The organism is Porticoccus hydrocarbonoclasticus MCTG13d (assembly GCF_000744735.1).
Classification (GTDB): domain Bacteria; phylum Pseudomonadota; class Gammaproteobacteria; order Pseudomonadales; family Porticoccaceae; genus Porticoccus; species Porticoccus hydrocarbonoclasticus.
On record NZ_JQMM01000001.1, the window covers coordinates 2017606 to 2474654 of the forward strand.

Here is a 457049-nt window from a genome sequence, read left to right on the forward strand (position 1 = left end):
GCATGACCACACAACTCGACTTCAGCCAGCGGAGTAAACCAGCGCAGCGAAAAGCCATTGTGGGAAGGGACAAAAAAAGCCGTTTCGGAGAGGTTGTTCTCCTCTGCAATGGCCTGCAGCAGGCTGTCGTCCAGCCATGAAGCCAGTGGCACCACCGCAGCGGGGTTGCCGCCAAAAATTCGGTCGGTAAACGCATCGACCTGATATTGCTTAAGTTTCACGTCATAACACCAAAAGATCGCAGGTGCTCAGCCGCTAGTCCTCACAGACTGCCGGGCAGTGCTCGCCACCCTTGTTCGCAGGATTACACGGACCGCCCTTGCCCGCATAGCAGGCACCACCCACACCTTTATAGGCCGGTCCACCGAGACCATCATACCTGGCGCCACCGTAACCTTTGTAAGCTGGACCGCCCAGTCCCTCATAGCGAGCACCGCCTTTGCCGGTGTAACAGGGCCCACCGATGCCCGCATTGGCAGGCCCGCCGGGACCGGCATAAGCGGGGCCACCTTTTCCCGCATAGCAGGGTCCGCCCGGTTTTTTGGATCCTTCGCAATCGCAAATATCGTTGGCCAGCGCACTGTAAGGTGTAAATACTACAACGAGGAACAGAATGGCCCATTTCATCATGATGCTTCCCTGGTAGGTCATTGGCGATGTTGTCTTCGGCTGAACCAGAGCTTATCACTAAAGCCGCTGGCCGTTTACTCCCAACCGTTTAATCAGGCGGCTGAAATTACCACGATCCAGCCCCAACTCCCGCGCAGCCCGGGACTGGTTACCATCACAGCGGTGCAATGTATCACTGACCAGGCGCCGCTGGAAATTCGCAGTGGCATCCCGCAAGCTCGGCGGGCTGACGGCATCAGAGGGTGTCAGTGCGAGATCGTCAGCAGGACTTGAGCAGGTTTCGGGTGCCGACAGATCCAGCACCTGCAGGCCGATACTGAGCAATTTACGCGAGCCTACCTCCTGTGGAAAACGCGCCCGCGCCCGCAGCACAGCCCGGCTGATCAGATGCTCCAGCTCCCGGACATTTCCCGGCCAGTCATAATGCAGCAGGGCTTCCCGCGCGCTGCTGTCCAGCCTTATACCCCGCAGGCCAAGACGACGCCGGTTCAGTTCGAGAAAGTGCCCGGCCAGCACCAGCACATCGCGATGACGTTCACGCAATGCGGGGACCTGGATGGGGTACACACCCAAACGGTGATACAGATCCGCGCGAAAATGACCGGTCGCCACCTCACGACTCAGATCGCGATTGGTGGCAGCAATAATTCTTACATCCACCCGGTGCACGGCATCGCTACCCGGACGCTGTATTTCGCCACTTTGCAGAGCGCGCAAAAGCTTTGGCTGAACAGCCAGTGGCAACTCACCCACCTCATCAAGAAACAATGTACCGCCATGGGCCAACTCAAACTTACCGGCACGGGCCTGCGACGCACCGGAAAAAGCTCCCTGAGTGTGGCCAAACAGCTCACTCTCCACCAGGTTTTCCGGGAGTGCAGCACAATTCACATATACCAGCGGGAAATCAGCACGCGCCGAACTGAGGTGAAGATGACGGGCCACCAACTCTTTGCCCACACCGGTTTCTCCGGTGATCAGCACCGCCAGATCAGATCGCGCGACCACATCAATATCCTGGTAAAGCAGTTTCATTGCTTTGCTGTCACCAATCAGCTGTGATTGGCCCTGATCGGCTACCACAGCCTGCGCCACAAGATGCTCCCGCTCGGCGCGAGCCTGTAGGCCACCAATCAGATTAATAATCCTGATGGTTGCCTCAGTGAGACGAATGAACGTGCGCAATGCCAGCGTATCAATATCGTCGAATACGCCGGGCTGCAAAGCATCCAGGGTCAAAACCCCCCAGGGAATGTCATCGATGTAGAGAGACACACCGAGACAATCATGCACATGCAGACTGTCACTGGTGCCATCAATAAGCCCATCATAGGGATCGGACAACTCCGAATCCGCCAGAAACCGCACCGGCTCACGACTCAATAAAATTTTCGCCAGCCTGGGCTGCTCATCCACCACGAAGATACGCCCCAGGGCATCGTCGCTGAGCCCCTTCACTGCCATGGGTTGCAGGCTGGAGCCCTGCAGTTTCAACAGAGCGGCAGCATCGCAGGGAAAAACCTGTTTCAGCGCCGTCAGCAAGCGGGCATAGCGCTGTTCCGGTGACATTTCCCGGCATAGATCCGCAAGGATCTCAAGCATGACCTCAGGCACATCATGTGCTGTCATAAATACACCAATATTGTCTTTTTGACATCTTTATAAGTGATGTCACTTTAACATCATAAAAATTATTTTCATAATATTCATCGAGTTACATATTGGCATAATAAATGCGTTACCTCTTGTACCTGAGCAGTTTTCTATATTTGAACAGCGCTCATACCAGAGAACGGAGTACGCTATGCTTTCACAAAAATCCAGAGACATTATTGATACCACCCTGCCCACCGTGGGCGCGCACGTTAATCAGATCACCGAGGTTTTTTACCCGTTGATGTTCGAGCGCTACCCGGCGGTCAAGGACTATTTCAACCGGGCACACCAGGCAACGGGCACACAGCCACGGGCACTGGCCAACGCCGTGGTTGCCTATGCCAGTAATCTGGATCGCCTGGAAGTTCTCGGCGATGCCGTCGGACTCATAGTGCAAAAACACGTCTCGCTGAATATTCTGCCGGAACATTACCCCATTGTCGGCGAATGCCTACTGGCCGCCATCAAGGAGACACTGGGCGATGCGGCCACCGAAGAGGTGCTCTCAGCCTGGGGTGAAGCCTATGGCCAATTGGCAGAAATTCTGATTAACGCCGAAGAGCAGGTTTATCGGGCCAACCAGGAGAAACCCGGTGGCTGGCGTGGTGAACGCGGTTTCGTGCTAACGAAGAAAATTCGTGAAAGCGACGTGATCACATCATTTTACTTTACCCCGGTCGACGGCAAGCCCATTGCCGACTTCCAGCCCGGCCAGTACATCACGCTGATACTCGACATTGACGGACAGACTGTCCGTCGCAACTACTCGCTATCGAACAGCCCCGGCAAGCCGTATTACCGGATCAGTGTAAAGCGCGAACCGGGCGGGCTGGTCTCCAACTACCTGCACGATCAGCTCAGCGTCAACGATCAGATTAAACTGACCGCGCCCTGTGGCGACTTCGTCCTCAACGATGCCCAGCGTCCACTGGTATTACTGAGTGGCGGCGTCGGTATAACACCCACCGTCAGCATGCTGCAACCTGCACTGGACAGTGGTCGCCAGGTGCATTTTCTGCATGGCGCCCTGAATAGCGAATGCCACGCGTTTCGGGATCTTATCGAGGAGATGGGCCAAACCTACGAAAACCTCCACAGCTACTACTGTTACAGCGACCCCCTGCCCCAGGACAAAGACCAGCACAGCGGATTTTTTGATCGCGCGCGTCTGGCGGAACTGATACCCGCTGATCGTGAAATCGACGTGTACTTCCTCGGACCAAAACCGTTTATGCAGGCCTGTTATCGTGCGCTCAATGAACTGAAAATTCCTCTCGACCGAATTCGTTATGAATTTTTTGGGCCACTGGAAGAATTATAGATAACGCAACTCAGGGGACTTCAAGAAGCGGTCTCTGCCACGGATCACAGCTGACCGCTCTCTTTAACTGCCCCTAATAACCTGAATGAACTGGGGTCAGACACAACTTTCTTCAAAGTGCTACAAATTGAAGAAGCAGAAAATCTTGAAAAATTTAAACCTGAAAGGCTGTCCCTATACTCGCTTATTCAAGCGCGGCTTTTAATCATCATCAATAAACGCCGTGCGATGGAATTCCGCCGCGTCCATCACTTCCTTCACACCACACTCCAGAATTTCTGGTGCATCACCTCCCGCCAGCACCTCCAGCACTGCGTGAACGCCGTGTGAAAGCGATGTCAGGTTGTAGCCGCCTTCCAGCACAAACACGAGCCTGCCATCACAGTGCCGGTCAGCAATATCCTGAACGATACGCGTGAGGACCTTGAAACCGTTATAGGTCAGGTTCATGGCCATATCGTTATGGTGCGGATCAAAGCCGGCGGAGACCAGCACCAGATCGGGTTTAAACCGCTCGGCGGCCGGACACAGGATTTCACGAAAGGCTTTCTCGACAGCAATATCGCCGGTGGTTTCCGGAAGCGGCACATTGATCGTATAGCCTTCACCGAGCCCGGCACCCACTTCATCGAGATGACCGGAACCCGGATAAAATGGCGCAGCACAATGGGTATCGAAGAACAGCACATCGGGATCCGCCCAGAATATATCCTGGGTGCCATTGCCGTGGTGTGCATCCCAGTCAATGATCAGAATGCGCTCGCAACCGAGCTTGGCCTGGGCATGGGCCGCCGCCACCGCAACATTATTCAACAGACAGAAACCCCTGGCTCGTACTGGCTCGGCGTGGTGGCCCGGAGGTCGCACCAGAGCGAAGGCACTTTGTGATTCCTTGTTGATCACGCTTTCCACTGCGGCGATGGCATTGCCGGCCGCCGCAGTGGCGGCTTCGATGCTGCCGGGTGAAACGGCGGTGGTGTCTCTGTCCAGCCAGGCGCTTTCCCCTGCCAGTGAGAATATATGATCAAGGTAGGAGGTCGTGTGCACACGGCTTAACTGTTCGTAGGTGGCAGTGGGACCTGACGTGAAGTGGATGCCCGGAATAGGGTTTTCATCAAGGTATCTCCTGATGGCAGTCAGCCGTCCGGGGTGTTCGGGATAGCTCCACTTGAAATCTAGCCCCTGCAAGATAGTCCTGACATGTTTCTCTACTCGACTGGGAACAAAAGGAAGATCGACTTGTGGGTCGTGACCCAACATTACCTCGTCAAAAAAAACATTTACCTTGCGATCACCTATCACTCAACTCCCCTCTGACTGTTCGAAACCGCCTGTTTACCAGTGGCGAAGTCATCGTCGTTTTGCCAGGGCTTCATGCACATCTTTTGTGAAGGCTGCAGCACGGATTCCCGTGGGTTTAAACCCAAGCTTGCTCCAAGTCACTGCCGCCTCTTTATTGGAAGCGGCGTATTCGAGAATCAGCTCATTAATGGCATGACTTTCCGCGAATGCCAGCAACTCTTTCAGTATGGCACTAAAAATACCAAGCTTGCGAAAATCTGGCTCTACCCAAACATCATCAATAATCCCGGACTTGAATTCAATGTCTCCGGACTGCTCCCAAATACCCTGATTGCGCCACACATATAAATAACCCATCCCCACCAATCTGCCATCGTCCGTTTCTGCCACAACGAGCCGCTTATTCGGATCCGAGAGGGATGAGCGCAGCGTCGCCATAAGTCGACTTCGCTCCGCTTTCTTAAGCGTATGAGGCGGCTCCCCCGCAACATGCAGTGCCAGTTTCGCAAGGAAGTCGACAAGTACAGGCACGTCGGCCTGCATCGCCTTGCGAATCGTGAAGTTATCGGAATTGTTCATGGTTACCATCATGTCCTCATGCTTCTCATACAAGTATAGAAACCCCCATCTAAGCTCAGCCACTCACCACAACGATGCCCATCGCAATAGCGTAGACAACCAGGATCAGCGTACTTTCAAAACCGATATGACCAATGCCATAGATCTATCGTAATGCCATCCCCAGCAGCGAGGCCAAAACCGATATTACTGGACGATAACATTCGCGGCCTCTAACGGCTGTGGCCATCTAACACACCCTCAACCCGGGAATACCGAGGACATTCCACACGACATTACTCACGGGCCCTGGCACTACAATAATGAACGATTCCGTTTATTGCTCCCTGTGTTCGCTTGTCATCCTGCCTGCCCGAGGTAACATGCATTCATTCGACGAAAAAGGACTCGCCCATGAAACCCGAAACCATTGCCCTGCACCACGGCTACGAGGCCGACAACCAACACGCGGTTGCTGTACCCATTCATCAAACAACTTCTTTCTCCTTCGACAATGCGCAACACGGTGCAGATTTATTTGACCTTAAAGTCGCCGGCAACATCTACTCACGCATGATGAACCCGACCTGTGCCGTCCTCGAACAGAGAGTCGCAGCGCTCGAGGGTGGCATCGGAGCTCTGGCAGTCGCCTCTGGCATGGCGGCTATCACCTACGCCATTCAGACAATCGCCGAAGCGGGTGACAACCTTGTCTCGATCAGCGAACTATACGGTGGCACTTACAACCTGCTCGCCCATACCCTGCCCCGCCAGGGCATTGAAACCCGTTTTGCCGATAAAGACGATTTTGCGGGTATCGAAGCCCTGATCGATGGGCGAACCAAGGCGCTTTTCTGCGAATCAATCGGCAACCCTTCGGGCAGTGTTGTGAATATAAGACGACTGGCTGACATCGCTCACGCTGCAGGTATTCCACTGGTCGTCGATAACACTGTAGCCACCCCCTTCCTGTGGCGACCGATTGAACAGGGTGCCGATATTGTCGTGCACTCAGCCACCAAATACATGGGTGGGCACGGCACCACGATGGGTGGTGTAATCGTTGATTCTGGCACTTTCCCCTGGGCTGACCAGCCTAAGCGCTTTGCACTGCTGAATGAGCCGGATGTGTCTTACCACGGTGTCAGCTACACCCGCGATGTAGGGGAAGCCGCCTTCATTACCCGGGCCCGGGTTGTACCCCTTCGGAATATGGGTGCGGTTCTGTCGGCTCAGGCCGCCTGGAACCTGCTACAGGGGCTTGAAACTCTGGCACTACGGATCGAGCGCGTGTGCGAAAACACCCAGAAAATAGCCGAATACCTGCAGAAGCACCCTCGAGTCAGTTGGGTCAACTATGCGGGTTTGCCTAACCATAAAGACCATGCACTGGCACAAAAGTACATGCATGGTAAAGCTTCGGGGATTCTCAGCTTTGGCATCGAGGGTGGCCGCGAAGCCGGGGCCCGCTTCTACGATGCCCTGTCGCTGATACTGCGGTTGGTGAACATCGGCGATGCAAAAAGCTGCGCCGCCATCCCGGCATCAACCACCCACCGTCAGTTGAATGACGACGAGCTGAAAGCGGCCGGTGTCAGCGCCGACATGGTTCGTCTGTCAATTGGTATCGAACACGTTGACGACCTGATGACAGACATCGACCAGGCACTCGGAAAGTCCGCAGGTTAGGTTAATACTGGCAACCTTTGAACAAACACACGCCGAGCAGGTTGGTGAAACCGGATGTCGCTACAACCTTCCCTCGCGATCGTTGCGATCAAAGGCCCTGGGCACCCCGTCGCAACCAGTTATGAACAAATGCCAGCTTGTAACGGGCATGATCCGACAACACAAACGGATAAATATCCGATAGGCCCATGGAACGATTAACGTGGTTGATGCCCACAGTAAGCGCTGCCGCGATCTGGATCAGCCGCTCGGCATCGGGCTCCGAATACGGGTCCCAGCCAGCGTGAGGTATCTGCGGCGATGACAGACTGGTGGCCACAAAGCTGTCGGCAATATCCGTCAGATGTAGCAGGTGTGCCACCGTTTCTGCCCAGTCTTCATGGGGGTGTGTGGAGGCGTAACTGGTCAGGTAGTGTTGCCTCCAGTTCGGTGGCGGGCCATTCTCGTAGTGGTATTGAAGCGCCCCGACATAGTCCACCCGCTCATCGCCAAACATGTTCCGGAATGCATCGAGAAAATCCTCGCGAAGACTCAGCCGCCACCAGAGCATGTGGGCAATCTCGTGACGCATGTGGCCGATCATGGTCCGATAAGGCTCTTCCAGCGCTTCACGACGGGTGGTAAGTAGTACGGGGTCCACCTCTGCCACACTGATGGTCACCACACCTTCAACGTGCCCCATCGCAACAGGGGTGGGGCCCTCAGCGAGCAAATGAAATACGGGCCGCGCCCCCGGATCTTCGGGACGAAACCAATGCCAGCGCCCCAGATTATCCAGCACCCACCGCTTGGCCGCCTCGGTTTGCGCCCAGTTGGGGACGGCATTGGCGATCGAAGGATCAGGTGCCAGCGCCGTCATGCTACAGGACCGGCAGAATGCCCCCTCGTTCGGCGCTATCCAGTTACAGCCTATTTTGTCCCGATTGGCACAGAAAGGTGGCATCGGCAGAAAGGCACGCGCCTGGGGATCATAGGCAACGGGGGTTCCATCAGCCGTGGCAAGGTTGTCGAACCAGAGAGAGCCGGCACCAACTGGATTGGCAAAAACACGCATTAGCAAGCTCCAGGGGAGATGTAAGTGACCGATGTAAGTCAACATCTTGAGCCATGGACCCGCTTGGCCACAAGCATAAGCCGAAAACCGGGATCATCACATCTTTCCTCTAAAAAAACGCCAGGGATCAACTTGAAGCAGTTTAAGGAAGTTGTACCTGCGATGTAATATCATTTCAACGTTCAGGATTTGAGTGAATTACACAGAGAGTAATGGCAGTTACTAGGTACGCCGTCCATTGCACCTTACTGAGACCGTATCTGGCCGCCTGGAAAGTTCATCACCACATTTTTTCTTTTTGCCACAATAAGATCATCATTTCTATCGGCAAAAATTGTGCGCGACAAGTACAGTTTCAATTCGCCACGATCCAGCAATCGCTGAAGGATCAAGTGTCCAATTTTATCATCGGCAAATTCGACTGCCACGCTGTTGATTCCCGAGACTGCGGCAATGATTCGCGCGTATTTACGGTCACGGGAGTTATCTGCAGCATAGCTTATTAGCACGCGTGTACCGGGGCTCCTGCGCCCTGCTCTCCAGATTGCAATTAACTTAACCAGATTTCTGAGCAGGTATCGTTTTTTTTGGAATCGGCCACTCACGCTAACAGCTATTTCGGCTTTTAAAGTAGATGCCGCCAGTAGAGCCGGGTAGCTCCCCGCACTGAAACCCAAAGTGCGAATATAGCCGTACTTACCGATCAAGTCCTGTGCGGTCAACCATTCGATAATTCCAGTGAGGCTATCCCTATTGTGGGGAATACCATACCGGTAACTTTCATTAAACGTTCCAGAGATAACCAACAGGTCATAATAAGCCGAGTTTGTATGCTGCATAAATACGGCGTTGGGCATCATCATATTGCGAACGCCACTGGGTGGGAAACAGATCAACAGGGTTTTTTCAGCCGGCGATCCCGGCCCCGAAAAATGGGCCACACTAGGCGCGACCCGGCGCCAAACAAAAGGTTCTGGCTGCTCTTTTCCGCTTCTCAGCATCAGGTTTTTTATTTCCTCCAGCCAATAAAAAGCAGTTATTTTGAGCTTTTTAGCTACCCCTGTCGGCACAAGTTGGCCGCTAGTGTGCCATTCATACAAGTGTTCCACTTCTGTCGGCGTCAATCGGTTTTCCAACGTGTTGAGCGCCTTGTTCAATTGCACAGATGTGTGGCAGAAACTGATAATACGTTGGAAAAAACGTACTACGTAGGGAGGAATGTTCGATGAAGTTTCAGTATCACCTGATCCGTTTGACGAATAAACAATAGCGTCTTCCAGTTCGTGTTGTCGTTGCGATAAAACATGAGAGACTATGTTTCCGAGATAGCGATATGTAGCATACTCTCGCGGTGTAATGATCGTATCGTACTCAGTTTCCAGTGCGATCAAGAATTCCATGCGCGACAGTGAATCCATTCCGATGTCTTGAAAAGCGATATCCGTGTCACCATTTTTAAACGCTGTGATCAATGAGTCCTTTAAGCGGCTTTTAATACGTGGACCCAATAGATCAAAAATATCACCTCGTATTTGATCGCTCCTTATTTGCAGATCCATCGCTTCCCGACGAGATATTTTTCCAGAGGCGTTGGTCGGAATCTTGTCGACGATGATGTACTGTCTTGGGCTACGAACACCGACCTGCCTCTTTACAAACTTTTTTAACGTGGGCAGTTTTTGTTTTACGTTCTTGGTAAAAACAACCAATGCCACTGGAATATTACCGTGCACAGGGGATTTTTTTGGTAGTACGGCAGTATCAGCAACCCCCGGGAAGCTTCGAATGACCGATTCGATATCCTGGGGATAGATATTCATGCTGTTAAACACAAACATATCGTCAATGCGGCCACGCAGATGAATACGCTGTTGGCTGTCCAGATAACCGATATCGCCCGTAAAAAACCAGCCATCCGCTAACCGGGCCACTGTCAGGTCGGGGTTGCCCAGATACCCGCGAAACATACCTTCACAGCGAATAGCCAGTTCTCCATGTTCGCCTGTTTTGAGGGGTTTTCTCTCTGGTGAAACCACGCATATTTCAATTCCGGGCAATGGTTTGCCGACACTTTCGCCAGCGTTGAAATCGTTTGGATCAGTAAACGCAATGGCGCCTGTTTCGGTGGTACCGTAGCCAGCTTGTAGATTCCCAGTGATGTGGTCACGCAGTTGCTGCCTGAGTGCCAGGGGAACATGTGAGCCGCCGAGCTTCAAGCGAATGCTCGCTAGCTTGTTGGTGTCAGGCACGCCCAATAACTCCTGTGCCTGAAAAGCTGATATGTGCACAACGTTAACGTTCAGCCGTTCACATTGGGTAACCAGCGATTCGCGCTCAGTACCCAAAAATACATTAGTTGCGCCTGCTGCTACGCAATACAGGCGGTGACGCTTGGCAAAATTGTGATCCATGGAGGCCAGACAGACGAAGCGTTCCTGTTTGGAGTCGACGTGGCGGTGAGCTTGCGCTACGAGATCGCTGTCACGATGAATCACCAACTTGGGCTCACCCGTTGTACCCGAGGTGGAAAACAAAAGGAGTGCTTCAGGAACAGGAACATGCGCTTCGATTGCCCCGGCGTATCTATCCGGTGCCATTGGATCTACCGCCATACTCTCATCAACTACATGAGTAGCGCCGCATCGACTGATGATGGTCTTTTGCGTCTCACCTGATTCGTGCGAGGGAATTGTGAAAGATGTCGCGCCGATATGAGTAGCGGCAAGACATAGAAGTAAATGTCTTATGTCTTCGGCGCACTGGATCCCGATAGTAGAATTGCCCGAAATGCCCGCATTGTTAAATTCGGTTATCTGTGCACATACAAGTTGGGCGAGCTGGGCATAAGACAGGGTGTATCTCGGAGTTACAACCGCATCATGATCGGGGTGATTGTCCGCGTAATAAAAGAGTCGCCCAATCAATGATGCAGGCATTTGCGTTGCCATTGTATTGAACTGTGGGGCGACAACCATCATTTTGAGATTGTAAACAACAGGTGCAATGGCTCATTCAACAGCGGTGAAAAAAACGCTTTGTCTATTGCTACCAACTCAGGCGTTACGGTTAACTCCTTCACCTCGGGCATGCTGGAAAAACCCGCACGTCGTAAACAATCAAAATAATTTCCAAACGTTTTGTGTACGCACTGCACGGGCAGGGGCTCCCCGCTACGTTTCCAGATTTCCCCCTCAAATTTTTGGTTTACATCTGCAAAGTAGTTCTTCCCCCTGGAGCCAAAGTAAAACGGCGGCGTCTGACTACCATGTATAAAGGGAAAGAACGGATGGGGTACGCTAAATATAAATTGGCCCTGGGGATGCAAGGCATCATAGACCATTGAAAACACGCGCTGCATTTCTTCAACCCGAAGATAGTTAAACAAGAACACGGCTATACAAAGATCGAACTGTCGATCGGGGTTGAACTCAACTACATTGCAGGCCCGGTACTCAATGCCATATTGATCTTTTGCTTCCTGCGCCTGAGCAGCTTTAACCATCTGCTCGGACAGATCCACACCCAGATAGTCACCAGCACCTCGACGTTTCAGCTCCCGCGCGCAATAGCCTTCGCCGCAGCCAATGTCCAGTACAGAACGAGCATTCAACTCACCACAAGCCTCAAAAACCAGAGGGCGTGCGGTAAAATCAGACAGTGAACTTGGTGTTAATCGCAGCCACTTATCGGCATTGTCGTTGTAGATCTCTTCAGTATTCAAAGGCAGATAACTTCTCAATAGATGGCGAGGTTGAGACGGGAAAACCATGGGCACGCTCCAGCATCTTGTCCCAAAAGGCGACCCGCATATCAATGGCTTTTCTGGTGCCATATTCAATTTGTTCACACGCTGTAGGGCTCTGAGCCAACTCTTCAGCAATCAATAACAACTTAGCAGCGTGCTGATCGTCACATTTACTGTGCAAATCAAAGAACACCCGTTGTGTCATTGTCAGGTGGGAATGAGCATCAAGTCCTTCCAGAATCTGGTCGTAAATGCGGGACACGATAAGTTCAGTGCCAATACCAATAGCACCTATGCCAGCACACGCGTTAACTTGACAGATTTGCAAAAACTGTCGACTCCACGACAGGCTTGTTTGGCTCGGCTGCGTAGTTTTAAGGTAATTGGCATCAATTCCCAAAGCCTCCTGGAAACGGCGATACAAGCTGGCATGTGGTTGTCCGATGACACCAGCCAACACATCTGGCGGCAGATCTAAATCGTGATTGTTGCCCTGTTCTTCGGCCAGGTTACACAACAGAATTTGCTTGTGTTCGGCGTTACTGAGGTTTTGAATTACTGCCGATACATAGCGAATAAAAGCAGTGCTATAAAAGCCGTACTGAAAAGCAAAGTCTTTAAACGCCAGATCAACGTTTGGGAGATCCCCCTCACGCAACGCGCACAAATAGGGATGATTTACCGCAGCAGAACCCAATGCTTCAGCACTTATATATTGAATAAAAGCACCCGGAGAATGATATCTATTCATTGATTAACTATATAATTTGAGAACTTGAGCCACCAGTTTTTTCCAAAAAACCTACAGCGGCGTTCCAATTATCATCATTTATCGGCAGCAAGCGCAAGACAATAGGCTTGCAGTGTCGTCCTAACTTACCCCGTTGCAACATGACAACAGAAACATAGTAGACTGAATCTCACCACACTCCTCACCGACCTATGCTTTATTTCAAGCGAAGTAACGCATAGGGGCTGTCGGAGGTTATAGTCCACATACTGTCCCTCCTGACCTGATAAAAACGGGACATTCCAAGGGCGACCCGGCCGCTCATAGGCCATATCCACACAGTATCTTTACAACCCCGGTAGAAAACCGCAGGGTCGGGCCACCAACAGACGAAGCACTTTGTTCCTGTACTTTTGCTCTGTATCCTGATCGAATGACAAAATTCGCCTGGAACCAACCCTACAGAGTTGGATTTTGGACAACCGGGACCGGAACTTGAAACCACTGACAGACGACAAAACGATAGAAACCATACTCTGGACCGCCCTGTTCGAGCAATCCGGAGATGCCATGGTGGTATTCAGGCAAGATGGCAGTGTGTATCGGGCCAACCAGCGTTATGTCGATATGCTTGGCTATTCCCCCGAAGAGTTGAGCCGCCTTCACGTGTGGGACTGGGATATCCATTTCAGCAAACAGAAACTCAAGGAAATGCTGCTGGCCGCTGATAATACCAGTGCGCATTTTGATACCCAGCACCGCCGCAAGGACGGCACTATTACGGATGCAGAGGTCAGTACCAATGGCGCCCTCTATAAGGGCGAAAAGCTGATTTTCTGCATTGTCAGGGACACCACGGAACGCAAATACACCGAGGAGCGGCTTCGACAGAATAAAGAATTGCTTGAGCGGGTCGCCGCCCAGGTACCCGGCGCACTGTACCAATACCGTATGGCCCCGGATGGTACGCGCAGCTTCCCCTATTTCAGTGAGGGGCTCGCCGAACTGGGCGGTCTGAAGCACGAGGAATTGTCCGGTACAGACGAGGACAACATCATGTCCCGCATTCTTCCTGAGGATGCCGCCGATATCGAGAGTAAAGCCCAGGTATCTGCACAAAACCTGTCGCATTACCATGCAGAGTTCCGCATCCGACATAATGATGGCTCTATTCGCTGGATCGAGTGCCGCGCCGCACCGGAGAAGGAAGCGGACGGCTCTATTATCTGGACTGGAATACTTCTGGATATTACTCAACGCATCCAGGCCGAAGAGCAGGTACGAATTATGGCCATTACAGACGGCCTCACCGGCATTAATAACCGGCAGGAGTTCGACCGCCTGCTGGAACACGAAATAGAACGTGCCAACCGCTACCATACCCCGCTTTCACTGCTCATGTATGACCTCGATCACTTCAAGCAGGTCAACGATCGTTTCGGCCACAATACCGGTGACACGGCATTGAAAACAGTTACCAGCCTGGTCAACGACAACATCCGCAACATTGATATCCATGGGCGCTGGGGTGGCGAGGAGTTTATGGTATTGCTGCCGCAAACCGGGTTAAACACGGCGAAAGACGTCGCCGAAAAGTTACGACAAACCATTGCCAGCCATCAATTCAACAAGCTCGGCAGCATCACTGCCAGTTTCGGGGTGGTAGAGTTTGCCCCCCATGAGAAGGCGAAATCCTTAGCCCAACGGGTTGATGAAGCACTCTATCGGGCAAAAGAGCTTGGCAGAAACCGGGTTGAGGTGTAGTGAAAATTGGGGAAAATACAAACGTAGCCCAGAAGAACGACTTCATTCGTGCATTATCCCAACAACTACCTTTGCGGCACATTCTATAAAAGTTGAAAAGTTGTATCTGACCCTACTTATTTCTTTATCACTCTGACCAGACGGCATACTCATTACCACTTGGATCGCTGAAATGAAATCTGCGACCACCGGGGAAGCTAAAAATTGATTTCACGATTTTACCCCCGGCTTGCTCCACTCTATTAAGAGACGCCTCAAGGTCAGAACTGTAAAGAACAACAAGGGCACTACCCTTCCCAACCTCAGCCACTAGAGGTGATCGGTAAAAACCCCCATCAAGACCGGCATTCTGGATCGCAGCATAGTCAGGACCATAATCTACGAATTGCCACCCGAAAGCATCCGAGAAGAACTTCTTTGTGCCTTCGAGGTTACTCGCCGGCAATTCGATATAGTTGATCTTTTCAGATGTCACAGTTCATCTCGTAGTCTTATAACGCTCAGATCAAGTGCGCCAGAGGCGTCACCTGAATAGGTATCGCAAATATCACGATAAAAACCCGACAACAATATAGAAAAGCATATTGCCAACAGCCAGAATTAATATGACGAGAAACAACCGCGCCATAACTTTTACAATAATATGCCTTTGCTTCGCAAGAGTTCCAAATGACTCAGTCAATATAAATAATAGCAATGCAATGTGTGCAGCAACCCCACTTGATAGATACAAGAAATTAATTTCTAAACTAGATCCAATAGCAGTTAGTGCCAATGCACATAAAAATACTGCTAAAAGAATCGGTCGTGCTCGTATCAATGCTTCCATCTAAAATACCTAATGCTCTGATAAACGGCGAGCGTTAGCGAGTCCAGTGCAGGCCGCTTTTGGGCCGAAACGGTGTTTGAGCAGTTTGTTAAATGGAGTCTTGGCACAATACATAGCTATACACCATTTGTTATTTTTTCTAAGTGAAAATCGGTGAAGTCTGATAACCGCCTAAGTTTTATATGTGATATTTCGTATTTTTTATCTGTAAAATCTGACCGTGGTAGAATCGCGACAGTTTTAATATTTGCCTTACTCGCAGAGATAATCCCAGATAGGGAGTCTTCGAATGCAATGCATTTTGACGGATCAACTTTTAATTTTTTTGCAGTGGCCAAATATACTGCTGGATGGGGCTTTCCTTCGATTTCATGCTCCGAAGAGGATATGCTGTGAAAATATTTAGAGATACCTAGCTTGTTTAGAACTACAGGAATCAATCTAGAAGGCGCGTTAGTTGACAGGCCTATTTTAAATTTTTTCTTTTGAAAAAAACTTAAAACCTCTTCCACTCCTTCCATAGGCTGACCCTTTTCAGAAATAAGTGTTGCTACGCGGTTAACCACTTCATTTTCGACTTGCTCTAAACTTTTACCTGACCAAGGAAAATGGCCATACCAAAATTCAGTTACCTCTCGGGTAGTCATGGAAGCGGTATTAGCAGACAGTTCCTCACTTACTTCAACTCCGACAGAGGAGAAAACTTGCTTCTCTGCCTCTTTCCACATGGGTTCTGAATCAATAAGAGTTCCATCCATGTCAAAAATTACTGCTTGCATCATATTGATTCCATTTAACGCCCGCCTTTGGGGCAGGCAAAATTAGCGCAGCGTTTTTGACTGTCCCAGCCCCGCAGGGGTGACAACAGGCCCTTGTTAGCTTTCACACGCCAACTCCCATTGTTTAAATTTATTGCCTATAAATTCTTTTACGCCGCTAGCGACATGAATGTCTTGAGATTTTACTTTGTAGTCGAAATAGAGATCTTTGTAGCGTAGGTCTTGGGTACAATCGTAGTTTTCCGGTTTTTTGCCAGAACAGTAGCCAAAATACCAATCTCTAGGGCGCTCTTTATCTTTGCCTCCCGGCACAGTACGAGCTAGATGCCACCATGTATCAATGAAACGTTTATCCCCCAGTTCATATAAACCTAAAATTGCATTGTAAATATGATGGGGCTGTTTTTCGGTACTAGCAAGATTCCATGCTTTCTCGGCCATACCATCAGGACTTCCTATTTGGCTTTGAGCCCAAATAATACCTGTGATGTCATGTGCAAGATCTACGTTGTATTGGTTTATATGGCTTTTCGTATACCCTTCAACAGACTCCGATATTTCGCCTGCTGAAAGAATGTAAAGGCCTCCAGCAGCATCTTCATCAAGTCCGCTTACGAACCAGAGATACGGTATATTTACACTTAACTCGTATTCTTTAGGAATACATAGCTTTGTGTCACCCACCTCTACAACACTGTGAGTTCGCATGCTCTCCGAAGTGCACTTTACAAGCAGTAGAAGAACAGGGATAGCGATGATGGTTAGTAATATTTTCTTGATCATTCTAAGAAGCTAACGCCCGCAGCAGCGGACATTTTGCAGTGAGTTGGTTTGTGCTAGCGTAGCGTAAAGCACAAACCGGCGAACGGAAAAATGTTCCGACTGACTGCGCTTGTTATAACTTTGGTTGGCCAACGAAAACACGATAGAAAACCCCCGATGCAGCACCCCAAAGCGTGCCAGCTATTAAAAAAATATAAGGTAGCCCAAATATTGCTAAGACAAATAATCCCAGTAAACCACCAATGATACCGACTACAGGCACTGTAAAAATGTTGCGTTTAACTAGCTGTGGCTGAATAAATAGCCCAGATAACAATGACAGCACTAGCGCTACTGGAAACCCTAGCGCAACCACAGCAAATGAGATATCGCTGGTATCTTTTGGATAAAACCCATTATTTAGATACCCAGTTAAAACAGCAAGAATGCCTCCCGCTAATGGTGCCAAAACTATTGCAATTTCTCGATTCATTTTGAGTTATAACATTTGTATATCGCGCACGCGCGCTTTGCCAAAGCTGATATTCGGCACTTTTTGATAACGGATTGATAAAGAATAGAAAATTGAGGCATATCCGATTCCTTTCAGAATAAAGCGAGTTTTTCCTATTATCTAAAATAATAGGACCTCATTATTTTTTCTCGCTAACCTGTAACAACCTGTTTTATTTATATTATTTTTTTCGGTTGGCATGATAACGCGCATCAACTGAGTATAAACCGAGAGTGGAATTTGACAACATCCTGTCACCGGGGTCATTTGCCGCCATCACCTCCACCAAACCGTAATCCGAAAAGCGCTGAAGCAAGCGGTTAACATCGAAGACACCATTAACAAAAAGGTCAATTGCCATACGTTTCGGCACTCTATCGCCACCCACCTTCTTAAATCAGGTACGGATCTTCGAACGATCCAGGAGCTCCTTGGACACAATGACTTAAAAACCACTCAGATATATACACATGTATTGGGCCAACATTACGCTGGAACTTCAAACCCATTGGACCGGCTGTAGCACATCAGCCAATGATGCACGCGCCCGTCTACTATGTGTCTACTTTTGAAAAATAAAGGAGAATCATGAGTCTCTCCAGCACAGAAAAGTTTGGATAACTTATTGATTTTAATGGTGCCCGGAGCCGGGGTCGAACCGGCACGGAGGTTACCCTCCGAGGGATTTTAAGTCCCTTGCGTCTACCAATTTCGCCATCCGGGCATGTTCGGGGATGGGCTTTATTGCTGATGTTGTCTGAAGGTTGCCAGCACGTTGTGCTGGTCCTTGCGGTCGCTCTCGGCTCCTGCCTTTCGCGACACTCGAGCATCCTGCTCATCGTCTACCAATTTCGCCATCCGGGCATGTTCGGGGATGGGCTTGTTCCGGCTGTTACTGCTTTCGGTTACGCAATTGACGATTGATGGTCTGGAGGATTATCGGGCTGGACAATCAAACGGCGGTGTTGCGTTTAACGGTTAAAAATGGAGGCGCGGGTCGGAATCGAACCGGCGTTAACGGAGTTGCAGTCCGCTGCATGACCACTCTGCCACCGCGCCTTTTGGATGCGGGATTGTACCCGACGGGATTTTCAAAGAACAGTAAAGAAGGCGGGTATTCTATGGATTGATCGTCGAGAAGCAACCTCTTTTTCGCTGTGCGGGAAATTACGCCAGTGTTGGATCACCACTCACCCTCAGGAGACTTTCGACAATTCAGGCCAGGCTGCTTTGAGATAGATCAGCATGGACCACAGGGTCAGCAGTGCCGCCACGTACAACAGGGCGATGCCCATCAGATCCAGCTTCGGGTACAGCACCGGATTAATCGCCAGCAATATGGCAATGGCGATCATTTGCAGGGTCGTTTTCACTTTCCCCATGTAGGACACGGCAACGCTGGTGCGGTTACCCAGTTCCGCCATCCACTCACGCAGTGCAGAAATCACGATTTCACGGCCTATTATCACCAGGGTGGGCAGTGCAAATAGCACATTGGCGTGGGATTCCAGCAGCATGATCAGGGCCGAGGCCACAATCAGTTTGTCCGCCACAGGATCGAGAAACGCGCCGAATGGAGTGAATTGATCAAGCTTTCTGGCCAGATAGCCATCGAGCCAGTCGGTACCGGCGGCGATACCAAAAATGGCGGCGCTGGCTAGGTGGCGACCTTCCCAGGGCAGGTAGTACACACCGATAAAAATAGGGATAAGCGCGATACGTAACAGGGTGAGGATATTCGGGAGATTCCACATGATAGGTTTTACTGCAGTCCGGGCGCTGAAGACCCGCCCAAGTTACTCATTGTGGAGGGTGCTGTAAATAGTTTCGGCCACTTTCCTGCTGATACCGGGCACGCGCATCAGTTCGGCGACACTGGCCCGAACAACTTCCTGGGAGCCTCCGAAAAACCGCAGTAATTCCTTGCGCCGTTTTGGGCCAACCCCGTCAATCCCCTCCAGCGTCGAGGTGCGACGCTTGCGATCGCGGCGCTGACGGTGACCGGTAATGGCGAAACGGTGGGCTTCATCGCGAATTTGCTGGATAAGCAGCAGAGCCGAGGACTGTGCTTCCAGTTCCCGTTCGAGGCCATCCTGCGACAGCAACAGGGTTTCAAAACCCGCTTTGCGGGTGGGTCCCTTGGCGACGCCAACTACCTGCACATCAATCACGCCCAGCTCGGCCAGCACGGCAACCGCTCTGCGCATCTGCCCCTTGCCGCCGTCAATCAGCAGAATATCGGGCAGCTTGCCCTCCTCTTTCTGAATGCGGGTATAGCGGCGCACCAACGCCTGCTCCATTGCGGCATAGTCGTCCCCGGCAGCGACATCCTTGATGTTCATTCGCCGATAATCCGATTTCAGCGCCCCGCCACTATCAAATACCACGCAGGAAGCGACCGTATCTTCCCCACTGCTGTGGCTGATATCGAAACATTCGATCCGCTCAGGCGGCGCCGCCAGTTGCAGCAGTTGCTGTAATGCCTCCAGTCGCTGCTGGGTGGTTTTGCGTGAGGCGATGCGACCGTTCAGGTTCTGGCTGGCGGTGCGCTCGGCCAGTTCGACCCATTGGGCCCGGGTGCTGCGACCCCGGTGCTTGAGAAGCACCCGGTGGCCGGCCACCTCGGAAATCGCCGAGGCCAGCAGAGTACTGTCAGGCAGCGCTTGATTGACGACAATCTCGCGCGGGAAATCACCCCGGCCGCTGTCGCGCAGATAGAACTGCGGCAGGAAATCTGTCAACACTTCGGTGGCATCCGCTGCCAGCGGTACCTTTGGGTAATAGCTTCGGCTGCCGAGGATTCGCCCCTGACGGATATAGAGTACGTGCACACAGCACTGGTCTCCCACCAGCATGGCGGCCACCACGTCAATATGGCTGCTGCCGGACTCCACCACCTGTTCGGCCTGAATGGTACGCAGTGCCACCATCTGATCGCGCAGCAATGCGGCCCGCTCAAATGCCAGTGCCTCTGCGGCCACGTCCATGTCGGCCTCCAGCTCACGGATCAGGTTGTCGTTCTTGCCCTCGAGGAACATCTGGGTGTGTCGTACATCGCGCTGATAATCCTCCTCAGAAATCAGCTCCACGCAGGGGGCGGTGCAGCGATTGATCTGGTATTGCAGGCAGGGTCGGGAGCGATTGCGAAAGAAATTATCGTCGCACTGGCGTACTCGAAAGGTTTTCTGCAAAAAATTAAGGCTGTCCCGAACGGCCTGAACACTGGGGAATGGCCCGAAGTACCGGCCAGCCTGTCGCTTGCTGCCCCGGTGAAAGGCCAGCCGGGGGTAGGTATCCCGGTCGGACAAAAACAGGTAGGGGTAGGATTTGTCATCCCGCAGCAGGATATTGAATGGTGGCCGGTTTTGCTTGATCAGATTTTGTTCGAGCAACAACGCCTCTATTTCCGTCTGGGTAATAGTGACATCGATGTTGGCGATACGGCTCACCAGAGCAGCCGTTTTCGGGGTCAGCCCGGTGGTTCTGAAATAGCTCGCAAGCCTTTTGCGGAGGTTTTTTGCCTTGCCGACATAGAGCACAGCCCCGTCCTCACCCATCATCTGATAGATGCCGGGACGCTGGGTCAGTTGCTTGAGAAACGGCTGATGATCAAAAGGCATGGGGCTATTGTACAGCGGATCAGATCAGTTCGGACGGATCTACCAGACCGTATTTTACCGCTGCCAGGGTAAGCTCAACATCGTTGCTGACACCGAGCTTTTCATAAATACGATATTTGTAGGTATTGATGGTCTTGGGGCTGACAAAGAGGGTTTTTGCCACATCCTTGGCGCGGATACCGCTGGTAATCAGCGCGGCGATCTGCAGTTCACGCTGCGAGAGGCGCGACAGCGGTGAGGATTTGCCACCGGATTTCATGCCGTTGGCCACCATTATCTGGGCCAACTCCGGGTTGACATAAATGCCACCGCTCAGGGCGGTTTCCACCGCTGCCTTGATCTGATCACAGTCAGCTTTTTTGGTGATATAACCGCAGGCACCGGCCTTTAAAAGCGAGGCAGGGTAAAAGTCATCATTGAAGGCGCTGACCACGATAACCCGGGTTTTCGGGTAGTGAGACAGAATGCGCTCGGTGGCTTCCAGTCCACCGATACCCGGCATCCGCACGTCCATGAAGACAATATCGGGGGATAACTCTCGAACCCGGGTAATGGCCTCTTCACCGCTGGCGGCCTGACCAATCACGGTGATACCCGGCACTTCTGCCAGCAACTTGCAGATTCCCATGCGAATAAGGTCGTGGTCATCCACAACCAGAACGGTCTTGCATGTCTCGTTAGTGGTCATTGCGGAAGCCCTGAAATTCCATCTAGCCTACCACCGCGCTTTTCGGTTGACTATAAACCACGTTGCGAAAAGTCACGTTCACTCGCGGGCCCACAACTGTGGCGAGTTTCGGCAGTCGGTGCCGCCAGTGGTGTTGTAATGCCCCGCTCATCAACAGCAATGAGCCCTGCTCCAGTTCCAGTGTTCGCATCGACAATTCCTTTCGTGTTTTGTGCCGCAACTGAAAAGGCCGCACTGCGCCCAGACTCAATGAGGCTATCAGCGGGTTTTCTCCCAACTCCGGTTCGTCATCACTGTGCCAATCAACGCTGTCGCGGCCATCCCGATACAAATTGAGCAGAGCACTGTTGAAATTGTGCCCCACCGCCGCCTCAACCACCTTCCTGATTTCAAGCAGTACCGGCAGCCAGGAAATGGCTTTGAACTGGCGCCCGGAATACTGGTAATCGGCACCGGCGTCGCCATACCAGGCATTGAGACGGGGAATTTTCAGCCTGCGACCGGCGATGACAATCTCGCTCTGCTCCCAGGCCACCTGCTCCATCAGTACCGCCAGCCACTGCTCCGCCGACGGCGCAGCTATCAACCGCGGCCAGTAACGCAGGGCGCCACCGGGCAGCTCGATATCGAGCGGATCGGGATTGGCGGCAAACAGGTCGGATTGATTCATGGCTAAACATTCAAAGGGGTTTCTTCACTGGGGCCGGGTATATCGTCGGCTCGATTTCCAGCGCCACGGCAAACTTTTGCTGTACCGAGTCACTGATTTCTTCTGCCAGTGCCAGCAACTCGGCACCGGTGCCACCACCAAAATTGACCAACACCAACGACTGGCGGTCGTGAACGCCCACCCTGCCGCGCATCACACCGCGCCAGCCAGCCTGTTCAACCAGCCAGCCAGCGGCCAGTTTGACGGTACCATCAGTCTGGGGGTAGCACACGATATCGGGAAACTGCTGACGCAGTGCAGCTGCCTGATCCTCCGTCACGACCGGGTTTTTAAAAAAACTTCCGGTATTCGGCAGACTGGCGGGGGCAGGCAGTTTGCTGCGCCGTACCTCACAGACCGCCGCTGAGACCATGGCGGGCGTCAGCGATGCTGCATCGCAGCCTTCCAGGGCCTGTAGCAGGGCTGGATAGCTCAGGCGCAAATGCGGACGGGTAGACAAGGATAGCGTGATGGCAGTAATCACATATTGGTTGCGGCCCGCCTGTTTGAACAGACTGTCCCGATAACCAAAATGGCAGTCATCGGCCTGCATGGTATGCAACTCACCGGTGGGCAGATGGACCGCCTCCAGAGAGTGAAACAGTTCGCTCAATTCAATGCCATAGGCACCGATATTCTGAATCGGTGCCGCACCGGCCAGGCCCGGAATAAGGGACAGGTTCTCCAGGCCGTACCAGCCCTTTTCAAGAGTGTACAACACCAGTTGATGCCAGTTTTCACCAGCACCGATGTGAATATTGCGCTGCTCGCCCAGCTCTGAACCGGGAGCCAGGGCGATGCCCGGAATGGCTATTTGCAGTACCAGACCCGGTAGATCATCGACCAGTACCAGATTGCTGCCACCACCCAATGGCGTTACCGGAATATTTTTCTGGCGAGCCCACTCCAGTGCTTCGAACAGGTCTTCACGGGTGTTTATCCGGCAGAAAAACTCCGCCGTGGCAGGCAGGGACAGCGTGTTGCAGGGTTGCAGGGAAACGGCGGCCTGAATATCGAGCATTAATCCAGTTGCCCGCACAGATGAGCCAGTAAATCACTGGTGGCATCCTCCACCAGATCCAGCACTGCTTCAAATCCCTCTTCGCCACCGGTGTAAGGGTCAGGCACCTCTTTCAGGGGGCTGCTGCCGAAATCGAGAAACAGGCCGAGATGACCGGCAAACTCAGGCAGGGCCAGTGCCTGCAAATCCCAGAGGTTCTGCTGATCCATGGCGAGCAGATAATCGAACTCCAGGAAATCCTCAGGCCGCACCTGACGGGCCCGCAGGTGGCTCAGGTCATAACCGCGCTTCAGTGCAGCCGCACTGGCTCTTGAGTCTGGCGAGCGTCCTACGTGCCAATCACCGGTACCGGCGGAATCAATCAGAATCCGGTCCTGCAAGCCCGCCTCGGCCACCCGTCTCTCAAAAATTCCGTGGGCGGTCGGCGATCGACAGATATTACCCAGACAGACAAATAACACACGCAGCTGTTTCATTCTGACATACCCCTGAATATCGCGACGACCCGCTGCAGGTCCTGCTCGGTATCAACGCCACCGGGCACATCGGCCACGGCTCTGGCCACGTGAATCCGCTCACCATTCCACATGAAGCGCAACTGTTCTAGGCATTCCAGCGCCTCAATGGGTGCCACCGGCCATTGTACAAACCGGTTCAGCAAGCCGACCTGGTAGGCGTAAATACCGATATGTCGCATTGGTTGCAGGACAGCAGACATGGCCGCCACCCGGTCATCAGAAAAATCCCGTGGCCAGGGCACCGGTGCGCGACTGAAATACAGCGACATGCCCTGACGGTCCGTAACAACCTTGACCACATTGGGGTTGGCGAAACTCGCTTCGTCCGCGATCGGTTCGCAAAGCGTTGCGATACCGGCGCCGGGGTTATTGATGAGGTTTCCGGCCACCTGGTCGATGACTGCGGGGGGAATCAACGGTTCATCACCCTGAACGTTGACCAGCACATGATCCTCGGCAAAACCGTGCTGGGCCACCACTTCCTGCAAACGGTCAGTCCCGGACGGATGATCCGGAGATGTCATGCAGACCTCACCGCCAAACCGGATCACCTCATCGGCAATCTGCTGATGATCCGTGGCAACAATCACCCGGTCAGCGCTGCTCTGCCGTGCCTGCTCGTAAACCCGCTGGATCATGGTTTTGCCGGCGATATCCTGCAGCGGTTTGCCCGGCAGGCGAGTGGAAGAAAAACGGGCGGGAATCACAACAGTAAAGGTCATAGCAACTCAATCATTTTCAGAGGGCACTTTTTCGCGAGTACTTTTTCTGTAAGTACGTTCTATGGGGTCGTTATGGGGCGGCACTGGCCGCTACGGCCAGGCAGCCGACATCCCGCATCAATCGCTCGATAAATGGTGGATCGGGCTCAGCCTGAACATCCAGCACCCAGACATTATCACTGCTATCGGCTACGCACTTTACCGCATCTTTTGCTGTGATAATAACCGGCAGTCCATCGTCAAAACACAATTCCTCTCCCGTAAACCGGTGGTGGTCTGGTAGCGGATGGAGAATCGGCTCGAACCCCAGTGATGTCAGGGTATGGGCAAATCTGGCAGGATTTCCAATCCCGGCAACAGCATGTACCCTGCGGCCAAGGGACCAACTGCCGACAGCCACCGATGTGCCAGTGGCCAGTTGCCGGAAATGCACGGGTGACAACTTGAAGGTTCCCTGGTGGGGAATCCCCAGACTGGCTACCGTTTCGTTTACCACCACAAAGTCTGCCGTCTGCAGCCGTGAAAGTGGTTCCCGCAATGGCCCCGCAGGCAGGCAATGGCCATTGCCCGTGCCGCGCTCGCCGTCCATCACCACAATTTCAACATCCCGGGGCAATCGGTAATGCTGCAAGCCGTCGTCGCTGAAAATCAGATTGCAGCCGGTATTTTCCAGCAGGTATCGGGCCGCCCGATAACGGTCCGGGTCCACCACCACCGGACACAGTGATGACAGCAGCAGGGGTTCGTCACCGACGGCCTCCGCTGTAGACGAGTCGGTAACCCGCTGCGGATAATGGGTTGCTGAACCGCCATAACCGCGGCTGATAATACCCGGCCGGTAACCCTGCGCCTGAAAAATAACCACCAGTGCCGCCAGTAGCGGGGTTTTTCCAGTACCGCCAACACTGATATTACCCACCACAATCACGGGGATCGGCAAGGGACAAGGGGGGCTAACCCGCTGGTAATAAAAACGTCGACCACTGCTGACAGCCCGGAATAACCAGGATAAAGGCAACAGAAACAGGGCCCAGCTCATCGGCCTGTACCAGGCCCTTTCCAGTGACAGTCGGATATTCATGGTCGCGGCGCCCAGTCAGATAGCCTGATGGGGTTCGTCATTAAATTGCTTTTTATGCAGCTGTGCATAGCGACCGTTCATGGCCAGTAATTCACTGTGAGTGCCCTGTTCGACGATCCGTCCCTGATCCATCACCATAATACGATCGGCGTTCTCGATGGTACTGAGACGGTGGGCAATGACAAACGTGGTGCGCCCTTTCATCACCTGCTCAAGGGCTTTCTGGATGTGGTGTTCGGATTCAGTGTCGAGAGCCGAGGTCGCCTCATCCAGGATCAGCACCGGGGCATTTTTCAGCAATGCGCGGGCAATCGCCAACCGCTGCCGCTGGCCACCGGACAGCATGATGCCCTCATCACCGATCTGGGTATCAAAACCGTCCGGAAGCCGCTCGATAAATTCCAGTGCGTGTGCGGCACTGGCCGCCTCGCGCACCGACGACGAGGGGTTTTCACCCAGCGCACCGTAGGCAATATTGTTGTAAATCGTGTCATTGAAGAGCGTTACATTCTGGGACACCAGGGCGATATGGCTGCGCAGGTTATCGAGGGTGTAGTCCCGTATATCAATCCCGTCCAACAAAATCGTTCCTTCACGGTGGTTGTAAAAACGGGGAATGAGATTCACCAACGTGGTTTTGCCACTGCCGGACTGTCCTACCAGCGCAATCACCTCGCCCGGCCTGACCTCCAGATCAATTCCGTTCAGCACGTTACCCGCTTGTTCCGAGTAGGCAAAACTGACGTTTTTGAACTGAAAATGCCCATCTACTCGCGCCTTCTCGACCGTGCCGAGATCCGGCTCATCCGGTTCATCAAGAGTCGAAAAAATGGTGCCTGCAGCCGCGATGCCCTTCTGAACGTTGCTGTTTACCTCTGATAACTGGCGGATCGGTTTGGCCAGCAGTGCAGCTGAACCAAGAAACTGGACAAATTCGCCACCGCTCATGTTGGCCAGCACACTGGGATCCAATGCCAGCCACATCAGTAGTGACAACGCCATCGCAACCAACAACTGGATGACTGGCGTGCTAATGCCCTCCGCCACGGCCATTTTCATTTGCTGACGACGGTTGTAGTTACTGGCGTTGTGCATGCGCTCACGTTCGTATTCGACGCCACCAAAAAGGTGCATTTCACGATAGCCACTGACCGCCTCCTGGGTCACATGGGTCACGTTGCCAACCGATGACTGAATGCGGCGACTGAGCAACCTGAACCGATTGCTGATATAACCCACCACCGCACCGATGAGTGGCAGTACGACGACAAAAATGGCCGCCAGTCGCCAGTTAAGATAAAACAGGTATGAAATCAGGCCAATCACCAGTGCACCCTCACGGATGATGACTTTGAGCGAATTGGTAGCAGCGTGAGTCACCTGGGCCACATGGAAGGTAATACGGGAAATCAGGTGGCCTGACATGTTGGTATCAAAGAAACGGCTGGGCAACGTGGTGTATTTGTTGAATAAATGGGTGCGCAGATTGTGAACCAGAATCTGGGTCACATAGGTCATGCAGTAACCGCCCACAAAAAACCCGATGCCGCGGGTCACCGCAATCATGAACATGATCACAGGGATAATCCAGCGGCTCTCGGCGAGAGCGTCATCTCCACCCAGCAAACCGGCCAGCCAGGACGTCGAGCCCTTTCCCATATCGGTCATCTGACCAGGCAGGGCAGCTGATTCGCCGGAAATGGTGTTGATAACATTAACGGTATAACCGAACAGGTCTATAAACGCCACTTCCATGGCAGAGAACAACACCAGCCCTACAATACTAAGCAGGAAAATACCCCAGTAGTTCTTCAGATAGGAAAGTAATCGCAAATAGACCTGGAGACCGGACATCTCAGGGTGTTCGGTATCGGGAATGGTGGTGGCCACTATGACTCCTCAGGATTCGCCGTCGGGCTGTATGGTGGTGATTTTCAGATGAACAAAGCCCATTCTACCTGCAGCATCCATCGCTGTAACCACCGCCTGGTGGGTTGCATTGGCATCAGCGGTAATAATCAGTGGTAAATCGGTATTACCGGCAGAAACATCCTGCAACGCCTTCATCAGAGTATCAGTCTGGCGGTTGATCAATAACTGTCCATTGACGCTATAGGCGCCATTCCGATCGATCAGTACTTCGATCTGGTCGGGCGGCAACTCTGCCAGAGAACCATCCGCCTTCGGCAAGTCAAGCACCAGGTGAGATTCCCGGGTAAACGTCGTGGACACCATAAAAAAAATCAGCAGCAGAAAAACCACATCAATCAAGGGTGTCAGGTTGACGCCATTCTCGAGTTTTCGCTGCCTGCGGAACTTCACCCGGCGCTGGCCTCATCATTGCGCATCACCCGGTCGCCATGAATTGCATCCACCAGTTTAATGGCCTGGTCTTCCATTTCCACAACCAGGCTATCGACCCGCCGCTCAAAGAAACGGTGAAACACCAGGGCCGGAATAGCTACCGTCAAACCAGCTGCCGTGGTAATCAGTGCCTCGGAAATACCACCGGCAAGCACCCCGGCATTGCCGGTACCTTCGATCATGATCGCTGTAAACACCTTGATCATACCGATAACGGTGCCCAGCAGACCGAGCAATGGCGCAATGGCGGCGACGGTTCCCAACGGGGAGAGATTCTTCTCCAGATTGTGAATCACCTGGTTCGCGGCTTCCTCGATACTGTCCTTCATGACCTCACGACCGTGGCCAGAATTGCTGATACCCGCCGCCAGAATGGTGCCGAGTGGTGATGAACTGCGCAACTGGTGAAGGTTCTCCTTGCTCAGTTGGTTCTGTTTCATCCAGTGCCATACCTGGCCAAGCAATGTTGGCGGTACCACCTTGTTGCGGCGCAGGGTCCAGTAGCGTTCAAAGGCAATGGCTATCACTACGATAGAGGAGAGTAGAATTGGCAACATCAACCAGCCGCCAGCAATGATCAGTTCGTACACATTTATCCCCAGACCTTAATGTCGGCCAAAACTTTACCATAATCAGTGAATGGCACAGTAACTGTTAAGCCATGGATACACCCAATCAGGCTGCCATTTTGTTATTTACGGGACTCCGTTCATAAAAACGACGGGATAAGCCAACGTCAAAACCAATAGCGACGCGCCTGCGTGCGCTGAGCCGTCATGGAAAATTGGCCGCTGTCCTGCCAACGAAAGATCAGCGCACCCTGCTCTGCGGTATTCAACACCGTTGAGCCCTGCATCAGATAGCGTTGTACCACCGACTCGGCAGGATGCCCAAAATGGTGTCGATAGGCTGCGGAAAAAACAACCTGCTGTGGTCTGATCACCGCCAGGAACTGTTTCGAAGATGAGGTTTTACTGCCGTGATGAGGTGCTATCAGCAGGGCAAACTGTTTTTTATCGGCCGTCATCTGCTCTAATTGTGGCAGCAATCGATGCTCCACGGATGCATCGATATCGCCGGGCAACAGTATCACCTGATCGAGATAGCTGATCGCCAGTACACAGGAATGATTGTTGTTGTTTTTTTGCCGTGAATCGGCGGGATGGAGGATGCGGAAGTCTACGTCGTCCCACCTCCAGGACTGCCCTGCACGGCACTGCTCAGGTACAGGAGCTGTCTCTTCAACGGCAGGACTGCCAGCCAGCCACACGGTCGGGCTGTAATGGCGCAGCAATCCGGCGACACCACCGGCGTGATCGTTATCACTGTGACTGACTACCAGCGTATCCAGCCCGGTCACTCCCTGCCTCCGCAAAAACGGCGCGACCAAGGCACTGCCTGCATCGTAACCCCCGGCATAACCCGGCCCCGTGTCATAGACCAGTGTGTGCCGCCTGGTCTGAACCACTATCGACAAACCCTGACCCACATCGAGAACAGTGACAGTCAAAGGCACCTGACGACCTGTCGGTAGATAAAACAGTGCAACCGCCAGGGGAATCGCCAGATAGCGACCGGGAATGCCTCTGGGCAACAAAATAAGCCCCGCGATACAGCTCATCAGAAATAATGACAGGCCAGTCAGGGGCCATGGCGAATAAAGCGGCAACCACGCCGGGACTGTGAGCCCGCCTGTCAGAAGGACAAACCATTCCAACTGCTTTCCCGCCAACCACCACAGCCATTCAGCCACAGCCGGGCTGATGGGGATAATCACCACACCCAGCAGGCAGAGCGGCACAACCAGAAAACTGACCCAAGGAATAGCCACGCTGTTGACCAATGGCGAGAACCAGGCCACCGGTAGCTGCCAGAAGGCCAACGGCAAAATCAACAGGAGGAACATCAGCCACTGCACCTGAAAAAACAGCCGCCATTTCGGGAGCTGATTCACAGACGGAACCAACCACAACAACCCCGCCACCGCACCGAAGGATAACCAGAAACCTGCACCCATGATGGCCAGAGGATCGAGCAGCGCGACACCAGCCAGCGCCAGACCAAATATCATGGTCCTGCCAATGTAGCGATTTGCCAAAAGGGCAACCAGTGCGGCCATCACCATAATCAATGCGCGCTGGGTTGGCAGACTGAACCCGGCCAGCGCACTGTAGGAAAGCGCAAAAACGAGGGAAAAGACGGCCCCCGTGTAAGGGGCATTGACCGGTTGACAGATCAGGGTAAAACACCTGGCCAGCAACGAACCGGTGCCGTAGCCCATCGCCGCCACGAAACCGATGTGCAGACCCGAAACCACTAGCAGATGAATTACGCCCAGCAATGAGAGGCGATACCACAAATCCTTTGAGATAAGCGACCGGTCACCAATCGTCAAGGCCGACATCAGTGCCTGTGCGTCGTCGTTGACATGGCTCTCGGCAATCTTTTGTTGCAACTGATAACGCAATCGGTCAAGGGACCACCGCTGCTCAATCAACCGGTTCTGCGGGGATGCCCTGACATACCCCGTGGCTGAAAACCCCTGTTGAATCAACCATGCCTGATAATCAAAACCACCGGGATTGACATAACCCCTGGGACGCCGCAAGCGGACTTGTAGCTGCCAGACTTGCCCGGGTTGTGGAGACACCTGATCGCCATACCAACTGAGCCGGAGTTTCCGTAACTTGAGGTTGGTCGAAGCCTCATCCAGACGCAGATTAAACTGCACCCGACGCCCATCGCGCACCGGGATCCCGTAAACTTCGCCAATCACAGTGAAATCCGTGGCGATGAACTCATCGGGCAGCTGATGCCCCAATGTGTCATAGCCCCAAAGACATCCATACACCATACCCAATAACAGGAAACTGGGCGGCGCCCAGAACCGGCGCAGCAGAAAACCGGCCGGTACAAACAGCAAAATCACCCAAAGGGGCGGCAGCTGAGACCAGAAAGCGACGCTGAAGATACCAGTGGCAAACAGGTAGGGAGATAACATTCGGGACATCCTTGTCGCCAGCCACCTTGCGGGTAGCAGAATATTTGCCCAGTATAGTTACCCGCTGAACCATTGCCAGCATTCCCCTTACCGGTGATCCTTGACAGATTTGGGTTCAGGCTGGTGTTTCGCCAGTCAGTTTGGGATTGATGGGCGGATAACAAAAAAATAGCGGAAACCAATCTACTAACCATTTTTGGCACAAATCATGGGTAAACACGACAAGCCGGTCAAAGTGGGCCTGGTGCTGTCCGGCGGGGGAGCAAGGGCTGCCTATCATGTCGGCGTTCTGAAAGCCGTCGCCGAGACCTTGCCGAAAGACGTCAAAAACCCCTTTCCAATTATCTGTGGCACCTCAGCCGGGGCTATCAATACGCTGGCAATTGCCGGTCGGGCAGGACCGTTCAGCCTCAGAATCAAAAAACTGGAAGCCATCTGGCACCAACTGGATGCGGCCAAGGTTTATCGCACGGACCTTTTTGGTGTGCTCAAAAACAGCTTTCACATGTTGGTGTCTTTTTTTCACAGTGGCTACGCCCTAGGCAAACCAAAAGCACTACTGGACAATACCCCGTTGCGGGAGTTACTGGATAATTATGTCCGGTTTCGCCATATCCGGGAAGCCATTAACAGTGGAGAGCTCGACGCTGTCAGCATTACGGCCATGAGTTACAGCACGGGCAAATCGGTAACCTTTTTTGAAGGTTCCGACATTCACGAACCCTGGTCTGTTTCCCGGCAACTGGGCCTGCGCACAGAGCTGTCCATTGACCACCTCATGGCTTCCTCGGCGATTCCCTTCCTGTTCCCGGCGATTCAAATCAAAGACCAGTTTTTTGGTGATGGTGCTGTCAGACAACTCAAACCGATCAGTCCCGCATTGAACCTCGGCGCAGACAAGGTGTTTGTTATCGGGGTCAGTGATTCACCCAACGGCAAAAATCAACCGCCACCCATTAATCACTCGCCTTCCATCGCCCAGATCGTCGGGCACATGCTCAGCAGCGCCTTTATCGACAGCATAGAAAGCGATCTGGAAACATTGAAAAATATCAATCGTCTCACCGAACACCTATCTGAAAGCGAGCGGGAAAAATATGGCCTGACTGACCTGAAACCCGTAAAATTTCTGGCCATCCTGCCCTCCCAACCCATCGACAAGATTGCCTGCGATTATCTGGATGAATTACCCGGCAGTATTCGCATGTTTCTTCGGCTCACCGGAGCCACGGCACGCGGAGGCGGTGTGAGCACGGCCAGTTACCTGCTCTTTTCAAAAGGCTTCTGCCGCAAGCTTCTGGAGCTGGGCTATCAGGACGGGTTGGCGCAACGACAGGAAATTTTGCGCTTTTTCGAGGAAAAATGACGTCCAGCGAATGATTGTCAATATCACGTACGGTAATCATTGCTTTGAAACTTACAGCTTGTAAGATATGTCCAACATAAGAATTCAGCATCAGGAGGCTCAAAAAGCCATGGCATACGAAAAATCAGTTGCTTCGACAACAACAACGCTAGACCCCTCAGTCATCAAGGTTCTGCGCAATACTTACGCGCTTCTGGCCATGACACTGGCATTTAGCGCCATCATGTGTGGCGTAGCAATGGCGATCAATGCACCTTACATGGGACTGTGGACACTGTTACCGTTCTTTATCTGCCTGTGGATGGTTGAAAAGAACAAAAACAGTTCTGCCGGACTGATCTGGGTTTTTGCCCTGACAGGATGGATGGGTTTTACATTAGGGCCCATTATCAGCTTTTATCTGGCGACCTCCGGTACCGAACCGGTAATAACCGCGCTCGGTGGTACTGCGTTGATCTTCCTTGCCTGCTCCGGTTACGTATTGGTAACCCGTAAGGAACTGTCTTTCATGGGAGGATTCCTCATGGTCGGCATTCTGATGGCGTTCGTTGCCGCCATCGCCAATTTTTTTCTTCAGATTCAAGGGCTGGCCCTGGCCCTGTCGTGTATCTTCCTGCTGATTTCTTCCGGAGTCATCATGTGGCAGACCAGCGCCATTATTCATGGCGGTGAACGAAACTACATCTCAGCCACAGTCACACTGTATGTGATGATTTATAACGTGTTCACCAGCCTTCTGCACCTGCTCGGCATGAGCAACGATTGATCCTTCTCGGGTGACTGAGACCACGACACACAACCATCTGACAAAACTTCCTGCGTGGTCTGAAAACCAGGCCAAGCAGGAAGCTGCCAAAGCTGAAATACAACTGACCGATGCTCACCTTGAAGTGATTCTGCTGGCACGACAATTCTATGCCACATACGGCTTTTCGCCGTCCATGCGACCGCTGATAAAGTTCATGGCCGAGTATCTGGAGATCAGTAAGGCACGAAGTATTTACCTGATGCAGTTATTCCCGCCAAGTCCGGCTAAACAAGTTGCCAGACTGGCTGGCTTGCCACCTCCGAAAAACTGTCTGTAACACCTTACAAGCAACCATGGAGCATTCATCATGACACTAGCCAAAGAGCACTGCGAGGCCTGTAGAGCTGACGCCCCCAAGGTTGACGATGCACAAATAAACTCTCTGATGGAACAGATCCCCGGCTGGGCTGTGCTGGATAGAGATGGTATCAAACAACTTGAAAAGAGCTTCCACTTCAGCAACTTTAGGCAAGCACTCAACTTTGCCAATCACGTTGGTGAGTTGGCCGAAGAAGTTCAGCACCACCCTGCTATCCTGCTCGAGTGGGGCAAGGTAACGGTTACCTGGTGGAGCCACAAAATCCGCGGACTGCACCGCAACGATTTTATCCTTGCAGCCAAAACCAGCGAGTTGGAGACGACTGACTCACCAGATACAGTGTAGTCCCCCGGGCAAAATAAACGGGAGACTACCTGCCCAGATCAATCTGCGATGGATCTCAGCGCCCTGCATGGGTACCGGGTTTCTTCAGATCATCTGACGATTATCCCGGCTCACTGAGTCGCTCATCAGGGTGCCCATTTCGCAAAACGCTGCACGCCGTTTTCAGCGCTGATCAGCAATCCATTGGGCGACTCCTCGCTGCCAGCGTTTTCCAACCCGGGGTGCCGCTCGATAACACCCATCAATATTGAACGCTGCCCAGCCGTTACATCCACATAAAGAATGTGCTTGCCCTCTGCCAAAGCCTTCTGAAAACGCCGGAAGCGGGAATTTGGCTGTTGAATACCCCACATACCACCTTCCCAGGTAATCAGGCCCATAACCACAAATGCCAGCATGACAAATGGGATCCAGCCTATTGACGCAGTGGCGCCAGAAAAAACGGCAAAGGACATCACCAGAACAGCGCTAAGAAAACCGAATATACCAGCAACTGCTGTTGCTCGAATCACATCTTTACGAAATAGCGGAGCAACATCATTCAGGTGATGCTGTGCCAACCCGTCATCATCGAGGCTCAAAACATGGATTTGTGGCCTGGTCATGCCATGGCCTTCCAGCTCACGTTCAATAAGACTCAAATCGTTCAGCTCATCGCTGATAAAGTAATAGCGTCTCATACATTCCCCTCCAGATGAGCAAAAAACCATCCAGTCACCCGGCCTGTTTACCGCAACAGGCTCGTTGGGGTTAACTGCTACTTGAAGTATAGACACGAATCCTTTTTCTATGATCGCAAGAGAAGAATAATTAATATCAAAAGGCTATATCATGCCCATGAATGGGCCACCATTTTCATCTAAAGGACGCTCTATACAGGCCCAGGGATGATTTCCGAAAAATTTATCAACAGTGGTCCAGCCTCACGCTAACAACGTGCCACAGGGCCATGCCGATTTTGAATTGCCCCCCCCTAGACGGATCGGTGTAAGAGGAGGTGAAGAAGCCTTCTCCTCGATTCAGGTCACCACTCACCCCATTCTTATCAAAAATTTTGTACAATACCCCTCGTATTGGGCCACATTCAGCCCAGAGATCTATAACTTCAATCTGTTTTTCCTGCTGAAAAACCGTACCTTTTTTGAGCTGAATGTTTTACATTTAGTTGAAACATTTTGATAAGCCGCAGTAGTCGAGGTAACAATGAACTATCAGGGAGGCCCTATGGCTTTTTCCCAACTTCTCCAGGACTGGGAGAAACGCTCAGCCGAAAATGCTGATTTACTGCCCACGTCAATCAGCGTACACGAATCAGACCAGATCAAACTTCAGGCTCTTTCCGAAATGTACCAGCTGTCCTCCAATGAGATAGCAGCACATCTACTGAGTGTCGCACTGGAAACATTGGAAGCTGAAATGCCCTATATACCTGGCCCCAAGGTCATCCGTGTTGAAGAGGGTAGCGAGGTGTATGAAGATGTCGGCCCAATGCCGCGCTACCTGGAAGCACAGCGCCGATTGAGAGATGCGAGCAAGTAGCAAACAGGCATACCCTCTCTTCCAGAACCAGTGGTATCGCAAGTTTGACTGTACACCTCACCCTTTAATGCATAGGTCTCTTCATTGGGCAGCGTTAGTATCCAGTTGAATCTCCCCCGATGGTGAGGTAATCAGTGCAAACCATTAATCCCGATAATTACCAGCAACAACTTGACGAAAAGCTCACGGAGCTACATGCCACCTTCCGGGATATCCCTCTTCCTGAAAAAATAGAAGTCTATCCATCAGAGCCACTGCACTTTCGGATGCGTGCCGAATTTCGTATCTGGCACGAAAACGGCCGGGCACATTTTGCCATGAATGAGCCGGGTCAGAAAACGCCCTATATCATCACGGAGTTTCCGATTGGTTCTGTGTTGATCAACCGTCTCATGACTTCTCTGACTAAAGAAATCAACGCCTCTTCGATATTGAGCAGGCGTTTGTTTTCGGTGGAATTTTTAACCACGTTAAGTGGCGATGCGCTGATCACGCTGCTCTATCACAGGAAACTGGATGACGAGTGGCAATCGGCCGCTGAGGCACTGCAACAACGTCTCGGCGTAGCTATTATCGGCAGAAGCCGTAAACAGAAAATCACCCTTGGGCGGGACTATGTCCTGGAAAAATTACACGTCGATAACAAATATTATCAATATCAGCAGATTGAAGGCGGCTTTACCCAACCCAATGCCGGCATCAATCAGAACATGCTGGCCTGGTCACTGGACAAGACCAGCGACTGTGGTGGTGATCTCCTGGAACTGTACTGTGGAAACGGTAATTTTACCTGTGTCCTGGCACAAAACTTTAATCGTGTGCTGGCAACAGAGATATCTAAAATCTCAGTACGATCGGCAACGACCAATCTATACAACAACAAAATTGATAATGTCATCATAGTAAGAATGTCCAGCGAGGACTTTTGTCAGGCCCTGGATGGTGTTCGCCCGTTTCGCAGATTGCAGCATATCGACCTGGACAGCTATAGTTTCAGCACCCTCTTTCTGGACCCACCAAGGGCCGGGCTGGATGACCTGACGCTTCAACTGGCCATGAAGTTCGACAATATTCTCTATATCTCCTGCAACCCACTAACTCTGAGAGAAAACCTGAAAGTCATCGGCAACAGCCATCGAATTGAACATTTTGCGGTTTTTGATCAATTTCCCTATACCCATCATCTCGAATGTGGGGTTTTACTAAAGAAGGCCAGTTTGTAAGTGCGCAGAAACCATCAGCGGAAATCAAAAACCCATGTTGGCAAGCCCTGTTGCGCTTAACTGCTAAAGTTGTTTGAATCTCTGGATTCTGCACAAGACATTCGCCAGAGTATAAGCATTACCCGACTCTCTCTACTCTAAGGAACCTATAAATGAAATACTGTCTGCTCGCACTAGGGCTCTTAATCACTCCACTTCTCTATGCCTCACCCGATAAAATCGCTGAAAACTGCTCTGAATGGCTAGACGCCCGCAAGCAGAATAGCCACGGTCCGTCTCTCAACTGGTTACAGGGTTTTGTGGCGGGTTATAACGAATACAAATATGCAGGAAAACACCCTCAGGGGGTATTGGGCACAAAAAAGGGTAGCGAGGTGGCTGAATGGATGGACAGCTACTGCCAGAAAAATATCAACAGCAACCCGAGAGCGGCGATCGAATCAATCATCGAAACGCGTCAACATGTCAAAAAAGGGTGTCCTGTCAGGAAGCAAAGTGGACGACCCTGTATACCCGCCGAGGAAGTAAAACAGCCTGAGCTCAACCAGTAAAACTGGAGCGGCGACGGATGATAACAGCTCAATTGATTGGTAGCGGCTGAGATTATAGACACACTACCGAAAGTAGAGAAAAAGATAAGTAGAGGTATCTGAGAAGAGGTAAAAAAAGCAGGTCTGTTTTGGTACCGGAACTAACCGGCTGTGCGCCAGAACAGACCTGCTATTTTTAATTATTGCTGATTGTTCAACCAGATGGAGTGCTCAACACTGCCTTCCACCATGCCTTCAGGCAGAATCTTTTCCTTGGGAAGCGGAACCGCTTCTTCAGCAGCTTTCTTTCTTGCTTCTTCATTAGCAATTCTTGCTTCTTCAATTGCTTTTAACTCTTCTTCTTTGGCCTTGGCTTCTGCTGCGGCTTTTTCTTCAGGGGACAACGCTGCTTCTGCTTCTGCTGCAGCCTGCTCTTCGCTAGTACCGTTGTCAGAACCGCCACAAGCAGCCAGACCCAAGATTAATACCGAAATACCAAGTAACTTTACAAAATTCATATCGACTCCCTCTGGGTATTGAAAAAAACGGGCAAATCTGCCTGAGGATAGGCAGTCTAATGGGCTGCTCAACAAAAATCTAGGCCTACGGACCCCTCGGGGGCACTGATTGTTGATAATGGTGCCATGCGGACCATTTTCCAGTGGCAAATACTGGTGGATCCAATTAGGGAGTAGGCTTTTTACCGCCACTACCGCTGTTCACGAGATTTGCACTTCTGGCAAATCTCGTGTTTTATTGCGGCTGTTTTACCGGGAAAGCCTATTCAACCCGTTTAGAATCCATTCTATATAACCAATTTTCTGGATAGTTAGTCACGCTTATGCAGCCCATCAAAGCATCTCTCATCGGACTGGCAACCTTCTTTATCTTTTACCTGTCCATGCTTAGCATACAACTGCCATGGATGTTGGCAGCGGGTATTATCGGTTTGTTGACAAATACATTCCTTTCCGGGTTTAGCGCTCTGTATCACCTGCGAGATGGCATGCTGACGGCCCTCGCCTATAGTGCGCCAATGGCCGTTTTTTCAGCTCTGACAGTGGGTGATCTGGTGCTACACGGCAAAAGCGGACCTTTCATTTTCTGGTGTACAGCCGCATTCATTACCCTCTGCGCAGGTTTTTTGGGCGTTGCTGCCATTTATCTGTTTCGTATGGCCCGCTCTGGAAACAAACAATAGTATGGTCGATATTCCTATCCCAGCAATGACGTCAGGACTTCATTTCCATGTCCCACCGGAGAAGATGCGGTGAATGATATCGTGATAAAGAAACCGGCAGTTTACTCCCCTCTGCAGATAGGATTAGGATCATTTTTCGGTGGACCCATCGCCATGACGTATTTTTTGTGGGACAACTTTCGCACCCTGGATAAGATGCCGGCCGCCAGAAATACACTGGCGTTTGGTTTTTTATTTATCGTGGCATTACTGGTTTTCACGCCGATGCTGCCCGGTGAGCTGCCAGCTATCGCAGTCCAGTTCATCTACTCACTGGTGGCATTGCAAATGGCCGTTACCTGGCAACTGCGAAAGGACGCTATAACACACTCCATTCGTTACTGTTTTCATTCAAACTGGCGCGTACTGTTATTCTGTATACCTTTCTATTTCACATGGCTCGGCGTGTGCCTGTTGGCTGCCAAAATAAGCTGAAAAGAACCGTCAAAACACCAGACAATATCGGAGTATGAATTATGGCTGTTTATTTAATCGCTGATGTCACTGTGACCGATGAAGCATGGATAGCGGAATACGCCACCAACGTGCACGACATCGCCCACAAACACGGCGGCAAGTACCTATCCCGTAGTGCCAACATCAGTACCGTTGAGGGAGAACCGTGCAAAGCGGACATGATCGCCCTGGTTGAGTTCCCTGATATGGCTGCTTTACACGCGTTTATCAATGATCCCGAATACAAGGCATTCCGGGAGTCAAGAATAAAAGGCAGTATCAGCAATTTGCATGTGATCGATGACTCTGACGCGGCAAAAACCATTCCCTATTTGCCAAAAGGCTAATCATTCAGCCCACTCGCCCGGAACAGGCTACTCCGTATCTGCCAGCATCCGCAACCTGTCGGGTTTGCAGCGTCTCAGCCAGGCTGCTGGCTTGATACCTGCTTTAGGTCATCATTTTTTGACGGCTTCTGTGATTCGACAGCGTTTGAAACTGTGGCAGGTTGACCATCGGATTGGGGGATAATTCGACACACAGGCCAATTTTGCTGCTTCAGACCCTGCTGGATCGTTCTGTAAGACAACGGACGTTTCTCATAAAATTCACTCATAACCTAAAACTCCTTTTCAAATCTGACCTAGCCGAAGAGGATGGCAAAATAACGAAACTCAATGGTATGAAGAGCTTCGCCACAGTTCTGATAACTGGCGCACAAAATTCTCTTTAAAAAGTATAGGTCTTCCCTTGTTGCAGGCTTATTTCATTTTGATTTTGATTCCAGGCGGGAGCTTATCACCCAAATGACCTCCAAAATCTCAAGCAGAAACTCCTGCTCCTAGCTGATATCACCGACGAGCACAATATGCATTCATTCCCAATGTGGATTGCAACAACGCAGCTCGGGGAATATAAGGGCTTTTTTGCCCCTATACAAATGACATTCATGTAAAAACCAGGAAATGGCGCCCGACGGCTAATGGCGGCCAACCGGATAGAATAACGGTTCTGCACCTTGCTCGGACTGAGGAGGTTTCTGCAACACCCTGCTGGCAGCATTCACCGCGAACTCCCGGTACTTTTTCTCAATGTCTTCCCGTTCGCTGTCATAGCGCAGTTTGTCGCGGGTACTGAGTTTCTGCCATTCATCCAGAATCGGGATGTGGGCTGTAGCCTCCGTCAATTGAAAAAATACCTGATAATGCTCCCGCTCGTGCTCGGGAAGATCCAATTGCGCAGCCATCATACTGATGCGAATGGCCCCTTCTGTGAGCGTGACTTGATCAGCCACAATGGCCGAGGCAATCACATGTATACTCTTGCGGTAGTGGGCTTTACGATCCTCCTGCTCTACTGCCAGCGCCTCTTCCCTGGCGTTCCGTGTATTTTTCAGCTTACGCAGTTGCAGGTAAAGGTATAAGGCATAGCCACTCAAGCCGATTAAAACAACCAGTGCCAGACTCGTGATCAGTGTCATTACATACTCCTCTGAAAGATGTCCGACCAGATACCGGTTCCCGATCGGCCTGTACCGCTAACGGGCAATTATTCCTGCTGATGAAGGCTGGTCCGCAATGAAGCATCATCCTGCTCAGTAGCTTCCTCGACCAGATTATCGGGTAGTGAACGCTTGGTACGGGCACCCAGTTTTTTGATGTCTTCAAATTTTTTGATCAGGTTGCCTCGGCCATCGACGAGGCGTTTACGGGTTTGTTGCCAGGCCTCCTGACTCCTGTCGATGTGCCGACCCAGGTCGTCCAGGGACTCCACAACCAGCACCAATTGGTCATACAGTTTGCCCGCTTCAGCAGCAATCTGCTGGGCGTTGCGGTTCTGGTCTTCATAACGCCAGATATTGTGGATCGTTCGCAAGGTTGCCAGCAGGGTGGAGGGACTCACCAGAATAATGCCCTTGTCATAGGCATCCCGGAAAAGTGTATGGTCATGCTCCAGCGCCAGCATAAAGGCGGCCTCCACAGGCACGAAAATCAGCACAAAGTCCAGACTATTCACACCTTCGAGTTGCTCGTACGCTTTGCGACTCAGTCCATTAATGTGGGCGCGCATGGAAAGAATATGCTGTTTCAGGAAGCGCTGTTTCTCGTCGGGCAATTCTGCGCGGCAATAGCGTTCGTAGTCCGTTAATGACACTTTCGCATCCACCACAATGTCCCGCTGGTCCGGCAGGTGAATAATGACATCAGGGTTTCGACGATCGCCCTCCTCGTTCTTTAGAGCCACCTGGGTTTCATATTCACGCCCCTTGGTCAGCCCGGACTGTTCCAGAATCCGCTCCAGAATAACCTCACCCCAGTTGCCCTGGAACTTGCTCTCACCCTTCAATGCATTGGCCAGCAAAACGGCGTCTTCCCCAACCTTCTGGGCCTGTTTCTGCAGCTCTACGATCTGACCCACCAGTTTGTTGCGCTCGGCGTTTTCCTTGTCATAGGCATCCTCAACTTTCTTTCGGAAATCGTGGATCTCCTTTCTCAGCGGATCAATACTGCTGTTGAGTGTCCGACTGCTCTGCTCTGAAAATTTTTGCTGTTTTGCATCAAAGATGCGATTGGCAAGGTTTTCGAACTCCTGAACTAGGGACTCACGGGCCTGCCTGAGCAACTGCAATTGCTCTTCGTAACGGGTCCGCTCACCTTCGAGACGGGCCTCGAGTGAGGCTTTGTCACGGTTGAGCGCACCAAGCTCTGTCTCGCGCTGATGAAGTCTGTTGCCTTGGTTTTCCAGCTCTTCTGACAAACGGGAAATGGTCACATCGGACACTGCACGCTGTTTTTCAGACAGCTGGCGGGTCAGCAGAGAAGTCAGCAGCACGCCGGCAACAAAGCCAGCTGCGATCAATAAAAACGTATTCAGGGTCAGAAGCATGGTGTTTCCCGGGTACAAAAATTTTAGTGCTGGCAAACAACACCATCACGGTACTGTTTTGGTAAACATTGAGGGTTGTGCGATCATGAAAGATGATTCAAGGATAACAAAGAAACCCACCATGATGCGCCCGCTTTTTGATATTGACCCACTCAGGGAAGAGCTCGGCAAGGGCGCACTGATTCTTACGCCCAACAATCGACTGGCCAGCAAAATCCGTCAGGCCTGGGGCCTTTCGCAACATTCAGGCGCCCTGCACTGGTCGGCACCCGAAGTGTATGCCCTGGAACAATGGATCCATGAACAGTGGCTTTGCTGCTGTGACGCCGGTTTCATCGAGGCAGCGGCGGGTTCCGGACTGGGCACTGCCATGGAGTTGTTCCTCTGGGAGCAGGTCGTGGCTGAAGACCGCGAGCGACCCGCCACAATATTGCCGGCAAACTTTGCCAGATTGGCGAGTAACAGTTATGCCAACATCCAAAACCACCTGGTACCGGATACCCGCCTACAACAGGAAGCACCTCTACTGTGGCGGTGGATCAGTCATTTTCGGGAGAAGCTGAGTCAACATGGTCTCATTACGTCCGCCGACAAGGTAAGCATACTCCAGCGGGCCTATAGCTGCGGGATCCTGCCCGCCATTCCAACCATAACACTCTGCGGGTTTGATACCCTGCCCCCTTTGCACCGTAAACTGCTTGAAGGAATCAGCAATAATCTCGCCTTTGCCGAGCCAAAGCCGATTCTGCCACAGCCGCAACAGGTCGCGTTATACGATCAACAAGCCGAGCTGACTGCCGCTGCCGACTGGGCAGTGGCCCATTATCTGGCCGCACCTGAAGCCCGCATTGGTATCCTTGTTCCGGAGCTGCCAAAACTGCGCAACAAAATTGTGCGGCTTCTGCAAACCCGCCTGCAACCGGATTACAGTGAGCCGGGACAGGTAAGAGCCAGCGCGTCTTTCAACTTGTCGGCGGGCATACCGCTCGCTGAAACACCACTGATCGCTTCAGCCTTGCTACTGTTGACGCTCAATCGGGCCGAATTATCGCTGACGGATTTTTGCCATATGCTCCACACGCCTTTTTGGGGCGACTTGTCTCCCGAACTGAGAGCCAAAGTAGAACTATTGCTGCGCAAACAGGGCAGAGTTTCTCTCCGAAGTAGCGAGTTCCGCCATCTGGTCAATGAGGTGGAGAAAATCACCGACTCCGGCATCAGCCAACGATTGTCAAAAATGGAAGTCCTCCGTCGGTCATTGCCGTCGACTGCCGGGTTTTCTGGATGGCTGGCACTGTTTCAGCAACAGTTGACCACGCTGGGGTGGCCCGGCGAGCGCACACTGGACAGCGAGGAATATCAGCAGCGACAGCATTGGCTGGACATACTGGAACAATACCAATCACTGGATCAGCTGAATTGCAAGGTAAGCCTTAACGAAGCATTACAACAGCTCCAACAACTGGCTTATAGCACTGTTTTTCAGGCAGAAACGCCCGATAGCAGTATTCAGGTTCTGGGGTTTCTCGAAGGTGCGGGGCTGCATTTTGATCATCTCTGGGTCATGGGCCTGGACAACCGCCGCTGGCCACAGCCCACATCACTCAATCCGCTTTTACCGGTTGGTCTGCAGCGAGAATTCGGTATGCCAAGAACAGACCCCGGACGAGAACGCGAATTGGCAGAACGGCAACTGGCCAATCTGATGAAAGCGGCCCCCAAAGTCATCCTGAGCTACAGCCAGTTTGACGGTGACCAACAGCTGCAAGCCACCAACCTGATTGCTGGCGTGGCGAAAATCGAACCGGACAAACTGCCCCGGAAAACCGGTCAGGTTACGGATTTCGTCGCGCTGGAATCAGTTTCCTGTGAGTTTGCTCCACCACTCGATACAGCAAAAGAAGCTGTTAGAGGTGGCACCCGTATCCTGAAAAATCAGGCCAGTTGCCCCTTCAATGCCTTTGCCATTCATCGATTGGGGGCGGAGCAACCCCGGGAACCCTCCATCGGTCTCAATGCAGGGGATCGAGGTTCATTGATTCATGAATGCCTGAGGCAACTATGGCACTACCTGGAAAATCAGCAACAGTTGCTGGCACTGCCCGAACCGGAGCTGACGTCATTGATTGAGTCGACCGTCAATACTGTCCTGAAACCCTGGCAGATGCGACGGGCGGACCTGTTCGGCAAGGCATTTACCCGCATTGAACAACAACGGTTGGGCGGCTTACTGAGACAATGGCTAACTGTTGAGAAACAGCGGCCACCCTTCAGCGTGGCCGCACTCGAAAAGCATGCAAACACGCAGTTTTTTGGCTTACCTTTACATCTAGTCATCGACCGGATTGATCAGTTAGCTGATGGCCAGACGGTCATCATTGATTACAAAACCGGCAAGGCAACGACCAACCAGTGGCTGGGTGATCGCCCGGATGATCTCCAGCTACCGCTTTATTTATTGTGCAGCGAAACACCCGCATCGGCTATTTGCTTTGCCCGTATCAACCCATCGGAACCTCTGTTTACCGGCTATTCCGAAACCGACGGTCTGCTGCCCGGGGTAGCGCCCCCCAGTGGCAAAAAAAACGAGCCGGAAAGCTGGCAGGCCCTGATGGATCATTGGCAACAGACCGCGGCTACCCTAGTGGATGAGTTCAAGTCCGGCTATGCCGCTGTCTCTTTCCATGGCGATTATGCCAAGCGGTATCAGACCGAGCTGGAACCACTGAACCGGGTCGCTGAAAGACGGCAGCTATTTGCAGGCGGGGACGAGACATGACTGTAGCAGATACAGCACAGCGCCAGCGGGCACTGGACCCCAGACGGTCCTTTGCGGTTGCCGCACCGGCTGGTTCCGGCAAGACAGAACTGCTTGCACAGCGGGTATTAGGGTTACTGGCAACGGTGGATGCACCGGAAGAAATCCTCTGTATGACCTTTACCCGGAAAGCGGCAGGTGAAATGCGACACCGCATTATTCAGGCACTAACACTGGCAGATAGTCATTTTCTGCCGGAGAGCGACCACCAGCAGTCCACCCTGGAACTTGCTAGCGCAGCCCTTGCCAGAGACCGGGAAAAAAACTGGCAGCTTCTCCAGTCCCCCAACCGTTTGCGGATCCAGACCATTGATGGCTTTTGCCTCAACCTCGCCCAGCAACTGGGCCTGGAAAGTGGTATCGGCGACTATGCCGAGCCCCTGGAAGATGCGGAACCTCACTTTCGCCGGGTCATTGCCGAATGGTTGCTCCGCGAACTGGAACAGCAAACATCCCTAGGACAGGCAGTGGAAACCCTCCTCCGGCATCTGGATAACGACTTCGACAAGCTGGAGCAGTTGCTGATCGCATTACTAAAAAAGCGCGAGCAGTGGCTGTCTCATATGTTCAGTAGCAGGGATGCCCGGGATTACCTGGAATCATTCCTGAGCAATGTGATTGAAGAAACATTGGCCGCAACAGCCGAGCTCCTGACACCTTTCGCCAGCGAACTGGCCCTACTGGCTGATTTTGCCGGTAGTCAACTGCCGTCGGAGAAAAAAGATCTGCCGCTCAGGCTATGCAAGGGAATGATCGGATTACCCGGTCACTCTGTGGAAGAGCTACCCATATGGCTGGGCATTTGTGAGCTCTTGCTGACCAGGGATCTAAAATGGCGGAGCCGCGTGGACAAAAACACGGGCTTTCCAACCGAGGTCGACGGCGACAAGACCCTGGCCAAACAACGAAAGGCAAGCCATGCCGAGCTGATCGATCAACTGAAGATCATCAGCGGGCTGAAAGACCTGCTTGAAGATATTCGCGCGCTGCCCGCACCCCGCTATGAAGAAAATCAGTGGTTGGCACTCAATGCACTGACCTATTTACTCCCCACCCTGGCGGCGGCGCTGAGCCTGCATTTCCAGCAGCATCGGGTGTGTGATTTTACCGAAATCACCCTGGCCGCCCTCCGCGCATTGGGCCCCGAAGATGAACCAACCGATCTGGCACTACGGCTGGACTATCAGATCAAACATATTCTCACCGATGAATTTCAGGATACCTCATCGGTACAGTTTGATATTTTGCGCCGTCTTGTTGCAGGCTGGGAGCAGAATGATGGCCGCACGCTGTTCATCGTCGGCGATGCCATGCAATCGCTGTACAGTTTCCGCAACGCCAATGTGGGTTTGTTTCTGGAGGCTCGAACACTGCCCATCGGCCAACTGCAACTTGAAGCACTGAATTTACAGGTCAACTTTCGTTCCCAGGAAAACCTCATCCACTGGGTGAACGACGCCTTCCCCCATATTTTTCCGGCACGCGACGAGATCGGTCGTGGCGCCGTCAGTTACAGCCCCGCCACTGCTTTTCATGGCGCTCTACCGGAGCAGTCGGTCACCCTGGATGCCTTCATCGATGCACCTGACAACAGTGCTGAAGCCTCGCGGGTAGTGGCACTGGTCAATGCCGCTAAAAAACGCAATCCTCAGGGTTCGATAGCCATACTGGTTCGCACCCGAACCCAGCTGCCCGACATTCTTGCAGCCCTCCGGGAGGCGGGGCATCACTGGCAGGCAACCGATATTGACCCCCTCGGCAACCGCATGCCCGTGGTCGATCTGATGTCCCTGACTCGCGCACTCCTGTCACCTGCTGACCGGATTGCCTGGCTGGCTGTGCTCAGGGCACCCTGGTGCGGGCTGGACATGGCTGATCTCCTGACGATCAGTACGGCGGAACCCGCTGGAGACGACTGCGAAACAACTCAGGAGCGTTTTCCACTAATGCTGAACCAACTGGCTCGCATAACAGCAATACCAGGTTTATCGCCAGACGGTCGACAAATTCTCCAACGGGTTGGGGAAATACTGATTGAAGCCTGGCAACAACGCCAGCGACTCCCCCTGCGCTGCTGGATTGAGGGGACCTGGCGTGCCCTTGGGGGTACCGTTGCACTGAACTCAATCACGGACCAGCAACACTGTGAGCAGTATTTGGATTTGCTAGAAAAACACGAGTCTGCAGGAACTCTCGAGCATTGGCCCACCTTTGAAAAAGCAGTTAAATCACTCTACGCCAAAGCCGATGTCGGATCGGACAGCACCCTCCATGTGATGACCATTCATAAAGCCAAGGGACTGGAGTTTGATACCGTCATCCTGCCCGGCCTGAACCGTAAACCCCGGGGAGAAGACAAACAATTGCTATTGTGGCAGGAGCGCACCAGTAGCAACGGGGAGAATCAACTGCTTATCAGCCCACTGTTCCGCGCAGACCAACAGAATGATCCGCTTTATCAGTTCCTGAACCGCGAGCGAAAACTGAAAATTAAACTCGAAACCGCACGAATCCTTTATGTTGCGACCACACGCGCCATTGGTCATCTACACCTGCTCTGCACCATGTCTGGTGACAATCCGGCAGCAGGCAGCCTGCTGGATAGCCTTTGGCCAGCGCTGAACGCCGACTTTGAATCCAGAGCCACGTGGATTCAGTGGCATGATTACCCACCCGGAGAAAACACACCTGTGCGTGCCCATGATACGGCGCTCAGTTCTCTGCGCCGTCTACCGGCTGACTGGGGCACACCACCAACAACCGGAGCTATACAGACTCCACCAACTGCAGTAAAGGAGTCCTTGACACAAAATGAGCTGGGCGGTGGCAAGACGGCTCCGGAAGCTCGCCATACCGGTACCGTATTACACCGTATTCTGCAGCAGATAGTTATTGAAGGTATTGATCAATGGTCCGCAGCGACTATTCAGCAACGCATGCCTTTCTGGAAGATTCAGCTACGACAGCTCGGTCTATGCGATACTTCAGCACCCTTGGCAATATTGGCTAAGGCTGTAGAAAACTGCCTTAGTGATCCAACAGCCAGGTGGATTCTGGACAATCGGCATCAAGATAGCGCCACCGAACTAGCTATTGGCTACATTTCACCAAACGGTGAGCCGAAAACCGCTGTCATCGACCGCAGTTTTGTCGACAGGGGTATCCGCTGGATAATCGATTACAAAACTGCCACCCCATCAGTCGGACAATCTGACCAGCAGTTTCTCAAGCAACAAGTAGCACAATATCAGGAGCAACTTCAGCGCTACGCCCGATTGTTCGAGGAACCCGCGACCATACCCATCAAGAAAGCGTTATATTTTCCCTTACTGCAGACAATAGAGACCATTCCCTGAGTATTTTTCAGTGACTTGCCGCTCCCGGAGACACCATCTTCACCTCAACAAGGCCTGCAGAGTGCCAAAGCGCCCGGAGTTTCATGTAGAATAGCCCGCTGACTGAACCCTTATCGATTCGAGAAGCCAATGACCAACGCTGTTGATAACATTAATATTCTCTCTCAGGATGTGCTGGTCACACCAAGAGATTTAAAACAGGAATTGCCCCTGTCCGATGCCGCCCGAAAAACCATTACAGAGGGCCGCCAAGTCATTCAGAATATTCTGAACCACAACGACCACAGAATCCTTGTGGTAGTTGGACCCTGCTCTATTCATGACACCAAAGCTGCGTTGGATTATGCGGCACGACTGAAAAAACTGGCCGATGCGGTCAGTGATTCGCTATTTATTGTCATGCGTGTGTATTTTGAAAAACCCCGAACCACTACTGGCTGGAAGGGACTTATCAACGACCCCTACCTCAATGACTCCTTCAAGATATCCGAGGGGCTACATGTGGGGCGCAAGCTGTTACTGGATATTGCCGAGATGGGTTTGCCTACTGCCACCGAGGCGCTCGACCCTATTTCTCCACAATACATTCAGGATCTGATCTCCTGGTCTGCCATCGGCGCAAGAACAACTGAATCCCAGACCCACCGGGAAATGGCTTCCGGGCTGTCATGCGCCGTTGGTTTCAAAAACGGCACTGACGGTAGCCTGAGTGTCGCCATCAATGCACTAAAATCCGTTGCCAGCCCGCACCGCTTTCTCGGTATCAACGCCGAAGGCAGAGTGGCCATTGTTACCACCGCGGGTAATCCTTACGCTCATGTGGTATTGAGGGGAGGTGACGGGAAGCCCAATTATGATTCCGTCAGCGTCAACCTTGCAGAACAGGAACTCAGGAAATCAGGTATTACCCCGAATATCATGGTAGATTGCAGTCACGCCAACTCGAACAAAAATCATGACCTGCAGACTCTGGTCATAGAAAACGTAACCAATCAGATCCTGGAGGGAAATCAATCGATTATAGGTCTGATGATCGAAAGCAACCTGAAATCAGGCAACCAGAAAATACCTGCCGACCTGAATGATCTCGAATACGGGGTATCAATCACCGATGCCTGTATAGACTGGGACACTACGGAAGAAGCATTGCGCGGTATGCACAACAAGCTCAAAGCGATTTTACCACATCGACAAGCAAAATGATTCCCTATTTAACATTAAAAAACAGGCATAACTGCCTGTTTTTTAATTCTTTTAATTATCTATTCAGTAAAAACCGTACTCAGTCCGGCATCAATGACACGCCTTAATACATCTGTATTGGCACCGGATTTACACAGTGTCCGCAAGCCAGCCACAAGTGCAATCAGGTAATCAGCCAATCCTTCAATATCCTGCCCGGCACCGATCATACCCAACCGCTTCGCTTCCAATAACCGGGTATAGAATAATTGACGAATCCAGTTGATCGATTCCCGGGCTTTCCCGGCCAGCTCAGGCTTATTATTGCTTAGTTCGGAAATCGCGTTGAAAAACAGGCAGCCATTGGCTAACTGGCTCTGTTCGGGTTCAAAAAAAGCCTTGTCAAAAAAAGAGGTGATTGCTTCACATGGATCTTCGATACTTACCAGTGTGCAGCTGAATAAATGGCATTGAAGATAAGCCATATAGTGATCAAGCACTGTACTGAACAATGCGGCCTTACTACCGAAAGAGCTGTAGAGGCTACCTCTATTGAGGTTCATCACGCTAAGAAGTTTACTGATGGAACTGGCCTCATATCCATCAGACCAAAACAGAGACAGGGCATTATCAAGGACCTCTTCCCGATCAAACTCTGGCAGCCTGGGCATCCAATGCTCCTTACCGGCCCACTTACTGAAAGCCAGCTGGATTAGTATTTCAAGTTCACAGTATCAGTATATATAAAAAGCGCTTAAGGTGCGGCTCTAGATATAAGCTTGGCTCCGATCAGAGTGATCCGTGACATCCCTGATGCCCTTTAGCTCAGGAATTTTCTCCAGCATGGTTTTCTCCACACCTTCCTTGAGAGTCACATCGGCCATGCCGCAACCCTGGCATCCGCCACCGAACCGCAGTACAGCAACATTGTCTACAATTTCTTCAAGGCTGATGACCCCGCCGTGGGCTGCCAGTCCAGGATTGATTTCGTTGTAAAGCAGGTAGTTAATTCTGTCTTCAAGCGGGCTGTCGTCACTGACCCTGGGCATGCGTGAATTGGGTGCCCTGATAGTCAATTGCCCTCCAAACTTCTCGTCGGCATAATCCACCTTCGCGTCTTCAAGAAACGGCAGACTGCGGTGGTCAAAATACGCCTTGAAGCTGGCCAGCTCCATCACCTCATCCTTCTCCTGCTCTTCACCTGGACGGCAATAGGCTATACAGGTTTCTGCCTTCGGCGTCCCTGGATCGGTGACAAACATACGAATACCGATGCCTTCGCAATCCTGTTTGGCCAACAGCCCCGCCAGATACTGTTCAGCGGATTCGGTGATAGTAATACTGAGCATAAGAACGACCTGATAGATATACCTGACTAATTTAGTCATGTATTCTAGCAGCCTTGTTTGAACGCGACAATCAAACACCGGATTTTTTACCCAGCTACAGCCCACCGGGGGAACCTGGTGTCGGCAAGCTGAGAACCAATGGATAAATCTGCTAGAATGCAGCCCCTTGTTTACCCCCAGTTACAGAGAAACACACCTTGAATAATCGGCAAACTCGCATCGACGCTCTTCACCGGGCAGCAACACAACGCATTCTGATTCTGGATGGCGGCATGGGCACCATGATCCAGTCTCATCGTTTTACCGAATCCGATTACCGGGGTGAACGTTTTGTCGACTGGTCACAGGATGTAGCTGGCAACAATGACCTGCTCTCACTGACACAACCCGGGGTGATTCGTGCGCTTCACGAGGCCTACCTCGAAGCCGGTGCGGATATTATCGAGACCAACACCTTTAACTCCACCGCCGTATCCATGACGGACTACGGTATGGAGTCTCTGGCCCGGGAGCTGAACGAAGCAGGTGCCAGGATTGCCCGAGAGGCCTGTGATGCCATCGCCACACCGGACAAACCCCGTTGGGTAGCCGGCGTTATCGGCCCCACCAGCCGCACTTGCTCAATATCGCCGGATGTCAACGATCCCGGCGCGAGAAACACCAACTTTGATGAGCTGGTAGCTGCCTATATGGAAGCCACGGAAGGGCTCATTGCCGGTGGTTCTGACATTATCCTGATTGAGACTGTATTCGATACATTGAATGCCAAAGCGGCAGTTTTTGCAGTACAGGCTGTTTTTGAAAAACTCGACACCGAACTGCCCCTGATGATTTCCGGTACGATTACAGATGCCAGTGGCCGCACCCTGTCAGGACAAACTCCCGAAGCCTTCTGGAACTCGCTGGCTCACGCCAGACCATTTTCGATCGGTCTCAACTGTGCTCTGGGCGCCAAGGAACTCCGACCACACATTGAAGAACTATCACGGGTTGCCAACACCCTGGTCAGCGCCCATCCCAATGCGGGACTGCCAAATGAGTTTGGTGAATACGATGAAAGCGCAGCCGAGATGGCCGAAATTGTCGAAGAGTTCGCCCAGAGTGGTCTGATCAATATTCTCGGCGGGTGCTGCGGTACCACACCTGACCATATCCGGGCAATTGCCGAAGCTGTGGCCACCAAGGCCATTCGACAGGTGCCAGAGATTGCCCCCGCCTGTCGGCTTTCCGGTCTCGAAGCATTCAACATTACTGACGAATCGCTGTTCGTTAATGTGGGGGAGCGCTGCAATGTCACCGGCTCTGCCCGTTTCAAATCGCTGGTCATGAACGGCGACTACGACACGGCGCTGCAAGTGGCGCGGCAACAGGTGGAAGATGGCGCACAGATCATCGATGTCAATATGGATGAGGGCATGCTCGATGCCGTGGAAGCCATGACAAAGTTTCTAAAACTGGTGGCATCGGAACCGGATATTTCACGCATACCACTGATGATTGACTCATCGAAATGGCATGTGATCGAAGCCGGTTTAAAGTGGGCCCAAGGCAAATGCGTGGTCAACTCGATCAGCCTCAAGGAAGGTGAAGCGTCTTTTATCGAACAGGCCAAGCTATGCCTGCGCTATGGTGCAGCAGTAGTCGTCATGGCCTTTGACGAAGACGGTCAGGCAGACAACCTGGAAAGACGCAAGAAGATTTGCCAGCGCTGTTATGACATCCTGGTCAATCAGGTAGGGTTCCCGCCCCAGGACATTATCTTTGATCCCAATGTGTTTGCCGTGGCCACCGGGATTGATGAACACAACAACTACGCCATGGACTTCATCGAAGCCTCAAGCTGGATCACCCGGAACCTGCCCCACACACTGATCTCCGGGGGGATCAGCAATGTGTCTTTCTCCTTCCGAGGCAATAATCCTGTGAGGGAGGCAATTCACTCTGTTTTTCTCTACCACGCCATTAAGGCCGGGCTGCGGATGGGCATCGTCAATGCAGGGCAGCTGGCCGTGTACAGCGACTTACCCGATGAGCTGCGAGACCGGGTTGAGGATGTGATCCTCAACCGTCATGCCGAGGCCACGGAAAATCTGCTCAACATCGCCGAAAAATATCGCGGCGATGGCAGTGGCACAGAACGCAAAGAAGATCTGGAATGGCGTTGCTGGCCAGTAAAAAAACGCCTGGAGCATTCACTGGTAAAAGGGATAACCAGCTATATCGAAGAGGATACCGAAGCAGCGAGACAGGAAGCTGAACGCCCTCTGCATGTAATTGAAGGCCCACTGATGGATGGGATGAACGTGGTTGGCGACCTGTTCAGCGAGGGCAAAATGTTCCTCCCACAGGTAGTAAAATCTGCCCGTGTCATGAAGCAGGCAGTCGCCTACCTTCAGCCATTCATAGAGGCTGAGAAAGAGGAAGATGCCCAGGCCAACGGCAAGATTCTGATGGCTACGGTCAAGGGCGATGTCCACGATATCGGTAAGAACATTGTCGGTGTTGTCCTGCGCTGCAATAATTATGAGGTGATTGATCTGGGCGTCATGGTGCCCGCTGACAAAATCATCGATACAGCACTCAGAGAATCTGTAGACATTATTGGTCTCTCAGGGTTGATTACACCCTCACTCGATGAAATGGTCCATATCGCCAGCGAACTCGAGCGACGCCAGCTGAGCTTTCCGCTACTGATAGGCGGTGCCACTACATCCAAGGCCCACACTGCAGTTAAAATTGATCCGAAATATCAACGCAATCAGACGGTTTACGTACCCGATGCATCCCGAGCCGTTGGCGTTGCCAGCAAACTTCTCAGCAAGGATCTCCGCGATGCCTTTGTGGCAGACCTCCAGCTGGAATACGAACAGGTTCGGCACCGTACGGCCAACCGCAAACCCCGCGGAACCATTCTCACCTATAACGAAGCCCGAAAAGCCGGCCTGAAAACCGATTGGAGCAAATATCAACCATCGGTCCCCGCCAAACTGGGGGTACAGGTCATGGAGGACTACCCACTGGAAGAACTGGTGGAAATGATTGACTGGACACCCTTCTTCATTACCTGGGGCCTGTCGGGCAAATACCCGAAGATTCTTGACGACGATAAAGTCGGTGAAGCGGCACGGAATCTGTTTTCTGATGCAAAAGGCATGTTGCGAAAATTGATAGACGGCAAACTGATCAAAGCCAGAGGTGTCTTCGGACTTTGGCCGGCCAATACCGTCAATGCGGACGACATTGAAGTCTATGCCGATGAGTCGCGCAAGGATGTCATCGGCACACTGCACCAGATTCGTCAACAAACCAGAAAGCCGGGCGCCCCGCCACAGATGATGTCACTTGCAGATTATGTGGCGCCAAAGGAAACTGCTATTCAGGATTATATCGGCGCCTTTGCGGTCACTGCTGGCATCGGTGCCGATGAATTGGCCCGGGAATACGAAGCTAACGGCGATGACTACAACAGCATCATGGTAAAAGCACTGGCAGACCGGTTCGCAGAAGCCTTCGCAGAGCGGCTTCACCAGCGCGTCCGAACCGAATTTTGGGGCTATGCCGCTGATGAAACACTGGACACGGAGGCACTGATAAAAGAGGCCTATCGCGGTATCCGGCCCGCGCCGGGTTATCCCGCCTGCCCTGACCACAGTGAAAAAGAGACGCTTTTCAGGTTGCTTGATGCCACCGCCACAACCGGGATTTCACTGACTGAAAGCTTTGCCATGTTGCCCGCGGCCTCAGTGAGTGGCTTTTATTTCTCACACCCGCAGGCGAAATACTTCAATACAGGGAAAATGCAGCGGGACCAACTTGAGAGCCTGGCCGAGAGAAAGGGTGTTCCCATCGCCCAAATGGAGCGCTGGTTGAGTCCGGTGCTGGACGATTGAGCATGAACGATGACAACGACCAAAAACCTGGCTTCTGGCAGATTGTATTCAGCACCCTCGCGGCCTTTTTTGGCGTACAGAGCAACAAAAACCGGGAGCGGGACTTTAAACACGGCAATATTTACGCTTACATCGCTTCGGGTCTGATCTTTACCGCCCTATTTATTTTCTGTGTGGTAGTGGTCGTAAAACTGGTACTCAAAAGTGCTGGCATGTAAGAAAATTCTTTCAGAGCTCACACATGGACAGTGCAAGGATTAAAAAGGCGGCCCATAGGCCGCCTTTTTAATCTTCTTTGTGCTTCGAACCTACAAAGTGGTCAGCCAGAAAACAACGGCCAACACAACAATCGTCACAGCTGCGACGGTGGCAATAGCATCGACGCTACTGTCATCATTCCTGGACTCTTCAGGTTGGGCAACTTCCGCTTGATCAGACATTTTTTAACCCTCTATGGCTTCATAAAAACGGCGCCCGGCATTGTAGCAACATCGATGGCCATTGTCCCAGCCATGACAGTCACCACAGCCCCGTTATTCCCCAACGGCCGGTACTTAGAGAGAAAAAGTTTTTCAAAAATGCTGACGTGGGCGCTATCATCCACATCCCACTGACAGTCCGCGGGAATACCTGTAGAATTCGCGCCTTTCTTTGTCCAGCTGCTGAAAACCTGACAATTTATGTACCAATATACTGAAAACGATCAAAAAATCATTGAAGAGCGAGTCGCCCAGTTTCGCGGTCAGACCAGCCGTTATCTGGCCGGCGAACTGACCGATGAAGAATTTCTGCCCCTACGCCTGCAGAATGGCCTCTACATTCAGCGCCTGGCACCCATGCTTAGAATTGCAGTGCCCTACGGTCTGCTCAATTCAACACGACTGCGCAAGCTCGCAGATATTGTCAGAACCTATGATAAAGGCTATTGCCATATCACTACCCGGCAGAATATCCAGCTGAACTGGCCACAACTGGAAGAAGTGCCGGAAATCCTGGCGCAACTGGCAGAAGTACAGATGCATGCTGTCCAAACCAGCGGTAACTGTATTCGCAATATCACGTCGGACCAGTTTGCAGGTGTTGCTGCTGACGAAATTGAAGACCCACGTCCCTGGTGTGAAATTCTTCGTCAGTGGTCAACCTTCCACCCCGAGTTCGCCTTTCTGCCGCGTAAATTCAAAATTGCCGTCAGCGGCACCGAAGGGGACCGTGCGGCCATTCTGGTTCACGATATCGGCCTGCAGATAGTCAGAAATGATGTCGGGGAGATCGGTTTTCAGGTACTGGTCGGTGGCGGTCTTGGACGCACACCGGTAATAGGCAGTGTTATCCGTGAATTTCTGCCCTGGCAGCATCTGCTGACCTATCTGGAAGCCATTGTGCGTGTCTACAATCGCTACGGTAACCGCGCCAACAAGTACAAAGCCAGAATCAAGATTCTGGTTCGCGCCTGGACGCCCGAAGTCTTTGCTGAAAAAGTCGAGGCGGAGTGGGCCCACATCAAAGACAGCCCAGAAACACTCACCGAGGAAGAAGTAAAACGGGTAAAAGCCTACTTTACCGAACCCGCTTATGAGTCACTGGACGATGCCACTGCAGAAGCCTCACTCAGTAGCCAGGCGCAGGAACACAAAGCCTTCAGTCGCTGGCTGGAGCGCAACACCCACCCTCATCGGATACCGGGTTATCGAATTGTCACCCTGTCACTAAAACCCACTGGTGTTGCCCCCGGCGATGTAACGGACAGTCAGCTGGAAGCAATCGCCGATCTGGCAGATCAGTATTCCTTCAGTGAAATTCGTGCCACCCATAATCAGAACCTTGTCTTGGCAGACGTCAAAAAATCGGATTTGTTTGCCCTCTGGCAAAAAGCCAAAGTGGCCGGTTTTGCCACACCCAATATCGGCACCCTGACCGACCTGATCTGCTGCCCTGGAGGGGATTTTTGCTCACTGGCCAATGCTAAATCCATCCCTGTGGCTGAAGCTATCCAGCGCCGCTTCGATGATCTGGACTACCTCTATGATCTCGGCGACCTGACACTGAACATATCAGGCTGCATGAACGCCTGTGGCCACCACCATGTTGGCAATATCGGGGTACTCGGCGTCGATAAAAAAGGCGAGGAGTTCTACCAGATTCAACTGGGAGGCAGGGCTGGCACAGATGCCGAACTAGCCAACGTGCTGGGGCCTTCTTTCGGCCGTGAAGAAATGCCCGACGTCATTGAGAAAATTCTCAATGTGTATTTACAAAACCGCCGCGGGGATGAACTGTTTATAGACACCTGTCGCCGCATTGGTCTCGATCCCTTCAAGGAGAGCGTCTATGCCAAAAATCATCATTAAGGACAAAATTGTCGATGACAAATGGGAGGTTCTCCCCAAAGTATTTCTGGGCGAACCCCCGGTCAACAAACTCCTTTTACTGCCCATGAAGTACTGGCTGGAACACTCAGAGAATCTCCGTTTACCCGTACTCGGTATCTGGATAGACAGTGATGAAGAAGTGGAAGACATCGGCGAGAAAGCGAATATGTTTCCGGTCATTGCCATTAATTTTCCCTCATTTACTGATGGACGTGGTTTTACTGCCGGCCGGCTGCTACGCGAGCGCTATGGCTACAATGGGCAGCTGCGCGCTATAGGCCATGTCATCCGCGATCAGTTATTCTATCTGAAGCGCTGTGGCTTCGATGCTTTTCAGCTCAGAGAAGGCACTGACCTGGAAGAAGCACTGAAATCCCTGAATGATTTCAGCGTTACCTATCAGGGTGATGCGGACGACCCCAACCCACTATTCCGTCGCAACGAGTAAGCTTTATGTCTGGCCTCAACACGGCAGTAGACATTAATCCTGACGTGTTAAACAGCCTCCCTGACATTACGTAACCGTCAGACAGGCTTGTCGCTCCAGAATCCATCACGCACAATACGGATTCTGGAGTGGTTCTATGTCCGAAACGGTTTTTCAATCGTTCTTTCTGATCTTCACTGGCTCTGCCATTATCGCCTCCATGGCGATCTTTGGCCGGCAGCCACTACTGGTCGCCTATATCACACTGGGGGCATTGATTGGCCCCTACGGTCTTGGCTGGGTACAGGACGTGCATCTGCTGTCCGAGATCTCAGAAATCGGCATTATTTTCCTGCTGTTTCTACTGGGCCTCGACTTGCAACCCAAATCTCTGCTCCGAGCCTTCAGGAAAGTTACAGTGGTAACGCTGATCAGTTCGTTAATCTTCGCCTGTGCCGGCTACCTGATTGCCCGACTGTTTGACTTCACAACGACCGAATCTCTGATCATCGGTGCTGCGATGATGTTTTCCAGTACCATCATTGGTATCAAGTTGTTACCCACGACAATCCTTCATCATCGCCATATCGGCGAGATGATGATCGGTCTGCTTCTAATGCAGGATTTTCTCGCCATTTTTGTATTATTGGTGCTGCTGAGTGGCGATGGCGGGCAGATTAATATCACACAAATCGGTATTACCCTGCTCGCTCTCCCCCTGTTGATACTGCTTGCCTGGGGGTTCGTACGTTGGGTATTGCTCAAGCTAATCGCCAAGTTCGATCAGATGGGTGAGTATATTTTCCTGCTGGCCATCGGCTGGTGCATGGGATTATCTGAACTGGCAGAGGTACTTGGCCTGTCGCGGGAAATCGGTGCCTTTCTGGCAGGTATCACGATCGCTTCAAGCCCAATCTCTCAGCACATTGCGCTAACACTGAAACCTCTGCGGGACTTCTTTCTAATCATGTTTTTCTTTTCCCTGGGTGCCGGCTTTAATCTCGGCTTATTACCGGAAATCGCTCTCGCAGCGGCGACACTTGGGGTAACCATGCTGATTCTAAAACCCTTGATATTCCGAGTCCTACTCGAACGCCAGAGCGAGAAGAAGGTACTGGCCTGGGATCTCGGTTTTCGGCTTGGGCAAATCAGCGAGTTTTCCCTGTTGATCGCCTACGTCGCCTTTAATGCTTCACTGATAGGCGTCATGGCGTCACACCTGATTCAGGCTGCAGCCATATTGACCTTCCTGGTCTCCAGTTACATTGTCACATTCAACTTCCCCAACCCGATCGCGGTGAGCGAAAAACTCCGACGCAATTGACCAGGCTTAAAAGAGTTGCATTGATCAAACGGAGTAACGACTGTTACACAACCGGTTCCACCACCTGAGTAACAGATTGTCCACCCTATTTTCCGCGGCAAGCCCCAATTTTTCAGGCAAAGACTTGTGATGCAGGTAACTGACCTGATAAATATCCGCCTGATTTGAACGATCAACCAGGTACTCATCACTGGTCATGAGCTCGTCCACCAACGATTCCTCAAGCGCTCGGGTGCCCAGCCAGACCTGCCCCGTAGCAATTTTGTCGATATCCAGATCTTTTCTGTGGCTACCAACAAAATTTTTGAACAGATCATGGATTTCCTGAATATCCTCAATAAATTTTTCCCGTCCCTCATCGGTGTTCTCGCCAAACATCGTCAGTGTCCGCTTGAATTCACCGGCGGTGTGTAATTCCACATCGACATCGTGTTTTTTAAGCAATCGGTTAAAGTTGGGTAGCTGGGCAACCACACCGATAGAGCCAATCATGGAAAAAGGAGCCGCGAGAATCTTGTCTGCCACGCAAGCCATCATGTAACCGCCACTGGCAGCTATTTTGTCAACACAAACCGTGAGCGGAATACCCCTTTTCTTGATGCGATCAAGCTGGCTGGCGGCCAGACCATAGCTATGCACCATACCTCCAGCACTTTCCAACAGCACAACCACTTCGTCTTCCGGTTTGGCTTGACTTAAAACGGCGGTGATCTCCTCTCTCAGGCTTGCCACCGCGGAGGCACGAAGATCACCCTTGAAGGCAAGCAGAAACACCCGTGTCTTTTCTGATACCTGCTTGAGCCGATCTTTTGCTTCTTTCTTTTTCTGCTTTGCCAGTTTTTTTCTTTCGGTGCTCCCGAGCATGGCTGTCTGTACAGCATTCCCCAACTGCTCGATGGTATCGTTGATTTTCTCAACTTCCAGAACACCCTCCTGCTTGCGGATGCGGCCACCAAGATTGATGAGCAATCCCAGTACTACCACCAAAGACAAAGCAACCGTAATGACTTTGGCCAGAAAAAGTCCGTATTCCAGTAAAAAATCCAATGTGTGACTCCCTTATCCGTCTACTCTCAAGAAATAACGTGCATTTGTTCGTGAAGGTCACCGCCAACCGGATACAGCTCGCTTGGCTTCGCTATTGATCGGACGGGCAAACAACCCGCCATAGGCCAGCGTCACCTCGTAAACTGCACCATCTGCCATCGGCTGGTAAGTTGCAGTGCCCTGCTTAGCGCTAACCCACTCCTGCAACCAGGGTACCTGTCCGAGTAATTGCCAGGCATCAAAACCATAGGGGCTGACTTGCAGCGGGTGTACCGTCTGCTCGCCATGTTGTTGTTCAATTATATCCTCATAACGGCCACTGATTCTGTCCAACCGGTACTGGGATTTAAAGCCGATACTGGCCAGGGAAGGATGCCAGCGCAAGGTCCGGGCATCCAGTTGCCACTGATCCCCCAGCAATTGCAGGTGGTGTTCTTCTCCATCAACCTGAACAATTAACACACGGTAGCTCTGTGGCGCCAGTTTGACAAACCGCAAGGTGGCCACGGGTTGCTCCGCCAGCAATCGTTTATAGGTCAGCAGATCGTAGCCACCGAGAAAAAACGTGGCGCTGACTGCCAGAAACGATAACCCCAGCAAGGCTCGTACGATTGCCTTGAGCATGCCCCCGCTGAACAGCAACCTGAGTGCCAGCAGCAAAAAAATGATGCCTACAATGATCGGCACTAGCGTGGAAGCAGTCATGGTAGTGGGCCTATGCCCAGACAGCTATCAACAAAATGCTGGATCAGTTGACCCGAGAGGGTTCGCGAGCTCGGACAGGGCGGCAAACGATCAAATCGCCACCAGTCCGCCTGGGTGATTTCGATACCGTCCACCTGGATAACCCCGGAGTGATAATCTGCATGGAAGCCAATCATCAGCTGCCCTGGAAACGGCCAGGGCTGACTTCCGAAATAGCGCAGGTTATCTACCCGAATACCCACTTCCTCCATCACCTCACGGTGGATTGTCTGTTCTGCCGACTCCCCCGGCTCAATGAAACCCGCCAACGCACTGTAAAGCTTTCCCTGGTTACGAGCACTGCTGGCCAGTAAACAATGGTCGCCCCAGGTTATCAGGACAATCACGCAAGGCGATATTTTGGGGTAAAAAAACGCATGGCAATCATTGCAACGCCGCGACCGGTCACCCGCAGAAACCACTGTCTGACTGCCACAGAAACCACAGTAACGATGCTGGAGATCCCATTGAGCAACCTGACAGGCACGACCGGCCAGATTGAAAAGGTCAGCGGAGAGATTCTGTAACAACGCACGGAGATCACGCCATTCAGTTCTCGCCGGCAGTACCTGGGCATGCGTCATATCCACCACATAACAGGGGCAACAGTGAAACAGTCCGAGCAAATGCACCGGGAAACCTGAGGTGTCGACTTCATCGCCATCAAACAGGATGCCGGGATCCGAGTTCGTTCGGCAGAGCAATTGCTGACCACGCACCAGCAGAAATAGCGGTTGACGGCTATTATGCTCGGGAATACGTATACAGGGCTCAAAGTGACAATCGGACATTGGCTGCTGCTTCTCTGGAGGGTATAAAACTAGCTTTCCAGTTTCTCAAGACACTCTTCAGCCACACCGAGAACGGTATCCTCGAAATCGGGATTCCAGCGGCGATTATCCAGGTAGTACTCCAGGCTCACCACGGCATCGGCAAATACCTCGATGATGGATGACAGTGGCAGCTGACTGGCCGGGCCCAAGCTGTGATTGATAATATCGAGACAGCGGACTGTTACGTTCTCAGCACGCGTCAAGCCGAGTATGCCAACCGCACCCAATATCATTTTGAAGTTATCGGCCAGCGGTTTGGCCAGCTCATCGCCGGCAATACCATCACAATAATCCGAGGTCAGTTGCATAATACTGGCCAGATGACTCGACGCTTCCTGCAACACTCGCCGCTGCGCATGACTGATTATATTTTCTTCAACAACTTCTTTAATGCTCAACGCATTAATTTTAATGCGCTCACTTTCAGAGTGCGGCCGCGACTGGAGCTCCAGAATAATTGAGTCCAGATATAGCAGCGTATCTGCCATCTCCTCCATAATCCCAGAGGGCAATGTACTGTCCGTCAGGTTCGCAATGGCAAGAGCATGCTGAGAACAACGCTCTTTAGCCAAACCCAGCCCACAGTTTTTCAACTCTTCAGATAGTGCAGAAAAAAGTACAGCGGCTTCCTTGAGGGGTCCGCTCCCGATACTTTCCTGTTTCACCTGATCATCCAGCAAGCTCCGCAATTGCTCAATCTGGGTAGCGATCACGGCAAGGCGCTCGACAAAAGACTGATTGCCCTCTTCCACAAACATAGCCCGCACATTGCGGATATCGGTAGCGGTAAAATCCAGTGGTGAGATGCCAAGGCGGGCCGCCAGTTTGGCAGCACCCTCGGTATTCATGCCGGACAACAGAAAGTTGGCCAACATATTCTGTTGCAGCGATATGGGGTAACTTTGTTCAGCGGGTGCGTTGTCAGACAGCATGCGCAGCTGCCGCTCAATAGCCATAAGACTTCGCAAACGACTCTGCTCAAAACCAAGCGCACCGCGATAAAGTGCACCTAACACATCGAATACCAATGCCCAGTAGATGGCCTCTTTTTCTTCGCTAAGTGAATTGCGCAAACGCTGTATACCATGGGCCATCACTTTTATCGCGGTGGGACGAGTACTCCCCTTGAGAACATGGGCCAAACCCTGTTGGTAAAGCTGTCGGGCGACCCGGATCGCCTCGATTGAGTGATGATCCTTCTGTGCCACCGAGGAAATCGTTGGTACATCCGGCATTAAACCATTCAGAAGCTGGTATTCATTGAGCTGAGGCTGCTTACGGGCTGCCCGTAACTGATTGATCTCTGGCAACAACAACAGGGGACTGTCCTTACCGTGCATTTGCAGCTGGCAGACATAACCGGGCATCAGTTCCAGTGAGTGTTTGACAGTATTCACCACCGGTGAGCCAGGAGAGCCATCCTCCGCTTTTCTGACGGTCTCCTGCATTTCGTCCAGAAGCATTTTTCCGCCGGCCATTTCCAGTAGCGAAAACACCCCATGAAGCTGAGATAAGCCCCGGCTGCATTCAGACCAGTCAATGGACTCCACCGGCTGCTCAAGTAGATCAACCAGGATACCGACTTCCTTATCGATCTCTTCCCTGACCAGCTTTAATGCCTGTGTATTTATTTGATACATACCATCAAATGCCTATTTCAGATCACCGACCATTACAAAAACAAAAGCCAGCTATACTGTGTAACATACTTAGATATTTTGATAATAACATTATTAGTTACCGTGGTTTGAGGCTGAATCGACAGACCAGCGATTTAATGGCTATCACACATCTCAGCCAATTTATAAGATGTTTATCAACCAGTTCGGGTGACTTTCCTCTCAGGTAAAAGCACACCATTACTGCTTACCCGGTTGTCGATCCTCATCTCGCTATTACATCTCGCGCCTTTACTGCAAGCTTGCTGATCGCAGAGGTTTATCTTTAGCGCTTAGAAACATTTCTGCACACAGTGATACCAATGGCGTGCTTTCAAATTCAGGTGTTTGTAAAGACGATCTATGTCACAGCAAACAGGAGACGTGCTTATCGGGGGATGAGCCATGTCTATTCACTAACAAGAGGTTCATCAACGGCATCAGCCGCGGCAAGCCAGACACACTGGCCACCGCTGATTTGTTGAATACGGGTCAGCTGGCCACAGTGAACGGCGACCTCTTCTGCCGTGGCCTTGATGACAGGCAGTTGCGGCCGGTCAGGTGGCAGACGGCGTATCTCCTGTGTTCCGAGATCACCGGTGGTATGACTCTGCCCGCCCAGAACAAGATCCACCTGGCCACCTGTCATCATCAAGTAAACGTCTGCAAGAATTTCAGCGTCCAGCAATGCGCCGTGTAAATCACGCTGGGCATTATCCACGTCATACCGCTTGCAAAGGGCATCGAGATTATTTTTCTGGCCGGGATGACGCTGCCTGGCCATCACCAGGGTATCGACGATAGTGCAGTAATCCATCACCCGGCCAAAGCCGTCCAGCTTTCTGAACTCATGGTCAATGAATCCCACATCAAAAGGGGCGTTGTGAATCACCAGCTCAGCACCTTCAATAAAGGCCAGGAATTGCTCGGCAACGTTGGCAAATAGTGGTTTATCGGCAAGAAACTCATTACTGATCCCGTGCACCTCCATCGCCCCATCGTCCACCTCCCGCAGAGGGTTAATGTATTGGTGAAAATGTCGACCGGTGAGGCGGCGATTAACGAGCTCAACACAGCCGATTTCTATAATCCGGTGATCCTGGCTCGTTTCCAGTCCCGTGGTTTCTGTATCGAGGACAATCTGTCGCATGGTAATACCTTGTTATGCTGTGTTATTTGTTATCTGTTGTTTGATAAAAGTTCATCAATACCAAGATTTGCCAGCTGATCGGCAATCTCGTTTTCGCGGTGACCACTGTGACCCTTTACCCAGTGCCATTGAACCTCATGTCTGGCCACCTGCTGATCCAGCTGCTGCCAGAGATCAATATTTTTCACAGGTTTTTTTGCCGAAGTCTTCCAGCCTTTCTGTTTCCAGTTGGACAACCAGGTGGTAATCCCCTGCCGCACATATTCGGAGTCAGTGGTCAAAACGACTCGACAGGGTTTCTTTAATGCAGAGAGCGCCTCAATAGCAGCCGTCAGTTCCATACGATTATTGGTTGTATCCAGGGAACCACCGTAAAGTTTTTTTTCAAGATCCCCGTACCGCAGCAGTGCGCCCCAGCCACCTGGGCCGGGATTTCCCCGGCAGGCACCATCAGTAAAAATTTCTACATCCTTCAATTACTACTCTCCATCAAATGGTTTTTTTATAGCACCATTTTTCTTTGTGACCGGCAAAACCGGAAGGCTGATTGAGCGCCACAATCCGGGTTTAACCGGGGTTAGCCGGGCGGTGTATTTTCTGGCCACCACAATATAAAAGGCACCCCAGGGCAACTTACTCTTTTGGCCGATAGATTCCAGGAAGCTTCTTCGGTCCAACCTAGCCGGATGTTGCAATGGCCAGCCAAAGCAACCGGAAACGGCCTGAATGGGTTGCAGATTGAGCAACCGCAACCAATCGAGAAGACGGCTGTAACGGAGACTATGGTATGACCATATCGCACGGGAAGAGAAATATCGTGCGACCCATTTACTTAAACCAAACAGACTGAGTGGATTCACCACTACGATCACCACATGGCCACAGGGAGTCAAAACCCTTGCCACTTCATTGAGCACTTCATGGGGATAAGCAGAAAATTCCAGTGCATGGTGCAGTACCACGGTATCAATGGTTTCCGATGGTAACGGCAGGGCGTCGAAATCCGCAATTGCCGACGCGTAGCCTGGCAACGCCGCAGAGGCACCAATAGAAAAACTCTGCAAATGATTAAAATCACCAACCAACAAGCGGTTTGAACTGGCACCCAGATACATCAGACGGTGGGCACCCGATCCAGGCATCATATGCTCAAGCATGGATCTTTCGCGATGCAACAACACTTGCCCATAGCGGGACTGAAACCAGCTGTCCAGCGAACCCTGCGAGTCGGCCAGGGGACGGACAACATGCCGTTGCTCAAGAAACTCTCTTGCTGCTAGCAACCAGTTATGCCGTTTCATTCTGATTTCCGGTTTTCACCCACAAGACGAAGTTCGTTATTATGGGAAAGATCAATTTTTAAAACCACTGGAACCTATCATGCCTCTTATCGTGCACAGGTTGCCTGCATTTTCAGACAACTACCTATGGCTATTTCACCAACCGGGCAGTCGGTTGGCCTTTGTCGTCGATCCGGGAGCCGCGGAACCCGTTCTGCAGGCACTGGCAAGCCTTGACCTGGATCTTTCGGGTATTCTGATCACGCACCATCATCCCGATCACGTGGGTGGGGTCGACTCACTGCTTCACCATACGGCAGTTCCGGTCTACGGGCCACCGGACATACACCAGACAACGCATAGCCTGGTCGATGGCGACCAGCTGACTCTCGACGGCACCCACTTTAAGATCCTTGGTGTACCTGGTCACACCCTGGATCACATAGCTTTTTTTGAGGCGGAAACTCCCTTGGTATTTTGTGGAGACACACTGTTTGCAGGTGGCTGCGGTCGACTATTTGAAGGCTCTCCCGAACAAATGTGGCGATCACTATCGCGGCTTGCCGCCTTGCCGCCGGCAACGAAAATCTATTGTGCCCATGAATACACCAAGGCCAACCTCCTGTTTGCCCAAGCTGTGGAGCCAGAAAATCATGCAGTGCAGAAACGCTTAAAACAGGTCATTCAACTACGCAATCGGGCACAGGCCACAGTCCCTTCAAGTTTGGCAGAGGAACTGGCAACCAACCCCTTTCTTCGCGTAACTCAGGGTTCCGTGAGGCAAGCGGCCAGTGCCAGGGGGCTTCCTTCCGGAGGAACCGTTGAAGATGTATTCGCTATCATTCGTCACTGGAAGGATCAGTTTTAGTCCGGTCCTTCGCCACAACTCGGCTCAATATCCGATGAGTAGACCAAGCATTCCAAACTGGGCGTTTGTTCACAACACATCCCGAAGTATCAGAGATAAATTGATCTTGATGGCGCAGATAGTTAGAATCCTTAAGCTGATACTGGCAAAAAGAACATAATACCATGCAGATTTTTTTTCGAGCGTATCTTATTGTTTTTATTGCCTTAATATCCGGTTGCGCGCAACAATCAAGTCATAATTACCCACACGGTGCAGCCACCCATCCCAACAAAGCGAAGAAATCCAATACACAGGTTTCCACTGTGCCTCGGGAAAAACGGTGGATCATCTTCTCCGGAAAAAATACTGACAAAACTGAACAGGTCAACTTCACGCCCGACTCTACCGATGACTTGTGGCGGCGAGTGCGCAACGGAATGACCCTGCAAGGACACTACGATGATCCTCGCATAGTTAAACAGGTCGAGTGGTTCAGCAATAACCAGAGTTATATTGACCGCGTCATGAGCCGCGGCGAGCTGTATCTCTACCATATTGTTGAGGAGCTGGAACACAACAATCTGCCTCTGGAGTTGACACTGCTGCCGATCGTTGAAAGCGCCTACGACCCTTTTGCTTACTCTGGCAGCCATGCATCAGGACTCTGGCAGTTCATCCCGATGACTGGCGATCGATTCGGTCTTAAACAGGACTGGTGGTACGACGGCCGCCGTGATCCTCTGGCGGCAACCGAAGCGGCAATCAGTTACCTGACATACCTGAACAACTATTTTGAAGGCGACTGGCTTTTGGCTCTGGCGGCCTATAACAGTGGTGAAGGCACTGTCAGAAGAGCTATTGAACGCAACAAGCGCGACGGCAAACCAACAGACTTCTGGTCATTGAAATTACCCCGTGAAACCAGGGCCTATGTACCGCAATTGCTGGCGATATCCCGGGTAGTTGCAGACCCTGAATCCCATGGCATCGTATTGCCTTCCATTCCGGATTCGCCCTATTTTGATGTCGTCGATTTACCGGAACAACTCGATCTGGTTAAAGCGGCGGAGATGGCCAGTATTGACAGTGACACACTGCATCAGCTCAATGCCGGCTACAGTCGATGGGTCACACATCCCGAAGGTCCCCACCGTATCGTCCTGCCGGTAGAAAGCGTAGAAGGGTTTAAACTGGTGCTTAACAATACACCTGTAGCGCAATGGGCACCGATCAAGGAGTACCAAGTCAGATCAGGGGACACACTGTCAGGCATTGCTGCTGAATATGGAATAAGTGTTCATCAGTTACGCGTTCAGAATGACCTGCGGGGTGATTTACTAAAACTCGGCCAGCGCCTGAAGATTCCCGGTACTGGCCTCGATCACCACCCAAAGACGGTCTCTCTAGCCTCATACCGAGTGCAAACCGGGGATACGCTTTGGCAGATTGCCAGGGAGCATAAGGTCAGCGTTCAAGATATCGCAACATGGAGTCGACTGGACATCAATGCACCCTTAAGGCCGGGACAATTGCTTAATGTGAAAGCAAACTCAGGCTCATCAACATCGGTAAAAGGAGAAAAAAAGGTCAATTACCAGGTTCGCCGGGGCGATTCTCTATACCGCATCGCCAGCAAGTTTGACCTGAAAATCGACGACATTTTGAGCTGGAATAAACTGAACCCTGAGAATTATCTAAAACCGGGACAACAGCTGACTTTATTTATTAATCCGTTGCGTATTTGATCCACTGGACTCAAACCATAATCATAAAGCTATGTTATCGCCTGACAGCATCGTAGGCCAAATCAGTACGTTGAATCTCAGCACCTGAATTGGTCTGATTTACCTCATCGCACTTGTTCGGATCATCCCCACAAATGTCACAGCTGTAGTTTTTTTCACCCAAAGCAGCACCAACACCGCCACAGGATCCTTTTAATGGTTTCCTTCCCATCATCACGCCAACAGCCATGGCTGCAATAATCAACATCAGCACCACAAATACAAGCACGAACAACAACATCATCTAATCTCCTGACAAAAAAGGGGCAAAAGCGGATGAATAGTAGCTTTTAAAAGCTTCCCCTTCTTTGACCAACAAATAAACCGCCAGTTTATTTTCTTCAGCTACCTTAAGACTGGCATCAGTCCCCAGCACCATAAATCCAGTGGCCAATGCATCTGCAAATACAGCTTTTTCAGCAATAATGGTAACAGAAGCCAATTGATGATCGAGTGGATGACCGGTGCGCGGGTCAATGGTATGCGAATAACGCTTACCATCTTTTTCAAAATAATTGCGATAATCTCCAGAAGTTGCCACTGCCGCATCTCCCGGAATCAGGACTTTCTGAACCAAGCCTCTTTCAAGGGAAGGTACTTCAATGGCAATACGCCAGGGATCCTTGTTCGCTTTTACACCTTTCAGACGAAGTTCACCACCCACTTCAACCAGGTAATTGTTGAACCCCTCTTGCTCCAGTAATTCTGCAACAGCATCGACTGCGTAGCCCTTTGCAACCGCAGACATGTCCAGAGCGATATCGCTGGTTCTGATAATACTGGTAGCATCCGGGGTGATCTGCAGCTCATTGAAACCCACCAATCCCAGTTCAGCGGCTATATCTGTCTCCGAAGGAATCCGGTTGCCTGTGTTTTCCGGACCAAATCCCCATAGATTTACCAATGCGCCCACGGTGGGATCAAATGCCCCAGACGTCAGTTGGTGTACTTCCTTGGCAGTGTTCAACACATGCAACATGTCCTGTGAAACCGCATAGATCTGACCCACGGGTGCGCGATTCAGCAACATCAATTCCGAATCCTGCTGGTAAGTCGTGAAGGTATTGTTCAGGCTATCCAATCTGGATTGAATTTTTTGTCCAAGGTCACCACTGACTGATTGCTCACTTGGTACCAACTTGACCTGATAGGTAGTTCCCATCGTCCGACCATCGAAGACCAATTGGGACTGTCGATCGCAGGCAGACAATAGAGAAACCACTACAGCGACAAATAAAAACGAGGCCATAGGCCCCGCTTTTATTTTTAGTCGATTGATCAAATGGTTCATTAACCACCAAAGTCGTCTAGAAGAATGTTTTCTTGCTCTACACCCAAGTCGACCAGCATTTTAATCATTGCGGCATTCATCATGGGCGGACCACACATGTAATACTCACAATCTTCCGGAGCAGGATGATCTTTCAGATAATTTTCATAAAGTACCTGGTGGATAAAACCAGTGAGCCCTTCCCAGTTATCTTCGGGCTGAGGATCCGAAAGAGCGAGGTGCCACTCAAAATTGGGGTTTTGTTCAGCCAGCTCGTCATATTCCTCGCTGTAGAAACACTCCTTGAGGCTGCGAGCGCCATACCAGAAGGTCATTTTGCGATCAGTTTTTATCCGGCGAAGCTGGTCAAAGATATGCGAGCGCATGGGCGCCATACCGGCACCACCACCGACAAACACCATTTCCGCATTGGTGTCCTTGGCAAAGAACTCACCAAATGGGCCATAAACCTTGATTGTATCCCCAGGCTTCAGACTAAAGGTATAAGAGGACATCTGACCCGGAGGAATGCCCTTGGATCCAGGTGGTGGCGTCGCACAACGAATATTAAACTTTACTACACCCTTTTCCTCCGGGTAATTGGCCATTGAGTAGGCGCGGATAACGGTTTCATCGACTTTCGACTCAAGATCCAGAAATCCAAACCGCTCCCAGTCTGCCCGGTATTCTGGTTCAATATCAAAATCTTTGTATTTGACATGATGGGGAGGGCATTCGAGCTGGACATAACCGCCCGCACGGAAGTTGACATTTTCACCCTCAGGTAAACGTAACGTCAGCTCCTTGATAAAAGTCGCCACATTCGGATTGCTCTCAACCGTGCATTCCCACTGCTTTACCCCGAAGACATCCTCTGGCACCTCTACACGCATATCCTGTTTAACGGGTGTTTGACAGGAAAGGCGCCAGCCCTCTTTGGCTTCACGGCGGGTAAAGTGAGACTCCTCGGTTGGCAGCATGGCACCACCACCATCAAGGACAATGCATTTACATTGAGCACATGTGCCACCACCACCGCAGGCAGAGGGCAGGAAAAGTCCAGCGTTGGACAGGGTTTGCAAGAGCTTATTACCAGCAGCTACGGTAATTTTCTTCTCACCATTGATATCAATGGTCACATCGCCGGAACTGACCAGCTGGGACCTCGCTGCCAGAATGAAAGCCACCAATGCCAGTACGACAACGGTAAACATGACGACGCCGAGTATGATTTCCAGATTCATTATCTATCCTCTCTTCGTCGATTACAGGGATATGCCGCCGAAGGACATAAAACCCAACGACATCAGGCCAACCGTGATAAATGTAATACCCAGGCCACGTAGGCCCTCTGGTACATCACTGTATTTGAGCTTTTCCCGAATACCTGCCAGAGCCATGATGGCAAGCGCCCAGCCAGTGCCAGCACCAAACCCGTACACAGTACTTTCGGCCAGATTGTAGTCGCGCTCCACCATGAACAATGCAGCACCGAGAATGGCACAGTTCACGGTAATCAATGGCAGGAAAACGCCCAGCGCGTTGTAGAGGGCTGGAACATACTTGTCCAGAAACATCTCCATAATCTGAACGATGGCAGCAATCACGCCAATATAGCTCAACAAACCCAGGAAGCTCAGGTCAACATTGGCCAAGGCCTCAATACCTGTCCAGGAAAGCGCACCTTCAGCCAGAAGGGCTGTGTAGATGATATTGTTAACCGGTACGGTGATCGTCAACACCACGATAACCGCTATCCCTAGCCCGATAGCGGCTTCGACTTTCTTCGAAATGGCAATAAACGTACACATACCCAGGAAAAAAGCCAGGGCCATATTTTCGATAAATATTGCTCGAATCAGAAGACCAAGATAATGTTCCATTACATCGCCTCCTTGGTGCCGCTATTGGCTGAAATTGTAAAGTCCGCCGGTTCTACCTGATCTTTCTTCCTGGCGCGAATTGCCCAGATAATAAAACCAATGATAAAGAAGGCGCTTGGGGGTAGAAGCATCAGGCCATTCGGCACATACCAGCCCCCGACATTGGTAGCTGCCATGATTTCGACACCCATCAGTTTCCCCGTGCCCAACAATTCACGGAAGAAGGCCACTACAATCAGAATCATGCTGTAACCAAGACCATTGCCAATACCATCCAGAAAGCTGGGGATCGGTGGGTTTTTCATGGCAAAAGCCTCTGCACGACCCATCACGATACAGTTGGTGATAATCAGCCCCACAAAAACTGACAATTGTTTACTGATATCGTAAGCCACTGCCTTGATGATCTGATCAACAACAATCACCAGAGAAGCAATGATCGTCATCTGTACGATAATACGAATGCTACCGGGAATATGATTGCGAAGCATTGAAACAAACAGGTTGGAAAATGCCACCACAACTGTCAATGCAATACACATAACCAGTGATACTTTCATACTGGATGTCACTGCGAGCGCAGAACATATACCCAATATCTGCAAGGCAATCGGATTGTTATCGAAAATAGGTCTGACAATAATGTCTTTGATTTTCATACTGATTACGCCTCCCCGGCTTTCAGGTTGGAGAGAAATTTACCGAAGCCATTTTCACCCATCCAGAATTCAATGAGGTTATCAACGCCACGTGTTGTCAGGGTAGCACCGGACAAACCATCCACCTGATAAATAGCCTCCGGACGGGATTTATCAACAGAACCCTTGATCACTGTCAGCTGAACATCCCCATCATCCCCGTAAATTTTCTTGCCCGGCCAATTACCCTTCCAAAGTGGGTTATCAACTTCGCCACCCAGGCCAGGGGTCTCGCCGTGCTCGTAGAAGCCCAGACCGGCAACTGTATTGAGATCACCCTCAATGGCAATAAAACCATAAAGCGTGGACCAAAGCCCGGGGCCCCTGACCGGCAACACCACCTTTTCAAGGTCATCACCATCGCGCACCAAATATACGACCGCATATTTTGCGCGACGGGATATGCCGGCCACATCTGCCTCTTTCGAAAGATTCACCGAGAGCTCCGGGTTCTTTGCTGCTTTGCGCTGATCGTAAGTGTCTGGAGAAACGTCATCGGTAAACTTACCGGTGTCGATATTCACCATTTTGACCTCGATCTTTTTAAACTGTTCTTCAACACTCATACCGGGTTCAAGCAATCCGGCGGCAGAAAGAATATTGGATTTCTTGTCCAGCGCCTTGTTGGCCTGCTGGGCATCACGCAACAGCACGGCTGCTGACGACACCACCACGGAACAGACCAGACACAACGCGACAGCAACTGTCAGAACTTTACCTATCCCTTCATTACTAGCCACGTGCAAGTCTCCTTTTGATATTGGATTGCACCACGAAGTGGTCGATCAGAGGCGCGAACAGATTGGCAAATAGTATCGCCAACATGATTCCCTCCGGGAAGGCCGGATTTACAACGCGGATCAACACCGCCATAACACCAATCAATAAGCCGTACCACAGTTTGCCCGTATTGGTCATCGAGGCAGAAACAGGCTCAGTGGCCATAAATATCATGCCAAAAGCAAATCCGCCTACCACCATGTGCCAATACCAGGGCATGGCAAACATGGGATTGGTTTCAGAGCCGATAAAATTAAACAGAGTGGACAATGCAATCATACCGATCATTACACCGGCGACAATGCGCCAAGAGGCAATCCTGGTAATCAACAACAGGGCACCGCCGATAAAGATGGCCAGCGTGGAAACCTCACCGACCGATCCATGCAGGTTGCCAAAGAACGCATCCAGCCAGGTCACCTGATTCTGCAGTGCTGCCATTCCCTCACTAGCGGCAACAGACAAGGCTGTCGCGCCAGTATAACCATCGACAGCGGTCCATACCGCATCGCCAGACATTTCGGCAGGATAGGCAAAATACAGGAAGGCTCGACCGGCGAGTGCTGGATTGAGGAAATTTTTGCCGGTACCACCAAAGACTTCCTTGCCAATCACCACACCAAAACTGATACCCAGAGCCACCATCCACAGCGGCATGTCCGGGGGGCAAACAAGGGCGAAAAGGATTGAAGTGACAAAAAAACCTTCATTGATTTCGTGCCCCCGAACGGTGGCAAACATAACCTCCCAGAAGCCACCCACAACAAAGGTCACCACATAGATGGGAATGAAATAAACGGCGCCATACCAAAGGCAATCCCAGATACTATTCGGATCATGTCCGGCGAATAGGGTGATTAAAGGTCCCCTCCAGCCTTCGATGGATGTGGCATCCATACCTGCCAAGATCGTGTTGGCCTGGAAACCGAGGTTGTACATACCATAAAACATAGCCGGAAAGGCTGCCAGCCAGACGGTGATCATGACACGCTTCAGATCAATGCCATCGCGGATGTGTGAACCGTTTTTGGTCACTGTTCCCGGAGAGTAGAAAATCGTATCTACCGCTTCATAGAGGGCATACCACTTGTGCAATTTGCCGCCATGCTCGAAGTGAGGCTCAATTTTATCGAGATAATTACGCAATACTTTCATTATCAGCCCTCCTTCTCAATGCGGGCCAGATTATCCCGAAGAATCGGACCGTATTCATACTTTCCTACGCAGACATAGGTACACAGTGCCAGGTCTTCCTCATCCAACTCCAGGCAGCCCAGTTTCTGAGCTGTCTCTGTATCACCGACAATCAGTGCCCGCAATAACTGGGTGGGCAATATATCCAGTGGCATTACTTTCTCATAGTTACCCAGCGGCACCATTGCCCGCTCACTGCCATTGGTGTTGGTCGTGAAATCAAACTTTTTACTCTTATTCAGCGATGACAGATAAATGGGCATCGCTGAGTGCCGACCACTGCCTGGGGAAAGATAACGGAAAAACTCCCGTTGCCGACCTTCCAGCAAAACAGACACCTGGACATGGTAACGACCCAGGAAATCAAAAGGTCCACTAGCCGCTCTACCGGAGAGCACTGACCCGGACACCAGTCGATTCTGGCCATCCTTTAGTTCACCGGCAGTCAGGTCGGAGAGATTGGCACCCAGTCTTGTGCGAACCAGTCGTGGCTTGACAACCTGGGGGCCCGCCAGCGAAATGACTCTGCGGGTATCGATATGGCCTGTTGTGAACAATGCACCTATCGCCAGCACATCCTGGTAACCCACTGTCCAGACCATTTTGTGATCACTCACCGGATCGATAAAGTGAATATGAGTACCGGCGAGTCCAGCGGGGTGCGGCCCTGAAAAACTGTGAAGCTGAACACTGGCCGCTCCTCCGCTTTTAATAACGGAATCACTGGAAGTGCAAAGATGCACTGCCCCGTCCGTCAGACGGCTTATTACGGTCAACCCGTTCTCAAAGTCAGCTGCTCGCTCGGCAATGACCAGCGCCGGATCCGCTGAGAGCGGGTTGGTATCCATCGCAGTGACAAAAATGGAATTGGGCGACGTCGCAGATGGCGACGGCACTTTTGAATAGGGACGCGTGCGCAGTGAAGTCCACAGGCCTGAATTGACCAGATTCTCTACCACTGCCGCGCGGTCGAGGTGACTCAGCTCATCGTTGCTGTATGCAGCAAAGGTTTCCTCTTCATCACCCTCCACATCGATCACCACTGACTGGAGCACTCTCCGCTCACCGCGGTTGATGGCAGTGACCACCCCGGCAGCCGGGGCGGTATAACGGACGCCCTCGGTTTTTTTGTCAGTAAAAAGTAATTGGCCCAGTTTGACCCTGTCGCCTTCTTTGACTTCCATAGTTGGCTTCATACCAACGTAATCAGGGCCAACAACAGCAACAGATTTCACTGTGGGACCATCGTGAATGACTTGCTCGGGCGAGCCCGAAACAGGTAAGTCCAATCCCCGACGGATCTTAATCATAGGTAATGCCTATTACGAAATGTCATTAATTATTGCTCTTCTCGAGCCCCAAAAATGCAGCCGAAATCATCATGGTCATCCTACGGCAGCACCAGTGCTTTTCGTGCAAGGTGGCTTGCTGGAAGCGCACCGACACCGGCAAATAAATCGGCGCGATTATAAAGGCGGAGGCTTCCCATTACCAGTACAGACATTGTGGTAATTGATTCTCGACAAAGCACCCACCACCAACCACTTTACTCGAATCACAAGTTAACAGTGCGGCGAGACAGGCTACCCATCACGCTGTCGGGTACATCGGCCAGGATACGCCAGCCAGATTTTCCAGACATCGCACCACTTGACAGCTATAGCCAAACTCATTGTCGTACCAACAATACAGCACAACACTGTCGCCACTTACAATCGTCGCCTCTGAATCATAAACACAGGCATGCCGTGAACCGACAAAATCGGTCGAAACCGCCTCGGAAGAAATTGTATAGTCAATCTGTTGCTGCAAAGGCGAATAGAGTGCGGTTTTTCTCATGTATTCATTGAGCTCTTCTCTGGTCGTCTCACGACCCAGCTGCAAATTGAGAATCGCCATGGATACGTTGGGAGTCGGAACCCGTATCGCATTACCAGTCAGTTTGCCAGCCAGCTCCGGCAATGCCTTTGCCACCGCCTTGGCAGCACCTGTCTCGGTAATCACCATATTGAGCGCAGCACTACGACCTCGACGTGACCCTTTGTGATAGTTATCAATCAGGTTCTGATCGTTAGTGTAGGAATGTACGGTTTCCACATGTCCACGGTCTATGCCGAATTCGTCCATCAGGGCTTTCAGCACGGGCACAATGGCATTGGTGGTACAGGACGCGGCAGAAATTATTTTGGTATCTGCAGCAATCTCATTTTGGTTGATACCATAAACAATATTCGGAATATTGCCCTTGCCAGGCGCGGTGAGAATCACCTTGCTGGCACCAGGGCATTGCAGGTGCCTGGATAGACCTTCTTCATCACGCCATACACCGGTATTGTCAATCACAATTGCATTGCTGATACCGTAGCGGGTGTAATCTACCTCCGCAGGAGAGTCGGCGTAGATCACCTGAATCGGGTTGCCGTTACAAACTAGAATATTTTTATCCTCAATGACCCTGATGGTGCCGTCAAACGCACCGTGAACAGAATCACGTCGTAGCAGGCTGGCTCGTTTGGCCAAATCATCCGCACTGCCCCCCTTGCGAACCACAATGGCACGCAATCGCAACAGATCACCGCTACCTGTCTTTTCAATCAACAATCTGGCCAGCAACCGGCCGATACGGCCAAAACCGTAAAGCACCACGTCCTGGGGTTGTGGCAGCGGCTTGCGTACGCGACCGATGTCATCACCCACCTCCCGCTGCAGGAACGCAGTCAGGTTCTCACCATTACCTGAGTCCTGGTATTTTACAGTCAGCTTGCCCACGTCGATATGGGCAGGCCCCAAATCCATTTCCGACAACGCCAGAATCAGAGGGAAGGTTTCAAATTCCGATAACTCATTTTGTTCAATCTGGCGAACAAAACGATGAACCTTCATCAGGTCAATCACTGAACGATTGACCATGTTCTTGCCATACATATAGAGAGAGACGTTATTTTGCCTGTAAAGCTTTCCGATCAGAGGGATCATGGCTTCGGCCAGCGACTCGCGCTCTTTCCAGTCAGCAAAAAAGTCGGCAGGAATGGGGCGATGTTGTTCGGTCACAGGTAAACCTCTCATTTTGTTGGTCTAACACGATGGGCGGCACTCCCATCACGGGTTGGGGCGCTATTATCGGTATTCAGCCTTTTAAGGGCAACAAAGTGCGGTGAATAACCGGTACTGCGGTTCGACGATGGTTGATCTGGATCAGCAAACAGCGATGTGGTCAAAAAACCCGACACCGTAACGATAATCACTGGTCAGGGGAGTTTTTAGAGGGGGATAAATGCCATGCTGGCCACATTCAGGGCAACTGTTTTGATGACTCGCTGGTTTTTTTGGGCAATGATCAAAGCGAGCATATCCTGATGGGCAATCAATTTACCGAATAAGCGCTCGTAACTGAGGTTATAACCCTCCCCCTTGCGACTATTGGTAAGAATCAAGGCATTTCCCTGCTCGTCCAGGTGCGTTCTGATCCGCCACATGGCAATTTCAATATTGCGGGCACTGTGATAAAGCTTCTGGTGATCAAGTTTGCTCAGCATGAAAAACTCGGTTTTCAGGCCGTAGGACTCCCTGATCATCCCCGTCATTCCCACTATCAGTGCAAACACACGGTCGCCCGTAAAAGCCGGGTCTACAGACAGTTCAATGGCATCGATACCGCTGCCTCCCAGCTCAGCAAACAGGGGTTTCCCCGGATGGGTGAAAATTTGTGTAACACGGGAATCTATCGTCTTGCCGGGGACCTTCTGCAACTCTCTCGGGTTTCGCTTATATAGCTTCACCGTCAGCTCTTTGAGCAACAGTTCAACCTGCTGATAGTGCAAGTCCGCCACCATGTCGATATCCGTTTTCGCCAGATCCTGGACCCGAAAGGAGGAGCCACTGCAGCCGGTCATCACCAGCAGACACAGCAAACAAAACCCTATCAGCAATCTGCCTCTGAATGGAAAACACGGGTACAGCATATCAATCTCTCTATTGCCCCGCTAAAATAGCATACCTTCAAGGTTAACCCACAGAAGTGCCATTCCAGTATGTCGATTTTGTCACTACCGCCAGTCAACACAGCTGGCGACAAGCGCGTTTGGCAGGATGTAAACGGCGGCAGCGCCCTGGTCATTGCCGAGGCAAGCCAACAAGCACCCGGGCTGACCGTCGTCATTGCAGACTCGGCAAAAACTGCAGCTGAGCTGGAATCTGAACTGCGATTCTTCCTCGGCGAAGAGGCCGCTGTGCTCCATTTCCCTGACTGGGAAACACTCCCCTACGATATTTTCTCGCCGCATCAGGATATTGTCTCCGAGCGATTGCGAACCCTGTCTCGCTTACCGCAAACCCGCACCGGTGTCGTGATAGTGCCTGTTGGCACCCTGATGCACCGTTTGCCACCAACCGAGTTCGTCAACCAGCGCGCTTTCGATTACCGACGTGGTGACAAACTGAACCTCGATACGCTGCGCACCCAACTGGAATCCGCTGGCTATCGCTGTGTTGATACCGTGGCCGAACACGGTGAGTACGCTGTTCGCGGCGCTCTGATTGATATTTTCCCAATGGGCGCCACGCTACCTTTTCGGATCGATCTGTTCGACGATGAAATTGAAACGCTTCGCACCTTCGACCCGGACACCCAGCGCACGCTGGAACAAACCGATCACATACACCTCCTGCCCGCACGGGAAGTCCCATTGGACAAACCGGCTATCCGGCGCTTTCAGGACAACTGGCTGTCCCGCTTTGATGTCGATGAGCGACGCTGCCCGGTCTTCAGGGATGTCAGTGAGGGTATTCCACCCCAGGGAATCGAGTATTTTCTGCCCCTGTTTTTTGAAGAAACCGCCACCCTGTTTGATTACCTGCCCGATCACAGCCTTATCTTTACCGAAGGAGCTGTGGAGCAGGCCGCCGAAAAATTCTGGCAGGATGCCAGCCAGCGCTACCAGGAATACGGTGTTGATCCAACCAGGCCCCTGCTCCCCCCGGCAGCCTTATTTGTCCCGGTCGAAGAACTGTTCGGCCATCTGAAAAAATACCCCTGCACACGAATCAACAGTGAATCCGATCCGCAGAAAAATCATTTTTCCCTGCACATATCCGCTCCGCCACCGGTGGCGATTGATGCCAAGGCAGACAATCCCCTGAAAAAACTCCAGGGGCATCTGGCCAACGCCAGCCAGCGGGTACTAATCTGCGCGGAATCAGCGGGCCGCAGGGAAACCCTGCTGGAACTACTCGGCCGCCAGTCCATTCGCCCAGAAGATGTAACCAACTGGGAATCTTTTGCCGAAGGAACACAACGCCTCGCCATAATCGCCTACCCGCTGACCCGCGGCTTTGTTGTAACGCCGGCAAATATCAGCTTGATCACCGAGACAGAACTGTTTGGTCAGCAGGTCATGCAACGTCGCCGACGCAACAAAGAACGTACCGATGCCGACCAGGTCATCAAAAACCTGACTGAACTGAGCGTTGGGGCGCCCGTGGTCCATATTGATCACGGTGTCGGTCGTTACCTGGGATTGCAGACCATCAACGCCAGTGGCGAACCGCAGGAATTTCTGACGTTATCCTATGCCGACCAGGCAAAACTCTACGTCCCGGTATCATCGTTGCACTTAATCAGCCGTTACAGTGGTGCAGAAGACAGCCTCGCGCCCTTACACCGACTGGGTACAGATCAGTGGCAAAAGGCCAGAGACAAGGCCCTGCGACAGATCCGCGATACCGCCACCGAGTTGCTGGACATCTATGCCACTCGCGCAGCACGCAAGGGGTTTGCCTGCCGCGACCCGGCAGCGGACTACCGCGCTTTCTGTGCGGACTTCCCCTTCGAGGAAACGCCCGATCAGCTGGACACCATCGAAGCCGTCAGACGCGACATGCTGGCTGAGCAGCCCATGGATCGGCTTGTCTGTGGGGATGTTGGCTTCGGAAAAACGGAAGTCGCCATGCGCGCTGCCTTTATTGCAGTGGCCAGCGGAAAACAGGTGGTGATGCTGGTGCCGACCACCCTTCTGGCCCATCAACATCTGGAAAATTTTCGCGACCGCTTTGCCAACTGGCCAGTCACCATCGAGGAGCTGTCGCGGTTCCGCTCTGACAAAGAACAACAGGAGGTCCTTCACCGTGCCGGTCTGGGAAAAGTCGATATTCTGATTGGCACCCATAAGCTACTTCATGCCAAAGTGAACTATAAAAACCTGGGGCTGCTTATTATTGATGAAGAGCACCGCTTCGGCGTCCGTCAAAAAGAACAGATCAAGGCGCTACGAGCCGAAGTGGACATCCTGACACTGACGGCCACCCCCATTCCACGCACCCTGAACATGTCAATGTCAGGTATTCGGGATCTGTCGATTATCGCTACCCCCCCGGCGAGAAGGCTCTCGGTAAAATCGTTTGTCCGCCAGAACGATCCCCGAGTGACCCGGGAGGCGATACTGCGGGAAATTCTACGTGGCGGGCAGGTCTATTATTTGCACAATGAGGTCAAGAGCATTGGCAAAACGGCGCAGGTGATAGAAGAACTGGTACCGGAGGCACGGGTTAATATCGCACACGGCCAGATGCGCGAACGCGAACTGGAAAAAGTCATGTCCGACTTTTACCACCAGCGTTTCAATGTGCTGGTCTGTTCCACCATTATCGAGACCGGAATCGATATCCCCAGTGCCAACACCATCATCATTGACCGCGCCGACAAACTGGGGCTGGCCCAGTTGCACCAATTGCGGGGCCGAGTGGGACGCTCTCACCACCAGGCCTATGCCTATCTGCTCACTCCCCAGCCAAAAACCATGACGGCTGAGGCCATCAAGCGACTCGAGGCCATCACCCATGCCGATCACCTGGGATCCGGGTTTACACTGGCCACCCATGATCTGGAAATTCGCGGTGCCGGCGAACTACTCGGCGAAAATCAAAGTGGCCAGATTCAATCGATTGGTTTCACGCTTTACATGGAACTGCTGGATCGAGCCGTTGATGCCCTGCGCAAAGGCAAGGCGGTAGAGTTGAATGTGCCTCTGGCCGAAGATATCGAAATCAATCTGAACCTGCCGGCGCTGATACCCGAAGATTATTTACCGGATGTTCACATGCGTCTGATGATGTACAAGCGCATTGCCAACGCCACAACAGAAGTTGATTTATGGGAGCTTCAGGTAGAAATGATCGATCGTTTCGGTTTACTTCCCGATTATCTGAAAAACCTTTTTCAAGTCACGTCACTGAAACTTCAGGCCAGACAACTCGGTATCTGCAAGGTGGAAGCCGGACCAACCGGCGGGCGGATTGAATTTGGCAGTGATACGTTGGTTGAACCCCTGGTCATTGTACAAATGGTCCAAAAAGAGCCCACTGTTTTTCGACTTCAAGGGGCGTCAACCTTGAAATATACTCTACCGATGGAAACGAAAGAACAGCGAATTGAACAGATCCAGGCGTTATTGACTCGGTTAACCCCTGCAAACAATGGACATTAAATGAGACCACTCAGAACCGCTGGCATGCCTTTCAGGTATTTACTGTTTTTGGCAGTCACCTTAAGTACAAGCCTCTCCGAACAGACCCGAGCGGATCAAAACGAAGACTGGTATCAGGTTGAGCTGATCGTATTCAGCCAGCAGGATCTTTATCAGAATGAACGACACCCCACCAACATCACATTGGAATACCCTCAAAACTGGCAACGGCTTGAGAGCGATACCTCCACATCGGCGGACAACCCCCGACCTGCGGAACAATCGTTGATTCCTCTTGAGACAAAAGACTTCAGCCTGGGACCCGATGAATACACATTGAGCCGCGCTGCAGGCTATCGAGTACTCACCCACATAGGATGGCGCCAACCCGGACTGGGGCAGGCACAGAGCCCCTGGATTATTGTTTCGGGAGGCCATCGCCATGGCAACCACCATGAGCTGGAAGGCAGTATTCGGCTGGTAGTGACCCGCTATCTACACATTCAGGCAGATATTTGGAAAACCAGCTTTGCCAGTACACCGGGGACTGGTGGCGCCTTGCCCGGCAATCCTGTCCGACCAGACAACTGGCCACGATTGCCGGTGAAACCCTGGTTATCTGCTCTTCCGGTGTCTGACGACGCCTCACCAGTGACCACCATCGATACAAACAGTCCCGTCGATCAACGCCACCCGCCGATTAAAAAGATAGTTGTTCTCAATCAGTCGGAACAGGTGGACCTGAATAAACCGACCTATCTGGATCACCCTGAAATGGGGGTACTGGTTCTGGTAACACGCCATACTTCGACCGCGGCTGATTGACGTCAACACTCAACAATTCTGACGGTGATAAGGCGTGAGCCGGAAAAATGCCATCAATGCTGTCGACTCGCCACGGCCTGAGTCAAAACTTTGCGTACCAGTGGCATATTGTTCGCCATCACAGTTTCCATCTGCCCAAAAGAGATCCGCTCCTCACTCAAACCAGCTGCCATATTCACCACCAACGCCAGACAGGCATAGGGAATCTGTAACTCCCGAGCCAGTGCCGCCTCCGGCATACCGGTCATACCGACGATGTCACAGCCGTCATTGGCCATTCGCGCAATCTCGGCAGCGGTTTCCAGCCTGGGGCCCTGCGTGGCGCCATAAACAGCCTCTGCATGAATCCTTGTCTCACAGGCAGTTCCACAGGCAATAGCCGCCTGCAACAGTCTGTCCCGCAGGCTGTCGTCATAGGGAAAAGTAAAGTCAATGTGCTGTAATACCTGATCCGGGCTATCCGAGTAGGTGTGGCCCCGTCCAAACGTATAATCAATAATCTGATCGGGAATAACCAGATCCCCCGGGCCCATTTCGCCATTAATACCACCCACCACATTGACGGCATAGATAGCCTTCACGCCCTCCGCACGCAATGCAGCAATATTTGCCCTGTAATTGACCCGGTGAGGCGGCAGCCGATGAGTCACACCGTGTCGCGCCAGGAATACAACCTCCGTATTGCCCAACGTGCCAAAACAGAGGGGAGCAGACGGCTCGCCCCACTCTGTGGTGACCACACGCTGCTCCTGAACGCTCAAATCGGAAAAGCTGTCCAGCCCACTGCCACCGATAATGCCGATACTCATTCGACTTCCGAAGCTTGCAACAATCGCAGCTGGTCGGGAATATGGACAGTGGAGGTTGGGAAAGCAATCTCGGCACCGTGATCGGCTACGATATCGCTTACCTTTAACAGCACATCCTGTTTTACCTCGTGAAAAACCACCCACTTGGTGGTTTTGGTAAAGGTATAAACAAAAAAGTTAACCGATGAGGCACCAAAAGAGACAAAATTGACGATCATGGTCTGATTCTGATCAATTTCCGGATGATCACACAGCATCTGTTTCACATCGGCGACAATTCCCGCCATTTTATCGACATCCTGATAGCGAATACCCACCGTCTCGTAGATCCGCCGGTTAAACATACGCGAGGGGTTTTCCACGGCAATACTGTTAAACACCGAGTTCGGTACATAGAGTGGGCGCTTATCGAAGGTGCGAATACGTGTCAGTCGCCAGCCGATATCTTCGACAGTGCCCTCGATTTCCTTATCAGGGGATCGCACCCAGTCTCCCACCTTGAAGGGCTGGTCCAGATAAATCATCAAACCACCAAAGAAATTTGCCAGCAGGTCCTTGGCTGCAAAACCCACTGCGAGACCACCGATACCGCCAAAAGCGAGCAACCCAGAAATACTGTAGCCAAAAGCCTGCATGGCAATGAGCGTGGCGGTGATGATGACCGAAGCGCGCAGCAGTTTGCCAATGGCCTTGACCGTGGTCTCATCCATGGGATCACTGGTATATTCAGGATGCACCAGATTCAGTTCAGCGCGCTTAATCAGATTGAGTAAAAATAGCGCAGCCAAAAAAATGATGACAACCCGGTTAATGGGTGCCAGCAAATCGTACCATTCGGACCCAGCCTGTCTGGCAGCGACAGCCGCCGCATAGTTAACCCCCAGTATCCATATTGCCCAGACTACAGGGCGGCGGCACGCCTCAATCAAGGCATCGTCCCAGAAATTTGATGTCTTGAGTGCCCGTTTTTGCAGAAAGTTCAGTATCCGCGTCGCCAGAAATCCTGCTGTCATAGCGGCCAGGACAATCAGAAAAATTTCGGCAATCAACAGATAGCTTTCCCCGGTAATATTGACTAACCACGCTTCCAATTGCTGCATACTATGGATTCCTGTTCACTACTTACTTCAGCTGTTTGGCAAGTTTTTGAGAAGTGATCTGCCAGCGCTCAGAGGCTCGCAATGCATCCCACTCCGGATGCTTCCTGGCCGCCATTTTAGCTAATCTTCCTGACGGCTCCACAGGATTTTCAGATAGAAAATCAATCACTTCCAACGCGCCTTTACGATTGTTACAGACCAGCACCATATCACAGCCGGCCTGCAGCGCACGGCTGGCTTTTTCCGGGTAACCACCCACCAGGTCAGCCCCTTTCATGGACAGGTCATCGCTGAAAATGACACCCTGAAACTGTAATTCGTTTCGCAGTATTTTCTGCAACCAGATAGGAGAAAACCCCACCGGTACAGATTCAACACAAGGGTAAACAATATGGGCGGGCATGATCGCATCCAGCTCATCGGCAAGCCGCGCAAACGGTTGCAAGTCCCGATCACGCAATTGCTGAAGAGAGCGGTTGTCATAGGGAGTTTCGTAATGACTGTCGGCGACGACTCCTCCGTGGCCCGGGAAGTGCTTTCCTGTTGCCGCCATGCCGGCCTGATGCATACCGGTAATAAAATGATGGGCGGCCCGGATGGCTTCCTCCGGATTATCAGCAAACGACCTATCGCCAATTACCGCACAACTTTCACGGTCCAAGTCCAGCACCGGGGCAAAGCTGAAGTCCAGCCCACAGGCAAGTAATTCAGAGGCCATCAGCCAACCGGCATCCTGAAGCAGTGACTCACCACCCTCTTCTTTCAACAATAAATCACCCAGCATCTGCATCGGCGGCAAATGGGTAAACCCATCGCGAAAGCGTTGCACTCGCCCACCTTCCTGATCGACGCAGAGCAACAAGTCACCCCTTATTGCACGAATGTCTGCCACCAGCTCAACCAGTTGACTGTAACTCACAAAATTTCGGGAAAAAAAGATAATACCGCCCACTGATGGATTGAGAATCAGAACTCGTTCTTCCGGGGTCAGCACCAGTCCTTCCAGGTCGAGCATCAATGGACCAAGCGTCATGTCTTAAACCTTTGTTAGCAGGGGGCAAAATAAGAAGGCTGCGGAGACTTGTCAACCTTCTGACAAATTAGACGAATTTTTCATTTTAAAAACAACCTGTTATGACATTCAGCACTTAAAGAATCATCACTTCAGATCAATGAGAGAAATTATCTCCTTCTGGGAAAGGCAGTTACATCATTTATTTAAATAAAAGCTCATAAAAAAGTAACTTTCACCCTGTTTACCGGCTATTCCACTCGTCAGAAATACACCCGGTAGCCAGTGCACTTTTTTCCCGTTGGTGATACGTTCAATGAACTAATGAGGAGGATTAAATCATGGCTTCACAAGTTCCAGTCATTGGCGCCTGGTACGAGGACGCCTCCCAGGATGACATTTTCGAAGTTGTTGCTCTGGACGAGCACAGCGGTTCCATAGAAATCCAGCACGTTGGCGGAGAGGTCAGTGAAATTGACTTCGAAACCTGGCAGCAATTGATACTGCTACCGGCTGAGCAACCCGAAGATTGGCGGGCATCATATGAATTGAGCAACGAAGACAGTCACTTTCCAGATGACATCTTTATCCCTGATAACTGGAATGACCCATTGACGGACATTGATGCCGATACTGTTTACGGGCTCGATGATTTTTAGGGTACCAACGGTACTGTTCGATGCCCGGATTATTCGGCGATCTCCTGTGCCTGCAACATGCGAGCATGTTGCAGGATTATCTTTGCCGCACTCTCAGCATCGTCTACCAGACTAAATAAATGTAAGTCTCTTTCCGAGACACAGCCGTTTTCCAACATCGTCTCCCTCAGCCAATCGAGTAGGCCCTGCCAATAACTGGTCCCCAATAGAACGATGGGAAAGGGCCGCACTTTATTAGTCTGTACCAAGGTCAAAGCCTCAAATAATTCATCAAGGGTGCCATAGCCTCCCGGAAATATGACAAACCCGACGGCATGCTTAACAAACATAAATTTGCGCACGAAAAAATAGCGGAAATCCAGCGATACGTCCTGAAAGGTATTGTGATTCTGCTCCAACGGCAGGGAAATATTCAAACCCACGGAAGTCGCACCTGTGCCATAACAACCCTTGTTTGCTGCCTCCATCACCCCGGGTCCACCACCAGTGATGATGGGCACTCCCTCTTTTCCCAGAATCTCACCAAGTACCACGGCTTCCTGATAGTAGCGGGAGTCGGGCTGAAGACGCGCACTACCGAACACAGACACCGCACCGCCCATGCCTGACAGTGACTCGATGCCATCCACCAGTTCAGACTGAATACGCAGAACACGCCAGGCTTCGGGGATTTTGATTTCTTCCATAAGCTACTCCAATGTCCGAGAAAGCGCCGTCATTGTGATTCCATGATTCACTTTGGCAGCAATCATACTGATACCCTGAGAATATACCGTTGAAAAAAGTTTTTCCCACCACCAATTTAACTTTATACTGTAAATAATTACAGGCTATATTTATTTACAGCAATATGGACAACAACGTCGCAATTGCTGCAATTCATCCCGATGAATCCCGAGGTTAGAGAATGGCGAGTACATCACTGACTGCCCGACAACAGCAAATCCTGAACCTGATCAAACAACATATTGATGAAACAGGCTACCCCCCCACCAGGGCGGAGATTGCCACCGAGCTGGGCTTCAGATCACCTAACGCTGCTGAAGAGCATCTCAGGGCACTGGCGCGCAAGGGCATGATCGAGATGATTTCGGGCGCATCCCGCGGTATTCGTCTGCTGGATGAGCAGCCCGCCGGCCTTCCGTTGATTGGCCGTGTCGCCGCCGGGGATCCTGTTCTTGCAGCAGAAAACATTGAGGACTATCTCGACATCGGAGCCAACCTGTTTAACCCTAGAGCGGATTACCTATTGCGTGTTCATGGTATGAGCATGAAAAATGCCGGCATCATGGACGGTGATTTACTGGCTGTTCACAAAACGGGGCATGCGCAGAAAGGTCAGATTGTGGTCGCGCGCATTGAAGATGATGTGACCGTCAAGCGCCTGGGTAAAAGCCTGAAACGCCACGAGGTCCTGCTCGAACCGGAAAACGAAGAGATGCTCCCCATTGTGGTCGACTTGCGGGAAAAAAGTTTTGTTATTGAAGGCTTGGGGGTCGGGGTTATTCGGACGAATCCCCAATAGTATTTGTCCAGCTACAGGCCCTGAGAGTGCCTCGAACCGACTGTACGAGATAAAGAGCCATCATGGGCAGGCTGACCTCAGTGAAGCACCCGGTTTTTGATCATGGTGCCCTCTTCCATCTGAAAATTGTCTGCACCCAACTCTTCAAAGACTTCAATTCCGGCATCGATCATGGCTTTGGCGACATCAACCTTGGCCTCCTGAAGAAACGCCTTGGCCTCTCCCGAAAAACTGATTCTGATCAATGGTGCATCCTCCTCATCAGTACGCTGCAGAGCGACATCTCCATCGGGCAAAATTACGATTTCAAACAGGGAGATAGCCATTGAATATTCCATCGGGTTTTCAAAAACAACATCCCTGCATTGTACCAGAGGGGTACGGCATTAATAACCCGAGAACAAAAATTAGCTCCCAGTCTGGCTCAAGCAATACCAGTCAGCATTCAATCATGTGCTCTCGATGACGCTCAATCAGGCTCCGGAAAGCTTCCAGCCATTCGTTGAGCAAATCAACACTCAACTCATGCCTGTCTTCACCCTGCTCAATTTGCACCACAGCAATGGGTGACGCAGCATTGACCACCTCCTGTGGCTGAACCTCAAGCAGACGATCTCGGGCATTCAGCAAGTTGGCAAGCCAGCTCCCTTTATCCGCCTCCAGGTTAGCCAACTCCTCGGCCTCAGACGGTGATTGACCAATGGACTCCATCGCCGCAATCAGCCCCTCAACAGATGAAATTGACTCGGCAGCTCTATGTCGATAAGTAGTCGCCACCTCCCGCAGATAGAGACGATAGGCGACTTCGAGCTGGAACAGTGCTGACTGGCAGAGCGCCAACTGCAGGTTTGCCGCTGGCCCGACAACACACGTCAGCTCCCGGTCAGTCTGTTGCAATAACAAGCCACAGAAGTAGAGCTTTTGATTGACAGCCGGCAGAAAGGGATTCACTGGCAGTCTCCTTTACTTCTTACCCTTGCGGTCATCCTTTTCCTGCCAGACACCCTGGTCATAAAACGCCTTCCATCCAGTGGGCTTACCCTCTTGCTCAGACTGGACATACTGCTCACCAGTTTTCCGACTGAAGCGAATCACGGTGAGGATACCATCGGGATCGGCGACGGGAGCATCAAAGAGAAACTGATACTTGGGATCAATTTCTTTCACATGGGGCAGCAGTTCAGCAACCAAGGGCGCCCGGGTTTCACGATGCCGGGGAAACTGGCTCGCCGCTAGAAACAGGCCGGATGCGCCGTCCCTGAGGATATAATGATCCGTTACTTTTTCGCAGGTGAGCTCTGGCATGGGGACAGGATCCATCTTGGGGGGAGCGGGCTGACCACTCCGGAGCAACTTGCGGGTGTTTTTACAGGCATCGTTGGTACAACCGAAATATTTGCCAAAACGCCCCGACTTGAGCTGCATGTCACTACCGCATTTATCACACTCAATCAGCGGACCTTCATACCCCTTGAGCTTGAAAACGCCGGTTTCCACTTCAAAGCCATCGCAGTCGGGGTTGTTGCCACAAACATGCAGCTTTCGCCCCTCATCAATCAAATAGGCATCCATTGCCGTATTGCAGAGGGGGCAACGGTGACGATGCATCAACTGCCTCGATTCGGCCTCATCGTCTTCGTCGACATTAACTGCCTCATCTCCGGGGATAAGGTTCAGCGTGCCTTTGCAGCGCTCTTTAGGCGGCAGGTTGTAACCGGAACAGCCGAGGAAAACCCCCGTCGTGCCTGTGCGAATCATCATCGGTCGACCACATTGAGGGCAGGGAATATCCGTGAGCGATGGCTCATTGGGACGCATACCACCGTCAGCTTCAGCCCGGGTCAACTTCGCTGAGAAATCCGAATAGAATTGATCAAGCACCTGCTTCCATTCCAACTTGCCTTGGGCAATTTCATCCAGATAGGCTTCCATTGTGGCCGTAAAACCATAGTCCATCAGGTCGGTAAAATTTTCGTTCAGACGGTCCGTAACAACATCACCAATTTTCTCCGCATAGAAACGGCGATTGTCGACCCGCACATACCCACGATCCTGGATCGTGGAAATGATAGATGCGTAAGTCGATGGGCGACCAATGCCACGCTTTTCCAGCTCTTTGACCAGAGAGGCCTCAGAGTAACGGGCCGGGGGCTTGGTAAAGTGCTGCATCGGGATCAATTTGTTCAGCAGCAGCCGGGCGCCAACGGACATCTCAGGCAACTCAATGTCGTCCCCTTTTTTGGACATCGCAGGCAACACTTTCAGATAGCCGTCAAACAGTGTCACCCGACCTTTTGCTCGAAGTTCGAAGTCCTCTGCCTTCACTGTCACCGTAGTACTGGTAAATCGTGCCGGCACCATCTGGCAAGCGACAAATTGCTGCCAGATCAACCGATACAGTTTTTTGGCGTCCTCTTCCATCGCATCCAGATCACCTGGCTTGATATCAATATTGGAAGGCCTTATCGCTTCATGCGCTTCCTGGGCACCAGCTTTACTACCATAAATAGTGGGCTTTTCAGGCAGGTACTCAGCACCATACCGCGTTTTGATAAAGTCACGACAGACGCTCACCGCATCAGCACTGAGGTTGGTGGAGTCTGTTCGCATGTAGGTGATATAACCACCTTCGTAAAGGCGCTGGGCAAGCATCATGGTTTTTTTCACCCCATAACCAAGCCGCGTGCTGGAGGCCTGTTGCAGGGTTGAGGTGATAAACGGTGGCGACGGTTTACTGGAAGTGGGCTTGTCCTCACGGGCAATCACCTCGTAGGAAGCATTTTTCAACCCGGTCAGCGCGGCATCTGTCTGGTCCTGACTGACAGGCCTGAACTGATCAGAGCCTTGTTTCTTCACCTCAAAGCGGACCAGATCTTCCTCAGAGGTCTCCAGATCGGCGTGCACTGTCCAGTACTCTTCCGGTTCAAAAGCACGAATTTCACGTTCGCGCTCAACGATCAATTTAACGGCTACCGACTGCACACGACCTGCAGAAAGTCCTCTGGCCACCTTACTCCAGAGCAGTGGCGACACCATAAAGCCAACGACCCTGTCGAGAAAACGGCGAGCCTGCTGGGCGCTTACCCGGTTGGTATCAAGCTTGCCCGGTTTTTCAAAAGCCGCTTTGATCGCTTTTTTGGTGATTTCATTAAAGACAACGCGCTGATAAAGATCGGGGTCACCGCCGATGGCTTCCATGAGGTGCCAGGCAATTGCTTCCCCCTCCCGGTCAAGGTCCGTGGCGAGATAGATATGATCCGCATCCTTAGCCAGCTTTTTCAACTCAGCGACAACTTTTTCCTTGCCGGGCAGAATCTCATAGCGCGCTTTCCAGCCATGCTCGGGGTCTATTCCCATGCGATTGACCAGCTGCTCTCTGGCTCTTCTGGAGCGCTGCTTTGCTTTTTCATCGTCCGACAGCTTGCGGGTGGCCGCAGCAGTCCTGGCCCGTTCTTTTGGGTCAACCGTTTTACCACCACCCGTAGGCAGGTCGCGAATATGCCCGATACTCGACTTCACAATGAAATCGTTGCCGAGATACTTGTTGATCGTTTTCGCCTTGGCCGGCGACTCGACGATAACCAGTGATTTACCCATGAAGCAGCCGTTTATCCTGTAGATTGATAGCCCAAAGTGCTACCAGATGGCACCACGAAAGCCTGAAAGGGAGCGAATATACATGTGCCGCCGGTGGTTTGGTCAAGGTAATTTTTCACTCGGCAGCCAATCTATTGAGAGATTCTTCGGGTCGGATCGCACTTCTGAGGTGCTTCAACTGGGTATCGATCCGGTCAATATCCGCCAGTTCACCGCGTTCCTGCCAGACAATGGCCACACCCTCACGGTTGACCTCAACAGCGATCGCGTCAGCTGGCAGGGCCGCCAGCACTGCCCCAATAACGGGTTGCAACCGGTCATTGGCTTCATGGCCCAACCATTGCCAGCCCTCCCAGGGTGAGTGATCGCCACGGCGGGTACCCCGAACCAACAGCCACTTTTCCATCCGGGAAAATGGCGATGGACTGGAGTCTGGCACCCAGAGCAGGGTATAACCTGCGTATTCAAGGCGGCCTTCTCCCTCTCTGGCATCCGGGGCATGCACGAGTCGAACCCGAAGTCCACGGGACGAAGCCAGACGTCGCATCTCCGTGATCATTTTCTGACGAGGGCTCTGGCGAAACCAGAGCAGCGGTGAAATGATAAGCGCCAGTATCAGTAGAATTAACAAATAGGTCATTATCTGCTACAACCTTATATACTTGAGAAAGCGTTGATAAACCAGTTACAGGAGATACTTCATGTCCGCCTATAAACACATTTTGATCGGTCTGGACCTATCTCCAGAATCACAGCAAGTGGTCGAGAGAGTCAAGTCCCTGTTTCACAACAGTGACTGCCAATTGAGCCTTGTTCATGTACAGGAGCCATTGTCGTTTGCCTACGGCGGTGACATCCCGATGGACCTTACCGAGGTCCAATACCAACTGGAGGAGCAGGCGAAGCAGCGTTTGGCCGTCATCGGCAAAGATCTCGGAGTTCCCATTGAGAGCCAACATGTGATCATCGGCCAGCCCGCCCAGGAAATGCACCGGTTTGCCAATGACAACCATGTGGACCTGATTGTAGTCGGCAGCCACGGTCGCCATGGTATCAGTCTGATACTGGGCTCAACGGCGACCGGTGTGCTGCATGGTTCCCAATGCGATGTGCTGGCGGTCCGGGTATAAGCTGTGCATTCAGGCTTTTATTGATCCGGGTATCTAATTTCGCAAGACCTGTCTAACATGTTTGCGGTTCAACCCATTTGCCTTTCAAGGAATACAAACCAAACCTTTATGAAAAAATGTCATGGCAGCGTCGTCGGCACCCTTTTACTGGCAGTATGCGTGCTATTACCGGGTACCTCTTTTGCCAGAAACCCGACCCTGGACGAACAGCGCGCGCTCTACCGCGAAGCCAAAATTGCAGTGGCAAGAGGTAGCGAAGGCAATGTTCACAGACTTGTCAATGCCCTCGGAGACTACCCTCTCAAACCACACATCGAATATTTATGGTTAAGCGATCGATTGAGACACGCGAAAACCATTGAGGTTTCGACCTTTCTCAACAACTACGACGATAGCTCCCTGGCCAACCGACTGCGTTACCGCTGGCTCGACACCTTGCATCATCAGCGGCGTGAGCAGGATTTTCTCGCCTACTACCGACCAGCCAGTGCCAGCACAGAACAGCAGTGTTATTTCCATTTCATACACCTGAGCAAAGGGAAAAAGGAACCTTTTCTGTCAGACGCCATATCACTCTGGAGCGTGGGGAAATCCCAGCCCAATGGCTGTGATGCGCTTTTTGACTATCTCATTGCCAACCAACATATCACTGATGAAATTGCCTGGAATCGTTACTCGGCCGCTGTTCTAAATCACCAGCACCGGCTGGCAAGATATCTCCAGCGTTTTTTCACGACGGATCGCTACCAGCTGTTGGCCAAGAATTTCCTGAAGGTAGATCTTGAGCACGAACTCATAGGCAACTATTCATTGTTCAGTGATTTTAACGACGCACTGAGCGGCGATGAAATACACGCCATCATTGCCCATGGACTGACTCATCTGGCAAGAACTGATGCGACCACTGCTCTCAAACACTGGAGTTATTACCAGCAGATCCACCCCTTTACCAGCGAGCAAAGAAAACAGGTCGTAACCGACCTGATCAAGGGCCTTTATAACCAGGAACACCCTGATATTGCAGACAACTATCTGATTGATTATCTCGACATTGTTGATCCATCCCTACTGGAATGGCGGACCCGGGAATTTATCAGTCAGGCGGACTGGCAAAGTGTTCTCACCTGGATAGAGCGTATGCCGCTCCAGCTCCGTGAGACTGATCGTTGGCTATACTGGCGGGCCCGGGCGGCAGATCTCAACCACACTGCCAAACAACCACCGGAGCAAAACAGCGCCTATCAGGTACTGTCCCGCAGTCGCAGTTTCTACGGTTTTCTTGCCAGTGAATGGGCTGCCAATGGCTATTCAATGGCGTTCAAAAAAGCACGCGTTTCTCCGACAGTCATCGCTGAACTGGAAAAACAACCAGGAATTCTCAGAACACGGGAATTCGTCTTTCACGAAGATTACCTCGCCGCCCGTCGGGAGTGGTATCACACCACACGCAACTTCACTGAACAGCAGTGGATTACCGCAGCCCATATTGCCAGCAGCTGGCAGTGGCACAACGGAGCTATCACCAGCATGATCAGCGCCGGATTCTGGGATGATATCAACCTGAGATTCCCTCTTGCTTTCAAGGACGCGTTCTACAGTCATGCCGACAAGACCGGCGTTCCCGTACATTTGCTGTTTGCCGTAGCACGCCAGGAAAGTGCACTCGCACAGGATGTACAATCCCGTGCGGGGGCAAAGGGGCTAATGCAACTGATGCCGGCAACGGCCAGGGAAACGGCTCGCAAACACGGCATCAGCTACCGTGGCAGCCACCAGCTGTTTGAGCCGGAGATCAATATTACTCTGGGCAGTCGCTATTACCGGGAAATGTTAGAGCGCTTTGAAAACAACCGAATTCTTGCCACAGCCGCCTACAACGCTGGTCCCCATCGGGTCAGCAGCTGGTTGAAAAAAAGCCAGGGGTCACTGCCCTTCGATGCATGGATTGAAACAATTCCCTTTCTGGAAACACGCAACTACGTTCAAAACGTGCTGGCCTTTTCCATGATCTATGCCTATCACCTGGAAAGTGAAGCGCGCATCCTCTCGGAAAAAGAAAAACAACACCGGCTATGAATGACACACCAAACAGCACACCACTGATCGATATCGGGGTAAACCTGAGCAACCCCTGCTTTCAGGATGACTGGCAGAGTGTGCTGCAGCGAGCATTGGATGCCCATGTTACCCAGCTGATTCTGACTGGCACAAATCTGGCTGAGAGTGAGCAAGTGCTCAGCCTTTGCCAACAATCCGGCGACGACTTCCCCGACATGCTCTACAGCACCTGCGGCGTCCACCCCCATGAGGCAAAGCAGTACTCCGCCGAGACAGGCACTCAGCTGCGCTCGCTGGCTGAGGCACCCCAGGTCGTGGCTATTGGGGAAACCGGGCTCGACTTCAATCGCAACTATTCCCCACCCAGCGACCAGGAAAGGGTCTTTGAAGCACAACTGGAACTGGCTATCGAATTACAACTGCCGGTTTTCATGCACGAGCGGGATGCCCACCAGCGACAATTTGAGATCCTCAAGAACTACCGCGATGAGCTGCCGGACGGCGTGATCCACTGCTTTACCGGCGATCGGCAGGCGCTGTTCAACTATCTTGATCTGGACCTGCATATCGGCATCACGGGATGGATCTGTGATGAGCGACGCGGTGAGCAACTTCAGGCACTGGTGAGCAGCATCCCACTCAACCGGCTGATGCTGGAAACTGATGCTCCTTTTCTACTGCCCAGAACCCTGCAACCGCGACCAAAAAAACGTCGCAATGAGCCAGCTTTTCTGCCCTGGGTACTGGAGCAAGTTGCCAGATGCCGACAGCAACCGGCTACCATTATCGCCGAGCAAACCACGGTGACAGCTAAACGTTTTTTCAGATTAAGCTAGAGCCCCTCACCTTTTTTAAATAACGGTCAACACATTTACCCGCGCCTCTGGACGACCAGATCAGTTAAGCTAAACTGGGACGGATAACTGTGTCTTTGAATGGAGCACACCCATGGCTTGCAAGGCAATATACCGGAGTGTATTTTTTTGTGCCCTTATCACGATGCCCGCGCTGATAAATGCGGGCGGAGACTCTGCATCAACACTCGAACAGCAAGCGGAAAACATCGTCAAACAGTTTGCCGGCTCATTGCAGCCACGCCTGCTGGAGGCAATCCAGACCGGTGGCCCGGTGGAGGCCATCAGCGTCTGCGCCACAGCGGCACCGGAAATAGCCAACCGACTGAACCGGGAAACCGGTTGGTCCGTCAAGCGGGTCAGTCTCAAGGCCCGCAACAAATCCGCTGAACCCGACCACTGGGAACGGAATACCCTTTTGCACTTTGAATCTCGCCTCGCCGCAGGAGAGATGCCTGCACAACTGACCCAGGCCGAACAAGTCGATGGGCGATTCCGCTACATGAAGGCTCAGATTGTTCAACCACTCTGCCTCAACTGCCATGGCAGCGCGCTCGATCCAGACGTTGCACAAGCACTGAAAAATCATTACCCGGACGACGCTGCGACAGGCTATCAACTGGGTGAAATCCGAGGGGCATTCAGCCTGTCGGCTCCGCAGTAATCTAGCCAATCTGACGAATTGATTTCTCCTATGCACCAGGAACACTTACATCGCTGGCAACACCAGCACGACTTTTCCACGGCAAACGCCCATGGCGAGCGCCGCACCAAATATGTATTGATACTGACTGCCGTCACGATGGTAGCGGAAATCACTGCCGGTACGGTATTTGGTTCAATGGCCCTGCTTGCAGACGGCTGGCACATGGGCACCCATGTGGCCGCCTTTATGATTACGATTTTTGCCTACCGCTATGCTCGGAAACATGCCGACAATCCGGCCTTCAGTTTCGGTACCGGCAAAGTCGGTGTGCTGGGGGGCTTTGCCAGTGCAGTGGCGCTGGCAGTTGTCGCCCTGATGATGCTGGTCGAGTCGCTACAGCGACTGGCATCTCCACAGCTGATTCAACTCGATGCCGCTATCGCGGTGGCTGTGTTGGGACTGGCGGTCAATATCATCAGCGCCCTGTTGTTAAAAGATCATCATTCACACCAGCACCAGGACGGTGACGATACGCATCAGCAGACTGGCGAAGGTCATCGCGACCAAAACCTTTATGCCGCCTATATGCATGTACTGGCGGATGCTCTCACCTCGTTATTGGCCATTTTCGCGTTATTGTCGGCCAAGTATTTCGGCTGGTATGCATTGGACCCCGTGATGGGAATTGTCGGTGCAGCGATTATCACCTACTGGGCAATCGGCCTGATCCGGCAATCCAGTCCGATTTTACTGGACGGCGGCATGAGCGATTACTATCAGGAAAAAATTACCCGGGCCATTGAAGAGGATGCCGACAATCAAATCACGGATCTGCATATCTGGAAGATCAGTGAGCACGACTACGCGGCGATTATATCCCTTGTCACCCACCACCCCAGACCCACGGATTATTACAGATCACTACTGGCCGACTTTAACTGGCTCTCACATCTGACCATCGAAGTGCACCGCTGTGAGGACAATCGTCTTACCGAGTCCGGCATTAAATGATTGACCAGAACTTCCATCAAGGAAAAATTCATGAGAATCAATAAATTATCAATTATTCTGCTCGGCGGACTGCTGGCAATGCCCCCCGTCAGTTACAGCGACACCCCAGAGTCGGTCGGTCTGGCTACCCGGGTAATGGCCAATGCGCTGTTTAACGACACCGAAAAGCGGGTATTCGGCGAGTACCTGCGCCGCGATTATTCTGGCGACGAGGACAAGGGCGGCGTGAAGAAGAAAAGTCTGCCCCCCGGTTTGCGCAAAAAACTGGAACACGGTGGTGAACTGCCACCGGGTTGGCAGAAGAAGGTTGCACGGGGTGAAGTTCTCGATCGCGAACTTTATTTGATGAGCCGGGACCTGCCAGAGGATCTACTGGGACGGCTACCCAGATCACTGGATGGCACGTCGCTGCGACAAATTGATGATCGTATTTTCAGAGTCATGGATGCAACAAATACCGTTCTCGATGTGTTTTATCTGACCACAGGGCAATAGCCTCCGGTCAATGTAGCCCGTCCCGCTCAATGTAGTCCATTGCATCGCGCAATGAAGCAAATCTGTGCCTATCATCGAGAAACTGCAGCGCACCCAGTCTTTTCAGGTCGGCGCTGGTTTGTTCGGAAATACCTACCAGCAACACATAGCGCTGGTGATGCTGTTCGTTGCGAATCAGCTCATCTAGAATCATTGCGGTCGAAGTACCCACCAGCTGGGCACCAGTCAGATCCACAATAATAATTTCGTGAGAAACATGACCCGCGAGGCGGCGGCGCAGCCCCCGACCCACCCCAAAACTGAGGGGGCCGGCGAGACTCAGCAGAGCAACCCGGCCTTGCTGGGCCGCCAGCCATTCGTCAACAGGGCTCTGATCACTTTCTGTCCCTTGACCGTGTTTAAAATGGACATTATCCAACTGAATGGTCGTCAGACGCTCAACAGTAATCATGTTGGATAAAAACACCCCCACCAGGACAGCAGTAATCAAATCGACAAAAACCGTCAGGAACAGCACCAACACCATCAGCGCTGCAGTATCCACCGGCAGCCTGCCAAGCCGCCGCAGGTAGGGCCAATCGATGATATCGATACCCACCTTGATCAGAATACCCGCCAGCACCGCCAAGGGTATATGTCCCGCGTACTGACCCGCGCCAAGCATCACCGCCAGCAACACCAGCGAGTGAATCATTCCGGAGTAGCCGGTCTTGCCACCTGTGCGTATATTGACCACTGTGCGCATGGTGGCACCGGCACCGGGCAACCCGCCGAAAAAGCCGGCCACCGTATTACCGATACCCTGCCCGATCAATTCACGATCGGAGTCGTGCTGCTGTTTGGTAAGGTTGTCTGCCACTAGTGACGTGAGTAAAGAATCGATGGAACCTAGTACAGCCAGTAATACTGCGGCATACAAAAGATCATCCAACATATCCAATGAGAACATTGGCCATTGCAGCGACGGAAATGCCGAGGGAATTGCACCGATTGTCGCCACGGTCCCCTCGGGGAGCCAAAGCACACAAAACGTTCCGAGCAACAGCACCAACAGAGGCGATGGCAGCCAGACATTCCAGCGATGGGGCCATAAACAGACACCCGCGATCGCCAGCAAACCCAATGTCAGGTCGTTCCAGCTGATCGCTGTTAGCCATTCGGGAAAATAGTCCAGCGTTGCCAGCAGTGAAGGGGTGCCCGTGTGCCCAAGTATGGGACCCAGTTGCAGCACGATGATGATGACGCCTATCCCGGTCATAAAACCTGAAATAACCGAATAGGGAACCAGAATGAAATACTTGCCCAACTTCAGCAACCCAAAGCCGATCTGGAGAATGCCGGCAAGAATCACGGCGCTGAAGCCCATCAACAGGCCCGCTTCCGGGTGTTTCGCCTGAATTGAGGTAAACACACTGGCCATCACCACCGTCATGGGGCCGGTAGGGCCGGATACCTGGGCGGGCGTACCACCAAACAGCGCGGCAAAAAAACCGACAAAAATGGCACCGTAAACACCCGCAGCAGGACCCGCGCCGGATGCCACCCCAAACGCCAACGCAAGCGGCAAGGCAACCACAGCGGTGGTTAGCCCACCGGCAAAATCCCTGGGTAAGTGACGAGTGGAAAGAGAATTGAAAAACGTAATCCCGCGCATGACAGCCTCTAACCGGTGTCTGAAATGACAACATACTCCAGAGATGCCGCCACTGACAGCAGTGGCCAGGATTTGTCGCCCGGTCTAGGGACCTGAAATCAGGCGCCGCACCTGACCGGCAGTAAAGGGCCAGCCTTTCTCACGCCCATCCGGAGTGACAATCACCGGGATGCGAATACCGTATTTCGCCGTCAGCACCTCATCCTCATTGATATTGACCACATGCAGACGCCAACCCTTCTCCTGGAGAACCGGATAGAGCAGCGCCTTGGCCTGATCACAGAGAGGACAGTGGGTACCGCTGTATAGCGTCAGAATGTCACTCATTGTGGATGCCTGATCAACCAACAATTGTGAAGCTTCTGATCGCGCTGAAAATCCGGATCAAAGGTTTGCTCGGTGATCGCCTCCACCTGCCAGTTCTGCAGCACCGCCTCATCCATGGAAAATTTACGGAAGTTATTGGAAAACACCAGGGTACCGCCCGGCGCCAGCACAGCCATGGCATGCCCGATCAATGCCCCATGGTCTCGCTGAATATCCAGTACCTGTTCCATTTTCTTGGAGTTGGAAAAGGTCGGTGGATCGAGAAACACAAGATCAAAGGCACCCTGCTCTCTCTCCAGCCACTCCAGACAATCTGCCCGCAGCAACTGATGTTGCTTCAGGTCCAGTCCGTTCAGGGCAAAATTGCGTCCGGCCCACTCCAGATAGCTGTTTGACATGTCGATGCTGAGGCTGCTTGTCGCCCCGCCAAGCGCCGCATGAACACTGGCGGCTGCGGTGTAGCAAAACAGATTGAGCACCCGTTTGCCCCTGGCCATGGCACCGATCATCCGGCGCACCGGTCGGTGATCGAGAAACAGGCCGGTATCGAGATAATCTGACAGATTCACCTCAAAGCGGGCAGCACCCTCTGTGACTACCTGCAACGCATTATGACTGGAGCCGCTCGGCTGGCGCTGGTACTGGCTATCACCCTTCTGGCGGCGACGCTCTTTAAAAAATAATTTACCGCGGCTTTCCGGATAAAGCGATAGCAGCGCCTGACGGATCTCGGTGAGGTGACGGTTGGCGCTCGCCTCATCGACAGTGATGGGCGGGGCGTACTCCTGCACATGGATGGCGTCCTGATAGACATCGATAGCCACGGCATACTCCGGCATATCCGCATCGTACAGACGGTAACAGCTCACCCCTGAAGCCTTCAGCCAGCCCGCCAGTTTTCGGGCATTTTTTTTCAGCCGATTGGCAAACATCTGCGCGCCTTCACCAAGCGCCGCTGCAGACTCATCGGAGCGCGGCTGCGGGTTCCGGTCATCAGCCTCCCGAAGCTGAAAGAGCAATAGCTGACTGGGAATCGTGCCGTTAAAAAACTGGTACTTCTTGTCGGCTCGCAAACGCAACTCACCGGCCAACTCGGCATTGCCGGTAATCACCGCCATACGCCAGCCGGGGCATTCCCTTTTAGCCACTTCACCCAATGTCTGGTAGAGCGGTTTTAATTCTTCCATCTCGCCCCAGCGTTCACCGTAGGGGGGATTGCAAATAATCAATCCATCCCCCGTTTCACGGTGTGTGGGCTTTTTGAACGCCTCGATGGGTTTCGCCATGACCCGCACCCACTTTTCCAACCCCGCACAGGCAATATTTTCCTGGGCTGCACTTACGGCCCGGGTATCCTTGTCATAGCCACGGATTTCAGGTATCTCGCGGGACAGGCCTGCCTCGCAGCGGGCCAGCGCCTCCTGCCGGATGTCTTGCCACAATGTGTCATCGTGCTTCGCCCAGCCGTGGAAACCAAATCGTTCCCGAATCAGCCCGGGGGCCATATCGGCAACCATCATCGCACCTTCAATCAAAAACGTGCCACTGCCGCACAAGGGATCAATCAAAGCGCCACCCCGTGCTGCAATCTCCGGCCAACCCGCCCGCAACAACAGGGCAGCGGCCAGATTTTCCTTCAGTGGTGCCGGCACCATGGCCACACGGTAGCCCCGCTTGTGCAGACTGCCACCGGACATGTCGAGGCTGACGGTGACAGCATCCTTCGCCAATCGCACATTGATTCGCAAATCCGGGTTTTGCAGATCCACATCCGGCCGTTCACCGAAATAATCCTGAAGCTGGTCGACGATCGCATCCTTGACCTGCTGGGCACCAAATTTGGTGTGCCTGATGGCATCGTTGGTACCAATAAAGTCAACCGCAATGGATTGCCGGGGAGTCAGGTGTGTTTCCCAGGGAATCGATCTGACGCCACGATACAGATCATCGGCACTGCTGACGTCAAACTTCTCCAGGGGCAGGAGCACCCGATTGGCCAGGCGCGACCACAAACAGGCCCGGTAGGCAAAAGCCAGTGTGCCCTCCACATAGACACCCGCCACTGTCTCCCGGGTTTTTCCCGCACCCAGTGAGGTCAGTTCACTGGCCAACAGGGATTCAAGTCCTTTCGGACAACTGGCAAACCACATACTCATAAAAAATGTTCCAACCCACGCATCAAGCCGTCATATCAGGAGAGCAATGGAAACACAAAATCGATTGATTACATAAGGGAATTAAAAACCACTACTTATAGACAAATAAAATCTTCGACAGCGCTGACAACATTTGATGTGATGGAAGGGCTAGACCATAAAAAACCAGCAAACCACTTTAATCACAGAAAGTGGCCCTAGAAATCAGGAGTTCATGTCATATGAAAAGACAAAAACGAGATTCCTCCCACCGCGCTTTCATCAAAGGTTACCAGGCAGGCTACCATGGCCGAAACAAGACACTATGTCCTCATTCAGAAGAAACCACACTTGCTCAGGACTGGTGCAACGGTTGGCGGGAAGGTCGTGAAGATAACTGGAGCGGCTACAAGGAACAGGCCGTTCAGCAGAAAGTCAGCAACCTGTAAATATTTCTATCCATTTTCCCTAACGGGGCACTGTCCCCCTGAAAAGTCCTGACCGGACTCAGGAAGCGGCTTGTGGAGGTGCACAACCTCCCGCCGCTTCCAACCAGACCCGGTGCCTCCATATCCCCAAGCAGCCTTCAAATCGCGCAAAAAGGCACTGTATCACGGTGGTTGATGGTGGCCTGAACAAGATCCAGCAACTCCCGCAGGGCCACTGAGAACATGGCAAAATCCCGACCTGGCGTAGTGTGCAGCTCATTCATCATATCCATCCAGCGGGCAATCAGGTGCGGGTGTGTGGCTTTCCAGGCCTGGATCGCCCCATCGATATCCCTGACACCGTTAACCCCGGCCAGCAAGGCAGCACACAACGCTCGGCGCTGTCCCTCCAGATCATCTACATAAGATTCACGGGCGAAATCCTGCCAGCGATTGTCCGGTTCGAGCTGAATAATCTGTTCGCCAAACCAATCGAGATCCAGTTCCGTACCCAGTTTAAAATAGAGCTCCAATACCAACCCAACAGGTTTCCTATCGGTGGCTGCCAGATCAGCTATACCAAAGCCGAAAAACAGAAAATTGGCACTGGCCACCAGCATCGCCACATCCTCCTGCACCCCAAGTTCAATCAGGCGCTGCACCTCTTCCTGCCAGTCATTGGCTTCTTCCCGATGAAACAGCGTCGGCAACAGGAGTTGCAACTCCACCAGTTTCGGCCTGAGCGTCTGTACCTCCTGTTGTGGATTGAGGCAGGATCGGCGATTTCGCAGTACCCACCGCGAGGCACGCCGTCCCATCCGCATCAGGGCGTGGAACAGTTCGAACTGCACCTCTGCCGGAACCAGGTAATCCAGGGATTCAACCCGCCTCCAGAAATGGTCGATGCGCAACAGGTCCCTGGCGACAGCAAATGCCCGCATCACATCACTGACACTGGCACCGGTGGAGGCAATCTGTCGCTGAAAATAGGGGACCCCCATCAGGTTAACCATCTCATTGACCAGCTGATTGGCAATAATTTCCCGCTTCAAACTGTGCTGTAACAGTCTGTCGGGGTAATTCTGCGAGATGCTCCTGGGGAATGCTCCGGCAATCATTTTGGTCAGATAGGGATCTTCTGGCGCATCGGATTTTAGCACCTGATCCTTGATCAGGATTTTGGCGTAGGACACCAGAATCGCCAACTCGGGATGTGTCAGACCAAGTTGACGTTTCTCGCGGTCCTTGAGCGTCTCGTCATCGGGCAAATATTCCAGTGAACGGTTGATCAGGCCACTGGCTTCCCAATCCACTATCGCCCGCCAATACTCTGAAAAATTGGTTTTACAACGGTAGTGCGCAAGACTGATGGCCAGGGTCTGGCGATAATTATTGGCCAACACCAGCTCGGTCACTTCCTCCGTCATGTCCACCAACACCTGGTTGCGCTGCTTGGTGGTGAGATCCTCGCTTTGCACCAGGCCATTCAGCAGAATTTTGATATTGACCTCATGGTCAGAGCAGTCCACACCTCCCGAGTTATCGATAAAGTCGGTATTGCAGGCACCCCCCTTCAGCGCATATTCAATGCGGCCACGTTGGGTCATACCGAGATTGCCCCCCTCGCCGAATACACGGCAACGCAATTCACGGCCATCGATACGAACACTGTCGTTGGCACGATCGCCAACATCCTGGTGACTCTCCCCCGACGCCTTCACATAGCTGCCTATACCACCGTTCCAGATCAAATCAACCGGTGCTTTCAATAGGGCATTGATCAGCTCGTTGGGTTTCAGTGCAGCCTGGCTGATATCCAGCGATGCTCGAATTTCCGGGGTCAACTTGAGTAACTTTGCGCTGCGGGAAAAAACCCCACCACCGGGTGATATCAACGTCTGGTCATAATCTTCCCAACTTGAACGTGGAAGATGAAACAACCGCTCCCGCTCTGCAAAACTCGCCTCGGGATCGGGGTTTGGATCGATAAAGATATGTTGATGGTTGAACGCTGCCACCAACTTGATATGCCGCGACATCAACAAACCATTGCCAAACACATCTCCCGCCATGTCACCGATACCAATAACAGAGAAATCCTCCGTCTGGGTATTGAGTCCCAATTCACGAAAATGACGCTGTACTGAAACCCAGGCGCCCCTGGCAGTAATACCCATCTTTTTGTGATCGTAGCCGTGGCTGCCACCGGAGGCAAAGGCATCACCCAGCCAGTGACCGTAGGCCAGCGATAGCTCATTGGCATAGTCAGAAAAAGTGGCTGTTCCCTTGTCTGCAGCAACCACCAAATAGGGGTCATCCTCATCGCGTCTGACCACACAGGGCGGCGGAACAATGTCATCGCCAACCACGTTATCGGTAAGATCTAGGAGTCCTGAAACAAACAAGCGGTAACAGGCGATACCCTCCTGCAATAGCGCTTCCCGACCCGGATTGCGCGGCATCTGCTTCGCCACAAAGCCACCTTTGGCACCGGTCGGGACAATCACTGCGTTTTTAACCTGCTGGGCTTTCACCAGACCCAGCACCTCGGTGCGATAATCCTCCAAGCGGTCAGACCAACGCAGCCCACCCCTCGCCACCTTGCCCATTCGCAGGTGAACGCCCTCCATCCGGGGAGAATAGACAAAAATTTCGTAAAGCGGCCGAGGTTCCGGCGCATCGGTGAGTTCCCCGGGGGCCAGTTTCACTGCAATACAGGGCTTTTGTTGATCATCAGTCCCGAGCTGGAAGTAATTGGTACGCTTGGTGGCATTGATCAATTGCTGGTAGCTGCTCAACACCTTGTCCTCGTTGAGGTTGCTCACCTGCTCCAGCGCATCGAGAATTTTTTGATTGAGTCGTTCGGCGCGACCGTATTCATCACTTTGCGGAGTCACCACTTTGGGATCAAACAAGCAGCGAAACAGCGCTACCAGATTTCGGGTAATGTCGAGGTTGGCAGCGAACGTATCTGCAATAAAATCCTGACTGAAGTTACTGCCCAGTTGCTTCATGTAGCGGGCATACAACCGCAACAGGGAAACCATTCGCCAATCCAGCCGGGCACCGACCACAAGATGGTTGAAACGATCATTTTCTGTTTGCTGGGACCAGACGGCTTTGAATGCCTCCTGGAAAGTGTTCCTGACCAGTGATACATCCACATCCACGTCCAACCCGAAGCGCAGCGTGAAATCATGTAGCCAGACCTCGCCGCCCCGCCGAGGCGTAATCTGGTAGGGATGCTCTCCCAACACCCTGAAACCGAGGTTTTCCAGCATCGGCACAAGATTGGAGAGTTCTAGCTGGTGATGGCGATGGAACAGCTTGAAACGCATGACATTCTGATCAGCACCCGCCTGCTGATAGAAACCGGTGGCAATTTCCTCATCGCTGCCAAGATCGTGAAACAACTGAATATCATGAATGGCCGAACGGTGGTCAAAGTGATCCATATAGCTGGCGGAAAAGGCATCCCGGTAAAGGTGGGCCATGTCCCTGCCCAGCGACTCACCCCACTGATCCAGTGCCGCACGCTCGAGCTCATCATTCCAGTCGAGGGTCAACTCAACAATCCGACCGATCAGTTCATCCCGGTCAACTTCCCGATAACGACTGGAATTGAGCCTCAGGACAAACTGGGTACGAGCCAGCAGCGACTCGGAGAAACTGGTATTGAACTCGCACTCGGTGGCATCAAATTCGTTTTTGAGCATGTGCTCAATCGCGGTGCGAATGGAAGTGCGGTAGATATCTCGCGGCATGTACACCAGACAGTTGATGAATTTTTCGAAAGGATCAACCCGAATAAAGAGCCGTACCAGACGCCTTTCACTAATCTGCCAGATACCGACCAACGTCTCGTACAACTCATCGGCGGAGGAATGAAAAAGCTCGTCCCTCGGATGTACTTCAATCAATTGGGAAATCGCTTTGAAGTCGTGGCTGCCCGCACTGAAACCGGTGCGATCCAGCACGTTTTGAACCCGCTGGCGAATCAATGGAATCTTGAACGGGCTGACGTTATAAACTGCTGAGGTATATAGCCCCATAAACAGGTATTCGCCCATGACAACGCCCTTTTTGTCATAGTGCTTCAGTACAATAAAATCCGGGTAAGCTTGGCGATGAACCCTCGAACGCAGAGATGACTTGGTAAAAGCCATCGGGGCATCGCCCTTGTAGAATGCCTGGATACCAGGACTGAGTTCGCTAAGCGCCTGTTTTTCAATATTGATCTGATGACGGCGGAAAATACCTAGCTGCCTTTCCGGAAGATGTTTCAATGCGGGGGAACCACGGTCTTTTAAAAGACGAAACTCGGAGCAACCCTGAAAGATAAAAGCACCGTCACGCAGCCACTCGAGAAAGGCAGCCAGTTCATCCGCCTCACACGCCGGTAGGTTTGCATGGTTTTCCCTGACACCGGCTATTGCGTGATTGAGTCGTTCGGCCATCGGGAGAAAATCGTCGGTTACCGCCTCGACATCGCGCAATACATCCAATATGTCGTGCTCCAGTGACTGATGTTCCTCACTCGACGTGCGCAGATCCACATCGATATAGATCAGCGCTTCAGCACGACTGTCGGGCGTTGACGGGTCGGCAAACAGATCGACCAGAACACCGTTCTGATCGCGAACAACCTGAAAGACCGTACTCTTGATCAGCTGAATATTGAGTCCTGCACGGTTAATCTGGATGCGCACAGAATCCACCAGAAACGGCATATCACGCTGCAATATGAACAGTGCAGTAGCATCACTGACCCAGCCATCCTCCTCCAGGACCGGGTTGAACACACGAACGGCTGGATGATCCGGCGCCACCCTGCGGGTAAAGTTGTACAGACTGAATACAAAGCCCTGGATATCATCCAACTGCTCATGGGCCAGTTCGTGCAAAGGAAACAGTTCGAAGACTTTTCTCGAAAATGGCACTAACTGCTCTGCCAGTTCCGTCGGATATTTTTCGATTATCTGCGCTTCAAGGGAGGCAAAAAAATCACCTTCAAAAACTCGCTGCATGATTACCTCTTTCCCGTATTTTTTTGTGTAAACCCTTACTTGCTGATTCCCTGTGCCCAGTACGGCAGCATACGCCGTAACTGAACTTCATCTGCTACCTACAGTCTAGATTAACCTCATATGATTGCCCTGTTTGGGTTAGCGGCCAGCAGGCATTACAATCTCTGATCTCCGTTATAACAAGAAGTAAGCATCAGCATGACTCATCAGCAAAAAATTTTGCAGCTCCGCGATTATCTCAATACCCAGATTGTCGGCCAGCCCCACCTGATAGACCGGCTGATCATTGCCATTCTGGCCGATGGACACCTGTTGGTGGAAGGCGCCCCCGGGCTGGCGAAAACCAAAGCCATCAAAACCCTGGCGGATGGCATTACTGGTGATTTTCACCGCGTCCAGTTCACGCCCGACCTGTTGCCCTCCGACATCACCGGCAGTGATATCTACCGCCCGGAAGACGGTAGTTTTCAATTCCAGCCAGGCCCGATTTTTCACAACCTGGTACTGGCAGACGAAATAAACCGGGCACCGGCCAAAGTCCAGTCAGCGCTACTGGAAGCCATGGCAGAGCGCCAGATCAGTGTCGGCCGCAGCACCTACCCACTGCCCAAACTTTTCCTGGTCATGGCCACTCAGAACCCTATCGAACAGGAAGGTACATACCCGCTGCCGGAAGCACAAATGGACCGCTTTCTGATGCACGTCAACGTAGACTACCCCGAGGCAGAGGCGGAGCGACAGATTTTGCGCCTGGCTCGCAATGAAGCATTGAACGAACCGATAGCGGCCGTCGACAAAGTCACAGAGGAAACTTTGCTGGAAGCCCGCAAGGAAGTTTTGTCAGTCCACATGGCAGAACCTGTGGAGGAATATATCGTCCAGTTGATCCTCGCTACCCGCAATCCTACCGATTATTGCGAAAAACTGGGTAGCTGGCTTGATTTTGGTGCCAGCCCAAGAGCCACCATATCGCTGGACCGCTGTGCCCGGGCCTGCGCATGGCTCAAGGGTCACGACTACGTTTCACCGGATGATGTGCGCAGCGTGATTCACGATGTATTGCGCCATCGTCTTATTCTGAGTTTTGAGGCAGAGGCCAGCGGCATTACTCCGGACCGGGCAATCGATACCCTGATCAGCAACGTACCCTCTGCCTGATCAATGGACGATCCCGACCTCAACAACCCCGCCATCGCCGATGTCACCACACTGGTAGGCATGCGATTTGGTACGCGCGACCTGAAATTTTTCCCCCGGCGAATGGCGAGAACCTCACTGATGGGAGGACACCACTCGCGGACGCGGGGCCGGGGTATGGATTTTGAAGAAGTCCGGCAATACCAGCCCGGTGACGATATTCGCTCAATCGACTGGCGCGTCACTGCACGAACACTGACCCCCCACACCAAGCTGTTTCGGGAAGAGCGGGAACGGCCCATCCTGGTAATCACCGATTTGCGCCCCAACATGTTCTTTGGCTCAAAAATGCTGAAATCCATCACTGCCTGTCAGCTGGCTGCGGCGCTCGGCTGGGCCGGCCTGAACGCCAATGATCGGGTTGGCGGGCTGATTATAGGCGCAGAGCAGCATCGTGAAATCCGGGCTCGTCGCAGCAGCCATAGCGTCTTGCAGCTAATCCACCAGTTAAGGGACTTCAGTGAACTGCTGACCCGCTCAGTGCCCGGCAAATACAGCATGGTCGACATCATGCGGGACAGTCGGCGGGTAGCACTGCCCGGCTCAACACTTTTTCTGATCAGCGATTTCCATGATCTGAACAAAGACTGCGAACAGCACCTTTTCGAATTGGCCAGACACTGTGACGTCAACCTGTGCCAGATCCATGACCCACTGGAAAAACAGTTGCCACCCCCAGCCCTCTACCAGGTAAATGACGGTAATCAGCAATTTTCACTGAATACACGAAGTCGAGAATTGCGCGAGGAGTTTGAGCAGCACTTTCTGCGTCACCAGGCACGGCTGCGACAACTGTGTACACAATTGCGCATGGGGCTGATGGCTTTTGAAACAGGAACCTCTGTTATACCGATACTGCAACAGACCTATAGCAGAAAAAAAAGCGGCCGACACCCATGAACTCCCAGGATCCACTCTCACAGCTGCGCGACATTCACCTGCCCGACCCTGTCGGCTGGTGGCCCCCTGCCCCGGGCTGGTGGTTGCTGGCACTTCTGCTATTGAGCGCAATGACTTACTGTCTCTGGTGGCTGAAAAAGCGGCACCAGGACAATCGCTATCGACGGGAGGCACTGCATTGCCTGGCCGAGCTGGAGCAATCCCTGGCGGAACAACCGCTCGAATATTGCCATGCCATGCTGGCGCTCCTGCGTCGCACCGCGAAAACAGCCTATCCGGATCAGTCCCTCGAGTCGGAACTGACACCAGCGTTATTGCAGCGGCTTAACCAGCAATGCCGGCGAGCACTGTTTGGCGAAACACTGCAGCAACAGTTGGCAGTCCTGCCCTATCGGGCTGATCCGGAAAATATTGACCATCTGGTTATTTCCCTGCACACCGCCATAAAGCAATGGCTCGAACAGCATCGGCGGAGTTCATCATGCTGACGTTTGAATGGCCCTGGCTGTTTATCCTGTTGCCGGTGCCGATAATTTACAGGATGCTGCGCAGCCGGGCCGAACCGACAACACCGGCCCTGAAGGTGCCTGTCTACTCGGCCCTGTCCAGGAATATACCGGTGCTGAAAAGCGGCGGCGGTTGGCACTGGTTGGCACTGGCACTGCTGACGGTCACATGGATTGCCCTGCTCGCAGCGGCTGCCCGCCCCACCTGGGTTGGCGATCCCATTGCCATACCCAGCACTGGTCGGGATCTGTTGATGGCAGTGGACATCTCCGGCAGCATGCAAGAGACCGATATGCAGATAGGTGGCAATACCGTGGACCGGCTCACTGCCGTCAAACAGGTGATCGGAGAATTTGTCGAACGTCGACAGGGCGACCGCATGGGACTGATTCTGTTCGGTACACGCCCCTACCTGCAGACACCACTGACATTTGATCGAAGGACCCTGAATGTGCTACTCAATGAAGCTCAAATTGGCTTTGCGGGCGACCGCACTGCCATTGGTGATGCCATTGGTCTGGCGGTGAAACGTTTGCAGCCTCGTCCCAAAAATCATCGGGTCCTGATTTTGCTGACGGATGGTGCCAATTCTGCCGGCCGGGTTAAACCGCTGGAAGCGGCCGACATCGCTGCCAGGGAAGGCATTGTGATCCACACCATTGGCATTGGTGCAGAAGTAAAGCTTGAGCGCAGTCTCTTTGGCACGCGACAGATCAATCCCTCCAGTGACCTGGATGAAGGGACCCTGACTGCCATCGCCGGGAAAACCGGTGGCCAATATTTTCGCGCTCGCAACCCGGAGGAGCTTGAAGCGATTTACAGGCGGCTTGATCAGTTGGAACCCGTTGCCCAGGAGGCTGAAACCCTGAGACCGACCAAGGCATTATTTTACTGGCCACTGGGATTTGCACTGTTTTGCAGCTTTGCAATGGCAGCCCTGACAAATCGCGGAGATAACCGCTGATGAGCATGCTGCAGGCCCTGTCTGAATTTCATTTTCTCCGGCCGGCCTGGTTGCTGATCATTCTGCCTGCGCTACTCACCAGCTGGTGGTTACACCGCTCCCAGATCAGGCGGGGCAACTGGCACCGGGTCATTGCACCGGAACTGTTACCGCTGCTACTGGATGAATCCACCCATCAAAAACGGCGTTCACTGGTGGTGGTTTCACTTCTCGGCTGGACCATCGCCACGCTCGCCATAGCAGGCCCCACCTGGGACCGGACACCCCTTCCAATCCACAAGCAGGAAAGTGCGCTGATCATCCTGTTTGATCTCTCACCTTCCATGTTGTCCCAGGATCAGAAACCCAACCGGCTTACCCGTGCACGGCTGAAACTGATCGAGTTGCTGCAGCAACGTAAGGAGGGGACAACCGGGTTGATCGCCTACGCTGACGATGCATTTGTGGTCAGCCCGCTCACCGATGACGCCAACACGCTTGTGGCACTGGTTCCGGCTCTGGACCCCAATATCATGCCCGGCCCCGGCAGCCATGTTGAATCTGCCGTACAAAAAGCCATGGAACTGGCGCTCAATGCCGGGGCCACCCGAGCGGACATATTGTTAATGACCGATGGTGTTGCCGAGCGCGCCCGGGATGAACTGAGTAATATCTTTCGCGGTATGGGCGACTTCCGCCTCTCGGTGTTCGGTATTGGTACAGCAGAGGGGGCACCCATCCCCATTGGCGGCGGCGGATTTGCCAAGGACAGCAGTGGTTCCATCATTGTGCCACGTCTGGATGAACAGAGGCTCACACAGCTGGCAAACCGGCATGGCGGCCGCTACAGCGCCATCACGGCAGACAACACCGATATCAACTATCTGCTGGAGGGCTTCGAAATCGGACCGAACGCTTCCACCCGTCAGCTTGAGCGCAACTTCGATAGCTGGCATGACACGGGCTATTGGCTGGTGCTACTACTATTACCGATACTGGTGCTGGCTTCACGCCGCGGCATAGTCCTTGCCTGTTTGATACTGACACCACTGTTTGGTCTACCCGTACCCGCCCAGGCCCTGAGCTGGGACGACCTCTGGCTGACACCTGACCAGCAGGCATTACGGGCCTTGCAGGAAGGCGATACCGCCACCGCCCAGGAAAAATTCAATCACACGCAATGGAAAGCGGCCGCCGCTTACCGCAATGGCCAATACGACCGCGCGACCGAACTGTATCAGGGTGATTCAGCCATCAATCACTACAATCGCGGCAATGCACTGGCAAAAGACGGCAAGCTTGAAGAAGCCATTGCCAGCTACAACCAGGCCCTGGCGCTTGCACCGGAAATGGAGGACGCCCAGTTTAATCGCGAACTGGTGGAACAACTCAAGCAGCAGCAACAGAATCAGCGGCAGGATCAGCCGAAAGAAGATCCTCCGGAAAAACCTGAAGATCAGCAAAATCAGCAACAGCCCGGCGAACAGGACCCCGAAGATGCCAATGACGGTTCTGACAATCCGTCCGGAAGCAATAACCAGAACAGTGCCGAGCCACCTGACTCTGAAGCAGAAGATGGACAACAGGAAGGCGAACAATCGCAGCCGGAAAACCAGTCAGAACCCTCCGAACAATCGACCGATCCGCAATCCTCTCCCGGTGATGGCAAGCAAAGTGAACAACCATCACAGGGGTCACTACCGGAAATGAGTGAGGAGGAAAAACAGGCCATGGAGCAGTGGCTGAGAAAAATCCCGGATGATCCCGGTGGCTTGCTGAGAGAAAAATTTCGCTATGAATCAAGAAAGCGTGAATTCGAGGAGCGCCGTGGTATTAACCCGCCCGGCGATCAGGAACAGAGGTGGTAAAAGTTGATAAACACTGATTGGGGTAGATCACTGCTATGTTACGTTTTTGTTCCGCTATTTCTGTTGCTGGGCAGCACCGGGGCCACTGCTGACAACTTGTCGGCGACAGTGGACCGCAACCAGCTCAATCGCGGTGAAACTGTCGAGTTGCGGGTTCGATTCGACAGCCAGACATCTGGCGAGCCGGACTTTTCTGTCCTGGAGGAGGACTTTGATATCCTCTCCCGCCGCCAGCAAAACCAGTTTTCACTGATCAATGGCACAGCGGTCTCCTACACTGAATGGTTACTGGAGCTTGTGCCCAGAGAAACGGGGGAAATACTGATCCCGGAGCTTGATTTTAAAGGCGTAAACAGCGAGGCAATCACCCTTCAGGTGGAAGATAGCCGTCCAGCAGCGAAAAACAGGGAACCGATATTTGTTGAAACCGAGCTGGATAAAACCACCAGCTATGTTCAGGAACAGCTGTTACTGACTTTGCGGATTTTCACGTCAGAACCCCTGCTTGGCCTCAGCAGCGACGGTTTATCAATAAACAACACCTCCATACTGCAACTGGCTGAAAACCAGTACCAGACCCGCGAAAATGGTGTGGTTTATCAGGTCAACGAAATCAAATACGTGTTGTTCCCGGAGGCCAGTGGCGAACTGGTCATACCCCAGATTCGTCTGAATACGGCTATTCCAGATCGCCGCGATCCTTTCTCGGGCTCCCTTTTCGGAAACCGGGGCAAGCGTGTCCTACTCTATTCGGACGAGCAAAAAGTGACTGTTCTGCCCCGCCCCGCCAACTCGGGCGATGGTGCCTGGCTTCCCGCCAAGGGTCTCAGTCTCACCGAACGCTGGAGCCGTCCGCCCGATGAACTGGTGGCGGGGGAACCGATCACCCGTACCATCACACTGACCGCCCAGGAGTTGGCGGCGACCCAACTGCCGCCTCTGCACATCCCCGATGGCGATGGTTACAAAACCTACCCCGACCAGCCTCAAATGGATAACAGTGGCGATAGCAGTGGTGTGATCGGTTCACGGGTGGAATCGATGGCCATTGTCCCATCCAGGGCAGGAACTATCACACTGCCCCCGGTAACCGTCCAATGGTGGGACACCGTCAGCCAGCAACCGAGGCAAGCGATCCTTGAACAACGTACACTGACAGTGAAGGCTGCTGCAGGCCAGGTGCCGGATGTGAGTGAAACTGATAAAACTGACAGAACCAATGCAGCCGAGCCGATAGTGACGCCCGTTGTAGCTCAGGAATCCAACCTGCTGATATGGATGTTGGTCAGTGTGAATCTTGTGCTCCTGATCGCCGTCGCAGTATTGTTTCTGCTGTGGCGCAATAGCAGTCGTCAACCGGCATTGAACGTCACCCCGGTAGAAACGGAGGATGAGCCCAAAGAAAGTACATTGTTTGCCGAACTCGAACGACAATCCAAAAGCGATAACCCGCGGGCATTCCGCCATGCTCTGCTGCGCTGGGCAAGGGTATACTGGGACAAGCCCTTATTGTCACTGCAGGATGTGGCCGACACGGCAAATGGTGACGAACTTGCCGAAACACTGGATGCACTGGATCGTTCGCTCTACAGCGGCGCCACCCCGGAGAATGTCAGCCTGCCGACAATCTTTCAGCAGTTGAAACAGCTCAGAAAAAACCGAAAAGGCCTGGGCAAACATCAAAAAGGGACGCCGCTGGCGCCACTGTATGGCAAGTAAACCGGCAGTGGGTTACTGCTGCTGGGGGTCACGCCTGTAAAAAGTGCATTCAAAAGCACAAAATGCTGCTATTTTGTGCACTTTCCCACCCGTTGATTGGCGCTTACCCACGGCTAGGGCTTAGAAGCTTCGCGTCGATCAAGGGATTCCATAAAATGACAATCTGGCATTTTTCATGCAGGATGCTTTACCGAAAAGCCATCCATTTCAACGCCAGGCAAGGATCCAGAGTATGCGTCGAGTTGTTTTCAATCAAAAAGGCGGTGTAGGCAAGTCCAGTATCACCTGCAATCTGGCGGCTATCGCTGCCAACAGTGGGAAACGGACACTGTTACTCGATCTAGATCCACAGGGCAACTCTACCCAGTATCTGCTGGGTGAAAACCCTGATACGACCAACACCATTGCCGATTACTTTTGTCAGACCCTGTCTTTTAACCTCTCGCCGAAGAAACCGGCTGAATTTATCACTGAAACCCCCTTTGCCAATCTGTCTATCATGGCGTCGGCCCCCCAACTGGAAGAGATCGAACAAAAGCTGGAATCACGCCACAAAATCTACAAGTTGCGTGACTTGCTAAACAAGCTGGAACCGCACTTTGATGAGGTGTTTATTGACACAGCACCGGCGATGAACTTCTACACCACCTCAGCACTGGTGAGCGCCGACCGGGTATTGATTCCCTTCGATTGCGACGCATTTTCACGACATGCCCTGTACAACATTCTGCATGTCATTGGCGAAATACGGGATGATCACAATGAAGACCTGCTGATCGAAGGAATTATCGCCAATCAGTTTCAGCCGAGAGCCAATTTGCCGACACAAATCATCAATGAGCTGATTGCAGAGAAGCACCCGGTACTGCCAATTTATCTGAACCAGTCGGTAAAAATGCGCGAATCACATCAGGCGGGGAAACCGCTGATTCACTTTGCGCCCAGTCATCCGCTGACCCTACAATTCCTGGCACTTCATGATCACCTGAACAATAAAAAACGGACAAAAAAAACCACTGCCCGATAATCAACGCAAAGGGGTCGTCCAGAACAGCGGGCAAAAAAAGGAGAGCCAGAGGCTCTCCTAAATATTAACGATGAAAAACCCCTTCAAGAGGGGTTGCTGTCACTTTGGAGATACACCTGTTTGGCACATCTACCTAGACCAGTGTCTGCTTATTCATCACCGTTGTCATTGACACGCATCAAGTCAACAGAGTGCAGCGGTAATCCCTCAAAGACTCTTCGAAGCGATCTCATACGTATCCCGAGACAAACCAGGCGCTGCCAGCACACGTGAAAGTTGCTCCTGCATCAGTGACTGTGCCGACAGGTCATAGCGTCGCCATTTGGTTAGCGGCGTCAGTTGACGGGAGGCAATCTGCGGGTTCAGCTTGTCTAATGCCAGCACATTATCAGCCAGGAACTGGTAGCCAGCGCCATCCTGCCGATGAAAGTTAACCGGATTACTGTTGCAGAATACACCCACCAGCGCACGCACCTTGTTGGGGTTATGGAAGTCAAATGCAGTGTGCTGCATGAGTTTTTTCACCCGCTCCAGGCCACCCGGACGCATACAGGACGCCTGTACCTGAAACCACTGGTTCAGCACCAGCGGCTCCTGTTGCCAATCCTGGTAGAATTTGTCCAGCGCCTTCTCTGCCAGCGTCACCGCCGCGTCCCGCGGGTCATTAACCAACCCGGATAATGCAGCTAACCGATCGGTCATGTTGTCTGCGGTCATAAACTGCTCATGAGCCAGTGACAGGGAATCCTCGACGCCGCTGTTCAACAGATAGCGCAGGGAAAGGTTTTTTAGACTCCGCCGCGCCATGGCAACACCGGAAAGCGCATATTGTGGCTGCACGTTATCCAGATAGGCTTTACGCCAAGCGGTCACCAGGGTTTTTCCCAACTCACCACAGACAAAGCGACGAACCTGATGGATAGCTTCTATATCAATCACGTCGGACAACTCTGCCAGCAGAAACTCGGTAGGCAGGGTCAACACCAGTGCCTGCATGGCCTGGTCGGCCTCGATTTCATCCAGCACCTTGGCAAAAACCTCTGGCAAACGGCTATCCAGTTGCAGTGGTTCACCGGTACGAAAATCTTTAATCAACGACTGCATTAACGCGATGGAGAGCCGCTGACCGGCATCCCAGCGGTTGAAGCCATCGCTATCATGGGCCATTAAAAAACCCAACTCATCAAAACTATAGGGATAATTCAGTTTTACAGGCGCCGAAAAATTGCGCAGCAGAGATGGTACTGGTCGACAATCGATGTGCTCAAAAACTACTGTCTGCTCGGTTTCGGTAATTTCCACAACCCGGCTGGTTTCACCTGCCGGACTCAGTGGCAAATCCCCTGCGTCTGTCACTAACCCCACCGTTACTGGAATATGAAAGGGCTGTTTGTTCTGGCTCTCGGGAGTGGGCGGACAACTCTGCGAAAAGTGTAATTTGAACTGTCGCTGCTGTTCATCGTAACCACTGGTGACAGTCAGGCGAGGTGTGCCGGCCTGGCGGTACCAATTCATGAATTGACTGAAATCCCTACCACTGACCTCGGCCATGGCGGCCACAAAATCTTCGATGGTGACAGCCTGGCCATCGTGGCGCTCAAAGTAGAGATCAGAGCCGCGACGGAACAATTCCGGACCCAGCAGCGTATGAATCATACGCACCACCTCTGCCCCTTTCTCATAAATGGTGGCCGTGTAGAAGTTGGAGATCTCCATATAGGATGCAGGCTGCACCGGGTGGGCCGTCGGGCCGCCATCTTCGGCAAATTGCACCGTGCGCAGCATAGTGACATTTTCGACCCGCTTGACCACCGGGGAACCCATGTCCGCAGAGAACTGTGAATCGCGGAACACGGTAAAGCCCTCTTTCAGGCTCAGCTGAAACCAGTCCCGGCAGGTAACACGGTTACCGGACCAGTTGTGAAAGTACTCGTGGGCCACCACAGCCTCTACCCGATTGAAACCATCGTCGGTGGTGGTGGCCTGATGGGCCAGCACACAGGAAGTATTGAAGATATTGAGGCCCTTGTTTTCCATGGCCCCCATATTGAAGTCGTCCACCGCCACGATCATATAGAGATCGAGATCGTACTCACGACCATAGACCTCTTCATCCCAGCGCATGGCATTTTTCAGGGAGGTCATGGCGTGATCACATTTCTCCAGATCCTTGGATTCCACATAGAGCTGTAGCACCACTTTACGGCCACTGCAGGTGGTGAAATTGTCTTCTACCACAGACAATTCACCGGCCACCAGCGCAAACAGGTAGGCGGGCTTGAGAAAGGGATCGTGCCAGGTTGCCCAGTGGCGGCCATCCGGTAACTCGCCCGTTTCCAACAGGTTGCCATTAGACAACAAGACCGGACACTCAGCCTGGTCGGCCACTACCGTCGTGGTAAATTCCGACATCACATCGGGGCGATCCAGATAGTAAGTGATACCCCGGAAACCTTCGGCTTCACACTGGGTGCAGTAAATGGTGCGGGATTTGAATAATCCTTCCAGGGACGAATTTTCCTTCGGACGAATAATCACTTCCGATGTCAGAGTGAATTGCTCAGGGACGTTGTGGATCAACAGCTCATCTGCCGTCGCGCTGAACTGCTCGGGCGTCAACGGCTTTCCGTCGATACTCAGGGATTGCAGCGACAGCCCCTGACCATCCAGCACTAGGCTGGTTTCCCGGTCATTGGCATCGGGGTTGCGCCTCACGTCCAGGGTGGCCAGAACAACAGTGTCATCCTGACGGATATCCACACGCAATGCCGTTTTATCGATCAGATAGCGTGGGGCAGAGTAGTCTTTCAGGTAAATATTGCCCGGCTGGGCATCTCTCATCATCATAATTAATGGGCCACTTCTACATGGTAGGCTGTGTATTTGCGAATATTGATGACCCCGCTGTCAAAAATCAGATACTGGCCTTTTATACCCAGCAGGGTTCCCTCTAACGAAGGCACCTTATCCAGATTGAAGCTGGTCACCTTTGTTGGGTATTCCAGCACCGGGTAATCAATATTCATGGGGGCTGCATCATCAAGCCGCTGGAGGGCCTGAAGACCGAAACGGTCTTCCAGAGCAGTCAGCTGTGTTTCGGTCCGGTCAAACAGTGCATCCCGAATAGCCGGCAGATCGGCGGGAACAATCTCGCCCTTCAGCATGGTTCGCCAATTCGTCTTGTCTGCCACATACTGGCGTAAAACATCCTCCACCAGGCCGGATTGCTGACGGGTTTTCACTCGCATGATGGGCAGTGCCTGTAAGGCTCCCTGATCAATCCAGCGGGTCGGCAGCTGGCTCTCGCGGGTAATGCCAACTTTCACCCCGGATGAATTGGCCAGGTAGACAATATGATCCACCATACAATGTTGTTCACCCCATTCCGGCTCCCGGCAGGTGCCCTCGAAATAATGGCATTTTTCCGGGCTGACAATGCAGGTGTCACACTGCGCCAGTTTCGTGAAACACGGATAGCAGTAGCCCTGACTGAAACTCTTGTTACTGCGCCGGCCACAATGAATACAGTGAATTTTACCGCTGTACTGAATACGCAGGGTTTTACCAAGCAGATCGTTCAACGGCAGGCACTCGTCGTCCAGCGGCAAACCGTACTGCACCGGGCCGTCCGCCAGAGCTACCCGCATTTTCTTGAGGTGTCCCGAATAATCAGGCATTAATTACGACTGCCATTTGAGGGGCTGCGGGCCATCGCTGTGATCAGACCGCTTATTGGTGTCACAGGGTTCAGTTTTTTTCTTGGGCGGAATATAGCCAACGCGCTGATCTTCAGGTATGTGGCGGAGATCATAGGCAATAATTGCCTGCATACTGTGTTCCCGCTGAGCTGCGGTAAGCTTTTTGCCATCGGGCCATTTGCCCCGTTCCACAGCCAGCTTGAGACTTTCGTAAATATCGGGGGTGATGGAATCGATCAGTTGCTGAAAATCCATGGTTTACCTCAGTGACAACTCGGTAGCAGCTGTCACCCAACCACTACCTTAAGGACTTATGTCTGTGCAAAATTATACCAGCTACTGACGGTGCCCGCCGGTATCGATAGCTCCAGCCCAGCCGCCCAGCACCATGCCGCTAACCAGACCGATCGCATGGGCGGCATTGGCGATATTGACTCCCATCAATAGCTCCATAAAACCGCTCATCCCTGCCAATAGCCAGATCAACATGAAGCCCAGCAACCCCCCGGGAAGAGAGAGTATTGGACTGGGATATACCCGGTTTCTTATCCAGATATAGCCGAGCAGACCATAAACCACACCGGACATACCGCCAAACAGCGCGGGACCGCTCCACAGGTATTGCCCCAGGTTAGAGGCAATCGCCATCAACAAAACAATCATCAACATGTGCAGACTGCCTGCAAGGGTTTCGATTCGCCGCCCCAACTCCCACAGCCAGAGGCCATTAAATGCCAGATGAAAAATACCAAAGTGCAAGAAAACCGGCGTCACCAACCGCCAGTATTCGCCCCGACCCAGAGCGATCTCCGCATACTCGAAGCGGATACTTTCACCGACCAAAAGGTAGTCCTGGAAGGTCAACCAGTGCACCAGTGGAAACGCATGACTGACCAAAGAAGCACCGATGACACTGAGCAACAGCAGGATCAAGACTACCGGGGCTTTTTGTAACTGTTGCTGAAAACTCAAGGCGGGGGGACCCGATATGGCGGGAGAAAATGTTGACCTCGCCTCCTCCAGCAGACTGATAACCTGCGGCAACTGCTCAGGATATTCTATCCACAGTTGAACCCACTCACCATGGAGTTTGAGCTGATGGGATATACCCAAACTGTTTAACCGGGCATAGAGATCGTCCATATCAAGCTGAGCGGGGATGTCTGCCACATGTGTCCAGGTTGAATCCAGTTCACTCATGGCAATTAGTTGACCAGCCTATTGATGCGATCACTGGTGCGTTCATCGATACCCAGTCGGCTGCCCCACCCAAGCTTGGTACGACAGGTCTCATAAAAATTGTGTGCGACCGGATGAATCAACTGCACCTGGCGGGCTTTCTTGTGGATCTGAATGATATCACCGGGCTCGGACTGCAGGTCAGTCTGACCGTCACAGGTGACCAGCGGATGCAGCTCGTTGCGGGACCCCACCCTGATCTCGATATCACTCTTGCCGCCCACGACAATGGGTCGACTGGACAACGTATGGGGATTCATCGGCACCAGAACAATTGCATCCAGATTGGGATGCATGATCGGCCCACCCCCAGAGAGCGCATAGGCTGTAGATCCCGTCGGGGTAGAAACAATCAGACCATCGGAACACTGGCTGTAGACAAATTGCCCATCAATATACAGCTCAAACTCCATCATCCGGACGGATTTCCCTGGGTGAAGCACCACATCATTCAGTGCTGCACCGGTTCCGATCACAGTCCCTTTTCTGCTAATGGAAACATCCAGCAGAAAACGGCTGGAGAGAATAAACTCCCCGGCCAGCACCCGTTTCATCTGTGATTCCATTTCATCCGGCAGGATATCGGTAAGAAAACCCAGTCGACCCCGATTGACACCCAACAAAGGAATATCATATCTCACCAAGCTGCGCACAGCGCTCAGCATACTGCCATCGCCCCCAACTACAATGATAAGATCCACCGACGTCTCTAGACTGTCACTATCAAATACCGGTAATTGGCTGTCGCCGACCAGCTCCGCCGTTTTTTGCTCAAGCAACACCTGATAGCCGGATTCTGTCAGAAAAGTGATCAGTCGCTTCAGCGAGTCTACAATCTCGGGCAACTGGATATTGGCCACAAGCGCGATGTGTTTGAAGTCAGTCATGGAGTAACCGGAAGAGTCCCTTTAGGAATACCGTTGGATTATATACCCAGAATCTTATCGGTTTCGCCCAAAAAGGGTGATAAAGCTCCGTTGTGGAAATAGAGCCCGTTATCGCCAGAAGCCGCTGAAGCGCCAATGCAAACACTCGAGGGAGAAACTTGTTATGAGCAATCCGGCAAGATCCAGTTATACCGAAACCCAGGCCAAACGGATTTAATGAGGGTACATCCATGGCGGGAGACAAGGCCGACACGGGAGTCCATACAGCAACGTATGCTATTGGATATAAGCTGGCGACCGAGAATCATTGGGAACAGGGTCACAATGATTCTCAGCGCCACCAGACCAGTAATATCCTACCAGCTCCTATTAAAGCGGGCCGCTTGAAGTTGAAACATTACTTTTTTTACTGTTGTCTCCCGGCACAAACAGCACGTGCGGCAGATCATCAGCCGTCGCCCAGCAGAATCCCAGCCTGTTCAATTTTGACAGCTTTGCCTGTGTAAGATAATTATGTGCCAAATCTAAACGCTGCTTGGTTACCCACATACTGAGATCAACGCCCCCTTCAACCATATAACCCTCTGGCACAAGGCAATCACCGTACTCTTTCTGATAGGCCTCAAGCGCAGCGTACATACAGTCCCATGCGTATTCACGCAAATCCCAGACATACCCGAGCTCGGCGAGACGATGGTACTTATCTCGGGGATAGTTGCCATCAAAATAACGTTGTTTCCATGCCCACAGGCCAAGGGGATAGTTATCCTTGGTCACGTAACCGTCGGGAACCAGGCAATTGCCGTACTCTGCCTTGTAGGCCTGCAATGCAGCAAACCCTTTTTCCCAAGGCAAGTCGTGCAAGTCCCAGACGAACTCCAGACTGTTCAGTCGTTCAATTTGATCTTCCGAAAGTTCGCCCCTAGCTTTGTCCCGGCACATTTTCTGCACCCAGTACCAAAGAAAGTAACCCTCCGGGGTCTTGTAATTATGAGGTACCAGACAGTGGCCCTTTTCCGCTTTAAAAGCCGTCAGCATTTCAAACCACTGATCCCAAGGGGTCGAAGTGGTCGCTTCCATTTTTGTATCAAGGTCTTTCATGAATATACCTTTCCAGATCAACTGGGTTAAATCAAAGAAACAATTGGCCTCAAGGTAGAGCAAAAGACGCTGAAATGAAAGGGATCATTTACCCACGCCAGTTTAAAAAACGCAGCCGGACTAACCTGATAATTTAGCAGCAACAGGATAAAAACCCGCACAGCTATTGCCGTTACCCTGATTATCATGGCCGAGCCAAGCATGGTAACGGTAACAGTCAACAGGTAAAACACCAGAACCACTGGGAACTGTACTATAGGACAACAAACTGGCACAAAACCCGATAAGTGATGGCGGACCGGATTGACTAGCGCCCAGGGGGCACTAGGGGTAAACCCCGCCGCCACTCCTCTGGCGGCTTGATTGGCTGCGCCAATCGGTCGAACCGCTTCGCGGGTTCTCGTCCCTAAAAGCTCTTCCCATAAAAAAACCACCCGGGTGGGTGGCTTTTTAAAATATGGCGGACCGGACGGGACTCGAACCCGCGACCTCCGGCGTGACAGGCCGGCATTCTAACCAGCTGAACTACCGGTCCGCAAAATGCTACTTTTACACTGGTGGGTGGTACAGGGGTCGAACCTGTGACCTACGGCTTGTAAGGCCGTCGCTCTACCAACTGAGCTAACCACCCTCCTCAGAGAGAGGCGCATTCTACCGAAATATCGGTCGGTGTCAAACATTTCAGTTGCAGGTTTGTGTACAAGGAAAGATCTGCAAATTACCATAGGCCAACTTTTCAAATGACCGGTACACCCATGGAAATTTTCAAGGAATTTACCTTTGAGGCGGCACACCTTCTACCCAATGTGGCAGAGGGACATAAATGTGGTCGGCTGCACGGGCACTCCTACCATATCAGGCTTTACCTAGGCGGCACCGTCGGCGACAAAACCGGTTGGGTGATGGATTTTGGCGACCTGAAAGATTACTTCAAACCGGTCTATGACCAACTCGATCATCATTATCTCAACGAAATCGACGGACTGGAAAACCCTACCAGTGAAAATATAGCCAGGTGGATCTGGGCACGGTTAAAACCGACGCTCCCCCTGCTCAGCAAAATCGAGGTTCGGGAAACATGCACCTCCGGCTGCATATACTGCGGCGACTGAGTTGGTAATCCCGTGCGACTGTTTATTGCCCTGACACTGCCTGAAACAGTAAATCAACTTCTGGATGATATTTGCCGACAACGGTTGAACGATGCCGGCAACCACTGGGTGCCTGCACAGCGCCGCCACCTGACACTGAGGTTTCTCGGGGAACAAACAGGTGAGCAGACCGCCGTTGCCGTTCAGATCATCCAGGACCTCAGCGTTAAAAAATTTGATTTATTGCTGAAGACTGTCGAGCGGTTTCCCGCCACGGGGAACAGGGCTATCGCCGCCATTCCCGAATATTCGACGGCATTGATGGCACTGTACCAGCAGCTTTCTGCGTCCCTTGCTGCCAGTGGCTTTGAACCGCTTCAGCGGGAATTCAGGCCACATATCACGCTGGGAAAAGCCCCCGCAATACCAAGTGCAAAAATCGACCTGGAAATCGACGTCTGTTTATCTGTTAGGCAGATAGTCCTGTTTCAGAGTCAATTGACGGCCAGCGGACCTTTGTACAGCCCCCTGGCAACGACAAATCTGCGCTAGACAATATCCCCAAGCGCTTCATCCAGTTTGGCAAAACGGAATGAATAGCCGGACTCGAGCAGTTTTCGTGGGCACGCCCGCTGGCCCGTCAACAATAATTCCTTGGCCATCTCACCGAACAGCAGTACTGCCACGGGCTCCGGCATGGGGAAGATGGTCGGACGGTGCAGTGCAGAACCGAGCGCCTTGGTAAATTGACGATTCGTCACCGGATTCGGAGCCGTGGCGTTGACCGCCCCCTGCAGCGCAGATTGTTCCAGACAATAAAAAATGATCGCCACTTCATCGGCTATATGAATCCAGGGCATCCACTGCTTGCCAGAACCCAGGCGGCCGCCCAGCCCCATGCGGAAAGGCAACAGCATTCGACTCAGTGCGCCACCACCAGCCCCCAGCACAATACCGGTACGCAGGTAGCATATCCGGGTTCCCAGCGAAGCAAATTGCGAGGCACTTTTTTCCCATTCCAGACAAAGACGGCTGGCAAAACAATCGTGCTGAGCGCCATCCTCCCCCAGCGGCTCGTCCTGGTGAGGGCCGTAATAGCCTACGGCGGAACCACTGACCAATACCGAAGGTGGTGCAGATGCTTTCTGGAAATGCTCAAATAACCGGTTGGTAGTGCCAACCCTGCTGTCCATGAAGGCCTGTTTGCGCCGGTCATTCCAGCGACCGGCAACCAGCGGTTCACCGGCCAGATTGACGATATAGTCAATGGGGCGTTCCGGAGACAGGGCGTCAAGGTTTTCAACAAACTCGACGCCGGGGAGTTTTTTCTGTGCCTGTTGCGCATACCGGCTCAGACCGATTACCCGGGCACCCCTGGAGAGGGCCTCACGGCAGAACCGGCTGCCGATAAATCCGGTGGCACCAGTCACCAATACTGTTTTATCCTGCATGACACGCTCCCGGAAGTGGTTGGTTGATTTACTGATTCCGAACGGGCAACAGCCTCAGTGAGCCATACCGCCTACATCAATCGGCACCCATCAGGCCGAGCAGCTCGAGGGTTTTTTGTTCCATCAAGGTCCGGTCATTGGCTTCCACATTGAGCCTGACAACTGGTTCGGTATTACTGCTGCGCAGATTAAACCGCCAGTCAGTATAGGCCACACTCAATCCGTCCACCCGCTCAATACTCACTGCGCCATTGGCGTAGTGTTCTTCAAGTAGTGTCATCACCCGCTGGGGATCATCAATACGGCGGTTCAGTTCACCGGAACAGGGGTAGTCTTCCACCATCGACTGGATCATGTCTGACAAAGGCTGACCGGTCACACTCAGCAGCTCGGCCACTAAAAGCCAGGGAACCATGCCGCTGTCGCAATAAAAGAAATCCCGGAAATAATGGTGGGCACTCATCTCACCGCCATAGATAGCATCCTGCTCACGCATGACCTGCTTGATAAAGGCGTGACCACATTTACTTTGCACCGCCTCACCACCAAATTCCCGGCAGACCGCCTGGGTGTTCCAGATCAAACGAGGGTCGTGGACAATCTTTTCTCCCGGATGCTTGCGCAGAAATGCTTTTGCCAGCAACCCGACAATATAGTAGCCCTCAATAAATTCGCCCTGCTCATCGAACAGAAAACAACGGTCAAAATCCCCATCCCAGGCTAGGCCAAAATCGGCACCAGAGGACTTCACCAGATCACTGGTGTGATGGCGACTCTCCGGCAACAACGGGTTTGGAATACCGTTGGGAAACTCCCCGTCCGGATCATGATTCACCTTGATCAGCTCAAAGGGCAAAAAGCTTTCCAGCGCATCGAGCACAGGACCGGCAGCACCATTGCCGGCATTGACGACGATTTTCAACGGCCGAAGCTTGCTTCGCTCCACATACGAGAGCACGTGTTCAATATAGGCATCGGAACAACTGATACGGCGATAAGTCCCACGTTGACTGGGCTCTACCGGAGAAAAATCTGTTTCTTCGGCCAATGCCTGGATCACCTTCAGGCCGGTGTCGGCACTGATCGGCCTGGAGCCCTCCCGCACCATTTTCATGCCGTTATAATCAATGGGGTTGTGGCTGGCTGTCACCATGATGCCACCAGACAGATTGAGGTACGCCGTCGCAAAGTAGATTTCCTCAGTGCCGCACAGTCCAATGTCCAGCACATCGACCCCTTCATCGCGCAACCCCGAGGCCAGCGCACTTTTCAACGTCGGGCTGGAGGTACGGATATCGCCGCCAACCACCACGGTTTCAGGTTTCAACCAGCGGGCATAGGCCCGGCCAATACGGTAGGCAATCTCTACGGACAGCTCGGAACCGAGCCTGCCCCGAATGTCATATGCCTTAAAGCAGGTAATTTTCATAGTACTCACATCACAGGGACACCCACCCCAAACCGGTATGGGTCATCACAAAGGGGCAGGCTATCGGCAAGGTTTTTCCAATATGGCTGCAGCGTCAACATGGCGATTGTTTTTGAGATAGTCTTTAATCCCTTCACCAATTTCATCGTGCTGCAGGGCATAGGCAATATTGGCCTGTAGGTAACCAAGTTTACTGCCGCAATCATGACTACAACCTACGATCCGATAGGCCTCGACCACTTCCTGCTTGAGCAGTTCTTCCAGAGCATCCGTTAACTGGACTTCACCACCTACCCCGAGTGGCGTTTTTTCCAGCAGCTCCCAAATAGTTGGTGACACCACGTAACGCCCCACAACAGCCATGTTGGACGGAGCATTCTCCGGTTTCGGTTTTTCGACCATGCTGTGGATTCTCGCCACGCTGCCGGCCATCAACTCAACGCCCTGACAATCGACAACGCCATATTTATTAACGTCTTCCCATGGAACCGCCTCCACCATAATCTGGCTGTGACCTGTGGCAGTAAAGTTTTTCACCATGGACGATAAATTGTCTTTTTTCGAGTCTGCCCGATACTTGTCCACCAAAACATCCGGCAACAGAATGGCAAAAGGCTGATCACCTACCACCGGCCTCGCACAACTGATTGCATGCCCAAGACCCTTTGCATAGGGCTGCCTGACCGAAATGATGGTCACCTCCTGGGGCACGATCGAGCGGACATCATCAAGTAGCTGACGCTTGACCCGCTTTTCCAGCTGCGCCTCCAGCTCAAAACTGGTGTCGAAGTGGTTCTCAATGGAGTTCTTACTGGCATGGGTGACCAGTACGATCTCGGTAATTCCCGCCGCAATAGCCTCATTGACGACGTACTGAATAAGCGGCTTGTCCACCACCGGCAACATTTCTTTTGGAATAGCCTTGGTGGCCGGCAACATACGAGTGCCCAGCCCGGCGACAGGAATAACAGCTTTGCGTACAGTTAGGGTCATATCGGGGGAAATCCATTTTTGGGTAATAAAAAGTGCTGCACCGTTGCATACACCATATTGAGCCAAGTGTCAGTACCTGACAGAAGCAATCGGTGGCTATTATGCCTCACTAGTCCCGCCTTTGCAGGCAACAGGACCGCGAAACCCAACCTGGTTATCAACGACGATCGGCCCCACCAGAAGATTACTATCCTCCCGCTTTACCGGGTAAGTTGCTACAGCAGCCCCGACAGCAGTGCCGCGATTCCCAGAAAGGCAAAAAAGCCGATAATATCAGTGACTGTGGTAAGAATAATGGAAGATGCCTGCGCCGGGTCCTGACCTAGCCGCACCAGTACAATCGGCACCACCGCACCGGCAAAACCCGCCGCGATCATCGCCAGCACCATCGCTGAACAGATCACCAGCACCAGCCCTATTGACTGGCTCCATACAAATACGCCAATACCGCAGGTCACTGCAATACCAATACCATTTATCAGGCCCACCCGTACTTCCTTGAACATCACCCTGAACCAGTGGCGAACCGTGATTTCTCGCAATGCCAGGCCGCGCATAGTAACCGCAAGAGCCTGGGCCCCGGCATTGCCCGATTGACCGGCAACCACCGGCAGCAGCACGGCCAGAGCCGTAAAACTGGCAATCGTGCTTTCGAATATTCCCACTACGGAGGCGGCCAAAAAAGCCGTCAGCAAATTGACCTGTAACCAGGGCATCCGCTTTTTCACGGCAAACAGTGGCTTCGACAGGGCGCGTTCTTCACGGCTGGCACCCACCATGGCCAGCACATCGGATGACATGTCCTCCTGGGAAACCTGAACCAGACTGCTGTGATGGATAATACCCAGCAGACGACGATCAATATCAACCACTGGCAAGTCGAGCAGTTGATGTTTTTCAAACAACTCGGAAATTTCCTCTTTTCCTGCGGTACCGGCAACCACTGCCGTAACCGGTTTGGCTATCGCACCCAGGGATGTGCCGGGATCGGCGATAGCGATGTCCTGCAAGTGAACCTTGGCGCTCAGGCGGCCTTCGGTATCAACCAGAAAGACACTGCGCGCCGTCTTCAGTTGGCGCTTGCGGAGAATTTCCAGCGTCTCTGAGATGGTCATGCTGTCGCGAAATACTAGGGCACGGGTATCCATCAAACGTCCGGCACTGCTTTCCGGGTAGCTCATCAGTTCCGCCAACTCCCTGCGGATTGATTCGTCCAGGGTCTTCAGCAGAGCATCCCGTGATTCGTCATCCAGCTGCCCGATCATCCGCACCGAATCCAGAGGTGGTAATTCGCTAAGCAGTTGACGGCTGTGCCCTTCTGGTAAACAAACCAGAATCTCGGCAGCGACATTGGGCGTCAAATACCGCCATAGGGATAAAAGCACATATACGGGCTGCAGGCTCAGCACTGCGGCCACCTCCCGGGGAGCCAGCGCTTCAATTTTCAGGGCTGCATCTCTGGGATAATCCAGCAGAAATTTGCGGGTCAACGCCATGTCAACCGCGCGGGGATCCGGGGAAGCATTAGTCGTCATGGTATGACCCTCCTTTATCAGCCAACCAGGACGCATGACTGCCCGGAGCCATTTGCACCATACCGGTCGCAGTGACAATCATGGCGCGGGCAAGATGGGACAACAGTGAATCGCCCAGTGAGACATTCGCCGAAGGGGTCTTCTCCAGTGCCGTGCGCAATACTGAACGTGTCACTGTCCCGAGGTAAACACCACTCGAATTGCGGACCGGCAACACAGGGTAACAATGCCAATCAGACAGATTGACAGCCATCTGGATGCTCATCTCTGCAGCCAGCGGTTGCTGAGCCGAATCCACCAATTGACCCAGTATTTGCTCATCGGGGCTGGCCAGCAGCTTATCCAGACCTACCATGCCAATCACTTGGTGGGATTGGTTGATAATCACCAGACTGGTACCAAATGAGTCCGCAGACTTTTTCAGTAATGCCAGACAATCACCGACCGTGAGCTCAGGATAAAAGCCCGGCGTGGACATATCCATCCAGGCACCAACCGTGTTTTCCTGATAAATCAGCGACACACTCAAAGACCGGGAAAGCTTGGCGGGCACTACTGCCAGCAGCTCGGTGCGCCGTGTGCGCTGCTGCAAACGCAACAGCGCAGCGACTGTCTGGTAGGGGAGCCGGGCAACAATAGCCGCGTTCTGTTCCAGCGACAACTGGTCGAGAATACGCGAGGCTGGCCACACCTGCATTTCCTGCAGTACAGGAGCAACAATCCGGACCGGCACCTCCTGCAGGTACAACGCCGCCTCTTGATCCTCCAGCGACTGCAACACCCGGGCTGCGGCCTCGGGCTTATTGATAAGAAAATCCAGACTCAGGGGATTAGAGCTTGTCATCCATCGACTCCCGGGTAATCACACTGAAAGACTGCTGCATACAGAGCCGCGCCGGAATCAGTTTTCGACCTTCAGCCGTTTCCACCACCATTCCAGTAGCAGTGAACTCCAATACCCTGCCCCGCTCATTGCCGGTCTCGACAATCTGTCCGGGCCGGACAAATTCCTTGAGATGACGTGTTGCGATGAGGTTTTCCACCAGCGGTCTGGCTCCGAGGCCAAAGGCCAGAGAAAACCCCGTCAAAACGGCAGCAAAACCAATACCAAACAGAATGACCAGGAAACTGACATCGACGCCCACCTGGCCAAGCCCCATAACCACGCCGACAATAACAAAGGAGATCTGCGCAATTTGACCTAGCAGCGCTGCCTGGGCAATATCGGCTGAGGCCGCCGCATGGGTGATCAGATGGCGTACCACACTGCCGAGAATAAAGCCGCTGATAATAATCAGGCCACCCGCCATCAGAGAGGGCAGATACACCATTAAACGATCGAGCCAGACAGTCGCCCCGGCAACGCCCACCACCCTAATGGCGACAATTGCAAATATCAGAATAGTGGCCCAGAACACCACAAAACCAATCAACCTTTCTGTGGCGGGCGGTATGCGCACAAAGTGAAGATTTAAGTTTTGTAACTGGCGATCCAGCAGATGATTGAGAGTACGGATAAAACGGGTAACCAGCAGATGTAAAAACCGGGCCAGCAGCCAACCGGCCAGCAGTAACAGTAATCCACCCACCAGATTGGGAATATGAACAATCACTGAAGTTAAAACATCCAGAATTTGTTGCTGGATTGATTCGAGCATGGAAAGCCCCTTTGTCAGATTCAATCTGCCTGTTGAAATACAGCCGCCTGTGTCAAAACTGGGCCGACACCAACCAACCCGGAACCACCCTCAACATGCGCCTCAAACCTGATGTCAGACTAGCACTGTTTATATGACCAATGGAAATACCCCGGCCAGTCGTCCAGGCTCTGCTCCCGAACAAGTCGCCATCTACCCCGGCTACTTTGTCCCGCCTGTGATTTTTATCCGCTATTCAGGTGACAAACCAGCATCTGGTTGTCGAAACGGTCCAAAGTCTGAGTTTGGAACATTCTAGTATTCTGCGCGTAGTCGAGCCAATGTAACGGTTGTGGCGACCACGCCACTATCCGAGAATTAGTGAATACTTTTCCGGGGTGGAGATACCGATACTGTGCGGTTAGAACAGGGCTGGTCGTCCTCTGCGTTATCACGCTTGAAGTTTGCAAGGCCCAGTCGCTTGAACTACGTTTGCAAGTATGTCCAGCAGATTAAAAAAAGCTGTCGGGAACAAAATAAATCAGAAAATGTCGAGAGACTTAACCACACTGTTTAATCGACGGAGGAATTTTTAAACGACCTATGCCAAGCAATCGATGCCAATATATAGCAGCACCATTGCTCGAAGCATCTAACCAACTCCTTAACTCCATGGATGCCACCAAATACAGGTGGGCTTCCGAGCACCCTATATCCGATAAGTCCCCTGTAAAACTCTAATCAGATTTTTTTGTGACAGGCTGAAGGTCCCAGCGGCCTGCCCTGTCAACGTCTTTCGTGTAACTTTTAATCACTCAAACGATACGGAGGTATCAATATGATTTGCCGTACTTTTAATACCCTGCTGATGATGTTGGTCATGGCGTTTTCCATCGGTGCTTACGCTGAAAAACCAATGGAAAAACCAACTGAAAAACCAAAGAGCTACCCGGATGGCACATGGCTTAACATTGACGGGACCGTTGATCGTGTCGGTCCGAACATGTTTGTCCTCGACTACGGTGAAGGCAATATCACTGTCGAGATGGACGATGTCGACAGAGATGCTGATGCCTACGCACTGAAAAAAGGTGACAAGGTACGCGTCTCCGGCATGGTGGATGATGACCTGTATGAAAGTGCCACAATTGAGGCCGGCAGTGTCTATGTGGAAAATATTGGTACCACCTTCCACGCTGATGCCATGAAGGAAGAGGATTCGTACCTGGCGGGCAACATGCCCGTGGTCGTTTCCCGCGGTACAGTACAGGGACGCATCACTATCGTAGCTGATGACAGTTTCACCCTGGATACTGACGATAGACAACTCACGGTTAAGGTAAACACCATGCCTTATGATCCGCTTGATAACGTGGGTTACCAGCAACTCAAAGTCGGCGACTACGTATCGGTTACCGGCGCCATTCAGCGTGGCTTTTTTGACCACAAAATCATGAAAGCCACGTCCGTCACTACTTTTTTTGACGGATCAAAGCCTCGTACGACCCCACAATTCTCGACGGATCCCAATCTTTAACGGGTGCTGACCACGGTAACAATGGGCTGCGTAAAGCAGCCCATTTTTTTGTGCAGAAATGAAAAAACAAAACTAAGGTCAGGTACAATTTTCATAAAAAACCACACAGGCAATTTCAACTTAGAACAGTTTATAAAAAAGTTGTACCTGGCCCCATTTATCTACCGCCTCACGGAACTCCTCGGTATAAGCCTGCTTTTTTTATGTGCCATGATAAGCACCTCCATATAGGTCAATCTGACTATACAGAGCGTCTACAAGTCGTGGGGGGCTCGGGCACCTAACGCCAATTTTTAACGGCGCCCATGGAGCGCAGCGCAATGGGCGTCCAGTGGAGGGCCACAGGCCCGAAACGAACTACAATGACTAGTTATGTGTTGCTCATGGAGTCGCCGGAGCACGCTGATTTTGAGCCCCTAATTTCCTGCAATTTTAGTTCGATTAACCACCGAACGTACCGCAAGAACATTCCTAAAGCTAGTGAACCAGATACAAGCACCATTATCAGAACTCCGAAAAAATCCCCTGGAGAACCGGAGTGTTCAGGCTGCGACGTTTGGTAAAAATACACTGCCCAAACTGCTACCATCGGCAGGCCCAATACCAGCGAAAATACCCAAAACCACAAGCAGCGAGTGAGCAACACAGGAATGACTAGGAGGAAAGCTGACACTACCAGAACGATCTCAATGCTCATTCAGTGACCACATAACGCCGCGCTCTGCAACAAATTTGGAGCGTAGCAGAAAATTTGTCCGACAACAGCGCCTTGTTAGCCGTACCTACGCCTTGACAGGGTAACGGCTAGAGATAGCAATACGATTCCATGTATTGATGATAACGGAAAGCCACTCAATGGCCGACACTTCTTCTTTGGAAAGACTGGTTACGGCCTGTTCGTAGATTGCGTCAGGCAGCTGGCTGTCAGAGATCAGTGTAATTGCCTCCACAAGCTCTAACGCGGCACGCTCTTTTGAGCTGAAGTATTCGGTCTCTTTCCATGCAGAAAGGACTGCTACACGATCAGAAGACTCCCCGCTGGCAAGTGCATCCCGCGCATGCAATCTGATGCAGAAAGCACATTGATTTATCTGGGATGCGCGCAAGCGTAAGAGATGCGAAAATCCTACGGCAACCCCCGCCTTGGTTAAAGCATCTGAGGCAAGCCGGTCAAGCTCAATGACTGTCAGATACAGCTCAGGTGCTGACTTACCAAGATTCACTCTTTCTGTCACGTGACCTCCTTATGTTGTACGGCTAACGCCAAGTTAACCGGCGTGCGTTAGCGCGTCCGAGCGAGGAACGAGCGTCGTTGAACTTTTTGTTAAGCGCCTTCTGCATTTTCGACCATTCCCGAAAACATTATGTCTTTCTCTGGCTCAAGGGGAATTTCTTTTCGAATTCTTGTTCTTGCACCTTCTTGCAAGCCAGTTTCATTCCATTCCAAGCTGGGTAAATCTTGAAATATTGCAGGGTAGCGTTCTGGCTGAGAAATTGCTCCAACGACTCTTAGGCTTTTGTTCCACTCTAATGCCCAAAACCATTCGCCAGTTTCACCTTTTTCTCTACGCATTATTGCCTTAAAAAAGCCATTTGCGCTCTCGATATTTGCATAGCAAGGAATTTCACTAGCCCGTTCCATAATATTTAGTAATTGAGGGTTGCCCCAATCTGAATGAACATATGAACCGTGAAGATGGAAATATTTGTGGCTGAGCAAACATGTACCTTCAGCAGTAAGTGGGTCGCGCGAAGTTATCAGTGAAAATATTCCTTGCACGTGCCTATAGGCAAGAAATTCAATACGACGTTCGTCGGCTTGAGGTGGCCCATCTATACTAAAAGATATGCTCGCTGGGCCAAAGTTCGAAGAGACCGTAAAATTGTCACCAGAATCTTTGATTAAGGTTCCCTGTTTATTGGGGTGAAAATCTTTTTCTGCTTTGCGTTGAGCTATCTCGTTATGTGCTTGTGAATCCTTTCTGGCAGGGCTATTAAATAAAGTTATTGATGACAGATGACGTTCTACATCCGACTTCTCATCATTGCATTCTTTACATGCTCTGAAAATAAGATTGAATAGATTTCCATTCCCAAACTCGCCAGTAGGAACAAACTCTCTACCGATAAGATGCTCTTTGTTTGATTCCAGACGAGAATCCGCCCCAACAAGACGGCCGCAGTAAAGGCAGTACTGGTTTGATTTCGATTTCGACTTATGGAACCAATTTACAGGCTGGTTTTTCTTGTAACGATGTATTCCGTTCAATGCCGATACTCTTATTTGCGCTTAACATTTGTATATGGCGCACTCGCGCTTTGCCAAAACTAATATTCGGCCCACTTTGATAACGGATTGATACAGAATAGAAAATTGGAGCATCTCCGATTCCTTTCAGAATAAAGCGAGTTTTTCCTATTATCTAAAATAGTAGGACCTCGTTATCTTTTCCCGCGAACCTGCAACACCCTGTTTTATTGGGATCATTTTTTCCGGTTCGCATGATAACGCGCATTGACTGAGTATAAACCGAGAAAGGGATTTAATAACACCTCGATATCCTGTATAAAAAAACAGCCTATCGAGCGCGCATACCCATTTGATATAGGTGGCGTCCAAAGTCGGGGGCGAACCAGTAAAGAGGTTAGCCTTCTGGGGATTTTCAGTGCAGCTTATCTTTCGACCGCCACCGACCAGAAGTCCGCGATCATCAACAAAAACTGGACTTAATAGGGACTTAAACTGAGAAATGAAAAAGGCCCGCTTTTTGGCGGGCCTTTTAACACGTTGAATTTCAACAATTTTTTGGTCGGGACGACAGGATTTGAACCTGTGACCACTACACCCCCAGTGTAGTGCGCTACCAGACTGCGCTACGCCCCGAATAGGAAGGCGCACATAATACCGGATGCACCCCACAATTCAAGAATAAAATCAGCCCTTCAGTACCTGCAACAGGTCTTCCAGCTCGCCGACTGTCTGGTCGATCAGCTGCCTGACCTGCGTGGCCTCTTCCTTGGCATCCTCACCGGTCATGCGCTGACGGGCACCACCAATGGTAAAACCCTGCTCATAGAGCAATGAACGAATCTGCCGGATCAGGATGACATCCTGGCGCTGATAGTAGCGGCGATTACCACGGCGTTTTACCGGGCTGAGAGTGGGAAACTCCTGTTCCCAGTAGCGAAGCACATGGGGTTTGACATCGCAGAGTTCACTGACTTCACCGATGGTGAAGTAACGCTTGCCGGGAATGGCCGGCAACTGATCGTTATTGCTCGGTTCCAGCATAGCTTTCTACTCTCGCTTTAAGTTTTTGTCCGGGTTTGAACGTCACTACTCGTCTGGCAGAAATGGGGATCTCTTCACCGGTTTTTGGATTGCGACCGGGGCGGGTTTTTTTGTCGCGCAGTTCAAAGTTACCAAAACCTGATAATTTGACCTGTTCGTTTTTCTCAAGGGCGGTGCGGATCTCTTCAAAAAATGATTCGACGATTTCCTTGGCCTCGCGTTTGTTCAAACCCAGGTCTTCGAAAAGCATTTCTGCAAGGTCGGCTTTGGTAAGTGCTGACATAACTCGCTTAACCCCTGAGACTCGCTGAATGTTGTTCTTTTATGGTGCTGACCACCCGGTCGACAGCCGCTGTGATTTCTTCTTCGGTAAGAGTGCGCGAACTCTCTCTAAAGGTCAAGCCAACCGCGATACTTTTTCTATTGATTTCAACACCTTTCCCTTGGTAGACGTCAAATATCTTTAAGTCAACGAGGTAATGACCTGCCGCCTCTCGAATGGTTTCACAGAGCGTACTGGCGGAAAGGTCCCGATCCACAATCACCGCCAGGTCGCGGCGGACTTCCGGGAACCGGCTGACACCCCGAAAAGCGGGCAGCTCACCCTCGACCACAGCACCCAGGGCAAGCTCAAAAACGTACACTGGCTGGGAGATATCCAGCAGCTTCTGAACACGCGGGTGCAGCAGACCAATATAACCCACCGGCTTACCGTTTCGCTCAATGGCGGCACATTGACCGGGGTGCAGCGCGGGATGTGCAGCAGGCACAAAGTGATACTGATCAAACACATGGTTCTGCTTGAGGAGCGCTTCCACATCGGACTTGATATCAAAAAAATCCACCAGATCACGCGGGTTTGACCAGCGTTCCGGCAAACGAGTACCGGTGACGGCACCGGCAATCATGGGCTCCTGCTTCACGCCACCCTCCTCGGGCATGAAGCTCAACCCGGACTCAAAAATCCTGACACGGGATTGCTGGCGATTGAGGTTGCGGCGTATCGCCGGCAGCAGGCCGGACCAGAGCGTGGTTCTCATCACCGACATATCACTGGCGATGGGATTGGCCAGTGCGACACCCTCTATCTCTGGCAGCAGGAGTTTCTGGACATCGGGATCGACAAAACAGTAGGTAATGGCTTCGCGGTAACCCCGGGCAACCAACTGCTGTCGCAACAATGACAGGCCGGTGCGGGTTTCGCGACATACTTCAATCGGCAAACTGGCGCTGATCGTGGCGGTCGGCAAGCGGTTATAGCCGTAGATGCGGGCCACTTCCTCGATCAGGTCCACTTCAATCGCAATATCGAAGCGCCAGCTGGGAACCCTGCAGCGCCAGCCGTCTTCATCCTCGGCAAGAATTTCCAGACCGAGACGCTGCAACATGCCGCTAACCAGCCCGGCATCCAGTGACAGACTCAACTGCTGTTGCAGTTTGCGCCGGGTCAGCCTCACCTCTGCAGATCGGGGCAAATGTGCTGCCGACTCGGCTACAGTTACCGGGCCGGCCTGCCCTCCGACGATGTCCAGCAACAGTGCGGTGGCACGCTCAATGGCGAGAGACTGCAATTGCCAGTCAACACCGCGCTCGAAGCGGTGGGATGAATCCGTATGGAGCCCGTAATTGCGTGGGCGACCGGCAATCGCCAGCGGATCAAAATAGGCACTTTCAAGAAAAATATCCCGGGTATCCGCCGTGACGGCAGACAGTTTGCCACCCATGATACCGGCGATAGCCAACGGTTTTTGGTGATCGGCAATGACCAGTGTGTCCTCGTTCAATGTGGCCTTGGAACCGTCCAGCAACTCGAGTGACTCACCCTGCTCTGCCATGCGCACCCGAATACCGCCGTCCAGCGTGGCGAGATCAAAGGCGTGCATCGGTTGACCCAGCTCGAGCATCACATAATTGGTCACATCGACCACCGGGTCGATACTGCGAATACCGCTGCGGCGTAGTTTTTCCTGCAACCACAGGGGAGATGGCGCAGCCAGATTGACATCGCGAATCACCCGACCCGCATAACGGGGGCAGGCAGCGGGGGCATCCAATACAACAGGCAAATGATCGTCGACCGTGGCCGATACCGGATCAAGGGAAGGCCCGGTTACCGCAACCGTATTTAATACACCCACCTCGCGGGCCAGGCCACGAATACTCAGACAATCGCCGCGATTGGGGGTTAAGTCGACTTCAATCAATTGGTCATTCAGGCTCAGATAGTCGCGCAGATCCGCACCCGTTGGCGCATCGGAGGGCAGCTCCCAAAGGCCGGAGCCATCACCACCCAGACCAATTTCATCCTGACCACAGAGCATGCCGAAGGACTCCACGTCCCTCAGCCTGGCTTTACGGATTTTCATATCGCCGGGCAGCGTGGCGCCCACCGTTGCGAAGGGCACTTTCAGTCCCTGGCGGGCATTGGGTGCGCCACAAACCACCTGCACTGTTTCACCGGCAGCGCCGGTTACCTGACAGACTCGCAATTTGTCGGCATTGGGGTGTGGGTCCACGGCGCCAATTTCACCGACCACCACGCCATCGAACGCCGGGGCCACGGCGTCAACCGCATCCACTTCGAGACCCGCCATGGTCAGCTGAGCAACCAGCTCTGCCGTGTCAATACTCGGACTAACCCACTCACGCAACCAGGATTCACTGAATTTCATTGCTCACCAAATCAAATTATTTACTTTAGATAAATAATATATCTATTTGTTTTAAAACTGTTTTAGAAACTGAACTTCGTTATCAAAAAACAGACGGAGGTCATTGACCCCGTAGCGCAGCATCGCCAGCCGCTCGACGCCCATGCCAAAGGCAAAACCCGAATATTTCTCGGCATCAATGCCACAATGACCGAATACATTGGGGTGCACCATCCCGCAACCCATCACCTCCAACCACCCGGTATTCTTGCAGATGCGACAGCCGGCACCGCGACAGTTGGTGCACTGGATATCCACCTCGGCAGAGGGTTCGGTAAACGGAAAATAAGAGGGGCGGAAGCGCACCGGCAGGTCTGCCTCAAAAAACGCCTTCAGAAACTGATCAATGGTTCCTCTGAGGTCGGCCATGCTGACATCGCGATCCACCACCAGACCTTCGACCTGATGGAACATCGGGGTGTGGGTCAGATCGGAGTCACAGCGGTAGACGCGCCCGGGACAGATAATGCGGATAGGGGGTTCCTGGGTCTTCATGGTACGAATCTGCACCGGCGAGGTGTGGGTGCGAAGCACGGTATTTTCCGTCACATAGAAAGTATCGTGCATGGCCCTGGCCGGATGGTGTGATGGAATATTCAGGGCTTCGAAGTTGTGATAATCGTCTTCGATCTCGGGGCCCTCTTCCACGCTGTAACCAACCCGGCTGAAGAAGGCCTCAATCCGCTCCATGGTATGGGTAATCAGATGCAGTCCGCCGCTGTCTTCGCCCCGCCCGGGTAGTGTCACATCCAGTGCTTCGCTGGCCAGCCTGGCCTCCAGATCCGCATTCTCCAAATCATTGCGGCAGTGATTGATCTGACTCTGGAGCTGCTCTTTTACTTCATTAATTTTCGCACCCGCTGCGGGGCGCTCTTCAGCCGAGAGTTTGCCCAACCCTTTTAACAAATCCGTCAGCCTGCCTCGCTTGCCGAGATATTCGACCCGCACCTGATCCAGTGCTGCCAAATCCTGTGCCTGCTCTATGGCCTGCTGCGCTTCACGGGCCAGAAGATCAAGGGTTTCCATGCTCACAACCTTATCAACCGGTTCATATCAAAAACAAAAAAGGGAAAGAGCTGCGGCCCTTTCCCCTTTCAATCTGCATTATTTGATGCCGGGAAAACCCCGGCACAAATATATCAAGCCAGGGCAGCCTTCGCCTGTTCTGCGACAGCAGCAAATGCCGCTTTATCGTGAACAGCAAGGTCGGCCAACACACGGCGATCCAGCTCAATATTGGCTTTCTTCAGTCCCGCGATCAGGCGGCTGTAGCTGATACCCTCAGCGCGTGATTGCGCATTGATCCGGGTAATCCACAGAGCGCGGAAGGTACGCTTTTTGACACGGCGGTCACGGTAGGCGTACTGACCTGCCTTGGTGACAGCTTGTTTGGCAACGCGGAATATACGACTGCGAGCACCGTAGTAACCCTTTGCAGCCTTCAGAATTTTCTTGTGGCGACGGTGTGCGACAACACCTCTTTTTACACGTGACATATCAATATCCTCTCAAATAATCGGTTAATCAGGAGCGCAACATACGATCGACCAGGGGCGAATCAGAACCATTCATGGTGCTGGTGCCGCGCAGGTGACGCTTACGCTTCTGCGACATTTTTGTGAGGATGTGACTTCTGTTGGCATGTTTGTGCTTGTAGCCAGCGCCGGTTTTCTTGAAGCGCTTGGCGGCACCGCTATGTACTTTTGCTTTTGGCATTTTGTGTCTCCGTTTATAGACGGGTTAAATAATGAAGAAGTCACTCCCGGACAGTCTGCCAGGGGCTGCGCGCGGGTAGTGCCCGGTGAATCCTGATATGGCCGGAGGCCAGATGGGGTCGGGTTACTTCTTCCTGCTTTTGGGGGCGATCACCATAGTGAGTTGTCGCCCTTCCATTTTAGGGAATTGCTCGACAGAACCCAGTTCCTCCAGGTCCAGCTCAATACGCTTGAGCATTTCCATACCGAGTTCCTGGTGAGCCATCTCGCGGCCGCGAAACCGGAGGGTTACTTTGGCCTTATCCCCATTTTCGAGAAACCGGATCAGGTTACGTAACTTGATCTGGTAGTCTCCGATGTCCGTTCCCGGACGAAACTTCATTTCCTTGACCTGAGTCTGCTTCTGCTTCTTGCGTTGTGCAGCCTGTTGCTTTTTCACTTCAAACAGCTTCTTGCCGTAGTCCATGACCTTGCAGACAGGCGGCTCGGCGTCCGGAGCAATTTCCACCAGATCCAAACCGGCAGCCAGGGCTGCACTCAGGGCATCTTCAATGCTGACAATGCCAGCCTGTTCGCCATCGGCGTTAACCAGTCGAACCTCGGGGACGTCGATCTCTTCATTCATTCGAGACCGTTTTGCTGCCCCCTTGCCATAATTTTTCTTGATAATTTAATCTCCGACTATTGTCTTTAAATAACGCGACCGCGGCGCTGTACGTCTTGTGCGAGAAGTTCGGCAAAATCTGAAACCTTCATGATGCCCAGATCTTCACCGCCTCGCGTGCGCACTGCCACGGTCTGCGTTTCTACTTCCCTATCTCCGATTACCAACAGGTAGGGAATCTTCTGAATTGTGTGCTCGCGGATTTTAAAGCCGATCTTTTCGTTTCTCAAGTCATTTTCCACCCGGAAGCCCTTGTTTTTCAAGGTATCAGCCACCTGACGGACATAATCTGCCTGCGCATCGGTAATATTCATCACCACCGCTTGCTGGGGTGCGAGCCAAACCGGGAAAGCGCCCTCAAAATGTTCAATCAGAATACCGATAAATCGCTCGAAAGAACCGAGGATAGCGCGGTGCAGCATCACCGGCACCTGGCGGGAGCCATCTTCAGCTACATACTGGGCATCCAGCCGTCCCGGCATGGAGAAATCCACCTGAATCGTACCGCACTGCCAGACCCGTTCGAGGCAATCCTTCAGAGAGAATTCAATTTTTGGACCGTAGAAAGCGCCCTCCCCCGGCAACAACTCATAATCCAGCCCTTTTGCAGACAGCGCATCCGCCAGTGCCTGCTCCGCTTTATCCCAGACGGCATCACTGCCGACCCGTTGCTCGGGGCGGGTGGAGAGCCGGATGATCACGTCCTCAAACCCGAAATCCCGATAGACCTGAAACAGCAGATCCACAAAGGTTGAGACTTCGTCCTGAATTTGCGCTTCGGCACAGAAAATATGCGCATCGTCCTGGACAAAGCCCCGCACACGCATCAGGCCCTGCAAGGTACCGGAAGCCTCGTTGCGGTGGCAGGAACCGAATTCCGCCAAGCGCAGTGGCAGGTCGCGATAGCTTTTCAGTCCCTGATTGAAGACCTGGATATGGCAGGGGCAGTTCATCGGCTTTACCGCGTAATCTCGCGATTCGGATTCCACGGTAAACATGTGTTCCCGGAAAATATCCCAGTGGCCGGACCGCTCCCAAAGGGATCGATCCACCACCTGGGGCGTTTTGATTTCCCGATAGCCATTGCTACGCTGCACATCGCGCATGTAGCTCTCAATCTGGGTATAAATACTCCAACCCTTCGGATGCCAGAACACCATCCCCGGGGCTTCTTCCTGCATATGGAACAGGTCGAATTTCTTGGCCAGCTTACGGTGATCGCGCTTTTCCGCCTCTTCCAGCCTGAACAGGTAGGCATTCAATTCTTTCTTGCTCGACCAGGCCGTGCCATAGATGCGCTGCAGCATTTCATTATTGGAGTCACCCCGCCAGTAGGCCCCAGCCACTTTCATCAACTTGAAGTGTTTGAGCTTTCCCGTTGAGGGCACGTGCGGCCCGCGGCAGAGGTCTTCAAAATCTCCCTGTCTATAGAGGGAGAGCGTCTGGTCCGGCGGAATACTTTCAATGATTTCCGCCTTGTAGGCTTCACCGATGCCGCGGAAATAGGCCACAGCCTCGTCGCGGGACAATTCACGGCGCACCACCGTTGTATCCGCCTGGGCAAGCTCACCCATTTTTCGCTCGATGGCATCGAGATCTTCCGGGGTAAACGGCCGCTCATAGGCAAAGTCATAATAGAAGCCGTTATCAATCACCGGGCCAATAGTGACCTGCGCACCCGGAAACAACTGTTTTACCGCCTGGGCAAGCAGGTGGGCGGTGGAGTGACGAATCACCTCCAAACCCTCGTCGGACCTTTCGGTGATAATGGCCAACTCGGCATCTGAGTCAATCAGATAAGAAGTATCAACCAGTTCGCCGCCGACTTTGCCAGCCAACGCAGCTTTTGCCAGTCCGGGGCCAATATCAGCGGCCACGTCATAAATAGTCACAGGGTTCGGGTAATCGCGTTGACTGCCGTCAGGGAGGGTTACTACGGGCATGTTCAGATCCTTTCCAGTGGTGGCCCCTACCAAAGGCCACATGGTTTATGCTGCATGGGCAGCGCCAATTCGTGAGCCGGCCATTTTACCGGCTTGACCTGCATAAGCAAGCCGCCTTCAACAGTGGGAAAAGCGTTATAACGCTTGCCAGAGCCCCATAAAGCTTGTCAGAAGAGATGCTCGCTGGTAAATTACGCGCCTTCCTGATCACAGCAAGTCAGCAGGCACGTAGCTCAGTTGGTTAGAGCACCACCTTGACATGGTGGGGGTCGGTGGTTCGAATCCACTCGTGCCTACCAAATAGAAAGCCCATCGACACCGGTGGGCTTTTTTTATTTGCCTGCAAAAAGAAAATAAAAATATAAATCTTTATTATCAAATAGATAAAATATTTACTTAATGTTAATTATTTAATATTTAATGTCCACCACCACACCCACCAACCAGCTGGGGAGCCAGGATCCCAGACAGCGCCATTTATCAACAAAACGCCCACACCCGCATACAGACCTGATCCAGTGCGTTAACATGTTAGTGTGTTTAGCAACTGAGCCCCCAAACACCGGGGAGCCCATCAACTTGATAAAAGGCTTGGTCATTATGAAAAAAGGTATATTCGTTACCTTGTGTGCGTCACTGCTGATGAGCGCCAACCTGTACGCAAACGATAAAGAACTCCATCTCTGCAGGTATGTTCATATCTATCAGATAGCAACCGGCTCAGGTGTCAGCACGGATGGTGGCGACCTGGAAATAACCATTGATGGTGATAATTTCCGGCTTCATGGTGATAACAAAGATGCATCGGGGACCTTTGATCTCAAAATAACAGAACGATCAGGCCGGAGTATCACTGCCAAAAATGAGTCAATGATGTTCATTCTGAAGCCGCTTACCGGTGACTTCATGCTTAACACCGGCATCGGAGAATTCGGATTTAATGTCAACCAGGGGGGCCATAAAGGCCGTCAGATGCGGTACGCCGGCAAGTGTGAACGCGTCAAAAACTTCTGAGGAAGAACCGATGGGCAGCAATGTCCGTCAGGCAATAGTCAGGCAATACCGTCCGCCAATCGCTTGAGCTGGCCCACTTCGTCACGTAGTCGGGCCGCCTCCTCAAACTCCAGGTTCTTGGCGTGTTCGAACATCTTGTCCTCCAGTGCCGCTATCTGACGCCACACATCACCGCTGCTGACTATCGGCCTGTCCTTGGGTGACTGATAAGTGGTCTGCGCATCCGCCACCTTGCGTCCCCCTTTACCGGGGATCATTCGGGCTCCTTCCATAATATCCGCCACCGATTTATAGATGCCCTTGGGTGAAATACCATGGGCCAGATTGTGAGCAATCTGCTTGTCCCGACGACGTTCGGTTTCATCCATGGCCCGCTGCATGGAGCCGGTAACCTTGTCCGCATAGAGAATGGCACGGCCCGCCACATTTCGCGCTGCCCGGCCAATGGTCTGGATCAGCGACTGCTCGGAGCGCAAAAATCCCTCCTTATCGGCATCAAAGATGGCCACCAGTGCCACCTCCGGCATATCCAGCCCCTCCCGCAACAGGTTGATACCCACCAGCACATCAAATTCACCGAGCCGCAGGTCGCGGATAATTTCCACCCGCTCCACCGTTTCAATATCCGAGTGCAGGTAGCGGACCCGAACCCCGTTTTCCGCGAGATACTCGGTGAGATCTTCCGCCATCCGCTTGGTCAGCACGGTAATCAGCACGCGCTCTTCATTGGCCACACAGCGGCTGATTTCCGAAAGCACATCATCCACCTGGGACGTTGCCGGACGAACCTCGATCAATGGATCCACCAGCCCGGTGGGCCTGACCACCTGTTCCACTACCTGCCCAGTTTTTTCCGCCTCATACTTGGCCGGAGTAGCGGAGACAAAGATCATCTGTGGCGCCAATCGCTCCCATTCATCAAACCGCATCGGGCGGTTATCCAGCGCCGAGGGCAACCGGAAACCATATTCCACCAGGGTTTCCTTTCGCGAGCGATCACCCCGGTACATACCGCCCAACTGGGGAATCGTCACGTGGGACTCATCAATCACCATAAGGGCATCTGCGGGCAGGTAATCGTAAAGCGTGGGTGGGGCTTCACCGGGTTCCCGGCCCGAGAGATAGCGTGAGTAATTTTCAATGCCGGTGCAGTAGCCGAGCTCCTGCATCATTTCCAAGTCATAGCGGGTGCGCTCGCGCAGGCGTTGCTCCTCTACCAGCTTGCTCACCGAGCGCAACTGCTCCAGTCGCTCCGCCAGCTCGGTTTTGATGTGTTCCATCGCATCGAGTATGGTCTGACGCGGTGTCACATAATGGGATTTCGGGTAAACGGTGACTCGGGGCACCCGACCAAACACCTCACCGGTCAGCGGATCGAACGTCGACAGATTTTCCACTTCATCGTCAAATAACTCGACCCGGACGGCCTCACTGTCCGAATCCGCTGGATAAATATCGATCACATCGCCCCGCACCCGATAGGTGGCGCGCTGAAATACAGCATCGTTTCGAGTGTACTGCAACTCGGCGAGGCGTCGCAGGATAGCGCGCTGATCCACCCGGTCACCCCGCACCAGATGCAGGACCATCTTCAGGTAGGACTCCGGATCACCCAAACCGTAAATTGCCGACACGGTCGCGACGACAATCACATCCTTGCGCTCCATCAGTGCTTTGGTAGCCGACAGGCGCATCTGCTCGATATGCTGATTAATTGAGGCATCCTTCTCGATAAATGTATCCGATGAAGGCACATACGCCTCGGGCTGATAGTAATCGTAGTAGGAAACAAAATACTCCACCGCATTGTCGGGAAAAAAGTCCCGAAGTTCGCCGTAGAGCTGAGCTGCCAGCGTTTTATTGTGCGCCAACACAATGGTGGGACGCTGTACCCGGCTAATCACATTGGCAATAGTAAATGTCTTGCCCGAACCGGTGACCCCCAGCAGCGTCTGTGCCGCCAGTCCCGCTTCAAGCCCGGCCACCAGTTTCTCAATCGCTGCGGGCTGGTCGCCCGCTGGCTGGTAGGGGCTCTTGACCGTAAAGGGTTTTGACACGTTTGAATCGCTCCGAATCAGTGCAGAAAACCGCGTATTATACGCCAGAAAAGGCCCCGGCGGCGGGGTCCCGGCAGGGGTTGACTACCCCAAAGTCGATCTATAAGATACGCGCCTCTTGACCGTTCCGCCTTAGCTCAGTTGGTAGAGCAAATGACTGTTAATCATTGGGTCGCTGGTTCGAGCCCAGCAGGCGGAGCCATATAAAACAAAGGGTTGCAGCTATGCGGCCCTTTTTTATTGCTTCAATTTATTAACCTACAACCGTTTCTCTGCTCTTGAAGTGGCTACCCTGGCTGACCCGTCTCCAGTATTTAATCCAACTGCCACCTGGTAATGTCCGTTACTGTTGAATCAATGGTTCCAAGTCGGAGGGTTAGAGGCAAACGCCAAGGGTGTCTGATTGATATCTCAAGGATGAATGCGGACGGCCAATCCAGCCCCTCACGGCAAAGCCGATAAGTCTTCTTGTGATTCGCCTAAGCACTTAGACGACGCAACAATTGGTAAACGCGCCGCTAGTTAAGAGCTTAAGAGAATACCAACCCCAGACGTTCGGAAGCAGTCATGAGCTGCTGTTGCGGATACCATGCAAAGCACAGGCGCATACTCGAGAGGAATTGAGCATTGGCTGAACAAATCTTACCGGGTAAAAAGCTAACACCAGCTTGCCTGGCCTCACCAAGCTTTGCAGCGACATCTCGCCTATCAACAAAACTTGCCCATAAAAAATACCCGCCGTTGGGCTTATTGATACTTATCTTGTCGCCAATAGTCGACATTAGTCCATCAAAGAGCAATTCAGATCGGGCTGCATAGATTTGCCGCAAATACTCAAGGTTCTTCTGAAACTCACCATTGGCAATCAAAGGTCCAACCAATGCCGAAGTGACAGGTGCCAAGCCGCCGCCACTTTGCAGTAACGCCGAATTCTTGAGCCTGTGAAAAATATCACCGGAACCCTGAACCCAGCCAAGCCGCAATCCGGGTGCAAGGATTTTTGAAAAAGAGCCTACAGATAAAACAGGCGCGTTATCGTCATAACACGCCAAGGGTGCAGGGGGTTTCTGACCGAAGTAAAGCGACTGATAAACGTCATCGGCAACAACAGGGCATCGCGTTTGGGCTGCCAGTTTTACTATACCTTGCCGCCGACTATGCGACTGCGTAATACCTGAGGGATTATGAAAACTGGGAATTGTATAAAAAAATGCAGGCTTATATTTCTGTATGGCCTGTTCTAGCGCCTGTAGTTCGACACCGTCTTCATCCATCGGCAAGGCAACAACGTTGAAGCCGCGCTCTTTAAATAATTTAAGTGCAATAAAATAGCTGGGGTCTTCTACCAGAATCGTTGCCCCGGGTTTACTCAATTGTGAACAGATCATATCGAGCCCATTGGACGATCCGTTCGTTAGCAATAGCTGTTCAGCATTGACCGGCTGTTCGTAATCTTCTGACAGCCATGCAGACAGCACCTGCCGGAATGTTTCGTCACCGGCCTGCTCGCCATAAGCCAGGTTTTGTTGTTCAACCGACAGTGAGCGAAACAAATCAATCGGTAACAAATCCGGATCTGGCTGGCCTACCGCCAAGTCTATCAAGTGATCAGGACGTGTAACCTGGGTAGCCATTATTGAGCCAGACTGTCCATTTTACGGAAGTAATGATGCGCCGCTTCGTTGACCCGCGGCGCTAACAAAAAGGTAGAAACCATCGTTGGTATAGCCATCATCGCATACATACCAATTAATAAACCGTTGACCAATTCAAGCGTGGTGACTGCGCCTACGACAATCATGAGCAAATAGAGCGGCGTATAGTAACGCGCTTTGTCTGCACCCAGTAAAAATCCAACACACTTGGAGCCATAAAACCAGAAAGTGACGATGGTCGAAAAGCTCAGTAACGCAACCATCAGCAAAAGCAAATAAATACCACTATGAGGGAAAACCTTTTCTAACGCTGCAGCAGTGAGTGCAACACCTTCCATGTCGCCACCGGTTTGCCAAACGCCTGTCAGCAGAATCATAAATGCGGTACATGAGCAAACAATCAGCGTATCGATAATCGGGCCGGTCATGGCTACGACACCTTCGCGTATTGGCTCGCCGGTTTTAGCTTCACCATGGGCCATAGATTCCGTGCCAATACCCGCCTCATTGGAAAAAGCTCCGCGACGCACACCAATCATGATGACGGTTCCCAGAGCGCCACCTGCTACACTGGCGCCGTTGAACGCGTCGTTGACGATAAGCATAAATACCTCGGGGATATCCCGCCAATATCGTATTAACACAATCAGTGTCATGCCGATATAAAGCAGTAACATACTTGGTACCAGTCGCACCGTTAACTTGCCAATGCGTTCGATGCGCCCCAGTACGACAAGCAGGGCCAAAATGGCCAGAACGACGCCCGCAGTGATATCAAACGTCATATGCTGGCTTTCTGTAGCAAGACCTATCGGTATTGCCACGACCTCACGCAATAGGCTGACCAACTGATTTGTCTGAAACAAGGGTAATGTCCCAAGCACGCCGGCTACGGCAAATAAAACAGCCAGGGGATACCAGCACTTACCCAGCCCCTCCCTTATCACGTACATTGGACCCCCACGAAGTACACCGCTTGAATCCCTGCCTCGATACATCACCGCCAGCGACGCAGTATAGAACTTGGTTGTTACACCGATAATGGCCGTCACCCACATCCAGAAAACCGCACCGGGCCCACCCGCACTGATGGCGATCGCAACCCCGGCAACATTGCCGAGACCGAGCGTGCCCGACAAAGCCGTGCTCAAGGCCTGGGCATGGGAAACATGCCCCGGGTCGTGCTCATCGTTATAGCACCCACGTAATAGGGCCAGCGAATGACCCAGATGGTAGTACGGACGAAAACGCGAATACAGCATCAAGCCAATGCCACCACCCACCAAAAGCACAACCAAAGGCGTGCTCCACATAAAATTGGCGAACGCATTAAATGCTGCTTCAAGCTGATTGATAACAGACATAAGAATCCCGACGAACTAACACCTTACCCTAACGCTGGCCGTTCCCGTGCGCGATGCAAAGCGGCGTGTCAGTTGCAACCATTGGCTAGTCACAGCGGTTAGCCTCATGTTCGTCAGTATTCACCCGGTCAAGCAGGCGCTGGTTCGAGCCCAGCAGGCAGACCCAAAATATGGGGCTACAGAAATACAGCCCCTGTTTATGCCAGCCTCCTCCCTTAGAGCACTTTTTGGGTCAAATAAAAGTCCATTTTTAACAGACATAACAATCCCTGACCATGAAAAGTGGCCGGGATATACTTTTTTTTGGGGAGAGTGCTGTTGCTACAATAAGCTGGCCAGCAGGGATAAAAGGATACTACCGTAGCAATTTAGATATTTTGTTGCTCATATTTTCCAAGGCGGCAAATCTCCCGTCAACTTGATATCATTGATCAGCGATAACGTTTTCCACTCTTCCAGGGGGAAGCGTATACCACCCTCTTCAGCACCGTACTTTTCTACCAGTTTTGATTCGATCTCCTTGTTAAGATTGAAAGTACCAATACCACGCATCCCCCAACCATGGAAGAGCCGAGCGTCAATCACAGAAAAGCTAATAATACTTATCTCGCTGTGCCGGTCATCACGAAAGATACGCCGAAAAAGTGTGTTTACATCCTCGAACTTACCCTCTATTACTTGCAGAAAATGCGTTTCACTCGCCAGCAGAACACCTGAAATGCCAGCCGCATCGTTACTTGGTTCACTGGACATGGTGATATCCTCAACTAAAGCCCAATTAAGAGGAGTAGTACTCCGGCTCTTGTAGATGAGTCGATACATTATATATACCCTTTTTTATGAATTTGTTTTCAGAATTATGACAAACAAAAAATTCTATAATTCCTGGGATCACACTTTTTCTTACTCATGACTCATTGACTGTCAGAATAAAACCACTGATAAGAATTGTTACGATTTAGCATAGAAGAGATAAGCTGTAAGTACCTTGAAAATCTAACGACAAGCTCCTTTAGATCAGGCAGCGCCAAGGTTAATAAAAGAAATAGCCCATTTAAAAATCTATACATCAATCTCAGAAATTATGTAGTAATTATATATACGGCAGGCACAAAAAATCCCACACAGTTAGGCCCTAGCCCGATGATAACGTCATCCGACTACCGAACGCCTATTTATCCGTGATTTAAGAGTGATGGGCAAGGACTGGAATTTATTGCCAAGAACCCTATATTTACTAGTGGCAGCTCATTTGTTGCCCGGCAAGCCTTGGATAACAATAAACTGATAAGGGGGTTAACCAGCATGAAAGTCACCTTTGACGGCGATATCTGTAAACATACAGGCGAATGTGTGAAAAGATCACCAGAAGTTTTTAAGGTGATTGACGGCAACATGGTGATCGATACTAGTCAAGAGCCAGACGATAACATTCGCGCGACCGTTGCCAAGTGCCCTACTGGGGCTTTGAAGTGTGTAGATGAGTAATTTAGGCCAAAGTACCATCTTTATGTACGTCCACGCGCATCACGCTAGAAACTCGTATGACAAAGCTCTTTTATGGATAATATCTATTGGCGATAATCATTGGGCCACTGGTTTTGGCCCAGCAGGAGGAGTCACATAAAACAAAGGGCTGCAGAAATGCAGCCCTTTTTATTACTTCAATCGATTGACCGGCGACTCAGACTCTCCTGAGCCAATCCGCCCCAAGGCCAACCTCCGGCACTGCTCAACCCGCTGTACAATCAACTGCCCCTCTTCAACACTACTCATGGGCGGCTCACCTCCACACAGAAAATCAAGAAAAGCTTGAAGCTCCAACAAGAGTGGTAAGGATCCATCAACGTCCTGCAACTCGATTTCCCCACCGGGTTTGGCCACGCGTCGGATAAGAAGATGACCGGGCTGGTCATCTTTCATGGTGACAGTCCCTTCATCAAAAACAGCCTCCAGAATGCGTTCATGCTGAGCGCTCAGGCTCGAGACCTCAATACTGACGGGGACCTCTTTTCCCAGATATACCGTCAAGGCACTCAACCAGTCTTTTTCACCCAGGCAAGTGGCAAAGAGCGGTTCAGGGATATCACCGAGCAGGTGAAGCACGATACTCAGGTCATGCGGCAAAAGAATCCAGATCGGATCAACGTCCGAATGGACACTCCCCCACTGGCTACGCCGCAGGCTCAAAGCCCGGAGTCGGCCTAGATGGCCCGAGCCTATAATATCCCTGATCGCGTTAACACTTGGGTGATAACGCCATTTGTCCATAACAAAAAGCCTGCCCCGGCCCAAATCAACCAGTTTCGCTGCATCCGCTGTATCGCTCGTCAGGGGCTTTTCAACATACACCGGTTTACCCCGGGGGATCAGCTGCTCAACAACCTCCCGATGGCAGGTTGTGGGAACCGCAACGACATAGCCATCCAGATCGTGCTCCAGCATCGACAACCTCTCCACGATTTCGTGAGCGCCGTTTTCCTGTGCATTGCCTTTACTTTCCAGATCTTGCGCGACCACATGAACCTCACAATCAAGGCTGAGCAGATCGCGTAAAATATTTTTTCCCCAACGACCACAGCCAACCAGGCCAATTCGCAATCCAGTGCGCAAACTCATGGTGCTTTCAGAAACGCCGATTTTAAACCACGGATCTCACGCACCAGTTGCGCTAAAGAGCCCGCATTGGCATCTCTCGACGATAGCTCGGGGGCCTTTACACCCCAGGACAAATCCAGATCCGGGTCATTCCATAAACAACTAAACTCATCATCGATTGACCAATATGTGGATGTCCCGAGGAGGTACATACAATCTCCCGGGGTATAAAAACCATGGGCGACGCCCGGTGGAATAAGCCAGATTTGGGGCTGCTCAAAATTGACAGAACCGAGCCATGATTTCATAAAGGTGGGAGACTCAGGCCTGACATCACATAGACCGAGCGTCATTTCGCCACTCAATACAAAAAGATAATCACAACGCCACAAATGAACGTGCATCCCTCTAAGCACATACCGGTTGGACTTCGTGACACTCCACTGAAGCGGCTGGTAGTCACTCAACCAGCAGCCTCGAAAGTATTCCGTCAGACTACCCCGGTTATCCGCATGGGTCTTCAGCGTGAACTTAGACACGCCGGCTATACCTATCGACATGCTTTCAATGGTCATTTTTATTCCTTTTCAATCCATTTTCTCAAATCGCGAATTATCAGCTTTAAAACCCTCCGGAGAGGCTGTGGAATCCATGCCCGCCATGAAACCGGCGGAAGAAATCTGCGCTGCCAATCCGCCATCACTTCCCGCAGCAACCATACTGAAAAGTTCTCTTCACGTAACCGCTGACTCCATTGATCGAGCTCTGCACATCGCTCACCCAAAGACATATCTTGGCGGGATGGGCTCGCAAAATGGAGGGTTGTGGGATACGGGCTGGCATAAAAACGACAATTAGGTAAAGCGATCCACTGCTGCCACATATAGAGGTCACTGGGCATACCGTCGGGACGGGGCCGCCACCCAAAAGGGAGACGGCGGTAGGCATCCATCCTGTGACCCACACAGGTCGGACCGAAGTAATTCCATATGAGCCGCAAGCGTCTACGGGTCTCGACGTCATCAATGCGGCCTGCATTCGCACTGATGGTTCCGTCAATGGCAACCTCAGTATGCAGCGTGTGCACGAAATCGTATTTTTCAAGAAGAGGCACCAACGTTTCCAGATGATGCGGAAGCCACAGGTCATCGTCGCCAAGATAACAAACAAAGGTTGCGTGGGAATCCTCCAGCACTCTGGCACGGTGCACCTCGCCATGGCCGGCCCCCTTCGGGTTGGCGACAAACTGTATCCTTGCATCACCTGAACACAATTGTGTAATCAGCGCGGCATGTTCAGAAGAAACCCCGTCACCAACAATCACTATTCTAAAATTCTGAAAAGTCTGACCAAGAACACTTTCTACGGCTCGCAAAACCGTCGGCCCGTGATTGCAGGTAGGAATGATCACATCGACCAAAGGGTTCGCGCTCATGGACATTTCTCTACAGGTGAAAGCCCAGTATATTGGAATTCAGCCAATGACCCCATGACCTGCTCGCTTAGCCACTGGGCAACAGCATACGGCAAAAGCCAGTTACTTATTAAGGACAGAGGTTTGCGAAGAGTCGGTGAATAATATTAAGGGATCCCCCCGGATAATCCGGGAGGATAAATGGAGATACCTGCTATACGCTTGCCTTTCGCAAAACCTGACTTGCTCAAGGAGTAGGTGCCAAGCTCAGCCCAGTATTCATTAGCGTACCGGCAAAGAAAGCAGCGATGGGCCAGCTGTCATCGCTTCATAGCTGACCCAAAGCGTAGCCATCAGGATTGGCGCTGCCTTCTTGCCACCAACAGCAGTGCACCCAGTCCCAGGCCAAGTAATGGAAGAGAACCCGGTACTGGCAATGCGGTTGGAGGAGTGGGGTCGGTGGGCGTATCCGGGTTATCAGGATTGGTTCCAGGGTCACCCAGAAAGAAGCTATCGATGCCCAGGTCAGCCCGATCACCAAACGTGCTGTGTGCAACAACTTCGAGCGTCTGAATCTCACTGGTCGCAGTAAAGATCAACGTCTGCCAGATCCAGTCAGCAGCTTCACCGAAGGTGGGCAACTCCATCGGTGCAGCGTTCTGCGATTCCGCTCCAAAGATAATTTCCCAGTAGCCTCCGGCTTCAGAAAAATCACTGTGGCTGATACTCTGTTCAAACGAGATCTCGTATTGCTGCCCAATAACCAATCCACCCAGACCAACCTGCAGAGCACTTTCGACGTAAGGCGATCCCGCCCTGCCGTCCCAGCCAATGCCATGTAGAAAATCACCGCCAGTGCTACTGGCCTTCCAGGTAAAGCCTCGGAAATTCGTGCTGGCATTAAACACATCCGGTGTCCCTTCAGTGGTTGTCCAGCCGGGCGGGACATCGGAATTGAATGAATTTGTATTTCCTGTATACCCTTCGAACCCCCCGTTCTCAAAGGCATCAAGCAAGGCGGCAGAGGCATTCCCACCAACGAAAAGTAAGCTCGACGCCAGCAAAAGAGAGGAAATCTTGCTTCTAAGTGCTAATGACATGTTAATTCTCCATGTTTCAATTAATTAATCCGCACCACTTTAATCCTTGCGGTACTTTCAAAAAGCTCAACCAAAAAAAGCTAAACAAGTGGTCGATGTATTTTTATGCATAAATTATGCCAATCGGATAAAAATATTTAATTTACAGCATGTTATCGTACACTATGGTTATTCTTCGCACCCACATTGTAAAATTACCTGACACAGCTGTTTGCAATAATACCTTCCATACATAACAGGACGTGGACGAGAGGCTGATGTTTTTTTATCCCCCCTTTATTTCGGTTCCGACTGCCTCAACATTTGTGAGTCGCGGCAAGCCCCAGCCAATCCTCCGACTCCAGCACAGGTTGCTCGGCCCGAAAACGTGCATACAGTACAACACCCACCGGGTCCTCCAGAATATCCACCTGTACGCCCTTGCTGCGCAGCAGCCGCTCAGCACCCGAGGCATTGCTGACATCGCCCACCACCACTCGGGCAAAACCGCGCATGTGGAGCAAAGTGGCACAAACGTCACAGGGACTCAGTGAAGTGAACAGAGTGGTACGGCTAAAATCCAGCCGTCCGGCATCACGAATCGCCGCAGTTTCACCGTGGTTGTAGGGGTGATTCTCCTGCACCAGCGTATTGTGGCCCTTCCCAACGATTCGGCGCGTGACATTATCGACGATCACCGCACCGATGGGGCAGCCGCCCTCGTCATCACTTTTCTTCGCCAGCAATACCGCAATGCGCATCAAATCGGCATCACGCAGTCGCCGGGAAAACGTTTCATCCATCAGCACCGGCAAGCTTGCCGTCGGCATATGGGCAACGGCGGTGAGCACCTCATCCGTAACCGGGGTAAGGCTGTCAAACAGTGCATTCATGGTTAGTATCCTTCTCTCCTGTGCCCACTTTTATTGCGACAGTTTTTTCGGTTTTGCCAGCCATTCATGGCCTTTCAACATGACTTGCCAGTAGAGCATCGGCAGTTGTTTTGCCTTTAGCCACCAGGCTGCCCGGGTGGCTTTAGTGCCGTCATTCACCCAGGTCGGAAAAGTCGGCTGTAGCTCACCGCCATAGCCGAATTCAGCGAGGACAATCCGGCCCCGCTCGACGGTGAGCGGACAAGATCCATAGCCGAGATATTCAGCCGTCAGCGGCTGGCCATTGAGATGGGCGATCAGGTTTTCGGCCACCACGGGTGCCTGCTTGCGAACGGCAGCGGCGGTTTTGGCATTGGTTGTGCCGCTGACGTCCCCCAGGCCAAAAATATTTTCATGATGGCTATGACGGAGCGTATCGCTCTTTAGATCCAGCCAGCCGGCTTCGTTAGCCAGGCTGGATTCGCGGATGAAAGCAGGTGCCCGCTGGGGGGGGACTGCGTGAAGCATATCAAAGCTGATTTCCCGGTCCTGGCTAACACCCTCGGTATCCAAAATGCGAAACACCGCTTTCTGAGCAGGACCGTTAACCGAGACCAGGTTACTCTGGTAATTGACATCAATTCCGTAATGGTCGATATACGACTGCAATGCCGGCACATATTCCGGCACACCAAATAACACTGCGCCAGCATTGTGGAACTGAACCGAGAGGTTATCCAGCGCATCATTGCGACGCCAGTGATCCGATGACAGGTACAGGGCTTTCTGGGGGGCACCGGCACATTTAATAGGCATTGGCGGCTGGCTGAACAACGCAGTGCCTTTTTTCAGTCGCTGGACCATTTCCCAGGTGTATTGAGCCATACCCTCCTGATAATTGGAGGTGACACCATTTTGTCCCAGACTTTCCTTCAACCCCTCAATGCCAGCCCAGTTCAGTTCCAGCCCGGGAGCAAGCACCAGAGCCTTGTACCCCAGAACCGTGCCATCCGAGAGCGTTACACAATTCTGATCCGGTTCCAGGGATACAACCTGTTGTTGATGCCAAGTGACAAAATCGGGCATCACCTTGGCCATCGCCTTGGCCGTGATTTCCGGGCTAAAGACGCCTCCACCCACCATGGTCCATCCGGGCTGATAATGGTGTGTATCCGACGGTTCAATAATGGCTATTTCCAGTTTTCGGTCACGTTTGTGGAGGCTGGCCGCCACCGCAATACCCCCGGCACCGCCACCGACAATCAGGACGGAATAGGTTTTTTCGGGCTGCACGTGATGTGGGTCTTTATTACTCATGACAAGGGCCTCCTGTTTTTATACCAAACCTTTTCACTTGAATGACGGGATAGACGCCACTTAAATTTAGTTATATGCATATATCATAATAGAATAAGTAGTCTAGCAAGGGCAGACTTGACTGAACACCCTACAGAGAGGCAATGATGCCACCCCGAAGGCTGGCGACCTGCTGAATGCCGGCCTCAGTCAGAATCGATACGGCCATCGCTGAACGTCGCCCGGACCGACACAGGGCCACTACCGGCCTCTCGCTCGGTACATCTGCTACCTGCTGCCGAAGTTTGTCCAGGGGGATTAGCAGGTCAGACTGGAGAACTGGAGAATTATCCGAGCGAACCTCATCGATATCCCGCACATCCAGCAGTGTGACCTCTGAACGGTGGGACTGCAGCCAGTCAATATCCACCTCCGGGACACCGGCATAGGTCACTTTGATATCACCCCAATCAGGCTCTTCCGGCAACAAACCATTTTCCGGACAACCACTGCGATGATTGGCGGGAACTGCCTCGTCAATTTTCTTGGGGTGCGGCAGTTTCATGGCATGCATGTATTCAACAAAGTCATGCTCGTCGGCACCCCCGCCGACACGGGCGTTAAAGGCTTTTTCTTCACCGATGGTACTCTGGGTTCTGCCGTTGTAATCGTGTGCGGGATAGACCATATAGTGATCGGGCAGACTAAAGAGCTTTTCCGTGATCGAGTGGAACAGGTTGTGGGCACTGCCCTCTTGAAAATCACTGCGGCCACAGCCGCGTATCAACAGCGTATCGCCGGTAAAAACCATTGACTGATCTTCCAGCACATAGCTCATGCAGCCATTGGTGTGCCCGGGGGTTGACAGGGCTTTCAGCTGAATACCGTCAACACCAAAAACCTGCCCATCTTCCAGAGCGAGATTGACGTGCTCCGCGCCGATCACTTTTGCCGAAGCAATCTGGCAACCAGTCTTTTGCTGCAATAACCAGGCTGCTGTCACATGGTCGGCATGGGCATGGGTATCCACCACCAGCGCCAGTGACAGATTAAGCTCCCGCAGAAGTGCCATATCCCGCTGGGCCTGCTCGAACACGGGGTCGATAAGAATCGCCCGCAGGGTGGTTTCATCGGCCAGCAGATACGTATAGGTGGAGGAGGTGTTATCAAATAACTGCCTGAATAACATAAAACATCCTTCTATTGATGGTTGTATCTGGTTGATTATGGTTGAATCTGACTGATCTTGCATAAGACAAAACAATTGGACGAGCGTTTATCGCCAAGCGTACATATCTGTGTAAAATGTTTGCTTACCCTTCGTGGTGCCGGATGTTCTAACCTTCCCGACACCCGCCTTACAAAAGTGTTCGTTGATCCTATGAAAACTACCGCCAGACTGATAACTGTTATTGTCGTGCTAACCCTGATTCTGGGCAGCCTGTTCGCCTGGAAAATGCAACAGATAAAGCAGCAGCAAACCCTGATGAGCCAGGCTCCGCCACCCTCGGTGGTAGAGGCAACCCGCGTGGTGGAAGATTCCTGGCCGCAGTCGCTCTCGGCAATTGGTAGCGTTCGGGCAGTCAACGGTATACGGATTGCCAATGAAATGGCGGGTGTGGTTGAGCACATTGAATTTGAATCCGGCCAGCAGGTCAGCGCCGGTGATCTGCTTCTGAAACTCAACACCGATACTGATCAGGCCGCTTTGGAAACCCTGAAAGCCGAACAGCGGCTGGCCCTTCAGCAATTCGAGCGCTATTCCAACCTGATCCGGGGGAAAACCATTTCGCAGTCAGCCTTTGACGAAGCAAAAGCCACCCTGGAAGCCGCTGAGGCCAGGGTTCACGAACAACAGGCTATTTTGAACAAGAAGCGTATCCGTGCTCCTTTCGACAGCATTATCGGGCTGCGCATGGTCGACCTCGGTCAGTTTCTTGAAGTGGGCACCCCCATCGTCCAGCTCAGCATGCTCGATCCCATCTATGTGGATTTTACAATTCCCGAACGGGACCTTCCTCGCATCAGCGTGGGGGACAGGGTTGAAGTCCGTGTCGCCGCCCATCCAGGACAACTGTTCACTGGCGCAGTGCTGGCCCTGGAGACATCCGTCAGCACAGAAAGCAGAACCCTTACCGTGCGCGCCGAATTACCCAACCCGGAACATCGGCTGCGACCGGGAATGTTTGCCAATGTCAGTACCTATCGCGGCCAGCAGGATCGGGTACTCACCCTGCCGCGCACGGCAATTTCCTACAACACCTATGGCGACTTTGTGTTTGTCATCGAGTCTGGAGAAGATCAGCGAAAAGCAGTGCAGCGGCGCAGTGTCACTACTGGTGAAGTCCGGGACGGCAGGGTATCTGTCACCAGCGGTGTAAAGAAAGATGAACAGGTGGTTGCCACCGGCCTGCTGCGACTGCGCAATGGCCAGGCCGTTGAGATTGTCGACTCGGTGACCTCCGACAAGGCTGCCAACTGATGCGTTTTACGGATATTTTTGTTCGCCGACCGGTGCTGGCCACCGTGGTCAGCTTGCTCATTCTTCTGATGGGGTTGCGCGCAATTCTTGAACTGGAGGTCCGTCAGTACCCGGAGCTGGAGAGCACAACGGTAACGGTCTCCACGGCCTATCCCGGGGCGGACTCAGAACTGGTCAAGGGTTTCGTGACCATCCCGTTGCAGCAGGCCATTGCTGAGGCCGAGGGGATAGATTACCTATCTTCCACCAGCCAGCAGGGCATCTCGACCATTGAGGCCCGAATGGTCCTGAACTACGACGCCAATGATGCACTGGCAGAAATTCAAGCCAAGGTTGCCTCGAAGAGGGATGTGTTGCCGGAGGCCGTGCGAGACCCGGTGATCAGCTCCACCACCGGGGACAGTACCGCGCTGATGTATATCGCTTTCTACAGCGACACCATCAAGGTTCCACAGATCACTGACTACCTTACCCGACAGGTGCAGCCGAGACTGCAGGCACTGGCCGGGGTTGGCAAGGCCGAATTGATGGGCAGAACCTTTGCCCAGCGGGTCTGGATTGATCCGCAGCGACTGGCCGCAATCGACATGACCCCGCGCGACCTGATCGAGATTCTACTGAACAACAATTATCTCGCCGGTATTGGCAGCACCCGGGACGAACTGGTGCGTATCGACCTGACCAGCAACACCGACGTCAACAATCCGGAGCAATTCCGCAACCTGGTCATTAAACAGACCGACGACAGTATCATTCGTCTCGGCGATATCGCCCGCAGCGAGCTGGGATCACAGACTTACGACTCCATCAATAACTACAAAGGCAAGCCCTCAACCTACATCGCCATCGAGATCGCACCGGGCGCCAACCCTCTGGATGTTGCCGCACTGGTACGCGCTGAATTGCCGGATATTCGATCACAGCTGCCCGAAGGCATGCTGGTGGAACTGCCCTACGATGCCTCGGAATTTATCGACAGCTCCATCAAGGAGGTCATCAAGACGCTGGGCGAAGCGGTGATTATCGTCCTGCTGGTGATCTTTCTGACATTAGGCTCCCTGCGGGCAGCCATTGTTCCATCCATAGCCGTACCGCTATCGCTGATTGGCGGTGCACTGATCATGTTGATGCTGGGCTTTTCGCTCAACCTGCTGACACTGCTGGCAATGGTGCTGGCCATTGGGCTGGTGGTGGATGATGCCATTATTATTGTAGAAAACGTTCACCGCCATATCGAAAACGGCGAAAGTCGCTTTGAAGCAGCACTGAACGGTGCTAGGGAAATGGCAACTCCGATTATTGCCATGACCACCACCCTGGTAGCTGTCTATGCACCGATCGGCTTCATGGGCGGGTTGGTTGGCTCCCTGTTCACCGAGTTTGCCTTCACGCTGGCAGGTGCCGTATTGATATCCGGGGTGGTCGCCCTGACGCTCTCCCCCATGATATCCGGCAAGATACTCAAGCCCCACGGCAACCCGTCCCGCTTCGAGGGATTTGTCGAGCGCAGCTTCAACCGGCTCGCCAGCGGTTATCAGCGTTCACTGGCTTTTGTACTGCAGTCGGTATGGGTCGTGGTTTTTTTCGCGCTGGTACTTCTCGCATCCATCTATTTCATGTTGCAGCTGAGCCAGAATGAGCTGGCACCGCCAGAGGATCAGGGCATTCTGCTGTTTATGGGAACGGCACCCCAAACGGCAACACTGGAATATATGGAAGGTTACGGCAACCAGATGCAGGAGATTTTTGAAGAACTGCCGGGTTACGACGAGACCTTTCTGTTGATTGGCCGAGGCAGTGCCAACTCCATGTTCGGTGGCTTCAAGATGAAACCCTGGGACGAGCGGGAGATATCCCAGTTCGAAGTGGAACCCCTGATGCAGCAGGCCATGTCCAGAATCCCCGGCGTGCGCATTTCTGTGTTTCCCCGCCCGCCGATACCGGGAGCCGGCAATGGCCTGCCGCTGCAGTTTGTGATTACCTCGGGCAAAAGTTATGAGGAGATTGATACGCTGGCCGATGAGCTGCTGGGAAGCGCCATGGCCAGCGGCAACTTCATGTTCCTGCAGAAGTCCATTGAGATCAATCGCCCGATCAACAAGATTGTGATCGACCGCGACCGGGCCGCTGACCTGGGGCTCTCTATGGGCGATATCGGTCGCTCGCTATCCAATATGCTCGGTGGCGGCTACATCAACCGCTTTAACATGCAGGGCCGTTCCTATGAGGTGATTCCTCAGGTGGAGCGCAGCGCCCGGGCGTCAATAGACGATCTGAAAAACTACTATATCCGGGCCGATTCGGGTGACCTGATTCCACTTAGTAATCTGGTGGATTTCGAGCAGCAGGTCGAACCTTCGTCCCGCACCCAGCATAACCAGCTTAATGCCATCGCGCTCGAGGGTGTCACCCAACCCGGTGTCGCCATGGGTGATGCCATCACATTTCTTGAGCGAAAAGCAGCCGAGCTGTTTCCGGCGGGCTTCAATTACGACTACAAAGGGCAGTCGCGGCAGTTCAAACAACAGGGCGGTGCCCTGATGGTGACTTTTTTCCTCTCCCTGCTGGTAATTTATCTGGTGCTTGCCGCTCAGTTTGAAAGTTGGCGCGATCCGATCATCATCCTGGTCACAGTGCCGCTGTCAGTGGCCGGGGCTATGGCATTTATCATGATGGGCGCGGCAACCATGAATATTTACACCCAGGTGGGCCTGATCACACTGATCGGCGTGGTCAGTAAGAACGGCATTCTGATCGTGGAATTTGCCAACCAGCTGCAGGCCGACCGACAACTCAGCAAACTCGACGCCGTGATAGAGGCCTCGGCCATCCGGTTGCGCCCTATCCTGATGACGTCCGTGGCACTGGTTGTCGCTATGGTGCCGTTGTTAATGGCGGCGGGACCCGGTGCAGAGAGTCGCTTTGCGATTGGCCTGACCATTGCCACAGGGCTCGGTATCGGGACATTGCTGACACTGTTTGTACTGCCAGCCTTCTACTGTCTACTGGCCGGCAGCCACCAAAAAGCGCACTAATCACGGCCGGATAGTGCGCTCATTCTTCATGGCGGAGTGAACCAACCGCAACCATTGGTGGAAATACTGCCCGCCACCTCTGTGGTCTCGTTCAATGTAACTCAACCGCACTGGGTCCTCTGGTCGGGACCCTCAAAACGCCAGCCGTCGTTGATCGCCACTCAATATAGAAGCGGTAAATTCATTTCTCGCACCTGGATTGGCGTTTTTAGTCACAACAGATGCAACAAATAAGCTGTGGGTGGACCCTAGTGAATTAAATCGCTGATTTCCTTTACCAACCCCGGCTGACTGCGTACCAGCGCGTTCAGATTGTTTCGCTCCTCGCCCAGCCACCCGGCGATATTTTCAGCAGTAAGATTTTTGCCAAATCCATCATGACTGTCGTCGTTGCTCCACAGGCGGTCGATGACCATCCGCCCCATTTGATGATTGTAATGACTCGATTCCCAATACCATTGCATTCGATGCTGTTTATCGCCCGGCTCGGGAAATGGCTCACTGGTGTAGGGGGAAATCGTCGAAAAATCCGTCAGTGTCACCCGGCAGCCTTTTTTCTGATGCTGACTGACCATGTCCGTGAGCTGCGTTTTCCAGTTAAAAAACAGACCGAGATGGCCCACTTCCCGGATCAGCAGAAGCTGCCGGATATGTATGGGGGAAATGAACAGTCTGACCTCGGTATTTTTCAGGCAGCCAGTGGCAAGCAGTGCATCCAGTGCCACCACCCTCTCCACATAAACCTCTGGATCAAACCTTGAATAACGGCGGGCCAAATGTGCCTCGACCTTGCGCGTCATCCGTCGATGGCCGGATGCCTCCAGTTTCTCCAGCATGGTCTCTGGATTTGCACCACCATTGAGGGTCGTATTGTGGGCCCTGAGCATCACTTTGGAAGAAGCGAGAAAAGCGTTTTTTGACCAGAGTGCAGCTGCCAGTTTTTTTAACCAGAGCGGGAAATTACCGTCTGAATCGAGCCAGTACCCCGGTGTGGAGCTACCAACAGGTTCTTTGCCGCGCAGGAATTGCCCCAAATCCAGACCGATCACCAGGTGACGCACGGCATGGTCTTCAAGAACAATCCGTATATAGCGATCCAGCTCGTCAAAACGCGCACCGGGCAAACCGAGATTCAGTATCATGCCCAACCGCTCTGATAGGTGCCGATCATCTACAGCGAAGCCACGTTTGACTCTTGAGTTTCCGGCTATGAGGGTATCCGGTCGATAGGTGTCGATCGATAAATCGTATGCTGTTCGATCATCTCCCCAGACACGCTCTCCCAAAAAAGTGCCGACATACACGTCGTGGTTGCGAAAATAACCCAATGGATCAAGCGCAAAGTTGAGTGCGGCACCAAGTAGAAAAATCGCCGCCAGCGAACAGAAAAAATAACGGAGGAAAGTATTCATGGTCAGAATTGGTAGTAGATAAAGCGACTGGTTCCGCTCATGAAAATCAGTGCGGAACACAACAAGGCTGCCATGATAATCGCCCATCGACGACTCAGGCCAAACACCTGATGCCGAAACCAGGGCAACAGATCCGGTGCGGTTTTTTCGGGACTCGAGGCGCGCTGGTCCAGCGCTGTCCAGTGCCGGGCAAACAGGCGTCGAGTGCTGGGCATCCCCCACACAATCAGCAGCATCAGGACTAGGTTGATTAAAACCCAGCGGTCAAATGTGCGATCAATATGCTGATAAAGCGCAGTAATATCACCGGCGAAAATGGTTTGAACAGCAACCATCATCTGCTCATACATACCGAATGCCACCTGCAGATCACTCGAACGAAACAACACACCGAGCAGTACCGTCACCAGGAATGTCAGCAACATCGAAAACCATGGGAACCCCCTTTTCCGGTAAGATAATCCAAGTTTTCCAGCAATGACCCCACGGTAGTGTACCCCCAGCATCAGCAGGCTTTGCAGTGCACCCCAGACGATAAATGTCGCACCGAGACCATGCCAGAAACCCGACACCAGTGTCGTCACCGCCAGGGCACCCACATGCCCGACCTTAAACGTCTTGGCCCGGGCCAGGGGGAAGAACACATACTGGCGCATAAAAGCGCCAAACGAAATATGCCAGCGTCGCCAATAATCAAAACGGTTCACTGCCCGGTACGGGGCATCGAAATTGATGGGCAGGTTGATATTGAGCATCCGGGCAAGACCAATCGCCATATCCGAATAGGCAGAAAAATCAAAGTAAATCTGGAGCGTAAAACCCAGGGCCGCAACCCAGGCATCGATCGGCGCAATGCTTTCACCCTGGGCAATGCTCCCGTATACGCCATCGACAAATGGCGCAATGCTGTCTGCCAGCACCACTTTTTTGAAAAGGCCAACAATAAAAATACACATTCCCAGAGAGAAGTTATCCGGGTTCCAGCGAAACAACCCGGCCTTTCTGAACTGGGGCTGAAGTTCGCGGTAATGAACAATCGGACCCATGATTAACTGCGGAAAAAACGTGATAAAAAGCACGTATTCGAGTGCACTGCCTTCCGTAAGTTTGCCTTTGTAGGTGTCCACCAGAAAAGCAATTTGCTGGAAGGTAATAAAAGATATCCCAAGGGGTATCAGAATATGGTGGGTCGTACTGAAAGCTGCGCCGTTGCCACCAAAAACAGCAATGACCAGTTTGAAATAAAACAGTAGCGCCACATTGGCCAGTACTGCAATCCATAGGCACAGTCGCCGGTAACGGGGCAGTTTACGGATGAGCAGCGCAGCAAGATAATTAAATAACAGGGACGCCAGCAACAGCCAGAGGTAGGACAGCTCCCAGCTGGCATAAAAAATCAGCGAAGCGACAACCAGCCAGAGCAACCCTCCAGTACGCCCGGCAAGTTGCCCCACGCCATAAAAACCGGCCAACACCAGTGGCAGGAAAACCAGCAGGAAAAGATAGGAGTTGAACAACATTGTGGCCGGGCTCTAATCAATGGGCCGGCGATAGAACAGAAAGCAGGTGTGATAGGTCGCCTGAATTTCGCGACTACCGGGTTTTTGATAGAGCGCTTCGTAGTAGTGGGGCATATCCCTGAGCACAGTCCGCGGAATCGGTCGCTGGCCCGCCTGGGAGTTCACTGCCCCGGCATCTTTAATGGACTGTAAAAACGTCCTGACATCGGCAAAGTGGGCAAGAATATCCCGCTCGACCAACTCGGCCTCCGGCAGTAACTGGCGGAGATAATCGACAGACTTCATCGGCACTACGTGATTTTGAACAGCGAGCTGGTTTTTCTGATAGGCACAGTTAAATGCATCTGCCAACTCACAGAAGGTGCGCTCCGCGAAGGTGCCCAGCGCCAGGAATCCGCCTGGAGCAAGTACCGAACACATTCTCTCGATAGCCTTATCGAGGTGAACAAACCATTGCACCGTTGCATTCGAGACGATCAGATCAAACCGTCTGTTCAGTGATTGCAGATACTCTTCAGCGTCGACAACAAGGTAGTCAGGCCCCGACACCTGTTTCGCAGCATGGTCGATCATCTCCCGTGAAATATCGATGGCTGTTATATTCGCTGAGGGAAACAGGGCTTTGAGCGCCCTGGTCAACCGACCGGTGCCGCAACCCACTTCAAGAATTTCCTGAACATTCACATTGGGCTGCTCACTGCGGATTTTGTCCAGCAGGCATTGTCCCATGACTTGCTGAACGGGCGTCGCGGCCTCATAACTCTCCGCACGGGAGCCAAAACGATTGGCCAGTGCTCTCTTATCGAGTTCGAGGTGTGTGTGTTTGATCGCAGACAAGGGTGACAAAAATCCTGTTTTATCGATGGTCGCAGTCAGCTCCGGGAGCTCGAGCCGGAACTCAATGGTGATCCATTGCTGTGAGATGCTCTCTCACCTGCGCCAAATCACTGCAGGTCAGAAAATCCAGACTATCCTAGACGATCATGATGATACAACAACCACTGGGCGAGAGGCACGGAATCGTCTAAGGTTGCAATCATTGGTATGCAAGAAGGCCTCATGAGCCTGCCGAAAAGGGTGGAAAGACTATGTTGTTATCACTGTTGCTGTTTATCGGTTTACTCACAGCTGTATTTTATTACCGCCCGCCATTGCAAACCGGCTCCCTGTTTATGGTGGTCGGCACCATTTTGCTGACAATCTACTGCAGTGGTATGTGGCTGATATTGTTAGTGACGATCGGTGTATCCATCCTCCTCAATCATCCCCGGTGGCGTCAGCAATTGCTGATTAAACCGATGTATCACATGCTGCGAAAGTCCATGCCCACCATCAGCAAAACCGAGCAGGAAGCTCTGGAAGCTGGCACCACCTGGTGGGAAAAAGAGCTGTTCAGTGGCAGGCCGGACTGGCATCAGTTTGCTGCGATCGCCCTGCCCCGGCTCAGTGAGCGGGAACAACAATTCCTCGACAATGAAGTGGTGGAGCTTTGCCAGCTTATCGACGAGTGGGAGGTCCATCAGCGACAGGATCTCTCGCCGGAAGTCTGGGACTATCTGAGGCAACACGGCTTTTTCGGTCTGATCATCCCGGAGGAGTTTGGCGGGCTGGATTTCAGCCCTTATGCCCAGAGCCGCATCATGAGCAAAATTGCCAGCTGTTCGCCCACGGCCGCGGTCACTGCCATGGTGCCAAATTCACTGGGGCCAGGCGAACTGCTGGTAAAATACGGCACAGAAGAACAGAAACAGCGCTGGTTGCCAGGCCTTGCCAACGGCACAGAACTCCCCTGCTTCGGCCTGACGGGCCCGGAAGCCGGATCAGATGCGGGCTCGATTCCGGATCTCGGTATTGTCTGCAAAGGGCAACATAACGGCGAGGAAGTACTCGGTCTCAGCCTGACTTTCAGCAAGCGCTGGATCACTCTGGCACCGGTGGCGACAGCAATTGGCCTCGCCTTCAAACTGCGGGATCCGGACGGTTTGCTAGGCGACCCGGACACCGTGGAATACGGCATTACCTGTGCCCTGTTGCCCGCCGATCACCCCGGAGTCGAGATTGGTCGCCGCCACAATCCGGGGGCCCCGTTCATGAACGGGCCTATTAGCGGCACTGACGTGTTTATTCCCATCGACTGGATTATCGGCGGTGCTGAAATGGCCGGTAAAGGCTGGCGGATGCTGATCGAATGTCTGGGCGCAGGACGTGGCGTATCCCTGCCGGCATTGGCGACTGCCAGCGGTGAAATGTGCTACCTCACAGTCGGGGCCTTTGCCCGGATCCGCCGCCAGTTCAATATGGAAATCGGCAAATTCGAAGGCGTTCAGGAGGCCACCGCCGAAATTGCCGCAGGGGCTTATACACTGGAAGCAATGCGGCAGATGGTAACCCGGGGGCTGGCGGATGGCGCGCCCTCGGTACTGACCGCCATGGCCAAACTTCATGCCACTGAGCGGATGCGGCAGATCGTCAATCAGGCCATGGACGTGGTGGGTGGCCGAGCCATTCAATTGGGACCGCGCAATTTTCTCGGCTCAATGTACCACTCGGTACCGGTGGCCATCACTGTGGAGGGCGCCAATATTCTGACCCGCTCCCTGATGATTTTTGGCCAGGGTGCCATGCGTTGCCATCCTTATCTCTATGCCGAATTAAAAACGTTGCAACATGGCGATGAGCAAGCGGGACTGGCAGAGTTTGATCCCCTTTTCAGGCAACATCTGGGACACATTTTCAGCAATATCGCACGGCTCAAGCTGTATGGCGTCACCGCGGCACGCTTCAGCCCGGTGCCCGACGACGCCTCTGATTTCAGTCGTCGCTGGTATCAGCGCATCAACCATCTGAGCGTAGCTCTGGCCAGTTGCTCCGACGTAGCTCTGGGTATACTCGGCGGGGATATCAAGCGGCGAGAGCTATTGTCCGCCCGCCTTGGCGACGTCCACAGCGAGCTGTTTATTGCCTGCAGTGTCCTCAAGTACCACGATGCCAATCAACAGAACGATGCTACAGAAGCACACGCCCGTTATGCGGTGCAGCGCTCCCTGTTCAGGGCCCAACAGGCGTTGCTGTCATTTTGTGATAACTTCCCTCTGCGGTGGCTCGGCAAAATTCTGGCATTCACCTGCTTTCCTTTGGGGCGTATTCACCGGGCCCCGGATGATCATCAGATTCGCCGACTCGGCGGCCTGATCATGGAGCCAAACTCCGTGCGACAGACACTGAGCCAATTCGTGTATCTCAACGAAGATCCACTGGATCCTGTGGGGCGGGTTGAATCCACCTATCAGGCATTGCTCAAAATAGACAAACCCTGGCAGGCATTTGTTCGTGCACGCAACAAGGGGCTTCTGCAACATCCTGATAATCTGGATCTGGCACTGGCCAGCGCAGCTGAGCAGGGCATCATCGTTGCTGCTGATATCGAGCCGATTAAAGCCTACGACAAACAGCGTTATGACTGCCTGCTGACAGATCACTTTGAAGCGCTATAGACGGGGTTGAGAGCCAGAGTAACAACCGATGGTGACAGCTGCAGTGTTTCAGTGCCGGCCATGATCCGCCGGCCTGCCCTGCAGCGGCTGCAATCCGGACGATCTTTAAGTCAGCCAGGCCTCTCGATCAAGCGGGCTTCAACACAGGATTCATAGGGTTTTTTGGGTCGCCCGGCGCATCAGTGACAAGTAAAACCGATTGGGCAGCAGACGCAGCAATTTCATCCAGAACACAAATCGCCGTGGGAAAGCAATCTCGAAGCGACTGGACAGCAGCCCCCGATAAATGGCCTCAGCGGCATCGTCCACCTCCATCAGTGCGGGCATCTGAAAGGTGTTTTTATCGGTCAACGGTGTTCGGACAAAACCGGGGTTGATCACCTGCAATCGCACCCCGGTGCCGTGTAAATCCATGTACAGCGATTCGCACAGACTGATCAGCGCCGCCTTGCTGGCACAGTAAGCCGCCGCCGTCGGCAGGCCCCGGTAGCCCGCGACGGAGGCCATCACAGCAATGTGGCCTTTTCGGCCCGCAAGGTAACGATGCAGTACCGGATCAAGGCAGTTGATCGTACCCTGAAGGTTGATATCCAACAGTCTCCGACAGCGCTGCGCAGAAAAGGCCTCTGCACTGGCGGGGTCGTGGGTCCCCGCGTTCAATACCACCAGTTCCGGAAACCGTTGTTCTCTGTCCCAGCGTTCAAACAGAGCGGCTATTTCGGCGGGGCGACGGATATCCAGGGGAACCGGAATAAATTTCCCGGGCGCAGAGACCAGCGATGACTGCAGCTGGTTTAGCTCGTCGAGATTCCGGGCAGAACCATAGACCGTTGCGCCACGCTCACAGAGCAAGCGTGCCAGTGCCGCACCGATACCCCGCCCTGCACCGGTAATCCATATACAGTGCCAGGGTATTTGCATTTCCTGTTTAACATTCATGATCGTCTTTACCGTCTCAAAAATAATGCTCTAAATGACAATCCAGTAAAATGACACCCTAGGACTGACAGGCTGGCCAGGCATCATTGGCGGGTTGATCAGATTCACGGCGAATGTAAAGCGTGATCTCACCCACGGGGATACCAAATTTGCTCATGGTGGCGCGGTTGATCAAATTGTTCTCATCCACCAGATAGAGCCAGTCATTCAGCTTGATGTGGCGCACCTTGCCGTTGACAGGAATTTCCAGAACATATTGCCAGTTCATCGCATTGCCCTCGGTAGTGCCTGATGCCTGACCCACCACATCACCGGCCGTACCGGTATATTGATTGCCGGTTTTGGTGAGTCGCCAGCAGCGGGTTTGCTGTTCACCGTCATTGAAGAAAAATTGTTCGTCCAGAACCCCTTCCCCATCCTGCCAGGAGGCATTGATTTCCGCCCTGAAACGGCGAATTACCTTGCCGCGAAAATCCTGAACCATGCCATAGGCCACCAGATGGCCGTTGAAGAATTTGTCCAGGTGCAGCTCCGGCGTTTCATGCTGGTAATCCGTGATCGTGGAGGAGCAACCTGCCAATAACAGGCCAGCGAGACAAATACTTTTTGATACATTGCGGACCATTAAAAACTCCTCTTTCAGCGTTCTCCCCGAAGTTTTCGGGTCAGTTTTGGGTAGGCACTGTCGTCTGCCAACCAGATATTCAAAAAGGCTTTGACAAACACAGGATCATCCACGGAACCGATGTATTGACCGTTGTGATGAAAATGACCCCGGTCCTCCGGATCCATATAAAAAGTCAGTTCATCGCCCTCTGCCAGGTTTGGCCACATATTGGCCAGGTGCGTCATCCATCGATCCAGTTGCTCGTCCGGCAAATCGCCGATCTGTTTGCGGGTTTCACTCACCAGTCTGGTGTTACTGATATCCCGTCGGTAGGTGAGCCTCAGCATCAGAGGCCCCTGTAATTTCTCGTAGCGTCCGGTGACACTGTATAGCTCGGCCCGGTAGACCTTCATAAAAAAGACCCGAAGCTCTGCATGGCCGACAGACTGCAACCGGTCCGGCACGGGCACGGCCTGTACTGAAACAACAAAGAACGACAAAAATATCGATAGCAGTGCCCTACTAAACCTGTACACGATCACCTCCCAGCCGGTCTGCCAGCGACATCAGTGCGGGAAACAAAGCCATCCAGACAACCGCCAGAAGTATCAGGGAAGGAACCACAGCAAAACCGAAATCTGCCGCCCCGAGATTAATCGCCGCCCAGTAGGTCAGTGCCCCGGCCACTGATCCGGTGGCTGCGGAGAGTAGGTGGCGCCTGGAGAAAAACCGCAGGCATTGACGCAGGGTGGCGGCAAAGCCCAGCCACAGCAGCACCAGCCAGACCGGGGGCCAGGGGCTACCCTGATTGAAAACGAACACACCGCCGAGGGTAAGCAGACCATCAACCGTAAAGCCCAATATCGCACACACCAGTAATACACGAATCTCCCGTAGAGGCTGACTGTGAAAAGCGATATGCAGCACCAGTAGTAACAAAACTACTGGAACTGCACTATTGCCCAATAACACAGACAACCACCAGATGAGCTGAAAACCGGTGAGATTGATCCAGAAACACTCGGAAATGCCAGAAAACAAGGTTTGAACTCCCGCTGTAATGTAACTGTTACGATTTACCACTACAGTCAGATCATCGGTCACTGATCCAGGCAACCAGACAGCGCGTATTGATCAGAGACAACAGCACCATCAACAGGTGGCAATAATGACAATCAAGCTTTTGAAGCGATTACGGAAAATGCGGCAATTGGATACCGTCCGGTTTATCCGGAACGCCTGTGCCCCCATGGTGCTTCAGGTGGCCTTTTTTGATAATGGGCAATTGCGAAAGCAACTGATCAGGACCCGCGAGGGAGGGGTGGTGACCTGCCGCCATTTGGGTGAGGCCTATGAGCTTTGCCGCTCCGCTGGCGTGCACCGCGCTGAACTGGTGCAGATTGTCAGCCACGATGAAGCCTGCGCCGGTGACAGTTCAGTCGCGACAGGACCCACTATGTCGCTGATATTTTAGGAGGCATCCATCCTTGAACAAACTTGTCCTGGTAATGACCACTTTTCTGTTAATCCTCTGCGTCAATATCGCCGTGGCGGAGGAAGTAATAACGATAGACACTGACACCCAACAGGCCAACTGCATGAATATTTACCAGTTTACTGTGCCGGATTTGATTGATGAAAAACCAGTGGACTTTTGCAAGGCCTACGCCGGCAAGGTGCTGATCATTGTGAATACCGCCAGCAAGTGTGGGTTTACCGGACAGTATGAGGGACTGGAAGCACTTTATCGTGAATTCGGCGATCAGGGCCTGGTAGTGCTGGGCTTTCCGTCCAATCAGTTTGGCAATCAGGAGCCGGGAACAGCTGAGGAAATTCAGAATTTCTGCCGTGTCACCTATGGTGTGCAATTTCCGATGTTCGCCAAGACCCGCGTACGTAAGGGTGATGCCGATCCTCTCTGGACCTACCTTGGTGACACATCGGGCACCTATCCGAAATGGAATTTCTACAAGTACCTGATCAACCGCGAAGGCGAAGTAATCGATGTGTTCAGCAGTGTCACCTCACCGGAGAGCCGGCGGTTTCGCAAAGCTGTCAAGGCACTTCTTTGAATTGAACCGATAACATTCACCAGAACCGGAGCACGTCAAGTTGACGATACCAATGAGACATCAGAGCATTGCCGTGGTCGGTGCCGGTCTGGCTGGAACCACCTTGACCGAGCGCTTACTGGAGGTGGGTTATCAGGTTACAGTCTACGAGAAAAGTCGTGGCACAGGGGGCCGTCAGGCCAGTAGTGGCCTTTCAGAAGCAATCGTGGACCTCGGCGCACCCTGGTTTGAACCCCTTTCGGACAAGTTCAGGAACTGGCTGGAAGATCGACCCGAAATACAGCGATTCTCTCCATCCCACAAGGACTTTACCGGTCTGGAGCTGGATCCTATTTCGGTGTATCTGGCAGCACCAAAACAGACCACCCTGACACGCAACCTGCTGGGTAGCGCAGTATTCTGTTCTTCAACCCGGGTGGGCAAATTGCATCCCGGCTCGGAAGGCGTCGCCGTCGAAAGCGATGCCGGCCAACTGCTGAATACCCATCAGGCTGTGATTGTCACAACACCGGCACCCCAGGCCGAACCGCTACTGGCCACAATACCCCGCTTTGCCGAAGTGGCAAGATCTGCAGAATCGATACCTACATGGGTGGTGGCTCTGGGTTTACGTCAGAAGACCAAAAAATCGGTTGATCTTTTCAGCGGCAGACACCCGCTGTTGGCGAGGGCCATCTGCAACAGCAGCAAACCCGGGCGTAGCGCCGGGCCATTTGCTGAAACCTGGCTGCTGGAAGCCAACCCACAGTGGAGCGAAGTTCATCAAGCGTTCGCTCCAAAACAGGTGGGCGCCGAGCTGATTAAAGCCTTCCAATCCATCATGGAGGAGCCTCTGGAGATTGCCGCACTGCGCACCCACCGTTGGCTATACGCCAGGCACGGGTCTGCTGACTCCGCCGACTATCTGTGGTGCCCGAAAAACAGGATTGGTGTCTGCTCGGACTGGCTGGCTACTAGTACCGGCAGCGAAGGGGCATGGCTGAGCGCCAATTATCTGGCCGACAAACTGCTCACCAGCCTTAAAACTGTTTCCATCAATCTCTAGGCGTACCAGGATGACGAATAAAGCAGCTTTGGCCGATACAAAAATCGGGAATACCTTCCCTTTGGCGCTGAACAAACCGGGCAAGGTGATTGTCTTCTACGATGGCAACTGCCCCCTCTGCCAAAAAGAAATACACCATTACATCAGGCGGGATCATACCGGTCAGCTTGTCTGGGATGACATTTCAAAGGGCACCGAGCTCCTCGATGAGTTCGGCATCACACTGGACGAAGCCATGCGCCGGTTTCATGTAATCGACAGGGCCGGCAACGTGACCCGGGGGGCCGAGGCATTCCTCGCCCTGTGGCACGCTCTACCTGTTTATCAGCATCTGGCCCGAACCGTTGAATACCTTCACCTGACGCCGCTACTGGGTTGGGCCTACGAACATTTTGCAAGGAGACGGTACCGCCGTGCCTGTCAAAGGGGGTTCGGCAATAGTTGCGCGATCGACACAAAAAAATCCTGATGGGCTGCGCTGCCAATCTGTTAAAACGGGACACGCTGGTAGAACAGGACCGAACAACTACTGCCGTTGGTAGTCCGCAAGGCTGGCAGCCCTGGCCTTACTGTAATCGATGATGGGCGCGGGTCGCCCGACTTTAGCGGCAAATGCCGGGTCGTGTCGCTGCATGCCCTTCAGTTCCTTGAGTTCAGGCAACCAGTGCGCCACGTAGTCACCTTTTGGATCGAACCGCTCGGCCTGGCGCATGGGGCTGAAAATACGGAAGTACGGTGCGGCATCCGCTCCCACCGATGCACTCCATTGCCAACCACCCAGGTTGGAAGCAAAGTCCCCGTCTATCAGGTGATTCATAAAGAAACAGGCGCCCTTCCGCCAATCCTGCCGTAACAGCTTGGTCAGAAAAGAGGCGGTGATCATGCGCAGGCGATTGTGCATCCAGCCCGTCGCCAGCAGCTGTTTCATGCCCGCATCGACAATTGGAAAACCGGTTTCGCCCTGACACCAGGCAGCAAATAACCGATCATCGTCCAGCCAGCGGATACGGGATTCAACCTCGGGTCTGAAGGGTTGCCAGCGATTCATGTCCGGGAAATGCATCAGCAGATGGCGGTAAAACTCACGCCAGATAATTTCGGTCACCCACTGGTTGTCCAGCCAGCTCGTGCTTTCTGACGCGGCCGCCAGTGCCGCCAGACACTGGCGCGGAGAAATCACACCACAACTGAGATAGGGGGATAGTGTCGAGGTGCCGTCCAGCGAGGGGAAATCCCGGTCAGCGGCATAGTCCTCTACGCGAATCGAAACAAAATCCGTCAATCGAGTATGAGCAGATTCTGTGCCCGCTGGCCATAGCGACGGAATCCAGTGGCTGCCATTATTGATCGCATAATCCACCCTGTCGGGAATCACATCGGCGACCAAACCGTTCGGTAAAGGCGGCGAAGATTGTACCGGAGGTGCCGGCAGTGGCACAGGGTGCTGCTCGGTAAAAAGGCTTCGCCAGACTTTGCTGAAAGGTGTGAATACCCGAAATGGCAGGCCCTGGCCGTTCATAACTTTTCCCGGGGCAAATACCAGATCACCGTGCAGGCCGTAAACCGGAATATCGGCTTCGCGAAATCTGGCGACGACCTGTTTATCGCGAAGATTTTCATTCAGGCAATACTCACGATTGAGATAAAGGCCATCACAGTGAAGTTGCTCGGCGAGTGATAACAACTTTCCTGGCAGGTCGGCAAAGCTATCCACATGGACCAACTTGAGCGGAATCCCCAGCGCCGTCAGTTGTTGCTGAAGATCCCGCAAGTTGGCCAACCAGAATTCCACTTTCGCCGGGGACTCATCGTGACTGGCCCACTGCGAGGGGCAGATGGTCGCCACAGCGAGTACGCCCTGACCGGCGGCATCGTCACAGGCCCGGAACAGCGCAGGGTTATCAACTATGCGAAGGTCGTTGCGGAACCAGACGAGTTTCACTGAGGGTTTCCTTGTCGCCAATTCTGTGGAACAGTTTGTAAAGACTGGCAAGTCAAGCCATTCCTAGAAACCAAAAAGCGGCTGGGTAATTTTGCCAAATAGCGTGGTATAGCGGAGTGGGTACTCCGTGGCGATCAGACATATACAATCGTGATCGCTATCCACCAGTGGCTGGTGAGTAATCTGATCGTCCAGATCGGCAACATCGCCCGTACTGAACCGCCCCACTTCGTCGGAATAGGAGCCCCGCAGCAGCAGGGTCAGCTCACTGCCCCGGTGACTGTGGGGTAAGGCGGCTTTGCCCGGTGCGACACGCAACAGACGGGTCATGCCCTTGCCCTGGCCGGGCAAGTCATGCACCCAGACGCCCGGCACCAGCTTTTTCCAGGACAGATCCTCCAGTGAATCCCCCACATAGCTGGCCAGTGGTGCCGGAATTTCACTGTTTGCCACAGAGGCCGGCCGCGCAGCAATTTTGGGTATATCCTCCTGATTCAGTCGATTCAGCACCGATGCCAGAGTATTGTCACTGACCGCCGCCAGGGAGATGTTTTCCAGCAATGCGCCGCCGATTGCTTCAAGTTCGCGGCACCGTCGACGACAGATGCCACACATCGCCAGGTGTGAGGCGACCACAAGGGCGGGACCCTGAGCCAAAGCGCCAGCCACATAACTGAATAGAGTCGCCTCATCGAGATGATGATTAATGGTCATGATTACCTCTCAACGCCTGTTTTAACTTTTCCGATGCCAGACGAATTCTGGATTTGACGCTACCCAGGGGAATCGACAGCCTGTCGGCAATCTCCGAATGGGAGCGCCCCTCGTAAAAAGACATAATAATGACCTGTGCCTGATTATCGGGTAATTGACGAATTGCCATGGCCACCTGATCAGACATGACAGCCTGCTCAGCCAACTCCAGCACAGCGGGCTCACCCGCCTCTTCATGCCAGCTATCCAGATCGTATTCGGGATATTTCTGTTTGCGCATCCAGTCAATGCTCAGGTTTCGCGCCAGGGTGTAAATCCAGGTGCTGGCAGCGGCCTTGCCAGGATCGTACAGATGGGTTTTTCGCCAGACGGACAACATGGCTTCCTGAGTCAATTCTTCAGCGGTGGCTTCCGTGAGGCCCAGTTTCATGATGTAACCTTTGATTCTGGGCGAAAAGTGACGAAACAGACGGATAAACAACTGTCGGTCACGGGAAATGGCTAGTTCTGCCAACATTGCAGACCAGTCTTTCGCCGGTGTCTCGGATGTCTTTTCTGCTCTTAATGCCACGACACTCAACGCTTCATCTCCCGGCGGTTGGTCTTGCATGACTCTCCTTACGTGTGATCAGTCTCGATAGATCACAGAGATTAGCGCCCGCGCACGATAAAGCCAAATAAAAGGGTGATCCCTCTCCGTACTTCCTGCGTAATATCAGCAACCCATTTGGTACGGACTGAACAATGAAGACCTCCACCCCGAAAAATTCAGTGCAAGACGCCCCACCCCGCAAGAATATTGCGGTGATTGGTTCGGGCATCTCGGGTTTGAGTTGTGCCTGGCTACTGAGCAGATCACAGAATGTGACGCTATTTGAAAAGGATGATCGACTCGGGGGACACTCCAATACCGTAACCTTTGATCTGGACAAACGGGCCATCAGCGTAGATACCGGATTCATTGTCTATAACCCCGTCAACTACCCCAACCTGGTAAAGTTTTTTGAGCAGTTGGGGGTAACAACCTGTGAAACCGACATGTCGTTTTCCGTGTCAGTGAACGGAGGAGAGCTCGAATATTCCGGCAGTGGTCTGTCGGGGCTGCTGGCACAAAAACGGAACCTGTTCCGACCAGCCTTCTGGGGAATGGTGACCGATCTGCTGCGCTTTTATCGGCAATCACCAAAATTGCTCCAGAAGGCCGAGCTTGAGCACCTTTCCCTCGGGGAATTGCTTGAAAAACACCGTTACGGCAAATCCTTTATCAACAACCACCTGCTGCCCATGGGCGCGGCAATCTGGTCAGTACCTGTCGACAAAATGCTGAATTATCCCGCCCTGAGTTTTATGCGTTTTTGCAGCAATCACGGTTTGACCCAGGTAAATAACCGGCCACAATGGCGTACGGTAGTCGGTGGCAGTCGTCAATATGTGGATAAAATTGCTGCCGCGCTGCAGGGTTCCATTCGATTGAATACCCGTATTCAGTCCGTCACAAGACTGGGGGAACAGGTAGCTCTGGACGACATTCACGGCAACCGGGAAATATTCGATGACGTCGTTTTTGCCTGCCACAGTGATCAGGCACTTGCCCTGTTGGCTGACCCGACAACCGAAGAGCAGGCCCTGCTCAGCTGTTTTCCCTACCAGCGCAACCGGGCTTTTCTTCATCTGGACACCGATTTGATGCCAAAACGCAAGCAGGTCTGGTCCAGCTGGAATTATCTGACCAGCAACAAACCTGCATCCAAAAACGAGCAGCTGATCAGCGACCAGAAAAGGAAAGTTTCCGTCAGCTACTGGATGAACCAACTCCAGCCACTCGCGACCGAACAACCGGTAATGGTCTCTTTAAACCCGCTGAAAATGCCCAGGTCCGGCACGATTATCAGAAGTTTTTTTTACGACCACCCCGCGTTTGATCAATCCTCGCTGGCCGCCCAGAAACAACTCTGGTCACTGCAGGGCAAACAGCATACCTGGTTCTGTGGCGCCTATTTCGGTTACGGTTTCCATGAGGACGGTTTGCAGTCCGGGCTGGCTGTCGCCGAAGCGCTGGGTGGTGTTGTCCGCCCCTGGCAACTGGAAGAGCCGAATTCCCGGATTGAAATCCACACTGGCTCACTGCCCAACACTGCTGTGGAATTGTACTGTGTCTGAGGAACTGAAATCGGCCCTGTACAGTGGCCAGGTCAAGCATCGGCGTCTGCGCCCGAAAAAACACCGGTTTACCTATCGGGTTTTCTCGCTGTATCTTGACCTCGATGAACTGAAAACACTGGATGGCCGACTTCGGCTCTTTTCCCTTAATCGTTTCAATCTGTTTTCCTTTCACGAGAAAGATCACGGCAATGGGGAATCAGGCCTGAAGGGACAAATAGGCCGACTATTGACCGAGTGCGGTTTTGATCATGCCACTGCTCATATCAGGTTGCTTTGCTATCCGAGAATACTGGGATACGTGTTTAATCCACTGAGTATCTACTTCTGCTACAACGACCAACAGCAGCTGTCAGCTGTGCTCTATGAAGTCAGCAACACCTTCAAACAAAAGCATACCTACCTGATTCCGGTGGATCCACAGCGGAAAGACACCCTGGTAGACCAGCGGGCCGAGAAAGCCATGTACGTCAGCCCGTTCATGCCGATGGAAAGCCATTACCGCTTCCGGATTCAGCCACCCGATCAAAATCAGGTATCTATTTTCATAAGGCAATCCAACGACCGGGCAGACAAGCCCGGCAACCATGTACTGCTGGCTACCTTCAACGGCCAGTATCGGACACTCAACGATGCAACCCTGCTATGGCTCTTTTTCAGCCATCCACTAATGACCCTGAAAATTATCGGTGCCATTCACTGGCAGGCATTGCGCCTGTGGCTGAAGGGGTTACCCCTGCAGCCCAGAAAGACTACAAAGAACACCCGCGATTATAGCTGGCGGGACAAAGATGGAGTATTGCACCATGAACGGCTCTGACCTCGATGCCGACGGTATCACCCCAAGGCAACCGACGAGTTCACCAGCGTGGTTGGAAACACAAATTATCCGGCTGTTGAGGAGAAAACTGGCTCACTGTCAGGGGGTACTGTCAATGCAGTTCCCCAGTGGCCACAGGCACCTGTTTGGTCAGGGTGACACTGTGGCCTCTGTCAGACTTTACTCAATGGCTCCCCTCCTCCGGTTATTCTTTGGTGGCACCAATGGCTGGTCCGACAGTTATTTGGGCGGTGAGTGGGACAGCGCCGATCTAACCGCCCTGATCCGCTGGGCGATTCAGAATGAACCGACCCTGAACAGCATGGCGAAAGCCGGTTATGTCAATGACCTGCTCTATAACCTCTATCACTGGAGCCGTCGCAATACGCGCCGGGGTAGCCGGCGGAATATTGCTGCGCATTATGATCTGGGAAACAATTTTTATCGGGAATGGCTCGACCCCGGTATGACGTATTCTGCGGCAATGTTTGGTGATGATCATCGGCAATCCCTGCAACAGGCTCAGACGAAAAAATATCAACGTATTCTCCAGCTGCTGTCACCCAGAGAGCAGGATCAGCTGCTGGAAATTGGTTGTGGCTGGGGTGAATTTGCCCTACAGGCTGTCGAAACCGCTAACGTCCGGGTTCACGGTATCACCCTGTCTTCGGAGCAGCAGCGCTGGGCGGAAGACAAGCTCACCAAAGCAAGTCTGGCAGACCGGGTCACAATCAGTTTGACCGATTATCGAGACCTGAAGAGACAGTACGATGGGGTCGTTTCGATTGAGATGTTTGAGGCAGTGGGTGAAGCGCACTGGGACAGCTACTTCAAAAAACTTAAAGGCGTATTAAAACCCGGTGGCAGGGCTGTGCTGCAGATTATCACCATCGATGAAAAGCGCTTTGAGGTCTACCGCAAGCAAGCTGACTTCATTCAGCGTCATATCTTCCCCGGTGGGATGTTGCCCAGTGTGATGGCCCTGCAAGAAAAGTTCTCACAGCATGGCTTTTGTCTTGTCGATCAGGAAATGTTTGGTGGGTGCTATGCCAGGACAATTGAACTTTGGCGGGAACGTTTCGAGGAACGCTGGGCGCAAATCAGTACCCTGGGTTTTGATCAGCGTTTCTACCGTTTGTGGCGCTATTATCTGAGTTACTGCGAAGGGGGTTTTAAAGAAGGTGCCATTAATGTGGGACTGTTCGTACTGGAACACCAGAGTGACTAGCAATGACAATAGGGCTCAACTGATAAAACGTCATTGCTCCCGAAAAGCAACCTGTCGTCTCAACCAGCGAAACAGGGCACCCAGTACAGGCACTTTCTCGTAGAGGTCGGCGCTGTCCCAGAAATCCTGGTGGCGGTCAATTTTGCCAGATACATCAAAGGTCAATCGACTGCTGCCCTGAAAGTTCAGCCAACCGGTCACACCACTGTGGCCAGAAAACGTCCAATACAAATAGGCGACAGCATCCTGTTGCTGACTGTCGTGAACGGTAAAACTCACACTGTCCAGCCGCTCAAACATCTCACTCAAAAGTGCCAGATAAGCATCGGCACCGTTCACTTGATTGAACGGGTCAGAAAAAAACACATCCTCGCTGAGGACTGCTCTCAACTGCCCAAGATTCGATCGATCCAACCTTTCCAGCAGGTGTATATAGTCAGTCAGGCCGCTCATACTGAGTCTCTTCAATCAACGAAAAAGGCCAGCCAAAAGGCTGGCCTCTGGGGTTTTCGGTATAGACTACTTCACCGAAAGGTTAGCACGATTCTGCTCCAGAACCTTTTCACCCACGCCCTTAACCGACTGTAGCTGTTCCACCGTCGTAAATGGGCCGTTTTCCTCCCGGTAAGCCACTATTGCCATAGCTCGCTTCTCACCGATACCCTTTAGCATACTGGATAGCTCATCGGCTGTGGCGGTATTAATATTGACCATCACAGGTTGCTGCATCATCTCCTGGGATGACGTCTCATCCGCTGTAACTGCCTGCCAGAACGGTAACACTGCAAGCAGGGACAACAGTAGAACGCCGGGAAGTATTTTTACATTTTTCATGTCGAACTCCTTGTGCCAGAGGCACTCCATTTCATAGAAACGGTACATCTTGTACCGCCCGATCAATCTTGCAAAATTTCCCGATTGATGGCAAGTAGCGCCTTCACCGGATTCGGTGACTGGGTAATTGGCCGGCCAATCACCAGATAACTGCTACCGTTGGCAATCGCCTGTGCAGGAGTGACAACCCGCCGTTGGTCATCAGCCACTGCCGACACAGGACGAATACCCGGTGTCACCAGGGTAAAGTCGTTACCGAGCAAATTGCGGAGGCCCCGGGTTTCCATCGCAGAGCAGACAACACCATCCATACCCGAAGCCTTTGCCATGGCTGCCAATCTGTGCACCTGCTGTTCCGGAGTACACCCGATACCCAATTCAGAGAGATCTTCTGCAGAGAAACTGGTTAATACGGTCACTGCTATCAACAGCATATTGGTACCGGATTGGTCACTGGCCAACCGGGCATCCTCCATCATCCGACGGCCACCGGAGGCGTGCACATCGGTCATCCATACACCGAGATCAGCAGCGACCTTGACTGCAGCTGCAACCGTGTTCGGTATGTCGTGAAACTTTAAATCCAGGAAAACATCAAATCCCCGGTTGACCAGGGTGGTAACGAACTGTGGACCCGAACGGGTAAAAAGCTCTTTCCCCACCTTCAGTTTGCACAGATCGGGGGACACGTCGGCCACAAATCGCTCTGCTGCAGCCACTGTATTATAGTCCAGTGCGACAATTACCTTACTGTCAGTAACGTGTGTCATGAGTCATTCTCATTTTAAAAATAGTGACTTTGGCAAGTGGTCACTCGCCATCGATACCCCGAACAGGTTGAACTGTTTCCCAACGCAGGCATTGGGGGCAGAGCCAGTGGAGCTGAGCACCGCTAAAACCACACTGGACGCAGCGGTATTGCGAACGGCGCGCCAGTAAACTGTCCAACAACCCCTGCAGCAGATTAAGCTGCTCTTGTTCTTCTCCGGCACCTCTGTTGGGGGAAATTCTGAGCAAGGTTTGCAGTCCCCTGATGGACGGGTACTCTCGCAAATAGTCCATTAAAAAACCTCTTGCCCGGTGCTCTCCACACTGTTTCACCATCACATCTGCCACCATTTGCAGCAAACTGGTGCCGGGATAGGATTTTAGCCAGGACTGCAGTTGCACTAGAAGTCCGGATTCATCACCAAGTTGTTCGTAGCACTGCCTGACAAGTGGGAGAATCTCAGGCAAATATTCGGGTTGTTGCCGGGGAATCATGCTGAAGCGTTTCAGTGCCTCGAGGCTGTTTGATGCGTGCATTTCCAGACGCCCCCAAAGCATAGTCGCTCTGGCTGAATTCTTATTGTACTTGAGCGCTGCTTTAACATGACGTCTGGCCTGTAGCAAATCAGACATGCCGATCGCTTGTTCAGCCAGTTCACAACAGAACTGCGCCTGCTCAATGTCGAGCTTGCCCACAGACCGTGAAAAGCGCTTCTTATCCATCATACCGGCAGCGCGGATAGCTTTATCCCATTCCTGCTCACCACGGTATATTTGAACAAGGTGTTGCAACGATACCTGCCGAAAATCACTGCCCGGGTCTTCCGCCAACTCCAAAAACAGGCGTTCTGCACGGTCAAATAAACCCGCCTTCAAAAAATCCCTACCCAGTTCCAAATGAGCCTGTTGCGACTGTTCGTTATTGAGATTGGGTCGAGAAAGCAAATTTTGATGAACCCGGATGGCCCGTTCTATTTCACCCCGTTGCCGCATCAGATTCCCCAGCGCCAGATGCGTTTCTAAGGTGTAGGGTGTGACTTCGACAGAACGGATAAAGGTATCGATAGCCTGATCCGGCTGTTCGTTAAGGAGGAAATTGATACCCTGGAAATAATGGCGCGCAAGGTCTCTCTCACTGTTCGCCAAACGTCTGCTCTTACCACGGGTATAACCGGCAAACCAGAAAAGCGGAAAAGACAGCAATAACCCGATAATTAATAAGTGATCTACCATGTAGGGTATTGGGCTACTCCGTTTTGTTTTTAGCGCGGGCGGGAGCCACTCTCAATTTGATGAGCTGCTGATTTAGCACATGGACGCGTCGCCGGAGTCGTAGCAGCATCGGCAGGCTGGCAAGTATACCAGTCAGGCAGCCTGTAAAAAGTGCTGCCAAAAGCCAGAGGCCCCGGGGTAACGGTCCAGACTCATAACCAAAGAAATCAATCGTAATGGCGTCCGGGTTGGTTAATACCAGACCAATACCCAGCAGAATTGCCGCCAAACCGATCAACAGGAAAAAGAGCTTCTTTAGCAATGCCATAAAATCCCCATAAAAAAACGGCAAGTCAAAATACTTGCCGTTTATTGTAACCAAACTACCGATGGTTGGTCTTGTTTATCGTGTCATCTGCCCCACAGACTCAACCTGCCTCGAGACTGCTGTTAACGCGTTCACGCAGCTCTTTGCCAGGTTTGAAATAAGGAACATATTTACCCGACAACTTAACCGAATCACCAGTTTTGGGGTTACGCCCAACCCTGGGGGCACGATAATGCAGACAAAAGCTGCCAAAACCGCGAATTTCAATGCGATCATTATTCACAAGCGCATGGGTCATACGCTCAAGGATCATTTTCACGGCAATTTCCACATCCCTGGGGGGGAGTTGATCCTGCTGGGTAACGATATAATCAATTAATTCTGATTTTGTCATAACGTTCTGATTTCATAAGAAAAGGGGCAATGTCGCCATTACCCCAATCTAATCATTACTTCTCTTTGGTGTCCATCTGGGCCTTGATCAGATCACCGATAGTAGTCGGTGCAATATTATCTGTTTCAGACTTGCGATGTTCTTTGATAGCCGCCTTTTCCTCAGCGACATCTTTGGCTTTGATAGAGAGGTTGATAGAGCGGTTCTTGCGATCCACATTAATCACTTTGACCTCCACCTCATCACCAACATTCAGAGCGTTTCGGGCATCTTCGACCTTTTCACGGGAGATTTCAGAGGCCTTTAAATAACCTTCGATATCACCGCTCAAAGTCACCACTGCACCCTTGGCATCCACGTCCTTGACAACACCATTGACGATCGCACCTTTGTCATTCTCAGTGACGTAGTTAGAGAAGGGATCATCCGACAACTGTTTCATACCCAGGGAAATACGCTCTCTTTCCGGATCAATGGAAAGTATCACTGTTTCAACTTCATCACCTTTCTTGAAATTGCGTACCGCCTCTTCACCGGTTTCGTGCCAGGAGATATCGGAGAGGTGAACCAGTCCGTCAATACCACCGTTCAGACCGATAAAGATACCGAAGTCGGTAATTGACTTGATACTGCCTGAGATTTTTTCACCCTTGCTGTGATTCATGGCGAATTCGTCCCAAGGATTCATATGACACTGCTTGATACCCAGTGAAATACGACGACGCTCTTCGTCAATATCCAGCACCATGACCTCAACTTCATCACCCAACTGAACAACCTTGGAGGGATGAATGTTTTTGTTGGTCCAATCCATTTCGGAAACGTGGACCAGACCCTCAACACCATCTTCCAGCTCGGCAAAGCAACCGTAGTCAGTGAGGTTGGTAACGACTGCTTTGACACGGGCACCTTCGGGATAGCGACCGGAAATATCGGCCCAGGGATCTTCACCCATTTGTTTCATGCCCAGTGACACGCGGCTGCGTTCACGATCAAACTTCAGCACCTTGACATCAATTTCATCACCGACATTGACAATTTCACTGGGGTGTTTGATACGCTTCCAGGACATATCCGTGATATGAAGCAGGCCATCAATACCGCCAAGATCGACAAAAGCACCGTAATCGGTGAGGTTCTTGACGATACCTTTCAGGGTAATGCCTTCTTCCAGTTTCGCGAGCAGTTCATCACGCTCTTCAGAATTCACTTTTTCCATTACGGCACGGCGTGATACCACGACGTTGTTACGTTTTTGGTCAAGCTTGATGACTTTGAATTCGAGAGGCTTGTCTTCTAAATGAGCGGTATCGCGAATCGGGCGAACATCAACCAGGGAACCGGGAAGGAAAGCCCGCAGGCCATTGACATCAACCGTGAAGCCACCTTTGACCTTGCCACTGATTATGCCAGTAACCACTTCATCCGCCTTGTGAGCGGCTTCCAGCTCTATCCAAGATTCTGCGCGGCGCGCTTTTTCACGGGACAGGCGAGTAGCACCAAAACCATCTTCTACGGCTTCGAGAGCAACCTGGACTTCATCGCCAATATTGATGTCCAACTCACCGTTGTCATCAATAAACTGGGACTTTGGGATCACACCTTCGGACTTCAGTCCGGCGTGAACGGTTACCCAGTCCTTATCAATATCAATAATGACACCGGTGACGATTGCGCCGGCGTTCATTTCGATAGTTTTTAAACTTTCTTCAAACAGATCTGCGAAACTTTCGCTCATTGAAATGTACCTGTAAAAATCGAGTCACATGACTCTCAAACCGCACTACCAGTTATGCGGGCTGTTGGTTTCAGGGAGATATGATGCGTTACTGGCCAAACATCACAAACCCGATTTATTGCGGTGGCTGTATGCCACTTGCCGCGACGACATCCACCACCTTTTGCAATACTTCCTCGATGGTCAAGGTTGAACTGTCCAACATAACGGCGTTGGTCGCAGGAACCATCGGTGACACTTTGCGTGTCATGTCCCGTTCGTCCCGTTTTTGAACCCGCTCTACGAGGGCGGCAAGGCTAACACTTTCCCCCTTATCTATCAACTGCTTATAACGTCTTTGCGCCCGTTCTTCCGAGCTCGCTGTCAGGAAGACTTTGGCGATGGCGTCGGGGAAAACCACGGTACCCATATCGCGGCCGTCCGCCACCAGGCCAGGCGACACGGCAAAGGCTCGCTGACGCTGCAGAAGGGCATCGCGCACTTCCGGATACGCGGCAACCACTGAGGCGTTAGTCCCCACACCCTCGGAGCGAATCAACGCGGATACGTCCTCTCCCTCCAGCATCACTTTTGGCGTGTTGCCGTTATCACGTGTCTTGAATGAAATGTCCATATGGGCAGCCAATACAGCCAGAGACTCCATATTATCCAGCGATACGCCATGACGTTTTGCCGCCAGAGCCAGCAACCTGTATAGCGCACCACTATCAAGATAGTGGAACCCCAACTTGGCAGCCAGCAACTGACAGATAGTCCCCTTTCCGGAACCACTCGGTCCGTCGATGGTTATAACTGGTACTCTTTTTTCATTCATCGTATTTCCTCGACAATTTTCAAACCGACAGTGTTGGCCAAAGCCACAAAGCCCGGGAATGATGTCGCCACATTGTTACAATTTCGTATCAGAATATTTCCCTGTGCCCTCAACGAGGCAATAGCAAAGGACATGGCGATGCGGTGATCGCCCAGACTGTCCACCTCGCCAGCACGCAATGTACCACCCTGAATATCGATACCATCCGGGGTGGGAATCGCCTGGATTCCCAAGCAGGTCAGGCCATCTGCCATGGCCTTGATCCGGTCACTCTCTTTTACCCGCAATTCTTCAGCACCGGTCAGGCGGGTTTTTCCCTCGGCACAGGCTGCCGCCACAAACAGAGCGGGAAACTCATCAATGGCCAGAGGTACTTGATCTTCGGGGATGTCTATTCCATGAAGTGGCGCATAGCGGACCCGGATATCAGCCACTGGCTCACCGCCGACTTCGCGGTGGTTGGTGAGTTCCAGGTCTGCACCCATCATCTGCAGGATATTGATGACACCGATACGGGTGGGGTTAACGCCCACATGGGTCAATGTCACATCGGAGCCAGGCGCGATTGCCGCCGCCACCATGAAAAAAGTCGCAGATGAGATATCTGCCGGAACATCAATGTTCGTGGCATACAGTTTTCCGCCGCCATCGAGCTCCGCGACCGCACCCTCTCGCCGAACCGGATAACCGAAACCGGTCAGCATCCGTTCGGTGTGATCACGTGTCGGTGCCGGTTCCGTGGTTCGAGTAGTCCCGTTGGCATAGAGGCCAGCCAGTAATACCGAAGATTTCACCTGGGCACTGGCCATCGGCAGGCAATAATCGATTGCCTTGAGCGCCTGCCCTCCCCTGATACGAAGAGGCGGCCTGCCACCCTGCTGTGCCTCTATAACAGCACCCATCTGCCTTAAGGGCCCTGCCACACGCTCCATAGGCCGCTGCGACAGGGACTCGTCTCCTGTCAGTTCCACGTCAAAAGTCTGGCCGGCCAGCAACCCGGCCAACAAACGCATTGATGTACCGGAATTACCCAGGTATAGCGGGCAAGCGGGCGCCTTGAGACCGGTCATACCAACACCGTGTATCACCACACGACCGCTCTGCGGCCCCTCGATAACCACACCCATATCCCGGAATGCCTGTAGAGTGGCAAGACTGTCTTCGCCCTCAAGAAAGCCGGTCACGGTGGTGACACCTTCGGCAAGCGAGCCCAGCATGATCGAGCGGTGGGATATGGATTTGTCGCCGGGCACACGAATGCTACCGGTAACTGAATTGCCGGGGGACACCCGGTAGTCAATAGTCTGTGTCATGGGCTCCAGGTAAGCCTTGTTTTCAAGCATTTTAGCAAAATGGTTGCGCGCTTCCCTGGCGCGTGTAAACACCCCCAGCAGGTACTCGCTGTCCTTATTCTGAATAGCATATTTCAGCTGATCCACATGATCGGTAAACGTTTCCAGTACGGCTAGCAACGCCTGGTCATTCGCCATGACAATGTCGTGCCACATCATCGGATCACTGGCGGCAATACGCGTAAAATCTCTAAATCCACCGGCTGCGTAACGGAAAATCTCACGATTTTCACGCATACCAGCGAGTGTATCCACCAATGTGTAAGCCAGAATATGAGGTAAATGACTGGTGGCCGCCAAAACCTCATCGTGTTCTGCCACCGTCATTTCACTGATCACGGCACCCGCTCCCTGCCATAGACCACGGACACGCTGCAAATGCTCCTTACCGGTTTCCTGCAAGGGAGTCAGAATCACCCTGTGGTCGTCGAACAAACCGCTATTTGCCGCATCCACACCGCTTTTCTCCGAACCGGCGATCGGATGTCCCGGCACAAACTGGGCGGGCATTTTGCCATAGGCTCGCCGCACTGCAGTTACGACACTGCCCTTGACGCTGGCCACATCGGTCACAGTAACGCTATCCGCGAGCAGTGGTTGCAGTTGGTGCATAATATCGGGAACGGTCAGGGTCGGCACACCCACCAAAACCACGTCACCCTCACCTAGGTCCCCTGCGACATCACCAATATCGATAATGACCCGGTCTACCACACCGGATGCCAGCGCCTTACTCAGCGTATCGGGATTTCTGGAGCTGCCAATTACCTCACGGCAAAGTCCCCGCTCACGAGCGGCCTTTGCCAGGCTGCCGCCAATCAGGCCAAGTCCCACTACCAATAGACGATTGATTGTAGGCGTCATCAAGCTGTATCCCTGTCAACCAGCAACCGACCCAATGAGTCGAGAAAACGTTGATTTTCGTGGGGCAAACCAATAGAAACCCGCAAATGGTGGGGCATACCGTACAGAGCAACAGGGCGAACAATGACACCCTGGCGCAGCAGTGCCTCGTAAATGGCCGACACATCCCCCGGGACCTGAACAGCGATAAAGTTACCTGCCGATGGAATGTACGCCAGCCCCAGGGAATCAAAACCGGTCACCAGCTGATTGTAACCATCACGATTGACGCCAATACTGCGTCGCAGGTAATCATCATCATCCAGTACCGCCAGCGCGGCGGCCAGTGCTGGACTATTAACATTGAAGGGTTGGCGAAGACGGTTGAGGATATCTGCCACATCCGGGTGTGATACCGAGTAACCGATACGCAAAGCCGCCAAACCATAAGCCTTGGAAAAGGTACGGGTAACAACCAGATTGGGATAGTCGTCAATCAACTCGAGCGCAGAGCCATAACCGGGCTGATCCACATATTCAAAATAGGCTTCATCCACCACCACCAGCACAGTGTCTGGCAGCTCCTGTAACAACGCTTTAATAGATGCAAGCGATACCCAGGTCCCGGTCGGATTATTCGGGTTGGCGATAAACAGCAAGCGCGTGTGTTCATTCACGGCGGCGGCCATAGCCGGCAAATCATGCCCCCAGCTGCTGGCAGGAACAACAATCGCTGTGGCATTTTGCGCAGTGATTACCAGTTGATAGACCACGAAAGCGTGTTCAGCAATGATGGCATTGTGCTGTTGACCGAGAAAACCTCTCGCCAGCAGCTCCAGAACTTCATTGGACCCGTTACCCAGGGTCAGCTGACTGGCAGAGACAGCCAACTTTTCGGCGAGTCGGCGCTTGAGATAAAAACCGTTTCCGTCGGGATAGCGGGCACCATTTTCAAGCGAGGCTTCTATAGCGACTTTCGCCAGCTCACTCAAACCCAACGGATTTTCATTGCTTGCCAGCTTGATTGCACCGGAGATACCGAGTTCACGTTCCAGTTCATCGAGGGGCTTGCCCCCCTGATAGGGTTGCAAATGTTGTACGCCTGGCAATGCCAGGCTCTTTAAGTCCATACGCATAAGTATCAACCTAACGCCTGGTTACAAGACAGCTTTTGGATAGGAGCCGAGCACTCTGAGGTCAGCAACGATAGAAGCCACCTCTCGGAGCACTTCCGCCACTTTGGGATTGTCACAATGTCCTTCAAAATCAATAAAGAACACATAAGTCCATTTGCCGGTCCGCGATGGTCGGGTTTCCACCCGCGTCAAATCCACACCCTGGCGGTGGAATGGCTCCAGCAGCTGATGCAGGGCACCCGGCTCATTGCGAACAGCTGCAATGATAGAGGTCTTGTCGTCACCACTGGGCGGAATAGCATCCCGACCGATAATAAGAAACCGGGTGGAGTTATCTGGCCGGTCTTCAATTTTTTCTGATAATTTCTGCAAGTTATAGAGCTCGGCGGCCATATCGCCCGCAATTGCAGCACTGTTCCATTCACCAATGACACGCTTGGCCGCATCTGCATTACTGCTAACCGCAACACGCTCAGCTTTTGGATAGTGGGCATCAAGCCACTGGCGACACTGGGCCAACGACTGTGCATGAGAATAGATGCGGGTAATTCGGTCGGGATGTGTGTTCGGTCCGACCAGCAGGTGGTGATGAATTCGAAGCTCGACTTCACCACAAATCTTCAGGGTGGAGTCAAGAAAAGTGTCCAGTGTGTGATTAATCATGCCTTCCGTGGAGTTTTCCACGGGCACAACACCATAATTCACCGCGCCGGCCGCGACTTCCCGAAAGACCTCATCGATTGCACCAAGAGGCACGGCCAGTGCTGAATGACCAAAATGCTTGAGCGCGGCTTCCTGGGTAAAAGTGCCCTCTGGGCCCAAAAAAGCGACTTTTACCGGCTGCTCAAGCGCTAGGCAAGCAGACATGATTTCCCGGAAGAGTCTGGCCATTTCCTCGTTATCCAGCGGACCCTGATTTTTCATCATGACATGACGAAGTACCTGAGCCTCCCGCTCAGGGCGGTAGAATGAGGCATCACCCTCAGTACGTTTGACCTCAGCTACCTGCTGGGCACAACTGGCGCGCTCACTGATCAGGGCAAGAATCTGATCATCTATTGCATCGATTTGCTCACGAAGTCGGCTGAGGTTGTTTTCTTTTGCCATACCGCTTCCCCGCTAGGCTTCCATCTTTTCGTCAAGTAACGGTTCCTGTTCCTCTATCCTTGCCATACCCACCAGTGCCTCACCCTCTTTGAGACGAATGACACGAACCCCCTGGGTATTGCGACCCAGCACGGATATTTCACCCACATGGGTGCGAACCATGGTGCCCTGATCAGAGATCAACATAATTTCATCACCGTCAAACAATTGCACAGCACCAACCAGAGCGCCATTGCGCTCAGTGCACTGCATGGCAATCATGCCCTTGCCACCCCGACCCTTGGTAGGGAATTCAGTCAGGGCTGTCTGCTTACCGTAACCGTTTCTGGAAACCGTCAATACGTAACCATTTTCCTGGGGAATCACCATAGCCAGCACCTGATGGCCAGCGGGCAACCGCATTCCCCGAACACCTTTGGAAACCCGCCCCATAGCACGCACATCGGCCTCGGCAAAGCGCACCGCTTTACCCTCGCTACTGAACAGCATGACATCGCAACTGCCATCCGTAATCGCCGTGCCCACCAGATGATCTCCTTCCACCAGGTCCACTGCCCGCAACCCGACACTGCGGGGACGGGAGTATTGATCAAGCGATGTTTTCTTTATCGTGCCATTGGCCGTGGCCATGATCACAAACCGGTCAGCTGCGTATTCATCTACGGGGAGAATGGAGGTAATCCGCTCATTTTCTTCGAGGGGCAGCAAGTTCACCATGGGTCGTCCACGGGAATTGCGGCCAGCCAGAGGGATCTGATAGACCTTCAACCAGAAGACCTTACCCCGGCTGGTAAAACAAAGAATCGTACTATGTGTACTTGCCACCAGCAGATGTTCGACAAAGTCTTCATCTTTAACCGCTGTGGCAGACTTGCCCATACCGCCCCGACGCTGTGCCTGGTAGTCACTGAGGGGCTGGGTTTTTGCGTAACCACCGTGGGAGATAGTCACCACCCGGTCCTCTTCGGTAATCAGATCCTCAATGGTCAGATCATGTTGCGATTCGATAATTTCTGTGCGGCGATCGTCACCGAACTCTTCACTGACTTCACGCAATTCCTCCCGAATGACGTCCATGAGACGGCTGTGAGAGTCGAGGATCGCCAAATACTCGGCAATTTCTGCCAGTTTTTCCTGGTACTCACCCAATAGCTTGTCGTGCTCCATTCCGGTCAGTCGGTGCAGGCGCAACTCAAGAATGGCTTGGGCCTGGGCCGGAGACAGGAAATACTTGCCGTCACGTATACCGAACTGGGGGTCCAGGTCTTCGGGGCGGCAGGCGTGGCTACCGGTATGCTCCAGAAACTGGCCGACTGCCGAGGCATCCCAACCGCAGGCAATCAGGCGTTCTTTGGCTTCGGCGGGAGACGGAGATCCCTTGATCATTTCGATGACAGCGTCGATGTTGGCAATGGCCACGGCCAAGCCTTCCAGCAAATGTCCCCTTTCACGGGCTTTTCTCAACAGAAAAACGGTGCGGCGTGTCACCACTTCACGTCGGTGGCGGACAAAGGCTTCCAGCATTTCCTTGAGATTGAGTGTGCGGGGCTGCTCGTCAACCAACGCCACCATATTGATACCAAACACATTCTGCAACTGGGTTTGGGCATAGAGGTTATTCAGTACAACGTCACCCGACTCCCCTCTTTTCAGCTCGATAACAACCCGCAGACCGTCCTTATCGGACTCATCCCGCAGTTCTGAAATACCCTCAATTTTTTTCTCTTTCACCAGCTCGGCAATGCGCTCAATCAATCGCGCCTTGTTCAGCTGATAGGGGATTTCGTGAATAATGATTATTTCACGGCTGGTTTTCTCATCACGCACCACTTCCGCTCTGGCCCGCACATAAATACGGCCTCGGCCTGTGCGGTAAGCCTGAATAATGCCGGCGCGGCCATTGATAATGGCCGCCGTAGGGAAATCCGGGCCGGGAATAAAGGCCATCAACTCATCAATGGTGATGTCCGGGTTGTCGATCAGGGCCAGACAGCCAGCCACCACCTCCCGCAGGTTATGCGGTGGAATATTGGTGGCCATACCCACCGCAATCCCGGAGGAACCGTTTACCAGCAGATTGGGAACACGGGTTGGCAGCACCTGGGGAATCAGTTCTGTACCATCGTAGTTTTCAACAAAATCGACGGTTTCTTTCTCAAGATCGGCCAGCAGCGAATGGGCAATCTTGGCCATGCGGATTTCGGTGTAACGCATCGCCGCAGCGGAATCACCGTCGATGGAACCGAAGTTACCCTGCCCGTCCACCAGCATGTAACGCAGGGAGAATGGCTGAGCCATGCGGACAATTGTGTCGTAAACAGCGGAGTCCCCGTGGGGGTGATATTTACCAATCACATCACCCACAACCCGGGCAGACTTCTTGTAAGCCTTGTTCCAGTCGTTATTCAGAACGCTCATCGCAAAGAGCACGCGCCGGTGAACCGGTTTAAGACCGTCGCGAACATCGGGAAGTGCCCTGCCGACAATGACGCTCATCGCGTAATCGAGGTAGGATTGGCGCAATTCGTCTTCGATATTGACGGGCAGGATTTCTCTGGCTAATTCACCCATACTGCTGCTCGATCCCTTTCTGCTTGTTTTGGACGTTCAGGCGCCTGATGGCGCCAAAACAAGCGCGGGATCATACCACAAAATACACTTGAAACGCCCTTGTATGCCTTTGTTTAATGATCTTTTTTCTGCGGGTATACTGCGCGACCTGCTACCGATTCAAGGAATGGCCCATCATGACGCCTGAACCCATAGATCTGTTGATTTCAGCGCGCTGGATTATCCCGATCATCCCGGAGGGTCAGGTTTACGAAAACTGCTGCGTGGCTATACGCGATGGCGACATTCTTGCCCTGCTGCCACTCATTGAGGCGGAGCGAAGGTACTGTGCTCGCGAACACGTATCGCTGCCAAATCATATTCTCATGCCGGGACTGGTCAACGCCCACGGTCATGCAGCCATGACATTGCTGCGCGGCTACGCTGACGACTACCCTCTGAAAACCTGGCTGGAAGAGCATATCTGGCCCATCGAAATGCACTGGGTCAGTGACAGCTTTGTGCAGGACGGCACTGAACTTGCGGTTGCGGAAATGATTCGCAGCGGCACCAGCTGTTTTTCTGACATGTATTTTTTTCCCGAAAGTGCTGCCAGGGTTGCTAGCCATGCCGGCATTCGCAGTCAGATCGCCTTCCCGGTTTTCGACTTCCCCTCCCCCTGGGGTCGCGGACCCGATGAGTATATCCACAAGGGACTGCAGTTGCGGGATGACTATAAAGGACGCGACCTTACACGTATTGCCTTTGGCCCCCATGCACCATACACCCTCTCCGATGAGCCACTCCGCAAGATAGCTACTTACGCCCAGGAGCTCGACACTTGCGTACAGATTCACCTACATGAAACTGCGGGTGAGGTTTCAGACAGTCTGAGGCAGTACGGGTTGCGACCCATTCAGCGACTCAAGGCCCTGGAGTTCTTTTCACCCCTTACCCAATGTGTACATATGACAGCATTGGAAGAGAGCGATCTGGAAACCATTGCCAGCTTCAACGCCCATGTTGTTCACTGCCCGGAGTCCAATCTGAAAATGGCCAGCGGATTCTGTCCACTGGCTCAGCTCCAGGAGCGAGGGATCAATGTGGCACTGGGCACTGACGGTGCCGCCAGTAATAACGATCTGGATATGTTTGGCGAACTGCGCACAGCGGCAATCGTCGCCAAGGCCGTTTCCGGCGATCCCGGTGCCACCGATGCACATACTGCCTTGAAAATGGCTACTATCAATGGGGCCAGAGCCTTGGGCTGGGGGGATCGCATTGGCAGTATCGAAGCGGGCAAAGCGGCTGACCTGGTAGCGATAGAGGTTGGGACAATCGAAACTGAACCGCTGTATAATCCAGCCTCTCAACTGGTTTACACCAACTCCGGAAGTCGCGTCAGCCACCTGTGGGTCAATGGTCGAGCCTTGATGCTGGAACGGCAACTGCAGACCATTAACGAACAGGAAGTCATGATCAAGGCCAGGCAGTGGCAACGCAAGTTTACCGGCAAAAGCTGAAGCACCTTTAAATCCGCCACATGCCCAACTGGGGATCCAACATGCCATCGCCAAATATTGATCGTGCCGAAATCGCCAAATTTGAAGCCCTTGCCAGCCGCTGGTGGGACCGGGAAAGCGAATTCAAGCCCCTGCACGATATCAATCCGCTGCGGGTTAACTGGATCGACAGTTACTCCCCGGTGGCAGAGCAAAAATTACTGGATGTGGGCTGCGGAGGAGGAATCCTGGCTGAAGCCATGGTTCATCGTGGTGCCGATGTTACCGGCATCGACATGGGCGAGGCACCGCTGGCGGTCGCACAACTGCACGGACTGGAAAGCGGTGTTGTTGTGAACTATCTGCACAGCACTGCGGAGGATATGGCCACACAACATCCCGAGCAATTTGATATCGTCACCTGCCTGGAAATGCTGGAACACGTGCCAGATCCGTTGTCCGTCATAGCCGCCTGTGCACGACTGGTAAAACCCGGTGGACACCTCTACTTTTCAACGATTAACCGCAACCCAAAAGCCTATCTGTTTGCCATTATCGGTGCGGAATACCTGCTGCGTCTTCTGCCGAGGGGCACCCACGACTACGGCAAGTTTATTCGCCCCTCGGAACTCTGTCAGTGGGTCAGGGAATGCGGACTGGAACTGCAAGCCATGACGGGGATGGTCTACAATCCGCTGACCCGTCGCTACCGCATGACCGATCGCGATGTGGACGTCAATTACATGATCTGCGTGCGAAAACCCATCTGATGGAATATCCAGCTTAATGGCCAAACAACCAAAATTTCAGGCTGTCCTGTTTGATCTTGACGGCACCCTGCTGGATACTGCACCGGATTTTCTGACCTGCACCAACCAGTTGCTGGGCGGCAGGGGGATGCCCCTGCTGAACGAGGACGACATTCGAAAAATGGTGACTCACGGCTCGGCGGGGATCATCAGCAAAACTTTTTCATTGCACAACAGTCATCCGGATTTTGAGCCACTACGTCAGGAGTTGCTATCGCTGTACATGGATAATCTGGCAGAACTAACCCGACCCTTTCCGGGGATTGCTGAGCTCCTGACCGAACTGGCTGAATATCAGATCCCTTGGGGAATTGTGACCAACAAACCTGAACGGTATACCCTGGCCCTTCTGGAGCGACTCCAGTTGACGTCCGCGCCAAGCACCATCATTTGTCCGGATCATGTCACCCGCACCAAACCAGACCCGGAATCCGTCCTGCTTGCATTGCGCGAATTGGCTATTGTCCCAGAGGCCGCCGTCTTTATTGGTGATCACCTCAGGGACATCGAAGCAGGAATACGCGCCGGCACAGCTACTATCGCCGCCGCCTACGGCTATCTGGACGACAGCGAAGATCCGGGCAGCTGGGGAGCCACCTATACTGTCGATGATGCCCATCAGTTATCACCCTTGATTTTTGAGAGGAAATCCCATGAATCACATGCAGTATCAAGCACCCGATGACCTGCTGGACGGCAGGGTTATCGCTGTCACCGGTGCCGGCGACGGCATTGGTGCAGAGGCCGCCAGAACCTTTGCGGCCCATGGCGCCACCGTCATCCTTATCGGCCGCACAGTCCCCAAGCTTGAAGAGGTATACGACCAGATCGAAAAGGCCGGCGGCGCGCAACCAGGTATTTATCCAATCTCGCTGGATGGTGCGGTAGAGAAAGATTACCGTGACATGCACGATCGCCTGGAAGAGGTGTTTGGCCAACTGGACGGTCTTCTTCACAATGCCGGGGAATTGGGACAGCGCACACCCATCGCCAATTACACGCTGGCCAGCTGGCAAAAAGTCATGCAGGTAAACGTGACCGCTGAATTTCTCATGACCAAAGCACTTCTGCCCCTGCTGGAAAAATCAGATAACGCTTCGATTATCTTCACCAGTTCCAGTGTCGGCAAAGTGGGCAAACCCTATTGGGGCGCTTATGCGGTCTCAAAGTTTGCCATTGAAGGCTTGTCACAGGTGCTGGCCCATGAACTGGAGGGTACCAGCAACATCAGGGTGAACTGCATCAATCCCGGGGCTACCCGCACTCGCATGCGGGCAACGGCATTTCCGGCGGAAGACCCTGCAACAGTAACAATCCCGGCAGCTATTATGCCCACCTACCTTTACCTTATGGGCAGCGCCAGTGAAGGAATAACCGGCCAATCGCTGGATGCGCAGTAAACAAACTCAGGTCTTAGTCCTAACCACTGACCGGCATCGCCGGAACCTCCCGCCGACGCCCGCCGCGCATATTCATAAAGGGGCGCTCTACGAACAAATACACTGCGGTGGCGATCAGCAAACTGAGGGGAATACCCGCGACTGTAGCTATGGCAATTTTCTGAAGAGTGGGCAATTCAGCCGCCAGCTGGAAAAGCGCGCCATAAAGCGCACCAATCACAAAAGGGTGAAACAAGTACGTCGAGTAGGCTAACTGACCTATCGGATATAACCAGCGAGCGGACAGCCCCCGGGCCAACCAGCCACAAAAGCCATACTCACAGTAGAGACTACTGATCAGAAGAAACCCGATGGCCATGGTAAACAGGTGTCTGAAGCTCATGTAGTAAAAAGTGCCCAGTGATGAGGGAAATGACACCAATTGATTATTGACAGGAATTGATAGCACCAGCACCACCACAAGCAGCGAGAAAAAGGATAGCCAGGCAATGAGCTGCCCATTCCTCCGGAAACAATTTCGTAACGCCTCTGGGTGGTAGACATGGAAATAAGCGGCCAAAATCCCGGGTAGAAAACTGCCAAAACGCGTCCACGGCTTCACATAAATATGATCAATCACATCAAAAAAGCCTTCGCAGGCGTTTTCATACCAACAGATGGGCAGTGGCAACTGGTGATGTTTGATCACCAGATAACGAATTAACAGCGATGCAACAACTGCAACCGTCATCACAACCGCTAAAAACCGGACACTGCGGCGACGCAGAATCCAGAGCAACAGGAGCGGGAACAGAAAATAGAACTGCTCCTCAATCGCCAGGGACCAGGTCCACGGCATAAAGTGAGTGGAGGCAGGCAATAAATTATTGATGTAAAGCAGGTTGCTCCAGATGTATTCCTTGTTGGGCAACAGCAACAGGCCAAACCCCATGGCAAGCAGATAAGCCGGCATCAACCGCATGAACCGGCGTTTGTAGAAATGACCGAAGCGGATACTGCTGGAAGACTGGTACTCACTCATCAGGATTGATGAAATCAAAAAACCGCTGATCACAAAGAAAACATCGACACCCAATTCGCCATTGAATACCCAGTTCAGCCAGAACGGCGCCTGATAAAAAAACCGGGCCGCACCCTCATCAAAAACGGCCAGTATCCAGACACAGTGAATAGCCAGCACAAGCAGGATGGAGATGGCACGCAGCCCATCAACAGGCCTCATCTGGCCGGGCAGCGGGCTCAGCAGAAGATTGAAGTTGTTACGGAGGGCGAAAGGGTCTGCAGCATTTGACACGTTTTTACTCACTACCTGCGCTGGAATTCATAGATTCACGAAGCATGGGTATACAGTCAATAATACCCTGCCGATAGGCAACCCGGGATTGATAGCCAAGCTGCTGCTCTGCTTTGTCAGTGGGAAACCGGACATCGTGGGATAATAATTTTACCGCCGCCTTGCTGATGGGCAATTTACCCAGCAGTCCGATTTTTGCCAGGCTTTCGGCCGCACTGGCCAGCAGCCGGACCAAGCGGCTATTGACGTTGCCGGGCATAGTCAGCTGCAATTCTTCACATAACGTCGTAGTCAGTTCATACCATTGGGGCGAGGCTGCGGAACAGGCATTGTATATCTGGCCATCGGCCTGGGGATGTTCAGCGGCAAGTATCAACAGATCCACCAGATCGCTGATATATATCATGGGAATCCGGCTGCGACCTCCGTCAACCAAACGGAATCTGCCCGCTTTGAGCATTGACAGCAATGTGGGCAAAAAACCACCCGGCCGATCCCCAGGTCCATAGACAAAAACCGGCCTCAGGATACTAACCTGAAACAAGCCAGCCTGGCGGGCTTCAAGGCATGCCGATTCCGCTGCAATTTTAGCCCGACCATAGGGGTCCATGCTGGAGGTGAGCAGTGGCATCGATTCCGTATACCCTGTGGTGTTTTCTGTCAGCTCATAAACAAGAATGCTGCTGACATACACAAAACGTTGTACCCTGGCCGAATCAGCTGCCTGCAGGAGATTGCTTGTACCCTGGGCGATAACCTGATCAAAATCATCAATCCGGTGTTCAACACCTGTGAGCGCGGCACAATGAAAAACGACAGAGCAGCCTTTTAATAAATCAGTCAAGGAATCCGGCTGGCAGAGGTCACCGAAAACCACAGTCGCCCCCAGATTTTCCAGAGGAGCATACTGACTCTGCTCTCGAACCAGTACCACCAGCTCCCACCCATCAGAAACCAGACGACGAACTAGGGCGCCACCCACAAACCCGGTGGCCCCGGTCACAAATGCTCGTTTTGTCAAAACACCATTCCCTGTCACCCCACAGCTGTCGCGAATTATCGGGACGATGGCCCCTTGGAGCGCAGTCGTTTCATCTGACGCTCCCAGCGCTTTTTGTCCTCTGGCAATTGTTTACGCTGTTTTTTGCTGGCGGACATTTTGGTCGCAGCCAACAGGTCTGACAGCGCACGGTCATCAAGCTCTATCCACTGCCCCATGCGCACATAGGAAGGCATAAAAATTGGCCCGAACCGGACCCGTTTCAGACGGTTGACCTCAACGCCCTGCGACTCCCACAGTCGCCGCACCTCACGGTTGCGGCCCTCCATCAACGCTACGGTATACCAGCCATTGCTGCCCACCCGCTCCCCGGGTACCACATCGCTGAATTTGGCCGGACCATCTTCGAGCAACACACCCTCACGCAGGCGCTTGATCATGGCGTCGTCAACAGCACCATGCACGCGCACCAGATATTCCCGATCCACCTGGTAGGAGGGGTGCATCAGACGATTCGCTAACTCTCCATTGTTGGTGAACAACAACAGACCGGTGGTATTAATGTCCAGCCGACCCACCACAACCCAGCGCTCGCCTGTCAATCTGGGCAGTTGATCAAATACGGTTTTACGACCTTCGGGGTCGGACCGGGTACAGACTTCGCCCTCGGGCTTGTTATAGAGCAGCACGCGAATTTTCCGGTCAGCAGTAGCTAATTTGATGCGCTTTCCGTCGACGTTTATGGCATCTTCTGTGGTAACCCGGTCACCCAACTTCGCCAGCTTTCCATTGACTTCCACACGCCCATCGGTGATCCATTGCTCAAGTTCACGACGGGAGCCATAGCCAGCAGCAGCCAGTACTTTTTGTAATTTTTCAGACATCAGTGTTGCCAATCGCGGGAAGGTGGGTTGATTTCAGTATTGTCATTATCATCAGGACGGGATCCAACCCCTGCATCTTCTGTTTCAGCAGCCGCCACTGAAGCATCACCAACCTCCTTATCACTCTGCTTCCGTGCCGACATATCAAGTGTCAATGAGGGGTTGATATCATCAATATCGCGAATGTCATTCAATGGCGGCAATTGGTCTAGACTGCTCAGGCTGAAATAATCAAGAAATTCACGCGTTGTTGCATACAGGGCAGGACGTCCCGGCACATCGCGGTGGCCGACCGCTCTGATCCACTCACGCTCCAAAAGCGTTTTGATAATCTCCGAACTGACAGACACTCCCCGCACTTCTTCAATATCGCCCCGGGTCAGTGGCTGGCGATAGGCAATCAGCGCCAGGGTTTCCAATAATGCACGGGAGTATTTTTTGGGTTTTTCTTCCCAGAGGCGATTGATCCAGGGGGACAGCTCCTGCCGAACCTGAATCCTGTAGCCACTGCCGGTACGCTTCAACTCAAATCCACGATCGCTGCATTCAGCATCGATATCGTCAATGACCGCCAGCAGCTGATCCTTTTCCGGCACCTGATCGATATCGAACAGCTGTTGCAGATGACCAATATCCAGTGATCGCCCAGCGGCCAGCAAAGCACCTTCTACAATTTTTTTTAACTGATCATTTTCCATCGGTATGACGCCTGTTAACCGGGCTAGGAGCGAGCCTTAACGTGAATCGGTCCATAGGGCTCGCTCTGTACAATTTCAATGAGAGACTCTTTGATCAATTCCATCAGCGCCAAGAAAGTGACCACCACACCGCTGCGACCCTCTGCTAACGTGAACAGACTGACAAACGGCAGAAACTGCTTACCCTTCAGGGCCTCCAGTACCTGGGACATCCGCTCACGGGTGGACAAACGCTCAAGTTGCACCTTGTGGCTCTCGAACATCTGCGCACGACGCAACACATCGGCAAGGACCAGCAGCAGCTCTTTCATGGCAACGTCCGGCTCGGGCCGCACCTGCCGGCAATCTGGTGCTTTTGCCGTGGCCATAAACACATCGCGACCGAGGCGCGGCAGGTCATCAATGTCTTCAGAGGCCTGTTTAAAGCGTTCATATTCCTGAAGCCTGCGGATTAGCTCGGCCCGGGGATCCTCTTCATGTTCTTCGGTCACCTGTCGGGGCAACAGCATACGGGATTTAATCTCCGCCAGCATCGCGGCCATCAACAGGTATTCGGCGGCCAGTTCCAGTTGCATGGATTGCATCATCTCGATGTAAACCATGTACTGCCGGGTAATCTCCGCAACGTTGATCTCGAGAATATCCAGGTTCTGTCGCCGAATCATGTAAAGCAACAGATCCAGGGGCCCCTCAAACGCCTCGAGAAAGACCTCCAATGCTTCGGGTGGAATGTACAGATCCTTGGGTATCTCGGTGATCTGACGCCCCAACACGACAGCAAAAGGCATTTCCCCCTGTAAAGGGTGAGATAATATCTCGGAAACCGGATCCGCTTGAGTTGTCTCTCCTTCCGGAGTGGCTGTCATAACCATAAATCACTTTAGGCAGATGGCGTGGGGGGCCAACTATTGGACCCGGACATTATACGGTGACTGGCAATCACAGCCACTGAGCAAGGACAGTACGGTCAGACAATAACATCTTCAAACCGGCCAACCCCCTGGCGGGTAACCTGGGGTACCTCCCCAGAGAGATCAACCACGGTAGTCGCTTCAAGACCACAATACCCCCCGTCAACGATCAGGTCCACATGATGCTCGAGGGTATCACGAATATCATACGGATCCGTCAACGGGTATTCATCCGTCGGCATAATCAGTGTGACACTCATCAGGGGTTCACCCAGCTCTTCAAGGAGTGCCAGTGCGATCGGGTTACCCGGGACCCGGAGTCCAATCGTTTTCCGCTTCGGGTGCATAAGCCGACGGGGCACTTCGGCGGTCGCGTCCAGGATGAATGTATAGGGTCCTGGCGTATAGGTCTTCAACAGGCGAAACACCTGATTATCCACCTTGGCATAGGCCGACAGTTCGGAAAGATCGCGGCACATCAGAGTAAAGTTGTGATGTTTATCCAATTGGCGTATCTGACGGATTCGGTCCAGCGCTTTTTTGTCGCCAATCTGGCAACCGAGGGCATACGCGGAATCGGTGGGATAGACAATAACACCACCGGCACGGACAATTTCCACAGCCTGACGAATCAGTCGCAGCTGGGGGTTTTCAGGGTGAATAGAGAAAAACTGACTCATTGGCAAACATCTGTAAATTTCCGCGCAGATTATTACACATTTGCCAGTCAATAAAGGCAGAAAAAGTATTTCTGATGGAAGTGGCCACTACACAGACAGGTCAATCACAAAAACCGTCAACAACATTCATGCATCAAAAACGGGACGAAGAAAAGCGCTCTCAAAATCTGCCGCCGAAACAGGCTTGCCAAAATAATAGCCCTGGCATGTATCACAGCCCAATTTCTGAAGAAGACGGTACTGCTCTTCTGTTTCCACACCCTCGGCGACCGTACTCAGCCCCATACTCTTGGCCAATGCCACCACCCCGCTGACAATCGCCTTGTCATTTTCGTCCCGATCAATGTCCCGGATAAACATCCGGTCAATCTTGAGCACATCCACCGGCAATCGCTTGAGATAATTAAGTGACGAGAAACCACTGCCGAAGTCATCAATGGCCAGTGTCAGCCCCATCTTACGAAGTGCATTCAGGTCGGGCTCCAGCGCTTCGGGATTTTCCATCAGCGTGTTTTCAGTAATCTCCAGCTCCAGAGATTGCGGGCTGATCTCGTATTTATCGATTAGATTACTTATTTTCTGACGGAAATCCTCCAGCTGAATATCCTTGCTGGAGAGATTCACAGCCATCTTTATCTGGCTGCCATTGTCACGCCAGATCTTGAGCTGTCTGCAGGCATTGTCGAGAACCCAGTCACTGATTTTGTTAATCAAACCAGATTCCTCTGCCAGAGGGATAAATGTATCGGGAGACAGCAGACCATGCTTGGGATGCTGCCACCGAATAAGTGCTTCGGCCCCGATTATCTCTCCTGTCGCGGTATCTATCTGGGGCTGATAGTAGAGTATCAGCTCATCATCATCAGCAGCGTGGCGAAGTTCACGCTCGACTTCCATACGACGCGCCATTTCGTCCTCCATGCCCTTGACGTAGAAACAGTAGCCATTGCGATGTTCCTTGGCACGAAACATCGCTGAGTCGGCATGCTTCATCAACGAGCCAACATCCTGCCCATCATCGGGAAAAACAGAAATGCCAATACTGGTGGTGACAAACATTTTTTGCTGTAAAAAAACAAACGGCTGGCCCAATGCATCGCAGATTTTGCCCGCAATTTTGGAAACGATATCCCTATCCGTCACGCCCTCAAGGACCACAGTAAACTCATCGCCACCGAGCCGTGCCACAAAATCCTGGTTCCTTACGCAGCGCTGTATTCTCTCCGATACGGCTTTTAACAACAGGTCACCGGCATCATGGCCCAGGGTATCGTTGATCATTTTGAACCGATCAAGGTCGAGGAACATGATGGCAACCATTTTTTCCTCAATCTGTGCACGGTTGACCATCACCCTGAGCTGCTGCATCAGATTGGTCCTGTTGGGCAAACCGGTCAACGGGTCGTGATAGGCCAATTGTCTGACGTGTTTCTCTACCTTATTCGCATGAATCAGTCGCGATACGCGCTGTTTGAGCACAGCAAAATGGATGGGTTTTGGGATATAGTCGGAAGCACCGGCAGCGAAAGCCTTAACGATGGCTTCTTCATTATCCAGTGCCGTAATCATCAATACCGGCGTATTAGCCCCCTTAGGCAGTTGACGGATTCGCTCACAGGCAGTGAAGCCATCCACCTCGGGCATCATGGCATCCATCAAGACCAGGTCGGGCATATCACGTTGACACATGGAAATCGCCTGCATGCCATTGCCGGCCTCCTCAATCACATAATCCTCATTTTTGAAAACGTTCTTTAATGCCAATCGCATGGAACGATCATCATCAACTACCAGAATGTGATAGCTCTTTTTGCGGACTTTGTCAGCATCGTCCGAGTCGGGTATGAACTCCTGAAGATCCTTGCTGAGAGTGGCAAAGGCTCCTTTAAGTTGTTCGAACAGACTATCGACACCAGCCAGATCGTCAATCGCACCCTTTTCTTCAATCGTTTTGGCCAGCTCTGTGACACGCCGGGCACCAAAGTTGGACGCACTGCCCTTAACTGTGTGCGCGAGCTCTCTCACCTGGCGGCCATCGTTCTCTGTAATGGCATTTTTTAGCGACTGAAGATACACAGGCGTGTCTTCAAGGAACGCTTCAATCATTGAAACGATCACCTCCCCAACGCTTGCTTTCAACTCCTGAATAACCAGCGGGTCATAACTGAAGCCGGAGATATCCACACCACGAACAGAAAAGAGGTCGTCATCCGCCTCGTTATCGGTGGATTCATCTTTATCTGGCGGCACCCATTTCAGGAGCATTTTTTCCAGGTCATCTATACGCAGGGGTTTTGGCAAAAAATCATCCATACCTGCGTCCATGCAACGATCTACTTCCAATTGGGTATTGTTGGCAGTCATCGCGATAATAGGAATACCGGGGCTGTTATCATGGCCGCCTTCGTACATCCTGATTTGTCTGGTCGCATCGTAACCATTCATGACTGGCATGTAACAGTCCATCAAAACCGCATCAAAGCGATTGCGAATGACCGCCTCTACAGCACCCTTGCCCGTATCGACCAGCTCGCACTGGCATCCCATACGCTCAAGCATGGCAATCGCTACTTTTTGATTGGGACGATTGTCATCCACCACCAGGATTTTTCGCTGTCGGCTATACAGCTTGTTGATTGTTTTAGAGGTTGTTTTTTTCTCATCAGTCTCGGCGACACCCAGGAATAACTGTTCCAGGCAACCTTTGATTTCGGTGGTTCTCAAGGGTTTGTTGAGACGCGCCATGCCAGCCATCTTTTCTAGGCCACCAGCTACCCAGGGATTATTGAGAATAGCTATCAAGGTATCTTTCAGGGAAGATTCTTCCTTGACCAGCTTGAGGAAATCAGGTCCTTTCAGGCCCGGCATATCTTCATCAATCAGGAGAATATCCAGCTCTTCATCATCTGCGGACATTTTGCGGATGAGCTCCAGTGCTTTGAACCCCGAGTCGGTTGCATCGCAACGGATTCCCAACCTATCCAGTTGTTGCACACCAAAGTCGCGCACGATGGGGCTATTATCGACCAGCAAAGCCCTTTTGCCAGAAAGGGTGGTAACTGTAGTCATCCCGGTATTTTGAGCGCCTCTTATTTCCGTCGGCAGGGTGAACCAGAACGAGCTTCCATTGCCCTGTTCACTGGACACTCTGATATGCCCGCCCATGAGTTCAACAATTTGTCTGCTGATCGCCAAACCGAGGCCGGTTCCTTCATATTGCTTTGTGCTGGAGGAGTCCACCTGGGTAAAAGCCTCAAATATACGGTTCTGGTCTTCAACCGTAATCCCGATACCGGAGTCGCGAACCTCAAATTGCAACATAATCTGTTCAGGGGGAGCGTTATCGTCATTCTCAATAACCGTCACATAGACTGCGACCTCCCCGATATCGGTAAATTTGATCGCATTGCCCAACAGGTTAATCAGTACCTGCCGAATCCTCGACGCGTCGCCATGAATGACAGACGGCACCTGCTCACCAGCCAGGTATCCCAGATCGATTTTCTTCTTTAGCGCCTGGTTTGCCAGCAGGCCCGTCACTTCATCCAGAAGCTCGTAAAGGTAGCAATCTTCCTTCTCAATGGTCAGGTTATGGGTATCAATTTCCGAGAAAGTAAGAATTTCATCGATCAATTCCAGCAAGCCTTCACCAGAGGTCTTTGCTGTTTCCACATACTCGAGCTGCTTCGGACTCAACCCCATGGTCATCAACAGATCCAGCATGCCCAGGACTGCATTCATAGGAGTGCGCAGTTCATGCGTCACATTGGCCGCAAATTCTCCTTTGATACGGGCGGACTCCAGCGCCGCAGACATGGCTCTTACCAACTCCTGCTGTCGACTTTCCAGTGCCTCCATCATGGAATTGAAAGCATGCTGCATGTCGGTAATATCGGCGGGGCCGCCCAGATCTGCGCGAATTACAGAATCACCTTCTTCAGCGCGCTTCATGGTTATCGAAAGCTTTTCCAGAGGATTGGTCAGGCGACGGGAAATTCCCAACAGCAACAACAGTAGAATCACGGCAATAATCATGGAAATGAACAGGTTGCTCTGCAAAATACTTTGTTCCATCAAAATCAAAGCATCCTTGCCAACAACAACCGAGATATAGCCCAGCGTCTCCCTCTCAGACTTACCATCATCAGAATACTCTTCCCAGAGGGCATCCTCGGTTTTCCCGGCAAGAACGGGAGCATTGAACACCCAATGATTATCATCCTCGTGAATAAGACTGACTTCATCTGAGTGAGCACCCGACTGTAGCGCCTCATCACCGCCGGCATAGAGAACCTCACCCGTATCCAGCATCACGGTTACCGCTTTGACGCCAGGGAAGTTAAGAGCGTTATCCACCAGATCCTTGGCGCTCTCACGACTCTGATAAAGGAGCGACAGTTCACCCTGTCTGGCAAGCGACTCTATTACCTGAAAGCCCTGTTGCAGTTGGCCATCACGAAAGATCTTACTTGAAATGTTACTGACTGCGAGAGAGGTGATCAGTGCCATCACCAGAATACCAACCACAAAAATCAAGGCCAGCTGGTGCCTGAATTTCATATTGGTGGTTTTGTTTCTGGAGAGCCCCATAGTTCAATAGTTACCTGGCCGGCAACAATAGATTGACTTCGTCCCTGAGCTTGGAAGAAAGAGAGAGCCCCAAGTGATTTCCTGTCCGCTCATTAACTGCCAGCAGTACATCCTGAAGCGGGCTCATCGTCTGATCGACATCGCTGGTGAGCATTCTATTCGCAAGGTTGGCGAGGCTTGCACCCATTTTTCGGTTATCCGGGTAAACGGCAAACAGAGCGCCGTGTTTCACATGCAGTGGATTCGAGGAAAACACCACCAGATTTTTTTTCCATGCCACATCCAACAACATCGATAAAATGGCGCTATTCACAAAAGAGCCATCCTGCAAAATCCAGACAGCATCACCCGCGCTAGCATGCTTCGTTAATTCCGCATAGATAGCAGCGGCCTCTCTAATATCTGCCCCCTGATGAATAATCAACTCTTTCCCCTGACTGGCCAGGAACTCACTGGCTCCACGCAGTTGAATATCTTCTCCCGGGGTTTTTTTTACCACATGAACCCGCTTGACGGCGGGAGACAACATAATCAGTTTCTCCAGAATAACCTTTGAATCGGGAATCATTAAAATTCCCGGAAACGGATATCGTGCATCATTTACAGCCCCCAACACGACGGGCACCTGATTTTTTTCCAATTCCAGGCTCAACACACTTCTCTGGCCCAGAGCCAATATGACATCGGGACGATTAGCTTTAACAATGGGTAAGGCAACCTCATTTTCGTCCAGAGAAACGAGCGTTGTTCGCCCCCGGAATTCCTCTTGTGCGCCGGCTGAAATATCTTCAAAAATTTTTGAAAACGGAGCACGAATCTCCGGATAGAGAACGAGCAGCTCAGCACTGACTGTATGGCTACTCAAACCCGATAAAAATAGCATCAAAAACAGCATAACCGCTGTAAAAAACGAGCGGCTGGCAAATACAGAAGAGTTAAGAAAAAGTTGTTTCATCCTTGGATCCTGTCGAATGACCGACTACAGCATTCCCTAATAGTTATAACGTATTTCAGCCATGATAGTCTGACCCGCCAATGGTAGATCGTCGGGTATAAAAGCACCAAAATCCGAATTTGGGCTGGGTTCACGGGCATCTTCATCAAAGAGATTTTTGACAATCAACGCCACATCTATCCCCCTCCACAGGGACTTGCGACGCAGTGTCATATCGACCAGGGCATAATTATCAATGTCGGAACGGGCATCTCCCCCTGCACGATTTCGATCCATGACCCAGTTCGCCTGCAGGTTCAGATTCCAATGCTCGGAAAACTGCCAATCCATCTGAGCATAAAGTTGCTTTTCCGGCGAGTTTGCAGCGTCTGTATCGAGATTTCTGTCTTTAGATTTCTGCCAGGCAAAATTACCAATCAGTTTGAGTCGCTCTGTTGCGCTCCAGCGTGCCTCAAACTCCATACCGTGTCCGGTTTGCTCACCCGCGTTTTGGGCCGTGCTGGTACTGCCACCGGGATCGGAGACAAACTGAATAATATCGTCCCATTCATAATAAAACGCATTAACGTTGAGTATCAGGTCGTAATTCGGACGATAGTCAAAGGCAATTTCGTAACTTTTCAATTCTTCGGGATCCAGTGTTGGGTTCCCCAGAAGAAGCGGGTTGTTAATTGCCCGTGTTTGAACAAAGGAAGGAGCTCTGAAGGCTTCACCATAAATAAGCTTGGTAGTCAGCTTTCTGGTGGTGGACCAGACCAGTGCAAAACGCGGGTTTACTGTATCACCAAAATCCGAGTAGTGATCATAGCGAACGCCTGCGGTAAGCTCCCAATCGTTTGCAAACTGCCAGATATCCTGCAAAAAGAAGTAGCTGTTTTCGCGCTCATCTTCTTCGAGGAAAACAAAGGGTGTGTCGCTCACATCCACCACCGGGTCCCCAGGCATAATGGGGAAGCCGGTAGACGGATTGATACCAAAGTTTTTTGACTCTTTTACCTTGTAAAGGTCACCGTAGTAATAACCCGTGCCAAAACCAACCTCGTGTTTATCTATTCCCGTATAAAAACTGGATATATTCAGTCTGGAGTGACGCTCATAGACTTCCGGGCTACCAATCACACCGTCCGGAAAGCCACCCGGAAAAATCGGCACCCCAAATTCATCAAAAAACGGCCCGGTTGATCCCGCCGGGTAAAGCACCAGATCGCCCTCCACTTCCTGGGTAGTGTGCAAGTAACTGGCCTGAACCTTTAAAGAGAGATCCTTGATTATCGCTTTATTGTCATAGGTCAGGTCAGTGTTGAATCTTTGGCTAGAAAGCCGGTTATTTTCTGCCAGCGCCTGCGCAGCACCAACGCCATCACCCGCATTATTCCGTGACTGCAGTCCGCCACGAAGCGTCAGATTTTTATAGACCAATTCCAATCGGGCATCATAGTTTTCGCGTTGGGTGTTCACGGAACCCGGTGCCAATGAGGCATTGGTACCGCCAAACATATCCCAGAGGGACTGTGCGTCCGCTTTTATTTTTTCGTTAAAACCGTCGGTTTTTTGCCCCTCCAGGATGCCATAAAATTTCAGATCTCCTATCGAGCCACCTTTACTGACCCAGAAGTCCTTGGTATTAAACGTACCGTACCGGGCTCCGGCCTCAAAATGCTCCTCCCCATTGGCCTCGTGGGTGACAATATTGATGACACCGGCAAAGGCATCTGCGCCATACAGGGCCGACCCCGGTCCTCTGATCACTTCGATTCGGGATATCGACTGAACTGGCATACCACCCCAGACAAGGTTTCTGTCTCCTTGAAACAGGTTGGTAATCGGGATGCCATTAATCAACATTAAAACCTGGGGATTAAGGCCTGCATATATTCCACGAAAGGTATAGATCGGGTTATAACCTGTACTATCTTTCGCCACATGCAACCCGGGTATGGTTTCCAGCACATCATCGATATCGCGTGCGCCGATTTTTTCTATTTCTTCTGCGGTAACAACGGAGGCAACGGCGGGGGCCTTGGCGATTGGCTGGGTCACCCCGGTGGCAATACTGATAAATTCTTCTCCACCATACAGGGACATCAACTCCAGGTCGGAGTCAGCCACTGACTCATCAGCAATAATTGTTAACGAAGCCATTATCAAGAATGGCGCAAATATCATTTTTTTCATTGTCTATTTACCCCAGACCTTCAATTCTTCTGTGCCTTCATAATTGATACGAGATGTTCGCAACGGGAAAAAAGCACCTTCCGGTTTCTTGCTGGCATCGATAAAGCAGGGAATAACCCCCGCCGTAAAAGTAAGCGTAGCCAAATGGTAATGTTGCTCAGGATCTATCCCTTCATCCGCCAATAATCCTGCGACAACACCAGATGCGTTGATGCGATACTTGTATCTTGAGTTTGCCAGATAATCGTCCACATCAAATGCCAGCTTGGTAAATGGCCCCTGGCCAGCACCAAGAGACTGAGCAAAGGTAAGCAGAGGGCCAACGCGTTCATCTTGATCGACAACAGGCCGACCATAGCCATAAACCCCCCGGTGTTTTTTCATTTCAGCGGCAACCAGCTCCGCTAACTTTTCACCAGACTGGAGTTTTTCTGATATACGATATAAAAAGTCCATTCCACCTTTAATAGGTTTTAATCCGTAAATTGTCGCCTCTGAAATAGCCAAAGCGCCCGCCGAGCCTAAAACTCCGGTAGAACGGGCTGTGCCAGCCAGGGCTGCAATACGGTTATTCCATAAACGGGGGTCCGGGAAACTGGTACAAATAACCCACATGCCTTCTATAAGTCTTGCCAGTCTGGGCGAATAACGACCAGTAACACTAAATAAGAGGTACTCTAACCAGCGATAATCGTTCAATTCCGTTAGAACATCTTTACCCCTTAATGTAACTTTTTCTCCCGGAAACCACGCCCCCATGGATGTTTCCCAATTATCTTCGTACTTTTGCAGGTCATCCGGCATGCTCAATCCTCATCGCTCACTTGATCGTAAGGCATAAGTTTCAGGCCATTTCCAAAAAAAGGATATCGACGCCATCCCAGTTTTTCCTGCTCAAGTGCGTGTACTGCAGCGCCGGGCAACCGAAGCAGCATAAAAAGAATTTCTGATTCTTCAGGGGAAAGTGACAAATCATTCATTGCGGCAGCCGCGACACCGGACATTGCCAGGGGCGCGCCCGCAATAGCTTCAAGTTTTTCACGGTGCTGCATCAGCCAGGCAAGGCTATTCCCTTCACTTATTTCAGCAAGATACGCCAGGGTTTGCCTGACAGGTTTAGGGCAGCTAACCCCATTTGGATCAAAACCCGGGGCATGCTCCATCGGTATCCAGACATCAACTCGTTCTTCCTGTGGGGGGGATTTAATGATTGCTTCCCAGGCGGCAAGATCCGTACCGCATGTCTGCCAACAGTTAACCGCCGTATAAACTTCGCGGCCACCACCCAGGTTTCCTGCCCCCACTGAAATTGAGGCAATCAGTGCCGATGCCCGGGTAGACCCTCCCACAGCGGCACACATTGCTGCACGCACACTGTGGTCGCGCAGCCCCGGATTGGCTAAAGCAAGTGCCAGACCTTCCAGAAGCTTTGACGCTCGGGCTGTGGGCGGCTCGTGCTTGAAAAGCAGGTGCAGATAATCAATGTAGCTGGCATTGCGCAACACATCCCCAAACACGTCAAAGCCGGCGCAATAGCAGGCAGCTGCCGCAAATGGATTGTCATCCTCGGGCACTTCACGCCAGATTTTGGTGGTGATCTTTTCCTGTTTATCTTCGTCAATCATAATTATTGTGCAATCAAACTGGTTCGGACGCTGATAGGTGGGACCTCATCTCTATCTATTCTGACATCGAGCAACGTGGGGCCCTGTCGATTACAAATCACGGCGATATCCAGTGACAACAGGTCGTCCGGTGAATTGATGACATGAGACTCAACGCCCATCGCCTTGGCAAATGCAGCAAAATCGGTCTCAGGTATTTCAGTACCAATATTTTCTGCACCGGTAAGCCTCTGTCCATGCTTTACCATACCGTAACCCCCATCATTGAGCACGACAAAAACCACCGGTAACTTTTCCTGTGTGGCAACTGTGATTTCTTGCCCATTCATCAGAACACTGCCGTCACCCGTGATGCATACGACGGGATTACCCGGTCTGGCCAAGGCTGTACCAATAGAACTACCTATCGCCCAACCCATAGAGGCAAATTCCAGTGCTGCACGAAATAGTCCTCCATGGGCATCTCGTTTACCAGCAAGTCGGCGGTCATAGGGGTGAAGGTAATGTGTCGCCCAGGCAAAGCTCGCGCCCGTATCCGCAAGATAGCGCGTATTGGGAGGAAACAGGTTGGATAACTCTCTCATCAACCGTTGAGGTTTGATAGGGGAAGCATTGGAAAGATAGCCCTCTTCATCGTCAATAGTGAAATAGCGCTCATGCTCAACATCTTCAACATGAGTTTTATTGGGTACGCCCGCATCGATTGCATGCAGCTTAACCCTGCAGTCACCTTCATAGCGTGAAACCAGCCGCTCAAAAATTGAAGAAAGGCGGCCACGCACATGCAACTTGGCCATAGGGCTGCGAGTAAAATTAACTTCGGCAGACTCCACATGAATCATACGTTTGGTTAGCAACCATTTTGTATCCCATCCATCTGTTGCCCACTCGCCTAAACTTGCTCCAATTGCGACCACGAGATCAACAGACTTATCCACTAAAACCTCTTTCGCACTACTATGTCCGGCAAAACCAATCACCCCACGAAAAAGGGGGTGGTACGGGCTCACCAACCCTTTGCCGTGCGGAGTAACCAATAATCGCGCACCAACTTCGACAGCCAGGCTCAATATACTGCCAATGGCTTCACTGGCTTCATCACCAACGAGAAATACCGGATTCTTTGCAGAGATAATCTCCTCATAGAGCTTATCGACAGCAAGATCATCTATTAATGACGGACGTTCCAGTAAATCAGAGAGATTATAGGCCGGTGTTTTGGTCTGGGTCACAGCCCGCATAACGTCAAGGGGCACACTGAGATGAACCGGGCCGGAGGGGGATTGGAAGGCTGTCATGACAGCAGTTGCCAACTTGCTTTCAAACTGCTCAACATGAGACACAAGGGTATTGTAGCGGGTACAGTGCTCAAACAGTCCGACTGTATTGATACCTGTACAGGATGATTCCTGAAATGCGCCTCGTCCAAATGTAGACAGTGCAGTCTGAGCTGTAATCACCAACATCGGGATATTGTTTTCATAAGCTGAAGCCACACCTGTAATCAGGTTGGTGGCGCCGGGCCCGGTGGTTGCGCAACATACACCCAACTTGCCGGTATTTCGCGCATAGCCGTCGGCCATAAAGGCAGCGCCGGTTTCATGCCTGGCAATAACCGCACGGGGGCCACCCCGGCGTTCACTTCGTGCTAACGCATTATAGAGAGGCTCGATAGCTCCACCAGGAATACCAAATATATATTCCACCCCCAGTTGTTCCAGGTAGGCTATCAACAGATCCCCAAACTCTGCATCCGCTTGCAGTTGCTGCTTCGGCTTTTCACTTATCCCGAGAGCGCCCATATTTTTTTCCTTTCTAATCAAGGAGATAAAACTTTTTCTTAAATCTATTGCGATGATTTATGCATTATTGCCTTATTTTTATTCAAAATTCAACAAGTTGACTACTTTTTATCTCCCACTTTTCCGGCATCCTCAAGGTATTTGCGGAAGGTCACTTCCGGTCGATAAACCGGTCGCCTTACCTTACAATGGCGGGCCACACACAGACTGTTTACACCCCGCTAATGAACGAGCTGTCCCCAACACCCCAAAACACTAAAGCCAATAACGGCAAAAGTGAAAGTCTGCTTCTGAACCTGCTATTCAACATCATCATTCCCACGTTAATTCTGACCAAACTCAGTGGTGACGACTACCTCGGCACCCGGCTCGCTATTGTGGTGGCGCTGGCGTTCCCCGTCATCTACGGACTAAAGGACTTTGTTGCTGCAAGAAAAATCAATTTCTTCTCCGCACTGGGGGTGGTCAGTGTTTTTTTGACGGGCGGAATCAGTCTTCTTGAACTGGACCCGGCCTATATCGCCATAAAAGAAGCGCTTATTCCCGCCATATTCGGGCTGGCCACCATTGTCTCCCTGAAAACGCCCTACCCTCTGGTAAAAACGTTTCTATACAATGACAAAATACTCCAGACAGATCGTGTAGCCGCTGCGCTGACAGAAAAGGGCAATGGCCTGCATTTCGAGAAGTGTCTATCCAATGCTTCCTGGATGGTAGCCGGGTCCTTCTTCCTTTCATCACTACTGAATTATATGCTGGCCACACTGCTGATCACCGCACAGCCGGGTACAGTTGAATTTAACGATCAACTGGGCAAAATGACGGCGTTGAGTTTTCCGGTCATTGCTCTTCCAGCCATGCTGGTGTTGATGGGAGCACTATTTTATCTCTTCAGAGGGATTACCAAACTGACCGGTTTATCCCTTGAAGATGTTATCCACCACCACGACAAAAAAGGGAAGTGAGGCCATGTGGTATGCCATTATCAGCCAGGATATAAAAAACAGCCTGGAACTGCGGCTGGCTTCCAGACCTGCTCATCTGGCGAGGCTGGAAGACCTGAAAACGGAAGGCAGATTACTGCTTGCAGGGCCTCATCCTGCTGTAGACGGCGAAAACCCCGGCGAAGCAGGCTTTTCCGGCAGCCTGATCGTGGCAGAATTTGAATCACTGGAAGCTGCAAAAAAATGGGCCGACACCGATCCTTATAACAGTGCTGGAGTCTATGCCAGCGTTATGGTCAAACCATTTAAAAAGGTACTGCCTTGAACTCATCACAGCCGTTAGAGACAGTTATGCTCAAAATCATGCGACTACTTTCAATAGCAGTATTAGTGCTGCTCGCAAGCCCGGTCAATGCGGAGACAATTTATGTCTCCGACGAATATACAGTTCCATTGCGCTCCTCACCGTGCGCAAGGTGTGCCATCCTGCACCGTGGCATTAAAAGCGGCACCGGCATGACACTGGTGGAAACCAACGGTGAGGGCTGGACACATGTCACTACGGCAAGTGGACTTGATGGCTGGATGCCATCCCAATATCTACAGAAAGAACCTGTTGCACGTGACCTGGTCGAACGTATGAAAAGCCAGCTGGCCTCCGCTGAGAAAAAAGTTCAGCAACTGACAGAAAAGCTAGCACAGCTCGAGGAAGAGAACGCCCAATCGCTGTCCGAGCTTAATCACCTGAAAGAGGCGAATGACGAAGTCAGCAGCGAACTATCGTCTATCAAGAAAATGTCTGCCAATGCCATTTCAATGAATGCACAGAATCAGGAACTGCTGGAGCGCAACGGGATATTGCAAAATGAAATCGATGTATTGAAAGCCGCCAATCATCAACTGGAGAGTAGCGAAAGAAACACCTGGTTCCTCTATGGCGCCCTCGCAGTGCTAATGGGATCAATGCTAACCGTCATCCTGCCCAGGTTAAAAAGGCGCAAACGATTCTCGGAGTGGGGATAAACCTATGAAACACCTCATCGCAGCAGCGATATTACTGTTAAGCACAATGGTCTCATTTGCAGCTTCCAATGAACCCGTACAGGTCCTGTTAAAAACCAGCATGGGCGATATTCAGCTGGCACTGGACCCGCAAAAATCACCAACGACCGTCGCCAACTTCATCCAGCTCCTGAAAAACAAACATTATGACGGCCTGATTTTTCATCGGGTCATACAGGGCTTTATGATTCAGGCTGGCGGCTTCAATGAGTACATGAGCCCCAGGGAACCCAACAGCAAACCGATCAAAAATGAGTCCTATAATGGACTCAAAAATCACAGGGGCACGGTAGCCATGGCGAGAACATCCGACCCCAATAGTGCCAGGGCCCAGTTTTTTATCAACCTTGACGACAATTGGAATCTGGATAAAACCCCGCAGAATCCGGGTTATGCGGTATTTGGAAAAGTGACCAAAGGCATGGAGGTGGTAGACAAAATTGCCCGTGTCCCGGTCGGCAAATCAGGCCCCCACGATGATGTCCCAAGGCAACCAGTGCGGATTATTGAAGCAGCCCTGCTGGATACCCAATAAAACATGGGTATCGCTCTCAGCGTCAACCTCAATAAAATTGCCCTGATTCGCAACTCCCGTGAAGGGAACTACCCGGATCTGATTGAACATGCCAGGGCCTGTGTCAACCATGGCGCGAACGGCATTACGGTGCACCCCAGACCGGACCAGCGCCATGTCCGACCCGGAGATGTATTGCAACTGGCCGAGCTGCTCAAGCCATTACCTGAAATTGAATTCAATGTTGAGGGCAACCCGTTTGCAGCCCAGAGGGGCGACTACCCGGGCCTAACTTCACTGGCAGAAGCAACGCTACCCGACCAGTGCACACTGGTGCCGGATACGGATCACCAGCTCACCTCTGATCACGGTTTTGACTTGACTCAAACAGCTGACAAACTCTTACCGGTGATCGAAAAACTGAAGTCCCTTAAAATCCGGGTCAGCCTGTTTATGGACCCCATTCCTGAACAGATTGAGCTCGCAAAACAACTCGGTGCGGACCGTATCGAACTGTATACCGGCCCCTATGCCGCAGCCTGGAACAGCAGTGATCCGAAAACACTGGAAAACCTGTATCAACAGCACAGGCAAGCGGCGTTACTGGCCTCGGAACTCGGCCTGGGCGTTAATGCCGGACACGATCTCAACCTGGACAACCTGCCCAGGTTCTCGACCATTCCCGGCCTGAAAGAAGTCTCAATCGGTCACGCGTTGATTGTGGATGCGATTACTCTAGGGTTGGCAGAAGCCGTCAAAGCCTACAAAGCCATTCTTGAGGCGACAACAAGGATCCAGAAGACCAGGTAATAACCCCTTACATCCTTTCAGGCTCCCCCGGTTTCACTAAGCTGCTGACAACCAATACAAAGAACCGATTCAGGTTTTATCTCAAGCCGTCGGGTATCAATCAGCTCGCCGCATTGTTCACACCAACCGTATTCCCCGTCATCCAGTGACTGCAAGGCTTGCTCTACCGCCACCAAGCGCTTGCGATAAGCAGCTCTGCTGGCATGGGACATTTGCTGCTGTTGCAGTGCATCCATTCTAGATAACCTGCCGACCATGGTTTGGTCGAGGGCCACGGTTCGACTCGCTTCTGTGGATATATTCAGCAACTCCCGAAGTTCGAGCCTCGAATGCTCCAACATATCCCTGAAATGATCCAACTGTTTATCGGTTAACATCTGCATAGGCTTATAATAAGGGTTTATCGATTCCCGGTTGCACACAATGACACAGCATTATAATGCGCCCGCCCAAAGGGGCGAGTATCTCGAGCGGAAGCGTTTCTTTGACAAAATGCTCACCATCTATGGGCGCAAGCCGGTGCTCGAAGCACTCGAAGACCATAATCTTCCCTGTTACCGGCTCCACCTTGCCGAGTCCAATCAGACGGGAGGTATTATTGCCCAAATCATAAAACTGGCCGAAGCCCGGGGCGTGGAGATAAAATTCCACAGCCGTCAGGCCCTGTCGCGTATTTCTCGCAACGGCAAGCAGGATCAGGGCGTGGCAGCAGATCTGGCTTGTCCCAATCACCTCTTGCTGGAAGACTTTCTCGCCAAGCCACCAGCGAACAACTACAGCCTGATTGCGCTGGACGGCATCACCAACCCACAAAATCTCGGCATGATTATCCGCTCGGTTACCGCCAGCCCCTGCCACGGTCTACTGTTACCCGCCCAGGGTATTGCTGCCATTTCTCCGCTGGTCATAAAGGCCAGTGCGGGAACGCTGTTCAAAAGCAGGCTGATTCACTGCGACAACCTGGCAGAGGCGCTTGAGGCACTAAAGCAACAGGGCATCACCTGCTGCGCCCTGTCCTCTCACGGAGAAAAAACACTCACCGATTTCCGTCCGCAAACACCGGTCGTTTATGTGTTGGGTAATGAAACAGAAGGGGTTTCCAAAACCGTTAATGACTGCTGTACAGCCCACCTTCGGATTCCCATGCACAATGGCGTGGAATCATTGAATGTGGCAGTCACTGCAGCCCTGCTGGCTTTTCGGGAATCCTGTTGAGCCGATCAACCTTCCCGGGAGTCATTAGGAAATGGTTGCCATAGATCGCTGAATTTAATGGCAACTAACGCCGTTACTACGGTCAATGCGCCCAGTGTACCAATGGCCGTCAGCACCCCCACGGAAGCAATGGCATGACCGCTGAGCCACGCACCAACTGTCGCAGCACCAAACAGTGATAACTGGTATACAGAGACCACTCTTGCACGATACTTCTGGGGTGACTCCTCATGGGTTAGGGAGCGACCCAGCATCATTGCAACCCCCGAGGCGCTCCCCCACAACAGCACCAAAAAAAATAATAGCCAGACCGGAGGGTGAAGGGCAATGATGATCAGAAACAGGCCACGTACCAGCAGACTGGCTAACAATACCCTGCCGGGCTGCCTGAACCGTCCCACCAGTCGAATAATAATCACATTGGAAATGATTATACCCAACATAAAGGTGAACTGGATGGAAGCAAAAAAGGACGCCCCCTGCTGGTAAACCTCACGGGTCAGGAGGGGCATGGCAACAAGATAGAGCCCAAAACCGAGAAAACCGGTTGCCGCAACCACCATCATCAACTGAAATAACCGCCGGTGATGCCACACCAGTTTCAAGCCGGACATCATGTCCACCCAGGTAGAACCGCGGCGACCCATACTGCTCTCTGGCAAATAACCGAGGCTGTTTCGCAGCAACCAACCCGAAGTAGCCAACATGACCAGTTGAAGACCGATCAATGGCAACAGGCCGATGCGATCCATATAACCGGCCAGGAAAATACCGGCACTTTGGGCAGTAAACTGCACAAAAGAAGCCCTGGCAACAGCCTGTTGCAGCTGACTGTCCACAACACGCGACAAGAGACTTTCTCTGGCGGGCTGCACAAATGCGGTAATAGTGCCAAAACAGAACCCGTAAAGCAGCATTACACTGAAGGATAGTTGTCCTGACCACAGTGCTCCCATGAGCAACAGGCAAGGCAGGTTATAGAGTAGATAAAGCCGAAACAGGTGCTGCCCGGGATGGCGATTATCCGACATGACACCGCCCCACAATACAAATAACAGCTGTGGCAACATCAGGGCCATCTGCGCAATACCAACACGCTCGGGAGATTCATTCAGGACACCGACCAACAGCCAGGGAAACAGCACGATTTGCAAACCGTGCGCAAAGGAACTCACACCCATACCCTGCAGGTAAAAACGAAAGCTGCCGGTCGGGCTGTCCGTTAAGGCGTTAGGGTTATCATTCATTTGCGCTAAAAATAGTCAGAAAAGCATCTTTAAAGGCTCGAAAACAGCCACTCAGGAAAGAAACTGTAATATTTTGTCAAAGCAGTCCGTGCGTCTTGAAAAGGGCCAACAGCTGATCTTCATCCATGATTGGAACCCCCAGCTCTCTGGCTTTTGCCAGCTTGCTACCGGCACCGGGCCCTGCTACCACACAAGCAGAACCAGATGACACACTGCCCGCCACACGCGCTCCCAATTGCTGCAATTTCTCTTTTGCCTCTGATCTTCCCATGGAGGTCAGCGTGCCGGTGAGCACCCAGGTTTCACCAGCCAGCGGCAGCGATGATTTATCAGGTGCTACCATATCCGGCCAGTGCACACCCGCTCCTCGCAGTTCTTCCACAATCTGCCGATTCTCCGGCTGCTGAAAAAAAGTGCTCACAAAATGCGCCACAACTGGCCCCACATCAGGCACCTCCTTAAGCTGTTCCTCATCCGCTGACTGTAGAGCCTCAAGGTTGCCAAAATACTCTGCGAGACTGCGCGCTGTGGCCTCACCCACCTCGCGAATCCCCAGTGAAAAAATAAAGCGTGGCAGCGACGTCTGCTTTGAGGCGGCCACTGCGGCCAGCAAGTTGGCAGCAGACTTGTCCGCCATCCGCTCCAGGCCCGCCAGTTGATCGACTGTCAGTCGGTAAAGATCAGCCACCGAGCTGACCAGTCCCTTATCCACCAGTTGCTCAACCAGCTTGTCGCCGAGGCCATCAATATCCATCGCCTTGCGAGAGGCATAATGCTTGATCGCCTGTTTGCGCTGAGCCGGACAAATCAGTCCGCCTGAACAACGGGCTACCGCTTCGCCCTTGACCCGTTCCACCGGTGACCCACAAACCGGGCAATGATCCGGAAATTCCACGTCTCTGGCGTCGGATGGCCGTTCTTCGAGGATGACTTTTACCACCTGGGGGATGACATCCCCGGCACGGCGCACAATCACCCTGTCGCCGAGCTTGACACCCAAGCGGTTCACTTCATCCTGGTTGTGCAGGGTCGCATTACTCACCGTAACACCGCCTACAAATACCGGCTCCAGCCGGGCGACAGGAGTGACTGCACCCGTTCGCCCCACCTGAAACTCAACGCCCAGCAACCGCGTCATCTCCTCCTGAGCGGGAAATTTACGAGCAATCGCCCAACGGGGAGCCCTGGCTACAAAGCCCAGTCGCCGCTGGGTCCCCAGGTCATCAACCTTGTAAACAATCCCGTCAATGTCGTATGGCAGCTGCTGTCGAACAGAGATCATTTTCTGGTAGTAATCAACACAGCCTTGGATGCCCTCCGCCAATTCAATATGGGGGTTAATCAGAAAGCCGAGTCTTTTCAACAGATGGAGCGTGTCCATATGCGTACTCGGCCACTGGAGTCCCTCCATACGACCCAGACTGTAGGCCATCATTTCCAGCGGTCGCGACGCGGTGATTCTAGAATCCAGTTGCCGAAGACTCCCCGCTGCTGCATTCCGGGGGTTGACGAACAGTTTCTGGTCAGTGGATCTGGCCCTGGCATTCAGTTGCTCAAAACCGGACCGGGGCATATAAATTTCACCCCTTACCTCCAGAACCGCCGGTAAGTTCTCACCTTGCAACCTGAGGGGAACAGAATTAATCGTGCGAACATTCGTTGTAATGTTTTCGCCGGTGGCACCATCGCCCCGCGTGGCAGCGCGCACCAAAAAACCGTGTTCATAGAGCAGGCTGACCGCCACCCCATCCAGTTTCGGCTCGCACACATAAATCAGCGAATCTTTGCTCTTAAGGCGATCCTGCAAGCGGCGATTAAAATCCACCAGCTCCTCGTCACTGAAGGCGTTATCCAGCGACAACATAGGTACTTCGTGGGTAACCGGCTCAAAGCTGCTGAGCGGTTCGCCACCTACGCGCTGGGTGGGCGAGTCCGGAGTCTTCAGCTCGGGGAACTCCATCTCCAGCCTGTTGAGCCGCTGCATCAAACGGTCGTATTCAATGTCCGGAACTGAGGGCTCATCCAGCACATAATAACGGTAGTTATGGTCATTCAGCTGCCTGCGCAGCGCAGCCGCTTCCTCCCGAACGGCAGAGTCCGGTGAGGCCATTATTCAATTCCGGATAACTGGGTGCGGCTATAATCTGCTATGCGTTGCCGATAGTGCTCTTCTGTCTGCCGGGTGAGGACACTGCGACTTTCATCTTTCAATGTGCCGCCGAGATCAGTGGCCATCTGTCTGGCAGCACCCAACAACAGCTCAAAAGCGGCGGCGGGATCATCGACATCCTCCATGGCAAAGAAAAAGCTGACACCCGGTGTGGTAAATTGCGCCATGTCATTCAGGTCAAAGGTACCGGGATTAACGGAATTGGCCACGTTGTAAAGTACCGGCCCCGAGCCATCGTCACCAACATGGCGATGAAAGATCTTCATCGAGCCATATCGCAGTCCCTCCGCAAGCAATGCATCCAGCAATGCCTGCCCCGCAAACACCTTGTCCTCACCCGCCATCAGATGCATCACCACAACACTGACGACAGAAGCAGGTTTCCGAGTGGCGCGCTCTGAACTCGGTGCCTTTTTCTCAACGGCATCTCTGCCAGAAGCTTCCTTCTCAACAACCTTTTTCTCAACAACGTCTTTCTCGGTGGTTTCGTTCTCAGGAACCTCCCCGGTGGGAACGGAAACAGTCTCAACCGGTTCCGCATGGACAGGTCTGGACGGAGGGAGTGGATCCTCGTGAAAAAGACTGGATTGTTCCGGTTTCTTGAAGGGTACCGTCAATTTAGGTTTATTGGCCTCGGCACGCTGCCTGACAGCCCGGCTCATCTCCTCAACATCAGATTCATTCCGATAGCCGACAACCCGTGCGCCACCGCCGGGCAACTCGCTACCGTATTCATCCCGCCCGACATCGCTATCAAAAATGGGTTGTTTTCGTTTTGACATATGAATTCTGTCGTAACGGGCATTACGCACACGCCGGATCACATCGAGGACAATCGCCAGTACAACCAGCGCGCCCAATGCAAGCATCATTTCGCGAGCACCAAATTCCATCGTCTTTTTTATCCTGTCAAAATTTCGCTTTGCGAATTTAATAACACTATGGCAACAGCAATAGTCGTCTGGCCAACCCGGGTAATTTACCGAGGCCTGTTAACAGGCTCTAGGCTTCCGCCAACTCCACGGCCTGATTAACATCCACACTGACCAGGCGTGACACCCCCGGTTCGTGCATGGTAACCCCCATCAACTGATTGGCCATTTCCATGGCAATCTTGTTATGGGAAATGTAAATAAATTGCACTCTGGCAGACATTTCTTCCACCATTCTGGCATAGCGCCCAACATTCGCATCATCCAGCGGTGCATCCACCTCATCAAGCATACAAAAAGGTGCAGGGTTCAACTCAAAAATTGAAAACACCAGCGCAATAGCTGTCATGGCTTTTTCGCCACCCGACAGCAGGTGAATGGTGGTATTTTTCTTACCGGGTGGTCGCGCCATAATCGTAACGCCAGTATCCAGCAGATCATCCCCCGTCAATTCCAGATAGGCGTGACCGCCACCAAATAATTTAGGGAACAGCTCCTGCAAGGAACTGTTGATCAGATCAAAGGTTTCCCTGAAACGAGTACGAGTTTCCCTGTCAATTTTTCGAATCGCATCCTCAAGTGTCTGTAGCGCTTCCTCAAGCTCGGCGTTTTGGGCATCCAGGTACGTTTTTCTTTCCGACTCCTGCTTGAACTCATCAACCGCTGCGAGATTGATCGGACCCAGCCGTTGAATGCGGTTGGCCAGCCGTTCCAGCTCCTCCTCCCACTGGGAGAGATCCGCATCTTCCGGCAGTGCCGCCAACAGACTATCCAGATCAAAACGGTGCTCACTGATTTGCTCCGCAATCGTTTTACTGCGAGTAGCCAGATCCTGGGCAGAAAGGCGATGCTGTTCCAGCTCCACCCGTTCTGTCTGTATCTGCTGCTCCAGTTGGCTACGCCGTTTTTCGGTTTCGCGCATCTGCTCTTCAATCGTTTCCAGTGTCTGTCTCGCAGTAGTGAGCTCTCTCTCCACTGTCAGACGCCGTTCCAGTTGTGCAGCCAGGTCTTCCTGAAGTTGCAGTGTCGGATCTTCATGTTGATTGAATACCGCATGCAACTGCTCGCGGCGCTCCTGAAGTCGGGCCACCTGTACCTGCAAACGTTCAATCCCTTCCAGAACAGCATGCAACTGTGTGCTGACCGACTTTTCCCGCATGGCCAGTTCATGACAGTGGTCGCGGTCGTACCTGGCAGCCTGTCGCGCCCGATCGAGCTCAGCACGAAAACTGTCCCGTTGCTGGAGCAATTGCTCACGCTGGAAGGTATCCCGCTCCATCATTTCAATGGCAACTGACAGGGATTGTCGAGCAGTTTTGAGATTTTCCTGCTCCAACTGCTGCTGCTGCAATGCTTCATTGAGCTCATTTTCGGCACGGGTACGACGGGCAGCAAACTGCTCCACCTGCATCTGGTTGGCAGCCAATACGGAGCGAAGCTCCGCGTAGTGGCGCTGCTGCTCAGCCATATCGCGGCTAATGTCCTCACGACTGACTTCAAGCTCCCGCAATGCCTGCGCTATGGTAGTTTTCTCAACAGACAGTGCATCAATGATCGATTGACACTCAGACAGCTCACGGGTCAGTGACTCGAGTGCCTGTTGTCGTTTTAAAACACCGGCACGGGCGTCCTGATCGCGCGCTACCCTAAGCCAGTTGACGCCGAGCCATAATCCATCACGCGTGATGACAGATTGTGCTGATGACAAATGCTTGCGCATCGATAATGCAGCAGAGAGGTCTTCAGCGACCAGCACACCGGTTAATAATGATCCAGCCCACTGACCCGTAACTTTACTGGCCAGAGAACTCGCTAATGCCGGTTTAATTACCTCAGTTTCGGCCCGATCCAGCAAAACCAGGTGACCCTTGCCAAAACTGTCAAGCTGATGACTCATCGAGGTGAAATCATCGACACAAACCGCTTGCAGGTAATTACCCAGCACTGTTTCCACAGCCGTCTCCCAACCCGGCTCCACCTGTAAGGTTTCTGCCAGTTTCGGGTGTCCAGTCAGTTCCTGGTTCTCGATCCACTGCTGCTGATCGCCTTCGCCACCTAATGCAGCCTGTTGCAGCGCCTCCAGCGATGACTGCCTGCCAAGCATGGACTGTAGTTGTCCCCGCTGCTGATCGAGTTCAGCACCGATTTCAAGGCTTTTCTGGCGGGTATTTTCAACTTCAAGGTTCAGGCTATCAAGGCGAGCCTGCTGATCCCCGAGGGCCAGCTCAACCTCTGCCAGCTGCGCCTGCACCAAGGCAATTTCTTCCTGTACAGGACTGTCGCTGAGGCCCTGATATTCCTGTTGCACGGTCTCTATCCGCTCGGCCAGTCGCCGCAATACCTGTTCCAGGTGTTGAATCCGGGACTGCTCTACTTCCGCCTGTTGACGGGGCTCGCCGGACTTGAGATTGAATTCGTCCCACTGGGATTGCCAGGTCTGCATGGTTTCCTCAGCCTGAGATAACACACTCTGAGAAAGCTTCTCGGCGGCATTCGCCTTTTCCAGCTGAGGCGCGATTTCCAGCAATTCACCCTGCCATCTTTCAGCCTTCTCGCGATCGACACGCAGATGCTCTTCGGATTCAGCAAAATTACGGTCTGTTTGCATCAGGTCCTGTTGCAGTTCGCGGGCGCGATCCTGCACGTGCTGAATGGCCTGCTCGATTCTTGCCACCTCAGCGCCAATGCTGTAATAGCGCCCCTGCACTTCGTTAAACCTGTCGCCCGACTCCGTGTACTCGCTACGGTGACGCTCCACTGCTGTATCGCAAGCACTGCGTTCTGTAACCAGTGCCTCAACTTTTAACTCAAAACCGGAAATGACCTGACGGCGATCGACAATCTGTTCCTCCAGCAATCGCCAGCGAAGTGCCTGCAGCTCTGCCTTGATTCGGCGCTCCTCCTTTTTGAATTCGGTGTACTTCTCAGCGGCCTGGGCCTGACGCTCCAGTCGGCCCAGTTGCCGGCCCAGCTCTTCGCGAATATCGGTGAGGCGTTCCAGGTTTTCCTGTGTGCGACGGATGCGGTTTTCTGTATCCCGCCGGCGCTCCTTGTACTTTGAAATCCCCGCAGCTTCTTCGATATAGACACGCAACTCATCGGGGCGCGCTTCAATCAAGTTGGAAATCATGCCCTGCTCAATGATGGCATAGCTGCGCGGGCCCAGGCCGGTACCGAGAAAGATGTCGGTGATATCGCGTCGACGACATTTGCTGCCGTTCAGATAATATTGGGACTGCCCCTCCCGGGTGACTTTGCGCTTGATGGAAATTTCACTCCAGCTGGCATACTCACCACCCAGGGTGCTATCGGAGTTGTCAAAAACCAGCTCAATCGAAGCCTGGCCCACAGGCTTTCGCCCACCGGAACCGTTAAAAATAACATCGGTCATGGACTCGCCGCGCAAATGTTTGGCAGAACTTTCACCCATGACCCAACGCACTGCATCAATGATATTGGATTTGCCGCAGCCATTCGGGCCAACAACGGCACAGAGATTGCTCGGAAAAGACACAGTGGTCGGGTCAACAAACGACTTGAAGCCTGCCAGTTTGATACATTTGAGGCGCATGATGTCTCTTTTTAATGGCATTCCTGCCAGAAGTTTTATTGCATTGACAGCCGTATCAGCCGGGTGTTACCGAGCGACTGGAAAACTGCGATTTTACACAGCTGGGCAGCGTCCACAAGCAACTGTGATTCTATAATTTCCTGTCAATAACAATGGTTGCAGCAATACCCTGATTTTTCATGGAGAGGACCTCACTGGCACCTTCCAGATCCCCTGCTGACGGAGCCACTGAACCCGTTGTTGAAATCCTCGCTACCACCTCAACCCGATCAGCCGAAGAAAGTAACTTGCCGTTGGGCATTGCCATTGAATCATCCAGCACGACGGTGGTCGGCAGGTCAGCCACCTGTAATCTGGCCACAGCCAATGGCATTCGTGATCCCTGCCATTCCCGTGCAAATACATAAATCACTTGTCCGGAATCAGCAGTCAGCTCCGGCGCCAATGAGACATTCACCCGCAGAGAGGGCATGCTGTCTCCCATTTGTTCGCGGGCACGCTCGATTCCCGCCTTCAGGGATTCAGCCTGGGGAGTTGAGGGATGAATCGCCTGCAGGGCATTTTGCCAGCTGGTAATCGCCACGAGATAATCGCCCGATTCAAATGCACGGATGCCTTTTAGGCCCAAGGCGGTGAGGTTGTTGGGATCAAGGGCCAATGCACGCTCGAGCGCCGAATCGGCCTCAGGACTGAAACGATTTCCAGAGGCAAAATAAGCCGCCTGGGCATACTCTGCCTGAAGGTCTGCATCCTCGGGAGCAATCCGCACAGCACGCTGGTAAGTGGCACTGGACTGCAGAAACTCACCGTCTTCAAGCAGCATACGGGCCAGCATAACAAGGTAATACACGTTATCGGGCTGGTTCTGCAGACGGCCGACAATCTTCTGTTGCAACTGCTGACGAATTTGAGCATCTGCTTCGCTGTCCCGGTTTACAAGGCGCTTCTCCATCAGTTCACTGATCAGCGCATCCTCACTGGCACCGAGCTGATGGTAAAGACTGAAAGCCAACAGCGGCACCAGCAACAGACCCGCCATTAACAACCAGGCGCCGCGAGATCGAGTTGATTCTATCACCGGTAAATCTGACTCGTCTGCCAGTAGCAGGCGTTTCTGTTCTGCGACCAACTCACGATACTGCTGCTCATCCATTTCACCATCGGCCAGTTGGCGGTCAAGCTCCGACATCTGTTCACGAAACAAGACAATGTTGGCCTGTTGCCCTTCGTCTGACTGCACCCGGGGCGTTTTTCGCAGCAGCGGATAAATCACAAAAAGACCGGCCAGCAAGGTGAGAAAAGCCAAGATTGACCAGATCATCGCTCCACCCCACCACTGCTTCTATCGTCATCTGATTCAGACTGCTCGGTTTCCCCCAGCAGAGTTTGCAACTGCGCCTGTTCTTTCGCAGATAATGCATCACTGCTGGCGGCCGTTGCAGTAGGGGCGTCAGACTGGGCATTTACCGGGGGCGCACTCATGGACTCGCGACGATTGACCCTCCATAAAATACCAATACCAACCACCACCAGAAGCAATGGCGTCAGCCAGAGTATCAGTGTGGTATTTTTGACCGGCGGGCGATACATGACAAATTCACCATAGCGAGCAACCAGAAAGTCGACAATTTCACTGTCTGTTTTCCCGTCTTCCAGCATCCGGTAGATCTCACCGCGAAGATCCTGGGCTATAGGGGAATTGGAATCTGCCAGGGTCTGATTCTGGCATTTTGGACAACGCAATTCAGCCACCAGCTCGTGAAACCGCTGGCGTTTTTCATCGGAGGAAAATGTCTGCACATCCTCGGCGGCTCCGACCGATCCAGCACCGGCCAGTATCAGCAGTAAGAAAGTCCCAACGGTTAAAATCCTGTGCATACTGATCCCGTTTTTCCTGCGTGAACATCCGAACAGCCCACTATTGAGAGAGCTTGAGAGACGTCACCTGATGTGCCCCTAAGGATATAAACAGGCTGTGGCCGCCCGCCCCCTCTCACTGATCTTCAACGATTTCCTTTGCTGCACGAAACGCCTCCTGAAGGGCGGGCGCCCCGATATAGGGTGCGGTATGCAGCAATACCTCGCGAATTTCCTCAACGGTGCAACCATTGCGCAACGCACCGCGCACGTGGCCTTTTAATTCCGCTGGCGCTTTGAGTGCTGCCAGGACGGCGATCGTAATCATGCTACGGGTTTTTAGAGGCAAGGCATCACGCGCCCACACGGAGCCCCAACAGTTTTCATTGATGTAATCCTGAACGGGTTGTGTAAAGGCTGTGGCCGCCGCCATGGATCGATCGACAAACTCATCACCCATCACCTGGCGACGTACACTCATTCCTCGTTGATAATCTTCTTCAGACATACGATCTGTCACCTCATTGAATTTCTTGCCATATGGGCAGGAGCTTATCTCGCCAGACGCGCTCATCCACAACACCAATATGCTTGTAACGTATGGTACCGGTACGATCTACGACGTAGGTTTCAGGCGCACCAAAAACACCGAGGTTCAGCCCCATTCGTCCCCGCGCATCAATCACGCTCAACGCATAGGGGTCACCTTTGTCCATCAGCCATTTTCTGGCCGCCGCATTATCGTCCTTGTAGTTAAGACCAATTATACGTATCCCCTGATCAGCCAACTTGTTGAGAAAAGGATGCTCGATCCGGCAGGCAACACACCAAGTGGCCCAGACATTGAGCAGTGCGGGCTCCCCCTGGAACAGCACCTCCGTCACTGAACGTGTTTCATCACCCAGTACCGGGAGAGAAAATACCGGAACGGGCCGATCGATCAACGCTGAAGGCATGGCATTGGGGTCACGCTCCAGGCCATTGAGCAAAAAAATGGCCAGCACCACAAACACCATCAAGGGCAAAAAAAGCTTTAATCTGGACACATCAGCACCCGGCCATTCAAACGTTGCCTACCAGGGTATCCGGCGCGATCTGGGTAACCCGCTGTCGCCGATATCGCTTGTCCAGTACGGCAATCAATCCGCCAATGGAAATCAGCAGGGCACCCAGCCATATCCATCGGACAAAGGGTTTGAAATGCACCCGGATCGCCCAGGCCCCACCCTCTAATGGCTCCGCCAACGCCACATAAAGGTCACGCCACAGGTTTCCATCTATACCCACCTCGGTCATGGTTTGACCACTGGCCACATAGCGCCGCTTTTCAGGCTTCAGTTGATTCACCCGTTTTCCATCGTGAGTCACTGTGATCAGTGCCTGATCCGCAATATAGTTGGGGCCCTGGACCTTGTGCACCTCAACAAATTCGAACTGGTATCCAGCCATCTCCACCTGATCGCCCGGCACCATCCTCACATCCCGCTGAATACTGTAAACCGTTGTCACGGCAGCTCCCACCATACAGACCACCACTCCGAGATGCGCCAGGACCATACCATAGTAACTTCCCTTGAGCCGTACCAGGCCATGCCATCTCGAACGGGAATGACTGGATTTCTGCCAAAGATCCATTAATGTCACCGCAAGCACCCAGATTGCCACGGCCATCGTCACCGCAATGATCAGAGAATAGTCTGTGTTAAACAGCAGTGGCGAGAATGCGCCTGCCAGCAGTGAAATCAGCAATGGTGGCGTCAAAAACCGCCGCAGGCCGGCAAGGCTGTTCCGCTTCCAGCGCATCACCGGAGCGATTGCCATGAATACTGCCAGAACAAGCATCAGCGGGACAAAAAACAGATTGAAATAGGGCGGTCCCACAGAAATTTTGCCCCAGTCAAGCACATCGGCAAACAGGGGGTAAAGTGTGCCTAACAGAATAATGACCATGGCACTGACCAACAGGATATTGTTTCCTAACAGAAACATCTCACGGGAAACACCGGTAAAATGGGTCACCCCTTTAACCGAAGGTCCACGTAGGGCATAAAGCAGCAACGAACCACCTACTACCAGCGCCAGAAACATCAGAATAAAGACCCCTCGCTCCGGATCAGAGGCAAACGCATGCACTGAGGTCAGCACCCCGGAACGGACCAGGAACGTACCGAGCAGACTGAGCGAAAAGGCAAAAATTGCCAACAACAGCGTCCAGCTGCGAAATACGCCGCGCTTTTCAGTCACGGCAAGACTGTGGATCAATGCCGTTCCCACCAGCCATGGCATGAAGGAAGCGTTTTCGACAGGATCCCAGAACCACCAGCCACCCCAACCCAGTTCGTAATAGGCCCACCAGCTGCCCAGAGCAATACCGAGTGTCAGAAATACCCAGGCCATATTGGTCCAGGGTCTGGTCCAGCGAGCCCAGGCAGCGTCCAGGCGACCGGCGAGCAGTGCCGCCACGGCAAACGAAAAGGCCACCGAAAAACCCACGTACCCCATATACAGCATCGGCGGATGAACAATCAGTCCGACATCCTGCAACAGCGGATTCAGGTCGGCGCCCTCCGCAGGGTAAAACGGCAGGCTACGCTCAAACGGATTGGAGGTGAGCAGCATGAACAGGTAGAAGCCGACACTGATCATTCCCATCACCGCCAGCACCCTTGCCACCAACTCCTTGGGCAAGGTCTGACTGAACAGGGCCACTGCAAAACTCCACGCAGCCAGGATTAAGACCCACAACAACAGGGAGCCCTCATGGGCACCCCACACAGCACTGACCTTAAAATAATCCGGGAGTAATGAGTTGGAGTTGGCAGCGACGTAGCGCACGGAAAAATCGTCGTTGAGGAAGAGCGCCACCAGACAGCCAAAACTGAAAGCCACCATCACGGTCTGGCCAACCACCAGCGGTCTCGCTGAAGCCATCCACAGGCGGTTGCCCAAGGTTGCACCAGCCAAGGGTATCCCAGACTGTAACAAAGCTAAAATCAGTGCCAGGATCAGCGCAAAGTGACCGTATTCTGCAAGCATAGGTTAGTACCCGGTTTTTCCTGTCAGGATTCATCCGCCGATTGCTGTGCCCGTTCGTGGGCTGCATTCATGGCATCTGCCACTTCCGGCGGGGTATAGTTTTCATCGTGTTTTGCCAGCACTTCAGACGCCATAAAAATGCCCTGCTTGTTCAACTCACCTGTGACCACAGCAGCTTCGCCCGCAGCAAACAGGTCAGGCAGAATACCGGTATAGTGGACTTCCACCTCGGCTTCACCGTCTGTCACCAAAAAACGGACAAACAGCGAATCACTTGCCCGCTCAACACTACCGTCCACTACCATACCCCCGGCGCGAATGCGGACACCCGGCGGTGCCTCACCGGCAGCAATATCTGAAGGTGGATAGAACAAATTGATGTTATCCCGCAGGGCATAAGTCATCAAACCCACGGCCAGGGATGCCGCCACTACAATAAAAATGACTAAAAACAGCCGCTGTCGACGAATCGGATTCATCATAGTTTAACTCTGGTTTTTACAAGCACGCCGGGGGATCCTCATTCTTTATCTGTCTGGCCTGAACTGCCCTGTCTGGCAGTTTCACGACGCAGCTCCCGGGCAACAGCCTGTCGCACGCCCGATTGCCGAAATAACGGACTGACTACAAGCCAGACCATGACAAGGATGGCTATCAGGTAGGCCGACCATACGTAGGCACCGTGCCCGTCCATCTGCAAAAAATGCTGAAAACTGTCAAAACGGAATATCAACGTCCATCACCTTTGATTTTGTAACACAACATCCTTTACCCAACTGGACCGACGCTCGCGATGCAGAATTTCCGAGCGGGTATTGAGAATCAGCACCAGCGCATAAAAACAATAAAAGCCCGCTATCATCACCAGTAGCGGATGGAACATATCGGGGTGCATGGTGGGAGCTTCCGTAAATTTAATGGTCGCAGGCTGATGCAGTGTGTACCACCAGTCAACGGATTTATAAATGATCGGAATATTCACCATCCCCACCAGTGACAATACCGCACTGGCCCTGTTCGCGGCATCGACGCTAGTGTAGGAGTGCTGCAAGGCCATCACCCCCATGTATAAAAACAACAACACCAGCATCGAGGTAATTCGAGCATCCCAAACCCAGTAGGTCCCCCAGGTGGGTTTTCCCCAAATGGCTCCGGTAACCAACGCGACAAAGGTGAGAGCCGCGCCAAGAGGCGCCGCCGATTTCATCACCATATCCGCCAGCTTCATCTTCCAAATCAGGCCCACGGCACCGGCAATCGCCATTACATAGTAACCGGCCAGTGCCAGGAAAGACGCCGGCACATGAATATAAATAATCCGGAAACTGTTCCCCTGCTTCGCATCCCGTGGTGCAAAACCTAACCCCCACACCAACCCGATGAGCAGCAATACAAAGGTAATACCCGCCAGCCAGGGAAGCCACTTGCCACTGGTCTGATAAAACCAGCGGGGCGAGCCCAAACGATGAAACCATTGCCACATAGTGTCTTTAACCTTATTTTTGATCGAGCCACCGACCAAATAGTCAACCGTGCATACTGACCCGCAGGGCACCGGCCGTGGCAAACGGTGCAATCAGCAGCGAAAAAGCCAGCAATGCACCCATGACCGCCAACGGGCCCTGTACCGAAAACCCATCTACAGATCGCTGAACAGCGCTGGCACCAAATATAAGCACCGGCATATACAGCGGCATCACAATCAGTGATAGCAACAATCCGCCCTTGCGCAGAGCTACTGTCAGTCCAGCGCCTATCGCACCCAGTAAACTCAGCACTGCAGTGCCCATCAACAAGCCCAGTACCAAGGGTAGATATCCCGCTGAGGGAAGAGACAACATCATACCTAAAAGCGGCGCCAGCAGGGTTAATGGCAGACCGGTTATCAACCAATGAGCCAAAATTTTTGCCAATACCATTAAATAGAGCGGCTGCGGGGAAATGACCAACTGTTCCAGTGTGCCATCGCGATAATCACTGTGAAACAGTCCCTCCACTGACAGCAGCGATGCCAGCAGCGCCATAACCCACAAAATACCGGGTGCGATTTCAGCCAGACGGCTAGCCTCAGGGGTCAACCCGAGGGGAATAAGGGTCACAACAATGAAGAAAAAGATGACCGGATTCGCTATCTCACCCCGGTTGCGGAATGCCAACAGCAAATCGCGGCGCAATATCGCGGCAAAACCATAACCCATACTCAAACGGCCTCCGCCGAGGCCACCAGAGGAAAACGGCGCACGTTGGCAATACCCAGGTCCTGATGTGTCGATAGGACTGCCATACCACCGCGCCGAGCATGTGCAATCAGGAGTGCCTCGAGGTCGGTGACCCCCTGTTTATCAATCGCGGTAAACGGCTCATCAAGTATCCAGAGGGGTGCTTCTGTCACCAACAAACGGGCCAGTACGGCCCGCCGCTGTTGGCCGGCAGATAGCGCATAACAGGGAATGTCCTCATAGCCGCACAAACCCAGTGAGCCAAGGATTTCTTCATTTTTGAGGGGGCTGTGGTCCCGATGAATCCGGCGCCACCAGACCAGGTTTTCAGTGGGTGACAGCGATTGTTTCAGCCCAGGCAAGTGACCGAGAAACAATAGATTCTGCAAATACAGCTGGCGATGGCGGGCCACATCACTGCCCTGCCAAAGCAGCTTGCCGGCAGTGGGTATCAAGGCAGTTGAAAGAATTCGCAGCAATGTGGTCTTACCGACCCCATTAGGCCCTTCTATTTGTAGAACGTCTCCAGACTCCAGCGACAGACATATCCCGGAGAACAACAGGCAGTCGTCCCGTTCAAAAGCAATCGAGTCCAGTATCAGTTGTGGAGTTTGAGGCAACAGAAAATATCCAGCCAGAAGCGCAGACGGTATTATGCCAAAACTCAGAGTGGTGAGGGAAAAAGTTACCCGTCATCAAGAAAAAACAGTGAATAACTGCTGTCAGTCGATATCGTAATCGTAATCACGTATCAATTTTTGCAGTCGACGCTCTTCAAGGCGATCTTCGAGACGCCTTCTGGCCTCTGAATTGACTATTTTCACGACGACCTCAGCCGCTTCAGTTTCCTGACCGGCATCGTCTCCCTCACCATCGAAATCATCATCTTGTAAAGCTTCTTCGCCACTCATATCGAAACTCCTGGATCCCGATAAAACGACCCCTGTGGGACAGGGATCAAGCACCACTGATTTTGCGCAAAAAATAGGCGCAAAACAGAAACCGGTCAAGAAAAATAATTATTTAAATATCAGTAAGTTAAATATTTCTTGAAAAATAATTCCCGCTCAACGCTACTTACTAGATAGTGCAGATCTTCATTTCGGTCAATATCCGCCAGTGCATCCAGCTCAAGCCACTGTAAGCGGTTCGCTATCAAGCGCTGTCGCGTCGCTTCCATAACCCTCCCGCTTCCCCATGGCACATCTTCAAAAATGCCCGGACAGGGTCGGTTGAGACCCACCAGCACATAGCCGCCATCACGAGCCGGACCCAATACAGCGGGGACTGTCTGCAACGCCTTGAGTGCAGCAGTAATATAATCAACATCAATTCCCGGACAATCGCTGCCGATCAGCAACACGTTGCGATAATGCGGCAGTCGATTAGCAAAAGCATGGGACATGCGCTGGCCAAGATCGGCGCCTTCCTGCAGGCGAAATGGTACTCCTGCAGGAGTCAGAAGAGCATCGAAAAAAGGGTGCTTACGGTCAGACCAGACTTCGCTGTCGACCTGCCCCACTGGCAGATGACGACTGAATACCCAACTGACCAGCGCACGATGAAGTGCCACACAACCTGCCTTTCCCAGGGTGGGCTCCAAACGGGTTTTCACAGCACCCAATAGTGGAGCCTTGGCAAACTGTATCAGGCAACTATCAGTGGATCGGGAAATCATTCAGAGTAATACCATCTAGCCAGACGCGCCGGGGACACACCCAGAAAAAACGCCAATCGCAGCCACCACATCTGCAGCACGGTGTTCACAATCCCCCGCTGCCGCCAGCGACGCGCGGAGGTCTCAACAGGGGAAGACAGCACCCTGGGGGGACAGAGGGTCTTCAGACGACAACAGATTTCCACATCTTCCATCAGCGGGATAGCAGCAAAACCGCCAATCTGATCAAAAATATCGCGGCGCAAAAACAGCGTCTGATCGCCAGTGCCAATACCAGAGATGCGGGCCCGACAACTCATCGCCCGCTCAATCACCCGAAAAGCCCAACGGTCTCCACTGAGCTTAACCGGGAAAAACCCCCAAACATTGTCTGACAACCAATGACTGGAAAACCCGACAGGCAATCGCGTATCACTGTGCAGAAACAGCAGATAATCGCCGCGGGCCTTTGCCGCCCCGGCATTCATCTGCAAACTGCGGCCGCGAGGGCTGCTGATGACGAGATCAGCCTGAGCAGTGGCCCGCTCCACCGAATCATCCATGCTTCCTCCATCCACCACGATCAGCTCCGCTTCTGCCTGGCGAAGCCCTTGTAAACACTGAAGACAGGAGGTTAGTTGAGCACCCTCATTGAGCACCGGAATAACGATACTGAGCGGCAAACCGGCCATTAATCCAGCGCACCGCCACAGCTACTGCCACTGCCCGCGGTACAGCCGTAGCAGTGGTCACCAATGGCAATCGGTCGCCCGGACAGATCATTCTGCAATAGTTCGCGCAAATGTGACCGTCGGTCTGAGGCAATGTGTTCGCTCGGGGTGTACATGGGCATTTCAAGCATCTGGTTGAAATCACAATCGTAGAGATAGCCCAGCCAATCAACACTGACGGTATCGCGGCACATGACCGTTTGCAGGTGCTCACGGCGATAATGGTTTTTCAACAACTGCATATAGGGTTCGTAGTTACCCTGGGCCAGCAACGTGGCACCAAAGCGACTGATAGGCATATTGGTGATAGTAAAAAGCTGATTGAACACGATGCCATAATCTTCAAACAGACGGATTTTGTATTCTTGCTCAAGCTGCTGTTGCGGGGGCGGAAGAAATGCACCGTTGGGGTTGTAAACCAGGTTTAAAGCGAGGTCTGGCTCTCGCCCGTAACCCAGTGTATTCAGCTTTTGCAGCGCCTCAATACTTTGCTGAAAAACACCCTTGCCGCGCTGCTCGGCAACATTCTGCTCCGTGTAGCAGGGCAGCGATGCGACTACTGTTACACCCTGAGCTGCGAGGAATTCCGCCAGATCGGTCTGATCTCGCTCAAGAAGGATAGTCAGATTACACCGATCAATGACGGTAACACCCTGCTTGACCGCCGCTGATACCAGATAGCGAAAATGGGGATTCATCTCCGGCGCACCACCGGTCAGATCGAGCGTAGAAATCTGCCGCTCGCGCAATACCCGCAACACCAGCTGGACAGTCTCCAGATCCATCAGTTCGGTGCGGTTTGGTCCCGCGTTTACGTGGCAGTGGCTGCAGCTCTGATTGCAGAGATACCCCAAATTCACCTGAAGCGTCGACAACCCCCTTCTCTGCAACTCTGGGAAATCGGTAGCGAGTAGAAACGGCCGGGTATCTCTCATTGTATTATCCTGCGAATATTCATCTGCTTTGTGACCCTTGCGGGTTTGCACAGAACCAGAGACGGGATGACGATAGTTGCCTGCCAAACTGAAAAAATTGGAATAGATGCCCTATGTCCACCAAAACCTGTCAATCCGTCGTTGTTTTAACCGGGGCCGGAATCTCCGCTGAGTCCGGCATACAGACCTTCCGAACCAGCGATGGGCTTTGGGAGAACCACCGGGTAGAGGATGTTGCCTCACCCGAGGGCTTTGCCCGTGATCCAGCCACAGTACACCAGTTCTACAATGAACGCAGACGGCAACTGCTGGATCCGGGTATCGCTCCCAACCCGGCCCATATCGCACTGGCGGAATTTGAACAACGCTGTTCCGGCAACTTCACACTGATCACACAGAATATCGACAACCTGCATGAGCGGGCCGGTAGCAGCCATGTTCTGCATATGCATGGTGAGTTATTGAAAACCCGTTGCAGCGCTACCGGGAACATTTTTGACTGCCACCAGCATACCGCGTCATCGATACCCTGCCCATGCTGCGACAAAATAGCCACCCTCCGCCCCCACGTGGTCTGGTTTGGTGAAATGCCACTTTTTATGGATGAAATCCACCAGGCTTTACATCAATGTGATTTGTTTATTGCCATTGGCACCTCAGGTCATGTCTATCCGGCTGCCGGGTTCTTTGCCGTCGCCAAAGCTGCCGGGGCACAAACGGTTGAACTCAACCTGGAGACTTCGACCAACAGTTCGCAGTTTGACGAATGCCATCAGGGACCTGCCTCGATATTGGTCCCCAACTACTTTCGGTCACTGTAATCCCTGGCTCCAGAATCAATTGAATCAAGGGTCATTCGTGTCGTCTGCAAATGGGTATGGTCCACCTCTTTCACTGCATAAAAAATACAATCACTCACCGCTATCGAAGGGTTGGTCGTCACCATAAAAAGCTTTAAAAAGGTTCGCGGGTAAAGTTTGCCCTCCCGTGAAACAAAATATTGATCAATGACATCATGACCACTGGCATCAACCACCCTGAGATTCCGGATTCCCTGCCCGCTTAGCCAGGCCAGCGGCGAATCCGGACCGACGATGCCGAAATTTCGCCGATCAAGGTGAAGCGGCAGCGTAATATCCATACCGGGGCAGGGTTCCTCTGCGTAACACAGGCGTCCTGCGGGCTTCAGCTCCATCCTCACCGGGTGCCGATAGATATCCCGCTCGGCTAATTTCTCTGAATCGGGGAGCATCGGCCTGGCTAGTTCTGCTTCCGTCATAAATCGTTTTAATCCCTGGCGGGCAATCGTGTCTGACAGTGCCTGCGCAGCGCCACCACACTCAATCGTCACTATCGGACAACCGAGTCCTGGGGACTCCATCAGCGCCCCCAGACGGATATCGGTAATAATGAGCCGATGGGTAAAGAGAATGGCGATATCCATATGTATGGGCTGCTCTTCCACAGCGACCGCAAAAGCGGGTCCATCACCGGAAGTATTGTGGAGGTCAATAACGGCCTCGGGCCCCACCCGGCGAATGATATCCAGCAACTCAGCAGCCAACATCGCTTGAGCATCTGTGAAGGGGGGAGCAAACAGCCGATTCATGTCACGCTGATCTGGCAAATAGCGGTGACTGAACTGTGGTTCAGTCAATGCCGCCTCGACCGAGACAATGGCCAGATAGGTATCCACCTCCGGTTCAAAGCCCTCGCGCAACAATTGGTGGATCGCTTTCAAACCGGAGGGTTCATTGCCGTGCAGCAGGGTGACCACAAAACGGCAACGGCGCTTATCGCGGCCGTCCAGCTTGATCACCGCCGGCCCGCCGAGCTGAACGAGAAAATCGGTAACGGATGCTGGCACTTCTTCTACCGAGGGCTTCTGAAGAATTCTGAAGCTCTTCCCCAACTGCATATTCACTCCTCTCCCTGCTCAATATCAGTCCACTGGGATACCGGGATATTGGCCATTGAACGCGACTGGTAAGCGGCCAGCAGCCGCCGGCAAACCTCTTTCCGGTTCATGCCAGTAGACATCAACTGATTGAATTGGGCCAACTGCCAGCTCGCACCATTAACCCCGGTTGATAATCTGCCCTCGATAACCTTCAGCCACTTCCGGTATTCTTTTTCATCGACCCCGATGCTGGCCAAACCCCGCTCCGCAGTGGGTAACAGCTGATTTAATACACTGACCAAAGATTGCTCCTGCAAACCGTTCTGTCGCGCATTCGGCCATAGTACCTGGGCCTGTAGACCATCCCGGGCCGCCCGGTAAAAGTTCTCCTCGGCATAGCTAAACGGCAACGCCGACAACAAGGGTTCCAGCTGATCGGCCAGCCCCTCGGCGAGCCCGATAAACAGCGCCGCATTTGCCGCCATGTCCAGTGGCGTTGGTCCCGCTGGCAACGATCTCATCTCTATCCTCACATGAGCATCGCCTTCGGGATCAAAAATTGGCCGGTTCCAGGACCAGATGGTTCCATCATGCAAACAGAGTTCATCAAGCAGCGGCATACCACCACCTGCCACCACGGCCCGGGGATCTTCCGCACTGACCAGTGGCATCAGAGGCTTGTAGAGTTGTACAGTTTCCCGGAACAATTCCATTGCGTTACCACGCAACCAGCCGTGACCAAAGCTGACTCGGGCCGGTTTGCTCCAGCCATCGGGCCCGACCTCAGGGTCATCAATAGATTGCCTGAACAAGGGTATCCGGGTCTCGTGCCAGAGTCGGTGCCCCAGTAATAGTGGTGAGTTGGCGGCGACACCAACCATCAATGGGGTAACTAGCTGAATGGCGTTCCACAACATACCAAACCGGGCGGGGTCAGTGCGGTAGTGCAACTGAAAGGACGTGCAGGCACCCTCCAGTGTCACATCACCGTGGACTAGATGAATAGGGTCGGGACCATCGATATTGATGCCGAAAACGTCAGTTCGTGATTGCCGGATAGCCTCCGCAAGAACTTGATAACGTGGCGTATCAGTCATCACAGCTTCGCCAAAGTGATTGGGCCCCAAGGTGGGGAGAATACCGATGGGTATGACGCTGCCCCCCTCCTCATTCAGCAGCGACTGCAAATCCGCCAGGGTTTCCAGCATTTGCTGTTCGATTGCAGTAAACGGCTGACCTGCAGCAAACACCGGAGACAGATTAAATTCGAGATTGTAACGATTCAGTTCAAGGGTCAGCCTAGGGTCATTACTCTGCGCCTGAATCTCCAGATTGCGCAATAGCGGCCCCCCTCGCCCGTCGACCAGATACAACTCCAGCTCTGCACCAATACTGACACTTCCCTGCCCAAACCCCGGCCGGGCCAGAAGGCTGTCCAGCGCTTCGAGGCAATAATGCAATTTTTCTTCAAATCGCTCGAAGTCGACAGGTGTAAAGCTGGTTTTATCGATGGATTGCCCCATGAATCACACCTCTTTTATCCCGGCTGACCGGTTTTAACTATGACATTGCTTTGTCGTCATTGATCAATATTTCCCGGGGGAAACAACCTGGCTCCCATCTGCTCCGATGGATAAAGGCTTTCAAGGCTTTCCGAGCGACCGGAACTGGTAGCCATTCTGGCGTGATGGCGGCGCAATTGGCGAGGCTCGAAAACACCGCAGGAATGGGCAATCGTACCGACATCGTAGGTCATGTTCGCCACGTAGTTTGCCACCCGCTCGGATTTCAATATGGGGTTCAGTCCGCGCTGCAATCTTGGGTCATGGGTCGTGACACCGGTGGGGCAGGTATTTTTATTGCACTGCATGGCTTGAATACAACCGAGAGAAAACATGAAACCACGCCCGGAATTGACAAAATCCGCGCCCATACAGAGCGCCCAGGCCACCCCGGAGGGCACAATCAGTTTTCCCGATGCAATCACCTTGATGCGCTCTTTGAGACCGTAGCCATGCAACAGGTCAACGACCGCCGGAAGACTCTCGCGGATGGGCAACCCCATATAATCCATCAACGCCTGAGGCGCGGCACCTGAGCCACCCTCTGCACCGTCGATCGTTATAAAGTCGGGAGCCGACTCAATGCCTCTCGACAGTATCAGTTTAAAGAGATCTTCCAGCCAGACGGTGTCACCAATAACCGTTTTGAATCCTACCGGCTTTCCCGCAACCCTGCGCACCTGTTCAATCATATCCAGCAGGCTCCCGGCATTGGTGATTTCCAGGTGGCGGTTGGGACTGATCGCATCTTCACCCACCGAAATAGCCCGAATCAGGGCAATCTCTTCGGTAACCTTGACCCCGGGCAGAATACCGCCCTTTCCCGGCTTGGCACCCTGACTGAGCTTGATCTCAAACATTTTGACCTGTGGGTGAGCGGCAACACCGGCCAACCGTTCTTCGCTGAGCCGCCCCTGCTCGTCCCGGACACCAAATTTGGCGGTGCCAATCTGAAAGACAATATCGCAGCCGCCCTCAAGGTGATAGGATGAAAGGCCGCCTTCGCCGGTATTTAACCAGCAACCGGCTTTGGCAGCACCTCGGGATAGCGCCTGCAACGCCGGCCTGGAGAGCGCACCATAACTCATACCAGAAATGTTCAGAATGGAAGCCGTTGTGAAAGGGGTTTCACAATAGGGGCCAATGGTGATGGGGCTGGGCGCCACCGCATCCTCACCGCGGGTGGGGTACGCACAGTTGACAAAAAATATTGAACCGAGCGGACGCAGGTCACGAGTTGAACCGAAGGCCAGCGTTCTATCCACATCCTTGGCCGCTCTGTAGACCCAGGCGCGTTCGGCCCGATTAAAGGGCATTTCCTCGCGATCCATGGCATAGAAATATTGACGGAGAAATTCACCCATATGCTCAAACAGGTAACGAAAACGACCGACAACAGGGTAATTTCGGCGAACCGCGTGTTTGGTCTGGGTAATATCGATGATATAGAAGACAACCAGCGTAAGGATTAACAGACCAAAAGAAAGCACAACAATGACGGCCAGAGAATTTAGCATGAAGTAAACCCAACCTGACGTGACTGATTCCATTTTTTATCTTGCCCTGTTTTCAAGTAGAGATAGGGTTTCGGAGATTAAAATAATCTCCCCGATCTGACCATGTTACGCTGGTGGAAACAACTATCCAGTTGACCTGATCAGTGGCCTGCGGGGCAAAAACTGATCATAATTCCGGCCCCGAACGCCATCAGCCCGAACTTATGCCAAAAAAGATTTTACGCCGCTTTCTGCCGGATCCACACAAAATCCTTCATGTGCGCCCTATCCGCTGGATGGGCCCTCTACTGAAAGATCCCAACCTGTTCCATATCAACCGTGGCTCAATTTCAACGTCTTTTTTTATCGGACTATTTTGCGCTTTCCTGCCGATTCCGGGACAAACGCTGGTGGCCGTACTACTGGCCTTGATATTCCGCAGCAATCTACCTCTGGCCGTGGCACTGATCTGGATCAGCAACCCGCTGACGATCACACCGATGTTCCTGTTTGCCTACAGCGTGGGTACTTGGCTACTGGGTCAAAGAGAATCTCACCTTGTCATTGAGCTCAGCTGGGACTGGGCAGTTGCACAGGGCAGTAGAATTTGGCTGCCATTGCTGACCGGTAGCCTGGTCTGCGGGTTGGTCAGCGGCATCATGGGCTATCTGACCATTTTAAATCTGTGGCGGTGGAAGGTGGTCAAAAACTGGGGTATTCGCAAGAAAAAACGCCAGGGGCACGCGGCCGCACTATTAAATCATAGAAAAAAACCTTAACCGATAACAAGCGATTATTCGTACCTCAGGACATCTGCAGGGCGAGTATTGGCAGCACGGATAGCAGGGTAAAGAGTCGCCAGAAAATTCAGTGCTAAAGCCACTGCGACAATCATCCCCACATCATTCCACAGCAGCGCCGAGGGGAGGTAGTCAAGCGGGTAGATTTCGGAGTTGAGTAACGGGCGACCCATCAACAACTCAAGCCACCGAGCTGCGGCCGTCACATTCAAGGCCCCCACCACACCCAGCAGCACACCCAGCAGGGTGCCAAACAAACCAATCAGCACACCCTGTGTGAGGAAGATGGCAACAATCTCATGCCGGACAAACCCCTGTGTTTTGAGAATCGCGATCTCGGCACGCTTGTCGATCACAGTCATCATCAACATTGAGATGACATTGAAAACAGCGATGGCAATGATCAGAAAAACCAACAGGGAAACCAGGTTGCGAGACATTTTTATGGCTTGATAAAGGTTGCCATGGGTTTGTATCCAATCGGAAAACCGGTAACCGGACGGCAGCACTTGCAGCAGGGCATAACCAGTCTGGCGCGCCTCAAAGACATCGGCCACCCGCACCTGCCACCCCTGAGCCAGACCAGGATGTCCCGCCAGCCTGGAGGCTGTTTCAAGCTTGGCCAGCACCAAACTCTGATCGGCCGCTGTGCGGGTGTCAAAGGTTCCTAGCACGGTAAAAGTCGACACTTTTGGTGCCTGTTGGAGCCCGTTACCTCCGGATGCGGGCACCAGCAATGTCACCCGGTCACCCGCTGACAGGGACAGTTTTTTGGCAATCTCACCCGCCATCAAAAGGCCATTGGAATGAACAGCCAGCTGCCCCATCAGGTCGGGAGAGATGAACACACCCATGAACGGGTCGGCCAGAGATGGCTCCAACCCCATCACTTCCACTGGCCTGGTTTTGCCACGATGTGTCAGCATGCCCTCCAGCCGGGTAAAGGGCATCACAGCGCGGACATTCGGCTGCTGCACAAGGGTATCGCGCAACGTGTCGCTCTGCTGAACACCGTGCTCGTCAAACAATCGTATGTGTGGAACTGCTGCGAGGATGCGAGACTCCATTTCCCGATCGAATCCGTTCATCACTGACATCACCACCACCAGCAGAGCAACGCCCATCACCAGTCCCAGGATAGCCAGCAGTGAAATAAACGACACCATCCGGTTGCCAGCACCAGAGGTAAAATTACGCAATCCGATAAAGACGGCTAGGGGTCTGAACACGGCCAGCTACAATCCCTGACCCATGGAGCGGGATTCAGTAACATCCGTCAAACAACCCTCGGTAAGGGAGAGCACCCGATCCATCCGGGCTGCGACCTGCGTATCATGGGTAACCACCACAAAACTGATCGCCAGCTCACGGTTTAATGACATCAGAAGCGCCAGCACCGTCTCTGCTGTGACAGGGTCAAGATTGCCAGTCGGTTCATCCATCAACACACAGGCCGGTTTTCTCACCAGTGCCCGGGCAATGGCGACTCTCTGGCGCTCTCCACCGGATAGCTCAGAGGGTTTGTGAGCGCAACGTGCACCCAGACCAACCCGATCAAGCATTTCCCGGGCCAGCACCTTCGCTTCGGCAACCGGTGTTTTTGCCACCAGCAACGGCATGGCCACATTTTCAAGTGCGCTGAACTCACCCAACAGATGATGAAACTGGTAGACAAACCCCAGGTGCTGATTGCGCCAACGGGCTCGCTTCGATTCATTCATTGGCTTCAGAGCAGCCCCCATCACATTGACAAAGCCCTCGTCCGGGTCATCCAGCCCACCCAGCAAGTTCAAAAGGGTGGTTTTGCCGGAACCAGACGTCCCGATGATCGCAATTCTCTCGCCACTGTGAACCCGCAGTGACAACCCCCTTAACACATCAATCCGCTCTACCCCCTGACGGTAGTGTCTGGCGAGGTTATCGCAGTGCATTACTGCGGTTGAATCAGTGGTCATAACGCAAGGCCTCCGCCGGTAAAATCTGTCCTGCCCGGTATGACGGATACAGGGTTGCCAACAGGCTTAAACCAAAACCCAGTCCGCTTATCATCAGGACATCCTGCCACAACAGCCTAGAGGGTAGCTGGCTGATAAAATAGACATCCGGATCAAATACTCTGAAGCCTACCGCATACTCAGCCCAGTGGACGATGTCGCCAATCCACAGGGCCAGAAAACTGCCAAAGATCACGCCACAGAGCACCCCAAAAGCACCTACAGCACTACCCTGTACCATAAAAATCCGTGAAATTGTTCCAGCCTCGACACCCAGGGTGCGGAGCACCGCGATATCCTGGCGTTTATCAGCCACCATCAAAATCAGGCTGGCAATAATATTAAAAGCCGCGACGGCGATAATGGCTGCCAGTAACAAACTGACCACCTTCTTCTCCAGTTCTATCGCCTGGAATAAATTACCCATGTCCTCCGTCCAGGCTTTGGCTTTGAATCCGGGATCCATATCGTCATTCAATGCGGCAACAATGTCACCTGCATCAAAGGGATCGGCAAGCCGCAACCTCACGCCCGTGACTGCGTCCCCAGTGCGAAACAGCTTCTGAGCATCCCGATAATGAACAAAGGCCAGCCCTGAATCCACCTGTGCGCCCACCTGAAACACACCAAATACACGAAACCGTTTATATCGTGGGAAAATACCCGCCGGCGTCACATTCAGTTCGGGCAACGACAGCACCACATAATCGCCCCGAATAACCCCAAGTGAACGGGAAAGCAGATTACCGATAACGATGCCATACTCACCCGGCTGGAGTAACGCCATCTCACCCACCATCATATATTCGCTGATCGGGCTGACCGCCTCTTCCATAAGCGGGTCTATACCCTGTATCAAAACACCCTGACCTTGAGCATCCGAAGACAACAGACCATACCCCTCAACGTAGGGAGCAAACGCTTCAACACCCCCGGCGAGAGTTGCATCAGCACCTAATTGCTGCCAGTTGCGGACACCGTCGTCATTAAATATTGCTGCATGGGCTACTACGTTGAGAATTCGCTGCCTGATTTCGTGATCGAAACCATTCATCACCGAAAGAACCAGGATGAGGGCCGTCACACCGAGTGCCATCGCGACAAAAGACAATAGTGATATAAAAGATACGAAACCATTTTTGCGTCTGCTGCGGATATAACGCAGACCGATAAAAAAAGGCAGGTTAGTAGTCATGGGAAGGCATTAAATCGGAATCACCGGAGTCAAACAAGTGAACATTTTATCTGGCGGGCAAACAGTTTGTCCGATCTCCGCCAATTTGGCAGTTGCACTTCCCGCATTTCAGCTTACTATAATTAAAACCGGCAAAGGCAACCCCAAGCTGAGTCGCACACGCCTGAACTCTAGGGAATTTGATCATGAATAAACCACTGATACTGCTTTTTTCTGCGCTAATAAGCCTGCCCCTGGCCACGATCGCCGAACAGGTTGTTATCCCCGTTGGACAACAATCAGCGCAAAATCAGGCCATTGAAAAACCTGGTCGTGGTATCAGCAAGGATAGGGTTCGCGCTAAATTTGGTGAGCCCTTAAGCATGGAGCCGGCAGTGGGAGAACCGCCGATTTCATCCTGGGAGTACCCTGAATTTCAGGTCTATTTTGAATACGAGCACGTACTTCATTCGGTGCTAAAACGCACTGAACCGGAAAGCACTGCCACCGAGTAATACCTATCCCACCCTGCGCCTATGATTGTGCGGAGTTTTCCGGTTCCGGCAATCAAATCACCAGTTTACGGGACTCGCGACACAACCGGTTCATCCCGTTAATAGCAGCGATCCTGTAGGCTTCTGCCATGGTCGGGTAATTAAATGTGGTGCGGATAAAATACTCAATGGTATTGGCGTCGCCGGACTGGTTCATAATAGCCTGGCCAATATGAATAATTTCTGACGCCTCTGCACCGAAACAATGGACACCAAGGATTTCCAGAGTTTCCTGATGAAACAATATCTTTAATACACCGACTTCTTCGCCGGAAATATGGGCACGGGCGATGTTCTTGAAGTAAGCGCGGCCTATCTCATAGGGAACCTGCTGCTCGGTCAGTTCGGACTCGGTCTTGCCAACAAAGCTGATTTCCGGAATCGTCCAAATACCGGTGGCAACGTCTTCAACGTGATATTCGCGTGCTGCTCCACACATGTGTGCCGCAGCAAACCTACCCTGGTCATAGGCGGCACCTGCCAATGATGGCCAGCCCACCACATCGCCGGCCGCGTAAATATGCGGGACTGTCGTCTGGTAGTGCCCATTGACCTCCAGCTGACCGCGCTCATTGACAACCAGACCCAACTCTTCCAGCCCCATATTTTTAGTATTGCCGGAACGGCCATTGGACCAGAGCAGGGCTTCAGCGTGAATCCGTTTGCCCGACTTCAGTTCCATAGTGACACCATTGTTACGGGTTTCTATATGGTCATACTCCTCATTGTGCCGAACGGTGACATTCAGATCGCGAAGCTGATAGCTGAGTGCATCTGAAATCTCATCATCGAGAAATGACAGCAGCCCGGAGCGACTGTTCACCAGATCGACACGAGTATCCAGTCCGGCAAAAATCGAGGCATATTCACAACCTATCACCCCGGCACCATAAATAATAATATTGCGAGGTGTTCGATCCAGACTCAGAATCGAATCACTATCAAAAATACAGGGATGATCAAAATCCACATCGTCCGGATGATAGGGACTTGAACCCGTTGCGATCAAAAAAAATCGTCCCTTAATCGTTTCACGTGTGTGGTCAGGCTGTTTGATAGAAATATGATGGACATCCGTAAAACTGGCTCGCCCTAAATGGAGTTTGATACGATTGCGGGCATAATCTTTTGTACGCCCTTCAACCTGCTTGCGAATGACATCATCTGCGGATTTCATCAAATCAGGGAAGGAGAACCAACGGGGATCTCCCACTGCACGGAACATCGGCATGGTATTGAACTGCACCATGCGTCGAACTGCATGGCGCAGGGCTTTTGAAGGAATGGTCCCCAGATGGGTACAGTTACCACCCACCATAGGCCGGTCATCAACTACTGCCACTGACCAGCCCTGCTTCACTGCGGACATTGCGGCACCCTCGCCTGCAGGACCACTGCCTATTATTACCAGATCATATTGATAATCTGCCATGCTTTAAAACTCCAGATTCATGAGTTGTATACTCGGTACCACAGATTGGCTACCACATCACAACCCCATTATCACAACACCTCCAGTGCGACCGTTATAAACCATAGCAAGTGAGACGAATGCTTGTGATCAATGCACCTATCTAGTATTTAGATGCGATATCTGCCTGTTCAACCAACAGGGTCTCATACGCCTGGTAATCGCGACTGGCCGCCGTCAGGGCAACGGTTGTGGAAAGCACCTGCTTCTGCTCAGCACTCAGCTTGTCCAAGTCTCCCTCGGTGACCCGGGTCAGGGACACAATCACGTGATCACCATTGGCAAGTGCCAAATCACTGACGACCGCGCTATCCGCAGGCTCTGCCAGGGAAAAAACCCACTGGCGAATCTCTTCGTTGAGTTTGCCACTAAAACGCTTTGTGTTCAGATTAACCTGCCACTGGAGCGATTCATGTTTGGCCACTTCTTCAATTGACTCACCCCCTTTAACACGGGCGACCAATGTCTCAGCACGCTCCATCAGTTGACGGTCCGCACGCTCTTTCTTGAGAATCTGCTCGATACGAGGCCTGACCTCAGTCAAGGGTTTGAGGCGTGAAGGAATTCGCTCCCGAAGAGACAGAACCACCACGTGATCATCTGCCAGATCAAGCACTTCACTGGTAAGGCCTTTTTCCAGAACCGGCTCGCTGAATGCAGCCGTAATGACCTGTGGCTTACCCGCTATGCCGTCACCACCATTGCGGCTGAATGGCTCGGTAATCTGCAATGTCAGATCAAGCCTGTCGGCTACACTTTCTAGGGAGGAGGCATTATAGGAAAGATCCTTGAGCTCCTCAATTCTCTCTGGCAGCAATTCCAGTGCCAGTTGCCGTTGAAGCTCACGCCGGATACCCGGCTCAATATCATCTCGGCTGGGTAACTCAGCCTTTTTTTCTGCCAGCAGTTTGACCAGATGAACACCGAGCTCGGTTTCTACCGGACCAGAAATCTCACCGACAGAGAGACTGTCCAGCGCCACACTCAATGGTTCCGGCAGATCACCCCGTTGCACAAAGCCCAGATCACCGCCCTGTTCAGCTGTGCTGTAATCCTCCGAATGCTGCTCAGCGAGTACAGCAAACTCTTCACCGGCTTCCAGCTGTTTTTGAATGTCAGATATTTTGTCGAGATGACTGCCGTCGTCCTGCTTCTCAAGCAGAATCTGCGCGACCTGTCGCGATTGCTTGGCACGAACTGCGTTGATCCTGACTTCGATCACATCGTTCACAACACTTTCTTCCACGACGACCTCCTGCACCAGGTCGTCGGGACGCAACTCCAAATACTCCACCACCAACTGTTCGTCCGCCATAAACTGGTCTTTATTGCCCTCGTAGAAAGACTGAACTTCCTCATCAGTAATCGAGATCGCATCCAATACCGGCGCCCGGGGAATGGTCAGGTAGTAGAAATCCCGGGTTTGCTCAGTGATGCTCGCCAGCAGCTGGTTTTCCCGCTCCGTAGAAAACCCAGTATTGCTTACCCCCTGCATAAACTGACTGTTCAACATATCTGAACGAAGCAATTTATTGTAGGAATTCGGAGTGTAACCCATCTGCCTGAGCACAAACTCATAGCGTTGGGCATCAAACTTCCCCTCCACTTGAAAATCAGGGACCTCAAGCAGAAGGCGATAAATCATTTTGTCGTCGATAGCCATACCCTGCTCCCGAGCTGCAAGCTCAACCGCTTTCTGGCGAATAAGCTGTTGCATAACGGGGCCACGAAGCTGCTCATCGTTGATCATGGACGGGTCGAGATCTTCGTACCTGTTAAGAATCTGTTGCTTCTGAAGCGCCACGGATTGTTGCAGACGAAGCTCTGTAATGGTCTCACCATTGACGCTAGCGGCTTCTTCAACAGAACTACCGCTGAGAAAAATTGCATCCACACCGAACAGGGCAAACGGCACAATAATAATAGCGACCAGTACAATTTTGGCCGAGCCTTTGAGGTTGTCTCGAAAGTCCTGCAGCATAAAAATCTCTTGATTTGGTTTTGTTTGGACGGATAGGGTTATTTTATAAAAAAAGGCGCATCGCTGATGCGCCTTTCAACATACAACAAAGACAAACAGCAGACGCCGTTTTATTTATTAACAGCGTCCTTCAGAGCTTTACCAGCTTTAAAGCTAGGTACGTTGGCAGCAGCAATTTTGATTTCTGCGCCGGTCTGAGGGTTGCGACCAGTGCGGGCGGCACGCTGTTTAACAGCAAACGTTCCAAAACCTACCAGCGAGACCGGGTCACCTTTTTTCAGGGTACGGGTTACAGCGTCAATAGCGGCATCCAGCGCGCGGCCGGCAGACGCTTTCGAAAGATCAGCGGCATCGGCAATGGCATCAACGAGTTCAGATTTATTCACAATAATCCCCTTGTTATGTTAATAAGACTGTTCACCTGTAACACACGACTTTACTGCTTTCCCGCAGGGTGTGGCATGTAAGATGACTGCAACGTTATACCAACCCCCCGAAAACCGGTCAAGCGGTTTAGTGAGTATTTATGCGGGTTCCAGCCTCACCATGGGTTTTTGTTTCATCTTTGTCGACGCGATCATACTCTTCATCAGACAACGGTTCAGGTTTCCGAATCAACGCAATCTCCAGAACTTCATCGATCCATTTGACCGGATGTATATCAAGATCTGCTTTAATATTCTCTGGTATCTCTTTGAGGTCACGCTCATTTTCGTAGGGTATAAGCACCGTGCGAATACCGCCGCGATGAGCGGCCAATAATTTTTCCTTTAGGCCTCCGATCCGTAATACCTGCCCGCGCAGAGTAATCTCTCCGGTCATGGCCACATCCGCACGCACCGGGATACCGGTCAGCACAGATACAAAAGCTGTACACATTCCGATACCTGCGCTGGGACCATCCTTGGGCGTCGCTCCTTCAGGCACATGAATATGAAGATCTACCTTCTGGTAAAAATCGCGTTTGATACCCAGTGTTTTTGCCCGACTGCGAACCACCGTCAACGCCGCCTGGATAGATTCCTGCATCACATCGCCAAGGGAACCGGTTTTAACCACCTGCCCCTTACCTGGCACCGCAGAAGACTCGATGGTCAACAACTCACCACCCACCTGGGTCCAGGCAAGACCGGTAACCTGGCCAATCTGACTCTCTTCTTCAGCGCGACCAAAGTCATATTTGTAAACACCCAACAAATCTTCAAGCTCAGCTGAAGTAATGTGGTGAGACTCTCTGACACCGTCACGTACGTTCCTGGTAACCACCTTCCGACAGATTTTTGCCAATTCGCGCTCCAGACCTCGCACACCCGCTTCACGGGTGTAGTAACGGATAACGTCCATCACCGCAGTGTCGTCCATGGTCAGTTCGTTCGGCTTCAGACCATTGGCTTTGCGTTGCTTTGGCAGCAGATATTTGAGCGCAATATTGATCTTTTCCTGTTCGGTGTAACCGGGAATCCGGATAACCTCGAGACGATCCAGCAGAGGGCCTGGGATATTCATCGAGTTTGCCGTACAGATGAACATGACTTCGGAAAGGTCGTAATCGACTTCCAGATAGTGGTCGTTGAAGCTGTTATTCTGCTCGGGGTCGAGCACTTCCAACATCGCTGACGCAGGATCACCGCGATGGTCCATGCCCATCTTGTCAATTTCATCCAGCAAAAATAACGGGTTTTTCACCTCGGCCTTGGCCAGCTTCTGAATCGGTTTACCTGGGAGGGAGCCGATATAGGTTCTGCGATGCCCGCGAATTTCAGCTTCATCACGGACACCCCCCAGAGACATACGCACGTATTTCCTACCGGTCGCCTTGGCGATAGATTCACCCAGCGAGGTCTTGCCCACGCCCGGCGGTCCCACCAGACACAACACGGGTCCTTTAAGTTTTTTTACCCTCTGCTGGACTGCCAGAAACTCCAGAATGCGCTCCTTGACCTCCTCAAGCCCATAGTGGTCTTCATGGAGAATGCGTTCAGCACGCTTGAGGTCGTGACGAACCCTTGAGCGCTTTTTCCAGGGCACACTGACCATCCAGTCAATATAACCGCGCAAGACCGAGGCTTCAGCCGACATCGGCGACATCATTTTCAGTTTATTCAGTTCTGATTTTGCTTTATCAAGAGCATATTTCGGCATACCGGCTTCATTGATTTTCGTTTCCAGCTGCTCGATATCATTGCCGCCTTCCTCAACTTCACCGAGCTCTTTCTGGATCGCTTTCATCTGCTCGTTGAGGTAGTACTCTTTCTGGCTTTTTTCCATTTGCTTTTTGACGCGCCCACGAATGCGCTGCTCAACTTCAAAAAGTTCGATCTCGGATTCCATCAAGCCCAACAATGTCTCCAGCCGATTTGCCAGAGAAGGTGTTTCAAGTATTCCCTGTTTTTGTTCGACACTGAGGGCCATGTGTGTGGCCAGGGTGTCAGCCAAACGACTGGGATCCTCAATACCTGCCACGGTACTCACAACCTCTGAAGGGATTTTTTTACTCAGATTGACGTACTGTTCAAACTGGGTCAGAGCCGATCGCATCAATGCTTCGGATTCTTTACTGGACAACACCTCGTCGGACATCACTTCGTAAACACCCACAAAGTAGCCGGGCGATTCATCAATCTTCTGGATAGTAACGCGCTCGACACCTTCAACAAGCACTTTGACGGTGCCATCGGGCAGCTTGAGCATCTGCAACACCGTGGCGAGTGTACCCACACGGTAGAGATCTTCGGGTGTGGGATCGTCTTCCGCCGCAGTTTTCTGCGCCACCAGTAGAATCTGCTTGTCCTGCACCATGGCTTCTTCGAGTGCCAGAATCGATTTTTCCCGACCTACAAACAGTGGTATCACCATATGGGGATACACCACCACGTCGCGCAGAGGCAGCATTGTCAATTGATTATGCACAGCGTTCTGTCCCATTCTTTAACCTCTTTAGCGAGCGTTTCGATACAAATTAGCTTACTGCAAATATGGGGTTTACTCGGGGAAATACAAGTGACCAGCGACAGATAAATGTCTTCAGGCAAAAAAAAAGGCCCCGCAGGGCCTTTCGGGGATAAAAAATGGCTTACTCATCACTGGCAGCTTTTTGCTGCTCTTTATTTTCGTAGACCAGCAGCGGTTCCGACTCGCCACGAATTACCGCGCTGTCGATCACCACTTTGTAGACATTATCCATAGAAGGAATGCTGTACATGGTTTCCAGAAGGACGTTTTCAATAATCGAGCGCAATCCACGGGCACCGGTTTTCCGCTCCAGCGCACGCTCGGCAATGGTCTCGAGCGCATCACGACGAATATCCAATTCCACCCCTTCCATTTCAAACATGGCCTCATACTGCTTGATCAGGGAATTTTTGGGCTCGACCAGAATGTTTACCAAGGCATCGCGATCGAGTTCCTCAAGGGTGGCGATCACGGGCAGACGCCCCACAAACTCCGGTATCAGACCAAAGCGCACCAGATCTTCCGGCTCCAGGTCTGTGAGGGTCTGACCAATATTTTTGCTGGTGTCCTTGCTTTTCACCTGAGCGCTGAAGCCAATACCGCCTTTATCGGAGCGCTCCTGGATAACCTTTTCCAGGCCGGCAAAGGCACCCCCGCAAATGAAAAGGATATTGCCAGTATCCACCTGCAAAAATTCCTGCTGAGGATGCTTGCGTCCACCCTGCGGCGGCACCGAGGCAACCGTCCCTTCAATTAATTTCAACAGGGCTTGCTGGACTCCCTCGCCTGACACATCACGGGTAATGGAAGGGTTATCCGATTTGCGGGAAATCTTGTCAATTTCGTCGAGATAGACGATACCACGCTGGGCCTTCTCAACATCATAATCACATTTCTGCAATAATTTCTGAATAATATTTTCAACATCCTCCCCGACATAACCCGCTTCTGTCAGGGTTGTTGCATCGGCAATAGTGAAGGGAACATCCAGCAGGCGTGCCAGTGTTTCGGCCAGTAGCGTCTTGCCACTGCCAGTGGGGCCAACCAGCAAAATGTTACTTTTGCCCAGCTCAATATCCTTTTCCGCACCCTTGCCGCCACTCTGCAGGCGCTTGTAGTGATTGTAAACAGCGACAGAAAGGATTTTCTTGGCACGCACCTGACCAATCACATACTGATCAAGAATCGCATTAATCTCTTTGGGTTTGGGCAGCTCTTCACTGGAGGACTCTGCATCAGTGTCCTGAATTTCTTCAGTGATAATGTCATTACATAGGTCTACACATTCGTCACAGATAAACACCGACGGACCTGCAATCAGCTTGCGAACTTCGTGCTGACTCTTGCCGCAGAAAGAACAGTACAGCAACTTGCCGTCATCTTCCCCTTTTCCGGTTTTCTCATCACTCATAATACTGTCTCTACAAATCTACTCATCTTTAACCGACAAGGGAAAATAAAATTCTTTTATATCAAACAGATAAAACATATCTTTTCTTTTAAAAAGACTAACGATTCTAGGGGCGTTTGTCCAGCACCTGGTCAATCATGCCATATTTTTGTGATTCCTCGGCGCTCATGAACTTATCCCGCTCGGTATCGAGGGCGATTTGTTCTACGGACTGGCCGGTATGGAAGGCAAGACGCTCATTCAAACGCTCACGTATCTTGAGAATTTCTTGGGCCTGAATATGAATATCAGATGCCTGTCCCTGAGAGCCACCACTGGGCTGATGAATCATGACTCTGGAATTTGGCAGGCAGTAACGTTTTCCGGCCTCACCGGCGGCCAGCAGGAAAGCACCCATACTGGCAGCCTGACCAATACACATGGTGCTGACATGAGGCTTGATAAATTGCATGGTGTCGTAAATTGACATCCCCGCAGTCACTGATCCACCGGGCGAGTTGATATATAGGTGAACATCCTTGTCGGGGTTCTCTGATTCTAGGAACAACAATTGCGCTACCACCAGATTGGCCATGTAATCTTCTACAGGTCCCACCAGGAAAATAACGCGCTCCTTTAATAAACGGGAGTAAATGTCATAGGAACGTTCACCGCGGGCAGACTGCTCAACTACCATGGGCACCAGGCCACCTGCGTTGCTCACATCGAGACCGGACGTCGAAGATAGATCAAATTTCATAGATATTCACTCAAGAAAAAACCTGTCGAAGCATTGTAACCAGCGGTAGGGAGAAGGCAAGTAACCCGGGCCGCTCCCGATCACCCTTAAAACCAACAGGCCCCAAACATCTTTGAAGCTTGGGGCCTGTCGCTACACGCCATCGGGATCATGACTGAACCCAAGTGGCCGAATAAATGAATACTAGAAATCTGCCGTGCCGTCCTGATCCGGTTGAATGGCTTTCTGGTAGCTGACTTCCTCTTCATTGACCGTCGCCACTGAAAGCACATGATCAATCACCTGATCCTGGAGCACTGCAGACTCTACGCCCTTCATCAGCTCCTGGCTGCTGTAGTAATATTTGACCACTTCCTCTGGCTTCTCATAAGTGGAAGCCATCTCTTCAACACGGTCGCGAACCTTTTCAGGACTGGTTTCAATTTTCTCGGTATTAACGATTTCATTGATGATCAGGCTGACAATGGAACGACGCTTCGCCTGATCAATAAACAGATCATCGGGTAGCAATTCAGGGTCAAAATTGCTGGAACCACCGCCCATGCGGTCGGCCATCTGCTTTTTCATCTTGGTGATTTCGCTGGCAACCAGCACCTCCGGGATTTCCTGCTCATTGTGCAGGTTACACAGCTGTTCCATGACCCGGCCTGTGGTCTTGGTTTTCAATGCCTGTTTCAGGTCACGCTCCATATTCAGGCGAACCACTTCACGGAACCGTTCTTCTGTACCCTGCTCCATGCCATACAGCGCGAAAAAAGCTTCATCCAGCGGAGGCATGACGGCCTCGGTCACTGCATTGACCTTGATGGTGAACTCGACAGGCTTTCCTTTCAGCTCTTCGGCGTGATAGTTATCAGGGAAAGTCAGCGAAAGCACTTTCTCTTCGCCGGCAGACATACCCACGACCCCTTCCTCAAACCCGGGAATCGCCTTGCTGGCACCGAGATCGAGCATGAACTCCTTGGCAGAACCTCCATCAAACTCCTCGCCATCCATGAGGCCGTTGTAATCGATATTAACCTCATCGCCATTAACGGCGGGACGGTTGACCTCTTCCCAACTGGCGTTCTGCTTGCGCAATGCGTCAATCATCGCAGTGACATCTTCTTCTGTCACTTTGGCAAGTGGCTTGGTGACGACCACTTTCGTCAAATCCGTCAAAACAACCTCAGGCATAACCTCAAAAGTCGCGACAAACTCAAGATCCTGACCCGGTTCATTTTTCACCGACTCAATTTCAGGACGTCCTGCGGGTTTAAGCTTCTCCTGGGCAACAGCTTCAGTGAACGTGCGACCCAGTACTTCACCAACAACCTCCTGACGAATGCTCTCACCAAAACGTTTTTTCAATACATTCATGGGCACTTTGCCCTTGCGGAAACCGTCCAGCCGAACTGTTTTGCTCGCCTTATTCAAGCGTTCGTTCACCTCAGCGTCGATACGCTCTGCCGGTATGCCCAGGGTCATTTTACGTTCGAGACCAGAAGTTGTTTCGATAGAAACCTGCATGATTGTCCTCTGAATAGTTCGCTAACTTAATTAATTTTATGGTGCGGACGGAGAGACTCGAACTCTCACATCTCTCGATACCAGAACCTAAATCTGGCGCGTCTACCAGTTCCGCCACGTCCGCAATAAGCCGGGTAATATCGAATCACGCGGCAGACAGCCGCTTTCGACAAAGGGGGTGGATTTTGCCACAGCGCACATCCCTGAGCAACAACCGATGGCCCTGTAGTGCCATCCGCAGCATAGTTAAAAAACGTCAGGTTGGCCGGGCGATCAAGACGACAGCATCTTCAGCTGACTGATTGATCAACAACGTCTCCGTCCGTTCAGCAGGCAACAAAACCGCCTCTTCCATCAGGAGATGACTGCCACCCATGCCACCCAACACAACCACACCATCAATCGCCATCAGCAGCCCATAACAGCCCGTAGCAGGCACCAGATAACCGGAACCGGGTAGCAGGGTCAGCCGCCACACCCGAAAATCATCGAAGGTCACCACTTCAACCAACAGATAACCCAGGCCCTCCTCCAACATAGTCAATTCCGGCAAATCCGGGGCCTCAAGGGACATCATGGCTACCGCCTGCTCCGTATCCCAATGCCCCTGAGTGAGAACTTTCTGGGCAAATGACAAGATCCTTCGCTCATAGACAGGGGTCTGGAATTCCACCGTGCGAACCCCGTGTTGCAGGGCATGGGGTGTCAGTAGCGGAACCTTGACCACATCGCCCAAAGAGAGTGGTAACAGTGCCGTAAATCGGTTCATCTCCTCTCGCAACTGGCGCTCCTGCTGCTGCAGATGCTCTGGCAACTCGTCGAACCAGCCCTGCAGACAACTGGCCGGCACCGGCACATTGGCATCAATACCGAGCACTTCACGCCGCTGGTCGAAAAGGTCATCGATCTCACGACGAACAACTTCATAGCGTTTCACAGCCGCCAGAAAGTCCGCCCTGAAATCATCATCAGAGGCATAGGCCGCCTTGACCTCCGGATCAAAACCAAAACGGATGGCGCCCTTGCCTTCCGGCCAGGCATGGCGGTCAATGTGCGTGACGACATAGACTTCGCGTTTTTTCTCGTGCAGCTCAAAGTACAGATCGCCGTATACTTCCTCCGGCAATGGGTCAAGTATCTTGAGCAGATTGATGTGGCGCTCTGCGCCAGCCGCCAGTCGCCGGGGTGCAGCCGAGAGAACCCAGGGCAGCGGGCTGCGAGCAACTCCATCACTAACATATGACTGGCCGCGTTGCTCGATACCGGTAAACCAGATTTCCCGCCCCCAGGGTTTATCAATGGCTACCGGCTCCAGACGCATGGGGCGATCGAGGGAAAGCAGGGGCAAATCGTAGGCAACACAGAAATTACCCAGGTCGAAACAATCGTGGTTTAACATCACCAACCGATCGACGAGCAACTCGTCCAATGCGGTCACAGTGAAAGTTGTCTGACCCTCAAGTTGCTGAAAAATAGCCAGCAACTCAATGACCGGCGAGCCGGACAAGTAATACTGCACATACTCGTAGCGGAGAGCCAGACAATCCCATGGGCTCAACGGCCCGGCAAGCCATTGCTCAAGAGCGTGTTCAGGGTTTTTCGTTCGGAGTATATCCAAGCTGATTAATTCCAATCATTTCGCAGCAAAGTCTAGCAAAAAAGCGATGATCCCGCAGAATGAAATGAACAGCATTTCTGCTTGAACAACACCTGCCTGACCAAGTTCTTGAAACAATCAACTTGACGAAAGCCCCTTGAGTGTCTTTACTGATGTAACAAAAAATTATAAGAACCTACCCCCCCCACGATGCGTCGTGCAAAATTCACCGAACCTACAGGATAGTATTATGATCAAACCACACAAATTACTCGCGTATCTGGCAACACCACTCATAGCCGTTTTTATACTGTCAGGCTGCGCAGAAGATGAAGGAGCCGGTGAGCAACCTGTGATGGAAGAGGCTGCAGAGAGCGCCGAGCAAACAATGGAAGAAACCGGCGAGACCGCTAAAGAAATGGCAGAGGAAGCAAAGGAAGACATGAAAGAGATGGCCGACGACATAAAAGAGGCCTCTGAAGAACAATGGCAGGAAACCAAAGAGGCTACTGAAGAACAGTGGGAAAAAGCCAAAGAGGCAACTGAAGAAGATAAATAATAATCGGCAACCCGACAATCTTTACATTCCCAAAAAAAACCGGCCCAAGGCCGGTTTTTTGTGTCGCATCAAATAGCGCGTTCTATCTGTAAATCGACCAAAATCCCACCGCTAACTCAAGCGCTCAAATACAGTCGTCACGCCCTGTCCCAACCCGATGCACATGGTTGAAACCCCCAGTGTACCGTTGTGCTGACGAAGCACATTCAACAATGTCCCGCTGATTCTGGCACCGGAGGCACCCAATGGATGCCCCAGTGCAATTGCACCACCATTGACATTCACTTTCCGGTCCATCACGTCCAGCAGACCAAGATCCTTTAACACTGGCAGGGATTGGGCGGCAAACGCCTCATTCAATTCCAGATAATCGATATCAGCAATGGTCAGTCCCACCTTTTTCAGGGCCGCACGGGTGGCGGGTACTGGTCCATAGCCCATGATCGAGGGGTCAACGCCCGCCGCCGCCACTGAAATAACTTTCGCCATTGGCGTCAGACCCAAAGCAGTAGCTCGCTCGGCAGACATCACCAGCATGGCTGCTGCACCATCGGTAACCTGCGAGGAAGTACCGGCAGTGACCGTTCCGCTGACCGGATCGAACACCGTTTTCAACTGAGACAATCCCTCTAGGCTGGTTTCAGGACGGATTGTCTCATCCTCCTGCATTAAATAGAGGCCACCATTCTCATCGTGGGCCTCGAGCGGAATAATCTCGTCGACAAACCGGCCTGCAGTGCGTGCCTCAGCCGCCAGGTGATGGGAGCGAACGCCAAATTCATCCTGCTGCTCACGGGTAATACCGTGAATCCGGGCCAAATATTCTGCAGTCAGGCCCATCATGCCCGCCGCCTTGGCAACCCCGAGATTCTGCGCCGGGTTCGGGTCGTGATCGTGAGTCATCGGCACATGGCCAAGGTGTTCCACCCCCCCCACCAGATAAATATCGCCCAGTCCCGCCATCACATTGGCCGTGGCAATATGCAATGCCGACATGGAAGAGCCACACAACCGGTTGATCGTCATTGCAGGAACGTGATGGGGAATGCGGGTGCGCAGGGCCGTCATTCTGGCTACGTTGAAGGATTGCTCCCGACCCTGCATCACACAACCCCACAGGATGTCGTCTATTTCAGCGGGATTCAATTGCGGATTGCGATCCAGCAGACCCTCAATCAGCGCCGCGCCGATTTCATCAGCACGGCGATTCCTGAAGGAACCATTTTTTGAGCGGCCCATGGGGGTTCGCGCGCAATCAATAATCACCGTATCTCTTGGTTTCAAGCACACAAAATATCTCCTGTTAACCTCTGGTCCGGCGATCAGCCGTAATAACCTTCACCGCTGGCGGCCATCTCTCGCATTTTTTCAGTGGGGGCATAGAGCTTACCCAGGTGGCCAAGGCGATCGGCCATAGCACAGAAATTATCCAACCCCATCTCATCCATCCAGCGGAAAACGCCACCGCGAAATGCCGGAAACCCAAGGCCATAAACCATCGCCATATCTGCTTCAGCGGGCGAACCCACCACACCGGATTCCAGACAATGCGCCAGCTCGATACACATGGGCACCATATAACGGGCGACGATATCTTCATCGGTGAGCTGGTGATAATGGGAGATCAGGGGTTTAAACAGCTCCGCCACAGAGTCGTCCGCAAACTTGCCGGGCTTGCCGCGCCGGTCTTTTTGGTAAAGATAAAAGCCCTTACCATTTTTCTGACCCAGCCGGTCGTTCTCAAACAGGGTACGAGTGGGCGAAATATCCGCAGCATCTGCCATGCGATCCGGGTAGCCCTCCACCATGCTGGGGAAACAGTGCACAGCGGTATCGATACCCACTACATCCAGCAGGTAGGCGGGGCCCATCGGCCAGCCCCAGGCCTCCATCACCCGGTCGATGTGCTGGTAGTCGGCACCGTCGACTATCATCATGTCAAAGCCGAACACTGCGGGGAACAGCACCCGGTTTACCAGGAAACCGGGGCAATCATTCACCACAACGGGTTTCTTTCCGAGCGCCAGCGCGTGGGCTACGACGGAGCCCACAGTCTCATCACAGGTTTTGCTGCCGCGAATCACCTCCACCAATGGCATGGCATGAACCGGATTGAAGAAATGCATGCCACAGAAATTTTCTGGTCGTGTCAGGTTTTCAGCCAACAGATCAATGGAAATCGTCGAGGTGTTGGACACCAGAATAGCATCTTGCTGGAGTCGCCCCTCAACCTCCGGCAACACCACACTTTTAACCTTGACATTCTCCACCACCGCTTCAATCACGATATCGGTATGCTCGATCCCGTCGTAGCTCAAAGAGGGCATGATTCTCGACAGTACCGAGCCAGCTTCCAGCGGACTCATCTGGCCGCGATCTACCCGCTTGGCCAATAGTTTATTCGCCTCACTCATACCCAACGTCAGAGAATCGGTGTTGATGTCTTTCATCAACACCGGAAAACCTTTGATGGCGTTTTGATAGGCGATACCGCCACCCATAATGCCCGCGCCCAGAGCTGTAGTGTGAGCAATCGACTTAGTCGCCTGTTTGGCATATTTTTTCGCGACACCGCCGATAAACTGGTCGTTGAGAAACATGCCCACCAGTGCCCGACACTGCGGTGTCTGGGTCAGGTCGCTGAAAGCTTGGAATTCCACTTCAAGTGCTTCGTCACGACTCATTTCGGCAGCCTGCGACAGAACATCAACGGCGGCCAGCGGTGCGGGATAGTTACTGCCCGCCTTCGCCATAACCGCAGCGCGACTGGTGTGCACGGACATCCCCAGCTCAATCGTATTGAGTTGTATGGGGGCCTGTTTGCGCTGACGACGGGGCATATAATCGAGTTCGCCGCTGGCGGCACGCATCAGCATCTTCAGCGCTTCGTCTTTCAACAGGTCTGGCTCTACCACGGCATCCACAGCGCCATCTGTGAGGGCGGCAGCGGCCTTCTTGTGCTGCCCTCCGGCAATCCACTCCACAGCATTGTCAAAACCAATCAGTCGCGGTAGCCGGACCGTGCCACCCCAACCGGGAATAATACCCAACTTGGTTTCCGGCAGCCCCACCTGCGCTTTGCTCGACATCACCCGGAAATCACAGGCGAGGCAGACCTCAAAACCGCCACCGAGGGCAAAACCATTGATGGCCACCACCGACGGAAACGGTAGTGACTCAATTCGGTTAAACGCTTCATTGGCCGGAGCAAGAAATTTGCGGCGGTCCGCCTCACTGCCTTTGAACGCCTCACCGAATTCGGTGATATCCGCCCCGGCCACAAACACGCTTTTACCACTGGTGAGCAGCAATCCTTTGATATCGGCCTTTTCCGACAGCAGCGAGAGTGCTTCCAGCAACTCCATAAGCGTAGCTTGATTAAATATATTGACCGAGCCCTGCTGTGCATTGAAATTCAGTTCCACAAAACCGCTTTTGAGCGGCTTCAAGCTGAGGGTGTTGCCCTGAAACATGGGTGCTCCTATCCTGAAAAAGTGGTGGTGACTTAAGGCCATTGGCCTATAGCGCGAATTAGCGAACCGCCGGGTGATAGTATGCAGGGCCACATTGACCGGCAAAGGGCATTTGTGACCCATGGGTACTGACTGCGGCATTTTTGTCTGTCAGAGTTCATAGCATAAACCACGATCAGGCTTCCTGAACAAAATTACATCATCTTCCAGCCGCTCAATGCTGGCTCCCCATCGGGTGCGAAGATAATCCATGGTGACAAAGCTGAAGAAGCTGATATGGGTCGGGTCATTTTTGTAGTGCCACCGCTCAAATGCCACCTTGTCGCGCACCAACTTGGTCATTAAACCCAGCCAGCCACCCGGCTCCAGTACTGTCCAAAGATGACCGAGCACTTCGCCGGGATGCGACAGGTGTTCGACCACTTCTGTGGCAGTAATGAAATCGTAGCGCTTGGCCAGCACCGACCTATCCGGGGCATAGTAAATATCGTAAATCGCCACATCAAACCCGGCTTCCTGCAGTATTACCGACAGCGTCGGCCCCGGCCCTGCACCAAAGTCCAGGCCACGGCTCCCCGGGGCAAGCCTGTCCATCAACGGCGTGCAGAGACGGCCGAGGAATGCCCGGTAGCGCTGATCCCCGGGATTGTTCTCGTGGAGATCGTAATGGCTCTTTTCCTGCGCTGGTGAGAGCTGCTGCCCGGACGGGACAAACACCAGCTGGCAGTGCGCGCACTGCAGGTAATCCCGTTGCCGGTCAGACCAGTAATGCACCACTGCCCGGTCATCACAGAGAGGGCACTGAATACCGTCATTGTCAGCCATATTTTAATCTCTGGGACAAGTCTGTCGCGGGCCGGGAGAATCGCCCATAATCGCGCTCTCACTCTGTCATTATCAGCATTCCTGCCATAGACAATACGATGGACGATATGAATAAAATCCAGCACCAGATCGCTACGGAAATCCACGTCAAGCCGGCTCAGGTTGCCGCCGCCATGCAACTGCTGGACGATGGCGCGACGGTACCGTTTATCTCCCGTTACCGCAAGGAAGTGACCGGGGGCCTGGACGACACGCAGTTACGCACTCTGGAGGAACGACTCGGCTATCTACGGGAGCTGGAAGATCGCCGATCCACCATTCTCGCCAGCATTGAGGAACAGGGCAAACTCAGCCCCGAATTAAAAACGGCTATTCTCGGTGCCGACACCAAAACCCGGCTGGAAGACCTCTACCTACCCTACAAACCCAAACGTCGAACCAAAGGGCAGATTGCGATTGAAGCCGGACTGGAACCCCTGGCAGACGCACTGCTCGACGACCCAGAACTGAACCCTGAGCAAGAGGCACAGAGCTACATCAATAAAGAACTGGGTATAGCAGACAGTAAAGCCGCACTGGATGGCGCCAAATATATTCTGATGGAACGGTTCAGCGAAGATGCCGACCTGATCGGCAGACTGCGCCAGCAGCTCGCCGATGAAGCATTGCTGACAACTACTTTAATAACTGGCAAGGAACAGGAGGGCGAGAAATTCCGCGACTACTTCGAACACATTGAGTCCCTGAAAAATACCCCCTCACACCGTGCGCTGGCCATGTTCCGAGGCCGCCGTGAAGGTATTCTGTCGATCAAGGTAGATCTTACCGTTGATGCCACTAATCAGCACCCTTGCGAAACCACAGTTGCCCGCCATTTCAATATTGAGCACAGAGGTCGCCCCGCCGATGACTGGCTGGCCGAAGTGGTGCGCTGGACCTGGAAAGTCAAGCTGCATGTGCATATCGAAACCGACCTGCTGGCAGAACTCAGGCAGCGGGCTGAAGCCGATGCCATCGGCGTGTTTGCCACCAACATCAAGGATCTGCTACTGGCCGCACCGGCAGGTCAAAAAGCCACCATCGGACTGGATCCCGGGCTGAGAACGGGCGTCAAGGTGGCAGTGGTGGACAGCACGGGGAAAGTCATGGATCACGATGCCATTTTCCCGACCCCGCCGCAGAACAAAACCCGGGAAGCAGAAGCCAAGCTGCTGGCCTACTGCCAAAAACACCAGATCGCATTGATCGCCATCGGTAATGGCACGGCCAGCCGGGAGACCGAACGCTTTGTCAGGGAAATGCTGAAAAATCGCCCGGAGCTCGCCACCCAGGCGGTGGTGGTAAACGAATCCGGTGCCTCCGTGTATTCAGCCTCCGAGCTTGCCGCACGCGAGTTCCCCCAGCTGGACGTCACCATCCGTGGTGCCATTTCCATAGCCAGGCGACTGCAGGACCCGCTGGCAGAGCTGGTAAAAATCGATCCGAAATCCATTGGTGTCGGACAATACCAGCACGATGTCAGTCAGGTTGAACTCTCCCGCAGCCTGAATGCCGTGGTGGAGGATTGTGTAAACGCCGTCGGTGTGGAGGTAAACACCGCCTCCGCCGCACTCCTCAACCGGGTGGCTGGCCTGAACCAGACCATCGCCGACAATATCGTGGCTTTCAGGGACGAGAATGGCCCCTTCAAAAACCGTTCCGCTTTGAAAAAAGTACCGCGGCTGGGCGACAAAACCTTCGAACAGGCAGCCGGTTTTTTGCGTATAGCCAATGGTGACAACCCATTGGATGCCTCCGCCGTTCATCCGGAGAGTTACCCGCTGGTGTCGCGCATGGCCAAAGATCTCGGCAAACCTATCCAGTCGCTGATCGGTGACACCGCCACCCTCCGCAACATCCCCGCAAACAACTATGTGGATGAACGGTTTGGCCTGCCCACCATCACGGATATTCTCAGCGAACTGGACAAACCCGGCCGCGATCCGCGTCCGGAATTCAGGACTGCCACTTTCAAGGACGGCGTTGAAACGCTAAAGGATCTACAGCCCGGCATGACGCTGGAGGGTACGGCCACCAACATTACCAGCTTCGGTGCATTTGTGGACATTGGCGTACACCAGGATGGTCTGGTGCACATTTCGGCACTGGCGGATAAATTCGTCAAAGACCCAAGAGAAGTCGTCAAGGCCGGTGATATCGTGCGAGTGAAAGTACTGGAAGTGGATATTGCGCGCAAGCGCATTGCCCTGACCATGCGGCTGGGCGACGAACCGACAAAGAACAAAGCATTGCCAGAAAAGTCACGCCAACATCCACAACGCAACAACGCTACAAACAAGCAAACGTCCAAAAAACCCGGGCAGTCCGCACAACAGCCCGCCAAAACCGGGACCCTCGGCGCACTGTTCGCCGAAGCGTTGAAAAAACCCTGATTTACCCGACCTTTTGGTGGAATACCGGAAAACAACCCAATCCGGTTCAGCTACTGGGCTGCCAATAGCCGGGGGTTGGTAAATCCAGGGCCTCTAGGGTTTCCACCCCTTCAGCTACGATTCGCATACCTAGTCTGCTGGCAAGGGGGCTGGCCATTTCCACAATGCTTGCAGCACTCTCATCATCCGGCAACGCAAAAATAAAGCTCTGATCTACCTTAGGCACCGATGCCGGTAGCGCATGAAGGTACTTGAGAGACGAATAACCGGTACCAAAGTCATCAATGGCAATAGAGACATTGGCCCCCGAAAGGCTGGTCAGCAGACATCGTGAAGCCCTGCTGATACAACCAAAATCAAGCGAACACGCTAAAAGGAACCAAACAAAAAAGGCGGTCCGAATGGACCGCCTTCTGGAAGATGGGGTGGCTGACGGGGATCGAACCCGCGACCACAGGAATCACAATCCTGTGCTCTACCAACTGAGCTACAGCCACCATTGTATTACTTGCTGTCTATTGCGCCAGAACTGGATGGCACGCCCGGCAGGATTCGAACCTGCGACCTACGGCTTAGAAGGCCGTTGCTCTATCCAGCTGAGCTACGGGCGCTCAACAAGCAGTTTACAACAGTTTCCGAAGATGAGGGTGGTCGGGGAAGAGGGATTCGAACCCCCGACATCCTGCTCCCAAAGCAGGCGCGCTACCAGACTGCGCTATTCCCCGTTCTCACTCTGAACCCTCATTTCGAGAGCAGCGCATAATACTGACGCCAACCCGCTTCGTCAATCAAAAAGCCGGATCGGGTGCCACCGGTTATTCGCTTCACAGACAAGAGGCGAAGTGCGAAAATACACGGCTTCCACCCGGACTCAGGAGTCAAACCCACCATGGCAGCAATCATTCTCGATGGCAAAGCCATCGCCCAACAGACCGAGGCCGAACTGAGCGAACGGGTAGCACGACTGAAACAGAAAAGTGGTGGCCAGGCACCGATTCTCGCCACCATTCTGGTGGGCGGCGACCCGGCATCGGCCACCTATGTGAAGATGAAACAGAATGCCTGCAAGCGCGTGGGCATGGAATCCATCGCGGTAGAAATGCCCGACTCCACCACCACTGAACAGCTACTGGCCAAAATTCAAGAGCTTAACACCAACCCCAACTGCCATGGCATTTTGTTGCAACACCCGGTACCGAACCAGATTGACGAGCGTCTCTGTTTCGACAGCATCGCCCTGGAAAAGGACGTGGACGGGGTCACCTGCCTCGGTTTTGGCCGCATGGCCATGGGTGAATTCGCCTATGGCTCTGCCACACCTCAGGGCATCATGCGTCTGCTGGCCGCCTACGATATCCCCCTGGCAGGCAAGCACACCGTCGTCGTCGGCCGCAGCCCGATTCTCGGCAAACCCATGGCCATGATGTTGCTCAATGCCAATGCCACAGTAACTATCTGCCACTCCCGCACAGAAAATTTACCGGCAATTATAGGTGGTGCCGATCTGGTGGTCGGCGCAGTGGGGAAACCCGAATTTATCAAGGCCGACTGGATCAGGGATGGCGCGGTAGTTGTGGATGCCGGTTACCACCCCGGCGGTGTCGGCGATATCGAACTGGCGCCCCTGCACGATCGCGCTGCCGCCCTCACCCCGGTACCGGGTGGTGTCGGCCCCATGACCATCAACACGCTGATCCTGCAATCCGTTGATGCCGGCGAGAAAAAACTGGGCTGAACAACCATCATCAACCCCGATAGCGATTGTCGTTACCCCTGCCCTGCTCTAGGATAAAGAGATAGGCGCACGACAGGATATCATCATGATAGCGAAGCGACTGGTCGCCCACCGGGGCTACCCCAGACACTACCCGGAGAACACCCTGCTCGGTATGAGCAAAGCGATTGAAGCCCGGGCAAAATTTATCGAGACCGATATTCTTTTCAGCGCCGACCAACAACCGGTGCTTTACCACGACACCCTCATGACCCGTATCAGCGGCGTGGAAAATGCCATTCATCTGTTGACGTTGGATGAACTGTGCCAATACCCGGCCAACGAACCGGAGCGGCTGGGTCAGGCGTTCGTCGGTGAGCACATCACCCCTCTCTCGGCACTGGTCGGATTACTGTCGGAGCATCCCGATGTCACGGCTTTTATCGAGCTGAAGCGCACCGGGCTGGAGACTGTCGGCATAGAAAATGCCTATCGCATTGTCACCGGAACACTTGACCCGGTTATCGGGCAGTGCGTACTGATCAGTTTCAGCGACGAATTTATCCAGTATGCCCACGAACAGCAGTTTTCCCGCCTCGGAGTGGTACTCAAGGACTGGCAGGACAGACAGGGGCCCTGGATCACCGACATCCAACCGGAATTTATTTTCTGCGACACCGACAAAGTGCCGGAAGGAGCCACGCTGGACGATCTGCAAAGTACTGTCGTGGTGTACGAGGTGGAAGACCCCGATCAGGCCATTGACTGGTTCAACCGCGGTGCCGATATGGTGGAAACCTTTGATATCGGCAGCATGATTACCAACCTCGCCCACCGGGCCCTCTGACAGTGGCCGACAACAACCCCAGCGAACCCCATCCGGGCAACCAGTTCGATGTGGTGGTGATCGGCGGCGGCATTATGGGCGCCGGGGTGGTACAGGCCGCCCAGGCCGCCGGCTATCACTGCCTGGTACTGGAAAAAAACAGTTGGGGTTCAGGCACCTCCAGCAAATCCAGCAAACTGATTCACGGCGGTCTGCGTTACCTGCAAAGCTGGGAGTTCTCGCTGGTACGGGAAAGCCTGCGGGAGCGCACACGCCTGTTATCGCTGGCTCCGCAGCTGGTTTATGGCAACTGGTTCTACATCCCCCTTTATGAAGGGTCGCGATTGCGCTCCTGGCAACTTCGTGCCGGTCTGACGCTCTACTGGCTCCTGTCGGGCTGCCGCACCGATGCCCGGTTTAACGTAGTTCCACCGGCCGAATGGCCCGAACTCGCAGGGCTGAAAACAACCGGACTGAAAAAAGTGTATCGCTACCGAGATGCACAGACCGATGATGCCAAGCTCACCAGCGCAGTCATTCAGTCTGCCGAATCGCTGGGGGCCGAGGTTGGCAGCCCGGCAGAAGTCATCGCTGCCGAAAGCACGCCGGAGGGTTATCGTGTCCTGATGAAAACGGCATCGCGGGAAAGAGCCGTACACTGCCGTTTTCTGGTGAATGCCGCTGGTCCCTGGGCCAACCAGATGGCCCGGCGGATAACACCGGAACCAGGTCATCTCGACATGGATCTCGTACAGGGAACGCACCTGTTGCTGGACAGGAAAATCAGCGACCGCTGTTTTTATCTGGAATCCCCCAGTGATGGTCGCGCCGTGTTTGTATTGCCCTGGTATAACACTACCCTGCTCGGCACCACCGAAACCGGCTTTGACGGCGACCCGGATCAGGTACTGCCCACAGCGGCAGAGAGAGACTACCTGTTAGGTATTTTGAAGCATTATTTCCCTGACTACGATGGCCGGGTTTGCGGCGAAATGGCCGGGCTCCGGGTGCTGCCAAAAGCTGCCGAAGGATTTCACCACCGCAGCCGAGAAGTGGAGTTTGTGGAAAATTCGCACTATCTGGCGATCTATGGCGGCAAACTCACTGGCTACCGCGCCACCGCAGAAAAAGTCCTGAAACGGATCCAGAAAAAACTGGGGCCGGCCAGTGCCGGGCGACGCGGTGACACCCGCCGGTTACCCCTGCCACCCGCTAAAGAGCAATCCTGACTCCAGGTCCTGTCAGACAGACCTTGCCGTCGCGTCCGCCATGGCTTTAAGCCAGTCAGTGTAACGCTGCTTGATAGCCCCATCAGGCTGCGGCTTAAACTGCTCAAATGCCGACAGCCAATCTCCCGGCTGACCTGCCAGCAAAAAAGCCGCGCCTCTCGCGGTGCTTTCCGTTTCACCACTGCGCAACACGATCAACCCGGACAGGTCTGCCAGCCGCTGACAGAAGCCGTCGATCATCGACAGACCGCCGCCGACCACTATCTCCACGACAGGATCGCGATCCTCGCGAAGGCGGGTCAGGTTCACCATCAGCATAAAAACCACGCTTTCCAATACCGCGACGAGCTTACCCGCCGCCGTACCCTCACCGATAAATCGGCTTTGAAAATCACTCTGCCACCAGGGCGCACCCAACCCGCCGATACCGTTGAGAAACAGCGGCACATCCCGCTCGGTCTGACACCACTCCCCCAGGAAGCGCGGGTAATCCTCGACACCCAACCCGGCGCTGATGCTATCGAGGGCACTGGCCGCACCATTCACCGTGCCTTCGGCAACAAACAGACGTTGCCGGGCAGACTGATAGACGAGAGTTTTCAGCAGGCCCGCCGGTGCCGGATCATCGGCCGGCCACGGCATGGCGATAAACGCTCCAGTGCCGGCATTGATATAAAGACGATCTGATTGCAACGGGCCAATAGCAAAAAATGCAGCATTCTGATCGCCATTCATCAGCGCCAATGGCACTGCTTTGCCACCCAGACTGAGGTCCCCGAAATCCGATTGGGTGAAACAAACCGGGGGCAGCACTCGGCGGGAAATAGCAAACTGGCTCAACAGGGTTTCGTCCCAGTCGCCACAATGAATATTCCACAACAGGGTGCGCTGGGCATTACCGGGATCTACCGCCACTGAGTGCTCCCGGGTAATGGCAGACAACAGATAGCTTGCCAATGGCCCGCAAAGCAACTGATCGGTATCCATTGCCTCGCTTACTGCAGGAATATGTTCCATGCACCAACGCAACTTGCTGGCTCCATAGTGGGCATTGGGGCGCAGACCCGTGAGATCAGCTATGGTTGCCGGATCGAGTTTGATATCGGCCAGATACGCGGCAGCGCGGGTATCCTGCCAGCTGACTACCGGGGACAGCGGCTCACCGGTTTGCCGATGCCAGCACACCAGACTGGAGCGCTGGGTCACCAACGCAGCGGACTGCAGCCGTTGCAGATCCGGCCCCAGCCTGTCGGCAACGTCTTCCAGCAACTCTCGAATGGAATTCACCACATCCGTTGGCACCTGCTCCACCCGATTTCCCGCAATAAACCGTGTCGCCACAGCGCGCCGAAGCAACAATGTAGTGGTGCCCTGGGCATCAAATACCAGTGCCCGGCTGCTTTGGCCACCTTGGTCAATTACTAAATAAAGCGAATCATTCATAGGTGTATTACAGGTTAGTGAGGCAAGTTTCTCAACCGCTTACTCAAGAATCTCTGGCTACCCCCTTTTTGTTAAATCCTAGACTAAGGTGCCAATCGAACCTTACTCACTGGAGCCAACGCACAGATTGATCCGGAAGGGGGTGCAGGGATTACATACCAGAGATCGCCAGCGGCACCGGTTGCTGGCGATAAAACTGGCACAACAACCGGTAGACTTCGGGCATCGCTGCCTTCATGGTTTCCGGCGTCTCGAAAAATGCTTCACTGCACACCGCAAAGAATTCAGCTGGACTGGTCAGTGCATAGTCATCAAGGGGTAGTGATCGGTGATGTTGCCGGTCATTTTGCAATCGATCCCACGCGGTCGTAAAAATCTCGTGCCACTCGCCGGGACGCATGTCGGGATGCATGGGCGGCGCACCATTCGCACCATCACGCAACATATCGAGTTTGTGCGCCAACTCGTGGACCACTACGTTAGCGGCCTTACCATGACGCGTATCCGCGCCGCTGTCGCAGATAGACTGCCACGATAAAATCACGGGACCACGATACCAGGCTTCGCCGCTCAAGCCGGGACCTCTGTCGTGAACCACACCATCATCAGTGCGATGGGGGCGGTTCGGCACAAAATCATCTTCGTAGAGAATCACCGTCTGCCAGCGGTCATACCAGTCCAGGCCGAGATGCAGAATGGGTACACAAGCCATTGTCGCGAGTTTCAGACACATGGCATCGGTGAACTGGAACTCACCGCCGGAAACGAACGTTTTACGCGCGAGAAACCGAAAGGTCATATCGCGCAGGGCATCGCGCTCAGAACCCTGATAACGACGTATCACCGGCCAGTCGGCAATAGCGGCCTCCCATTGCGCGGCGGTAAAACCCATTTTCTTAACGCGCCGACCTTCCAGCCAGTTGCGCAATCGTTTAAACATAGTTATCTCACCATACCTAACTACAGCTAACGTCTTGAATGGTTCAGGAGCGACAGGGTTGGAACATCTGAGAAACAGGGTTTTTCATGCAGATGCTCACTGCGAACAGCTTACGGAAAATTCTGCTTTCTGGCACCGCCAGTTTTCGAAAGAACTAGACAGGAGTCTATGGAGCGGCCAATGACCAATCCACAAAAAAATATCGTCAGGCAATCAATGAAGTCGATAAAGAAAGGGACTCAAACCACATGAAACGAACTGATTTACCACAATGAAACAGGTGGTAAGCCATGCAAGCCGAGCCTATAAAAAATATCATACATAAAAATGTGGGCCAGGCTTCCATAAATTAGAGAAGCCTGGCCCACAACTATTTTTAATCAGACGAGTCTGTCACTCACGTTACTGATTCATTAGATCCGAACAGCAAATGGGACTGCTGGCAATCAGGCCAGAGCACGTCTACGACGCTGCAGACCGAGGCCAGCCAGGCCCAGACCAACCAGCAACAGAGTACCAGGGACTGGAATCTGACCGGTAGCCCGGGATGTTGTATAGGCCAGATCGTCCGATGCAATCTCTGACCCGGAAATAGTGATTGACCCAATAGCAACCGTAGACAGCACACTCACAAATTCCATAGTGCCGTCACCCGGGCCAAAGCCGTTAGCTCTGGAAACGATATCCAGCGATTCCGCGGCAAGACCAAAAAACTCGATAAACTCCGAACCGGCACCAGCAGCACTGAACCAGCCGCTGAATCCGAAAATCCCACCCAGTCCAGAAAAATCCAGGGAATAGCTACCGAAGCCATACCCAACACCAAAGCGTGAGCCTGAATTCGGGACAATCGCACTTGATGACCTGAAGTCAATCCAGTCACCCGCGTCAACCGACCGATGATTTACTGAACCATCGACAACACTCACGTCTCCGCCAAACAACGTGGTTAAAACTGTTCGACTGCCAGGCGTGCCTTCGTAGTCTTCAACCGCATCGGGAGTGAACAGCCCGCTGGTAATGGGACTCGCATGAACACTGAAAGTACCAACCGACATGGCCATACCCAAGCCCAATCCGAACAGAATTTTTTTGTATTGACCACGCATCATTAGTACCTCTTTTTCGATATATTAATTATGTAACGATGAATCAACCGCCACTTTACTACATTCAAGTTTAATACATCAGCAAAATCCAGGCCAAAATGTAAATATAAATAAAAATCAAACAGTTAACTAAAATTCTTTGATACTTGAATCCCGGCAATGTAAAGGAACCTGACGACCTCAAAGGCATGACCCTTTTACCATTTCTACAACGAAGCCGAAGGCTGGAACTCAAATATGAATAAAAACTCCCCGTTTAAAACAGCGTTGAAAGTCATCGGCAATATTTATCTTTACCCTGCCACAAACTCATGCCAATCCTGAACACATTAACAACATCGGCACCCTGCCCGGCATTAGCCCATCTTTTGACCTGGGGATTTACTGCCCTGAGTTCCATGCCGCCTTGGGGTGTTTGGCACCATTGTGCATGGTAGATTTCAGACTTTTTTGGATGCGTTTCGGTACGGGTCAGGGCACCAAAAATGTTAATCATAAGCGGTAAAAAATCAGATTTTATAAAGCTGAAATCTCGTGTATCGCCACTTTTCAATGAAGCGCTGAGATATTACAAATAAAAAGGGAATCTATCCCGGCCCACTATTGATGGGGAAGCCACATTTTGAATCCTTGACCGGGAATTTCTACTTCGAACCCCCAATCGTCGATGGTTTTTGTGTGGGGGGGCTGCTCCGTGAAGGTTTATATAAGGTATCCCCACCACCTCGTCAAACCGTACCCCATTAACTTCAGGGCTGCGTTTTATTAAAAGTTGACGTCACTGATATTAATCCAGACCTGACCGATAATCACAAGGGCGACAATAATAAACCAGCTACCGTAAACAAGGTTATTACGGCCAATTCTGCCTTGCCGGTGCAGCCTGAATCCGTACAGAATCATCGCCGAAAATATCACCTGAATTCCAAGAATTCCGAGCGCCGAAGCTACCGAGCCAATGTCCGGTTTAAACCCCAGGGCAACAGCCAGAAATCCAACGACACCAAATGTGAACAGCAACCAACTAAAAATTCGCAGAAACTTGAGCATATGCCCCCTAAATATCACAGTTGCGTTACAGGCAGGAAATAACCTGTAGATGACCAACCTTATGAGCGTTTGCCACTTTACAGTCAGACTGCTTGATCAGCACAAGCAGCCAAAGCAAGCAGCCAAAAGAGTCATAAACCTGAATTATGTTAAGTGATGAAAGCAGATAGCGAAAAGTAGTTAATCAATAATTATTGTGACCCTTTCCATTTGAATGCTCAGCGCTCCCTTTAATTAATTCTCAGTTGTTAGCAATTCTTTCATCTTCTAAAAATTGGCACCACGGACTTTACCGGTTGTACTGTCAACATAATTTACAGCCAGCCACTACCCAACACCCCAAGCATTTACTAACTCATTGTAATTAAATGAAATAATAAATATGGCACACTTTATGCTTAACATAAACCACAAGACTTGAGCAACGTCTGGCAGTGTTGAGACACTGCAGCGAAAGCCACCTAACTGGCAGTAAAATTTGGAGAACAACATGATTACAAAGAAATTCCTGGGAAAGTGCGTAGCCATATGTGCACTGGTATTCAGCGGCTCCCTGTACGCAGCACCCATTTATGTCGGCAGCTGGGATACCTACAATGCCGACGGCCCGAGCTGGAGTGAATTCACAACGCCAACCTACACTGGCCAGGAAGTTGCCGCCCTGCTGTTTGGTGGCAGCTATAGCAATTACGCGATTTCAACCGTGAGTGCCGACCCCCTGGCCATCAACAACATGGTCTGGCTTGACCAGATCTATATCGGGGTCGACCTCTTCGGCGAAAGCTACCGGGTTGATTCCAACAACAACGGTATTTACGACATTCGGGGCGACACCAGCGCCTGGGTCAGAGACAACGGCCAGGGTGACGGATACATCAACTATGCTTTCCTGATTGAGCAAACTCCCGGTGGCACTGTGCCCGCACCCGGCACCTTGCTGCTGTTGGGCATTGGCCTCGCGGCCCTGAGCCTGAGAGCCAAACTCGCCGCACGCTGAAAACCACTCGGATTACTGCCCAGAGGTATCTTCTTGGCAGTACAGCTTGCTTCATATTGAAGTCCGCCCCGCATCGCGGGGCTTTTTTATGCTAATTTCTAATGCGACGCGTCCACCTCAGGAACAATGCGTCCACTTTCAGGGAAGTCGGCCAGCAGCCTACTCAAAACTCGTGATTTTGTACCTTTATTAGAAATACATTCCCCATTGGCAACCCGCTCTTCGGCTTTATAAAGCCCCTCCAACAGCTCGAGCCGCTATTGCATCCTCTCATATTCCCGGACGTCCACCAGCACAGGAACTCCACGCCCTCTCGTGTTAACACCATAAAACGGCGGGTTTAATGGATCTGCTTTACAAATATGGAGACACCCACCAGAAACACAGAAAGCGGGCGGATATCTTTACCTGAGTGAATTCTTGACGTGGGAATTACCTGCGTACATTTAAATGCACTTCTATATTGTGGAGCTGGCAAGGTGGGTCGCAGTGAGTGATTTATCGGTGCAGCGCGCCGATAAAACAATACGATGGCATGGGTTCTACGCCAATCAAAATGGATGCCGGGCCCTTTGTTAAACCGTACTCAACAGGTTGCGAAAACCATATTTTTAAGTTCAACCAGGACCCGGGTTTCTTGCTCGAGAGTAGAAGCCCCTGCCTCAACGGCTACTTCAAAAGACGAGCTCGACTGGCCCAGATCCCGGCGAGCCCAAGGAGGAAAAGGGGCAGTATCGCGGGTGTTGGCACTGGGGTCGCAAACCGGCTTGCAAGATCTTCAGTGGAAAAAGGGCCATCAGAGGAAAAGGTCCATGTAGCAAAATTTATGAACTGCCCTGAGAGCACCTGGTTATTCAGGATAGCGAGGGAGAGATTGATCAGATCGTCAGTAATCTCGAATGAGAGAAGGTCGGACAGCAGGTAGTCGTTCAAAAAAACGCTGTTGTTGCCTGCGCCGCCGTCGAAGATGCCGTTAATCAGCAGGCCCGAGGTCAACCCCTCCACGGTTAGCAGGTCGTCGCCCGCACCAAAGATCACATCGCCGAAGATGTTGCTGTCGCCCGAGACCAGCAGACTGCTATCGCCCTGTTCGGGGGCAAGCTGGATGGCGGTGCCGGACCGACCCCGCAGGGTGCCGCTGTTCTCGATGGTGATCTCGGAGGTGCTGGCCTCATCCGTGCCGATGGCGCGGACACCTTCGATATAGCCTTCGTTGATGATGGTCAGTGGGCCTGCGGGGCGGACATCGCCCTGCGTGGGTTCGAACAATGTATCCACGTCGATGCCGCTGCCGCCATCCATTGAATCACTCGCCGATCCCGTGGACACAATCACACCAGTGGCATGGTTGTGCACCCGCCCCTCGTCAATGTCGATCCCGTCATCGGTGCCGAGAATCACACCGTGGTTATCCAACGTCCCGCTGGCGAACTGCACACCGTCTTCGTCGTCAGTCGCAATCGAGCCATCTATGGACCAACTGCGAGTCGTCGCGTTCCACTCCAGCCCGCGGAGGGCAATGGTGCCACGGTTCTCAATGGTGAAGTCCTCACGCGCTTCGACCACTTCCTCACCGCCCCGCAGTGTGCCGTGGTTAATCACGGTGCCGCCCGGTCCGCGACTCTGGATGGCGCGGCCCTCGGTGCTTTCGATCAGGCCATAATTGGTGATATTAGCGTTTTCCAGTTCGTCACCATTGTCCAATCGGACAGCCTGATTGCGCGCGAGGATTTCACCGCTTTCCCGGTTGATCAGGGTGAAATTGTCAGCATCGTCCTGAAGGCGGATACCCCGGTCACCGCCACGGATAGTGCCGGAATTGTCAACCGTCAGGTTAGCACCTGTGCCCCGGATCGCGTCATCGTCGCCGCTTTCGATCAGGCCCTGATTGTCGACCGACTGATCCGACCCGCCCAATTGCACCGGGCGTCCTTCTGTGCGGACGATCTGCGCATCACTTTCGACGGTCACTGACAGATTGTTTCGGTCGTCGTCAATATTGCCACTGTCAGCCGCAGTGCAGGTCAGCGTCGGGGAATCGACAGTGCCGCCTTCAATACATTGCTCCGCCATTGCTGGCACGCTGGACCAGGCCAGTGCTGCAGCGAGCACCACTTTATGGGTATTTTTCACGTATGCCTCCAAGACTGATCATTAACATCAGCACTGATGCTAGAGGTCTATCGTGACAACCCGATGAATCTTGTATGACAGAGATGTCGGCCGCGACACACCAGAAATCAGGCAGCGTGTGACTGAAAGGGAAAGTCAACCAGAGGCCAATACTCAATGACCAGAACTTCGTAAGACTAGAAATTAAAGGGGTCGTAGCAGCTCATACAGCCTGTGGTGTGAGTTAAGTGGGACAAACATAGGGACAGTAGATATGGTTAAAAAATAATCGTTACGACACCTTTAATTTACCTTTGTTTAAAAAGTCTTATCTGACCCCACTTATTTTGACCCCACTTATTTTCGCCATTTGATGGCCAAAAGTGCTTTATTGGGCAAACCCTCCCATGACTCAAACGGTGTTTTTTTGGAGAAACCGATACGCCACAGTCGCGCAAGAGCTTTCGGACATACTCAGTGTCGGACCAAAGGGATGTGTCTGAGGCATGAATACCCAGAGCACTAGCTCTCCGTTTGGCCTCGGCATAGCTGAGACCGGCGAGTGCAGCAGACGCGGCAATGCCGCAACCGGTTATTTCCTCTTGGATGACGACATCCATATCTTTACCAATTAACGACGCCAACACGGGCCGCAGTGGAGGCGCGAAACGCCCGAACAGAGGTCTGAGCCCTGCAAAGTAGGGCTAAAGTACTTGGCTTTGTTAGGTGTCATTGCCCTTACGTGGTGGAAAAGGAGTTTTAGATCCATCCCCAAATGTCAAAAACCCATTCCAGCTCAAGCCGATATACAAACGTGCCCCCTTTTTCCTATCCATAAAAAGGGCACCTGGGTGATATAAATGCTGCAACCCCTTCTCACTGTAATAATTAAGCAGCTCGGGAGCTTCTCCTTGTTCCAATCTTTCCGTTAAATCTGTATTGAAAGAGGCAAATAGAGGCATTCCATTAACGCTTATATACGCCCCTCCCATGATTAATCCAAATGGAGTCTTAAGATTTATTGCCTTAAAGGATGCGCCTCCTCTTGGTTGGTAAGTTGGACAAATCCCCTCAACACTATATAAGCCGATCTTATTTGGAATCGGCTCCAAACCAAATATTGCTCTTACGATATCATCCGATGGCAGCAGCTTTTGAGGACCAAGCCACCCTGCAGCAGCTGTATTTATCACTGTTTTTAATAGCCATCGTTCTAGTAATTCACCCTCCAACCACAATGTATCCTCAAAATTTTCATCGTTAGCTTGAGCTTGAAAGTTAGATATTTTACCAATTGTAGAATCTAATGGGCTAAGCAGTGAATTGTGATGCCTACAAAGAATATTTGATTTTTCGGCACCTTGAGTTGGCTTTCCTCCTCTGATACGTTTTACGCCTTTCACAACTGGAGGGCAGCCACATCCCGCCTTAAATAAAGCATTACTAATAATATGTTCACCAGACATTCCGTTGCATCCGCCTAGTGATTTAGCCCAACACCTGCTACTCATATTGTCTTCATTAATTTATGAGGGATCTTGTACACCTATACAGTACGTTAATGATGGCTTTGCCATCATAATAATTATTAGAGTGTATTCCTTATAATTCATAGCACTCAAAACAAACCTCTTTAACTTTTTGAATAACAAGTTATTATTTTTTCACATTGGAATGAATATTTTTATTAAAGTGGGCAAGCCCTCTTTAATTCTTCTGCCACTCTGGATGGGAGGTGCAACAGAATCCATGAATGAGGCTGGCATGGCGAAATATACTTTTCTTGCACCCATTGCTTCGTTTATGCCGGTTCGCAATTACAACCCCCTCTGCCACTCCTCCCGCAACGGAATCATACCGGGCCGCTGGATAGCAGTGCGCACTTGCTGCAACAACTGGTCTTTATCGCGATTGAGGGTGCCTTTCAGTACCAGATAGTTAGAGGCGTGGTCGCTGCGGAATACGGTGCGCTCCAGTTCCAGGGTATCCAGCAGAATTTCCATTTCCTGAAACAGTTGCTGCTGGGTCAGTGGTTGGAATTCGCCACCAAAACCTTGCTGAAACCGTTCAATGCCTCCGGGGAAGCTCACTACCAAAGTTGAAAGAAATTCCGGCTGGGCCTCGTTCATTAATTTCGCGGAGTTGATGGCGTGCTGCTCGGTGTATTGTTGCCCGCCAAGCCCATTGAGGATCATCACCGAGCTTTTCATACCCGCTTGTTTGATCTTGTGTAGCGCGTCCAGTGACGAGGCGTAGGTTTCGCCCTTGTCGATTTTTTCCAGCACCAGATCGTCGCCGGATTCACAACCCACATACATCAGGCTGAGGCCGAGCTGTTGCAGCTCCGTCAGTTCTTCAACGGATTTATTTTTCAGGTTGCGGGGCAGACAGTACGAGGAAATGCGCTGCACATCCGGAAAATATTGGCGGATAGCCAGCAGAAGCTCCCTGAGGCGGCGAAAGGACAGGGTCATGGCATCGCCATCGGCCAGAAATACCCGGCGCACCGGGTAGCCGCTGCTGGCCACCTGTTGCAGTTCCTGTTCAATCTCGGACTGGGGTTTGACGCTGAATTTTTTCTGGGGCGCGGTGTACATCTCGCAGAAGGTGCAGCGATTCCAGGAACAGCCGTTGGTGACCTGTAAAATCAGCGAGCGGGCTTCGCTGGGGGGACGAAAAAGGGGTTCTATATAATCCATAGACCTATCCTACCCTGTTGCGAAAAAGTTAGGGCCCTTTATGCACTTGGATAAAACCCTAGAAGCTGTTTCATAACGTCACGAGCGAAGGTGAGACAAGGCAAAAATGGCCGAAAAAGCGGAGTTTACATTGAGTAAATGAGCAATTTGAGGCCATTTTTAACACAGTATCACCGAGCGCAGTAGTTATGAAATAGCTTCTAGTCCCGGCGCCAGGTTGTGCCTTCTCTGGAGTCTTCGAGAACGACACCCTGTGCCGCCAGGTCATCGCGAATCTGGTCGGCGCGGGCGAAGTCACGATTTTTCTTGGCAGCGACGCGCTCGGCAATCAGTGTTTCGATTTGTTCGGCGTCCGGGCCATCGCTGGCGATTCCCTGCAGAAAGGTTTTGGGTTCCACCGTGAAGATACCGAACACACCGCCCAACGCTTTTAACTCGGCGGCCAGTTTCGCCGCCTGAGCCGGGTCGGTTTTGGCACAGGTGTTCATGTCCCGCACCAGGTCATACATGGCGGCCAGTGCATCGCGGGTGTTGAAGTCGTCATCCATGGATTCGACAAAACGGCGGTAGTAGTCACTGGCGTGCAGTGTATCGAGAGCTGCGGGAGCCGCTTCGGTAAAGGGAAGCAACGCGGTGTAGAAACGGTCGAGGCCGCCCTTGGCCTCGATCAGATTCTCTTCGGAATAATTGATGGGACTGCGGTAGTGACTGGACAGCAGGAAGTAGCGCACCACTTCCGGATGGTATTTTTTCAGCACTTCGCGGATGGTGAAGAAATTGTTCAGTGACTTGGACATTTTCTCGTTGTCCACCCGCACCGCACCGGCGTGCATCCAGTAATGCACGTATTTTTTACCGGTGGCGGATTCGCTCTGGGCGATTTCGTTTTCGTGGTGGGGAAACGGCAGATCCGGCCCGCCACCGTGGATATCGAAGGTGTCACCCAGACAACAGGTGGACATGGCGGAGCACTCGATATGCCAGCCGGGACGACCGGGGCCCCAGGGGGATTCCCAACTCACTTCGCCGGGTTTGGCACTTTTCCAGAGGGCAAAATCGCGGGGGTCTTCCTTGGCTTCGTCCACCTCGACGCGGGCACCAGCCAGCAGGTCTTCGGGGTTGCGACCACTGAGTTTGCCGTAGTCGGCAAACCGACTGACCCGGTAGTAGACATCACCATTGTCGGCGGCATAGGCGTAGTGGTTGTCCACCAGAATCTGCACCATGGCGAGGATATCGTCCATATAGGCGGTGGCGCGGGGTTCCAGATCGGGCCGCAGCACACCAAGGGCATCCTCGTCCTCGTGCATGGCGTCGATCATCCGGTCGGTGAGCGCCGTATAGGGTTCGCCATTGTCGTTGGCGCGGTTGAGAATCTTGTCGTCGATGTCGGTAATGTTGCGCACGTAGGTGACATCCCAGCCCCGGGTTCTCAGGTAGCGGGTGATCACGTCAAACGCCACCAGTACCCGGGCGTGACCGATATGGCAGTAGTCGTAAACGGTGATACCGCAGACGTACATGCGAATCTTGCCCGCCTCGATGGGTTTGAAGACTTCTTTCTGCCGGGTCAGAGTGTTGTATAGAGTCAGTGCCATAGTGCCTTGTCTTATCAATAAGCGGGGTCTTCAGTTGGACCCCGACGGTCAGCTTTTCCAGTTATCCCTGAGTTCGATGGTGCGGTTAAACACCAGGGTATTCTCGCTACCGGATTCCGTATCCCGACAGAAATAACCTTCCCGCTCGAACTGATAGTTATCCCCTGCAACGGCCTCCGCAAGACCGATTTCGCCCTTGCAACCGGACAATACCGTCAGCGATGCCGGGTTGATGAAGTCGAGGAAGTTGCGATCGCCCGCCTCCGGCGCCGGATCGCTGAACAGCCGGTCATAGAGCCGCACTTCACAGTCCACGCACTCCGTCGCGGATACCCAGTGAACCACACCGCGGGGACGAATGCCCTCGGGCGGATCTTCGCCGTGAGTGCCGGGAATCATTTCCGCCAGAATTTCGACGATCTCGCCGCGGTCATCCTTCACCACTTCGTTGGCCTGAATGACACAGGCACCGCGCAGCCGCACCCACTCGCCGGGCACCAGCCGCTTGAATTTCTTGCGGGACAGACTGCTGTCTTCGTTGAAGTCCTCGCGGTCGATATAGATTTCCCGGGTAAAGGGCAATTGGCGCTCACCGAGGTCATCGCGATTGGGATGACCGGCCACAGTGCGCATGTCCACCTCGCCGTCGGGCACATTGGTGAGCGTCACTTTCAGGGGATGCAGAACACACATGGCCCGCGGGGCATTGTCGTTGAGATCGTCACGGATAAAGTGCTCGAACTGGGCCATGTCCACCACACCGTCAGTCTTGGCCACTGCCAGGCTGTCACAGAAATTGCGAATTGCCCGGGGGGTTACGCCCCGACGGCGCAGACCGGAGAGCGTCGGCATACGCGGATCATTCCAGCCGCTGACATGGCCCTCATCCACCAGCTGTTTGAGCTTGCGTTTGCTGGTAATGCTGTAATTCAGATTGAGCCGGCCAAACTCGAACTGACGCGGCTTTGACGGCACCGGCAGATTGTCGATAAACCACTCGTACAACGGTCGGTTGGCGGCGAATTCCAGTGTGCAGATGGAGTGGGTCACCCCCTCGATCGCATCTTCCTGACCGTGGGCGAAATCGTAGGAGGGGTAGATGTTCCAGGTGTCGCCGGTGCGGTGATGGGATCTTTTCTTGACCCGGTACAACACCGGGTCGCGCAGGTTGATATTGGGCGAGGCCATGTCAATCTTGGCCCGCAGGGTCATGCGGCCCTCGTCAATGGCACCGGTTTTCATCTGTTCCAGCAGTACCAGATTGTCTTCAACGGAACGATCCCGCCAGGGGCTGTTTTTGCCCGGCTCGGTGAGGGTGCCGCGGTATTCGCGCATCTGCTCGCCATTCAGCTCGCAGACAAAGGCCTTGCCCTCCCGAATCAGGTACTGGGCCCACAGGTACAACTGCTCGAAATAATCTGAGGCATAGCGCACCTCACCATCCCACTGAAAACCCAGCCAGCGCACGTCGTCGATAATCGCCTTGACGTACTCGTCCTCTTCTTTTTCCGGATTGGTATCGTCAAAACGGAGGTTGCACGCGCCACCGAACTGCTCGGCCAGCCCAAAGTTCAGGCAGATGGATTTGGCGTGCCCGAGGTGCAGGTAACCGTTGGGTTCCGGGGGAAAACGGGTGATCACTCTCGTCACCGAGCCATCGGCCAGCTCCCGGGAGATCAACTGCTGAATAAAATTGAGCGGTTTATTATCGTCTGCCATACTGCAGCCCCGCCGGGCCATCCTCCGCAAAAAAGAGCCGGATTATAGCCTCCGGGGAAGCCTGTATAAACAACTGATCACCAACCGTCCGGGATTCTTCAGCTTCCGCCCTGTATGAATCCTCTGCAAAACACCAGAATCGAGCTGTGAGTTAACCCTATTCCCGCCATGCACCCCAATCTCCGAGCCATTCTCTACCTGCAGCTCTGCCTGATGTTTTTCCTGGTGGGCGACTCGGTGGCGAAGCGCCTGCTGGAGACAATTCCCCTCGGCCAGATGATCTGTCTGCGCACCGCCGCTTCATTGCTGGTACTGACGGCGTTTATTCTGGCCACCGGCCGCCTGCGAACCCTGCGTGTCAGCAAACCCGTGCACCAACTGTTGCGCAGCCTATTCTTTACCGTGATCAGCCTCGGCTACTATGTGGCGATCAAGCATTTTCCGATCAGTGCAGTGAGTGCCGCGACTGCGGGTGCACCGATCCTGATTTCGGCCATATCGCCACTGATTCTCAAGGAGCGGGCCAACGCCATTCAGTGGCTGGCCACCATCACCGGTTTTATCGGAGTCTGCCTGGTACTGAAGCCGGATGTCAGCAATTCCGGCTGGCACTATCTGGCGCTGACGGTCCTGCCCCTCGCCTTTGCCATCATGATTCTCTGGTCGCGCTATCTGTCCCGCACCGAATCGGACTGGTCGATGAACTATTACATCTATATCCCGCTTTTGCTGGCGGCATTTTTCTGGCAGCAGGAAGCCTGGATTGCCCTGGATAACAAAACGCTGCTGATGGTTCTGGTCTCCGGCAGCGGCGGAGCATTTGGTTTTATCATGATGGTGGCGGCCTACCGGGTGGGCAAGCCGGTGATCGTGGCACCGTTTCAGTACACGGCCATCATCATGGCGCTCGGCGTGGATATAATCTTCTGGCAGTTCTACCCCAACCTGGGCCTGTGGATCGGGATTGGCCTGATTCTGTTGTGCGCTGGAATACAGGGTTGGCAGGCACGCATTGAAGAACCGGCGATCACCCCGCATCTGCGCCCGGAGGACACCCACACCCCCTGAATTTGCTATGAAGCCCGGGCACTGGCGCCGGGCCAGAGTAAAGCGGTTTAAATTCAACCCTGAAAAACGTAATATACGCACCTCTTTCGACAGTCACAGGGTTCACTACAGATGATTACACTGCACACAAATTACGGCGATGTCAGCCTTGAGCTGGATTTCGATAATGCGCCGGTTTCCTCCGCTAATTTTTTGCAGTACTGCCGCGAAGGTTTCTATGAAGGAACCATCTTCCATCGCGTCATTGACGGATTCATGATTCAGGGCGGCGGCATGACGGCCGATATGCAAAACAAACCTACTCGCGATCCCATTCAGAACGAGGCCGATAACGGTCTCGCCAATGAAACCGGCACCCTGGCGATGGCACGGACCAATGATCCCCATTCCGCCAGTTCACAGTTCTTCATCAACGTTTCCGACAACACTTTTCTCAACCACAGCGGCAAGAACCCCCAGGGTTGGGGCTATGCGGTATTTGCCCGGGTCACCGATGGCATGGATGTGGTCAACAAAATCAAGGGTGTACCCACTGGCCGTCACGGCATGCATCAGGATGTGCCCAAGGATCCGGTGGAAATCCAGAAGGTCACCGTCAGCGATGCTTACGCGGATAAATAAGGTCACTCCAGGCCATGGCAGGTGGTGCTGATGACCACACTGCTGATATCCGATCTGCACCTTTCCCCAGAACGCCCGGCGGTAACCCGGGCGTTTTTTGCTTTTCTGGAAAATCACGCCGACGACATCAAGGCGCTGTATATCCTCGGCGATCTGTTCGAGGCATGGGTCGGGGATGATGACCCCGCGCCACTGGCCCGCCAGGTGATTGCAGCGCTGAAAAAACTGTCCGATAGCGGTGTCAGACTATTCTTTACCCACGGCAACCGCGATTTCTTGATCGGCAAACAATTCGCCCGGGAAAGCGGAGCCACCCTGCTGCCCGACCACCATCTTGACGAGCTGGGCGGCCAGCGCGTGCTGCTTCTGCATGGTGATACCCTGTGTACCGGCGATGCCGACTATCAGAAATTTCGCCGCAAGTACCGCCATCCGCTGGTGAAATTTCTGTTGCGCCACCTGCCGCTCAAAAAACGTCAGAAGATGGCGGTGGAGTGGCGGCAGAAGAGCATGCGAGCCAACGCCAACAAGTCGGACAATATCATGGATGTGTCGGAGGAGACTGTGGCGCAACTGATGGCACAGTACCAGGTGAAACTGATGATTCACGGCCACACCCACCGCCCCTATCACCACCATATGGCCTTTGGTGAACGGCTGGTTCTGGGTGACTGGCATCAACGGGGCTGGTATATCCGCATCGAAGGAGACCACCCGCCGGAACTGATTTCCTTCCCCATCGAAGAAAGCTGAACCAGGCGTCTATTCAGCCCTGAGGGCATCAATAGGGCTGAGCCGGGTGGCATTCAGCGCTGGCCGCACACCGGCCATCAGGCCGATCAGCATGGACACCAACAGCGCCACCAATACGATTTCCCCCTTCAGGGCCACCGGCAGTCCCGGCACAAACAGCCGTACGCCCACCACCAGCAGTGCAATCACCAGCACACCGGCCAGCCCGCCCACCAACCCCAGCATTACCGCCTCACCCAGAAACAGGTTGCGAACCTGACTGCGGGTGCTACCCAGAGCCCGCAACAACCCCACCTCGGAGGTGCGTTCGGTCACGGTGATCATCAGGATGGTGGTGATGCCGACGGCTCCCACCAGCAGGGAAATCGCCCCCAGCCCGCCGCCGGCGTATTTCAGGATGCGCAGGATATTGTCCATGGTCGCCATCATCTGATCCTGGGTGACGATGGTGAAATCCTCGAAACCGTGGCGCTCGATCAACAGCCGCCTGATGTTTTCCGTGAGTCGCTCGGTGGGCACGGCGGGGCTGTAGAAAACGTCCACCTCCATGAGGCTTTCGCGGTTGAATATCTGCAGTCCCTTGTTGGCGGGGATATAGATCATGTCGTCCAGATCGGTGCCAAGAAACTGCCCTTTGGGCGCCATGACGCCGATCACCCGGAAACGGTTGCCGCCAATGTGGACAAACTCTCCCAGGGGATTGTCACCGCCAAACAACTCCCGTTTCAGTTTGCTGCCCAGTACCGCAAAGGCCCGCGCCCGCTGAATATCCTCCTGGGGCAGAAACGAACCCTGTGACACCTCCAGTTTCCAGGCCTTGTCCGCCAGGGCGCCGACGCCGGCCACATCGGTGTAGCGGCTGCGCCCCACAGCCTTGATCTGCGCGGTGCCGAACACCACCGGCACCACCTGCTCCACTCCCGGGATGCGCTTCAGCGCTTCGGAGTCCTCCAGGGACAGGGGACGGGTGGTGTTGAGGATACCGCCCATGCCAAAGGTCTCTGTCTTGCCCGGGGTAATGGCGACAATATGGCTGCCGAACTGGGTAAATTCCTGAATGACGAATTGCCGCAGCCCCTCTCCCAAAGAACTCAGCAACACCATGGCTGCAATACCAATGGCAAAACCGACGATGGTCAGTACAGATCGCAGGCGCTGCATCCACAGGGCCCGGAAAATCCAGCGCAGGTAATCGAGAAAATTCACAGGTCCTGCCCCCGCATGGCCAGCACCGGGTCCAGGGCCGCCGCACGCCGCGCCGGAATCAGCGAGAACACCAGCCCCGACAACAGCGCCGTACCCACCGCTGCGGGCACCGACCACCAGGGAGGCGCCAGCGGAAAGGCGGGCCATAGCCGGGCGACAACCAGCACCGCCACCCAAGCCACGGCAACGCCGGCCACGGAACCCAGGCTCACCAGCAGCAGGGATTCCCCGAGAAACAGTTGCCTCACCTGACGACTACTGCCGCCCAACGCTTTCAACAGACCAATTTCCCGGCGCCGCTGGCTGACGGAAATCAGACTGATATTCATGATCAGAATACCGGCCACCAGCAGACTGATCGCGGCAATGGCGGCGATGGCCAGGGTCAGGGTGGTGAGGATGTTGTTGAAGGCCGCCAGCATGGAATCCTGGCTGATCAGGGTAACGTCATCCTCGCCCTCGTGGCGCTCGCGGATAACCCCCCGCACCCGCTCTTCAACCCGGTCGAAATCGGCATTGGCATCCAGTTCCAGCAGCACCCGAAACAGTCCCGGCGAATTGAACATCTGTTCGGCGGTGCGCACCGGCACAATGATCATGTCCCGCAGATCCAGCCCGAGGGACTCGCCGCGCTCCTCCAGCACGCCGATTACCCGCATGCGGCGATCACCCGCCCGCACCCACTCGCCGATGGCGCGGCGGTTACCGAACAATTCCCGTTTCAGCTTGGAGCCCAGTACACACACCGCCAGGGCTTCACTGTCTGCGCGCTCCGGCAGAATTTTGCCCTGGGCCACATCCATTTTTCGTACCTGGAATATCGCCGCGGTACTGCCCAACACGATCACCTCACGGGAGCGACTGCCCCGAGTCACCGGCGCAGTGCCGGCAATCACCGGCGCCACCGCCCTGATTGCCGGCAGGCGCTCCAGCGCCTGGGCATCTTCCAGGGTCAGGTCCCGGGGCGCGGCGCCGTAGATGGGTGGCGCGCCGCCGGTGGTTTCCTTGCGGCCGGGCAGAACGATCAGCAACTGATTGCCCAGCGCCGAGAATTCCCGGTCCACGTAGCGGCGGGCGCCTTCACCCAGGCTGGTGAGCATAATTACCGAGGCAACGCCCAGCCCCACCGCGAGCAATAGCAGCACGGTGCGCACCCGATGGCGCAAAAAGAGCTGACCGTTAAAGTGCAGTTGATCCAGCAGGCGCATTGCCGTCACCAGTGTAGGATTCGATCTGACCATCCACCATGCGGATGCGCCGCCGAGCCCGCTTTCCGAGCTGGGCGTCGTGGGTCACCACCAGCAGGGTGATACCCTCGCGATTGAGGTTTTCCAGCACCTCCACCACCTCGGCACCAGACGCCTGATCGAGGTTGCCGGTGGGCTCGTCCGCCAACAGAATACGCGGTCTCATGACAATGGCCCGGGCGATGGCCACCCGCTGCAACTGTCCCCCGGAAAGCTGGTTGGGCCGGTGCCCGGCCCGATCCGCCAAACCCACCTGCTCCAGCACATCCAGCGCACTCTGGCGGCGTTTTTTGGGGGCGATCCCCGCCAGCATCATGGGCAACTCGACATTTTCCAGAGTGGTCAGGCGGTTGATCAGGTGAAATGCCTGAAAGATGAAACCGACGTAGTCGGCGCGCAACCGCGCCCGCGCCTCCTCGCCCAGTTCTTCCGTGGCGGTTCCCTCCAGACGATAGCTGCCGCTGTCCGGGCGATCCAGCAGGCCAACCATATTGAGCAGGGTGGACTTTCCCGAGCCGGAAGGCCCCATCACCGACAGGTACTCCCCGGCGTCAATGGTGATATTCACATCCCGCAGCGCCCGAAGCGGCGACTCACCCACCAGATAGGTCTTGTTGACGTCCTGCAGTTCAATCATTGGCGGTCCGGCCAGTTTTTGCCGGAGCGCCCGCTTCGACGCCCTCGCTGCCAATATTACTGACGATCAGCTCGCCCTCTTTCAACCCTTCCAGCACTTCGGTATAGCGCCAGTTGGTCAAACCCTTGTGAATCTGACGGCGTTGCAGAATACCCTCGTCGTCCACCACCAGCACATACTCGTCATCCACCACCAGTTCCGAGGGAATGCGCAGAGCGTTGTCGCCGCTGTCGAGAATGATTTCCATATCTGCGCTGTAACCGGCCAGCAATCTGACATCTTCCGGCAGTGGCTCCAGCTCCGCTTCCACTTCCACAGTGCGGGCCTGTTTTTCCTGATCGAGAATGTAGGGCGAGATGCGCCTTACGGTGGCGGGGAAAACCCGATCACGGAAGGCGTCCAGGGTGACGCGAACCGGCAGGCCCAGAGCGATATTCGAGGCGTCCACTTCGTCGATGGGCGCACTAATGTAGTGACAGTCATCGGTGAGCAGGTCGATGGCCGGCGGCGTCATCACGCCCGGTGGAGACGGCGTGGCATATTCTCCCACCTCCCCGGTCACCTCGGCGACGGCACCGTCAAAGGGCGCCCGCAGGAAGGTCTGCTCCAGCACAGCGGCGGCGACGGAAACGGCGGCGGCGGCCTGCACCACCCGAGCCTTGGCCGCCTCGCAACTGGCAGAACTGGCCTGGGCCCTGGATTCAGCCAGATCCGCCGACTCCTCGGACACCAGATTCCTTTCCGCCAGGTTGGTCAGTCGCCTCGCCTCGCGCAGATCGGATTGCGCGGAAATGCAGATACTCTGGTGCTCCTGCTGGGCCGACACCTCGGAGGCTTGCGCCACCTGTAATTGCGCCTCGCGATCCTTGTTCCACAGCACCATCAGCAGCTGCCCGGCCACAACCTGATCGCCCTCGTCCACCAGCAACCGGTCGATGCGCCCGCCAATGGACAGGGCCAGCCGGGAGCGCTGGCAGGCTTCGACGGTACCGGCACGGGTATTGGCCACAGTGCGCTCCACCACACCCCTCTCAACCGGAACAACCGTGACAGTGACCGGTTCAGGACGCGACCAGTAATAAAAGAGTGCGGCAAGGACTGCCAGAACGGCCAAGGTGATTAGGCTTTTTTTCATCCGCGACGTCTCATGCAAGTTGAAGTTACGCTATGACATCATAAGCTTTGTTGTGCAGGATGCGCGTTGACCTGTATCGGCCTATCTGTAAAAAATGATACCGCCAAAAAAAAACGGCCCACAGGCCGTTTTGATTAGACGACCGAAGCACCGTCCATGAAGGGGCCATCCACGCAGATTCTTCGCCCGTCCGGGGCGGCACAGGCACCACAGAGGCCAACGCCGCATTTGGTCAGGTAATCAATGGCACTGAAGATCTGATCATCGCCGCAGAACTCCCTTTCCACGGCCACGGCGGCGCGCACCATAGGGGACGGCCCGCAATTGTAGAAAATGAGGTTTTTTCGTTCTGCCGGGGGCAGCTGTTGTAAATACTCCCGCAGCAATTCGGTGACAAAACCGTGAAAGCCCTCGCTGCCATCATCGGTGGAGACATGCACCGGGGCAATCTTGCGGCACTCGTCGAGGAAATACAGCCGCTCCGCGGTGCGTGCGCCGGTAAAAATTTCACTGTTGGGGAAATCCCTCGCCAGCTGGTAAACCGCCGCGAGACCGGTGCCACCACTGACAGTAATGATTTTGGCGCCGGCTGGCGGGGCAACGGCCATGCCGTGGGGGCCGCGCACATAAGCTTCAGTGCCGGGCTGCAGTGACATCAACTCGTGGGTAAACAACCCCACATCAATCACCGCCAGCGAGAAAGGGTCGTCGGTGAGAGCCGAGAACGGTTTTTCACCCACCCCCGGTATCCATAAAAAGACAAACTCACCAGCCTGTACATCCACCTTGCGGTCAAAGGTGAGGATGCAGATATCGTCCGTTACCCGCTCATTGGACACCAGTATCACGGGGCGGAACTGCATATCCACATCGTAGCGAATCATCTGCTCCGCAGCGTTGCTGCCCTGCGCCATGTCGCGCTCCAGGGTACGGAAATACTCGCCCATTTCGTCGGTGGTCAGGCCAATCAGCGCGGAACCCACACCGACAATATCGGCACCGGCATCGCGGAAAGCCCGCACATCATCAGCACTGCTGACGCCGCCGCAACCGATGATGGGACAATCCACCGCCTCGGCCATTTCCCGCACGCATTTCAGGCCGATAGGCAGAACACCCTTACCGGACATGCCGCCGGAACCGTGACTCAGCACCGGATGGCCGTGTGACGAAGTGTAACCGGGCCCCACGGTATTGATCGCGCAGAGCGCATCGGCTCCACCGGCCACGGCTGCTCTGGCGATCTCGGCAATATTCGGTGTATTGGGCGTGAGCTTGGGGATCACCGGGATATTCACCGCAGCCTTGACCGCTGCGGTGATCTGGCGAACCAGTTCCGGATCCTGGCCCATTGCCATACCGTAACCCTTGGCGTGGGGACAGGACAGATTCAGCTCCAACCCATCAGATACCGGGGCGACAATTTTGGCCACCTCAACAAATTCCTCGACACTGCCGCCAAAAATGGAGGTGAGCAGGAAGCGATCTTCCGGCACCCGCAGGGTTGCCAACTGGGCAGCGAGCTGTTCGGCACCGGGATTGGTGAGTCCTACCGCATTCACGAAACAACCGGGCGCATACTGGCTGATCACGGGCTCCCGGTAACCGGACCTCGGGGTCAGACCGACACTCTTTGTCGTGATAACACCGACTTCGGGCATGGTGTCAAAAATACGCTGAATAATGGATGTGGCCGTGGTCACAATACCGGAAGGAATGGTGTACGGGGCGGTAATCTGCTTGGTAAGAAAGGGTACTTTTGACATTGACAGGGACTGACCTGAGAGAAATAAGGAAGGAGCAGAAGGATAAACGTCCTCGGGACTGAAATCCACCCGTCAACTACGCGAGAGTACCCATCGATACAACCTCGGACAACCCTCTGTCCGAGGTTACAGGCGCACCGGAATGAAAGCGGAACTCACTGTCCGGCGTTTCCACCAGAGACCGCTCTTCCCGCCGGAAAACAGCGAGACGCTCGTTCACTTCTTTCGCACCACCAGCCTGGAGGGCGAGGTCGAGATAATCCCGATAGTGCCGTCCCTCGGAGGTGAGCAACGACTGGTAAAAATTTTGCAGCTCGGGATCCAGGAAGGGTGCCACTCTGGCAAAACGTTCACAGGAGCGGGCCTCGATAAAGGCGCCGACAATCAGGGTATCCAGCAATTTCGCCGGTTCATGGGTGCGCACCTTGCCGCGCAATCCCGCCGCGTAGCGGGCGGCACTGATCGCACGATACTCGATACCGCGCTTTTGCATGATGGCAATCACCTGCTCGAAATGGCGCATTTCCTCCCGGGCCAGCCGTGACATTTTGTTGAGCAGCTCAAAATGGTCGATGTAGCGGTAAATCAGGTTTAACGCCGTGCTGGCCGCTTTCTTCTCGCAGTTAGCATGATCTATCAGCAAAACAGCCTGATTTTCCGGTTTTATTGCCTCCTCGACCCAGCTGTCAGGGGTCGGACAGGGCAGGAAAGCCTGAATTTCATCGAGCGCGGATACTGCCACAACAACGTGCCTTTGGTGATTGAGTCTGTCGATCAGGAATCAGCTGAAAAAGTGTCCCGCTCGCTGATCAGGGTATTGTCCATCTGGTGAACGATCGGTCGCGCGGCGACGGTGTAGCGCCAGTCTGCCAGATCGGTCATTTCGTCCATCGCCGTCCAGGGGACAAACTTTTTCATGGTGCTGTTGACCAGATCCAGCGCGTGGTAAGCGATGACGTCCGCATAGCTGAACTCCTTGCCACACAGGTAGGGGTCAAACCTGGCCAGCCGGGCCAGTGCGTCCAGGCCCCGCTCTACCTCAACTATCACCTGATCCACCCGCGCCTGATCCGGCGATCCTTTGCTGTCGGGATGATCAAGCAGACGGCTGACCGGCTGTTCAATATGCTGCAGCAGAATACTCATTAATTCCCTGACCTTGGCCCGCTCGAAAACATCCTCCGGCAACAATGGCACCTCCGGAATAATGTCCTCGAGAAATTCCATAATCACCGGGACATTGCTGATAAAGCCCTCCCGGGCTTCCAGAAAGGGTACTTCGCCCATGGGACTCATGGTCAGGAACAGGGGCTCCCGGCTGGGATAACTGTGGACTTCCTCAAATTCGAAGCCTTTTTCCAACAGTGCCAGTTTCACCATATTGAAATAGTGACTGGTGTGAAATCCGTACAATTTGAGCATGGCGGTTACCCGTTCTGAAACCCTCATCGGGCCTGATGGTTATACTGGAAATTGTAACAGAGAATTTACTGGGTGAATGACCGTTATCAACTGTAGCCAAGTTACCCTGAATTTTGATCTGTAGTAAGATAGCGCCCCCTATGGGCATGTCAGTACGCCCAGCCAGAATACCCACATCGGTGACGAGTCACCGATAACCCAGCCGGTGCCGATCCCGGATTGGGGACACTCACACAAAAAGAGGATACAAACTGTGCTTGAAGCCTATCGCCAACATGTGGCAGAACGTGCCGCCGAGGGAATCCCACCCAAGCCCCTGACACCCGAGTGGACCGCCGACCTGGTGGAACTGCTGAAAAACCCACCCGCCGGGGAAGAAGACTTTTTACTCGACCTTATCGCCAACCGCGTTCCACCCGGTGTGGATGAAGCGGCTTATGTCAAAGCCGGCTTTCTCAGCGCGGTAGCCAAAGGCGAAATCACCTGTCCACTGATCGACCGCCCCGCTGCAGTAACATTGCTCGGCAATATGCACGGCGGCTACAACGTCGAAACGCTGGTTCAATTGTTGGATGATGCTGACCTCGCCAACAGTGCGGCGGAACAGCTGAAAAGTACTATTCTGGTTTTCGATGCATTCCATGATGTCGCCGAAAAAGCCGATGCCGGCAACGCTCAGGCAAAAGCCGTGCTTCAGTCCTGGGCCGATGCCGAGTGGTTTACCCGGCAGGATGCTGTCCCCGAAAGTATCAAGGCCATAGTCTTCAAGGTGACTGGCGAAACCAATACCGATGATCTGTCCCCTGCACCCGATGCCTGGTCCCGTCCGGATATACCCCTGCATGCCCTGGCGGCCTACAAAATGACCCGCGACGGCCTGGCGCCCGATGAGCCAGGTAAAATCGGCCCGATGAAACAGATTGAGGACATTAAATCCAAAGGTCTGCCGGTCGCCTTTGTCGGCGACGTGGTGGGTACCGGCTCCTCTCGCAAGTCTGCAACCAACTCGGTATTGTGGTTCTTCGGCGACGACATCCCCGGTGTGCCGAACAAACGTTCCGGTGGCATCTGTATCGGCAACAAAGTCGCCCCGATTTTCTTCAACACCATGGAAGATGCCGGCGCCCTGGTCTTTGAAGCGCCAGTCGACGATATCAACATGGGCGACGTGATTGAAATTCGTCCCTATGACGGCAAGATTCTCAGCGAGTCCGGTGACGTCTTGTCCGAGTTTCACTTCAAATCCGGCGTGATTCTGGACGAAGTCCAGGCTGAAGGGCGTATCAACCTGATTGTGGGCCGTGGCCTGACCCAGCGTGCCCGCGAGCATTTGGGACTGCCCGCTTCGGACCTGTTCCGCCTGCCGGCGCAACCCGCCGACACGGGCAAGGGCTACACCCTGGCGCAAAAAATGGTCGGCAAGGCCTGTGGTCTCGAGGGCGTCCGCCCCGGCTTTTATTGCGAGCCACAAATGACCACAGTGGGCTCACAGGATACCACTGGCCCGATGACCCGGGACGAACTCAAGGATCTGGCCTGCCTCGGCTTCTCTGCCGACCTGGTGATGCAGTCTTTCTGCCACACGGCTGCCTACCCGAAACCCATTGATGTCGAAACGCAACACACCCTGCCCGATTTCATCATGAACCGCGGCGGTGTTTCCCTGCGGCCGGGCGACGGTATTATCCACAGCTGGCTGAACCGCATGCTGCTGCCCGACACAGTCGGCACCGGCGGCGATTCCCACACCCGCTTCCCCATGGGTATTTCTTTCCCCGGCGGTTCCGGTCTGGTAGCGTTTGCTGCCGCCACCGGGGTGATGCCGCTGGATATGCCTGAATCCGTACTGGTTCGCTTCAAGGGCGACCTGCAACCGGGTATCACCCTGCGCGATCTGGTACATGCCATCCCCTACTACGGCATCAAGGAAGGCCTGCTGACCGTTGAGAAAAAAGGCAAAAAGAACTTCTTCTCCGGCCGCATTCTGGAAATCGAGGGTCTCGATAAACTGACCGTGGAACAGGCGTTTGAATTGTCGGATGCATCGGCCGAACGCTCTGCTGCCGGTTGCACCATCAAGCTCAGCGAAGCCTCCGTGACGGAATATCTGAAGTCCAACATCACCCTGTTGCGCTGGATGATCGCCGAGGGCTATGGCGATGTCCGCACCCTGGAACGCCGGGTGGGCAAAATGGAAGACTGGCTCGCCAACCCCTCACTGATGCAGGCCGATGCCGACGCGGAGTACTCTGCCGTACTGGAAATCGATCTGGCAGACATCAAGGAACCGATTGTCTGCTGCCCCAACGACCCGGACGATGCACGACTGCTGTCTGACGTCGCGGGCGACAAAGTGGACGAGGTGTTTATCGGTTCCTGTATGACCAATATCGGCCACTTCCGGGCGGCGGGCAAACTGCTCAACGAAGCCCCCAGCATCAACACGACCTTCTGGATCTGCCCGCCAACCCGCATGGACGCTCACACCCTCAAGGAAGAAGGCTACTACGAGATCTATGAAAAGGTCGGCGCACGGACAGAAATGCCCGGTTGTTCGCTTTGCATGGGCAACCAGGCCCGGGTTAACCCCGGCGTCACGGTACTGTCTACTTCCACCCGCAACTTCCCCAACCGACTGGGCGACGGGGCCAATGTCTACCTCACTTCTGCCGAACTGGCCTCTGTGGGTGGCATCCTGGGCCGTCTGCCCACCACGGCTGAATACATGGAATACGCGAACAAGATCAACTCCATGTCCAGCGATATCTACCGCTACATGAACTTTGACCAGATCGCCTCCTTCCAGAAAGGGGCAGATGAGGGCAAACGGATTGCAGCAGAACAAATCGTCAATGTAGCCTGATCATGCAAGCTATTGAAAAAACCCCGCTTTTGCGGGGTTTTTTTTGCCCGACACAGAAAATTTTGCAGGTTCTGGCGATTAGGTTGCCTATTCTAATCTGCTGTGACTAAATGATTTCACACTGTTTTGGCAGGTGCTGTATATGCATTATCACTTTTACGACCTATACCGTCAGTCTCTGATGCCCGTCAACACCGCACTGGATCTGGCACACGATATCGTCACGCACGAAAAGAACCCCCTCTCCAAAACGCGTCTTGGCAGACTGCGAAAAGCCATTCTTGAATCCACGATTCGCCTCCTGAAACACTACCCGAAACAAGGGTTCGAGTACGAACCGGTGGTGATAGATGGCGTGGAATATCCGGTTCATGAAGAGGTGGTGGTGGAAAAACCCTTCTGTAATCTGTTGCGCTTCCGCCGTGAAGGTTTACCCGCCAATGCACCGAAACTGCTCTGTGTGGCAGCACTTTCCGGCCACCATGCCACGCTGTCCAGGGAAACCTTTGGTCAGTTCCTCGATGACTATGAGGTCTATGTAACCGACTGGCTCGACGCTCGCGATGTCCCTCTCTCCGAAGGTAAATTCGGTTTTGAGGAATACGTGCAGTACGTGATTGAGTTCATGGAGCATATTGGTCCCGGCAATCACATGTTCGCTATCTGTCAGGCGGCTGTACCCGGCTTGGTGGCCGTAGCGCACATGTGCAAGCACAACCATCCCGCTCGACCCAAATCCCTGATCATGATGGCTGGCCCAATCGATATCCGGATCAATCCGAACAAGTTCGGCAGAAAGGTCGAGAAAATCTCCGCGCCCCTGCTGCGTCGGGTGGCCATTCACAGGGTCCCGTCGCGCTACGACGGCGCCGGACGCAAGGTCTACCCCGGCATGGTGCAACTGGGCGGCTTCATGTCGATGAACATGCGGTCCCACGCACAAAAACATATCCAGTTCTTCAAGGACATCGCCGAAGGCAAAATTGCCGAAGCGGATCGCCATCGCGATTTCTACGATGAATACATGGCAGTACTGGACATGGACGCCGATTACTATATGGAAACCATGGAGCGTGTGTTTCTCGACCAGCACCTGCCCAAAGGTATCATGCAGTATCAGGGTGAAACCATTGACTGCGGTGATATCAAGGATGTCGCCATTCTCACTCTGGAAGGGGAAAAGGACGACATGATCAGCCTCGGCCAGACCGAAGCCGCTCTCCATCTCTGCACCCACCTTCCCAAGAAGCTGAAAAAGCACTACGTCCAGATGGGTGTCGGCCATTACGGCATTTTCAACGGCAGCAAATACCGTGAATTTGTGGCTCCACTGATGAAAGACTGGATCAACCGCCACAATAAATAATGTTACCCATCGCTGGAAAAAGGCCGGCTAATCGCCGGTCTTTTTCTTTGCTGGGTTAACGGGATTGGCCTATCGACCTGATCAATGTCCCCTACCGGTGCCGTCTGTATAAATCCTGAACAACCCTGTAGAATCCGCCCTCCATTACTCCAGGTGAATGACATGACAGAACTCCTCTCCCCCGCAGGTTCTCTCAAAAATATGCGCTATGCATTAGCCTACGGCGCCGACGCCGTCTATGCGGGCCAGCCCCGCTACAGCCTGCGGGTGCGCAACAACGAATTCAACCACCTGGATGTCATGGCAGATGCTATCGCCGAAACCCATAGACAGGGCAAACAGTTTTACATTGCCAGTAATATCTCACCCCACAATGACAAGATTCGCAGCTATCTGAAAGATATGGCACCGGTGATCGAGATGAAGCCGGATGCCCTGATCATGTCCGATCCGGGTCTGATCATGATGGTCCGCGAAAAGTGGCCGGAGATGCCCATTCACCTCTCGGTCCAGGCCAATGCGGTCAATTACGCCACCGTCAGATTCTGGCACCAGCAAGGGATTGTCCGCACCATCCTGTCACGGGAGCTGGGTCTTGAGGAGGTTGAGGAAATTCGCCAGCGCGTGCCTGAAATGGAACTGGAGGTGTTTGTGCACGGCGCCCTCTGTATTGCCTACTCGGGCCGCTGCCTGTTGTCCGGCTATATGAATCACCGGGATTCCAACCAGGGTGCCTGCACCAATGCCTGCCGCTGGAAATACGATGCCCATGAGGCTACCCAGACTGAAACGGGCGATATTATTCCCACCAAAACCTGGGAACCGGAAAAACCGGACAGCCACGATGAGGTTGAACCGATGATGCTGCTTGAGGAACAGGGGCGCCCCGGAGAAATGATGCCGGCCTTTGAAGACGAGCACGGCACCTACATCATGAATTCAAAGGATTTGCGCGCGGTCCAGCATGTGGAAAAACTGATCGCCATGGGTGTCCACTCCCTGAAAATCGAGGGTCGCACCAAGTCCCATTATTATGTGGCCCGCACGGCCCAAGTCTATCGTCGCGCCATCGACCACGCTCTGGCCGGCAAACCCTTCGACATGAGTCTGATGGCTGAACTGGATCATCTGGCCAACCGCGGTTATACCGAAGGATTCTACCGACGCCACGTACCCCAGGAATATCAGAATTATGAACAGGGCGCTTCCGGCAATCCGAACCAACAGTTTGTCGGTGAAATCTGTGGTGTTGAGCGCGAGAAAGGCTGGTTTACCGTGGATGTCAAAAACCGGTTTGAAGCCGGCGATACGCTGGAACTGATCACTCCGCAAGGCAATATGACCTTCAATCTGGACGCCCTGGAAAATCGCGATGGCGTAAAAATCGATGCGGCACCCGGCTCCGGGCATGTAGTCCGGATTCCCATGCCGGCGGATCTTCCCCTGTCGGAAGACGGCGGCTACGCCATGCTGATGCGCTACATGTAAACGTTAGCGCTGATGGACATTGGCGCGGCACGACAGCGCCAAAACCAACGGCTTCCTGCTAGACTGTAGCCCGGCGAAAACGAAAAATCCGAGGTACTGTGGCAAAGATTATCCTGTTGCTGGCTCTGGGCCTGGTGGGCTACCTGCTCTGGCAGCAATATAAGCGACAACCCCCCGAACTGCGCCGCAAAGCACTACTCCGCGGCGGTTTTTATGCTCTGTTGGGAATCATTCTGTTGCTGGTGGTCACCGGTCGTGTGCACTGGCTTCTGGCTGCGGCCACCGCCGCCCTGCCACTGCTCAAATTGTTGTTCGGATTAGCCCTGAGGGCATGGCCCTTTCTGCAGGCTCTGCGCAGAAAAAACCAGCCGCCGCCACAGCAGCAGGCAAGTGCTGGCAGCAGCGGTGAACTCAGTCAACAGGAAGCTTTCCAGTTACTCGGTCTGCAACCGGGAGCCAGTCGCCAGGCCATCATCGATGCCCACAAACGGCTTATCCAGAAGCTGCATCCGGACCGCGGCGGTAATGATTATCTGGCCTCGAAACTGAATGCCGCCCGGGATCTGCTACTGAAACTGCACAGCTAGGGCCTGTTAACAGGCCCTTTGCCGCCCATGGGCCAGCAACAGATGAATATAGCGCCCCAACCACCGGTAGGGATCCCGTCGGGAGTAGGCCAATTCCATCTCTATCACTGCTTCGGTAACGGTATTACCACCGCGGGGATTCGTCACATAATCGTGAAAGACCCGTACACCGGTAGCTGCCATCTCCGCCAGACCGGCATCATTCACCCACTGTTTGACCTGTTCGGGATAAAGCGAATTGACCGGCGTGAGACTGCCTGTATCGGGGACGAACCTGTCCCTTTTCAGCAGGTTGAAATTGCCTCGCAGCAAATTGCGATATTCAAAGGAATGCCGGTTGTAGTAGGTAAAGGACAGGCACCCTTCCGGGGCCAGGAAGCCTTGCAACTGCGGCAGCAATAATTCCGGCCTGGCCAGCCACTCCACTACCGCGTGACACAACACCAGATCGAATCGGCCCGGCTGCTGTTCCACCAATGCCTGAAACGGGCAGTGGTGCCAGGTGATCTGCTCATAGACACCGGCCTGTCGGGCAGCCACCTGCGCCACGGACAGCATCTCTGCGGACACGTCATTGACGACCACTCTGTGACCCAGACTGGCCAGGCGAATGGCCAGCTGACCGAGACCGGCACCCACATCCAGCACGGTTAACGGCTCGGCACCATGAATCTGTGGCAGATACTGTTCCAGATCCCGCCACAGCACCGCCAGACGAATCTCGCCTTTCAGACCGCCGTAGACCTTGCGTTGAAAGCGTTCGGCAAGGTCGTCAAAATTTCTATCCTGAATCATAGCCGCCATTATCCGGCAAAATGGCCTGTTTAACTGCTGTGAACTGAAATATTTTCAGGGAATACTGTACTCGCCAGAGATAGACCAACAATCTTGCGAAGTGCTTGGCAACTTCTGGCGCGATCACTGACAAAACCGCCCATACTCCCTTATACTCGCAATGCCTGTAATGAAGCAGTTTCTAATCAATATAAGGAATTTATTTATGATGCGACCAATTCTGACCGGCCTAGTGATGTTAACCGCCAGTTCATTTGCCATGGCCAGTGACACCGGTCCCGGCTGCGGCTGGGGTTCCATGCTATTCAAAGGCCAATCCGGTGTCGCCTCCCACGTTGTGGCTGCGACAACCAATGGCACTTCTGGCAACAATACCTTCGGTATGACGTCTGGCACCAATGGCTGCGATACATCCAGAACTATCAACTACACTGGCAGCAACGCCGTGGTGTTCCACAATATGGATCGCCTCTCAAACGACATTGCCAAAGGTGACGGGGAAATTCTTTCCACTGTCGCTTCAGTCATGGGAATTGAGTCCCGGGACGTGCCCACCTTCAAGCGCGTCATGCACGACAACTTCAATACCCTTTATCCGAATAGCGACGTCACCAGCGAACAGATCGTCGAGACCATGGTCTCTCTCATGGCCAACGACAAGACACTGGCCAAATACGTATAAAAACCTGGCCCGGCGGTCATTGACTGCCGGGCACCCACCCCCTTCAGGACAGATCAACCTGTCCATGTTCATTCCCAGACATCCATAGGATTCATGGATGAATCACAGATTGAAGACACTCCTCACCCTGCTACTTTTTTTACAGATAGCACCGGTGATTGGAGCACCTGACAATATCGCTGCCCTGTCCAGAGATTCACAATGGCTGGCTCTGCTGCAATACCAACGCAGTGACTGGGACGGCGCCCTGCGATCCGAAGTGGACAGTGAAGACTTTTTCCTCAGCGACCGCGGCAAAGTTGACCCGGAAGACGAACTGTTGGCCAATATTCGGGACTTTGAACAGAAACCTGATTTGCAGTGCCGCTTCCCGGCCAGAGCACAGTGGTTGCAGAGCCAGGGCCTGATCGACACCCTGTCCATTGGCGAGGGCCACTGCCCGGAACTCAATCAATGGCTGCAAAAATTCGAGCCCGAACATATCAGTCTGATCTTTCCTGCGGCTTATCTGAACAGCCCATCGTCCATGTTCGGCCACCTGTTTCTTCGGGTGGACCAGAAAAACCAGCGCGACGAAAACCGCCTGCTGGCACAGACCATCAACTTTGCCGCGAATGTGAATCACGATGATCCGGAACTGATTTACGCCTACCGCGGCCTGTTCGGCGGATACCCCGGCGTCATATCGGTGATGCCCTACTACCAGAAAGTGAAAGAATACAGCGAGGTGGAAAACCGCGACATCTGGGAATACCGGCTCAACCTGAACGCTGAGGAAATTCACCGCCTGCTACTCCATACCTGGGAGCTGTTACCGGCTCACTTCGACTATTTTTTCTTTGACGAGAACTGCGCCTATCGCATTCTCACACTTCTGGACGTAGCGCGCCCGAGCCTGCAATTGACACAACAGTTTTCGACATACGCCATCCCCTCGGACACGCTTCGCAGCATTGTCGCCGGAAATCTGGTAGCCAAGGTACGCTACCGTCCGTCAATGGCCACCGAGCTGAAATACAAAATCGAACAGCTGCCTGTATCCCTCCATCCCCTCACCCTGGCTCTGGCAGACCCCAGTAACATACTCCAGGAACAGCACCATGATGAGGACCATCCAGCGATCACGGCTGGTGCTCTGGAGGTGGCCTTCGATCTGCAGCGCTACCAGGCTCAACAACAGCAACTCCCCCGGTCGTCGGTGGCCGACGCCTCTCTGGAATTGCTGAAAAAACGCAGTGAAATTGCTGCCCCCTCGCCGTATCGGGCACCACCCGCGCCGACTGTCCGCGACGATGAGGGCCACCGGACCTTCCAGGTCGCGCTCAGCCGGGGACAGAATGAGGACGTGGAATACACTTTGTTACGCATCCGTCCAGCCTACCATGACCTGCTCGATCCTCCTGCCGGGTACCCGGAAGGCGCACAGATCAAATTTCTCGAAACCGACCTGGCCTTAAGGGAAACGGGCACCTTGCGGCTGGAGCGTTTTACCGGCCTCAATATCACATCACTGACGCCCCGCGACGCTTTTTTCAAACCCCTCTCATGGCGGGTGGATGCCGGGCTTTACAGAAAATACCTGGCAGACGGCGACGACCCACTGGTTCCCACCCTGAATGTCGGCATAGGCCACAGCTATCGTCTCGCCGGGCAGCACCAGATCTATCTGCTTGCCGAAAGCCAACTTCAGCACCAGCACAACCTGCCCTCCAACTACGCGGCAAGCCTTGGGTTACACGGTGGCTGGTTGTTTCGGGGAGAAAACTGGCAACAACATCTTTCCCTACAACTGAACGAGGCGGTGGCGGGATATGATCACCACTACCATCGGTTGAACTGGGAGGTCAGCTATCACCTGGGATTAAACCTGTCCCTGGTTGGCCAACTGTCCGCCACCACCACAGAGGGCAACTGGTTTCACCAACAGCGACTGGGACTGGAATGGCGTTTCTGAAAAGAATTCAACGCAGTTGTCGATGGGCGCTGATCCTTTCGCTCTCAGTTTCGCTACTTACGGCCTGCAGCGGCATGTTCTTTTACCCGCAGGAGCGTTTGCGCCTCACCCCGGACATACTGGGTATCCAGTATCGGGACGTCTTCCTGACTACCCGTGACGATATCCGGGTGCACGCCTGGCATCTGCTGCCGCCATCCGTGCCCAAAGGCGTCATCCTGGTACTGCACGGCAACGCCGAAAATATCAGCACGCATATCCACAGTGTCGCCTGGCTCGCAGAGTCCGGCTACGAACTGCTCTTGCTAGACTACCGCGGTTTCGGCCACTCAGAGGGAGCTGCCTCTCTGCCCGGCGTATTCAACGATTTATCCAGTGCCGCTGACTGGCTTGAGCATCGCAGCCAGAGCCAAGGTATCCCGGCCTTCTGGCTCGGGCAGAGTATTGGCGCCAGTCTGAGCAGTTACTATTTGTCGAAGCACTCCGTCGACGGCCTCAAGGCGGTCATTCTCGACACCCCTTTCGCCAGTTACCGCCGGATTGGGCGGGAAAAATTTTCGGAATTCTGGTTGACCTGGCCACTCCAGTACCCTTTATCCTGGCTCATCGACGACCAATACAGCCCCGAACGGGTGGCGGATAAATGGCCCCACCTTCCACTATTGATTTTCAGTAGTGAAAACGATGTTGTCATCCCCCAGCGGCACACCCGCGATCTGGTCAGACAACTGCGCAGCGGGAGCGAGAGCACCATTGAAACAGTGCACACCGACACACCACACATCGGCACCTACCGCGACCAGTCCTACCGTGAAACCACGCTCAGATTTCTGCAAGAAAACACGGCCAAAAGATGAAGCGCCTGCCAAACAATGCTTCACTCACCGATAAAATACTGTTGGGTGCCGCGACTGGCGATGGCCGAGACAATGCGTTCGACGCTTTGCAGATAAGCAGCAACCCGGTAACTGACATCCATTTCATCCGCCCGGTCGAAGCACAGCTCAGCCTGATTCACAAGCTGATCCGCCAAGCGTTCGTTGATGTAACTTTCTGACCAATAATCGCCAGTACGGTTCTGTACCCATTCCAGATAACTGACGATCACGCCCCCTGCATTGGCCAGAACATCCGGTAATACCGTGACTTTTTTTTCGGCCAGGCTTGCGTCCGCTTTGGCCGTCACCGGGCCATTGGCGATTTCCAGAATGGCGCCGGCGCGCACCTGGCCCACATTGTCAGTCGTAATAGCATTCTCCAGTGCAGCCAGTACCAGCACATCAACATCCAACGCCAGCAGAGCCTCCTGGCTGATCTGGCCGACATCGCTCTCGGTGCACACAGACGATTCGCAGTAGACCATACCCTTGAGCTCACGCGTTTCGTTCTTGTGCCGCCAGATGGGTTCCGGGTCCAGAGCCATGTTGGTATTAATTGCGCCTTTTGAATCAGACAGCGCCACTATCCGGTAACCCGCTTCGTGCGCCAGACGAGCGAAGTGATAGCCGGCATTGCCGAAGCCCTGCACGGCAATGGTCGTGTCCTCAGGTCGTTTTCCTTTGCGTCTGGCCCAGGTTTCCAGTACCAGCAGAGCGCCGCGACCGGTCGCTGCAGTGCGCCCTGCAGAGCCTCCCATTTCTGGAGGCTTGCCGGTAATAATGGCAGGCACTTTCTCGCGGCTGATTTCGGAGTACTCATCCACCATCCAACCCATAACGATTTCGTTCGTGTTGACATCCGGTGCCGGAACATCGCGATCCGGCCCGATGACATCGTAAAAGGCGCGGATGTAGCCTCGGGAAAGCCGTTCCAGTTCCATCCGGGAAAGCGATTTCGGGTCCACCTGCACACCGCCCTTCGCACCCCCGAATGGCAGATTGACCAGGGCACACTTCAATACCATCCAGAAGCTCAAGGCCGTGACTTCATCGGCATCCACATTGGGATGAAAGCGTACTCCGCCTTTGCCCGGTCCGCGACTCTGATCATACTGAACACGCCAACCCGGAAAGACTCGCAAACTGCCATCGTCCATACGGACTGGGATCGCCGCCTGATGAATGCATTTGGGCTGCTCGAGTTGGCGACGAACGTCACAGTGAACATCCAGTCGGTCAAAAATATCCGCCATCCGCGATTGTGCGTCGCTAAAAAGGCTTTTCTTTTGGCTCAAACTGACTCTCCTGAGTTACTGTTAAAAAGGGCACATAATGATCAGACAGGTTGAACGAAGGCTGCGATCTTTTAAAGAATAAGCGTGCTGTGGTCAACGTTGAAGGTCCCCATTCCGACCTGCTTTCGTGGACAACAGGGGGATAAAAAGATTCGAATCTACAACCTAAATGGAGTTAAACCTTTCGCATGCAATGCAAACTTTGCAATCCATACCCCGGCCAACAGCTTTTCGAGCTTGCTCTAATCCATTGAAAAAACTAGAATTGCCGCCCAGCGAAGCGAGGTGCCAGCTCTCTATACACCCAATAAGCCCCGGTGGCACAGCTGGATAGCGCAGCCCCCTCCTAAGGGGCAGGTCGCAGGTTCGAATCCTGCCCGGGGCGCCATATCTTTTAAGGGACAAATATTTCCTGACATCAGGTCTGCTGGCAGAATCCAGGTATTACGAAACCACACGACCGCTCAACCGCGACAGAATGGCCATATCTGCCAGAAGTGTCTGCAGCGGAATTCCGACTCACAACCCGCCAGTTGTGTCTGATATCGACTGGCGAGGCCACTGACTTTGACGGCCGATCGCAACACCTGAGGCTTGTTGCGATGGTAACCCCGACGGTAACCGGTCGGTCCTTCATGATAAGCCAGGTACAGGTGCTCCGGGTTGTACAGGGAAATACCCAATCGCTCGTGACTGCGGCGGTTATACCAACCGATGAAGTCCGTGGCATATTTCATGTGGGTACGGCGGGTCAGTAGACCGCCAACGTCCTCCTCGTATTCACCCCAGACCGGATCCTGCGCCTGGGCATAGCCGTAGGCAGATGAAGACCGAAACCACGGAATGAACCCCAGCAACCGATCCCGTGGGGGCTTTGCGTGGCTTCGAAACGAAGACTCCTGATGAATAAAGGCCATCTGGGTAGCAATGGGCGTGCCCCATTTTTCCTGAGCATCTCTGGCATGGTCATACCAAGCGGGTTCCTGTCTGAAAATCTCACAGATATTACTTTGCTTTGCGGGCGGCGCCGCAGCAAACAGCGCGCAACCCGAAACCGACACAAAAAAAATCAACAGCGCCGCTGGCCTGATCACAGGATGCCGGCGACACTTTTGACGGCAGTAGCGCCAGCATTTTTTACGTATGGATCGCCGGAATGCCAAAGACTTCACCTGAAAATTGTCTGGACAAAACAGGTTTCAGTTCAGCACAAACCGGAGCAAAAGTGAAATAGACGGGTTGCCGCGCTTTTTTCCACACAGGATGCACAACACAGCATGTCCTTTGCAGTACTCAACGGCCTATAATTCCCCGGCACGGGGCTTTGAACGGGTCCACATCTCGCTCACAACATCTGGATATCCCCATGAATTTATTGCTGCTGGAACCCGCAGATTTCATCTCCGATTCAAAGGTCACGCTCGGCGGGCGGCGCCTGCAGCATCTGCTGGAAGTGCAAAGGGTCAGCGAAGGAACCAGCCTCAGGGCCGGGCTGGTAAATGGCCGGATCGGAGAGGCAACGGTGCTCAGGCTCACCCCTCAGACGGCAGAGCTGGCAGTGGTATTGAGTCAACCCCCGCCGCCGGCACTGCCAGTCACACTCTTACTGGCCATGCCCCGACCAAAAATGCTCCGACGCATTCTGCAGACGGTCGCCACCATGGGCGTTAAACAGCTGTATCTGGTCAACAGTTGGCGGGTGGAGAAAAGCTACTGGCAGAGTCCCTGGCTGGCACCAGAAGCCATTCGCGAACAGCTGTTACTCGGCCTCGAACAGGGCTGTGATACACAGCTTCCCCAGGTGCTGATCAGACCCCGATTCAAGCCTTTAGTGGAAGATGAACTGTCGGCCATCATGGCGGACAGTCTGGCTCTGGTCGCCCACCCAGGCAGTGGCACCCCTTGCCCGGTAGGCCCGCTTTCATCCCCGGTAACACTGGCGGTCGGGCCAGAGGGTGGATTTATCGACTACGAAATCGACAAACTCTGCGAAGCGGGATTTCAACCCGTCACCCTGGGCAGCCGTATTTTGCGGGTGGAAACGGCGATCCCGGCCATTCTGGGTCGGTTGTTTCACTGATTGAATTATTGACAGCAACCCATTGTCTGGCACCCGCAACATCACAGTTTGAAAAAATCCGTTTTTGTCGTTATGGTTTCGGTGGAATATAAACCGGTTGGTCAAGATAAATTTGGCCCAGCGGCCAAAACGCTATCTGCGCCCAAAAATGTGTAGATAACAAATTCGACCAATAAGAATTAATAAAAACTGAGGTAGAAAACTGATGAAACTGTATGACTGTGCTGTCGCGCCAAACCCAAGACGAGCCAGAATGTTTATCGCCGAAAAAGGCCTGGACATCCCCAAGGTGGAAATCGACATTCTCGGTGGCGAAAACCTGAAGGATTCTTTTCTTGCGATTAACCCTCGCGGTCTATTGCCTGTCCTGGAACTGGACGATGGCACCCGCTTCGATGAAGCCATGGCCATATGTCGCTATCTTGAAGAATTGCATCCAGATCCACCCCTACTGGGAACTACGCCGGTAGAGCGTGCGCAGATTGCATGCATGCAGCGCAAAATGGAATTTGAGGGAATGATCGCCACCTCCGAAGTGTTTCGCAACAAGCTAGAAAACGACAGTTTCGCCTACCGCAGCCTGCCCGGTGTGCCATCACCTGCCATACCCGGTCTGGTGGAACGCGGCACTCAGACCCTCAAGCGCTTTTTCATTTCGCTGGAAAAATACCTGGAGGGCGGTAACAAATTTATCATGGGAGACCGTTTCACAATGGTCGACATCACCGCCGTCTGTGCAGTGGACTTTGCCAAATGGGTAGATATCACTATCCCCGACGGCAACCGTAACAGCCTGCGCTGGTACGATGAAGTATCTGCACGGCCAAGCGCCAGTGCCTGAATATTTATTGCCGGCAATTACAAAGGCCCCGTTCGGGGCCTTTTTTAGTTAAATCCGAACGCCAGCTAATCCGGCTTCCCGTCATCCACCAGTTTACGCAACGTCAACCCCGCCAGTTTTTCACCAACCGATGACTCCAACTGTGCCATGACTTCGTCGACCCCCCCCACTGATTGAATCTGATCGTTCATCATCGACTGCTCATCGTTGGGTCTACGCACAATCTGAAGAAATTCAGCCACCGTCATATTAGCCGGATCAGATTGCAGCACATAGGTGCTGGGCTCGTCATTGGTTTCAACCACCAGCTCCCGATCCATTAACATCTGCACAGTCTCCGTCACACGCTCGGCAGGTATTGCCAGTAACTGGCACAGCTCCTCGATCGAGAGTGGTTTTTTGTGGCGAACAAAACGGTGGGCTATCCAGTATATGGTCAGCAGCGCCGTTTGCTCGCGCAGCCTTCCGCTCAGTGGTACACGTTGATTACTGAGCCTGATCTGCTCCGGATACTGAACGTAATAGGCCACCTGGGAACCGAGCAGAAGAATAAACCAGCTCAGGTAAAGCCAGATCATGAACAGCACCAGAATGGCAAAGCCGGAATAAATGGCCGCGTACTTGGTCGAGGATGAAGCGAATTCGGCAAACACCAGGCCCGTGCTCTGCCAGAGGGCACCGCCCACCACCGCACCCACCAGCGCCGCCGTAAACTTCACCCGGGTATTCGGCATAAACATATAAACAAAGGTGAAGGCCATGATGATCAGCAGGAAGGGGATCAACTTGGTCACCACCAGCATGATACTGCCAAATGGTTCAATGCTGACCAGTGCCTGAACCACATCGCTATTCATCAGAGAAGCAGTCATCCCGATGGCAGAAAACATCAGCACCGGCCCCACCATAATGACACTCAGGTAGTCGCTGAAGCGACGCGAAAATGGGCGGGTGGACTTGGCATGCCAGACATAATTGAACGAACTTTCAACCTTCTGGATCAGGGAAACCACGGTATATAGCAGTAACGCCAACCCCACAGAGCCCAGCACGCCCACCTTCATGTTCTCGACGAACCCGAGCAGGTTCACCACGATTTCGTTGCCCTTCTCCCCCAAGGGCTGCACCAGATTCAACAACAATGGTTCAATCTGGTTATGCACGCCAAAGGCCTTCAGCACGGAAAAACTGACCGCTAATAGTGGCACCATCGACAACAGAGTGGTGTACACAAGACTCATGGCGCGCAAATTGAGTTGCCCATTGGCAAACTCGCGCATCAGAACAAAAAGAAACCTGACAAATTTATAACCATAGCGCTGGGGTAGCGCCATCGATTCAATATCGGCACGCCATAACCGGTTTTCCAAAAAACTCTTTATCTGGTCGTAATAACCTAGCGGGCTTTGCATTGTTGAGTGCCTGTTCGCTATTGCATGAATGCACACAGGGTATGACGGACAACAGAGAGCGACAAGTCAAAATTCAGGAAAGACATTTATTCCTCATCATGTAGAAATTAAAAAAGTGCGGGTAAATAAAAACCCATCACAGGGCCAAATTCCAAGTAAAGACCGCAGTAATCCCGTGGAGAGATTGGCTCACCGCTGCGCGGTTCCGGGTTTTTCCGCGCCGTTGCGAGCACCGGCGCCCAAAACGGCGTTGCCGTTTTGTCGAACAGGGGGTCTCATTCAGATCTCCCGTCACGGACAAATAAAAAACCCGGCACAAGGCCGGGTTTTTTATTTGTGGCGGTGAGAGAGGGATTCGAACCCTCGATACGCTATTAACGTATACACGCTTTCCAGGCGTGCTCCTTCAACCACTCGGACACCTCACCAAATTTTGTCATCTAAGCTTTAACAAGCCTAACTTAACTCCGAGACCGCACGCCTAAGTGCTCGTTGTCACCCTAGAGGGTGCCCTCTCTGCTAAAGCTCCGAGTCAGCTACTTGGACCCCAGTAATTTTTTTATTTCAGCTTGAAAAATTTCCGCTTACCAGCCCAAAGTTCAGGGTATCTGCCCGTCTGTGGATCAGTTGGCGCAGGATTTTGAGGAGCGGAACTGTACACAAGCAACCCGGAAAAAGCAATTGTCAGGGCCAGCTCTGGAAGTAATCATCAATAGCTGTTTCAGGGGCCTCGGGCGGCGCAATCTGGACAGTTCCTAGATACAGGAAGCCGATGATACTTTCGGCATCGCTGAGCCCCAGCCCTGCCATAACGCTGGGGTCATAGGCGTAGTCGCCAGTTCGCCAGACCGCACCGACACCCTGCGCATAAGCGGCAGTAATCATATTTTGAGCAGCCGCACCGGCGGATAGCCACTGCTCAATTTCCGGGACCTTGGGATTTTCTTTCGGGCTTGCTATCACGACCATGACCATCGGCGCGCGCAGGGGGCGCTCGGCAATACGCTGCCGCGCTTTGTCACTGAGTTCGGCACCCCGCTGTTCCTCTGAACGAACAAACAGTTCCCCGAGCGCCTGGCGCCCTTCGCCCTCAACGATAAGAAAACGCCAGGGGCGCATTCTTGCATGATCGGCAGCACGAAACGCCGCTCGCTGAATATTCGCCAGAATGTCACCTTTCGGCGCGGGCTCGGACAATCTGGGTACTGATACGCGCTGGTGAAGGGCCTGCAATGCATCCATTTTTTTTCCTTACTGCTGTGTCCACTTTGCTGGGTCATGGACATTTTCGATCAGACATCGTGTAATGACGCGCACTGACTCACTGTACCGGGAACATTATCTTACAGGATGACGCCAAACAGTCTTAAAGAGACAAACCGCATTTTACATTACCAGAGCCTGTTCCGCCTTCTGGTAGGTTTTGCCGGTATTTTATCGCTACTCACGTTCCATCGTGGACTGGAGCATGAGCTGATTGTCACGTTGCCTCTGCTGGTGACCATTGGCTATATTCTGTCTTCCCATTTTGTATTGCAGCGCGTCTCTCCCTCATCACGGTCCGGCGTCGGGACGGTTTTATCCTTTATTGATGCGCTGCTGCTCGGTGGCCTGATCTGCCTGATCGACCTGAGCCTTTTGCCCGCTCTGCTGCTGATTATTACGCTGCAGTTCAACGGAATCATTGGTGGCGGTTTCAGGAAATTACGCAATGATAACCTGGCGCTGTTGCTCGGCATTGCAATAACCGCACTCCTGAAATTTCCCCAGTGGACACTTTCGGTAGACATCCTGACCAGTCTGCCACCACTGTTGGCGCTGGGGATATATATCTGTATTTACGGCGCCAGTAGTTCCAGAGAAATCGCAACCTTGGGAGAGAAACAGAAAGAGCTGGAAAAAACACAGGTTCAACTGAAACTGAGGAATTACCGCCTGTCAAAATACCTCTCCCCAACCCTGCTGAAGGCCATCCAGTCGGGCAAAGATGTCAAGCTGGAAACCCACCGAAAAAAACTGACCGTATTTTTTTCAGACATCAAGGGTTTCAGCGAACTGGCCGAAGAACTTGAAGGCGATGTGCTGACCAGCCTGCTGAACAACTACCTGTCCGAAATGTCACAAATTGCCCTGCAGCACGGCGGCACTATCGACAAGTTTATCGGCGACGCCATTATGGTTTTCTTTGGCGACCCCACCAGTAATGGCGTGAAGGCCGACTGTACGGCCGCAGTATCAATGGCCATTGCCATGAAAAAACACATGAAGGAATTGCAACGTCGCTGGGCCAGTCAGGGCATAGAAACACCCATGGAAATACGTATGGGCCTGAATACCGGCTACTGCGCCGTGGGCAACTTTGGCACGGAGAACCGGCTGGACTACACCCTGCTCGGCACCGAGGTGAATCTGGCCAGCCGACTGGAGTCCGCCGCAGAACCCGGCGAGATCCTGATTTCACACGAGACCTACTCACTGGTGAAAGACCAGATCATGTGCCGCGACAAGGGCGATATTCAGGTCAAGGGCTATCAACAGGCGGTACGAATTTATTCTGTGGTGGACTTCCGCAAAAATATGGGAAGTGACCAGAGCTACTTCGAGCACATGACAGACGGCTTTTCTTTCTATATGGATATGGACAGAATCCGCCACTACGACCGGGATCGAATCATGAAGTCCCTGATCGAAGCCGCCGCCCAACTGAAAAACAAGAAAAACCACTGATACCTGGCACCCATCCTTACTGCCTCGACAGGCGCAGCCTGGGCGGATCGGATTGCACGCTGCTGCGATAGGGATTGATCTCCAGCCCACCGCGACGGGTGTAGCGGGCGTAGACCTCCAGTGTATCCGGCTGACACAACTCCCTGATTTCGGTAAAAATGCGTTCCACACACTGCTCGTGAAAATCCTGATGATTGCGAAAAGAAACCAGATAGCGCAACAACCCTTCGCGGTCGATTGCAGGACCACTGTAACGAATCAGAATACTGGCCCAATCGGGCTGCCCGGTGACCGGGCAATTGGTTTTCAACAAATGGCTGTAGAGCGACTCGCTGACGATTGTGTGCCCATCTGCCAGACCGAGCAGCGAAGGATCGGGGGCATAGGTATCCACCTCCACCGGCAGGTCATCCAGGCAAATACCGGGCAGCGAGCCGAGTCCCATGTGACGATAACTGTCGCCGGGGTGGATCCCCACCAGTATCGGCCCCACCACACAGGCACTGACGTCGCGCTCAATGATCCGGGTCACCTCTTCCACGGAGCGATAGCGTTCCTGATTCAGCGAGTTGAGATAGAGTTTCAGGGATTTTGATTCAACCAGATTGACCGTGCTGCCCGGTATCGATAGCTCTGCCACCGCCACCACGGGTTTGCCCCGCATATCCAGCCAGGAGACCTCATAGGCGGTCCAGAGATCCACGCCAAAAAAAGGCTCGGCGCCCAGAATACCCAGTGTCTGCCTACCCTCTTTCCGGGGAATCGAGTGCAATAACTGCGGACTGTAGCTGGCGGGATAGTCAGTGTCGGCCCCCAGCAATAATTTTTTCTCAGTCACGGCACACCTCAACTGCGCAATCGTTTGCCCCGCTCCAGCAGGAACAGCGAGAAGAAAAACAGCAGGGCGCAGAAACCCGTCACCATGACAAAGGCCCATGCCACATTAATATCCGAGACGCCCAACAGACCGTACCGGAAGGTGTTGACCATATAGAGCACCGGATTGGCCAGCGACACCGCCTGCCAGAAAGGCGGCAACATGCTGATGGAGTAAAACACACCGCCCAGGTAGGTGAGCGGCGTCAACACAAAGGTCGGAATAATGGAAATATCATCAAAGCTGTTGGCAAAAACCGCGTTGATAAACCCCGCCAGCGCGAACAGGACTGCGGTTAAAAACACAATGGCGACCGTTACACCCAGATGACTGACCTGCAGATCGGTAAAAAACAGGGACAGCAGCGTCACAATCACCCCCACAGCCAGACCGCGGGCCACACCACCGATGACATAACCCAGCAGAATAATGTAGTTGGGAACCGGCGACACCAGTAATTCTTCAATACTGCGCTGGAACTTGGTGCCAAAAAAAGAAGACACCACATTGCCATAGGCATTGGTGATCACCGACATCATGATCAGCCCCGGCACCACAAACTCGATATAGGTGAAACCGGACATCTCACCGATACGCGGCCCTATCAATTTGCCAAAGATTACAAAATACAGGGCAATCGTAATCGCAGGCGGCAGCAGGGTCTGCTGCCAGATGCGCATAAAACGGCGGACTTCCTTCACCAGGATGGTGGTAAACGCCACCCATTGCTGACCGGCATTCATAACTGTGCCTCCGCCGTTTCATTCCTGTGCGGCTCCACCAGGGAAACAAACAGCTCCTCCAGCCGGTTGGCCTTGTTGCGCATGCTGGTCACATGAATATCCCGCTCGCTGAGACTGGCAAACAATTTATTCAGCGATTTCCCCTTCACCACTTCAACCTCGAAACTGTGCTCATCAATCAGTTGCCCCGGATAACCCTCAATGGTCGGCATCCCTGTCAGGGCCTCGCGGGTATCCAGCACAAACACCTCCTTGTTGAGCTGCCGCAACAACTGCTTTATGGAGGTATTGTGGATGATTTTACCCTGATCAATGATCGCCACATTGCGGCAGAGACTCTCTGCCTCCTCCAGGTAATGCGTGGTCAATATGATCGTGGTGCCGCTGGCATTAATCGCCTTGAGAAACTGCCACATGGAGCGGCGCAACTCGATATCCACACCGGCCGTGGGCTCGTCCAGCACCAACAGCCGCGGCTCGTGAACCAGCGCCCTGGCAATCATCAGTCGTCGCTTCATGCCACCAGAGAGCATCCGGGAGCGCTGATGGCGTTTTTCCCAGAGCCCCAGCTGCCTCAGATATTTCTCGGTGCGCTCCCCCGCAAGCTTTGGTGGCAACCCGAAATAGCCCGCCTGGGTTTTGACAATATCAATGACCTTTTCAAACTGATTGAAGTTGAATTCCTGTGGAACCACGCCGATATACTGCTTGGCCAGGGAGAAGTTCCTGTCGATATCCGTCCCGAAAATAGCTATCTCACCTGCCGTTTTTCTCACCAGAGAACAGATGATGCCGATGGTGGTGGACTTACCGGCACCGTTAGGCCCGAGTAGCGCAAAAAAATCGCCGGGTTGAACGTCAAGGTCGATGCCCTTGAGCGCCTCAAAGCCATTGTCATACTGTTTGTGCAAATTGTGGATCGATAATGCAGCAGTCATAGCGTCCCAATAGTTACAAAAATAAAAACGGTTACAGAATAAAAGTGCCCGGGCGTCAACCAAAGAACATGGCCGGCTCAGCGGGGGGTGATAGTCTAAATGACTTTGCCAGACGTTTGTCGGTTAACACTAAAAAACCCGGCGCATTGGGCTGACATCAGGGGTCGGCGATACTGCAACTCGAACACAGCGACGAGCGAGCTCACTATCGTCAGGGCAAGGATTGACCCACCAACCACTCTGGGCCTATTCTGCAGTGGTCATACTTATAAAAACAGCCCGCAATAATTGTCCATGTATTAAATTGGTATTGCAGACTTGAGATAAGGAACTGCCACGCTGACAGGAAGGACGGCCATGTTGCCCGACTTGACTGCACCATCGAATAAACGGGAAATACCGAGAGTCGGAACCAATCCAATTTCCGGGGTTGCCCCATGAGCACCAACAGGCCCGACGACGAACAGGGTCAAAATACCGTTCTCCCGCCTTCCTTCGATCCGGGAAAAAAATGGTCACTGCGTTGCCGCGCACTGCTGATCACCGCTGTCTATGCGATTGTGGCCAGCTTGTGGATCTATGCCTCTGACCACGCACTGATGGCATTGGCTGCCGATACCGAAACATTCAGTCGCTGGAGCGTGTACAAAGGGATCGGATTTGTCCTGGTCACCTCCCTGTTATTACTGATACTGATCTGGTGGGCTTTCGGTGCTCTGGAGAAAGCCTATGCCGACCTCAAGGCATTGAATCAGAGCCTGGAAAAAAGGGTCAGGGCTCGCACCAATGAACTGGAATTGGTCGCCAACCGTGCTGAAACTGCCGATCAATTAAAGTCATCATTTCTGGCCACCATGTCCCACGAGTTGCGGACTCCACTCAACTCAATCATCGGTTTTACCGGCATTATCCTGCAGGGAATGGCTGGGCCCATTACCCGGGAACAGAAAAAACAACTGGGCATGGTCCGCAGCAGTGCCCGCCACTTGCTGGACCTGATCAACGACGTGTTGGATATCTCCAAAATCGAAGCCGGGCAGTTACAGGTCCGCCGGGAGTCTTTTGTCCTGACCGACGCAATCGATCAGGTGATCGGGAGTGTCAAACCATTGGCAGAGAGGAAAGGCCTGTCTCTTCACAGGGATATCGCAGAGGGTTTATCCACCATGTGCAGTGATCGTCGACGGGTTGAACAGATTTTGCTGAATCTGCTGAACAACGCCATTAAGTTCACGGACCAGGGCAGTGTCGCGTTGCATGTGGAGTTGGAACCGGCATGGATTCCTACCACTGCGGTCGACAGTGCAAACAACAGAATATCACTTCGTGGCAAGCAGCCGGTACCTGCTGTTCGATTCCGGGTCACCGATACCGGCATTGGTATCCGACCGGAAGATATAGAGCAGTTATTCAAACCCTTCAACCAGGTCGACAGTGGCCTCACCCGTCAACACGACGGCACCGGGTTGGGATTGGCGATCTGCGGCCGCCTGACCAACCTACTCGGCGGCGCAATCAAGGTCGACAGTCAATGGTCACAGGGCAGTGAATTTACCGTGATATTGCCACTGGAGCTATCATGAAAGAACCCCGCCTCGATATTCTGGTCATTGAAGACAATGAGCTCAATCGCTACCTGCTGACTTTTTTACTGGAACACCGGGGTCACCGCGTCAGATCGGCCACCGACGGACCGGCAGGCATTGCACTGGCCAAGGCGCTGTTGCCCGACCTGATTCTGCTGGATATACAATTACCGACCATGCATGGGTATGACGTGGCGGCAACCCTGCGCGAGGTCGAGTCAGTGGGCAATATCCCCATTATCGCAGTGACCTCCCATGCCATGGCAGGTGATCGAGAGAAAGCACTGGCAGCGGGCTGTAGCGGTTATATCGAAAAGCCCATCGACCCCGATACTTTTGTTGATGAGGTGGAAAGTGTCTGCTGGCAGTCTCCGGATATGGAAAGCAGCTGATGTCGCGGATTCTCATTGTTGATGACCGGGAGGAAAACCTCTATTACCTGGAGACGCTGCTCATCAGCCACGGTTATCAGGTCGATACCGCCAGCCAGGGCAACGAAGCACTGGAGAAGGCACGCAATACCCCTCCCGACATGATTGTTTCTGATCTGTTGATGCCCATCATGGACGGTTACACGCTTCTCCAGCAATGGAAGTCCGACTCCCGCCTCTCGCATATCCCATTCATCATCTACACCGCTACCTACACCGAGGAAAGTGACCGTGAGCTGGCCCTGGATTTGGGTGCCGATGCCTTTATCCTCAAGTCCGCCGAGCCTGAAGCTTTTCTCAAAGTCCTGTGGCAGATACAGGATCAACCCCATATCGCCAAACCTATTGCGACCAGTCCTGTCGGCCTCGATGAAAACACAATTCTGAAGACCTATAACCAGACACTGGTTCGCAAACTGGAAGAAAAATCCCGTCAATTGGAAATCGCCAACCGGGCCTTACAGAAGGACATTGCCCGCCGGGAAGCCACGGAAGCGGCGCTTCGGGTCAGCGTGGAGCGATTCCGGCTATTGGCCCAGGCCACCAGTGATGCCGCCTGGGACTGGGATATGCTCAGTGACAATCGCTGGTGGAATGATGGTTTCACACAGCTCTTTGGCCACCGTCGCGCCGACTCACAACCTGACGACGCCACCTGGGCTGCGCTGATTCACCCCGACGATCGGGAGGAGGTGCTGGCCGGACGCCGACTGGCCATTTCCCAAAATGGCAACAATCATTGGTCCGCCAGCTATCGTTTCAGGTGTGCAGATGGTCATTGGGCTCAGGTGGAGGATCGAGGTCATCTGATTCGCGATGACAACGGCACTGTCATCCGGATGGTCGGTGGCATGACCGATATAACAAACCGCATCACAATGGAAAAACAACTTCACCGGGCACAACGGCTGGAGGCGCTGGGTATGTTGACCGGCGGGGTCGCCCATGATTTCAATAACCTGCTTACTGTGGTCATGGGTAACGCGCAAATTCTGGAAGACTCGCTGCACGACCATCCCGACCATCAAAAGCTGGCAAGTATGATCACAGAGGCTGCTGAACGTGGAGCAGATCTGACCCATCGCCTACTGGCATTTGCCCGACAACAGAGCCTCACCCCAAGGGCCGTGAACCTGAATCAACTGGTGCTCGGTATCGAACCGCTGCTGCAGCGAACGCTGGGCAGCAATATTGTAATCGCACTGGAGCTCGATTCCCGGCTACCGGCAGTCTATGTGGATCCTTCGGAACTGGAGCACGCATTGCTGAACCTGTGTGTCAACGGACGCGATGCCATGCCACTGGGCGGCAGCCTGACCATCTCAACACGTACCACTCAGACGAGCGATTCAACCGAGCTGGATTTGAGTCGTGGCCAATATGTCGTGTTATCAATCACCGATACGGGCACCGGTATAGCCCCCGAGCTTGTGGATCGGCTGTTTGAGCCTTTCTTCACCTCTACAGAACAGGGAGGGGGAACAGGGCTGGGTTTGGCGATGGTACACGGGTTCATCAATCAGTCTGGCGGACAAATCAGCGTCCACTCAAAGCCGGGGGAAGGCAGCACCTTCCTCCTCTATCTGCCTGTCTCCGACCAGCCACCGATACCGCTGCAGGTTGACGAGAAACCATCTGAAAAGATCGGCGGCAACGAATGGATCCTGCTGGTGGAGGACGACCACCTGGTTCGGAGTGTCGCCAAACATCAACTGGAATCCCTGGGCTATCAGGTCATCACGGCAACTGATGGCCAGCAGGCACTCGACCTGTTGCGCAAAGGCAATGCGGTTGACCTGCTGTTCACCGATTTGCGCATGCCCGGCATGGGCGGCAGACAACTGGCCCAACTGGCCAGTGAGCAATGCCCCTACCTGAAAATACTGTTCACCACTGGATTTGCCGGCCACGACGATGAAGGCGACGGGCTGCAAGACAACACCAACCTCATCAGAAAACCTTACCACCGCGCTGAACTTGCCCAGTGCCTGCGACGGGTACTGACACAGCAGGACAACACATGATGAATCACGATTACCTCAACCCCAGGAAACCGACAGTCATCCTGCGGTCAACAACCATCGTATCTCTGGAAACTGGGGGCCTTTCAAGCGGGCTTGAAACAACCCTCACAATACCGCATGCTGGAACTATGTTGGATTTGATCACGGATTATCTTTCTGGCCAGACAGGTCTCTCCGCCAGACAAACCTACAAATAATTAAGGTCTGGTAATGACATTAGGCCCCCCCGATAAACGGCTGTTGGTACTCGATGATGATGCCGACGTCAGCTTTACCATCTGCACCATTGCCAAAGGCGCCGGTCACGATGCCCGCGCCACCACCAGTGCCGATGAGTTTCTTCACCTGGTTGCAGATTGGGCCCCTTCACACCTGATAGTTGATCTCGCCATGCCGGAAGTGGATGGTGTCGAGATACTGAAACGTCTGGCCGATATCGCCTTTGATGGCGTCGTGATCGTTGCCAGCGGTCTGGGAAACAGGGTGCTGGAGGCTGCGGGTCGAGCCGCCGCAGAGAATGGTCTCAATGTCTCGGGGGTGCTGGGTAAGCCCTTTACCCCCAACCGACTCCGCGAGCTGCTCAGTGACAAGACCCACCAGCCTCCCCTAAAGGCTCCCGAAAACCGGCCACAGGAATTCCAGGTTACCCGGCAGACCCTCACCGCGGGCCTGGCTGAGCAGCAAATAGGCGTCTATTACCAGCCCAAAGTCTCCTGCGCCACTGAAAAATGTATAGGCTTTGAAGCGCTGGCCCGGTGGCACCATCCCGATATCGGCATCATTTTGCCTGACCGCTTCATTCCGCTGGCTGAAGATACCGGTCTGATCGGCGAGCTGACCCGGCAGGTATTTGGCCAAGCTCTTCGCTGGTTTGCCGAATCGTTTCGTGGCACCAATACCACCATCGCCCTGAACATGTCCGTCAGGGTAATAGCTGACGCCGGCCTATCCGAGTGGCTGATGACCCAGTGTCAGGAACTGGGACTGGACCCTCACCAGATTGTGCTTGAGATTACCGAAAGCAGCAGCATGGAAAACCCGATCATGATGCTGGAGTTTCTTACCCAATTTCGCATCAAGGGGTTCAGCTTATCGATTGATGATTTCGGGGTGGGCTACTCATCCCTGATTCAGCTGGCCCGATTGCCGTTCTCGGAAATGAAAATTGACAAAATGTTTATCATCTCGGCACCACAGTCCGAGGAATCACAAAAAATTGCAGCGGCGATTGTGGGTCTGGCCAGGGCACTGGGGCTACTGGTGACCGCCGAAGGCGTGGAAGATCAGTGGACACTGTCCTTTCTCGCCGAGATTGGTTGCGACTCAGCTCAGGGGTATTTTATTGCACGCCCGATGTCACCGGACGACACCCTCTCGTGGCTGGCAAACCCGCCGGTAATTGACGGAGGCTGTTGATGCATATCCCGGAGGACATTCTCTTCGAATGTCACCCCGATCCGATGTGGATCTATGACAGGGAAACCCTGCGCTTCCTTGACGTAAACCATGCCGCCATCGCCAAATACGGCTATTCCCGCGACGAATTCCTCGCCATGACCATTGAGGATATTCGACCGACGGAAGATGTTGCCAAATTACACGAAAACCTCGCAAACCCGGCTGCAGGGTTTAATGACGCAGGTATCTGGCGCCACTGCCTCAAGTCCGGGGAAATTATTTCAGTGGCCATCACCGCGCACACCCTGGACTATGACGGCACAAAAGCCGAACTGGTCTCCGCCCGGGATGTCACCCAGTTACTGGCGCTGCAAGCAGATAAAGCCGACCATCTGAAGCGGGAGCAGGATTTGCGGCAGGAAGCCGAGACCTCGGCCAACCTGTTTCAATCCCTGTTCGAAGCGGCGCCCGGGCAATTTCTGGTCATGACCCCCGATGAATTCAGGATTGTCGCCGCCAGTGATGCCTATCTCAAGGCCACCGGTACCCGGCGGCAGGACATCAAGGGCCGTCTAATGTTCGATGTTTTCCCCGATGACCCCGACGACAGCAAGGCAGACGGTGTCCGGAATCTTCGGGCCTCGCTGGAACAGGTCAAAGAGACCGGCATGTCGGATATTCTGCCGGTTCAGCGCTACCCTATCCCTCGTCCGGAAGACCAGGGCGGCGGCTTCGCCGAACACTTCTGGAGTTGCGTGCACACCCCCCTTAAAGGGGCCGATGGTCAAATTATATTCATTATCCTCAGAACCGAGGATGTCACTGACTTTGTCTACTCAGCTGAGGGTCGCCTGGCATCCCAGCGAGCCACTGACATGGAGGAGCACGACGAGGCTCGATTGGAGCTGGACATCCTGCTGCGATCCCGCGAATTGAAAATGGCCAACAGCCGCCTGCAGGAACAGGAGGCCAGCCTGCGTACGGCCAAACGGTTACTGAAGCTGGGGATATGGAAACTCAATCTCGACAGCGATGTGCTCAGCTGGTCTGACGATATCTACGACATGTACGATATTGCTCCCGAGGACTTTGGCCACTGCTTCGATGCCTACCTGCAATTGATGCACCCGGATGACCGACAGGGTCTGGTCGACGAGCTGAACAGTTTTCTGGAAAAACCCGATACACCGTTGCAATTTCGCCACAGGATTCCCAAACCGGACGGCAGCATTATGTATGTTCAGGGCATGGGTGAGCTGGCCAATACTGCCGACGGACGAGTGCTCACCGGTGTGGTGCAGAATATTACCGATCAGGTTCTGGCCGACAACCGTCTGGCCGAGGCCACCAGCCTGCAACGGATTGCCGGAGAGGCCGCGCGTCTGGGGGGTTGGCGTTTCGATCTTGAGAGAAAGATCATGACCTGGTCCAGAGAGATCGCCGACATCCACGATGTCGGGCAGCAATTTCAACTTACATTCCAGGATGTCGTCAATTTTTATACCCCGGAATATCGCAATCGTTTTCAGCGTGTTTTTGATGCCTGTGCAACCCGAGGGGAACCCTTTAGCGAAGTGATGGCAAAAACCACTGCCACAGGCAGACCCATTTGGGTGCGCAATACCGGTGAAGCTGAATACAATGTCGATGGGAATATTTGTGCCGTGCGTGGAGCGCTACAGGACATTACCGACCACATCAACGCCCGCGAGCAATCAAAAACCCTGTCCAGTCAGTTGGAGCAGACCCTGGAGAGTATGAGCGATGGCTTCTTCACCCTCGACAGGGACTTCAATTTCACCTTCGTCAACAACGAATTTTGCCGAATTCTCAACAAGCGCCGGGATGCACTGATTGGCAATAACGCCTGGGAGTGCTTTCCGGCTGCCGCGGATTCTGCTTTCCGCACCGAGTATGAAGCGGCCCTTACAACACAGACGACACGTACGTTTACCGAACGTTACAGCGAACTGAATATCTGGTTGCGGGTAAAGGCCTACCCCTCGATCGAAGGACTCGCCATCTATTTTCAGGATGTCACCCAGGAGCGAGCCAGAGAGCAACACCTGCGACTGCTGGAATCCGCCATCTCCCGGCAAAATGACATTTTACTGATCACTGAAGCAAGACCTCTGGATGAACCCGAGGGGCCCAGAATCATCTATGTCAACGATGCCTTCGAGCGGCACACCGGGTATAGCCGGGAGGAGGTCATCGGCAAAACACCGCGCCTGCTGCAGGGGCCAAAAACCCAGCGGGCAGAGCTGGATCGCATTCGGGAGGCCCTTACCCTTTGGCAGCCCGTGCGTGCTGAACTAATCAACTACACCAAAAGTGGTGATGAGTTCTGGCTGGAAATGGACATTGTCCCACTGGCGGACGAAACCGGCTGGTTTACCCACTGGGTTGCAGTAGAGCGGGATATTACTGACCGGAAAATGGCTGAGCAGGCTGTCAGGCAGAGTGACGAACGATTCCAACTGGTCTCCAAAGCCACCAACGATGTGATCTGGGACTGGGACCTTGTTGAGGACAGCCTGTGGTGGAACGAAAACCTGAAAACCATGTTCGGTCACGACCCTGCACAGATCAATCACGGCCTGGAATTCTGGGTTGAACATATTCATCCGGATGATCGCAATGCCCTGCTCACAGAACTCTATGCCGTTTTTAACAGCGGTGGACTCACCTGGCAGGGGGAATACCGGTTTATCCATGCCAATGGCAAGGCGCAGTCCGTGGTGGATCGGGGCTTTATCACTCGGGATTCAACAGGCAAAGCCATACGCATGGTCGGCAGCATGGTGGATGTCACCGAACTGCGGGAAATGGATGAACGGCTGCGCCAGTCACAAAAGCTGGAAGCGGTCGGCCACCTCACCGGTGGCATTGCCCACGATTTCAACAATCTGCTCACGGTAATATTGGGCAATGCCGAATTCATGCAGGAGCAGCTCGGCGATCAACCCGACCTACAGCGGTTGGCAGAAATGTCTGTCACAGCGGCGGAGCGGGGAGCGGAGCTCACCAACCGCTTGCTCGCCTTTGCCCGTCGCCAGGCATTACAACCCAGGCGGGTGGATATCAATAAACTGGTTACCGACACTCTGGGATTACTAAAGCGAGCTCTCAACGAAGATATTGAATTGACGTTTGTCGATACCAGAGAGCTCTGGACTACCGAGATTGATCCTGGCCAACTGGAAGTGGCACTGCTCAATCTGGCCATCAATGCACGGGATGCCATGCCAGAGGGCGGCAGGTTGTTGATAGAGACAGCTAATACGCTGCTGGATGAGGCCTATACGCAGGACCAAGTGGATGTGATCGCCGGTGACTATGTGCAGGTATCGGTATCCGACAGTGGCTCCGGCATGCCTGCCGATATTGTCAGCCAGGCCTTCGACCCATTTTTTACCACCAAAGTGATGGGCAAAGGCAGTGGTCTCGGCCTCAGTATGGTGTATGGCTTTGTCAAACAATCCGGTGGGCATGCCAGGATTTATTCTGAAGAAAATGAAGGCACCACAATCAGACTCTATTTTCCACGTGCGGCCGCAACAGACGTGGAGCCCCATGAAGCAACGCGGGAGATTGAGCCCAGAGGCGGATCAGAACATATTCTGGCGGTTGAGGATGACGATCAGGTGAGGACCTATGTCACCAATCTGCTGGAAAGCCTCGGTTACCGGGTCACAGCTGCCCGGTCCGGCGCGGAGGCATTAGATATCCTGCTACAGCACAAGGATATTGAACTGTTATTTACCGATGTTGTGATGCCGGGAGGTATCAATGGTCGACAACTTAGCGAGCAGGCGCTTAGCATCCATCCCGATATGAAAGTATTGTTTACTTCAGGCTACAGTGAAAACGCCATTATTCACAATGGTCGCCTGGATAAAGGCGTGCAGTTGATCAGCAAACCCTATCATCGCGAGCAGCTGGCACTAAAATTGCGCGAGATACTGGACCCGCCCTGATCCCCTGCCCCAACCGCCAGCTCAATAATGCCCGGCACTCAGCATTTAACGCAGTTTCGACCACTGTTTTTGGCCCGATACATGGCTTCATCAGCACGAGCCACCAGTGCCTTTCGGGTGTCCCCCTTGCGCCATTCCGTGACACCCACGCTGATCGTGACCCCGCCGAGCTCACCAAAATCGAGAGCTTCGACATGGGCTCGCAAACGCTCTGCCAATTGGGCACCATCATCCAGCGTGCTGTTGGCTGCCAGCACAATAAATTCTTCACCACCCCAGCGCCCCAGATTATCGGACTCGCGCAGTGTGACGAGCAAGCTTGGCCGGAGTCATGTGGACTGCTTGCAGCAAGTTCATCACTCATTTTCCTCTGACATCAGATCGAAAAAAAGGAGGGGGCTACCACGATAGGCTATTTCGGTGGGTTTGACAGGGATCCACAGGAGAACCAAACCGGGCTTGGATCGCCAAACTGAACAGGATTCGCAGCAGGGGAAAAGGCCTAAAAAAACAGGGCCAGTGATTTACATCACTGGCCCTGTTCTAATAATGGAGCGGGAAACGAGGCTCGAACTCGCGACCTCAACCTTGGCAAGGTTGCGCTCTACCAACTGAGCTATTCCCGCATTTTATCCCATCAGGATAAAAGTGGCGTCCCGTAGGGGAGTCGAACCCCTGTTACCGCCGTGAAAGGGCGGTGTCCTAGGCCTCTAGACGAACGGGACACAAGGTTCTCATCAAGAGAGGCGCGCATTCTAAGAAGCGGCATGTGCGCTGTCAACCCTGCATTCTGTTTTTCTCTGCGGCAGCCCGAAAACCCACGACACTGGTCCGGTAGCAACCCGTGATCAGAATTTCAGGACGGCTCCAATTGCAAGGAGGCCGAATTCACGCAATATCGCAGTCCGGTTGGTTCAGGGCCGTCATCAAACAGGTGTCCCAGATGAGCGCCACAGTGCGCACAAGTGATCTCGGTACGGCGCATGCCATGGCTAGTATCGGCACATTCATCGATAGCATTCTCATCCATGGCCTGATAGAAGCTCGGCCAGCCGGAACCTGAGTCATACTTGGCCGCAGCATCAAACAGCGGCTGATGGCAGCATTTACAGTGGTAGATACCGGGAGCTTTCTCATCGCAGTAGGCACCACTAAATGGAGGTTCAGTGCCCTTCTGACGACAGATTCTGAATTCGTCAGGGGTGAGCTGTTCTCGCCATTGTTCATCGTTAAATTGTCCTGTGTTCGCCATCCTCGGCACCTCAGAGTTTTCTTATTTATGGCAGGGTTTTGATATACAATCAGTTTTTATCTGAATTGGACAACCAGAAACAATACTTTATGCAACATATCCAGAAGTCAAACAAGCTGAATAACGTCTGCTACGATATTCGCGGCCCGGTGCTCGACCACGCCAACCGGCTCGAGGAAGAAGGCCTGCGCATCCTGAAGCTGAATATTGGCAACCCTGCCCCGTTCGGTTTTGAAGCGCCCGACGAGATCATTCACGATGTCATTCACAACTTGGCCAAGGCCCAGGGCTACTGCCACTCCAAAGGCATCTACAGTGCCCGCAAGGCCGTTATGCAACGCTGCCAGTTGATCGGTATCCCGAATGTCGACATCGACGATATCTTCCTGGGCAACGGCGTCAGCGAACTGATTGTCATGGCCATGCAGGCACTACTCAACAACGGGGATGAAATTCTGGTGCCGGTGCCGGATTACCCCCTGTGGACGGCTGCCGTCAATCTGGCCGGGGGCAAGGCGGTTCACTATCTCTGCGACGAAGCCAACGAATGGCAACCGGACATCGAGGATATCGCCCGCAAGATCACACCGAATACCCGGGGCATTGTGGTAATCAACCCCAACAACCCCACCGGGGCTGTTTACTCCGAGGCGGTTCTGCAGAAAATTGTCGAACTGGCCAGGGAGCATGACCTGATCATTTATGCCGATGAAATCTATGACCGCATTCTCTACGATGATGCAGTACATGTACCACTCGGCAGTCTGGCCACTGATGTGTTGTGTATCACGTTCAATGGGTTATCAAAAGCCTACCGCCTGGCTGGCTTCCGTTCCGGCTGGCTGGTGGTAAGTGGCGCAAAACACCGCGCCCGCAGTTATATCCAGGGGATTGAAATGCTCGCATCCATGCGGCTGTGCGCCAACGTGCCGGCCATGTATGCCATTCAGACCGCCCTGGGCGGCTATCAGAGCATCAACGATCTGGTGGCACCGGAGGGCCGTCTCTACCAGCAACGCGAAAAAGCCTGGTCCCTGTTGACCCGGATACCCGGTGTCAGTTGCGTCAAACCCAAAGCGGCGATGTACCTGTTCCCCAAACTGGACCGGGAAATTTATCCGATTGAAGACGACGAGCAATTGGTGCTGGATTTATTACTGGAAGAACGGATTTTGCTGGTGCAGGGCACCGCTTTCAACTGGCCGGATCCCGACCATTTCCGCATCGTATTCCTGCCGAGGGAAGACGACCTGGAGGAAGCCATTGAGCGGCTGGCCCGCTTCCTGGAAAAATACCGTCTCAATCATCCGGTGACAAAGGTAAAACTGGCTCAGGTGGCCCCGTAACTGATCGGATAGAGAATTCTGTCCCGGTAACCGGTCAGTACCGGGACGTAACCTGCCAGCTCCCGGTCCAGTTGCGGATCGTTACTGTCCACCATCAGCGGCCTGCCTGCAAGTTGAGTAATTTTGGTTTTGGTCGCCACGACAATCAGGTTATCCCGGCCAGCGCGCCTGATAATCGCAGGTGTCAATTGCTGATTGCCACGACCCAGCAGCATGCCCTGCCCCCCAATTGGCGTAATGATAATACTCACCGGGCCGTTGAATCCCACCACCGCCTGTTCGATTTGTCTGGCTGAAACATCCCTGGCCAGCAACTGCCCATTCCTGACCAGATCCACACCAAGCAGTGTGTTATCGAGCCCCATTGCCGCCATTAGCCCCGCTGTGGTCGAGCCGGGGCCCACCAGATAGAGTGTGTCATCCTCCATTTCCTCCATCAGGGTATCGGCTATTTCATCAACCACAAGCGCCTCCACTTCCCGGCCGCCATCCTTGACCTGTTGCATAAAACGGCCTTCTTCCGGCACCAGTAACTCCCCGTAGTAACGGGACATTACCCGGCCCTGGCGAAAGGCATCCTCGTCGATATCACGCACTTCCTGCCGACGAATATCCACGAGATCGGCACGAACCAGCCGACAAACCACTTCGCCCGCCGCTTCCGGTGTAATGGCATACACGCCGGAGTGCATCTTGACCCCGGCTGGTACGCCCAGGACCGGCTGATTTGGGGAAATCGCATTGCAAATATTGCGTGCCGTACCATCGCCGCCAACAAACAGCAGCAAATCCACGCCTTTGTCCTCCAGCACTCTGGCCGCCTGCTCGGTGTCCTCCGGTCGGGTATTCACGGGATCCGTTTCACAGACCAGTTCGGGGACAAAACCACATTGTCTGGCCACCGACTCCCCCATCAGACCGGGGCAGGTCAGCACCGATACGGCATCACCACCGAGAGCATGGAAGATTACGTCCAATGCTCTGGCGGCACGCTCTGGAGCACGCAAACCGGCCCCTTCCCGCAAGGCTTCGGCAGCGGCATCACCATCGCTACCCTTCAACGCCGCGGGACCACCGATGCCTGCCAGCGGATTGACGATCAAGCCGAGTGTGAACATGGCAACTCCTGAATGTGCCTTTGCAAATTTAACCCCAAGGCTTGCCTTACAGGGTAATCATGGTATGTTTTGCCAATCGACCACCACCAGTGAGCAAACATGGAGCAGCCGAAAGACAAGTCTGACAAAAAGGTCAAATCACCTGATTTTCACGGTGCGGCTCTGATTGACGACAACGGTCGGGAAATCCCGATTACGGAAGACATGGTGCAGCATGCAATTAGCGACCTGAACCAGAAAGAGCCCCCACGACCAAAAGAAAAATCCCGCCCCTAGCCCTCGGCAGTCGTAAATCCCAGTGTGGCCAACTGGCCTGTCAGATACTCATTGCTGCGCACTCTCGCACCGAAATGCTGGAATTCACGACGTGCAGGATAGGTTTTCCGTAGCTGATCAAACCCAAAACCCACTGCTGCGGGATCACCGGCTGACAGCAATGCCTCACGCATACGACGGTCATCATCTGCTATATCGTAAACAGCCAGTACCGCTTCCGCCAGAGACGTGGCACGGAGCCACCGGACAGGCTCATCACGCCCGGGTTTTGCCGGCGAGGGTTGCCCCAACCACTGACAAAATGCCTCGCACACCATACGGGTACCACTGATTTTGCCGTCTTCGCTGTACCCCGCGATATGCGGCGTGCCGATGGTAACCTGTTCAAGCAGGGGCAATGATATCTCTGGCTCAGACTCCCACACATCCAGCACAACCTGCCACTGTTCGCCACGATTCAAACGCAACAGCGCCGCATTATCCACCACTGGTCCACGCCCGGCGTTGAGCAACAACCCGCCGGGCGAAAAATTCATCAGCGCTGCTTCGTTCAGCATGTGGTGGGTCGGATAGGGCCCACCGATAGTCAGTGGGGTATGCAGGCAGAGAATATCGGCTTCGAGCACCCGCTCAAAGGTTGTCAGGCCCCCGATAGCTGCGTTATCGAGAAATGGGTCGTAGCAGCGGCAATCAACGCCAAGCGCCCGCAGGGTGCGATAGAGCCTGCCGCCCACATTACCGCAACCGACAATGCCCACCGTTTCTCTGAGCCAGCCGGGTCGCAGACGACACAGTGCCGAGAGCACGTACTGAACCACGGCATTGGCGTTGCAACCTGGGGCACTGGCAAATCGAATGTTTCTGGACGTCAGATAATCCATGTCCACATGGTCGACACCTATCGTGGCAGAACCGACAAATTGTATCGGACTGCCCTCGAGCAGCGCCGCATTGACCGGGGTGACCGAGCGGACCAGCAACACATCCGCATCCACTAAATGTGCTGCCGTCAGCTCACGGCCGGGACAGGTCACCACCTCGCCATAGGGCGAGAACAATTCCCTCACCAATGGCATATTGTCATCGGCAACAATTTTCATCGGGTGTGTGATGCCTCCTTCACGATGCGCTGCGTCTGGCCTCTGGCGTGCGCAAGTTTTACGGCACGATTTTTCAGTGTAGTGCCCAGCCCCATTCGCTGACAGAAATCATCCAGTTTATCCAGTGCGATCGGGGCACGTTGCAAAGCGGGTTCCCCAACGGGTGCGTCCAGGGCTATCCGGGTCAGGGATTGGGCCATTAGCAGTTGCTGCCGGTGGGCGGCAATTTTTTCAGGTAGCTGCTTCGCACCGCGCACGGGCAGATTGGCGATTTCAGATCCAGCCGCAAGCAACCCATCCAGCGACGCGCAATGCGCTAACAATTCAATCGCCGTTTTTGCACCCACGCCCGGTAAGCCGGGTATGTTATCGACTCTGTCACCGACCAGTGCCAGATAATCTGCCAGCTGCTCCGGCCAGACCCCGAGTTCTCTTTTGATGGCAAATCGATCCCTGGCAGGCGTACGGTCAAAGTCCCAGAGTAACGCATCGTCGTCCAGCAATAACTGGGCAAGGTCTTTATCGCCACTGATCACCGCGATCGGGTGGCCGTCGTCACGACCCCTTTCAGCCAGGGTGCCAATAATATCATCCGCTTCATGGGAATCGCTGGCCAGGGTCAAAATGCCCAGGATAGCTGTCACCTCAGCGCAGGCCCGTAACTGAAAGGCGAGTGCGTCGTCGGGCAGCTCGCGATTGGCCTTGTAGTCCGGGTAAATCGTATTCCGGAAACATTGGCCCAGGCTCTCGTCAAAAGCCACTGCCATAAACTGCGGCTGAACCTGCTCGAGCATACCCAGCAGAAAACCGAGATAACCGTACACGGCCTGCGTGGGATAGCCTTCCCCGGAATACCACCGCTGCGGCAGCGTAAAATAATGGCGAAAAATATAGATGGAGGCATCTACCAGATACAGTGGGGGTTTTCGTGTCACCATCAGGATCCCAGCGAACCGACACGGTAGTGGCAGGGATCCAGGTAGTCCCGACCACCAAAAATCTCCGACAGCGAAGCGGCGAACAGCGCTGCCCGCATCGGCAAACAGCCAACACACCAGCTCTGAGCCTGGTCGGCTACTGCCACAGCGAACGCGTCACTGGCACCGACATCCCCGGACAGATTATCGGCACTAATCTGAAACCGTTGCCCTGCCGCCACGGAAAATATCCATTCCAGTGCCTGGGGTTTGATCTCCACCTGCTCAAAAGCACTTTGCTCATTGACACTGCGGCCATCGGGCCGATACCAGTAGCCAAAATCCACCCGTTGACGACGCTGCTCACCGGCAATACACCAATGGGCAATTTCATGAAGGGCACTGGAAAAATAATCCTGCCGGAAAATCAACTGGTGACAGTCATCTACCCCCTCGGCAGGCAGATAGACCGGTTCCTCACCGCCTCCGCTCAACAGGGTATTGCAGGAGTCGGCAAACAGATCGTTGAAAACGCCCATCAACTGACACGTCCGGGGGTTAAAAATAACCGTATCACCAGACAATCGTCACACCCTCACAGCAAACTGTGTTGTTGATTTTCTCCCAGTAGTCAGGGGAAAGGTAATCACGGCCCGCCAGTAAATGTTCGATATACCAGCGTGCCGGGCGAATGGCGTGATCAATCACGGCGGGATTGGCTATATAGGTCCAGGCGGGCACGACACCGCATTCTGTCTGTACCGGAAAACGTTCGCGACTGTACCTGAATGGCGTGCCCTCAAAGGGGTCCAACCTGGCAATTTCTACAGAACTTTCCAGCTGGTAAAGAACCCCTTCCACCCGCTCATTCCGGGCAAAAACGATATTGGCGCAAGCCAGCCGGGCATCGTGGCCGGAGCGTTTATTGAACCGTAGGCCATAACCATCCAGCCAGCCAGCGCACTGGCCGACAACTCGCATCTCACGCGCAGCCATGCGCTGTGAATTCATATTTGAGCCATAGGCAAAATAGTAGCTCACAAAATATACCCAAGGTATTGTGCTTTGAAATGATCGGTAGTACCTTATTTTGCGTGGATGCGTTTTAGCCGTACGCACCTATCAGGTCCCGATCCAGGACGCAGTTCCTCAGGGCCTGTTCGAACCGCCATTTGAGGAGGCTGTATTATGACTACCTCAACACCTGACCACAACACGGACAACGTGGTCGATCTCTTCACAGGGAAGCCCTACTCCTCCCGGTTAAACCGCCGCATTATCCGTCTCGCTCCCGAACTCGATGGTCTGGAAATGATCTATTCCAACGAGACTCACCCCAACAAACTGTTCAGTGTCAAAGTACTGTGCTGGGCATTGCGTGCCGATGGTGAGGTGGTGGGTCTGGTGCCCTGGCTCGATGACATCATGCCATGTACAGAGATCCAGGATCCGCTGAATGGTCACTGGGAGGGCTACTACGATCCGGGCATTGATGAAGTCTTTTTTGAGGCGCCCATCCACAAGGTATTGGAGGTAGAGACAGCAGCAGAATACTATGAGATCGATTGCGAGACAGACAGCGATGTCGTTCAGGAACTGCCGGACACCATTGGCACCCATGCGGTACTGTCAAGCGACGGATTCAAAAGTATTACGCTGAAGGAAGTCGTCAGCTGGCGACTGCTCTATGACGGCTCCGTGCAGGGCATGCTGATTGATGATGAAAAAATCATCAGCACACCAGTGCTACCCGGGGACGCGTGCCTCTACTCGGCCAAAGGCGAAGAGACTTTCTGCTATTTCTTCCAGCACCATATCGCCAACAAGATCAAGGCGCAGGATCCGGAAGCACTGGCAGCGATCTCCATGCTGGTGGAGTCCTGAGGAAAGCAGCAGGGACTGGGGAAACCAGGCCGGCAGCATTAAAGCGCCGCTGATAGCCCGAGGGGTAGCATCAAAGCTGTCCCGATGATGGCGCCGGGCGGCTCGCTGAAACAGACCCGATAATCCTGTGTGATTCGGGTAGGTTGTCTTGCTCACCCCGTTTTCTGTGACCAGGCTTTGTTGCCACCCAACCCTCCAACTCTCTTTAGTATCAACGACTCATCAATGCAGCTCAGGACTATGTACCGAGATTACATCTCACAAAGTGACGTCTATGGGCAGTTGCGGGCAAAGACTGATACCGAGCAGGCTACAGCGGCCAAGTGTTCAGATTGATCAAGACCGGAGGCCTTGCGGGGTTTCAGGTCGTGGTTGCCGTCCTCCAGCCAGTGGATTGTTACAGCGGGGCTCAACGGGATTGAGGCCAACTCATCGGGCTTGCCAAAGGGATCACGGGTGCCCTGATAAATCAGCGCCGGGGTGGTCATGGTCAGCAAGTGATCAATCCGCATCCGCTCGGGTTTACCGGGCGGATGAAAAGGGTAACCAAGGCAGCACAGCCCTGCTGCGCCCAGTTCGTCGACGACCATACTCGCCATGCGACCACCCATGGATTTACCGCCGATCAGTATCGGGGCTGAAAGATCCTCACGATAAAAGCAGTGGGTGTAGACTTCGCGCCAACAATCCAGCAATACGGGCTGGCGGTCTGGCGGCCGCTTTTTCCCGGTGAGACGACGTTGTCGCATATAGGGAAACTCAAAGCGCACAACAGTCATACCCTCGACCGTCAATTGTCGGGTGATGGCCGCCATAAAATCACTGTCCATCGGCGCACCGGCACCGTGGGCCAGGATCAATGAGCCAACTGGCCGTGTTTGCTCCGCTGGCCGGTCTATCAGATAGCTCAGGGGGATATCTGTCACGGTGAATCTGCCAGCTGACGAAACTGTTGCCGCGACAGCAAATTGCAACTTTCTGTCACCGGATCGAAGGTAATCACCACATCACCCCGATCCACCTGCCGTCTGAGCCGCTGCCGTTTGGCCTGCAGCGTCAACTCCTCGAAACCGTAGTCCGTGCCCTCACGGGCGATAAAATCCTCCAGTAGCGCGGTGAGCAGTTCGTCGGATAACCGATCCGGTGGAATCTGAATCACGGTGTCACCGGTTTAATAAACTTCAGCGTCATGCGGTCGCTCTCACCAATGGCCTGATACTTCTCCCGATCCTTCTCCTGTAACCGCAGGGAGGGCGGCAGGGTCCAGACACCCTCCGGATAATCGGTCGTATCTTTGGGATTGGCATTGAGTTCGGACTTGGCCGCCAGCACAAAACCGGCTTTTTCCGCCAGCTCAATCACATAGGCCTCGGGCATATAGCCGCTGCGTATCATTTCGGCCCGGTCGATAGTACGGCCGGTGCGATGCTCCACAACACCGAGTACCCCGCCGGGTTTGAGCGCCCGGAAGAACAGTTCAAACGCTTTTCCTTCACTGTCAGAACGCAACCAGTTGTGTACATTGCGGAATGTCACCACCCGGTCGGCGACCCCATCGGGCACCGTCAGCACACCATTCGCCGGATCGAATGTCGACAGGATCACATCGCCATACGCCGTCGGATCAGCGGCCAGCTTCGCGGTAAATGACGCCAACGACCGTTCATAATAGGGCACACCGCTGTCTTTTGGAAAATGGGCCGCATACAACAGGCCTTGATCGGTGCCCCCGTGTTGGACCAGTGGCGCGAGAATTTCGGTATACCAGCCGGCACCGGGGGAAATCTCCACCACGGTCATGCCCGGTTCCACCTGAAAAAAGGCGAGGGTTTCCACTGGATGACGATAACTGTCACGTGCCACAAATTCGGGGGTTCGGTGAGCTCCCGTAAAAGGAGATGCATCGGCTATAGCATCGACACATCCCAGCCATAACACCAGCAACAGTAACGGATTAATGATTTTCATCTCGATCTCCTCTGGGTCTCTGAAGACTCCAAAATGGCCAACAGATAATGTCCGATCGTGGCCGGGGGCCGATTGTTAGGCCATAATAGTCCCACAACAGCACAGGAATAAGAACCGCCGCATGAAACACTATCTCGCATTGACCGTCATCGCCAATGATCGCCCCGGCATTGTGGAGCGCATCGCCGATGTAATCACTCGTGCCGGTGGCAACTGGCTTGAAAGCAGTATGTCCCGGCTTGCCGGCAAATTCGCCGGCATCCTGTTGGTGGATATTGCCGAAGAGGGACAGGGGGCTCTGCTCACGGCGCTGGAACAACTACAACACCAGGGTATCCGGGTAACCGGCGAGGCCTGCTCCTCACTGCATGCAGCCGATGGCGAGCACGTCACACTGACGGTGGTCGGCAACGACCGTCCAGGTATCGTCGGCGAGATATCCGGTATTCTGGCAAAACTGCAGGTCAACGTGGAGGAACTCAATACCCACTGCGAAGATGCTCCGATGAGCTCAGAAATCCTGTTCCGGGCCAGTGCAACCCTGCAGTTGCCACAGGACCTCGACAGAGGCCGACTGCAACAGATACTGGAAAGTGTATCGGACGACCTCATGGTAGAGCTGGAACAGACCTGAAGGGATTTAGGCGACGAGGCCTTTCAATAACAATCCCACCCCAAATGCCATCCCGGCAGCAATACCGCCGATCGCCACCGTTTCCAGCCCCGACACCAGCCAGCCCTGATCGACAAAACGACCCTTCATGGCACCGACGATGAAAAAAGCTATCACTGTAAGGCCAGCAGATAGGCCAAAGGCGTAGTCGATCAGACCCGGAGATAACCAGTTGGCGACATAAGTCATCAATGGGATAAACCCTACCAGACAAAAGGCTCCAAAGGTGGCCAGACCGGCCTTGAGCGGGTCATGTGATTGCAGCGAGAGACCAAACTCTTCCTGAACCATGGTATCCACCCAGGTTTTCTCATCCGAGGTAATCACATCCACGGCATCATCAAGAATACGTCCCTCGAAACCCTTGCGGGCATAAATCTGGCGAATCTCCTCCACCTCGCCCTCGGGAAATCGTTTAATTTCCTCGAGTTCCCGGTTGCGGATCTTGATGCGGTGCTGGTTCTCCGCACGGGTACCCAGGTAGTTACTCACCGCCATACTGAAACCGTCCGCCAGCAGGTTGGCAAAACCCAGAATAATGATTACCGAAGAAGACAGACCGGCACCGGCAACACCCGCAACGATGGCAAAGGTGGTGATGGCACCATCCACCGCACCGTAGATAAAGTCCCTCACGTAAACAGAGTCCGGGCCATCATCCAGGCGCTGGGCAATCAACTGAGGATGATGATGAGCTTTAAAGTCCTCGATCTCTCCGAGCTTGTCGTGGCTTTCCATAGGTCAACTCCAGGGCAAACCGGGATTAAAGTAGACCCCGGTAACAAGTGAACGGTCAGGCTGAACCGGTTAATACTGAGAATGCCAGATAACTGTTGTAGGTAATAAAGACCAACAGCAGACCAAAACCCTCCAGCCGGTTAATCCTGCCCTGCCCTCTAAAGCCATAGGCCATAAACAGCAGCATCACCATGAGAAGCATCATTGTGCCCCAATCGCGGGTCAACACCTGCTGTGACAGGTTGGTCAAGGGCTCAATAAGACCCGCGATGCCGACCACCGCCAGAATATTGAACATATTGGAGCCAACGATATTGCCGATGGCGATATCGTGCTCACCCTTGCGCACGGCAATAACAGAAGAGGCCAATTCAGGCAGGGATGTTCCCAGCGCGACTATTGTCAAACCGATAATCAGGTCGCTGACACCCAGGGATTCGGCAATGGTGACGGCCCCCCACACCAGCAGCCGCGAGCTGGCCACCAATACGATCAAACCCACGGCCAGCCAGATGATGGCTTTCGCCAGTGGCATGGTATGCTCACGTATTTCCTGATCGAAGTCTGTTGCTAGGGCATCACCCCGATCCCGAATAGCAGAAAAAACCGACCAGCCGATCAATGCAAAAAAACCGAGCAGCAGCAATGCCGCCTCCCAGCGAAGTACTGCGTTATCCCAAAGCATGAGACCCGCGCCAAGACAGATCAGAATCAGCAGCGGCAACTCCCTGCGAACGATTTTTGAATGCACCATGATCGGCATAATCAAGGCTGTGACACCCAGTATCAGGCCGGTATTGACAATATTGGACCCCAGCGCATTACCCAGAGCAAGCTCAGGGCTGCCATCCAGGGCCGCCATGGCCGACACCACCATCTCCGGCGCAGAAGTGCCAAAACCGACTATCACCATACCGATCAGGAGGCTGGGCATACCGGCATGGTAGGCTGTCGCCGCAGCACCATCCACAAATCGGTCGGCACTCCAGATCAACAGACCAAAACCCACCAACACCGCCAGCATTGCAATCAGCATATCGCTCCCTTTTTACCTGTTCGTTCTCTCATTAACACCTGGGCATCAACTCGTCGATGCGCACACATCACTTTCTGCCGGGCGGAGCATCCTAACCGGCAACACCCTGCAAGACCAGTTATAGGAAACGGCCATACCATTACTGCCCACCGGCAAAGTCATTTTGTCGCCAGGCCTCGTAACTGACAATGGCCACCGCATTGGACAAATTCATGCTGCGACAGCCGGGACGCATGGGAATTCTCAGGCGGTGGGCCGGGGCAAAACTGTCCATCACCGACTGCGGCAAACCGGCTGTTTCCGAACCGAACAGGAGCACGTCACCGGGGCGATAAGCGATCCCGTCATAGAGCACACTTCCCTTCGTGGTACAGGCGAAAATCCGCCTGTCACCCATCTGCGCCAGAAATGTCGTGTAGTCGGGGTAACGAGTGACTGAGGTCATATCCCGGTAATCCAGCCCGGCCCGGCGCAATTTCTTTGCTTCCAGGTCGAAACCCAACGGTTCGATCAGATGCAAATGACTGCTGTTATTCGCCATCAAACGGATGATATTACCCGTATTCGGGGCGATCTGCGGTTCGTAAAGGGCAATGTGAAACATAGAGAGATCACGCGAAGATAAGGCAGCCATTCTAACAGGTGCGACCCCCTGCAGACATACTGTCTCCGTCACCACCCATGATGCACCGTAGCAATCAACCACCGTGGTTTATGGATCGAAATACCGGGAACTGGACAATGCATCATCGCACTTGACTTTGTCACGGCGACAATTATGATACGATATATCATCTTATTTACGGCTCTCAATAAAAACGGAGACCCCTTTGCCGCCATGGATACCACCACTATGAAAACTCAACCCAACAAACTGCCCGTCACCGTGTTGTCCGGGTTCCTGGGCGCAGGAAAAACTACAGTGCTAAACCATATCCTCCACAATCGGGATGGCCGCCGTGTAGCAGTCATTGTCAACGACATGAGCGAGGTCAACATTGATGCAGCCACCATCCAGAATGAAGTACAGCTGAACCGCAGTGAAGAGCGTCTGGTAGAAATGAGTAATGGTTGTATCTGCTGCACCCTGAGAGAGGATTTACTGGAGGAAGTCGGCCGGCTTGCCGCCGAAAACCGTTTTGATTATCTGGTGATTGAATCCACCGGTATTTCGGAACCCCTGCCCGTGGCAGAAACCTTTACATTTGCCGATGAACAGGGTCGAAGCCTGTCCGATGCCGCACAACTGGATACCATGGTAACCGTCGTGGATGCGGTCAATTTCATGCATGACTATATCGAAGCAAAACAGCTACAGGAGACCGGCGAAAGCCTTGGCGAAGACGACCACCGAAGTGTCGCCGACCTGCTGGTTGATCAGGTGGAATTCAGTGATGTGATCCTCATCAGCAAAACCGATCTGGTATCAACTGAAGCATTAAACAAACTCAAAGGTGTACTGAAAACACTCAATACCGAAGCGGATATCGTCGCCATTGAAAACGGCCAGATAGATTTGAGCAAGGTACTGGGCACAGGCAGATTCAGTTTTGAGCGGGCACGACAGGCACCTGGCTGGCTGAAGGAAATGCGCGGTGAGCACGTACCTGAAACCGAAGAATATGGTATCAGCAGTTTTGTGTACAAGGCACGTCGCCCGTTCCACCCCAAGAAATTCCACGACTTTCTCCACAACCCCCAATTGCACGGCAAACTGATTCGCTCGAAAGGCTGCTTCTGGCTGGCCACACGCCCGGCACATATCGGCAGCTGGAATCAGGCGGGAGGTATCGCCCGCTGTGGCGTTGGCGGCATATTCTGGAGGGCGGTACCCAAAGATCAGTGGCCCCAGGATCCGGCAACAAGGGAGGCAATTTTAAAGCAGTGGGAAGAGCCTTTTGGAGATATGCGACAGGAACTTGTGTTTATCGGACAGGGACTCGATCGCGACCAGGTTTACCAACAACTGAACGATTGCCTCCTCTCGGAAGAAGAACTGTTTGCGGGCAAAGAACACTGGCTGTCTCTACCAGATCCGTTCCAGGCGTGGGCCTCCCCAGAGGGGCAATGATCATGCCCGATAATTCTGCCCTGAAACTGCTGACCATTGAGGATAGCGGCAGTGTCGCCGACACGGACCCGGGTGTTTTCTCAAGTATCTACAATGCCGATATCAACATGGCTATCTGGCAGCGAACCCTCAATCTGCCGACGCAGGTTTATGTGGCGTCGCTGATAAAAAGTCCGCCTGTTTTTCAGACATTACAGGCCGTCATGCAGGAGGGAGAAATAGCGCCCTGGCTCTCCGCCCACCTGCCGAACCGTCGGGGGAAACCCGCATTGATTGCAGATATTTCCCGGCTGTGCGAAATGTTTTCGGTGTTGTTTGACCTGCAACACATCGGCCTGCGCATGGCCCTGCTGAGTCAGGCTATGTGCCCGCGATTCCATGTGGATCATATTCCCTGCCGAATGGTGACGACCTACGGAGGCCCGGCCACCGAATGGCTTGAAAACAACCGGGTCGACCGCACCAGACTCGGCAAAGGCGGAAAAGCAAAATCCGATGACCAATCAGATGTATTCCACTCACCCCGGCATATCAGTCAACTCACCGTCGGCGATGTTGCCTTGCTAAAAGGTGAGTCATGGCATGGCAACGAAGGCCGGGGAGCCGTCCACCGATCTCCTCCCATGCCCTCCGGCGCAGCCAGATTGATGCTATCACTGGACTTTGGGTAATCCATCCAACCTGAATAGTCGAGGGTACTTCGGCCCCTTCGGGGGCCTTTTTTACAACAACGCGCCATCAAACAACTGGCCAGACTATGAATAGTGTCAAAGTTCTTTTCATCACTCTGTCGGTATCGCTATGCGCATTAATCACCAGCAACGTTACGGCACAGAGTACCGCCGACCGCTCGTCGCAACAGCACAACCCCCATGTGCATGGCGAAGCAGAACTGCAGGCCGCCCTGGATAATGACCGGCTGCTTCTGGAATTTCGCAGCCCGGCCATGAACCTGGTGGGCTTTGAACACCCACCCCGCGACCATCGACAACAGGCCGCCATTGAACGGGCGGGGAAATTACTCAGCTCGCCACAGGCGCGGTTTACCTTTCCGGGCACTGAATGCCGGGCTATCAGGGTGCAGGTTGAACAGCCCTACGACCACCTCCGCCACACCAGTGATGACCGTGATAACTACCAACACGAGCACGAGCACGAGCACGAGCACGAGCACGATATAGAGGAACATCAGCAGCACACCGAGTTCACGGCCCGCTACCTGTTCCACTGCCAGCAATCGGAAAAACTCACCAGGATCGTTACAGACCTCTTTTCCCGCTTCCCCGGTATCCGTAGAATCCAGGCTTCGTGGGTTTTGCCCGGGAGCCAGGGCGCTGCCACAATGACCCCCTCACACTCGCAACTGGAAGTGGACTAGCCATGGGCATATCGACACTGGATCAAGTGATCAAAAAAGCGGAAGAGCACTGCAACCATCCAGGTGCCAAACTGACACCCAAGCGCAAAAATATTCTGATTCTGTTATTGCGTTCTGGCAGTCCCCTGTCCGCCTACGAATTGGCCGAGCGCTATCAACAACAGTTTCACGAATCCGTCCCGCCCATGTCTGTGTACCGAATGCTGGATTTCCTGATGACTGAAAACCTGGCCCACAAACTGGTATCGGAAAACAAGTTTATTGCCTGCTCCCACATTGCCTGTAACCACCAACACCAGGTGCCCCAGTTCCTGATCTGTGACCACTGCAATAAGGTCAAGGAAATTGCGATTGGCAAGGAGATCATTGACGCACTGAACATTAATGTCACCAAAGCAGGTTACCACCTGATCAACCACCAACTGGAACTGCATTGCCTCTGCGACGAATGCAGCCAGACAAGTGCCGCCTGATTGCACGGGTAGCCAGGCTGCCCCCCTGAAACAGATTCCCACCAATATCATCACCGGATTTCTCGGTGCCGGAAAAACCACCGCCATACGACATCTGCTGGCTCACAAACCACCGCAACAACGCTGGGCATTACTGATCAATGAATTCGGCGAAGTGGGTATCGATGCCGCGTTACTGAATCAGAGCGGAGAGACCAACAACATCTTTGTTCGGGAAGTGCCTGGCGGCTGCCTGTGCTGCACCAACCAGTTAAACCTCCAGATTGCCCTCAACCTGTTATTGAGCCGTGCTCGACCACAGCGGCTGCTGATCGAACCCACAGGATTGGGGCACCCCCGCGAATTACTGGAATTATTGAGTGGGGAATATTACCGCGAGGTGCTGTCACTACATGCCACTCTGACCCTGGTAGATGCCCGCCATATCACTGATAAACGCTACCACGACCACGCGGTATTCAATCAGCAACTGCAGGCAGCTGATATCATCCTGGCCAATAAAGCGGACCTGTACAGTGCCAAAGACCTACCACAACTGCACTCCTTTCTGGACAAAAACGGCCTGTCACAGCCAGTGATACCCCTGACCAGGGGGGCGATGGAACCCGGCCTGCTGGATCGACCCAGCCGTGCCGTTGCTGTCCCCACACACACCCAACGGCACAACACCCCGAGCATGGACTATGAGGAGGGACTGCCTCCCATGCCGGAGCAAGGGTATTTGCGAATTGACCACCAGGGAGAAGGTTACTTCAGCAACGGCTGGATTTTCGAACCCAACCATGTATTCGACTACCGTAAATTGATGGCGCTGCTCAACCAGACCCCTGCCATCAGATTGAAAGGTGTGTTTATCACCAATCGAGGTATTTTGCGTTTCAACCGGACCGATGGCGAAACCACCAGTGACTTTATAGACGAAACCGCCGACAGTCGCGTGGAGCGGATAACCCGGCGACAGGGGGATGAGCAACAGATGGAACAGTGGCTGACCCACTGTCTGCTGCCTTAACAGCTGCCAATCCCGAGCTATTCTTGATAGACCTCAACCACCATTACCTCCATGGCATAGGCTGAAACGGCTATGTCATTCTCCGTCATGGTGGTACTGATCCGGCCACTCAGCCAGAAAGCGTCATAGAGAGACGCCTGCTCAAAGCCCTTCTCGCTCTCTGCGTAGACTATCTGATTGGGTGGAGGCGGTGGCACATGGATACAGGCACCGAAAAATGGCACCAGGAAAAACCGCGTCACCCGCTGCCGCTCATCAAAATCCAGCGGCACCACAAACCCGGGAATGCGTATCAGTTGACCATCAAATTCCGGCCTTATCTCGTTGGAGGTCAATGCCTGCTGGTAACGATCCCCGGCAGGGTCTCCGGTGCCTCGAATGGGACTTTCCAGCACATCCTCCTCGCCCCCGTCTTCGATATCGGACAGATAATCAGGGGGATTCATCAATGCATTCAGGTCGCCATCGGGCATCAGCTCGGTCCACTCGACAGTCCTGAAATCCTCCTTTTCAAACACCGCGCCCTTATCAGCCATCGCCAGGGGGCCGATAACGCATAAGACCATGTATAACCACACACTACCGACAGGTAACGCTAAACGTGCAAAGCGGTGCCCACTTTTCATCCTGTAAATCCTTTTTGCTTATTCGGTAAATTTTTGGCAAAACGAAAAGAGATATGTTGTATCATTTATAGCCTGAACAAACCAGTAAAGCCGTCACCCAGACACCAAAAAACGATGCAAAATTCCACAGACAAGACCCATGCAGTTTCCATTGACCAATTGACTTTCCAGTATCCCGGTAACAGGCGTACTGCCGTGCTGGATATTCCTCACTGGCAAATTGCCCGAGGTGAACAGATTTTCCTGAAAGGACCCTCGGGCTCCGGCAAAACCACCCTGCTAAATCTGTTGAGTGGCACGCTCTGTGCCCGATCCGGCACACTGCAAGTGCTCGGGGTCAACCTGGCTCAGCGCAGTGCCCGCCAGAGGGATCATTTTCGAGCCGCCCATATCGGGGTGGTGTTTCAGCAGTTCAATCTCATTCCCTACCTCAGTGTGAGGGATAACCTGTTACTGGCGGCAAAGCTCGGCGGGACGACAACAGCCGCGGCTCTGGAGCGCTCTGGCCTATTATTCGACACACTAAAACTGGACGAGCAATTGCTGTCCGAGCACCCCACACGACTCAGTGCAGGTCAGCAACAGCGTGTTGCGATTGTCCGGGCACTGGTCAATGCCCCGGAAATCCTGATTGCCGATGAACCCACCTCGGCACTGGACAGCCAACTCCGCGACAGCTTTGTACAGCATCTGCTGGCCCTGACCCGTGAATGGCAGAGTACGCTGATTTTTGTCAGTCACGACGACAGCCTCGGTCGGCAATTTCAGCGGGTGACAGCGCTGGCTGAGATAAATCGGTCAGGAGACAAACATGCTGATTAAAATTGCCCTGCACAGTTTGGCGAGTCGCCGCACCACGGCACTGATCACCGTGTTTTCCATTGCCATCTGCCTGTTCGTACTGCTCGGTATCGGTCATATCCGCCAAGAGGCAAAACACAGTTTCAGCCAGGCTGTCTCCGGTGTGGATCTGATCGTCGGTCCGCGCACCGGGCAGCTGAACCTGCTGTTGTACTCGGTGTTCCGTCTCGGTGGTGCCACCAACAATATCGACTGGCACAGTTTTCAAACACTGGCAAAAAAACCGGATGTAGCCTGGGCAATTCCCCTGTCACTGGGGGACTCCCACCGGGGATATCCGGTACTCGGCACCACCGATGCCTACTTTCAGCACTTCCGCTATGGCCATCGGCAACCACTGGGGTTTGCCGAGGGGGAGCCCTTTGAACAACCTTTTGATGTGGTGATTGGCGCTGAGGTCGCCAGTCAGCTCAACTACCGGATTGGCGAGAGTCTGGTGCTGGCCCACGGCATGGCGGCCACCAGTTTTTCCCTGCACAGGGATTCTCCTTTTCAGGTGACCGGTATTCTCAAACCCACAGGCACCCCCGTAGATCGCACACTGCACATTAATCTAAAGGACCTGGACAGTATCCACCGCGACTGGCAGAGCGGCACACGGGTGGCCACTCACCAACACACAAACCCCGGGCAGGAGCAAGACCTTGAGCCAGACTCCGTCACGGCAATCCTGGTCGGCGTGAACAACCGGTTATCCACCTTTCGCTTACAACGTGAAATCAATCGTTACCCAGACGAACCACTGATGGCCATTCTGCCCGGTGTGGCGCTTTCGGAATTGTGGCAACTGATGTCCTGGGTAGAAAAAACCCTCGGTTTTATCGCCCTGCTGGTACTGTTTGCATCCCTATTGGGGCTGGCAACCATGCTGTTATCGACGCTGCAACAGCGAGAGCGGGAGATTGCCCTGTTGCGGATTCTCGGATTGCGGCCACTGACTCTGTTGATGTTGCTGGAACTGGAGGCACTGCTGCTGGTAGCCGCCGGAGCCGTCGTTGCCGTCGGCCTGTTGAAGGGGGCTCTCACGGTAGCCGGACCAATGCTCGGCGAGCGGTACGGCCTGTTTCTCAGCGACCAGATCATTACCGTCACGACCCTGAACGCATTGGGACTGGCATTTGTCACTACTTTTGTCATCGCACTTATTCCCGCCATTAGCGCGTACCGCCGGGGATTGCACAGCGGTCTGGAAAACCACTGACTTGTCGACCGGGCATGCACAGTGATAACAAAATCCGTAGAATCGAACCCTGTTCAACGTCAATTACATGTATCCCATGACTCAAGCACCTATCGGCCTGTTCTATGGCTCATCCACCTGCTATACCGAAATGGCGGCCGAGACAATAGCGGCCCGCCTCGGTGAAGACCGGGTGGATGTGTACAACGTGGCAGAGACCCCCGTCAGCTTGATGGAAAACTACCCGCTGTTGATACTCGGCATTCCCACCTGGGATTACGGCGAGCTGCAGGAGGACTGGGAAAACTGCTGGGAGGCCCTGGACAACGTCGATTTTTCCGATAAAACAGTGGCACTGTTCGGTCTGGGCGACCAGATCGGCTACCCGGAATGGTTTCTCGACGCACTGGGATTTCTCTGGGCAAAAGTCTGCACGCTGGGCGCAACCACCGTGGGGTTCTGGCCGGTGGAAGGATTTCAGTTCAGCGATTCCAAGGCGCTCACAGCTGACGGCACACACTTCGTCGGCCTGGCAATAGACGAGGAAAATCAGTTTGAACTCACCGACCAGCGCATTGAACGCTGGTGCGCCCAGATCCTCCGGGAATTTCACCTCGATAGCAAATGACCTACAAAGTGATGATGGCGCTGTTAGGACAGTGCACCCGGCTGACTAACAGTCACGAATTCACAGCATTGCCACTCTATCCGGGACTAAAAGCTGTTCGCCAGAATCAATCCGACTGAAACCAGCATCATGCTCCAGGTACCGGCCGTGCCAATAAAGCGCGGCAGGGATGTGCCGGCACTCTTGCGCAAACCAAACGCATGCAACAGCCGACAGAAGACCAACAGACCGCCGAGCAGATGTACCAGCAAACCACTGGAGACGGAGTTCTCGACCGCCAGCAGCAACAACAGCCCGATGGGCAGATATTCTACGGCATTGCCGTGAACCCGGATACGGCGACCGAGGGCTTCGTGGCCTCCATCCCCCAGACCCACCTGATATTTAAGACGTCCACGCACCACATCCACAGCCAGCCCTACCATTAGCAGACCGCTGAGAGCGATATAAATCATCGAAATATCCATACTTAAACCCTGCGTCATCTGGCTCTCCTGTTTGAAAAATACCGATCAAGCCAAGGGCTTGATCTACTGATAATATGGCCGCTGCCACAGCTACGGACCTATCAATGCCTGAACCTACCGCAGATATGCTACAACGGGCGACCATAAACTGGGATGCAGAGGGCCAGCCGCACGCCACAGATTTTGATGACAGGTACTTTTCCCGCACCAGCGGCCTGTCGGAAGCCCGCCATGTCTTCCTGCACCATAACGGGCTGCCACAGCGCTGGACAATCTCTACACGCCCCTTTTTTACCATCGGTGAAACCGGGTTTGGCACCGGCCTGAACTTCCTTACGGCCGCCAGTCTCTGGCTGGATCAAATCAGCAGCGGCACACTGCATTTTATCTCTGCGGAAAAATATCCCTTATCCCGGTCAGATCTACAACAGGCTTTATCCCTCTGGCCGACGCTGTCGGGGCTGGCCAATGCACTTATCGAACAGTACCCACCACCGACTCCGGGCATTCATCGGCTTTACCTGGCCAACAAGCGCATTGTACTTACCCTGCTTTACGGCGATGCCAACACCATGTTCGCCAGTCTGTCAGGGAGCGATCATCCACTTTTTTCATCCCGGAACAACCCTGTTGTGGACGCCTGGTTCCTGGATGGTTTTGCCCCGGCAAAGAACCCGCAAATGTGGACAGACGATCTGTTTCAGACCCTCGCCAGGCTGAGCGTCCCGGGAACCACATTCAGTACCTTTACCGCCGCCGGCTCGGTTCGTCGCGGCCTTCAGGCCGCCGGTTTCGAAGTGCAGAAAGTGTCGGGATTCGGCCAAAAACTGCACATGCTGTGCGGGCATATGGCAGAACCCATCGCACCAGACGTATCGGACATTGACTGGCAACCAGCCAGCCACAATGCGGAATTCCAACCACCCTGGTATCTACCTCCCCAACTCAGTCCTCCGTCATCTGCCCTGGTGATTGGTGGCGGCATTGCCGGGTGCACCACAGCCAGATCACTGGCCGATCGGGGTATCAGTGTCACCCTGATCGAACAACATCCCCAACTGGCCAGTGAAGGTTCGGGAAACCCGCAGGCTATTCTCTATCCCAAATTGTCCAGCCAACGCTCACCTCTGAGCCGGTTTGGCCTAATGGCATTACTCCATGCCAGCCGTTATCACCAACGTTTTCTCGGGGAGGAAGCCACCGGCAGCCCATGCGGTGTGCTGGTTCTGCCGAAGGATCAGCATGAGTTGCCGCTGTTTGAAGCGCTCGCCCGGCAACATCCGGCGGAACTGGTTGCACTGGTGACCGGGAGTCAACTGAATGAGATCGCCGGTATATCACTCGGCATTGGAGCTGGGCTGTTCTTTCCCCAATTGGGCTGGATCAAACCCGTCGCTGTCTGCCGGGCACTGACTGACCACCCACTGATCCGTCGCCAGACGGCTACTATCGCCACTCTCCACCATGAACAGCATCAGTGGCAGGCATATGACCAACACGGCACCCTGTCAGCCACTGCGTCAGTGGCCGTGATTGCCAGTGGCACAGGCAGTGCGGCATTTACCCAGACGGCACACCTGCCGTTAAAACCGATTCGCGGTCAAATCAGCTGCCTGCCCGCCACCGCGGACAGCAATCAACTCAAAGCGGTGATCTGCGGCGAAGGCTATCTGGCCCCGGCCAGTGAGGGGATCCATACCCTGGGGGCCACCTACAATATTGGCGAAACCTGCACCACGCTGCGTGAGGAGGATCATCGGGACAACCTGGCCCAGTTGCAGAAAACAGCCCCGGAAGCCGCTGCCCTGTTTGACCCTGTGGATGCAAACCACCTCGACGGCCGTGCCGCCTTCCGCTGCACCACCCCGGACTACCTGCCTATCGCCGGACCGGCACCGATTGCCGAACACTACCGGCTGGATTATGCCCTGTTGCGAAAGAATGCCCGGGCCCACATCCCGGTGGCGGGCGCCTGCTGGCCGGGCCTGTACCTGAACTGCGGCCACGGTTCCCGGGGCATGAGTTACGCACCGCTGTGCGCAGAATTGCTGGCCAGTCAGATTTGCGGTGAGGTTCCACCACTGGAGCAGGATTTGCGTCAGGCGATACACCCGGGTCGCTTTATCATCAGAGACATGAAGCGCGGCAAACAGTGAGCACAGCAGCTCTCATGGCGACGCCACAAAGGTTCCGCAGACATCGCATCTGAAACCGCGCCGGTAAAAAAACAGCGGGAACCCCAACAACAGAAACACCACAAAGGCCGGTTTTTTGCCGCGAATGAATGGTGTCAGCTTCTGACCGCCACAGGCCGGGCAGCTCAGCTGGTCCCGGTCATTCTCTTCGTCGCTGTCGAACAGGTCGGAGAAATCTTCCGCCAATGCCTGGGTCGCCTGCTCGACAAATGGTGCCGGCACCTGCAGTTTCACCCCGCCTATGGCAGAAGAATACAACCACTGCATATTGATGGTGTGCTCATCGGCGACAAATGCAGGAATTCCCTTGGCATCCAGTTTCAACTTGGCAATGTGTGCCTCATGGGGAAAGGAAAATGTGGCAACGGTAATCACAGGGAATCCTTTTCTTTTTTTAATCACAGCAACCGGTAAATCCCGCTCAGCTATTTTTTGCCAGTGCGAGGAGTCGGAGGGAAAAGCCACCAACTGGCCAACACCAGTAACCCGAACAGGGAGTAAATCAGTAGAAACACCCAGTTAGGCGCATCGTAATAAAGCAACTCCTGCAACCAGTGTTCAATAAAACTGCCACTGTAACTGATATCCCCTGCCCTGGCCCGCAACCACTGCTCAAAGGTCGTCAACGGACAGACCCACCCGGCCCAGGATTCAGCCACCACCACGGCGATCGCACCGAGATGCGCCAACCGGAACCACCACCGGTTCACCCATCGCCAGTGGCACAGGTTGCCCAGCACAATCAGCAGCAGCCCTCCCACTACAAACAGAACAAACCCCACGTGAAGTATCAGTATCAGATCGGCAAATAACGTATATGACATTGCTAGCATCACCTGACATTGTTCAGGTTATCGTCCGGCTGTAACAGTCAGCCCAACAGAATCACTTGCACCTCACCAACCGGCAGACACCGATAGCCCGCCGCGCGGGTCACAGGTATGGTCGCCACCGCATAACCCACCATAATGGTCTGATTTTCTGTCACGGCGTCGATCGATAATTGACGCGACAGCATCTCATCCGAAGTATGGACAATCAGGTAACTCGCTGCCGCAGGTACCGTTTGTGCTGCTGTCCAATAGCCGGTCCTGGATTTATCGCTCGAGACCCAGCGGATCACCAGATCCTCGCTTGCAATCGGTTCGTGCTGGCTGTTCAGGTAAGTCACTATCGGGCAAAAGGTCCCGCTGTTGAGGGCATTGAACCGACCCGGCGCGAACATCAACAGCAGATCGCTGCCCGGCTGGCCGTGACTGAGGGCATATGCCGAAAAATAGCTCTTGCCCGTTCTGAACGGGTATACCGGTGAACGATCATTCAGCTCGACCACGACCGGGGTATCCGATGGGTTGACCGAGTGGATGACGGGAAAGGACATCGCCGCAAAGTCATCGCAGCAGACCTCTGCCGTGCGCAGGGCATCCCGGGTTTGCGAGACGGAAGAGCAGGAGGCCTGCAAAAACATCGACATCACCAGCAGGGCCAACCACGGGTGCCCGCCCCGAACGGGGTTACTGTTATCTATCATTATTCCGCCCCAGTACCTGATGCCATATCATGGTTTCCTACACCTCCCAGCATAGGTCACTCCGTTAGAACTGTCTGTTACTCCTCGTAATCTCTGACTTTTTCCGACGCTTCCCGCGCATTTCTGACCAGCATTTCAGCGGAACCCGACCCACAGGCGATAATGGTACGCATAGCCTCCTCCACGGAGACATGCGCCAGTATCTGCACACAGTCAGCGGGCAGGTGGTAGGTCATCCCGGACGTCGGAATCGGGGCAGTGGGCACGAATACCGTATAGGCACCATCCCCGTGACGGCTGGTCACAATCGCCGTTACCGTGACCGGTGAATCCGCGCCGTAGATTTTTGCCAGTGCGGTCTGACCGCTGAGCAAGGTGGTTTCACCCCTACCGCCGAGCAACTGCGTTACGATCGCCCGGATAGTGCGATAACCCGGGGCCAGCCGGGTCAGCCAGATCTCCATATGGCCGTGCATCCAGTTACCCAGACGGGTTCTGATCAACAGCCCGACCGCAAAACAACTGCCCAGGATCAACAGCAGCACCACCAGCAAAGCCAGAAATTCGCTGATCGTGGCCTGCTCCCGCAACAGGCCGGTGAGGGGACTGATCAGACCTGCCACCAGATCGAACAGCCACAGGAAGATCATTGCCAGCAGTGCAATGGGCAACACGACGGTCAGTCCGCCGAGAAGCGTCAGGCAAAGAAACGAACGAAAACGCGTCATGGTCTATCCTTTAATCACACAACCGACACGAGGGTTCGGACCGGCATGAGAATACCTGCCCTCTGATTGATCACCATCAAATCAGAATTGCCCCGTGACATCCATACTCAATAGAACACAACGTGGAGAACATTATTATGAAAATTAATCTGGGTACCGTAGATCGCCTGCTTCGGCTTGTGGTGGGACTGGTCTTAATCGGCCTGGTATTTGTTGGACCACAAACGGCCTGGGGCTGGATAGGTGTCATTCCCCTTGTCACGGCACTGGCAGGTAATTGTCCGGTCTATAGCTTGCTGGGCTTTAATACCTGCTCGACTAGGAAACCCACTGACTGATAGACGTCCTTCACCCCGCCATCAACCCGGGTTCTACCGGGTTTTTGCTGTTTTTCCAGGCGGGTTCTCATTCAACCCTACTGAATAATTGACACCGAAAATAATCCTGCTTTTTACCCCTGCTCTCAAAATCTGGGCCCTCTCGACAGATTATAATTGATAATGGTTACCATTTGGATTAGCATTATCACACTTCGAGACAAGCGCACTTTAACAACCAAATCATTTTCGGAATCACCCATGGCCAACAAACTCTCTCTCTCTATTTTCACCGCTTCACTGACACTGCCCTTGGTGGCAATGGCAGTGGACGAGACAAGAACCGACATTGAAACCATCTCTATCATCGGCTCCAGGGAAGACGTCCAAGAACTCGCCGGCTCCGGCGCCCTGATTGATCAGGAGCAGATCGCTATCGAGGCGTCCACTGACATCAACCAGCTGTTGAAAACAGTTCCCGGCATCTATATCCGCGAAGAGGATGGTTTCGGTCTGCGCCCGAATATCGGTATCCGCGGTGCCACCTCGGAGCGCTCCTCAAAAATCACCCTGCTGGAAGACGGTATTATGATCGCACCCGCGCCCTATGCGGGACCAGCTGCCTACTACTTCCCCACCACAATGCGCATGGATTCCATTGAAGTATTGAAAGGGGCGCCCCTGCTGCGCTATGGCCCCCAGACCACCGGCGGCATCGTCAACCTGAGATCCACACCGATCCCCGAGGAGAATAGCGGCAAGTTGCGGCTGGCTGCCGGTGAGGACGGCATGCGGGACTTGCATCTGAACTATGGCGGCAGGTTCGGTGGCGGCGCACTGGGGAACTTCGGTTGGCTGCTGGAAACCGTGCAGCGCGATGCAGACGGCTTCAAAAAAATTGACCGCAGCGGTCGCGATACCGGTTATGACATCGAAGACTACATGGGCAAATTGTTGTGGGAAATCGAGGGGCAGAGTCTGTTGTTAAAAGCCCAGTATTCCGAGGAAGTATCCGATGAAACCTACCTCGGACTCACCGATGCCGATTTCCGGGACAACCCGAAACGCCGTTACGGACTGTCCCTGCCGGATGAAATGAGCCTGCGGCACAAGGGCTATAGCGCCATCTACAACCTTGATCTGACCGACAGTGTGCGGATGACGGCCACCGGCTACTACAATGAGTTTTCCCGCAACTGGTTCAAGTTGAGCGGCGGTAGCGCCCTGATTAACGCAGCCAACGGGGGGGATGCCAACGCTCAGGCAATTCTCGATGGCACCGCCGATACGACGGGCCTGACCTACAAAAACAATGATCGCGAATACGAATCCTACGGCCTGGAACTGAATTTTGCCGTAGACATGGGTGTACACCAGCTCAACATCGGTGGTCGCGCCCACGAAGATGAGGTGGATCGACTGCAACCGGTAGATGTCTACGATCAGGTGGATGGCAAGCTGGTCTATGTGAGCACCAATCCGATATCCAGTGGCGACAATCGCGTGGAAGATGCCGAGGCCATCTCGTTCTGGCTGACGGACAACTGGCAGGTTACCGACGCACTGGCACTGAATTTATTCCTCCGCTACGAGAAAGTGCATTCGTCGGAGGAGCGCTATACGGATGAATCCCGCAATACTATCAGCAGTAAAAAATCCAACCGTTCAGAAGAGCTCCTGCCGGGTGTTTCGTTTACCTATGACCTGAACGACCAATGGCAGGTACTGGCCGGTGTACACCGCGGCTTTTCGCCCCTGGGCGGCGGCGCCTCGGAACGTGAAGACCCGGAAACCAGCATCAACTATGAAGCCGGGGTCCGTTTCAACGAAAACAGCTTCTTTGCAGAAATGATCGGTTTCTATAGCGACTTTGACAACAAAACCGAAAACTGCTCTGTGGCCAATCCCTGCAGCAACGGCGATACCAGTGGCAGCTTTACCACCGGAGAAGCCGTTATTCAGGGCATTGAGCTGACCGCTGGCAACCGTTTCCAGGCCGGTGACTTTACGATTCCGGTAGACCTCGCCTACACCTATACCAAGGCTGAAATCAGTGAAGATGAAGGGGCTCTCGGTTTTGAAAAAGGTGACAGACTGGCAGACATACCCAAAAACACCTTCAGCCTTCGTGCCGGGATTGAAACCCCGATGGGCTGGAATAATTACATGGTCGCCAAGTATACCGACAGATTATGCAGCAATATCGGTTGCGACAATGGCTCAAGACTCGGTAGAACCGACAGCCTGTTTGTAGTGGATCTGATCAGCCGTTACAGCGTCAATCCGGACACTGTGGTCTATGCCAAAGTGGACAACGTGTTTGACCGGGAGGAGATTGTTTCCCGCCTACCCGATGGCGCACGCCCCAATAAACCGCGCACTGCCTCCGTCGGTATTGAATACGCATTCTGATTGCCAATCCCACCTTCAGACCTTGATACCTCCATCCCAGCGGTGGAGGTTTTTTTATGTCAGTTCAATTAAGCCCGCCATATTGTCTGGGCAACCGGGCTGTTATGATAATGGACAGTTTTTCTGACCGGCTGTTATGAACGAAACTGCTCCCCTCGCCCTGCTGGGCTTTGCCCTCTCAATTACCGGCCCGATTTTCCTGGTGGTCCTGTTGGGTCTGCTGCTGAAAAAAGTCGGCCTGATTCCCACTGCATTCATCCAGCCGGCCTCCGACCTGGTATTCAAGGTGGGTCTGCCGGTGATTCTGTTTCTGAGTATCTACCGGGCAGACCTGGCAAGTGTTGCTATGGGGCTGCCCCTGTTGGTGGCGATCCCGCTGACGGTATTGATATTCGCCGTGGCCTGGCCCATTGGCCGGTTATTCAACGGCGAAAACAAGGCCGATTGCGGTATCTTCGTACAGGGTGTTTTCCGGGGTAATCTGGCGGTCATCGGGCTGGCATTTTGTGGCAATGCCTATGGGCAGGCTGGTCTGGCAACCGCCGCTCTGCCCATTGCCCTGCTGACCGTGCTGTATAACGTTCTCGCAGTAGTAGCACTGAACTCCATCCAGACCGGTGACGGCCAATCTCCGATGAGGAGGATGCTGCGCAATACACTCACCAACCCGCTACTGATCGGGATCGCTCTGGGCTTTCTGTTCAAGCTCGGCGGGCTGCCATTACCAGCCCTTCTGGAGGACACCGGCAACTACTTTGCCCAGATGACCCTGCCACTGGCACTGCTCTGCATTGGCGCCTCGATGAACCTCAGAGCGCTGAAACACTCCGGTGCCAGCACACTGGCCGCAGCCCTATTGAAGCTGGTGATAACACCGCTGCTGATTGTCGGCACGGCCGCCTGGTTCGGTGTCAGTGGCATGGCACTGGGAATCCTGTTTTTGCTGACATCAACACCCACAGCGGTAGCCAGCTTTATTCAGGTGAAGTCCATGGGAGGCAACGGTGAGCTGGCCGCCAATATGGTGGTATTGTCAACCCTGTTGGGCATGCTGACGGTCACCGGCGGTTTACTGACTCTCAAAGCACTGGCACTGGTCTAGCTCCATATCGGGCGTGGCTAAGCATCCGACCCACAGGTAGAATGTCCCTTTGTCCGAACACCCGATAACCGAGGTCCGAATATGACGACACAGGCACATCCCGCCTTTGAGTTTCTGCGCAGCGAGCGCATCGACTCCCTGAATATTGACGTGGCGGAATACCGCCACCGAAAAACCGGTGCCCAGCATATTCATATCACCGCCGACAATCCGGAAAACGTTTTTCTGGTGGCCTTGCGTACCGTGCCCGAGGACTCCACCGGGGTAGCCCACATACTGGAACACACTGTCCTTTGTGGCAGCGAAAAATACCCGGTACGCGATCCTTTTTTCATGATGATTCGCCGGTCCCTGAATACCTTTATGAACGCCCTTACCAGCTCTGACTGGACGGCCTACCCCTTTGCCAGCCAAAACCGCAAGGATTTTGACAACCTGCTGGACGTCTATCTGGACGCCGTGTTTTTTTCGCGACTGGACGAACTGGATTTCCGCCAGGAAGGCCACCGGGTGGAATTTGCCGAGCCCGGCAATACTGACTCACCGCTGGTCTACAAGGGCGTGGTTTACAACGAGATGAAAGGGGCCATGAGCTCAGTGCCCTCGGTCCTGTGGCAGACCCTCTGTGAGCACCTCTACCCCACCACTACCTATCACTACAACAGTGGCGGCGATCCGGCCCATATACCCGAACTCAGTTACGCACAATTAAAGACTTTCTATAAAACCTACTACCATCCCACCAATGCCATTTTCATGACCTTTGGCGATATACCGGTGACGGAGCTACAGGCCAATATAGAAAACCATGCCCTGCAGCGTTTCGACCGGCTGGACACGGAAATCTCCGTCCCCGACGAACAGCGCTACACCGACCCGGTGACCGTGGAAAGCACCTATCCATTTAATGAGGAAGGCAGCAGCGACAACCGTACCCACATCGTGATGGGCTGGTTGCTGGGCAAAGCCACCGATCTGGAAGCCACCATGGAGGCACACCTGCTGTGCAGCGTGTTGCTCGATAACAGCGCCTCCCCACTGCTAAAGGCACTGGAGACCACCGAACTGGGTTCATCGCCCTCTCCACTGTGCGGGCTGGATGACTCCCAGCGTGAGCTCTGCTTTGTCTGCGGGATCGAGGGTAGCGAACCGGATCGTGCCGACGCATTACAGGCGCTGGTGCTCTCGGTGCTCGAGGGCGTGGCAGAGAATGGCGTCCCGGAAGAGCAACTGGCGGCCTCCCTCCACCAGCTGGAGCTGCAACAACGTGAAATTGGTGGCGGCAACTTCCCCTATGGCCTGCAACTGCTTCTGACAGCCCTCACCAGCGCCACCCACCGGGGCGATCCCATCGCATTGCTGAACCTTGACCCGGTACTGGAAAAGCTCCGGCGCCTGATCCGGGACCCCGATTACATCAAACAACTAGCCCGCCGGCTGCTGCTGGACAATCCCCACCGGGTCCGTCTCACCATGAGTCCGGACCGGGAGCTGTCCGCCCGCCGTGAAAAAGAGGAAGCGGACAAACTCGCTGCCATCAAAGCCGATCTTGATGACGCGGGCAAACAGGCGATTGTGGAGCAGGCCGAGATTCTCAACCAGCGCCAGCAACAAAAGGATGACGATGCCATCCTGCCCAAAGTGGGTCTGGACGACATTCCTGCGCACATGGACTATGTGGCTGCCACCGAACGAAAAACCCGTCCGCTGACCCTGACCAGTTACGGCACAGGCACCAACGGTCTGGTCTATCAACAGATCCTGTTGCCGCTGCCAGCCCTGAGCGAAGCGCAACTCGACCTGCTGCCGATCTACTGCAGCAGCCTGACGGAGCTGGGGATTGGTGACCGCGATTACCTGGCGACCCAGCTCTGGCAATCGAAAGTGTGCGGCAGCATCCACGCCTACGCCACCGTTCGCGGCAAGCCGGACAACCCGCAGGATCTGTCCGGACACCTGGTTCTGTCCAGCAAGGGACTGGCCAGACATCAAGCCGAGCTCACTGAGCTCATGCAGGCGACACTGGAACAGGTTCGCTTCGATGAACTGAGCCGGATCCGCGAACTGATGGCCCAGACCCGCGCCAGCCGCGAGGCCAGCGTCACCGGGAGTGGCCACCAACTGGCCATGGCGGCAGCCTGCAGCGGGATCAGTCCGGGGGCGGATCTGGCACATCGATGGGGGGGCCTGGCAGGCATCCGCTACATCAAACAACTGGATAGCAGTCTGTCCGACAACACCCTGGTGGACGGGCTGGCCGCTGAACTGGCTGCCATCCACCGACAGGTGTTGAACGCACCGCGGCAATTTCTGGTGGTGGGTGAAAATGATCGGCTGGCGGACTATCAGGCAGTCATTCAACAGCAGTTCGCACCAATCACGGGCGAGGGGTTCAATGCCTTTCAGCAACCGGAACTGCATCGACGGGTGGCGGAGCTGTGGAAGGCCAGCACCCAGGTCAATTTCTGCGCCAAAGCCTACCCCACGGTGCCCCTGTCCCACCCAGATGCCGCACCGCTGACCGTGCTGGGCGGTTTTCTGCGCAATGGCTATTTGCACCGCGCTATCCGCGAACAGGGCGGTGCCTACGGCGGCGGGGCCAATCAGGAAAACAACATAGCGGCATTCCGCTTCTTCTCCTACCGCGACCCCCGTCTCGAAGACACCCTCAGTGACTTCGATCGGGCACTGCAATGGCTGCACAATGAAGCACACCAGTGGCAACAGGTCGAAGAAGCCATTCTCGGCGTGATCAGCTCAATCGATAAACCCGGCTCTCCGGCGGGCGAGGCCAAGGAAACCTTTCAAGCAGAGCTCTACGGCCGCAGCCGCGAAGTGAGAGAAACCTTCCGTAACCGGGTCAGGGAAACCACACTTGATGATCTGCGTCGGGTGGCCGCCACCTATCTGGTGGCAGAGAATGTCAGTACCGCCGTGATCACCAGTCCCGATCAGGCCAGTCTGGCAGACGCCCTGCAACTGACCCCGGTATCGCTGTAATGTTTGAATTGCGTATTCAGCCGCGATTTTCAGAAACCGACGCCCTCGGTCACATCAACAACACCGTCGTGCCGGTGTGGTTTGAAGCGGCCAGGGCCGATATTTTCCGACTGGTCCATCCCAGCCTCAACCCCGCTGACTGGCCGATGATCCTCGCCCATATCGCCGTGGATTTTGTCCATCAGATTCACCTCGGCAGCGAGGTCGTCATTACCACCGGTATAAAAAAAATCGGCAACAAATCTTTTACGGTAGCCCATCTGGCTCACCAGAAAGAGGTGCTGGTGGCGAAAGGCGAGGCCGTGCTGGTGTGGTTTGACTACGCAGCCCAGTGCTCCCAGCCACTGCCGGAGGCTGTTCGCAGGCTCATCACGCCGCTACTGCTGGAATACGACGACGCCCCATGAACAGCCCGAAAGATACCCTGTTCGCCACACCACAACTTGAAATCGCCGGTTTTCGTTTCGACCGGGCGGTCGCCCGCGTGTTTCCCGATATGATCCGGCGCTCGGTGCCGGGCTACGAAACCATCATCGCCATGACCGGCACCCTGGCAGAGCGATACGTTCAGCCCGGCAGCCAGTGTTATGACCTGGGTTGCTCCCTGGGGGCGTCTACCCTTGCCATGCGCCACCATATCCGCCACAGCGACTGCCACATTATTGCCGTGGATAACAGCGCTGCCATGCTCAGTCAGTGCCGCGAGATTCTGGCCGACGATGATGGGGAAATCCCGGTGGAGCTGATCTGCGGTGATATTGAACAGATCCCCGTACACAACGCCACCATGGCAGTGCTGAATTTCACCCTGCAGTTTATTCCGGTCGATCGCCGCAACGCTCTGCTCCAGCGTATCAGCGATGGCCTGCAACCCGGTGGCGTGCTGGTGCTGTCGGAGAAGGTGGCCTTTGAGGATCCCCAGCACCAGCAACTGATGATTGAACTGCACCATCATTTCAAGCGGGCCAATGGATACAGCGAGCTGGAAATAAGCCAGAAGCGTTCCGCACTGGAGGATGTACTGGTCCCGGAAACCCTGGCCGTGCATCGCCAGCGACTCAGAGAGGCCGGTTTCAGCAGTGTCGATGTCTGGTTTCAATGCTTCAACTTCGCCTCGCTGATTGCCATAAAATAGCGGCCCACCAATCAACCACACACCCAAAAGCCCCTATGATCGATTTTTCCTCCCTGCTCACCAGCCTCGCCAACGCAGAACACCCCGCACTGCAAGCCTGGGCCGCACTGCTGCCCCCTCAGCTTGCCCAGGGTATGTCGGTAGAGCGCTGGGGCGATCTGCCGGGCTGGCAGGCGACACTGGAGCAACTGCCACCGCTTGAGCCATCCCGGATCGATTTACGGACCGCTATTACGGTGGGCGATGTGGCGGACTGCGACGAACAGACGCGCCAAGAGCTGCACGCGACCCTGATGGGCCTTCATCCCTGGCGCAAGGGGCCCTACCAGTTGTTTGGCCTGACCATTGATACCGAGTGGCGCTCGGACTGGAAATGGGATCGGGTGTTGCCCCACATCGCCCCGCTGAAAAACCGGCTGGTCCTCGATGTGGGTTGCGGCAATGGCTACCACTGCTGGCGGATGCTCGGCGAGGGTGCGCGGCAGGTGATCGGCATTGATCCATCCGCAAAATTTGTCTTTCAATTCAATATATTAAAACACTACCTTGGCGATCTGCCAGTGGATGTACTGCCCCTCGGCATCGAGCAGCTGCCGACGGAAATGCAGTGCTTTGACAGCGTATTTTCCATGGGGGTGTTCTACCATCGCCGCTCGCCAATGGACCACCTCAAAGAATTAAAAGACTGCCTGCGACCGGGCGGCCAACTGATACTGGAAACCCTGGTTATTGAGGGCGGCCCAGGCGAGGTACTGGTGCCCGAAGGGCGTTACGCGAAAATGCGCAATGTGTGGTTTCTGCCAAGCGCGGACACCCTGCTCAGCTGGTTGCGCAAATGTGGCTATCGGAAACCAAGATTGGTGGACAGTACCCGAACATCCATCGAGGAGCAGCGTTCAACGGCATGGATGACCTATGAATCCCTGCCAGACTTCCTTGATCCAATCGATCATAACCGCACGGTCGAAGGTCATCCGGGGCCCATCCGCGCAGTCTTTGTCGCGGAAAGCTGAGGTCATTTCCCGATTAGCAACTAATCGTCCAGCTCGACCACTGGCGTCGCCAGGCCAAACTCGTCGTGTATTTGCCGGCACCAGCGATTGAGCCGTTCGGCGCTGAGGGCCGGCTGCTGGTCTTCGTCGATACCCAGACCGACAAACAGGGCCTGCCCGGGAACCCTGGCTTTTGAAGCGTCAAATTCGTAGCCCGCCGTGGGCCAGTGACCGACCACTCGATCTGCTGTTTTCACCACCACATCGTGCAGCATACCCATGGCATCGAGAAAAAAATCCCCATAACCGAACTGGTCTCCCAGGCCGATAAACGCAACCGTCTTGCCGGAAAAGTCGATGGCTTCCAGATCGTCCCAGAAGTCTTCCCAGTCCGACTGGATCTGACCGAAATCCCAAGTGGGAATACCCAGAATCAGTTTGTCATAGGGCAGAAATTCCAGCTGGGTAACATCGCCGATATCGTGAACATCCACCACCTCATCCCCCAGACGGGAGACAACCCGGTGGGCAATGGATTCGGTATTCCCCTCGTCGCTGCCAAAGAACAAACCGATCTTCGTCACTGTAACCTCTGAACAACCGTGATAAAAACTGCGCGGATTCTCCCAGCTCCCGGAGAATGCTGCAACCACCGGCAGGTATTTACGAAACCGGGTCGGGCAATTCAGGCACACCCTGTTTTTAAGTACTTGCTGTTTTTTCAGTGCTGTTTATTTTTGCAAGGCTGCTTATTTTTTAAGTGCTTCAAAGGCATCGGTAAAATTGTGGCCGAGGGAGTCAGCTACGGCTTTATGGGTCACACGACCGCAGTGGATGTTCAGTCCATTGCGCAGGTTGGCATTACTCAGCAGCGCACGTATCGGATTGTCCGCCAGTTGCAAAACAAACGGCAGGGTCACATTGTTCAGGGCCTGGGTGGCCGTGCGGGCGACGCCGCCCGGCATGTTGGTGACACAGTAGTGGATCACGCCATCGACCACATAGGTGGGATCCTGATGGGAAGTGGGCCGGGAGGTAGCAAAACAGCCGCCCTGGTCAATGGCCACGTCCACCACCACCGCGCCGGGTTTCATCTGGCCGACCATCTCACGGGTCACCAGTCGGGGAGCCGATGCACCGGGCAAAAGTACGGCACCAATCACCAGATCAGCCTCCGGCAGGTAGTTCTCAATGGCCGCCGCCGTGGCATAGACACAGCGAATCGATTCCGAAAACATCCGGTCCAGTTCACGCAACCGATCCACAGAGCGGTCCATGATCGTCACATCGGCACCGATGCCCAGCGCCACACCGGCCGCATTGCTACCCACCACTCCGCCACCGAGAATCAATACCCTGGCTGGCGCTACGCCGGGGACCCCGCCCAGCAATACACCTCGGCCACCCTGTGCTTTCTCCAGATGATGGGCACCTGCCTGCACGGCCATTCGACCGGCCACTTCGGACATCGGTGCCAGCAGCGGCAAATGCCCTCGATCATCGGTTACGGTTTCGTAGGCCATGGCAATGGCGCCGGATTTCAGCAACAGCGATGCCTGGTCGGGATCGGCCGCCAGGTGCAGGTAGGTAAACAGCAACTGGCCAGCCCGCAGCATCCGGCACTCATCCGGCTGGGGCTCCTTGACCTTGATAATCATATCCGCCCGGTCGAACACCTCCGTCGCTGCAGGCACAATCTCCGCACCCGCCCGACGGAAATGTTCGTCAGTAAAATCAATGGCGGCTCCGGCATTCCTCTCCACCAGCACCTGATGCCCTGCCGACACCAGCTCCTGCACCGAATCCGGCGTCAGACCGACCCGGTATTCATGGTTTTTGACTTCTTTCGGCACCCCTATCTGCATCACAAACTCCAATAACTATCCAATGACTAGCCGATGACAATGTGGATGGCAATGTGATTTCAGTATTGGACTCCCCCCGTCACATCTTGCTCCGCAAATCCCTTCAGCCCATCAACCTGCGAGCGACCAACGCCGTCAGTATTTTCTGTCGCAGTAGCAAGCGCAACAGTAATACAACCCGTGTATCATAACTTCAGCCAGTTTGCTTGCCTGCTTAATCCTGAAACCCTGCAGCATTCACACTCGATAAATAGACACTCGATAACCGGATCACAGCCATTTTGCCCAATCCATTCTGCAAACCTGTCTGCCCAGCACCTCGCCAGAGAGCGAGCGCACCGGGGTTACTGAGACTGATCCTGCTGGTGGGCAAATTATTGATACTGGGATGGCTAGCCAACATCCCCGCAGTTATCGCACAAGCTCAGCCCACCGTCATTATTTCCGGTGAAGTCTCCGCCACCGTCAGGAAAAATATCGTCCAACATCTGGGGCTGGGCAGCGAGCACTGTCAAATCAGCGACCGGCGTCGCTCTGTATTGCTCGAGAATGCAGACGAAAAAATTCGCCAGGCACTGCAGGCACTGGGTTACTACCATGCCAGCTGGAGCTCGGCACTTTCCAGTAGCGACCAATGCTGGACAATGACGATCAAGGTAATACCGGGCACAGCCACCACCCTGGGTCGGGTACAGGTTGAAATTGACGGGGACGCCCGGAACGATCCCGCATTTACCCGGTTACTGGAAACATCACTGCCAAAAACCGGTGAGCAGTTGAATCACGGCCATTACGAAGTCTTCAAACAGTCCCTGCAAAAACTGGCGCTACAGCGCGGTTATGCTGAAAGTCGTTTTACCCGACAGCAATTACAGGTCGGCCTCGAAAGGCAGCGTGCCGATATACTGCTCAGCTTCAATAGCGGTCCCCGCTATCATTTTGGGTCCGTAAATTTCGAACAGGCGGTTTTTGATGATGCTTTTCTGGCGCAGTTTCTGCCTTTTTCTGCCACCACCCCTTTTCACGCATCCCTGCTCAGCCAGTTTCAACAATCACTGCTCAACAGCCGTTACTTTGACCAGGTCATCGTCACGCAGCAAACACCCGACCGCGAAAAGCAACAGATTCCCGTCCAGGTGGTGCTCACCCCCGGGCCCCGCTACAGCACCTCGCTGGGGGTAGGAATTGCCACGGATACCGGCCCCAGGGGCAGCGTCGGCTTCCGAAACAATCGAGCCAACCAAAAGGGGCACCGCTATGGGGCCGACGCTCAGTTGTCGAGGGTCAAATCCACCGTCAGCCTGGAATATCAGATCCCCCTGCAACAACCGGATACTGAATTTGTCACTTTCAAAACCGGCTGGGAAGAAGAAGACACCGATAGCGCCAACAGCGAAACCTGGTTTGTCGGCGCCGCCCACAGCCGCAGTCTGGACAACGGCTGGATCAGAACCCTCGACCTGGTTTATCAGGTGGAATCCTTCAAAGTGGGAAGTGACCGGAACAGCACGGAACTGGTGGTACCCGGCATCGGCTTGCAGAAAACCCAGGCAGATAATCCGGCCTACCCTTACACCGGCTGGCGTACCCGTTTCAGCCTGCGGGGAGCTGCCGAGTCCCTCGGCTCAGACCTGTCCTTCCTGCAATTGCAGGGAAGTGGCAAATATATTCTACCGCTGCTCGGCGGCCGGGTATTGGGGCGACTGGAAGGCGGCCTGAGCCTGATGAGCAATTTCGAGGAGATGCCCACTTCGTTCCGGTTTTTTGCCGGTGGCGACAACAGTGTGCGCGGCTATGACTACGAGGAATTGGGACCGATGAACGACCGGGGCGAGGTGGTCGGTGGGCGGCATTTATTGGCCGCCTCACTTGAATACGACTATCCGGTTTACAAGGATTATGCCCTCGCCGTTTTTTACGATGTGGGCAATGCCTTTGACAACAGCAGCTTTACCCTGAAAAGAAGCTTTGGTGTCGGATTGCGCTGGCGCTCGCCACTGGGACCCATCAGGCTGGATCTGGCCTTTCCCGACACATCAGAACAGGCATTCCGAATTCATCTGTCCATGGGGCCGGACTTGTGAAACGCCGTGTAATTTACCGTGGCGCCCTGCTGTTGTCAGCGTTTCTGGTGGTGTTTTTCAGCGCCCTGCTGACCTCGGGCTATCTGCTACTCGCTACCCACACCGGCAGCCATTGGCTGCTGGAAAAAGCGGCAGCCTCTGCCACTGATACTGAAATCCACTGGCAGGCCAGCCATGGCACCTTACTGAAAGGACTCACTTTTCAGGGGCTGTCTATCCGGCGAGCCAACCTGCTGATCAGCGCCACCTCGGCCGCGGGGCAATGGCAGTTACTCGGGCTGCTGGGTGGCCAACTACCTATCCAGACCCTTGAGTTTACCGATCTGCAAATCCATGAGGAGCCCACCACTGCGGATAGCGCGTCAGCGTTTGTTTGGCCCAGCCTGAACACTGTCATGCCGGTAACGCTGGAACGCCTCACCATCGATCAGTTCCAATACCACAGCGGCCCGGGTTCCCTGACCCTGGAAGAAATCTCCGCCGCCGGCAGTATCAATCTGCTCGGCATTGAAGTGCGGGAACTGATCCTTCGCCAGCCGGAACAACAGCTGGCACTGCAGGGCACCATCAGGGCAAAACCACCCTACCGGCTCAATTTTGCACTCCAGTGGCATACCGAATTCCAGCAAAACCGCTTCGAAGGCGAGGCCAGGCTGGGCGGCAATCTGGCCACTATGACCATTGAACACCAACTGGTGGCTCCCTTCAGCCTCTCCACCAGCGGAACCCTGGTCAGTGGCGCAGATTGGGACCGGGGAACATTGAACCCACTGGCCATCGCGGTGGATCTGGTCAATGACTGGACCATCGACAACCGGACTGTCTGGCCCGACCTGCCCGCCATCAGTTCGCAGGGGCAGTTGAGGCTCACCGGTTCAGTGGATGACTATCAGTTGCAGGGCACATTTGAGCTGACTCCGCAAACCCCATCAACATTGCCCACACAAGAGGTTGCCGTCGACCTCCGGGGTGATCGACAGGGCCTGCACCTCGAACACCTCGACCTGCACTCGGAGGCCGGCAAACTCGGTATTCAGGGAGACGTGGCCTGGCAAACAACACCCAACTGGCAGCTGGCTGTGAATCTCGCCGAGATCGATCCCGGCTACCTTCTCGACCGGAAATTGTCAGGCCAGCTGGCGGGCATGCTTACCACCACCGGCAGCTACAGGGATCAGGGCCTGTCGGTAGACGCGGAGATTGATCAGCTGACAGGCACCCTGAACAGCTACCCGGTGACACTGCGTGGTCAACTGGCCTCCCGGCAGGGCGTATTTTCCAGCCGTGACTTTACCGCCCGGATCGGAGATAACCATCTGCGAGTGAACGGGGAATGGGGCGGCCAAACCCCACTCAACTGGCAGCTGACGGCCAATAATCTGGCGGAGCTCTATCCCGGCCTCTCCGGCAAACTGGTCTCCAGGGGCAAGGTTTCCAAGCAAAAGGTTTCCGGTCGGGGAGGCGCCTTCTCACCCCATCACTTGCCTGAGATTCAAGGCACTGTCAGTGCCGACGAACTGGCCTTTGACGGGCACAGCGTTCGTTCACTGAACCTGCGCCTCAACATCGATAAAGCGGGCCTACAGCACATAGACCTGGCGCTGTCGGGTTCGCTGGCCGGCGATCAACAGCAGGAGACCGACCTGCAACTACAGGCCAGTGGACGACCCGAAAAACACCATTACCAGCTTTCAGCATCGCAACAGGAGCTGACCTTTACTTTGCAGGGTACCGGCCACTGGCAACAGGGCGCGTGGCAGACTCGAATTTCAGATAGCGAAATCAGCGTCCCACTGGTTGGCAACTGGCAGCTGGATAACGGCGTCGAAGGCCGGGTTTCAGAGCACGGTGCCGAGTTTAAAGAGCACTGCTGGAAACAGATCGACGGGGCTGTCTGCGGCCATCTGACATGGCATCAAAAAACCGGTATCGACACCACAGCCACCCTCCACCATTTGCCATTGCAGTGGTTACAACCCTGGCTACCGGGCAACAGCGCTCTCACTGGTGAAATCAATGGCGACCTCAGACTTGCAGGCTGGGGTGAAACGCTGGTCGGGCAACTGACTCTCAGCACCGCGGCGGCCCGATTCACCGTAGACGAAAGGGCCAAAAAGCTGCGACAGGTCACCCTGGACAATACCGACCTTGACATCCGTCTTGCAGAACAACGGCTGGAACTCACCGGAAACACCGAATTTACCGATACCGGTAACGCCCGAATCCAGCTCCACTGGCCACTGGCAGAAGCGGATCGGGCTATTGGCGGCAGCCTCCACCTCCAGCTGGACAAACTGGATTGGCTGAATCCCTTTGTTACCTATGTCGACGAGCTGCAGGGTCGCGCCGATGCACTCATCAGACTTGCCGGTACGGCCGATCACCCGGCGCTCTCCGGGCATGTTCGGCTGAACGGTCTCTCCGCCTATGTTCCACAACTCGGCATTAATCTGACCAACGGCGACTTGCGACTGGAGCATCGCGACCGGACAAGCTGGCAGTTAGACGGCACAGTGGACTCCGGAGAGGGGTCACTGGCAATGAATGGCCTACTGCAGGTCAACCGGCCCGACGACTGGCGCGGTGAACTGTTTCTGACCGGGGTGGGGGTAAAGACGGTTGACTTGGAGACCATCAAGGCCGGCCTCAGCCCGACCCTGAAAATAGTGGCGACCCCGGAGCAACTAAACATCACCGGCAAGATTCAGGTCCCTGATGCCGAGATTGCGCTCAGGGAAATGCCCGCCAGTGCCGTTACCGTCTCAGAAGATGCGCTGATCGTCGACCAGACCAGACCAGATGAAGAGAAGCCCTCCCCGCTCAACCTGTTAGCGGATGTCACCCTTGAGCTGGGAGACAATATCCAGTTCAGCGGTTTTGGCATCCACGGACAAATCACCGGAAAACTCCGTCTCACCGAAACACCAACCCAACCGGTGCGGGCGGAAGGTATTCTGCAAATTGTCAATGGTGTCTATCGCATCTATGGCCAGGAACTGACGATCGATTCCGGCAGGCTGGTTTTTCAGGGGGCACCTGAAAACCCACTGATTCATGCCCGCGCTTCCCGAACAGTGGGCGATACGCTGGTGGGTATTCAGATTGATGGTGTGCCGGGCGCATTGACCAGCGAACTGTTTTCCAGCCCGAGCCTGCCACAGACCGACATCCTGGCCATGCTGATCACCGGCAAATCCCTGGCGGGAACCACCCAGACAGAAGGGTCGACCCTGATCAACGCTGCCGCCTCATTGGGCTTCAGTCAGAGCGATGCATTGACCGGACAATTGCAACGGCAACTCGGACTCGACGTGCTGTCGGTCTCCAGCGACGGCGGCATCGAAGAGAGCGCCGTCACTTTTGGCAAGTACCTGACACCGAGGCTCTACGCCAGCTATATTCAAAATATTCTCTCGCCCAATGCCGGCTTACTGCTTGAATACTCGGTCTCCAAAAAATTCAAGATCCGGGCTGAATCCGGCGCAACGCAAAGCATGGATATTCTCTGGAGGATCGAGCGCCCCTGACCTTTCAAGACGCTGGCCCCTCCGTGCGCTATGTGCGACAGTGTCTCCCTGGACGTTAAAAAGTGATTACCCGCCGTCATGTCAAATCACAACCTTCTGAGTTCTACCGTCAAGGCTCTCCAGCCCCGCTCACTTAAGTATTTAAGCACGTCCCTGCAGGGGTTGATCCGGGGAAAACTGTGGCTTCAGGTGCTTGTTGGCATGTTTCTCGGCATTGTCGTCGGCATTTTGATGGGCCCAAGTCTGGGCTGGGTATCACCCGCTGATGCTGCCGCCATCAGCGACTGGCTGGCACTGCCCGGCAAACTGTTTCTCGCCCTGATTCAAATGATTGTCATTCCGCTGGTTTTCGCCTCCATCATTCGCGGACTGGCGGCCACAGAGGATCTGGAGCAGCTCAAAAAAACCGGTTTCAGAGTGGTGCTGTATTTTATCTTCACCACGGCCATCGCCATCGTGATTGGCATAACCATCGCCAACCTGATCAAACCGGGGCAATACATCGACCAGCAGGCACTGCAACTCGCTTCGCTGGTCGAGCCAATCCAGTCGACAGAAGCGTCCGGCAGCCCCGTACTTGATGAGCTGCCGCAAAAAATCGTCACGCTGCTGCCCTCTAATCCGCTCTCCGCGATGGTGGAAAGCAATATGCTGGAGGTGGTAATTTTTGCCATGATCATGGGCGTGGCACTGGTGATGATGACACCACTGCAGGCCAAGCCGCTGCTCGATTTGATGGGATCCCTCCAGGAAGTCTGCATGACCGTCGTCCGCTGGGCGATGCTGTTGGCACCGATCGCCGTGTTCGGGCTGATACTGCAGTTAACCGCCAAGCTTGGCATCGATGCCCTGCTGGGCATGGCAGTCTATGTCCTGACGGTACTACTGGGACTGTTGCTGTTACTGGCTTTGTATTTGCTGATTATTTTGATCGTGGCAAAGCGACACCCGCTGACCTTTCTTAACGACATCAAAGAAGTGCTGTTGCTGGCCTTCTCCACCTCCAGTTCTGCAGCAGTGATGCCGCTATCTATCAAGGTGGCCGAGGAAAAACTCGGCGTCAGGCCCTCCATATCACAGTTCGTAATTCCCTTGGGGGCCACTATCAACATGAATGGTACGGCGCTCTATCAGGGTGTGGCTGCCATGTTTCTCGCACAGGTATTCGGCATCGATATCGGGCTTGGTGGCATGGTGTTGATCGTGATCACTGCAGTTGGTGCCTCAATCGGCTCACCGGCAACCCCGGGAGTGGGCATTGTCATACTCGCCATGGTGCTCGACAGTGTCGGCATACCGGCTGCGGGCATCGCGCTGATCATGGGGGTTGATCGGATACTCGACATGTGTCGCACAGCCATCAATGTCAGCGGCGACCTGGTAACCGCGAAGCTGATGGACAGCTGGGTCGGGAGCAGCCTCAGTCACCATGAGGAGCAGCTTGCAGAGCAGCAGAGAGAGCAGATCCGCCAACGGACCGGTGAGGATGTGCTCACCAATCAGGTGCTTAAGGAAGAAACCTGAACTCGCACTCGCCAGAACAGAGATCAATGTTTCCCGGCGGATTTGAGGATATACTTTTTTTATGACTGCACCCTTAGGTTGTCGGGACAAGGGGTTAACACCCATCGGGGCAATTGTGGAGGTCCACGGCCCGGTGGTGGTTATTGCCTGCGACACCCTCCCCCCACTGCACCAGGCGCTGTGTGCTCACCTCAACAGCGAAACCTACCTGTTTGAAGTCCACCAACACCTGGACGAACATCATTTGCGCGCTATTACGCTGCATCGCAGCAGCGGCCTCTATCGGGGTATGACCGTATTTGACACCGGCGCGCCATTGCATGTGCCGGTCGCACCGGATTGCCTTGGCCGCCTGCTGAACATTTTCGGGGAACCCCTGGACGGCAAAGACAAGCTGAAACCGGTAGCATTCAGGAACATCCACAACAAGCCTTTGCCACTTAGTGAAGCCGTCGGGGTAGGCGAGGTGCTAGAAACCGGCATTAAAGTGATCGACCTGCTTTGCCCCTTTGTGAAAGGCGGCAAAACCGGCCTGTTCGGCGGGGCGGGGGTAGGCAAAACCGTACTGATTATGGAATTTATGCATGCTGTCGCCACGCTCCATCAGGGGGTGTCAGTGTTTGCCGGTGTCGGCGAGCGCATTCGAGAGGGACACGAACTCTGGCACGAAATCGACAAAGCCGGCGTGCTGCCACAAACTCTGATGGTTTTCGGTCAGATGGACGAATCGCCCGGCGTGCGCTTCCGCATCGGTCTTTCCGCCCTCACCTATGCGGAGTACCTGCGCGATAGCCTGCAAAAGGAGGTGCTGTTTGTCATGGATAACATTTTCCGCTTTGTGCAGGCAGGCAGCGAAGTCTCCAGCCTACTTGGACGTATGCCTGCCACGGTAGGCTACCAGCCCACCCTCACCACTGAAGTCGCGGAAATGCAGGATCGCATCTTATCCACCCTGCGGGGTGCCATCACCTCGGTGCAGGCCGTCTACGTACCGGCAGATGATATGACTGATCCGGCGGTCAGTGCCATCCTCAGCCATTTGGATACCACCGTTATTCTGTCTCGCGCTCAGGCGGGCAAGGGTATTTACCCGGCGGTGGACCCACTGCAGTCGGGCAGCCGGTTGATGGATCAGCATACCCTGGGTTCACGTCACTACGGTGCAGCGGAAGGTGTGCGGGAACACTTGGCCCGCTATCATGAACTGGAGGACATTATTGCGATGCTGGGCATTGAGGAGCTATCTCCCAAGGATCAAAAAATTGTCATGCGCGCCCGCAAACTTCAACGCTACCTGACCCAGCCTTTCTGGAGCACCGCAGGCCACTCTGGTATTGCCGGGGTGTCGGTACCACTGAAGCAGACCATTGCAGATTGTGAAGGTTTTTTGCGAGGTGACTACGATGAGGTCCCTGAAGAACGCTGCTATATGCGCGGTACTATGGCGGAGCCTGCCACATGAAAACCTTTACCCTTTCTCTCCGGGGCTCGACTCGCAGCCATCTAATTGAAGGGGTCTCCTCATTTGTAGGCGAAGACAGCTCTGGCAGTTTCGGCATCTTGGCCAGTCATACCCGTATGATTGCCGTGCTGGTGGTCGGGCTGGCACGCTTTCAGGTGAACGGTGAGCATTGGCAATACCTGGCACTGCCCGGAGCAGTTATCTATTTTCACGATAACCTGTTGACCCTCAGCACCCGCCGCTACCTGCTGGATGACGACTACAACCGCATCAGTCAGGCTTTGCAGGAAGAGCTGCTCAGGGAAGAGGAGCAGCTTCACACGATGAAACAGAGCCTGCAACGTATGGAGAAAGAAGTTCTCAAACGGCTGTGGGAACTGAGTTCCAAGCGGGGAAGGATGAACCATGTCACATCCTGATGAACTGAGAAAGCGAGTTGAGCGCCAGGTCAAGCGCATGAAAAAAGCAGAACGGGAACGGCTCACAATGCTGGGTCAGACGGTTTACATCGGCACCCTCGGACTGTTGCTTGTACTGCCGATAGTCTGTGGTGCCTATCTCGGCCAGTGGCTGGACAGCCTGGCCACCGCCTATTCCAGCCGCTGGACTGTGAGCCTGATTCTGGTCGGCGTGATGGTCGGCGCCCTCAATGTCTACCTGTTCATCCGGGAATAGCACCATGGATAACCCGGAAATTATGATCCTACCCCTGTTCCAACTGGGCCCCATTGATATTTCAGTGACCGTGGTCACCACCTGGGGCATCATGGCCATCATCTGTCTATTTTCCTGGCTGGTGTCACGACGCCTCAGTGTCGACAATCCCGGAATGCTGCAATCCGCCGTGGAAGGCATTATTTTGGTCATCGAAGAGGCGGTGGCGGATGCTGCGCCGCAACACGCCAGACAGATCATGCCGCTGATAGCCAGCCTGTGGATTTTCCTGGTCATTGCCAATCTCTGCGGGCTAATCCCCGGGGTACACTCCCCCACCCGGGATCTTTCCGCCACCGCAGCCCTGGCCATACTGGTGTTTCTGTCAACCCACTGGTTTGGTATTCGTATTCAGGGCATCCGAAATTATCTGCGCCGCTACCTCTCACCGAGTCCGATCCTATTGCCTTTTCATTTGATCAGCGAAGTGACCCGTACCGTAGCGCTGGCCGTGCGACTGTTCGGCAATATCATGAGTCTGGAAATGGCGGCGCTGCTGATTCTGCTGGTAGCGGGATTCCTGGCCCCTGTACCCATCCTGATGCTGCATATTATCGAGGCGCTGGTGCAGGCCTACATTTTTGGCATGCTGGCACTGATTTATGTGGCCGGCGGCATCCAGTCACAACAATCCCGTCAACAACCTGAGCAATCATCCCCTTCAGAAGGGCAAGGAGATACCGATGACTGATCTATCCACCTTTAGCCTGGCATCCACGGTCGCCGCTGTTTTTGGCATCTCGTTGGGCGTCATGGGGCCGGCCATTGCCATGGGCTGGGCCATTAGCCGCGCGTTAGAGGCCCTGTCCCGACAGCCGGAGGCAGAGCGCTCGATCATGCGCACCCTGTTTATCGGACTGGCGATGATTGAATCCCTGGCTATCTATGTGCTGGTGGTTGTATTGATTATCCTGTTCCGCAACCCCCTGCTGGAATATCTCACCTAGTGGTTGAGGACACATACGCCATGCCATCACCAGATCGACAAGGAAACTATCCGTGGAATTGAGCTGGTCCACCTTTTTGTTCGAGATCATCAACTTTCTGGTGCTGATCTGGATTCTCAAGCATTTTCTTTACAAGCCAGTGCTGGGCGTCATCGCCAGGCGTCAGGCGGGTGTCGAGAAAACGCTCAGCGACGCCAGGGCACTGAACAATGATGCTGAAAAATTAAAGCAGCAATATGAGACGCGACTGGAACACTGGCAGCAGGAACGTCAGCAAGCGAGGGATACCCTGAACAGAGAACTGGATGCGGAGCGCGCTGAGAAGATGTCCGAGCTGCGGGACACCCTGGAGCAGGAGCGGGAAAAAGTCCGGATTGCCGAAACCCGGCGCCAGGCAGATGCCCAACGCAAGGTCGAGGAAAGTGCACTCGCTCAGGGTGCTCGTTTTGCGGGGAAATTACTGTCCCAGGTCACATCTCAGGAGACCGAGAACCGGCTGGTTGAATTGGCCATCGCCGAGTTGAAGCAGTTGCCACCAGAACGTCTGGCCACATTACTCGCCCACAATGGGGCGCCATCCAATACCATTACCATCACCAGCGCCTACCCAATGAAAGAACAGCAACGCCAGCAACTCCAGCAGGTACTCAGCCACAATGGCTGGACGGCAACCATCCAATTCAAGGAAGACCCAACACTGCTGGCTGGCCTGCATATCACCATGGGGGCTTGGGTGCTGGCGGCCAACCTGCGCGATGAGTTACACGGTTTCGTGGAATTGAGTAACCATGAGCAGTAGTTCCGACAAAAATAGCGTCGAGACTCAGGGCGACATTCACAAGGATAGCCCCGCACTCGAAAGCCACCTGCTGCAACGTCAGTCAGTATGGCTGGACAGATACCAGCCGGGCCTGCGAATTCACGAACAGGGGACAGTAGTCTCTGTGGGGGATGGTATTGCCTGGATCACCGGTCTGCCGTCGGCAGCCATGGATGACGTGCTGCTGTTTGACGATGGCAGTCGGGGTATGGTGTTCGACCTCAACGAGAATATGATTGGAGCCATTTTACTGCTCGCGACGGAGACGCTGACCTCCGGTACCACTGTGCAGCGCTCAGGGCAACCGCTCAGCGTACCGGTGGGCGATGCACTGCTCGGCAGGACAATAGATCCACTGGGCAGGCCTTTGGATGGCGGCGAGCCACCAGTCCATACCCGCTGGCAGCCTCTTGAAGCGTTTTCTCCACCCATTGTGGCCAGGGACTTTGTTCACAAGCCACTGTATTCCGGCATCAAAATCATCGACACCATGATCCCTATTGGCCGGGGACAGCGTCAGCTGTTAATTGGTGATGAGGGCCTGGGACGGAGCTCTGTAGCCATCGATACAGTAATCAACCAGAAGGATCAGGATATCTACTGTGTCTACGTGCTGATCGGACAAAAACGTTCCACCGTGGTCAGCGTCATGGAAACCCTGAAGGAATTCGGGGCACTGGATTACACCACACTGGTGGTGGCTGAGGCGACTGGCCTGCCGGGACTCCAGCAGTTGGCTCCATTTGCCGGCTGCGCTATTGCGGAATTCTGGATGTATCAGGGTCGTGATGTCCTGGTGATCTATGACGACCTTTCCACCCATGCCCGCACCTATCGTGAATTGTCCCTGTTGTTGCGGCGGCCACCGGGCCGGGAAGCTTACCCCGGTGATATTTTTTCAGTTCACGCACGGCTTCTGGAGCGCTCGACCAGCCTGAATGCCGCGCATGGTGGCGGCAGTATGACGGCACTGCCCATTGTGGAAACACAGCTCGGAGAGATCGCCGCCTATATTCCCACCAATCTGATCTCCATCACCGATGGTCAGGTTTATCTGGACCGGAACCTGTTTGCCGGGGGTTTTCGGCCCGCCATTGATATTGGATTGTCAGTGTCACGCATCGGAGGCAAGGCCCAACATCCTCGCATCAAGGAGGAAGCCGGGCGGATGAAACTCGACTATCTGCAATTTCAGGAACTCGAAGTCTTTACCCGCTTTGGCGCACGCCTCGAGGCTTCCATGGAGGCGACCATCCACCGCGGCCAATTATTGCGCGAAATCCTCAAACAGGATCGCCTCTGCCCCCTGCCAGCCACTGCGCAGATGGCCTGGCTGGTTGCCTTTAATGACCATTTGCTCGATAAAATTGAACCCCAACAGATAGCGGGCTATCTCGATCGGCTACAGGAAAACGTCCGCCAAAGCGACCTGGTGCTGGACAGCCCAAGGGGTGATTGGCAAACCGCTGCGGCCAGATGGCTAAGTGAGATGGCATGAGCCGCCGCAGTCTGGAAGAGCACCGGTACAGCCTGGGGGAAATCCAGGAAATCATGAACTCCATGAAAACCCTGGCCTATATGGAAACGCGCAAACTGACGCGTTTTCTGGATGCCCAGCAGCAAGTGGTAAAAAGCATAGAGCATGCAGCGGCAGACCTCCTTCACTTTTACCCTGACATCCTGCCCGACAGCGAAGATATGCCAACAGTGTGTCTATTGATTGGCTCAGAGAGAGGCTTTTGTGGTGATTTTAATCATGCCCTGTTGGACCGACTGAAGAGCGAGCCACAGTATGCAGAGGTTGGGGTTATCGCGGTGGGGCACAAGCTCTGTACCTTGCTGGACGAGGATCCCAGAATACTGCTCACTCTGGACGGAGCCGGCATCACTGAGGAAGTGACCTCACTGCTAAACCACCTGGTCAACGAACTGAGTCAGCTTCAGCAAACTCATGGTCCCATGTCACTGGTATGTCTCTACCATGAAACTCCCGAACTGATTCGGGAACAAAGATTGCTGCCGCCCTTCCACAATCTGGCAGTTTTATCTGAAGAACAGGTAAGGACCTTCAGCCATCCACCCTTATTACACCAGCCACCTCGTGAACTCCTGGCAGAGCTGACCGAGTATTATCTTTTTGCGGTACTGTTCGAGATGCTCTACATCTCACTGATGGCAGAAAATCATCACCGGGTAGCCCACTTGGAGGGTGCTGTCAGGCATCTGGAAGATGAGGAGGCGGAGTTAACCAGAGCCTGCAACGTATTGCGGCAGGAGGAAATTACCGAAGAAATTGAAGTTATCCTGCTCGGTGCCGAGAATCTGGGCGGACCAACAATCAACACTGCCTCACAGAGAAAGCCGGATCAAACGAATAAATAGACATCGTTTGCTGGTTCACGGGAAATATTATTGTTTAATACCGGCGTCCAAGATCGTCATAAAGAGATCCAGAGATCCAGATAACCAGAGAATCAGGAATTCGGTCCGACCGGTTTGTCGAAGAAATCCGATTCGGGTGGAAATCAATAACCCTTGGGGGGAGTGAACCACGTGTCTCCCAAGCAACTATTTGCACACCGTTGAACGGACGTCAGTTGTACTGGCGGGCCGGCAATCCGACCACATTACAAAATCGCGACCTATGTAACCGTTTATCCTCGTCAGGGAGAGTTGGTTCAAAACGGCTTATGGCCGTTTTGCCCCCTGCGGGGCTGCGCAACCTGGGGAGGTTCTCACCACCATCGTGGCCCGTAAAAAAACCCCCGCCTTTCAGGCGAGGGTTTACTTTATGGCGCACTCGGGAGGATTCGAACCTCCGACCGCTCGGTTCGTAGCCGAGTACTCTATCCAGCTGAGCTACGAGTGCGTGAGGCCGCGTAATATATTGAAGTGGCTCCGGAGAGTCAAGTCGAAAAGCCATTTTGGTTATGTGGCAGAGGCGTTTGTTGCATATTGCCACGACTTAAATTGAGGATGTTGTTGGGCGACCAATCAGGCAATAATAGGCCTTAAAGGGAGACGAATATGCTGCGCATAGCAATTAACGGCTACGGCCGTATCGGCAGGAATATCCTTAGGGCTTTTTACGAGAGGCCAGAGCTCAGGGAGCACGTAACCATTGTCGCGATCAATGATCAGGGCAATGTAGCCATCAACGCTCACCTGACCCGGTTTGACAGTGTTCACGGCCAATTCTACCAGTCGGTAAGTCACAACGACGAGACCCTGTTCATCGGCGAGGACGCCATCAGCGTACTCGCCGAGCCGAATCCGGCAAAACTCCCCTGGCTGGCGTTGCAGGTGGATATCGTGCTCGAATGCACCGGTCTTTTCACCGAGCGTGAAAACGCCGCGAAGCACTTGCAAGCCGGAGCCGGAAAAGTGCTGATTTCAGCACCTGGCAAGGATGTGGATGCGACCGTCGTTTTCGGTATCAATCACACACTGCTGACCGCCGAACACCGGATCGTATCCAATGCCTCCTGCACCACCAATTGTCTGGCGCCAGTGGTTCAGCCGCTGTCCGCAGCTCTCGGCCTTGAAACAGGTTTCATGACCACAGTTCATGCCTACACCAATGATCAGCATCTGGTGGATGTCTACCACGAAGATCTTTACCGGGCGCGCTCGGCCACATTATCCATGATTCCCACCCGCACGGGGGCTGCCAAAGCCATTGGTCTGGTGCTGCCCGAACTCTCGGGAAAGCTGGACGGTATGGCAGTCAGGGTGCCCACCGCCAATGTATCGCTGGTGGATCTCACCTTTACGGCCAGCCGCGCCACCACAGCGACCGAAGTGAACGATATCATGCAGCAGGCAGCGCGCGGCCTGCTGGGTGAAGTGCTCGCTTATACGGAGGAACCGATGGTGTCCGTCGATTTCAACCACTCCGCCTACTCCAGTATTTTCGATGGCTCGCACACTCGGGTTTCCGGCCAGCTGGTCAAAGTCCTCGCCTGGTATGACAATGAGTGGGGGTTTTCCAACCGCATGCTCGATACCTGCCTGGTCATGGGCCGACATCTGTAGAGTGAGCGGTGTTAAAATAATAAGACAGACTAGTAGACTACGGCCAGACCTTTCCATACCAACTGTCATCATCGCGTATGCGATACTGGCCGACAGAATCAGACAGCGACCAAAACCAAACGAGCCCCCCGCATGACAAAGACAACCTCCTCTCCCGATACACTGCCAGCCTGGCATACGCTGGAAACACTGGCAGGGGGGGGCAAACGACTCGACTTGATGTCGCTGTTCCAGAAGGACCCGGATCGCCATCGGCGTTTTGCCCTGTCGGTTGACGGGTTATTACTGGATTATTCAAAAAATCTGATCGACGAAACCATTTTTTCAACCCTGCTGACCCTCGCCGAACAATCCACATTGGAGCAACAGCGAGACACCCTGTTCAACGGCGGGCTAATCAATAGTTCGGAACAACGCGCTGCGCTTCACACCGCCCTGCGAGGTGAGCGGGAAGATGGTTACCGGTTCGGGGGAGAGGCCCTGGACGAACAGATTAGCGCCACACTGGCCGAGATGGCGGCTATCAGCAGCTCAATCCGCGAAGGCACATGGCTCGGTGTCACGGGCAAGCCCGTACAGGATATCGTTCATATCGGCATCGGCGGCTCGGTACTCGGCCCTCAGCTGGCCTGTCAGGCATTGCGCCCCTACAGGCACCCGGACCTCCGGGTTCACTTTATCGCCAACGTGGATGGGGAGGATGTACTCAACATCCTCAATCAACTGGATCCCGAACGAACCCTGGTAATTGTCGCCAGCAAGACCTTTACCACCCAGGAAACACTGTTAAACACACGCACCACCCTGCACTGGCTGGAGAATAAACTGCAGCTATCGGGGATGGTGAGTAGCCGCCAGATCATCGCCCTGACTGCCAATCGTCAGAACGCCGAAACCTTCGGTATCCCGTCATCACAGATTCTGACATTTGACGAGTGGGTCGGTGGTCGCTACTCGGTATGGTCCTGTGTGGGACTGACCATTTCAATCAGCCTGGGACACGAGCACTTTACAGAGATGCTAAGTGGCGCCCGGGCAATGGATCGGCATTTCCGGTCAGCACCCTTCGCCAAAAACATGCCTGTAATTCTGGCCTTGCTGGGTATCTGGTACCGGAATTTTCTAGACGCACCATCGGTGGCCATCATCCCCTACTGCCAACGTCTGTCATTGCTACCCAGCTATCTACAACAGCTCGATATGGAGAGTAACGGCAAGTCTGTCTCGCAGTCCGGCGAAACCATTGATTACCCGACAGGTCCCGTCCTCTGGGGACAAACGGGCACCAATGCTCAGCACACCTTTTTTCAGCTGTTTCATCAAAGTAACCATTTAATTCCGCTCGACCTGGTCGCCACAGTCCATGAACCCGAAAGCATCAATGAACATCACCGCACACTGCTGGCGAATTTGCTGGCGCAGGCATCTGCCTTGATGGCGGGCAATAGAGACCAACCGGACCTCCCGGCCCACCTGATCTGTCCCGGTAACAAACCCTCGAACATGCTGCTACTCGATGCCCTCACACCCTACCATCTCGGCCAGGTGCTGGCACTCTACGAGCACAAGGTATTCGTGCAGGGCGCGATCTGGAACATCAATTCCTACGACCAATGGGGCGTCGAACTCGGTAAAGGCATTGCGTCCGGTCTGCTGTCTGAACATGACAGCATGAGAAACGGCGTAGATGCACCTGACCCGTCTACACGGCAATTACTTGACCACATCAGCCGCCGCACGGGATTATTCAAAATCCCCTGACACGCCCCGCCACCAGCCTGTCAGGGGGGAACTGCCAGCAACGGCGTCAAACAACAGTAATACAGCAGGGGAATCAACCAGACACAGCGCGCAAAATACCCAGCATGAAACAACGACTGATCAGATAGATCGAGTTATTGGCACCCAGCTTGAGCCGGGCACTTCGCATGTGGAGCTTGACCGTGGCCGGGGTGATACCCAACAGTACCGCCACCTCATCATTGGTCTTGCCCAGCGCGATCCTCAATACAACTTCTGATTCACGTTTGGTCAGACCATAGAGCGGATAAACAGCCAGCTTTTTTGCACCATTCCGGTAGGATTCATTAAATTCCAGCACATCGGTATTCATTTTCATTATTGTTGTTGGGTCAAATCCGTATTTTCAGTTAATGGTTGGTTCGATCAATCGAGCCGGTAAAATGAAGACATCTACCAGCCTTATCAACTTTACCTCAAGGCCAAAGCGAACCCATCTTAGATAACTGGCCATAAAACACTGAACCCGATATCTACGCTACAAAAAAACAAGGCCCTTCCGGGCCCTGTTTAATCTTGCATTGGAATTCAGGCTATTATCCTGTCAGTGGTGCTGTACTTCACCAAACAGGAAACGCGGCTTGAAGATAAAGGCAAGAGCCGGCATCAGGAACAGTGCACTCAATGCAGAGACACACAGCCACAGACCAATCAACATCCCCATCTCAGCCTGGAATCTCAATGAAGAGAACAACCATACAGCAACGCTGGCAATCAGTACCAGAGCAGTTACCAGCACACCCCGTCCCGCACAGTGCAGAGACATGGAAATAGCTTCGATGTGTGACTTGCCAGATTTGTATTCGATCTGGATACGGTCACAGATGTACAGTGCGTAGTCCACACCGAGGCCAATACCCAGCGCAGCAACGGGCACGGTATTGATGTTCATACCAATGTTCTGCCATGCCATGAAGGCGAAGGTTACCAGATTGGACAGCACCACCGGGACCATAAAGAACATCCCCGCAATACTGGAGCGATACACAATGATACACATCATCACTAGGATGAAGAGCGCCAGTGCAATCGACTGAATCTGTCCGGAGAGGATAACCTCGTTCACCGCACCGATCACGCCGATGATCCCGCCAGCCATGTGAATGGTCAGCCCTTCGACTTCCATGTTGTCCTTGAACTCATTGATCCGGGCGATCGCTGTCTGGATAGTCTTACCCTGACGATCAGTGAAGAACAACGTCACCGAAGCATTGGTGGCTTTCACATCGGTAAAGCCAAGCAGGTCACCGGGCTCAGAGGCACGTTCGAACATATAGATCAGTTCGGCGTTGTTGGTGGTCGTTTCACCCAGCTCCACATAGCGGTAGTTACCTTCCCGCACTGTCTGGTTAACCGTAGGCAACACATCCGCCAAGGACAGACTACCGCCAATTTCGTCCTGTTGCTCCATGTATCGCTGGAAACGCAACATGCTGTCCAGAGACTCGACCTCTTTCATCAGGCCCTGCTCGTCTCGGGTTTCATTACCAAACACCACGAACATCCGGTCAGCACCCGGGAACTTGCTGTTGATATTGTCAGAGTCGATATTGTAACGGGCATCAGGCCAGAGAATCGGTGAACCGGGATTGGCATCACCCACTTTCAGATCCACGGCGTAAAAACCACAAACAACAAACAGCGCCAGCGCGAACGTCACCACCACGTAGCGCGCACGGGTTTCCACAAGTTTCACACACATGTTAAGGAAGGGACGGATCACCAGCAGGTCAAGATTCAGCGGGTGGGCGTAGGACTTGGGTTTTCTGACCCATGACAGCAGGATCGGCGTGACAATAATCGAGCTCACCGCCACCGTACCAACCCAGACAACCGCCAGTACCACCAGTTTCTGCAACAGAGGAATCGGGCTGATCGCAACTACCGTCACACAGCCAGCATCCGTAGCAATACCCAGTAAGCCGGGACGCAACAGGTCCTTCAGGGTCAGACGGGCCGCCTCTGTTGAACAGAGATCATGGCCCTCGGTCATCTTGTCAATTTCTTCGTGGAAACGGGTGATCATCTGCACCGAATGCGATACCGCACGGGCGGTAATCAACATCGCCACTACCACTACCAGCGGATCGAAGTGAATACCCAGCATATGGGCGGCGCCCAGTGCCCAAGTGGCACTGATGGCACCGGACAACAGTGGCAACAGTGTACCGCGCCAAGTTCTGTTGATCAGGAACAGCAGTACCAGGAAGATTAACGCAGCCACCAGCACCAGATTCATAGTTTCAGGCAGGAAGTGATTTACCCAACCGTAGAGAATCGGGTTGCCCACCAGACTGATATCCACAACATCATCATCTAACCTGTCTACCAGTTCGTAGGCCTGTTTATAGGCACGGTTGTACTCGAGAAGATTGTCGTAGAAATCCACCGTCACCAGTGTTGCCGTCAGATCTTTGGACACATAGGGCCCATAGACCAGCGGGCTGCGCAGGATTGCTTCCCGAAGCCTTTCAATACCGGCCTCGTCTTCCGGAAGAGCAGGCCACATATAGGGGAAACTTTCAATCCCCTCTGTGGAAGCGCGCACTTCCTTCAGTTTTTTACCGGCAATCGAATAGATCTGGAATTCATTGATCGCATTGATCTTGTAGAGCCCCTGGGTCAGCTCACGGACCTTCTTCAAAACCGGCATCTGGAAAATATCACCTTCTTCCGCTTCGATCATGAAGGTGATGATATTGGTGCCACCAAAGGTGTTTTTATATTCGTTGTGTATCTGAACGTAGGGATGCGAGGTCGGCATCAAGTCGTCAAATACGGTTTTAACTTCGATATTCTGTGCAAAGTAAGCAAATACAACTGTGAGAACAGCCACCACTGCCAGAACACTTTTTCTGAATTTGATACAGGCAAGTGCAAATTTTTCTATCATGTTATCCTCCACCAACCATCCGAAACTGCCTGGATGGGCGCATCTTTTAATTGTTTATTTGAATCGTCACGCAACTGTGTCAATGACTAGTGCAACAAAGTCCACTGGTTCGTTTCGAGATCCATATAACCGACCGTCTCACCGACACCGATAAACCCGCCATCACCGGTCAGGGCGAGTTCCGAGTGGGATGTAAAATCCTTCACTTCTGCATCGGCTTCTGTCAGGAAACGTGTGTCAAATGACGACAGATCACCGGAGAAGATTATCCACTTGCCTTTGTTGCCTATACCTACCCACTCTTTCATGTGTTCAGACCAGGCAACATCCATGAGGTGCTCTTTCATACCGGAGGTTTTGCTATCGATATGTGACCAGGTATCACCGCCGTCAAAGGTGCCGACAATGGTACCGGACAAACCGACGGCAACCCCTTCCAGCTCATTGCGGAAATCGATGGCCGCAAAACTGTTCAGGCTATCGGTCTTAATCGTGCGCCAGGTTTCACCATTGTCATCACTTTTGAAAATCAGTCCGTAAGCGTCCGGCACTAACTGGTGCGGATCATAAGGCGCATCGGGATCTTCAATCGCCCTTGCTTCAGCGGCGATGATGATGGTGTTTTCATTGGTGCGGGCAACGTCATTGAAGAAGACATCCTCTTCATCGCGCAGGCGCTTCCAGGTATTCCCGTAATCCAGACTTTGAATGATCATGCCCATCTCGCCTACCGCCAGCGCTTCGCCACCGGGAGATACATGGACTTTCAACAACTTGTTGGAAATTTCAGATTTGGGTGTCTCCACTGACGTCCAGGTCTTGCCACCATCGTCGGTCACCACCGCAACGCCCTTGTTCCCCACGGCCACGGCACGGTTCTCATCCCAGGCAGCGATATCCTGAAAATGGATATCCACGGTGGAGTTTTGATTAGTCCAGGTTTTCGCCCGGTCAGTGGAAATAAGGATTTTTCCGTAGTTACCGGCCGCCCAATACACATCGGGGCCGACTCGGGTGACGCCGAGAATATTGTCACGCCGGTCAATCGCCGGTGGTGTGACTTCCTCTATCACGGCAGTTGGTTTAACAAACAGGCCTGCCCACAACAGGGTGCCGACAATAGCCCAGGGTAAAATTGATAAAACCAGTGCAATAAATTTTTGGCCTGCTGTTTTTTCTACCGGCCCTGCGGGCTCAGAGGAATTGGTTCCAGCATGGTCCTGTCCAGCAACATTCATAAAACCCCCAAAAAAATCTAAATGACCAGAAAGGCCACCTTTTACTACTAACAGTGCTACGAACACCGTCTGATCGGTCGTTTTTATTGATTTTTCAGTGTGTAAACTGCAACAGAGCTGCCAGATAAACGATTAGGTTTGCCTGACAGCCCTGTTTCAGAACGAACCGGTTCGAATTAACGAGCCAGTGCAATCAACGTTTGCAGCGTGACGTCTGTTTCTTCAACACCGGCCGGATTGGCTTTCATGTTGGAAGACCAGTTGGTCGCGAAGTCTGCTTTAAAGTCAATGATGTGACCAACTACCGGCATCAGCGCCTTGTAGCCATCATCACCTACGTCGAGACGGTTCTGGAAGATAAAGCCTTTCCAGAATTCACCGTTTTTGTCGTAGGCCTCACCCAGGTAGGGACGAGGATAATCGACTTCCATATACACCACTTTCTTGCTGTAGGGGTGAACATCGGGCGGAGTGCCTTCGATTACCCATACTTCACGTGGCTCCCACTGTACCTGGGGCGCGGGGAAGTAGTGAGGCGGAATGTCCATGCCAACTGCAGGGAACTCCTGAATGGTGTTTCTGAAACGCAGATCCACAGTCATCAGCGGTGCGTGAGCAATCGCAAATACATATCGACGATCAACCAGTTTTACATCTTTGTATTTGGTTGGTACCGCATCCCAGATATCCCAGTCATCGTACAGCTGTACCGTACCACCAATTGGATCCATCCAGGCGTTACCGGACAGACGACGTGCACGGCGAACAGACTTCAGATAAGCCCAAACGTCATCCGGTGTTTCAGCAGTGGGGTCATTGTAGCGTACAGAGAAGATACCGATACCTTTAATATCCTGGGGATAGATTGCCACCAGAACGGTTTTTTGCATGATATCGCCATCACCTTCTACCAGCGGACCACCATCGAGACGGCCTTCCATGTAGTAGCGACGAGCCCACCAGCGCTGGATACGCTCCATGCCGTCTTCACCGTCGAGGAACACCCAGGAGATGTGACGCAAGTCCATGGTCGCACCGTAAGTCGGTGAACGCAGGTTCCAGATCAGTTTGTCACCGGCGTGGGGGTCGTCCATAGAGATTTCTTGCGGGTCAAAGAACATACCGGCTTCCCAGCCAGACACTGCACGGGTTTCGGGGTCAAATTTTACTTTGCCCTTACCATCCTGAGTGGCCTGCATGTACTTCTCGTCCATCTCGATGAATTCCGAATGACGGATATTCATCGCCAGGTTCTTTTCCCGAATCATCCACTCGATTTTCTCGGTAATCATGTCGCCGACACGCTTACCTTCGAAATACATGTCCTTGACCTTGTCAAAGTTGGCCGCGTTGATCACGGTACCTGCTTTCATTACCTGGTCTTCGGTCACGCCTTCGGGCAGTTGTTCCGCTTCCATATCAGGTTTGCCGTTGTCCCAGCGGCCAGCTTTCGCCGGGCTGCCGTAGAACACCGGGTTAGGTTTGGAACCGTCTGCCGTTGGCTGCACATAACCGGGCTCCCGGTCTGTTGCATACAGCGGCAGCGCTGTTTCGTCTTCCGCCGATGCCATCAAGGGCGCAAAGCCCATTGATGCCACGACCGACGCCGTTAGTAACTTCTTATACATAGTCATACTCCCAGTTTTAAAATAAGTCTTATTTGTGACTATCCGGTTTTCCAATAGTTGCACAAATTTTCATTATTATCTTTATTAGAACTGTCTGGTCAGCTTGAAGACCAGCTGGTTGTCGCGGGCGAACCAGTCCATAAAGGAGGCATCATTTTCACGCACACCAAGCAGGTCGTCGCCGACGGTTTTATCACAACCGCTTACCCCAAGGTCTTGTCCGAGCGCAGGCTGGTTACCGTTATTATCCGCTTTACCACAGACTTTTTTGCGGTCGCCGTCGTTCCACCACAGGTCTGCTTCAACCTTCAGGCGCCAGTCGTTACCCCAGACAAACTCCACCGCCGGGATCACAAAACCGCCGCCGTTGGTGAGGTCGGTACCGACCACCAGCGAGGGGTTAATGGTGTCACGGGTATAGTTCAGCAGGGTGAACAGGGTCAGGTAAACAGTATGCTCGGATTTCTCTTCACCGAAGGAGGCAAATTCGACAATTTCATCGCTCTTCTTGCGGTTGATGATCCAAGTATCAAACAGCTGGACACTGGAAAGTGACGGACGGTGAGTACCGAGAATCTCCTGCCACTTGAACTCCTTGTCGATCCGCAGCATGACGTTCAGGGTGTCCTTCTCTTTAATACCACCCCAACCCGGCAGGTCGGACTGCAACTGGCCGTAGTTGTAAGGCTTGTTCGGTATAAACGCCACTTCGGCACTCAATGTGGAGTCCATCGCCATGCTGAAGTAGTTGACGGTGAAGCCAAACACATCGATTTCCGGATAGAGCCACTCACCCAACAGCTTGTTACCGCGATAGTCATCGCCATAACCTTCAAGCGCGACATCAACCGGCATACCGCCTGCATCAAATCCAGGTACGGCTACTTGGCTGCCGCCAACACCATAATAGGAACCAAATCCTGCGAGGTCACCATCTGGATTCAGACGCAAGTTCGGGTTGATCACTGGAGCCGGGTTAAAGGTTTTCATATAGGAGAACGAGTAACCGGCTGAGCCCCAGCGGCCGTTCCAGCGGATACCGTAGGTCCAGTCGTCCCAGTCGCCCTTGTTGTGGTCTTCGTTGTAGGCATCCGTGACCTGGGTAAAGTCAACCCCGCGGTAAGGAGTGGGAATCCAGCGACCGCCTTCAATATTATAGTTGCTACCCATGTCCACGGCGCGATCCAGTCCCGGACGAATATAGAAGTTGAACATACCATCCCACTCGTGGACCTCATAGACGAAGTTCAACAGGAACAGCGGTTTACGCCACTCTTCGTTGTTCTCATAGAACAGCCGCTGGCGGAAGTCGTAGCCATGCACCACGTCCATCGCCTGGAAGAAGTCGGATTCCCCCCACACCAACTGCTGACGGCCGATACGGGCGAACAGACGGTCGGTGATCTGCCAGTCGAAGTAGATTTCACGAACAATGTCCATAATCTCATCAGTGGTTTCATACTGGTCCATGAAACTGCCTTCGGTGCCATAGCGACCATAGGTGCCACGGTTATCGGTACCGGGTGTCAGAACATTAAGGGCAGCATGCTGCTTGTCCATACGCTCAGACAGGTCTTCGAGGTAATCGGTTTTGTGTTCGTGCTCGACACGGGTGACCACCCGCCAGTTCAGCGGCCCGGTTTTGATATCCCAATCGATATTGACGGTGGCTCGCGCCTGGTTCATACGCCATTTGTCGTCGGCACTGGTCTCTTTATGATCATTCAGCAACACACCGACGGTGGTGCGGACATAGCCGTTATACTTGATCGAGAAAAAACTATCATCCATACCATAATCTAGATCGACAGCAAACGTCGGGCTTGCGGCGGCCATCAGCCCCCCAAAGCCCAGCAGAAAGCCACCTACTTTCTTGATGCTGGTGTTGTTTTTCATCACCATTTTCTTCTCCCACTAATTTATTAAATATTATTAGTTGCCGCCGCACATTCCGCACAGCAATGCGAAATATAAACAGCTTCGTCCCCAACAGCAACAACAGTTTTGCCACAAAAATGTGGTAATTGCGTCCGAAAAACGGTCAATACACTAGTCATCGAGGTTTCTCCGGTCACTCCTTCTTCGCTGAACGCCTTTGTTCATGGGGTTTTCACGACATTAAACGTTTTATTATCGTACGAACCCCGATGCAAATCGTATGATTAAAGAAAAATCATGGCAAGCCCAATTTATTGGGTTTCAGACTTTTTTTTGGCCGAATGGGCCCGGCAGGTCGGCAATCTACGTCCTGTTACTCTATCGGACAGATCCGGGCACGGGGCATCACGAACGGACTGACAGGTCATGACACTGCGTGTTATTATCGGTCGCACCCATGCGGGACTTAGTATTTTTATTCCGGCGGGCAATGCCAGCGGAACGCAACCGGGCATTGAGCAACTCCAATAACAGTGAGCGCAGATGATGGGTTTACCACGTCATTGCCGATTACCCGGCCGATTATCCGACAACGGGGGAGGTCATCCACAGTGAGGGGCCCAAGTCCTAAAAAGCCCGGCCTGATTTATCGGCCCGATGGCGACAGCCTGAATGCCCAGCGGGGGATTGATCGCGCGTGGGAGCAATTTCTCTGCAAGGGTGGCCAGGCCAAAGATCTGCCGATCCGCGACGTAATCGCCAGCTCCTGGGAGCGCTGCCTGTCCCAGGGCGTGAACCCGGAACAGAAAGCGGCACCACTGCTGGTGTCTGAAAACACCCTCTCCCACCACCGGCTGAGAAACTCCGATTTATTGCTGTGCGCAGAACCTGTGCTGGAACAGGCGCGCCTGTTTCTGCAGGATCTCGAAACCATCCTCTACCTGACCGACTACCAGGGACTAAACCTGCAGATTGTCGGCGACCCCAGAACCATTGACGATGCAAGAGATATCGGACTGGTGGAGGGCAGTGGCTGGAACGAAGGCCATTCCGGCTCCAACGCCGTGGGTACCGCCATGGCAACCCGCAAGCCGACCCAGGTGCACGGCGAAGAACACTACATTCAGGGCTTCAAACCCTGGACCTGTACAGCAGCGGTGATCGCCGACCCCTACGACAACCAGATGATGGGTGTGATAGACCTGTCCGGACTGTGCAGCATTTACGATAAATTCCATGTGCCGCTGGTGGTGGCCTGGGCCAGCCAGATTCAATCGGGCCTGGCGAAAAAGACCTCGGACCTGTGGAGCCTGATCCTCGAACACAGCAACAGTCAGTTCGGCCACTACCGCAACACCGGCAAGCTGTTGCTGGACAAGCAGGGGCGATTGATCAACTCTACCGCCAACGCTGCTGCCGCACTGGACTCCCTGGGTATCGACTACGATCCCGAGACCAAACGTCGCCTGTCGATGCAGCGCTTCGGTGGCGATGAAATCGTCTACCCGCACGACGCGGGGCTGTGGGTGTCGGAGGATTGGGTGGAACCGATACTGCACAAGGGCAACATTGTCGGCTTTCAGGTGCTGGTGCCGTCACCGCGCCGGTCTACCTCCAAACCCGCCGCCGAGCCACTGGCTGCCGGCCCGACGACCAGCCTCGATCCGTTTGACGGCATCTACGGCAAGAGCCCCTCTTTTCAGGCCAGTGCGGACAAGGCCCGCAAGGCTGCTAATACACCGCTGCCAGTACTGATTCTGGGGGATACCGGGGTCGGCAAGGAAGTATTCGCCAAGGCCATTCACGACAGCAGCCAATACGCCGACGGGCCATTTATCGACCTGAACTGCGGCGGCTTCACCCGGGACATTCTCAGCAGCGAACTGTTCGGCCATGTGGAGGGGGCGTTCACCGGCGCGCGCAAGGGCGGCATGGTCGGCAAAATCGAGGCGGCCAATGGCGGCACACTGTTTCTCGACGAAATTGGCGAGCTGCCGCTGGAATTGCAACCGGTGTTTCTGCGGGTACTGCAGGAGAAGAAAATTTACCGGGTGGGGGACATCAAACCGATCCCCGTGGATTTCCGACTGATTGCCGCCACCAACCGCGACCTGAAAGGCGCAGTGAACGAGGGGCTGTTCCGCAAGGATCTGTATTTCCGGCTATCCACCGTGACCATCAGTCTCGACCCACTGTCGGGCCGCAAGGAAGATATCGAAGGAATCGCTCAATTGGTGATGGCGCGCATCCGCAAAACCGACGACATCTCAGCGAAACGCTTCTCACCGGGCCTGATGACGGCCCTGAAAAGCCGCGAGTGGCCCGGCAATATCCGTGAACTGGCCAATGTGGTGGAGTGCATGTGTTTTATGTCCACAAACGAAACCCTGACGATTGACGATCTCCCCGAAGGTTATCGGCCAGGGGAAAGCAATTTAGAGCCGGAGCACGTCAACGCCTTCATCACACCACCCCAGGGTAATCTGGACAGGGTTGAAAAATCCACCATTGAGGCCGCCATCAAACAGGCGGAAGGCAACATGACCCAAGCGGCCAAACACTTGGGCATCGCCAAGAGTACGCTCTACCAGAAAATGAAAAAATACCATCTGAAGAAGCCGACCTGAGAATAAGAGATAAAGTAAATAAAAGGCTCCGGCGCTAGTACATGTGCTGGCCACCGTTGATGGACAGGGTAGAGCCTGTAATAAAACCACTCTCATCCGACACCAGAAACAGTACGCCCCGAGCGATATCATGGGCGGAACCAAGCCGACCAACGGGAATACGGGCAACAATTTTTTCCAACACGGCGGCTGGCACGGCCCTCACCATATCAGTTTCCACATAGCCTGGGGCTACCGCATTAACCGTGATCCCCATGCTCGCACCTTCCAGCGCCAGCGCCTTGGTAAAGCCGTGAATCCCGGACTTGGCCGCAGCGTAATTGACCTGTCCATACTGACCCGCCTGACCGTTCAGTGAGCCGATATTGACGATACGACCAAAACGGCGCTCACGCATGCCCTCAATCACACAGCGACTCATGTTGAAACAGGAGCCCAGATTGGTATCAAGCACCTCCTGCCAAGATTGCGGGGACATTTTGTGCAAAGTGCCATCGCGGGTGATCCCCGCATTATTAACCAGAATGGAGACGGGGCCGATATCACGTTCTATCGTTTCGATACCGTTTTTACAGGCATCGAAATCGGATACGTCGAACTTGTAAGTGGGAATACCGGTCCGCTTCCTAAACTCGCTGGCCCGGTCATCGTTGCCTCCGTAATTGGCCACCGTCAGATAGCCCGCCTCCTTGAGCTCAATAGCAATGACTTCACCGATACCTCTTGTTCCCCCAGTCACCAGTGCTACTTTTGGCATCTCATCATCTCCTGATTTTTTATTCTTGCTACATCTACAACTACCGGTACCAAGCAGGCTGCGCAAAATAGCTTGCCGGAACCAGCTCTATCATAACCCACGGGACAATTATTAAACCAAGCCCACAGGAAAACAAATACTGTGACAACAAAAGTTCAGGAAGTTTGATTGGAATCAAGACTTTTTGGGGTGACGGGGAGATATCAAAAAAACTGGCAGGGGCGAACCGGTAGCCGGTTCACGCCCTGTCAGGGAGGAAAGCACTATTTGAGTCGACGCATAACCGAGACACAATTGGTCACACCGGAGCCACCGATATTGACGGTCATCGCCACTTCCGGATTACCCTTTGCCGCCACCCCTATCGGCTCGCCCACCAGTTGTTTGTAGGCCAGCGCATGCATCGATGCACCTGTGGCACCCACCGGGTGGCCCTTGGATTTCAGGCCACCAGACAGGTTGATCGGACAGTCACTGTCTGGATCGTATTTACCACTCATGAAATCGTAACCGGCACGGCCCGACTCGGACAGACCGATAGCTTCAACGCAGAGAAGCTGATTGATGGTGAAACAGTCATGCACCTCCGCCAGATCGAGATCATCCACGGTGGCTCCCGCTTCCTTCAGCGCCAAGTCGACGGCGTGACGGGTGGCGCGAAGCTCATGCAGACGACCGATGCGTTCCTTGAGCATCATCCGGTCCGTCACATGGCCGATACCGGACAACTCAACGGCATGCTTGAAGCTGGCTTTGGCATTATCGCTGGAAGTGAGCACCACTGCGGCCGCCCCATCGGTAATCAGTGAGCAATCGTGCAGGCGCAATGGCGGGGCGATCATCGGGTTACTACCCTTGCCCGATTCCGGCAGATTGAGGATCGCCTCGGCGGTAGTCAACTTGTTGATGTCCGGTATACTACCGGGGCCAAAATGCGCCAGTGGATTCTGGATACCATTGCGGTAATTCAGGGCACTGACATGAGCCAACATGATACGCAACTGCTCGGGAGAAAGTTCTTCTTTCTCTTGGTAAGCTTTACCCAGTTCAGCAAACAAACCGGGGAAGGTCATGCCCTTGTTACCTTCTTCCGGCCAGTAGGAACAACAGGACAGCGCATGGGTCACACCAGCGGTATTCAGGGTGTTCATTTTCTCGACGCCGATCGCCAGTACATTTTTGAACCGGCCAGAGGCCACTGCATAGGCGGCATTGTAGATGGCCAGAGAGGAGGTGGCACAGGCTCCCTCGGTGCGGGTGGTGGGCTTGAACAGCAATCCTTGAGGATCAATTTCCAGCGCCAGCGGCCCGACGTGCTCCTGGTTCACGAACAAAGATGGAGAGCAGGAGCCGACCCAGATGGCATCAATGTCCTTTGCTTCCAGCCCGGCATCAGCAATGGCACCAGCTCCCGCCTCTGTCAGCAATTCATAAAAGGATTTGAGATCCTCGACCTCACCGGTTTCACGGTCGCGTTTGACGAACGCACCAAACTTGCTGTTATACGCACCAACAATACTAACCTTCACAATATATCCTCACTACTATTACAGACAGATGGTTAAGTGTTTCAGGCCCGGCGGGCAGGCGTGTAAAAAGTGTAGTCGAAATGGTAACCGGTCAGATTTTCCGACCCGCCTCTTCCCAGAAAACCTTGCGAATCTCTTTTTTCAGAACCTTGCCAACGGGACTGCGCGGCAGCTCATCCCAGAACAGAATCTGCTTGGGCGCCTTCACGCTACCCAGTTTGCTTTTACAGTATTGAATAATCTCCTGTTCGTCCGGTGGCCGGGATTTATCTTTTAACTCCACCACTGCGGTAACCTGCTCACCCCATTTTTCATCGGGGATGCCAATCACAGCGCAATCCTTGATTGCCGAATGCCCCCAGAGCAACTGTTCGATTTCACTGGGGTAGACATTAAAACCGCCGGATATGATCATATCCCGCTTGCGGTCTACAATTGCCAGATAACCCTGCTCATCAAAAACGCCGATGTCCCCGGAGCGCTGCCAGCCGCCCTCACAGCGGATCGCCTCAGTGGCTTCGGGATTCCGGTAGTAGGCCCGCATCAGCAGGTTGCCCCTGATAGCAATTTCTCCTTCCTGCCCCGGCTCGAGGAGCTTGCCCTCGTCGTTCAAAACAGCCACCTCAACGTGGGGTGAAGTCCTGCCACAGGAACGCAGTATAGAGGGGTTGTTGCCATCCAGCGCCAGAACGTGATCTTCGGCGGACAGGAAGGTACACAGCATCGGCGCTTCAGCCTGACCGTAAGTCTGCACCATCACCGGCCCGAAAACATCAATGGCTTCCTTGAGCTTTTCCACCGACATCGGCGCAGCCGCATACCAGAAATAACGCAGGCTGCTGTAATCCCAGGCTTTCACCCGGGGATGGGCCAGCAGCATGTAGATCGCAGTGGGTGGCATGAACAGGTGAGTGACCTGATAGGTTTCGATAGTGGCCAGCAGCCGTTCCGGCACCATGCCATCCATCACGACGACATTGGCGCCCTGACGGATTACCTCGAAAGAGGCGATACCGGCGGCATGAGTCATGGGGGCCGCCACCAGATAGCAGGCAGGAATGTCAGGCAACGGCATCAACTCGTTCTGAATCGCCGAAAGCGTATCCCAGGTGATGCTTCCCCACTCCGCCAGCTTGGAGTCGCCTGTGGTACCCCCGGTGGCAAACAGGTTGACTAGTCCTGCCCCGTCATCCACATCGCTTTGCGAGTCGACGACCAATGCCTGACCGGAAAGCGCACGAAGATCAATATCGGCGACACGCTGGCCATTGAGTTCAATGAGCTGATCACCGGGAAAAGTGTCAGACAGTTCAGGGAAAGCGGTGGCGACACTGTCGTCCACAAAGAGTTTTACCGCACCGGATTTTTCAATCAGCTTGCGGTTGGCCTCAAAGGTGTTGCGCATATTCAGCGGCAACCAGACAGCACCAACCCGGGAAATGGCGAAGATGCAGCAGTAGGCCGCCACCGAATTGGGGGCGTAAGTAGCGACGATGTCCTGTCGCTTCACCCCCTGTTCCTTTAACAACGTGGCAATCTTGATTGAGGCATCGACCATTTGCCGATAGCTCAGCGACAGGTCATTGTCCAGGTCGACAAATTTCGCTTTCTCTGAAAATAGCGCAGGACTCTGATCGAGAAAATCGACTAGACGCATGATGGGCCTCGCTTACGACTGGACCAGGTTAACCCTTCAGGCTCGACAGAGTATCAAGAACCAACTCGGGCTTCGCATCCGGCGGAATAGTCAGGTAATAAAACCCATCCACCGTTGGCAGCGACCCACCTGACTGGTCACCCCAGAGCAGGTCAGTCACCTCAACACCTTTGGATTTGCCACCCAGCGGCGATGTCGATGGAGCAATGGTAAAGGCCAGATCCGCGGGCACATCGAAATCGGCATCCGCTGTGGGAAGATATAACCCCACAGACCAGCGGTAGTGTTTTGCCACATTATAAACGGGCTGATACCAGGTCAGTTCGGCACCGCTGGCAGGCATCAGTTCGGGATCTTCCACCAGCAGCACACCGGAAAGCTCGGTTTCGCTAAAATAACGCAGAAAATCGGCCACGTACATTGCTGCCGTATCGACGCTCATTTCATCCGGTTCGGCAGTCTCTCCATTGGCGGCCTGATGGGCCTTGACCAGCAGGGCACGAGGAGATGGCATCACCATGACCAGCGGTGCAGAGCTGCTGTAGTTATTGGCCAGGGCTGTTATGACCTCTGCCAACAATTCGCGCGGCGCATAGGCTTCCAGCATAGCTTTCAGGGCGGCAGTGACCCGCCGTTTGCCCGCCATGGCCGGGAGGGCCTCCGCATCTTCCCTGACCCAGTGCTGAAACAGGTCCCAAACATCGATAACAACCACCTGGGCTTTCACCAGACCATGGGCCTGACGATAAAATGACATGTAGGCAGCGGGGTTGGTCCAGGGGTTTTCATCCTTTCCCAACAGCAATTTTTTAGTGTAGTCGTTGAAGTTAATCCAAAGCCGGGGGGTTTCCCCCCCGGCTGCCAGATAGGACACAAGATCTAGTGCCATACTATTTCCTTTCATTCTCGGGCGGGAGACCAGCGTCTTTCCTGGCCGCTGCAAGTTTGGCTTCCAATTCGGCAATTCTCACGTCTTTTGGATGTGTGACGTAGATCGGGCCGGGATTTTGAGCATCGCGCTTATCGTCGAGACTACCGGCATAAATCACCTCGTTATCGCCATTCCAGGCACCGTAGAACGGAATGTTCTCGGGCGGATGATCCTTAACGTGTTTCTTGACGAACTCGGCATAGGGCACGCCCTGCTTTTTCCGCTGCTCGCGATACTCGGCACGCAGTTTTTCGGTAGCCTCGTCATCCACCACCAGCGTGGTTTCGTTGAATTCCACCTTGTAGAGCTGTTTAGCCCACTCGGGAGAAATCAGACCTTCCTCAATATCCATGATCACATAGGTGGGATCACGCTCGAGGGGGTCACCGTAACCACCGCCGCTACCCTGGGAAATCATGTACAGCTCACCGCGTTTGGAAATGTCGAAACCCATACCCATGTGGTGGGTGGTGTATCTGGCATTCGGGAATGGCTGCTCATTCATAATTTCGTGGATACTGTGTTTGAACAGTTGCGGATTCTCCAGCAAAACCTCGTACACGTCTACACCCTGAACTTTACACAGGGGGTAAGAACCCCCGGCATAGCCGCCGAACAGACCCTGGATAGTAGGCACCTTGGAACCCTGAGTAGTGGTCATGAAGCCCCACTGTTCACTGTCCTTGGTAGCCGCGATCATGGTGTAGCCCATGCCACCGCGGTATTTGCCGGGGGCCTGGGTATTGGCCGTCATTTTCTTGGACACCAGTTGCAGGAACGGAACTTCTTCCTCGTTCATTTCCTGTTCACCGATATCCGCCATAGTGGCAAAAATCGGGGACAGTGCGTGCTCACCATCGCGGTCCATACGGGCACCGCCACCCATACCGTTCAGGTCGGCACAGAGGTTACCCAGGGTTTCACCGTGCTGGTTGACACCACCCCAGATGAAGGTGTTGATCATATTGTGCCAGGGTGCCAGTACACGGGTGTACTTGTCCGGACAGCTGTACAGGAATTTGGCGCAAGCGTGCTGGGCCACTGTAAAGCTGTGGAAGATAGACATCAGACTCTGGGAGTTGGGCGCCGAGTAGGAACAGTCCACTAGGGTGCCGGGCTGAGTCACGAACTCCACGGGCGACAGACCCGCCTGACCACGGGGCAGATCCGGCCAGATATGGTTCATGAAGGCCTGACCTACCATGCCCTTCATACCGGGCAGCTGGGTATTGATAGCGCGGTTGGTCAGCTCGGGGCTGGTACCGGAGAAATCAAAAATGAGCCGATCACCTTTCTTGATCACCGCCAGATTGATTTTCAGCAGCGCATTTTCACGCAGGGTGCTGTCCATGATGGTCTGAGTGCGCACGGTCATGTCGGGCCACTCGGAAATGCGGCGACGGACTTCGGTTACCACACTCTCGTTGGTGTATCGCAGACAGGCTGTCAGGGCATCAGGACCGTCAGTAGCCAGCACTTCCTTGATGCGTTTTTCAAGACGCATACAGGCGAACAGTTTTACCTTCATATCCTCGTATTGCAGCTTCGGCTCGCGTACAGAATTCTGCAGGAAGGTCAGCAGGTCTCGCTTGATCTCGTAGTTTTCCACCACTTTGAACGGGGACATTTTCAGACCTTCGTCAAAGGAGGTTTCCGCCATGGAAGGCATGCCACCCGGCTCAATTGCACCACACTCACCTTCGTGAACAGTGGATGCCACCCAGCAAACCAGCTTGCCTTCGTGGAATACCGGCAGAATCATGCTCTGGTCGGTATTGTGCACGTTGCCATAGCGGGAGTCGTTGTGGATGAACCCATCCCCCGAACTGACGCCGACGGTTTTTTCATCGATCCAGTTCTTGATAATGAACTTGATCGGGTGGTGAACCAGTGCGGAGAAGATCAATACGCCACCGGCACTACCGATCGTAAGGTCACCAGACGCCGAGTAGATACCGGTGATAATGTCACCCCACTTGGCACCGGGAGCTGCACCCATCTGCTCAACCATCTCAAAACCTTCTTCACAGGCAGACTGAAGCCGGTCCCGAATGGAGGCGATCTGGTTGAGGTCGGTGAACGTTTCCATCGCCTTTTCTTCTTCGGGCGTGCGCGGCATGATGCTGTGGTCGCGCATGATCTCGGGATCGGGCCCCAGGAAAAGGGTAGTATCCTTGAGGAATTTTTCGATCAGCTCCTGATCTTGCAAAGCTGAATTGTTTGTTTCGTTATTCATAATCAAATACCCCTATATCCACTCAATTTTTTGCATCGGTGCGGAAGAACCATACGGCGCCCTGCTCGGCAGAGACATACTTCCAGCCCGGTTCAATCAAGTAGGTTGTTACGTCTGAGGCCACAATACCGGGACCCACAATTTCTGTTCCCGACGGGATGTCAGTTTTCCGCCAGACCGGTGTTTCGATTGCCTTGGCGCCAGTGCTGACAAAGTAGCAGGTGCGTTTGGCAATGGGTTCTGGCGGTGCGGAGCGCTCACTTTCCGGGATCGGCTTGATGTGTTTGAAGTGCACGGTTTCGTGCTCTACAAATGAAGCCACACGAACGGTGTTGATACGAATACCCGCTTCCGGCGCCTGGCTACCTTCACCAAAGCGTTTGCCATAGTCCTCGGAGAACTGTTGCAGGATATTCATGACATCCATGGCAGATTCCAGAGTGTGCTTGGGCACGACCACGGTGGTCTGAACCAGCTGGTTACCATAGCGCATGTCCAGTTCCAGCGAATAACGGATGTCCTCAAGGTTCATACCCTGACGCAGCAGATCGTTTTGACCGCGGGAGCTCAGCTCGGCAACGATGTCGTTGAAACGCGTGTAGTCATCGAACACTTTACGAGTGTTGGAATCGTACAGCACCATGAACAATGACATTTCATGAATGTGCATCTGGTGCATGTTGCCTGCACCCACTGCCGAGAATACCGAACTCATGGGTGGCGCCAGAATTTTGTCAATGCTCAGATTGCTGGCAATACCACAACAGTGCAGCGGACCATTACCACCATAGGCGAGCATGGTGAACTCTTCGGGATCATAACCGCGAACTCGCAACTCAGTGTGCAGACCGTTAGCCATGTTGCTGTCAACTTTTTCCTTGATCAGCAGCGCCGCTTCAATCGGTGATACATCCAGGTCGTCACAGAGTGTTTCTTCAATGGCAAACACAGAGCGCTTGGGGTTCAACGGAATGTGGCCGCCGGCATAATTGGTGGGGTCCAGATAACCCAGCACCAAATCGGCGTCCGTCACGGTAGGACTCATGCCACCACGGTCATAACAGGCTGGACCGGGATCGGAGCCGGCGCTCTTCGGACCCACGGCAACCGCGTTGTACATCCGGTCAAAGCTGGCGATGGAACCGCCGCCCGCACCGAGGGTAACCAGATGGACCATAGGCACAGACACCAACCAGCGGTCAATAACCGGGTTGAAATCGTAGTGCTTGATACCGCCTTCCACCACGATACCGATGTCATAGGAGGTACCACCCATATCGGTAGCAACCACACTGCCGAGATCGGCTTCCTTGGCCAAATGCTCCGCTGCACTGATACCGGATACTGGACCGGAGTGGATGGTTTGCAGCGCATCGGTTGAGTTCAACTGTGCCATACCACCGGAGTTGTGGATCACCAACATCGGCTTATCGTACTTATTGGAACGCAGGTTTTGTTCCAGCTGACTCATGGCGTGATACATGGTGGAGTGAAGATAGCCATCCACAATCGCCGAGGTCGCACGAACATATTCGCCCTTCCGGCCAGCAACGCGGTGAGACAAGATTACCGGAATGGAACCCAGCAGATGCGAGGGATACTCATCCAGCAAAATCTGTTCAACACGTTTTTCATGGTCGGGGTTAACCACGGAGTTAACCAGACAAACCACAATAGCCTGAGCACCCTTATCCACCAGTTTTCTGATCTTGACGCGCACGTCCGGCTCATCAAGCGGCATAACCAACTCACCCTGAAAACCGAGACGCTCGCGAACACCCTCGATCATGTGCGGCAGAACCAGCGGGGCCGGACGCTGAGCATCGGGCAGGTTTTGTTTGCCCAGCTCGTCCAGACCTTCACCGTAACCACGTCCACGACTGAGTGGCACCATCGCCTCGTAACCCGCCGTCACCAACATGCCGATGCGAGGGCCTTTGTGCTCGATCAGGGCATTGGTACCCAGCGTAGTGGCGTAGCGAACCGAATCCACTCCAGAAAGGATACTTTCCATGGTGAGACCGAGTTCAGTGTATGCACTCTCCAAGGCTTCATTAAAACCGAGAGAGAGGTTTTGGTGGGTCGTCAACGCTTTGGTTTCAATGTACTTGTCATCCCAAACTACAAAGCAATCGGTAAACGTACCACCGATATCTACTGATATACGTTTCATAACCTTTTTCCTAAAACAGACCTAATTTATTCAATCACCAATCAACAAGCCGTATCAGTGCTTGTGGGTGTGACAGCGATCTACCAGAATATTGGGGCCTTTCACCGGCTCGAGAATCTCTTCGCGGTGACTCCACTGCTCTTTCAGGGCATCAATATCTACTTCCATATCGTAGAGTGGCATATGGTTGGGAAAGGTATATTCAACCTCTACCTGAGTGCCACAGGACGGACAGTAAAACTCGTAAATGTTGACCCACTCCCTGTCAGGACAGAAGGTGAAACGGTACTTTTCAGGGTCGATAATGGACGGGTGGATATCTGCTGGATCACGGTTGTACACCAGCAGTCCCTCTTTGTAGTTACCACGGGCTGAACCAACCACATGGTCACACACCCGGCACTCCCAGTTTTCCGAATCCAGATCAATACGGAGATATTCAGTCATCAACACTTTCATTATTTGTCCCCCTTGGTCAGGCAGATATCGCCCAGCTCAGTCACCACGAACTCCCAACCTTCGCGAACCAGACAGGTAAAGAATTCTTCCTCAAGGATAGCCGGTCCTGTGCCGTGGGCACCGGGCTGCATATTGTTCACTTCATAGACAGGAACGTCGCTCCAACCAGCCGCACCGTTAAACAGTGAGCGGTTTTTAGCCGAGTTGGCCTGAGCCTTTTTGGACACTTCCGCGTGCTTGTTGTCTTCAGTTTTCAGCTTTTTACGTACCGCAACTTCGAGCGTCACGTCGTCAGCTTTTGCCATGTCCTGCGGGACTGAAACTGTATGCCCGAGCTCATGGATCGACTCGACACCGGCTTTGTCTGCCACCAGTCTGGCTGTAACTTCATATTCACCCTTGCCATAGCCCTCGGCAAACATGTCTCGCTCACCGCGCTCCATCAGTGCGGCATAGGCCGTTTCCAGAGCCTGCTGACGGCTACCAGTCAACACGGTGGAATAATTCTGACCGATATCGCAGGAACCAATACCAAAGGCACTGAAAACCGCCGCCATTTTGGGCACAAACACGGTCGAAATCCCGCAGCCTTCAGCGATGCCACAGGCATTCATCGGACCGGCGCCACCGAAAGCCAGCAACACGGTATCGCTTTCAATTTCACCAAAAGATTTCAGTTCCCCGGCGATTTTTTGCTCGAAGGCATCACGCAGCTTGAGCAGGGCTTCATCTGTGGTAACCCCCAGCGGCGTAGCAATGTTTTCAGCGATAGCCGTACGGGCTCGCTCAAGATCAAGAGCCAGACCACCGCCAAAGAACGTGGATGGATCCAGCAGACCCAATAACAGGTTTACATCGGTGATCGTGGCATTCTTGCCACCACGACCAAAACAGGCCGGACCAGGTACTGCGCCGACACTTTCCGGACCTACCTGGATAGCACCGTTCTTCACCGTCAGAATGGAGCTGCCTCCCACACCGGGACTGGCAATTTCACAGAGTGCAAAGGAGATAGGAACACCTTCAACCGTACCGCGACGCTGCTCGTGCACACCGTGTCCGATCACATGACCGATGTCCGTAGTAGTACCACCAACGTCCATGGAAAGCACATTGGGCAGGTTGTATTGCTTGCTGAAGGTTTTAACCCCTTCCATGCCACCACGTGGACCAGAGCTGTATGTTTTTACAGCAATCGTTTTTGCAACGCGCGATGCATCCCCGTCGTTGCGGAAAATCAGCAGCGGGTTCTTGGTGCGATACTCGCGAAGACGGTTTTCGGCGTTATAGAGAAAGTTCTCCATGGCCGGATGCAAAAATGAGTTAATCATCGCTGTCCAGCAACGGCGCTCCGTGGACACATCATCGGCCAGCTCACTGGCAAACAACATTGGAACAGCACCGAGCAGATGGCGAGGATAGTTGTCAAAGGCAATACGTTTGAACTGAGCTTCGTACTCGTCTGCCTTCTCGGACTCAAAACAAACCACAATACGGTTGGCACCCACGGAAGTGAGACGGGTGATGACCGAAGTGGTATCCGCACCTTTTGATTCATCATCCACATCGGCCAATTCAACTTCAGAAACCCTGTCGCCAATCAGGAAGTCATAGAGCTCCGGATCCTGCTCACGCAAACGGGCGGGCAACGTAGAGCCCTTGTTGATGATCAAACCGAGTCGTGGACCTTTACGTTCAACAATGGCATTGGTTCCCTGCGTGGTTGAATAGCGGATATGATCCACTTCAGCCAACAACCGGGCGACATTTTCTTCTCCGTATACTGCCTTGGAAGCAGACCGCAGACCATCAAAAAAACACTTACTCAAATCGTAAGGTGTTGTCAGAGTTTTGGTCTTGTAGAAGTTGTTTTCTGTCAGCACACAGATATCTGTGAGCGTACCGCCATTATCGATATTTATTAGCATTCCCATATCGAGTTACCTTAGTTCTTTTACTAGCCGAGAATAGTTAGGGTTATAAACTTCACCACAATGTGACCAATAAAAATAGCCACCATCTGGAGAGCTCCATTACTTATGCAATAGACATACCAACTTATTATTGGTGAGAGCATGAATTATATCTATTTGTTTTATATTAAAAATTCATGTCTCACTTGATTGTGCAACAGACCACCTGACCTGTCCGGAAATCAATCACCTGTTTTAATTCACTATGGATTACGCCCAACAGGCTTTCTAAAAAGGAACCTGTCAGGCAACGGTGTCGACTCAACCATCGAACCCGTCAAATCAGTATAGTAACTATAGAGCGCCTTGAACAACTCTACTCGGAAACCACCCCTTCGAACCCCGGCCCCATAGTCGCTGGCCCGACATCAGGCCGAGTAATACTCAATGTAAAACTGCACGTCTCCCATTGCCGGACTGAGACTGTGCGTGAGATCGGGAGCCATGACCCCAGCAAAGCCCTTGTCGAGTAGAAAACCACGGCTGGCAGGCACGCCTGGCTCAATAACGAACTGCAACATACCCTCTTTGACCACAACCCTGGCCCATACCCCGGGCTCCGTAGAGAGGCCACCCTGCCATTCGCTCGGCATATCCGAACGCTGATACACCGGAGTGGTTTCGACCAACGTCATACCATCGGGGATTTTAGGCATATCGCAGTCCACACACTCAACACTGTCACCAATATGTTCCTGTCGTCCCTTGCCGGTGCCAATCCAGCGGCACTCCATGTAGGGAGGATTGTGCTTCATCTGCAATTCGTGACCACATTCCAGCTCCGCCACCCACTCCTGAAAGCGGTCCAGGTGAAAACCCTCTATGACTCTCTGCATAACATCAAACCTGCGATTAACTGATACACCGTACACGCCGAATAGTTTTCAACGCCCAATACCAGTATAGGGATCACTGTGGTTTCTTGCAGGCCGCATGGAAAGTTTTGTCGACAATAATCCTGCAATCCCCCGCCCCAAACTGGCAGCACTGGAACTTGTGGCACTGCCTGTCTGGCACTACGCTATAGAGTGGTTTTCCATTGTTATTTATTTGGATATAACTCTTGTTTAGGTCGGAGGTATGAAGGGATGAAATATTTAATGATCCTTTATGTAGCTGCATCGATAGCCGTGACGGGCTGTTCACCAGGCGACGCTTCAGAATCAGAACAGGAAATATCGGCTAATGGTTTTTCTCCGTATGTCGATGAGCAGGGAAACATTAGCCGGCCAGATAATTTTCGTGAAAACTGGGTTCATCTCGGTACCTGGTTTGTGAAGGAGGATGATCATGCAAGTGGCCCCGGTGTTCACGATGTCTACGCTACACCTGAATCCGTTAAAGAATTCAAGAAAAACGGTCAATGGCCCGATGCTACAGTGTTGATAAAAGCCGTTTCCGGAATTGAGAAGAAGCAGCTATCTACAGGAAATGCACAATGGGCCGGCGATACCGGTGTCTGGTTTGTGATGGTGCGCGACCGGGAAAACCGATTTCCGGACAACAAGGCCTGGGGCGAAGGCTGGGGTTGGGCTTTATTCAAGGCAGATGCGCCCAAAAAGAATGTAACAACCACCTGGCATGGCGAAGGGTTCAATAATTGTTTTGGCTGCCATGTGCCGGTTAAAAGTACCGAATGGGTTTATATCGACGGCTATCCCACCGTGAGGGATTTCGCACGCTATCCGGAACTGGACGGCCCTTCAGAATAGCAACCCACTAGAAAACCGATAGCCAGCGAGGGCTAATAGTATTCGTAGCACTGCGGCCGATTCAAACGCTCATTTGTCAGTCACTGTCGCATTCAAAGTGAATTTATGGGTTTTACTCGACACCCAGATCGAGGATGTCTGCACCTACCTGTCAGACAAAAATCACGAGATCACATCGGGGCTAAGCGAAGAAGAATTGTCACTATTTGAGACAAACGCCAAGCTAAGTTTCTACACTGTCTTCAACAGGTTTCTGCTTGCCTCCGGCATTCTCGTATTAATACTGGCATTGGCACTGTTATATTTCACTCGCCAATATGCCACACAGCAGAAGCAACGAAACCGCCCGCCCACATCAGCAGTACTTGCCCGTATCTATGGAGCCATTATGAAAACCTATACCGTCCACTGCAGCTGTAACCGCATCGAATTGTCTCTATGCGGCGAGCCCAGGGCGCGGGTCATTTGCCACTGTATCGACTGCCGGGAATTGCTTGACGGCCCGTTTTATCCGGTCACCGTGTGGACTGATCAAACTGCTTCCATCACCCATGGCGAAAGCAACCTCAGCACCTACAAACACCCCAGGCTGAAAATGAAAAAGTATTTCTGCACCAACTGCGGAGAAGTGCTGTTCAACACCAACAGCGTGGACTGGCGGGCTGTTCCCCAGTGGCTGATCGCCAAGAACCACAACAACCAACTGCCCCAGGAATTAACCGCCGTGACACATGTTTTCTATGAACAGCGCATTATTGATGTCAGCGACAATCTGCCCAAGCACTTGCGCGGCTTTAGCAGCCCGCTCTTTGAAGGCTGAAGATAGCGCCGAAGTCCCATTTCAACAGCCCTCTCCAAACAAATAAAAACCCCGGCATAAAGCCGGGATTTGAATCAGAGCCTCAGTGGCACAACTCGATTCGGGAGGGATTGGCTCGCCGCGAGGCGGCTCGGGGTTTCACTCCGCCGTCGCAATGCGCCGGCGCCCAAAACGGTCAAGCCGTTTTGTCGAAGGGGTATTCTCATCCATGTCTCCTGACACCCACCCATAAAAAACCCGGCATAAAGCCGGGATTTTTATGGGTGGCGGTGAGGGAGGGATTCGAACCCCCTCGCAATGTTATGTTGGATACTTCGCCAAAGTGCCCAATAGGGACATATAGGGATATAACGGGTTTAAATTCAACATGTTGCATAAACGACCATTCACTACAGAGCCCTTATAGCCACTGTCCAGCCTGCCCCATTTGCGCCCCATTTCGAATTATTTGCGCCCCAATTGCGCCCCAAATAATTGGGGCCCAACAGACATCATAAGATCCTTTAACACAAGCTCTTTGCTTCTTCAGTGATCCTTTGCATCGCTTACATACAGTCGGTGCACTTCACCGTCTTTCGTTACAGGCTTTGCTGTAAAACTAAACGGTGTCTCTTGATCTAGCGCACGGGTATATACATTCCCAGGTTCCAACAAAAGAGGATCGGTTATCTTCCCTTTAACCGGTTTTTCAAAACCATCCACCAACATCTCGCAGTGGCCTGTTACCTTATTAACCTCTGTGATTGATAGACATGTATACGTTTGCACGTCCCCTACTTCCTCTTTTTCCTTTGATTTAAGAACAGCAGCTTCAGGTTCACTGATTACATCTTCATATTCTGTGCGTGCAAATTGGTGGAATTCGTTACAACTCAGGCCAACGGGATCAACCATTGTTCTTGCATTTTGGCGATTTAGGACAAGCAGATCTGGCAGGGTATCTAATAGCTTGTTCTGCAGGCCGGCGATTGTTTCATTAGAATTCCCAACAAGTTGCATCGCAACAAGCATGACATCCTTATCCACATCAGCCTTGTGGCGTAACGTCTCACAGAGCTCATTCATGATTTTTTCCGTTTGGCTTTCTTTGATCATCATATTTTTTAGGGCAGTAAGCACCTTAAAAAATATGAATGAGACTGCATCTCGTGCTCCATCTGCCAATATCCCATGTTGCAACGCAAGCGGGGCAATGAATAACCATTGCTCATAGCAGCCTTGGTTAGATGCGTGGGTATAACAACTATATTCCTTCTTATAATTATTTCGGGGGACGTTGCCAGAAAGGCAATAGTGTATGACTGAGTTATAAAACTTAGTTGCCCCGACGAGAGAGAAGCCTAATTGTTGAGTGTCGATGATATGGCTTTCAGCCAACCCCCCTTCATAGCGCAAGCTGAAGGGTGTGATTATTCTCTGCTGCACACTCATATCTCCCCGTTTTTTATCAAGGCTACTACAACTGACTTACAGCGGCCACTCGCCTTGATGTCTGCCCAATGGTACTTTTTGCCACAGGAACGAATACAACTAGAAAAATTTACGGTGACTAAGGGTACGCAATAAACACTCAGCCCAGATAACACCAGAGAGATATAAGCGCTTCAGAAGGGGCTAAAAAGGAAAATTCTTAGAAGAAACCGAGCTCAAAATGGGGGTTAATTGGCTTAGATTTAGCCAATTGCGCCCCAAATGAGCCCCGATTGCATTGATTTTTCTATCAAAATCAACAGGTTAAATGGCGGTGAGGGAGGGATTCGAACCCTCGATAGGGGATTAGCCTATACTCCCTTAGCAGGGGAGCGCCTTCAGCCACTCGGCCACCTCACCATACTATTGAAACGACGATAAATGCCGCCTCGCAAAAGTGGCGGCATGATAACATACCAAATGGAAAATCAAAGCGGGCAAAGGTTATTGATCTTCGTCTTTTTCCTGCTGAATCCGCTGGTAAATCTCTTCCCTGTGAACGGAAACTTCTTTGGGTGCATCCACACCCAGACGCACCTGATTGCCCTTGACTCCGAGCACGGTGACACTGACATCGTCACCAATAATGAGGGTTTCCCCGACGCGACGCGTGAGAATTAACATGGTTTAGCTCCTGTATACTGCCAAATACCAACGTCTATGCTGGCTTTCCTGGTTTAACCACGCATTGTTATTGTTATTCAGCGGGCCACCTCCCTGATGGATAATGCTTCCACAGTCGGGCAGGCGGAACTATACCAACCATTCCATATTGCGGTAAATAGTCTTTTGCTCACTCCTCCCTGTCAGACTCTTCCAGCTCGAAGGCACTGTGCAGGGCACGCACAGCCAACTCGAGATATTTTTCATCGATAACGACGGTAATTTTAATTTCCGAAGTACTGATCATCTGAATGTTGATATTTTCCTGCGCCAGCGCTTCAAACATCTTGGCGGCGACACCCGCATGAGAGCGCATCCCGACGCCAACCAAAGCAAGCTTGGCAATGCTGGCATTGGTATCTACTTGAGTGGCACCCAGTTCTACAGCAATACGTTCAAGGATGTCTTTCGCTTTTGCCAGTTCATTGCGATGGACGGTAAACGTCAGGGATGCGGTATTGTCATGTGCCACATTCTGCACAATCACATCGACCTCAATATTCGCGCGACCTACTGCGCCAAGGACTTTGGAGGCGATCCCGGGCACGTCGGGTATACCGCGGATGGTCAGCTTGGCTTCATCGCGGTTAAATGCGATGCCAGAAACAACCGGTTTTTCCATATCGTCGTCGTCCTCCAGGGTAATCAATGTACCGGGGCCATCCTCAAAGCTGGATAGCACCCGCAGCGGGACTTTGTATTTTCCAGCAAACTCAACCGAACGTATCTGCAATACCTTGGACCCCTGGCTGGCCATCTCCAGCATTTCTTCAAAGGTGATTCGGTCGAGCCGACGCGCATTGGCGACCACACGTGGATCTGTGGTGTAAACACCGTCCACATCGGTATAAATCTGGCACTCGTCTGCTTTCAGGGCTGCGGCGAGAGCCACTGCGGTTGTATCGGAACCACCGCGACCCAACGTTGTAATATTGCCATTTTCATCGACGCCCTGAAAACCGGCCACCACGACCACCCGGCCAGCCGAGAGATCCTGCTGCATACGGTGCGCGTCAATTTCCTGAATGCGAGCCTTGGAATGAGCGTCATCTGTGAGGATACGCACCTGACCACCGGTATAGGAGCGTGCATCACAACCCAGCTTATGAAGGGCGATGGTCAGCAGCGCAATGGTGACCTGCTCACCCGTGGAAACCAGAACATCCATCTCTCGCGCACTGGGTTCGGCCTCAATCTCTCTGGCCAACCCAATCAGGCGATTGGTTTCGCCACTCATGGCAGAAACCACCACCACCACGCTATCGCCGCGATTGCGGAAAGCATGGACTTTCTCGGCGACCGCCTGAATACGCTCTATGGTGCCGACCGATGTGCCACCGTATTTTTGAACAATCAGACTCATGACAACTCTACAGTTCTTGCCGCCGGAAATGGGCGGCAATTAAACACCAAATAATTGACAAAGTTAACAGATAATATGGCGTACACGCACTCATCCGGAAAGCTGTTGCTGCACCCACTCGGCCGCTGATTTCAGTGCCGACGGGAGCGCATGCACATCTGTACCACCACCCTGCGCCATGTCCGGACGACCACCGCCTTTTCCACCCAAATCAACGGCGACACGCTGCACCAGGTCACCCGCTTTCAGACGACCTGTCACCTCAGGCGTCACACCGGCAACCAGCGCTACCTTTCCGTCATTCACCGCAGCCAGCAGAATGACCGATGCACCCAGCTTGTTCTTCAATTGATCCACGGTATCGCGCATGGATTTCGGATCTGTACCCTTGATATCAGCCAGCAAAACCTGAACACCATTGACCGTTATCGCCTGACTGACCAGATCGCTACCCGCACTACTGGCCAGTCGGCCCTTCAGTTGGGCATTTTCCCTTTCCAGCGCTTTCATTTCGGCACAGAGTACTCCCACCTTTTGAACGGCATTCGCCGGACGGGCTTTGACGAGCTCGGCAATGTGTTCCAGCTGGGCTTCCAGCTCATCCAGGTAAGTCAGTGCCTGTGCACCGGTCACGGCCTCAATACGGCGCACACCGGAGGCGATACCGGTTTCACTGACAATCCTGAGCAAACCGATGTCGCCCGTGCGCAGCACATGGGTTCCGCCGCAGAGCTCGACAGAAAAGTCATCCCCCATGGTCAGGACACGTACCTGATCACCGTATTTCTCACCAAACAGGGCCATCGCACCTTTCTGTCTGGCCGTCTCCATATCGCAGATTTCTGTTTGTACGGGGCTGTTGATGCGAATTTCTTCGTTGACCCGCCGCTCAATGGCTTTCAGCTGTTTTGCGTCGACCGCCTCGGGATGACTGAAATCAAAACGCAGCCGCTTGCTGTCCACCAGCGACCCTTTCTGGGTGACGTGATCGCCAAGAATTTCCCGCAGTGCAGCGTGTAACAGGTGAGTGGCAGAGTGGTTGAGCGCAGTCGCAGCGCGCACCGCGTTGTCGACCCGGGCTTCCAGTGGTTGTGCTTCAGTGATCGAGCCCGACAACAGCATACCAATGTGCAGGTAGTGGCCGCCCTGTTTCTGACAATCGCGCACTTCAAACTCGACACCCTCGGCGAGCAGGTAACCGCTGTCGCCAGCCTGACCGCCGGACTCGGCATAGAAAGGGGTCTGATCGAGGACGACGATCCCCTCCTCCCCGGTGGCAAGCTGACTGACCTGCGCCCCCTCCCTGAGTAGCGCCCGAACCTCACCCTGACCGGAGAGGTTGTCGTACCCGGTAAAAGCCGTGGCACCATCCAACACCAGCGAATGACTGTAATCCACCTTGAAGGCACCGGCGCTGCGCGCCCGCTGGCGCTGCTGCTCCATGGCTGCTTCATAACTGGCCATATCCAGAGACAGTCCGCGCTCCCGGGCGATGTCATTGGTCAGGTCCACCGGGAAACCAAACGTGTCGTACAGAGTAAAGATCAGTTCTCCCGGAATCACATTACCCTGCAAATCATTGAGGGCCGATTCAAGCAGGGACATGCCTTTATCCAGGGTTTTTTCAAACTGCCGCTCTTCCGCCAGCAATACCTTCTCCACCTGGGCCTGGGCTTTGGCCAGTTCCGGGTAGGCATCGCCCATTTCGGCGACCAGCGCCGCCACCAGCTTGTGGAAAAACAGACTTGTCTGACCCAGTTTGTGGCCATGACGAACGGCGCGGCGAATAATCCGTCGCAGTACATACCCTCGCCCTTCGTTGGCCGGAAGCACACCGTCCACAATCAGAAAACTGCAGGAGCGAATGTGATCCGCGATGACTCTCAACGACTTGTTTTCCAGGTCACGGGTGCCGGTCACTTCTGCAGCCGCTTTTAATAGTGCCTGAAACAGATCAATATCGTAGTTGCTGTGAACACCCTGCATCACGGCAGCGATGCGCTCCAGCCCCATGCCGGTGTCGATGGAGGGTTTTGGCAAAGGTGTCTGGTGCCCGTCGGCACTGCGCTCAAACTGCATGAAAACCAGATTCCAGATCTCGATATAGCGATCCAGATCGTCATTTTCACTACCAGGGGGACCGCCGGGTACATCCGGACCATGGTCATAGAAAATTTCTGAACTCGGCCCACAGGGGCCGGTGTCGCCCATCTGCCAGAAGTTATCTTCATCAAGACGCGAGAACCGTTCAGGACTGACAGCTACTTCATTCAACCAGATGTCTGCCGCCTCATCATCGGAGACATGCACGGTGATCCACAGGCGTTCTTCAGGCAGCCCGAGCACCTCAGTGAGGAACGTCCATGCGAAGCGAATGGCATCGCGCTTGAAATAGTCGCCAAAGCTGAAGTTGCCCAGCATTTCAAAAAAGGTGTGGTGTCGTGCAGTGTAGCCCACGTTTTCCAGGTCGTTGTGTTTGCCCCCCGCCCTGACACAGCGCTGCGAAGAAGCGGCGCGGCAGTATGGCCGCTGCTCGACGCCCAGAAAGACATCCTTGAACTGCACCATACCGGCATTGGTAAACAGCAATGTCGGATCGTTGTCGGGCACCAGGCTACTACTGGGCACAACAGCATGTCCCTGGCTGGCAAAATACTTCAGGAAAGCATCACGTATTTCAGCACTTTTCATAAACAAGCAGGTTCCATAACCCTGACCGGGGTCGGTTAATCAATCGTGTGTCCGGCAATCGTCAGAATCCGAGTTCAGCCTCAGAAAATGCTTTATTGCCAAGAATATGCAGATGGAGGTGAAACACCGTCTGGCCAGCTCCTTCGCCGTTGTTAATCACTACCCTGAAGGCATCACCAATACCGGCTTTACAGGCAATCTCCCCCACCGCCAGCATGAGATGACCGAGGATTTTCTGATCCTCCGGAGAGGCATCGACCAGTCGGGGAATCGGTTTCCGTGGAATCACCAGCAGATGCGTAGGCGCCTTGGGGGCAACGTCCCTGATGGCGATACAAAGCTCGTCTTCATAGACGATGTCGGCAGGAATGTCACCCTTGATAATTCGGCTGAAGATGGTTTCTTCTGACATGGTTTGTTGGCCTCCGGCTAGTGAGTGTCACCGAGTTTTTCGTCGGTGCTGAGTGGGCGGGCCTCACTTTCCAGCATCACCGGGATACCATCGCGAATCGGGTAGGCCAGACCGCTGGCCCGACAGACAAGTTCGTCTTTTTCCCTGTCATATTCCAGTGATCCCTTACTCACCGGGCATACCAGGATACTGAGTAGTTTTTTATCAATCATCATGAATCCGGAGCGTAGCGAAAGTTGCAAGGAAGAAGTTTAAGGGAAAGGCGGCCCCAAGACTACGCCTGTAGTATCGGGATTCAGTATCCGGTTACATTACTTTGCTGCGGGGAACTGGTCCAGCACCAGCGCCGGATCGAGACGGACATCGAACCAGTTGATCCGCCAGTCCAGATGCGGGCCGGTGGCACGACCGGTCGCACCGACGCGGGCAACCGGGTCACCGGGGGCCACTTGCTGCCCTTCTTCAACCAGCAACTCACTGAGGTGGATGAAGGTGGAGCTGATACCGTAACCGTGGTCGATCAACAGGGTGCCACCGGAATAAAACATATCACGGTGCACTAGTGTCACGACACCCGGTGCAGGCGCAAAAACCTCAGTACCGGTGGGGGCGGCGATATCCAGACCGTAGTGGGGGTTTCCCGGCGTACCGTTGTAAACCCTGCGGCTTCCATAGACGCCGGTGATAGGCCCTTCCAGGGGTTTGACAAAGCCTGTCAGAAAATCTGTTCGCCGGCCGTCCACAGTTCTCGCTTCGCGCACCAGTGTCGCCTCCCTTCGAATTCGCTCCAGCACCTCGGGCGGCGGTGTGACGGTCTTCTGTGGCACACCCTCCACACGCTGCTCGCGATAGACTCTCTGCTCCACGGCGTAACTGAAGGTCGTCACCTCATTACCGCCATTGGTGTGGGTGAGCTTGATTTCTGCAGGAGCATCCCGGCCAAGACCAAACACAAACAAGCCCTGATCATCCACCCTGACAGGACGGCCCATGATCTCAACCTGCTCGCCGGGCGTCACCTGGCCGATCAGCATGCCACCCTGCACCAGCTCGCCTTTAAGCTCCAGCGAAAAAGACCACATCGGCAGCAGACACAGCAGCAGAACAAGCGGCCGACGACATAGGGACAGACATCTCAATAACATGATCGACTCGTGTTGGGTTAGCAGTGGTGGCAAGATCAGGGGTAGGGCTCGAGCGACTCGACCTTACAGCGATCACCGGTTTGCAGCACTCTGATTGAGTGGGAATCCGCACAAAATTTATCATTTTGCGCCGTGTGAACGAAACCGTATTGTTCGACACCCTGGCAGTCGCCATGGAAACGCATCAGCACTTTTTTGCCGCCGGCCAGCTCAAGTACCGCCGCGTGGGAATTCAGCACGTAAAAATAATGGACCAGCCTGCTGTTCAGACAGCCATCCACAATCCCCCAGAGGGCCAGTTCGGCATCAGTGACCATTTCCGGTTTTGCCTGCTGCTGCCCGGTTTTCGAGACACCATACCGGTGCCACTCTTCAGCCAGAAGTTGTTGAGGCCCGAAGGCCAGGACGACCCAGAATATGGTCCAACGCTTCCACGATTTCACTTCAACACCCCGACTAAAATGGTTCAAACCTGCCTGTTAGATTGTATCCCGGCGCCTCCGTTCCTGAGAGCATGTATTTAATTCTATGGGTGCTATGATAGCCCGTATTCACCCCGGGAGTTCAAGTAGTAGCCATGCACCTCCAGCTGCCCGACTTTTGCCCACCACCCGGTTTGCGCAATGCACACATCCAGAGCCTGCTCAGCAACGCAGGTCCCAGACAATGGCTGGTTAACAATCGGTGTCTGGCCATGAGAGCACGCAGCAAGACCTTGCTGCTCAACGGCTCACACGATGGTCAGGCGGTAAAACTATTGGCAGCGTTTGATCGGGCAGATCGCGACAATAATAAACTGGCTGTGTTATTGCATGGCTGGGAGGGCAGCGGAGAGTCCACCTATATACTCTCCGCCGCCCACTATCTTTACCAACGCGGTTTCAATGTACTGAGACTCAACCTTCGCGACCACGGCGGGAGCCTGCATCTCAACAGCGGGACGTTCAACTCCACCCTGTCCGAGGAAGTTGCCACCGCCATCATGGATTTTTTGCGTCAGCAACCCCACCATCACTGCTCCCTGGCAGGCTACTCGCTGGGCGGCAACTTTGCCCTGCGCATTGCCGCCGATGTCGGCACCGAGATACCGCTGTCGTCAGTAGTGGCCATCTGCCCACCCGTGGACCCAGCACATGCCATGGAACGCATTATGGACGGCCCGGTTTACCGCAACCATTTCTTTGACAAGTGGACCCGTTCACTGGAGAAAAAACTGCATTTTTTCCCCGAGCTGCTGGATGACAAATCACTGCCGCATTTCTCGTCACTGGTCGCCCTGAATGACTACTTTGTGCCCACCTTCACTCCCTTCAGGGATGCCAGCGAATACTTTTCGGCCTACGCACTGAGCGGCGACAGGTTGTCCAGCCTCAGCGTGCCGGCCTACCTCATCACCAGTGAGGATGATCCGATTGTGCCGGTTACCGATTTGGAAAAGATTCACCGCCCCGATGCACTCGCGTTCGTGGTGACGGCATTGGGTGGACACTGTGGATTCGTTGAAAACTACCGGTTGGATTGCTGGATTGATCGCTGTCTGGCTGAAATTTTCAGCCATCATCCGTTTCATTATCAGTAAAGCAGGCCTGAATCTGTTCAGCACTGAACCCGCGGTACTGGAGAAAACGGCTGCGCCTGGCGCGCTCGGCAAAACTGGTGCAGGGCTGACGGCCATATTTCTTATGCATCACCTGAACGGCCAGTTCAAACCAGTCTTCACCGCAATCGGCAATCGTCTGCTCGGCCAGGGACGAATCAATCCCCCGTTGCTGTAATGCCTGACGAATCCGATAGCCTCCCTGCCCGCGGTGAATAAGCGCGCGAACATAGGCTTCAGCAAAACGCTGATCAGATTGCAGGTTGTCCTGCGTCAGCCCCGCCAAAACTGGCCCCACCAGCGGAGTGTGTTCGGGAAACTTCTCTACCAGCTTGGCCTGCAACTCATGGGCAGAGTGCTCACGGCGAGCCAGAAGATCCATGGCCCGATGGCGGATCAAACGCTGCGGATCCGATTCAGCGGCTTTCTTCAAGGCGACCGCTCCTCCGGCGGCAGCGCAACCGGCGGCTCGGCATCAGGGACGGTCGGGGCGACGGGCTTCTCGACCATGCCCAGCCACTGGCCGATCTTGACAAAAATCCTTTTGATCAACCGCCACAACTTGGGCAGCAACCAGATCACCAGTGCAATAAACAGTACCATCAGGCAGAGGAACAATACCGGGTGATTAAACATTGTCCACAGCCCGCCCAACACCAGCAGATCTTCACTGATGGATGCTGTCCAGTTGCTGACGGGTTCAGGAGACGTATTGATCAGTGCCCGGGTGGAGGCCTTGGTGAGATGGCTGGCACCGGCCAGAGTACCCCCCATCAATCCCGCCGCAATTTCCAGCGCCGGCGTGACATCGCCCACCGCCCCCGCGGCCAGCATGGCCCCGGCGGGTATGCGGATGAAGGTATGCAGGGTATCCCAGCCGGTATCGACCCCCGGCACTTTGTCCGCAATAAACTCAATCACATACATGACGCCAGCGGCCATGATCACCATAGGACTCTGCACCACAGCCAACTCTGCGGGCAACTGGATGTTGCCGGTCGCTCCCGCTATGCCCAATACCAGTACCAACGCATACAAATTGATGCCGCTGGCCCAGCCAACGCCTGCCGTCAGGGCAATCACGCTGATCAGTTCCTGATAACTATCCATTGATCTACTCCTGCCGGACGAATCCGGTGATTGACTATCTCATTGCTAAAAGCACTGCCCGGTCGACCCAGCGGTCAACGCCGGAATGGTATTAACAACAGGGACCATAACCCCTCATCCTTTGCCTGATCCACACCAATCGGCATGGCCGGTTCGCGAACCTTGTCCGACCGACTGGCAAACAGGCGATCCCAGAAGCTGAATATAGCCCCATAATTACTGTCCGTGTCGCGCTGGTCAATGTGGTGGTGCACCCAGTGAATAGAGGGCGTCACGATCACCCACGAGAGCCACTTCTCCAGATTCGCGGGCAGCCGGATATTGGAATGGTGAAAGCCCGCCACAGCCAGCACCAGCGATTCAAAGAGAATCACCGAGAGCAGCGGGAACCCGATCAGCAGAATAACGGCACCACGCACCAGTGCCGACAATACCACCTCACCGAAGTGGAACCGCACAGCTGAGGTCACGTCCAGCCACTGATCGAGGTGATGAACCCGATGGAAACGCCATAACAGAGGTAAGCGATGATTGGCACGGTGCCACCAGTAAATCCACAGATCCAGCAACAGGATATCCAATGCAATGCCCCAGCCATCCCCCGGCCAAACAGTTCGCCAAGTCGCCGCGCTCTGGTTCACGGCGAACAGGGTAATGGGCAGGACGATCAGCGGCGATAGGGCACTGTTACAGAGCCACAATGAGAGATTTTTGCCGAGTCGACGGGAAGTGGCGATGACGTCGGGCCGTTGCGCAGCAGGCCATTTTCGTTCAGATGCGAACAAAAGCAGCATAAACCCCAGCACCAGAATACTTTTGTAGAGAACCAGTTCTGATATATCCATTACTTCCTTTACCGCCCCCTCAGGGAACCCACCCAAAAAATCGCCGACGCGAACCCCTTACCATCAGACTGATATTGAATCAGGAAATCCGGACGGCCACAAAAAAGCCGCACCAGAAAACTGGTGCGGCTTTTTGTAACATCCTGTGATCAGCTTTTCACAGCGGTCAGTTTTGAACCTCTTCCGCTTCCGCAGGGTCCGCTGGCAGCTCCTGTTTTGGAGGTTTGGCCGGGGCCATTAACTGCTGACGGATTTTCTGTTCAACCTCAGCGGCAATTTCCGGATTTTCCTTCAAATACTCGCAGGCATTCGCTTTTCCCTGTCCAATTTTGGTGCCGTTATAGGCATACCAGGCACCTGCCTTGTCAATCAGGCCACACTTGACCCCCAGATCGACCACTTCACCCAGATGGTTGATGCCCTCACCGTATAAAATCTGGAATTCACACTGTTTGAACGGGGGAGACACTTTGTTTTTAACCACCTTGACACGGGTTTCGTTACCCACCACTTCCTCGCCTTCCTTGACGGCACCGATACGCCGAATATCCAGCCGCACCGAGGAGTAAAATTTAAGGGCATTACCGCCCGTGGTGGTTTCCGGATTGCCAAACATCACCCCGATCTTCATTCTGATCTGGTTAATAAAGATCACCAGACAGTTGGCCTGCTTGATATTGCTGGTCAGTTTGCGCAGTGCCTGGGACATCAGGCGGGCCTGCAAGCCCACATGGTGATCGCCCATTTCACCTTCAATTTCTGCACGGGGCGTCAGGGCCGCCACCGAATCCACCACCAGCACATCAATGGCTCCTGAACGCACCAGCATATCGGTGACCTCCAGAGCCTGTTCGCCGGTATCCGGCTGGGAGACAATCAGGTCATCCACATTGACACCCAGTTTTTCGGCGTAGTCTGGATCCAGCGCATGTTCCGCATCCACAAAAGCACAGGTGCCGCCTTTCTTTTGCGCCTCGGCAATCACCTGAAGCGTCAACGTGGTTTTACCGGAGGATTCCGGCCCATAAATTTCCACTACACGACCCTTCGGCAGACCACCGATGCCCAATGCGATATCCAGACCCAGCGACCCGGTTGAGATAGATGGCATGACCACATGTTCCCGGTCGCCCATCCGCATGACAGTTCCCTTGCCAAATTGCCGCTCGATCTGACCGAGTGCTGCCTGCAGCGCTTTTTCCTTGTTTGGATCCATGAAAGGTCTCCTTTGCTATCTTCTGTGTAGAGAATGGCGCTAGCTTAACGCAACGCAAAACCACTGTATAGTCATACAGTATTTAATTTTCCAGCAACTCAATTAATCCCAGCAACGCCTGCTGTACTGCGGCCGTTCTCACCGCCGCCCGGTCACCGGGAAACCTGAAACAGCGGGCGACCGGAAAACCGTCGCGAAGCATCCAGCAAAACCAGACCGTCCCCACTGGTTTCGCCTCGGTGCCGCCATCCGGCCCCGCCACACCGCTCACTGCCACACTGATATCGGCATCGGCAAGGGCCAGGACAGCCCGCGCCATTTCGATGACCACCACTTCACTGACCGCTCCCTCAGCGGCGAGCACGTCAGGGGACAACCCCAACAACTGCTGCTTGGCACTGTTGGCGTAGGTCACCAGCCCCAGCTGAAACCATTGGGAACTGCCGGGAATCCCGGTGATGGCACTGGCGATGCCACCACCGGTACAGGATTCCGCGCAGGTAACCGTGGCATGGCGATTGAGCAACAGCTCTCCCAGCCGGGCCGACAGCGAAACCGTTTGATTATCCATGCCGACAACTTACTGCAACTGATCTGCTGATTAAAGAGGCGATGCAAATACCCTTATTTGAAGGTAATGGTAACCTGGGTTTCATAGTGATAGGTGCCGGGAAACAGATCAATCAGATTCACCTGTTCGATCCGGTAATCACCGCCCAACAACTGCAGATCGCGCACCATGGTGGGGGCACTGCAACTGACGTAAATCAGTTTTTTGGGCCGATAGGCTTTGACCCATTGTGCCAGATGAACAAAGCCCTTGCGGGGTGGGTCCACCAGCAGCACATCGAAACGGGTGTGCTCGGTACGCGCCTTGAAGGCCCGCAACGCCGTGTCGGAAAAAAGATCCAGATGAATAAAGCTGAGCTCTTCCTTCAGCTTCGCCCGCTCCGGCGCATAGTCCACCATCACCCGCTCGATACCGGGGTGCTCCGGCAGAATCAAATCTGACAGGTTGCCCTCACCGGAGAATAGGTCCAGCAACGTCCCGACCTCAAGATCGTCCAGCTGAGCTCTTACGGTCTCCCGCAGCATCTCATTCATGGCCCTGTTGACCTGGGTAAAACCGCCGTGGGCATAGGGTTGATCCCATTGCACACTGACCCCGTCATCGGTCAGATACAGCTCACAGTGCCCCTGACCCTGGTGATCCTCAGTCCAGCTTTTGTCCTGGTAGAGGCTGTCAAAGGTCTCGCGAAGTCGCTCATCAATCACCTGGCAGTGCGGAATTTCCAGAACAGCATCGGTGACCGGGTCGATCATACCCAGATACTTGTGACGGTAGTGCAACTGCATGCGATTGCGGTAGCCCAGCCGCTGCTCCGCAGGTGCCACGCGAATGTCGGGGGTCTCCACGCTGAGACGTTTGAGATGATCCGCCAGGGCATTGCGCTTGTAGGTCAGCTCACTTTCATAATCCGTGTGCAGAAAATGGCAGCCGGAGCACTGCTCAAAATGCTCGCAGGCCGGTGTAATACGGTTTTCAGCAGTGCTGGAAAGGTTGCTCATCCGGGCAAACAGCACCCCTTTGCTGGCGCGGGTAATGGTTGCAGAGCCCTGTTCACCGGGCAACGTTTTGGCAATGAAACAGGGTTTGCTGTCAATCTTTGCCACCCCCTGCCCCATCGGGTCGATGCTCTCGATGAGGAATTCAATCGGGCGGTTTGGCGATTGCCGCTTGGCTTTGGGGTGAGGTCTTCTGGGTTTCAATGGGATTCCTTACGTATGACTGTCGGGAGACAAACTGGCCGACGCTAAAACAGGCTTCAAGTATGCCCTAGTTTTACAGCCATTGGGATTTCTCAATGGCGCCACCTCATTCGCGAAAGCAGTGAACAAAACCTGCTTCGTGACTTGTAACGCACCAAAAGACAGCGACACCGGACAATCGATCAATCAGCAACGAACAACCGGGCCGGACCCACCGGGACGATACCGGTGGGATTGATGGTTTTGTGGCTTCCATAGTAGTGCTTTTTAATGTGATCCAGGTTGACGGTTTCTGCGACACCGGGGGTTTTGTATAACCGGGACAGATAGCCGGGTAAATTCGAGAACTCCAGCAAGCGGTTGCGATTGCATTTGAAGTGACCGTGGTAAACCGCATCGAAACGCACCAGCGTGGTGAACAATCGCCAGTCCGCCTCTGTGACCTGTTCGCCCAACAGATAATCCCGGTTTGCCAGTCTGCCCTCCACCCAGTCCAGCGCCTCAAAAAGCCCGGCGTAGGCTCTCTCATAGGCGGTCTGGGTTGTGGCAAATCCGGCCCGGTACACGCCGTTGTTAATTTCCTCGTACACCCGCTGATTAATGTCATCTATCTCCACGCGCAAAGCTGCCGGGTAAAAATCCAGCCGGTTACCGGTCATCGAATCAAAGGCACTGTTGAACATTCGAATAATGTCGGCAGATTCGTTGCTGACGATGGTCTGCTGTTGTTTATCCCACAACACCGGCACGGTCACCCGCCCTTCATAATCACGGGCGGCTTTCAAATAGAGTTGATAGAGGTAATCCAGCCCGTAGAGATCATCGCCCTCCGCGCTAAACTCCCAACCATTTTCCAGCATCAGTGGCTCCACCACAGTGACACCAATATGCTCCACCAGCCCCTTTAACTGGCGAAAAATCAGCGTCCGATGGGCCCAGGGACAGGCCAGCGAAACATACAGATGATACCGGCCACTGCTGGCGGCAAACCCCTGCTGCCCGTCGGGGCCCGGGCCGCCATCCGCAGTGATCCAGTGCCGGAACCGGCTTTCCTGCCGCTTGAACTCCCCGCCACTGGCTTTGGTGTCGTACCACTTGTCCTGCCATGTCCCGTTCACCAACAATCCCATGATGCTCTCCCGAAACCGGTTTCCCGCTGTGTGATCAATAAGCATGACGCAATAGCCGTGGGCCTGCCAATCCGTAAACACATTTTACCGGGTGGCCATGCAAATTGAGTGTTGCACGGTCCGATGCCAGAACCGGTAGCATTTCGGAGTTGCCCTCATAATCAGCAGTTTTTTACTGCACTGCACTTATCGTAGAATGGACGGCTTTCCCGCGCAAAAAAGAGGCACCACCGCAAGCCGATGACAGCCCAAACGGATACCCTGTCCCAGCATACCCCCATGATGCAGCAATACTTGCGCATCAAGGCCCAGCATCCCCACGAGTTGTTGTTCTACCGCATGGGTGATTTTTATGAGTTGTTCTTCGACGATGCCAAAAAAGCGGCGCGGTTGCTGGATGTCACGCTGACGGCCCGGGGCAAGTCCGCGGGCCAGCCGATTCCGATGGCCGGAGTTCCCTACCATGCGGCGGAGGGCTATCTGGCACGACTGGTCAAGCTGGGGGAATCGGTGGCGATCTGCGAGCAGATTGGTGATCCGGCCACCAGCAAGGGGCCGGTGGACCGCCAGGTGGTTCGCATCGTCACCCCCGGCACAATCAGCGACGAAGCGCTGCTGGAAGAGCGGCGGGACAATCTGCTGGCCGCCATCGCCCATCACAATGACCTGTTCGGCATTGCCACACTGGATATCGGCAGCGGTCGTTTTCTGGTGCTGGAGGTGGATAGCCCGGAAAGTTTGCAAAGTGAATTGCAACGCCTCAGTCCCGCCGAGTTGCTGGTCGCCGATGATTTCCCCTGCCCGGCACTCGTCAGCCAGCAACGGGGCCTGCGCCATCGCCAACCCTGGGAATTTGACCGGGATACCGCACAGCGCCAGTTAACCGACCAGTTTGGTACCCGGGATCTGTCCGCCTTCGGCTGCGATCATTTGCCACTGGCGCTCTCCGCTGCCGGTTGTCTGCTGCAATACGCCAGGGAAACCCAGCGCACCGCCCTGCCCCATATTCGCAGTATCAGCCATGAGAACCGCGACGACAGCGTTATTCTCGATGCCGCCACCCGGCGCAATCTGGAATTGAGCATCAACCTGAATGGCACGACGGATAATACGCTGATGTCGGTGATGGACAGCACCAGCACGGCGATGGGCAGCCGCCTGTTGAATCGCTGGATCAACCGGCCCCTGCGCAATCTGGCTGCACTGCAATGTCGACAGCAGGTGGTGGCCGCACTGCGTTTAAACAGTTGCCATGAATCGGTGGCGGAACACCTCAGGCAGGTGGGCGATATGGAGCGGATTCTTGGGCGAGTGGCCCTGCGCTCTGCCCGCCCACGGGATCTGACCCGGCTGCGGCAGTCACTCAGCACCCTGCCCGCTATCCAGCGGGAATTGTCCTCGTCAGATATTGCGCCATTGCAACAGTTGTTGCGCAAAGCCGGAGAGTTCCCCGAGCTGGTCGCCCTACTGACCGGGGCCATCGCCGAGAATCCACCGGTGGTTATCCGCGACGGTGGCGTGATTGCCGAGGGCTATGACGCCGAGCTGGATGAGCTGCGCAATCTCAGCAGCAATGCCGGCCAGTTTCTGGTGGATCTCGAAGAACAGGAAAAAGCGAACACCGGTATCAGCACCCTCAAGGTGGGCTATAACCGGGTGCATGGCTACTACATAGAAATTTCCCGCGGCCAGTCTGAACGGGCACCCGCTCACTACATCCGGCGCCAGACCCTGAAAAATGCCGAGCGCTATATCACCCCCGAACTGAAAACCTTCGAGGACAAGGCCCTGAGTGCCAGAAGTCGCGCCCTGAGCCGCGAGAAAGCCCTCTATGAAGCGCTGCTCGAAACCCTCAACGAACAGCTCCTGCCGCTGCAGGAGAGCGCTGCAGCAGTGGCCGAACTCGACGCACTGGTCTGTCTCGCAGAACGCGCCGACAGTCTCGGTCTGATTCCACCCTCCCTGTCGGAGCAACCGGGCATTGAGATCAATGGTGGTCGCCACCCGGTGGTTGAACAGGTGCTGGACACACCCTTTGTCGCCAATGACCTGAACCTGGACAAACAGCGGCGTATGCTGGTTATTACCGGTCCCAATATGGGCGGCAAATCCACCTATATGCGCCAGGCTGCACTGATTATCCTGCTGGCCCACATCGGCAGCTGTGTGCCGGCCACCAGCGCTACGATTGGCCTGGTCGACCGCATTTTTACCCGCATCGGCTCCTCGGATGATCTGGCCGGTGGCCGGTCAACCTTTATGGTGGAAATGACAGAAACAGCCAATATTCTGCACAATGCCACGGCCCGGAGCCTAGTGCTGATGGATGAAATTGGCCGCGGCACCAGCACCTTTGACGGCCTGTCGCTGGCCTGGGCCTGCGCGGTACAGCTGGCAGAAAAAGTCCAGGCTTTCACCCTGTTTGCCACCCATTATTTTGAACTCACCGGGCTGCCGGAAAAAACCGCCGGGGTGGCCAATGTCCACCTCGATGCCACCGAGTACAATGATGACATCGTGTTTCTCCACGCCATTCAGGAAGGTCCCGCCAGCCAGAGTTATGGCATTCAGGTGGCCAAGCTGGCAGGTATTCCGGCGGAAGTGATCGCGCTGGCCCGGCTGGAGCTGGCCAGCCTCGAAGCCGGTGCGCGCCCTGTGGTGACGGCGGGACCGGCAGCCAAGCCCCGTCAACAGGAGCTGTTTCGCGACCCGGTCTCAACAGCCTTGCTGGAAATGCTGGTCACTATCGAGCCGGATGAATTAAGCCCCAGACAGGCACTGGAACAACTCTACGCACTCAAACAACTCATTCGGGAGCGATGATCCGGCCCGGTAACACAAAAAATCTGCTCCCGAATTTAATTTGCCGGTCTGATTGTTTAAATAACCGTTTTTATTTCTGTATAATGCGCGGCTGTTCTATCACCCGCTTTTCGGAGAGCAACCCATGACTTTTGTTGTCGGCGATAACTGCATCAAATGCAAACACACTGACTGTGTTGAAGTTTGCCCGGTGGACTGCTTTTACGAGGGCCCTAATTTTCTGGTCATCCACCCGGACGAGTGTATTGACTGCGCACTCTGCGAACCGGAATGTCCGGTGGATGCGATTTTTTCCGAAGATGAATTGCCCGCCGATCAGCAGGTATATCTGGAACTGAATGCTGAACTGGCAGAGGTGTGGCCAAATATCACTGAAAAGAAAGATGCGCTGCCAGACGCCGAAGAGTGGGACGGGGTACCCGACAAATTACAATACCTGGAGCGCTGATCACCGGCACCCGACAAACAAGCGTAAAAAAGCGGCCTGATGGCCGCTTTTTTATTGTGCAGCTTAAAAATACAGCTACTGCACCGGGCATTCGAAACAGTGCAGATAGAGACCACGGGGATCATTAAAGCGATTCAGCAGCTGCAGCTCTCTGGTCACACCGTAGACCTCTGCCAGCAAACCCTGCGGCAACCAATCAGCCGGCAGCCAGCGGATCGATTGCCCCACCACGCTGCCGGACAGTTGACGCATCAGCTGCTCGCGGAAGTCCATCGGACTCTTTACCTGTTCGGTCTGGTAGGCATCGAGACCGGCCGCCAGAGCCGCAGCATCTATCGCCTCTTGCAGGTTGCCGAGATGGTCAACCAAGCCTAGCGCCTTTGCTTTTTCACCGGTCCAGACCCGGCCCTGGGCAATATCGTGGATTCGTTCCGGCGTACTGTTACGGGCTTCCGCGACAATGCCGAGGAACTGATCGTAGACATGGTTGACCCCAAACTGGATAAGCTGTTTTGCCTGAGGTGACATGGGGCGGTCGAGACGATAGAGGTCGGCCAGATTGGTGGTGCCGATACCATCGCTATTGACACCCAACGCCGCCAGACTGTTTTCAAACGTCGGAATCACGCCAAACACACCGATGGAACCGGTAATCGTGGTAGGACTGGCCCAGATCTGATCCGCGCCCATGGCCATCCAGTAACCTCCGGACGCCGCCACGGAACCCATGGAAACGATCACCGGGATACCCGACTGCCGGGTCAGCACCACTTCCTGTCGAATCACTTCAGAGGCAAACGCACTGCCACCGGGGCTGTCAATACGCAGCACCAGAGCTTTGAATTGTTGCTTCCGCACCTGTTGGAACAGTTTTGACAGGCTGTCGCTGCCGATGGTTCCAGCGGGATGCTCACCATCCAGAATCGCACCCCTGGCTACAATCAGGCCCACCTTATCCGTTGAGGGCAGCACCTGCGCTGCCTCGGCCCGACGGGTATAGCCCAGATACCGATCCACATCCACGACCTGGTAGCCACCCTTGTCGTTACTGCCTGCCAACGCCTGCAATCTGGCCAGCATCTGCGGGCGGGTCGACAGCTTATCCACCAGCCCGCTGGCAACGGCCGTTTCAGCGGTATTACCCCGATGATCTTCAAGCTTGCTCGTCAGATTATTGACGTAATCATTGATGGCATCGACCGGCAACTCGCGCTGGGTTTCCACCCGGCGGGTATAGGTCGACCAGAGCGCATTGAGCCAGGCACTGTTGTGTTCCCGCGAAGCAGGAGACATATCGGTGCGGGTAAAGGGTTCTATGGCATCCTTGTAACTGCCCACCCTGAACACATGGACATTGATACGAAGCTTGTCGAGGGTACCCTTGATATAGTTGGGATAATTGCCGTAGCCGGTGATCAGAACGGCGCCCATCGGGTTGAGGTGGATTTCGTCGGCAAAACTGGCCAGGTAGTACTGCTCCTGGGTATAGCTGTCACCCACCGCGATAATCGGCTTGCCGCTCTCACGAAACCTGCTGAGTGCCTGCGCGACTTCCTCAAGTTTGGTCAGACCACCGCCGAGCAGATAATCCAGTTCCAGCACCAGCGAGGTGATGCGGGGGTCCTCAGCGGCCTCATCAATGGCCTCAGTGAGATCGTGCACCAGGGTTTCCGCATCGGCCGGCCCACTCTGCTGCAACAGTTGGGTCAGTGGATCCACATAGGTTTTCTGCTCCACCAGAAAGCCTCCGGGGGCAATGCGCAGGGCCGCCTTTTCCGGCAACGGTTGCACATCCTTGCGAAAAATACTGAGAATAAAAACAACCACCACCAGCAAAAACAGAATATTGAGCAATATCCGCAGACCGCTGGCCAGCCTTCCGATAAAACCGAACAGCCGCCGAAAAATACCCGGTTTTTCACGGCTCATGACTGATCCTCCTGATACAGTGAATATTGCTTCCAGCGACTGAACATCATGGCGCCACCAAACAGGATCACCAGCAACACCAGTTCAACAGCATCCAGCAGATTGGCATTGGGAGCAAACAGATTGCTGACTGTCACCATGAAGTAAAGCAGGGTGACGAAACACAGCATGGAGAGGGTTTTATAGTGCTCCCGGCGCAGGCCCGGAATAAAAATCGCCAGCGGCACCAGGGTAAAAATCATCAAACTGAGCGGTGTGGCAGACAATAATCCGTTGGCCAGCAACGTCACCAGCAGCAGCGCGTAACTGCCCCGGGTGAGCCAACGCGCAATGGTGAGCTTTTTCCGCAAGCGGGGAATAGCCTTGATAACTTTAACCTCGGCAGCATGTTCTGAGTCTGTCACTGGCTCACCGCCAGTTTTTTCACCAGCGCGGCCATGCGCTTGCCCTGAGCGATACACAGTTCAGTTTCTTCCGGGCTCAATGGCTGCGTGCCATCACCAGCCCGGTGAGAGGCACCGTAGGGAGTGCCGCCGGTGGTGGTGATATGCAGCGCCCGTTCACTGTAGGGCAGCCCCAGCAGCAGCATGCCATGGTGCAACAGCGGCAGCATCATGCTGAGGAGTGTGGTTTCCTGGCCGCCGTGCAGTGAACCCGTGGATGTAAACACGGCACCGGGCTTGCCGATCAGACTGCCGTTCATCCAGAGATCGCCGGTGCCGTCGAGAAAATACTTGAGAGGTGCGGCCATATTACCAAACCGGGTCGGGCTTCCGAGAATCAACCCAGCACAGTTGGCGAGGTCTTCACTGGTGCAATAAATATCACCCTCTGCCGGTATGTCGGGCTCTGTGGCTTCACAGTTGGCAGACACTGCCGGCACGGTGCGCAACCGCCCTTCCATGCCGCCCTGCTCTACCCCCAGCGCCACCTGCTGGGCCATGGCCCGTGTATTGCCATAACGGGAGTAGTAAAGAACCAGTATATGCGACATCAGAGAATCTCCAGTACATTTTCAGGCGGACGCCCCAGCGCCGCCCGGCTGCCGTTAATCACAATGGGCCGCTCAATGAGTTTGGGATTGGCAACCATGGCGTCAATCAATTGTGTTTCTGTCAGATGCTCATCCGCCAGATTGTTCTCCCTGTAGGCATCCTCTCCCTTGCGCAGCAATTGCCGGGCGGTGATGCCGAGTTTGCCGAGAATGTCCTTGAGGGTCTTCCTGTCGGGCGGGTTATCCAGATAGAGAATGATATTCGGCGCCAGTCCGCGATCCTCGAGGAGGGCCAGTGTCTGACGGGATTTGGAACAACGGGGATTGTGATAAATGCTGATCATAATGTTTGTGTAGAATAGTCCTGAGAAAAATACATTCTAGCTGCAAACCGGTGGACGGGGCCAGAAAGACAAACCGGAGCAGGAGGACACCACCATTGAAACACAGTGCCATACGATTATTGACAACTTTATTACTCCTGACGGCCATCGGCTGCAGCGACGGGGAACAGGGTTATGGCCTGCTAGATGGCGGTCGTATTGATTTCGACCAGCTGCACGGCCGGGTAGTGCTGATTAATTACTGGGCCGAGTGGTGCAAGCCCTGCCGCGAGGAAATACCCGAACTCAATGAATTCCAGCGCCGCCACAGCGACCGGGTGCAATTACTGGCCGTCAATTTCGACGGGGTCACTGGCGAGGCGCTGAAACAGCAGGCCGCAGCGCTGGGAATAGACTTTCCTGTACTGCTTGACGATCCCCGTCAGCACTTCAATGTCAAACCCAGTGGTGTACTGCCGGAAACGCTGGTTATTGATGCTGATGGCAATTACCGTCAGGTCCTGCTGGGCCCCCAGACCGAAGAAAAGCTGGCGGCACTGCTGAAGCAGCTGTCGATCGAATCCACGACCGAAAAGTAAGCTCCTGCCTCAATCGGGGCTCCCTAACCCGGGGCAGGACTGTCACAAATATTCTCTCGATGATCAAACCACTGAGCCGTAATAACTACCAGCCAAACACCTGCTTCACAAATGGGATACTGAGCCTCCGCTTGTCCTGCAGGGAACGGTTTTCCAACTGATCGAGACAAGCCATCAAGCTGTGCAGATCCCGGCCGGCCCGATTCACCAGAAACCGTGCCACGCCGTTATCCAGTGTCATACCGCGTCGCATGGCACGAAACTGAACCACCTGCTCCCGCAGAGTATCGTCCGGCGCCTCCAACTGAAACACCGGACCCCAGCCGAGCCGGGACCGCAGGTCCGGCAGCACCAGTGGCAGCTCACGCGGCGCGGCGTCTCCACCCACCAGCAGGCAACTGCCGGTATCCCGCATGCGATTGAGAAGCCCGAATAGGGCTTCCTCCCAATCGCGCCGGCCCGCGGCCAACTGAACATCATCAAGACAGACTAACGGCAGCTGCTCCAGCTCATCGAGCAATTCTGCCGGAGGATGATCGATCAATACGGACAACGGCAGATACTGAACGGGCAACCCTCGTGCATGGGCAGCGTGACAACTGGCCTGGAGCAGGTGTGAAACCCCGCTGCCGTGCCGACCCCAGAGATAGAGTATTGGCTCTCTGCCCTGTGGCCACTGATCGCGCAACAGCGTCAGTAACAGCAGCCTGTCGTCACCGGGAGAAACCAGAAAATTCTCGAACGTGGCGGCATCATTCAGCTTGATCGGCAAGCTGAGCTGGACGGGCATCTAGGGCTGTCTCCAGCTGAAGCGATGGTGCTCGGGTTGATCGGATTGCCGCTCGGTGATCCGGCTGTCGCGACGCAGCATACCCAGTAACAGTGCGGCTTCGCCTTCCACGGAAACGCGCAGACCAACCCGGTCGGCATCCACATAGTCTACCGCCAGTGTCCGGACCGGTTCGAGGGATTCGATAAACCCCGTCACTTCCCGGTAAGCCCGGTAATCGTTGATATTATCCAGCTGAATAACCAGTTCCCGGGCGATATCCTGGGGTACATAGGCGTAACGACTGGCAAGCTTGTCTGCCGCAGCGGGCACCATGCCGGCGATCAGCTTTGGCAGTGAATCAGCGGTCAGGCTGTACAGACTGTCTTCACCTTCCACATTCAACAGCCAGGCACCGCGCCACAGGCCGGTGGCGCTCCGGTAGGCTCGCAGAATCAGCCAGGAATCAACATCGTATCGCTCCGCAACTGCTGCCAGCCGGGCCTGGTCAAATGCCCATGCCTGCGCTTCCGACAACGTCTGGCTGTCTGATAAATCAAACATCGGCCGCAACAGTGGCACACCCCGGTCAGACATCAACTGGCTGAGCGCAGCATCAGCATTCGGAAGCTGTTCGCTGGTGACAAACTGTTTTCCGGCGACGGGATCATCCACCACAACCCAGGCCAGCAGCAGCGGACGCTCCGCCGGCCATATCTGCAACTGGTAACGTCGCAGCAGCTGGTCGATCGCCGGTTCGGAATAACGGATATTGATCGCCATACCCTCTCTGGTCGCGGCGCCGTCTTCAGTGGGCTCCGCCAGCGGATCGCGATAACTCCTGTAACTGTATGCCGTCACATAACGTCGGGGCTCTGCCGCGGCGCCATCCACCCGGGGATTTAACAGTACCTGGCTGTCGCCAGTTACCTTGACCAGCACTTTTTCCAGGCCGATCTTCAGCGCCCGCTCTCTGGCAGCATCGCTCTGATCCGCTACGGGCACCAGTGCCTCATAGAGATCGATCAGTGGAGCCGCAGCAATGGGCAGGGTAAAGAGCCCTGCAAACAGCAGGGCGACAAGATTCTTCAACAGCGCGATGATTTTCATGGTCGTGATTGTAACAGCAGCCTGCAAATAGACACATTATCTAACTGTCAGACGTCGTCTTTTCATATAAAATATCCCACCTTTTCACCCACTAGCCAGCAAGGCCCGCCAATGAGTCACCCCAAGCAGCCCTCTCTAAGCTACAAAGATGCCGGTGTTGATATCGACGCAGGCAACACCCTGGTTGAACGGATCAAACAGGTTGCCAAACGCACCCGCCGACCGGAAGTACTGGCCGGTCTGGGAGGGTTCGGCGCATTGTTCAGCCTGCCCAGCGGTTACAAGGAACCGGTGCTGGTATCGGGCACGGACGGTGTTGGTACCAAACTGAAACTGGCAATGGACCTCGGCATCCATGACACCATCGGCATTGACCTGGTGGCGATGTGTGTCAACGACCTGGTGGTCTGCGGTGCCGAGCCACTGTTCTTTCTCGATTATTACGCCACCGGTAAATTACATGTCGATACAGCGGCGGCTGTCGTCACGGGTATTGGTCAGGGCTGTGAACTCGCAGGCTGCTCACTGGTGGGCGGTGAGACGGCGGAAATGCCCGGCATGTATGAGGGTGAGGATTACGACCTGGCGGGCTTTTGTGTCGGGATTGTCGAAAAGTCCGGCATTATTGATGGCAGTGCCGTGCATGTGGGCGATGCCCTGATCGGACTGGCCTCCTCCGGTCCGCACGCCAACGGTTATTCATTGATCCGCAAAATCATTGAGGTCTCCGGCGCAGACCCGCGCACAGAGATGGTCGATGGCAAGCCGTTGGGGGAGCTGTTGCTCACCCCCACGCGAATTTATGTCAAGACCCTGCTTGGGCTGGTGGAACACGCGCACGTGCCGGTCCACGCAATATCCCATATTACCGGTGGCGGCCTGCTGGAAAATATTCCACGGGTTCTGCCGGACAGCGCCAAGGCCGTCATCGACACCCAAAGCTGGCAGATGCCCGCTATTTTTGACTGGCTGCAGCGCAACGGCAACGTCAGCGCCACCGAAATGTACCGGACTTTTAACTGCGGCGTAGGCATGGTGATCTGCGTTCCACAGGATGCCGTGCAAACGGCACTGGACACTCTGCACATCGCTGGCGAGGAAGCATTTGTCATGGGCAAAATCGCCCACGCTGAACCCGGCGAACAACGCGTTCAACTAGGATAGGCTGATTGAATATGAACACGAGTTACAAACCAAGGCTGGCAATATTGATTTCCGGCAAGGGGAGCAACCTGCAATCCTTTATCGATGCGATACAGATGAACGTGATCGATGCCGAAATCGTTTGTGTGATCAGCAACAATCCCGATGCCCCCGGGCTGGAAAAAGCTGAGGCCGCCGGCATACCCTGCCAGGCGCTGGACCACAGGCAATTCCCCGATCGGGACAGTTTCGATGTGGCACTGGCTGAACTGCTGGAAGGCTATAAACCCAATCTGATACTGCTGTGCGGTTTCATGCGTATTCTGACCCCGGCATTTGTCGAACGCTTTGCGGGCATGATGATGAACATCCACCCATCTCTGCTGCCAAAGTACCCGGGCCTGCACACTCAGCAACGCGCTATTGAGGCTGGCGATACAAAAACCGGCGCCACGGTGCATTTCGTGACATCTGAGCTCGATGGCGGCCCGCCGATAATTCAGGCAGAAGTCCCCATTCTTGAAGGTGACACTGCCGAAACACTGGGCAGCCGTGTCTTTGAGAAGGAAAACCTGATTTACCCGATGGCCGTACGCTGGTATTGCCAAGGCAGACTGTCGCTGAGTAACGGCAGGGCCTGCTTGTTTGGCCGGCCTCTACCACCCACGGGGTTCGCCTTCCAGGGATAAATAACTGAAATATTCACAACTAAATGACACCCAAAGAGTCTGACAAACTGCCAATATCAACAATTGAGGGAACTCACAGTTAATGCGCCACACTCGCCGCTACGCCCGATCCCCCATTCCTGTGACAGGCCTGATTCTGTTTTCACTGTTTTCAGGCCTGTGTCTCGCTGAGACAAAAGAGCCAGCCCTGACCCCCTATCATCTCGTCTACGATGCCACCATCAAGGGTATGGATATCCAGGCGGAGCGGTATCTGGAGAGGGAAGGGGACAGTTATAAACTGGTGAGCAAAGCTGACACCCTACTGGCCAGCATTACCGAAAAGGGCACCTTCAAAATTGACTCAACAGGTCATATCCTCGGGCAACAGTACACTTACGAACGCAATATTTTCGGCATCAAGAAAAATGAGTCACTGACCTACGACCGGGCAGCAGGTGTTGCCAATTATCAGAAAAAAAAGAAACAACGACAGGTAAAGCTCGACAGTGACTACCTGGACAAACTGACCTATCAGATCCAGCTACAACGGGACCTGATCAGGGGTAAGACTCCCCTGCAGTACCAGGTGATTGACCGCGGCAAAATAAAGCAGTACAACTTCGAAATCATGGGTGAGGAAATCGTTGATACCGCATTGGGTCCGATAAACACCGTCAAGGTTCACCGTGTCCGCAAAGACAGTGATAGGGAAACCTACCTGTGGTTTGCGCCGCAAATGAATTATCTCCTGGTGCAGATCTGGCAGAATGAAGATGGTGACGATCACCGGATCACCCTGAAGGAAGGCACGGTGGACAATAAACCGATCACCACAGGCAGCCAATAACACTGGGAGGATGTGTCCACGTGACAACACCAGAACCAGGCGGTATGACACCAATCATCCAGGCGGTCACTGAAGGACAGACCTATTGGTGGTGTGCCTGTGGGAAAAGCACGAACCAACCATTCTGCGATGGCTCGCATACGGGCACGGCCTTTGAGCCAAAACTATGGCGGGCAACCAGGACTGGCAAGGTCGCCTTCTGCACCTGTAAACGTACTGCCACACCACCGCTTTGTGATGGCAGCCATACACATTTGGCCAAGGAGTAACGAATGAGGGTCAACCCCGACGAACGTCCGGAAAGAGAACCTGGCAGAAACAAACTTGCCCTGTGGATTGGCCTGGTCATCGTGTTGGCGGGTCTGGCGCTGCTAAGTTACTTTTTTCTCACGCCGGCAGATGAAACACCTGTCACCATTACAGCACCTGAAGCCAGCACACCGGCATTGCCAGCCCCGACACCGGCTACGACAAACCCGGTCGCTGATATTGAGGAAACCGTTCCAGAGCAACCACCACAACCAACAGCGCCGGAACTGCCGTCACTGGACGACAGCGATGAATTCGCCCGCAGACAATTTACAGAGCTGACCCCCGATGACCAACTGGGTCAGTGGTTTCCTCCTAACCATGTCCTTCGCCGCACGGTCAGCCTGCTGGATGGCCTCTCCCGCGGTGATGTATTGCGCAAAATGCTCAGGGCCCCCACACCGAAAGGTAGTTTCGCTGTCGTCCAAGATGGACAAAAACGTTCGATCAGCCCGACCAACTATCAACGCTACGACTATCTGGTCGACACCCTGGACACCATGCACAACGAAAAGCTGATCAAGCTTTTTCATCTGCTTCGGCCACTGCTTGAACAGGCCTATGGTGAGCTCGGCTATCCATCTGACAGTGTAGACAAAGCGGTTATCAGTGCACTGGATCAGGTTCTGGCCACCCCGCTACCTCTACAGCCCGTTTATCTGGTACAGGATTCCGTTCAGTACAAATACGCAGACCCAAAACTGGAGGCGCTGCCCGCCTTGCAAAAACAGCTGATCCGCATGGGTCCCGAACATACCCGGCGGATTCAGGACAAAGCCAGAGCACTCCGGGAAAGCCTGCTGGCAGACTAGTCCCTACCTTCAGGCCATGGATCGCAAACCCTCTGCCTCATCGGCACGATAGTTGCTTGCTCATGCTCCATGGCAGACCTCAATCTCTATACTGTTTACTCCTCCACCGAGCTGCAGCGTGAACCTTTGTTGGAAATGCTGCTGTCCGAGCTCGACGGCATGGTTTACTGTTGTCGGCAGGACAGGCACTGGACAATGGACTTTGTCAGCGAAGGCTGCCTGAAACTCACCGGCTACCCGGCAAAAGACCTGTTACTCAACAGCCGGATATCATACGAGGAAATCACCCACATCGATGATCGAAAACGGGTGCGGGAAACGATCGACGATGCACTAAAAAAAGGCATTTCCATCAATGTCGAATACCGAATCTACCATGCGGATGGCAGCGTACGCTGGGTCTGGGAACGTGGTCAGGGCGTCTCCATGGATGGTTATCCCGGCGCACTGCATGGCTTTATTCAGGATATAACGCAGCGCCACGCCAATGAAGAGGCCATGGTTGAGGCCGAACATCGCTATCGAAGTATCTTTGAAAATGCGATTGAGGGTATTTTTCAGACAACCACCGATGGCTACTACCTGAATGTCAACCCCGCCCTGGCAGCGATTTATGGTTACAAGACAACTGACGAACTGCAGCAGGCGCTCAAGAATATCAGCCAGCAGCTGTACGTCGACCCCGGCAGGCGGGCGACATTTGTACAACTCATGCAAAGTAATGGCGGGGTCAAAAACTTTGAATCGCAGGTGTTCAGGAAAGACGGCTCTGTAATCTGGATTTCGGAAAATGCACGGACGGTATACGGACCGAACGGCCGTCTGCTGTATTTCGAGGGTTCCGTCGAGGATATCACCGAGCGGAAATACTATGAACAGCGCATTTCTCACCAGGCCACCCATGACAGCCTGACCGACTTGCCCAACCGGCTTTTATTACTCGACCGGCTACAGCAACTGACAAAAAGTGGCCGACGTAGCGATGGCGAACTGGCCGTGGTATTGCTCGACCTGGACCTGTTCAAGAACGTCAATGACAGTCTCGGTCATGCAGCGGGGGACTGCCTGATTGAAGCGATTGCCGACCGCCTGCGAAAATCGATTCGCGATGGCGATACAGTAGCGCGCATCGGCGGCGACGAGTTTGTACTGCTGCTGGCCTACCCCCCTGACAACCCAGACCAAGCAGCGAGTACGGACGCCCTGTCACATCTTGTCAAACGCATACTGGACATCGTGCAGGCGCCCTGTTGTGTTGCCAATCGGAATATCGAAGTGACCTGCAGTATTGGCGTCAGCGTCTACCCCCATGACAGCACCGATGCCAATGAATTACTCAAGCAGGCCGATATGGCCATGTACCAGGCCAAGGAGGCCGGTCGCAACAACTATAAATTTTTCACCGAAGAGCTGAACAGGATTATCACGGCCAATCTCAAGATGGAACAGCAGCTGCGAACCGCGCTGTCCACCGGCGGATTTGTCCTGTATTACCAGCCGAAGATGTCTATCTCGTCTGGAGAGATTGTCGGCGCCGAGGCACTGATACGTTGGCCAGCGGGGGACGGCCAGCTGATTTCACCTGCGCACTTTATTCCCCTGGCCGAAAAAACCGGCATTATAGAACCGCTCGGCAAATGGGTCATTGAGCAGGCCTGTGCGCAGTTGCAGCAGTGGGCAGACAAAGGCTTTGACGAAGTTCCCGTATCGGTCAATCTCTCGCCGCGACAGTTCAACCAACCCGATCTGATAGAGACCATCGACACCGCCCTGCAGGCACATACATTTTCTCCTTCCCTGCTGGAACTCGAGATCACGGAGAGCTGCCTGGCACAGGATGAAACCACCTTTCTCTCGACCCTGAATCAACTCAAGGCGCTGGGGCTGCAAATAGCCATTGATGATTTTGGCAGTGGCTACTCAAACCTGCGGTATCTCAGGGACATGCCCGTAGATCAACTTAAAATTGACCAGGTCTTCGCCAGAAGTATCGAAACAGACAAACGCGGTCGGGATATCTACCGCGCTATTGTTTCCATGGCCCATATTCTTAATCTGGAGGTCGTGGCAGAGGGCATTGAAACCCGTGCTGAGTTTGAGTTTCTTCAGACAATAGGCTGCGATGTTATCCAGGGCTACTATTTCAGTCGACCGCTGCCCGCCGATGATTTTCTCGACTTGCTCAAAGCCACACGGCCACAATAATTCCCCACGACAATACCTGTCATACCCTCCCTCGACCACACTTTCCGCCCGGTAACAGTGATCATCAGATTAAACAGGTGGGCCCCTTTGTAATGACCTGACCATTCCCCTGCGACCAGAGATTTGCGCTACATCCAGGCCTGCTTTCAAAATTGACGCTTGAAATCCGCTTGCGAAAGCTATAGAAGTGATTCAGGGAAAGCCTTCAGCAAAAAGCATCTTGCCGAAAATAATAATTAACCCAGGCACCACTATTCTCCACGAGACCATTCCCTACAAATCAGCCACATCAGCAAGCGGCTGTCTAGTAGAGAGAACCAAGCGACTGGATCGCCACATGAAAAGCCTTTACACGCAAATTGTGATCGTCTGTGTCAGCCTTGTCGCAGTTACTGCCATCTCTATTCAGACAGCGTCCTGGTGGCTCGCCAGCGAACACAACAAATCGTTGCTCCAGGAGCAGATCGCGGGAGCAAACAAGTCGCTGCTACATTATCTGCAGGTCAGACAAAGTTCATTGGTCAGCTCTTCCATCGTGCTCGCCGCTGATTTTGGTTTTAAGCAGGCGGTTGCCACCCGACACGAACCCACCATCAATACCATGTTAATGAATCATGGCAGGCGTATTGACGTAGAACTGATGCTGCTTACCGACAAGAGCGGACAAGCTCTGGCCAGCAATGGCATTCAACTCAAGCCGCGGGATTACCGGCGGCTCCATGATAAGCTGGCAGGAAACCCGTTAACACCAACCTTCATGGCACTCGATAACCATGTCTATCGTTTATTCGCGATACCGGTTGAAGCCCCCGTGACCATCGCCTACCTCTTTGTCGGTTTTGAGGTCAACAAAGTGCTGTTGAACCAACTGAAAGACTCGATCGGACTGAATTTAAGTTTTGTCTCAGCAAAGGGAGATTATCTTGTCAGCACCCTGGATCAGCACGTCTTCGAACTGGACGCCAGCCTCCTGACCATTGACGATGCCGACTGGGGATTTGGTTTTGGTCGCCGCTGGGAAACCCGTGAAATCATGCTCGACAAAACAGAAGCCCCCTCCGTCCGCTTACTTGCCCACGCCGACCTGTCGGCCTACAACGATGACTTCAAACGACTGACCTACATTATCATTGGTCTGTCATCGGTGATCCTGCTGCTGGCATTCATCAGCGGCAGCCGGTTGGCAAGGCGAATCTCCAATCCGCACTCGGCACTGCATAGGGAACTGCTGTTTCGCGCCCACCACGATGCCCTGACAGGAATGCTCAATCGCGGGGCAGCACTGGATAAAATTGCTCAGGAAGTGAAGCGGGCACAGCGAGAAAAATCAATATACTGTCTCTTCGTTTGCGATGTGGACCACTTCAAACAGATAAACGATCAATACGGTCATCTTGCCGGCGATGCAGTGCTGGAAGAGATAGCCACACGGCTCGCAAAAGCCCTGCGGGACTACGACGTTATCGGGCGATACGGTGGCGAAGAATTTGTGGTCGGCGTTAAAGTATCAGAACCGAAGAGCAGGGATATTGGCCAGCGCCTGAGAAAAGCGGTCAACGGCTCACCCATAGTGGGTAAAAATTTCTCCGTGGATATTACGATCAGTATCGGCGGCCAGCTGATTTATCCGGACGATGAGTTCGACACCCTCAACGAAGTGATCGAATACGCCGATCAGGCTCTGTACCGGGCGAAGAAAAATGGTCGCGATCAGGTAGAGCTGTCATCGTCGGCCATGCCGACAAAGCGGCGGATCAATCGCTGAGACCGGTGCAACTACTCTCCAGCCTGACCACCTGAAAAGTACCTTTGCCGGTATTGCCAACGACGCCTGGCCAGACGTCTCATGCTGGGGACATCATCCGTCTCATCCATGATGGGCTGGCCAATCACGGCTTCAATCACATCCTCAAGTGTCACCAGACCCAACCAGACCCCGTATTCATTATAGACAAGCCGCATATGTTGCCGATCATGGATCAATTGTGACATCAGCGCTTCCACACTCAATTTTTCCGAGACCACCTCGACCGGTTTCATCAGGTCAGAGACGGTTTTCTGCCATTGGATGTTCAACAGCTCGTGACGGAAGATCATGCCCATCGGTACCTCATTGCCGTCCAGCACCGGGTAGCGTGAAAACTGGCCCACTTTTACACGCTCAATGAAACTGCTGAGCAACTCATCCGGCCTGGCAACTTCACAGACAGTGCGCGGCGTCATGATGTCTTTCACCCTCACATCATGCAGATCAAGAATATTGCCTATCACCCGCTGCTCATCGTCATCCAGCTTGTCCTGTTCTCTTCCCAGCACGGTGAGCGCTTTGATCTCCTGACGGATATCTGGCTCATGACCGCCGCCACCAAACAACTTCATGATCTGGTCGGACAACCAGATAAATGGGCGCAACAGGGCGATCAGGCTGTTCAGTGTAATCGGCATAAAGGGCGCGATAACCGGCCAGTAGCGGGCACCAATGGTTTTCGGAATGATTTCTGACAACACCAGAATAAGCAATGTCATCACCGCCGAGGCGATTCCCAGATAGCCACTGCCAAAGACTATCGCCACCTGCGCACCGACACCTGTTGCACCCACCGTATGGGCCACCGTATTCAAAGTCAGGATGGCGGCCAGCGGCTGATCAATCTGTTCTTTCAGATAGCCGAGCCGATCATGGAGCCTCGGGTTCACCAGCTTTTGTTGCGCAATGTAGCTGGGCGTGATTGACAGGAGTGCAGCTTCGAGAACCGAGCAGATGAAAGAGACGGCAATGGATAACAGGGCAAAGGCGATGAGCAACGTCATGGCAGCAGATTAGAGCATCCAGCAAGGTTTTAAAATCCCCCCTCTCGCCAAGCACTCTCTCCCGCTCGAAGAAGGATCCAGACTCTGGATCAGGGAGCCACCGTGCCCGGTCTTAAGGCTCCGTTAAGGTACAGACAGCTAGACTGCAGCCTGAAACAAGCCCCCTACGGAAAAGGTGTCTCAGAACCCAAGTGCCCAAATCCATGAAAAGCCCTCTTCACACACGTTTTTTCAATCTGTTTGGCCCCTACGGGGTACTGCTCTTCCTGTTACTCACAGGGCTGACGGTTTTATCCCTGTCACGGCTGGGTCTGATCGCCTGGCAGTGGGATCGGGTGACGTCCGCAACCGACCTGTGGCTGATTATCAGTCAGGGTATCCGGGCAGACCTGATCATTATGGGCATGCTGCTGGCACCACTTGCATTGCTGGGGCCAATACTGGCCACGCGACTGGCATGGCCGGTCTGGCGGGTGCTGGTGCTGGTATGGGGTGTCATCGCCATCACCTTGCTGGTGTTTATGGAAGCCGCCACACCAGCTTTCATCCTTCAGTACGACCTGCGGCCCAACCGGTTGTTTGTCGAATACCTGAAATACCCCCGTGAAGTATTCGCCACCCTCTGGGGTGACTTTCGACTGCCGTTGCTAATGGGGGTGATGATCACACTATTGGCAGGCTGGGCAATCACGCGCCTGATGAAAAACTGGCTGAGAACCTACAACAAAATCTGGCCTCTCTGGAAACTCTGGCTGATCTGGCCGATCGTCGCTGTACTGCTGGTGGTTATGGTTCGGTCTTCGGTGGGCCATCGCCCCGCCAATCCGGCCATCTTTGCCCTGACGCCAGATCCGCTGGTAAACAGTCTGATCATCAATTCCACCTGGTCTGTGTACTTTGCGCTCTATAACCTGAAACACGAAGACCATTCGGCCGAGGTGTACGGCACCCTCAGCAATGATGAAATCATGGAGCAACTGGACAAACTTTACCCTTGGCTGCAACCCGATGGCGACAAGCCCTTCCCGACGCTCAATTACCGCCAGGCCACACACCCGCGCGAAAAGCCACTCAATCTGGTGATCATCCTCGAAGAGAGCATGGGTGCTACCTTTGTTGGCTCTCTGGGTGGTGAAATACCGGTCACACCGGAACTGGAAAGACTCAAGGAGTTTGGCTGGTGGTTTGAGCAACTCTACTCCACTGGCACTCGATCTGTCCGGGGCATCGAAGCGACAGTGAGCGGTTTTTTGCCCACGCGGGCCCGTAGCGTGGTCAAGCTGTCATTGTCACAACAGAACTTCTTCACCATTGCCGAGCTGCTTGGTACGCAGGGTTACACCACGGAATTCATCTATGGCGGTGAATCACACTTCGACAATATGGCCAGCTTTTTCATCGGCAATGGCTTTCAATCGGTCATTGATCAACGGGATTACGAAAACCCCACTTTTGTCGGCAGTTGGGGCGTATCCGATGAAGACCTCTTTGAGAAAACCCACCAGCGCCTCAGCGAGGCGCAGCAACGCGATGAGGCTTATTTCGGTCTGGTCTTCACCTCCAGCAATCACTCGCCCTACGAGTTTCCCGATGGTCGTATCGAACTGCACAACCCGGAAAAACAAACCTATCCCAATGCCGTGAAGTATGCGGACTTTGCGCTCGGTGAATTTATTGACCGGGCCAGACAGAGTGACTACTGGAAAAACACCCTGTTCCTGGTGATTGCCGACCATGATTTGAAGGTGTTTGGTGACAGCCTGGTGCCCATCGAACGTTTTCAGATTCCCGGTCTGATACTGGGTGCAGATATTGAACCCAAACGCATCACCAGTGTCGCCAGCCAGATTGATATGCCCACCACCCTGCTTTCCCTGCTGGGCATCAACGCAGAAACACCCATGATCGGTCGCGATATGACGCTTGAGAGTGAACAGCAGTCCCCGGGCAGGGCATTGATGCAATTTGCAGATTATTTTGCCTTACTGCAAGGACAGGAAGTCACCATCCTGAGACCCGGTCAGTCCGCCCTGAGCGGCGTTTATGACCCGGAGGCCCGGCAACTGCAACTCACCGGCGAAGCCACCGCAAGTGACACCCGCGAAGCACTGGCCCATGCCCTGATGCCCTCGTGGCTGTACCGCCAACAACGCTATGATATGCCGCCACAACAACCACAGGTGGCGAAGAAAGAAAATCTGGACAGGAAAAAAAATCAGGAAAAACGACTGCACACAAACCCTGGGTAATTAAAGGCAGAACTGACTTCGGTAATCAGGAATTGGAGGTCAAAAACCCAGGATATGATCCCAGTCGTCCATTTCGAGAAAACCGTGAACTTCCAGCTTGTTATTTGAACCAGGGCTGAAAAACAGGGAGGTGCCGTATTCAGGGGTTTCACTGGAGTACCCCAGGGATTCTTCAAAACTGTCAATACAGCTACTGTGAGTCACCAGAATCAGGTTTTTGCCGGGCGCCTTGTTTGCCAGCGCATCCTTAAAGATGGTCTTTTTACACTTGAACAACCAGTCCCGATCAAAACCGCGATCACCGAAGACAATACTTTCTGTTTGGGCTGTGCGGTCGAGTGGGCTGTTAAAAATGTCACTGTTCAACAGGCCAAGTTGGTGAAAGTCTGCACCCAGTGCTTGGCCATCATCAACGGATCGTGCGGTGATCCCTTCTGTGCCAGTCAGACAGGGAGAATCCGCTTTATCGCAACGCTCCAGATGCCTTATTAGCACAATCACTTCACCGTCTTGCCATTGCGTTTTCAGGGTCGGTATTTGGTGGCGGTTCTCTTCCGACAGATCAGCAATCGCAGGGGATTCAAAGACAATAACAGCCAGGGCGATCACAAACAGGACAACGGCAATCACAAGCCATTTGCGCTTATTGCTGATAATCGGAGTACCTAAATTCATATGACAATCCGCTGAACATTGGTGGGTTTCTACAGGACAGAGCCCGACCATAGCAGGTTTTTTGTGCCAGTTGTATGACAAGAGCGTGTCGGCCTCAAGCCCAGCAGGCGACTTTCAGACGCCAACCAGCTAAATAGCAATAGGCCACCGGATTTTTGGAAAGGCTGGAGAAACTGAAAAAATGCCATACCTGGCATGGCAAAAAAACGTCGCCACCCCGAGAAACCGGCATTGGATCATCAGTTTGACGAGTCCAGCTTTCAGGCCAAAAGCACCTTAAAGCCGATTAAAATCAATACGATGCCACCAAAAAATTCCGCTTTACTCTCCAACCAGGTGCCACTTTTGATACCGACCAATATACCGAGAATACTGAACATAAAAGTGGTGATACCGATGATAAGGCAGGCCAGAATTGGCCCCACATCCAGCAGAGTCAGGGCAAATCCAGCAGCCATGGCATCAATACTGGTGGCAATCGCGAGAATCAGCATCACCCGATGGGTGATATGGGCAATGTCCTCTTCGATACCCTCAGCAAACGATTCGTAAATCATCTTGCCACCGATCAACAGCAACAGGGAAAATGCCACCCAAGGTGCAAAGGCCTCAATCCAGCCCAGCACACCTCTACCACCCAGGTAACCGATCATCGGCATCAGCGCCTGAAAAATACCGAAATAGGTGCCTGCCATCAACGCCAGGGCAATGACTTTGCCCTTGTGCTTTGAACCCAGACCAATGGAGACTGCAAACGCGTCCATACTTAACGCAACGGCCAGAAACAAAACTTCAATCACTGCAAACGATTCCCTGAAATTCATCCAGACTTGCCACCACTGGCAAACCGCAAGAAAGACAGCGCGGTGGCACCACCCCGCCGCCGCCGGGTTGGGATAACCCGACCAGACAGGCTAAGATTCACCAACCAAAATTTACTGCTGCCAGAATAATATTATGTACCTGATCCTGAAAAACACCCACATCACACTCGCCTTGCTCAGCCTTACGCTGTTTATTGTGCGGGCTGTCTGGTCGGTCAATGCATCGCCAAAACTTCAACAAACGTGGGCCAAAATCGTCCCCCACATTATCGACACCCTACTGCTGGCCTCTGCCATATACCTGATGATCGGCAGTCACCAGTACCCGTTTGCCGACAACTGGTTGACCGCCAAGCTGGTCGCTTTGGTCGCCTATATTGGAACGGGAACTTATGCTATCAAACGGGGCCGAACGGCAGGCATCCGGTTACTATTCAGCCTGATATCAGTGGCGATTTTCTGTTACATCCTTGCGGTGGCAATGACGCATTCACCCTCTTTATAAACGCTCAAATGCCAGCGCCGAGGCTTTGCAGCACCCTGTCCATCAAGCTTTCGGCAGGGTAACCCCGCGTTGCCCCTGGTATTTCCCCCCCCGGTCTGCATAAGAGATTTCACAGACCTCATCGGATTCAAAAAACAGCATCTGTGCGACACCTTCATTGGCATAGATCTTTGCCGGCAGGCTGGTGGTGTTGGAAAACTCCAGCGTCACGTGACCCTCCCACTCCGGTTCAAGCGGGGTGACATTGACGATAATGCCGCAGCGGGCATAAGTGGATTTACCGAGACAGATGGTCAGTACATTGCGCGGTATACGGAAATATTCGATCGTGCTGGCCAGAGCGAAAGAGTTGGGCGGGATAATGCAGTAATCCCCCTTCACATCCACAAAAGCATCGGAGTCGAAATTCTTCGGATCGACTGTTTTGGAATGGATATTGGTGAAAATCTTGAAATTATCGGCACAACGCACATCGTACCCATAGCTCGACACCCCGTAGGAAATCACTTTCTGGCCGTTGGGATCAGGCTGTCGCACCTGGGCCCCATGAAACGGCTCAATCATGCCGTGTTCTCTGGACATACGGGTAATCCACTTGTCGGATTTGATACTCATACTGTGATGCTCTCAAGTAAAATGTCAGGGGCCTTGAGTGGGCTTGCAAACAACCACGTCAATATCCGCTGCTGCATGCCCGGGGGGAGTGCCCGAAAGTGGGCCATGATACCGGTTTGAATCAACGGGTCAAAGTCCTAAAAAAGCGATTTTGAACCGGTTATTCAATCGTGATTTGTGGGCCACCGGACCTGTCAATCCCTGCCAGAATCACTGCGATACGCGCGGCAATCTCACCGTAACGTTGAGCTACCGAGCCTTCCGGCTCCGCAATCACCGAGGGTCTACCGCCATCTACCTGCTCGCGAATCAGGCGATCCAGCGGCAGGGAACCCAATACCTCAGTGTGGTATTGCGCTGCGACCCGCTGACCACCGCCTTCACCGAAGATTGGCTCCTCATGGCCGCACTGGCTGCAACGATGTATTGCCATGTTTTCCACGATACCCAATACCGGAATTTTTACCTTGCCGAACATTTCAATCGCCTTGCGGGCATCCAGTAATGCAATATCCTGCGGTGTGGTGACAATCACCGCACCCGCCATACTGGCCTTCTGGGCAAGGGTCAACTGGATATCGCCGGTCCCCGGCGGCATATCCACCACCAGATAGTCCAGTGCACCCCAGCGGGTTTGATTGAGCATCTGCATCAGGGCACCGGTCGCCATCGGTCCGCGCCAGACCATGGGTGTCTGCTCGGTGACCAGGTAACCCATGGACATAGACACAATGCCGTGGGCCGGCACCGGCAAAAAGTATTTTTCCTCCTCTACCTGGGGCCGGGTACCGTCGGGCAAACCGAGCATCATCGGCACACTGGGTCCATAAATATCCGCATCCAGAATACCGACTTTGGCGCCGTTGGCAGCCAATGCCAGCGCCAGATTCACCGCGGTGGTCGATTTGCCGACACCACCTTTGCCGGACGCCACACCGATAATATGTTTGATCTCTGCCAAACCGTCCTGAACGGTTACATCAGCCATACGAAATCCCCCTTGACAACGGATGAAAAAACGGGGCAAAACCGTTATAGTTGCGCCCCTTTACCAGTATTCGATGACAACCGCTTTTGACCGCGTCGATTCCCAACGCCAACTACAGCAGCTCCCAACATGACTGAACGCCGAAAAATTCTTGTTACCAGTGCCCTGCCCTATGCCAATGGTTCAATCCATCTGGGGCATCTGGTGGAATACATTCAGACAGATATCTGGGTTCGTTTCCAGAAAATGCGCGGCCATGAATGTTACTACGTCTGCGCCGATGATGCGCACGGCACTGCTATCATGCTCAAGGCGGAACAACTCGGCATCAGCCCCGAAGAACTGATTGACCAGGTCAGGAAGGAGCACCAGCAGGATTTTGCAGCATTCCTGATTGACTTTGATAACTACCACTCCACCCACTCTGTGGAGAACCGCGAGCTGTCATCACTGATCTATTCCCGCCTGCGGGACAATGGCCATATTGCCACACGGGAAATCACCCAGGCCTACGATCCGGAAAAACATCTGTTTCTGGCGGATCGGTATATCAAGGGCACCTGCCCCAAATGCAAAACTGACGACCAGTACGGCGATAACTGCGAAGCCTGCGGAGCCACCTATGCGCCAACGGACCTGATCAATCCGGTGTCGGTCATCTCTGGTGCGACGCCCATAGAGAAAGCTTCCACGCACTTTTTTTTCAAGCTGCCGGAATTCAGCGACTTTCTCAAGACCTGGACCCGCGCCGGTCACGTGCAGGAAGAGGTTGCCAACAAGCTCGGTGAATGGTTGGAAGGTGGCCTGCACGAGTGGGACATCAGTCGCGATGCGCCGTATTTCGGCTTTGAAATCCCTGATGCGCCGGGCAAATACTTCTATGTCTGGCTGGATGCACCGATCGGTTACATGGCCAGTTTCAGGAATCTCTGTGAACGCGAAGGCATCGACTTCGATAGCTTCTGGGGCGAACAGGCCGAAAGCGAGCTGTATCACTTTATCGGCAAGGACATTGTCAATTTTCACGCCCTGTTCTGGCCGGCCATGCTCAGCAGCGCCGGTTTCCGCACCCCCACAGCTGTTTGCGTACACGGCTTTCTGACAGTGAATGGCAAGAAAATGTCGAAATCCCGCGGCACCTTTATCAATGCCCGCAGCTATCTGGACAATCTCAACCCGGAATACCTGCGCTATTATTTTGCTGCCAAGCTCTCCTCCGGCGTGGATGATCTGGATCTGAACCTGGACGACTTTATCCAGCGGGTCAACAGCGATCTGGTGGGCAAGGTTGTCAATATCGCCAGTCGTTGCGCCAAATTTATCAGCAAGGGTAACAACGGCGTGTTGGCGGCCAGTATTGCGGATAAAACCCTGTGGCACCGGGTGTCGGCAGCTGCCGACAGCATAGCCGACTACTATGAGCAACGGGAATTTGGCAGAGCGATCCGGGAAATCATGTCACTCGCCGATGCAGCCAACGAATATATTGCCGCGAAAGCACCCTGGCAGCTGGCGAAAGAAGAAGGCCGCGAACAGGAGGTTCAAGACATCTGTTCTCTCGGTATCAACCTGTTCCGCGCCCTGATGATTTACCTGAAGCCGGTGCTGCCTGCGATGGCCGCAGATGCGGAGGCATTCCTTAACAGCCCGCTGGGCTGGCCCGCCAAAATCGAACCGCTGCTGAACCACCGCATCAATAATTTCAAACCGTTGATGCAACGGGTAGACCCGGACAAGGTGACCGCCATGCTGGAGGCCAGCAAAGAAGTACTGGCGGAAGCGACTGCAGCACCGCTCTCCGGTCCACTGATGGAAGAGCCGTTGGCGGCGGAAATCGGTTTTGAGGATTTTATCAAGGTCGATCTTCGTGTAGCGCGCATCGTGGCGGCAAATGCCGTGGAGGGCGCCGACAAGCTGTTGCAACTGACCCTGGATATCGGCGGCGAAACCCGCACGGTATTTTCCGGAATCAAGGCGGCCTATCAGCCAGAAGACCTGGAGGGCAGGTTGACCGTGCTGGTAGCCAACCTGGAACCGCGCAAAATGCGCTTTGGTCTGTCGGAAGGCATGGTGCTGGCGGCCGGAGACAAACAGGGGATTTATTTGTTGTCTCCCGACAGCGGCGCACAACCCGGACAGCGGATCGTCTGATACCCTGAGGCCTGCTCGAATTAACAGCCGACAGCGACGCCGCCATATCACTAAACGCTATGCCTTATGGCCAAATAAACTAAACAGCTCACGTTTTATGCTTATTAGTCAGTAATACAGGCCGTTATAATGGCTGGCGTATACATTATTTCCCATCGCATGCGAGACAGGACGAAATGCAGGAATTTGCCGTCATTCTGATCAGCGCCATCCTGGTGAACAACTTTGTTCTGGTCCAGTTTCTGGGCCTGTGCCCTTTCATGGGGGTCTCCAACAAGCTGGAGACCGCCATTGGTATGGCCGGGGCCACCACTTTCGTGCTGACACTCGCCGCTATGTCCAGCTACCTGGTGAATACCTGGATTCTACAGCCGCTGGGCCTGACCTACCTGAAAACGATTTCCTTCATTCTCGTCATCGCAGTGGTAGTGCAATTCACCAAAATGTTTATCGAAAAAACCAGCCCTCTGCTGTACAGGGTTCTGGGGGTATTTCTTCCGCTGATCACCACCAATTGTGCGGTGCTCGGGGTGGCACTCCAGAATACCGCCAAGGCCCACAACCTGTTCCAGTCCACACTGTATGGTTTTGGTGCCGCCATCGGCTTTTCGTTGGTACTGATCCTATTTTCCGCCATGCGGGAAAGACTGGCGGTGGCCGATGTACCGACCCCGTTTCGCGGAGCCGCCATCGGCATGATTACCGCCGGCTTGATGTCGCTGGCCTTCATGGGCTTTAGCGGGTTGGTATAGGGGTTCTGCGTGATTGAATTGATTTTGCAAAATCCACTGATCGCCGCACTGGTTGCACTGGTGGGGCTGGCACTGGTATTTGGTGCCGTGCTGGGCTTTGCCGCCATTAAATTCCGCATAGAAGGCGACCCCATCGTCCAACAGATTGACGAACTGTTACCCCAGACCCAGTGCGGCCAATGTGGCTATCCCGGCTGCAGACCCTATGCCCAGGCTATCGCCAATGGCGATGCGATCAACAAATGTCCTCCGGGCGGCCAAAGCACCATCAATGCACTGGCCACCCTGTTGGGAGTTGAAGCCCCCTCGCTCGATGCCGAGCACGGCGAGGAAAATGATGTCAAAACCGTGGCGTATATCCGCGAGGACGAATGCATTGGCTGCACCAAGTGTATCCAGGCCTGCCCGGTGGATGCCATTCTCGGCGCAGCCAAGATGATGCACACCGTCATCGCCAGTGAGTGCACCGGTTGCGACCTGTGTGTGGAACCCTGCCCGGTGGACTGCATTGATATGATCCCGGTGCCCCAGGGTCTGTCTGACTGGACCTGGGATATGCCACCGCCCGCAGAGGAACAGATTAAAGCCCAGAGACACCCTGCCGAGATCATTGCCACGGACAGGGGAGGCAAAGCGGCATGAGAAAGGTCTGGGATCTGATCGGCGGCGTCCACCCTCCGGAAAACAAGCACCAGTCGGTACAGTTACCGATTGGCGTCCTCCCCTTGCCGGAAAAACTGGTCATCCCGCTCAACCAGCATATCGGCGCCCCCGCCAAACTGCTGGTGGCCACCGGAGACCGTGTTCTCAAGGGACAGGAGCTCGCCGAACCCAGCGGACTGGTCAGTGTCGGTGTTCACGCCCCCACATCGGGCACCATCAGCGATATCAGTGAGTACCCGATCCCCCACCCCTCGGGCATGGCGGCCCGCTGCATCACGTTGATCCCCGACGGTCAGGAACAGTGGATTGACCATGCCGGCATCGATACGACGTACGCCTTTCAGGACTACAGCCCGGCCAAATTACTGGAAATGATCCGCCACGCTGGCATTGCCGGCCTCGGTGGTGCCGGTTTTCCATCGGCAGTCAAACTGTCTCCGCGCAAAACCATTACCACCCTGATTATCAACGGATCGGAGTGCGAGCCCTATATCACTGCCGACGACATGCTGATGCGCGAGCGGGCGGAAGCCATTGTGGAGGGCATCCAGATCCTCAGCTATATCCTGGGCGGACCGGAAGAAGTACTGATCGGCATTGAGGACAACAAGCCCGAGGCGCGCGCGGCACTGGAGCCCTTTGTCCGGGACACCCACATTCAGCTGGTCAGTTTCCCCACTCGCTACCCCTCCGGCGGCGAGAAACAGCTCATTCAGATTCTCACCGGCCACGAAGTTCCCAGCGGTGGACTACCCGCTGACATAGGCATTGTCTGCCAGAATGTGGGCACGGCTTTCGCGGTACAAAAGGCAATTCATTTCGGCGAGCCACTGATTTCCCGAATTACGACGGTAACCGGACGGGCCTGCTCAACCAACCGGAATTATGAGGTGTTGATCGGAACACCTATCACGCACCTGCTGGCCCATAACGGTTTTGATGAAAACAACTGTTCCAGACTGATCATGGGTGGTCCGATGATGGGTTTCACGCTCACCGACCTGGACATACCTGTCATCAAAACCACAAATTGCATCCTCGCCGCGTCGCGGGAAGAAGCCCCGACCCCACCACCGGCCCAGCCCTGTATTCGCTGTGGCATGTGTGCGGAAGCCTGCCCCGCCAGCCTGCTTCCTCAGCAGCTATTCTGGTATGCCCAGTCCCACAACCACGAGCGGCTGGAAGCCCACAATCTGTTCGACTGCATTGAATGTGGTGCCTGCTCCTATGTCTGCCCGAGCAATATCCCTCTGGTGCAGTATTACCGTGCCTCAAAAGGTGAAATTCGCAAACAGGCACAGGATAAAATCAAATCCGATCGGGCCAGAGCGCGATTCGAGTTCCAGAAAGCCCGCAAGGAGCAGGAAGAAATGGCCAAAGCTGCCAAGCGGGAAGCCCGCAAACAGGCAGCTGAACAGGCCAAGGCGATGTCTGCCGGGCGCGGCGACGAACCCCAGGAAAGCGGGGACATTGTCAAGACCGCAATGGCACGTGCAGCCGAGTATCAGGCCTCTCCCGCAGAGCAGCAGGCCAGACTGGAGCGCGGCATTGCCCGCGCAGAAAGTCACTTGCATTCAGTTGAGAAACGGCTGGAGACCATCCGCAAGGAAGGCACGGAGCAGCAACAGGAACAGGCCCTGGCGGCCGTCGAAGATGCCCGGCGGCGACTCGAGGACGCCCGCAGCAAACGGGCCCAGCTGGACAATACCGCAGGGACATCGGATACCGATAAAGTGATGGAACGGCTACAGGCCAGCCCCAGGGATACTCTGGAAAAGAAAATTGCCAGCTGCAAGGAACGGATTGCGGTCACCCGGCAGAAGATTGCCGAAAGCGATGATCAGACACTGAAGGCTGCCCTGACAAGCGGTCTTGAGAAGCAACAGGCCAAACTGGCCGACGCACAGCAGGCGCTGGCGGCACTCCCGGACAATGCGCCCGGGACGCCCGTCACTCAGCAAACTACCGATGCGGCGGCTAACGCGATTGCACGGGCTCAGGCCCGCGCAGCGGCCACCCGCGATCTCCCGGCAGAGGAACAGCTCCGTCAGGCTGTGGTTGCTCTGGAGGGCCGCATTGAAAAAGCCAAAGCAAAACTGGATGAGGCACGGGCCGGCGAGTCGGAGCACGTCAATGCCCTGCAGGCTGGCCTGGAGAAATTACAGAACAAGCTACTGGACGCACAACAGCAACTGAACACCATCACTGCCCAGCCATCGACTGCCGATGACGACACAGCTGATGCGGCCTCATCGGCCATTGCCCGTGCACAGGCACGGGTGGCAGAACTGGCCAGCATGTCAGAGGAAGACAAACTGCGCGAAACCGTGGCCTCCCTGAAAAGCCGGCTGGAGAAAGCCCGTATCAAACTGAGAGAGGCGGAAGCAGAGCGCTCCGAACATGTGGACAGCCTGCGTACCGCTTCTGAAAAGCTGCAGGTCAGACTGACCGAAGCCGAGCAACAGCTCGCTGAATATCACCCTTGACCGGATCCCGCTATGGCGTTGCTTAAAATCACATCACCCCATGCGCACACGGCCCAGAGCACGGCCTCGGTGATGCGGCTGGTACTGCTCGCGACCACCCCCGGACTGATCGCACTGACCCTGTTTTTCGGCTGGGGCTCACTGATCAACATTCTGCTGGCTGGCTCCGTAGCCGTACTCTGCGAAGCTGCGGTGATGCGTCTTCGCAAGCGCCCGGTGATGTTTTATCTGGGCGACAACAGTGCACTGGTCACCGCCGTTCTGCTGGGACTGGCCCTACCGCCCCTGGCACCCTGGTGGGTGGTCGTTGTCGGCACCAGCTTCGCTATCCTGATCGCCAAACACCTCTACGGTGGACTGGGCTATAACCCGTTTAACCCCGCCATGGTGGGCTACGTGGTGCTGCTGATTTCCTTTCCCGTGCAGATGACCGCATGGCCGGCACCACTACCGCTGTATGCAGAGGGCGTCTCTCCACCAGGGTTTCTGGCCTCATTACAAATCGTCCTTGGACTGCCCGGCGCTGGAACGGTGGACGCCTTTACCGCTGCAACGCCACTGGACACCCTCCGGCAAAACAGCGGTCTGCTGATCGCCCAACTGTACGAGCAGGACCCTCTGTTCAGTCTCGCCCGCTGGGCTGGGGCCGGCTGGGAATGGGTCAATCTGGGCTTTTTACTGGGGGGTTGTTTTTTACTGTATCGCCGGGTGTTTACCTGGCACGGTCCGGTTGCCATGCTGGCCAGTCTCAGTCTCTGTGCGGCGCTGTTTTATGACGGCGGCAGCTCCGCCAGTCACGGATCACCCCTCATGCACCTGCTTTCTGGGGGCACCATGCTGGGCGCTTTCTTTATTCTGACCGACCCGGTCAGTTCCGCCACCAGCAACCGTGGCCGACTGATTTTCGGTGCTCTTATCGGGGTGCTGATATTCATTATTCGCAGTTGGGGCAGCTATCCGGATGCCGTGGCTTTCGCAGTGTTATTGATGAATTTTGCCGCGCCCCTGATTGACAATTACACGCTGCCCCGGACCTATGGCCACAAAAAATCCCGCCGGGCTACGGAGAAAAAGGAATGAGCATGGCTTCACTGGCCAGGTCCATCAGTTTCAACAGCCTGCTGCTGGGCGTGTTTGCCCTGATTACTGCAACGCTGCTATCGGTCACCTACCTCAGGACGGAGGAACCCATCGCCGAGGCCAAACGGGAGGTGGCCAAGCGCGCCCTACTGGAAATCGTCCCGCTGGACAGACACACCAATAATTTGCTGGTGGATACCGTGGCCATCCCCGCTGAATTCTGGCCAATGCTCGGGGTCGAAGAGGGCGTAGCCAACATCGCCCGTCAGGGTGATGAACCGGTCGCCGTCATACTGCCCTCTGTAGCCGGGGATGGTTACAACGGTGACATTCAGATGATTATCGGTATCAATATGGATGGTACAGTGGCTGGGGTTCGAGTGATTTCACACAGGGAAACACCCGGCCTGGGAGATAAGGTCGATCTGAACAAAAGTAACTGGATTCTGGGCTTCAACGGAAAATCACTTCGCAACCCGACCCCAGACAAATGGAAAGTGAAAAAAGATGGCGGAAATTTTGACCAGTTCACCGGTGCCACAATCACTCCCCGGGCCGTGGTTAATCAGGTGCGCAAGTCTCTGCAATATTTCAAGGAAAACCGGGAGCAACTACTGAAAGCCGCTCAACGGCCTGTTTCGAACCCACCACCAGCGAAAGAGGATGCCAAAAATGGCGGATGAAACCAGCTATCGCGACATTACCCGCAATGGCCTGTGGACAAACAATGCTGCACTGGTTCAGTTACTTGGCCTTTGCCCCTTGCTGGCCGTAACAGGCTCAGTGGTGAATGCCCTGGGTTTGGGTCTTGCCACCATGCTGGTACTGGTAGGGTCGAATATTGTCGTGTCAATGATTCGCCACCGGGTTTCCGAAGCGGTCAAGATTCCGGCTTTTGTCATGATTATTGCCACATTTACCACCTGCACGGAATTGCTGATGCAGGCATTCACCTATGAACTGTATGTCATCCTGGGTATTTTTATCCCGTTGATTGTCACCAATTGTGCCATCCTGGGACGCGCCGAGGCATTTGCCAGCAAGAATCCTGTGGGGGCTTCCGCACTGGATGGACTGATGATGGGTGCCGGTTTCGGACTGGTGCTTCTTGCAATCGGGGCTATCAGGGAAATCCTAGGCAGTGGCACGCTGTTTGCCAACATGCACCTGCTGTTCGGCCCCATAGCGGAAAATTGGGCTCTGCAATTATTTGGCAATGGTTACGGGTTTCTAGTGATCATTTTGCCTCCCGGCGCTTTTCTGGTGGCCGGTATGCTGATCGCCCTGAAAAATGTCATCGACGGTCGTATTGAGCGACGCAGGATGATGCGCCAGTTACCGGTCACCAAAGGCGCCAAACGGGTGAGAACTACCGGTGCAATCAGCTGAGGTTGTTTGCCAAAACCGGATGACAGGGAACAACGCCACACTACCACGTTGACTCGGGCCCGCGCGTCTCATAGCATCAAGCCGTATGCAGTTCAGGATATCTGGGGAGACGAATGAAAAAGACCGGCGCCTGGCTCACTCGATACGCACTTGAACAGATCGGGGTCACGCATACCTTCGGGATACCCGGTTTTCACAATACGGCTATTTATACTGAACTCCAACAGTCCGACACCATCACCCCCTCCCTGGTGACCCACGAGGCTTCAGCTGCTTTTATGGCCGATGCCATCAGTCGTACAACCAGGTCGATTGGCACACTGCTGATTATCCCCGGTGCCGGCGTCACCCATGCAGCAAGTGGGATTGGAGAAGCGTTTCTCGGCGGCATTCCAATGCTGGTCATTGCAGGTGGTATTGATTACCAGACCAATCACCGTTTTCAGCGACAGGATATCGACCACCGTGCCCTGTTGACCCCGATCACCAAAGCAACCTATCTGGTAGAACACCTCTCGGACATTGTGCCCACCATTTTTGAGGCCTACCGCACCGCAATAGAAGGGGAACCCGGCCCGGTATTTGTGGAAATTCCGGTTAATCTGCAAACCCACAGCATCGAAAACGGGTCCCTGCCCGTTTTCGATGGGCATCGCATCACCCCCCCACTGGATATGGCCGCCATCGAGCTGGCCGCCGAGATGCTGGCAAAGGCCGAACATCCGGGAATCTTGATTGGCTGGGGTGCTCGCGAAGCAAGTGAGTCAATACAGGCATTGGCGTCCCACCTGAATGCCCCGGTGGCGACTACCCTGCAGGGGCTGAGCGTGTTTCCCGCCAATCATCCCCTGCATACCGGCATGGGCTTTGGCCCTGCTGCAGTACCAGCGGCACAACACGCCTTTGCCAACTGTGACTGTCTGTTGGCAATCGCTACCCGTTTTTCGGAAATACCCACTGGCAACTACGGTCTAAACATGCCGAAAACCTTGATCCATGTGGATATCAACCCGGCGGTGTTCAATGCCAATTACCCGGCGGAGCTGACCCTGCTCGGCGATGCGGCCGACGTTGCTGCAGCACTGACGGAGGTGATCAAAAAACATGTGCCAACTTCAGCACCTGACAACCCTTTGCTCACGAAGATCGCTACCGACAAACGGAATTATCTGGCCGACTGGCAGAAACAATCCGGAAAACGGGTCAATCCGGCCCGTTTTTTTACCGCGCTTAGACAGCACATGCCTGATGATGCACTGGTGGCCTGCGACGATGGCAACCACATGTTTCTGGCTGCGGAACTGTTGCCAATTCATCAACCCGGTGGGTTTATTTGTCCCGGCGATTTCAATGCCATGGGGTATGGTGTGCCCGCAGCCAACGCACTGAAAATGGCCCATCCAAAGTGCACAGTCATCGGCCTGGTGGGTGACGCCGCGATGATGATGACGGGAATGGAAGCGCTCACTGCCAGCAAGTACCAGCTCGGGGTCATTTACTGCCTGTTCAACGATGGGGAGGTATCTGGCGAGATCCGGCAACTCCCCGGCCAGGTAACACAGATGATCAAGCTCGGCGAAGCGGACTGGGTGTCTTTTGCGCATGCCATCGGTTGTGAATACGTGACCATTGAAGACAACGACGACATTGAATCGGCCCTCGATACGGCATTTTCTCTGGCGACAGAAAACAGGCCGGTGATGATTGACATCCTCATTGATTACAGCCGACAGAGTGCCTTCAGTGAAGGCATCCGGGCAACCCGCCCAAAACACTTTGCCTATCCATCGAAGGCCAGAATGTTTGCCCGCGCCCTGAAAGAAAAAATTATTGGCTGAGAGGCAAGAGAGACTCAAACCTGCCAGGACAAGGCGCTTAAACTGTGCATCAAAGCCTGCTAGGCTCGGTTTTCCAATAAAAATAAGCACCCGACTATGAACCCGACTCTGTGGCTCGGCCAGTTTCGCCTGTTAGCTCTCCTTGCCGGCCCCCTGCTGGGCATACTGGTGTTTACGGTAGTTCCCGATCAGGTTCTCTCTCTGGATAACAAACTGATTGTGCTCGGCCCAGCAGGCAGGGCCACTGCCGGTCTGGCCGCCTGGATGGCCCTCTGGTGGCTGACAGAAGCCATTTCTATCTATGCGACGGCACTTTTGCCACTCGCCCTGCTGCCTTTGGTCGGGGCCAGTGATATCAATGCCACTGCAAAAGCCTATGCCCACCCGATGATCTTCCTGTTTCTGGGAGGATTTATCCTGGCATTGGCACTGGAGCGATGGCATTTACACCGCCGCTTCGCCTTTACGATATTACGGCTGGTGGGTACCAAGCCGGCAACCCTGGTGGGCGGTTTCATGTTTATCTCGGCCACCATGAGCATGTGGATTACCAACACAGCCACCGTACTGGTGATGTTGCCGATACTGCTCAGCATTATCCAACTGCTCGACAAAGGTGCGCCCAACCGTGAAAACTTCAGCCTTTGCCTGCTTTTGGGAGTGGCCTATGCTGCTTCGATCGGCGGCGTAGGCACTATTATCGGCACAGTGCCAAATATGTTCACCGTCTCGTTTATCCAGAGAGAGCTCGGTATTGAAATCAGTTTTACCCGCTGGCTCAGCATCGGCCTGCCTCTGGTAGTAATCTTTGTGCCACTCACCTGGTGGCTATTGACCCACTGTATATACCCACCGGGCAAAACGCCCATCAATAACAAATTTCTCCACGAACCTACCGAGCCATGGACCCTTGGCGCAAGATTAACCCTTGTTATTTTTCTGTTGACGGCTTTGGGTTGGGTTGCCCGGCCACTGCTGACAAAACTGCCCTGGCTAGGTGGACTCAGTGATACCGGCGTGGCCATCATCGCCACCCTGTTACTATTCACTATTCCGGCAAACCTGAAAAAACGTGAATTTTTGATGGACTGGAATACTGCAATGCGGGTGCCCTGGGGCGTGTTACTGCTATTCGGAGGCGGCCTGGCGCTGGCAGGCGCCATCAGCAGCACCGGGGTTGGAGAACTACTGGCACTGCAACTGGCGGAAGTTCAGGGCTTTCCACCACTGGTTATGACACTGCTGGTAGTAACGCTGGTTATCTTTCTGACCGAACTCACCAGCAACACAGCCACTACCACCACGCTGGTGCCCATCTTTGCAGCCATGTCTATTGGACTGGGCATCGACCCACTGGCTATCATCATTCCGGCTACCATTGCCGCCAGTTTTGCCTTTATGCTGCCCGTGGCCACACCACCGAATGCCATTGTGTTCAGCGCCAATATTATCCGTATTCCCCAAATGGCCAGAGCCGGATTCTGGATCAATCTATGTGGTGCCATCGTCATTACGCTGACCCTGCACCTGACATTGAAAAGCGGCCTGATTGGCTAGCCCGAAACAAGGAGTTCCAATGCATATCTGGGTCGATGCCGATGCCTGCCCAAACCCTATCAAGGAAATCCTTTTTCGGGCGGCGCAGCGCTGCCAGGTTCCATTGACACTGGTTGCCAATCACCTGGTGAAGGTACCCCATTCACCACTGATTAAAGCCCGGCAGGTAGAGAGTGGATTTGATGTGGCGGATAACTATATAGCTCAACAGGTTTTGCCCGGCGATATTGTGGTCACCGGAGATATTCCGCTGGCGGCGGAAACCGTTGATAAGGGTGCACAGGTCATTGGTCCCAGGGGGGAACACTTTACCCCGGCAAATATTCGCCAGCGGCTGGCCATGCGCAACCTGATGGAAGAATTGCGCAATACCGGCGAGGTCAAAGGTGGCCCCGGCAACCTCGGTCATACCGAGCGTCAGCAGTTTGCCAATGTGCTGGACAGACTGCTGGAGGCGAGACCAAAATAGTTCACATCAACCTACCGGGAACGGGAAAATTCTTTATCCCTCATAGCGATACGCGTATACTTGCGCCCCTATTTTCATCCGGCCTACGGCCATACAGGCGTATTTATGTCTTCCCCCGATTTTGCATCACTGGGCATCTCCAAACCAGTGCTCCAGGCTGTTCAGGAACTCGGTTATGAACAACCTTCTCCCATTCAGGCCCAGAGCATTCCGATACTGCTGGAAGGCGCCAACCTGCTCGGTATCGCACAGACCGGCACCGGAAAAACCGCAGCCTTTGCATTACCATTACTGAGCCGTCTGGATAGCAGCCAGTCAGCACCACAGATTTTGGTATTGGCCCCCACCCGCGAACTGGCCATTCAGGTTGCCGAAGCTTTCCAGACGTACGCGCGTCACCTGAAGAGCTTTCACGTGTTGCCGATTTACGGTGGCCAGGATATGCGCGGCCAATTGCGCGGATTACAGCGCGGAGTACAGGTGATTGTCGGCACCCCGGGGCGTATTCTGGATCACTTGCGACGTCGCAGTCTGGATCTGAGCAAACTCCGCGCACTGGTGCTGGACGAAGCAGACGAAATGTTGCGTATGGGTTTTATTGACGACGTGGAAACCATTCTGGCGGAAACCCCTTCCACCTGTCAGCGCGCACTGTTTTCGGCCACCATGCCCCCGGCTATACGCCGTGTGGTGAAGAAATACCTCGGCGATGCCAGGGAAGTCAGTATCGCCGCCAAAACCCGTACCGTGGAACGAATCAGCCAACGCTACCTGATGGTACAGGGCCGCCATAAACTGGATGCTCTGACCCGGATTCTGGAAGTGGAAGAATTTGATGGCATGCTGATTTTTGTGCGCACCAAGTCCACTACCGTCGAACTCGCTGAAAAACTGGAGGCGAGGGGGTTCTCTGCTGCGGCATTGAACGGTGATTTGAGTCAGGCCCTGCGCGAGCGCACCGTCAATCGACTGAAGAAAGGTGATGTGGATATCGTCGTTGCCACCGATGTGGCAGCGCGGGGGCTGGACGTCGATCGCATCAGCCACGTGGTCAACTACGATATCCCCTACGATAATGAATCCTACGTCCACCGGATTGGTCGCACCGGTCGCGCCGGTCGGGAGGGCTGCGCGATCCTGTTTGTCGCCCCCAAAGAACGGCATCTGCTGCGCGCCATTGAGAAGTCAACAGGTCAGCAGGTGACGTCAATGGAGCTGCCCACTGGCGAACAGGTGAGCACCCAGCGGGTTCAGCAGTTCCAGGAGCAGATTCTGCGCAATCTCGATACCCAGGATCTCGACCGTTTTCGTGAGTTGCTGGAAGGAATGGCGCACGACCGCGAACTTTCCATGTCTGATATCGCTGCGGCTATGGCATGGCAACTGCAGCAGGAGCGTCCGCTCTTTCCAAAACTGGCGTCAATTGAAGTGGCCAGCCACGAAAAATCCATTGGTCGCGACAAAAGACCTGATGCTTCACCCCGTGACCGCAGCCAGAAACGCAAGGAAAGACCCACCGACAAGCGCAAGCAACGCGACGAGTTCGGCGAGTTTGAGATGACCACATACCGGATGGAAGTCGGCAAGAATCACGGTGTTACGCCCGGCGATATCGTCGGCGCCATTGCCAACGAAGCCGACATTGAAAGCCGCTATATCGGACAGATCAAACTGTATGATGATCACAGTACAGTTGACCTGCCCGAAGGCATGCCACCTGAATTGCTCAATCACCTGAAAAACAAGGTCAGGGTTTGCCAACAGCCGATGAAACTCAGCCCCCTTGGAGGAGAAAGTGGTCACAGACCACCGCCATCGAAAGGAAAGCTGTCACTGAAAACCAAACCTGGTGGCAAACCACGGGCCAGAAAACCGGAAACCGCCCAAAAACGAAGCGGTTCACGACCGGCGAAAAAGTAATTTTTTAGAGGACAATCGGGCTAAAAAAACCGGGCTGAAAAGCCCGGTTTTTTTAGCGCTGGAAATGTCACCCGATTTACACACCGGGATCAGTCAACCGACAATGCCGATTTCACAACGGCAATACGTCGCAACAATATGCAACGCTGATCTAGGCGGATACACCGTCATAGGGATACATCACAACATTCGTTACTTTCCAGGTCTTATCGTCCTGCTGCCGAAGGGTATAAATAATCTGCCATAACTGGCGATTGGGGTCAGTGACAATCAACTCCTGGTAAACACGGCCTTCCGATAGGGTATTTCTGCCAAACAGATAAGATACAGGTCGGTAGAGCGGCATGTATTGACTGCGTACCATCTCGATAAACATCTGGACCGACGGGAATGCATGCCTGACATTCGGCGCAGCAAAAGAGTAGGCGGTATTGTAATCATCGGTTTTGAAAGCCGAAATCTGGCCCTCAATCACCTGTTGCACCGCCTGCTGATCGGACTCACTCAACAGGTTTTCCTTGGCCGCGACAACAGGGGAGAGTAACAGAGCCATAAAGATGGCAATGATGACAGAACTGCAGAAAATCAGGTGGAAACGTTGAATTGCCATAGCGGTTTCTCTGGTCACTTGAACAGGCCAAATACGGCACGCCGTTATTGGCACATAACTCAGAGTTTAGAACCCGGGATGGGCGATCAGTTCCAAAACGTTGTCTTCCCCATCCAGGTTGAGGAAGACAACGTTTTGTTGAGCCCTCGTCAGGCCTACAGCAACAACCGGCGTATATCGGCGATCACGTCAACGAGGCAGGTAAAGAAACGGCCACAATCGGCACCATTCACAATACGGTGGTCATAGGAAACACTCAGCGGCAACATCAGCTTCGGCTGAAACTCTGCTCCATCCCAGACCGGTTTGATCTGGGATTTCGAAACGCCGAGGATGGCCGCCTCGGGCGCATTCACAATCGGTGTAAAACCATTGCCACCGATGGCCCCCAAACTGGAAATTGTGAAACAGCCACCCTGCATCTCAGCGGCTGACAGTTTGCCTTCGCGGGCTTTGACTGCCATTTCATTGACTTCATCGGTCAGCTCCCAGAGCCCCTTTCGATCCACGTCGCGAATCACCGGCACGACCAGCCCCCGGGGAGTATCAACCGCCACACCGATATGAATATATTTTTTCTCGACAAAATGTTCGCCATCACTGGCGAGAGAGCGATTGAACGAGGTATTGACCGCCAGGGCATGGCCACAGGCCTTGAGGAGAAATGGCAGCAGGGTAAGGCGTGAGTTCCTTTTCTCGGCCTCGGCCTTGAGTGTATGGCGAAAGGCTTCAAGCTCCGTAATATCGGCCTCATCAAATTGCGTAACGTGAGGCACGTTGAGCCAACTACGCTGCATGTTTGCAGCCGTCAGTTTGTGAATTTTCTGCAGCGGCACCATCTCAATTTCACCAAATCTGGCGAAATCCACCGTGGGTATGGGAGGAATTCCCGCGCCTGTTGCGCCGGAGACAGCAGCATTTTCTGACTTTGCCACCGCATTTTTGACATATTCCTGCAGATCGTCCTTGAGAATACGATTGCGCGGTCCAGAACCGGAAACCTTCCGCAAATCAACACCCAGCTCTCGGGCCAGTGCCCGTGAGGCGGGGCCAGCATAGACCTCCGCGGCTGCGACATCATCTCTTGTTGACGCTGCATCCGGTTTGGAAGACTCCTCACTGGCCACAGGCGCTTCTGCCACGTCCGGTTTTTTGCCGGAAGAAATATCGGTTTCAGAGGAGTCAGACTCGGCACTGACCTTTTTTTCCGAAGGGCTGGACGCGCTGTCCGCGCCTGTCTTTTCATCAGGCTCTGCTGTCTTATCGGTGGTGCCGGGTTGATCCGAATCCAGCATTATTTTCATGCGGGCAATCTTGTCTCCAGTGGCGATCTTGTCACCCACTTTAACCGCTACACTGACTAACTCCCCGGCAAAGGGTGCCGGCAATTCCATGCTGGCCTTATCCGTTTCCACCACCAGGATGCCATCGCCTTCGGCCAACTGGTCTCCTGAGGCTGCCATAACTTCGATGACTTCAACCGCATCGGCACCGCCAATATCTGGCACCAGCACATCTTCTTCAGCAGCCGGACCTTTAGCTGCGGAAGGCTCAGCCTGTTTGTCAGGCTTGTCTACAGCTTCAGACTCGGAGTCTTCTTCCTCTGCACTCTCAGGGGGCTCGTCCTTATCTTCTGGCTGTGGAGCGTCGTCCCGTTCTCCCGAAGCGGCTGACTCTTCTGCTGAATCCGTTTCATCCGCCGTTTTCTCGATTTCGAGGATGGGGGACCCTTCACTGACTTTGTCTCCCTCCTTCACCAACAGCTTTTTGACCTGGCCCGCTTGGGGGCTCGGGACATCCATGGTGGCTTTATCGGACTCCAATACGATGAGGGATTGCTCCAGTGCCACGGTATCACCCACCGCAACACATAGCTCAATGACGTCGACCGTATCAGCGCCACCGAGATCAGGTACCAGGATTGTTTCAGAAGTCACAGTTTATTCTCGTTTTCAACAGCACAGTGGATTGGCTTTATCCGGATCAAGGCCGAACTCTTTAATAGCCTTGGCAACCAGGGATTTCTCTATTTTTCCTTCATCGGCCAGCGCACCCAGCGCCGCCACCGCAATGAAATAACGGTCAATTTCGAAGAAATGGCGCAGCTTTTCACGGCTATCACTGCGACCGAAGCCATCTGTACCCAGCACATGGTAATTGGCAGGAATAAAGGCGCGAAGCTGTTCGGTATAGGTTTTGACATAGTCCGTGGCCACTACCACAGGTCCCTTTTTGTCCTGCAATTGCGCAGTAATGTAAGGTATCTTCGGCTCGCTCTCGGGATGCATTCGATTCCAGCGTTGAGCCGCCTGCCCGTCGCGCGCCAGCTGATTGACGCTGGTCAGGCTCCAGATATCCGCTGCCACCTTGAATTTATCCCTGAGAATCTCTGCTGCCGCCCGGACTTCATTCAGAATTGCCCGGCGCCCATCAGCTGAACCCTCAGCTTGGTATTCTTTCCCTCTTCCAACAGGTAGATTCCCTTGACGATACCCTCTTCAATCCCCGTTGGTATAGCGGGCTGTTCATAATTTTCGTTCATGGTGGTGATGTAATAGAAGCAGTTTTCCCGATCCTGATACATCGCCCGCAAACCGTCCTGGATAATCACCACCAGCTCGTAGCCATACGCCGGATCATAGGTTCGGCAGTTCGGCACGGTATTGGCCAGCAGGTGGCTGTGCCCATCCTGATGCTGCAGGCCCTCGCCATTCAACGTCGTTCGCCCCGAGGTCGCCCCGATCAGAAACCCCCGGGCCTGTATATCGCCCGCAGCCCAGGCAAAGTCACCGATGCGCTGAAAGCCAACATGGAGTAAAACCATAGAAAGGGATCATAGGGCAATCGTAATTGCTGTAGGCTGTCGCCAGCGCAATCCACGCGGAAAATGCGCCGGCTTCGGTTATCCCTTCTTCAAGAATCTGGCCGCGCTTGTCCTCCTTGTAGTACATGATCTGGTCGCGATCCTGGGGCACATACTTCTGGCCCGCTGAGGAGTAAATGCCCAATTGCCTGAACATGCCCTCCATACCGAAGGTTCGGCTTCATCGGGCACAATGGGTACCAACCGCTCGCCGATTTTTTTGTCTTTGCCAAGACCCCAAGCTGTCGCCACAAGGTCATGGTAGTGGATACCTTGCGATCCCCACTGCCCTCAAGCAACTTGTCAAAGTCCTCCAAGGCGGGGTATCTCCAAGTGATGTGAATCCGCCCGCCGTGAGGGAACCGGCCCCCCAGCGACTCGCGCCGCTTTTTCATATACATCATTTCAGGGCTGTCTTCAGGTGGCCGGTAATAGGGCACCTTTTCCAGATCGTCATCCGCAATCGGGATTCCGAAACGATCACGGAAATGTTTGAGTCCTTCCAGATCAAGTTTCTTGATGGAGTGGGTATCATTGGACGCTTTCACCCACGCCCATCCCGTAACCTTTCACCGTTTTCGCCAGAATCACGGTGGGTTGGCCTTTGTGGGCCAACGCCTCAGCATAGGCGGCATAAACCTTGTAGGGATCGTGTCCGCCCGGTTCAGATACATAATGTCCCGGTCGCTGAGATCTTCAACCAATGACTTCAGCTCCGGATAGGCCCCAAAAAAATGTTCCCTGGTATAGGCGCCACCATTGTGCTTGTAGTTCTGGTAATCACCATCGCAGGTTTCATCCATCCGTTGCTGCAACAGGCCCGTCTGGTCTTTCTCAAACAATGGATCCCAGAGGCGCCCCAGACGACCTTGATGACGTTCCAGCCCGCTCCGCGAAAGACCCCTTCCAGCTCCTGAATGATCTTGCCATTACCGCGCACCGGCCCATCCAGACGCTGTAAATTACAGTTCACTACAAAGATCAGGTTTTCCAGATGCTCCCTGCCAGCAAGAGAATAGCACCCAGGGTTTCCGGCTCATCGCACTCGCCATCGCCGAGGAATGCCCACACCTTTCGATCACCTCGCGGAGACATGCCACGCGCCGACATATAACGCATCACATGCGCCTGGTATATCGCCTGCAGGGGACCCAGCCCCATGGAAACGGTGGGGAATTGCCAATAATCAGGCATCAGCCAGGGATGGGGGTATGAGGAGAGCCCTTTCC

At 53.5% G+C, this 457049-nt stretch carries 409 protein-coding genes, 17 tRNA genes and 1 pseudogene (1 of these 427 running past the window's edge); 157 read left to right on the forward strand and 270 right to left on the reverse strand.

The features are described from left to right. The 3 genes in view from U740_RS09605 to norR are tightly spaced (at most 57 nt apart) and all read right to left on the reverse strand, a layout consistent with a single transcriptional unit that may run on beyond the window. On the reverse strand, positions 1-221 hold the start of the coding sequence (locus U740_RS09605) for a PhzF family phenazine biosynthesis protein (RefSeq protein ID WP_036860445.1). 559 nt of this gene lie to the left of the window's left edge; the window shows 221 of its 780 coding nt (coding positions 1-221); it begins with the start codon at positions 219-221; its stop codon lies beyond the left edge, outside the window. Between the two features lie 34 nt (positions 222-255). Beyond that, positions 256-630 carry a hypothetical protein gene (locus U740_RS09610; RefSeq protein ID WP_051921394.1) on the reverse strand — a complete coding sequence of 125 codons (375 nt, stop codon included), beginning with the start codon at positions 628-630 and terminating at the stop codon, positions 256-258. 57 nt (positions 631-687) lie between these two features. Continuing rightward, entirely contained in the window at positions 688-2259 is a 1572-nt protein-coding gene (gene norR / locus U740_RS09615) for a nitric oxide reductase transcriptional regulator NorR (protein WP_036860446.1), read from the reverse strand. 175 nt (positions 2260-2434) lie between these two features. Here norR and hmpA point away from each other — a divergent pair, with 175 nt between their 5' ends. Further along, entirely contained in the window at positions 2435-3607 is a 1173-nt protein-coding gene (hmpA, locus tag U740_RS09620; RefSeq protein WP_036860449.1) for an NO-inducible flavohemoprotein, read from the forward strand. Positions 3608-3808: 201 nt separating this feature from the next. Here the strand turns inward: hmpA and U740_RS09625 are convergent, their stop codons facing one another. Together U740_RS09625 and U740_RS09630 are read right to left on the reverse strand one after the other, a co-directional pair. Then, entirely contained in the window at positions 3809-4909 is a 1101-nt protein-coding gene (locus U740_RS09625) for a histone deacetylase family protein (protein ID WP_200877075.1), read from the reverse strand. Between the two features lie 48 nt (positions 4910-4957). Next, positions 4958-5488, reverse strand: a complete 531-nt coding sequence (locus U740_RS09630) for a GNAT family N-acetyltransferase (RefSeq protein ID WP_200877076.1) — start codon at positions 5486-5488, stop codon at positions 4958-4960. A gap of 393 nt (positions 5489-5881) precedes the next feature. Here U740_RS09630 and U740_RS09635 point away from each other — a divergent pair, with 393 nt between their 5' ends. Continuing rightward, the gene (locus tag U740_RS09635; RefSeq protein ID WP_036860452.1) at positions 5882-7156 is read left to right on the forward strand and encodes an O-acetylhomoserine aminocarboxypropyltransferase/cysteine synthase family protein; all 1275 of its coding nucleotides are present in this window, start codon (positions 5882-5884) and stop codon (positions 7154-7156) included. Positions 7157-7244: 88 nt separating this feature from the next. Here U740_RS09635 and U740_RS09640 read toward each other — a convergent pair whose 3' ends face one another. The 4 genes from U740_RS09640 to U740_RS09660 all read right to left on the reverse strand — a co-directional run bounded on the left by U740_RS09640 (position 7245) and on the right by U740_RS09660 (position 12706). Further along, the gene (locus U740_RS09640) at positions 7245-8210 is read right to left on the reverse strand and encodes a zinc-binding metallopeptidase family protein (RefSeq protein ID WP_036860454.1); all 966 of its coding nucleotides are present in this window, start codon (positions 8208-8210) and stop codon (positions 7245-7247) included. Positions 8211-8455: 245 nt separating this feature from the next. After that, on the reverse strand, positions 8456-11146 hold the full coding sequence (locus tag U740_RS09645) for an AMP-binding protein (protein ID WP_160172067.1): 2691 nt from the start codon (positions 11144-11146) through the stop codon (positions 8456-8458). Positions 11147-11184: 38 nt separating this feature from the next. After that, on the reverse strand, positions 11185-11931 hold the full coding sequence (locus U740_RS09655; protein WP_200877077.1) for a class I SAM-dependent DNA methyltransferase: 747 nt from the start codon (positions 11929-11931) through the stop codon (positions 11185-11187). Then, complete coding sequence (locus tag U740_RS09660) at positions 11921-12706, reverse strand: iron-containing redox enzyme family protein (protein WP_051921398.1); 786 nt, start codon at positions 12704-12706, stop codon at positions 11921-11923. Before U740_RS09660 ends, U740_RS09655 begins: the two co-directional genes overlap by 11 nt. Positions 12707-13180: 474 nt before the next feature. Between U740_RS09660 and U740_RS09665 the strand changes: the two genes are divergently transcribed. Continuing rightward, the gene (locus U740_RS09665) at positions 13181-14449 is read left to right on the forward strand and encodes a sensor domain-containing diguanylate cyclase (RefSeq protein ID WP_152556822.1); all 1269 of its coding nucleotides are present in this window, start codon (positions 13181-13183) and stop codon (positions 14447-14449) included. A gap of 127 nt (positions 14450-14576) precedes the next feature. Here the strand turns inward: U740_RS09665 and U740_RS09670 are convergent, their stop codons facing one another. From U740_RS09670 to U740_RS12280, 6 genes are all read right to left on the reverse strand, one after another. Continuing rightward, positions 14577-14924 carry a VOC family protein gene (locus tag U740_RS09670; RefSeq protein ID WP_036860458.1) on the reverse strand — a complete coding sequence of 116 codons (348 nt, stop codon included), beginning with the start codon at positions 14922-14924 and terminating at the stop codon, positions 14577-14579. A 72-nt stretch (positions 14925-14996) separates the two neighbouring features. Further along, entirely contained in the window at positions 14997-15278 is a 282-nt protein-coding gene (locus tag U740_RS09675) for a hypothetical protein (RefSeq protein WP_036860459.1), read from the reverse strand. A 116-nt stretch (positions 15279-15394) separates the two neighbouring features. Beyond that, complete coding sequence (gene hxpB / locus U740_RS09680; RefSeq protein ID WP_036860460.1) at positions 15395-16060, reverse strand: hexitol phosphatase HxpB; 666 nt, start codon at positions 16058-16060, stop codon at positions 15395-15397. Positions 16061-16153: 93 nt separating this feature from the next. Then, on the reverse strand, positions 16154-16840 hold the full coding sequence (locus tag U740_RS09685; protein WP_036860462.1) for a hypothetical protein: 687 nt from the start codon (positions 16838-16840) through the stop codon (positions 16154-16156). A 112-nt stretch (positions 16841-16952) separates the two neighbouring features. Next, complete coding sequence (locus U740_RS12150) at positions 16953-17312, reverse strand: hypothetical protein (protein WP_152556823.1); 360 nt, start codon at positions 17310-17312, stop codon at positions 16953-16955. A gap of 202 nt (positions 17313-17514) precedes the next feature. Further along, positions 17515-17694, reverse strand: a complete 180-nt coding sequence (locus U740_RS12280; protein WP_036860463.1) for a hypothetical protein — start codon at positions 17692-17694, stop codon at positions 17515-17517. Between U740_RS12280 and U740_RS12060 the strand changes: the two genes are divergently transcribed. Then, the gene (locus U740_RS12060) at positions 17659-17856 is read left to right on the forward strand and encodes a tyrosine-type recombinase/integrase (protein WP_327078602.1); all 198 of its coding nucleotides are present in this window, start codon (positions 17659-17661) and stop codon (positions 17854-17856) included. The genes U740_RS12280 and U740_RS12060 overlap by 36 nt on opposite strands. 112 nt (positions 17857-17968) lie before the next feature. On the opposite strand, the gene U740_RS09695 is transcribed toward U740_RS12060, so the two are convergent. The 14 genes from U740_RS09695 to U740_RS09760 form a co-directional block, all read right to left on the reverse strand. Then, positions 17969-18057, reverse strand: a tRNA-Leu gene (locus tag U740_RS09695). 261 nt (positions 18058-18318) lie between these two features. Further along, positions 18319-18392 (reverse strand) — tRNA-Cys (locus tag U740_RS09700). A gap of 137 nt (positions 18393-18529) precedes the next feature. Beyond that, entirely contained in the window at positions 18530-19087 is a 558-nt protein-coding gene (pgsA, locus tag U740_RS09705) for a CDP-diacylglycerol--glycerol-3-phosphate 3-phosphatidyltransferase (protein WP_036860465.1), read from the reverse strand. A gap of 42 nt (positions 19088-19129) precedes the next feature. Next, positions 19130-20953, reverse strand: coding sequence for an excinuclease ABC subunit UvrC (gene uvrC, locus U740_RS09710; RefSeq protein WP_051921402.1), 1824 nt, complete (start codon positions 20951-20953; stop codon positions 19130-19132). A 19-nt stretch (positions 20954-20972) separates the two neighbouring features. Next, positions 20973-21641 carry a response regulator gene (locus tag U740_RS09715; RefSeq protein ID WP_036860467.1) on the reverse strand — a complete coding sequence of 223 codons (669 nt, stop codon included), beginning with the start codon at positions 21639-21641 and terminating at the stop codon, positions 20973-20975. A gap of 22 nt (positions 21642-21663) precedes the next feature. Beyond that, entirely contained in the window at positions 21664-22311 is a 648-nt protein-coding gene (locus tag U740_RS09720) for an alpha-ketoglutarate-dependent dioxygenase AlkB family protein (protein ID WP_036860468.1), read from the reverse strand. Between the two features lie 10 nt (positions 22312-22321). Continuing rightward, a complete protein-coding gene (gene murB, locus U740_RS09725; RefSeq protein ID WP_036860469.1) occupies positions 22322-23371 on the reverse strand; it encodes a UDP-N-acetylmuramate dehydrogenase in 1050 nt (349 codons plus the stop codon). Continuing rightward, positions 23371-23847 (reverse strand): low molecular weight protein-tyrosine-phosphatase, encoded by a 477-nt coding sequence (locus U740_RS09730; protein ID WP_036860470.1) that lies wholly within the window; start codon positions 23845-23847, stop codon positions 23371-23373. Before U740_RS09730 ends, murB begins: the two co-directional genes overlap by 1 nt. Then, positions 23844-24611, reverse strand: coding sequence for a 3-deoxy-manno-octulosonate cytidylyltransferase (gene kdsB, locus U740_RS09735; RefSeq protein ID WP_036860471.1), 768 nt, complete (start codon positions 24609-24611; stop codon positions 23844-23846). Before kdsB ends, U740_RS09730 begins: the two co-directional genes overlap by 4 nt. 70 nt (positions 24612-24681) lie before the next feature. After that, on the reverse strand, positions 24682-25692 hold the full coding sequence (gene lpxK / locus U740_RS09740; protein WP_051921404.1) for a tetraacyldisaccharide 4'-kinase: 1011 nt from the start codon (positions 25690-25692) through the stop codon (positions 24682-24684). A gap of 15 nt (positions 25693-25707) precedes the next feature. After that, the gene (msbA, locus tag U740_RS09745) at positions 25708-27582 is read right to left on the reverse strand and encodes a lipid A export permease/ATP-binding protein MsbA (RefSeq protein ID WP_235189856.1); all 1875 of its coding nucleotides are present in this window, start codon (positions 27580-27582) and stop codon (positions 25708-25710) included. 9 nt (positions 27583-27591) lie between these two features. Beyond that, the gene (locus U740_RS09750; protein WP_036860472.1) at positions 27592-28014 is read right to left on the reverse strand and encodes an ExbD/TolR family protein; all 423 of its coding nucleotides are present in this window, start codon (positions 28012-28014) and stop codon (positions 27592-27594) included. Beyond that, entirely contained in the window at positions 28011-28646 is a 636-nt protein-coding gene (locus U740_RS09755) for a MotA/TolQ/ExbB proton channel family protein (protein WP_036860473.1), read from the reverse strand. Before U740_RS09755 ends, U740_RS09750 begins: the two co-directional genes overlap by 4 nt. A 146-nt stretch (positions 28647-28792) precedes the next feature. Further along, complete coding sequence (locus U740_RS09760; protein WP_081890910.1) at positions 28793-31066, reverse strand: DNA internalization-related competence protein ComEC/Rec2; 2274 nt, start codon at positions 31064-31066, stop codon at positions 28793-28795. Between the two features lie 199 nt (positions 31067-31265). Here U740_RS09760 and U740_RS09765 point away from each other — a divergent pair, with 199 nt between their 5' ends. The 4 genes from U740_RS09765 to U740_RS09780 all read left to right on the forward strand — a co-directional run bounded on the left by U740_RS09765 (position 31266) and on the right by U740_RS09780 (position 33895). Beyond that, the gene (locus tag U740_RS09765) at positions 31266-32423 is read left to right on the forward strand and encodes a patatin-like phospholipase family protein (RefSeq protein ID WP_036860474.1); all 1158 of its coding nucleotides are present in this window, start codon (positions 31266-31268) and stop codon (positions 32421-32423) included. Between the two features lie 109 nt (positions 32424-32532). Then, positions 32533-33189, forward strand: coding sequence for a Bax inhibitor-1/YccA family protein (locus U740_RS09770; RefSeq protein ID WP_036861862.1), 657 nt, complete (start codon positions 32533-32535; stop codon positions 33187-33189). 10 nt (positions 33190-33199) lie between these two features. Then, on the forward strand, positions 33200-33508 hold the full coding sequence (locus U740_RS09775) for a TusE/DsrC/DsvC family sulfur relay protein (RefSeq protein WP_036860475.1): 309 nt from the start codon (positions 33200-33202) through the stop codon (positions 33506-33508). A 30-nt stretch (positions 33509-33538) separates the two neighbouring features. After that, positions 33539-33895: a 4a-hydroxytetrahydrobiopterin dehydratase gene (locus U740_RS09780; protein ID WP_036860476.1), complete on the forward strand. Its 357-nt coding sequence runs from the start codon at positions 33539-33541 to the stop codon at positions 33893-33895. 125 nt (positions 33896-34020) lie between these two features. On the opposite strand, the gene U740_RS09785 is transcribed toward U740_RS09780, so the two are convergent. Continuing rightward, positions 34021-34575 (reverse strand): hypothetical protein, encoded by a 555-nt coding sequence (locus U740_RS09785; protein WP_036860479.1) that lies wholly within the window; start codon positions 34573-34575, stop codon positions 34021-34023. Between the two features lie 544 nt (positions 34576-35119). Between U740_RS09785 and U740_RS09795 the strand changes: the two genes are divergently transcribed. The 3 genes from U740_RS09795 (at position 35120) to U740_RS09805 (ending at position 37208) form a co-directional block, all read left to right on the forward strand. Continuing rightward, complete coding sequence (locus U740_RS09795) at positions 35120-35434, forward strand: hypothetical protein (RefSeq protein ID WP_036860483.1); 315 nt, start codon at positions 35120-35122, stop codon at positions 35432-35434. A gap of 134 nt (positions 35435-35568) precedes the next feature. Then, positions 35569-36657, forward strand: a complete 1089-nt coding sequence (trmA, locus tag U740_RS09800) for a tRNA (uridine(54)-C5)-methyltransferase TrmA (protein WP_036860485.1) — start codon at positions 35569-35571, stop codon at positions 36655-36657. Positions 36658-36809: 152 nt separating this feature from the next. Then, positions 36810-37208, forward strand: coding sequence for a hypothetical protein (locus tag U740_RS09805; RefSeq protein WP_036860487.1), 399 nt, complete (start codon positions 36810-36812; stop codon positions 37206-37208). Between the two features lie 179 nt (positions 37209-37387). Here U740_RS09805 and U740_RS09810 read toward each other — a convergent pair whose 3' ends face one another. After that, positions 37388-37705, reverse strand: a complete 318-nt coding sequence (locus tag U740_RS09810; protein ID WP_036860488.1) for a hypothetical protein — start codon at positions 37703-37705, stop codon at positions 37388-37390. 323 nt (positions 37706-38028) lie between these two features. On the opposite strand from U740_RS09810, the gene U740_RS09815 reads away from it, so the two are divergent. The 3 genes from U740_RS09815 to U740_RS09825 all read left to right on the forward strand — a co-directional run bounded on the left by U740_RS09815 (position 38029) and on the right by U740_RS09825 (position 39230). Further along, positions 38029-38388 carry a hypothetical protein gene (locus tag U740_RS09815; RefSeq protein ID WP_036860490.1) on the forward strand — a complete coding sequence of 120 codons (360 nt, stop codon included), beginning with the start codon at positions 38029-38031 and terminating at the stop codon, positions 38386-38388. A 153-nt stretch (positions 38389-38541) separates the two neighbouring features. Beyond that, positions 38542-38862 carry a hypothetical protein gene (locus U740_RS09820; protein ID WP_152556825.1) on the forward strand — a complete coding sequence of 107 codons (321 nt, stop codon included), beginning with the start codon at positions 38542-38544 and terminating at the stop codon, positions 38860-38862. A gap of 41 nt (positions 38863-38903) precedes the next feature. Further along, positions 38904-39230 carry a DUF1330 domain-containing protein gene (locus U740_RS09825; protein WP_036860492.1) on the forward strand — a complete coding sequence of 109 codons (327 nt, stop codon included), beginning with the start codon at positions 38904-38906 and terminating at the stop codon, positions 39228-39230. A gap of 632 nt (positions 39231-39862) precedes the next feature. On the opposite strand, the gene U740_RS09835 is transcribed toward U740_RS09825, so the two are convergent. Further along, positions 39863-40363 (reverse strand): DUF2489 domain-containing protein, encoded by a 501-nt coding sequence (locus U740_RS09835; RefSeq protein ID WP_036860495.1) that lies wholly within the window; start codon positions 40361-40363, stop codon positions 39863-39865. A 68-nt stretch (positions 40364-40431) separates the two neighbouring features. Continuing rightward, positions 40432-41769: a DNA recombination protein RmuC gene (gene rmuC / locus U740_RS09840; RefSeq protein WP_051921411.1), complete on the reverse strand. Its 1338-nt coding sequence runs from the start codon at positions 41767-41769 to the stop codon at positions 40432-40434. Between the two features lie 85 nt (positions 41770-41854). Between rmuC and U740_RS09845 the strand changes: the two genes are divergently transcribed. The 3 genes from U740_RS09845 (at position 41855) to U740_RS09855 (ending at position 49146) form a co-directional block, all read left to right on the forward strand. Further along, positions 41855-44548 carry a PD-(D/E)XK nuclease family protein gene (locus U740_RS09845; RefSeq protein ID WP_160172068.1) on the forward strand — a complete coding sequence of 898 codons (2694 nt, stop codon included), beginning with the start codon at positions 41855-41857 and terminating at the stop codon, positions 44546-44548. Then, entirely contained in the window at positions 44545-47943 is a 3399-nt protein-coding gene (locus U740_RS09850) for a UvrD-helicase domain-containing protein (protein ID WP_036860497.1), read from the forward strand. The genes U740_RS09845 and U740_RS09850 overlap by 4 nt, the downstream gene beginning before the upstream one ends. A gap of 129 nt (positions 47944-48072) precedes the next feature. Beyond that, positions 48073-49146, forward strand: coding sequence for a 3-deoxy-7-phosphoheptulonate synthase (locus U740_RS09855; protein ID WP_036860498.1), 1074 nt, complete (start codon positions 48073-48075; stop codon positions 49144-49146). 59 nt (positions 49147-49205) lie between these two features. Here the strand turns inward: U740_RS09855 and U740_RS11905 are convergent, their stop codons facing one another. Together U740_RS11905 and nfuA are read right to left on the reverse strand one after the other, a co-directional pair. After that, positions 49206-49796 (reverse strand): TetR/AcrR family transcriptional regulator, encoded by a 591-nt coding sequence (locus tag U740_RS11905; protein WP_051921413.1) that lies wholly within the window; start codon positions 49794-49796, stop codon positions 49206-49208. A 96-nt stretch (positions 49797-49892) separates the two neighbouring features. After that, positions 49893-50474: a Fe-S biogenesis protein NfuA gene (gene nfuA, locus U740_RS09865; RefSeq protein ID WP_036860499.1), complete on the reverse strand. Its 582-nt coding sequence runs from the start codon at positions 50472-50474 to the stop codon at positions 49893-49895. 197 nt (positions 50475-50671) lie between these two features. Here nfuA and metH point away from each other — a divergent pair, with 197 nt between their 5' ends. Both metH and U740_RS09875 read left to right on the forward strand, forming a co-directional pair. Beyond that, entirely contained in the window at positions 50672-54364 is a 3693-nt protein-coding gene (metH, locus tag U740_RS09870; protein ID WP_081890912.1) for a methionine synthase, read from the forward strand. 2 nt (positions 54365-54366) lie between these two features. Beyond that, the gene (locus U740_RS09875; RefSeq protein WP_036860500.1) at positions 54367-54582 is read left to right on the forward strand and encodes a DUF2970 domain-containing protein; all 216 of its coding nucleotides are present in this window, start codon (positions 54367-54369) and stop codon (positions 54580-54582) included. 90 nt (positions 54583-54672) lie between these two features. On the opposite strand, the gene U740_RS12155 is transcribed toward U740_RS09875, so the two are convergent. Next, entirely contained in the window at positions 54673-54804 is a 132-nt protein-coding gene (locus tag U740_RS12155; RefSeq protein ID WP_152556826.1) for a methionine synthase, read from the reverse strand. Between the two features lie 240 nt (positions 54805-55044). Between U740_RS12155 and U740_RS09880 the strand changes: the two genes are divergently transcribed. The 3 genes from U740_RS09880 (at position 55045) to U740_RS09890 (ending at position 58484) form a co-directional block, all read left to right on the forward strand. Next, on the forward strand, positions 55045-56712 hold the full coding sequence (locus U740_RS09880) for a nitrite/sulfite reductase (protein WP_036860502.1): 1668 nt from the start codon (positions 55045-55047) through the stop codon (positions 56710-56712). Then, positions 56693-57181, forward strand: coding sequence for a DUF934 domain-containing protein (locus U740_RS09885; protein WP_036860503.1), 489 nt, complete (start codon positions 56693-56695; stop codon positions 57179-57181). The genes U740_RS09880 and U740_RS09885 overlap by 20 nt, the downstream gene beginning before the upstream one ends. Before the next feature lie 136 nt (positions 57182-57317). Next, entirely contained in the window at positions 57318-58484 is a 1167-nt protein-coding gene (locus U740_RS09890; RefSeq protein WP_036860505.1) for a cation:proton antiporter domain-containing protein, read from the forward strand. A gap of 24 nt (positions 58485-58508) precedes the next feature. Here the strand turns inward: U740_RS09890 and sohB are convergent, their stop codons facing one another. From sohB to U740_RS09925, 7 genes are all read right to left on the reverse strand, one after another. Beyond that, positions 58509-59531, reverse strand: a complete 1023-nt coding sequence (gene sohB / locus U740_RS09895) for a protease SohB (RefSeq protein ID WP_036860507.1) — start codon at positions 59529-59531, stop codon at positions 58509-58511. A 57-nt stretch (positions 59532-59588) separates the two neighbouring features. Continuing rightward, entirely contained in the window at positions 59589-60236 is a 648-nt protein-coding gene (locus tag U740_RS09900; protein ID WP_036860509.1) for a hypothetical protein, read from the reverse strand. After that, positions 60233-61066, reverse strand: coding sequence for an NAD(+) diphosphatase (gene nudC / locus U740_RS09905; protein ID WP_036860511.1), 834 nt, complete (start codon positions 61064-61066; stop codon positions 60233-60235). The genes U740_RS09900 and nudC overlap by 4 nt, the downstream gene beginning before the upstream one ends. Before the next feature lie 29 nt (positions 61067-61095). Beyond that, complete coding sequence (locus tag U740_RS09910) at positions 61096-62748, reverse strand: FimL-related protein (protein ID WP_036860512.1); 1653 nt, start codon at positions 62746-62748, stop codon at positions 61096-61098. A 427-nt stretch (positions 62749-63175) separates the two neighbouring features. Further along, the gene (gene dnaQ / locus U740_RS09915; protein ID WP_036860513.1) at positions 63176-63916 is read right to left on the reverse strand and encodes a DNA polymerase III subunit epsilon; all 741 of its coding nucleotides are present in this window, start codon (positions 63914-63916) and stop codon (positions 63176-63178) included. A 29-nt stretch (positions 63917-63945) separates the two neighbouring features. After that, positions 63946-64392, reverse strand: a complete 447-nt coding sequence (gene rnhA, locus U740_RS09920; protein ID WP_036860514.1) for a ribonuclease HI — start codon at positions 64390-64392, stop codon at positions 63946-63948. Positions 64393-64395: 3 nt separating this feature from the next. Beyond that, complete coding sequence (locus U740_RS09925; protein WP_051921415.1) at positions 64396-65217, reverse strand: class I SAM-dependent methyltransferase; 822 nt, start codon at positions 65215-65217, stop codon at positions 64396-64398. Positions 65218-65296: 79 nt separating this feature from the next. Between U740_RS09925 and gloB the strand changes: the two genes are divergently transcribed. Both gloB and U740_RS09935 read left to right on the forward strand, forming a co-directional pair. After that, positions 65297-66064, forward strand: a complete 768-nt coding sequence (gloB, locus tag U740_RS09930; RefSeq protein WP_036860515.1) for a hydroxyacylglutathione hydrolase — start codon at positions 65297-65299, stop codon at positions 66062-66064. Positions 66065-66369: 305 nt separating this feature from the next. Beyond that, positions 66370-67791, forward strand: a complete 1422-nt coding sequence (locus U740_RS09935) for a LysM peptidoglycan-binding domain-containing protein (RefSeq protein WP_160172069.1) — start codon at positions 66370-66372, stop codon at positions 67789-67791. 34 nt (positions 67792-67825) lie between these two features. Here the strand turns inward: U740_RS09935 and nqrM are convergent, their stop codons facing one another. The 10 genes from nqrM to U740_RS09985 all read right to left on the reverse strand — a co-directional run bounded on the left by nqrM (position 67826) and on the right by U740_RS09985 (position 77584). Continuing rightward, positions 67826-68074 carry a (Na+)-NQR maturation NqrM gene (nqrM, locus tag U740_RS09940; protein WP_235189857.1) on the reverse strand — a complete coding sequence of 83 codons (249 nt, stop codon included), beginning with the start codon at positions 68072-68074 and terminating at the stop codon, positions 67826-67828. Next, a complete protein-coding gene (locus U740_RS09945; RefSeq protein WP_036861894.1) occupies positions 68075-69079 on the reverse strand; it encodes an FAD:protein FMN transferase in 1005 nt (334 codons plus the stop codon). Positions 69080-69120: 41 nt separating this feature from the next. Then, positions 69121-70344, reverse strand: a complete 1224-nt coding sequence (gene nqrF / locus U740_RS09950) for an NADH:ubiquinone reductase (Na(+)-transporting) subunit F (RefSeq protein ID WP_036860516.1) — start codon at positions 70342-70344, stop codon at positions 69121-69123. 21 nt (positions 70345-70365) lie between these two features. Beyond that, positions 70366-70983, reverse strand: a complete 618-nt coding sequence (nqrE, locus tag U740_RS09955; protein WP_036860517.1) for an NADH:ubiquinone reductase (Na(+)-transporting) subunit E — start codon at positions 70981-70983, stop codon at positions 70366-70368. Continuing rightward, complete coding sequence (locus U740_RS09960) at positions 70983-71642, reverse strand: NADH:ubiquinone reductase (Na(+)-transporting) subunit D (protein WP_036860518.1); 660 nt, start codon at positions 71640-71642, stop codon at positions 70983-70985. Before U740_RS09960 ends, nqrE begins: the two co-directional genes overlap by 1 nt. Before the next feature lie 5 nt (positions 71643-71647). Continuing rightward, the gene (locus U740_RS09965; RefSeq protein WP_036860519.1) at positions 71648-72421 is read right to left on the reverse strand and encodes a Na(+)-translocating NADH-quinone reductase subunit C; all 774 of its coding nucleotides are present in this window, start codon (positions 72419-72421) and stop codon (positions 71648-71650) included. Then, positions 72414-73616 (reverse strand): NADH:ubiquinone reductase (Na(+)-transporting) subunit B, encoded by a 1203-nt coding sequence (locus tag U740_RS09970; protein ID WP_036860520.1) that lies wholly within the window; start codon positions 73614-73616, stop codon positions 72414-72416. The genes U740_RS09965 and U740_RS09970 overlap by 8 nt, the downstream gene beginning before the upstream one ends. 2 nt (positions 73617-73618) lie before the next feature. Continuing rightward, positions 73619-74965: a Na(+)-translocating NADH-quinone reductase subunit A gene (locus U740_RS09975; protein ID WP_036860522.1), complete on the reverse strand. Its 1347-nt coding sequence runs from the start codon at positions 74963-74965 to the stop codon at positions 73619-73621. A 280-nt stretch (positions 74966-75245) separates the two neighbouring features. Further along, positions 75246-76721, reverse strand: a complete 1476-nt coding sequence (locus U740_RS09980) for a glyceraldehyde-3-phosphate dehydrogenase (protein WP_081890913.1) — start codon at positions 76719-76721, stop codon at positions 75246-75248. Between the two features lie 194 nt (positions 76722-76915). Further along, positions 76916-77584 carry a hypothetical protein gene (locus U740_RS09985; protein WP_036861897.1) on the reverse strand — a complete coding sequence of 223 codons (669 nt, stop codon included), beginning with the start codon at positions 77582-77584 and terminating at the stop codon, positions 76916-76918. A gap of 102 nt (positions 77585-77686) precedes the next feature. On the opposite strand from U740_RS09985, the gene mfd reads away from it, so the two are divergent. Continuing rightward, positions 77687-81136 (forward strand): transcription-repair coupling factor, encoded by a 3450-nt coding sequence (mfd, locus tag U740_RS09990; protein WP_036860524.1) that lies wholly within the window; start codon positions 77687-77689, stop codon positions 81134-81136. A gap of 48 nt (positions 81137-81184) precedes the next feature. Beyond that, on the forward strand, positions 81185-81940 hold the full coding sequence (locus U740_RS09995; protein ID WP_160172070.1) for a CsiV family protein: 756 nt from the start codon (positions 81185-81187) through the stop codon (positions 81938-81940). A 53-nt stretch (positions 81941-81993) separates the two neighbouring features. Here the strand turns inward: U740_RS09995 and U740_RS10000 are convergent, their stop codons facing one another. The 3 genes from U740_RS10000 to nagZ are packed head-to-tail and all read right to left on the reverse strand — an operon-like array spanning position 81994 to position 84882. Continuing rightward, positions 81994-82749 (reverse strand): S-methyl-5'-thioinosine phosphorylase, encoded by a 756-nt coding sequence (locus U740_RS10000; RefSeq protein ID WP_036860527.1) that lies wholly within the window; start codon positions 82747-82749, stop codon positions 81994-81996. Next, on the reverse strand, positions 82746-83849 hold the full coding sequence (locus U740_RS10005) for a mechanosensitive ion channel family protein (protein WP_051921422.1): 1104 nt from the start codon (positions 83847-83849) through the stop codon (positions 82746-82748). Before U740_RS10005 ends, U740_RS10000 begins: the two co-directional genes overlap by 4 nt. Before the next feature lie 22 nt (positions 83850-83871). After that, positions 83872-84882, reverse strand: a complete 1011-nt coding sequence (nagZ, locus tag U740_RS10010; protein WP_036860528.1) for a beta-N-acetylhexosaminidase — start codon at positions 84880-84882, stop codon at positions 83872-83874. A 320-nt stretch (positions 84883-85202) separates the two neighbouring features. Here nagZ and U740_RS10015 point away from each other — a divergent pair, with 320 nt between their 5' ends. Then, positions 85203-85520, forward strand: a complete 318-nt coding sequence (locus tag U740_RS10015) for a DUF6763 family protein (RefSeq protein ID WP_036860529.1) — start codon at positions 85203-85205, stop codon at positions 85518-85520. A gap of 29 nt (positions 85521-85549) precedes the next feature. On the opposite strand, the gene U740_RS10020 is transcribed toward U740_RS10015, so the two are convergent. Beyond that, complete coding sequence (locus U740_RS10020; protein ID WP_036860530.1) at positions 85550-86206, reverse strand: LOG family protein; 657 nt, start codon at positions 86204-86206, stop codon at positions 85550-85552. 221 nt (positions 86207-86427) lie between these two features. On the opposite strand from U740_RS10020, the gene lexA reads away from it, so the two are divergent. Then, positions 86428-87045, forward strand: a complete 618-nt coding sequence (gene lexA / locus U740_RS10025) for a transcriptional repressor LexA (RefSeq protein ID WP_036860531.1) — start codon at positions 86428-86430, stop codon at positions 87043-87045. Between the two features lie 77 nt (positions 87046-87122). On the opposite strand, the gene U740_RS10030 is transcribed toward lexA, so the two are convergent. From U740_RS10030 to U740_RS10045, 4 genes are all read right to left on the reverse strand, one after another. Next, positions 87123-87371 (reverse strand): hypothetical protein, encoded by a 249-nt coding sequence (locus U740_RS10030; RefSeq protein ID WP_036860532.1) that lies wholly within the window; start codon positions 87369-87371, stop codon positions 87123-87125. A 112-nt stretch (positions 87372-87483) separates the two neighbouring features. Then, entirely contained in the window at positions 87484-87996 is a 513-nt protein-coding gene (locus U740_RS10035; RefSeq protein WP_036860534.1) for a DUF6586 family protein, read from the reverse strand. Positions 87997-88008: 12 nt separating this feature from the next. Next, the gene (gene topA / locus U740_RS10040) at positions 88009-90642 is read right to left on the reverse strand and encodes a type I DNA topoisomerase (protein WP_036860537.1); all 2634 of its coding nucleotides are present in this window, start codon (positions 90640-90642) and stop codon (positions 88009-88011) included. A gap of 115 nt (positions 90643-90757) precedes the next feature. Next, entirely contained in the window at positions 90758-91282 is a 525-nt protein-coding gene (locus tag U740_RS10045; RefSeq protein WP_036860540.1) for a hypothetical protein, read from the reverse strand. A 61-nt stretch (positions 91283-91343) separates the two neighbouring features. Here U740_RS10045 and U740_RS10050 point away from each other — a divergent pair, with 61 nt between their 5' ends. From U740_RS10050 to U740_RS10075, 6 genes are all read left to right on the forward strand, one after another. Continuing rightward, positions 91344-91772, forward strand: a complete 429-nt coding sequence (locus U740_RS10050; protein ID WP_036860542.1) for a universal stress protein — start codon at positions 91344-91346, stop codon at positions 91770-91772. Positions 91773-91880: 108 nt separating this feature from the next. Beyond that, entirely contained in the window at positions 91881-93848 is a 1968-nt protein-coding gene (locus tag U740_RS10055; protein ID WP_036860543.1) for a transglycosylase SLT domain-containing protein, read from the forward strand. Next, complete coding sequence (locus U740_RS10060; RefSeq protein WP_036860546.1) at positions 93845-94666, forward strand: TatD family hydrolase; 822 nt, start codon at positions 93845-93847, stop codon at positions 94664-94666. The genes U740_RS10055 and U740_RS10060 overlap by 4 nt, the downstream gene beginning before the upstream one ends. Positions 94667-94829: 163 nt before the next feature. Continuing rightward, positions 94830-95348: a Tll0287-like domain-containing protein gene (locus U740_RS10065; RefSeq protein WP_051921424.1), complete on the forward strand. Its 519-nt coding sequence runs from the start codon at positions 94830-94832 to the stop codon at positions 95346-95348. A 30-nt stretch (positions 95349-95378) separates the two neighbouring features. Continuing rightward, positions 95379-96341, forward strand: a complete 963-nt coding sequence (gene dmeF / locus U740_RS10070) for a CDF family Co(II)/Ni(II) efflux transporter DmeF (RefSeq protein ID WP_036860547.1) — start codon at positions 95379-95381, stop codon at positions 96339-96341. A gap of 30 nt (positions 96342-96371) precedes the next feature. Then, positions 96372-96836 carry a hypothetical protein gene (locus U740_RS10075; protein WP_051921426.1) on the forward strand — a complete coding sequence of 155 codons (465 nt, stop codon included), beginning with the start codon at positions 96372-96374 and terminating at the stop codon, positions 96834-96836. 7 nt (positions 96837-96843) lie between these two features. Here the strand turns inward: U740_RS10075 and U740_RS10080 are convergent, their stop codons facing one another. The 3 genes from U740_RS10080 to rlmKL form a co-directional block, all read right to left on the reverse strand. Continuing rightward, entirely contained in the window at positions 96844-98490 is a 1647-nt protein-coding gene (locus tag U740_RS10080; protein ID WP_051921428.1) for a SulP family inorganic anion transporter, read from the reverse strand. A gap of 84 nt (positions 98491-98574) precedes the next feature. Beyond that, on the reverse strand, positions 98575-98817 hold the full coding sequence (locus tag U740_RS10085; RefSeq protein ID WP_036860548.1) for a glutaredoxin family protein: 243 nt from the start codon (positions 98815-98817) through the stop codon (positions 98575-98577). Beyond that, entirely contained in the window at positions 98814-100973 is a 2160-nt protein-coding gene (gene rlmKL, locus U740_RS10090; RefSeq protein ID WP_036860550.1) for a bifunctional 23S rRNA (guanine(2069)-N(7))-methyltransferase RlmK/23S rRNA (guanine(2445)-N(2))-methyltransferase RlmL, read from the reverse strand. The genes U740_RS10085 and rlmKL overlap by 4 nt, the downstream gene beginning before the upstream one ends. A 221-nt stretch (positions 100974-101194) precedes the next feature. Here rlmKL and rmf point away from each other — a divergent pair, with 221 nt between their 5' ends. Continuing rightward, positions 101195-101401 (forward strand): ribosome modulation factor, encoded by a 207-nt coding sequence (rmf, locus tag U740_RS10095; protein ID WP_036860551.1) that lies wholly within the window; start codon positions 101195-101197, stop codon positions 101399-101401. 137 nt (positions 101402-101538) lie between these two features. On the opposite strand, the gene U740_RS10100 is transcribed toward rmf, so the two are convergent. Continuing rightward, a complete protein-coding gene (locus U740_RS10100) occupies positions 101539-106407 on the reverse strand; it encodes an NAD-glutamate dehydrogenase (protein ID WP_036860552.1) in 4869 nt (1622 codons plus the stop codon). 198 nt (positions 106408-106605) lie between these two features. On the opposite strand from U740_RS10100, the gene U740_RS10105 reads away from it, so the two are divergent. From U740_RS10105 to U740_RS10135, 7 genes are all read left to right on the forward strand, one after another. Next, positions 106606-107565, forward strand: coding sequence for an AAA family ATPase (locus tag U740_RS10105; protein WP_036860555.1), 960 nt, complete (start codon positions 106606-106608; stop codon positions 107563-107565). 3 nt (positions 107566-107568) lie between these two features. Further along, complete coding sequence (locus U740_RS10110) at positions 107569-108504, forward strand: DUF58 domain-containing protein (RefSeq protein WP_036860556.1); 936 nt, start codon at positions 107569-107571, stop codon at positions 108502-108504. After that, the gene (locus U740_RS10115) at positions 108501-108992 is read left to right on the forward strand and encodes a DUF4381 domain-containing protein (protein ID WP_051921430.1); all 492 of its coding nucleotides are present in this window, start codon (positions 108501-108503) and stop codon (positions 108990-108992) included. Before U740_RS10110 ends, U740_RS10115 begins: the two co-directional genes overlap by 4 nt. Then, a complete protein-coding gene (locus U740_RS10120; protein ID WP_036860558.1) occupies positions 108986-109975 on the forward strand; it encodes a vWA domain-containing protein in 990 nt (329 codons plus the stop codon). The genes U740_RS10115 and U740_RS10120 overlap by 7 nt, the downstream gene beginning before the upstream one ends. Beyond that, entirely contained in the window at positions 109975-111822 is a 1848-nt protein-coding gene (locus tag U740_RS10125) for a vWA domain-containing protein (RefSeq protein ID WP_051921432.1), read from the forward strand. The genes U740_RS10120 and U740_RS10125 overlap by 1 nt, the downstream gene beginning before the upstream one ends. A 3-nt stretch (positions 111823-111825) precedes the next feature. Next, the gene (locus U740_RS11910) at positions 111826-113541 is read left to right on the forward strand and encodes a BatD family protein (protein WP_051921434.1); all 1716 of its coding nucleotides are present in this window, start codon (positions 111826-111828) and stop codon (positions 113539-113541) included. A 232-nt stretch (positions 113542-113773) separates the two neighbouring features. After that, the gene (locus tag U740_RS10135) at positions 113774-114568 is read left to right on the forward strand and encodes a ParA family protein (protein WP_036860560.1); all 795 of its coding nucleotides are present in this window, start codon (positions 113774-113776) and stop codon (positions 114566-114568) included. 207 nt (positions 114569-114775) lie between these two features. Here U740_RS10135 and pepN read toward each other — a convergent pair whose 3' ends face one another. From pepN to U740_RS10180, 8 genes are all read right to left on the reverse strand, one after another. Then, complete coding sequence (pepN, locus tag U740_RS10140) at positions 114776-117409, reverse strand: aminopeptidase N (RefSeq protein WP_036861929.1); 2634 nt, start codon at positions 117407-117409, stop codon at positions 114776-114778. Positions 117410-117417: 8 nt separating this feature from the next. Continuing rightward, complete coding sequence (locus U740_RS10145; RefSeq protein ID WP_036860562.1) at positions 117418-118245, reverse strand: DUF2797 domain-containing protein; 828 nt, start codon at positions 118243-118245, stop codon at positions 117418-117420. A 3-nt stretch (positions 118246-118248) separates the two neighbouring features. Then, on the reverse strand, positions 118249-118521 hold the full coding sequence (locus tag U740_RS10150) for a YeaC family protein (RefSeq protein WP_036860563.1): 273 nt from the start codon (positions 118519-118521) through the stop codon (positions 118249-118251). Positions 118522-118602: 81 nt separating this feature from the next. Continuing rightward, a complete protein-coding gene (locus tag U740_RS10155; RefSeq protein ID WP_051921437.1) occupies positions 118603-119466 on the reverse strand; it encodes a rhomboid family intramembrane serine protease in 864 nt (287 codons plus the stop codon). A 5-nt stretch (positions 119467-119471) separates the two neighbouring features. Further along, a complete protein-coding gene (locus tag U740_RS10160) occupies positions 119472-120392 on the reverse strand; it encodes an NAD(+) kinase (RefSeq protein ID WP_036860565.1) in 921 nt (306 codons plus the stop codon). A gap of 369 nt (positions 120393-120761) precedes the next feature. Continuing rightward, positions 120762-121493 (reverse strand): helicase associated domain-containing protein, encoded by a 732-nt coding sequence (locus tag U740_RS10165; protein ID WP_036860568.1) that lies wholly within the window; start codon positions 121491-121493, stop codon positions 120762-120764. Positions 121494-121951: 458 nt separating this feature from the next. After that, positions 121952-122028: transfer RNA gene (locus U740_RS10175), tRNA-Asp, on the reverse strand. A gap of 20 nt (positions 122029-122048) precedes the next feature. Beyond that, positions 122049-122124: transfer RNA gene (locus tag U740_RS10180), tRNA-Val, on the reverse strand. A gap of 124 nt (positions 122125-122248) precedes the next feature. Here U740_RS10180 and queD point away from each other — a divergent pair. Both queD and thpR read left to right on the forward strand, forming a co-directional pair. After that, the gene (gene queD / locus U740_RS10185) at positions 122249-122605 is read left to right on the forward strand and encodes a 6-carboxytetrahydropterin synthase QueD (RefSeq protein WP_036861933.1); all 357 of its coding nucleotides are present in this window, start codon (positions 122249-122251) and stop codon (positions 122603-122605) included. Positions 122606-122617: 12 nt separating this feature from the next. Beyond that, positions 122618-123136, forward strand: a complete 519-nt coding sequence (gene thpR / locus U740_RS10190; RefSeq protein WP_036860573.1) for an RNA 2',3'-cyclic phosphodiesterase — start codon at positions 122618-122620, stop codon at positions 123134-123136. Here the strand turns inward: thpR and U740_RS10195 are convergent. From U740_RS10195 to U740_RS10220, 6 genes are all read right to left on the reverse strand, one after another. Continuing rightward, entirely contained in the window at positions 123133-124035 is a 903-nt protein-coding gene (locus U740_RS10195; RefSeq protein ID WP_036860575.1) for a TIGR01777 family oxidoreductase, read from the reverse strand. The genes thpR and U740_RS10195 overlap by 4 nt on opposite strands. 76 nt (positions 124036-124111) lie before the next feature. Further along, positions 124112-125464: a phosphohexomutase domain-containing protein gene (locus U740_RS10200; protein WP_036860576.1), complete on the reverse strand. Its 1353-nt coding sequence runs from the start codon at positions 125462-125464 to the stop codon at positions 124112-124114. Between the two features lie 60 nt (positions 125465-125524). Then, on the reverse strand, positions 125525-126457 hold the full coding sequence (galU, locus tag U740_RS10205) for a UTP--glucose-1-phosphate uridylyltransferase GalU (RefSeq protein WP_051921669.1): 933 nt from the start codon (positions 126455-126457) through the stop codon (positions 125525-125527). Between the two features lie 215 nt (positions 126458-126672). Continuing rightward, positions 126673-127992 carry a magnesium transporter gene (gene mgtE / locus U740_RS10210; protein WP_036860577.1) on the reverse strand — a complete coding sequence of 440 codons (1320 nt, stop codon included), beginning with the start codon at positions 127990-127992 and terminating at the stop codon, positions 126673-126675. Further along, positions 127982-128836 carry a magnesium transporter MgtE N-terminal domain-containing protein gene (locus U740_RS10215; RefSeq protein ID WP_036860578.1) on the reverse strand — a complete coding sequence of 285 codons (855 nt, stop codon included), beginning with the start codon at positions 128834-128836 and terminating at the stop codon, positions 127982-127984. The genes mgtE and U740_RS10215 overlap by 11 nt, the downstream gene beginning before the upstream one ends. Continuing rightward, positions 128823-129650, reverse strand: a complete 828-nt coding sequence (locus U740_RS10220) for a mechanosensitive ion channel family protein (protein WP_036860579.1) — start codon at positions 129648-129650, stop codon at positions 128823-128825. Before U740_RS10220 ends, U740_RS10215 begins: the two co-directional genes overlap by 14 nt. An 817-nt stretch (positions 129651-130467) precedes the next feature. Here U740_RS10220 and U740_RS10225 point away from each other — a divergent pair. Further along, on the forward strand, positions 130468-131166 hold the full coding sequence (locus U740_RS10225) for a DUF5666 domain-containing protein (RefSeq protein WP_036860580.1): 699 nt from the start codon (positions 130468-130470) through the stop codon (positions 131164-131166). Positions 131167-131948: 782 nt separating this feature from the next. Here U740_RS10225 and U740_RS10230 read toward each other — a convergent pair. The 11 genes from U740_RS10230 to thrS form a co-directional block, all read right to left on the reverse strand. Continuing rightward, positions 131949-132401, reverse strand: coding sequence for a carboxymuconolactone decarboxylase family protein (locus U740_RS10230; protein WP_036860581.1), 453 nt, complete (start codon positions 132399-132401; stop codon positions 131949-131951). A gap of 89 nt (positions 132402-132490) precedes the next feature. After that, positions 132491-133435 carry a hypothetical protein gene (locus U740_RS10235; RefSeq protein ID WP_036860582.1) on the reverse strand — a complete coding sequence of 315 codons (945 nt, stop codon included), beginning with the start codon at positions 133433-133435 and terminating at the stop codon, positions 132491-132493. 538 nt (positions 133436-133973) lie between these two features. Then, positions 133974-134050 (reverse strand) — tRNA-Pro (locus tag U740_RS10245). Between the two features lie 51 nt (positions 134051-134101). Beyond that, positions 134102-134458, reverse strand: coding sequence for a MerR family transcriptional regulator (locus U740_RS10250; protein WP_036860584.1), 357 nt, complete (start codon positions 134456-134458; stop codon positions 134102-134104). Next, entirely contained in the window at positions 134439-134741 is a 303-nt protein-coding gene (gene ihfA, locus U740_RS10255) for an integration host factor subunit alpha (protein WP_036860585.1), read from the reverse strand. The genes U740_RS10250 and ihfA overlap by 20 nt, the downstream gene beginning before the upstream one ends. Positions 134742-134748: 7 nt before the next feature. Next, entirely contained in the window at positions 134749-137130 is a 2382-nt protein-coding gene (gene pheT, locus U740_RS10260) for a phenylalanine--tRNA ligase subunit beta (protein ID WP_036860586.1), read from the reverse strand. Positions 137131-137181: 51 nt separating this feature from the next. After that, a complete protein-coding gene (gene pheS / locus U740_RS10265; RefSeq protein WP_036860587.1) occupies positions 137182-138195 on the reverse strand; it encodes a phenylalanine--tRNA ligase subunit alpha in 1014 nt (337 codons plus the stop codon). A 113-nt stretch (positions 138196-138308) separates the two neighbouring features. After that, positions 138309-138665, reverse strand: coding sequence for a 50S ribosomal protein L20 (gene rplT, locus U740_RS10270; protein ID WP_036860588.1), 357 nt, complete (start codon positions 138663-138665; stop codon positions 138309-138311). Positions 138666-138693: 28 nt separating this feature from the next. Beyond that, the gene (gene rpmI / locus U740_RS10275) at positions 138694-138885 is read right to left on the reverse strand and encodes a 50S ribosomal protein L35 (RefSeq protein WP_036860590.1); all 192 of its coding nucleotides are present in this window, start codon (positions 138883-138885) and stop codon (positions 138694-138696) included. Positions 138886-139008: 123 nt separating this feature from the next. Next, a complete protein-coding gene (gene infC, locus U740_RS10280) occupies positions 139009-139554 on the reverse strand; it encodes a translation initiation factor IF-3 (RefSeq protein WP_456107056.1) in 546 nt (181 codons plus the stop codon). A gap of 20 nt (positions 139555-139574) precedes the next feature. Beyond that, positions 139575-141491 (reverse strand): threonine--tRNA ligase, encoded by a 1917-nt coding sequence (gene thrS / locus U740_RS10285; RefSeq protein WP_036860596.1) that lies wholly within the window; start codon positions 141489-141491, stop codon positions 139575-139577. A 222-nt stretch (positions 141492-141713) separates the two neighbouring features. On the opposite strand from thrS, the gene U740_RS10290 reads away from it, so the two are divergent. Together U740_RS10290 and U740_RS10300 are read left to right on the forward strand one after the other, a co-directional pair. Next, positions 141714-141790, forward strand: a tRNA-Val gene (locus U740_RS10290). A gap of 301 nt (positions 141791-142091) precedes the next feature. After that, on the forward strand, positions 142092-142505 hold the full coding sequence (locus tag U740_RS10300; RefSeq protein WP_036860599.1) for a hypothetical protein: 414 nt from the start codon (positions 142092-142094) through the stop codon (positions 142503-142505). A gap of 38 nt (positions 142506-142543) precedes the next feature. On the opposite strand, the gene uvrB is transcribed toward U740_RS10300, so the two are convergent. Further along, the gene (uvrB, locus tag U740_RS10305) at positions 142544-144562 is read right to left on the reverse strand and encodes an excinuclease ABC subunit UvrB (RefSeq protein WP_081890917.1); all 2019 of its coding nucleotides are present in this window, start codon (positions 144560-144562) and stop codon (positions 142544-142546) included. A 126-nt stretch (positions 144563-144688) separates the two neighbouring features. On the opposite strand from uvrB, the gene U740_RS10310 reads away from it, so the two are divergent. Next, positions 144689-144764, forward strand: a tRNA-Asn gene (locus U740_RS10310). 328 nt (positions 144765-145092) lie between these two features. Here the strand turns inward: U740_RS10310 and U740_RS10315 are convergent. From U740_RS10315 to U740_RS10325, 3 genes are all read right to left on the reverse strand, one after another. After that, entirely contained in the window at positions 145093-146196 is a 1104-nt protein-coding gene (locus U740_RS10315; protein ID WP_036860604.1) for an aminotransferase-like domain-containing protein, read from the reverse strand. Then, a complete protein-coding gene (locus U740_RS10320; RefSeq protein ID WP_200877078.1) occupies positions 146196-147581 on the reverse strand; it encodes an alanine/glycine:cation symporter family protein in 1386 nt (461 codons plus the stop codon). Before U740_RS10320 ends, U740_RS10315 begins: the two co-directional genes overlap by 1 nt. 384 nt (positions 147582-147965) lie before the next feature. Beyond that, positions 147966-148403, reverse strand: coding sequence for a BLUF domain-containing protein (locus U740_RS10325; protein WP_036860606.1), 438 nt, complete (start codon positions 148401-148403; stop codon positions 147966-147968). A 483-nt stretch (positions 148404-148886) separates the two neighbouring features. Between U740_RS10325 and U740_RS12310 the strand changes: the two genes are divergently transcribed. Beyond that, positions 148887-149069 (forward strand): (4Fe-4S)-binding protein, encoded by a 183-nt coding sequence (locus U740_RS12310; protein WP_036860608.1) that lies wholly within the window; start codon positions 148887-148889, stop codon positions 149067-149069. Positions 149070-149240: 171 nt separating this feature from the next. Here the strand turns inward: U740_RS12310 and U740_RS10335 are convergent, their stop codons facing one another. The 7 genes from U740_RS10335 to U740_RS10365 all read right to left on the reverse strand — a co-directional run bounded on the left by U740_RS10335 (position 149241) and on the right by U740_RS10365 (position 156029). After that, positions 149241-150200, reverse strand: coding sequence for a Gfo/Idh/MocA family protein (locus tag U740_RS10335; protein WP_036860610.1), 960 nt, complete (start codon positions 150198-150200; stop codon positions 149241-149243). Further along, positions 150197-150754 (reverse strand): dTDP-4-dehydrorhamnose 3,5-epimerase family protein, encoded by a 558-nt coding sequence (locus tag U740_RS11915; protein WP_051921441.1) that lies wholly within the window; start codon positions 150752-150754, stop codon positions 150197-150199. The genes U740_RS10335 and U740_RS11915 overlap by 4 nt, the downstream gene beginning before the upstream one ends. Before the next feature lie 2 nt (positions 150755-150756). After that, on the reverse strand, positions 150757-151620 hold the full coding sequence (locus tag U740_RS10345) for a glycosyltransferase family 2 protein (RefSeq protein ID WP_081890918.1): 864 nt from the start codon (positions 151618-151620) through the stop codon (positions 150757-150759). A 326-nt stretch (positions 151621-151946) separates the two neighbouring features. Next, positions 151947-152693, reverse strand: a complete 747-nt coding sequence (locus U740_RS10350; protein ID WP_036860615.1) for a PEP-CTERM sorting domain-containing protein — start codon at positions 152691-152693, stop codon at positions 151947-151949. 296 nt (positions 152694-152989) lie between these two features. After that, positions 152990-153565: a nucleoside deaminase gene (locus U740_RS10355; protein ID WP_036860617.1), complete on the reverse strand. Its 576-nt coding sequence runs from the start codon at positions 153563-153565 to the stop codon at positions 152990-152992. 30 nt (positions 153566-153595) lie between these two features. Beyond that, the gene (locus U740_RS10360; RefSeq protein WP_051921443.1) at positions 153596-154861 is read right to left on the reverse strand and encodes an NAD(P)/FAD-dependent oxidoreductase; all 1266 of its coding nucleotides are present in this window, start codon (positions 154859-154861) and stop codon (positions 153596-153598) included. Between the two features lie 130 nt (positions 154862-154991). After that, on the reverse strand, positions 154992-156029 hold the full coding sequence (locus U740_RS10365) for an MBL fold metallo-hydrolase (RefSeq protein ID WP_036860618.1): 1038 nt from the start codon (positions 156027-156029) through the stop codon (positions 154992-154994). 192 nt (positions 156030-156221) lie between these two features. On the opposite strand from U740_RS10365, the gene U740_RS10370 reads away from it, so the two are divergent. Both U740_RS10370 and U740_RS10375 read left to right on the forward strand, forming a co-directional pair. Continuing rightward, positions 156222-157322, forward strand: coding sequence for an efflux RND transporter periplasmic adaptor subunit (locus tag U740_RS10370; RefSeq protein ID WP_036861943.1), 1101 nt, complete (start codon positions 156222-156224; stop codon positions 157320-157322). Further along, on the forward strand, positions 157322-160357 hold the full coding sequence (locus tag U740_RS10375) for an efflux RND transporter permease subunit (RefSeq protein WP_036860619.1): 3036 nt from the start codon (positions 157322-157324) through the stop codon (positions 160355-160357). Before U740_RS10370 ends, U740_RS10375 begins: the two co-directional genes overlap by 1 nt. Before the next feature lie 248 nt (positions 160358-160605). Here the strand turns inward: U740_RS10375 and U740_RS10380 are convergent, their stop codons facing one another. From U740_RS10380 to U740_RS10390, 3 genes are read right to left on the reverse strand one after another with little or no spacing between them, the layout of a single operon-like run. Further along, positions 160606-161856: a hypothetical protein gene (locus tag U740_RS10380; RefSeq protein ID WP_152556827.1), complete on the reverse strand. Its 1251-nt coding sequence runs from the start codon at positions 161854-161856 to the stop codon at positions 160606-160608. Next, complete coding sequence (locus U740_RS10385; protein ID WP_036860621.1) at positions 161772-163289, reverse strand: MBOAT family O-acyltransferase; 1518 nt, start codon at positions 163287-163289, stop codon at positions 161772-161774. The genes U740_RS10380 and U740_RS10385 overlap by 85 nt, the downstream gene beginning before the upstream one ends. Before the next feature lie 12 nt (positions 163290-163301). After that, the gene (locus U740_RS10390) at positions 163302-164126 is read right to left on the reverse strand and encodes a methyltransferase domain-containing protein (RefSeq protein WP_036860622.1); all 825 of its coding nucleotides are present in this window, start codon (positions 164124-164126) and stop codon (positions 163302-163304) included. A 251-nt stretch (positions 164127-164377) separates the two neighbouring features. Here U740_RS10390 and U740_RS10395 point away from each other — a divergent pair, with 251 nt between their 5' ends. Then, positions 164378-166783: an acyl-CoA dehydrogenase gene (locus U740_RS10395; protein ID WP_036860623.1), complete on the forward strand. Its 2406-nt coding sequence runs from the start codon at positions 164378-164380 to the stop codon at positions 166781-166783. A gap of 150 nt (positions 166784-166933) precedes the next feature. On the opposite strand, the gene U740_RS10400 is transcribed toward U740_RS10395, so the two are convergent. From U740_RS10400 to U740_RS10415, 4 genes are read right to left on the reverse strand one after another with little or no spacing between them, the layout of a single operon-like run. Beyond that, on the reverse strand, positions 166934-167722 hold the full coding sequence (locus U740_RS10400; RefSeq protein WP_051921445.1) for an SDR family NAD(P)-dependent oxidoreductase: 789 nt from the start codon (positions 167720-167722) through the stop codon (positions 166934-166936). Between the two features lie 58 nt (positions 167723-167780). Next, positions 167781-168347 carry a DUF3833 domain-containing protein gene (locus U740_RS10405; RefSeq protein WP_051921447.1) on the reverse strand — a complete coding sequence of 189 codons (567 nt, stop codon included), beginning with the start codon at positions 168345-168347 and terminating at the stop codon, positions 167781-167783. A 14-nt stretch (positions 168348-168361) separates the two neighbouring features. Continuing rightward, the gene (locus tag U740_RS10410; RefSeq protein ID WP_152556828.1) at positions 168362-168865 is read right to left on the reverse strand and encodes a chalcone isomerase family protein; all 504 of its coding nucleotides are present in this window, start codon (positions 168863-168865) and stop codon (positions 168362-168364) included. Beyond that, entirely contained in the window at positions 168852-169370 is a 519-nt protein-coding gene (locus U740_RS10415; protein ID WP_160172071.1) for a DUF2878 domain-containing protein, read from the reverse strand. Before U740_RS10415 ends, U740_RS10410 begins: the two co-directional genes overlap by 14 nt. Positions 169371-169497: 127 nt before the next feature. Here U740_RS10415 and U740_RS10420 point away from each other — a divergent pair, with 127 nt between their 5' ends. Genes U740_RS10420 through U740_RS10435 form a run of 4 tightly spaced genes read left to right on the forward strand, consistent with a single transcriptional unit; the run spans position 169498 to position 171915 of the window. Further along, positions 169498-169803 (forward strand): hypothetical protein, encoded by a 306-nt coding sequence (locus U740_RS10420; protein WP_051921453.1) that lies wholly within the window; start codon positions 169498-169500, stop codon positions 169801-169803. 13 nt (positions 169804-169816) lie between these two features. Beyond that, positions 169817-170401: a glutathione peroxidase gene (locus U740_RS10425; RefSeq protein ID WP_456107055.1), complete on the forward strand. Its 585-nt coding sequence runs from the start codon at positions 169817-169819 to the stop codon at positions 170399-170401. Positions 170402-170453: 52 nt separating this feature from the next. Further along, a complete protein-coding gene (locus U740_RS10430) occupies positions 170454-171446 on the forward strand; it encodes an NAD(P)/FAD-dependent oxidoreductase (RefSeq protein ID WP_036860624.1) in 993 nt (330 codons plus the stop codon). A gap of 10 nt (positions 171447-171456) precedes the next feature. Then, positions 171457-171915 carry a thiol-disulfide oxidoreductase DCC family protein gene (locus tag U740_RS10435; protein ID WP_051921455.1) on the forward strand — a complete coding sequence of 153 codons (459 nt, stop codon included), beginning with the start codon at positions 171457-171459 and terminating at the stop codon, positions 171913-171915. 57 nt (positions 171916-171972) lie between these two features. Here the strand turns inward: U740_RS10435 and U740_RS10440 are convergent, their stop codons facing one another. The 3 genes from U740_RS10440 to U740_RS10450 all read right to left on the reverse strand — a co-directional run bounded on the left by U740_RS10440 (position 171973) and on the right by U740_RS10450 (position 174712). After that, the gene (locus U740_RS10440) at positions 171973-173388 is read right to left on the reverse strand and encodes a cryptochrome/photolyase family protein (protein ID WP_036860626.1); all 1416 of its coding nucleotides are present in this window, start codon (positions 173386-173388) and stop codon (positions 171973-171975) included. A gap of 63 nt (positions 173389-173451) precedes the next feature. Then, positions 173452-174102: a ChrR family anti-sigma-E factor gene (locus U740_RS10445; RefSeq protein ID WP_036860627.1), complete on the reverse strand. Its 651-nt coding sequence runs from the start codon at positions 174100-174102 to the stop codon at positions 173452-173454. Further along, complete coding sequence (locus tag U740_RS10450) at positions 174092-174712, reverse strand: sigma-70 family RNA polymerase sigma factor (protein ID WP_036860628.1); 621 nt, start codon at positions 174710-174712, stop codon at positions 174092-174094. Before U740_RS10450 ends, U740_RS10445 begins: the two co-directional genes overlap by 11 nt. Before the next feature lie 134 nt (positions 174713-174846). Between U740_RS10450 and U740_RS10455 the strand changes: the two genes are divergently transcribed. The 3 genes from U740_RS10455 to U740_RS10465 are packed head-to-tail and all read left to right on the forward strand — an operon-like array spanning position 174847 to position 178310. Further along, positions 174847-176262: an NAD(P)/FAD-dependent oxidoreductase gene (locus U740_RS10455; RefSeq protein ID WP_051921457.1), complete on the forward strand. Its 1416-nt coding sequence runs from the start codon at positions 174847-174849 to the stop codon at positions 176260-176262. Then, positions 176255-177082 (forward strand): DUF1365 domain-containing protein, encoded by an 828-nt coding sequence (locus tag U740_RS10460; protein WP_036860630.1) that lies wholly within the window; start codon positions 176255-176257, stop codon positions 177080-177082. Before U740_RS10455 ends, U740_RS10460 begins: the two co-directional genes overlap by 8 nt. Then, positions 177069-178310 carry an SAM-dependent methyltransferase gene (locus U740_RS10465; protein ID WP_051921459.1) on the forward strand — a complete coding sequence of 414 codons (1242 nt, stop codon included), beginning with the start codon at positions 177069-177071 and terminating at the stop codon, positions 178308-178310. Before U740_RS10460 ends, U740_RS10465 begins: the two co-directional genes overlap by 14 nt. Before the next feature lie 30 nt (positions 178311-178340). On the opposite strand, the gene U740_RS10470 is transcribed toward U740_RS10465, so the two are convergent. The 12 genes from U740_RS10470 to gyrA form a co-directional block, all read right to left on the reverse strand. Beyond that, complete coding sequence (locus U740_RS10470; RefSeq protein WP_036860632.1) at positions 178341-178763, reverse strand: nuclear transport factor 2 family protein; 423 nt, start codon at positions 178761-178763, stop codon at positions 178341-178343. 66 nt (positions 178764-178829) lie between these two features. Beyond that, positions 178830-179144 carry a ComEA family DNA-binding protein gene (locus tag U740_RS10475; protein ID WP_036861972.1) on the reverse strand — a complete coding sequence of 105 codons (315 nt, stop codon included), beginning with the start codon at positions 179142-179144 and terminating at the stop codon, positions 178830-178832. A gap of 62 nt (positions 179145-179206) precedes the next feature. Next, the gene (gene pyrF, locus U740_RS10480; RefSeq protein ID WP_036860633.1) at positions 179207-179914 is read right to left on the reverse strand and encodes an orotidine-5'-phosphate decarboxylase; all 708 of its coding nucleotides are present in this window, start codon (positions 179912-179914) and stop codon (positions 179207-179209) included. Positions 179915-179954: 40 nt separating this feature from the next. Then, positions 179955-181145, reverse strand: a complete 1191-nt coding sequence (gene lapB / locus U740_RS10485; RefSeq protein WP_036860634.1) for a lipopolysaccharide assembly protein LapB — start codon at positions 181143-181145, stop codon at positions 179955-179957. 13 nt (positions 181146-181158) lie between these two features. After that, a complete protein-coding gene (locus U740_RS10490; protein WP_051921461.1) occupies positions 181159-181452 on the reverse strand; it encodes a lipopolysaccharide assembly protein LapA domain-containing protein in 294 nt (97 codons plus the stop codon). A gap of 100 nt (positions 181453-181552) precedes the next feature. After that, positions 181553-181846 (reverse strand): integration host factor subunit beta, encoded by a 294-nt coding sequence (gene ihfB, locus U740_RS10495; RefSeq protein WP_036860636.1) that lies wholly within the window; start codon positions 181844-181846, stop codon positions 181553-181555. Positions 181847-181901: 55 nt separating this feature from the next. Then, positions 181902-183584, reverse strand: a complete 1683-nt coding sequence (gene rpsA, locus U740_RS10500) for a 30S ribosomal protein S1 (protein WP_036860637.1) — start codon at positions 183582-183584, stop codon at positions 181902-181904. A 115-nt stretch (positions 183585-183699) separates the two neighbouring features. Further along, a complete protein-coding gene (gene cmk / locus U740_RS10505; RefSeq protein WP_036860640.1) occupies positions 183700-184398 on the reverse strand; it encodes a (d)CMP kinase in 699 nt (232 codons plus the stop codon). Then, entirely contained in the window at positions 184395-186614 is a 2220-nt protein-coding gene (locus tag U740_RS10510) for a bifunctional prephenate dehydrogenase/3-phosphoshikimate 1-carboxyvinyltransferase (protein ID WP_036860642.1), read from the reverse strand. The genes cmk and U740_RS10510 overlap by 4 nt, the downstream gene beginning before the upstream one ends. Further along, positions 186614-187729 carry a histidinol-phosphate transaminase gene (gene hisC / locus U740_RS10515; protein WP_036860643.1) on the reverse strand — a complete coding sequence of 372 codons (1116 nt, stop codon included), beginning with the start codon at positions 187727-187729 and terminating at the stop codon, positions 186614-186616. The genes U740_RS10510 and hisC overlap by 1 nt, the downstream gene beginning before the upstream one ends. Positions 187730-187750: 21 nt before the next feature. Continuing rightward, positions 187751-188836 (reverse strand): prephenate dehydratase, encoded by a 1086-nt coding sequence (gene pheA / locus U740_RS10520; protein WP_036860644.1) that lies wholly within the window; start codon positions 188834-188836, stop codon positions 187751-187753. Positions 188837-188848: 12 nt separating this feature from the next. Continuing rightward, positions 188849-191407 (reverse strand): DNA gyrase subunit A, encoded by a 2559-nt coding sequence (gyrA, locus tag U740_RS10525; RefSeq protein ID WP_036860645.1) that lies wholly within the window; start codon positions 191405-191407, stop codon positions 188849-188851. Between the two features lie 176 nt (positions 191408-191583). Between gyrA and U740_RS10530 the strand changes: the two genes are divergently transcribed. Genes U740_RS10530 through U740_RS10545 form a run of 4 tightly spaced genes read left to right on the forward strand, consistent with a single transcriptional unit; the run spans position 191584 to position 195097 of the window. Then, positions 191584-192909, forward strand: coding sequence for a TRZ/ATZ family hydrolase (locus U740_RS10530; protein ID WP_036860646.1), 1326 nt, complete (start codon positions 191584-191586; stop codon positions 192907-192909). Positions 192910-192950: 41 nt separating this feature from the next. Then, positions 192951-193658: a bifunctional 2-polyprenyl-6-hydroxyphenol methylase/3-demethylubiquinol 3-O-methyltransferase UbiG gene (gene ubiG, locus U740_RS10535; RefSeq protein WP_036860647.1), complete on the forward strand. Its 708-nt coding sequence runs from the start codon at positions 192951-192953 to the stop codon at positions 193656-193658. A 16-nt stretch (positions 193659-193674) separates the two neighbouring features. After that, the gene (locus tag U740_RS10540) at positions 193675-194382 is read left to right on the forward strand and encodes an HAD family hydrolase (RefSeq protein ID WP_036860648.1); all 708 of its coding nucleotides are present in this window, start codon (positions 193675-193677) and stop codon (positions 194380-194382) included. Then, a complete protein-coding gene (locus tag U740_RS10545) occupies positions 194351-195097 on the forward strand; it encodes a YciK family oxidoreductase (RefSeq protein ID WP_036860649.1) in 747 nt (248 codons plus the stop codon). Before U740_RS10540 ends, U740_RS10545 begins: the two co-directional genes overlap by 32 nt. 19 nt (positions 195098-195116) lie before the next feature. Here the strand turns inward: U740_RS10545 and U740_RS10550 are convergent, their stop codons facing one another. The 12 genes from U740_RS10550 to U740_RS10605 all read right to left on the reverse strand — a co-directional run bounded on the left by U740_RS10550 (position 195117) and on the right by U740_RS10605 (position 211711). Further along, a complete protein-coding gene (locus tag U740_RS10550) occupies positions 195117-196391 on the reverse strand; it encodes an acyltransferase family protein (protein WP_152556832.1) in 1275 nt (424 codons plus the stop codon). Positions 196392-196395: 4 nt separating this feature from the next. Then, positions 196396-197412: an NAD-dependent epimerase/dehydratase family protein gene (locus tag U740_RS10555; protein WP_036860651.1), complete on the reverse strand. Its 1017-nt coding sequence runs from the start codon at positions 197410-197412 to the stop codon at positions 196396-196398. 35 nt (positions 197413-197447) lie between these two features. Beyond that, positions 197448-198275 (reverse strand): 23S rRNA pseudouridine(2605) synthase RluB, encoded by an 828-nt coding sequence (gene rluB / locus U740_RS10560; protein ID WP_036860652.1) that lies wholly within the window; start codon positions 198273-198275, stop codon positions 197448-197450. Further along, positions 198275-198973 carry an SMC-Scp complex subunit ScpB gene (scpB, locus tag U740_RS10565; RefSeq protein WP_051921463.1) on the reverse strand — a complete coding sequence of 233 codons (699 nt, stop codon included), beginning with the start codon at positions 198971-198973 and terminating at the stop codon, positions 198275-198277. The genes rluB and scpB overlap by 1 nt, the downstream gene beginning before the upstream one ends. A 23-nt stretch (positions 198974-198996) precedes the next feature. Further along, positions 198997-199839, reverse strand: coding sequence for a segregation and condensation protein A (locus U740_RS10570; protein WP_081890923.1), 843 nt, complete (start codon positions 199837-199839; stop codon positions 198997-198999). Positions 199840-199940: 101 nt separating this feature from the next. After that, entirely contained in the window at positions 199941-200564 is a 624-nt protein-coding gene (locus U740_RS10575; RefSeq protein WP_036860654.1) for an L-threonylcarbamoyladenylate synthase, read from the reverse strand. A gap of 126 nt (positions 200565-200690) precedes the next feature. Beyond that, the gene (locus U740_RS10580) at positions 200691-205124 is read right to left on the reverse strand and encodes an EAL domain-containing protein (RefSeq protein WP_036861981.1); all 4434 of its coding nucleotides are present in this window, start codon (positions 205122-205124) and stop codon (positions 200691-200693) included. 40 nt (positions 205125-205164) lie between these two features. Further along, the gene (locus U740_RS10585) at positions 205165-206109 is read right to left on the reverse strand and encodes an ABC transporter substrate binding protein (RefSeq protein ID WP_036860655.1); all 945 of its coding nucleotides are present in this window, start codon (positions 206107-206109) and stop codon (positions 205165-205167) included. A 36-nt stretch (positions 206110-206145) separates the two neighbouring features. Continuing rightward, complete coding sequence (locus U740_RS10590) at positions 206146-208284, reverse strand: TonB-dependent receptor plug domain-containing protein (protein WP_036860656.1); 2139 nt, start codon at positions 208282-208284, stop codon at positions 206146-206148. Positions 208285-208287: 3 nt separating this feature from the next. Continuing rightward, positions 208288-209088 carry a hypothetical protein gene (locus tag U740_RS10595; protein WP_036860657.1) on the reverse strand — a complete coding sequence of 267 codons (801 nt, stop codon included), beginning with the start codon at positions 209086-209088 and terminating at the stop codon, positions 208288-208290. 2 nt (positions 209089-209090) lie between these two features. Further along, a complete protein-coding gene (locus U740_RS10600) occupies positions 209091-209909 on the reverse strand; it encodes a citrate synthase (RefSeq protein ID WP_036860658.1) in 819 nt (272 codons plus the stop codon). 2 nt (positions 209910-209911) lie between these two features. After that, a complete protein-coding gene (locus U740_RS10605; RefSeq protein WP_051921478.1) occupies positions 209912-211711 on the reverse strand; it encodes a thiamine pyrophosphate-binding protein in 1800 nt (599 codons plus the stop codon). Between the two features lie 224 nt (positions 211712-211935). On the opposite strand from U740_RS10605, the gene U740_RS10610 reads away from it, so the two are divergent. From U740_RS10610 to U740_RS10630, 5 genes are read left to right on the forward strand one after another with little or no spacing between them, the layout of a single operon-like run. Then, a complete protein-coding gene (locus U740_RS10610; protein WP_051921479.1) occupies positions 211936-212676 on the forward strand; it encodes a VC0807 family protein in 741 nt (246 codons plus the stop codon). Positions 212677-212680: 4 nt separating this feature from the next. Then, entirely contained in the window at positions 212681-212980 is a 300-nt protein-coding gene (locus U740_RS10615; RefSeq protein ID WP_036860659.1) for a YciI family protein, read from the forward strand. Next, positions 212977-213678, forward strand: a complete 702-nt coding sequence (locus U740_RS10620) for a TIGR04211 family SH3 domain-containing protein (RefSeq protein WP_152556834.1) — start codon at positions 212977-212979, stop codon at positions 213676-213678. The genes U740_RS10615 and U740_RS10620 overlap by 4 nt, the downstream gene beginning before the upstream one ends. Positions 213679-213682: 4 nt before the next feature. Continuing rightward, positions 213683-214252: a peptidylprolyl isomerase gene (locus tag U740_RS10625; protein ID WP_036860660.1), complete on the forward strand. Its 570-nt coding sequence runs from the start codon at positions 213683-213685 to the stop codon at positions 214250-214252. Between the two features lie 3 nt (positions 214253-214255). Further along, positions 214256-215041, forward strand: a complete 786-nt coding sequence (locus U740_RS10630; RefSeq protein ID WP_036860661.1) for a pyridoxine 5'-phosphate synthase — start codon at positions 214256-214258, stop codon at positions 215039-215041. Positions 215042-215058: 17 nt separating this feature from the next. Here the strand turns inward: U740_RS10630 and U740_RS10635 are convergent, their stop codons facing one another. Further along, positions 215059-215418, reverse strand: coding sequence for a TraR/DksA family transcriptional regulator (locus U740_RS10635; RefSeq protein ID WP_036861992.1), 360 nt, complete (start codon positions 215416-215418; stop codon positions 215059-215061). Between the two features lie 46 nt (positions 215419-215464). Between U740_RS10635 and U740_RS10640 the strand changes: the two genes are divergently transcribed. Then, positions 215465-216256 carry a TrmH family RNA methyltransferase gene (locus U740_RS10640; RefSeq protein ID WP_036860662.1) on the forward strand — a complete coding sequence of 264 codons (792 nt, stop codon included), beginning with the start codon at positions 215465-215467 and terminating at the stop codon, positions 216254-216256. Positions 216257-216261: 5 nt separating this feature from the next. Here the strand turns inward: U740_RS10640 and U740_RS10645 are convergent, their stop codons facing one another. The 18 genes from U740_RS10645 to arsS all read right to left on the reverse strand — a co-directional run bounded on the left by U740_RS10645 (position 216262) and on the right by arsS (position 234611). Further along, positions 216262-217431: an MFS transporter gene (locus tag U740_RS10645; protein WP_160172072.1), complete on the reverse strand. Its 1170-nt coding sequence runs from the start codon at positions 217429-217431 to the stop codon at positions 216262-216264. A 148-nt stretch (positions 217432-217579) separates the two neighbouring features. After that, on the reverse strand, positions 217580-219613 hold the full coding sequence (ligA, locus tag U740_RS10650) for an NAD-dependent DNA ligase LigA (protein ID WP_036860665.1): 2034 nt from the start codon (positions 219611-219613) through the stop codon (positions 217580-217582). After that, entirely contained in the window at positions 219613-220566 is a 954-nt protein-coding gene (gene zipA / locus U740_RS10655) for a cell division protein ZipA (RefSeq protein ID WP_036860666.1), read from the reverse strand. The genes ligA and zipA overlap by 1 nt, the downstream gene beginning before the upstream one ends. Positions 220567-220675: 109 nt before the next feature. Next, positions 220676-224176, reverse strand: a complete 3501-nt coding sequence (smc, locus tag U740_RS10660) for a chromosome segregation protein SMC (RefSeq protein ID WP_036860668.1) — start codon at positions 224174-224176, stop codon at positions 220676-220678. Between the two features lie 130 nt (positions 224177-224306). Next, the gene (gene ccmI, locus U740_RS10665; RefSeq protein WP_036860669.1) at positions 224307-225497 is read right to left on the reverse strand and encodes a c-type cytochrome biogenesis protein CcmI; all 1191 of its coding nucleotides are present in this window, start codon (positions 225495-225497) and stop codon (positions 224307-224309) included. Continuing rightward, a complete protein-coding gene (locus tag U740_RS10670) occupies positions 225494-226054 on the reverse strand; it encodes a cytochrome c-type biogenesis protein (RefSeq protein WP_036860670.1) in 561 nt (186 codons plus the stop codon). The genes ccmI and U740_RS10670 overlap by 4 nt, the downstream gene beginning before the upstream one ends. A 115-nt stretch (positions 226055-226169) precedes the next feature. Beyond that, positions 226170-226541: a carboxymuconolactone decarboxylase family protein gene (locus U740_RS10675; RefSeq protein ID WP_036860673.1), complete on the reverse strand. Its 372-nt coding sequence runs from the start codon at positions 226539-226541 to the stop codon at positions 226170-226172. A 13-nt stretch (positions 226542-226554) separates the two neighbouring features. Then, positions 226555-227079, reverse strand: a complete 525-nt coding sequence (locus tag U740_RS10680; protein ID WP_036860674.1) for a DsbE family thiol:disulfide interchange protein — start codon at positions 227077-227079, stop codon at positions 226555-226557. 16 nt (positions 227080-227095) lie between these two features. After that, complete coding sequence (locus U740_RS10685) at positions 227096-229069, reverse strand: heme lyase CcmF/NrfE family subunit (RefSeq protein ID WP_036860675.1); 1974 nt, start codon at positions 229067-229069, stop codon at positions 227096-227098. Between the two features lie 23 nt (positions 229070-229092). Then, entirely contained in the window at positions 229093-229548 is a 456-nt protein-coding gene (gene ccmE, locus U740_RS10690; protein ID WP_036861995.1) for a cytochrome c maturation protein CcmE, read from the reverse strand. A 41-nt stretch (positions 229549-229589) separates the two neighbouring features. Continuing rightward, the gene (gene ccmD, locus U740_RS10695) at positions 229590-229802 is read right to left on the reverse strand and encodes a heme exporter protein CcmD (protein WP_036860677.1); all 213 of its coding nucleotides are present in this window, start codon (positions 229800-229802) and stop codon (positions 229590-229592) included. A gap of 6 nt (positions 229803-229808) precedes the next feature. Then, the gene (locus tag U740_RS10700) at positions 229809-230552 is read right to left on the reverse strand and encodes a heme ABC transporter permease (RefSeq protein WP_036860680.1); all 744 of its coding nucleotides are present in this window, start codon (positions 230550-230552) and stop codon (positions 229809-229811) included. Positions 230553-230595: 43 nt separating this feature from the next. Then, positions 230596-231267: a heme exporter protein CcmB gene (gene ccmB, locus U740_RS10705; protein ID WP_036860681.1), complete on the reverse strand. Its 672-nt coding sequence runs from the start codon at positions 231265-231267 to the stop codon at positions 230596-230598. A gap of 2 nt (positions 231268-231269) precedes the next feature. After that, the gene (ccmA, locus tag U740_RS10710; RefSeq protein ID WP_235189858.1) at positions 231270-231908 is read right to left on the reverse strand and encodes a cytochrome c biogenesis heme-transporting ATPase CcmA; all 639 of its coding nucleotides are present in this window, start codon (positions 231906-231908) and stop codon (positions 231270-231272) included. Between the two features lie 102 nt (positions 231909-232010). Beyond that, positions 232011-232199: a PA3496 family putative envelope integrity protein gene (locus U740_RS10715; RefSeq protein WP_036860683.1), complete on the reverse strand. Its 189-nt coding sequence runs from the start codon at positions 232197-232199 to the stop codon at positions 232011-232013. A 119-nt stretch (positions 232200-232318) separates the two neighbouring features. Then, the gene (locus U740_RS10720) at positions 232319-232966 is read right to left on the reverse strand and encodes a TIGR04282 family arsenosugar biosynthesis glycosyltransferase (protein ID WP_036860684.1); all 648 of its coding nucleotides are present in this window, start codon (positions 232964-232966) and stop codon (positions 232319-232321) included. Continuing rightward, positions 232963-233637 carry a TIGR04283 family arsenosugar biosynthesis glycosyltransferase gene (locus U740_RS10725; RefSeq protein WP_036860686.1) on the reverse strand — a complete coding sequence of 225 codons (675 nt, stop codon included), beginning with the start codon at positions 233635-233637 and terminating at the stop codon, positions 232963-232965. The genes U740_RS10720 and U740_RS10725 overlap by 4 nt, the downstream gene beginning before the upstream one ends. Next, the gene (gene arsS / locus U740_RS10730; protein WP_036860688.1) at positions 233637-234611 is read right to left on the reverse strand and encodes an arsenosugar biosynthesis radical SAM (seleno)protein ArsS; all 975 of its coding nucleotides are present in this window, start codon (positions 234609-234611) and stop codon (positions 233637-233639) included. Before arsS ends, U740_RS10725 begins: the two co-directional genes overlap by 1 nt. A gap of 113 nt (positions 234612-234724) precedes the next feature. Here arsS and cobB point away from each other — a divergent pair, with 113 nt between their 5' ends. Further along, positions 234725-235432, forward strand: coding sequence for a Sir2 family NAD+-dependent deacetylase (gene cobB, locus U740_RS10735; protein ID WP_036860689.1), 708 nt, complete (start codon positions 234725-234727; stop codon positions 235430-235432). Here the strand turns inward: cobB and U740_RS10740 are convergent. From U740_RS10740 to U740_RS10750, 3 genes are read right to left on the reverse strand one after another with little or no spacing between them, the layout of a single operon-like run. Further along, complete coding sequence (locus U740_RS10740; protein WP_051921483.1) at positions 235414-236529, reverse strand: M14 family metallopeptidase; 1116 nt, start codon at positions 236527-236529, stop codon at positions 235414-235416. The two genes, cobB and U740_RS10740, sit on opposite strands and share 19 nt — an antisense overlap. Before the next feature lie 2 nt (positions 236530-236531). Next, a complete protein-coding gene (locus U740_RS10745) occupies positions 236532-238034 on the reverse strand; it encodes a glutamate-cysteine ligase family protein (protein ID WP_036860691.1) in 1503 nt (500 codons plus the stop codon). A gap of 56 nt (positions 238035-238090) precedes the next feature. Beyond that, positions 238091-239590 carry an FMN-binding glutamate synthase family protein gene (locus tag U740_RS10750; RefSeq protein WP_235189859.1) on the reverse strand — a complete coding sequence of 500 codons (1500 nt, stop codon included), beginning with the start codon at positions 239588-239590 and terminating at the stop codon, positions 238091-238093. Between the two features lie 203 nt (positions 239591-239793). Here U740_RS10750 and U740_RS10755 point away from each other — a divergent pair, with 203 nt between their 5' ends. After that, positions 239794-240348 carry a DUF2062 domain-containing protein gene (locus U740_RS10755; RefSeq protein ID WP_036862005.1) on the forward strand — a complete coding sequence of 185 codons (555 nt, stop codon included), beginning with the start codon at positions 239794-239796 and terminating at the stop codon, positions 240346-240348. Positions 240349-240362: 14 nt separating this feature from the next. Here the strand turns inward: U740_RS10755 and U740_RS10760 are convergent, their stop codons facing one another. From U740_RS10760 to U740_RS10770, 3 genes are read right to left on the reverse strand one after another with little or no spacing between them, the layout of a single operon-like run. Beyond that, positions 240363-241598, reverse strand: a complete 1236-nt coding sequence (locus U740_RS10760; protein ID WP_036860693.1) for a lipoprotein-releasing ABC transporter permease subunit — start codon at positions 241596-241598, stop codon at positions 240363-240365. Between the two features lie 6 nt (positions 241599-241604). Continuing rightward, positions 241605-242324: an ABC transporter ATP-binding protein gene (locus U740_RS10765; RefSeq protein ID WP_036860696.1), complete on the reverse strand. Its 720-nt coding sequence runs from the start codon at positions 242322-242324 to the stop codon at positions 241605-241607. Further along, the gene (locus U740_RS10770; protein ID WP_036860698.1) at positions 242314-243558 is read right to left on the reverse strand and encodes a lipoprotein-releasing ABC transporter permease subunit; all 1245 of its coding nucleotides are present in this window, start codon (positions 243556-243558) and stop codon (positions 242314-242316) included. The genes U740_RS10765 and U740_RS10770 overlap by 11 nt, the downstream gene beginning before the upstream one ends. A 185-nt stretch (positions 243559-243743) precedes the next feature. On the opposite strand from U740_RS10770, the gene U740_RS10775 reads away from it, so the two are divergent. After that, on the forward strand, positions 243744-244052 hold the full coding sequence (locus U740_RS10775; RefSeq protein WP_036860700.1) for a hypothetical protein: 309 nt from the start codon (positions 243744-243746) through the stop codon (positions 244050-244052). Positions 244053-244104: 52 nt separating this feature from the next. Here the strand turns inward: U740_RS10775 and sthA are convergent, their stop codons facing one another. From sthA to U740_RS10820, 9 genes are all read right to left on the reverse strand, one after another. Then, on the reverse strand, positions 244105-245523 hold the full coding sequence (gene sthA, locus U740_RS10780) for a Si-specific NAD(P)(+) transhydrogenase (RefSeq protein ID WP_036860702.1): 1419 nt from the start codon (positions 245521-245523) through the stop codon (positions 244105-244107). 142 nt (positions 245524-245665) lie between these two features. Continuing rightward, positions 245666-247543 (reverse strand): SurA N-terminal domain-containing protein, encoded by a 1878-nt coding sequence (locus U740_RS10785; RefSeq protein WP_036860704.1) that lies wholly within the window; start codon positions 247541-247543, stop codon positions 245666-245668. Positions 247544-247653: 110 nt separating this feature from the next. After that, positions 247654-247929, reverse strand: a complete 276-nt coding sequence (locus U740_RS10790; RefSeq protein ID WP_036860706.1) for an HU family DNA-binding protein — start codon at positions 247927-247929, stop codon at positions 247654-247656. Positions 247930-248056: 127 nt separating this feature from the next. Further along, complete coding sequence (gene lon / locus U740_RS10795; protein WP_036860708.1) at positions 248057-250468, reverse strand: endopeptidase La; 2412 nt, start codon at positions 250466-250468, stop codon at positions 248057-248059. A 148-nt stretch (positions 250469-250616) separates the two neighbouring features. Continuing rightward, complete coding sequence (gene clpX / locus U740_RS10800; protein WP_036860710.1) at positions 250617-251906, reverse strand: ATP-dependent Clp protease ATP-binding subunit ClpX; 1290 nt, start codon at positions 251904-251906, stop codon at positions 250617-250619. A gap of 106 nt (positions 251907-252012) precedes the next feature. Continuing rightward, positions 252013-252645, reverse strand: coding sequence for an ATP-dependent Clp endopeptidase proteolytic subunit ClpP (gene clpP / locus U740_RS10805; protein ID WP_036860711.1), 633 nt, complete (start codon positions 252643-252645; stop codon positions 252013-252015). A gap of 183 nt (positions 252646-252828) precedes the next feature. Then, positions 252829-254154, reverse strand: a complete 1326-nt coding sequence (gene tig / locus U740_RS10810; protein WP_036860712.1) for a trigger factor — start codon at positions 254152-254154, stop codon at positions 252829-252831. 39 nt (positions 254155-254193) lie between these two features. Then, positions 254194-254278 (reverse strand) — tRNA-Leu (locus tag U740_RS10815). A 132-nt stretch (positions 254279-254410) separates the two neighbouring features. After that, positions 254411-255772 carry a hypothetical protein gene (locus tag U740_RS10820; RefSeq protein ID WP_152556836.1) on the reverse strand — a complete coding sequence of 454 codons (1362 nt, stop codon included), beginning with the start codon at positions 255770-255772 and terminating at the stop codon, positions 254411-254413. A 229-nt stretch (positions 255773-256001) separates the two neighbouring features. Between U740_RS10820 and U740_RS11920 the strand changes: the two genes are divergently transcribed. Then, the gene (locus U740_RS11920; RefSeq protein WP_051921490.1) at positions 256002-256310 is read left to right on the forward strand and encodes a hypothetical protein; all 309 of its coding nucleotides are present in this window, start codon (positions 256002-256004) and stop codon (positions 256308-256310) included. 111 nt (positions 256311-256421) lie between these two features. Here the strand turns inward: U740_RS11920 and fadA are convergent, their stop codons facing one another. The 3 genes from fadA to U740_RS10840 form a co-directional block, all read right to left on the reverse strand. Then, positions 256422-257600 (reverse strand): acetyl-CoA C-acyltransferase FadA, encoded by a 1179-nt coding sequence (gene fadA / locus U740_RS10830; RefSeq protein WP_036860714.1) that lies wholly within the window; start codon positions 257598-257600, stop codon positions 256422-256424. A 32-nt stretch (positions 257601-257632) separates the two neighbouring features. After that, complete coding sequence (gene fadB, locus U740_RS10835; RefSeq protein ID WP_036860715.1) at positions 257633-259783, reverse strand: fatty acid oxidation complex subunit alpha FadB; 2151 nt, start codon at positions 259781-259783, stop codon at positions 257633-257635. A gap of 150 nt (positions 259784-259933) precedes the next feature. Beyond that, positions 259934-260608 (reverse strand): class I SAM-dependent methyltransferase, encoded by a 675-nt coding sequence (locus U740_RS10840; protein WP_036860716.1) that lies wholly within the window; start codon positions 260606-260608, stop codon positions 259934-259936. A 107-nt stretch (positions 260609-260715) separates the two neighbouring features. On the opposite strand from U740_RS10840, the gene U740_RS10845 reads away from it, so the two are divergent. Next, entirely contained in the window at positions 260716-263040 is a 2325-nt protein-coding gene (locus tag U740_RS10845) for a Tex family protein (protein ID WP_036862009.1), read from the forward strand. A 46-nt stretch (positions 263041-263086) separates the two neighbouring features. Here the strand turns inward: U740_RS10845 and U740_RS12315 are convergent, their stop codons facing one another. The 4 genes from U740_RS12315 to U740_RS10865 form a co-directional block, all read right to left on the reverse strand. Continuing rightward, positions 263087-263497, reverse strand: coding sequence for an EAL domain-containing protein (locus U740_RS12315; protein WP_081890925.1), 411 nt, complete (start codon positions 263495-263497; stop codon positions 263087-263089). Then, positions 263462-263537: transfer RNA gene (locus U740_RS10855), tRNA-His, on the reverse strand. Before U740_RS10855 ends, U740_RS12315 begins: the two co-directional genes overlap by 36 nt. Before the next feature lie 37 nt (positions 263538-263574). Beyond that, positions 263575-263651, reverse strand: a tRNA-Arg gene (locus U740_RS10860). A 37-nt stretch (positions 263652-263688) separates the two neighbouring features. After that, positions 263689-263765, reverse strand: a tRNA-Pro gene (locus tag U740_RS10865). 164 nt (positions 263766-263929) lie between these two features. Here U740_RS10865 and folD point away from each other — a divergent pair. From folD to U740_RS10880, 3 genes are all read left to right on the forward strand, one after another. Then, positions 263930-264775, forward strand: a complete 846-nt coding sequence (gene folD, locus U740_RS10870; RefSeq protein ID WP_036860719.1) for a bifunctional methylenetetrahydrofolate dehydrogenase/methenyltetrahydrofolate cyclohydrolase FolD — start codon at positions 263930-263932, stop codon at positions 264773-264775. Between the two features lie 85 nt (positions 264776-264860). Further along, positions 264861-265601: a glycerophosphodiester phosphodiesterase family protein gene (locus tag U740_RS10875; protein WP_036860720.1), complete on the forward strand. Its 741-nt coding sequence runs from the start codon at positions 264861-264863 to the stop codon at positions 265599-265601. 2 nt (positions 265602-265603) lie between these two features. Then, positions 265604-266809: an FAD-dependent oxidoreductase gene (locus U740_RS10880; protein WP_235189860.1), complete on the forward strand. Its 1206-nt coding sequence runs from the start codon at positions 265604-265606 to the stop codon at positions 266807-266809. 12 nt (positions 266810-266821) lie between these two features. Here U740_RS10880 and U740_RS10885 read toward each other — a convergent pair whose 3' ends face one another. The 5 genes from U740_RS10885 to U740_RS10905 form a co-directional block, all read right to left on the reverse strand. Continuing rightward, a complete protein-coding gene (locus U740_RS10885; protein WP_036860721.1) occupies positions 266822-268252 on the reverse strand; it encodes an FGGY family carbohydrate kinase in 1431 nt (476 codons plus the stop codon). Between the two features lie 151 nt (positions 268253-268403). Beyond that, positions 268404-269192 (reverse strand): M90 family metallopeptidase, encoded by a 789-nt coding sequence (locus U740_RS10890; RefSeq protein ID WP_036860723.1) that lies wholly within the window; start codon positions 269190-269192, stop codon positions 268404-268406. A 446-nt stretch (positions 269193-269638) separates the two neighbouring features. Further along, positions 269639-270304: a PEP-CTERM sorting domain-containing protein gene (locus tag U740_RS10895; RefSeq protein ID WP_081890926.1), complete on the reverse strand. Its 666-nt coding sequence runs from the start codon at positions 270302-270304 to the stop codon at positions 269639-269641. Between the two features lie 271 nt (positions 270305-270575). Further along, complete coding sequence (locus U740_RS10900; RefSeq protein WP_152556837.1) at positions 270576-270854, reverse strand: hypothetical protein; 279 nt, start codon at positions 270852-270854, stop codon at positions 270576-270578. A gap of 212 nt (positions 270855-271066) precedes the next feature. Further along, positions 271067-271351 (reverse strand): hypothetical protein, encoded by a 285-nt coding sequence (locus tag U740_RS10905; RefSeq protein ID WP_036860729.1) that lies wholly within the window; start codon positions 271349-271351, stop codon positions 271067-271069. A gap of 490 nt (positions 271352-271841) precedes the next feature. Between U740_RS10905 and U740_RS11925 the strand changes: the two genes are divergently transcribed. Continuing rightward, positions 271842-272348, forward strand: coding sequence for a PEP-CTERM sorting domain-containing protein (locus U740_RS11925; RefSeq protein WP_051921491.1), 507 nt, complete (start codon positions 271842-271844; stop codon positions 272346-272348). Between the two features lie 669 nt (positions 272349-273017). On the opposite strand, the gene U740_RS10915 is transcribed toward U740_RS11925, so the two are convergent. The 5 genes from U740_RS10915 to U740_RS10935 form a co-directional block, all read right to left on the reverse strand. Beyond that, positions 273018-274481 (reverse strand): hypothetical protein, encoded by a 1464-nt coding sequence (locus tag U740_RS10915; RefSeq protein WP_036860731.1) that lies wholly within the window; start codon positions 274479-274481, stop codon positions 273018-273020. Between the two features lie 701 nt (positions 274482-275182). Then, positions 275183-275926, reverse strand: coding sequence for a hypothetical protein (locus tag U740_RS10920; RefSeq protein WP_036860732.1), 744 nt, complete (start codon positions 275924-275926; stop codon positions 275183-275185). A gap of 351 nt (positions 275927-276277) precedes the next feature. Then, positions 276278-277159: a radical SAM protein gene (locus U740_RS10925; RefSeq protein WP_036860733.1), complete on the reverse strand. Its 882-nt coding sequence runs from the start codon at positions 277157-277159 to the stop codon at positions 276278-276280. Between the two features lie 200 nt (positions 277160-277359). Then, positions 277360-278757, reverse strand: coding sequence for a cysteine--tRNA ligase (cysS, locus tag U740_RS10930; protein ID WP_036860734.1), 1398 nt, complete (start codon positions 278755-278757; stop codon positions 277360-277362). 48 nt (positions 278758-278805) lie between these two features. Then, complete coding sequence (locus U740_RS10935; RefSeq protein WP_036862017.1) at positions 278806-280476, reverse strand: glutamine--tRNA ligase/YqeY domain fusion protein; 1671 nt, start codon at positions 280474-280476, stop codon at positions 278806-278808. Between the two features lie 168 nt (positions 280477-280644). Between U740_RS10935 and U740_RS10940 the strand changes: the two genes are divergently transcribed. The 3 genes from U740_RS10940 (at position 280645) to U740_RS10950 (ending at position 282918) form a co-directional block, all read left to right on the forward strand. After that, positions 280645-281544, forward strand: a complete 900-nt coding sequence (locus U740_RS10940; RefSeq protein WP_036860736.1) for a DMT family transporter — start codon at positions 280645-280647, stop codon at positions 281542-281544. Positions 281545-281655: 111 nt separating this feature from the next. Further along, on the forward strand, positions 281656-282165 hold the full coding sequence (locus tag U740_RS10945) for a peptidylprolyl isomerase (protein WP_036860739.1): 510 nt from the start codon (positions 281656-281658) through the stop codon (positions 282163-282165). A 30-nt stretch (positions 282166-282195) separates the two neighbouring features. Next, positions 282196-282918 (forward strand): UDP-2,3-diacylglucosamine diphosphatase, encoded by a 723-nt coding sequence (locus U740_RS10950; RefSeq protein ID WP_036860740.1) that lies wholly within the window; start codon positions 282196-282198, stop codon positions 282916-282918. A 9-nt stretch (positions 282919-282927) separates the two neighbouring features. Here U740_RS10950 and U740_RS10955 read toward each other — a convergent pair whose 3' ends face one another. From U740_RS10955 to U740_RS10985, 7 genes are all read right to left on the reverse strand, one after another. Then, positions 282928-284079 carry an ABC transporter permease gene (locus tag U740_RS10955; protein WP_051921677.1) on the reverse strand — a complete coding sequence of 384 codons (1152 nt, stop codon included), beginning with the start codon at positions 284077-284079 and terminating at the stop codon, positions 282928-282930. A 41-nt stretch (positions 284080-284120) separates the two neighbouring features. After that, positions 284121-285365, reverse strand: coding sequence for an ABC transporter permease (locus U740_RS10960; protein WP_200877079.1), 1245 nt, complete (start codon positions 285363-285365; stop codon positions 284121-284123). Continuing rightward, positions 285304-286008 (reverse strand): ABC transporter ATP-binding protein, encoded by a 705-nt coding sequence (locus U740_RS10965; RefSeq protein WP_036860745.1) that lies wholly within the window; start codon positions 286006-286008, stop codon positions 285304-285306. Before U740_RS10965 ends, U740_RS10960 begins: the two co-directional genes overlap by 62 nt. Then, the gene (locus tag U740_RS10970) at positions 286001-287143 is read right to left on the reverse strand and encodes an efflux RND transporter periplasmic adaptor subunit (RefSeq protein ID WP_036860747.1); all 1143 of its coding nucleotides are present in this window, start codon (positions 287141-287143) and stop codon (positions 286001-286003) included. Before U740_RS10970 ends, U740_RS10965 begins: the two co-directional genes overlap by 8 nt. Positions 287144-287277: 134 nt before the next feature. Further along, positions 287278-288909 (reverse strand): tRNA-dihydrouridine synthase, encoded by a 1632-nt coding sequence (locus tag U740_RS10975; protein ID WP_036860749.1) that lies wholly within the window; start codon positions 288907-288909, stop codon positions 287278-287280. A 76-nt stretch (positions 288910-288985) separates the two neighbouring features. Further along, the gene (gene miaE, locus U740_RS10980; RefSeq protein WP_051921493.1) at positions 288986-289651 is read right to left on the reverse strand and encodes a MiaE family protein; all 666 of its coding nucleotides are present in this window, start codon (positions 289649-289651) and stop codon (positions 288986-288988) included. Positions 289652-289683: 32 nt separating this feature from the next. Then, positions 289684-290331, reverse strand: coding sequence for a glutathione S-transferase family protein (locus U740_RS10985; RefSeq protein ID WP_051921496.1), 648 nt, complete (start codon positions 290329-290331; stop codon positions 289684-289686). Positions 290332-290584: 253 nt separating this feature from the next. Here U740_RS10985 and acnB point away from each other — a divergent pair, with 253 nt between their 5' ends. The 4 genes from acnB (at position 290585) to U740_RS11005 (ending at position 296635) form a co-directional block, all read left to right on the forward strand. After that, positions 290585-293194: a bifunctional aconitate hydratase 2/2-methylisocitrate dehydratase gene (acnB, locus tag U740_RS10990; protein ID WP_036860751.1), complete on the forward strand. Its 2610-nt coding sequence runs from the start codon at positions 290585-290587 to the stop codon at positions 293192-293194. A gap of 142 nt (positions 293195-293336) precedes the next feature. Then, a complete protein-coding gene (gene phaZ / locus U740_RS10995; protein ID WP_036860752.1) occupies positions 293337-294560 on the forward strand; it encodes a polyhydroxyalkanoate depolymerase in 1224 nt (407 codons plus the stop codon). 162 nt (positions 294561-294722) lie between these two features. Beyond that, on the forward strand, positions 294723-296048 hold the full coding sequence (trhP, locus tag U740_RS11000; protein ID WP_036860753.1) for a prephenate-dependent tRNA uridine(34) hydroxylase TrhP: 1326 nt from the start codon (positions 294723-294725) through the stop codon (positions 296046-296048). A 98-nt stretch (positions 296049-296146) separates the two neighbouring features. Next, the gene (locus tag U740_RS11005; protein WP_036860754.1) at positions 296147-296635 is read left to right on the forward strand and encodes a J domain-containing protein; all 489 of its coding nucleotides are present in this window, start codon (positions 296147-296149) and stop codon (positions 296633-296635) included. A 6-nt stretch (positions 296636-296641) separates the two neighbouring features. Here U740_RS11005 and U740_RS11010 read toward each other — a convergent pair whose 3' ends face one another. Then, positions 296642-297430, reverse strand: coding sequence for a methyltransferase domain-containing protein (locus U740_RS11010; RefSeq protein ID WP_235189861.1), 789 nt, complete (start codon positions 297428-297430; stop codon positions 296642-296644). Between the two features lie 205 nt (positions 297431-297635). Between U740_RS11010 and U740_RS11015 the strand changes: the two genes are divergently transcribed. The 3 genes from U740_RS11015 (at position 297636) to U740_RS11025 (ending at position 300923) form a co-directional block, all read left to right on the forward strand. After that, positions 297636-298112 carry a DUF3015 domain-containing protein gene (locus U740_RS11015; RefSeq protein ID WP_235189862.1) on the forward strand — a complete coding sequence of 159 codons (477 nt, stop codon included), beginning with the start codon at positions 297636-297638 and terminating at the stop codon, positions 298110-298112. Between the two features lie 97 nt (positions 298113-298209). Beyond that, positions 298210-300066 (forward strand): Lnb N-terminal periplasmic domain-containing protein, encoded by a 1857-nt coding sequence (locus tag U740_RS11020; RefSeq protein ID WP_051921498.1) that lies wholly within the window; start codon positions 298210-298212, stop codon positions 300064-300066. Continuing rightward, positions 300054-300923, forward strand: a complete 870-nt coding sequence (locus tag U740_RS11025) for an alpha/beta hydrolase (protein WP_051921500.1) — start codon at positions 300054-300056, stop codon at positions 300921-300923. The genes U740_RS11020 and U740_RS11025 overlap by 13 nt, the downstream gene beginning before the upstream one ends. A 20-nt stretch (positions 300924-300943) precedes the next feature. Here the strand turns inward: U740_RS11025 and U740_RS11030 are convergent, their stop codons facing one another. Beyond that, positions 300944-302239 carry a Glu/Leu/Phe/Val family dehydrogenase gene (locus U740_RS11030; protein WP_036860756.1) on the reverse strand — a complete coding sequence of 432 codons (1296 nt, stop codon included), beginning with the start codon at positions 302237-302239 and terminating at the stop codon, positions 300944-300946. Between the two features lie 311 nt (positions 302240-302550). On the opposite strand from U740_RS11030, the gene U740_RS11035 reads away from it, so the two are divergent. Continuing rightward, a tRNA-Arg gene (locus U740_RS11035) sits at positions 302551-302627 on the forward strand. Between the two features lie 76 nt (positions 302628-302703). On the opposite strand, the gene U740_RS11040 is transcribed toward U740_RS11035, so the two are convergent. Continuing rightward, complete coding sequence (locus U740_RS11040; RefSeq protein ID WP_200877080.1) at positions 302704-303402, reverse strand: transglycosylase SLT domain-containing protein; 699 nt, start codon at positions 303400-303402, stop codon at positions 302704-302706. Positions 303403-303605: 203 nt separating this feature from the next. On the opposite strand from U740_RS11040, the gene U740_RS11045 reads away from it, so the two are divergent. Together U740_RS11045 and U740_RS11050 are read left to right on the forward strand one after the other, a co-directional pair. Beyond that, positions 303606-304319: a 16S rRNA (uracil(1498)-N(3))-methyltransferase gene (locus U740_RS11045; RefSeq protein WP_036860758.1), complete on the forward strand. Its 714-nt coding sequence runs from the start codon at positions 303606-303608 to the stop codon at positions 304317-304319. 205 nt (positions 304320-304524) lie between these two features. Beyond that, positions 304525-305160, forward strand: a complete 636-nt coding sequence (locus tag U740_RS11050) for a glutathione S-transferase family protein (protein WP_036860760.1) — start codon at positions 304525-304527, stop codon at positions 305158-305160. Positions 305161-305225: 65 nt separating this feature from the next. Here U740_RS11050 and U740_RS11055 read toward each other — a convergent pair whose 3' ends face one another. The 3 genes from U740_RS11055 to U740_RS11065 all read right to left on the reverse strand — a co-directional run bounded on the left by U740_RS11055 (position 305226) and on the right by U740_RS11065 (position 307814). Continuing rightward, on the reverse strand, positions 305226-306572 hold the full coding sequence (locus U740_RS11055) for a YihY/virulence factor BrkB family protein (protein ID WP_036860762.1): 1347 nt from the start codon (positions 306570-306572) through the stop codon (positions 305226-305228). A gap of 337 nt (positions 306573-306909) precedes the next feature. Beyond that, positions 306910-307000: transfer RNA gene (locus tag U740_RS11060), tRNA-Ser, on the reverse strand. 256 nt (positions 307001-307256) lie between these two features. Beyond that, positions 307257-307814 (reverse strand): nitroreductase family protein, encoded by a 558-nt coding sequence (locus U740_RS11065; protein WP_036860763.1) that lies wholly within the window; start codon positions 307812-307814, stop codon positions 307257-307259. 108 nt (positions 307815-307922) lie between these two features. On the opposite strand from U740_RS11065, the gene U740_RS11070 reads away from it, so the two are divergent. Continuing rightward, the gene (locus U740_RS11070) at positions 307923-309299 is read left to right on the forward strand and encodes an adenylate/guanylate cyclase domain-containing protein (RefSeq protein WP_036860764.1); all 1377 of its coding nucleotides are present in this window, start codon (positions 307923-307925) and stop codon (positions 309297-309299) included. Positions 309300-309315: 16 nt separating this feature from the next. On the opposite strand, the gene queF is transcribed toward U740_RS11070, so the two are convergent. From queF to U740_RS11085, 3 genes are read right to left on the reverse strand one after another with little or no spacing between them, the layout of a single operon-like run. Further along, the gene (gene queF / locus U740_RS11075) at positions 309316-310137 is read right to left on the reverse strand and encodes an NADPH-dependent 7-cyano-7-deazaguanine reductase QueF (protein WP_235189863.1); all 822 of its coding nucleotides are present in this window, start codon (positions 310135-310137) and stop codon (positions 309316-309318) included. 8 nt (positions 310138-310145) lie between these two features. Continuing rightward, the gene (locus tag U740_RS11080; RefSeq protein WP_036860768.1) at positions 310146-310919 is read right to left on the reverse strand and encodes an ABC transporter permease; all 774 of its coding nucleotides are present in this window, start codon (positions 310917-310919) and stop codon (positions 310146-310148) included. Further along, positions 310916-311857 (reverse strand): ABC transporter ATP-binding protein, encoded by a 942-nt coding sequence (locus U740_RS11085; protein WP_036860769.1) that lies wholly within the window; start codon positions 311855-311857, stop codon positions 310916-310918. Before U740_RS11085 ends, U740_RS11080 begins: the two co-directional genes overlap by 4 nt. A gap of 437 nt (positions 311858-312294) precedes the next feature. On the opposite strand from U740_RS11085, the gene U740_RS11090 reads away from it, so the two are divergent. The 5 genes from U740_RS11090 to U740_RS11930 all read left to right on the forward strand — a co-directional run bounded on the left by U740_RS11090 (position 312295) and on the right by U740_RS11930 (position 321276). Next, on the forward strand, positions 312295-313440 hold the full coding sequence (locus U740_RS11090; RefSeq protein WP_051921506.1) for a sensor histidine kinase: 1146 nt from the start codon (positions 312295-312297) through the stop codon (positions 313438-313440). Then, positions 313437-313835 (forward strand): response regulator, encoded by a 399-nt coding sequence (locus U740_RS11095; RefSeq protein ID WP_036860770.1) that lies wholly within the window; start codon positions 313437-313439, stop codon positions 313833-313835. Before U740_RS11090 ends, U740_RS11095 begins: the two co-directional genes overlap by 4 nt. Next, a complete protein-coding gene (locus U740_RS11100) occupies positions 313835-315898 on the forward strand; it encodes a hybrid sensor histidine kinase/response regulator (protein ID WP_051921507.1) in 2064 nt (687 codons plus the stop codon). The genes U740_RS11095 and U740_RS11100 overlap by 1 nt, the downstream gene beginning before the upstream one ends. 210 nt (positions 315899-316108) lie before the next feature. Continuing rightward, a complete protein-coding gene (locus U740_RS11110) occupies positions 316109-317314 on the forward strand; it encodes an EAL domain-containing response regulator (RefSeq protein ID WP_051921508.1) in 1206 nt (401 codons plus the stop codon). Further along, complete coding sequence (locus U740_RS11930) at positions 317314-321276, forward strand: PAS domain S-box protein (protein WP_051921512.1); 3963 nt, start codon at positions 317314-317316, stop codon at positions 321274-321276. The genes U740_RS11110 and U740_RS11930 overlap by 1 nt, the downstream gene beginning before the upstream one ends. Positions 321277-321314: 38 nt before the next feature. Here the strand turns inward: U740_RS11930 and U740_RS11120 are convergent, their stop codons facing one another. The 4 genes from U740_RS11120 to msrB all read right to left on the reverse strand — a co-directional run bounded on the left by U740_RS11120 (position 321315) and on the right by msrB (position 322528). Next, positions 321315-321593 (reverse strand): GGDEF domain-containing protein, encoded by a 279-nt coding sequence (locus U740_RS11120; RefSeq protein WP_036860772.1) that lies wholly within the window; start codon positions 321591-321593, stop codon positions 321315-321317. 233 nt (positions 321594-321826) lie between these two features. Then, positions 321827-321902: transfer RNA gene (locus U740_RS11125), tRNA-Gly, on the reverse strand. Between the two features lie 23 nt (positions 321903-321925). Then, a tRNA-Glu gene (locus U740_RS11130) sits at positions 321926-322001 on the reverse strand. A gap of 131 nt (positions 322002-322132) precedes the next feature. Continuing rightward, positions 322133-322528 (reverse strand): peptide-methionine (R)-S-oxide reductase MsrB, encoded by a 396-nt coding sequence (gene msrB, locus U740_RS11135; RefSeq protein ID WP_036860774.1) that lies wholly within the window; start codon positions 322526-322528, stop codon positions 322133-322135. Between the two features lie 89 nt (positions 322529-322617). Between msrB and U740_RS11140 the strand changes: the two genes are divergently transcribed. Beyond that, positions 322618-323874: a pyridoxal phosphate-dependent aminotransferase gene (locus U740_RS11140; protein WP_051921514.1), complete on the forward strand. Its 1257-nt coding sequence runs from the start codon at positions 322618-322620 to the stop codon at positions 323872-323874. Here U740_RS11140 and U740_RS11145 read toward each other — a convergent pair. Next, positions 323859-324992, reverse strand: a complete 1134-nt coding sequence (locus U740_RS11145; RefSeq protein WP_036860775.1) for an ATP-NAD kinase family protein — start codon at positions 324990-324992, stop codon at positions 323859-323861. The genes U740_RS11140 and U740_RS11145 overlap by 16 nt on opposite strands. Before the next feature lie 99 nt (positions 324993-325091). Here U740_RS11145 and U740_RS12230 point away from each other — a divergent pair, with 99 nt between their 5' ends. Continuing rightward, positions 325092-325268, forward strand: coding sequence for a PA1571 family protein (locus U740_RS12230; RefSeq protein ID WP_200877081.1), 177 nt, complete (start codon positions 325092-325094; stop codon positions 325266-325268). Here the strand turns inward: U740_RS12230 and U740_RS11150 are convergent. Genes U740_RS11150 through U740_RS11165 form a run of 4 tightly spaced genes read right to left on the reverse strand, consistent with a single transcriptional unit; the run spans position 325265 to position 328404 of the window. Next, positions 325265-326368: a 4-phosphoerythronate dehydrogenase gene (locus U740_RS11150; protein ID WP_036860777.1), complete on the reverse strand. Its 1104-nt coding sequence runs from the start codon at positions 326366-326368 to the stop codon at positions 325265-325267. The genes U740_RS12230 and U740_RS11150 overlap by 4 nt on opposite strands. Then, positions 326365-327306, reverse strand: coding sequence for a 5'-3' exonuclease (locus U740_RS11155; protein ID WP_081890929.1), 942 nt, complete (start codon positions 327304-327306; stop codon positions 326365-326367). Before U740_RS11155 ends, U740_RS11150 begins: the two co-directional genes overlap by 4 nt. Then, positions 327306-327869: an elongation factor P hydroxylase gene (locus U740_RS11160; protein ID WP_235189864.1), complete on the reverse strand. Its 564-nt coding sequence runs from the start codon at positions 327867-327869 to the stop codon at positions 327306-327308. The genes U740_RS11155 and U740_RS11160 overlap by 1 nt, the downstream gene beginning before the upstream one ends. Then, positions 327859-328404 (reverse strand): gamma-glutamylcyclotransferase family protein, encoded by a 546-nt coding sequence (locus U740_RS11165; RefSeq protein ID WP_327078598.1) that lies wholly within the window; start codon positions 328402-328404, stop codon positions 327859-327861. Before U740_RS11165 ends, U740_RS11160 begins: the two co-directional genes overlap by 11 nt. Positions 328405-328473: 69 nt before the next feature. Here U740_RS11165 and U740_RS11170 point away from each other — a divergent pair, with 69 nt between their 5' ends. Then, positions 328474-329169: a hypothetical protein gene (locus U740_RS11170; RefSeq protein ID WP_036860782.1), complete on the forward strand. Its 696-nt coding sequence runs from the start codon at positions 328474-328476 to the stop codon at positions 329167-329169. Between the two features lie 272 nt (positions 329170-329441). On the opposite strand, the gene U740_RS11175 is transcribed toward U740_RS11170, so the two are convergent. From U740_RS11175 to U740_RS11185, 3 genes are read right to left on the reverse strand one after another with little or no spacing between them, the layout of a single operon-like run. Beyond that, positions 329442-330095 carry an alpha/beta family hydrolase gene (locus U740_RS11175; protein WP_200877082.1) on the reverse strand — a complete coding sequence of 218 codons (654 nt, stop codon included), beginning with the start codon at positions 330093-330095 and terminating at the stop codon, positions 329442-329444. Further along, on the reverse strand, positions 330092-330328 hold the full coding sequence (locus U740_RS11180; RefSeq protein WP_036860784.1) for a YheU family protein: 237 nt from the start codon (positions 330326-330328) through the stop codon (positions 330092-330094). The genes U740_RS11175 and U740_RS11180 overlap by 4 nt, the downstream gene beginning before the upstream one ends. Continuing rightward, entirely contained in the window at positions 330325-331137 is an 813-nt protein-coding gene (locus U740_RS11185; RefSeq protein WP_036860786.1) for a class I SAM-dependent methyltransferase, read from the reverse strand. The genes U740_RS11180 and U740_RS11185 overlap by 4 nt, the downstream gene beginning before the upstream one ends. A gap of 121 nt (positions 331138-331258) precedes the next feature. Here U740_RS11185 and U740_RS11190 point away from each other — a divergent pair, with 121 nt between their 5' ends. Further along, on the forward strand, positions 331259-331771 hold the full coding sequence (locus tag U740_RS11190) for a glycine cleavage system transcriptional repressor (protein WP_036860789.1): 513 nt from the start codon (positions 331259-331261) through the stop codon (positions 331769-331771). A 6-nt stretch (positions 331772-331777) separates the two neighbouring features. On the opposite strand, the gene U740_RS11195 is transcribed toward U740_RS11190, so the two are convergent. From U740_RS11195 to U740_RS11205, 3 genes are all read right to left on the reverse strand, one after another. Beyond that, positions 331778-332548 carry a VIT1/CCC1 transporter family protein gene (locus U740_RS11195; protein ID WP_051921518.1) on the reverse strand — a complete coding sequence of 257 codons (771 nt, stop codon included), beginning with the start codon at positions 332546-332548 and terminating at the stop codon, positions 331778-331780. Between the two features lie 55 nt (positions 332549-332603). After that, complete coding sequence (locus tag U740_RS11200; RefSeq protein ID WP_036860790.1) at positions 332604-333584, reverse strand: calcium/sodium antiporter; 981 nt, start codon at positions 333582-333584, stop codon at positions 332604-332606. A gap of 139 nt (positions 333585-333723) precedes the next feature. Then, complete coding sequence (locus tag U740_RS11205) at positions 333724-334188, reverse strand: tRNA (cytidine(34)-2'-O)-methyltransferase (RefSeq protein ID WP_036862058.1); 465 nt, start codon at positions 334186-334188, stop codon at positions 333724-333726. Between the two features lie 249 nt (positions 334189-334437). On the opposite strand from U740_RS11205, the gene zigA reads away from it, so the two are divergent. The 5 genes from zigA to U740_RS11230 all read left to right on the forward strand — a co-directional run bounded on the left by zigA (position 334438) and on the right by U740_RS11230 (position 338518). Continuing rightward, positions 334438-335655, forward strand: coding sequence for a zinc metallochaperone GTPase ZigA (gene zigA / locus U740_RS11210; RefSeq protein WP_036862060.1), 1218 nt, complete (start codon positions 334438-334440; stop codon positions 335653-335655). Between the two features lie 2 nt (positions 335656-335657). Further along, a complete protein-coding gene (locus U740_RS11215; protein WP_036862062.1) occupies positions 335658-336326 on the forward strand; it encodes a DUF1826 domain-containing protein in 669 nt (222 codons plus the stop codon). Between the two features lie 86 nt (positions 336327-336412). Continuing rightward, positions 336413-337033, forward strand: a complete 621-nt coding sequence (locus U740_RS11220; protein ID WP_036860792.1) for a DUF2796 domain-containing protein — start codon at positions 336413-336415, stop codon at positions 337031-337033. Positions 337034-337035: 2 nt separating this feature from the next. Next, entirely contained in the window at positions 337036-337506 is a 471-nt protein-coding gene (locus tag U740_RS11225) for a Fur family transcriptional regulator (RefSeq protein ID WP_036860797.1), read from the forward strand. Then, positions 337496-338518: a CobW family GTP-binding protein gene (locus U740_RS11230; RefSeq protein ID WP_051921521.1), complete on the forward strand. Its 1023-nt coding sequence runs from the start codon at positions 337496-337498 to the stop codon at positions 338516-338518. Before U740_RS11225 ends, U740_RS11230 begins: the two co-directional genes overlap by 11 nt. Before the next feature lie 17 nt (positions 338519-338535). Here U740_RS11230 and U740_RS11235 read toward each other — a convergent pair whose 3' ends face one another. Further along, a complete protein-coding gene (locus U740_RS11235; RefSeq protein WP_235189865.1) occupies positions 338536-339144 on the reverse strand; it encodes a DUF3299 domain-containing protein in 609 nt (202 codons plus the stop codon). Between the two features lie 114 nt (positions 339145-339258). Here U740_RS11235 and U740_RS11240 point away from each other — a divergent pair, with 114 nt between their 5' ends. From U740_RS11240 to fldB, 3 genes are all read left to right on the forward strand, one after another. Beyond that, on the forward strand, positions 339259-339966 hold the full coding sequence (locus tag U740_RS11240) for an ABC transporter ATP-binding protein (RefSeq protein ID WP_036860799.1): 708 nt from the start codon (positions 339259-339261) through the stop codon (positions 339964-339966). Further along, positions 339956-341206 carry an ABC transporter permease gene (locus tag U740_RS11245; RefSeq protein ID WP_036860800.1) on the forward strand — a complete coding sequence of 417 codons (1251 nt, stop codon included), beginning with the start codon at positions 339956-339958 and terminating at the stop codon, positions 341204-341206. The genes U740_RS11240 and U740_RS11245 overlap by 11 nt, the downstream gene beginning before the upstream one ends. 76 nt (positions 341207-341282) lie before the next feature. Next, positions 341283-341813, forward strand: a complete 531-nt coding sequence (gene fldB, locus U740_RS11250) for a flavodoxin FldB (protein ID WP_036860801.1) — start codon at positions 341283-341285, stop codon at positions 341811-341813. Between the two features lie 86 nt (positions 341814-341899). Here the strand turns inward: fldB and U740_RS11255 are convergent, their stop codons facing one another. Next, a complete protein-coding gene (locus U740_RS11255; protein ID WP_235189867.1) occupies positions 341900-342298 on the reverse strand; it encodes an MAPEG family protein in 399 nt (132 codons plus the stop codon). Between the two features lie 86 nt (positions 342299-342384). On the opposite strand from U740_RS11255, the gene mnmC reads away from it, so the two are divergent. Continuing rightward, complete coding sequence (gene mnmC / locus U740_RS11260) at positions 342385-344436, forward strand: bifunctional tRNA (5-methylaminomethyl-2-thiouridine)(34)-methyltransferase MnmC2/FAD-dependent 5-carboxymethylaminomethyl-2-thiouridine(34) oxidoreductase MnmC1 (RefSeq protein ID WP_051921523.1); 2052 nt, start codon at positions 342385-342387, stop codon at positions 344434-344436. Between the two features lie 12 nt (positions 344437-344448). On the opposite strand, the gene U740_RS11265 is transcribed toward mnmC, so the two are convergent. The 4 genes from U740_RS11265 to U740_RS11280 form a co-directional block, all read right to left on the reverse strand. Next, positions 344449-344850, reverse strand: a complete 402-nt coding sequence (locus U740_RS11265) for a putative signal transducing protein (protein ID WP_036860805.1) — start codon at positions 344848-344850, stop codon at positions 344449-344451. A gap of 50 nt (positions 344851-344900) precedes the next feature. Then, the gene (locus U740_RS11270; RefSeq protein ID WP_235189868.1) at positions 344901-345299 is read right to left on the reverse strand and encodes a DUF2784 domain-containing protein; all 399 of its coding nucleotides are present in this window, start codon (positions 345297-345299) and stop codon (positions 344901-344903) included. A gap of 47 nt (positions 345300-345346) precedes the next feature. Then, positions 345347-346006, reverse strand: a complete 660-nt coding sequence (locus U740_RS11275) for a hypothetical protein (protein WP_036860807.1) — start codon at positions 346004-346006, stop codon at positions 345347-345349. A 77-nt stretch (positions 346007-346083) separates the two neighbouring features. Next, a complete protein-coding gene (locus U740_RS11280; RefSeq protein ID WP_036860809.1) occupies positions 346084-346734 on the reverse strand; it encodes a DUF502 domain-containing protein in 651 nt (216 codons plus the stop codon). A 137-nt stretch (positions 346735-346871) separates the two neighbouring features. Here U740_RS11280 and U740_RS11285 point away from each other — a divergent pair, with 137 nt between their 5' ends. The 7 genes from U740_RS11285 to cmoB all read left to right on the forward strand — a co-directional run bounded on the left by U740_RS11285 (position 346872) and on the right by cmoB (position 355713). Next, positions 346872-347072 (forward strand): YgaP family membrane protein, encoded by a 201-nt coding sequence (locus U740_RS11285; RefSeq protein WP_036860810.1) that lies wholly within the window; start codon positions 346872-346874, stop codon positions 347070-347072. A 240-nt stretch (positions 347073-347312) separates the two neighbouring features. Beyond that, positions 347313-349463: a TonB-dependent receptor family protein gene (locus U740_RS11290; protein ID WP_036862074.1), complete on the forward strand. Its 2151-nt coding sequence runs from the start codon at positions 347313-347315 to the stop codon at positions 349461-349463. Positions 349464-349599: 136 nt separating this feature from the next. Then, positions 349600-350565: an AEC family transporter gene (locus tag U740_RS11295; protein ID WP_036860812.1), complete on the forward strand. Its 966-nt coding sequence runs from the start codon at positions 349600-349602 to the stop codon at positions 350563-350565. A gap of 81 nt (positions 350566-350646) precedes the next feature. Further along, positions 350647-353565: an insulinase family protein gene (locus U740_RS11300; RefSeq protein ID WP_036860813.1), complete on the forward strand. Its 2919-nt coding sequence runs from the start codon at positions 350647-350649 to the stop codon at positions 353563-353565. Further along, entirely contained in the window at positions 353565-353972 is a 408-nt protein-coding gene (locus U740_RS11305) for an acyl-CoA thioesterase (RefSeq protein WP_036860814.1), read from the forward strand. The genes U740_RS11300 and U740_RS11305 overlap by 1 nt, the downstream gene beginning before the upstream one ends. Then, on the forward strand, positions 353969-354700 hold the full coding sequence (gene cmoA, locus U740_RS11310; protein ID WP_036860815.1) for a carboxy-S-adenosyl-L-methionine synthase CmoA: 732 nt from the start codon (positions 353969-353971) through the stop codon (positions 354698-354700). Before U740_RS11305 ends, cmoA begins: the two co-directional genes overlap by 4 nt. A 35-nt stretch (positions 354701-354735) precedes the next feature. Continuing rightward, positions 354736-355713 (forward strand): tRNA 5-methoxyuridine(34)/uridine 5-oxyacetic acid(34) synthase CmoB, encoded by a 978-nt coding sequence (cmoB, locus tag U740_RS11315; RefSeq protein WP_036860816.1) that lies wholly within the window; start codon positions 354736-354738, stop codon positions 355711-355713. Between the two features lie 20 nt (positions 355714-355733). Here the strand turns inward: cmoB and U740_RS11320 are convergent, their stop codons facing one another. Beyond that, the gene (locus tag U740_RS11320; RefSeq protein WP_036862077.1) at positions 355734-356276 is read right to left on the reverse strand and encodes a flavodoxin; all 543 of its coding nucleotides are present in this window, start codon (positions 356274-356276) and stop codon (positions 355734-355736) included. A gap of 165 nt (positions 356277-356441) precedes the next feature. Further along, a complete protein-coding gene (ald, locus tag U740_RS11325; protein WP_036860817.1) occupies positions 356442-357557 on the reverse strand; it encodes an alanine dehydrogenase in 1116 nt (371 codons plus the stop codon). A gap of 281 nt (positions 357558-357838) precedes the next feature. Here ald and U740_RS11330 point away from each other — a divergent pair, with 281 nt between their 5' ends. The 11 genes from U740_RS11330 (at position 357839) to U740_RS11380 (ending at position 371017) form a co-directional block, all read left to right on the forward strand. Continuing rightward, positions 357839-359641 carry an autotransporter assembly complex protein TamA gene (locus U740_RS11330; RefSeq protein WP_051921525.1) on the forward strand — a complete coding sequence of 601 codons (1803 nt, stop codon included), beginning with the start codon at positions 357839-357841 and terminating at the stop codon, positions 359639-359641. Then, positions 359638-363168, forward strand: coding sequence for a translocation/assembly module TamB domain-containing protein (locus U740_RS11335; RefSeq protein WP_036860819.1), 3531 nt, complete (start codon positions 359638-359640; stop codon positions 363166-363168). Before U740_RS11330 ends, U740_RS11335 begins: the two co-directional genes overlap by 4 nt. A 78-nt stretch (positions 363169-363246) precedes the next feature. Next, complete coding sequence (locus tag U740_RS11340; protein WP_036860822.1) at positions 363247-364692, forward strand: dicarboxylate/amino acid:cation symporter; 1446 nt, start codon at positions 363247-363249, stop codon at positions 364690-364692. A gap of 61 nt (positions 364693-364753) precedes the next feature. After that, positions 364754-366154, forward strand: coding sequence for a F0F1 ATP synthase subunit beta (gene atpD, locus U740_RS11345; protein WP_051921528.1), 1401 nt, complete (start codon positions 364754-364756; stop codon positions 366152-366154). Next, positions 366151-366573, forward strand: coding sequence for a F0F1 ATP synthase subunit delta/epsilon (locus U740_RS11350; protein ID WP_036860825.1), 423 nt, complete (start codon positions 366151-366153; stop codon positions 366571-366573). Before atpD ends, U740_RS11350 begins: the two co-directional genes overlap by 4 nt. Beyond that, entirely contained in the window at positions 366560-366829 is a 270-nt protein-coding gene (locus U740_RS11355) for an AtpZ/AtpI family protein (RefSeq protein WP_036860829.1), read from the forward strand. Before U740_RS11350 ends, U740_RS11355 begins: the two co-directional genes overlap by 14 nt. Before the next feature lie 4 nt (positions 366830-366833). Beyond that, entirely contained in the window at positions 366834-367559 is a 726-nt protein-coding gene (locus tag U740_RS11360; RefSeq protein ID WP_036860831.1) for a F0F1 ATP synthase subunit A, read from the forward strand. Continuing rightward, positions 367552-367815 (forward strand): ATP synthase F0 subunit C, encoded by a 264-nt coding sequence (gene atpE, locus U740_RS11365; protein ID WP_036860833.1) that lies wholly within the window; start codon positions 367552-367554, stop codon positions 367813-367815. The genes U740_RS11360 and atpE overlap by 8 nt, the downstream gene beginning before the upstream one ends. A 52-nt stretch (positions 367816-367867) precedes the next feature. Continuing rightward, positions 367868-368614, forward strand: coding sequence for a F0F1 ATP synthase subunit delta (locus U740_RS11370; RefSeq protein WP_036860834.1), 747 nt, complete (start codon positions 367868-367870; stop codon positions 368612-368614). Next, the gene (locus U740_RS11375) at positions 368604-370133 is read left to right on the forward strand and encodes a F0F1 ATP synthase subunit alpha (protein ID WP_081890931.1); all 1530 of its coding nucleotides are present in this window, start codon (positions 368604-368606) and stop codon (positions 370131-370133) included. Before U740_RS11370 ends, U740_RS11375 begins: the two co-directional genes overlap by 11 nt. Then, on the forward strand, positions 370130-371017 hold the full coding sequence (locus tag U740_RS11380; RefSeq protein ID WP_051921530.1) for a F0F1 ATP synthase subunit gamma: 888 nt from the start codon (positions 370130-370132) through the stop codon (positions 371015-371017). The genes U740_RS11375 and U740_RS11380 overlap by 4 nt, the downstream gene beginning before the upstream one ends. A gap of 410 nt (positions 371018-371427) precedes the next feature. Here the strand turns inward: U740_RS11380 and U740_RS11385 are convergent. After that, positions 371428-371504, reverse strand: a tRNA-Arg gene (locus tag U740_RS11385). Between the two features lie 158 nt (positions 371505-371662). Between U740_RS11385 and gap the strand changes: the two genes are divergently transcribed. Together gap and pgi are read left to right on the forward strand one after the other, a co-directional pair. After that, entirely contained in the window at positions 371663-372670 is a 1008-nt protein-coding gene (gene gap, locus U740_RS11390; protein WP_036860835.1) for a type I glyceraldehyde-3-phosphate dehydrogenase, read from the forward strand. A 132-nt stretch (positions 372671-372802) separates the two neighbouring features. After that, a complete protein-coding gene (gene pgi / locus U740_RS11395) occupies positions 372803-374431 on the forward strand; it encodes a glucose-6-phosphate isomerase (RefSeq protein WP_036860836.1) in 1629 nt (542 codons plus the stop codon). A gap of 73 nt (positions 374432-374504) precedes the next feature. Here the strand turns inward: pgi and U740_RS11400 are convergent, their stop codons facing one another. The 5 genes from U740_RS11400 to U740_RS11420 form a co-directional block, all read right to left on the reverse strand. Then, entirely contained in the window at positions 374505-374789 is a 285-nt protein-coding gene (locus tag U740_RS11400; protein WP_051921532.1) for a helix-turn-helix transcriptional regulator, read from the reverse strand. Positions 374790-375014: 225 nt separating this feature from the next. Further along, positions 375015-377363, reverse strand: a complete 2349-nt coding sequence (locus U740_RS11405; protein WP_036860837.1) for an efflux RND transporter permease subunit — start codon at positions 377361-377363, stop codon at positions 375015-375017. Between the two features lie 86 nt (positions 377364-377449). Continuing rightward, entirely contained in the window at positions 377450-378601 is a 1152-nt protein-coding gene (locus U740_RS11410; RefSeq protein WP_051921534.1) for a WD40/YVTN/BNR-like repeat-containing protein, read from the reverse strand. Positions 378602-378777: 176 nt separating this feature from the next. After that, positions 378778-380229 (reverse strand): DUF1329 domain-containing protein, encoded by a 1452-nt coding sequence (locus U740_RS11415; protein WP_200877083.1) that lies wholly within the window; start codon positions 380227-380229, stop codon positions 378778-378780. An 84-nt stretch (positions 380230-380313) separates the two neighbouring features. Further along, positions 380314-382125 carry a DUF1302 family protein gene (locus tag U740_RS11420; protein WP_051921537.1) on the reverse strand — a complete coding sequence of 604 codons (1812 nt, stop codon included), beginning with the start codon at positions 382123-382125 and terminating at the stop codon, positions 380314-380316. Between the two features lie 593 nt (positions 382126-382718). On the opposite strand from U740_RS11420, the gene U740_RS11425 reads away from it, so the two are divergent. After that, complete coding sequence (locus U740_RS11425) at positions 382719-384734, forward strand: sigma-54-dependent Fis family transcriptional regulator (RefSeq protein ID WP_051921539.1); 2016 nt, start codon at positions 382719-382721, stop codon at positions 384732-384734. Between the two features lie 34 nt (positions 384735-384768). Here the strand turns inward: U740_RS11425 and phbB are convergent, their stop codons facing one another. The 9 genes from phbB to U740_RS12080 all read right to left on the reverse strand — a co-directional run bounded on the left by phbB (position 384769) and on the right by U740_RS12080 (position 397285). Beyond that, the gene (gene phbB / locus U740_RS11430; protein WP_036860840.1) at positions 384769-385491 is read right to left on the reverse strand and encodes an acetoacetyl-CoA reductase; all 723 of its coding nucleotides are present in this window, start codon (positions 385489-385491) and stop codon (positions 384769-384771) included. A 263-nt stretch (positions 385492-385754) separates the two neighbouring features. Further along, a complete protein-coding gene (locus U740_RS11435; protein WP_036860842.1) occupies positions 385755-387020 on the reverse strand; it encodes a thiolase C-terminal domain-containing protein in 1266 nt (421 codons plus the stop codon). Between the two features lie 91 nt (positions 387021-387111). Further along, on the reverse strand, positions 387112-388677 hold the full coding sequence (locus tag U740_RS11440; protein WP_036860849.1) for an AMP-binding protein: 1566 nt from the start codon (positions 388675-388677) through the stop codon (positions 387112-387114). 28 nt (positions 388678-388705) lie between these two features. After that, the gene (locus U740_RS11445; protein WP_036860852.1) at positions 388706-389566 is read right to left on the reverse strand and encodes a hypothetical protein; all 861 of its coding nucleotides are present in this window, start codon (positions 389564-389566) and stop codon (positions 388706-388708) included. Between the two features lies 1 nt (position 389567). Further along, a complete protein-coding gene (locus U740_RS11450; RefSeq protein WP_036860854.1) occupies positions 389568-391844 on the reverse strand; it encodes a hydantoinase B/oxoprolinase family protein in 2277 nt (758 codons plus the stop codon). A gap of 22 nt (positions 391845-391866) precedes the next feature. Next, entirely contained in the window at positions 391867-394017 is a 2151-nt protein-coding gene (locus U740_RS11455; RefSeq protein ID WP_036860857.1) for a hydantoinase/oxoprolinase family protein, read from the reverse strand. A 54-nt stretch (positions 394018-394071) separates the two neighbouring features. Then, positions 394072-394464, reverse strand: a complete 393-nt coding sequence (locus tag U740_RS11460) for an acetone carboxylase subunit gamma (RefSeq protein ID WP_036862101.1) — start codon at positions 394462-394464, stop codon at positions 394072-394074. Between the two features lie 11 nt (positions 394465-394475). Then, a complete protein-coding gene (locus tag U740_RS11465) occupies positions 394476-396410 on the reverse strand; it encodes a hydantoinase/oxoprolinase family protein (protein WP_036860859.1) in 1935 nt (644 codons plus the stop codon). A 407-nt stretch (positions 396411-396817) separates the two neighbouring features. Then, positions 396818-397285 (reverse strand): DUF3565 domain-containing protein, encoded by a 468-nt coding sequence (locus U740_RS12080; protein WP_081890932.1) that lies wholly within the window; start codon positions 397283-397285, stop codon positions 396818-396820. A 252-nt stretch (positions 397286-397537) separates the two neighbouring features. Here U740_RS12080 and U740_RS11475 point away from each other — a divergent pair, with 252 nt between their 5' ends. Together U740_RS11475 and U740_RS11480 are read left to right on the forward strand one after the other, a co-directional pair. Continuing rightward, positions 397538-398161 carry a cytochrome P460 family protein gene (locus U740_RS11475; protein WP_051921541.1) on the forward strand — a complete coding sequence of 208 codons (624 nt, stop codon included), beginning with the start codon at positions 397538-397540 and terminating at the stop codon, positions 398159-398161. A gap of 97 nt (positions 398162-398258) precedes the next feature. Beyond that, positions 398259-398981, forward strand: a complete 723-nt coding sequence (locus U740_RS11480) for a GFA family protein (protein ID WP_152556838.1) — start codon at positions 398259-398261, stop codon at positions 398979-398981. A gap of 525 nt (positions 398982-399506) precedes the next feature. Here U740_RS11480 and U740_RS11485 read toward each other — a convergent pair. The 9 genes from U740_RS11485 to U740_RS11525 form a co-directional block, all read right to left on the reverse strand. After that, positions 399507-400412 carry a DUF7946 domain-containing protein gene (locus U740_RS11485; RefSeq protein WP_036860862.1) on the reverse strand — a complete coding sequence of 302 codons (906 nt, stop codon included), beginning with the start codon at positions 400410-400412 and terminating at the stop codon, positions 399507-399509. Between the two features lie 308 nt (positions 400413-400720). Continuing rightward, positions 400721-400811 (reverse strand) — tRNA-Ser (locus tag U740_RS11490). A gap of 84 nt (positions 400812-400895) precedes the next feature. Continuing rightward, positions 400896-401075 (reverse strand): carbon storage regulator CsrA, encoded by a 180-nt coding sequence (gene csrA / locus U740_RS11495; RefSeq protein ID WP_036860863.1) that lies wholly within the window; start codon positions 401073-401075, stop codon positions 400896-400898. Between the two features lie 169 nt (positions 401076-401244). Beyond that, positions 401245-402477 carry an aspartate kinase gene (locus tag U740_RS11500; protein ID WP_036860865.1) on the reverse strand — a complete coding sequence of 411 codons (1233 nt, stop codon included), beginning with the start codon at positions 402475-402477 and terminating at the stop codon, positions 401245-401247. 90 nt (positions 402478-402567) lie between these two features. Beyond that, a complete protein-coding gene (gene alaS / locus U740_RS11505) occupies positions 402568-405168 on the reverse strand; it encodes an alanine--tRNA ligase (RefSeq protein WP_036860867.1) in 2601 nt (866 codons plus the stop codon). Between the two features lie 61 nt (positions 405169-405229). Continuing rightward, the gene (locus U740_RS11510; protein WP_036860871.1) at positions 405230-405580 is read right to left on the reverse strand and encodes a histidine triad nucleotide-binding protein; all 351 of its coding nucleotides are present in this window, start codon (positions 405578-405580) and stop codon (positions 405230-405232) included. A 17-nt stretch (positions 405581-405597) separates the two neighbouring features. Next, positions 405598-405792 (reverse strand): Trm112 family protein, encoded by a 195-nt coding sequence (locus U740_RS11515; RefSeq protein ID WP_036860872.1) that lies wholly within the window; start codon positions 405790-405792, stop codon positions 405598-405600. A 99-nt stretch (positions 405793-405891) separates the two neighbouring features. Beyond that, entirely contained in the window at positions 405892-406725 is an 834-nt protein-coding gene (locus tag U740_RS11520) for a M23 family metallopeptidase (protein WP_036860873.1), read from the reverse strand. 35 nt (positions 406726-406760) lie between these two features. Continuing rightward, positions 406761-407168 carry a hypothetical protein gene (locus U740_RS11525; RefSeq protein ID WP_152556839.1) on the reverse strand — a complete coding sequence of 136 codons (408 nt, stop codon included), beginning with the start codon at positions 407166-407168 and terminating at the stop codon, positions 406761-406763. Between the two features lie 134 nt (positions 407169-407302). Here U740_RS11525 and U740_RS11530 point away from each other — a divergent pair, with 134 nt between their 5' ends. Next, a complete protein-coding gene (locus U740_RS11530; RefSeq protein ID WP_036860876.1) occupies positions 407303-408304 on the forward strand; it encodes a YheT family hydrolase in 1002 nt (333 codons plus the stop codon). Here the strand turns inward: U740_RS11530 and U740_RS11535 are convergent. From U740_RS11535 to U740_RS11565, 7 genes are all read right to left on the reverse strand, one after another. After that, positions 408276-408755, reverse strand: a complete 480-nt coding sequence (locus tag U740_RS11535) for a regulatory protein RecX (protein WP_051921546.1) — start codon at positions 408753-408755, stop codon at positions 408276-408278. The genes U740_RS11530 and U740_RS11535 overlap by 29 nt on opposite strands. Further along, the gene (locus tag U740_RS11540) at positions 408752-409432 is read right to left on the reverse strand and encodes a DUF4126 domain-containing protein (protein WP_036860879.1); all 681 of its coding nucleotides are present in this window, start codon (positions 409430-409432) and stop codon (positions 408752-408754) included. Before U740_RS11540 ends, U740_RS11535 begins: the two co-directional genes overlap by 4 nt. Before the next feature lie 74 nt (positions 409433-409506). Then, the gene (locus tag U740_RS11545; RefSeq protein WP_036860880.1) at positions 409507-410277 is read right to left on the reverse strand and encodes a sterol desaturase family protein; all 771 of its coding nucleotides are present in this window, start codon (positions 410275-410277) and stop codon (positions 409507-409509) included. Between the two features lie 166 nt (positions 410278-410443). Next, positions 410444-411493, reverse strand: a complete 1050-nt coding sequence (gene recA, locus U740_RS11550; RefSeq protein ID WP_036860882.1) for a recombinase RecA — start codon at positions 411491-411493, stop codon at positions 410444-410446. An 82-nt stretch (positions 411494-411575) separates the two neighbouring features. After that, a complete protein-coding gene (locus tag U740_RS11555; protein WP_036860883.1) occupies positions 411576-412064 on the reverse strand; it encodes a CinA family protein in 489 nt (162 codons plus the stop codon). Positions 412065-412117: 53 nt separating this feature from the next. After that, positions 412118-413263 carry a class I SAM-dependent RNA methyltransferase gene (locus U740_RS11560; RefSeq protein ID WP_036860886.1) on the reverse strand — a complete coding sequence of 382 codons (1146 nt, stop codon included), beginning with the start codon at positions 413261-413263 and terminating at the stop codon, positions 412118-412120. A 182-nt stretch (positions 413264-413445) separates the two neighbouring features. Then, positions 413446-414393 carry a glutathione S-transferase family protein gene (locus U740_RS11565; protein ID WP_036862110.1) on the reverse strand — a complete coding sequence of 316 codons (948 nt, stop codon included), beginning with the start codon at positions 414391-414393 and terminating at the stop codon, positions 413446-413448. Positions 414394-414633: 240 nt separating this feature from the next. On the opposite strand from U740_RS11565, the gene mutS reads away from it, so the two are divergent. Together mutS and fdxA are read left to right on the forward strand one after the other, a co-directional pair. Then, the gene (gene mutS, locus U740_RS11570; RefSeq protein ID WP_036860888.1) at positions 414634-417216 is read left to right on the forward strand and encodes a DNA mismatch repair protein MutS; all 2583 of its coding nucleotides are present in this window, start codon (positions 414634-414636) and stop codon (positions 417214-417216) included. A gap of 124 nt (positions 417217-417340) precedes the next feature. Next, positions 417341-417664, forward strand: a complete 324-nt coding sequence (gene fdxA / locus U740_RS11575) for a ferredoxin FdxA (protein WP_036860889.1) — start codon at positions 417341-417343, stop codon at positions 417662-417664. A gap of 75 nt (positions 417665-417739) precedes the next feature. On the opposite strand, the gene sppA is transcribed toward fdxA, so the two are convergent. From sppA to arsC, 4 genes are read right to left on the reverse strand one after another with little or no spacing between them, the layout of a single operon-like run. Then, complete coding sequence (sppA, locus tag U740_RS11580; RefSeq protein WP_036860890.1) at positions 417740-419593, reverse strand: signal peptide peptidase SppA; 1854 nt, start codon at positions 419591-419593, stop codon at positions 417740-417742. Continuing rightward, the gene (locus tag U740_RS11935; RefSeq protein ID WP_051921548.1) at positions 419590-419997 is read right to left on the reverse strand and encodes a DUF2069 domain-containing protein; all 408 of its coding nucleotides are present in this window, start codon (positions 419995-419997) and stop codon (positions 419590-419592) included. Before U740_RS11935 ends, sppA begins: the two co-directional genes overlap by 4 nt. Further along, the gene (gene wrbA, locus U740_RS11590) at positions 419994-420587 is read right to left on the reverse strand and encodes an NAD(P)H:quinone oxidoreductase (RefSeq protein WP_036860891.1); all 594 of its coding nucleotides are present in this window, start codon (positions 420585-420587) and stop codon (positions 419994-419996) included. Before wrbA ends, U740_RS11935 begins: the two co-directional genes overlap by 4 nt. Continuing rightward, on the reverse strand, positions 420587-420931 hold the full coding sequence (arsC, locus tag U740_RS11595; RefSeq protein WP_036860893.1) for an arsenate reductase (glutaredoxin): 345 nt from the start codon (positions 420929-420931) through the stop codon (positions 420587-420589). The genes wrbA and arsC overlap by 1 nt, the downstream gene beginning before the upstream one ends. 95 nt (positions 420932-421026) lie before the next feature. On the opposite strand from arsC, the gene U740_RS11600 reads away from it, so the two are divergent. Continuing rightward, positions 421027-421509: a TlpA family protein disulfide reductase gene (locus U740_RS11600; RefSeq protein WP_036860894.1), complete on the forward strand. Its 483-nt coding sequence runs from the start codon at positions 421027-421029 to the stop codon at positions 421507-421509. A gap of 85 nt (positions 421510-421594) precedes the next feature. Here the strand turns inward: U740_RS11600 and hda are convergent, their stop codons facing one another. Next, a complete protein-coding gene (gene hda, locus U740_RS11605) occupies positions 421595-422299 on the reverse strand; it encodes a DnaA regulatory inactivator Hda (protein WP_036860896.1) in 705 nt (234 codons plus the stop codon). Then, entirely contained in the window at positions 422300-423388 is a 1089-nt protein-coding gene (locus U740_RS11610) for a DUF2066 domain-containing protein (RefSeq protein WP_036860898.1), read from the reverse strand. Positions 423389-423499: 111 nt separating this feature from the next. On the opposite strand from U740_RS11610, the gene purM reads away from it, so the two are divergent. From purM to U740_RS11640, 7 genes are all read left to right on the forward strand, one after another. Beyond that, on the forward strand, positions 423500-424552 hold the full coding sequence (gene purM, locus U740_RS11615) for a phosphoribosylformylglycinamidine cyclo-ligase (RefSeq protein ID WP_036860900.1): 1053 nt from the start codon (positions 423500-423502) through the stop codon (positions 424550-424552). A gap of 11 nt (positions 424553-424563) precedes the next feature. Further along, entirely contained in the window at positions 424564-425220 is a 657-nt protein-coding gene (gene purN, locus U740_RS11620; protein WP_036860902.1) for a phosphoribosylglycinamide formyltransferase, read from the forward strand. An 82-nt stretch (positions 425221-425302) separates the two neighbouring features. Beyond that, entirely contained in the window at positions 425303-426049 is a 747-nt protein-coding gene (locus tag U740_RS11625; RefSeq protein WP_036860903.1) for a DUF3108 domain-containing protein, read from the forward strand. 44 nt (positions 426050-426093) lie between these two features. After that, on the forward strand, positions 426094-426318 hold the full coding sequence (locus tag U740_RS12085) for a CDGSH iron-sulfur domain-containing protein (RefSeq protein WP_081890934.1): 225 nt from the start codon (positions 426094-426096) through the stop codon (positions 426316-426318). 3 nt (positions 426319-426321) lie between these two features. Beyond that, positions 426322-427170 carry a DUF3014 domain-containing protein gene (locus U740_RS11630; protein WP_036860905.1) on the forward strand — a complete coding sequence of 283 codons (849 nt, stop codon included), beginning with the start codon at positions 426322-426324 and terminating at the stop codon, positions 427168-427170. Between the two features lie 69 nt (positions 427171-427239). Beyond that, positions 427240-429375: a bifunctional diguanylate cyclase/phosphodiesterase gene (locus tag U740_RS11635; protein WP_036860907.1), complete on the forward strand. Its 2136-nt coding sequence runs from the start codon at positions 427240-427242 to the stop codon at positions 429373-429375. A gap of 337 nt (positions 429376-429712) precedes the next feature. Further along, positions 429713-431140: a GGDEF domain-containing protein gene (locus U740_RS11640; RefSeq protein WP_036860908.1), complete on the forward strand. Its 1428-nt coding sequence runs from the start codon at positions 429713-429715 to the stop codon at positions 431138-431140. Between the two features lie 11 nt (positions 431141-431151). On the opposite strand, the gene U740_RS11645 is transcribed toward U740_RS11640, so the two are convergent. Beyond that, entirely contained in the window at positions 431152-432186 is a 1035-nt protein-coding gene (locus tag U740_RS11645; protein WP_036860909.1) for a CNNM domain-containing protein, read from the reverse strand. A gap of 203 nt (positions 432187-432389) precedes the next feature. Here U740_RS11645 and U740_RS11650 point away from each other — a divergent pair, with 203 nt between their 5' ends. Beyond that, positions 432390-434435, forward strand: a complete 2046-nt coding sequence (locus U740_RS11650) for an LTA synthase family protein (protein ID WP_081890935.1) — start codon at positions 432390-432392, stop codon at positions 434433-434435. Between the two features lie 39 nt (positions 434436-434474). Here U740_RS11650 and pmrG read toward each other — a convergent pair whose 3' ends face one another. Further along, a complete protein-coding gene (pmrG, locus tag U740_RS11655; RefSeq protein WP_051921549.1) occupies positions 434475-435110 on the reverse strand; it encodes a lipopolysaccharide core heptose(II)-phosphate phosphatase PmrG in 636 nt (211 codons plus the stop codon). Between the two features lie 260 nt (positions 435111-435370). Next, on the reverse strand, positions 435371-435934 hold the full coding sequence (locus U740_RS11660; RefSeq protein ID WP_235189871.1) for a manganese efflux pump MntP: 564 nt from the start codon (positions 435932-435934) through the stop codon (positions 435371-435373). 133 nt (positions 435935-436067) lie between these two features. On the opposite strand from U740_RS11660, the gene U740_RS11665 reads away from it, so the two are divergent. Beyond that, entirely contained in the window at positions 436068-436439 is a 372-nt protein-coding gene (locus U740_RS11665; RefSeq protein ID WP_036860910.1) for a SirB2 family protein, read from the forward strand. Between the two features lie 42 nt (positions 436440-436481). Here the strand turns inward: U740_RS11665 and dcd are convergent, their stop codons facing one another. Together dcd and apbC are read right to left on the reverse strand one after the other, a co-directional pair. Then, on the reverse strand, positions 436482-437054 hold the full coding sequence (dcd, locus tag U740_RS11670; protein WP_036860911.1) for a dCTP deaminase: 573 nt from the start codon (positions 437052-437054) through the stop codon (positions 436482-436484). Between the two features lie 160 nt (positions 437055-437214). Continuing rightward, on the reverse strand, positions 437215-438042 hold the full coding sequence (gene apbC, locus U740_RS11675; protein WP_051921551.1) for an iron-sulfur cluster carrier protein ApbC: 828 nt from the start codon (positions 438040-438042) through the stop codon (positions 437215-437217). A 129-nt stretch (positions 438043-438171) separates the two neighbouring features. On the opposite strand from apbC, the gene metG reads away from it, so the two are divergent. The 11 genes from metG (at position 438172) to U740_RS11730 (ending at position 452347) form a co-directional block, all read left to right on the forward strand. Then, the gene (gene metG, locus U740_RS11680; protein WP_036860912.1) at positions 438172-440193 is read left to right on the forward strand and encodes a methionine--tRNA ligase; all 2022 of its coding nucleotides are present in this window, start codon (positions 438172-438174) and stop codon (positions 440191-440193) included. A gap of 176 nt (positions 440194-440369) precedes the next feature. After that, positions 440370-440945: an electron transport complex subunit RsxA gene (rsxA, locus tag U740_RS11685; protein ID WP_036860913.1), complete on the forward strand. Its 576-nt coding sequence runs from the start codon at positions 440370-440372 to the stop codon at positions 440943-440945. A gap of 9 nt (positions 440946-440954) precedes the next feature. Then, on the forward strand, positions 440955-441587 hold the full coding sequence (rsxB, locus tag U740_RS11690; protein ID WP_036860914.1) for an electron transport complex subunit RsxB: 633 nt from the start codon (positions 440955-440957) through the stop codon (positions 441585-441587). Continuing rightward, positions 441584-444094, forward strand: coding sequence for an electron transport complex subunit RsxC (gene rsxC / locus U740_RS11695; protein WP_036860915.1), 2511 nt, complete (start codon positions 441584-441586; stop codon positions 444092-444094). Before rsxB ends, rsxC begins: the two co-directional genes overlap by 4 nt. Positions 444095-444106: 12 nt before the next feature. Then, positions 444107-445174, forward strand: coding sequence for an electron transport complex subunit RsxD (rsxD, locus tag U740_RS11700; RefSeq protein ID WP_036860916.1), 1068 nt, complete (start codon positions 444107-444109; stop codon positions 445172-445174). Then, positions 445171-445857 carry an electron transport complex subunit RsxG gene (gene rsxG, locus U740_RS11705; RefSeq protein ID WP_235189873.1) on the forward strand — a complete coding sequence of 229 codons (687 nt, stop codon included), beginning with the start codon at positions 445171-445173 and terminating at the stop codon, positions 445855-445857. The genes rsxD and rsxG overlap by 4 nt, the downstream gene beginning before the upstream one ends. Beyond that, positions 445847-446563, forward strand: a complete 717-nt coding sequence (locus U740_RS11710; RefSeq protein ID WP_036860917.1) for an electron transport complex subunit E — start codon at positions 445847-445849, stop codon at positions 446561-446563. Before rsxG ends, U740_RS11710 begins: the two co-directional genes overlap by 11 nt. Positions 446564-446676: 113 nt before the next feature. After that, positions 446677-448401, forward strand: coding sequence for a thiamine pyrophosphate-binding protein (locus tag U740_RS11715; RefSeq protein ID WP_036860918.1), 1725 nt, complete (start codon positions 446677-446679; stop codon positions 448399-448401). Between the two features lie 96 nt (positions 448402-448497). Continuing rightward, a complete protein-coding gene (locus tag U740_RS11720) occupies positions 448498-449958 on the forward strand; it encodes an SLC13 family permease (RefSeq protein WP_036860919.1) in 1461 nt (486 codons plus the stop codon). Between the two features lie 19 nt (positions 449959-449977). After that, on the forward strand, positions 449978-450427 hold the full coding sequence (locus tag U740_RS11725) for a YaiI/YqxD family protein (RefSeq protein WP_036860920.1): 450 nt from the start codon (positions 449978-449980) through the stop codon (positions 450425-450427). Positions 450428-450532: 105 nt separating this feature from the next. Further along, positions 450533-452347, forward strand: a complete 1815-nt coding sequence (locus U740_RS11730; protein ID WP_036860921.1) for a DEAD/DEAH box helicase — start codon at positions 450533-450535, stop codon at positions 452345-452347. A gap of 151 nt (positions 452348-452498) precedes the next feature. Here the strand turns inward: U740_RS11730 and U740_RS11735 are convergent, their stop codons facing one another. The 3 genes and pseudogenes from U740_RS11735 to aceE form a co-directional block, all read right to left on the reverse strand. Further along, complete coding sequence (locus tag U740_RS11735) at positions 452499-452957, reverse strand: DUF4864 domain-containing protein (RefSeq protein ID WP_051921555.1); 459 nt, start codon at positions 452955-452957, stop codon at positions 452499-452501. Positions 452958-453112: 155 nt separating this feature from the next. Then, on the reverse strand, positions 453113-454894 hold the full coding sequence (aceF, locus tag U740_RS11740; protein ID WP_036860922.1) for a dihydrolipoyllysine-residue acetyltransferase: 1782 nt from the start codon (positions 454892-454894) through the stop codon (positions 453113-453115). A 15-nt stretch (positions 454895-454909) separates the two neighbouring features. Beyond that, positions 454910-457049 (reverse strand): annotated as a pseudogene (aceE, locus tag U740_RS12215) (pyruvate dehydrogenase (acetyl-transferring), homodimeric type); the annotation flags it as partial.

Excerpts from the sequence above, each read along its gene's own strand:
- U740_RS11185 (WP_036860786.1), bottom strand. The coding sequence starts at position 331,137 with ATGAAAATCATTAATCCGTTACTGTTGCTGGTGTTATGGCTGGGATGT.
- fdxA (WP_036860889.1), top strand. The coding sequence starts at position 417,341 with ATGACTTTTGTTGTCGGCGATAACTGCATCAAATGCAAACACACTGAC.
- U740_RS10600 (WP_036860658.1), bottom strand. The coding sequence starts at position 209,909 with ATGATTGACGAAGATAAACAGGAAAAGATCACCACCAAAATCTGGCGT.
- U740_RS10575 (WP_036860654.1), bottom strand. The coding sequence starts at position 200,564 with ATGAGTCAGTTTTTCTCTATTCACCCTGAAAACCCCCAGCTGCGACTG.
- U740_RS09785 (WP_036860479.1), bottom strand. The coding sequence starts at position 34,575 with ATGAGACGCTATTACTTTATCAGCGATGAGCTGAACGATTTGAGTCTT.
- U740_RS09760 (WP_081890910.1), bottom strand. The coding sequence starts at position 31,066 with ATGTCCCGAATGTTATCTCCCTACCTGTTTGCCACTGGTATCTTCAGC.
- U740_RS10470 (WP_036860632.1), bottom strand. The coding sequence starts at position 178,763 with ATGAGCGGCCTGACTGACTATATACACCTGCTGGAAAGGTTGGATCGA.
- U740_RS11650 (WP_081890935.1), top strand. The coding sequence starts at position 432,390 with ATGAAAAGCCCTCTTCACACACGTTTTTTCAATCTGTTTGGCCCCTAC.
- kdsB (WP_036860471.1), bottom strand. The coding sequence starts at position 24,611 with ATGACCTTTACTGTTGTGATTCCCGCCCGTTTTTCTTCCACTCGCCTG.
- U740_RS11665 (WP_036860910.1), top strand. The coding sequence starts at position 436,068 with ATGTACCTGATCCTGAAAAACACCCACATCACACTCGCCTTGCTCAGC.
- U740_RS09855 (WP_036860498.1), top strand. The coding sequence starts at position 48,073 with ATGACCAACGCTGTTGATAACATTAATATTCTCTCTCAGGATGTGCTG.
- U740_RS10675 (WP_036860673.1), bottom strand. The coding sequence starts at position 226,541 with ATGTCTGAAGAAGATTATCAACGAGGAATGAGTGTACGTCGCCAGGTG.
- U740_RS10110 (WP_036860556.1), top strand. The coding sequence starts at position 107,569 with ATGGACGATCCCGACCTCAACAACCCCGCCATCGCCGATGTCACCACA.
- U740_RS11720 (WP_036860919.1), top strand. The coding sequence starts at position 448,498 with ATGAACCCGACTCTGTGGCTCGGCCAGTTTCGCCTGTTAGCTCTCCTT.
- U740_RS09850 (WP_036860497.1), top strand. The coding sequence starts at position 44,545 with ATGACTGTAGCAGATACAGCACAGCGCCAGCGGGCACTGGACCCCAGA.
- gyrA (WP_036860645.1), bottom strand. The coding sequence starts at position 191,407 with ATGGGTGAATTAGCCAGAGAAATCCTGCCCGTCAATATCGAAGACGAA.
- dcd (WP_036860911.1), bottom strand. The coding sequence starts at position 437,054 with ATGAGTATCAAATCCGACAAGTGGATTACCCGTATGTCCAGAGAACAC.
- rsxG (WP_235189873.1), top strand. The coding sequence starts at position 445,171 with ATGAGCATGGCTTCACTGGCCAGGTCCATCAGTTTCAACAGCCTGCTG.
- cmoA (WP_036860815.1), top strand. The coding sequence starts at position 353,969 with ATGAACAGCCCGAAAGATACCCTGTTCGCCACACCACAACTTGAAATC.
- U740_RS09960 (WP_036860518.1), bottom strand. The coding sequence starts at position 71,642 with ATGAAAATCAAAGACATTATTGTCAGACCTATTTTCGATAACAATCCG.
- U740_RS10450 (WP_036860628.1), bottom strand. The coding sequence starts at position 174,712 with ATGCAAGACCAACCGCCGGGAGATGAAGCGTTGAGTGTCGTGGCATTA.
- U740_RS11140 (WP_051921514.1), top strand. The coding sequence starts at position 322,618 with ATGCAACATATCCAGAAGTCAAACAAGCTGAATAACGTCTGCTACGAT.
- U740_RS11285 (WP_036860810.1), top strand. The coding sequence starts at position 346,872 with ATGAAAATTAATCTGGGTACCGTAGATCGCCTGCTTCGGCTTGTGGTG.
- U740_RS10475 (WP_036861972.1), bottom strand. The coding sequence starts at position 179,144 with ATGAAAAATGTAAAAATACTTCCCGGCGTTCTACTGTTGTCCCTGCTT.
- U740_RS11410 (WP_051921534.1), bottom strand. The coding sequence starts at position 378,601 with ATGAATGTTGCTGGACAGGACCATGCTGGAACCAATTCCTCTGAGCCC.
- U740_RS09685 (WP_036860462.1), bottom strand. The coding sequence starts at position 16,840 with ATGATCAAGAAAATATTACTAACCATCATCGCTATCCCTGTTCTTCTA.
- U740_RS09770 (WP_036861862.1), top strand. The coding sequence starts at position 32,533 with ATGGCATACGAAAAATCAGTTGCTTCGACAACAACAACGCTAGACCCC.
- U740_RS12280 (WP_036860463.1), bottom strand. The coding sequence starts at position 17,694 with ATGGCAATTGACCTTTTTGTTAATGGTGTCTTCGATGTTAACCGCTTG.
- U740_RS10030 (WP_036860532.1), bottom strand. The coding sequence starts at position 87,371 with ATGGCTATCTCCCTGTTTGAAATCGTAATTTTGCCCGATGGAGATGTC.
- U740_RS09825 (WP_036860492.1), top strand. The coding sequence starts at position 38,904 with ATGGCTGTTTATTTAATCGCTGATGTCACTGTGACCGATGAAGCATGG.
- U740_RS11915 (WP_051921441.1), bottom strand. The coding sequence starts at position 150,754 with ATGACCATTGAAAGCATGTCGATAGGTATAGCCGGCGTGTCTAAGTTC.
- U740_RS11905 (WP_051921413.1), bottom strand. The coding sequence starts at position 49,796 with ATGCCCAGGCTGCCAGAGTTTGATCGGGAAGAGGTCCTTGATAATGCC.
- U740_RS11145 (WP_036860775.1), bottom strand. The coding sequence starts at position 324,992 with ATGTTCACACTCGGCTTGATCGTCAATCCGCTGGCAGGCATCGGTGGT.
- U740_RS11400 (WP_051921532.1), bottom strand. The coding sequence starts at position 374,789 with ATGAAAATGAATACCGATGTGCTGGAATTTAATGAATCCTACCGGAAT.
- U740_RS09945 (WP_036861894.1), bottom strand. The coding sequence starts at position 69,079 with ATGGCCTCGTTTTTATTTGTCGCTGTAGTGGTTTCTCTATTGTCTGCC.
- U740_RS11510 (WP_036860871.1), bottom strand. The coding sequence starts at position 405,580 with ATGTCAGAAGAAACCATCTTCAGCCGAATTATCAAGGGTGACATTCCT.
- hxpB (WP_036860460.1), bottom strand. The coding sequence starts at position 16,060 with ATGATGCAAGCAGTAATTTTTGACATGGATGGAACTCTTATTGATTCA.
- U740_RS11010 (WP_235189861.1), bottom strand. The coding sequence starts at position 297,430 with ATGATTCAGGATAGAAATTTTGACGACCTTGCCGAACGCTTTCAACGC.
- clpP (WP_036860711.1), bottom strand. The coding sequence starts at position 252,645 with ATGAAATTTGATCTATCTTCGACGTCCGGTCTCGATGTGAGCAACGCA.
- U740_RS09720 (WP_036860468.1), bottom strand. The coding sequence starts at position 22,311 with ATGAATCAATCCGACCTGTTTGCCGCCAATCCCGATCCGCTCGATATC.
- arsS (WP_036860688.1), bottom strand. The coding sequence starts at position 234,611 with ATGAGAGATACCCGGCCGTTTCTACTCGCTACCGATTTCCCAGAGTTG.
- U740_RS11730 (WP_036860921.1), top strand. The coding sequence starts at position 450,533 with ATGTCTTCCCCCGATTTTGCATCACTGGGCATCTCCAAACCAGTGCTC.
- U740_RS10380 (WP_152556827.1), bottom strand. The coding sequence starts at position 161,856 with ATGGGCGATTATCATGGCAGCCTTGTTGTGTTCCGCACTGATTTTCAT.
- U740_RS10890 (WP_036860723.1), bottom strand. The coding sequence starts at position 269,192 with ATGTTTAAACGATTGCGCAACTGGCTGGAAGGTCGGCGCGTTAAGAAA.
- mnmC (WP_051921523.1), top strand. The coding sequence starts at position 342,385 with ATGCCTGAACCTACCGCAGATATGCTACAACGGGCGACCATAAACTGG.
- U740_RS11340 (WP_036860822.1), top strand. The coding sequence starts at position 363,247 with ATGTCAAATCACAACCTTCTGAGTTCTACCGTCAAGGCTCTCCAGCCC.
- U740_RS09970 (WP_036860520.1), bottom strand. The coding sequence starts at position 73,616 with ATGAAAGTATTGCGTAATTATCTCGATAAAATTGAGCCTCACTTCGAG.
- U740_RS10455 (WP_051921457.1), top strand. The coding sequence starts at position 174,847 with ATGAAGACCTCCACCCCGAAAAATTCAGTGCAAGACGCCCCACCCCGC.
- U740_RS11095 (WP_036860770.1), top strand. The coding sequence starts at position 313,437 with ATGAAAGAACCCCGCCTCGATATTCTGGTCATTGAAGACAATGAGCTC.
- queD (WP_036861933.1), top strand. The coding sequence starts at position 122,249 with ATGGAAATTTTCAAGGAATTTACCTTTGAGGCGGCACACCTTCTACCC.
- gloB (WP_036860515.1), top strand. The coding sequence starts at position 65,297 with ATGCCTCTTATCGTGCACAGGTTGCCTGCATTTTCAGACAACTACCTA.
- U740_RS10375 (WP_036860619.1), top strand. The coding sequence starts at position 157,322 with ATGCGTTTTACGGATATTTTTGTTCGCCGACCGGTGCTGGCCACCGTG.
- U740_RS10160 (WP_036860565.1), bottom strand. The coding sequence starts at position 120,392 with ATGACTGACTTCAAACACATCGCGCTTGTGGCCAATATCCAGTTGCCC.
- U740_RS09630 (WP_200877076.1), bottom strand. The coding sequence starts at position 5,488 with ATGAACAATTCCGATAACTTCACGATTCGCAAGGCGATGCAGGCCGAC.
- norR (WP_036860446.1), bottom strand. The coding sequence starts at position 2,259 with ATGACAGCACATGATGTGCCTGAGGTCATGCTTGAGATCCTTGCGGAT.
- U740_RS11225 (WP_036860797.1), top strand. The coding sequence starts at position 337,036 with ATGGGCATATCGACACTGGATCAAGTGATCAAAAAAGCGGAAGAGCAC.
- nagZ (WP_036860528.1), bottom strand. The coding sequence starts at position 84,882 with ATGACGCTTGGTCCATTGATGCTCGACCTGGAAGGACTGGTGCTGACC.
- apbC (WP_051921551.1), bottom strand. The coding sequence starts at position 438,042 with ATGGCTGATGTAACCGTTCAGGACGGTTTGGCAGAGATCAAACATATT.
- fadB (WP_036860715.1), bottom strand. The coding sequence starts at position 259,783 with ATGTTTCAGGGCAACACCCTCAGCTTGAAGCCGCTCAAAAGCGGTTTT.
- U740_RS09715 (WP_036860467.1), bottom strand. The coding sequence starts at position 21,641 with ATGACCACTAACGAGACATGCAAGACCGTTCTGGTTGTGGATGACCAC.
- U740_RS11475 (WP_051921541.1), top strand. The coding sequence starts at position 397,538 with ATGAAATATTTAATGATCCTTTATGTAGCTGCATCGATAGCCGTGACG.
- U740_RS10630 (WP_036860661.1), top strand. The coding sequence starts at position 214,256 with ATGGGTATCGCTCTCAGCGTCAACCTCAATAAAATTGCCCTGATTCGC.
- U740_RS10950 (WP_036860740.1), top strand. The coding sequence starts at position 282,196 with ATGACCACACTGCTGATATCCGATCTGCACCTTTCCCCAGAACGCCCG.
- U740_RS10345 (WP_081890918.1), bottom strand. The coding sequence starts at position 151,620 with ATGTCCATGAGCGCGAACCCTTTGGTCGATGTGATCATTCCTACCTGC.
- pgi (WP_036860836.1), top strand. The coding sequence starts at position 372,803 with ATGACAAAGACAACCTCCTCTCCCGATACACTGCCAGCCTGGCATACG.
- U740_RS10765 (WP_036860696.1), bottom strand. The coding sequence starts at position 242,324 with ATGACCACTGATTCAACCGCAGTAATGCACTGCGATAACCTCGCCAGA.
- U740_RS11055 (WP_036860762.1), bottom strand. The coding sequence starts at position 306,572 with ATGCAAAGCCCGCTAGGTTATTACGACCAGATAAAGAGTTTTTTGGAA.
- U740_RS10720 (WP_036860684.1), bottom strand. The coding sequence starts at position 232,966 with ATGATTTCCCGATCCACTGATAGTTGCCTGATACAGTTTGCCAAGGCT.
- U740_RS10075 (WP_051921426.1), top strand. The coding sequence starts at position 96,372 with ATGAGAATCAATAAATTATCAATTATTCTGCTCGGCGGACTGCTGGCA.
- cmoB (WP_036860816.1), top strand. The coding sequence starts at position 354,736 with ATGATCGATTTTTCCTCCCTGCTCACCAGCCTCGCCAACGCAGAACAC.
- U740_RS10115 (WP_051921430.1), top strand. The coding sequence starts at position 108,501 with ATGAACTCCCAGGATCCACTCTCACAGCTGCGCGACATTCACCTGCCC.
- cmk (WP_036860640.1), bottom strand. The coding sequence starts at position 184,398 with ATGAATGAAAAAAGAGTACCAGTTATAACCATCGACGGACCGAGTGGT.
- U740_RS11375 (WP_081890931.1), top strand. The coding sequence starts at position 368,604 with ATGAGCAGTAGTTCCGACAAAAATAGCGTCGAGACTCAGGGCGACATT.
- U740_RS09675 (WP_036860459.1), bottom strand. The coding sequence starts at position 15,278 with ATGGAAGCATTGATACGAGCACGACCGATTCTTTTAGCAGTATTTTTA.
- U740_RS10370 (WP_036861943.1), top strand. The coding sequence starts at position 156,222 with ATGAAAACTACCGCCAGACTGATAACTGTTATTGTCGTGCTAACCCTG.
- ihfB (WP_036860636.1), bottom strand. The coding sequence starts at position 181,846 with ATGACAAAATCAGAATTAATTGATTATATCGTTACCCAGCAGGATCAA.
- U740_RS11710 (WP_036860917.1), top strand. The coding sequence starts at position 445,847 with ATGGCGGATGAAACCAGCTATCGCGACATTACCCGCAATGGCCTGTGG.
- U740_RS11300 (WP_036860813.1), top strand. The coding sequence starts at position 350,647 with ATGACGACACAGGCACATCCCGCCTTTGAGTTTCTGCGCAGCGAGCGC.
- U740_RS10875 (WP_036860720.1), top strand. The coding sequence starts at position 264,861 with ATGATAGCGAAGCGACTGGTCGCCCACCGGGGCTACCCCAGACACTAC.
- U740_RS09910 (WP_036860512.1), bottom strand. The coding sequence starts at position 62,748 with ATGTATCAAATAAATACACAGGCATTAAAGCTGGTCAGGGAAGAGATC.
- U740_RS10770 (WP_036860698.1), bottom strand. The coding sequence starts at position 243,558 with ATGACTACTAACCTGCCTTTTTTTATCGGTCTGCGTTATATCCGCAGC.
- U740_RS11280 (WP_036860809.1), bottom strand. The coding sequence starts at position 346,734 with ATGACGCGTTTTCGTTCGTTTCTTTGCCTGACGCTTCTCGGCGGACTG.
- U740_RS10195 (WP_036860575.1), bottom strand. The coding sequence starts at position 124,035 with ATGCAGGATAAAACAGTATTGGTGACTGGTGCCACCGGATTTATCGGC.
- U740_RS10060 (WP_036860546.1), top strand. The coding sequence starts at position 93,845 with ATGAATGACACACCAAACAGCACACCACTGATCGATATCGGGGTAAAC.
- atpE (WP_036860833.1), top strand. The coding sequence starts at position 367,552 with ATGACTGATCTATCCACCTTTAGCCTGGCATCCACGGTCGCCGCTGTT.
- U740_RS11170 (WP_036860782.1), top strand. The coding sequence starts at position 328,474 with ATGACTACCTCAACACCTGACCACAACACGGACAACGTGGTCGATCTC.
- clpX (WP_036860710.1), bottom strand. The coding sequence starts at position 251,906 with ATGAGTGATGAGAAAACCGGAAAAGGGGAAGATGACGGCAAGTTGCTG.
- U740_RS11440 (WP_036860849.1), bottom strand. The coding sequence starts at position 388,677 with ATGCGTCTAGTCGATTTTCTCGATCAGAGTCCTGCGCTATTTTCAGAG.
- dnaQ (WP_036860513.1), bottom strand. The coding sequence starts at position 63,916 with ATGCGACAGATTGTCCTCGATACAGAAACCACGGGACTGGAAACGAGC.
- U740_RS10155 (WP_051921437.1), bottom strand. The coding sequence starts at position 119,466 with ATGAGTGAACTGGATTCAACCTGGACACATGTGGCAGACATCCCCGCT.
- U740_RS09835 (WP_036860495.1), bottom strand. The coding sequence starts at position 40,363 with ATGACACTGATCACGAGTCTGGCACTGGTTGTTTTAATCGGCTTGAGT.
- U740_RS10925 (WP_036860733.1), bottom strand. The coding sequence starts at position 277,159 with ATGGATTATATAGAACCCCTTTTTCGTCCCCCCAGCGAAGCCCGCTCG.
- U740_RS10020 (WP_036860530.1), bottom strand. The coding sequence starts at position 86,206 with ATGGAAGAAATCAAAATCCCCGAAGCCTGGCGTGTTCTGCGTATTCAG.
- U740_RS11360 (WP_036860831.1), top strand. The coding sequence starts at position 366,834 with ATGGATAACCCGGAAATTATGATCCTACCCCTGTTCCAACTGGGCCCC.
- U740_RS10960 (WP_200877079.1), bottom strand. The coding sequence starts at position 285,365 with ATGGTCAGATCGAATCCTACACTGGTGACGGCAATGCGCCTGCTGGAT.
- pepN (WP_036861929.1), bottom strand. The coding sequence starts at position 117,409 with ATGAGAGATGCCCAGCCGGGCAATATTTACCTGAAAGACTACTCTGCC.
- U740_RS11110 (WP_051921508.1), top strand. The coding sequence starts at position 316,109 with ATGACATTAGGCCCCCCCGATAAACGGCTGTTGGTACTCGATGATGAT.
- U740_RS09875 (WP_036860500.1), top strand. The coding sequence starts at position 54,367 with ATGAACGATGACAACGACCAAAAACCTGGCTTCTGGCAGATTGTATTC.
- U740_RS11255 (WP_235189867.1), bottom strand. The coding sequence starts at position 342,298 with ATGACGCAGGGTTTAAGTATGGATATTTCGATGATTTATATCGCTCTC.
- U740_RS10740 (WP_051921483.1), bottom strand. The coding sequence starts at position 236,529 with ATGCAGTTGGGGAAGAGCTTCAGAATTCTTCAGAAGCCCTCGGTAGAA.
- U740_RS09815 (WP_036860490.1), top strand. The coding sequence starts at position 38,029 with ATGCAGCCCATCAAAGCATCTCTCATCGGACTGGCAACCTTCTTTATC.
- U740_RS11025 (WP_051921500.1), top strand. The coding sequence starts at position 300,054 with ATGGCGTTTCTGAAAAGAATTCAACGCAGTTGTCGATGGGCGCTGATC.
- U740_RS11930 (WP_051921512.1), top strand. The coding sequence starts at position 317,314 with ATGCATATCCCGGAGGACATTCTCTTCGAATGTCACCCCGATCCGATG.
- U740_RS09980 (WP_081890913.1), bottom strand. The coding sequence starts at position 76,721 with ATGAGAGGTTTACCTGTGACCGAACAACATCGCCCCATTCCTGCCGAC.
- U740_RS10530 (WP_036860646.1), top strand. The coding sequence starts at position 191,584 with ATGACGCCTGAACCCATAGATCTGTTGATTTCAGCGCGCTGGATTATC.
- U740_RS10385 (WP_036860621.1), bottom strand. The coding sequence starts at position 163,289 with ATGTTGTTCAACTCCTATCTTTTCCTGCTGGTTTTCCTGCCACTGGTG.
- U740_RS09610 (WP_051921394.1), bottom strand. The coding sequence starts at position 630 with ATGATGAAATGGGCCATTCTGTTCCTCGTTGTAGTATTTACACCTTAC.
- U740_RS10590 (WP_036860656.1), bottom strand. The coding sequence starts at position 208,284 with ATGAAAAAAATGATATTTGCGCCATTCTTGATAATGGCTTCGTTAACA.
- murB (WP_036860469.1), bottom strand. The coding sequence starts at position 23,371 with ATGCTCGATATTCAGGCCGCCGTTTCCCTGCAACCCTGCAACACGCTG.
- tig (WP_036860712.1), bottom strand. The coding sequence starts at position 254,154 with ATGCAGGTTTCTATCGAAACAACTTCTGGTCTCGAACGTAAAATGACC.
- U740_RS10755 (WP_036862005.1), top strand. The coding sequence starts at position 239,794 with ATGCCAAAAAAGATTTTACGCCGCTTTCTGCCGGATCCACACAAAATC.
- metG (WP_036860912.1), top strand. The coding sequence starts at position 438,172 with ATGACTGAACGCCGAAAAATTCTTGTTACCAGTGCCCTGCCCTATGCC.
- phbB (WP_036860840.1), bottom strand. The coding sequence starts at position 385,491 with ATGCCAAAAGTAGCACTGGTGACTGGGGGAACAAGAGGTATCGGTGAA.
- rmuC (WP_051921411.1), bottom strand. The coding sequence starts at position 41,769 with ATGCTTCTGACCCTGAATACGTTTTTATTGATCGCAGCTGGCTTTGTT.
- U740_RS09900 (WP_036860509.1), bottom strand. The coding sequence starts at position 60,236 with ATGACTGCTTCCACGCTAGTGCCGATCATTGTAGGCATCATTTTTTTG.
- U740_RS10395 (WP_036860623.1), top strand. The coding sequence starts at position 164,378 with ATGTTGTTATCACTGTTGCTGTTTATCGGTTTACTCACAGCTGTATTT.
- U740_RS09795 (WP_036860483.1), top strand. The coding sequence starts at position 35,120 with ATGGCTTTTTCCCAACTTCTCCAGGACTGGGAGAAACGCTCAGCCGAA.
- hisC (WP_036860643.1), bottom strand. The coding sequence starts at position 187,729 with ATGCGTATGGACTTAAAGAGCCTGGCATTGCCAGGCGTACAACATTTG.
- U740_RS10895 (WP_081890926.1), bottom strand. The coding sequence starts at position 270,304 with ATGATGCGTGGTCAATACAAAAAAATTCTGTTCGGATTGGGCTTGGGT.
- U740_RS10335 (WP_036860610.1), bottom strand. The coding sequence starts at position 150,200 with ATGAGTTTGCGCACTGGATTGCGAATTGGCCTGGTTGGCTGTGGTCGT.
- U740_RS10490 (WP_051921461.1), bottom strand. The coding sequence starts at position 181,452 with ATGGCATTGCTAAAGAAGCTCTTTTTCCTGTTGATCGGTTTGGCGGCA.
- rsxA (WP_036860913.1), top strand. The coding sequence starts at position 440,370 with ATGCAGGAATTTGCCGTCATTCTGATCAGCGCCATCCTGGTGAACAAC.
- recA (WP_036860882.1), bottom strand. The coding sequence starts at position 411,493 with ATGGATCCAAACAAGGAAAAAGCGCTGCAGGCAGCACTCGGTCAGATC.
- U740_RS10400 (WP_051921445.1), bottom strand. The coding sequence starts at position 167,722 with ATGAATGTTAAACAGGAAATGCAAATACCCTGGCACTGTATATGGATT.
- U740_RS11515 (WP_036860872.1), bottom strand. The coding sequence starts at position 405,792 with ATGATTGATAAAAAACTACTCAGTATCCTGGTATGCCCGGTGAGTAAG.
- U740_RS11195 (WP_051921518.1), bottom strand. The coding sequence starts at position 332,548 with ATGGAAAGCCACGACAAGCTCGGAGAGATCGAGGACTTTAAAGCTCAT.
- U740_RS10225 (WP_036860580.1), top strand. The coding sequence starts at position 130,468 with ATGATTTGCCGTACTTTTAATACCCTGCTGATGATGTTGGTCATGGCG.
- U740_RS09780 (WP_036860476.1), top strand. The coding sequence starts at position 33,539 with ATGACACTAGCCAAAGAGCACTGCGAGGCCTGTAGAGCTGACGCCCCC.
- hda (WP_036860896.1), bottom strand. The coding sequence starts at position 422,299 with ATGCCCGTCCAGCTCAGCTTGCCGATCAAGCTGAATGATGCCGCCACG.
- U740_RS09805 (WP_036860487.1), top strand. The coding sequence starts at position 36,810 with ATGAAATACTGTCTGCTCGCACTAGGGCTCTTAATCACTCCACTTCTC.
- U740_RS11715 (WP_036860918.1), top strand. The coding sequence starts at position 446,677 with ATGAAAAAGACCGGCGCCTGGCTCACTCGATACGCACTTGAACAGATC.
- ccmI (WP_036860669.1), bottom strand. The coding sequence starts at position 225,497 with ATGATCTGGTCAATCTTGGCTTTTCTCACCTTGCTGGCCGGTCTTTTT.
- U740_RS11485 (WP_036860862.1), bottom strand. The coding sequence starts at position 400,412 with ATGAGTGTGCAGCAGAGAATAATCACACCCTTCAGCTTGCGCTATGAA.
- U740_RS10570 (WP_081890923.1), bottom strand. The coding sequence starts at position 199,839 with ATGACAGCCACTCCGGAAGGAGAGACAACTCAAGCGGATCCGGTTTCC.
- U740_RS10985 (WP_051921496.1), bottom strand. The coding sequence starts at position 290,331 with ATGCTCAAATTGTACGGATTTCACACCAGTCACTATTTCAATATGGTG.
- U740_RS10640 (WP_036860662.1), top strand. The coding sequence starts at position 215,465 with ATGACACAGCATTATAATGCGCCCGCCCAAAGGGGCGAGTATCTCGAG.
- mutS (WP_036860888.1), top strand. The coding sequence starts at position 414,634 with ATGACAGCCCAAACGGATACCCTGTCCCAGCATACCCCCATGATGCAG.
- U740_RS12230 (WP_200877081.1), top strand. The coding sequence starts at position 325,092 with ATGGAGCAGCCGAAAGACAAGTCTGACAAAAAGGTCAAATCACCTGAT.
- U740_RS10350 (WP_036860615.1), bottom strand. The coding sequence starts at position 152,693 with ATGTCATTAGCACTTAGAAGCAAGATTTCCTCTCTTTTGCTGGCGTCG.
- U740_RS11065 (WP_036860763.1), bottom strand. The coding sequence starts at position 307,814 with ATGGATGCATTGCAGGCCCTTCACCAGCGCGTATCAGTACCCAGATTG.
- U740_RS10775 (WP_036860700.1), top strand. The coding sequence starts at position 243,744 with ATGAATAAACCACTGATACTGCTTTTTTCTGCGCTAATAAGCCTGCCC.
- U740_RS09645 (WP_160172067.1), bottom strand. The coding sequence starts at position 11,146 with ATGCCTGCATCATTGATTGGGCGACTCTTTTATTACGCGGACAATCAC.
- msrB (WP_036860774.1), bottom strand. The coding sequence starts at position 322,528 with ATGGCGAACACAGGACAATTTAACGATGAACAATGGCGAGAACAGCTC.
- U740_RS10065 (WP_051921424.1), top strand. The coding sequence starts at position 94,830 with ATGCCCGCGCTGATAAATGCGGGCGGAGACTCTGCATCAACACTCGAA.
- U740_RS11295 (WP_036860812.1), top strand. The coding sequence starts at position 349,600 with ATGAACGAAACTGCTCCCCTCGCCCTGCTGGGCTTTGCCCTCTCAATT.
- rsxD (WP_036860916.1), top strand. The coding sequence starts at position 444,107 with ATGGCGTTGCTTAAAATCACATCACCCCATGCGCACACGGCCCAGAGC.
- U740_RS10945 (WP_036860739.1), top strand. The coding sequence starts at position 281,656 with ATGATTACACTGCACACAAATTACGGCGATGTCAGCCTTGAGCTGGAT.
- U740_RS11415 (WP_200877083.1), bottom strand. The coding sequence starts at position 380,229 with ATGTATAAGAAGTTACTAACGGCGTCGGTCGTGGCATCAATGGGCTTT.
- U740_RS11725 (WP_036860920.1), top strand. The coding sequence starts at position 449,978 with ATGCATATCTGGGTCGATGCCGATGCCTGCCCAAACCCTATCAAGGAA.
- U740_RS10105 (WP_036860555.1), top strand. The coding sequence starts at position 106,606 with ATGACTCATCAGCAAAAAATTTTGCAGCTCCGCGATTATCTCAATACC.
- purN (WP_036860902.1), top strand. The coding sequence starts at position 424,564 with ATGAACACGAGTTACAAACCAAGGCTGGCAATATTGATTTCCGGCAAG.
- U740_RS10165 (WP_036860568.1), bottom strand. The coding sequence starts at position 121,493 with ATGAAAGACCTTGATACAAAAATGGAAGCGACCACTTCGACCCCTTGG.
- U740_RS10615 (WP_036860659.1), top strand. The coding sequence starts at position 212,681 with ATGTGGTATGCCATTATCAGCCAGGATATAAAAAACAGCCTGGAACTG.
- U740_RS11625 (WP_036860903.1), top strand. The coding sequence starts at position 425,303 with ATGCGCCACACTCGCCGCTACGCCCGATCCCCCATTCCTGTGACAGGC.
- U740_RS11380 (WP_051921530.1), top strand. The coding sequence starts at position 370,130 with ATGAGCCGCCGCAGTCTGGAAGAGCACCGGTACAGCCTGGGGGAAATC.
- U740_RS11270 (WP_235189868.1), bottom strand. The coding sequence starts at position 345,299 with ATGTCATATACGTTATTTGCCGATCTGATACTGATACTTCACGTGGGG.
- arsC (WP_036860893.1), bottom strand. The coding sequence starts at position 420,931 with ATGATCAGCATTTATCACAATCCCCGTTGTTCCAAATCCCGTCAGACA.
- U740_RS11045 (WP_036860758.1), top strand. The coding sequence starts at position 303,606 with ATGAATTTATTGCTGCTGGAACCCGCAGATTTCATCTCCGATTCAAAG.
- U740_RS11635 (WP_036860907.1), top strand. The coding sequence starts at position 427,240 with ATGGCAGACCTCAATCTCTATACTGTTTACTCCTCCACCGAGCTGCAG.
- gap (WP_036860835.1), top strand. The coding sequence starts at position 371,663 with ATGCTGCGCATAGCAATTAACGGCTACGGCCGTATCGGCAGGAATATC.
- U740_RS10625 (WP_036860660.1), top strand. The coding sequence starts at position 213,683 with ATGAAACACCTCATCGCAGCAGCGATATTACTGTTAAGCACAATGGTC.
- mfd (WP_036860524.1), top strand. The coding sequence starts at position 77,687 with ATGTCGATTTTGTCACTACCGCCAGTCAACACAGCTGGCGACAAGCGC.
- U740_RS10215 (WP_036860578.1), bottom strand. The coding sequence starts at position 128,836 with ATGACAAGCTCTAATCCCCTGAGTCTGGATTTTCTTATCAATAAGCCC.
- U740_RS10585 (WP_036860655.1), bottom strand. The coding sequence starts at position 206,109 with ATGAAACAACTTTTTCTTAACTCTTCTGTATTTGCCAGCCGCTCGTTT.
- U740_RS12150 (WP_152556823.1), bottom strand. The coding sequence starts at position 17,312 with ATGAATCGAGAAATTGCAATAGTTTTGGCACCATTAGCGGGAGGCATT.
- U740_RS10005 (WP_051921422.1), bottom strand. The coding sequence starts at position 83,849 with ATGCAGCAATTGGAAGCGTGGTTAGTCAATATTACCGGGGAAAGCTAT.
- U740_RS11350 (WP_036860825.1), top strand. The coding sequence starts at position 366,151 with ATGAAAACCTTTACCCTTTCTCTCCGGGGCTCGACTCGCAGCCATCTA.
- U740_RS11565 (WP_036862110.1), bottom strand. The coding sequence starts at position 414,393 with ATGGGATTGTTGGTGAACGGGACATGGCAGGACAAGTGGTACGACACC.
- U740_RS10355 (WP_036860617.1), bottom strand. The coding sequence starts at position 153,565 with ATGAATGCACTGTTTGACAGCCTTACCCCGGTTACGGATGAGGTGCTC.
- U740_RS10015 (WP_036860529.1), top strand. The coding sequence starts at position 85,203 with ATGGCTTCACAAGTTCCAGTCATTGGCGCCTGGTACGAGGACGCCTCC.
- U740_RS12310 (WP_036860608.1), top strand. The coding sequence starts at position 148,887 with ATGAAAGTCACCTTTGACGGCGATATCTGTAAACATACAGGCGAATGT.
- U740_RS10605 (WP_051921478.1), bottom strand. The coding sequence starts at position 211,711 with ATGGGCGCTCTCGGGATAAGTGAAAAGCCGAAGCAGCAACTGCAAGCG.
- ccmB (WP_036860681.1), bottom strand. The coding sequence starts at position 231,267 with ATGGGTTATGGTTTTGCCGCGATATTGCGCCGCGATTTGCTGTTGGCA.
- U740_RS10545 (WP_036860649.1), top strand. The coding sequence starts at position 194,351 with ATGAATCACATGCAGTATCAAGCACCCGATGACCTGCTGGACGGCAGG.
- U740_RS11050 (WP_036860760.1), top strand. The coding sequence starts at position 304,525 with ATGAAACTGTATGACTGTGCTGTCGCGCCAAACCCAAGACGAGCCAGA.
- rluB (WP_036860652.1), bottom strand. The coding sequence starts at position 198,275 with ATGTCTGAAAAATTACAAAAAGTACTGGCTGCTGCTGGCTATGGCTCC.
- U740_RS11925 (WP_051921491.1), top strand. The coding sequence starts at position 271,842 with ATGATTACAAAGAAATTCCTGGGAAAGTGCGTAGCCATATGTGCACTG.
- U740_RS09730 (WP_036860470.1), bottom strand. The coding sequence starts at position 23,847 with ATGAAACAGCTGCGTGTGTTATTTGTCTGTCTGGGTAATATCTGTCGA.
- U740_RS10325 (WP_036860606.1), bottom strand. The coding sequence starts at position 148,403 with ATGTATCGACTCATCTACAAGAGCCGGAGTACTACTCCTCTTAATTGG.
- U740_RS10840 (WP_036860716.1), bottom strand. The coding sequence starts at position 260,608 with ATGGCTGACAATGACGGTATTCAGTGCCCTCTCTGTGATGACCGGGCA.
- smc (WP_036860668.1), bottom strand. The coding sequence starts at position 224,176 with ATGCGCCTCAAATGTATCAAACTGGCAGGCTTCAAGTCGTTTGTTGAC.
- U740_RS09640 (WP_036860454.1), bottom strand. The coding sequence starts at position 8,210 with ATGCGTGTTTTTGCCAATCCAGTTGGTGCCGGCTCTCTCTGGTTCGAC.
- U740_RS09845 (WP_160172068.1), top strand. The coding sequence starts at position 41,855 with ATGAAAGATGATTCAAGGATAACAAAGAAACCCACCATGATGCGCCCG.
- U740_RS11465 (WP_036860859.1), bottom strand. The coding sequence starts at position 396,410 with ATGGGAATGCTAATAAATATCGATAATGGCGGTACGCTCACAGATATC.
- U740_RS11920 (WP_051921490.1), top strand. The coding sequence starts at position 256,002 with ATGATCAAACCACACAAATTACTCGCGTATCTGGCAACACCACTCATA.
- U740_RS10080 (WP_051921428.1), bottom strand. The coding sequence starts at position 98,490 with ATGCGCGGGATTACGTTTTTCAATTCTCTTTCCACTCGTCACTTACCC.
- U740_RS11100 (WP_051921507.1), top strand. The coding sequence starts at position 313,835 with ATGTCGCGGATTCTCATTGTTGATGACCGGGAGGAAAACCTCTATTAC.
- U740_RS10445 (WP_036860627.1), bottom strand. The coding sequence starts at position 174,102 with ATGACCATTAATCATCATCTCGATGAGGCGACTCTATTCAGTTATGTG.
- U740_RS10145 (WP_036860562.1), bottom strand. The coding sequence starts at position 118,245 with ATGCCTGATTATTCGGGACACCTCAAGAAAATGCGGGTAGCTCTGGCG.
- U740_RS10420 (WP_051921453.1), top strand. The coding sequence starts at position 169,498 with ATGACAATCAAGCTTTTGAAGCGATTACGGAAAATGCGGCAATTGGAT.
- ligA (WP_036860665.1), bottom strand. The coding sequence starts at position 219,613 with ATGGCCTCACCGGACTCTGCCGTTCGGGAGGAAGCGGCTGCGCTGCGC.
- U740_RS11220 (WP_036860792.1), top strand. The coding sequence starts at position 336,413 with ATGAATAGTGTCAAAGTTCTTTTCATCACTCTGTCGGTATCGCTATGC.
- U740_RS11455 (WP_036860857.1), bottom strand. The coding sequence starts at position 394,017 with ATGAAACGTATATCAGTAGATATCGGTGGTACGTTTACCGATTGCTTT.
- U740_RS09810 (WP_036860488.1), bottom strand. The coding sequence starts at position 37,705 with ATGAATTTTGTAAAGTTACTTGGTATTTCGGTATTAATCTTGGGTCTG.
- sthA (WP_036860702.1), bottom strand. The coding sequence starts at position 245,523 with ATGGCAGATTATCAATATGATCTGGTAATAATAGGCAGTGGTCCTGCA.
- rmf (WP_036860551.1), top strand. The coding sequence starts at position 101,195 with ATGAAAAGACAAAAACGAGATTCCTCCCACCGCGCTTTCATCAAAGGT.
- U740_RS10430 (WP_036860624.1), top strand. The coding sequence starts at position 170,454 with ATGAGACATCAGAGCATTGCCGTGGTCGGTGCCGGTCTGGCTGGAACC.
- U740_RS12155 (WP_152556826.1), bottom strand. The coding sequence starts at position 54,804 with ATGTCTGATCAAGCGGAAGTTGCCCAACCTGAAGAGTCCAGGAATGAT.
- rlmKL (WP_036860550.1), bottom strand. The coding sequence starts at position 100,973 with ATGAGTATGTGGTTTGCCAGTTGTCCGAAAGGACTTGAATCCCTGTTG.
- U740_RS10725 (WP_036860686.1), bottom strand. The coding sequence starts at position 233,637 with ATGGCCGGTTTGCCGCTCAGTATCGTTATTCCGGTGCTCAATGAGGGT.
- U740_RS09885 (WP_036860503.1), top strand. The coding sequence starts at position 56,693 with ATGCCAAAAATCATCATTAAGGACAAAATTGTCGATGACAAATGGGAG.
- ald (WP_036860817.1), bottom strand. The coding sequence starts at position 357,557 with ATGCAGATAGGGGTGCCGAAAGAAGTCAAAAACCATGAATACCGGGTC.
- U740_RS12080 (WP_081890932.1), bottom strand. The coding sequence starts at position 397,285 with ATGCAGAGAGTCATAGAGGGTTTTCACCTGGACCGCTTTCAGGAGTGG.
- U740_RS10940 (WP_036860736.1), top strand. The coding sequence starts at position 280,645 with ATGCACCCCAATCTCCGAGCCATTCTCTACCTGCAGCTCTGCCTGATG.
- U740_RS10055 (WP_036860543.1), top strand. The coding sequence starts at position 91,881 with ATGAAAAAATGTCATGGCAGCGTCGTCGGCACCCTTTTACTGGCAGTA.
- U740_RS11460 (WP_036862101.1), bottom strand. The coding sequence starts at position 394,464 with ATGACTGAATATCTCCGTATTGATCTGGATTCGGAAAACTGGGAGTGC.
- U740_RS11630 (WP_036860905.1), top strand. The coding sequence starts at position 426,322 with ATGAGGGTCAACCCCGACGAACGTCCGGAAAGAGAACCTGGCAGAAAC.
- U740_RS10100 (WP_036860552.1), bottom strand. The coding sequence starts at position 106,407 with ATGCAGCGAGTTTTTGAAGGTGATTTTTTTGCCTCCCTTGAAGCGCAG.
- csrA (WP_036860863.1), bottom strand. The coding sequence starts at position 401,075 with ATGTTAATTCTCACGCGTCGCGTCGGGGAAACCCTCATTATTGGTGAC.
- pyrF (WP_036860633.1), bottom strand. The coding sequence starts at position 179,914 with ATGACACACGTTACTGACAGTAAGGTAATTGTCGCACTGGACTATAAT.
- ubiG (WP_036860647.1), top strand. The coding sequence starts at position 192,951 with ATGCCATCGCCAAATATTGATCGTGCCGAAATCGCCAAATTTGAAGCC.
- U740_RS11275 (WP_036860807.1), bottom strand. The coding sequence starts at position 346,006 with ATGATAGATAACAGTAACCCCGTTCGGGGCGGGCACCCGTGGTTGGCC.
- U740_RS10935 (WP_036862017.1), bottom strand. The coding sequence starts at position 280,476 with ATGGCAGACGATAATAAACCGCTCAATTTTATTCAGCAGTTGATCTCC.
- U740_RS11540 (WP_036860879.1), bottom strand. The coding sequence starts at position 409,432 with ATGGATAGTTATCAGGAACTGATCAGCGTGATTGCCCTGACGGCAGGC.
- U740_RS11640 (WP_036860908.1), top strand. The coding sequence starts at position 429,713 with ATGAAAAGCCTTTACACGCAAATTGTGATCGTCTGTGTCAGCCTTGTC.
- U740_RS11150 (WP_036860777.1), bottom strand. The coding sequence starts at position 326,368 with ATGAAAATTGTTGCCGATGACAATATGCCATTGGTGAGGGAATTGTTC.
- U740_RS11520 (WP_036860873.1), bottom strand. The coding sequence starts at position 406,725 with ATGTTATTGAGATGTCTGTCCCTATGTCGTCGGCCGCTTGTTCTGCTG.
- U740_RS10845 (WP_036862009.1), top strand. The coding sequence starts at position 260,716 with ATGAATAAAATCCAGCACCAGATCGCTACGGAAATCCACGTCAAGCCG.
- atpD (WP_051921528.1), top strand. The coding sequence starts at position 364,754 with ATGACTGCACCCTTAGGTTGTCGGGACAAGGGGTTAACACCCATCGGG.
- U740_RS11405 (WP_036860837.1), bottom strand. The coding sequence starts at position 377,363 with ATGATAGAAAAATTTGCACTTGCCTGTATCAAATTCAGAAAAAGTGTT.
- U740_RS09660 (WP_051921398.1), bottom strand. The coding sequence starts at position 12,706 with ATGAATAGATATCATTCTCCGGGTGCTTTTATTCAATATATAAGTGCT.
- U740_RS10670 (WP_036860670.1), bottom strand. The coding sequence starts at position 226,054 with ATGCACAGGATTTTAACCGTTGGGACTTTCTTACTGCTGATACTGGCC.
- hmpA (WP_036860449.1), top strand. The coding sequence starts at position 2,435 with ATGCTTTCACAAAAATCCAGAGACATTATTGATACCACCCTGCCCACC.
- U740_RS11735 (WP_051921555.1), bottom strand. The coding sequence starts at position 452,957 with ATGGCAATTCAACGTTTCCACCTGATTTTCTGCAGTTCTGTCATCATT.
- U740_RS10610 (WP_051921479.1), top strand. The coding sequence starts at position 211,936 with ATGAACGAGCTGTCCCCAACACCCCAAAACACTAAAGCCAATAACGGC.
- U740_RS09925 (WP_051921415.1), bottom strand. The coding sequence starts at position 65,217 with ATGAAACGGCATAACTGGTTGCTAGCAGCAAGAGAGTTTCTTGAGCAA.
- U740_RS10320 (WP_200877078.1), bottom strand. The coding sequence starts at position 147,581 with ATGTCTGTTATCAATCAGCTTGAAGCAGCATTTAATGCGTTCGCCAAT.
- zipA (WP_036860666.1), bottom strand. The coding sequence starts at position 220,566 with ATGGAATTTGGTGCTCGCGAAATGATGCTTGCATTGGGCGCGCTGGTT.
- U740_RS09820 (WP_152556825.1), top strand. The coding sequence starts at position 38,542 with ATGACGTATTTTTTGTGGGACAACTTTCGCACCCTGGATAAGATGCCG.
- U740_RS10540 (WP_036860648.1), top strand. The coding sequence starts at position 193,675 with ATGGCCAAACAACCAAAATTTCAGGCTGTCCTGTTTGATCTTGACGGC.
- U740_RS10085 (WP_036860548.1), bottom strand. The coding sequence starts at position 98,817 with ATGAGTGACATTCTGACGCTATACAGCGGTACCCACTGTCCTCTCTGT.
- pgsA (WP_036860465.1), bottom strand. The coding sequence starts at position 19,087 with ATGTGGAATCTCCCGAATATCCTCACCCTGTTACGTATCGCGCTTATC.
- U740_RS11205 (WP_036862058.1), bottom strand. The coding sequence starts at position 334,188 with ATGTTTCACATTGCCCTTTACGAACCGCAGATCGCCCCGAATACGGGT.
- pheA (WP_036860644.1), bottom strand. The coding sequence starts at position 188,836 with ATGGCAAAAGAAAACAACCTCAGCCGACTTCGTGAGCAAATCGATGCA.
- ccmE (WP_036861995.1), bottom strand. The coding sequence starts at position 229,548 with ATGAATCCGATTCGTCGACAGCGGCTGTTTTTAGTCATTTTTATTGTA.
- pmrG (WP_051921549.1), bottom strand. The coding sequence starts at position 435,110 with ATGAATTTAGGTACTCCGATTATCAGCAATAAGCGCAAATGGCTTGTG.
- U740_RS10580 (WP_036861981.1), bottom strand. The coding sequence starts at position 205,124 with ATGAAATTCAGGCACCAGCTGGCCTTGATTTTTGTGGTTGGTATTCTG.
- cobB (WP_036860689.1), top strand. The coding sequence starts at position 234,725 with ATGTCCACCAAAACCTGTCAATCCGTCGTTGTTTTAACCGGGGCCGGA.
- scpB (WP_051921463.1), bottom strand. The coding sequence starts at position 198,973 with ATGGAAAATGATCAGTTAAAAAAAATTGTAGAAGGTGCTTTGCTGGCC.
- U740_RS10405 (WP_051921447.1), bottom strand. The coding sequence starts at position 168,347 with ATGGTCCGCAATGTATCAAAAAGTATTTGTCTCGCTGGCCTGTTATTG.
- thrS (WP_036860596.1), bottom strand. The coding sequence starts at position 141,491 with ATGCCCGTAGTAACCCTCCCTGACGGCAGTCAACGCGATTACCCGAAC.
- U740_RS10315 (WP_036860604.1), bottom strand. The coding sequence starts at position 146,196 with ATGGCTACCCAGGTTACACGTCCTGATCACTTGATAGACTTGGCGGTA.
- U740_RS10750 (WP_235189859.1), bottom strand. The coding sequence starts at position 239,590 with ATGCTAAATTCTCTGGCCGTCATTGTTGTGCTTTCTTTTGGTCTGTTA.
- U740_RS11305 (WP_036860814.1), top strand. The coding sequence starts at position 353,565 with ATGTTTGAATTGCGTATTCAGCCGCGATTTTCAGAAACCGACGCCCTC.
- U740_RS10050 (WP_036860542.1), top strand. The coding sequence starts at position 91,344 with ATGTCCGCCTATAAACACATTTTGATCGGTCTGGACCTATCTCCAGAA.
- U740_RS10150 (WP_036860563.1), bottom strand. The coding sequence starts at position 118,521 with ATGGATTTTCAGCAACTGATCGATTCCATCACCCCCGATATTTACGAA.
- U740_RS10975 (WP_036860749.1), bottom strand. The coding sequence starts at position 288,909 with ATGTCAAAAGTACCCTTTCTTACCAAGCAGATTACCGCCCCGTACACC.
- U740_RS11090 (WP_051921506.1), top strand. The coding sequence starts at position 312,295 with ATGAGCACCAACAGGCCCGACGACGAACAGGGTCAAAATACCGTTCTC.
- pheS (WP_036860587.1), bottom strand. The coding sequence starts at position 138,195 with ATGGAAACCCTTGATCTTCTGGCCCGTGAAGCGCAGCAGGCCATAGAG.
- lon (WP_036860708.1), bottom strand. The coding sequence starts at position 250,468 with ATGGGACAGAACGCTGTGCATAATCAATTGACAATGCTGCCTCTGCGC.
- U740_RS11020 (WP_051921498.1), top strand. The coding sequence starts at position 298,210 with ATGAATCACAGATTGAAGACACTCCTCACCCTGCTACTTTTTTTACAG.
- U740_RS11235 (WP_235189865.1), bottom strand. The coding sequence starts at position 339,144 with ATGAAAAGTGGGCACCGCTTTGCACGTTTAGCGTTACCTGTCGGTAGT.
- U740_RS11610 (WP_036860898.1), bottom strand. The coding sequence starts at position 423,388 with ATGAAAATCATCGCGCTGTTGAAGAATCTTGTCGCCCTGCTGTTTGCA.
- lpxK (WP_051921404.1), bottom strand. The coding sequence starts at position 25,692 with ATGAATATCCGACTGTCACTGGAAAGGGCCTGGTACAGGCCGATGAGC.
- U740_RS09890 (WP_036860505.1), top strand. The coding sequence starts at position 57,318 with ATGTCCGAAACGGTTTTTCAATCGTTCTTTCTGATCTTCACTGGCTCT.
- U740_RS10970 (WP_036860747.1), bottom strand. The coding sequence starts at position 287,143 with ATGAAAAAAAGCCTAATCACCTTGGCCGTTCTGGCAGTCCTTGCCGCA.
- U740_RS10700 (WP_036860680.1), bottom strand. The coding sequence starts at position 230,552 with ATGTGGCAATGGTTTCATCGTTTGGGCTCGCCCCGCTGGTTTTATCAG.
- U740_RS10250 (WP_036860584.1), bottom strand. The coding sequence starts at position 134,458 with ATGCTGGAACCGAGCAATAACGATCAGTTGCCGGCCATTCCCGGCAAG.
- U740_RS11450 (WP_036860854.1), bottom strand. The coding sequence starts at position 391,844 with ATGAATAACGAAACAAACAATTCAGCTTTGCAAGATCAGGAGCTGATC.
- lexA (WP_036860531.1), top strand. The coding sequence starts at position 86,428 with ATGGCGAGTACATCACTGACTGCCCGACAACAGCAAATCCTGAACCTG.
- topA (WP_036860537.1), bottom strand. The coding sequence starts at position 90,642 with ATGGGTAAATCACTGGTTATCGTCGAGTCGCCGGCCAAGGCGAAAACG.
- U740_RS11355 (WP_036860829.1), top strand. The coding sequence starts at position 366,560 with ATGTCACATCCTGATGAACTGAGAAAGCGAGTTGAGCGCCAGGTCAAG.
- trhP (WP_036860753.1), top strand. The coding sequence starts at position 294,723 with ATGACAGAACTCCTCTCCCCCGCAGGTTCTCTCAAAAATATGCGCTAT.
- U740_RS11200 (WP_036860790.1), bottom strand. The coding sequence starts at position 333,584 with ATGCTGATTGCAATGCTGGCGGTGTTGGTGGGTTTTGGTCTGTTGATC.
- U740_RS10920 (WP_036860732.1), bottom strand. The coding sequence starts at position 275,926 with ATGTCTGGTGAACATATTATTAGTAATGCTTTATTTAAGGCGGGATGT.
- U740_RS11645 (WP_036860909.1), bottom strand. The coding sequence starts at position 432,186 with ATGACGTTGCTCATCGCCTTTGCCCTGTTATCCATTGCCGTCTCTTTC.
- U740_RS10045 (WP_036860540.1), bottom strand. The coding sequence starts at position 91,282 with ATGACCTATTTGTTAATTCTACTGATACTGGCGCTTATCATTTCACCG.
- U740_RS10465 (WP_051921459.1), top strand. The coding sequence starts at position 177,069 with ATGAACGGCTCTGACCTCGATGCCGACGGTATCACCCCAAGGCAACCG.
- U740_RS10785 (WP_036860704.1), bottom strand. The coding sequence starts at position 247,543 with ATGCTGCAGGACTTTCGAGACAACCTCAAAGGCTCGGCCAAAATTGTA.
- U740_RS09765 (WP_036860474.1), top strand. The coding sequence starts at position 31,266 with ATGGGTAAACACGACAAGCCGGTCAAAGTGGGCCTGGTGCTGTCCGGC.
- cysS (WP_036860734.1), bottom strand. The coding sequence starts at position 278,757 with ATGGCACTGACTCTATACAACACTCTGACCCGGCAGAAAGAAGTCTTC.
- phaZ (WP_036860752.1), top strand. The coding sequence starts at position 293,337 with ATGCATTATCACTTTTACGACCTATACCGTCAGTCTCTGATGCCCGTC.
- U740_RS11545 (WP_036860880.1), bottom strand. The coding sequence starts at position 410,277 with ATGGATATATCAGAACTGGTTCTCTACAAAAGTATTCTGGTGCTGGGG.
- uvrC (WP_051921402.1), bottom strand. The coding sequence starts at position 20,953 with ATGCCTTTTGATCATCAGCCGTTTCTCAAGCAACTGACCCAGCGTCCC.
- U740_RS11530 (WP_036860876.1), top strand. The coding sequence starts at position 407,303 with ATGCACCTCCAGCTGCCCGACTTTTGCCCACCACCCGGTTTGCGCAAT.
- U740_RS11420 (WP_051921537.1), bottom strand. The coding sequence starts at position 382,125 with ATGAAAAACAACACCAGCATCAAGAAAGTAGGTGGCTTTCTGCTGGGC.
- U740_RS11660 (WP_235189871.1), bottom strand. The coding sequence starts at position 435,934 with ATGAATTTCAGGGAATCGTTTGCAGTGATTGAAGTTTTGTTTCTGGCC.
- U740_RS10905 (WP_036860729.1), bottom strand. The coding sequence starts at position 271,351 with ATGCTCAAGTTTCTGCGAATTTTTAGTTGGTTGCTGTTCACATTTGGT.
- zigA (WP_036862060.1), top strand. The coding sequence starts at position 334,438 with ATGAAAACTCAACCCAACAAACTGCCCGTCACCGTGTTGTCCGGGTTC.
- U740_RS11245 (WP_036860800.1), top strand. The coding sequence starts at position 339,956 with ATGCTGATTAAAATTGCCCTGCACAGTTTGGCGAGTCGCCGCACCACG.
- U740_RS10200 (WP_036860576.1), bottom strand. The coding sequence starts at position 125,464 with ATGAAAATTACCTGCTTTAAGGCATATGACATTCGGGGCAGGCTCGGT.
- U740_RS12085 (WP_081890934.1), top strand. The coding sequence starts at position 426,094 with ATGACACCAATCATCCAGGCGGTCACTGAAGGACAGACCTATTGGTGG.
- nudC (WP_036860511.1), bottom strand. The coding sequence starts at position 61,066 with ATGTCCGATTGTCACTTTGAGCCCTGTATACGTATTCCCGAGCATAAT.
- U740_RS11215 (WP_036862062.1), top strand. The coding sequence starts at position 335,658 with ATGCCCGATAATTCTGCCCTGAAACTGCTGACCATTGAGGATAGCGGC.
- U740_RS10595 (WP_036860657.1), bottom strand. The coding sequence starts at position 209,088 with ATGCCGGATGACCTGCAAAAGTACGAAGATAATTGGGAAACATCCATG.
- U740_RS10360 (WP_051921443.1), bottom strand. The coding sequence starts at position 154,861 with ATGAGTAATAAAGACCCACATCACGTGCAGCCCGAAAAAACCTATTCC.
- U740_RS10135 (WP_036860560.1), top strand. The coding sequence starts at position 113,774 with ATGCGTCGAGTTGTTTTCAATCAAAAAGGCGGTGTAGGCAAGTCCAGT.
- folD (WP_036860719.1), top strand. The coding sequence starts at position 263,930 with ATGGCAGCAATCATTCTCGATGGCAAAGCCATCGCCCAACAGACCGAG.
- nqrM (WP_235189857.1), bottom strand. The coding sequence starts at position 68,074 with ATGATGTTGTTGTTCGTGCTTGTATTTGTGGTGCTGATGTTGATTATT.
- U740_RS10000 (WP_036860527.1), bottom strand. The coding sequence starts at position 82,749 with ATGAGTATCGGCATTATCGGTGGCAGTGGGCTGGACAGCTTTTCCGAT.
- alaS (WP_036860867.1), bottom strand. The coding sequence starts at position 405,168 with ATGAAAAGTGCTGAAATACGTGATGCTTTCCTGAAGTATTTTGCCAGC.
- mgtE (WP_036860577.1), bottom strand. The coding sequence starts at position 127,992 with ATGACGACTAATGCTTCCCCGGATCCCCGCGCGGTTGACATGGCGTTG.
- U740_RS10715 (WP_036860683.1), bottom strand. The coding sequence starts at position 232,199 with ATGAGTGGCGAAGAAGCTTTACAAGATGATGATTTCGATGGTGAGGGA.
- U740_RS10955 (WP_051921677.1), bottom strand. The coding sequence starts at position 284,079 with ATGCAGCGCCTGCGATCTGTACTGACCATCGTCGGTTTTGCCATTGGT.
- U740_RS11500 (WP_036860865.1), bottom strand. The coding sequence starts at position 402,477 with ATGAGTCTGATTGTTCAAAAATACGGTGGCACATCGGTCGGCACCATA.
- purM (WP_036860900.1), top strand. The coding sequence starts at position 423,500 with ATGAGTCACCCCAAGCAGCCCTCTCTAAGCTACAAAGATGCCGGTGTT.
- rsxC (WP_036860915.1), top strand. The coding sequence starts at position 441,584 with ATGAGAAAGGTCTGGGATCTGATCGGCGGCGTCCACCCTCCGGAAAAC.
- U740_RS10745 (WP_036860691.1), bottom strand. The coding sequence starts at position 238,034 with ATGGGGCAATCCATCGATAAAACCAGCTTTACACCTGTCGACTTCGAG.
- U740_RS11445 (WP_036860852.1), bottom strand. The coding sequence starts at position 389,566 with ATGGCACTAGATCTTGTGTCCTATCTGGCAGCCGGGGGGGAAACCCCC.
- rplT (WP_036860588.1), bottom strand. The coding sequence starts at position 138,665 with ATGTCACGTGTAAAAAGAGGTGTTGTCGCACACCGTCGCCACAAGAAA.
- pheT (WP_036860586.1), bottom strand. The coding sequence starts at position 137,130 with ATGAAATTCAGTGAATCCTGGTTGCGTGAGTGGGTTAGTCCGAGTATT.
- U740_RS10300 (WP_036860599.1), top strand. The coding sequence starts at position 142,092 with ATGAAAAAAGGTATATTCGTTACCTTGTGTGCGTCACTGCTGATGAGC.
- U740_RS09635 (WP_036860452.1), top strand. The coding sequence starts at position 5,882 with ATGAAACCCGAAACCATTGCCCTGCACCACGGCTACGAGGCCGACAAC.
- U740_RS10365 (WP_036860618.1), bottom strand. The coding sequence starts at position 156,029 with ATGTTATTCAGGCAGTTATTTGATAACACCTCCTCCACCTATACGTAT.
- U740_RS10435 (WP_051921455.1), top strand. The coding sequence starts at position 171,457 with ATGACGAATAAAGCAGCTTTGGCCGATACAAAAATCGGGAATACCTTC.
- sppA (WP_036860890.1), bottom strand. The coding sequence starts at position 419,593 with ATGAGCCGTGAAAAACCGGGTATTTTTCGGCGGCTGTTCGGTTTTATC.
- U740_RS10965 (WP_036860745.1), bottom strand. The coding sequence starts at position 286,008 with ATGATTGAACTGCAGGACGTCAACAAGACCTATCTGGTGGGTGAGTCG.
- nqrF (WP_036860516.1), bottom strand. The coding sequence starts at position 70,344 with ATGAATCTGGAAATCATACTCGGCGTCGTCATGTTTACCGTTGTCGTA.
- U740_RS11190 (WP_036860789.1), top strand. The coding sequence starts at position 331,259 with ATGAAACACTATCTCGCATTGACCGTCATCGCCAATGATCGCCCCGGC.
- U740_RS11080 (WP_036860768.1), bottom strand. The coding sequence starts at position 310,919 with ATGAATGCCGGTCAGCAATGGGTGGCGTTTACCACCATCCTGGTGAAG.
- U740_RS10685 (WP_036860675.1), bottom strand. The coding sequence starts at position 229,069 with ATGCTTGCAGAATACGGTCACTTTGCGCTGATCCTGGCACTGATTTTA.
- rpsA (WP_036860637.1), bottom strand. The coding sequence starts at position 183,584 with ATGAGCGAAAGTTTCGCAGATCTGTTTGAAGAAAGTTTAAAAACTATC.
- U740_RS11015 (WP_235189862.1), top strand. The coding sequence starts at position 297,636 with ATGATGCGACCAATTCTGACCGGCCTAGTGATGTTAACCGCCAGTTCA.
- U740_RS10510 (WP_036860642.1), bottom strand. The coding sequence starts at position 186,614 with ATGACGCCTACAATCAATCGTCTATTGGTAGTGGGACTTGGCCTGATT.
- U740_RS09880 (WP_036860502.1), top strand. The coding sequence starts at position 55,045 with ATGTACCAATATACTGAAAACGATCAAAAAATCATTGAAGAGCGAGTC.
- U740_RS10125 (WP_051921432.1), top strand. The coding sequence starts at position 109,975 with ATGAGCATGCTGCAGGCCCTGTCTGAATTTCATTTTCTCCGGCCGGCC.
- ihfA (WP_036860585.1), bottom strand. The coding sequence starts at position 134,741 with ATGTCAGCACTTACCAAAGCCGACCTTGCAGAAATGCTTTTCGAAGAC.
- U740_RS10120 (WP_036860558.1), top strand. The coding sequence starts at position 108,986 with ATGCTGACGTTTGAATGGCCCTGGCTGTTTATCCTGTTGCCGGTGCCG.
- U740_RS10220 (WP_036860579.1), bottom strand. The coding sequence starts at position 129,650 with ATGCTCGAATCAATCCAGCAACAAATTCTGGATGTTTTAACTTCAGTG.
- U740_RS11290 (WP_036862074.1), top strand. The coding sequence starts at position 347,313 with ATGGCCAACAAACTCTCTCTCTCTATTTTCACCGCTTCACTGACACTG.
- wrbA (WP_036860891.1), bottom strand. The coding sequence starts at position 420,587 with ATGTCGCATATACTGGTTCTTTACTACTCCCGTTATGGCAATACACGG.
- nfuA (WP_036860499.1), bottom strand. The coding sequence starts at position 50,474 with ATGCTCAGTATTACTATCACCGAATCCGCTGAACAGTATCTGGCGGGG.
- galU (WP_051921669.1), bottom strand. The coding sequence starts at position 126,457 with ATGACCCTAACTGTACGCAAAGCTGTTATTCCTGTCGCCGGGCTGGGC.
- U740_RS11155 (WP_081890929.1), bottom strand. The coding sequence starts at position 327,306 with ATGGTGACACGAAAACCCCCACTGTATCTGGTAGATGCCTCCATCTAT.
- U740_RS10635 (WP_036861992.1), bottom strand. The coding sequence starts at position 215,418 with ATGTTAACCGATAAACAGTTGGATCATTTCAGGGATATGTTGGAGCAT.
- U740_RS11070 (WP_036860764.1), top strand. The coding sequence starts at position 307,923 with ATGACGCCAAACAGTCTTAAAGAGACAAACCGCATTTTACATTACCAG.
- U740_RS11085 (WP_036860769.1), bottom strand. The coding sequence starts at position 311,857 with ATGACTGCTGCATTATCGATCCACAATTTGCACAAACAGTATGACAAT.
- U740_RS11555 (WP_036860883.1), bottom strand. The coding sequence starts at position 412,064 with ATGGATAATCAAACGGTTTCGCTGTCGGCCCGGCTGGGAGAGCTGTTG.
- fldB (WP_036860801.1), top strand. The coding sequence starts at position 341,283 with ATGACTCAAGCACCTATCGGCCTGTTCTATGGCTCATCCACCTGCTAT.
- lapB (WP_036860634.1), bottom strand. The coding sequence starts at position 181,145 with ATGGTAGATCACTTATTAATTATCGGGTTATTGCTGTCTTTTCCGCTT.
- U740_RS10885 (WP_036860721.1), bottom strand. The coding sequence starts at position 268,252 with ATGAATGATTCGCTTTATTTAGTAATTGACCAAGGTGGCCAAAGCAGC.
- U740_RS09975 (WP_036860522.1), bottom strand. The coding sequence starts at position 74,965 with ATGATTAAGATCCGTCGGGGATTGGACTTACCTGTTTCGGGCTCGCCC.
- rpmI (WP_036860590.1), bottom strand. The coding sequence starts at position 138,885 with ATGCCAAAAGCAAAAGTACATAGCGGTGCCGCCAAGCGCTTCAAGAAA.
- nqrE (WP_036860517.1), bottom strand. The coding sequence starts at position 70,983 with ATGGAACATTATCTTGGTCTTCTGATTCGAGCAATATTTATCGAAAAT.
- dmeF (WP_036860547.1), top strand. The coding sequence starts at position 95,379 with ATGCACCAGGAACACTTACATCGCTGGCAACACCAGCACGACTTTTCC.
- U740_RS11240 (WP_036860799.1), top strand. The coding sequence starts at position 339,259 with ATGCAAAATTCCACAGACAAGACCCATGCAGTTTCCATTGACCAATTG.